Source organism: Ktedonobacter sp. SOSP1-52 (assembly GCF_016587395.1).
In genome coordinates, this window is record NZ_BNJH01000001.1 from 460,405 (window position 1) to 916,832 (window position 456,428).

General features: G+C 53.0%; 424 protein-coding genes, 1 tRNA gene and 26 pseudogenes (1 of these 451 running past the window's edge). 250 read left to right on the top strand and 201 right to left on the bottom strand.

Annotated elements, in window-relative coordinates; all coding sequences use genetic code 11:
- The first annotated feature begins 50 nt into the window (after window positions 1-50).
- On the top strand, window positions 51-1,001 hold the full coding sequence (locus tag JMJ16_RS01990) for a zinc-binding dehydrogenase (RefSeq protein ID WP_201378004.1): 951 nt from the start codon (window positions 51-53) through the stop codon (window positions 999-1,001).
- Window positions 1,002-1,186: 185 nt separating this feature from the next.
- Here the strand turns inward: JMJ16_RS01990 and JMJ16_RS01995 are convergent.
- From JMJ16_RS01995 to JMJ16_RS56650, 3 genes and pseudogenes are all read right to left on the bottom strand, one after another.
- Window positions 1,187-1,699 (bottom strand): annotated as a pseudogene (locus tag JMJ16_RS01995) (transposase); the annotation flags it as partial.
- A gap of 21 nt (window positions 1,700-1,720) precedes the next feature.
- Complete coding sequence (locus JMJ16_RS02000) at window positions 1,721-2,107, bottom strand: hypothetical protein (RefSeq protein WP_201378006.1); 387 nt, start codon at window positions 2,105-2,107, stop codon at window positions 1,721-1,723.
- The gene (locus JMJ16_RS56650) at window positions 2,046-2,324 is read right to left on the bottom strand and encodes a helix-turn-helix domain-containing protein (protein ID WP_201378007.1); all 279 of its coding nucleotides are present in this window, start codon (window positions 2,322-2,324) and stop codon (window positions 2,046-2,048) included. Before JMJ16_RS56650 ends, JMJ16_RS02000 begins: the two co-directional genes overlap by 62 nt.
- Window positions 2,325-2,499: 175 nt before the next feature.
- Between JMJ16_RS56650 and JMJ16_RS02010 the strand changes: the two genes are divergently transcribed.
- Together JMJ16_RS02010 and JMJ16_RS02015 are read left to right on the top strand one after the other, a co-directional pair.
- Window positions 2,500-2,826, top strand: a complete 327-nt coding sequence (locus JMJ16_RS02010; RefSeq protein ID WP_201378009.1) for a hypothetical protein — start codon at window positions 2,500-2,502, stop codon at window positions 2,824-2,826.
- Window positions 2,827-2,862: 36 nt separating this feature from the next.
- A complete protein-coding gene (locus tag JMJ16_RS02015; protein ID WP_201377895.1) occupies window positions 2,863-3,363 on the top strand; it encodes a protein-tyrosine phosphatase family protein in 501 nt (166 codons plus the stop codon).
- 500 nt (window positions 3,364-3,863) lie between these two features.
- Here the strand turns inward: JMJ16_RS02015 and JMJ16_RS02020 are convergent, their stop codons facing one another.
- Window positions 3,864-4,721 carry an NAD(P)H-binding protein gene (locus JMJ16_RS02020; RefSeq protein WP_201378011.1) on the bottom strand — a complete coding sequence of 286 codons (858 nt, stop codon included), beginning with the start codon at window positions 4,719-4,721 and terminating at the stop codon, window positions 3,864-3,866.
- Between the two features lie 254 nt (window positions 4,722-4,975).
- On the opposite strand from JMJ16_RS02020, the gene JMJ16_RS02025 reads away from it, so the two are divergent.
- Window positions 4,976-5,353: a helix-turn-helix domain-containing protein gene (locus JMJ16_RS02025; protein ID WP_236601529.1), complete on the top strand. Its 378-nt coding sequence runs from the start codon at window positions 4,976-4,978 to the stop codon at window positions 5,351-5,353.
- A gap of 226 nt (window positions 5,354-5,579) precedes the next feature.
- Here the strand turns inward: JMJ16_RS02025 and JMJ16_RS02030 are convergent, their stop codons facing one another.
- The 5 genes and pseudogenes from JMJ16_RS02030 to JMJ16_RS02045 form a co-directional block, all read right to left on the bottom strand.
- Entirely contained in the window at window positions 5,580-5,750 is a 171-nt protein-coding gene (locus JMJ16_RS02030) for an IS1 family transposase (protein ID WP_201378015.1), read from the bottom strand.
- A gap of 283 nt (window positions 5,751-6,033) precedes the next feature.
- A complete protein-coding gene (locus tag JMJ16_RS53530; protein ID WP_236601127.1) occupies window positions 6,034-6,609 on the bottom strand; it encodes an IS630 family transposase in 576 nt (191 codons plus the stop codon).
- Window positions 6,610-6,656: 47 nt separating this feature from the next.
- Window positions 6,657-6,746 (bottom strand): annotated as a pseudogene (locus JMJ16_RS53535) (winged helix-turn-helix domain-containing protein); the annotation flags it as partial.
- 61 nt (window positions 6,747-6,807) lie between these two features.
- Window positions 6,808-7,047 (bottom strand): helix-turn-helix domain-containing protein, encoded by a 240-nt coding sequence (locus JMJ16_RS53540; RefSeq protein ID WP_236601128.1) that lies wholly within the window; start codon window positions 7,045-7,047, stop codon window positions 6,808-6,810.
- 79 nt (window positions 7,048-7,126) lie between these two features.
- Window positions 7,127-7,363, bottom strand: a complete 237-nt coding sequence (locus JMJ16_RS02045) for a hypothetical protein (RefSeq protein ID WP_236601129.1) — start codon at window positions 7,361-7,363, stop codon at window positions 7,127-7,129.
- Window positions 7,364-8,328: 965 nt separating this feature from the next.
- Between JMJ16_RS02045 and JMJ16_RS02050 the strand changes: the two genes are divergently transcribed.
- From JMJ16_RS02050 to JMJ16_RS02075, 6 genes are all read left to right on the top strand, one after another.
- On the top strand, window positions 8,329-8,874 hold the full coding sequence (locus tag JMJ16_RS02050; RefSeq protein ID WP_236601130.1) for a hypothetical protein: 546 nt from the start codon (window positions 8,329-8,331) through the stop codon (window positions 8,872-8,874).
- A 73-nt stretch (window positions 8,875-8,947) separates the two neighbouring features.
- Entirely contained in the window at window positions 8,948-9,883 is a 936-nt protein-coding gene (locus JMJ16_RS02055; protein WP_201378017.1) for a class I SAM-dependent methyltransferase, read from the top strand.
- On the top strand, window positions 9,880-11,037 hold the full coding sequence (locus JMJ16_RS02060; protein WP_201378019.1) for a class I SAM-dependent methyltransferase: 1,158 nt from the start codon (window positions 9,880-9,882) through the stop codon (window positions 11,035-11,037). The genes JMJ16_RS02055 and JMJ16_RS02060 overlap by 4 nt, the downstream gene beginning before the upstream one ends.
- Before the next feature lie 98 nt (window positions 11,038-11,135).
- Entirely contained in the window at window positions 11,136-11,717 is a 582-nt protein-coding gene (locus JMJ16_RS02065; RefSeq protein WP_201378021.1) for a hypothetical protein, read from the top strand.
- 99 nt (window positions 11,718-11,816) lie between these two features.
- Window positions 11,817-12,581, top strand: a complete 765-nt coding sequence (locus JMJ16_RS02070) for a winged helix-turn-helix domain-containing protein (RefSeq protein WP_201378023.1) — start codon at window positions 11,817-11,819, stop codon at window positions 12,579-12,581.
- 211 nt (window positions 12,582-12,792) lie between these two features.
- A complete protein-coding gene (locus JMJ16_RS02075) occupies window positions 12,793-13,827 on the top strand; it encodes a phosphotransferase enzyme family protein (RefSeq protein ID WP_201378024.1) in 1,035 nt (344 codons plus the stop codon).
- Between the two features lie 192 nt (window positions 13,828-14,019).
- On the opposite strand, the gene JMJ16_RS02080 is transcribed toward JMJ16_RS02075, so the two are convergent.
- A complete protein-coding gene (locus JMJ16_RS02080) occupies window positions 14,020-14,535 on the bottom strand; it encodes an SMI1/KNR4 family protein (protein WP_201378025.1) in 516 nt (171 codons plus the stop codon).
- A 332-nt stretch (window positions 14,536-14,867) separates the two neighbouring features.
- Between JMJ16_RS02080 and JMJ16_RS02085 the strand changes: the two genes are divergently transcribed.
- Window positions 14,868-15,356, top strand: coding sequence for a PD40 domain-containing protein (locus JMJ16_RS02085; RefSeq protein WP_201378027.1), 489 nt, complete (start codon window positions 14,868-14,870; stop codon window positions 15,354-15,356).
- Here JMJ16_RS02085 and JMJ16_RS02090 read toward each other — a convergent pair.
- A complete protein-coding gene (locus JMJ16_RS02090; RefSeq protein WP_201378028.1) occupies window positions 15,259-16,608 on the bottom strand; it encodes an erythromycin esterase family protein in 1,350 nt (449 codons plus the stop codon). The genes JMJ16_RS02085 and JMJ16_RS02090 overlap by 98 nt on opposite strands.
- 523 nt (window positions 16,609-17,131) lie before the next feature.
- Here JMJ16_RS02090 and JMJ16_RS02100 point away from each other — a divergent pair.
- Together JMJ16_RS02100 and JMJ16_RS02105 are read left to right on the top strand one after the other, a co-directional pair.
- Window positions 17,132-18,235: a type IV secretion system protein gene (locus JMJ16_RS02100; protein ID WP_236601131.1), complete on the top strand. Its 1,104-nt coding sequence runs from the start codon at window positions 17,132-17,134 to the stop codon at window positions 18,233-18,235.
- Between the two features lie 26 nt (window positions 18,236-18,261).
- Window positions 18,262-18,993, top strand: a complete 732-nt coding sequence (locus JMJ16_RS02105) for a CHAP domain-containing protein (RefSeq protein WP_201378029.1) — start codon at window positions 18,262-18,264, stop codon at window positions 18,991-18,993.
- Here the strand turns inward: JMJ16_RS02105 and JMJ16_RS02110 are convergent.
- The gene (locus JMJ16_RS02110; RefSeq protein ID WP_201377462.1) at window positions 18,979-19,170 is read right to left on the bottom strand and encodes a CopG family transcriptional regulator; all 192 of its coding nucleotides are present in this window, start codon (window positions 19,168-19,170) and stop codon (window positions 18,979-18,981) included. The two genes, JMJ16_RS02105 and JMJ16_RS02110, sit on opposite strands and share 15 nt — an antisense overlap.
- Window positions 19,171-19,247: 77 nt before the next feature.
- On the opposite strand from JMJ16_RS02110, the pseudogene JMJ16_RS02115 reads away from it, so the two are divergent.
- A pseudogene (locus JMJ16_RS02115) lies at window positions 19,248-20,375 on the top strand (RNA-guided endonuclease InsQ/TnpB family protein).
- Between the two features lie 482 nt (window positions 20,376-20,857).
- Window positions 20,858-21,331: an HNH endonuclease gene (locus JMJ16_RS02120; RefSeq protein ID WP_201378032.1), complete on the top strand. Its 474-nt coding sequence runs from the start codon at window positions 20,858-20,860 to the stop codon at window positions 21,329-21,331.
- 42 nt (window positions 21,332-21,373) lie between these two features.
- On the opposite strand, the gene JMJ16_RS02125 is transcribed toward JMJ16_RS02120, so the two are convergent.
- Window positions 21,374-21,595, bottom strand: coding sequence for a hypothetical protein (locus JMJ16_RS02125; protein WP_201378033.1), 222 nt, complete (start codon window positions 21,593-21,595; stop codon window positions 21,374-21,376).
- Between the two features lie 406 nt (window positions 21,596-22,001).
- On the bottom strand, window positions 22,002-22,271 hold the full coding sequence (locus tag JMJ16_RS02130) for a hypothetical protein (RefSeq protein WP_201378034.1): 270 nt from the start codon (window positions 22,269-22,271) through the stop codon (window positions 22,002-22,004).
- Between the two features lie 271 nt (window positions 22,272-22,542).
- Here JMJ16_RS02130 and JMJ16_RS02135 point away from each other — a divergent pair, with 271 nt between their 5' ends.
- The 11 genes from JMJ16_RS02135 to JMJ16_RS02180 all read left to right on the top strand — a co-directional run bounded on the left by JMJ16_RS02135 (window position 22,543) and on the right by JMJ16_RS02180 (window position 36,645).
- Window positions 22,543-23,277 carry a winged helix-turn-helix domain-containing protein gene (locus JMJ16_RS02135; protein WP_201378035.1) on the top strand — a complete coding sequence of 245 codons (735 nt, stop codon included), beginning with the start codon at window positions 22,543-22,545 and terminating at the stop codon, window positions 23,275-23,277.
- Window positions 23,274-24,263, top strand: a complete 990-nt coding sequence (locus JMJ16_RS53545; RefSeq protein WP_236601132.1) for a serine/threonine-protein kinase — start codon at window positions 23,274-23,276, stop codon at window positions 24,261-24,263. The genes JMJ16_RS02135 and JMJ16_RS53545 overlap by 4 nt, the downstream gene beginning before the upstream one ends.
- Window positions 24,158-27,781, top strand: coding sequence for an ATP-dependent Clp protease proteolytic subunit (locus tag JMJ16_RS02140; RefSeq protein WP_236601133.1), 3,624 nt, complete (start codon window positions 24,158-24,160; stop codon window positions 27,779-27,781). The genes JMJ16_RS53545 and JMJ16_RS02140 overlap by 106 nt, the downstream gene beginning before the upstream one ends.
- Before the next feature lie 84 nt (window positions 27,782-27,865).
- Window positions 27,866-29,233, top strand: coding sequence for a protein kinase (locus JMJ16_RS02145; protein WP_201378039.1), 1,368 nt, complete (start codon window positions 27,866-27,868; stop codon window positions 29,231-29,233).
- Between the two features lie 66 nt (window positions 29,234-29,299).
- The gene (locus JMJ16_RS02150; RefSeq protein WP_201378041.1) at window positions 29,300-30,109 is read left to right on the top strand and encodes a PP2C family serine/threonine-protein phosphatase; all 810 of its coding nucleotides are present in this window, start codon (window positions 29,300-29,302) and stop codon (window positions 30,107-30,109) included.
- Window positions 30,109-30,243, top strand: coding sequence for a transposase (locus tag JMJ16_RS55810; protein WP_201378044.1), 135 nt, complete (start codon window positions 30,109-30,111; stop codon window positions 30,241-30,243). The genes JMJ16_RS02150 and JMJ16_RS55810 overlap by 1 nt, the downstream gene beginning before the upstream one ends.
- Before the next feature lie 192 nt (window positions 30,244-30,435).
- Window positions 30,436-32,082, top strand: a complete 1,647-nt coding sequence (locus JMJ16_RS02160; RefSeq protein WP_201378046.1) for a tetratricopeptide repeat protein — start codon at window positions 30,436-30,438, stop codon at window positions 32,080-32,082.
- 370 nt (window positions 32,083-32,452) lie between these two features.
- Window positions 32,453-33,394, top strand: coding sequence for an ADP-ribosylglycohydrolase family protein (locus JMJ16_RS02165; RefSeq protein ID WP_201378048.1), 942 nt, complete (start codon window positions 32,453-32,455; stop codon window positions 33,392-33,394).
- A 329-nt stretch (window positions 33,395-33,723) separates the two neighbouring features.
- Window positions 33,724-35,043, top strand: a complete 1,320-nt coding sequence (locus tag JMJ16_RS02170; RefSeq protein ID WP_201378050.1) for an RNA-guided endonuclease TnpB family protein — start codon at window positions 33,724-33,726, stop codon at window positions 35,041-35,043.
- 160 nt (window positions 35,044-35,203) lie between these two features.
- Entirely contained in the window at window positions 35,204-36,013 is an 810-nt protein-coding gene (locus JMJ16_RS02175) for a WD40 repeat domain-containing protein (protein ID WP_236601134.1), read from the top strand.
- A 155-nt stretch (window positions 36,014-36,168) separates the two neighbouring features.
- Window positions 36,169-36,645: an FHA domain-containing protein gene (locus JMJ16_RS02180; RefSeq protein ID WP_236601135.1), complete on the top strand. Its 477-nt coding sequence runs from the start codon at window positions 36,169-36,171 to the stop codon at window positions 36,643-36,645.
- A 51-nt stretch (window positions 36,646-36,696) separates the two neighbouring features.
- Here JMJ16_RS02180 and JMJ16_RS02185 read toward each other — a convergent pair whose 3' ends face one another.
- The gene (locus JMJ16_RS02185; RefSeq protein ID WP_236601136.1) at window positions 36,697-39,279 is read right to left on the bottom strand and encodes an AAA family ATPase; all 2,583 of its coding nucleotides are present in this window, start codon (window positions 39,277-39,279) and stop codon (window positions 36,697-36,699) included.
- A gap of 349 nt (window positions 39,280-39,628) precedes the next feature.
- Between JMJ16_RS02185 and JMJ16_RS56655 the strand changes: the two genes are divergently transcribed.
- Window positions 39,629-39,841: an RNA-directed DNA polymerase gene (locus JMJ16_RS56655; RefSeq protein WP_374228909.1), complete on the top strand. Its 213-nt coding sequence runs from the start codon at window positions 39,629-39,631 to the stop codon at window positions 39,839-39,841.
- 525 nt (window positions 39,842-40,366) lie between these two features.
- Here JMJ16_RS56655 and JMJ16_RS02190 read toward each other — a convergent pair.
- Entirely contained in the window at window positions 40,367-40,759 is a 393-nt protein-coding gene (locus JMJ16_RS02190) for a MerR family transcriptional regulator (protein ID WP_201378053.1), read from the bottom strand.
- Between the two features lie 167 nt (window positions 40,760-40,926).
- Here JMJ16_RS02190 and JMJ16_RS02195 point away from each other — a divergent pair, with 167 nt between their 5' ends.
- From JMJ16_RS02195 to JMJ16_RS02245, 11 genes are all read left to right on the top strand, one after another.
- Window positions 40,927-41,340 (top strand): PPOX class F420-dependent oxidoreductase, encoded by a 414-nt coding sequence (locus JMJ16_RS02195; RefSeq protein WP_201373396.1) that lies wholly within the window; start codon window positions 40,927-40,929, stop codon window positions 41,338-41,340.
- A 418-nt stretch (window positions 41,341-41,758) separates the two neighbouring features.
- Window positions 41,759-42,538 (top strand): ISL3 family transposase, encoded by a 780-nt coding sequence (locus JMJ16_RS02200; RefSeq protein WP_201378054.1) that lies wholly within the window; start codon window positions 41,759-41,761, stop codon window positions 42,536-42,538.
- 106 nt (window positions 42,539-42,644) lie between these two features.
- Window positions 42,645-42,866, top strand: a complete 222-nt coding sequence (locus JMJ16_RS02205; protein ID WP_201378055.1) for a hypothetical protein — start codon at window positions 42,645-42,647, stop codon at window positions 42,864-42,866.
- A gap of 493 nt (window positions 42,867-43,359) precedes the next feature.
- Window positions 43,360-43,803: a transposase gene (locus JMJ16_RS56660; RefSeq protein ID WP_374228980.1), complete on the top strand. Its 444-nt coding sequence runs from the start codon at window positions 43,360-43,362 to the stop codon at window positions 43,801-43,803.
- 503 nt (window positions 43,804-44,306) lie between these two features.
- The gene (locus tag JMJ16_RS02215) at window positions 44,307-44,834 is read left to right on the top strand and encodes a hypothetical protein (RefSeq protein ID WP_201378057.1); all 528 of its coding nucleotides are present in this window, start codon (window positions 44,307-44,309) and stop codon (window positions 44,832-44,834) included.
- A gap of 165 nt (window positions 44,835-44,999) precedes the next feature.
- Window positions 45,000-45,896, top strand: coding sequence for a DUF4386 domain-containing protein (locus JMJ16_RS02220; RefSeq protein ID WP_236601137.1), 897 nt, complete (start codon window positions 45,000-45,002; stop codon window positions 45,894-45,896).
- Window positions 45,897-46,319: 423 nt separating this feature from the next.
- Window positions 46,320-47,042 (top strand): DUF4386 domain-containing protein, encoded by a 723-nt coding sequence (locus JMJ16_RS02225; protein WP_201378060.1) that lies wholly within the window; start codon window positions 46,320-46,322, stop codon window positions 47,040-47,042.
- Between the two features lie 203 nt (window positions 47,043-47,245).
- Window positions 47,246-48,223, top strand: a complete 978-nt coding sequence (locus JMJ16_RS02230) for an NAD(P)-dependent alcohol dehydrogenase (RefSeq protein ID WP_201382699.1) — start codon at window positions 47,246-47,248, stop codon at window positions 48,221-48,223.
- A gap of 18 nt (window positions 48,224-48,241) precedes the next feature.
- Window positions 48,242-49,060 carry a DUF4386 domain-containing protein gene (locus JMJ16_RS02235; RefSeq protein WP_201378062.1) on the top strand — a complete coding sequence of 273 codons (819 nt, stop codon included), beginning with the start codon at window positions 48,242-48,244 and terminating at the stop codon, window positions 49,058-49,060.
- Between the two features lie 70 nt (window positions 49,061-49,130).
- Entirely contained in the window at window positions 49,131-49,991 is an 861-nt protein-coding gene (locus tag JMJ16_RS02240) for an SDR family oxidoreductase (protein WP_201378064.1), read from the top strand.
- 621 nt (window positions 49,992-50,612) lie between these two features.
- Window positions 50,613-52,460 (top strand): group II intron reverse transcriptase/maturase, encoded by a 1,848-nt coding sequence (locus tag JMJ16_RS02245; RefSeq protein ID WP_201378066.1) that lies wholly within the window; start codon window positions 50,613-50,615, stop codon window positions 52,458-52,460.
- Between the two features lie 416 nt (window positions 52,461-52,876).
- Here JMJ16_RS02245 and JMJ16_RS02250 read toward each other — a convergent pair whose 3' ends face one another.
- On the bottom strand, window positions 52,877-55,411 hold the full coding sequence (locus JMJ16_RS02250; RefSeq protein ID WP_201378068.1) for a Tn3 family transposase: 2,535 nt from the start codon (window positions 55,409-55,411) through the stop codon (window positions 52,877-52,879).
- 196 nt (window positions 55,412-55,607) lie between these two features.
- Here JMJ16_RS02250 and JMJ16_RS02255 point away from each other — a divergent pair, with 196 nt between their 5' ends.
- Both JMJ16_RS02255 and JMJ16_RS56665 read left to right on the top strand, forming a co-directional pair.
- Window positions 55,608-56,540 carry a helix-turn-helix domain-containing protein gene (locus JMJ16_RS02255; protein ID WP_201378070.1) on the top strand — a complete coding sequence of 311 codons (933 nt, stop codon included), beginning with the start codon at window positions 55,608-55,610 and terminating at the stop codon, window positions 56,538-56,540.
- A complete protein-coding gene (locus tag JMJ16_RS56665) occupies window positions 56,438-56,758 on the top strand; it encodes a DDE-type integrase/transposase/recombinase (RefSeq protein WP_201378071.1) in 321 nt (106 codons plus the stop codon). The genes JMJ16_RS02255 and JMJ16_RS56665 overlap by 103 nt, the downstream gene beginning before the upstream one ends.
- 22 nt (window positions 56,759-56,780) lie before the next feature.
- Here JMJ16_RS56665 and JMJ16_RS02265 read toward each other — a convergent pair whose 3' ends face one another.
- A complete protein-coding gene (locus tag JMJ16_RS02265; protein WP_201378072.1) occupies window positions 56,781-57,137 on the bottom strand; it encodes a helix-turn-helix domain-containing protein in 357 nt (118 codons plus the stop codon).
- Window positions 57,138-57,528: 391 nt separating this feature from the next.
- Between JMJ16_RS02265 and JMJ16_RS02270 the strand changes: the two genes are divergently transcribed.
- The 5 genes from JMJ16_RS02270 (at window position 57,529) to JMJ16_RS02290 (ending at window position 64,557) form a co-directional block, all read left to right on the top strand.
- On the top strand, window positions 57,529-58,122 hold the full coding sequence (locus JMJ16_RS02270) for an NADPH-dependent F420 reductase (protein ID WP_201378073.1): 594 nt from the start codon (window positions 57,529-57,531) through the stop codon (window positions 58,120-58,122).
- A gap of 72 nt (window positions 58,123-58,194) precedes the next feature.
- Entirely contained in the window at window positions 58,195-58,932 is a 738-nt protein-coding gene (locus JMJ16_RS02275) for an SDR family NAD(P)-dependent oxidoreductase (protein ID WP_201378075.1), read from the top strand.
- A 168-nt stretch (window positions 58,933-59,100) separates the two neighbouring features.
- Window positions 59,101-59,697, top strand: a complete 597-nt coding sequence (locus tag JMJ16_RS02280; protein ID WP_201378078.1) for an NADPH-dependent F420 reductase — start codon at window positions 59,101-59,103, stop codon at window positions 59,695-59,697.
- Between the two features lie 423 nt (window positions 59,698-60,120).
- A complete protein-coding gene (locus JMJ16_RS02285; protein WP_201378079.1) occupies window positions 60,121-61,026 on the top strand; it encodes an LLM class F420-dependent oxidoreductase in 906 nt (301 codons plus the stop codon).
- A 234-nt stretch (window positions 61,027-61,260) separates the two neighbouring features.
- Window positions 61,261-64,557 carry a serine/threonine-protein kinase gene (locus JMJ16_RS02290; RefSeq protein ID WP_236601139.1) on the top strand — a complete coding sequence of 1,099 codons (3,297 nt, stop codon included), beginning with the start codon at window positions 61,261-61,263 and terminating at the stop codon, window positions 64,555-64,557.
- A 430-nt stretch (window positions 64,558-64,987) separates the two neighbouring features.
- Here JMJ16_RS02290 and JMJ16_RS02295 read toward each other — a convergent pair whose 3' ends face one another.
- Window positions 64,988-65,779: an alpha/beta fold hydrolase gene (locus JMJ16_RS02295; protein ID WP_201378080.1), complete on the bottom strand. Its 792-nt coding sequence runs from the start codon at window positions 65,777-65,779 to the stop codon at window positions 64,988-64,990.
- Between the two features lie 432 nt (window positions 65,780-66,211).
- On the bottom strand, window positions 66,212-66,430 hold the full coding sequence (locus JMJ16_RS02300) for a hypothetical protein (RefSeq protein ID WP_236601140.1): 219 nt from the start codon (window positions 66,428-66,430) through the stop codon (window positions 66,212-66,214).
- A 262-nt stretch (window positions 66,431-66,692) separates the two neighbouring features.
- Between JMJ16_RS02300 and JMJ16_RS56670 the strand changes: the two genes are divergently transcribed.
- The 3 genes and pseudogenes from JMJ16_RS56670 (at window position 66,693) to JMJ16_RS02315 (ending at window position 69,132) form a co-directional block, all read left to right on the top strand.
- Window positions 66,693-66,899 (top strand): WD40 repeat domain-containing protein, encoded by a 207-nt coding sequence (locus tag JMJ16_RS56670; protein WP_374228981.1) that lies wholly within the window; start codon window positions 66,693-66,695, stop codon window positions 66,897-66,899.
- A 69-nt stretch (window positions 66,900-66,968) separates the two neighbouring features.
- The gene (locus JMJ16_RS02310) at window positions 66,969-67,334 is read left to right on the top strand and encodes a hypothetical protein (RefSeq protein WP_201378082.1); all 366 of its coding nucleotides are present in this window, start codon (window positions 66,969-66,971) and stop codon (window positions 67,332-67,334) included.
- A gap of 144 nt (window positions 67,335-67,478) precedes the next feature.
- A pseudogene (locus tag JMJ16_RS02315) lies at window positions 67,479-69,132 on the top strand (IS1182 family transposase).
- A gap of 270 nt (window positions 69,133-69,402) precedes the next feature.
- On the opposite strand, the gene JMJ16_RS53550 reads toward JMJ16_RS02315, so the two are convergent.
- From JMJ16_RS53550 to JMJ16_RS02325, 3 genes are read right to left on the bottom strand one after another with little or no spacing between them, the layout of a single operon-like run.
- Window positions 69,403-69,687, bottom strand: coding sequence for a hypothetical protein (locus JMJ16_RS53550; protein ID WP_236601141.1), 285 nt, complete (start codon window positions 69,685-69,687; stop codon window positions 69,403-69,405).
- On the bottom strand, window positions 69,678-70,529 hold the full coding sequence (locus JMJ16_RS53555) for a hypothetical protein (RefSeq protein ID WP_236601142.1): 852 nt from the start codon (window positions 70,527-70,529) through the stop codon (window positions 69,678-69,680). The genes JMJ16_RS53550 and JMJ16_RS53555 overlap by 10 nt, the downstream gene beginning before the upstream one ends.
- Before the next feature lie 53 nt (window positions 70,530-70,582).
- Complete coding sequence (locus JMJ16_RS02325; RefSeq protein WP_201378083.1) at window positions 70,583-70,783, bottom strand: hypothetical protein; 201 nt, start codon at window positions 70,781-70,783, stop codon at window positions 70,583-70,585.
- A gap of 496 nt (window positions 70,784-71,279) precedes the next feature.
- On the opposite strand from JMJ16_RS02325, the pseudogene JMJ16_RS02330 reads away from it, so the two are divergent.
- From JMJ16_RS02330 to JMJ16_RS02340, 3 genes and pseudogenes are all read left to right on the top strand, one after another.
- Window positions 71,280-71,723 (top strand): annotated as a pseudogene (locus JMJ16_RS02330) (IS5 family transposase); the annotation flags it as partial.
- Window positions 71,724-72,000: 277 nt separating this feature from the next.
- Window positions 72,001-73,173 (top strand): RNA-guided endonuclease TnpB family protein, encoded by a 1,173-nt coding sequence (locus tag JMJ16_RS02335; protein WP_201378084.1) that lies wholly within the window; start codon window positions 72,001-72,003, stop codon window positions 73,171-73,173.
- Between the two features lie 25 nt (window positions 73,174-73,198).
- Window positions 73,199-73,561, top strand: a pseudogene (locus tag JMJ16_RS02340) (transposase); the annotation flags it as partial.
- Between the two features lie 85 nt (window positions 73,562-73,646).
- Here the strand turns inward: JMJ16_RS02340 and JMJ16_RS02345 are convergent.
- The 3 genes from JMJ16_RS02345 to JMJ16_RS02355 all read right to left on the bottom strand — a co-directional run bounded on the left by JMJ16_RS02345 (window position 73,647) and on the right by JMJ16_RS02355 (window position 76,720).
- Complete coding sequence (locus JMJ16_RS02345; RefSeq protein WP_201378085.1) at window positions 73,647-74,669, bottom strand: serine hydrolase; 1,023 nt, start codon at window positions 74,667-74,669, stop codon at window positions 73,647-73,649.
- A 620-nt stretch (window positions 74,670-75,289) separates the two neighbouring features.
- On the bottom strand, window positions 75,290-75,958 hold the full coding sequence (locus JMJ16_RS02350; protein ID WP_201378086.1) for a Type 1 glutamine amidotransferase-like domain-containing protein: 669 nt from the start codon (window positions 75,956-75,958) through the stop codon (window positions 75,290-75,292).
- Window positions 75,959-76,306: 348 nt separating this feature from the next.
- Entirely contained in the window at window positions 76,307-76,720 is a 414-nt protein-coding gene (locus JMJ16_RS02355; RefSeq protein WP_201378088.1) for an NUDIX hydrolase, read from the bottom strand.
- A 102-nt stretch (window positions 76,721-76,822) separates the two neighbouring features.
- Here JMJ16_RS02355 and JMJ16_RS55815 point away from each other — a divergent pair, with 102 nt between their 5' ends.
- Window positions 76,823-76,951, top strand: coding sequence for a hypothetical protein (locus tag JMJ16_RS55815; protein WP_255553152.1), 129 nt, complete (start codon window positions 76,823-76,825; stop codon window positions 76,949-76,951).
- A gap of 816 nt (window positions 76,952-77,767) precedes the next feature.
- A complete protein-coding gene (locus tag JMJ16_RS02360) occupies window positions 77,768-78,502 on the top strand; it encodes a bifunctional 2-polyprenyl-6-hydroxyphenol methylase/3-demethylubiquinol 3-O-methyltransferase UbiG (protein WP_201378090.1) in 735 nt (244 codons plus the stop codon).
- A 55-nt stretch (window positions 78,503-78,557) separates the two neighbouring features.
- Here the strand turns inward: JMJ16_RS02360 and JMJ16_RS02365 are convergent, their stop codons facing one another.
- Both JMJ16_RS02365 and JMJ16_RS02370 read right to left on the bottom strand, forming a co-directional pair.
- A complete protein-coding gene (locus JMJ16_RS02365; protein WP_201378092.1) occupies window positions 78,558-79,004 on the bottom strand; it encodes a nuclear transport factor 2 family protein in 447 nt (148 codons plus the stop codon).
- 9 nt (window positions 79,005-79,013) lie between these two features.
- The gene (locus JMJ16_RS02370) at window positions 79,014-79,952 is read right to left on the bottom strand and encodes an NAD(P)-dependent oxidoreductase (protein WP_236601143.1); all 939 of its coding nucleotides are present in this window, start codon (window positions 79,950-79,952) and stop codon (window positions 79,014-79,016) included.
- 204 nt (window positions 79,953-80,156) lie between these two features.
- Between JMJ16_RS02370 and JMJ16_RS02375 the strand changes: the two genes are divergently transcribed.
- On the top strand, window positions 80,157-81,068 hold the full coding sequence (locus tag JMJ16_RS02375; RefSeq protein ID WP_201378094.1) for an RNA polymerase sigma-70 factor: 912 nt from the start codon (window positions 80,157-80,159) through the stop codon (window positions 81,066-81,068).
- 649 nt (window positions 81,069-81,717) lie between these two features.
- Here the strand turns inward: JMJ16_RS02375 and JMJ16_RS02380 are convergent.
- The 3 genes and pseudogenes from JMJ16_RS02380 to JMJ16_RS02390 all read right to left on the bottom strand — a co-directional run.
- Window positions 81,718-82,293, bottom strand: a complete 576-nt coding sequence (locus tag JMJ16_RS02380; RefSeq protein ID WP_201378096.1) for a hypothetical protein — start codon at window positions 82,291-82,293, stop codon at window positions 81,718-81,720.
- A gap of 273 nt (window positions 82,294-82,566) precedes the next feature.
- Window positions 82,567-83,325, bottom strand: coding sequence for a site-specific integrase (locus tag JMJ16_RS02385; RefSeq protein ID WP_236601144.1), 759 nt, complete (start codon window positions 83,323-83,325; stop codon window positions 82,567-82,569).
- A 450-nt stretch (window positions 83,326-83,775) separates the two neighbouring features.
- Window positions 83,776-83,949 (bottom strand): annotated as a pseudogene (locus JMJ16_RS02390) (carbon storage regulator); the annotation flags it as partial.
- A gap of 1,178 nt (window positions 83,950-85,127) precedes the next feature.
- On the opposite strand from JMJ16_RS02390, the gene JMJ16_RS02395 reads away from it, so the two are divergent.
- Entirely contained in the window at window positions 85,128-85,523 is a 396-nt protein-coding gene (locus tag JMJ16_RS02395; RefSeq protein ID WP_201378097.1) for a DUF1801 domain-containing protein, read from the top strand.
- A 25-nt stretch (window positions 85,524-85,548) separates the two neighbouring features.
- Here JMJ16_RS02395 and JMJ16_RS56675 read toward each other — a convergent pair whose 3' ends face one another.
- Window positions 85,549-85,869, bottom strand: coding sequence for a YdeI/OmpD-associated family protein (locus tag JMJ16_RS56675; protein WP_374228911.1), 321 nt, complete (start codon window positions 85,867-85,869; stop codon window positions 85,549-85,551).
- 390 nt (window positions 85,870-86,259) lie between these two features.
- Complete coding sequence (locus JMJ16_RS02405) at window positions 86,260-86,760, bottom strand: GNAT family N-acetyltransferase (RefSeq protein ID WP_201378099.1); 501 nt, start codon at window positions 86,758-86,760, stop codon at window positions 86,260-86,262.
- Between the two features lie 797 nt (window positions 86,761-87,557).
- On the opposite strand from JMJ16_RS02405, the gene JMJ16_RS02410 reads away from it, so the two are divergent.
- The 3 genes from JMJ16_RS02410 to JMJ16_RS02420 all read left to right on the top strand — a co-directional run bounded on the left by JMJ16_RS02410 (window position 87,558) and on the right by JMJ16_RS02420 (window position 91,110).
- Complete coding sequence (locus JMJ16_RS02410) at window positions 87,558-88,763, top strand: IS110 family transposase (RefSeq protein ID WP_201378100.1); 1,206 nt, start codon at window positions 87,558-87,560, stop codon at window positions 88,761-88,763.
- A 550-nt stretch (window positions 88,764-89,313) separates the two neighbouring features.
- Window positions 89,314-89,760, top strand: coding sequence for a hypothetical protein (locus JMJ16_RS02415; protein WP_201378101.1), 447 nt, complete (start codon window positions 89,314-89,316; stop codon window positions 89,758-89,760).
- A 48-nt stretch (window positions 89,761-89,808) separates the two neighbouring features.
- Window positions 89,809-91,110, top strand: coding sequence for a WD40 repeat domain-containing protein (locus tag JMJ16_RS02420; RefSeq protein WP_201378102.1), 1,302 nt, complete (start codon window positions 89,809-89,811; stop codon window positions 91,108-91,110).
- A gap of 135 nt (window positions 91,111-91,245) precedes the next feature.
- Here JMJ16_RS02420 and JMJ16_RS02425 read toward each other — a convergent pair whose 3' ends face one another.
- Window positions 91,246-92,373 carry an RNA-guided endonuclease TnpB family protein gene (locus tag JMJ16_RS02425; RefSeq protein ID WP_201378103.1) on the bottom strand — a complete coding sequence of 376 codons (1,128 nt, stop codon included), beginning with the start codon at window positions 92,371-92,373 and terminating at the stop codon, window positions 91,246-91,248.
- A gap of 74 nt (window positions 92,374-92,447) precedes the next feature.
- On the opposite strand from JMJ16_RS02425, the gene JMJ16_RS02430 reads away from it, so the two are divergent.
- The 3 genes from JMJ16_RS02430 to JMJ16_RS02440 all read left to right on the top strand — a co-directional run bounded on the left by JMJ16_RS02430 (window position 92,448) and on the right by JMJ16_RS02440 (window position 96,479).
- A complete protein-coding gene (locus tag JMJ16_RS02430) occupies window positions 92,448-92,693 on the top strand; it encodes a ribbon-helix-helix domain-containing protein (protein ID WP_201378104.1) in 246 nt (81 codons plus the stop codon).
- Window positions 92,694-92,829: 136 nt separating this feature from the next.
- Window positions 92,830-95,349, top strand: a complete 2,520-nt coding sequence (locus tag JMJ16_RS02435; protein ID WP_201378105.1) for a carbohydrate-binding protein — start codon at window positions 92,830-92,832, stop codon at window positions 95,347-95,349.
- 188 nt (window positions 95,350-95,537) lie between these two features.
- A complete protein-coding gene (locus JMJ16_RS02440; RefSeq protein ID WP_201378107.1) occupies window positions 95,538-96,479 on the top strand; it encodes a metallophosphoesterase in 942 nt (313 codons plus the stop codon).
- Window positions 96,480-96,584: 105 nt separating this feature from the next.
- Here JMJ16_RS02440 and JMJ16_RS02445 read toward each other — a convergent pair whose 3' ends face one another.
- Window positions 96,585-97,064: a DinB family protein gene (locus JMJ16_RS02445; RefSeq protein ID WP_201378109.1), complete on the bottom strand. Its 480-nt coding sequence runs from the start codon at window positions 97,062-97,064 to the stop codon at window positions 96,585-96,587.
- A gap of 418 nt (window positions 97,065-97,482) precedes the next feature.
- Here JMJ16_RS02445 and tnpA point away from each other — a divergent pair, with 418 nt between their 5' ends.
- On the top strand, window positions 97,483-97,881 hold the full coding sequence (gene tnpA, locus JMJ16_RS02450; protein ID WP_201378114.1) for an IS200/IS605 family transposase: 399 nt from the start codon (window positions 97,483-97,485) through the stop codon (window positions 97,879-97,881).
- Window positions 97,878-98,720 (top strand): transposase, encoded by an 843-nt coding sequence (locus JMJ16_RS02455; RefSeq protein ID WP_201378116.1) that lies wholly within the window; start codon window positions 97,878-97,880, stop codon window positions 98,718-98,720. The genes tnpA and JMJ16_RS02455 overlap by 4 nt, the downstream gene beginning before the upstream one ends.
- A 151-nt stretch (window positions 98,721-98,871) precedes the next feature.
- Here JMJ16_RS02455 and JMJ16_RS02460 read toward each other — a convergent pair whose 3' ends face one another.
- Window positions 98,872-99,810, bottom strand: a complete 939-nt coding sequence (locus tag JMJ16_RS02460; RefSeq protein WP_201378118.1) for an LLM class F420-dependent oxidoreductase — start codon at window positions 99,808-99,810, stop codon at window positions 98,872-98,874.
- Between the two features lie 635 nt (window positions 99,811-100,445).
- Here JMJ16_RS02460 and JMJ16_RS02465 point away from each other — a divergent pair.
- From JMJ16_RS02465 to JMJ16_RS02485, 6 genes are all read left to right on the top strand, one after another.
- A complete protein-coding gene (locus tag JMJ16_RS02465; RefSeq protein ID WP_236601146.1) occupies window positions 100,446-101,345 on the top strand; it encodes a transposase DNA-binding-containing protein in 900 nt (299 codons plus the stop codon).
- Window positions 101,311-101,826, top strand: a complete 516-nt coding sequence (locus JMJ16_RS53560; RefSeq protein WP_236601530.1) for an IS4 family transposase — start codon at window positions 101,311-101,313, stop codon at window positions 101,824-101,826. The genes JMJ16_RS02465 and JMJ16_RS53560 overlap by 35 nt, the downstream gene beginning before the upstream one ends.
- A gap of 249 nt (window positions 101,827-102,075) precedes the next feature.
- Window positions 102,076-102,396, top strand: coding sequence for a GNAT family N-acetyltransferase (locus JMJ16_RS02470; protein WP_201378120.1), 321 nt, complete (start codon window positions 102,076-102,078; stop codon window positions 102,394-102,396).
- Window positions 102,397-102,543: 147 nt separating this feature from the next.
- Entirely contained in the window at window positions 102,544-102,810 is a 267-nt protein-coding gene (locus JMJ16_RS02475; RefSeq protein WP_201378122.1) for a UBP-type zinc finger domain-containing protein, read from the top strand.
- A gap of 25 nt (window positions 102,811-102,835) precedes the next feature.
- Window positions 102,836-103,756, top strand: coding sequence for a DUF5996 family protein (locus JMJ16_RS02480; protein WP_236601147.1), 921 nt, complete (start codon window positions 102,836-102,838; stop codon window positions 103,754-103,756).
- Between the two features lie 58 nt (window positions 103,757-103,814).
- Window positions 103,815-104,087: a hypothetical protein gene (locus JMJ16_RS02485; protein WP_201378124.1), complete on the top strand. Its 273-nt coding sequence runs from the start codon at window positions 103,815-103,817 to the stop codon at window positions 104,085-104,087.
- A 364-nt stretch (window positions 104,088-104,451) separates the two neighbouring features.
- Here the strand turns inward: JMJ16_RS02485 and JMJ16_RS55820 are convergent, their stop codons facing one another.
- Both JMJ16_RS55820 and JMJ16_RS02490 read right to left on the bottom strand, forming a co-directional pair.
- Complete coding sequence (locus JMJ16_RS55820; protein ID WP_255553153.1) at window positions 104,452-104,574, bottom strand: hypothetical protein; 123 nt, start codon at window positions 104,572-104,574, stop codon at window positions 104,452-104,454.
- A gap of 261 nt (window positions 104,575-104,835) precedes the next feature.
- Window positions 104,836-105,153 carry a hypothetical protein gene (locus tag JMJ16_RS02490; protein WP_201378126.1) on the bottom strand — a complete coding sequence of 106 codons (318 nt, stop codon included), beginning with the start codon at window positions 105,151-105,153 and terminating at the stop codon, window positions 104,836-104,838.
- 332 nt (window positions 105,154-105,485) lie between these two features.
- On the opposite strand from JMJ16_RS02490, the gene JMJ16_RS02495 reads away from it, so the two are divergent.
- The 7 genes from JMJ16_RS02495 to JMJ16_RS53565 all read left to right on the top strand — a co-directional run bounded on the left by JMJ16_RS02495 (window position 105,486) and on the right by JMJ16_RS53565 (window position 113,579).
- Complete coding sequence (locus JMJ16_RS02495) at window positions 105,486-106,748, top strand: ROK family transcriptional regulator (protein ID WP_201378128.1); 1,263 nt, start codon at window positions 105,486-105,488, stop codon at window positions 106,746-106,748.
- A gap of 168 nt (window positions 106,749-106,916) precedes the next feature.
- The gene (locus JMJ16_RS02500) at window positions 106,917-108,197 is read left to right on the top strand and encodes an extracellular solute-binding protein (RefSeq protein ID WP_201378135.1); all 1,281 of its coding nucleotides are present in this window, start codon (window positions 106,917-106,919) and stop codon (window positions 108,195-108,197) included.
- A gap of 81 nt (window positions 108,198-108,278) precedes the next feature.
- Window positions 108,279-109,229, top strand: a complete 951-nt coding sequence (locus JMJ16_RS02505; protein WP_201378137.1) for a carbohydrate ABC transporter permease — start codon at window positions 108,279-108,281, stop codon at window positions 109,227-109,229.
- A 31-nt stretch (window positions 109,230-109,260) separates the two neighbouring features.
- The gene (locus JMJ16_RS02510) at window positions 109,261-110,136 is read left to right on the top strand and encodes a carbohydrate ABC transporter permease (protein WP_201378139.1); all 876 of its coding nucleotides are present in this window, start codon (window positions 109,261-109,263) and stop codon (window positions 110,134-110,136) included.
- Window positions 110,137-110,139: 3 nt separating this feature from the next.
- Window positions 110,140-111,876: a glycoside hydrolase family 66 protein gene (locus JMJ16_RS02515; RefSeq protein ID WP_201378141.1), complete on the top strand. Its 1,737-nt coding sequence runs from the start codon at window positions 110,140-110,142 to the stop codon at window positions 111,874-111,876.
- 18 nt (window positions 111,877-111,894) lie between these two features.
- The gene (locus JMJ16_RS02520) at window positions 111,895-112,998 is read left to right on the top strand and encodes a glycoside hydrolase family 15 protein (protein ID WP_201378143.1); all 1,104 of its coding nucleotides are present in this window, start codon (window positions 111,895-111,897) and stop codon (window positions 112,996-112,998) included.
- A 407-nt stretch (window positions 112,999-113,405) separates the two neighbouring features.
- The gene (locus JMJ16_RS53565; protein WP_236601148.1) at window positions 113,406-113,579 is read left to right on the top strand and encodes a hypothetical protein; all 174 of its coding nucleotides are present in this window, start codon (window positions 113,406-113,408) and stop codon (window positions 113,577-113,579) included.
- A 157-nt stretch (window positions 113,580-113,736) separates the two neighbouring features.
- Here the strand turns inward: JMJ16_RS53565 and JMJ16_RS56680 are convergent.
- Window positions 113,737-114,132, bottom strand: a pseudogene (locus tag JMJ16_RS56680) (transposase); the annotation flags it as partial.
- Here JMJ16_RS56680 and JMJ16_RS02530 point away from each other — a divergent pair.
- On the top strand, window positions 114,065-114,343 hold the full coding sequence (locus JMJ16_RS02530; protein ID WP_201382899.1) for a hypothetical protein: 279 nt from the start codon (window positions 114,065-114,067) through the stop codon (window positions 114,341-114,343). The pseudogene JMJ16_RS56680 and the gene JMJ16_RS02530 sit on opposite strands and share 68 nt — an antisense overlap.
- A 466-nt stretch (window positions 114,344-114,809) precedes the next feature.
- On the opposite strand, the gene JMJ16_RS02535 is transcribed toward JMJ16_RS02530, so the two are convergent.
- Entirely contained in the window at window positions 114,810-115,754 is a 945-nt protein-coding gene (locus JMJ16_RS02535) for a Na/Pi symporter (protein WP_201378147.1), read from the bottom strand.
- Between the two features lie 202 nt (window positions 115,755-115,956).
- Between JMJ16_RS02535 and JMJ16_RS02540 the strand changes: the two genes are divergently transcribed.
- The gene (locus tag JMJ16_RS02540) at window positions 115,957-117,018 is read left to right on the top strand and encodes a LacI family DNA-binding transcriptional regulator (RefSeq protein WP_201378148.1); all 1,062 of its coding nucleotides are present in this window, start codon (window positions 115,957-115,959) and stop codon (window positions 117,016-117,018) included.
- A 600-nt stretch (window positions 117,019-117,618) separates the two neighbouring features.
- Window positions 117,619-118,896, top strand: a complete 1,278-nt coding sequence (locus JMJ16_RS02545; protein WP_201378149.1) for a sugar ABC transporter substrate-binding protein — start codon at window positions 117,619-117,621, stop codon at window positions 118,894-118,896.
- A gap of 162 nt (window positions 118,897-119,058) precedes the next feature.
- On the opposite strand, the gene JMJ16_RS53570 is transcribed toward JMJ16_RS02545, so the two are convergent.
- From JMJ16_RS53570 to JMJ16_RS55825, 3 genes and pseudogenes are all read right to left on the bottom strand, one after another.
- Window positions 119,059-119,259 carry a transposase gene (locus JMJ16_RS53570; protein WP_236601149.1) on the bottom strand — a complete coding sequence of 67 codons (201 nt, stop codon included), beginning with the start codon at window positions 119,257-119,259 and terminating at the stop codon, window positions 119,059-119,061.
- 61 nt (window positions 119,260-119,320) lie between these two features.
- Entirely contained in the window at window positions 119,321-120,013 is a 693-nt protein-coding gene (locus tag JMJ16_RS53575) for a transposase (protein ID WP_236601150.1), read from the bottom strand.
- Between the two features lie 62 nt (window positions 120,014-120,075).
- A pseudogene (locus JMJ16_RS55825) lies at window positions 120,076-120,189 on the bottom strand (helix-turn-helix domain-containing protein); the annotation flags it as partial.
- Between the two features lie 133 nt (window positions 120,190-120,322).
- Between JMJ16_RS55825 and JMJ16_RS02555 the strand changes: the two are divergent.
- The 3 genes from JMJ16_RS02555 to JMJ16_RS02565 are packed head-to-tail and all read left to right on the top strand — an operon-like array spanning window position 120,323 to window position 124,138.
- Complete coding sequence (locus JMJ16_RS02555; RefSeq protein ID WP_201378150.1) at window positions 120,323-121,258, top strand: carbohydrate ABC transporter permease; 936 nt, start codon at window positions 120,323-120,325, stop codon at window positions 121,256-121,258.
- A 39-nt stretch (window positions 121,259-121,297) separates the two neighbouring features.
- Window positions 121,298-122,170, top strand: coding sequence for a carbohydrate ABC transporter permease (locus JMJ16_RS02560; RefSeq protein ID WP_201372814.1), 873 nt, complete (start codon window positions 121,298-121,300; stop codon window positions 122,168-122,170).
- A gap of 51 nt (window positions 122,171-122,221) precedes the next feature.
- The gene (locus JMJ16_RS02565) at window positions 122,222-124,138 is read left to right on the top strand and encodes a glycoside hydrolase family 127 protein (RefSeq protein ID WP_201378151.1); all 1,917 of its coding nucleotides are present in this window, start codon (window positions 122,222-122,224) and stop codon (window positions 124,136-124,138) included.
- 98 nt (window positions 124,139-124,236) lie between these two features.
- Here the strand turns inward: JMJ16_RS02565 and JMJ16_RS02570 are convergent, their stop codons facing one another.
- Window positions 124,237-125,364 carry an RNA-guided endonuclease TnpB family protein gene (locus JMJ16_RS02570; RefSeq protein ID WP_201378152.1) on the bottom strand — a complete coding sequence of 376 codons (1,128 nt, stop codon included), beginning with the start codon at window positions 125,362-125,364 and terminating at the stop codon, window positions 124,237-124,239.
- 73 nt (window positions 125,365-125,437) lie between these two features.
- On the opposite strand from JMJ16_RS02570, the gene JMJ16_RS02575 reads away from it, so the two are divergent.
- The 4 genes and pseudogenes from JMJ16_RS02575 to JMJ16_RS02590 all read left to right on the top strand — a co-directional run bounded on the left by JMJ16_RS02575 (window position 125,438) and on the right by JMJ16_RS02590 (window position 129,702).
- Window positions 125,438-125,629: a CopG family transcriptional regulator gene (locus JMJ16_RS02575; RefSeq protein ID WP_201378153.1), complete on the top strand. Its 192-nt coding sequence runs from the start codon at window positions 125,438-125,440 to the stop codon at window positions 125,627-125,629.
- A gap of 312 nt (window positions 125,630-125,941) precedes the next feature.
- Complete coding sequence (locus JMJ16_RS02580; RefSeq protein WP_201378154.1) at window positions 125,942-126,556, top strand: IS607 family transposase; 615 nt, start codon at window positions 125,942-125,944, stop codon at window positions 126,554-126,556.
- Window positions 126,528-127,788 (top strand): annotated as a pseudogene (locus JMJ16_RS02585) (RNA-guided endonuclease InsQ/TnpB family protein). Before JMJ16_RS02580 ends, JMJ16_RS02585 begins: the two are co-directional and overlap by 29 nt.
- A 36-nt stretch (window positions 127,789-127,824) precedes the next feature.
- A complete protein-coding gene (locus JMJ16_RS02590; RefSeq protein WP_201378155.1) occupies window positions 127,825-129,702 on the top strand; it encodes a beta-L-arabinofuranosidase domain-containing protein in 1,878 nt (625 codons plus the stop codon).
- A gap of 15 nt (window positions 129,703-129,717) precedes the next feature.
- Here the strand turns inward: JMJ16_RS02590 and JMJ16_RS02595 are convergent.
- Window positions 129,718-130,437: pseudogene (locus tag JMJ16_RS02595) on the bottom strand (RNA-guided endonuclease InsQ/TnpB family protein); the annotation flags it as partial.
- Between the two features lie 470 nt (window positions 130,438-130,907).
- On the opposite strand from JMJ16_RS02595, the pseudogene JMJ16_RS02600 reads away from it, so the two are divergent.
- A pseudogene (locus JMJ16_RS02600) lies at window positions 130,908-132,289 on the top strand (MDR family MFS transporter).
- Between the two features lie 165 nt (window positions 132,290-132,454).
- Here JMJ16_RS02600 and JMJ16_RS02605 read toward each other — a convergent pair.
- The 5 genes and pseudogenes from JMJ16_RS02605 to JMJ16_RS02630 form a co-directional block, all read right to left on the bottom strand.
- Window positions 132,455-134,941: an ABC transporter substrate-binding protein gene (locus JMJ16_RS02605; RefSeq protein WP_201378157.1), complete on the bottom strand. Its 2,487-nt coding sequence runs from the start codon at window positions 134,939-134,941 to the stop codon at window positions 132,455-132,457.
- A 520-nt stretch (window positions 134,942-135,461) separates the two neighbouring features.
- A pseudogene (locus tag JMJ16_RS02610) lies at window positions 135,462-136,307 on the bottom strand (IS66 family transposase).
- Window positions 136,304-136,870, bottom strand: a complete 567-nt coding sequence (locus tag JMJ16_RS02620; RefSeq protein WP_201378161.1) for a DUF6444 domain-containing protein — start codon at window positions 136,868-136,870, stop codon at window positions 136,304-136,306. The pseudogene JMJ16_RS02610 and the gene JMJ16_RS02620 overlap by 4 nt, the downstream one beginning before the upstream one ends.
- Window positions 136,860-137,060 (bottom strand): hypothetical protein, encoded by a 201-nt coding sequence (locus JMJ16_RS02625; protein ID WP_201378163.1) that lies wholly within the window; start codon window positions 137,058-137,060, stop codon window positions 136,860-136,862. The genes JMJ16_RS02620 and JMJ16_RS02625 overlap by 11 nt, the downstream gene beginning before the upstream one ends.
- A 381-nt stretch (window positions 137,061-137,441) precedes the next feature.
- The gene (locus JMJ16_RS02630) at window positions 137,442-140,792 is read right to left on the bottom strand and encodes a lectin (protein ID WP_201378165.1); all 3,351 of its coding nucleotides are present in this window, start codon (window positions 140,790-140,792) and stop codon (window positions 137,442-137,444) included.
- 751 nt (window positions 140,793-141,543) lie between these two features.
- Here JMJ16_RS02630 and JMJ16_RS02635 point away from each other — a divergent pair.
- Window positions 141,544-142,773, top strand: coding sequence for an ISAs1 family transposase (locus tag JMJ16_RS02635; protein WP_201377602.1), 1,230 nt, complete (start codon window positions 141,544-141,546; stop codon window positions 142,771-142,773).
- A gap of 82 nt (window positions 142,774-142,855) precedes the next feature.
- Here the strand turns inward: JMJ16_RS02635 and tnpB (JMJ16_RS02640) are convergent, their stop codons facing one another.
- Window positions 142,856-144,034 (bottom strand): IS200/IS605 family element RNA-guided endonuclease TnpB, encoded by a 1,179-nt coding sequence (gene tnpB, locus JMJ16_RS02640; protein WP_201378173.1) that lies wholly within the window; start codon window positions 144,032-144,034, stop codon window positions 142,856-142,858.
- Window positions 144,035-144,390: 356 nt separating this feature from the next.
- The gene (locus JMJ16_RS02645) at window positions 144,391-144,729 is read right to left on the bottom strand and encodes a hypothetical protein (protein WP_201378175.1); all 339 of its coding nucleotides are present in this window, start codon (window positions 144,727-144,729) and stop codon (window positions 144,391-144,393) included.
- Here JMJ16_RS02645 and JMJ16_RS02650 point away from each other — a divergent pair.
- The 9 genes and pseudogenes from JMJ16_RS02650 to JMJ16_RS02690 all read left to right on the top strand — a co-directional run bounded on the left by JMJ16_RS02650 (window position 144,709) and on the right by JMJ16_RS02690 (window position 152,133).
- Window positions 144,709-145,008 carry a hypothetical protein gene (locus JMJ16_RS02650; protein ID WP_236601531.1) on the top strand — a complete coding sequence of 100 codons (300 nt, stop codon included), beginning with the start codon at window positions 144,709-144,711 and terminating at the stop codon, window positions 145,006-145,008. The two genes, JMJ16_RS02645 and JMJ16_RS02650, sit on opposite strands and share 21 nt — an antisense overlap.
- 224 nt (window positions 145,009-145,232) lie before the next feature.
- Window positions 145,233-145,472 (top strand): DUF2892 domain-containing protein, encoded by a 240-nt coding sequence (locus JMJ16_RS02655; protein ID WP_201378178.1) that lies wholly within the window; start codon window positions 145,233-145,235, stop codon window positions 145,470-145,472.
- The gene (locus JMJ16_RS02660; protein ID WP_201378180.1) at window positions 145,469-146,011 is read left to right on the top strand and encodes an RNA polymerase sigma factor; all 543 of its coding nucleotides are present in this window, start codon (window positions 145,469-145,471) and stop codon (window positions 146,009-146,011) included. The genes JMJ16_RS02655 and JMJ16_RS02660 overlap by 4 nt, the downstream gene beginning before the upstream one ends.
- Window positions 146,012-146,894: 883 nt before the next feature.
- A pseudogene (locus JMJ16_RS02665) lies at window positions 146,895-147,405 on the top strand (IS6 family transposase); the annotation flags it as partial.
- A 172-nt stretch (window positions 147,406-147,577) separates the two neighbouring features.
- Entirely contained in the window at window positions 147,578-148,900 is a 1,323-nt protein-coding gene (locus JMJ16_RS02670; RefSeq protein ID WP_201378182.1) for an IS701 family transposase, read from the top strand.
- Window positions 148,901-149,778: 878 nt separating this feature from the next.
- Window positions 149,779-149,982 (top strand): NUDIX domain-containing protein, encoded by a 204-nt coding sequence (locus JMJ16_RS02675; protein ID WP_201378184.1) that lies wholly within the window; start codon window positions 149,779-149,781, stop codon window positions 149,980-149,982.
- 31 nt (window positions 149,983-150,013) lie between these two features.
- Window positions 150,014-150,628, top strand: a complete 615-nt coding sequence (locus JMJ16_RS02680) for an IS607 family transposase (protein ID WP_201378186.1) — start codon at window positions 150,014-150,016, stop codon at window positions 150,626-150,628.
- Window positions 150,600-151,859, top strand: a complete 1,260-nt coding sequence (locus tag JMJ16_RS02685) for an RNA-guided endonuclease TnpB family protein (protein ID WP_201378188.1) — start codon at window positions 150,600-150,602, stop codon at window positions 151,857-151,859. Before JMJ16_RS02680 ends, JMJ16_RS02685 begins: the two co-directional genes overlap by 29 nt.
- Before the next feature lie 40 nt (window positions 151,860-151,899).
- Window positions 151,900-152,133, top strand: a complete 234-nt coding sequence (locus JMJ16_RS02690; protein ID WP_201378190.1) for a hypothetical protein — start codon at window positions 151,900-151,902, stop codon at window positions 152,131-152,133.
- Between the two features lie 644 nt (window positions 152,134-152,777).
- On the opposite strand, the gene JMJ16_RS02695 is transcribed toward JMJ16_RS02690, so the two are convergent.
- Window positions 152,778-153,800: a DUF4331 family protein gene (locus tag JMJ16_RS02695; RefSeq protein WP_201378192.1), complete on the bottom strand. Its 1,023-nt coding sequence runs from the start codon at window positions 153,798-153,800 to the stop codon at window positions 152,778-152,780.
- 460 nt (window positions 153,801-154,260) lie between these two features.
- Here JMJ16_RS02695 and JMJ16_RS02700 point away from each other — a divergent pair, with 460 nt between their 5' ends.
- Together JMJ16_RS02700 and purD are read left to right on the top strand one after the other, a co-directional pair.
- On the top strand, window positions 154,261-154,518 hold the full coding sequence (locus JMJ16_RS02700; protein WP_255553154.1) for a transposase: 258 nt from the start codon (window positions 154,261-154,263) through the stop codon (window positions 154,516-154,518).
- 434 nt (window positions 154,519-154,952) lie between these two features.
- On the top strand, window positions 154,953-156,224 hold the full coding sequence (purD, locus tag JMJ16_RS02705; protein WP_201378201.1) for a phosphoribosylamine--glycine ligase: 1,272 nt from the start codon (window positions 154,953-154,955) through the stop codon (window positions 156,222-156,224).
- A gap of 847 nt (window positions 156,225-157,071) precedes the next feature.
- Here purD and JMJ16_RS02710 read toward each other — a convergent pair.
- The 5 genes from JMJ16_RS02710 to JMJ16_RS55835 all read right to left on the bottom strand — a co-directional run bounded on the left by JMJ16_RS02710 (window position 157,072) and on the right by JMJ16_RS55835 (window position 161,939).
- Entirely contained in the window at window positions 157,072-157,239 is a 168-nt protein-coding gene (locus tag JMJ16_RS02710) for a hypothetical protein (RefSeq protein WP_201378203.1), read from the bottom strand.
- A gap of 72 nt (window positions 157,240-157,311) precedes the next feature.
- Window positions 157,312-158,415 (bottom strand): RNA-guided endonuclease TnpB family protein, encoded by a 1,104-nt coding sequence (locus tag JMJ16_RS02715; protein ID WP_201378205.1) that lies wholly within the window; start codon window positions 158,413-158,415, stop codon window positions 157,312-157,314.
- A 409-nt stretch (window positions 158,416-158,824) separates the two neighbouring features.
- Window positions 158,825-159,757 (bottom strand): hypothetical protein, encoded by a 933-nt coding sequence (locus tag JMJ16_RS02720; RefSeq protein WP_201378207.1) that lies wholly within the window; start codon window positions 159,755-159,757, stop codon window positions 158,825-158,827.
- Between the two features lie 725 nt (window positions 159,758-160,482).
- The gene (locus tag JMJ16_RS55830) at window positions 160,483-161,373 is read right to left on the bottom strand and encodes a transposase (protein ID WP_201378209.1); all 891 of its coding nucleotides are present in this window, start codon (window positions 161,371-161,373) and stop codon (window positions 160,483-160,485) included.
- The gene (locus tag JMJ16_RS55835) at window positions 161,295-161,939 is read right to left on the bottom strand and encodes a transposase (RefSeq protein WP_201378211.1); all 645 of its coding nucleotides are present in this window, start codon (window positions 161,937-161,939) and stop codon (window positions 161,295-161,297) included. The genes JMJ16_RS55830 and JMJ16_RS55835 overlap by 79 nt, the downstream gene beginning before the upstream one ends.
- Window positions 161,940-162,203: 264 nt before the next feature.
- Here JMJ16_RS55835 and JMJ16_RS02735 point away from each other — a divergent pair, with 264 nt between their 5' ends.
- Window positions 162,204-164,096, top strand: a complete 1,893-nt coding sequence (locus JMJ16_RS02735; RefSeq protein WP_201378213.1) for an ATP-binding protein — start codon at window positions 162,204-162,206, stop codon at window positions 164,094-164,096.
- A 191-nt stretch (window positions 164,097-164,287) separates the two neighbouring features.
- Complete coding sequence (locus JMJ16_RS02740; protein ID WP_201378215.1) at window positions 164,288-165,145, top strand: tyrosine-type recombinase/integrase; 858 nt, start codon at window positions 164,288-164,290, stop codon at window positions 165,143-165,145.
- 67 nt (window positions 165,146-165,212) lie between these two features.
- Here the strand turns inward: JMJ16_RS02740 and JMJ16_RS55840 are convergent.
- Window positions 165,213-165,784 (bottom strand): annotated as a pseudogene (locus tag JMJ16_RS55840) (recombinase family protein).
- A 335-nt stretch (window positions 165,785-166,119) separates the two neighbouring features.
- On the opposite strand from JMJ16_RS55840, the pseudogene JMJ16_RS02750 reads away from it, so the two are divergent.
- The 5 genes and pseudogenes from JMJ16_RS02750 to JMJ16_RS02770 all read left to right on the top strand — a co-directional run.
- Window positions 166,120-166,317: pseudogene (locus JMJ16_RS02750) on the top strand (recombinase family protein); the annotation flags it as partial.
- A 989-nt stretch (window positions 166,318-167,306) separates the two neighbouring features.
- On the top strand, window positions 167,307-167,744 hold the full coding sequence (locus JMJ16_RS02755; RefSeq protein WP_201378219.1) for a MarR family winged helix-turn-helix transcriptional regulator: 438 nt from the start codon (window positions 167,307-167,309) through the stop codon (window positions 167,742-167,744).
- Between the two features lie 138 nt (window positions 167,745-167,882).
- Window positions 167,883-168,764 carry a TIGR03560 family F420-dependent LLM class oxidoreductase gene (locus JMJ16_RS02760; RefSeq protein WP_201378221.1) on the top strand — a complete coding sequence of 294 codons (882 nt, stop codon included), beginning with the start codon at window positions 167,883-167,885 and terminating at the stop codon, window positions 168,762-168,764.
- Between the two features lie 202 nt (window positions 168,765-168,966).
- Complete coding sequence (locus JMJ16_RS02765; protein WP_201378223.1) at window positions 168,967-169,425, top strand: helix-turn-helix domain-containing protein; 459 nt, start codon at window positions 168,967-168,969, stop codon at window positions 169,423-169,425.
- Window positions 169,426-169,480: 55 nt separating this feature from the next.
- The gene (locus JMJ16_RS02770) at window positions 169,481-170,140 is read left to right on the top strand and encodes an IS630 family transposase (protein ID WP_255553157.1); all 660 of its coding nucleotides are present in this window, start codon (window positions 169,481-169,483) and stop codon (window positions 170,138-170,140) included.
- Window positions 170,141-170,195: 55 nt separating this feature from the next.
- On the opposite strand, the gene JMJ16_RS02775 is transcribed toward JMJ16_RS02770, so the two are convergent.
- The 5 genes from JMJ16_RS02775 to JMJ16_RS02795 form a co-directional block, all read right to left on the bottom strand.
- Window positions 170,196-170,435: a hypothetical protein gene (locus JMJ16_RS02775; RefSeq protein WP_201378226.1), complete on the bottom strand. Its 240-nt coding sequence runs from the start codon at window positions 170,433-170,435 to the stop codon at window positions 170,196-170,198.
- Between the two features lie 325 nt (window positions 170,436-170,760).
- Window positions 170,761-171,108 carry a hypothetical protein gene (locus JMJ16_RS02780; RefSeq protein ID WP_201378228.1) on the bottom strand — a complete coding sequence of 116 codons (348 nt, stop codon included), beginning with the start codon at window positions 171,106-171,108 and terminating at the stop codon, window positions 170,761-170,763.
- Window positions 171,109-171,133: 25 nt separating this feature from the next.
- Window positions 171,134-171,574, bottom strand: coding sequence for a response regulator transcription factor (locus JMJ16_RS02785; protein WP_201378230.1), 441 nt, complete (start codon window positions 171,572-171,574; stop codon window positions 171,134-171,136).
- A gap of 123 nt (window positions 171,575-171,697) precedes the next feature.
- Window positions 171,698-172,879: an IS200/IS605 family element RNA-guided endonuclease TnpB gene (gene tnpB, locus JMJ16_RS02790; protein ID WP_201382714.1), complete on the bottom strand. Its 1,182-nt coding sequence runs from the start codon at window positions 172,877-172,879 to the stop codon at window positions 171,698-171,700.
- Window positions 172,880-172,947: 68 nt separating this feature from the next.
- Window positions 172,948-174,177: an ISAs1 family transposase gene (locus tag JMJ16_RS02795; RefSeq protein ID WP_201377602.1), complete on the bottom strand. Its 1,230-nt coding sequence runs from the start codon at window positions 174,175-174,177 to the stop codon at window positions 172,948-172,950.
- A gap of 349 nt (window positions 174,178-174,526) precedes the next feature.
- Between JMJ16_RS02795 and JMJ16_RS02800 the strand changes: the two genes are divergently transcribed.
- On the top strand, window positions 174,527-176,002 hold the full coding sequence (locus JMJ16_RS02800; protein WP_201378232.1) for an SWIM zinc finger domain-containing protein: 1,476 nt from the start codon (window positions 174,527-174,529) through the stop codon (window positions 176,000-176,002).
- A 481-nt stretch (window positions 176,003-176,483) separates the two neighbouring features.
- On the opposite strand, the gene JMJ16_RS02805 is transcribed toward JMJ16_RS02800, so the two are convergent.
- From JMJ16_RS02805 to JMJ16_RS02815, 4 genes and pseudogenes are all read right to left on the bottom strand, one after another.
- Complete coding sequence (locus tag JMJ16_RS02805) at window positions 176,484-176,651, bottom strand: hypothetical protein (RefSeq protein WP_201378234.1); 168 nt, start codon at window positions 176,649-176,651, stop codon at window positions 176,484-176,486.
- Between the two features lie 271 nt (window positions 176,652-176,922).
- Complete coding sequence (locus JMJ16_RS55850; protein WP_255553158.1) at window positions 176,923-177,402, bottom strand: SDR family oxidoreductase; 480 nt, start codon at window positions 177,400-177,402, stop codon at window positions 176,923-176,925.
- An 80-nt stretch (window positions 177,403-177,482) separates the two neighbouring features.
- Window positions 177,483-177,776: pseudogene (locus tag JMJ16_RS55855) on the bottom strand (SDR family NAD(P)-dependent oxidoreductase); the annotation flags it as partial.
- Window positions 177,777-178,541: 765 nt separating this feature from the next.
- Window positions 178,542-178,784 (bottom strand): transcriptional regulator, encoded by a 243-nt coding sequence (locus JMJ16_RS02815; protein WP_201378236.1) that lies wholly within the window; start codon window positions 178,782-178,784, stop codon window positions 178,542-178,544.
- 313 nt (window positions 178,785-179,097) lie between these two features.
- On the opposite strand from JMJ16_RS02815, the pseudogene JMJ16_RS02820 reads away from it, so the two are divergent.
- Window positions 179,098-179,920, top strand: a pseudogene (locus JMJ16_RS02820) (IS6 family transposase).
- A 149-nt stretch (window positions 179,921-180,069) separates the two neighbouring features.
- Here the strand turns inward: JMJ16_RS02820 and JMJ16_RS02825 are convergent.
- Entirely contained in the window at window positions 180,070-180,576 is a 507-nt protein-coding gene (locus tag JMJ16_RS02825; protein WP_201378238.1) for a hypothetical protein, read from the bottom strand.
- A 1,413-nt stretch (window positions 180,577-181,989) separates the two neighbouring features.
- Here JMJ16_RS02825 and JMJ16_RS02830 point away from each other — a divergent pair.
- Entirely contained in the window at window positions 181,990-182,724 is a 735-nt protein-coding gene (locus JMJ16_RS02830; RefSeq protein WP_201378240.1) for an N-acyl homoserine lactonase family protein, read from the top strand.
- A gap of 62 nt (window positions 182,725-182,786) precedes the next feature.
- Here the strand turns inward: JMJ16_RS02830 and JMJ16_RS53600 are convergent, their stop codons facing one another.
- Both JMJ16_RS53600 and JMJ16_RS53605 read right to left on the bottom strand, forming a co-directional pair.
- Window positions 182,787-183,254 (bottom strand): transposase, encoded by a 468-nt coding sequence (locus tag JMJ16_RS53600; protein ID WP_236601153.1) that lies wholly within the window; start codon window positions 183,252-183,254, stop codon window positions 182,787-182,789.
- Window positions 183,181-183,756, bottom strand: coding sequence for an IS630 family transposase (locus tag JMJ16_RS53605; RefSeq protein ID WP_236601154.1), 576 nt, complete (start codon window positions 183,754-183,756; stop codon window positions 183,181-183,183). Before JMJ16_RS53605 ends, JMJ16_RS53600 begins: the two co-directional genes overlap by 74 nt.
- A gap of 197 nt (window positions 183,757-183,953) precedes the next feature.
- Here JMJ16_RS53605 and JMJ16_RS02840 point away from each other — a divergent pair, with 197 nt between their 5' ends.
- The 4 genes from JMJ16_RS02840 to JMJ16_RS02855 all read left to right on the top strand — a co-directional run bounded on the left by JMJ16_RS02840 (window position 183,954) and on the right by JMJ16_RS02855 (window position 186,312).
- Window positions 183,954-184,145 carry a hypothetical protein gene (locus JMJ16_RS02840; protein WP_201378242.1) on the top strand — a complete coding sequence of 64 codons (192 nt, stop codon included), beginning with the start codon at window positions 183,954-183,956 and terminating at the stop codon, window positions 184,143-184,145.
- A 119-nt stretch (window positions 184,146-184,264) separates the two neighbouring features.
- Window positions 184,265-185,119, top strand: a complete 855-nt coding sequence (locus tag JMJ16_RS02845; RefSeq protein ID WP_201378244.1) for an alpha/beta fold hydrolase — start codon at window positions 184,265-184,267, stop codon at window positions 185,117-185,119.
- A 211-nt stretch (window positions 185,120-185,330) separates the two neighbouring features.
- Window positions 185,331-186,014: a hydrolase gene (locus JMJ16_RS02850; RefSeq protein WP_201378245.1), complete on the top strand. Its 684-nt coding sequence runs from the start codon at window positions 185,331-185,333 to the stop codon at window positions 186,012-186,014.
- Window positions 186,015-186,147: 133 nt separating this feature from the next.
- Entirely contained in the window at window positions 186,148-186,312 is a 165-nt protein-coding gene (locus JMJ16_RS02855) for a hypothetical protein (protein WP_201378246.1), read from the top strand.
- A gap of 73 nt (window positions 186,313-186,385) precedes the next feature.
- Here the strand turns inward: JMJ16_RS02855 and tnpB (JMJ16_RS02860) are convergent, their stop codons facing one another.
- The 4 genes and pseudogenes from tnpB (JMJ16_RS02860) to JMJ16_RS02875 form a co-directional block, all read right to left on the bottom strand.
- Window positions 186,386-187,528 (bottom strand): IS200/IS605 family element RNA-guided endonuclease TnpB, encoded by a 1,143-nt coding sequence (tnpB, locus tag JMJ16_RS02860; protein WP_201378247.1) that lies wholly within the window; start codon window positions 187,526-187,528, stop codon window positions 186,386-186,388.
- Window position 187,529: 1 nt separating this feature from the next.
- Window positions 187,530-187,688, bottom strand: coding sequence for an Arc family DNA-binding protein (locus JMJ16_RS56685; protein WP_201378248.1), 159 nt, complete (start codon window positions 187,686-187,688; stop codon window positions 187,530-187,532).
- A 471-nt stretch (window positions 187,689-188,159) separates the two neighbouring features.
- Window positions 188,160-189,144: pseudogene (locus JMJ16_RS02870) on the bottom strand (zinc ribbon domain-containing protein); the annotation flags it as partial.
- Between the two features lie 213 nt (window positions 189,145-189,357).
- On the bottom strand, window positions 189,358-190,509 hold the full coding sequence (locus tag JMJ16_RS02875) for an ATP-binding protein (protein ID WP_201378253.1): 1,152 nt from the start codon (window positions 190,507-190,509) through the stop codon (window positions 189,358-189,360).
- Window positions 190,510-191,697: 1,188 nt separating this feature from the next.
- On the opposite strand from JMJ16_RS02875, the gene JMJ16_RS02880 reads away from it, so the two are divergent.
- From JMJ16_RS02880 to JMJ16_RS02915, 8 genes and pseudogenes are all read left to right on the top strand, one after another.
- A complete protein-coding gene (locus tag JMJ16_RS02880; protein ID WP_201378255.1) occupies window positions 191,698-192,486 on the top strand; it encodes an SDR family NAD(P)-dependent oxidoreductase in 789 nt (262 codons plus the stop codon).
- 41 nt (window positions 192,487-192,527) lie between these two features.
- Window positions 192,528-193,346, top strand: a complete 819-nt coding sequence (locus JMJ16_RS02885; RefSeq protein WP_201378256.1) for a MerR family transcriptional regulator — start codon at window positions 192,528-192,530, stop codon at window positions 193,344-193,346.
- 594 nt (window positions 193,347-193,940) lie between these two features.
- On the top strand, window positions 193,941-194,384 hold the full coding sequence (locus JMJ16_RS02890; RefSeq protein ID WP_201378258.1) for a MarR family winged helix-turn-helix transcriptional regulator: 444 nt from the start codon (window positions 193,941-193,943) through the stop codon (window positions 194,382-194,384).
- Window positions 194,385-194,442: 58 nt separating this feature from the next.
- A complete protein-coding gene (locus JMJ16_RS02895; protein WP_201378260.1) occupies window positions 194,443-194,796 on the top strand; it encodes an ester cyclase in 354 nt (117 codons plus the stop codon).
- Between the two features lie 140 nt (window positions 194,797-194,936).
- Window positions 194,937-195,347: pseudogene (locus JMJ16_RS02900) on the top strand (transposase); the annotation flags it as partial.
- 336 nt (window positions 195,348-195,683) lie between these two features.
- Window positions 195,684-196,046, top strand: a complete 363-nt coding sequence (locus JMJ16_RS02905) for an Mth938-like domain-containing protein (RefSeq protein WP_201378262.1) — start codon at window positions 195,684-195,686, stop codon at window positions 196,044-196,046.
- 118 nt (window positions 196,047-196,164) lie between these two features.
- Window positions 196,165-196,332: a transposase gene (locus JMJ16_RS02910; protein ID WP_201378263.1), complete on the top strand. Its 168-nt coding sequence runs from the start codon at window positions 196,165-196,167 to the stop codon at window positions 196,330-196,332.
- A 184-nt stretch (window positions 196,333-196,516) separates the two neighbouring features.
- Window positions 196,517-197,275: an IS3 family transposase gene (locus tag JMJ16_RS02915; RefSeq protein WP_201378265.1), complete on the top strand. Its 759-nt coding sequence runs from the start codon at window positions 196,517-196,519 to the stop codon at window positions 197,273-197,275.
- A gap of 1,001 nt (window positions 197,276-198,276) precedes the next feature.
- Here the strand turns inward: JMJ16_RS02915 and JMJ16_RS02920 are convergent.
- From JMJ16_RS02920 to JMJ16_RS02930, 3 genes are all read right to left on the bottom strand, one after another.
- Entirely contained in the window at window positions 198,277-199,206 is a 930-nt protein-coding gene (locus tag JMJ16_RS02920; protein WP_236601155.1) for an RNA-guided endonuclease TnpB family protein, read from the bottom strand.
- 179 nt (window positions 199,207-199,385) lie between these two features.
- The gene (locus JMJ16_RS02925; RefSeq protein ID WP_201378267.1) at window positions 199,386-199,769 is read right to left on the bottom strand and encodes a transposase family protein; all 384 of its coding nucleotides are present in this window, start codon (window positions 199,767-199,769) and stop codon (window positions 199,386-199,388) included.
- Window positions 199,770-199,922: 153 nt separating this feature from the next.
- Complete coding sequence (locus JMJ16_RS02930) at window positions 199,923-201,086, bottom strand: RNA-guided endonuclease TnpB family protein (protein ID WP_201378269.1); 1,164 nt, start codon at window positions 201,084-201,086, stop codon at window positions 199,923-199,925.
- Between the two features lie 444 nt (window positions 201,087-201,530).
- Between JMJ16_RS02930 and JMJ16_RS02935 the strand changes: the two genes are divergently transcribed.
- Window positions 201,531-201,833 carry a hypothetical protein gene (locus tag JMJ16_RS02935; protein ID WP_201378271.1) on the top strand — a complete coding sequence of 101 codons (303 nt, stop codon included), beginning with the start codon at window positions 201,531-201,533 and terminating at the stop codon, window positions 201,831-201,833.
- 389 nt (window positions 201,834-202,222) lie between these two features.
- On the opposite strand, the gene JMJ16_RS55860 is transcribed toward JMJ16_RS02935, so the two are convergent.
- From JMJ16_RS55860 to JMJ16_RS02965, 7 genes are all read right to left on the bottom strand, one after another.
- On the bottom strand, window positions 202,223-202,357 hold the full coding sequence (locus JMJ16_RS55860) for a hypothetical protein (protein WP_255553159.1): 135 nt from the start codon (window positions 202,355-202,357) through the stop codon (window positions 202,223-202,225).
- A 166-nt stretch (window positions 202,358-202,523) separates the two neighbouring features.
- On the bottom strand, window positions 202,524-203,003 hold the full coding sequence (locus JMJ16_RS02940; RefSeq protein WP_201378273.1) for a hypothetical protein: 480 nt from the start codon (window positions 203,001-203,003) through the stop codon (window positions 202,524-202,526).
- 245 nt (window positions 203,004-203,248) lie between these two features.
- Complete coding sequence (locus JMJ16_RS02945) at window positions 203,249-203,797, bottom strand: SMI1/KNR4 family protein (protein ID WP_201378275.1); 549 nt, start codon at window positions 203,795-203,797, stop codon at window positions 203,249-203,251.
- Window positions 203,798-204,209: 412 nt separating this feature from the next.
- On the bottom strand, window positions 204,210-205,394 hold the full coding sequence (locus JMJ16_RS02950) for an IS256 family transposase (protein ID WP_201377957.1): 1,185 nt from the start codon (window positions 205,392-205,394) through the stop codon (window positions 204,210-204,212).
- Between the two features lie 107 nt (window positions 205,395-205,501).
- Complete coding sequence (locus JMJ16_RS02955; protein WP_201378277.1) at window positions 205,502-206,059, bottom strand: hypothetical protein; 558 nt, start codon at window positions 206,057-206,059, stop codon at window positions 205,502-205,504.
- 542 nt (window positions 206,060-206,601) lie between these two features.
- Window positions 206,602-207,060 (bottom strand): DUF488 family protein, encoded by a 459-nt coding sequence (locus tag JMJ16_RS02960; protein ID WP_201378279.1) that lies wholly within the window; start codon window positions 207,058-207,060, stop codon window positions 206,602-206,604.
- Window positions 207,061-207,834: 774 nt separating this feature from the next.
- The gene (locus JMJ16_RS02965) at window positions 207,835-211,038 is read right to left on the bottom strand and encodes a BTAD domain-containing putative transcriptional regulator (protein WP_201378281.1); all 3,204 of its coding nucleotides are present in this window, start codon (window positions 211,036-211,038) and stop codon (window positions 207,835-207,837) included.
- Window positions 211,039-211,516: 478 nt separating this feature from the next.
- Between JMJ16_RS02965 and JMJ16_RS02970 the strand changes: the two genes are divergently transcribed.
- From JMJ16_RS02970 to JMJ16_RS56690, 7 genes are all read left to right on the top strand, one after another.
- Window positions 211,517-214,066, top strand: coding sequence for an NB-ARC domain-containing protein (locus tag JMJ16_RS02970; protein WP_201378283.1), 2,550 nt, complete (start codon window positions 211,517-211,519; stop codon window positions 214,064-214,066).
- Between the two features lie 432 nt (window positions 214,067-214,498).
- A complete protein-coding gene (locus JMJ16_RS02975) occupies window positions 214,499-214,741 on the top strand; it encodes a hypothetical protein (protein WP_201378286.1) in 243 nt (80 codons plus the stop codon).
- Between the two features lie 88 nt (window positions 214,742-214,829).
- Window positions 214,830-215,045, top strand: coding sequence for an Os1348 family NHLP clan protein (locus JMJ16_RS02980; protein WP_201378287.1), 216 nt, complete (start codon window positions 214,830-214,832; stop codon window positions 215,043-215,045).
- Window positions 215,046-215,105: 60 nt separating this feature from the next.
- A tRNA-His gene (locus tag JMJ16_RS02985) sits at window positions 215,106-215,176 on the top strand.
- A 256-nt stretch (window positions 215,177-215,432) separates the two neighbouring features.
- Window positions 215,433-216,431 carry a hypothetical protein gene (locus tag JMJ16_RS02990; protein WP_201378289.1) on the top strand — a complete coding sequence of 333 codons (999 nt, stop codon included), beginning with the start codon at window positions 215,433-215,435 and terminating at the stop codon, window positions 216,429-216,431.
- A gap of 487 nt (window positions 216,432-216,918) precedes the next feature.
- Window positions 216,919-217,197 carry a hypothetical protein gene (locus JMJ16_RS02995; protein WP_201378291.1) on the top strand — a complete coding sequence of 93 codons (279 nt, stop codon included), beginning with the start codon at window positions 216,919-216,921 and terminating at the stop codon, window positions 217,195-217,197.
- A 365-nt stretch (window positions 217,198-217,562) separates the two neighbouring features.
- Window positions 217,563-218,129, top strand: coding sequence for a GNAT family N-acetyltransferase (locus JMJ16_RS56690; RefSeq protein WP_201378293.1), 567 nt, complete (start codon window positions 217,563-217,565; stop codon window positions 218,127-218,129).
- Window positions 218,130-218,483: 354 nt separating this feature from the next.
- Here JMJ16_RS56690 and JMJ16_RS03005 read toward each other — a convergent pair whose 3' ends face one another.
- The 8 genes from JMJ16_RS03005 to JMJ16_RS03040 all read right to left on the bottom strand — a co-directional run bounded on the left by JMJ16_RS03005 (window position 218,484) and on the right by JMJ16_RS03040 (window position 224,741).
- A complete protein-coding gene (locus tag JMJ16_RS03005) occupies window positions 218,484-219,224 on the bottom strand; it encodes a hypothetical protein (RefSeq protein WP_201378295.1) in 741 nt (246 codons plus the stop codon).
- Window positions 219,225-219,483: 259 nt separating this feature from the next.
- Window positions 219,484-220,230: an alpha/beta fold hydrolase gene (locus JMJ16_RS03010; RefSeq protein WP_201378297.1), complete on the bottom strand. Its 747-nt coding sequence runs from the start codon at window positions 220,228-220,230 to the stop codon at window positions 219,484-219,486.
- A gap of 171 nt (window positions 220,231-220,401) precedes the next feature.
- The gene (locus JMJ16_RS03015; RefSeq protein WP_201378299.1) at window positions 220,402-220,563 is read right to left on the bottom strand and encodes a hypothetical protein; all 162 of its coding nucleotides are present in this window, start codon (window positions 220,561-220,563) and stop codon (window positions 220,402-220,404) included.
- 36 nt (window positions 220,564-220,599) lie between these two features.
- Window positions 220,600-220,917, bottom strand: a complete 318-nt coding sequence (locus tag JMJ16_RS03020) for a hypothetical protein (protein WP_201378301.1) — start codon at window positions 220,915-220,917, stop codon at window positions 220,600-220,602.
- A gap of 240 nt (window positions 220,918-221,157) precedes the next feature.
- Complete coding sequence (locus tag JMJ16_RS03025; RefSeq protein WP_236601157.1) at window positions 221,158-222,039, bottom strand: serine hydrolase; 882 nt, start codon at window positions 222,037-222,039, stop codon at window positions 221,158-221,160.
- Window positions 222,040-222,075: 36 nt separating this feature from the next.
- Complete coding sequence (locus tag JMJ16_RS03030; RefSeq protein ID WP_201378303.1) at window positions 222,076-222,579, bottom strand: pyridoxamine 5'-phosphate oxidase family protein; 504 nt, start codon at window positions 222,577-222,579, stop codon at window positions 222,076-222,078.
- 905 nt (window positions 222,580-223,484) lie between these two features.
- Entirely contained in the window at window positions 223,485-223,970 is a 486-nt protein-coding gene (locus JMJ16_RS03035; protein WP_236601158.1) for a hypothetical protein, read from the bottom strand.
- A gap of 246 nt (window positions 223,971-224,216) precedes the next feature.
- Window positions 224,217-224,741, bottom strand: a complete 525-nt coding sequence (locus JMJ16_RS03040) for a GNAT family N-acetyltransferase (RefSeq protein ID WP_201378305.1) — start codon at window positions 224,739-224,741, stop codon at window positions 224,217-224,219.
- A 433-nt stretch (window positions 224,742-225,174) separates the two neighbouring features.
- Here JMJ16_RS03040 and JMJ16_RS03045 point away from each other — a divergent pair, with 433 nt between their 5' ends.
- On the top strand, window positions 225,175-226,407 hold the full coding sequence (locus JMJ16_RS03045; RefSeq protein WP_201378307.1) for a leucine-rich repeat domain-containing protein: 1,233 nt from the start codon (window positions 225,175-225,177) through the stop codon (window positions 226,405-226,407).
- 71 nt (window positions 226,408-226,478) lie between these two features.
- Here the strand turns inward: JMJ16_RS03045 and JMJ16_RS03050 are convergent, their stop codons facing one another.
- Complete coding sequence (locus tag JMJ16_RS03050) at window positions 226,479-226,676, bottom strand: ribbon-helix-helix domain-containing protein (protein WP_201378309.1); 198 nt, start codon at window positions 226,674-226,676, stop codon at window positions 226,479-226,481.
- 80 nt (window positions 226,677-226,756) lie between these two features.
- Between JMJ16_RS03050 and JMJ16_RS03055 the strand changes: the two genes are divergently transcribed.
- On the top strand, window positions 226,757-227,884 hold the full coding sequence (locus JMJ16_RS03055) for an RNA-guided endonuclease TnpB family protein (RefSeq protein WP_201378311.1): 1,128 nt from the start codon (window positions 226,757-226,759) through the stop codon (window positions 227,882-227,884).
- Window positions 227,885-228,387: 503 nt separating this feature from the next.
- On the opposite strand, the gene JMJ16_RS56695 is transcribed toward JMJ16_RS03055, so the two are convergent.
- Both JMJ16_RS56695 and JMJ16_RS03060 read right to left on the bottom strand, forming a co-directional pair.
- Window positions 228,388-228,693 carry a WD40 repeat domain-containing protein gene (locus JMJ16_RS56695; protein ID WP_374228912.1) on the bottom strand — a complete coding sequence of 102 codons (306 nt, stop codon included), beginning with the start codon at window positions 228,691-228,693 and terminating at the stop codon, window positions 228,388-228,390.
- 746 nt (window positions 228,694-229,439) lie between these two features.
- Window positions 229,440-230,072: a TetR/AcrR family transcriptional regulator gene (locus tag JMJ16_RS03060; protein ID WP_201378312.1), complete on the bottom strand. Its 633-nt coding sequence runs from the start codon at window positions 230,070-230,072 to the stop codon at window positions 229,440-229,442.
- Window positions 230,073-230,213: 141 nt separating this feature from the next.
- Here JMJ16_RS03060 and JMJ16_RS03065 point away from each other — a divergent pair, with 141 nt between their 5' ends.
- The 10 genes from JMJ16_RS03065 (at window position 230,214) to JMJ16_RS03110 (ending at window position 237,414) form a co-directional block, all read left to right on the top strand.
- Window positions 230,214-230,741, top strand: a complete 528-nt coding sequence (locus tag JMJ16_RS03065; protein WP_201378313.1) for a pyridoxamine 5'-phosphate oxidase family protein — start codon at window positions 230,214-230,216, stop codon at window positions 230,739-230,741.
- Between the two features lie 135 nt (window positions 230,742-230,876).
- On the top strand, window positions 230,877-231,596 hold the full coding sequence (locus tag JMJ16_RS03070; protein WP_201378314.1) for a helix-turn-helix domain-containing protein: 720 nt from the start codon (window positions 230,877-230,879) through the stop codon (window positions 231,594-231,596).
- On the top strand, window positions 231,569-231,784 hold the full coding sequence (locus JMJ16_RS03075; protein WP_201378315.1) for a hypothetical protein: 216 nt from the start codon (window positions 231,569-231,571) through the stop codon (window positions 231,782-231,784). Before JMJ16_RS03070 ends, JMJ16_RS03075 begins: the two co-directional genes overlap by 28 nt.
- Window positions 231,785-231,881: 97 nt before the next feature.
- Window positions 231,882-232,169 carry a hypothetical protein gene (locus JMJ16_RS03080; protein ID WP_236601160.1) on the top strand — a complete coding sequence of 96 codons (288 nt, stop codon included), beginning with the start codon at window positions 231,882-231,884 and terminating at the stop codon, window positions 232,167-232,169.
- A gap of 312 nt (window positions 232,170-232,481) precedes the next feature.
- Complete coding sequence (locus JMJ16_RS03085) at window positions 232,482-233,270, top strand: ArsR family transcriptional regulator (protein ID WP_236601162.1); 789 nt, start codon at window positions 232,482-232,484, stop codon at window positions 233,268-233,270.
- A gap of 119 nt (window positions 233,271-233,389) precedes the next feature.
- Window positions 233,390-233,650: a VOC family protein gene (locus tag JMJ16_RS03090; protein WP_201378318.1), complete on the top strand. Its 261-nt coding sequence runs from the start codon at window positions 233,390-233,392 to the stop codon at window positions 233,648-233,650.
- 6 nt (window positions 233,651-233,656) lie between these two features.
- On the top strand, window positions 233,657-233,776 hold the full coding sequence (locus JMJ16_RS03095) for a VOC family protein (RefSeq protein WP_201378319.1): 120 nt from the start codon (window positions 233,657-233,659) through the stop codon (window positions 233,774-233,776).
- A gap of 445 nt (window positions 233,777-234,221) precedes the next feature.
- On the top strand, window positions 234,222-234,668 hold the full coding sequence (locus JMJ16_RS03100) for a DUF6223 family protein (protein ID WP_201378320.1): 447 nt from the start codon (window positions 234,222-234,224) through the stop codon (window positions 234,666-234,668).
- An 889-nt stretch (window positions 234,669-235,557) separates the two neighbouring features.
- Complete coding sequence (locus tag JMJ16_RS03105) at window positions 235,558-236,265, top strand: hypothetical protein (RefSeq protein ID WP_201378322.1); 708 nt, start codon at window positions 235,558-235,560, stop codon at window positions 236,263-236,265.
- Window positions 236,266-236,667: 402 nt separating this feature from the next.
- Window positions 236,668-237,414 (top strand): metallophosphoesterase, encoded by a 747-nt coding sequence (locus JMJ16_RS03110; RefSeq protein ID WP_201378324.1) that lies wholly within the window; start codon window positions 236,668-236,670, stop codon window positions 237,412-237,414.
- Between the two features lie 100 nt (window positions 237,415-237,514).
- On the opposite strand, the gene JMJ16_RS03115 is transcribed toward JMJ16_RS03110, so the two are convergent.
- Window positions 237,515-238,615, bottom strand: coding sequence for an RNA-guided endonuclease TnpB family protein (locus JMJ16_RS03115; protein WP_201378326.1), 1,101 nt, complete (start codon window positions 238,613-238,615; stop codon window positions 237,515-237,517).
- 173 nt (window positions 238,616-238,788) lie between these two features.
- On the opposite strand from JMJ16_RS03115, the gene JMJ16_RS56700 reads away from it, so the two are divergent.
- From JMJ16_RS56700 to JMJ16_RS03130, 4 genes are all read left to right on the top strand, one after another.
- On the top strand, window positions 238,789-238,932 hold the full coding sequence (locus JMJ16_RS56700) for a transposase (protein ID WP_374228914.1): 144 nt from the start codon (window positions 238,789-238,791) through the stop codon (window positions 238,930-238,932).
- Window positions 238,933-239,856: 924 nt separating this feature from the next.
- Entirely contained in the window at window positions 239,857-240,399 is a 543-nt protein-coding gene (locus tag JMJ16_RS03120) for a dihydrofolate reductase family protein (RefSeq protein ID WP_201378328.1), read from the top strand.
- A 97-nt stretch (window positions 240,400-240,496) separates the two neighbouring features.
- Window positions 240,497-241,933, top strand: a complete 1,437-nt coding sequence (locus JMJ16_RS03125) for a DHA2 family efflux MFS transporter permease subunit (protein ID WP_201378329.1) — start codon at window positions 240,497-240,499, stop codon at window positions 241,931-241,933.
- 30 nt (window positions 241,934-241,963) lie between these two features.
- Complete coding sequence (locus JMJ16_RS03130) at window positions 241,964-242,347, top strand: hypothetical protein (RefSeq protein WP_201378330.1); 384 nt, start codon at window positions 241,964-241,966, stop codon at window positions 242,345-242,347.
- Window positions 242,348-242,398: 51 nt separating this feature from the next.
- On the opposite strand, the pseudogene JMJ16_RS56705 reads toward JMJ16_RS03130, so the two are convergent.
- A pseudogene (locus JMJ16_RS56705) lies at window positions 242,399-242,518 on the bottom strand (sigma factor-like helix-turn-helix DNA-binding protein); the annotation flags it as partial.
- A gap of 146 nt (window positions 242,519-242,664) precedes the next feature.
- Between JMJ16_RS56705 and JMJ16_RS03140 the strand changes: the two are divergent.
- From JMJ16_RS03140 to JMJ16_RS03155, 4 genes are all read left to right on the top strand, one after another.
- A complete protein-coding gene (locus JMJ16_RS03140) occupies window positions 242,665-242,820 on the top strand; it encodes a hypothetical protein (RefSeq protein ID WP_201378334.1) in 156 nt (51 codons plus the stop codon).
- 1,028 nt (window positions 242,821-243,848) lie between these two features.
- Window positions 243,849-245,597: an ABC transporter ATP-binding protein gene (locus JMJ16_RS03145; RefSeq protein WP_236601163.1), complete on the top strand. Its 1,749-nt coding sequence runs from the start codon at window positions 243,849-243,851 to the stop codon at window positions 245,595-245,597.
- Window positions 245,594-247,363 carry an ABC transporter ATP-binding protein gene (locus JMJ16_RS03150; protein ID WP_201378335.1) on the top strand — a complete coding sequence of 590 codons (1,770 nt, stop codon included), beginning with the start codon at window positions 245,594-245,596 and terminating at the stop codon, window positions 247,361-247,363. The genes JMJ16_RS03145 and JMJ16_RS03150 overlap by 4 nt, the downstream gene beginning before the upstream one ends.
- 334 nt (window positions 247,364-247,697) lie before the next feature.
- Entirely contained in the window at window positions 247,698-247,850 is a 153-nt protein-coding gene (locus JMJ16_RS03155) for a hypothetical protein (protein WP_201378336.1), read from the top strand.
- Between the two features lie 199 nt (window positions 247,851-248,049).
- On the opposite strand, the gene JMJ16_RS03160 is transcribed toward JMJ16_RS03155, so the two are convergent.
- A complete protein-coding gene (locus JMJ16_RS03160; RefSeq protein ID WP_201378337.1) occupies window positions 248,050-248,439 on the bottom strand; it encodes a hypothetical protein in 390 nt (129 codons plus the stop codon).
- Between the two features lie 236 nt (window positions 248,440-248,675).
- Here JMJ16_RS03160 and JMJ16_RS03165 point away from each other — a divergent pair, with 236 nt between their 5' ends.
- Both JMJ16_RS03165 and JMJ16_RS03170 read left to right on the top strand, forming a co-directional pair.
- Window positions 248,676-249,296 (top strand): dihydrofolate reductase family protein, encoded by a 621-nt coding sequence (locus JMJ16_RS03165; protein ID WP_201378338.1) that lies wholly within the window; start codon window positions 248,676-248,678, stop codon window positions 249,294-249,296.
- 125 nt (window positions 249,297-249,421) lie between these two features.
- Window positions 249,422-250,048, top strand: coding sequence for a hypothetical protein (locus JMJ16_RS03170; protein WP_236601165.1), 627 nt, complete (start codon window positions 249,422-249,424; stop codon window positions 250,046-250,048).
- Here JMJ16_RS03170 and JMJ16_RS03175 read toward each other — a convergent pair.
- The 3 genes from JMJ16_RS03175 to JMJ16_RS03185 are packed head-to-tail and all read right to left on the bottom strand — an operon-like array spanning window position 250,045 to window position 251,349.
- Window positions 250,045-250,662 (bottom strand): IS630 family transposase, encoded by a 618-nt coding sequence (locus JMJ16_RS03175; protein WP_201378339.1) that lies wholly within the window; start codon window positions 250,660-250,662, stop codon window positions 250,045-250,047. The genes JMJ16_RS03170 and JMJ16_RS03175 overlap by 4 nt on opposite strands.
- Window positions 250,604-251,107, bottom strand: coding sequence for a winged helix-turn-helix domain-containing protein (locus tag JMJ16_RS03180; protein ID WP_201378340.1), 504 nt, complete (start codon window positions 251,105-251,107; stop codon window positions 250,604-250,606). The genes JMJ16_RS03175 and JMJ16_RS03180 overlap by 59 nt, the downstream gene beginning before the upstream one ends.
- 2 nt (window positions 251,108-251,109) lie before the next feature.
- Window positions 251,110-251,349, bottom strand: a complete 240-nt coding sequence (locus tag JMJ16_RS03185) for a hypothetical protein (protein ID WP_201378342.1) — start codon at window positions 251,347-251,349, stop codon at window positions 251,110-251,112.
- A 78-nt stretch (window positions 251,350-251,427) separates the two neighbouring features.
- On the opposite strand from JMJ16_RS03185, the gene JMJ16_RS03190 reads away from it, so the two are divergent.
- From JMJ16_RS03190 to JMJ16_RS03200, 3 genes and pseudogenes are all read left to right on the top strand, one after another.
- Window positions 251,428-252,159, top strand: a complete 732-nt coding sequence (locus JMJ16_RS03190; protein ID WP_236601166.1) for a hypothetical protein — start codon at window positions 251,428-251,430, stop codon at window positions 252,157-252,159.
- Between the two features lie 991 nt (window positions 252,160-253,150).
- On the top strand, window positions 253,151-253,840 hold the full coding sequence (locus JMJ16_RS03195; protein WP_201378349.1) for a Type 1 glutamine amidotransferase-like domain-containing protein: 690 nt from the start codon (window positions 253,151-253,153) through the stop codon (window positions 253,838-253,840).
- Window positions 253,841-254,117: 277 nt separating this feature from the next.
- A pseudogene (locus tag JMJ16_RS03200) lies at window positions 254,118-254,579 on the top strand (tyrosine-type recombinase/integrase); the annotation flags it as partial.
- A gap of 568 nt (window positions 254,580-255,147) precedes the next feature.
- On the opposite strand, the gene JMJ16_RS03210 reads toward JMJ16_RS03200, so the two are convergent.
- The gene (locus JMJ16_RS03210; RefSeq protein WP_374228915.1) at window positions 255,148-255,621 is read right to left on the bottom strand and encodes a MarR family winged helix-turn-helix transcriptional regulator; all 474 of its coding nucleotides are present in this window, start codon (window positions 255,619-255,621) and stop codon (window positions 255,148-255,150) included.
- A 317-nt stretch (window positions 255,622-255,938) separates the two neighbouring features.
- Between JMJ16_RS03210 and JMJ16_RS03215 the strand changes: the two genes are divergently transcribed.
- The 3 genes from JMJ16_RS03215 to JMJ16_RS03225 all read left to right on the top strand — a co-directional run bounded on the left by JMJ16_RS03215 (window position 255,939) and on the right by JMJ16_RS03225 (window position 258,260).
- Window positions 255,939-256,829: an alpha/beta fold hydrolase gene (locus tag JMJ16_RS03215; RefSeq protein ID WP_201378354.1), complete on the top strand. Its 891-nt coding sequence runs from the start codon at window positions 255,939-255,941 to the stop codon at window positions 256,827-256,829.
- Window positions 256,830-257,059: 230 nt separating this feature from the next.
- Complete coding sequence (locus tag JMJ16_RS03220) at window positions 257,060-257,743, top strand: hypothetical protein (protein ID WP_236601168.1); 684 nt, start codon at window positions 257,060-257,062, stop codon at window positions 257,741-257,743.
- Window positions 257,744-258,086: 343 nt separating this feature from the next.
- Window positions 258,087-258,260 carry a hypothetical protein gene (locus tag JMJ16_RS03225; protein WP_201378356.1) on the top strand — a complete coding sequence of 58 codons (174 nt, stop codon included), beginning with the start codon at window positions 258,087-258,089 and terminating at the stop codon, window positions 258,258-258,260.
- 348 nt (window positions 258,261-258,608) lie between these two features.
- On the opposite strand, the gene JMJ16_RS03230 is transcribed toward JMJ16_RS03225, so the two are convergent.
- From JMJ16_RS03230 to JMJ16_RS03285, 11 genes and pseudogenes are all read right to left on the bottom strand, one after another.
- The gene (locus JMJ16_RS03230; RefSeq protein WP_201378358.1) at window positions 258,609-258,884 is read right to left on the bottom strand and encodes a hypothetical protein; all 276 of its coding nucleotides are present in this window, start codon (window positions 258,882-258,884) and stop codon (window positions 258,609-258,611) included.
- A 130-nt stretch (window positions 258,885-259,014) separates the two neighbouring features.
- On the bottom strand, window positions 259,015-260,250 hold the full coding sequence (locus JMJ16_RS03235) for an RNA-guided endonuclease TnpB family protein (RefSeq protein WP_201378360.1): 1,236 nt from the start codon (window positions 260,248-260,250) through the stop codon (window positions 259,015-259,017).
- 262 nt (window positions 260,251-260,512) lie between these two features.
- Window positions 260,513-261,421, bottom strand: a complete 909-nt coding sequence (locus JMJ16_RS03240; RefSeq protein WP_201378362.1) for a cation diffusion facilitator family transporter — start codon at window positions 261,419-261,421, stop codon at window positions 260,513-260,515.
- 352 nt (window positions 261,422-261,773) lie between these two features.
- Window positions 261,774-262,199, bottom strand: a complete 426-nt coding sequence (locus tag JMJ16_RS03245; protein WP_201378364.1) for a MerR family DNA-binding transcriptional regulator — start codon at window positions 262,197-262,199, stop codon at window positions 261,774-261,776.
- Between the two features lie 417 nt (window positions 262,200-262,616).
- Window positions 262,617-263,588: a ring-cleaving dioxygenase gene (locus tag JMJ16_RS03250; protein ID WP_201378366.1), complete on the bottom strand. Its 972-nt coding sequence runs from the start codon at window positions 263,586-263,588 to the stop codon at window positions 262,617-262,619.
- An 81-nt stretch (window positions 263,589-263,669) separates the two neighbouring features.
- Window positions 263,670-264,083 carry a MarR family winged helix-turn-helix transcriptional regulator gene (locus JMJ16_RS03255; protein ID WP_201378368.1) on the bottom strand — a complete coding sequence of 138 codons (414 nt, stop codon included), beginning with the start codon at window positions 264,081-264,083 and terminating at the stop codon, window positions 263,670-263,672.
- A gap of 188 nt (window positions 264,084-264,271) precedes the next feature.
- On the bottom strand, window positions 264,272-265,297 hold the full coding sequence (locus JMJ16_RS03260; protein ID WP_236601169.1) for a tagatose 1,6-diphosphate aldolase: 1,026 nt from the start codon (window positions 265,295-265,297) through the stop codon (window positions 264,272-264,274).
- Between the two features lie 37 nt (window positions 265,298-265,334).
- Window positions 265,335-266,275: pseudogene (locus JMJ16_RS03265) on the bottom strand (1-phosphofructokinase family hexose kinase).
- 3 nt (window positions 266,276-266,278) lie between these two features.
- Window positions 266,279-267,361 (bottom strand): SIS domain-containing protein, encoded by a 1,083-nt coding sequence (locus JMJ16_RS03275; protein WP_201378374.1) that lies wholly within the window; start codon window positions 267,359-267,361, stop codon window positions 266,279-266,281.
- Entirely contained in the window at window positions 267,358-268,365 is a 1,008-nt protein-coding gene (locus JMJ16_RS03280) for an ROK family protein (protein WP_201378376.1), read from the bottom strand. The genes JMJ16_RS03275 and JMJ16_RS03280 overlap by 4 nt, the downstream gene beginning before the upstream one ends.
- 24 nt (window positions 268,366-268,389) lie before the next feature.
- Entirely contained in the window at window positions 268,390-269,640 is a 1,251-nt protein-coding gene (locus JMJ16_RS03285) for a Gfo/Idh/MocA family protein (protein WP_201378378.1), read from the bottom strand.
- Between the two features lie 280 nt (window positions 269,641-269,920).
- Here JMJ16_RS03285 and JMJ16_RS03290 point away from each other — a divergent pair, with 280 nt between their 5' ends.
- Window positions 269,921-270,685, top strand: a complete 765-nt coding sequence (locus JMJ16_RS03290; RefSeq protein WP_201378380.1) for a DeoR/GlpR family DNA-binding transcription regulator — start codon at window positions 269,921-269,923, stop codon at window positions 270,683-270,685.
- Between the two features lie 130 nt (window positions 270,686-270,815).
- Here JMJ16_RS03290 and JMJ16_RS03295 read toward each other — a convergent pair whose 3' ends face one another.
- The 4 genes from JMJ16_RS03295 to JMJ16_RS03310 form a co-directional block, all read right to left on the bottom strand.
- Window positions 270,816-271,655, bottom strand: a complete 840-nt coding sequence (locus JMJ16_RS03295) for a phytanoyl-CoA dioxygenase family protein (protein WP_201378382.1) — start codon at window positions 271,653-271,655, stop codon at window positions 270,816-270,818.
- A 157-nt stretch (window positions 271,656-271,812) separates the two neighbouring features.
- On the bottom strand, window positions 271,813-272,229 hold the full coding sequence (tsaA, locus tag JMJ16_RS03300; RefSeq protein WP_201378384.1) for a tRNA (N6-threonylcarbamoyladenosine(37)-N6)-methyltransferase TrmO: 417 nt from the start codon (window positions 272,227-272,229) through the stop codon (window positions 271,813-271,815).
- 34 nt (window positions 272,230-272,263) lie between these two features.
- A complete protein-coding gene (locus JMJ16_RS03305) occupies window positions 272,264-273,508 on the bottom strand; it encodes an RNA-guided endonuclease TnpB family protein (protein ID WP_201378385.1) in 1,245 nt (414 codons plus the stop codon).
- Window positions 273,480-274,094: an IS607 family transposase gene (locus JMJ16_RS03310; protein ID WP_201378386.1), complete on the bottom strand. Its 615-nt coding sequence runs from the start codon at window positions 274,092-274,094 to the stop codon at window positions 273,480-273,482. The genes JMJ16_RS03305 and JMJ16_RS03310 overlap by 29 nt, the downstream gene beginning before the upstream one ends.
- Window positions 274,095-274,369: 275 nt before the next feature.
- Here JMJ16_RS03310 and JMJ16_RS03315 point away from each other — a divergent pair, with 275 nt between their 5' ends.
- Complete coding sequence (locus tag JMJ16_RS03315; protein WP_201382720.1) at window positions 274,370-275,248, top strand: sigma-70 family RNA polymerase sigma factor; 879 nt, start codon at window positions 274,370-274,372, stop codon at window positions 275,246-275,248.
- Between the two features lie 169 nt (window positions 275,249-275,417).
- Here the strand turns inward: JMJ16_RS03315 and JMJ16_RS03320 are convergent, their stop codons facing one another.
- Window positions 275,418-275,624 carry a Clp protease N-terminal domain-containing protein gene (locus JMJ16_RS03320; protein WP_201378387.1) on the bottom strand — a complete coding sequence of 69 codons (207 nt, stop codon included), beginning with the start codon at window positions 275,622-275,624 and terminating at the stop codon, window positions 275,418-275,420.
- Window positions 275,625-275,645: 21 nt separating this feature from the next.
- On the opposite strand from JMJ16_RS03320, the pseudogene JMJ16_RS53615 reads away from it, so the two are divergent.
- Window positions 275,646-275,846 (top strand): annotated as a pseudogene (locus JMJ16_RS53615) (glycoside hydrolase family 15 protein); the annotation flags it as partial.
- Here JMJ16_RS53615 and JMJ16_RS03330 read toward each other — a convergent pair.
- A complete protein-coding gene (locus tag JMJ16_RS03330) occupies window positions 275,843-276,055 on the bottom strand; it encodes a hypothetical protein (RefSeq protein ID WP_201378388.1) in 213 nt (70 codons plus the stop codon). The pseudogene JMJ16_RS53615 and the gene JMJ16_RS03330 overlap by 4 nt on opposite strands.
- Between JMJ16_RS03330 and JMJ16_RS03335 the strand changes: the two genes are divergently transcribed.
- Window positions 276,047-276,394, top strand: a complete 348-nt coding sequence (locus JMJ16_RS03335; RefSeq protein ID WP_201378389.1) for a hypothetical protein — start codon at window positions 276,047-276,049, stop codon at window positions 276,392-276,394. The genes JMJ16_RS03330 and JMJ16_RS03335 overlap by 9 nt on opposite strands.
- A gap of 158 nt (window positions 276,395-276,552) precedes the next feature.
- Here the strand turns inward: JMJ16_RS03335 and JMJ16_RS03340 are convergent, their stop codons facing one another.
- The 3 genes from JMJ16_RS03340 to JMJ16_RS03350 form a co-directional block, all read right to left on the bottom strand.
- On the bottom strand, window positions 276,553-277,788 hold the full coding sequence (locus JMJ16_RS03340) for a hypothetical protein (protein ID WP_201378391.1): 1,236 nt from the start codon (window positions 277,786-277,788) through the stop codon (window positions 276,553-276,555).
- A gap of 574 nt (window positions 277,789-278,362) precedes the next feature.
- Window positions 278,363-279,493 carry a peptidase S8 gene (locus JMJ16_RS03345; protein WP_374228982.1) on the bottom strand — a complete coding sequence of 377 codons (1,131 nt, stop codon included), beginning with the start codon at window positions 279,491-279,493 and terminating at the stop codon, window positions 278,363-278,365.
- Between the two features lie 686 nt (window positions 279,494-280,179).
- On the bottom strand, window positions 280,180-280,917 hold the full coding sequence (locus JMJ16_RS03350; protein WP_201378395.1) for a GNAT family N-acetyltransferase: 738 nt from the start codon (window positions 280,915-280,917) through the stop codon (window positions 280,180-280,182).
- A gap of 87 nt (window positions 280,918-281,004) precedes the next feature.
- Between JMJ16_RS03350 and JMJ16_RS03355 the strand changes: the two genes are divergently transcribed.
- Both JMJ16_RS03355 and JMJ16_RS03360 read left to right on the top strand, forming a co-directional pair.
- Window positions 281,005-281,157: a GNAT family N-acetyltransferase gene (locus tag JMJ16_RS03355; RefSeq protein WP_201378397.1), complete on the top strand. Its 153-nt coding sequence runs from the start codon at window positions 281,005-281,007 to the stop codon at window positions 281,155-281,157.
- A 157-nt stretch (window positions 281,158-281,314) separates the two neighbouring features.
- On the top strand, window positions 281,315-282,520 hold the full coding sequence (locus tag JMJ16_RS03360) for an aromatic acid exporter family protein (RefSeq protein ID WP_201378400.1): 1,206 nt from the start codon (window positions 281,315-281,317) through the stop codon (window positions 282,518-282,520).
- Window positions 282,521-282,875: 355 nt separating this feature from the next.
- Here the strand turns inward: JMJ16_RS03360 and JMJ16_RS56710 are convergent, their stop codons facing one another.
- Window positions 282,876-283,262, bottom strand: a complete 387-nt coding sequence (locus JMJ16_RS56710; protein ID WP_201378402.1) for a cation:proton antiporter — start codon at window positions 283,260-283,262, stop codon at window positions 282,876-282,878.
- Window positions 283,263-283,734: 472 nt separating this feature from the next.
- Window positions 283,735-284,706: a GNAT family N-acetyltransferase gene (locus JMJ16_RS03370; protein ID WP_201378403.1), complete on the bottom strand. Its 972-nt coding sequence runs from the start codon at window positions 284,704-284,706 to the stop codon at window positions 283,735-283,737.
- Between the two features lie 570 nt (window positions 284,707-285,276).
- Here JMJ16_RS03370 and JMJ16_RS03375 point away from each other — a divergent pair.
- Window positions 285,277-286,209: a transposase gene (locus JMJ16_RS03375; protein WP_201378404.1), complete on the top strand. Its 933-nt coding sequence runs from the start codon at window positions 285,277-285,279 to the stop codon at window positions 286,207-286,209.
- A 271-nt stretch (window positions 286,210-286,480) separates the two neighbouring features.
- On the opposite strand, the gene ppsA is transcribed toward JMJ16_RS03375, so the two are convergent.
- Window positions 286,481-289,096: a phosphoenolpyruvate synthase gene (gene ppsA / locus JMJ16_RS03380; protein ID WP_201378405.1), complete on the bottom strand. Its 2,616-nt coding sequence runs from the start codon at window positions 289,094-289,096 to the stop codon at window positions 286,481-286,483.
- A gap of 1,555 nt (window positions 289,097-290,651) precedes the next feature.
- On the opposite strand from ppsA, the gene JMJ16_RS03385 reads away from it, so the two are divergent.
- On the top strand, window positions 290,652-291,206 hold the full coding sequence (locus JMJ16_RS03385) for a GNAT family N-acetyltransferase (protein WP_201378406.1): 555 nt from the start codon (window positions 290,652-290,654) through the stop codon (window positions 291,204-291,206).
- Between the two features lie 140 nt (window positions 291,207-291,346).
- Here the strand turns inward: JMJ16_RS03385 and JMJ16_RS03390 are convergent, their stop codons facing one another.
- Complete coding sequence (locus tag JMJ16_RS03390) at window positions 291,347-291,583, bottom strand: hypothetical protein (RefSeq protein WP_201378407.1); 237 nt, start codon at window positions 291,581-291,583, stop codon at window positions 291,347-291,349.
- 44 nt (window positions 291,584-291,627) lie between these two features.
- Between JMJ16_RS03390 and JMJ16_RS53625 the strand changes: the two genes are divergently transcribed.
- The gene (locus JMJ16_RS53625) at window positions 291,628-291,948 is read left to right on the top strand and encodes a transposase (protein ID WP_255553195.1); all 321 of its coding nucleotides are present in this window, start codon (window positions 291,628-291,630) and stop codon (window positions 291,946-291,948) included.
- Window positions 291,949-292,159: 211 nt separating this feature from the next.
- Here the strand turns inward: JMJ16_RS53625 and JMJ16_RS03400 are convergent, their stop codons facing one another.
- Complete coding sequence (locus tag JMJ16_RS03400; protein ID WP_201378408.1) at window positions 292,160-292,951, bottom strand: phytanoyl-CoA dioxygenase family protein; 792 nt, start codon at window positions 292,949-292,951, stop codon at window positions 292,160-292,162.
- Between the two features lie 110 nt (window positions 292,952-293,061).
- Here JMJ16_RS03400 and JMJ16_RS03405 point away from each other — a divergent pair, with 110 nt between their 5' ends.
- Window positions 293,062-293,868 (top strand): AraC family transcriptional regulator, encoded by an 807-nt coding sequence (locus JMJ16_RS03405; RefSeq protein ID WP_201378410.1) that lies wholly within the window; start codon window positions 293,062-293,064, stop codon window positions 293,866-293,868.
- A 63-nt stretch (window positions 293,869-293,931) separates the two neighbouring features.
- Here the strand turns inward: JMJ16_RS03405 and JMJ16_RS03410 are convergent, their stop codons facing one another.
- The 5 genes from JMJ16_RS03410 to JMJ16_RS03430 form a co-directional block, all read right to left on the bottom strand.
- The gene (locus tag JMJ16_RS03410) at window positions 293,932-294,735 is read right to left on the bottom strand and encodes a class I SAM-dependent methyltransferase (protein WP_201378412.1); all 804 of its coding nucleotides are present in this window, start codon (window positions 294,733-294,735) and stop codon (window positions 293,932-293,934) included.
- Window positions 294,736-294,754: 19 nt separating this feature from the next.
- Window positions 294,755-295,180 carry a DUF4260 domain-containing protein gene (locus tag JMJ16_RS03415; RefSeq protein WP_201378414.1) on the bottom strand — a complete coding sequence of 142 codons (426 nt, stop codon included), beginning with the start codon at window positions 295,178-295,180 and terminating at the stop codon, window positions 294,755-294,757.
- Window positions 295,181-295,199: 19 nt separating this feature from the next.
- Window positions 295,200-295,541: a YrdB family protein gene (locus tag JMJ16_RS03420; protein WP_201378415.1), complete on the bottom strand. Its 342-nt coding sequence runs from the start codon at window positions 295,539-295,541 to the stop codon at window positions 295,200-295,202.
- A 42-nt stretch (window positions 295,542-295,583) separates the two neighbouring features.
- Complete coding sequence (locus tag JMJ16_RS03425; protein WP_201378416.1) at window positions 295,584-296,162, bottom strand: TetR/AcrR family transcriptional regulator; 579 nt, start codon at window positions 296,160-296,162, stop codon at window positions 295,584-295,586.
- Window positions 296,163-296,402: 240 nt separating this feature from the next.
- On the bottom strand, window positions 296,403-297,296 hold the full coding sequence (locus JMJ16_RS03430; protein ID WP_201378417.1) for a DMT family transporter: 894 nt from the start codon (window positions 297,294-297,296) through the stop codon (window positions 296,403-296,405).
- Window positions 297,297-297,381: 85 nt separating this feature from the next.
- Here JMJ16_RS03430 and JMJ16_RS03435 point away from each other — a divergent pair, with 85 nt between their 5' ends.
- The 3 genes and pseudogenes from JMJ16_RS03435 (at window position 297,382) to JMJ16_RS03445 (ending at window position 299,134) form a co-directional block, all read left to right on the top strand.
- Complete coding sequence (locus JMJ16_RS03435; RefSeq protein ID WP_201378418.1) at window positions 297,382-297,891, top strand: Lrp/AsnC family transcriptional regulator; 510 nt, start codon at window positions 297,382-297,384, stop codon at window positions 297,889-297,891.
- A pseudogene (locus JMJ16_RS03440) lies at window positions 297,869-298,006 on the top strand (DUF4158 domain-containing protein); the annotation flags it as partial. The gene JMJ16_RS03435 and the pseudogene JMJ16_RS03440, both read left to right, overlap by 23 nt.
- A 180-nt stretch (window positions 298,007-298,186) precedes the next feature.
- Window positions 298,187-299,134 carry an LLM class F420-dependent oxidoreductase gene (locus JMJ16_RS03445; protein WP_201378420.1) on the top strand — a complete coding sequence of 316 codons (948 nt, stop codon included), beginning with the start codon at window positions 298,187-298,189 and terminating at the stop codon, window positions 299,132-299,134.
- Window positions 299,135-299,453: 319 nt separating this feature from the next.
- Here JMJ16_RS03445 and JMJ16_RS03450 read toward each other — a convergent pair whose 3' ends face one another.
- Both JMJ16_RS03450 and hmpA read right to left on the bottom strand, forming a co-directional pair.
- The gene (locus tag JMJ16_RS03450; protein WP_201378421.1) at window positions 299,454-300,014 is read right to left on the bottom strand and encodes a GNAT family N-acetyltransferase; all 561 of its coding nucleotides are present in this window, start codon (window positions 300,012-300,014) and stop codon (window positions 299,454-299,456) included.
- Between the two features lie 163 nt (window positions 300,015-300,177).
- On the bottom strand, window positions 300,178-301,410 hold the full coding sequence (gene hmpA / locus JMJ16_RS03455) for an NO-inducible flavohemoprotein (RefSeq protein ID WP_201378423.1): 1,233 nt from the start codon (window positions 301,408-301,410) through the stop codon (window positions 300,178-300,180).
- 167 nt (window positions 301,411-301,577) lie between these two features.
- On the opposite strand from hmpA, the gene JMJ16_RS03460 reads away from it, so the two are divergent.
- The 3 genes from JMJ16_RS03460 (at window position 301,578) to JMJ16_RS03470 (ending at window position 303,589) form a co-directional block, all read left to right on the top strand.
- The gene (locus tag JMJ16_RS03460) at window positions 301,578-302,036 is read left to right on the top strand and encodes an Rrf2 family transcriptional regulator (RefSeq protein ID WP_201378425.1); all 459 of its coding nucleotides are present in this window, start codon (window positions 301,578-301,580) and stop codon (window positions 302,034-302,036) included.
- Between the two features lie 155 nt (window positions 302,037-302,191).
- Window positions 302,192-302,773 carry a TetR/AcrR family transcriptional regulator gene (locus tag JMJ16_RS03465; RefSeq protein ID WP_201378426.1) on the top strand — a complete coding sequence of 194 codons (582 nt, stop codon included), beginning with the start codon at window positions 302,192-302,194 and terminating at the stop codon, window positions 302,771-302,773.
- An 87-nt stretch (window positions 302,774-302,860) separates the two neighbouring features.
- Window positions 302,861-303,589, top strand: a complete 729-nt coding sequence (locus tag JMJ16_RS03470; RefSeq protein WP_201378427.1) for an SDR family oxidoreductase — start codon at window positions 302,861-302,863, stop codon at window positions 303,587-303,589.
- A gap of 95 nt (window positions 303,590-303,684) precedes the next feature.
- Here JMJ16_RS03470 and JMJ16_RS03475 read toward each other — a convergent pair whose 3' ends face one another.
- The 3 genes from JMJ16_RS03475 to JMJ16_RS03485 are packed head-to-tail and all read right to left on the bottom strand — an operon-like array spanning window position 303,685 to window position 305,103.
- The gene (locus JMJ16_RS03475; RefSeq protein WP_201378428.1) at window positions 303,685-304,023 is read right to left on the bottom strand and encodes a GIY-YIG nuclease family protein; all 339 of its coding nucleotides are present in this window, start codon (window positions 304,021-304,023) and stop codon (window positions 303,685-303,687) included.
- Window positions 304,016-304,507: a DUF3291 domain-containing protein gene (locus tag JMJ16_RS03480; protein WP_201378429.1), complete on the bottom strand. Its 492-nt coding sequence runs from the start codon at window positions 304,505-304,507 to the stop codon at window positions 304,016-304,018. The genes JMJ16_RS03475 and JMJ16_RS03480 overlap by 8 nt, the downstream gene beginning before the upstream one ends.
- 38 nt (window positions 304,508-304,545) lie before the next feature.
- Complete coding sequence (locus tag JMJ16_RS03485; protein WP_201378430.1) at window positions 304,546-305,103, bottom strand: hypothetical protein; 558 nt, start codon at window positions 305,101-305,103, stop codon at window positions 304,546-304,548.
- 589 nt (window positions 305,104-305,692) lie between these two features.
- On the opposite strand from JMJ16_RS03485, the gene JMJ16_RS03490 reads away from it, so the two are divergent.
- The 3 genes from JMJ16_RS03490 to JMJ16_RS03500 all read left to right on the top strand — a co-directional run bounded on the left by JMJ16_RS03490 (window position 305,693) and on the right by JMJ16_RS03500 (window position 308,418).
- Entirely contained in the window at window positions 305,693-306,616 is a 924-nt protein-coding gene (locus JMJ16_RS03490; RefSeq protein ID WP_201378431.1) for a GNAT family N-acetyltransferase, read from the top strand.
- 435 nt (window positions 306,617-307,051) lie between these two features.
- Complete coding sequence (locus JMJ16_RS03495; RefSeq protein ID WP_201378433.1) at window positions 307,052-307,447, top strand: hypothetical protein; 396 nt, start codon at window positions 307,052-307,054, stop codon at window positions 307,445-307,447.
- Window positions 307,441-308,418, top strand: a complete 978-nt coding sequence (locus JMJ16_RS03500) for a sodium:calcium antiporter (RefSeq protein ID WP_201378434.1) — start codon at window positions 307,441-307,443, stop codon at window positions 308,416-308,418. The genes JMJ16_RS03495 and JMJ16_RS03500 overlap by 7 nt, the downstream gene beginning before the upstream one ends.
- A gap of 57 nt (window positions 308,419-308,475) precedes the next feature.
- Here JMJ16_RS03500 and JMJ16_RS03505 read toward each other — a convergent pair whose 3' ends face one another.
- On the bottom strand, window positions 308,476-309,708 hold the full coding sequence (locus JMJ16_RS03505; RefSeq protein WP_201378435.1) for an MFS transporter: 1,233 nt from the start codon (window positions 309,706-309,708) through the stop codon (window positions 308,476-308,478).
- 204 nt (window positions 309,709-309,912) lie between these two features.
- Window positions 309,913-310,890, bottom strand: coding sequence for a UDP-glucose 4-epimerase GalE (gene galE, locus JMJ16_RS03510; RefSeq protein ID WP_201378436.1), 978 nt, complete (start codon window positions 310,888-310,890; stop codon window positions 309,913-309,915).
- A 245-nt stretch (window positions 310,891-311,135) separates the two neighbouring features.
- On the opposite strand from galE, the gene JMJ16_RS03515 reads away from it, so the two are divergent.
- On the top strand, window positions 311,136-311,711 hold the full coding sequence (locus tag JMJ16_RS03515; RefSeq protein ID WP_201378438.1) for a YbhB/YbcL family Raf kinase inhibitor-like protein: 576 nt from the start codon (window positions 311,136-311,138) through the stop codon (window positions 311,709-311,711).
- A gap of 37 nt (window positions 311,712-311,748) precedes the next feature.
- Here JMJ16_RS03515 and JMJ16_RS56470 read toward each other — a convergent pair.
- Window positions 311,749-312,153 (bottom strand): annotated as a pseudogene (locus JMJ16_RS56470) (beta-ketoacyl synthase N-terminal-like domain-containing protein); the annotation flags it as partial.
- A 375-nt stretch (window positions 312,154-312,528) separates the two neighbouring features.
- Between JMJ16_RS56470 and JMJ16_RS03525 the strand changes: the two are divergent.
- Entirely contained in the window at window positions 312,529-313,209 is a 681-nt protein-coding gene (locus tag JMJ16_RS03525; RefSeq protein WP_201378440.1) for a hypothetical protein, read from the top strand.
- Between the two features lie 181 nt (window positions 313,210-313,390).
- Here the strand turns inward: JMJ16_RS03525 and JMJ16_RS03530 are convergent, their stop codons facing one another.
- From JMJ16_RS03530 to JMJ16_RS03540, 3 genes are all read right to left on the bottom strand, one after another.
- Window positions 313,391-314,611 carry a sialate O-acetylesterase gene (locus JMJ16_RS03530; RefSeq protein ID WP_201378442.1) on the bottom strand — a complete coding sequence of 407 codons (1,221 nt, stop codon included), beginning with the start codon at window positions 314,609-314,611 and terminating at the stop codon, window positions 313,391-313,393.
- A gap of 151 nt (window positions 314,612-314,762) precedes the next feature.
- Window positions 314,763-316,322 (bottom strand): PQQ-binding-like beta-propeller repeat protein, encoded by a 1,560-nt coding sequence (locus JMJ16_RS03535; protein ID WP_201378444.1) that lies wholly within the window; start codon window positions 316,320-316,322, stop codon window positions 314,763-314,765.
- Window positions 316,315-316,929: an RNA polymerase sigma factor gene (locus JMJ16_RS03540; protein ID WP_201378446.1), complete on the bottom strand. Its 615-nt coding sequence runs from the start codon at window positions 316,927-316,929 to the stop codon at window positions 316,315-316,317. The genes JMJ16_RS03535 and JMJ16_RS03540 overlap by 8 nt, the downstream gene beginning before the upstream one ends.
- A 354-nt stretch (window positions 316,930-317,283) precedes the next feature.
- Here JMJ16_RS03540 and JMJ16_RS03545 point away from each other — a divergent pair, with 354 nt between their 5' ends.
- The 7 genes from JMJ16_RS03545 (at window position 317,284) to JMJ16_RS03575 (ending at window position 325,612) form a co-directional block, all read left to right on the top strand.
- A complete protein-coding gene (locus JMJ16_RS03545; protein WP_201378448.1) occupies window positions 317,284-318,018 on the top strand; it encodes a hypothetical protein in 735 nt (244 codons plus the stop codon).
- A gap of 137 nt (window positions 318,019-318,155) precedes the next feature.
- Window positions 318,156-319,655 (top strand): hypothetical protein, encoded by a 1,500-nt coding sequence (locus JMJ16_RS03550; protein ID WP_201378450.1) that lies wholly within the window; start codon window positions 318,156-318,158, stop codon window positions 319,653-319,655.
- Window positions 319,656-319,865: 210 nt separating this feature from the next.
- On the top strand, window positions 319,866-322,022 hold the full coding sequence (locus JMJ16_RS03555; RefSeq protein ID WP_201378452.1) for a HEAT repeat domain-containing protein: 2,157 nt from the start codon (window positions 319,866-319,868) through the stop codon (window positions 322,020-322,022).
- 149 nt (window positions 322,023-322,171) lie between these two features.
- Window positions 322,172-322,849 (top strand): hypothetical protein, encoded by a 678-nt coding sequence (locus tag JMJ16_RS03560; RefSeq protein ID WP_201378454.1) that lies wholly within the window; start codon window positions 322,172-322,174, stop codon window positions 322,847-322,849.
- Between the two features lie 391 nt (window positions 322,850-323,240).
- Window positions 323,241-324,563 (top strand): RNA-guided endonuclease IscB, encoded by a 1,323-nt coding sequence (gene iscB, locus JMJ16_RS03565; RefSeq protein WP_201378456.1) that lies wholly within the window; start codon window positions 323,241-323,243, stop codon window positions 324,561-324,563.
- Window positions 324,563-325,102, top strand: coding sequence for a DUF6036 family nucleotidyltransferase (locus JMJ16_RS03570; protein WP_201378457.1), 540 nt, complete (start codon window positions 324,563-324,565; stop codon window positions 325,100-325,102). The genes iscB and JMJ16_RS03570 overlap by 1 nt, the downstream gene beginning before the upstream one ends.
- A gap of 69 nt (window positions 325,103-325,171) precedes the next feature.
- Window positions 325,172-325,612: a hypothetical protein gene (locus tag JMJ16_RS03575; RefSeq protein ID WP_201378459.1), complete on the top strand. Its 441-nt coding sequence runs from the start codon at window positions 325,172-325,174 to the stop codon at window positions 325,610-325,612.
- A 46-nt stretch (window positions 325,613-325,658) separates the two neighbouring features.
- Here JMJ16_RS03575 and JMJ16_RS03580 read toward each other — a convergent pair whose 3' ends face one another.
- A complete protein-coding gene (locus JMJ16_RS03580; protein WP_201378461.1) occupies window positions 325,659-326,348 on the bottom strand; it encodes a hypothetical protein in 690 nt (229 codons plus the stop codon).
- Between the two features lie 263 nt (window positions 326,349-326,611).
- On the opposite strand from JMJ16_RS03580, the gene selD reads away from it, so the two are divergent.
- Complete coding sequence (selD, locus tag JMJ16_RS03585) at window positions 326,612-327,667, top strand: selenide, water dikinase SelD (protein ID WP_201378463.1); 1,056 nt, start codon at window positions 326,612-326,614, stop codon at window positions 327,665-327,667.
- A 60-nt stretch (window positions 327,668-327,727) separates the two neighbouring features.
- On the opposite strand, the gene JMJ16_RS03590 is transcribed toward selD, so the two are convergent.
- Window positions 327,728-328,837, bottom strand: a complete 1,110-nt coding sequence (locus tag JMJ16_RS03590; protein ID WP_201378465.1) for a winged helix DNA-binding domain-containing protein — start codon at window positions 328,835-328,837, stop codon at window positions 327,728-327,730.
- A gap of 108 nt (window positions 328,838-328,945) precedes the next feature.
- Between JMJ16_RS03590 and JMJ16_RS03595 the strand changes: the two genes are divergently transcribed.
- Window positions 328,946-330,025 (top strand): YafY family protein, encoded by a 1,080-nt coding sequence (locus JMJ16_RS03595; protein ID WP_236601175.1) that lies wholly within the window; start codon window positions 328,946-328,948, stop codon window positions 330,023-330,025.
- A gap of 121 nt (window positions 330,026-330,146) precedes the next feature.
- Window positions 330,147-331,283 carry an AZOBR_p60025 family cell surface glycopolymer formation protein gene (locus JMJ16_RS03600; RefSeq protein ID WP_201378466.1) on the top strand — a complete coding sequence of 379 codons (1,137 nt, stop codon included), beginning with the start codon at window positions 330,147-330,149 and terminating at the stop codon, window positions 331,281-331,283.
- A 98-nt stretch (window positions 331,284-331,381) separates the two neighbouring features.
- On the opposite strand, the gene JMJ16_RS03605 is transcribed toward JMJ16_RS03600, so the two are convergent.
- Window positions 331,382-332,197, bottom strand: a complete 816-nt coding sequence (locus tag JMJ16_RS03605) for a hypothetical protein (protein WP_201378467.1) — start codon at window positions 332,195-332,197, stop codon at window positions 331,382-331,384.
- Window positions 332,198-332,594: 397 nt separating this feature from the next.
- Complete coding sequence (locus JMJ16_RS03610) at window positions 332,595-333,356, bottom strand: hypothetical protein (protein ID WP_201378468.1); 762 nt, start codon at window positions 333,354-333,356, stop codon at window positions 332,595-332,597.
- A gap of 623 nt (window positions 333,357-333,979) precedes the next feature.
- Here JMJ16_RS03610 and JMJ16_RS03615 point away from each other — a divergent pair.
- The 7 genes from JMJ16_RS03615 to JMJ16_RS03645 all read left to right on the top strand — a co-directional run bounded on the left by JMJ16_RS03615 (window position 333,980) and on the right by JMJ16_RS03645 (window position 345,836).
- A complete protein-coding gene (locus JMJ16_RS03615) occupies window positions 333,980-334,777 on the top strand; it encodes a hypothetical protein (protein WP_201378469.1) in 798 nt (265 codons plus the stop codon).
- Between the two features lie 207 nt (window positions 334,778-334,984).
- Window positions 334,985-335,443, top strand: coding sequence for a hypothetical protein (locus JMJ16_RS03620; protein WP_201378474.1), 459 nt, complete (start codon window positions 334,985-334,987; stop codon window positions 335,441-335,443).
- Window positions 335,444-335,581: 138 nt separating this feature from the next.
- On the top strand, window positions 335,582-337,513 hold the full coding sequence (locus JMJ16_RS03625; RefSeq protein WP_201378476.1) for a glycoside hydrolase family 127 protein: 1,932 nt from the start codon (window positions 335,582-335,584) through the stop codon (window positions 337,511-337,513).
- 696 nt (window positions 337,514-338,209) lie between these two features.
- Window positions 338,210-340,006, top strand: a complete 1,797-nt coding sequence (locus tag JMJ16_RS03630; protein ID WP_201378477.1) for an ABC transporter ATP-binding protein — start codon at window positions 338,210-338,212, stop codon at window positions 340,004-340,006.
- Window positions 340,003-341,769, top strand: coding sequence for an ABC transporter ATP-binding protein (locus JMJ16_RS03635; protein WP_201378478.1), 1,767 nt, complete (start codon window positions 340,003-340,005; stop codon window positions 341,767-341,769). Before JMJ16_RS03630 ends, JMJ16_RS03635 begins: the two co-directional genes overlap by 4 nt.
- Window positions 341,770-341,878: 109 nt before the next feature.
- The gene (locus tag JMJ16_RS03640; RefSeq protein WP_201378479.1) at window positions 341,879-345,004 is read left to right on the top strand and encodes a LuxR C-terminal-related transcriptional regulator; all 3,126 of its coding nucleotides are present in this window, start codon (window positions 341,879-341,881) and stop codon (window positions 345,002-345,004) included.
- Window positions 345,005-345,116: 112 nt separating this feature from the next.
- On the top strand, window positions 345,117-345,836 hold the full coding sequence (locus JMJ16_RS03645) for a TMEM175 family protein (RefSeq protein ID WP_201378480.1): 720 nt from the start codon (window positions 345,117-345,119) through the stop codon (window positions 345,834-345,836).
- 17 nt (window positions 345,837-345,853) lie between these two features.
- Here the strand turns inward: JMJ16_RS03645 and fxsT are convergent, their stop codons facing one another.
- Window positions 345,854-347,953: an FxSxx-COOH system tetratricopeptide repeat protein gene (gene fxsT / locus JMJ16_RS03650; protein WP_201378481.1), complete on the bottom strand. Its 2,100-nt coding sequence runs from the start codon at window positions 347,951-347,953 to the stop codon at window positions 345,854-345,856.
- A 113-nt stretch (window positions 347,954-348,066) separates the two neighbouring features.
- Here fxsT and JMJ16_RS03655 point away from each other — a divergent pair, with 113 nt between their 5' ends.
- Window positions 348,067-348,468: a hypothetical protein gene (locus tag JMJ16_RS03655; RefSeq protein ID WP_201378482.1), complete on the top strand. Its 402-nt coding sequence runs from the start codon at window positions 348,067-348,069 to the stop codon at window positions 348,466-348,468.
- Between the two features lie 273 nt (window positions 348,469-348,741).
- Window positions 348,742-349,998: an MFS transporter gene (locus tag JMJ16_RS03660; protein ID WP_201378484.1), complete on the top strand. Its 1,257-nt coding sequence runs from the start codon at window positions 348,742-348,744 to the stop codon at window positions 349,996-349,998.
- 65 nt (window positions 349,999-350,063) lie between these two features.
- Here the strand turns inward: JMJ16_RS03660 and JMJ16_RS03665 are convergent, their stop codons facing one another.
- The gene (locus JMJ16_RS03665; protein ID WP_201378486.1) at window positions 350,064-351,026 is read right to left on the bottom strand and encodes a YafY family protein; all 963 of its coding nucleotides are present in this window, start codon (window positions 351,024-351,026) and stop codon (window positions 350,064-350,066) included.
- Between the two features lie 296 nt (window positions 351,027-351,322).
- Here JMJ16_RS03665 and JMJ16_RS03670 point away from each other — a divergent pair, with 296 nt between their 5' ends.
- The 4 genes from JMJ16_RS03670 (at window position 351,323) to JMJ16_RS03685 (ending at window position 355,275) form a co-directional block, all read left to right on the top strand.
- Window positions 351,323-353,587, top strand: coding sequence for a PAS domain S-box protein (locus JMJ16_RS03670; RefSeq protein ID WP_201378487.1), 2,265 nt, complete (start codon window positions 351,323-351,325; stop codon window positions 353,585-353,587).
- Between the two features lie 120 nt (window positions 353,588-353,707).
- Entirely contained in the window at window positions 353,708-354,115 is a 408-nt protein-coding gene (locus JMJ16_RS03675; protein ID WP_201378488.1) for a VOC family protein, read from the top strand.
- A gap of 124 nt (window positions 354,116-354,239) precedes the next feature.
- Complete coding sequence (locus JMJ16_RS03680; RefSeq protein ID WP_201378489.1) at window positions 354,240-354,689, top strand: SRPBCC domain-containing protein; 450 nt, start codon at window positions 354,240-354,242, stop codon at window positions 354,687-354,689.
- Window positions 354,690-354,693: 4 nt separating this feature from the next.
- Window positions 354,694-355,275, top strand: a complete 582-nt coding sequence (locus JMJ16_RS03685; RefSeq protein ID WP_201378490.1) for a YdeI family protein — start codon at window positions 354,694-354,696, stop codon at window positions 355,273-355,275.
- Window positions 355,276-355,348: 73 nt separating this feature from the next.
- Here the strand turns inward: JMJ16_RS03685 and JMJ16_RS03690 are convergent, their stop codons facing one another.
- From JMJ16_RS03690 to JMJ16_RS03710, 5 genes are all read right to left on the bottom strand, one after another.
- A complete protein-coding gene (locus JMJ16_RS03690) occupies window positions 355,349-356,836 on the bottom strand; it encodes a carboxylesterase/lipase family protein (protein WP_201378491.1) in 1,488 nt (495 codons plus the stop codon).
- 206 nt (window positions 356,837-357,042) lie between these two features.
- Window positions 357,043-358,002 (bottom strand): acetamidase/formamidase family protein, encoded by a 960-nt coding sequence (locus JMJ16_RS03695; RefSeq protein ID WP_201378492.1) that lies wholly within the window; start codon window positions 358,000-358,002, stop codon window positions 357,043-357,045.
- A gap of 18 nt (window positions 358,003-358,020) precedes the next feature.
- Window positions 358,021-359,448 carry an APC family permease gene (locus JMJ16_RS03700; protein ID WP_201378494.1) on the bottom strand — a complete coding sequence of 476 codons (1,428 nt, stop codon included), beginning with the start codon at window positions 359,446-359,448 and terminating at the stop codon, window positions 358,021-358,023.
- A 790-nt stretch (window positions 359,449-360,238) separates the two neighbouring features.
- Window positions 360,239-360,715 (bottom strand): hypothetical protein, encoded by a 477-nt coding sequence (locus tag JMJ16_RS03705; protein WP_201378496.1) that lies wholly within the window; start codon window positions 360,713-360,715, stop codon window positions 360,239-360,241.
- A 240-nt stretch (window positions 360,716-360,955) separates the two neighbouring features.
- On the bottom strand, window positions 360,956-362,254 hold the full coding sequence (locus JMJ16_RS03710) for a dihydroorotase family protein (RefSeq protein WP_201378497.1): 1,299 nt from the start codon (window positions 362,252-362,254) through the stop codon (window positions 360,956-360,958).
- A 165-nt stretch (window positions 362,255-362,419) separates the two neighbouring features.
- On the opposite strand from JMJ16_RS03710, the gene JMJ16_RS03715 reads away from it, so the two are divergent.
- Window positions 362,420-363,466: a quinone-dependent dihydroorotate dehydrogenase gene (locus JMJ16_RS03715; protein ID WP_201378498.1), complete on the top strand. Its 1,047-nt coding sequence runs from the start codon at window positions 362,420-362,422 to the stop codon at window positions 363,464-363,466.
- Between the two features lie 22 nt (window positions 363,467-363,488).
- Here the strand turns inward: JMJ16_RS03715 and JMJ16_RS03720 are convergent, their stop codons facing one another.
- From JMJ16_RS03720 to JMJ16_RS03735, 4 genes are all read right to left on the bottom strand, one after another.
- The gene (locus tag JMJ16_RS03720; protein ID WP_201378499.1) at window positions 363,489-365,081 is read right to left on the bottom strand and encodes an ABC transporter permease; all 1,593 of its coding nucleotides are present in this window, start codon (window positions 365,079-365,081) and stop codon (window positions 363,489-363,491) included.
- Complete coding sequence (locus tag JMJ16_RS03725) at window positions 365,078-366,010, bottom strand: ABC transporter ATP-binding protein (RefSeq protein WP_201378500.1); 933 nt, start codon at window positions 366,008-366,010, stop codon at window positions 365,078-365,080. Before JMJ16_RS03725 ends, JMJ16_RS03720 begins: the two co-directional genes overlap by 4 nt.
- A 2-nt stretch (window positions 366,011-366,012) precedes the next feature.
- A complete protein-coding gene (locus JMJ16_RS03730; RefSeq protein WP_201378501.1) occupies window positions 366,013-366,747 on the bottom strand; it encodes a TetR/AcrR family transcriptional regulator in 735 nt (244 codons plus the stop codon).
- A gap of 177 nt (window positions 366,748-366,924) precedes the next feature.
- Window positions 366,925-367,464 carry a GNAT family N-acetyltransferase gene (locus JMJ16_RS03735; protein WP_201378502.1) on the bottom strand — a complete coding sequence of 180 codons (540 nt, stop codon included), beginning with the start codon at window positions 367,462-367,464 and terminating at the stop codon, window positions 366,925-366,927.
- Between the two features lie 194 nt (window positions 367,465-367,658).
- Between JMJ16_RS03735 and JMJ16_RS03740 the strand changes: the two genes are divergently transcribed.
- From JMJ16_RS03740 to JMJ16_RS03755, 4 genes are all read left to right on the top strand, one after another.
- Complete coding sequence (locus JMJ16_RS03740; protein WP_201378503.1) at window positions 367,659-368,312, top strand: TetR/AcrR family transcriptional regulator; 654 nt, start codon at window positions 367,659-367,661, stop codon at window positions 368,310-368,312.
- Window positions 368,313-368,420: 108 nt separating this feature from the next.
- Entirely contained in the window at window positions 368,421-368,621 is a 201-nt protein-coding gene (locus tag JMJ16_RS03745) for a hypothetical protein (RefSeq protein ID WP_201378504.1), read from the top strand.
- 26 nt (window positions 368,622-368,647) lie between these two features.
- Window positions 368,648-369,598, top strand: a complete 951-nt coding sequence (locus tag JMJ16_RS03750) for an ABC transporter ATP-binding protein (protein ID WP_201378505.1) — start codon at window positions 368,648-368,650, stop codon at window positions 369,596-369,598.
- A gap of 7 nt (window positions 369,599-369,605) precedes the next feature.
- On the top strand, window positions 369,606-370,406 hold the full coding sequence (locus tag JMJ16_RS03755) for an ABC transporter permease (RefSeq protein WP_201378507.1): 801 nt from the start codon (window positions 369,606-369,608) through the stop codon (window positions 370,404-370,406).
- Here JMJ16_RS03755 and JMJ16_RS53630 read toward each other — a convergent pair.
- Window positions 370,403-370,552 (bottom strand): AAA family ATPase, encoded by a 150-nt coding sequence (locus tag JMJ16_RS53630; protein WP_305068091.1) that lies wholly within the window; start codon window positions 370,550-370,552, stop codon window positions 370,403-370,405. The genes JMJ16_RS03755 and JMJ16_RS53630 overlap by 4 nt on opposite strands.
- Before the next feature lie 52 nt (window positions 370,553-370,604).
- A complete protein-coding gene (locus JMJ16_RS03765; RefSeq protein ID WP_201378508.1) occupies window positions 370,605-371,942 on the bottom strand; it encodes a glycosyltransferase 87 family protein in 1,338 nt (445 codons plus the stop codon).
- A 197-nt stretch (window positions 371,943-372,139) separates the two neighbouring features.
- Here JMJ16_RS03765 and JMJ16_RS03770 point away from each other — a divergent pair, with 197 nt between their 5' ends.
- Window positions 372,140-372,289, top strand: a complete 150-nt coding sequence (locus JMJ16_RS03770) for a hypothetical protein (RefSeq protein ID WP_201378509.1) — start codon at window positions 372,140-372,142, stop codon at window positions 372,287-372,289.
- A gap of 110 nt (window positions 372,290-372,399) precedes the next feature.
- Here the strand turns inward: JMJ16_RS03770 and JMJ16_RS03775 are convergent, their stop codons facing one another.
- The 3 genes from JMJ16_RS03775 to JMJ16_RS03785 all read right to left on the bottom strand — a co-directional run bounded on the left by JMJ16_RS03775 (window position 372,400) and on the right by JMJ16_RS03785 (window position 375,738).
- Window positions 372,400-373,785: a transglycosylase domain-containing protein gene (locus tag JMJ16_RS03775; RefSeq protein WP_201378510.1), complete on the bottom strand. Its 1,386-nt coding sequence runs from the start codon at window positions 373,783-373,785 to the stop codon at window positions 372,400-372,402.
- A gap of 226 nt (window positions 373,786-374,011) precedes the next feature.
- Window positions 374,012-375,178 (bottom strand): D-alanyl-D-alanine carboxypeptidase family protein, encoded by a 1,167-nt coding sequence (locus JMJ16_RS03780; RefSeq protein WP_201378511.1) that lies wholly within the window; start codon window positions 375,176-375,178, stop codon window positions 374,012-374,014.
- Between the two features lie 2 nt (window positions 375,179-375,180).
- Window positions 375,181-375,738 (bottom strand): RNA polymerase sigma factor, encoded by a 558-nt coding sequence (locus JMJ16_RS03785; protein ID WP_236601177.1) that lies wholly within the window; start codon window positions 375,736-375,738, stop codon window positions 375,181-375,183.
- Window positions 375,739-376,040: 302 nt separating this feature from the next.
- On the opposite strand from JMJ16_RS03785, the gene JMJ16_RS03790 reads away from it, so the two are divergent.
- The 3 genes from JMJ16_RS03790 (at window position 376,041) to JMJ16_RS03800 (ending at window position 378,030) form a co-directional block, all read left to right on the top strand.
- Window positions 376,041-376,562, top strand: coding sequence for a DinB family protein (locus JMJ16_RS03790; RefSeq protein WP_201378512.1), 522 nt, complete (start codon window positions 376,041-376,043; stop codon window positions 376,560-376,562).
- Window positions 376,563-376,746: 184 nt separating this feature from the next.
- A complete protein-coding gene (locus JMJ16_RS03795) occupies window positions 376,747-377,073 on the top strand; it encodes a PadR family transcriptional regulator (RefSeq protein WP_201378513.1) in 327 nt (108 codons plus the stop codon).
- A gap of 24 nt (window positions 377,074-377,097) precedes the next feature.
- Complete coding sequence (locus JMJ16_RS03800; RefSeq protein WP_201378514.1) at window positions 377,098-378,030, top strand: hypothetical protein; 933 nt, start codon at window positions 377,098-377,100, stop codon at window positions 378,028-378,030.
- A gap of 116 nt (window positions 378,031-378,146) precedes the next feature.
- Here JMJ16_RS03800 and JMJ16_RS03805 read toward each other — a convergent pair whose 3' ends face one another.
- A complete protein-coding gene (locus tag JMJ16_RS03805; protein WP_201378515.1) occupies window positions 378,147-378,986 on the bottom strand; it encodes an arsinothricin resistance N-acetyltransferase ArsN1 family A in 840 nt (279 codons plus the stop codon).
- 146 nt (window positions 378,987-379,132) lie between these two features.
- Here JMJ16_RS03805 and JMJ16_RS03810 point away from each other — a divergent pair, with 146 nt between their 5' ends.
- Entirely contained in the window at window positions 379,133-379,894 is a 762-nt protein-coding gene (locus JMJ16_RS03810) for an SDR family oxidoreductase (protein ID WP_201378517.1), read from the top strand.
- 66 nt (window positions 379,895-379,960) lie between these two features.
- Here the strand turns inward: JMJ16_RS03810 and JMJ16_RS03815 are convergent, their stop codons facing one another.
- Both JMJ16_RS03815 and JMJ16_RS03820 read right to left on the bottom strand, forming a co-directional pair.
- Complete coding sequence (locus tag JMJ16_RS03815) at window positions 379,961-380,323, bottom strand: VOC family protein (RefSeq protein WP_201378519.1); 363 nt, start codon at window positions 380,321-380,323, stop codon at window positions 379,961-379,963.
- 162 nt (window positions 380,324-380,485) lie between these two features.
- Window positions 380,486-381,418, bottom strand: coding sequence for a YafY family protein (locus JMJ16_RS03820; protein WP_201378520.1), 933 nt, complete (start codon window positions 381,416-381,418; stop codon window positions 380,486-380,488).
- 144 nt (window positions 381,419-381,562) lie between these two features.
- Between JMJ16_RS03820 and JMJ16_RS03825 the strand changes: the two genes are divergently transcribed.
- Complete coding sequence (locus JMJ16_RS03825; protein ID WP_201378521.1) at window positions 381,563-382,105, top strand: ATP-binding protein; 543 nt, start codon at window positions 381,563-381,565, stop codon at window positions 382,103-382,105.
- 5 nt (window positions 382,106-382,110) lie between these two features.
- Entirely contained in the window at window positions 382,111-383,100 is a 990-nt protein-coding gene (locus JMJ16_RS03830) for a phosphotransferase enzyme family protein (RefSeq protein WP_201378522.1), read from the top strand.
- 45 nt (window positions 383,101-383,145) lie between these two features.
- Here JMJ16_RS03830 and JMJ16_RS03835 read toward each other — a convergent pair whose 3' ends face one another.
- Window positions 383,146-383,979 carry an LLM class flavin-dependent oxidoreductase gene (locus JMJ16_RS03835; RefSeq protein WP_201378524.1) on the bottom strand — a complete coding sequence of 278 codons (834 nt, stop codon included), beginning with the start codon at window positions 383,977-383,979 and terminating at the stop codon, window positions 383,146-383,148.
- A gap of 601 nt (window positions 383,980-384,580) precedes the next feature.
- On the opposite strand from JMJ16_RS03835, the gene JMJ16_RS03840 reads away from it, so the two are divergent.
- From JMJ16_RS03840 to JMJ16_RS03850, 3 genes are all read left to right on the top strand, one after another.
- Window positions 384,581-385,750 (top strand): hypothetical protein, encoded by a 1,170-nt coding sequence (locus JMJ16_RS03840; protein ID WP_201378525.1) that lies wholly within the window; start codon window positions 384,581-384,583, stop codon window positions 385,748-385,750.
- Between the two features lie 29 nt (window positions 385,751-385,779).
- Window positions 385,780-387,516, top strand: a complete 1,737-nt coding sequence (locus tag JMJ16_RS03845; protein WP_201378527.1) for a thiamine pyrophosphate-binding protein — start codon at window positions 385,780-385,782, stop codon at window positions 387,514-387,516.
- 186 nt (window positions 387,517-387,702) lie between these two features.
- Window positions 387,703-388,758 carry a 3-oxoacyl-[acyl-carrier-protein] synthase III C-terminal domain-containing protein gene (locus JMJ16_RS03850; RefSeq protein WP_236601179.1) on the top strand — a complete coding sequence of 352 codons (1,056 nt, stop codon included), beginning with the start codon at window positions 387,703-387,705 and terminating at the stop codon, window positions 388,756-388,758.
- Window positions 388,759-388,824: 66 nt separating this feature from the next.
- Here the strand turns inward: JMJ16_RS03850 and JMJ16_RS03855 are convergent, their stop codons facing one another.
- The gene (locus JMJ16_RS03855) at window positions 388,825-390,573 is read right to left on the bottom strand and encodes an ABC transporter substrate-binding protein (RefSeq protein ID WP_201378531.1); all 1,749 of its coding nucleotides are present in this window, start codon (window positions 390,571-390,573) and stop codon (window positions 388,825-388,827) included.
- Between the two features lie 314 nt (window positions 390,574-390,887).
- Complete coding sequence (locus JMJ16_RS03860; protein WP_201378536.1) at window positions 390,888-391,730, bottom strand: SGNH/GDSL hydrolase family protein; 843 nt, start codon at window positions 391,728-391,730, stop codon at window positions 390,888-390,890.
- Window positions 391,731-391,988: 258 nt separating this feature from the next.
- Here JMJ16_RS03860 and JMJ16_RS03865 point away from each other — a divergent pair, with 258 nt between their 5' ends.
- Window positions 391,989-393,362: a glycosyltransferase 87 family protein gene (locus tag JMJ16_RS03865; RefSeq protein WP_201378537.1), complete on the top strand. Its 1,374-nt coding sequence runs from the start codon at window positions 391,989-391,991 to the stop codon at window positions 393,360-393,362.
- 201 nt (window positions 393,363-393,563) lie between these two features.
- Here JMJ16_RS03865 and JMJ16_RS03870 read toward each other — a convergent pair whose 3' ends face one another.
- A complete protein-coding gene (locus JMJ16_RS03870; RefSeq protein ID WP_201378538.1) occupies window positions 393,564-394,445 on the bottom strand; it encodes a R2-like ligand-binding oxidase in 882 nt (293 codons plus the stop codon).
- Between the two features lie 211 nt (window positions 394,446-394,656).
- Window positions 394,657-395,256 (bottom strand): DUF3592 domain-containing protein, encoded by a 600-nt coding sequence (locus JMJ16_RS03875; protein WP_201378539.1) that lies wholly within the window; start codon window positions 395,254-395,256, stop codon window positions 394,657-394,659.
- 177 nt (window positions 395,257-395,433) lie between these two features.
- Here JMJ16_RS03875 and JMJ16_RS03880 point away from each other — a divergent pair, with 177 nt between their 5' ends.
- Complete coding sequence (locus JMJ16_RS03880; RefSeq protein ID WP_201378540.1) at window positions 395,434-397,242, top strand: tol-pal system YbgF family protein; 1,809 nt, start codon at window positions 395,434-395,436, stop codon at window positions 397,240-397,242.
- A gap of 56 nt (window positions 397,243-397,298) precedes the next feature.
- Here JMJ16_RS03880 and JMJ16_RS03885 read toward each other — a convergent pair whose 3' ends face one another.
- Window positions 397,299-397,703, bottom strand: coding sequence for an ester cyclase (locus JMJ16_RS03885; RefSeq protein WP_201378542.1), 405 nt, complete (start codon window positions 397,701-397,703; stop codon window positions 397,299-397,301).
- A gap of 157 nt (window positions 397,704-397,860) precedes the next feature.
- Between JMJ16_RS03885 and JMJ16_RS03890 the strand changes: the two genes are divergently transcribed.
- The 3 genes from JMJ16_RS03890 (at window position 397,861) to JMJ16_RS03900 (ending at window position 400,309) form a co-directional block, all read left to right on the top strand.
- Window positions 397,861-398,328, top strand: coding sequence for a MarR family winged helix-turn-helix transcriptional regulator (locus JMJ16_RS03890; RefSeq protein ID WP_201378544.1), 468 nt, complete (start codon window positions 397,861-397,863; stop codon window positions 398,326-398,328).
- A gap of 122 nt (window positions 398,329-398,450) precedes the next feature.
- The gene (locus JMJ16_RS03895; RefSeq protein ID WP_201378545.1) at window positions 398,451-399,065 is read left to right on the top strand and encodes a TetR/AcrR family transcriptional regulator; all 615 of its coding nucleotides are present in this window, start codon (window positions 398,451-398,453) and stop codon (window positions 399,063-399,065) included.
- Entirely contained in the window at window positions 399,062-400,309 is a 1,248-nt protein-coding gene (locus JMJ16_RS03900; protein ID WP_201378547.1) for a cytochrome P450, read from the top strand. Before JMJ16_RS03895 ends, JMJ16_RS03900 begins: the two co-directional genes overlap by 4 nt.
- On the opposite strand, the gene JMJ16_RS03905 is transcribed toward JMJ16_RS03900, so the two are convergent.
- From JMJ16_RS03905 to JMJ16_RS03915, 3 genes are all read right to left on the bottom strand, one after another.
- The gene (locus JMJ16_RS03905) at window positions 400,283-401,257 is read right to left on the bottom strand and encodes a phosphotransferase enzyme family protein (RefSeq protein ID WP_201378548.1); all 975 of its coding nucleotides are present in this window, start codon (window positions 401,255-401,257) and stop codon (window positions 400,283-400,285) included. The two genes, JMJ16_RS03900 and JMJ16_RS03905, sit on opposite strands and share 27 nt — an antisense overlap.
- A gap of 28 nt (window positions 401,258-401,285) precedes the next feature.
- Window positions 401,286-401,897: a TetR/AcrR family transcriptional regulator gene (locus tag JMJ16_RS03910; protein ID WP_201378549.1), complete on the bottom strand. Its 612-nt coding sequence runs from the start codon at window positions 401,895-401,897 to the stop codon at window positions 401,286-401,288.
- Window positions 401,898-401,999: 102 nt separating this feature from the next.
- Window positions 402,000-402,608 carry a GrpB family protein gene (locus JMJ16_RS03915; protein WP_201378550.1) on the bottom strand — a complete coding sequence of 203 codons (609 nt, stop codon included), beginning with the start codon at window positions 402,606-402,608 and terminating at the stop codon, window positions 402,000-402,002.
- Between the two features lie 231 nt (window positions 402,609-402,839).
- Between JMJ16_RS03915 and JMJ16_RS03920 the strand changes: the two genes are divergently transcribed.
- Together JMJ16_RS03920 and JMJ16_RS03925 are read left to right on the top strand one after the other, a co-directional pair.
- Entirely contained in the window at window positions 402,840-403,739 is a 900-nt protein-coding gene (locus JMJ16_RS03920; protein WP_201378551.1) for a cyclase family protein, read from the top strand.
- 112 nt (window positions 403,740-403,851) lie between these two features.
- Window positions 403,852-404,655, top strand: a complete 804-nt coding sequence (locus tag JMJ16_RS03925; protein ID WP_201378552.1) for a hypothetical protein — start codon at window positions 403,852-403,854, stop codon at window positions 404,653-404,655.
- Window positions 404,656-404,723: 68 nt separating this feature from the next.
- Here JMJ16_RS03925 and JMJ16_RS03930 read toward each other — a convergent pair whose 3' ends face one another.
- From JMJ16_RS03930 to JMJ16_RS03955, 6 genes are all read right to left on the bottom strand, one after another.
- Window positions 404,724-405,530: a MerR family transcriptional regulator gene (locus JMJ16_RS03930; RefSeq protein ID WP_201378553.1), complete on the bottom strand. Its 807-nt coding sequence runs from the start codon at window positions 405,528-405,530 to the stop codon at window positions 404,724-404,726.
- Window positions 405,531-405,689: 159 nt separating this feature from the next.
- Window positions 405,690-406,184 carry a DinB family protein gene (locus JMJ16_RS03935; protein ID WP_201378555.1) on the bottom strand — a complete coding sequence of 165 codons (495 nt, stop codon included), beginning with the start codon at window positions 406,182-406,184 and terminating at the stop codon, window positions 405,690-405,692.
- A 359-nt stretch (window positions 406,185-406,543) separates the two neighbouring features.
- Window positions 406,544-408,112: an NAD(P)/FAD-dependent oxidoreductase gene (locus JMJ16_RS03940; protein WP_201378557.1), complete on the bottom strand. Its 1,569-nt coding sequence runs from the start codon at window positions 408,110-408,112 to the stop codon at window positions 406,544-406,546.
- 71 nt (window positions 408,113-408,183) lie between these two features.
- Entirely contained in the window at window positions 408,184-408,612 is a 429-nt protein-coding gene (locus JMJ16_RS03945) for a nitroreductase family deazaflavin-dependent oxidoreductase (protein WP_201378566.1), read from the bottom strand.
- 60 nt (window positions 408,613-408,672) lie between these two features.
- Window positions 408,673-409,299, bottom strand: a complete 627-nt coding sequence (locus JMJ16_RS03950) for a TetR/AcrR family transcriptional regulator (protein WP_201378568.1) — start codon at window positions 409,297-409,299, stop codon at window positions 408,673-408,675.
- 108 nt (window positions 409,300-409,407) lie between these two features.
- Window positions 409,408-410,034, bottom strand: a complete 627-nt coding sequence (locus JMJ16_RS03955) for a TetR family transcriptional regulator (RefSeq protein WP_201378570.1) — start codon at window positions 410,032-410,034, stop codon at window positions 409,408-409,410.
- A gap of 314 nt (window positions 410,035-410,348) precedes the next feature.
- On the opposite strand from JMJ16_RS03955, the gene JMJ16_RS03960 reads away from it, so the two are divergent.
- From JMJ16_RS03960 to JMJ16_RS03970, 3 genes are all read left to right on the top strand, one after another.
- Window positions 410,349-411,281 (top strand): aminoglycoside phosphotransferase family protein, encoded by a 933-nt coding sequence (locus JMJ16_RS03960; RefSeq protein WP_201378571.1) that lies wholly within the window; start codon window positions 410,349-410,351, stop codon window positions 411,279-411,281.
- A gap of 418 nt (window positions 411,282-411,699) precedes the next feature.
- Window positions 411,700-412,650 (top strand): GNAT family N-acetyltransferase, encoded by a 951-nt coding sequence (locus JMJ16_RS03965; protein ID WP_201378573.1) that lies wholly within the window; start codon window positions 411,700-411,702, stop codon window positions 412,648-412,650.
- A gap of 423 nt (window positions 412,651-413,073) precedes the next feature.
- Window positions 413,074-414,324, top strand: a complete 1,251-nt coding sequence (locus JMJ16_RS03970; protein ID WP_201378576.1) for a PQQ-binding-like beta-propeller repeat protein — start codon at window positions 413,074-413,076, stop codon at window positions 414,322-414,324.
- 87 nt (window positions 414,325-414,411) lie between these two features.
- Here JMJ16_RS03970 and JMJ16_RS03975 read toward each other — a convergent pair whose 3' ends face one another.
- Window positions 414,412-415,050, bottom strand: coding sequence for an NAD(P)-dependent oxidoreductase (locus tag JMJ16_RS03975; protein ID WP_201378578.1), 639 nt, complete (start codon window positions 415,048-415,050; stop codon window positions 414,412-414,414).
- A gap of 46 nt (window positions 415,051-415,096) precedes the next feature.
- On the opposite strand from JMJ16_RS03975, the gene JMJ16_RS03980 reads away from it, so the two are divergent.
- From JMJ16_RS03980 to JMJ16_RS03990, 3 genes are all read left to right on the top strand, one after another.
- Window positions 415,097-415,306, top strand: a complete 210-nt coding sequence (locus JMJ16_RS03980) for a response regulator transcription factor (protein ID WP_201378580.1) — start codon at window positions 415,097-415,099, stop codon at window positions 415,304-415,306.
- 305 nt (window positions 415,307-415,611) lie between these two features.
- A complete protein-coding gene (locus tag JMJ16_RS03985) occupies window positions 415,612-416,751 on the top strand; it encodes an epoxide hydrolase family protein (RefSeq protein WP_201378582.1) in 1,140 nt (379 codons plus the stop codon).
- 172 nt (window positions 416,752-416,923) lie between these two features.
- Window positions 416,924-418,501, top strand: coding sequence for an MDR family MFS transporter (locus JMJ16_RS03990; RefSeq protein WP_201378584.1), 1,578 nt, complete (start codon window positions 416,924-416,926; stop codon window positions 418,499-418,501).
- A 75-nt stretch (window positions 418,502-418,576) separates the two neighbouring features.
- Here the strand turns inward: JMJ16_RS03990 and JMJ16_RS03995 are convergent, their stop codons facing one another.
- Entirely contained in the window at window positions 418,577-418,984 is a 408-nt protein-coding gene (locus tag JMJ16_RS03995) for a hypothetical protein (RefSeq protein ID WP_201378586.1), read from the bottom strand.
- Window positions 418,985-419,120: 136 nt separating this feature from the next.
- Here JMJ16_RS03995 and JMJ16_RS04000 point away from each other — a divergent pair, with 136 nt between their 5' ends.
- Window positions 419,121-421,049, top strand: a complete 1,929-nt coding sequence (locus JMJ16_RS04000) for a serine/threonine-protein kinase (RefSeq protein WP_201378588.1) — start codon at window positions 419,121-419,123, stop codon at window positions 421,047-421,049.
- An 84-nt stretch (window positions 421,050-421,133) separates the two neighbouring features.
- Window positions 421,134-421,466, top strand: a complete 333-nt coding sequence (locus tag JMJ16_RS04005; RefSeq protein ID WP_201378590.1) for a hypothetical protein — start codon at window positions 421,134-421,136, stop codon at window positions 421,464-421,466.
- Window positions 421,467-421,521: 55 nt separating this feature from the next.
- Here JMJ16_RS04005 and JMJ16_RS04010 read toward each other — a convergent pair whose 3' ends face one another.
- The 5 genes from JMJ16_RS04010 to JMJ16_RS04030 form a co-directional block, all read right to left on the bottom strand.
- Entirely contained in the window at window positions 421,522-422,382 is an 861-nt protein-coding gene (locus JMJ16_RS04010; protein WP_201378592.1) for a hypothetical protein, read from the bottom strand.
- A 70-nt stretch (window positions 422,383-422,452) separates the two neighbouring features.
- Window positions 422,453-422,752, bottom strand: a complete 300-nt coding sequence (locus tag JMJ16_RS04015; protein ID WP_201378593.1) for a hypothetical protein — start codon at window positions 422,750-422,752, stop codon at window positions 422,453-422,455.
- Window positions 422,749-423,540 carry a serine hydrolase gene (locus JMJ16_RS04020; RefSeq protein WP_201378594.1) on the bottom strand — a complete coding sequence of 264 codons (792 nt, stop codon included), beginning with the start codon at window positions 423,538-423,540 and terminating at the stop codon, window positions 422,749-422,751. Before JMJ16_RS04020 ends, JMJ16_RS04015 begins: the two co-directional genes overlap by 4 nt.
- 338 nt (window positions 423,541-423,878) lie before the next feature.
- A complete protein-coding gene (locus tag JMJ16_RS04025) occupies window positions 423,879-424,826 on the bottom strand; it encodes a DUF6220 domain-containing protein (RefSeq protein ID WP_201378595.1) in 948 nt (315 codons plus the stop codon).
- A gap of 69 nt (window positions 424,827-424,895) precedes the next feature.
- Complete coding sequence (locus JMJ16_RS04030) at window positions 424,896-425,135, bottom strand: hypothetical protein (RefSeq protein WP_201378596.1); 240 nt, start codon at window positions 425,133-425,135, stop codon at window positions 424,896-424,898.
- A 446-nt stretch (window positions 425,136-425,581) separates the two neighbouring features.
- Between JMJ16_RS04030 and JMJ16_RS04035 the strand changes: the two genes are divergently transcribed.
- The 4 genes from JMJ16_RS04035 (at window position 425,582) to JMJ16_RS04050 (ending at window position 429,981) form a co-directional block, all read left to right on the top strand.
- Window positions 425,582-426,940, top strand: coding sequence for an FAD-binding oxidoreductase (locus JMJ16_RS04035; RefSeq protein ID WP_255553160.1), 1,359 nt, complete (start codon window positions 425,582-425,584; stop codon window positions 426,938-426,940).
- 66 nt (window positions 426,941-427,006) lie between these two features.
- Window positions 427,007-427,771 carry a PIG-L deacetylase family protein gene (locus JMJ16_RS04040; RefSeq protein WP_201378598.1) on the top strand — a complete coding sequence of 255 codons (765 nt, stop codon included), beginning with the start codon at window positions 427,007-427,009 and terminating at the stop codon, window positions 427,769-427,771.
- A 19-nt stretch (window positions 427,772-427,790) separates the two neighbouring features.
- Window positions 427,791-428,948, top strand: a complete 1,158-nt coding sequence (locus JMJ16_RS04045) for a beta-galactosidase (RefSeq protein WP_201378599.1) — start codon at window positions 427,791-427,793, stop codon at window positions 428,946-428,948.
- A 238-nt stretch (window positions 428,949-429,186) separates the two neighbouring features.
- Window positions 429,187-429,981 (top strand): PhzF family phenazine biosynthesis protein, encoded by a 795-nt coding sequence (locus tag JMJ16_RS04050; RefSeq protein ID WP_201378600.1) that lies wholly within the window; start codon window positions 429,187-429,189, stop codon window positions 429,979-429,981.
- Window positions 429,982-430,058: 77 nt separating this feature from the next.
- Here JMJ16_RS04050 and JMJ16_RS04055 read toward each other — a convergent pair whose 3' ends face one another.
- Window positions 430,059-430,676, bottom strand: coding sequence for a hypothetical protein (locus JMJ16_RS04055; RefSeq protein ID WP_201378602.1), 618 nt, complete (start codon window positions 430,674-430,676; stop codon window positions 430,059-430,061).
- A gap of 521 nt (window positions 430,677-431,197) precedes the next feature.
- Between JMJ16_RS04055 and JMJ16_RS04060 the strand changes: the two genes are divergently transcribed.
- Entirely contained in the window at window positions 431,198-431,701 is a 504-nt protein-coding gene (locus JMJ16_RS04060; RefSeq protein WP_201378604.1) for a shikimate kinase, read from the top strand.
- A 215-nt stretch (window positions 431,702-431,916) separates the two neighbouring features.
- On the opposite strand, the gene JMJ16_RS04065 is transcribed toward JMJ16_RS04060, so the two are convergent.
- The 5 genes from JMJ16_RS04065 to JMJ16_RS04085 form a co-directional block, all read right to left on the bottom strand.
- The gene (locus JMJ16_RS04065; protein WP_201378606.1) at window positions 431,917-432,114 is read right to left on the bottom strand and encodes a hypothetical protein; all 198 of its coding nucleotides are present in this window, start codon (window positions 432,112-432,114) and stop codon (window positions 431,917-431,919) included.
- Between the two features lie 39 nt (window positions 432,115-432,153).
- Window positions 432,154-432,762: a transglutaminase family protein gene (locus JMJ16_RS04070; protein ID WP_201378608.1), complete on the bottom strand. Its 609-nt coding sequence runs from the start codon at window positions 432,760-432,762 to the stop codon at window positions 432,154-432,156.
- Window positions 432,763-432,823: 61 nt separating this feature from the next.
- Window positions 432,824-433,345, bottom strand: a complete 522-nt coding sequence (locus JMJ16_RS04075) for an AAA family ATPase (RefSeq protein WP_201378610.1) — start codon at window positions 433,343-433,345, stop codon at window positions 432,824-432,826.
- Window positions 433,346-433,360: 15 nt separating this feature from the next.
- Complete coding sequence (locus tag JMJ16_RS04080) at window positions 433,361-433,867, bottom strand: hypothetical protein (protein WP_201378612.1); 507 nt, start codon at window positions 433,865-433,867, stop codon at window positions 433,361-433,363.
- A 102-nt stretch (window positions 433,868-433,969) separates the two neighbouring features.
- The gene (locus JMJ16_RS04085) at window positions 433,970-434,719 is read right to left on the bottom strand and encodes a DUF2182 domain-containing protein (RefSeq protein ID WP_201378615.1); all 750 of its coding nucleotides are present in this window, start codon (window positions 434,717-434,719) and stop codon (window positions 433,970-433,972) included.
- Window positions 434,720-434,943: 224 nt separating this feature from the next.
- Between JMJ16_RS04085 and JMJ16_RS04090 the strand changes: the two genes are divergently transcribed.
- The 4 genes from JMJ16_RS04090 (at window position 434,944) to JMJ16_RS04105 (ending at window position 440,430) form a co-directional block, all read left to right on the top strand.
- Window positions 434,944-438,096, top strand: coding sequence for a LuxR C-terminal-related transcriptional regulator (locus tag JMJ16_RS04090; protein WP_201378617.1), 3,153 nt, complete (start codon window positions 434,944-434,946; stop codon window positions 438,094-438,096).
- 192 nt (window positions 438,097-438,288) lie between these two features.
- Entirely contained in the window at window positions 438,289-438,804 is a 516-nt protein-coding gene (locus JMJ16_RS04095) for a DinB family protein (protein WP_201378619.1), read from the top strand.
- A 127-nt stretch (window positions 438,805-438,931) separates the two neighbouring features.
- Window positions 438,932-439,750: an alpha/beta fold hydrolase gene (locus JMJ16_RS04100; protein WP_201378621.1), complete on the top strand. Its 819-nt coding sequence runs from the start codon at window positions 438,932-438,934 to the stop codon at window positions 439,748-439,750.
- Between the two features lie 83 nt (window positions 439,751-439,833).
- Window positions 439,834-440,430 (top strand): non-canonical purine NTP pyrophosphatase, encoded by a 597-nt coding sequence (locus tag JMJ16_RS04105; protein ID WP_201378622.1) that lies wholly within the window; start codon window positions 439,834-439,836, stop codon window positions 440,428-440,430.
- Between the two features lie 43 nt (window positions 440,431-440,473).
- Here JMJ16_RS04105 and pabB read toward each other — a convergent pair whose 3' ends face one another.
- Both pabB and JMJ16_RS04115 read right to left on the bottom strand, forming a co-directional pair.
- Entirely contained in the window at window positions 440,474-442,342 is a 1,869-nt protein-coding gene (gene pabB, locus JMJ16_RS04110) for an aminodeoxychorismate synthase component I (protein ID WP_201378623.1), read from the bottom strand.
- 136 nt (window positions 442,343-442,478) lie between these two features.
- Entirely contained in the window at window positions 442,479-443,444 is a 966-nt protein-coding gene (locus tag JMJ16_RS04115; protein WP_201378624.1) for a CPBP family intramembrane glutamic endopeptidase, read from the bottom strand.
- Between the two features lie 441 nt (window positions 443,445-443,885).
- On the opposite strand from JMJ16_RS04115, the gene JMJ16_RS04120 reads away from it, so the two are divergent.
- From JMJ16_RS04120 to JMJ16_RS04140, 5 genes are all read left to right on the top strand, one after another.
- Entirely contained in the window at window positions 443,886-444,890 is a 1,005-nt protein-coding gene (locus tag JMJ16_RS04120; RefSeq protein ID WP_201378625.1) for a LacI family DNA-binding transcriptional regulator, read from the top strand.
- A gap of 104 nt (window positions 444,891-444,994) precedes the next feature.
- The gene (locus JMJ16_RS04125) at window positions 444,995-446,278 is read left to right on the top strand and encodes an ABC transporter substrate-binding protein (RefSeq protein WP_201378626.1); all 1,284 of its coding nucleotides are present in this window, start codon (window positions 444,995-444,997) and stop codon (window positions 446,276-446,278) included.
- Window positions 446,279-446,308: 30 nt separating this feature from the next.
- Window positions 446,309-447,241 (top strand): carbohydrate ABC transporter permease, encoded by a 933-nt coding sequence (locus JMJ16_RS04130; RefSeq protein WP_201378627.1) that lies wholly within the window; start codon window positions 446,309-446,311, stop codon window positions 447,239-447,241.
- Between the two features lie 26 nt (window positions 447,242-447,267).
- Window positions 447,268-448,101 carry a carbohydrate ABC transporter permease gene (locus JMJ16_RS04135; protein ID WP_201378628.1) on the top strand — a complete coding sequence of 278 codons (834 nt, stop codon included), beginning with the start codon at window positions 447,268-447,270 and terminating at the stop codon, window positions 448,099-448,101.
- A 307-nt stretch (window positions 448,102-448,408) separates the two neighbouring features.
- Complete coding sequence (locus JMJ16_RS04140; RefSeq protein WP_201378629.1) at window positions 448,409-449,752, top strand: Nramp family divalent metal transporter; 1,344 nt, start codon at window positions 448,409-448,411, stop codon at window positions 449,750-449,752.
- Between the two features lie 109 nt (window positions 449,753-449,861).
- Here the strand turns inward: JMJ16_RS04140 and JMJ16_RS04145 are convergent, their stop codons facing one another.
- Both JMJ16_RS04145 and JMJ16_RS04150 read right to left on the bottom strand, forming a co-directional pair.
- A complete protein-coding gene (locus JMJ16_RS04145) occupies window positions 449,862-450,503 on the bottom strand; it encodes a hypothetical protein (protein ID WP_201378630.1) in 642 nt (213 codons plus the stop codon).
- A gap of 19 nt (window positions 450,504-450,522) precedes the next feature.
- Entirely contained in the window at window positions 450,523-450,999 is a 477-nt protein-coding gene (locus tag JMJ16_RS04150) for a DinB family protein (protein WP_201378632.1), read from the bottom strand.
- Window positions 451,000-451,074: 75 nt separating this feature from the next.
- On the opposite strand from JMJ16_RS04150, the gene JMJ16_RS04155 reads away from it, so the two are divergent.
- The gene (locus JMJ16_RS04155; protein WP_201378634.1) at window positions 451,075-452,118 is read left to right on the top strand and encodes an ABC transporter permease; all 1,044 of its coding nucleotides are present in this window, start codon (window positions 451,075-451,077) and stop codon (window positions 452,116-452,118) included.
- 375 nt (window positions 452,119-452,493) lie between these two features.
- Here JMJ16_RS04155 and JMJ16_RS04160 read toward each other — a convergent pair whose 3' ends face one another.
- Window positions 452,494-453,336: a MerR family transcriptional regulator gene (locus JMJ16_RS04160; RefSeq protein ID WP_201378636.1), complete on the bottom strand. Its 843-nt coding sequence runs from the start codon at window positions 453,334-453,336 to the stop codon at window positions 452,494-452,496.
- A 155-nt stretch (window positions 453,337-453,491) separates the two neighbouring features.
- Window positions 453,492-454,385 (bottom strand): DUF2268 domain-containing protein, encoded by an 894-nt coding sequence (locus JMJ16_RS04165; RefSeq protein ID WP_201378638.1) that lies wholly within the window; start codon window positions 454,383-454,385, stop codon window positions 453,492-453,494.
- A gap of 233 nt (window positions 454,386-454,618) precedes the next feature.
- Between JMJ16_RS04165 and JMJ16_RS04170 the strand changes: the two genes are divergently transcribed.
- The 4 genes from JMJ16_RS04170 to JMJ16_RS04185 form a co-directional block, all read left to right on the top strand.
- Complete coding sequence (locus JMJ16_RS04170; RefSeq protein WP_201378640.1) at window positions 454,619-454,807, top strand: hypothetical protein; 189 nt, start codon at window positions 454,619-454,621, stop codon at window positions 454,805-454,807.
- Between the two features lie 55 nt (window positions 454,808-454,862).
- Entirely contained in the window at window positions 454,863-455,321 is a 459-nt protein-coding gene (locus tag JMJ16_RS04175) for a hypothetical protein (RefSeq protein WP_201378642.1), read from the top strand.
- Between the two features lie 265 nt (window positions 455,322-455,586).
- Window positions 455,587-456,132 (top strand): DUF402 domain-containing protein, encoded by a 546-nt coding sequence (locus JMJ16_RS04180; RefSeq protein WP_201378644.1) that lies wholly within the window; start codon window positions 455,587-455,589, stop codon window positions 456,130-456,132.
- 35 nt (window positions 456,133-456,167) lie between these two features.
- Window positions 456,168-456,428, top strand: partial view of an HAD-IA family hydrolase gene (locus tag JMJ16_RS04185; protein WP_201378646.1) — the 5' end (the start) only. The gene runs 345 nt beyond the window's last position; 261 of the gene's 606 nt are visible here — the first part of the coding sequence; it begins with the start codon at window positions 456,168-456,170; its stop codon lies beyond the right edge, outside the window.

Below are 456,428 nucleotides of genomic sequence, written 5' to 3' on the forward strand. Positions count from 1 at the left end.
CGCTGTCTGAAACCAGGCGGAATGGTCTGTAAACGAAAGGGAAGAGTTCCATGAGTTCTATACGTGCAATCGTTGTTGATCCTGATGTTGCGGGGCGGCTGGCCATCAGGGAGGTTGCAGCGCCCGAGCCGGATCCCGGGCAGGCGCTTATTCAGGTTGAGGCCGTTTCTTTGAATCGCGGTGAAGTGATGCGCGCTATGACGGCTGAAGCGGGCTGGCGGCCCGGTTGGGATCTGGCTGGAACGGTGATCCAGCAGGCGGATGATGGGACAGGACCACAGGTCGGCAGCCGGGTTGTGGGCATGCCTATGCCTGTTTCAGGCGCCTGGGCTGAGCAGGTCGCGGTTCCTACGCACGCGCTGGCTGTGCTTCCTGATGGCGTGACGTTTGCTCAGGCCGCGACCCTGCCTGTTGCAGGCCTCACGGCGCTGCGTGCCCTTGAGAAAGGTGGACTTTTACTGAACAAGTGCGTGCTGATTACCGGTTCCACCGGTGGTGTGGGGCTCTTCGCGCACCAGCTAGCCCGGCAAAGCGGTGCTTATGTTGTCGGTACTTCACGTCAGGCGCGCAACGCGGGGCTCGTTCGCGAGGCGGGAGCCGATGAGGTGGTCGTGGGGGACGATCTTGAGCCGGCGCGTGCTTATGGCCCGTACCACCTGGTTATCGAGTCGCTGGGTGGACAGGCTCTGGCGAGCGCACTCACATTGATAGCACCAGGGGGAACCTGTGTCTCGCTGGGCTGGTCGGTATCGCCAGAGGTGACCATTGATCTCAGCAAAGCCAACGCTACCGGGGGCGTGAACCTCTACGGGCTGAGAATGTATATAGAATTACGCCAGCGTGCAGCCGCTGAAGATCTGGCCTGGCTGGCGCAGCAGGTGGCAGCGCAAAAGCTGCGTACGCCCATTGAGGTTGAGGCTTCCTGGCACGATGTTGCTGATATCGCGCAACGCTTGCTGCAACGACAGTTCACCGGCAAGGCGGTTCTGCACCTGGGGTAGCGCGTGCCTGCTGTGCAGCGGGCACGCGCTACCCCAGGTGCAACAGCGGTCCGCACTGGCGCGCCTGACGCCGCGCATGGGTTTAAAGAGATGTGAAAAAGTCTGAGGCCGTACTGAAGGGCAAGAGTCATCCAGCTATCTCCCGAGGCTCTAAGGTGACCTGATGGCCTAAGTACAGATAATCGTTAGTTTACTCCGAGTTTTCGTTCAAGCTTTTCGACAGTGTAAGACCACTTGATCGGTTTGGCCGTCTGGTTGTAGTAGGCCATGAAATCCAAGATGGCCTGCTCCAAATGGTCAGTGCTGAGAAAATGGTTCGGTTGCAGGAGTTTGCGTTGCAGAAGACTAAACCAGATCTCAATTTGATCCAACCAGGAGGCGTTGGGAGGCAACCACGCCACCTGAATGCTCAATCGACCCGAAGAAGCTTCGGTCTGCTCCTCAAGCCAGCGTGTCAACTGTTTAGGCGCATGGGTGGTGCCATTGTCCAGGATCAAGATCAGCGTTTTCACCTCTCGGCGCAAGGCTTCTGGAACAATGACCTCCTGCAAGAACGAGCGGAAATCCAGAAAGCGTTTGCGGGTCGTACAGCGTCCGCAGACGTGCCCATCAGCAACAGAGAGTCTGGCCATCAAGTGTCGTGCTCCCCGTCGGATGTAGCGAGGCGACTGCAGCACGGGCGAGCCTGCACGTGCTGGTCGAGGGGCTTGTTGGGCCTCTCATGCCTGAAGAGATGTTTTCTCATCACTGCAAACCAGCCAGACGCCTTTCTTAAGCAAAGCTTTTGCCTGTGCGTAGAACTGCAGCACGGGACGCGCCCGCTGCAGAAACACCTCGGGGTTCTGGATATGTTGCCAACAGTGATAGCGCCATGGTCGAATGCGCTCCTCTCTGAGCCAGCGTCCAATCGTGCTTACCGAGACAGAGGGCAACTCAGGAGCACTGGCAACCAGACGCGCCAACTCGCTCCGACTCCAGCGCGCCAGCGGCACTCCCTGCGTTCGTGGCAAGCTACACGCCTGGGCTGTTACTTGCGCACGCGTTTCAGAGGGAAAAACGCCTCGGTGCTCCTGATCGGGGAGCGTCAGCGAGACTTCGACTCTCAACCCAGCGGACTCTCCATTTGCGCACTTGCCGATCGCTGGTTCCCACTTGATGGGCAATCTGTTGATTGCTCCACTCTGGGTAATCATGAGCCAGAAGCACAATGCGCACGCGCATTAGCAGAGCCTGCCCTGTCTTATGGGCTCGGGCCTGGTGACGAAGCTGCTCTTCCTCCTCCCGGCTCAATTCAATCCTATGGCTTGGCTTGGGACCTCTCATGCTTTCTTCATCCCAAGCCCAATCTACCTCACTTTCTGCTTTCCGTCAATCTCGGAGTGAATTTATGATTGTCTGTACTAAGGAAGAGCACTCCTCGCAGCAGAAAGAAGGCCCCTATAATTGCAAGTAGGCATCCTCCTTAGCACGAATGTTTCGTGCTAAGGAGGATGCCTACTTGCAATTTCCGTATCTTCCCTGTTACTTTCGCCGTATCCATAGCGTCGGCATGATTCGCGAATGGTATGGAGCCAAGGTCGATAGACGAACCTGGAATGACGCACAGTATTCTCCACATCCGCACATGAAGCGTCCCGACCAGACACTCTTTGCTGGTTCATGGGACGACAGAGACATCGCGTATCGCCGCTTTGATCGTCACGGACGGATTCGCAGAGAGGTGCTTGATAGCCGAAAAAAGCTGAAGCGCCTTCATCGACGGCGCGAGGCTCGTCAGCAGCGAGCACGCGAGAAACGGTGGGGGAATCCAAACAGTTCGTCATAAGCTTCTATCACGTCTCATCTGAGAGGGAGATCCAGCATGCGCGCACAATTGTCTTCTCTTCATGAACTGTCTGCCGGGTGCATCAGCACTATGGCCCGTCCACGCGGTGGCGACTGGCTGATGGATGAAATTACCGCCCTACGCGAGGCAGGCGTCCATGTCCTGGTCTCCCTGCTCACGCCCTTGGAGGTCGATGCGTTCGAGCTTGCGGAGGAAGCTGCATGCTGCCAGACCCAGGACATATCCTTCTTTTCCTTCCCCATCATCGATCGTAGCGTGCCACCTCTCAACGATCGCACCCTGGCACTCTTACAACAGCTTGATGAACAGCGCATGCAGGGCAAGCACATCGCTCTCCACTGTCGGCAAGGGCTTGGACGGGCCGCTTTGATGGCGGCAAGTCTGCTCGTGCTCGCTGACTGGTCTCCTGAGAAGGCATTCGAGCACTTGAGCAGGGTCAGAGGCTACCCAGTGCCGGAGACCGAGGAGCAACGAGCCTGGGTGATGGCTCTTGCGACCAGATACTTCGCTGAGTAGAGGTGGGACTCTATAATCACTAACTTCTATGATGCTTCTACGACAAAAAGGGTGAGCTATGTCTGAAACAGTTGCTTTTCTGCTGCCTGGTATGGAGCGAGTTCAAGTCCGCAGAGCCCTGGTCTCTAAGCCAGGTGAGGGTGCTCCCTGGTTGCTGGACCTCTATTTGCCAGCAGACTACAACAGGCACCCGTGCATGTAACAATCAAGGTTTTGTGCTGTTCGTAGTTCCTCTGCGAAAGAAGAGATACTCGTCCTTCTCCCTTTCACTTCAGGTCCACTTCCAAAGCGGGTCAATCCCAATTTCTTTTTCCTCTCCCTATTTCGTTGCCTAGCAGTTTGTCGGAGAGAAGCAGGTACTCCTCGTGTAAATCCCAATATTCTGCTGGCGAAAATTGTACCATTACCCTGTGGGTGAGTTATCTCAGAAGTCCGGGAAGAAGCCTTTGAGACCAGGATAATTCTACAGATTCCGCCAGCAGAATGTTGAGATTTACAATTCAGGCGGTGACCAGCGTGCGCAAGATCGTGTCGATCGAGGTGGGTTTGGTGCCACTTGCCCGTTCTACCGTATCTGTTGGAGTCTCTGTCGATTCATGGGCGACCCAGCTAATAAGTCTCATCGTGGATCTCGCTGCATCTGCTGGTACGCCTTTTGCAGTGACCTGGGCGATGATTTCTTGATCTGGTAATGGGTGTGCTGTTATCTGGTGATTGGAGAGGCTGGAGAGGCGTGATGCCAGATCCGCGAAGCTGAGAGCCTCTGGTCCGGTGACATCAACTGGTCCCGTGGTTGTCAGTTTGCCTATGAGTGCACCGGTGGCGGCACGTGCACAATCTTCGCGGGAGATCCAACTGTGTTTGGCCGAGCCTTCTGGAATGAGGAATTGCCTCTTGACCAGCAGGAGATCGATGAAATCTTTGAGTATTTCGGCGTAAAAGCTGTTGCGTAGCGCTGTCCATGGAACGCCAGATGCAGCGAGAGCAACCTCGGTTCGTCCATGATCAGCAAGGAGGGGATTCGCGCTGCTTGGGTCGGCGTGTGGGGTTGAGGTATAGACAATATGTTTGACTCCGGCCGCTACTGCGCCTGCTATTGCTGCTTTATGCAGTTCGACACTCTTGCCAACCACGTAGGTGCTGATAATGAGCAGTCTGGTTGCGCCTCGATACGCGGCTGCGAGCGTGGTCGGATCGGAGAAGTTTGCGCGGCGCACGATGACTCCAAGGGACGCGATATCTGCGAGCTTTTGTGGATCACGCGTGGTGGCGATGATCTGATTGGCGGGAACCTGGGTAAGCAGATGTTTGATCACAAGGCGACCAAGATGCCCATTTGCACCGGTGAGAGCATACATAAGAATGATCCTTTTTGTTTCTATCGAAATGTTCTTCAGGAAAAAAATGGTGTTGTTTCGTCTCAAGAGGCGCGTGAACGGTGCGACCTCTCTGTGTTACTATAAGGTGATTCCATTCTTCTCACAAGATGGCACTCAAAAGTGGCATACTTACTGGAAAGTAAGGAGTCTCCTTAACGGAACGCTGTCTGCTGTTTGCAATCAGGGACTGAAAGCGTAAGATGTATGAAAAGAGAGGTTGTTCTTTGGGAGAAATGCTTCCTTGTTCCGGAAATGTGTATGATACGAACTGTCCTACGCGGCATGTTCTCAATGTGCTTGTTGATAAGTGGGCCGCGCTCATTGTTGGACTCCTTGGAAGACAAACGATGCGTTTTACTGCGCTCCATCGACAGATCGGGGGGATTTCACAAAAAATGCTGACGCAGACCCTGCGTCGTCTGGAGCGCGATGGACTGGTGCAACGCACTGTGTATGCTGAAGTGCCTCCACGTGTCGAGTATGCCTTAACCCCTCTGGGGAGAAGTCTGCGTGAATTGATTGCGCCGATCAGAGAATGGTCCAACGTAAATGTCAAGGATATCATTGCTGCTCAGCAGCAGTATGATACACAGGCACTGAACGAAGAATAATGTACCGTTATGCGCTTGCCAGGTATATTTGTAAATCTCAACATTCTGCTGGCGGAATCTGTAGAATTATCCTGGTCTCAAAGGCTTCTTCCCGGACTTCTGAGATAACTCACCCACAGGGTAATGGTGCAATTTTCGCCAGCAGAATATTGGGATTTACACGAGGAGTACCTGCTTCTCTCCGACAAACTGCTAGGCCACGTAAGCTGCTGCGCTCTTCATAGGCTCATAGGATCTCTTCTCGGCGTTCATTTGGATAGGCATGTGGTGTTGGATTCTCCCGGCTCTGCCTCAGACACGTCCGACAGAGATATTTCTGCTTTCCATTGGGAGACCAGTCGTTACGCACAAGCGCGTCACTCCCACAATGGAGACAATGAACGACGATGGTTACCATGTGGCCTTTGATTCCTTGCATTCATGATGCTTTTACTCTACCGCATCATTCCCTTGCTAGCCACTACCTACGTTTCATACATGTCCTGCTGGGTCATGCCCTAAAGCTCATAGCAGTAGTATGGCTCGGCCTGGTAGGCTCGCATCTTTTGAAAGACCTCAATCCGCCGCCAGGAAAGCACGGGCCTCCATTCATACATCCATTCCTGCTTCAAGCCAGAACGTTCACGCCAGACAGATAACTTTGCACGTCCACGAGATTCTATTGATCTGAGCATAAAAAGCTAAAGAGAGTAGCCGGCATGAACAAAACAGTGACGCAGAGCCTGCTTGCGATGCCTGAGCCTTGCACGGGCGAGCAGCAGTTCGTGCTCAAGCTCAGACAGATCCTTGCAACAGCGATTCTTGAGCTCACGGCGTTTGAGCAGATTCCAGACCCCTTCCTGGGGATTGCACTCGGGTGCATAGGCAGGCAAACGTTCCAGATGAATGCGTGCAGCAGCGCCTTGCGCTAGGAAATCTTTGACGGCCTGGCAGCGATGGATGGTGGAACCGTCCCAGATGACAAGCAACTTGCCCGGGATCTCGCGCAACAGCAGTCGCAGAAACCCTACCACATCTGCTCCCTTGTAAGAGCGTTCTTGCGTCTGCATAAAGAGACGCCCCTCGGGAGTCAGCGCACCAAGAGCCGAGATGTGGTCATATGTCAGTGGCACGCGCAGAACCGGCGTTTGGCCCACAGGAGCAGACGTGCGTACCGCCATCGGCAAGAGAGAAAAGCCCGACTCGTCTCCAAAAACGATCTGTCGCTTTTCCTGCTCTGCTTTTTTTTGAGGGAGGGCCAGCGCTCTTCTTTCCATGCCTTGATGGCCTCTTCATTCCTTTGGGTGGCCAGTTCAACCGGTTTTTGCACGCTGTACGTGGCTGCACGAAGGAGGCGACTACAATGGGCTGGATGATACTTGACGCCAAATTGCTGCTTGATCAGCACTGCCACCCGAGCCGTGGTCCAGGCCTCACCGCGAAATCCATAGTGCTCCGATCCTTTGGCCAGCAAGTCAGGCAATTGGGCGCGTTGTTCCTGGCGTCAGTTTGGGTTGGGGACCTGGAGGCGGCTGGTGGCGCAGCCCATCAGGACCATCCTTTTTCGCTCGACGCATCCATTGACTCACCGCGCCTTCCGTGACTCCCAAGGCCTCGGCGATGTCTTTCTGTTTCCAGCCTTGCTGATACAGTTGCCAGGCGCGCAGTCGTCGGCCTTCGCGCCAATCTTTTGGAAGGACTTCTTTCTTACTCATACCTCCGTTCATCGGCTTGCATCATTCTTCACTTTAGATCCTTATGCTCAGGTCAATAAGGCCCGCTCACCCAGGCAAATCACAGGATGATCGCCAGCAGTTGCGCATTAGCCCTGGCCCACGAGTTGTAGTTGTCACGCTTAAAGTAGGATGTGCAGAACCGAACCGACAACGAGGGCCAGGCTTGCCGCCACTCGACCAGATTAAGCACGCTTTCTACCTGGCGCAAGCATGCCGCTTGGCGAGAACCACAGGCCCGACACCAGGGGATTGAAAGCGTGGCACACGAGACAAGGTAGCGATGGTGGCACTGCACACATTCATAGCCGCTGTAGAGGTAGGGCTAGGAGTGCGCCTGTTCGCTTATCGAGGAGTTGCTTAAAGAGCCGTACTTGAGTAGTGGTACGAGGGGTAAGCGGCCTGCGTCCAACAGCGGCACTGTTGGGGGTGGGAAGCCCGCTGACAATGTACCGGATGGGTCTAGCCAAAAGAGCCATCGGGCTACCCCTGCGACCTATGCTGACGAATGGGGAAAATGACCCCGCGAAGGAACCTGCGTAAATGTCGTTACGCGCCGTCGGGGGAAATGGCTGATACCCTCTAGCCAAAAGGCACGGCGGCTGACTCATTGGTTTCCTAGTCCAATGAGTGCTACTTCATTGCCCGCCCGGCGTAAAGCAGGCATGCTAAGGGTTGCTATCACTTCTCGATAGGCGCATCAGGGAACGTTCACACCGCCATTGCTCGTAAGAGTCGCGAGAATGCCAGCGGGCGGGAGAGCGGACGGAGGCGGCGTAGTAGCCTAACGCCATCCTGTAATGGGATGGACATGACGAAGGTCCGCCAGGGGAGATCCAAACGAACAGAGGATCAACAAGTGAACCAGAGAAAGCAGATGACGGAAGAAGTAATGGGGCCTTGTTCTCCGGCATAGCGGGGGACCCCACGTAACAGGTTGCGCTGTACTTCGACTGGTGCGCTCTGGAGTGGATGATTTCATCCATTAACTTGCAACTTCCCAGTAGCCGGGTCGAACTGGAAAGCGGTATGCGTTGAAAGGCGCACGTACCGTTTGGACGGGGGGAAAGGTCGTGAGGCCCTACCTATCCGTACTGACTGTAAAAATCGTAACTATTCAGATGGGGTGGCGTAAAAGTATTATTTCGTGCAAATGCTGTTATGTTCGCAGCCATATCAAGCTCAAAATCGAAAGCGCATGCACGTTTTGAGTCTTCTACATGGGCCATCTGAATAGTTACGATCGAAGCGCTGATCGCCTTCTTGCAGCAGGAACATGTAGAGGTCCGCCTTGCCGAGCACACGCACCTTCATACCCGCTGCTTTCTCTTCTACGCCGACCAGGATAGCGCGCGCATCGCACCTGAGACTGCGATCATTGGCTCATCCGATCTCACCCGTGCAGGACTCCTCACCAACGCCGAACTCAACGTTGTGCATCGCGCCCACCTCACCCACGAGGACATCGCACTCAAGCGTCTCCGAGGTCTCTTAGAGCGTGAGGAACGTACCCTCTTGCTCCAATGCTCTCAGGAGCAGCGTCTGCTCGCTGCCCGGCTCCCTACCCTCTTGCTCCTGGAGCATCTCACCACCTGGTTTGCCCACCACTGGGAGCACGCCACCGACGGCAAACATCGCCTCATCACCCGCCTACAAGCCCACAAAGTACAGTATTCTAGCGCTCCACTCAGGCAGCACGATCAGCCTGGTGAAGCACAACCACCACACGGAAAGAATGCCTCTGCTCCCCTCTCAGTTCCTCCTCATGAGGAAACGTGGGCAGAGGATGACTATACGCAGCACCAATGAGATTGATGTGGAAAGAGAGATACGCTTGTCGTTTTGTCAGGTTGAGAGTAGAAAGAAGAAGAGGAAGGGAAAGATGTTTCACGCCTCCCATCGTCTGTATGCAGAAACCAGCACGAATGGACCCCTGTTGCTTGATCCACTGGCCTCCGCCGAACAGGCTCGCGTGATCACGCAATATCATATGCTCGCCTCAGCCCTCAAGGAACCCTTACCCGAACTGGAAGAGCTAGGCATCACCACGTCCACCTCGCCTCACCTCATCCTGGATCTTGGGTGTGGGCCAGGAGGGACATGGGCCTGTGATGTGGCCTTTGACGATCCCTTCTGCCTGGTCTTTGGCATCTCAGCCCTTGCCCCTTACGTCCGGCAGGCCAACACCTTTCGCCAGATGCAGACCCAGACACGTGTCCAATTTCTCCAGATGGATTTTGCCAGGGAGTTGTGCTGCCCTGCCAACTTCTTCACCCTGGTCAACGGTCGCTTCTTACGCACCTTTCTCACACAGGCAGGCTGGCCCCGGCTGCTCCAGGAGTGTTGGCGTGTCCTACGCCCTGGCGGTCTCCTCCGCCTCACAGAATGCATCGCTGCCTTCTCAAATAGCCCCGCCTGCGAAACGCTGACCCATTACTATGAGCAGGCCCTTGCCGTGCGCACACAGACACTCCCCTCTCAGCACGAAGAAAGCCAGAAGTGCTCAGGCCTTGCCAGTTCACCTTTGCAACACACACGCCTCTTCCAACTCCTGCACGACGTTGGGTACTGTGGCATTGAAGAACAACGGAGTCTGCTCGACTTTTCGGCGGGGACCCTCTACCAAGCCAGTATGCGCACCAATGCCGAATCCTTCTTTTACCAGCTTGCCCCAGTGTTCTACCAGGCCACCGACCTGACCCCGGCGAGGTTTGAAGAGATCTTTGAACAGATGAGAGCAGAGATGAGCGCTCCCACCTTCAAGGGGCACTGGACCCTCTCTCGTGTCCATGCCTATAAACCAGGAGGAGCGCAATGAGCCTGCAGCAGAGCATTCACCTTCCATCACCACAAGCCCTGCTCTTCTTTGAAGAAAAGAACGAGCATCCGGCACATGACAAGCCGTCCCACATCCTCATGCCACAGGTGCGTGAAGATGCGGGATGCCAGGCTCCTCGTGCACATGAGGGAGCACTCTATCCCTTCTATACCCCCTCGGATCCTTTAGTCCTTGATGAGGAGGTGCTGGTGTCGCCAATGCATCCTCTGGAATGGCGGCGGCGCTGCCAGCAGGCTCGCATGCTTGTGCAGCATTTCCGTACGCCGCTTCCCGAGCAAGGCGAGGACTTCCAGATGAAGCGCGTGCTGGAACTGGAAACAGACCCCCATAGCGAGTGGCTGCGACAGTTGGCCTCAAGGAGGCCAACCACCCAGATCATCGGCGTCACCTCGCAGGCGATCTATGCCAGACAGGCTGCCTTCTTTGCCGCCGTCCAGGGGTGCCACAATGTCTATCTTCAGATGTGTCCACTCACCCGACCTCTTCCCTTCCCTGCCGAGAGTATGGACCTCATCAGCGGACGTTTCCTCCATGCGACGCTTCCTGAGTACGCGTGGCCGTTGTTGCTTGACGACTGTTTTCGGCTCCTTCGACCAGGTGGGGTATTGCGCCTGTTGGAATGTGTGCAAGGAGCGAGTACCAGCGCTGCTGCTGGCACCCTGTGTGCCTTCTACTGGCACCAGATGGACAGGCTGCGAGCTGTGGCTCGTCCATCGCTCCCAGGAACACGAACAATGCGTCTCTCTCGACCTGAACTCCTCCCTGCCCGGATAGAGAAGAGCGGCTTTGTCGCTCTTGAGCAACACGAGAGCCTGCTCGACTTCTCTGCCGGAACGCCCTTTCATAGCACGCTCCGTGAGCAGGCCGATGACTTCTATCAGCTCGTGGCGCCACTGTGTACCCGCCATGAGAGTCCTCTTGCTCGCGAGGTCTATCAACAGGTCTATCACGAGATGCAATTGGAGCTCCTCGAACCCACCTTTCGTGGGTCCTGGCACCTCTGCACCATCTGGGGCTACAAGCCCTCGGGACGCGTACCACGAACGATCCCCAGCATACAGGTGGAGCACCCAATCCCGCAGTCCCTCCGACCATGCTCCCAGCCCTGTTCCCTTCTCATCACGTCGGAGTGAACACAGCAACGCGAGAACGAGCAAAGCAACCAAACAAGAAGAAAAAAACAAGAGATCAGCCCAGAGAAACCATCACACCAAGAACAAGGAGAGACACCATGCAGCCCAGACACACGACACAGACCACACCGGTCTATCACCTGCCACTCGTCGCCTTACTTGAGCAGATGCGCACTGCGCAAGCAACCCTCTCTCTTTCGGCCATCCTTCCCCCATCTGCGCCTATTACCGAACGCTCGGAAGGGCAGGAGATAGTCGCCGAGATGGCCTTTGAGCGGGGAAGGATCACTCGCTGCCAGATGTGCCTGCGTACGAGCGGACGAGTGCTCATGCAACAGGGTGAAGCCTTGCAGGTTCTAAACGGAGTCAGCGCTCTTCCCTGGCAGGTTCACGCACACCAGCACGGTCATGAGGCAGAAACAGCGCCCATATCGGCGATCACAGCCACGAGCAGCACCACGGAAGCGCCTGTCCATGTTCCGCTCCAGGCCGTTCCTGTTGAGCAAGCGCCTCTGGCTATGCTGCCACTGCGCGTACGCCACGTCTTTTTGCTCAGTAATGGGCAGCGTACTCCCCAGGACATTGCGAACGTGTTGCGTTTGCCGCTCAACGAGGTCGAGCGCTTCATCCAGATCCTCCAGAAACGCAACCTGATGACCTGGCAGGTGAGAGCATTCTGAGCGTGTCGCCCATTGGTCTTCACATCCTGTACACAGGCGTTTTCTCATCTTAATCCCGACTAGACTGCCTCACTGAACAAAGGAGAGAAACAAGAAGCTATGAACGCAGCATACATCGGAGAGACCGTGCCGTTGCCCCCCCCTCACATCCTCCTCCTCGGTACGCGGGATGAAGCGCGCATGCTTCGACCACGACTGCGAGGTAGTCAGTTCAAGGTCACGCATCTGGCGCATCTGGGAAGTAGAGCCTCCGCCATGACGGTGCGACTGATGCAACACGATGTCTGGCTTGCCTGCTGTACATGCTCACGTGAGGTCCAACAGATTCGTCAGATGACGCCTCGCACGCCGTTGGTGATCTGTTCCGACCTGGAGGAGGAAACGCACATTGTCAGCATGCTCGATGCTGGCGCCGACGATTATGTCTTCTTTTCCTGTGGGAAACAGGAACTGCATGCCCGCTTACACGGGCATGCCAGGCGCTATCGAGCGTCTCTGGCGTCCTCATGTGATACCTCAAGGCAGGCTGGCCCTTACACGGTGCTTGAAAGCGAGGATCAGCAAATTCGCTTACTGTGCAAAGAGCGGTGTGTCGTCGTTCGTGAGCAGATGCTGCGTCTGACGCCCATAGAATGCACACTGCTGTTCACACTCATGCGCCAGGGAGGCAAAGTGCTCACCCATCAGTCGTTGCTCCACGCCGTATGGGGGCAAGGGTATCATGAGGAAGTAGATTACATTCGCGTCTACCTGCACACCCTACGCCTTAAACTGGAAGATGATCCCAGGTGCCCTACCTATCTTGAAACCATCACTGGTGTTGGGTATCGATTTCGTCAACTATGCACTTCAATGTCCCCTTAAGTGGGAGCCGCAATCGTCTCAGTTCTCACTTAAGGGGTGCGGCAAGTTTTTTTGCGCGAGGCTGAGTCCATATCGTTTCACGTGTTACATTGTGTCATTTTACCCAGCTTTTCGGCAATATCTCTGTAACATATCCTGTCCACGTGTGCTACACTGTGGCAAGACGGCAGAAACTTTCTATCACGTGCAATAGAGTTGTAAAAGGACTTAGATGAAACAGGATGGATATGCCCCTAGAGCGCAACTGTGTGATGTCTCCTTCCTCAGTGGACAGTATCGTCTCGGTTCGGTGAGCCTCGTCAGGGATCTAGGGGGAGCCTACAATCTCAATCTCTTGTTGCAAACGGAGAGGGGTAAGTATGTGCTTCGTGTCTATCGCCCTTGGGTCACGCAGTTGCGTCTTTCGCAACTGCATCAGGTGAAGCGCCTTCTAGCTCATGCAGGCTTTCCAGTGCCCTTGCCGTTGCCGGCCATCTCTGGCGAGACGATCCTGCGCTACCAGGATCATCTGCTAGAACTGGAGCCGTTCATTGCTCATGATGGAGCAGCTGATACCTGGGAACGCAATGCCATAGCTTTCTCCCTGCTAGGAAAATTGCACGCCTTTTTGGGAACAGAGGCAACCAACATCCATCTGATCGATCCTGTCGTGAGCAATTATGGCACGCCCGAGATGCTTCTCGCCTGGACACGTCAGGCAGCAGAAGAAAGCTCCCAATCACCCCAACAGGTCAAGACTCAACAAACGCGGCAAGCTCTTTCTCTGTATACAGAGGCGATGCAAATGCTCATCACTTTGCAAGAGCAGTGGGACAAGACACAAGAACATCTCCCGAGGCAGTTGACCCATGGCGATTATGGTGGAGGGAATCTGCTGTTTCTCCATGAGCAACCAGTAGCGATGCTGGACTTTGATTTCATGCGAATGAGAGAACGAGTGTTTGAACTTGCCTACACCTTGTATTGGTGGCTCAGCAAGCAGGGACAGGGGCACATCGCAGCCGTGAGTTGCTGGCACCGAGTCAAAGAGCTGCTTGCCTCCTACAATGAAGCAACCTTCATGCCACTAACGACACAGGAAATACGAGCACTCCCCCTGGAAATGGCACGTGTTCCCTTGTATTGGATTGCAGAAACGCATTTGTTCTCCAACCCTACGAATGAGGTCATCAAGCACGTCGAAAAAATGACAAATGCACACTGGATACTTGAACACGCTAGCCAATTGACTGATCTGTTTGTATAGGCAGTGTGACCAGAGGGGATACAAAAAGGAGTGTGAAATATGTTTTGTCTCTCTTTTGAAAGCAGTCTCACCGATGTCCGCGCAAAAAAACTTGCCGCACTCTCACTTAAGGGCATTTTCACAATGTGAAACGACCTTCTTGTGTTAAACCTTCCTAAATTGACACTTATCCTATATGTATGCAGATGAGTGTCAATTTTGAACGTTGTCATAAGCATCCCCCAACGACACAAAATCAGGCAATTCCCAATATGGATCATCCCCCTGGCCCTCATAAAGATAATTGAGTAACTCTGTGAATGACCGAGCGATAATAGGGCATGAGCCCGCTACTGCATGAACATCGAAGAAACTGTTATAGCAGCGGCCCAATCGTTGCTTACTAAAATCAATTGTTAAATACTCGTTGTTATCATCTTTAGCGATAGTATACCAACTCCATGATATATCTTTTAGTGCTTCCTCGGAATAATTTCTAGAGCCGACAATAACAGGATTAGCCAAAATCACTTCTGCTGGAGGCACAATAGACACACGATATACTTCTGCATTCATAAAGAGAGAGACGCCTCCACAAATTTCATAAAATTCACGTACATCATCGGGACGTTGATGCTCTTTGGAAATTTGTGGCAAGCCACATGGGGTAGCAACAAAGCAATCAGGGGTTATACGAATCTTCTCAACTAACTCTTGTATGGAGAGCATAATAGTCTCCCTTCCTTCGTCGTGTTTAATAAAAAAAGCAGTTAGAGCTGATATTTATGTCACTAAGTTTGCACTTTCCCAAAAGGGTAAAAAATTGAAAGCATGGAGGACTCATGATACAAAAGAAACAAGCAAAAAACGCCTTTTGTCAGGAGTCAGCCATGCCACACCCTATTGTATGTCTGGACATGCGTTTTCGCCAGTATCTAGAACACTGGCAGACCTTGTTTAGGAGGATCCAAAAACGGGCGAGCAATATGTGTGTATGCTGCCCTGGGACGGCTCTGTCCTGCATATCCTGAGCACAACCAGATTCTGGCCCCATCATCGCGTTGCCTGGCCACCCGGTTGGGCAGTATCTCGCCTTTGCTGGCTATCCAGAGGGGCAGCCCCGCGAGGATGGCCAATGCGTTCTCTGGATAGCCAGGACCACTGGGCAAGAGGCGCGTGCCATGAACGTGCCGCTGGAGCTGGACGAGGATGGGATGAGCGATCCTCCCAGGCCGATCTGGTCGCCCGATGGTACCCAGATTGCGTTTGTCGATGCCTGGTCTTTGCAGATCGTCGACCTACAAGGAACGCCTCATCCTTTTCCCAGCACAGAAGAGCACTTCATCATGGGGGGAGATAGCCTGGCAATCATGGCGATGTGTACCGGCCTCTCCATCGCCTGGATGCTCCCTTTGGCAAGCGAAGTAGGCACGTATGCCAGTAACTCGAACTCTACAGTCCCGAGGGAGCGGTCTCGGGCAGATCACCAGGTTCCCAGTGCTCCCCACGATCCAGGGGGTGGACGGCGCTGGTGTGGTCGAAGTGGATGATGGCATCAAACTGCTCCGGCAAGCGGGCATAGAAGTAGTGGCTTGTGCGCTCCGTCTCTGGCCTGTAGATGACGCCAATGGCGCGCTCAAGGTAGCGTGAGCATAGTGCGCGGGTCGCCTCGTTGTCTTTGTTTAGCGCCAGGAGCATATTCGGCAGGGTGGTTTCATGGAAGAGCGCCTCGTAGCTTTCTTCCAATGCGGGTCGTACTTTGAGACGCTTGTGTGGTCCACCCCAGTGCGAGGCGGCGGTCACGATTCCAGTATATGTGCTAAAACCGATGAGGATGGCTGTCTGACCATAGCGCTGGCGTACGAGTTGACCAATGTTGAGCTCACCTTCTTCGCCCAGAGAGGTCGCGCGGGCATCGCCCAGGTGAGAGTTGTGCGCCCATACCACGATCTTTGCCTGCCCTCCCTGTTTGTCCAGGTGCGCTATCAATGCATCGAGAGAGGTAGCCATGTGTTGATCGCGCAGGTTCCAGGAAATGTCGCGTTTACCAAACATACCTCGGTAGTATTCCTCGGCATCCTTTACCACGCGAGCGTTCTGTTCCGCGTAGAAAAACTCGTCTTCAGCTAAGCGCCCATCGCATTTGATATACTCCAGGGCATGCTGCTGTAGCTCTAGAAGTTGCTCGATGACACCTTGTTTGCAGGAGGGTGTGAGTTGGAAGTGTGCGGCGTGCCCATAGGCCTGGGCGTCCTCCCCGAAGTGTTCAAAGCAGCTATAGCGCTGGCGGGCGCGTTGAGCCGCCTCGGGATCGACGGCGTTCAGATAGCTGATCACCGCGTCAATTGAGCGGTACAGGCTGTAGAGATCAAGGCCGTAGAAGCCAACCTGTCGCTTTAATGCTCCATCCTTAATATTGTTGTAGTCGCGCAACCATTCAACAAAGTTCAAGACATCATAGTTGCGCCACATCCAGAGTGGGAAGCGCTCGAAGCCAGCTAAGGCCTCGCGCCCCGTCTGATCATCGTCCAGGCCGCGCACATAGCGATTCACGCGGTAGGCATCGGGCCAATCGGCCTCTACCGCGACGGCGCTGAATCCCTTTTCCTGAATCAGGCGCCTGGTGATGCTGGCCCGCGCCTCATAAAACTCGTGCGTCCCGTGGGATTCCTCGCCCAGTAGGACAAAACGAGCTTCGCCAACCTGCTCCATCAGAGGATCGTAGTCGGAGCGTCCCCCAATAAGGGGATGTGCCACCGCACGAATAGTATCTGTAAGCACCTGGTGCGTTATTCTGGCCATATGTCTATTCCTGTTCCACAAGGGGTGTCCCTGTGTGTATAGTAGCATGCAAAAATATCTATGAATTTACCTTACATACTTCATAAGAGACACGCAGGCGAGCAGGGGAAGGTGGCAGATAAGTTGCCAGCATCCATCACACACCCATAGAAGTGGTTACTCTAAGCGGAAAAATCACCTCCTCCGTTTAGAGTAACCACTTCTATGGGTTCGCTCTGACAAGCTCCTTTTTTGCGTTTTACCATGTAAATCGATAAGTGATTTACGCATTTACAGATTCCTCATTTTCCCCTTCGCCCGAAACTGGGAATGACTTCGCCCACTATTGGGTGGTTTTCCTCTTCCCATTTCATACCCTCGTTGAGTACACTTACCCCTGACACGTGAATAGATCAACAACGAAGAAGGAGCTACGCGATGTCTCGCCTGTTTACTCGTGCCTTACTCTCACTCATGACAAGAAGATCGTATGTCATACTTACAAGATGGGGAGGGATTGTTCTGCTTATGACAGCGGGGGGGGTTGCTCACTACTCATCCACCTGCTCCCTCTGGCGCATCTTCCGCCGTTCAGGGGACCTCACTTTCTGCTCCTCCTGTCACCCAGGCAGGTGGAAGCGAATACGCACGCATGCCTTTCACCCCTTCTTCTCAGCAGCAAGCCTTCGCCTGTGGCATTGGAGATGTCACGTGCTACAGCAATGAGTTTCTGGCCAACCTGACTGAGCAAATCTGGAACATCGTGCGCCCCATCATCGAGCTCTTTATGCAAAATCCCTTCAATTTTCTGTCCCAGACCCCGGCGCTGGCAACCTACAATAATACGCAGATTCAACAGATGGTGCAGTGGGAACTGGGCTTTTTGGATACCGCTGTGGTGGTCCTTCTCGGTTTTCTGGCCTACAATGTGCTCATTGGACGAAGCATTGGGGTCTCCATGCCCTCCTTGCATGAAGCGCTCCCGCGACTCTGCGTGGCCTTTCTTGCTGCCCATATCAGCCTGTATGTGTGTCGGCTCATCATTGATTTCAATAACGCCCTCTGCCTGGGTGTCGACGAATTATTTCTTCACTCCTTTCTCAAAGACACCCTCTCCCTGATGATCAATTTCGTGGGGCAAACACCCGACCAGGTCGCCATCGGATTCTTACTGCGCGTCTGGTTTGTGGTCTTTCTCTTCTGGCACATGCTCTGGCTCGCCTGGCAGATGCTGGTTCGCCTTGCTGTAGTCGCCCTGCTTACCGCCCTCTCGCCCCTGGGCCTGCTGTGTCTGGCTCTCCCACAAACGCAGCGCTGGGGCCAGATCTGGCTCTCTGCCTTTGTCTCCACCGTCATGATCCAGTTCATTCAGATCACCGCGCTCAGCCTGGGCGGGCTCCTGGTCAGCTATAGCACCAGTATTCAGGTCAGCACAAGCCCGATTGCAGGACTCGACACGATCATCCAGCAAATTGTGGCGCTCCTTCTGAGTGGAGCCGTGTTCTACCTGGTGCCACGTCTGCCAACCATGATCCAGAACTATGCCCTGCGCCCGATCTTGCAGGCGCAGCAGCAAGCCGACACCGCTCAATCGCAGGTCACGACCCAGGTCGAGTCGATGGCCATCCGAGCCATCGCGGCCCTCTAAGCGAAGGGAAAGGTAGGTGAGAAAGGATGCTCAAATTCCTCCTTCTTGGCGGTATGGTGCTTGTTGTGTTTGGGATGTTTGGCACAAGCATGACCGTGGCGATGGACGCCCAGGCTCAGGGAGCCCCTCAGACAACGAATCCAGGTCTCTCAACCATCGATACCTCGGGCTCGGGCAAACGTGGCGAAGTGGTGCAATGGGCGCTCAAGATGGCAGCCCACCTCCATTGCACGCCAGTTCGCCTTGCCACCGATTGTCAGGGCAGTGGCGCTGACCACTACTATGACGCGGGCTTCCCGCCTGAGATCATCGCCTGGGCGAACACTCACTGTCCAGGATGTACCTCCTGGAGTCCAGACACCTTCCAGTGCGTGGTGTTCGTCATCGCCGCCTATGCCTATGTCCAGCCACTCCCCGTCCAGGGCCAGAATGCCAATCAGTACTGGGAGCACTTTGCCAGTGAGCCGGGTTGGCAACGTCTCCCTGCGCGTGGGAACCTCCCACAACCTGGCGATATTATGGCCTGGAATGGAGGAGCCTACGGACACGTGAGTATTGTCCTTGGCGTTGACCCTCACCATACTGCCATTACCTTTGCCCAGGCCAATGGGGAATTTCCCATTCAGACCCTTCCTCTCAACCAGGATGGATCCGTCAATACTCAGAATGGGTACTGGAATGCCTTTGAAGTGGAGGGCTACCTCCACCCCCTTACAGAGACCGAGCCAGAAAGCCCCTGTGATTTATCCAGGGGATGAATGGCTCTTCCTTGTTTGGGGGTGGATAGGGTTGGGTTGATACGTTGGGTCATCCCATGCCAGAAAGCTATCTACAGCACGTCGTACTAATTCCGCTATCGCCACACCTTCCTGCTCAGATCGTTGATGAAGGCGCTCCATCTGTTTCTCTGTCAGATACAAATTCGTTCGTTTCATACCTTTTCTCCTGTTTGACATACAGCATATATTGCTGTATAATATAGCAGAGAAATGAAGAAAGGGCAAGGAACGCAATGCTGATCTACGAATACAAGCTGGATGGCACCCAACAGCAATATGCTGCCATTGATGAGGCGATTCGGGTTGTGCAATTTATTCGCAACAAGTGCCTACGCTTGTGGATGGATGAGCACGCTACCAAGAATGACTTGCAATGCAACTGTGCGGTCCTTGCCAAAGCATTCCCCTTTGCTTCTTCTCTCAATTCTCAGGCACGTCAAGCCAGTGCTGATCGGGCGTGGTCTGCCATTCAGCGTTTCTATGACAACTGCAAAGCCAAAAAACCAGGGAAGAAAGGATACCCGCGGTTTCAGAAAAACAACCGTTCCGTGGAGTATAAAACCACGGGGTGGAAATGAGAACCAGATGGGAAACATATCACCTTCACCGATGGATGTGGAATTGGCCGTCTTCGTTTGGTTGGCACACGTGATATTGCAACCTTCCCTGTGAAACACATCAAGCGTGTTCGTCTAGTAAGGCGTGCCGATGGGTACTATGTCCAGTTTGCAGTGCAAGCCGAACGAAACATTGAACATATCCCCACCGGAAAACAGGCTGGGATTGATGTTGGCTTAAAAGCATTCTCTACCGATTCTGAGGGCGTCACTGTTGAGAATCCCCGCCACTATCGCAAGGCCGAAAAACGTCTCAAACGCTTGCAGCGTCGTCTCTCCAAGAAGCAGAAAAAGAGTAAGAACCGCCGACGTGCTCGTCAAGCCGTCGCCAAAGCCCATTTAAAAGTTCAAAGGCAGCGTGAAGATTTTGCCAGAAAGCAGGCAAACGCGCTCGTCTCGTCTCACGACCTGATCGCCTTTGAAGACCTTCAGATCCGCAATATGGTCAGGAACCACCACCTTGCCAAGAGCATTCACGATGCTGGATGGGGACGTTTTCTCTTGTGGGTCAACTACTACGGCGCATTGCATAAGATCCCTGTCATTGCCGTATCCCCTCATTCTACCAGTCAGAACTGTTCCGCGTGTGGCACGCTTGTGAAGAAAAGTTTGAGCGTGCGTACACACATTTGTACTGATTGCGGAGTGGTGCTTGACAGGGACCATAATGCGGCTCTGAACATTTTGCAAAAGGCTCTCAGTACCATAGGGCATATGGAAACTGATGCACCTCTGAGTGCATAAAACGCTTCTGGACAGGAAGGCCGCTACTGGCTCTCAGTGGTGGGAGTCAGCACGTCGCCTGGGTGAAGGAAGAATCCCCCTGGATGTATCCGGGGGAGTGTCAAAAATGCTTTTCTGGCTACGTTGTGCATAGCACAACCACCTGCGCGAACCTTGTGCTCAGCACCTCAGCATCGCAGGTCCGCACGCACGAGGCCTGCAATTTTCCTCACCTTTTTCACTAGCAAACAGGGCCTCGCAAAAGCTATCCTTTGGCTCCTCTCGGCTCGAGAAGCAAAGGGCCATGGAAAAGCTGACTTTTGCGGGGGGCCTGGTAAGGATGTTCTTGAGGATTGTTTTTCCGTTTCCGATAGGATATGCTTCTAGAAAGCTCTTCATTGACCACTTTGTCAGAAGCAATAACCATGAAACCTGATTTCATGGTTATTGCTTCTGACAAAGTCATTATTTCTGACATACACAACATATATTAAGGAGGAAATATGAACATCTCTTTGCCGCTTCATCTCTCGTTACCTGTTCCACTCCTGGTGGTGATTGCAATACTCATCTTAGGTTTCGCTCTCTTACGACTCACAAGGCGAAAAAAACAGAACCACAGAATGCACGTAGCCAGACGGCATGGGCATGAACGAAGCCCCGAGTGGGCCAGAGTGGCAAAGGAGCACCGACTCCGCGAGCCTGCGTGTGTGGCCTGTGGCTATAGAGGCAAAGATCTGCAAGTCCATCATATCAAACCCTTCCACCTTCATCCTCATCTAGAGCTTGATCCACATAACCTGATTACGCTGTGTGAAGTCAGGGGCAGAGATCATCACCTGCTACTTGGTCACCTTGACGCGTGGAGCTCTTATAACGAACACATCCGGGACGATGTCAAGCGTTTTTACCGTAAGACCGCTGCACAGATTCGGGCTGACTTACACTGGCAGAAGAAGATGATGCAGAGGCCATGAGTATCACACCAGAGAGCGGGAGGCGGCTTCTGGTACCTGTCCCTACTCTTCACCGAGTCCTCCCCACGGGACATCCATCGTGACGACTCCCCCCGGCTTGATGTACGGAATCTTGATAGAGATGAAAAGCGTGTTGTAGGATACCAATGGAGAGGCAGCGAGGAGGAGCTCCCCTCGTTCCAGGGAACTGAAGACCCCTGCCCGGCTTTTGGGTAGACCCCTCACGGCTGATTGGGCGATGCGTGCAGGACCCCTCATACGCATCTGGGTTGATCCCTTGTACATGAATGGGTGCGCCGCATCGGCAGTTCCTTGCCTCTCCCACCAGAGCTTTGATCGCCGTTTTCCTCCTCCTGTTCGCGCCAACGTCATTACGCGCTGGTTTAAGGTTGAAATGACATCTTTTTTAAGAGAGAAAAGAGTGATCATTTTTTCGCTTCAATGGCACATCATTTCTCTGAGCATGCTTCTCACGCGCTGTCAAGGGAAAGCGGAGCGACCTTGATAGCGCGTGAGAAGCATGCTACACTCGCACAGCCATTGAGGCAAAACACCCTCAATCGACTCGGAATTTTACCGGCGCTGACACCTCCACATACTCTTCTTTTCCTGGCCAAGATCCCATACGCATCAGCCGTGAGGAGTCGTCACAAGAATGACGCTCTCAGGCCTATTCTAGACGCTCCTGAGGACGTTTCCATTTTTGGCGCAACGCATCGTTGACGGCAAAATTGACAGCAAAACGGTTGGACTGCTCCCACAAACCCAGACCAGAAAGATGGGGTATCGTGCGCCAGGGCAAAACCGGTAGGAAGGTGCTCTTCGCTCTCCCTGCCCGCCAGCGGCTGAGGCACAAATGGCGGATCATGAGCAGGTCTATGGGCCACAAGCCTTCGATTTGCTCGGGTTCGTTTTCAGCGTCAAAGGCCTGCCCAGGCATAGCCGCTTCGTTCATTGCAGAATGGTTCGGAGTGGCCACCTAAACACAGCAACATAACGGCGGAGCTCCGTTCTTTGTATTCCTCTCCGTGTTTTTTGCAACACAACCATCTAGCACATGCTTCGTTCCTCCAGAAAGTTCTGAAGCATGTTCATGGCATTTCCATCCCGTTTCCATCCTGTGACCATAGTCATAGACGTCTATGATAGACTACAGTAAAAAAGAGAAAGAAGCGAAAAGTCTTCTAAATCACAGATGAGGGAGAAGAGACGTGGACGTACTTTTGCCGTTTCTAGACATATCTGGACCCGATGGACAACAGTTTCAGATAGCATTGGAGAAAGACACGGTGACCATCGGGCGTTTCGAGCAATTCAATGATATCGCCCTCTCTCCCGATCCCCAGCAACTCATTACCCGCAAAGTGCATTGTACCCTTGAACATGATCTCTACGGTTGGTGGGTTATCGACAATGGCAGCGTCAACCGCACGTTTGTACGTCGTGGAAATGACGTGCAGGTGGTACAAGGCCGGGCCTTGCTCAGCGAAGGAGACAGCATTCGCATCCTGGGGACGTTAAGCGAGACGGGCGAGCCAGGCTACTGGGAACTGACCTTCAGCGATCCGCTGGGGACGCGTCCTTCGGGTCCACCACTGCAGGTCGCGTATCTGGAATACGATTGGATCCAGGCCCGACTCTATCGTATCGAGGGTTCCAGGCGACAGGAGATTCACGAGTTGCGGCCTCAGGAGCATAAATTGGTCCGCTATATGGCACAACGCAACCAGACCAATGGCCATGTCCCCGTGATGTGCTCGTATGAAGAACTGCTTGCCGCCGTGTGGGGAGAGGACGCGTACCACACCGAGGGGGACATCAATCACCTGATCTGGGAACTGCGCAAGAAGCTCGAACCCGATCCCAAAGCGCCGCGTTTTCTTGAGACGGTACGCGGGTTAGGCTATCGGCTGGTCACCTCACCCAGAGGGAGGGAGGAAGCATGAACAATCAGCGTTGGCTAGATCGCCTATGGCGTCGCAAACCTGATCAGCAGAGAACTACTCAGGCGCCCCAATCATCGCCATCCATGTCATTCCCTCAGTCTACGGACAAGGGCGACCAAACTTCCACTATGAGCGTCAGTGAACAGCGGGCTGCGCAAGCGTACCACGTGTCGCCACCAGGCGCTCCTGCTGTAGCAAAAGACGCCCAGGGAGCGGCCTGGCATGTCGGAGAGGAACTGCTCAATCAATACGAGGTGATGGGCCTCTTGGGTGAAGGTGGGATGGGTATGGTTTATAAGGTCCATCACCGGGGATGGAATATAGATTTGGCGGTTAAAAGTCCTCAGCCCGCTCTGTTTGCCCGAGCGGGCGGTAAAGAGAACTTCATCCGTGAAGCGGAGACCTGGGTCAATCTGCCCCTGCATCCTCACATCGTGAGTTGTTACTATGTGCGCACCGTAGATGAGATCCCACGCATCTTTGCCGAATATGTGGCAGGAGGGAACCTGGCAGACTGGATTCGCAGCCGTCGCCTTTATGAAGGGGGACATCTGCGAGCCATGGAGAGGATGCTTGACATCGCCATTCAGTTTGCCTGGGGACTGCATACCGCCCATGAACAGGGCCTGGTACACCAGGACATCAAACCTGCCAATGTGATGATGACGCCAGACGGAGTTGCCAAAGTCACCGATTTCGGTCTAGCGAAAGCACGTGCGCTAGCTGGTGAGCCAGAAGGAAGCAATGGAGGAAACGGTCAGCGTAGTATCCTGGTGAGTTCTCGCGGCATGACCCCAGCCTACTGCTCCCTTGAGCAGGCAGCAGGCAAAGCGCTGAGCTGCAGAACCGACATCTGGAGTTGGGGGTCTCACTACTCGAGATGTTTACAGGGGAAGTCACTTGGCGCAGCGGGGTACTGGCACGTGAGGTGCTCTCAAGCTATGAGCCCCAGGACACGGCCATTCCGCCACTCCCTGCTGAGCTAGTGACGTTGCTTGCCCGCTGCTTTGCGTCGCGGCCAGAGGACCGTCCAGCGACCATGCTGGAGGTAGCAACAACACTTCAGGAGATCTATGCCCACGAGATGGGGCGTGCCTATCCACGGGAAGCACCTCAAGCGGCCAAATTGCAAGCGGATAGCCTCAATAACCGTGCCCTCTCGCTCTACGATCTGGGGAAGATTGAGGAGGCAAAGCAAATCTGGGAGCAGGCATTGCAGATTGATCCACAGCATCTGGAGACAACGTATAATCGGGGGATCATACTCTGGCGGCAAGGAGAATTGACTGACGATAGATTGCTCCTTCAGCTTGAGACAGCACGCGCAAGCTGTCGCCATCGCTGGCAAGCAGATAGGATGCTTGCCCAGGTTCACCTGGAACAAGGAGCAGTCGATAAAGCGCTTCCATTGCTCAGAGAGGCCTCAAACCAAGCTCCTACAGAGAAAGAAGTCCAAAAGCTTTTTACATTGGCTCAGGCACAAATAAAAGACGCAATCAACTACCCCTATCCTCTTACTTTCCATGTTGATACTCATTTTGTAGCGATTTCATTGAGCCTGAGTGCCAATGGACACTGGCTGGCTGCTAGTAGCGGTAATGGCATCGTGCGCTTGTGGGAGGCAAGCAAAGGTCGCTGCATGCATACGTTGCAGAGCTATAGCGATAGAGTAGAGACCGCGTGTCTCAGCGCCGATGGACGCTGGCTCGCCTCTGGGAGTGAACATGGAACCGTGTGTCTATGGGAAGTGAACACGGGACGTCGCGTACATATCCTTCAAAGCCACACTGATAGAATAAACGCCATAAGTCTGAGTGCCGATGGGCACTGGCTCGTCTCGGGGAGCACTGATAAAACGATACGCTTGTGGGAAGTGAGTACCGGACGCTGTGTACACACAGTTGTGGGCCATACTGGCTCTGTGACTTCAGTGAGCCTGAGTGCCGATGGGCACTGGCTCGCCTCTGGCAGCGCTGATACAACGATACGCCTGTGGGAAGTGAGTACCGGACGCTGCCTGTATGTCTTTCAGGACCATACTACCGAGGTAACATCAGTAAGTTTGAGTGCCGATGGACGCTGGCTCGTCTCAGCAGATCGTCGTGCCGTACGTTTGTGGGAGGTGCACACTAGACGCTGTATACGCACATTCGAGGGCCATATAAGATCGGTAACGTCAGTAAGTTTGAGTGCCGATGGACGCTGGCTCGTCTCAACAGATCGTCGTGCCGTACGTTTGTGGGAGGTACACACTGGGCGTTGCCTGCGTACCTTGCAAGAGCATACCAGTAGAGCTGATTTGCTTCCCCCCTTGAGCCTGAGTGCCGATGGGAACTGGCTTGCCTCGGGTTCTCAGGAGGTTGTGTATCTGTGGAAGCTCAATGATTCTGATTTCAGTTGTACTTTCTATCCATCGCTCGCACGTTCTTATACAGATGTTGCACAGACTGAACACCATGCATCCCAACTGATAAAACAAGCTGAGCAAGCTTTGAGAGAGAAGCATTTTTCTGTAGCATTACATCTCTTGCGTCAATTGCGAGCATTACCTGGATGGGAACGCCATCCTGAAAGCAAGGAAGCATGGAATAAACTTTCAGATGTTTGCCTACGCAGCAGCCTCCATGCAAGTTGGTTAACCAGAACCTTCAATGAGAAAACAGACTCTGTACATCTAAGTGCGGATACCTGTCTGTTTGCCGCAGGCAACGCTGATAAAACGATACGCTTGTGGGAAGTGAGTACAGGGCGCTGTGTACGCACGTTTGTGAGCCACGATGATAGAGTAAAGACTGTGAGTCTGAGTGCCGATGGGCACTGGCTCGTCTCGGGGAGCGCTGATAAAACGATACGCTTGTGGGAAGTGAGTACCGGACGCTGTGTACGCATGTTTATGGGCCACGACGACGACGTCATTTTCGCAAGTCTCTATACTGATGGGCGCTGGCTCGTCTCGAGCAGCAGAGATAAGACCATGCGGCTGTGGGAGGTAAGCACAGGACGCTGTGTGCGTATCATTCAAGGACATTTTACTCAAGTGAGCATGAGTATTGATGGGTGCTGGCTCATCTCGAGTGGCAAGGGCGGGATTGTGTCCCTCTGGGAAATGAGCACGGGACGCTGTCTACGTACCTTTGAGGATCCAACAGGACTGGTAGATTCTGTGAGTCTGAGTACCGATGGTCGTTGGTTTGCCACTGCCAGTGGGGATCATGCTGTACACCTCTGGGAGGTAAGCACAGGGCGCTGTGTACGCACGTTTGTGGGCCATACCGGTCTCATTTATACCGTAAGGCTGAGTGCTGATGGGCGCTGGCTCGTCTCTGGCAGTATAGATAAGACCATGAGGCTCTGGGAGGTAAGCACAGGGCGCTGTGTACGCACCTTCGAGGGTCATGTGTTGTCAATGAGCATGAGTACCGATGGGCGCTGGCTCGTCTCTAGAAATGCAAAAAACATACAGTTGTGGGAACTCGACTGGGAACTCGAAGCCCATGCATCCGCCGATTGGGATGAAGGCGCTCGTCCCTATCTGGAGACCTTTCTTACTCAACATACGCCTTATGCAGCTGAACTTCCACAGGAACGCGAGCCGACGGAACAGGAGATCCAGCAAGCACTCACCCGCCAGGGCACACCCAGTTGGAACGAAGAAGATTTTCAAAGGTTGATCCAACAAATGCAATACGTCGGCTATGGCTGGCTGCGACCAGAAGGCGTGCTCAAGCAGCTTACCTCTATGGTACGTGAACGGCAAAGTCCATCACACCCTTTAAACGAAAAAGGAAAGAGAGATAACGATAAGCGTATGGTAGGGCAAGATCTTTTCTCGCAAAGTAACAAGACAAACGAACAAAGGCTACCTGATATGAAATGGACACCAACAGCGGATGAATTACAAAAGATCCTGAAACGTCAAAACCAGCAGATGCTAGAAGGTCCCTATAAGATCAACAATAATCATCTTCCCCCTCATTTAGCGCATAAGCGCATTATCTCTATTGACACTCCCATCGAGGAGACGACGGCACAGAGCGTGATAACTCAGTTATTCTACCTGCAAAATGTAGATGCGACCAGGGATATCCACCTGTACCTCAACTCACCCGGTGGCAATATCTATGCCGGACTGGCGATCTACGATGCCATACAATCGCTCCAGCCAGCGGTTGCCACCTATTGTCTCGGTCAGGCGCGTGGCTTCGCCGCACTCCTGCTCGCTGCAGGGAAAAAGGGTCAGCGATACGCACTGCCAACGAGCACAATTGGTCTGACCCAGGTCTCTATTGGAGACAATCCAGCTGATATCGAGATCACGGCTCGTGAGATATTACGCTTGCGCCGCCTCCTGATAGATCTCTTTGTCGAACATACCAGACAAAACGACGCGACGATTCGTGAGGATATGGATCGTGGAATCGCTCTATCGGCAAAAGATGCGATCACCTATGGCTTTGTTGATAGGGTTATTGACTCACTAGAAGAACCTGCAAAACCAGATTAAGAGCAGATTGTCATTTGAACAACTGATCCTGACCCTTCATAGAAGGATACACACGAGAGCACATGTAGAGAAGAGAGAGGATGTATGCCAGGGAAGCTTATCTTGACCATCACCTCCGGCCCGATGGAGGGCAAGACGTTTACCTTTGATGAACACGATACCTTGCTCTGCGGCCGCATGGGCGATTGCCACGTCTGCCTGCCAGATGACCGACAGATCTCGCGCCATCACTTTCTTCTGGAAGTCAACCCACCTGATGCTCGTATCCGCGACCTGGGTAGCCTGCATGGCACCTACATCAACGAGCAGAAATACGGGGGGCGCGAAAAGCACGAAACGCCCGAAGAAGGAGCGAGACGCGAGTACCCCCAGGTGGATCTGCACGATGGCGATGAAGTCAAAGTGGGAGCGACAGTGTTCCACGTCTATTTGGAAGCGGCGGCGGCAGGAGTAGAACCTGTGCGTTGCCAGCGCTGCGGCAACGAGGTCTCAGCCGAAGCCGGGGCCGCACAGCAGGGGGCATATGTCTGTGCGCGGTGCCGCCAGCAGGTCGAGCAGGACCCGCTCGCCTTGCTGATGGCCGTCCTTGATCGCGCATCACAGCGCGATCACAGGCAACAGGAGATTCAGATTGAAGATTACGAAATGGGCAAGCTGCTGGGCGCGGGCGGCATGGGTGCAGTCTATCTGGCCCAACACAAACACACGAGAGAACAGGCCGCCGTGAAAGTCATGCTCGCCAAGGTGCGCGTCTCGGATGATGCGCGCAGGCAGTTTCTGCGTGAAATCGAGACAACGCGCACCCTGCGCCACCCGCATATTGTCCGCTTTCTCGGCCATGGCGCGGAGGGGAGTCTCTTCTATTTCCTGCTGGAGTATTGTGCTGGGGGCAGCGTAGCCGATCTGATGAAACGGCGTGGCGGCCGGCTCACGCTGGAGGAAGCCAGGCCGATCATGCTCCAGGCCTTGCAAGGACTAGCCTATCTTCATGAGCAGGGCTTTGTGCATCGCGACCTCAAACCCCACAACTTGCTCCTCTCAGGCCAGGCAGGAGCGTGGGTGGCCAAGATTTCCGACCTGGGGCTGGCCAAGAACTTCGAGCAGGCGGGCCTGAGCGGCATGACGGCCACCGGCAGCTATGCTGGCTCCTTCCCCTTTATGCCTCGTGAGCAAGTGATCAATTTCAAGCGAGTGCAACCGGTCAGCGATGTGTGGGCAATGGGCGCGACCTGCTATACCATGCTCACGGGCACCTTTCCACGGACCCACCGGAGGGGGGAAGATCCGATGCTCGCCATCCTTCACGGGGAGATCGTACCCCTTCGCCAGCGTGATCCCCAGTTCCCCGTTCGTCTTGCCGAGGTGATTGACCGGGCGCTCGCCAGCAAAGAAGGGGAACGGTTCCGCCATGCGGGAGAGATGTACGAAGCCCTGGCGAAAGCGAGTGAGTAGCGCGAGAGGGACATACCACTTCCAGCAATGAGCGGCCCCGACCCGCGAGCGAAAGGAAGGTGAATCATGGGATCTCCTAAGCCCAAGCCAGTACCCTGGTCAGTCCAGGCGGCGTGTGTGAGCGATGTGGGTCGCCGCCGCAAGCAGCAGCAAGACCGATATTTGCTGGCCCCTGATCGCAAGCTCTTCATCGTCTCAGATGGAATGGGAGGACGCCAGGCCGGTGAAGTCGCCGCGCAAGCCGTGGTCACCGTCCTGCCTGCCCTGCTGGCGCGCGGTTTGGCACGAGTTCACGCCGCTGGAACCCAGGCACAGGAACGCGTCCTGCGTGAGAGCATCGTAGAACTGAGTCAGCACCTGCGGGCGGAGAGTACCGGACGTGTGGGGCTACACGGTCTGGGCGCGACCGTCATCGTGGCCTGGCTCTATGATGCGCAGGTGTCCCTGGCGCACCTGGGCGATAGCCGTCTCTATCTCTTCCGCGCTGATCGTCTCCTGCCGTTGACCGAGGATCACTCTGTGGTGACGCTCTTACGACAACGCGGAGAGATCACCCCGGAAGAGGAACGCACCCATCCAGCCAGTGGGCAACTCACCCGTTATGTGGGCATGGAAGGCGAGGTCACGCCTGTTGTCCAGACGCTACCGCTCCTCGCCGGAGATCGGCTCCTCCTATGTACTGATGGGCTCACCTCTCTGGTGCCCGACCAGCACATCGCTCAGATCTTGCGAACCTCCCCTCAAGCCGAGGCCGCTTGCCAGGCATTGGTGCATGCCGCAAATATGGCGGGGGGGAAGGACAACACTACCGCGCTTATCATCGATTGTATCGTGGACCACCATGGTTCACGACCCTCCCCAGGAGATGCAACGTAATGACAGGACTGACCCTCCCACCAAACAACGGATTCGTCGAGGGCCACATCAACAAGCTCAAGCCAGTAAAAAGGATGGGGAATGGACGAGCGGGCTTCCCTTTGCTCCGCAAGCGCGTTCTCCTCGCCTTGTAGAATGAGCGAACGTTTCATCATGAAAAGCTGTGCAATCCCTACGAGCAAGCGAGCTTCACGGAGGGTATGTAAGGGCCCAAATATGCATAGGTTTTGAGCTAAAACGTAGGAAATCGACGTCAATCCTAAGAATCGGCCATTGGTAATTGTGCCTACTGGTGACATCAGCAAAGGAAGGATCAGAACAGGATCATGGAGAAAAAATCGAATTGGATAGAGTCCCTTTTCGGTCACAAGCCCGCAAAGCAAGCCAATACCCCGCCACTTGCACCACCAGTGCTTGCCGAGGATGGCGTGCCTGCTGACTGGAAGGTTGGCGACTCTATCCTCAATGAGTTCGATGTGACAGGCATTATAGGTGAAGGCGGCATGGGTACCGTCTACAAAATCAACTATCACCCTTGGCTCTCCATCGATCTCATCGTCAAGAGCCCCAGGCCAGAGATTTTTGCCGGAGAAGGCGGCAAAGAGAACTTCATTCGTGAAGCAGAGACGTGGATGGGGCTGCGAGCACATCCTCACCTGGTCAGTTGCTATTTTGTACGCAGCCTGGGTGGCATTCCGCGTATTTTTGCCGCATATATCGATGGGGGAAGCCTTGCGGATTGGATTCGTCAGCGAAAATTGTACGAAGGTGGCCTGGAACAGATGCTGGACATCGCGATCCAATTTGCCTGGGGATTGCATGCGGCCCATGAACAGGGACTGGTCCATCAGGATGTCAAACCAGCCAATGTAATGCTCACTGCACAGGGGATTGCGAAAGTGACCGATTTTGGATTGGCGAGAGCGAGGGCAATGACTGGGAAGCAGGAGATAAAAGATAAACAAGCGCATCAAAGTATCCTCGTCAGTTCACGCGGGATGACTCCCGCCTACTGCTCACCAGAGCAGGTGGCGGGGCAGAAACTCAGCCGGAAGACGGATATCTGGAGCTGGGGGCTCTCCGTCCTCGAGATGTTCACGGGGGAGGTGACGTGGAGGATTGGTGCGGCAGCGCGAGAAGCACTAGCAGAGTATAAGGGACAAGATCCGGCTATTCCCATGATGCCCGCTGACCTCGTGGATTTGCTCACCAGGTGTTTCCAAATGCAACCAGAGAGACGCCCTGCTACGATGCTGGAAGTGGCAACGGAGTTGCAAGCGATCTATACGCGTGCGGTTGGACGCCCGTATTCCCGTGAAATGCCCGGAGCTGCTGAGCAAGATGTGGCCATCTTGGTGAACCGAGGGCTCTTCCTTGCCGAACTGGGGAGGCCAGAGGAGGCGCTGGCAGCCTATGAGCAGGCCATTTATCTGGATCCCAACCCCAACCATTCCAGTGCCTATTATTATCGAGGTCTTGCCCTCAGAAATCTAGGGCGACCAGAGGAGGCGCTGGTTTCCTTCGAGCAAGTCATTCGTCTGTATCCCAATTATGCTCTTGCCTATTACGGCCAGGGCCTTATACTTCAAGATCTAGGGCGGCTGGAGGAGGCACTGGCAGTCTATGAGCAGGCCATCCGTCTGGGCCCTAACAATGCCGATGTCTACCTTGATCAAGGTGTCGTACTCCAAGAGCTTGGACGGCTGGAGGAGGCACTGGCAGCCTATGAGCAGGCCATCCGTCTGGGCCCTAACAATGCCCGTGCCTATTATAACCATTATAATCAAGGCACCGTACTCCAAGCGCTTGGGCAGTTCAAGGAGGCGCTGGCAGCCTATGAGCGCGCTATCCGTTTGAATCCCAATGATGCCGATGCCTATTATAACCAGGGGAATGTACACCAAGAACTTGGACAGCTGGAGGAGGCGGAACAGGCTTTCCGAAAAGCACGAGCGCTTCGATCACAAAGCTGAAACGTTCCGGCGTTGCCCACAAGAACAAGAAGAGCATCGGGTAGCGGACCGTGCTGAGCAACGTAAACGGAACTGGAGGAGTGTAGATGGTATCCGGCAAGTTCATCATTGCAGTCGTGAGTGCTTTAGCTGCAATGGAAGAGACAAATCCTATCAGCAGGAGCCGACGGCGACTATAGGTTATGCCACGATCATCAAAAAAACACAAACCACTGTAAAATCTCTGCAATCCTTGCCATGAGGGTCTCAACCGACGGATGTGAGGGCACTGTCTGCAAGAAGACACGCGAACTGTTGCGCCGCGAATACCCTGCTGCTCCGGCGGATTGAGCGCAGATCACCTCTGAGTGAGAAGGAAAGGCAACCTCTTATGGAACTGATTGAACGCTATCGAGGCAGTCTTGTAGGGCTCGCAGTTGGCGATGCGCTCGGCACCTCCCTTGAATTCCTCCAACCAGGATCATTTACCCCAATTGATGACATGATCGGAGGGGGAGCCTTTCGCCTCAAGCCTGGTGAATGGACAGACGATACCTCCATGGCCCTTTGTCTGGCTGCCAGCCTGATCGAATCCAAAGGCTTCGATGCTAGCGACCAGATCGAGCGCTATCTCCGCTGGCGCGATCAGGGTTACATGGCGAGCAACGGGCAATGCTTTGACATTGGGGAAACGGTCGATGCGGCCCTACGAACGTTTCAAAAAACAGGTGATCCTCTTGCTGGGCCTTCGGGACAGTTCTCCGCAGGCAATGGGTCAATTATGCGACTGGCTCCGGTTTCTTTGTTCTATGCTTTCCATCCTCGTCTCGCTCTTGAAAAGTCAGAGGAGAGTTCTCGGACTACCCACCAGGCGAAGAGTGCTCTGGATGCCTGCCGCTATTTCGGCGGTCTTCTGGTGGGAGCCCTGCAAGGGGAGAGCAAAGAAACACTGCTCTCCCCTCTGTATAGTCCTCTTCCCACTTCCTGGAAGGATGCTCCACTGATCCCAGAAATAGCCGAAGTAGCCGCTGGCTCTTTCAAGTGGCGTAACCCGCCAGCGATCAAAGGTTCGGGTTATGTCAAAAAATCCCTGGAGGCTGCTTTGTGGGCTTTTTTTCACAGCGAGACCTTCCGCGAGGGGTGCTTGCTCGCGGTCAACCTGGGAGATGATGCTGACACCACGGGTGCGGTCTATGGACAGCTCGCAGGCGCCTTCTATGGGGAGAGAGGAATTCCGCAAGAGTGGCGGGCGCGCCTTGCGCAGCACCAACTGATGGAAGACCTGGCTGAACAGCTCTTCCATCTGGCGAGCAGCGGGCTGTTGGGGGAATAGAACAATTTGAGGGAACTCGCGCATTCCTAAATACAATCAACGAACTTTAACGAGCGAAACGCTTAAGCTCAAGAGTGGGTATTGCCAGGGAAATAGACCCATCCTTCACTAAATTGGCGACAGACCCACGCTTTCCGCTGCGCATAGCATTCTGAGGCTTTTCCATAGCGTTTTCGGTGAAAACGCCGCAGGATGCCCCTGCCCTTTCAGGCATGAGGAGGAATGCGGCGTTCCTTTGGAGGTGGCTTGGGCGGAATACGCCGTAGACATGCTTTCATCTGCTCATGTAGTATTGACAGGCAGATGAAAACTATGATATAATTCAGACTATGAAAACGGTACTAACAGCGAAACTCAAATTGAATACAACGCCCGAGCAATTCAAGGCTTTACGCTCTACACAACTGGCATATCGTGATGCTCTCAACTATGTGAGCCAGTACGCCTTTGCGAATGGCAAATTGAGTAATGCTATTCGTTTGCAAGATGCCACCTACGAAGAGATCCGCCTCCGTTTTCATCTCCCTTCGCAAATGGCCTGTTCTGTTCCTCGCCAAGTTGGAGCCTCGTATAAAGCCCTCTGGACAAAGGTGAAGAACAATGCTGCTCATCGTAAGGCAGGTAGCACTAAGAAACGGTATAAAGGGCTTGATCAGGCTCCTACGTTTCTCTCTCCCACGTTGACCTACCAGTATAAGAAAGACTACACGTTCAAGAAAGAGCAGCACGTGAGTCTTCTCACGCTCGATGGACGTATCGTTGTGCCCTATACTGGCTACAATAAGCATGTGGCATTGATCCAGCGTGGGACGGAGATTGGTGCATCGAAACTCTGGTATGACAAAGCCAAGAAGCAATTTTACCTCCTTGTCTCCCTGGAAGTGGAGACGGCTGATCCTACCCCAGAAACACACAAGCAGGTCGTTGGCGTGGATGTGGGGATGCGATACCTTGCCGTCACGGCGACAATGCAAGGCGATTGCACCTTCCATGCTGACATCTCTACGGTTGCCAAATCACACTACTCTGCACGACTGAGAAAGCGTCTGCAAAAGAAAGGCACTCGTTCTGCAACGAGAAGGCTCGTTGCCATCAGTGGACGAGAGAGACGGTTGAAAGCCAACGCCAATCATGTCGTGAGTAAACGGATTGTTACCCAATATTCTCAAAGCTTGATTGGACTGGAGCATCTGACAGATATTCGCGAGCAGACCAAACGACGGAAAGGCAAGCGAGCCAGTGCCAAACAGCGCAAAGCCAATCGTGCCTTTTCCAAATGGTCCTTTGCAGAGTTGCACAGTATGATCGCTTATAAAGCGCTCTTGCATCGAAGTATGGCGATCAAGGTGGATGCCAACTACACCTCGCAGGCCTGCCCCAAATGTGGGCATACCTGCAAAGAGAATCGTCCTCACAAGGGCTTGCTCTTTGTCTGTCAGAATTGTCAGTACACGCTCCATGCCGATCTGGTTGGTGCAAGAAACATTGCGATGCGAACGCTTCTTATCCGGCAAGACTGGATAGGAACGGGCCTCTTGTCAGTACGCCCTGATGTGTCGGACGATGAAGCCAAAGCAGCACGCCTGAAAAGGTATGCTGAATTGCGGTGGAGTTCAGACACAACTCCAAGCCCTCGGCTTTCGCCGTAGGGTACTGACAAAAGTACAAGACACGTTGAATCTTTGGGAGACGGCAACAGGGCGTTGCGTGCGCACGTTCTCAAAATGCAGTCAATGCGAATCTGTGGAGGCTGCAAGCCTCAGTGCCGATGGGCGCTTGCTCGCTTATGCAAGTTGCAAACCAGGGGGTATGATCTACCTTTCCGAGACGACAACTGGTCGTAGCCGTACGATACAGGGAACCGGGGTGATTCAACAGGTGAGCTTGAGTGCTGATGGTAGCAAGCTCCTCTTTGCGGGCAACCGTCGAAAATATAGAGATAAGCGCAAAGACTATACGGTATGGCTCATGGAAACAGCAACAGGTCTACGCCTCCGTCAATTCCAGGGACACACGGATTACGTGCAGTCGGTACATCTCAGCGCCGATGGATGCTGGGCACTTTCGGGAAGTTATGACAAAACGGTACGACTCTGGGAGGTAACGACTGGTCGCTGTCTGCATACATTGCAGATACCTGAAAGCGCTGAAGTACCTTCAGTATCTCTGAGTCTTGATAAACACTGGGTGGTTGCTTACAGTGTGAATACGAGTGAAGAGAATGCACTGAGCATCGGCCACAGTCACCTTTGGGAGTTGGACTGGGATCTGGAAGCCCATGATGCAATGGACTGGGATGAGGGCGCAACAAGCCACCTGGAGACATTTCTCTCTCTACGAGCCCTCTCTACAGAGACATCTGCTCAGGAGCACACGCTTTCTAAACCAGATCACCGCAGAATCCCGATCTGGAGTGATGAGGATTTCCAGGAACTTCTTCTCCAGTTACAATATGCCGACTACGGCTGGCTCCGGCCAGAAGGCGTACGACGCAAGCTGGTTGAGTTGGCGCAGGCAAGGGCACACTCACCAGAAGTCACGGAGAAGACAACGAATCTCCCTGGAAGCAAGCCAGAGATGAAAGGCGATGGGTCGCTGGATGCAAAGACGTGTGAGTAGCATTGTCCAGGGGATCAATGCTTGCATCTGGTTCTCTGTTGAATTTCCATCCCGTTTCCATCCTGTGACCATAGTCATAGACGTCTATGATAGACTACAGTAAAAAAGAGAAAGAAGCGAAAAGCCTTCTAAATCACAGATGAGGGAGAAGAGACGTGGACGTACTTTTGCCGTTTCTAGACATATCTGGACCCGATGGACAGCAGTTTCAGATAGCATTGGAGAAAGACACGGTGACCATTGGGCGTTTCGAGCAATTCAATGATATCGCCCTCTCTCCCGATCCCCAGCAACTCATTACCCGCAAAGTGCATTGTACCCTTGAACATGATCTCTACGGTTGGTGGGTTGTCGACAATGGCAGCGTCAACCGCACATTTGTACGTCGTGGAAATGACGTGCAGGTGGTACAAGGCCGGGCCTTGCTCAGCGAAGGAGACAGCATTCGCATCCTGGGAAGACTCACCGAGACGGAAGAGCCGCTCTACTGGGAACTGGCCTTCAGTGATCCGCTAGGGACGCGTCCTTCGGGTCCACCACGGCAGGTGGCCTATCTGGAATATGATTGGATTGAGGCCAGACTCTATCGCGTCGAGGGTCCCAGGAGGCAGGAGATCGGGGTCTGTGAATAGTAGGAACCAAAAGTTGGAATAGGAACGGAGCCCTTTCTGGGCTCCGTTCACTCAAGTGTGAGCTTTTGTATGTTTCCCTGGGGATTCGATCAGCAACTGCTGAAGTGCCGTCTGCCTAACAATGGTCTGGTTGTTCCTGACAGCTAGTGCCAACGCTTTTCTGCTCCCCACAAATACCACTAACTGTTTGCCTCTGGTGAGTCCTGTGTAGATGAGGTTGCGAAAGAGCATGCTAAAGTGCTGGGTCGTGATAGGGAGAATCACTGCGGGAAATTCACTGCCCTGACTTTTATGGATCGTGATTGCATACGCCAACTCGATTTCTGAGAGGGCTTCTTTGGCAAAGGTGACGGATTTGGTCTCACCGCCGAGGGGAAAGGCCACCGTCATCTGTATGTCTTCATTGTCAATAGCTGTGATCATACCGATATCGCCATTAAACACTTGCAAGTCATAATTATTGCGCTTCTGGATAATTCTATCTCCCACCCGAAAGATCCGCTCGCCCAAGCGCAGCTGCGCAATCCCAGGGCGAGGAGGATTGACAGCCTCCTGCATGCGTTTGTTGAGGGCAATGGTTCCCAGGCTGCCCTTTGTCATGGGAGAAAGAATTTGGATTTCCGCGCCTTTGCCAAGATATTGGGGAATGGTGTGGCTATACAACCTGGTAATGGTCTCTGAGGCATTCATCCCATAGTGCAAGGTGGAGTGATGGGGGATCTTTTTGAGCACTGCCTCTAGCTCCTCGATGTGGGTAGTGGTAGCCGCTAAGGTTGCAATATCAACATGCCGGAATTTGTCAGGAATGACAAACAGGTATTCCTCGTCAGAGACGTGTTCGTCCTGGTTGTCTGCCTTGAGGGTAGGAATGCTATTGGGACCATTCGCATCCTTGTCAGCGTTGTTGGCAATACCAGGAGCACCTGATGCCCCATTCCCTCTGGTTATCAGCGTTTTGACACGCTTAATAAAATGCAGTTGTTCCTGGGTGGCTTCTTCTGAATCAAGGAAGAGGCAATCAATCTGCTTCCAGGCATCGCGCTTCTCAAGAGGTGAGACAATCCGGGGCATCACCCCTTTGTTGATCTCATGGGCAGAGCGGATAATAGAGGACTGCTCTGCCTGCCGGAAGATTTTGGTCAATCTGAAACAGACCACGGTCTGTGACTGGATCAGATCGTGAAATACATTGCCTGCGCCAACAGCGGGCAACTGGTCAGGGTCGCCAATAAGGAGCACCTGTGTGAGAGGGGAGACAGCCCGCAGCAAGGCCGCTGCCAGGTGGACATCCAGCATCGAGGACTCATCAATAATGAGCACATCGGTAGCCAGCGGGTCTTGCTCATTTTTCTTAAAGCCGCCGATTGCAGGTTGCCACTCCAACAAGCGGTGAATAGTTTTGGCCTCTTGCCCAATGACTTCTGTCATGCGCTGGGCAGCTCGTCCGGTCGGTGCTGCCAGAAGCACCTGCTTTTTCATTGCGAGCAGCAGCCTGACCAGCACTCGTGTGGTGGTGGTTTTTCCTACTCCGGGACCACCAGTGAGCAGCGAGAAGCCCTGCTGGACCATGCCTGTGATGGACCGTTGCTGTTCCTCACTGAGGGCAATGGCTTGGTGTTCGCAGAACCGCGTGATCCACCTGCTCACCCGATCCTCCTCCACAAGGATGGTCTTTTTTGCCAGGTCTTTCACTTTTTTGGCAATGTATGTTTCATCAAAATAAATGGAGGGGGCGTAGTAGCAGGTGATTGGTGATGCCTCCTGCGCTGGTGCGCCAGGTGTCTGCGACAGGACCCGCATCTTGACTTTGTTTTCAGCGGCCAAGGTGGCAAGCAGTGCTTCTGTTCGGCTGTCAAGTGAGAGCGACAACAGATCATTGACCGCTTTGACAATCTGCTCGCGGGTTAAATAGCAATGACCTTCTTCCCGGCTATTATCCAGCACATGGTCAATGGCCGCCTGAATGCGCTGGTCTGACTCTTCACCCAAGCCCATGTTCCGGGCAATAGTGTCCGCCGAGAAAAAACCAATGCCATAAATATCTTCTGCCAGTTTATAGGGGTTTTCTGAGACAATGGCAATCGCCTCTTTGCCATAGGTTTTATAAATCTTGGTCGCGAACAGCGTGCTGATATCGTACTGTTGTAGAAAGAGCATCACGTCTTTAATATCTTTGTGCTCTTCCCAAGCGCGCGCAATCATCTCCAGCTTTTTGGTGCCAATGTTGGGCACCTCATCTAAGCGTTCTATCTGGGTATCAAAGACCTCCAGGGTCTCTTTGCCAAAATACGTGACAATGGCTTTTGCCGTAGCAGGGCCTACCCCTTTAATGAGTCCAGAGCCCAAGTATTTTTGCAAGGCATTGGCTGTGGCCGGTTTTTTCTCCACCGCTCTTACCGCTTTGAATTGGTCACCAAACTTTGGGTGGTGGGTCCAGTTGCCGTAAAAGTCCATTGTCGCGCCAGCGAACACTTTGGACTGATGCAGCGTGACCGCCACTTCCTCCTGCGGTCTGTCAAACGGGCTGATTTTCAGGACGGTCCAGCCGGTCTCCACACTATGAAAGGTGATCCGTTTGACAATGCCGGAAATTTTTTCAAGCGTATTCTGTTGGGTAAAGACAGATGATGCCATACACGCTGTTTCATCCTCCTGCTCATGTAGAAGCATTGTAGCACAGGCTAGAACGACTCTGAGCAGCAAACTTGGTACCATTAGGACTTCCATTTTGGTTGGACCAAGCACAGCAAAAAGCGGCGTTTATTGATGCTCTATGGCGTCTGTCTCTGTACTCTGCCTGGAAAGGAGCGCGGATGCGCCATGCGAAGCTATTAGAGTGCACCGTTTCGGGGGGTTATGCAAAAATCCCCTATTACGTCGCGCCCTCCGTTCCCTTCCTCTGAAGATCGGTTCTAAAGTTTCTTCAGCTTTCAGCAGATGGCCTTTTTGGGCTAGATCCCTCTTCCAACTTCCTGTTCCTACTATGCCCAAACCCCAATATTGTGGGTCCACCGATCATATCCAGGTGCATCATATTCGGGCCTTAAAAAACCTTCAGAAATATGAAGGGCGAGAAAAACCGGCATGGGTGAAAATCATGGCGGCTCGTCAGCGAAAGACGCTGGTTCTCTGCCGAATGTGCCATCACGACGTTCACGCAGGACGTCCGATGACACGGTCTCCGTCACGTTCATGAACAAAATGACGATGCTAGAGAGCTTGGTGCGCGGAAACGTGCATGCCAAGTTCGGGGAGGGGCGGTTGGAAACGTGCCAGTGATGGCAACGCGCTAGCCGCCTACTCTACGAAATGTGAATCGGCTTAAGCTCATCAAAAGAAGTATGTATGGTCGCGCCGAAGTCGATTTGCTCAAGCTTCGTGTGCTCTATCAGAGCAAAACGAGTCGAGACAGAAAGGACAAGAAGAAAAAGATGCAAGGGCAGCAGGTGGTTCATCTGAAGAAACCACAGAGCATGAAAAACGATGCAAACTCTCAGCATATCACAACTGCGATCAGCAAGGTTGCGTAAGATTCCATTTATAGTATTCCCGACAAATCATCCCTCACTTCCATAGGCACCCGATTTATCGCGTGCAAGGCGATTTATCGCAGTAATACTGAATATCGGGCTTCTTCCCATCATATGCAATAGAAGCATCAGGAGGAAGCCCGTCTTGCATAGACGCCACGCCGCCCATGCAGGTGGGGACTGCGTTTTCCTCAACTCTCGACAATAGTGGCTATTTCACCCTGAATCAGGTTCACCCTCTCCATCAAGCGGGACTTCATGTTAGCGAGAGCCTGCATCTCAGCATCAATTGCCTGGATTTTCTTTGTGTAGAGATTCAGCACATTTTTTCCACATTCTCCCGGCTTTACGTCTACATCTCTCCGCTTGCCCAAACTCTCGCAGGTAAAAAGCCTCCCAATTTCATCGGTGTTGAGACCCAGTCCCAGATATAATTGAATGGCCCGAATCTGTTCAATTACACTCTCGTCGTAATCGCGATACCCATTTTCCATGCGAGCCGCCTTAATCAGTCCACGCGACTCATAATGGCGTAGAGAACGCATGCTCGCGCCTGTTAAACGCGATAGTTCACCAATGCGCATATAGCAAATTTCTTCCCCTTGAAAAGAACTCTTTATTCCCCCCTTGACTATAACACTAATGGCATAGTTTATATTCTTCTACATAAAGGATTGGCGTTGCTGTTACTGGCTCAATCGGAACTAGTACAGATCTCATGTTTCACGTTCTCGATAAAGAAAGGACATTTATGATGGCAACCAGGCTATCTGATAGAGCACGGGCGTTTCTCAACGAAAAGCATTTCGCGGTACTCAGCACCCTTAACAAAGATGGTAGCCCGCAACTGACAACAATGTGGTACATCCTTGATGAGGACGACAACATCATCATGAATACCCAGATCCATCTTCAGAAAGCGAGGAATATTCGCCGAGATCCCCGCATCGCTGTCTGCGTTGAGGACGGACCTCGCTATGTAACCATTCAAGGCACCATTCAGGTCCTCGAGGATCAGGCACTTATTCAGCGCGATTTAAAGCGTCTAGTGAACCGTTATGTCGAAGGCGAAGAGAACAGACAGCAATACATCGACACATTCTCCCAACAGCAACGCATCTCACTCCGCCTCCCATGCGACAAAACGACCGAGTACTTCGCGTAGGGAACCTTGAAAGCTCGGTACTAACAACTATACTGCAAGAGCGGTAGAACCACATTATCCGATGAAGAGCCCAAAGAACCCAAGAGAAATGAGCTCAAACAATGAAGTCTTCATCACTTAATGTGGCTCTACCAGGAAACGTGAGGGCTTGTAGGAAAAGGGAGATGCATCATAGCATCTCCCTTTTTGGTTTATTGCCCAGGAAAGTGGGCGCGTTTGAGGTTGCATCTCGCCCCTGAGGATAAATCGGCGCGCCGTAAACGTGGCGTCTATATGGCCCGTGAGTATTAATGGAACGAAAAACGGTTCTGACGCAAAGTTAGTGGTAACATCTTCAGCACTCATGCGTAAATAGAGTAGCCTTCTATGATGATGAGGAAGTGAGGAGGATTTTGTTATTCAAATCGAGCTAGATTTTTTGTTACCATCCTGCCCCGGCCTGAAATTGACTCAGCTTCATGTTCATGATCAACAACTCATGCTCATGGTGAGGAGCACAAGCCCAGTTGTTTGTTGCCCTGTCTGTCAGACTGCCTCGCGGCAGGTCCATTGCTATTACACACGTACTGTCACCGATCTCTGTTGGGCTGACTTCCAGGTCCAACTGAAATTACACGTGCGCCGCTTCGTTTGCTCCAATACGATGTGTGCCCGACGTACGTTTGCGGAACGGCTTGGAGATCCGATCAAAGCGTATGCTCGTAAGACCAACCGCTACGCTTCTCGTTTGCAAACCATTGGTCTCCTGCTCGGAGGAAATGCCGGTGCACTCTTGGCAAAACGTATGGGATTGCCTGTGAGTTCTGATACGCTCCTGCGGCTTGTTCGAGCACTTGAGGTTCCCGAACGGGCAACGCCTCAGGTGCTTGGAATCGACGATTTTGCTCTGCGTAAAGGCCAAATCTACGGCACGATTCTCGTCGACCTTGAACAACGGCAGGTGGTTGATCTGTTACCGGATAGGGAAAAGGCGACCGTTACAGCCTGGCTCAAGGCCCATCCGGGAGTCGATGTCATTAGTCGTGACCGTGGAGGAACCTATGCCGAGGCAGCCCGAGAAGCGGCACCTCTTGCTACCCAGATTGCTGATCGATTTCACCTTTCTCAGAACTTGGGAGAGACGCTCGAACGTATCCTGCGTCGAGAGTATTCGACCATCGAGCAGATCTTCGGTGGGACAGCTCAACGTGTCATTTGACTTAATTATTGGCGGCTTTGCCAGATAATATGCCGATGGTTTTAGCGGCTGGAAGCAGACAGCCAGTGCCCCATAATTTGGCGAAACATCATGGGAGAATGTAATCATGCTTCAGGTGTGCTCACTACTAGCTGTATTTCGTCATCACGCCAAATTAACTGGCGATCTGGCATTTTACCTGACAAAGAATCAGGCCAGTTTAGAAGCGGCTTTGCCGGAACAATGTGCCATTTTATGTGACAATTTTGCCTCATTTTCCGTCGCTGTCTTTCCTGAAATGTTTCACATCAAGGATCAGAAAAAGCTGAGCAGAAGCACCGCCATTTAATGTGGCAGGGGCGATTTTGATGTCTCTGGCTTCTCAAGCGTTCTCAGGTTGCTTTGATGCCAGGATATCTGGCGCTGGAGCGCCAAGAATTCAGTCAAATCACACAACGCCTGCAGCAACCTGATCGCTCACTTCCGCTGCAACGACACGAAGCAGACAAACACATGAGCCAGCAACGCAGAATGACGTGTACGAGCGAGTCATCTCGCTTTCCCAGCAAGGGTACAACCAGGGTGATATTGCCACAGAACTTTGCATGAGCCGCAAGAAGGTGAGACAACTCCTGCAAGGACCGCCTCATCCACCTGTGTATAAATCTCGTCCCACGAAGCTTCTGCCATATATCCCTTACCTCACCCATCGTTTTACGGAAGAGGGATGTGATAATTCCTCACAGCTGTATCGAGAAATTCGGACACGTGGCTATGATGGCTGTTGTTCAGTGGTCACGAACTACGTCACGCAATTGCGTCAGCAGGCAGGCATGAAAGCGATGACAGGAAGGAAGCAAAGCAGACAACCCAAGCCACTGAAAGCCACGCTTCCAGCCCCAGACCCATTGCGGTGGTGCTTCCTTCTTCCTGTCGAGCGCCTCAAGAAGAAGCAGCTGACACAACTCGAGAAGCTCTGTCAGGGTGCAACAAGATTTGCCGTCCTCTATCGCCTCGCGCAGGCGTTCGTTCATTTGCTTCATGAGCAGACTGATCGAGGACTGACGCCGTGGTTCAAGGAGGTTCAAAACAGTGGGATTGAAGAATTAATCAGCTTTGCGAAAGGGTTACAGCGCGATGAAGCGGCAGTGAGAGCAGGGTTGAGCTTGAAGTGGAGCCAGGGTTCTGTGGAGGGGAACGTCAATCGGCTCAAATTCATCAAACGAAGCATGTATGGAAGTGCGAATTTTGATCTGCTTCGCACACGTGTCCTTTGTGCTGCTTGACCATCATGAAGAGACAGGTGTGTTGGATGGGTACCACTCGGCTGAAAGTGATTGTTATTGACGGGCTTACCACTAACTTTGCGTCAGAACCGTTTTTCGTTCCATTAATACTCAAGGGCCCCATTGAGTAACAGAGAGAGAAACATCAGCCAGAGAAGCCGATTGGGAGTCAATCGGCTTCTCTGATTTTCAGTGATGCTACCATATAATACGAGTTATATGGTACATCGTCCGTTCAAAGGGCAGAGCACACGTAAGCTGACATGAGCTACAAAGGAACCTATTTCGCCTTTCTCCTCAATGGCCTTGACTTCATTATAACAGAAATTTGTAATTTTTTATGTACTTGATAAATACTAGAGAATTATGTTATACTCTAAAGGAGAAGAAAGAGTAAGTGCAATGCTCTCCCTTCCAACAGAAGCAGCTTCGTATTTCCCTTCTTCTGCATTCCCCAGTCATGCCACTCACATCCCCTCAGTCGATTTGACGAGGAGCAAGAGATGCGACAACGATGGCCTGATCTGTCAGTCACCACACGCACCCCTTACTTACCCTTCCCTCCAACAGAAAGAAGGACGACCATGGAAACCCGTTTCTATCAAACCCAGGAGATTACTCTTCCAGTGCTTGCTGAAGGGCTGGTGCTTGAATACCAGGCACAGGGTTACGAGGCCCAACACTTTGGTGATGTCAACCAGACCACCGTTCAACTGAAGAAGGAAAGCACCTTGAGAGCCATTACCGGCTTTGATAAGGTCCTCGCGATTTTCTTCCAGCGTGTCAACGGTGGGACGCTCGTGAAAGTAGGAGCGCAGGACTGGGTCGATCAGATTGCTGTAGGAGCGGTTGGGCTGTTCATCCATCCTCTGCTGATTACCGCAGCAATAGGTGCCATGCAGCAACGCAATGCCTTACATGATGTGCTCACTTCGATTGACCAGCACATCCGGTACCAACAGCCGCAAGCCCAGGTTGGAGAACTTCCTACACCCCTGGTGCACAGAGAGATGACAGGGAGCTCCGCCTAAAACGGGAAACCGACATGCACACACGCGTGGGAAGTCGATGACGGTCCGACGCTTGCTCATGGCAGAACACTTCGTAGCGAACTGCCGGGAACAGGAGCGAACCGTGAGTCCTACAAGAGACCCTGGAGCGAGTGCGTTGTTCCTCGATATCCTCCCCTCTCATGTATGAGGAAGACACCGCATGGGGCGCGCCTTCTCGCCGAAGATGCACGTATTATTGGAAATAGTGCTGGACAGGAAACGTGTCCTGTAAGCGTAAGAAAAAGGAGCATTATGATGACAATGGCCACTGGAAAGACCACACGAGCAGGCCCGCTTCAAGCGGACCGTGAAGCGGTTCAGATGAGTCCACGGAGAAAGACCGCGCTTGTCGCGGGCGTGCTCTACCTGCTCACCTTTGTCTCGATCCCGACCCTCTTTATCTACGGTTCGGTCAAGAGTGCAAACTACATCATCGGCGCGGGCCCGGACACTGCCGCCATCATCGGCGGTATCCTGGAGATCATCGTGGCCCTCGCTGGCATCGGCACCGCCGTCGTGCTGTTCCCGGTGCTCAAGAAGCAGAACGAAGCAGCCGCGCTGGGCCTGGTTGCCTCCCGAATTCTGGAATCCGGCACCATCTTCGTCGGCGTGGCGTTCCTTATGTCGATCGTGACCTTGCGGCAGGCCGGAGCTGGAGCAGGGGCATTGGTCACCAGCCATGCGCTTGCCACCCTGTATGACCGCATCTTCCTCCAAGGGCAAAGCTTCATGCCGGCCATATGCGACCTGTTGCTGGGCTTCCTGCTATACCAGTCGCGCCTGGTGCCTCGAGGTCTTGCCCTGATCGGAATCGTTGGAGGTCCCATCCTCCTCGCAGGCTACCTCGCTGTGATGTTCGGTCTTCTCGGGCTACATGCCCCCTTGGCAGGGTTGTCCGCAGTTCCGGTCGCGCTCTTTGAGTTTTCGCTAGGTGTCTGGCTGGTCGTCAAAGGCTTTCAGCCCTCACCGATCCTCTCCAGCGAGACGCAAGATGCCAGCGCGGCTGTCGCCACCAATCCTTCCGCTGCTCGTCGGTCATAGCTCGCCTTCGCCGTCGGTGTTGCCAGCTTGACCAGCTGGCAAGCCGGGGCGAGTCAGTGGGTCCTCATGGCGACTGAGGACCCGCCGAACCGGGGCGACGTACCACGCAGAGCCGCCGGGTTGACAACCCGGCCTCATGTGTTCCCAGTTCTCGTTCTGCGATCATGGGTAGCAAGGACCTGAAGGAAGAAAATCGGTCAGATGGACACGGCGAAACCAAACCAGAAAGATTTGGTTTTAATGAAGGACACTGAAAAGGATCGGGACCAGAATTAACTTATGAGTCAAACGACAAGAGCGTTCAAAAAAGGAGCAGAAAAGATGGATGCAACTAGAATTACCCCCGGAATGGATACGAACGTACAACTTTCAGGATCGGACCGCGGCTCGCTGGTGGCCGACCCCACCAAAGGCGAGAGCACGGTGAACTCACCCAGGCGCCTCGCGCGAATCGCCGGCGTCCTCTACCTGCTCGTCGGCATCTTCGGCGGCTTTGCCGAAGGCTTTGTGTACCCCAAAGTGTACGCCGTCGGCGACGCGGCGACTACGGCTGGAAACGTCATCGGGAACTCTGGACTTGTGCGTCTCGGCATCGTCGCCGACCTGTTCAATGCGGTAGTCTGGATCTTCCTCGCAATGACTCTCTACCTGCTGCTCAAGCATGTGAACAAGAGCGTGGCGAGGGCAATGGTCGTCCTTGTCGCAATCGGGGCCAGCATCGTCTGCCTCAACACGGTCTTCGAGTTTGAGGGCTTGCGGGCTGCAACCGGTGCAATCAACCTGGCCGCCTTGGGCACCGCAGGGTCGAATGCCCTGGTGCTGCTCTTGCTCGACACCCAGCACTATGGGATCTCCATCGCGCAGATCTTCTTTGGCCTGTGGCTGGTGCCGCTGGGGTATCTCGCCTACAAATCAGCAGGGTGGTTTCCCAGGTGGTTGGGCGTCCTGCTCATCGTGGGGGGTGCCTGCTACCTCGTGGACTTGCTCGCGGCGTTCCTGGTCCCAGACTTTGGCAAAGAGATTCATGCCTTTATCTGGATCCCGTCAGCAATCGCGGAAATCTCGATGGTCCTCTACCTGCTCGTGATCGGCGTGAAGACCGTCAAGCCAGCCGCCAGACGGGCTGCCCTGGTGGCAATCGATTGAGACTCTGAGTTGCACTGGGTTTGATGGAGGGAACACTTCATGTGGTGAGCATTCTCACAGAATACTCACATCGTATTAGAAATGGTGCTGCACAGGAAACGTGACCTGGCAGCGGGAGAAAAAGGAGCATTGTTATGACACAGACCACTGGAAAGACCACACGAGCAGACCGTGAAGCGTTCCCGGTCGCGAGTGCAGACACCATGAAAGCCATGGTCTACACACACTATGGATCACCTGATGTTCTTCAGCTCAAAGAGGTTGCAAAACCGACTCCCCAGGACAATGAAGTCCTGGTAAAAGTTCATGCGGCATCCGTCAATGCCGCTGAGTGGCACCTCCTGAGAGGGAAACCGTTCTTGATGCGCCTCATGGGCTTTGGGCTTCTCAAACCAAAACACCAGATACTTGGAGCTGCCCTAGCAGGGTGGGTGGAAGCGGTTGGCAAGAATGTCACGCTACTTCAGCCAGGTGATGAGATATTCGGGGACTTGACCAAATGTGGTGGGGGCGCTTTTGCCGAGTACGTCTGTGCTCGTGAAGATGCATTCGCGTTGAAACCAGCCAATGTGACCTTCGAGCAAGCAGCCGCCGTCCCTCTCGCGGCCGTCACCGCCCTACAGGGTCTGCGCGCGAAAGGACAGATACAGCCAGGACAACAGGTGTTGATTTATGGTGCGTCTGGTGGTGTGGGGACGTTTGCGGTGCAGCTTGCCAAAGCGTTCGGGACTCGCGTCACGGCCGTGTGCAGCACGCGGAATGTAGACATGGTGCGCTCACTTGGTGCAGACCAGGTCATTGATTACACCCAGGAAGATTTCACCAAAAATGGGCAGCGCTATGACTTCATTTTCGCGGTGAACGGCTATCATTCGATTTTCGATTACAAGCGCGCATTAAATCCCAAAGGCGTGTATGTCATGATCGGAGGTTCCATGGCAGCCATGGTCCAAGCCATGCTCCTGGGGCCAGTGATTTCCATGACTGGGAGCCAGAAAATGGGTTCCATGGGGGTGGCGAAACCAAGCCAGAAGGATTTGGCGTTCATGAAAGAGCTGCTTGAAGCCGGCAAAGTTGTCCCTGTTATAGATAGACGTTACCCGTTAGGTGAGACTGCCGAGGCTATCCGCTATCTGGAAGAAGGACACGCCAAAGGAAAAGTCGTCATCACGGTGGCATAAAATTGAAGGAGAATACTCATGACACAAACGAACACACCTACCACCTCACCCAAACGCATGAATGAGGAAAAGACACACATGAAAGCGATGATATATCACACAGATGGTTCACCTGCTGCCCTTGAACTCAAAGAGGAAGACCTGAACCCGAACAGAAGAACCGCCGTGCTCGTGGGAGCGCTGTTTCTCATTTCGACCGCGACCTTCATCATCAGCAATGTGCTGATGACACCGATCCTGGGCTCCCACAACCTCTTGGCCGCAGTCGCCGACCACGCGCAGCTCATGATCGCAGCGACGCTGATTGCGCTCATCGAAGGGACCGCCACCGCCGGACTCGCGGTGCTGCTGTATCCGATCTTGAAACAGCAGCATCCAGCACTCGCCCTTGGCTACGCGGGTATGAGGATTGCGGAGCTTGCCATCGCTGCCGTCGGTTTTGGTCTGGGTGGGCTCTTACTGGTGACCTTGAGTACCACGGCGACACAGGGGGCGAGTAGTGAAACGCTCGGCACCCTGCTCATCGCGCTGCGTCACTGGACCCTGATGCTCGTCTACGTCTACACCGCCCTCGGCGGCTTGATGCTGAGCTACATGCTGCTCAGGAATAGGCTCGTTCCCCGATGGCTGGCGGTGCTCGGTCTCATCGGTTACCCAGCGTTACTGGGGGTCTCGGTGCTGGACATGCTCGGCATCGTGGACACGGTGGCTGGCCTGGGACTGGTCGGGCTCGTTCCCGGAGGCCTGTTCGAATTGCTCCTGCCGATCTGGCTTTTCGCGAAGGGATTCAATGTGACCGCCCTCGCCAGAATGCGCGTCGCGCGCGTGAGCGGCTAGGCCCGCCATGCTAGGTCTGCGTCAAGGACCTTCTTGGCGCGGGTCGTCTAGGTTATGAAAGGATCGTATCATGCCAACAGTGAAGAGCAATATGCACGGGAAGATCTGCATGGTGACCGGTGCCAATTCAGGGATCGGGAAGGCCACCGCGCTGGCACTGGCACAGATGGGTGCCACCGTCGTGATGGTCTGCCGGGACCGTGCCAGAGGTGAGCAAGCCAGGAGCGAGATCTCCACGAAAAGCAAGAATACCGCGGTTGATCTCCTGCTGGCAGACCTGTCCTCGCAAGAGTCCATCCGACACCTCGTCGAGGACTTTCAGCACCACTACACGCACCTGCATGTGCTGATCAATAATGCAGGAGTGGCCTTCCCTGGGCGGCGAGAAACCGTGGATGGAGTGGAGATGACGTTGGCCGTGAACTATCTGGCGCCGTTCCTGCTGACACATTTGCTGCTTGATGTGCTCACAGCGAGCGCACCAGCACGGATTGTCAATGTCAGCTCGAATTCGCATGAAGCAGGCTACATCAAGCTGGAGAACCTGCAATCAAAAAATCCCTATGGCTCCATGAAAGTCTACGGGCAAGCGAAGCTGGCCGTGGTGCTGTTCACCTACGAACTGGCGCGCCGCTTGGAAGGAACGGGAGTCACCGTCAACTGCCTGCATCCTGGCTTCGTGGCAACGCATTTCGGGCAGAAGGATGTCGGACCCGCTTTTCGCCTGCTCGTGAAAGTGCTCGGGAGCTTTGGCACTAGCCCCGACAAGGGGGCGAAAACATCGATCTACCTGGCCTCCTCACCCAAGGTGGAGGGCGTCACCGGCCAATACTTTGTGAAGAGCATTCCTAAGCGGTCAGCCGCAATCTCCTATGATGAGTCGCTCCAGCGACACTTGTGGGAGCAGAGCGCACAGCTGGTGAACGTGTAGGTTGCCCTGCTCATCGCAGAGAACTGCAGTGGCTCAGTTTGCGTGGCTCAGCTATGATGTGGCGCGGGCCGACCGGTGCTGAGCTGAGCGCCGATTTTTCAGTTATATGGTACGTCGTAGTGCGCCCAAAGAGGCCCATGAAGGTCTGCTGCAAACCCAATGCAGCCTCACTCAGGCGAGGTGAGTAAAGCAGCTTCTTACCTCTAACCGAAAGGCTCAGGGGAACAAGAGCATGAAGTCAAAAGCCCGCTGAAGTCCTAGCGCCAGGGACCAGAGGGCGGGCAGCCAGGCCGTCTATGGTGAAAGCGAAACTGCTTGAAGCTCAGTCACGGCGGACAATGCGTGTCCTGTGGGAGGGCGTTACTGCCCACATCTGATGGGATGAACGAAAGGTACGATGCGCTCATCCAGCCTGCATCAGAGCCAGCCCATAGGGAATGGGAAATGACGAACGAGACACCTACGGACGGAGCGACCCACATGGGTAACTTGGGGATCGCCTAAACGCTGCAAAGCGCACGGCGACGGAGGAGTCATAGTACTCAAACGCCCTTCGTAATGGAAGGGACACGGGGAAGGACTCTACAGAGAGTCAGTTTCAATCAAAGGAGGTTGGCCCGGATGAGCCAGAAGACCAACACGCGATTGGAGCGCCTACAACAGTTAAACAGCAAGAAAGAGTGGATCAACCACAATCTGTATCGAATGATGTATCGAGAAGATCTCTACATCATTGCCTACGAGCGGATCAAATCCAAACCTGGCAATATGACCCCCGGAACAGACGCCGAGACGCTCGATGGCTTCTCTCTTGCCACAATCCAAGAGATCATACAAGAAATGAGAACCGAACAATTTCACTTCCGACCGGTACGGCAACAATTTATCCCAAAGCCCAACGGCAAGATGCGCAAACTCGGCATTCCTTGTGTGAGAGACAAGATCGTCCAGGAAGTCATGCAGACGATCCTGGAAGCCATCTACGATAGCCCCTCCGCTCCCTACTTTCAGGGAACGAGTCATGGGTTCCGACCAGCCCATAGTTGCCATACAGCTCTGCGAGAAATCCGCACCCATTGGACAGCCGTGAACTGGTACATCGAGGGAGACATTCGAGCCTACTTCGATGAAATCGACCATCATGTCTTAGTCCAACTCCTGCGCAAGAAAATCCAGGATGAACGCTTTCTCAACCTCATCTGGAAACTACTGAAAGCAGGATACCTGGACCTGCACGGGACCAAGAAGGAAGGCCTCGTGGGCTCCCCCCAGGGCAGCATTCTCAGCCCGATCCTCGCGAATGTGTACTTGCACGAACTCGATGTCTTCATCGAACATCTGCAAGAACAACAAGAAAAAGGAGCCATTAAGCGAGACAATCCTGAATGGAGCAAGCTCATCTATCAAAAGAACCGGATGGTAGCACGCCAGGAAACCAAAACCAAAGCGTTCAAAAGCCTGATGAAACAGATCAGGAAAACCCCCTCGAAAGTCGTCAACGATCCAGACTATCTCAGGTTGAGATATCTGAGATACGCCGACGACTGGCTGATCGGTCTGTGTGGGAGTCACGCGCAAGCCGAGGAAATCAAGGAAGCTGTGAAATGCTTCCTCAGAGATCACCTCAAGCTGACACTCAACGAAGAGAAAACGCACATTACCCATGCTCGGACCGAAGAAGCCTTCTTCCTGGGGACACGTCTTTCCATCGGCAACGGAGGCGAGGCGAAAGTTGTTCAGCAAAAGACCAGCAAAGGGAAAACGATCAAGCGTCGTAGTACGGGATGGGCAACCATCATGAAAGCTCCCATCGACAAGCTGATCGGGCGGCTGAACAGCCGAGGCTTTTGCACGGCAACAGGAGAACCTACACCCAAGCGACTGTGGACTCAACTGGACGCGGACCAGATCATCCAGTTATACAGCGGAGTCAATCGCGGACTCCAAAACTATTACCGCTTTACGGACAACTGGAAACACCTGTCCCGCATTCAGTACATTCTCAAATTCTCGCTCGCAAAAACGCTGGCGCAGAAATACCGGATTTCCGTGCCCGGGGTCTTTCAACGCTTTGGAAAAGAACTATCCTACTCTCTTAAAGACGAGAGAGGAAAAGCAGATCGGAAGGTGAGTTTCTACCTCAATCGCGATTGGACGAAGAATAAGCTCGCCTTTCAGGGCGGAACACAACGCGACGTTGATGTCATCCGAACGGTGATCCACCTGAGAACCCGCTCGAAGCTGGGAAAGCCCTGCTGCATCTGTGGAGAAGCAAAAGGGCAGATCGAGATGCACCACGTTCGACACATTCGCAAACTCTCGAACAAACGGATAGCCACCGGTTTCAACAGTCTCTTGCGAGCGATGAACCGAAAGCAAGTTCCCGTTTGCTCAGATTGCCACCGAAAGATCCATCGTGGAGAATATGACGGACTGAGACTCTCTCAGTTGGCCTACCTTCCACGCTGAACACTGATCGTAGCGGCTCTTGGAGAGCAGTGTGCGCGGAAACGTGCAAGCACTGTTCGGAGGGGAGGGGTTGGTGTTCCTGGGCAACCAGGACCCGGCCTCTTACCCTACTCTCCTGGACTTTGCACATTTTTGGAAAATCCTGCCGACAGCCCCTCTGTCTCTTATCGATCTGGGACTCGTCAAAAAGGGCCCGAGAAGGCTGTCTCTCGGTTCTCTGACACACTGAGCACTCATGGAAGGAAGTTTTCTCGATTCTGGCGGAAATGGTGATGTTAAAAAACGTCTTTGTAGAGCCCAGCCCATGCGCAAGATATTGGACTCAAAGCTCTCCGCAAGCTATGTGAGTATACCTTCAATCTCGAAGAGCTGAGGCTTCGCCTCTAAAAAATGTGCAAAGTCCAGGTATCTTTCCGTCAAAAAAACACTGACAGGCCAGCAGCGCGCAAAATATCGTCCCAATTGGTCGTAATCAGATTGGTGTTGATCCGGTGCCGCGCTAGGCCATTCAATGGCCCATAATCGGCAGTTTGGTCCATGCGCCAGAAGCGAGCTTCTCTCAACTCCGCAAGCCGGGGGCTGAACTGGTACCCCAGACACCAGAAGAGTCCGAACATGAGATCGCTGTAGGAGCCGGAGTCACTCATGATTTCGAGAGGAACCAGTCCACTTTCTTGCTCAAGGAGTGCCTCAAGGACGTAGACAGAATCACGGATCGTCCCTGGAATGACCAACCCTCCCAGGCCCGTAAACTGATCAGAGGTATAGTTGAGATAGGTGACGCCTCGGCCCTGACCGAAATACCGCGGATTGGGTCCCGTATTGACAGACCGCACGGGGACGACAAAGCGGAGACCATCAACGGAGGCGACATATCCACCTCCCCAGATCTGCGCCAGTGGGATATCGCGTTGCGCCTGGACCAGGCAGGCATTAGCACGGGTAATGGTCTCGGCGCGCAGGAAATGGTGGCGCACCCAGGACAAGCGGTCGCGCATGAGGGCGGGAATTTCTGGATGAATGACCGGCGTCAGACCAATATTGCACGCCTCGGCCAGTAACACTGCGCACAGCGAGAGCGGCAAATCATCCACATACGCATGGCTATCGCTGATATGCGTGAACTGGGAGAGAAACCCCGTGTGATGAGCCACTTCTAGGATGACCTCTGGCAGATCAACCAGGGGAAGCCGTCTCCCGACCGACTCACGAAGGATGCGCAGGCTCTCGGGCTCCTCCAATCGTTCGAGACGCTCCAGGCCCAGAACGTCTTCTCCGTTCTGTTGCTCAATGTGCAAGGCGGTGTTGGTTGGCAGGCGCGTCGCCACTCGCTGGTAGGCTTCTTCCAGTTGTTCTCCAAGCTGGGTGAGTGCTTGCGGAGCAGCCATCTCTCGCCCCAGGGTATGGCAGATCTGCGCACGAATCCCTTCCCATTGCTCTGATTGCAAAAGCTTGGCGCGGGCATCGCCCCAGTGTTCACTGGGATCAACAAAGACATCGTGACGCCGCAATGCCTCATGGAGGCGTTCAACGACACAGACCGTGTAGGCCGGGCGGTCCACGTGTGTCTCTCGCCGTCCCTGCCCCTCCGAACTGCTGCGTGGGAGTACATAGCGCTGCCACGCTCGCGGAATCACGTCGCGCGGAGCCGCTTGCATGGATGCGCGTGGCCGCCCTTCAATCCGTTGCAAGAAGTGGATGGCGGACAGGGTGGGTACTCCGCTGGGCGTGGCATCAAAGTCGAGGGTTCGTAACAACGACGGCAGAAAACGGCGCATCATCACATACCGGCCCAGCAGTTCTTGCGCATAGGTATCCTCAGCGGGACGCGTTAACGCGCCGACGGTTCCCACGGCGGCTTGCAACTGCTCGGCGGAGATCTGGGCATAGATCTGCTCTCGGAGCGTCATCGTGTCATGTGCCTCATCCAGGATGATTTGGCAGGCCGAGGCAAGCACCTGAGCAGCGGTATCCAGGTCGCGTAGGGTGCGCAGCCGTTCTTGTTGCCCTTCCCGCGTCGCTTGAGAAAATGCCGTTCGCATCAGGGCATCAAAGAGATCTAAGGCATCATCATGGACGGTTGCCAGAAAAGTGTGTGCAAAGGCAAGCAGCGCGGCGATCCGATGCTCCTGTGCGAGCTGCCGTAGGGTATGAACTTGAGCGGTGGTTGCATAGCGCGCCAGCGCTTTGACTCGTCCCTTGGGAACAAAGGAGAGATCGAGATGCTCCGCTTCAAAGAGTCGAATGGCATCCACTCGCCGTAATGCCACAACGAGTGCGAGACTGCTGACCCGTGTTGGCCCACGGCGCAACCGATCTAAGGGCGTCTGTCGTTCTCCGTCAGGAACCACCAGCAAGGTTTCCAACAGGGCCGCCTGGCGCGGTGTTGGAATCTGGAAGAGTCGCTGCCATAGACGCCTGGAAGCATGCTCACGGACACTGGAGACGAAGCGTTCCAGGACGCTGACGCTAGGGAGTAGCACTCTCCGTTCGACGAGCTGAGCCATCGCGAGATCAAAGAGGACGGTCAGACGCTCTTCGCTCCACCAGGCTCGTGTATAGAGCCAGCGCACAAAGTGGAAGTGATGCGGCTGCGAGGAAAAATCGTGATAGCCATACTCCCGCATAATCTCGTGAACATGATCGTGTCGCATCTGCCCCTCACGGTATCGGGCCAGGACTGCAACATCAGCAATATTGAGTTGAGCGGCCAGCGTCAAAAGCACGCTTTGTGGGACATCGGTGGGATCAGCGAGGAACGTTCCCAGGAACCGAACGGTGCAAAGCTGGAGGGCAAAGCCCAGACGGGTATGGGCATGACGCCGCAGTTCCAGAAGGGTGCGGTCACGGTCATCAAGATGAAAATAGAGGGCCAGTTGTTCTGGAGATGGCTCTCCGATATAGCAGCCGTAGCGGCTTCGTTGTTCGGCAGTTAAAAACGCAACGGGCATCGGGCAAGCTCCTCTTTCGCCTTTCGTGCCGTGCCTCCTAGCATCAAGGAACACGGATGGAGCTACCATAGCAGGAGAAGTCACCTCACGACAAGCTGTCGCCACACACATAGGACCAATGTCAGATCCTGCTTTCGTTGTTCAACAAACGTACGATTGATGCATCAGCCTATCTCATCGTGTTGGAGGGAGCACGGTGCCAAAACGCAAGCACGTTCAGCGAGAGCATACCGAGGACTGGCAAACTATTCAACAATATACGCTCTGGCCGGAGCAAACGGCTTATGAACTCTTGCGCCCTGTCGTACTTTTCGGTGATCCGGCGTTTCAACGGGCACAAGAGACAGGCGAGCCACGCACCAGCCTGGAGCGCAAAGCCGACGCTTTTGATGAGCAAGGCATGGTCAGCTTCTTCGCTTTTAGGCCACGAAAACAGCCACCGGAAACGGCACGAAGTCTGCCACCGGATATGCGTCAGTTAATTGTTGATCTGCGTGTGGAAATGCCGAACATGTCCATCCGTGAGATTGCAGAAATCTGCGATACTCGTTTTCAGCGGCGGCCCTCTCATCATTCGATCAAAACCGTGTTGGCTTCTGGCCCGCCTCCATCCATCCAGATGCGTCGCTTTCTTCTCTGGAACGATACCCCTGATCCGGCACAGCGTCGCCACAACGTTGTGCAGCTCCATGCGGAAGGATGGTCCGTTGCTTCCATCGCCGAGTATTTGGCGTTGAGCAAACAGACGGTGTACACGACACTGAAACGCTGGGTGCAGGAAGGGGTCAAGAGCCTGGATGACAAGTCGCACGCTCGGCATCCGCGCCCAAGAAAGGTCACGCTTGAAGTCGCCAATGGGATTCGCAAAAAGCAAGAGAACCCGCTGATTGGGGAATGGCGCATGCATGCCGCGTTACTCCAGGAGGGAATAAAGGTATCTCCGCGCACCTGTGGACGCATCATGGCAAAAATCGCGCTCTTTATGGATAGGACAAGCCCAAAGGACCAGCGAAACCCAAGAAGGAGATGCCCTTCAAAGCCGCTCGGAGACATGAGTATTGGAGTATCGATATACGGTATATCGAGCATCACCAACTTCCTAATATCAAAGGACCAGTATATGTCATGAGTATCCTAGAGAATTTTTCGAGAATGCTGCTCGCTTCTGCTATCTCGGAAAGGCAGGATACTGCCGCATACCTTCGAGTGCTTGCCAAAGCATTGTGCAATTACGGCGCTCCAGAAGCCATTGTAACGGATAGTGGCGGGGTCTTCTATGCAAAACGCGCAATGGCTATATATGCATTTTTCCACTGCCATGCGTTTTTTCATCCTACGGTCCCTTAAGTATTTTTTAGAACCCCCTCTTCTATCGCTCCAGACTTAACTCAAATGACCCGATAGCCAATCCCTCTCGGTTCGCGATCTCTGTTCCCAACATACATAGTGGCTTGCAAGCCTCGGCGAGGGCCATTCCACTTTCGGTGAGCGAGTAGACCACCTTCGGAGGGACTTCTTGGAAGTCCTGCCGAATCGTGAGGTTGTCGGCCACCATCTCTTTGAGCTCCTGGATGAGCATCTTCTCGCTGACTCCCCCAACGAGCCTTCGCAACTCGCCGAACCGCTTGGGTCCGCTGGCGAGGTTCCACAGGACGAGAAACTTCCATTTGCCCTCGATCAGTTCGAGAACGACATCCAGACCACAGGTATAGTGCGTCTTCTTCATACTAGGTAACTCCTTCTCAAATGGTGAGGACCTCCACAGAGAACAGCACAGGGCACCATTCTCCCTTCCTCGGAAGCAACGGCAAAGAGCGGTCCTCACGTCCACCTCTATTTGCCCTTTTTCGAGCAACTCAAGCCTAAATGATACTTACCAAAAAGTCAGTACTTGTCATAAGGTAATCTCTCTTCTATACTCTATCACAGTGGTTGAGGAAACACAAAACACATCCCTCTCCACCAAGAAAACGATGAACGACGGTGGCATCGGCCAGGTCTGAGGCCCGAAGGTTACTATCAACTACTCGTCGGGACAAGTACTTGTTGGGACAGGAGGGAGCTGGCATTCGCCCAAGCGATATCCCTGTTTCCGACGACTATCAAAGGAGCATTCAATGAGTTATGCAATCATCGGGCTTGGCAAGATTGGAACGGCCATCGCCCAGGCGTTCGCCCACCAGGGGATCGAAGTCGCCGTTGCAGGCAGGCGGCCCGTGGACGCGCTGGCAGCGCAGATTGGCCCGTCACTCATCCCCCTGCGGATAGAGGAGGCCATCAAGGCCGACGTCGTCATCCTGGCCATGCCCTTCGCCGCCCACCGGGAGATCGCGCGGGCTGCCGAAAGCTGGCAAGGAAAGATCGTCATCGACGCCACCAATGCGTTTGGCGTCCCATCCGAGGAGCTAGGCGGACTGCCCTCAACCGCTGCCATCGCCAAGGTGCTGCCCAGCGCAAAGGTGGTGAAGGCCTTCAACCATCTGCTTGCAGACGTCCTGGCTCAAGGACCGACAACACCCCAGGGGGGCCGGCGGGTCGTGTTTCTCTCCAGCGACGACGAGGCGGCGAGCGCCTCGGTGGCAGTCCTCGTCAACAGGCTCGGCTTCGCACCGATCGAGTTGGGAAAGCTCGGCGAGGGCGGGCTGCTCGTCCAGGCACGGGGTAACACGTGGGGCCAACTCATTTTCCAAGACGTGGCCAAGTTCGACTAATCGAAGTGTAAATTCAATCGTTCTGTCGTAATTTTGTGATAATTAGCTGTCGTAATGTAAAAAGGAGAAGTCATGGGAAAACTTGAAGGTAAGGTTGCAGTCATCACGGGTGGATCGAGCGGTATGGCGCTGGCGAGTGCCAAGCGGTTCGTTGAAGAAGGCGCCTATGTTTTCATCACGGGCCGGAGGCAGGAGGCGCTCAACGAGGCCGTCAAGCTGATTGGCCGGAACGTAACCGGCGTGCGCGCCGACTCCGCCAGCCTGGCGGACCTGGACCGGCTCTACGAGAAGGTGAGATCCGAAAAGGGCCACATCGATATCGTCTTCGCCAGTGCCGGCGGCGGAGAAGTCGACAAGCCGATCGGGTTGATCTCGGAGCAGTTGGTTGACGATACGCTCAATCTCAACGTCCGAGGTACGTTGTTCACCGTCCAAAAAGCGCTGCCCCTCATGCGCGACGGCGGCTCGATCATCCTCAACGCCTCGAATGCGCACCTCAAGGGATATGTTGGAGCAAGCGTGTACGCGGCTGCCAAGGCGGCGGTCAGGTCGTTCGCGCGAAGCTGGGCGAACGACTTGAAGGACCGCAAAATCCGGGTGAACAGCATTAGTCCGGGAGCGATCGGCGACACGGCTGCCTACGCCGGAATTTCTAAAGAGTTGACGGATTTTTACGTCTCGGTGGTTCCGTTGGGACGCTTCGGGCATTCTGAGGAGATTGCGGCTGCGGCACTCTATCTTGCCTCGGACGACAGTCGTTTCACGACGGCCATCGATCTCGTTGTCGACGGGGGCATGTCTCAGGTCTGACTCGGCGCGGTCCCGCGGCTGGCGCTGGTGAAGCAAGCTCCCGATGTGTTCTGGTGCACTCATCAGAAGCTTCTGGAAGATCTCGCGAAGGTCGCCATGCAGCGAAGCGGATAACCCAGCGCCGTTGAAGGCCGGGGAATCAATATCAACATGGATTGGAGAAGCATTATGAGTTATGCAGTTGTAGGATTCGGCTCGGTAGGCCAGGCCATCGCCCAGGCGTTCGCCCGTAAAAGCATCGACGTGACCGTCGCGAGCCGCCGGCCGCCCGAGGCGTTGGCGCCGCAGGCTCGGGCGATTGGACCCACGGTCGTCGCCAAGTCGCTGCGGGATGCACTCGAGGCCGACACAATCATCTTAGCGGTCCCGTTCTGGGAGCACCGCGAGGTTGCGAAGGCTCTGCCGAGCTGGGAAGGGAAGACGATCATCGACGCGACAAATACAAATGCTCCCGTTGAAGACCTGGATGGTCAGCCGTCGTCCGCAGTTGTCGCCAAAGCGTTTCCCGGCGCCAGGTTCGTAAAAGGATTTAACCATCTGCCCGCTGCCGTTCTGGCCGCTGATCCGAGCGTGAATGGCGGCAGCCGCGTCGTGTTTTTGTCAAGCGACGACGAAAATGCGGTGGCGCCGGTCGCGGTTCTGGCCGAACAACTCGGTTTCGCGCCGATTGCGCTAGGACCGCTCAAGGATGGCGGTTCGCTCGTCCAGGCCAGAGGGAATACCTGGGCTGAACTGATCTTCCAGGATCTCGTCAAGTTCAAATAGCGGCGCGTCACGACAAAGTCACGGCGGCCACGCGCATCGCTAAAGGCTCTGAGTTAAGATAGCGGCGACGTCTCCGCAAAGTGGATAAGTGCGGCGCAGTTTTGCAAATGAGCCTGAAAAGTGGCTCCTTTATCGGTCCAGTCGGATTATCGGCACAATTTTTGACGCGATAACAGTGCTCACTCTGCCGATAATTCGACACTGAAATGGAAAACTGCGCCGATAACCCAGTGAAATTTGCAGACTATTGTGGCAAAATCCGGCGCATTATGCTTCACAAACCGGAAATTGCAGGCCAGCCCGCCTGTTTTGCACGAGCAACCTGTGATGCAATTTCGACAAAAGCGATTGATCCAGGTGCTAGGGCTAGTCATTCAGATTTTTTGAGCAATCGCTTCTAAGCTCATAACAAAGGAGATTTTTATGCGTGTAGGATTGCAGGTGCCTAACTTCACCTGGTCAGATGATCAGGGGCAACTCGGCGATACGTTCGCAACTATCGCGCGGCGTGCTGAGCGGGCTGGTTTCTATAGTCTCTGGGTGATGGATCACTTCTTCCAGATCTCACTCAACGGTCCCGCAGAGCATGAGATGCTGGAAGGTTGGAGCGCACTGGCTTTTGTAGCAGGGGTTACCAATCACATGAAGCTGGGTACGATGGTTACCGGCGTGACCTATCGTCAACCAGCTCTGCTTGTTAAGACGGCGACCACGCTCGATGTGCTCTCGCATGGGCGGGCTTACTTTGGCATCGGTGTAGGCTGGACTGAGGAGGAGCATCGCGGCCTGGGCCTTCCACTCCCACCCACGGCTGAACGTTTCGAGCGTCTGGAAGAAACGCTGCAAATTGCGCACCAGATGTGGGCAGGTGACGAGAAACCCTATCTGGGGAAATATTATCAACTTGAGCGACCGCTGAACTCGCCACAGTCCGTGCAAAAGCCACATCCACCTATCGTGATCGGTGGTACAGGTGAGCGCAAGACGCTGCGTTTGGTGGCCCAGTACGGCGATGCCTGCAATTTCGTTCGCCTGGGCAAAGACGAATTGCAGCGCAAGCTCAATGTGCTGCGCGACCATTGCCAGTCAATCGGTCGCCCTTACACAGAGATTGAGAAAACCACGATGGATCCTCTCTATGTCACCAGAGACGGTCGCAACAACAGCTATACACCGGAGGCTGCCATCGAGTATTTCAGAGGGCAGGCCGTGCTGGGCATTGACCAGGCTATCGTTTATATGCCTAATGTTGCCGATCTGGAGCCACTGGATCTCCTGGCAACCAGGATCATTCCAGAGGTGGAAAAGATGGAGGTTGCTGGCCGCTGATGCCCTGTTTACCATCGCAGGGACCGATTTATTTTTTGCCCAATTTGAGTGCGCACCCCTTTCAAGCATCATACGGCGAGGTGTCGGGTCGCTCATAAGCTTGAGCGCGTTGGGGATCATAGCACTACCATCTGTGAACGCATCCTCTTTCTTGTTGAGGGTGATTCCTTCAAGAAAAGTCGTGCTCAGGAGGATAGAGGGAGAACGTGAGAGTCGGGAAACAATGAACGCTCTTTGGAAGCGCTCTCTTACGCTACTCAGCGTATAAGGCGCTCCCTTTCTTCTCCTCATTGCCTTATGATGCTTCAGCAGGGGATCTTAGCCTATTCAGACTATGTTGCTATTCCGACTTTCTGTTCCTACCATAGGCAAACCCCGATCCCACGCATTTTTGCCGAATACGTGGCAGGAGGGAGCCTGGCGGACTGGATTGGCAGCCGTCGCCTCTATGAGGAAGGGCAGAGGCAGGCCCTGGAGCGCATGCTCGATATCGCCATTCAGTTTGCCTGGGGATTGCACACTGCCCATGAGCAGGGACTGGTACACCAGGACATCAAACCTGCCAATGTGCTGCTGACCTCGCAGGGGATCGCCAAAGTGACTGATTTCGGTCTCGCAAAGGCACGCGTAATGGCTGGCGAGCAAGCAGAGAGATCTGGAGGAAACGGTCAGCGCAGTATTCTGGTGAGTTCTCGTGGTATGACCCCCGCTTACTGCTCCCCTGAACAGGCAGCAGGCAAAGCTCTGAGCCGCAAGACGGATATCTGGAGTTGGGGTGTCTCACTGCTGGAGATATGGGTAGGAGAAGTCACCTGGCACAGCGGCATGCTGGCGCGTGAGGTGCTCTCGAGCTATGAACCCCAGGACGCAGCTATTCCCCCACCACCTGCCAAACTGGTGCAATTGCTCGCTCGCTGCTTTGAGCCACGGCCAGAGGATCGGCCAGCAACCATGTTGGAGGTAGCAACCATCCTCCAAGAGATCTATGCCCTCGAGATGGGGCAGGCCTATCCACGGGAAGCACCTCAACCTACTGAAACTCTGGCGGCTACGCTCAACAACCGAGCGCTTTCGCTGTTTGACCTGGGCAAAGTCGAGCCAGCAATGCTTGTCTGGGAGCAAGCGCTGCAAGCCGACCCTCAGCATCTGGAGGCGAACTACAATCGAGGAGTAGTGCTCTGGCGACAAGGGAAATTCTCTGATGAAACGCTCATCGATCGGTTGGAAATGGTTCGATCAGCACAAATCCAGTCCGGGTGGGGGGCCTATCTGCTCGCCCAGATTTACCTGGAACAAGGTGATATCATTACTGGGCTTCAATTGCTTGAAGAAGCTTCACAACTAGTACCTCATAATGAGGAGATCGAGAAATTGCTCGAACAAGCAAAAACGCTCCCTTCCTCTTATGAAGAGTTCCACCTGGACGACATGTATGGGTGGATTTTGACGGAGAGCTTGAGTGCCAATGGACGCTGGCTTGTTTGTGGCTATGACGATAGTGTGATAAAACTGGGAGACATCATGGCAGAGTGCTGTCTGCAGACGTTTGAGGGCCATACTGGTAGGATCACTTCCGTCAGTATCAGCGGAGATGGACACTGGATCGTCTCCAGTAGTGAGGACCGCACCGTGAGAATCTGGGAGGCTGCTACGGGGCATTGCATGCACATCGTTGAGGATAAGGAATATGATTGGGTGACTACGGTGAAACTGAGTAGGGATGGACGCTGGATTGTCTCTGGAAGTCATGGAGGCGACATAGCACTCCGGGAAACCGCTACAGGGAGGTGTATCTGCCACTTTGGCGGGGACTCGCATGTCCGGGATGCAGATCTCGATTTTGGTATTGTTGGTAAATACACGGGGCACGCCTACGAGGTCACCTCTATTGATATCAGCGAGGACGGGCATTGGATTATCTCTGGCAGCCAGGACTGTACAGTCAAGCTCTGGGATATGCTCGGCGAGCGCTATCAACGAACATTTGAGGGTCATACTAATGAGGTTACTTCCGTCAGCATCAGCGGGGATGGGCACTGGATTGTCTCTGGCAGCCAGGACCATACCGTGAGAATCTGGGAAGCTATGACTGGACACTGCATGCATATTTTGCGAGGGCATACTGCTGAGATTACTTCCGTCAGCATCAGTGAGGATGGACGCTGGATCGTTGCTTCCTTTGGGGAGGGTACAACACAACGTTGGGAGAGAAGACCATTTCAATATCTACCTTGTTCTTTGACTCCTTCACGTTTTCTTTCTTTCACGGATGTGATGCAAACGGATGCCTTTGCAAGAACACTCCTCCAGCAAGCTTCTCATGTGCTCAAAACCCAACAATTTGCGCAGGCACTGGACATCTTGACCCAGGTGCGTTCACAGCCCGGTTGGGAACGCCATCCTCAATGTATGGACACATGGGCAAGACTTTCGCGTCATTGTTCTCGCTCCCATCTGCGTGCTGGTTGGCATGTCAAAACGGTGGCGATTGTTCCCCAAGAGAGAGTGGGTAGTTGTCCAGTCAGTATCGATGTGCATGGAAACTGGGCTGCCTCCAGCGATCCAGACAGCATTATATGGCTGTGGGACATGAACACTGGACGTTACCTCCAGCGTTTTCAGGGCCATCGTGGGGGAGTGACCGCAATCTGTATAAGCGACGATGGGAGTTTACTCGTTTCCGGAAGCTTTGATGCAACCATATGTCTGTGGGAGACGGCCACCGGGCGCTGTTTACGGATCTTCGAAGGCCATAGAAAAGGGCACGCAGTGACTTCAGTACGTATAAGTAGAGATGGATGTTGGATTGCCTCGTGTGGTGGCGAGGACCGGGTCGTGCGAGTATGGGAGGCGGCCACTGGGCACTGTGTGCATCGATTGATCGACCACAGCCACGGGACTGTGAGGGCCATTGATCTCAATGCGAATGGCAGCCTGCTGGTGTGTGGGTGCAGCAATGGTACGATCCAGCTTTGGGAGGTGGCCGACGAGCGCTGTGTACATGTCCTCACAGGCCATATGAACGGGATAAATGGACTCCGTCTGAGTTCAGATGAACGTTGGATTGTCTCTGGTGGTGAGGACGGCACAGTGCGGTTATGGGAGGCAACAACTGGACGCTGTGTCTATACCCTGGAAAGACAGGGCAATGAGGTAATCTCCGTGAGCTTGAGTTCAGATGGCCGTTGGATCGTTTCCAGCACCTGGGCAACTGCCCGGCTCTGGGAACTCGACTGGGTCATGGAAACGCGCGATCCAGTCGAGTGGGATGAGGGTGCCCGTTCCTGCCTGGAGATCTTGCTCACCCTGCACACGCCCTACGTGGCAAACCTCCCGCAGGATCGTGAGCCCACGGAGCAGGAAATTCAGCAAGCTCTCACGCGAGAGGGGACACCCATATGGAACGAAGAAGATTTCCAGGGATTGATCCATCAGTTGCAAGATGCTGGCTATGGTTGGCTACGACCAGAAGGCGTACGTGGACAACTTGAGCAAATGGTGAAAGAATGGCAAGGGCCACCATCACTTTGATTCGGGCGATGAAAGAAAACGATCGGCAGAAGAAAGCACTCTGAGTCAACAGCTTTTGGTCATCTAAGCAAACCGCAAGTCAGAGGTCAGGTTCTCCGGAGTGTGGGAATCGTGCTCGCAGGACCAGCAGGGATTACGCAGATCAGTGCTCTGCTTGCTTTGGTACTGGAGTAGGAGGAACACGCCGTGTTTCAGCCTCCAAGTTGAAAGCCTTTTTACGCCGTGTGGGAGCGCGAACACCCGAGGCATTACAGGAGGCGATTGGGCAAGCCCTCCTCACGATCACGAAGCGAGATGCTCTTGGCTGGTTTACGCATTGCGGTTACCGCTCAAGACAAGCCGACAGCACGCTTGGGAAAGAGTGGGCACATTCCTAAAGCACGTATGTGAGCAGAAACGCCCCGACACCGTGCGAGAGGTAGGCGCGGCCTCAGCCAAGGAAGAACTCTTTCAAAGCGGGCGCGAGCACGTCATTAGCCGGGGCATGACCTTGCCCTTCCAGTGTAGAGAGCTGCGCATAAGGCATCGCTTTGCTGAGCGTTCGTGCCGTCTCATACATAAAAGGAAAGCTTGCGCCACCGTTCATGATCAGTGTTGGCACACGCACCCGCGCTGCTCGTTCGATGGGCACCGACCAGTCTTTGCCCAGGATGGCAGTGTGATCATAGGCAAGCGTCGGGGCTATCGCCTCAAGCAGTGGCCAGGTCGGGGCCTGACGCATAGCTTCAATCTGCTCGGCTGGCATCCCAACATACTGCATAAACAGCGCGACCGCATCGCCTCGGTGATCGGCTGCTAAAGCTTCTGTCAGGTGATGGATGTATGCTCTCCATGCGAGCTTTGCCTCACGCTCATCATTGTATGGGACCTCATACAGAGCAAGTTTCTTGACTTTCTCGCCGAGCGAGGCAGTCGCTTCAAGAGCAAGAGCTGCCCCAGAGGAATGGCCATACAGGTAGGCAGACCCGCCAGCCTCATCGATCAAAGCTTCAATGTCCTCAACTTCACGCACGACGACATACGGCTTGGTATCCCCACTGTCACCTCGTCCTCGACGGTCGTAGTTATACACCGTAAAGTGTGGCGCAAGAAGTTGGGCGAGTTCCGGCCCAGACCAAGATAATCGGGCACAAAGTGCGCCAGCCACCAGGATGAGCGCGGGCCCTTGACCCGACTGATCGAACGCGATGGGCGTGCCGTCTTGAGAAATGACTGTTCTCATGGTGTTTCCTCTCTTGTAGACCAACTTCTGTTTTCCTCTTGTAAGTAGACACAGTGTAGCACCCTGACCTGAAAAAACTTCTCGCATCTTGCTCTTCATCTCCCTGCGGGACCAGGCTGAGGGCCACAGTGGTCAAAACAGCCGGGAGTATCCTGTGGAGCTGAGGGTAAGGAGCGTTGGAATGAGAGATTTTCCCATCATGTCATGTGGCTCAATTTTTCCGAAGAGCTGAAGCATCTGATGGCGCCACCGCCCCCTTACACCAGAAGGTGCCACACTCCCAGCCGAGGTGGAGCAGGTAATCCTGACAGCCCTGGAGAAAGACCCGAAACAGCGTTTTCATCGCGTGCAAGCCTTTGCGAAGGCGCTAGAAGAAGCCAGTCGGACGGCACAAGGCCCAATATGCACCCCTGTTGCAGAGACGATCTCCCCTCACTCCTCATCGCCTTTGCCAGCAGGAGGTCTGACAGTTCCTGCTGGCAAAACATTGATAGACACAAATTCAATGTTAGAGCCCTCCTTGCCGCCAACGGTTGCCATGCCTGTCTCCCCAACTCCCCAGTCCCAGGCTGTTCCCGCATCTCCACTCGTAGACACTCCAACGTAGACCTCGACGCCTGCGCATTCACTTTCGCGGCGAGCAGTAATCATCGGGTTAACCACGACAGGAGTTGCAACTGTGGGGAGAGGCATCTGGTGGCTAAGTGCCGCTACCTGTAAATCGCGGTTTTGGTTTCAGCATAATTGCGGTTTATCGGGCTGCATGGATTTGGCACAACGACGCCATTGTCCGGTTCTGGCTAGGCGTGCTCAATGAGCCAGCAGAGCGCGCCTAGCCAGAACCGGAATTCGTGCTGAATCGGCGACCGCAATTTACACTACCCACCCTAACCTTCCTCGCAATCTCCTTTTTATATATAGTGGGCATACTGACAATGTCAGGGCAGTGGTATGGTCTCTAGATGGCAAACACATCGCTTCTGGTAGTGCTGATTGGACAGTGCAGGTGTGGGATGCTGCGAATGGGAGCCATGGTTTGATCTATAATGAACACGACGAGGTCAGCGCAGTGGCGTGGTCACCAGATGGCAAACACATCGCTTCGAGTGGTGGGGTGTAAGAAGAGATGTATGAGCGTGGCGTCGTCATCATTTTATCTTCATAAGAGGTCAGAAGAGCAATGACAAAAATGGCAGAACTAGCAGGGGTTGCTCATAATATCGCACATCATTCCGCAAGTGGTCTGAGCTTTCTCTCTCCACATTTGACTCAAGCTCTTCGAGCAGCTGGAGAAGTAACAACAGCCATTGAATTGCTTGTCCAGAATCCCTATCCCCCCAAGGTTGCGGAGTTGCAACCGCTCCGATTGTCTCTGGTTTCGCTCAAAGGAACAGTTCAAGGGATGCTTCAAAAACACGGTTTCAACCAAAATGACATTCTCTCGATTGTCTTGCATGCTACTCCGGCACCTTGGGATAGAGATGGCTATGTCATACAGACGAGGGCCGTTATCACTGCCAAAAATGGTCGTGTGTATGACTCTGGCTGGTTGTGACCAGAACGCATGGCGAAGGATGTGCCATAGTTACCCTCCGTTCTGAAATGATCTCCTCAATTGCCATAGGGGCAAATCGAGCGGGGATTTACTACGATAGAGATCAGAAGAGCGTACGTTTCGTCGAGAGAAAGGAGATCTCCCATGTCGATGCCTCCTCGCGCAATAGCCTCCATCCCTGAAGAAACCGTTCGAGTAGCCCGCGCAGCCTTTCCCCATGGGAACATCTATCTGACCATGCGGGATCAGCTAGGCACGCTGTATCAAGACGAGAAGTTTGCTGCTCTCTTCCCTAAACGAGGTCGGCCTGCTCAGGCACCCTGGCAACTCGTGCTGGTCTGTGTCTTCCAATTTGTGGAAGGACTCTCAGATCGACAAGCAGCAGAGGCGGTGCGCAGTAGAATTGATTGGAAATACTCTCTTTCGCTGGATTTAGCAGACCCAGGCTTTGATTTCTCCGCCCTCTCGCGCATTTCGTGCGCGGTTGCTGTCTGGATCGGCTGAGATAATCCTGCTGGAAACCATGTTAGAGCGATTCAGAGCACAGGGGCTACTCAAAGCACGAGGCCAACAACGAACCGACTCCACCCATGTGCTCGCGGCCATCCGTGTTCCCAATCGGCTCGAATGCGTTGGGGAAACACTCCGGGCAGCGCTTAACGAGCTTGCCACCCTTGCCCCAGAGTGGTTGCGTGAGCACCTGGCGCCTGAGTGGTTTGATCGCTACAGCACCCGTATTGAGGATTCTCGCCTCCCCAAAGGGAAAGAGGCTCGAAAGGACTATGCCGAAGTGATCGGGGCAGATGGCTCGCGGCTGCTCACATCTCTCTATGACCCATTGGCCCCACCTCACTTGCGAGAGCTTCCTGCCATCCAAAACCTTCGGCGCATCTGGACCTTCCACTACTATGCAGAAGAGGGTCAGTTACGCTGGCGCAAAGCCGAAGATCTCCCGCCTGCCGGGATGCGCTTTGATTCACCGTACGATCCAGACGCCCGTTTCGGCAATAAACGCTCGATTACCTGGACCGGCTTTAAGGTTCACCTCACGGAAACCTGTGAGGATGAGAAAATTCACCTCATTACCCATGTCGAGACGACCGCCGCCGGGATCACTGATAGCGAGCTTTCTGCTCCTATCCATGACGCGCTCGCGAAGAAAGACCTTCTGCCAAGCGAACACTTCCTGGATGCGGGTTATGTCGATGCCGATTTGGTCGTGAAGAGTCAGCGTGATCTGGGCATTGAGGTCATCGGGCCTATGAGGCCTGGCTCCAGTTGGCAGGCGAAAGCTGACCAGGGCTACGATCTCACTCATTTTACGATTGATTGGGAAACACACCAAGTACTCTGTCCTCAAGGGAAACGGAATACCTGCTGGACACCACACCTAGATGCGTGGGGGACACCGGTCATCAGCGTGAAGTTTTCCCGAACCGATTGTCGCCTGTGCTCAGCTCGCTCATTGTGTACGAAGGCCGCAGAATCTCCCAGGCACATAACCTTGCGCATCCAGACCAACCATCAAATATTGCAGCGGGTTCGCCGCTTGCAAACAACCCCGGAATGGAAGAAGCGCTATGAACGCAGGGCTGGTATCGAGGGAACCATTTCACAGGGAACGCGCAGCTTCGGATTGCGCCGCTCTCGCTACATCGGCGAAGCAAAAACACATCTCCAACACATTTTGACGGCGTGCGCTATTAACCTGGTCCGCTTTGACGCTTGGCAAGCTGGCATTCCACAGGCGAAGACCCGACTCTCGCGCTTTGCTGAGCTCCAGACGTCCCCAGCGTGATGCGTAATTAAGCAACAGTATCCATTAATACTCAGGGGCCTAGCTCATGCAGAAAGCAGCATTGCTCCTCACCCTTAACATGTCTTTTCTTTGAATTCTCCTGTCCAACACTCAGCAGTTTCTTTCTCTCAAGAAACTGCTGAGCGTCAAAACCGTTTGTTTGATGAGATGTAGTAATGAGTTTAGAATTCGGTGGAGAAATAGCCAGGCGCTGGGGCTATTTCTCGCGCCTGGATGTCTATCTGCTGCTCCTACGCGAGCCTTCTTTTGTTATCCAATCTCAAACACCCGAAGAAACTTGTGAAAACTGAAGCCATGGCATCCCATGGCGCAAAAATGGAGTGGCGTTGGCTGTGAGGTGAACGTTGCGAGAGAATGGCTATCTGGCGACCAGAGTAATTGATGGGGAAACCCTGGCGCCTGATACGAGAAGCGTGCTTTGCCGTGTTGCGTCTCCCAGAATTGGAGGGTCGTGGTAGCCTCTGCTGCCTGCTCAGTGGTATAGCCTGCAGCAAGAACGGTTCCATCTGGCGACCAGGAGATGTTCAACGGCATCCCCAGAACACGCTGGCAGGTAAAGAGATGTTGACCGCTATGGGCGTTCCAGACCTGAACCACTGATTGTCCCTTTTCCAGTGCGAGAAAAGCGAGGCGGGAGCCATCAGGGGACCAGGCAAAGGCCTCCCCGTCAATGCTGGAGGGACCCGTTGGTCGAATGATGCCATATCTGTTTGAAAACGCGTGGCGCCGGTTTTCACGTCCACAACGGTGAGTGTAGTTCTATAGGTGGTGAGGCTGGTGGTATAGGTACATGCAATCGTCGCGTTGTCAGGAGACCATTTGATGTGTCCAGAACGATTCCCATCATTGTCTCCAGGATTGGCAATCGTAGACCTCCAAAGGAGATGTCCATCTGAAATACGGTAGACCTGAAGCGTAGGAAGAGAAGAGAAACGGGTCTCACTGGTCGAGCCGATATAGACAGCCAGAGACGTTCCGTCAGGAGCCCAGGCCATTTCCAACTGGTCATAACTGGTATAACTTTGAGAGGTCCCACACGCCGCTATGAATCGATTTTCATGAATATCGAAGATACCGACAGAAGTACTGGCTGTCGGATAGGCTATCGCCTGCAGTGACCTATCAGGAGAGAACGCTACCTTCACTCCCCTTGTATCACCCTGCGAAGGAGGGGGAAGGGATTGAAACTGGGTGGGGCTAGGCCAGATGATCTGCTTTCCTCCTGGGATCAACTCCTGAACATACCGCTGTTTTTCTCCTGTGACAAGAATGCGCTGGTTATCTGCGGACCATTGCAGGACAAGCGTATTTTTGGAAAAAGAGGAGAAAGCCTGTTCCCAGATCTTTTGCCTTTGCTGGACATCGATCAGAAACAACTCCTGTTGCGTTGCTCCTGCCAGGTGGGTACTATCAGGCAGCCAACTATACTCTAAATATGGTCGATCATCATCCGGTCCAAGTTCTTGCTCAAACGGAAGGCTAAAAATTTGATGCGTATCGATGGGATCTGCTCGTGGCTGGAGCAGCCACCACCCCCACCAGCGAGAGCTGCAACTGCACCTATCCCACCAATCAAAACGGAGCGCCTGCGGTATCCCCTCTTGGGAGAGTGTTGTGGTTCCGGTAGCATGGACCCATGCGAATTCCTTTGCATCTTCAGAGACGCTTTTGTGCTTTCCTTGTTTTGGGATTCTGTCATTTTCCCTCTCGTCGTTTCAGTGGACTGCTTTATCACTCGTATAGCATGCTGGAAGCTTTCCTCATAAGATGGTAGAAGAGATATGTTTCTCTCTCATTTTGACTACGTTTTTTCTTTTCTATTCTTCTCAAAAATGGCTGTTTCATGCATCTCGAAACCGACCGTTTTTTGACACTCCATCTCAACTGTTCACACTTAGTACTACAGCACCACTTAAAACATGAGGCGGTTCCACAGGCTCACTGCCACATTACAAGTTTCCTACAAAGAAGGAGCCTAAGAAGCCACTTCGTAACATATATACCTCGTTAAGTGGTGCTGTAGTACTTAGAGCATGTTTTGCAATTGGATAAAAACCACTTCCTAAGCTGCTTCTGTCTGTTCCCTGGAGAGAGCAGAAGAACCCGTGTGTGATAAACTGGCGGAAATGAGTATCAGCTATCCAAGCAATCTTTCCGATGCAGAGTGGGAGATCCTGCAACAACATCTGCCTCCACTGTCCAAACGAGGCAGGCCGTCCACTCACTCCCTGCGCGCCATCTTCGACGCAATCTTCTATGTCCTGCGTACCGGTTGCCCGTGGCGCTACTTGCCATGCAACTTTCCGCCCTGGCAGACAGTCTTTTACCATTTTCGGCGCTTGCGCCTCAAAGGCACCTGGTTTCGCTTGCTCACTGCCCTACGAGGAGCCGAACGTGGGCGAGTAGGCAGGAATGCGCAGCCGAGCGCAGCGATCATGGATGCGCAAAGTGTCAAGACTGTCGAGGAATCTGCCGGGATCTGTGGCTTTGATGCCCATAAGTGCGTGAAAGGACGTAAGCGCCATATCCTTGTTGATACCCTGGGCTTGCTGCTCTCGGTTTATCGAACCGCGCCGTAAAACCCTGGGCTTGAGCCCTAGGGATATGAGGCGTGTTCCTTTTGTGGGTGGATTGGGTGGTAGGGGAAACATCCTACCTTGTTTTTGTGCTCATACTGTTGTATAATTACAACTATGAAGAGACACAGAGAAGAGCAAACCACCATCAAAATCTGGGTCAAAACGCATGATAATTTGAGGCTTCTTGCTGCTCTGCAAAAGAAAAGCATGGTCGAAGTCCTTGAGCGGTTAGTGCGTGAAGCCCTCAAGAAAGAGGAGGCGAAACAACATGGCACTCAAGACGTATAAGTTTCGCCTTTACCCCACAAGAAAGCAAGCCGAGAAGCTGCAATGGACGCTTGCCAGATGTTGCGAGTTGTACAATGCAGCGCTGCAAGAGCGTCGAGAGATGTACACATACACTGGCAAAGGAACCACCTACAATCAGCAAGCCATGCAACTCCCCGAAATCAAAGGGATTCGGGAGGAGTACAAGGATATCCACTCTCAGGTCTTACAAGATGTGCTCAGGAAGGTGGAGAACGCCTTCAAAGGCTTCTTCAAGCGGGTAAAAGCAGGGAAAAAGCCAGGATATCCCCGATTTCAGGGGTGCAACCGATATGATAGCTTTTGTTACCCACAAGCTGGTTTCTCTCTTGAAAATGGGCTTCTTGTGCTCTCCAAGGTTGGGCATGTGAAGATCAAGCAGCATCGCAAGGTGCTTGGGAACATGAAGACGTGTACGCTCAAGCGAGAGGGCAATTGCTGGTATGTGTGCTTGGTGTGTGAAGTGCAGAGCGTTCCACGCACTCCCTACACCGATGAATGTGTGGGGATTGACCTGGGAGTGTCCAAGCTCGCAACGCTTTCTACTGGCGATGTCATTGAGAATCCTCAGCACTACCGACGTGCTGAGAAGCAGTTAGCAAAGGCCGGGCAAGCCTTGTCGAGAAAGAAGCGAGGTTCCAAGAGGTGCAAAAAAGCCGTAGAGCGTATGGCTCGTCTGCATCGCAAGGTACGCAATCAGCGCAATGACTACTTGCACCAGTGGTCGCGTCGTCTCGTCAACACCTATGAAACCATTGTCTTTGAAGAGATCGCGCCTGCCAACCTCTCGAAACGAGCAAAGCCCAAGCAAGATGAGGAGACAGGACACTATCTTCCTAACGGAGCCAGCGCGAAATCTGGCTTGAACAAATCCATACTTGATACTGGTTGGTCAACCTTCATTGCCAGGTGTGAGTACAAAGCTGAGAACGCTGGTACCGTCCAGGTGGTGAAGGTGGACCCACGTATGACCAGCCAGGTGTGCAGTGGGTGCGGCACAGTGGTCAAGAAAGACCTCTCAGAACGCTGGCACTCGTGCGCGTGTGGCTACGAACTGGACAGAGACCACAATGCCGCCATCAACATCAGAAATCGTTGGCTCGGACGGAGCCATCAGGAAGCGCAAGCCTCCTGAGAAGCCCCCGGCTTGAGCCGTGGGGAGTCGTCACGTCACCCCAGCCGATCTCCATGACAGTAAAGGTGCCCGATGCCTGCTTGTCGGTCTTACCCCGCTCCTTCCACTCCTTAAAAAGCTCTGGGCAGATGCGGCTTACCGTGGGCAAGAGTTGGCTGCCTGGTGCAAAGCAGAAGGCGATTGGGATCTCGAAGTGGTTGAGCACACTCCAGGCATGAGGGGCTTCAGCGTCTTGCCTCGGAGATGGGTTGTGGAAAGAACGTTCGGGTGGATCTCTCGTAATAGGAGATTGAGCAAAGACTACGAACGAAAAGTGCAAACGAGCGAAACGCTCATCCAGGTGGCGATGATCCGGCTCCTGGTCGCTCGTTTGGGGCGAAGCCACTGATCTGTCCCAAACCTTCTCAGAGAACAAAATCCGAGCAGTCTGGAAGCTCGTTTTTCCAGACTGCTCTGTTTGCACTTCTCTATGGTTATGGGCAAGCCTCTAGAAGCAGAGCAAGCAACGTTCCGAATTGTGCTGAAGTGACATAGCCCACATCACCTGGATCGATGATCGTGCCATCGGGACGCTCTGTCTCAGCGCGATGCACGACGAGGAGATCTCGCGCGGGAAAGATCGCCAGATAGTGTCCTCCATAGCCTTTGGCGGCATAGGCCACCTCCTCAAGGGAGAGATTGGGAAACAAGATGCCAGAGCTGGCAACCCACCACAGGTACCCGAACCCATCGCCCCATTCGTTGTGGGAGTAGGCCGTCGTGCATGCCTGGACCCATTCCGCCGGAAGCAGAGGCTTCCCCTGCCAGGTTCCTTGGCGTAAGAAGAGCAGACCAAAGCGCGCCAGGTCACGCGCAGAGAGGCGAAACACATACGCCGGATGCTGCGAGACGGGTTCATATTCATAACTCTGTTTTTGCCGCGCATAGTCTTGCATCTGCAAGGGGAGCGCAATCCGTTGCTCAAACGCTTCAAAGAGGCTGTGCCCAACGCTCTGTTCGAGGATAGTGCCCAGAACGTTGAAGTCCCAGTTGTTGTAGTACCAAAACGCCCCGGCAGAATGACTCCCTCTCACCGGGCGAGTCGCTTTCGCCCATTCGGTTTCATAACTCGCCTCGTGATAGACGCCCGAACGAGATTGCAAGAGATCCTGCAGCGTCGCCTGTTTCTCCTTCATCGAGAGGGCAGGGGCGCTATCGTCGATACCCAGCATCTCAAGGGTACTCTCCAGATGCAGATGCCCCTCCTCAAGGGAGAGCCCATAGAGAGCAGAGAGGAGGCTTTTGCGGATCGAATGACAATTGTAACAGTGGGCAATATCTCCCCAGGCAGCCAGCAGGCGCCCTTGATGGACGATCATGACTGCCGCTGAGCCAATGGCTTGCACATAGGCTCGTGCGACGGCGAGCAAGTTGGGAGACCAGCCCATCTCTTTAGGATCCGTGAGAAGATCATCCCAGGTCTGTTGAGGGAAAGGAAATGGATGCGATACGTTCATTGCATTCTCCATAGTGCTCATTTTTCCAAATGCACGGTACAAGGAAACAGATGAACTCCTAAGATGGGGAAGAATTCGCATGAGCTTGAACAAATCCTGGGAAGGAGTCGAGGAGGAGAAGACAAAATCACCCATGAGTTGCCCTCTACCATGCGAGCAACTCCCCTTTACAGAAGAAGTATGATGCGCCACCGCTAAAGAATTGTTCCAGCGACGCTTTGTGGGTGAAAATGTTTGTTATTCGTATAGGTACTATACGCGACAAGAAGAGTGGTTGTCAAGCAAAGGTGGCGCTTCGTTTTCCAAAACACGCTCTCAAGACAAAGGGAGTACGGAGAACTGTCCTTTTTCTGGGACAGTCGTGGAGCTTCAGTCAGCACAAATCCGAGCGACAGGAGTGGAGAAACTCCAGTGTCCGGCGTGCGGAGCAGCCAGAAAGGCGACGATTCGGGGAGAACTCGTCATCTATTCCCCTCACACACCGCTGCGCATTACACGTGCGAACAAAGACCCTCTGTGGATCAGGCAAGGGACAACCTGGACCAAGAGGTAGCGAGGAGCGCAGCGTACGCTCCTCGCTCGTTTGGGATGCAAGAACGAACCAGTTCTCAACCACCCCATTAGGGTGTAAACCGTTTCCAATGCCCCTCGGAGACGACTTCAACCGCACTATCGGTCACTTTGATGGCGGTCTGATCGTCAATCGCATACGCTGGCACATCCAACCCAGCGGCCCATCTTTCTGCGTCGGCCATGGTATTTTCCGGCAGAGAGGGGTGATCCAGGTGCGGAAATATGGCAAAATCAACCAGTCCCAGTGTTCTATCGGAACCTTCGGGCGGCTTCCACCCGACGAAGTCCTCCCCGATCTTGGGGGTCATCACCATACTCCCGGCGCTCAGTCCCACCCAGACCGTCTCGGGAAGCTCCGGCAAGAGGGCCGCCAGCCCGGACTGCCGCATCCAGTGGCACAGATACAACGCATCGCCGCCGTTCACCAGCAGGACATCTGCCTCTCGGACCCAGGGGACCCAGCGCTCTTCACCGATGCTGGGCAGCGCGGTGAGCTCCAGCACTCCCAAGGACTTCCAACCCAGCTCGCACATGGGTGTGGAGGACTGACCGGTGATGAAACGCCATGCCCCACCAGGACTGCCCATGGGGTGCCCGTACCCCGCAGTGGGGATGCAGAGGGCGCTGGACTCGGCAATGGGTTTGCCCAGCAGATCAACCAGAGCGTGACGAATGCTGTCGTTTTTGATGCCAGCAGAGGTGAGAAGCAATTTCATAATGGTTTCCTTTCCAATCCATGAAGAGCGCGACGCGTCTTTTCCGCTCATGCTCTTTGAGACTGAAGCAGAACGACCCCAGAACGTCACGACTCCGTTTCTCCTAGGTTGAGTCGTCTGCTCGCGCGCTCGCAGTCTTGCGCGACATCCGGTCTTCCGCTCCCCAATTGCATGCAAGACATTCTCCCATCAAACCTGCGCAAAAACTTCTCCGATCTTGCTCTTTTGGTCATGCAGCATGACCGCCGCGCATTCCAAAACACGGTCTTAAAAGCTACCACCGGTTACGTTATCGGTATGAGCGGAAGAAATGTATGTTCCAGGCCATGGTGGATTTCGCCTGTCTGCTTATTTGCCCGCGACGGACGGAAGAGAGATGAGCAGTTCTTGAGCGTGCTCCAGCAAGATTGGCAGCCGGAGTCTCTCCCGCATTATTTGAAGCGATTCGAGGCTGAACCAACCATAGGCCATGAGTTCGTGGTCCTCTAGGACTACGGGGCCACGTAATACACCGGTGAATGTGTGGAGTTCAAGCGTTCCACTTGGCCGCTCAATACGGGTTACCTTGAACGGTTTGACTTGCATGAGCACTGTACCAAGCTCTTCGTGAATCTCCCGCGCGACTGCCTCCTGAGCGGTCTCACCCGGCTCAAGATGACCACCAGGAAAACCCCACAAGCCGTAGGAACTCTGTTGTTTCTGCTGTACTAATAGTACTTTGTTGTTTTCTATAACTAACACATCCGCAACTGACTCTATCATGTTATTCCTCACTTGGTTTTATGAGAGTGTGTCGTAACGAAGAAAAGTGCCGAGAGAAAAAAGCAAAGGAGTCAGTTAAGCAAAGAGAAAGGATCAACTTCGATGACGAATCAGCGTGCTCGAAAGCCCTATCCCTCAGATGTGACCGACACCCAATGGGAGATCCTGGCCCCATTGATCCCAGAGCTAGGAGCCTGCTTTGTGATAGGATTTTACAGGCAGTACGGATAGGTAGGGCCTCACGACCTTTCCCCCCGTCCAAACGGTACGTGCGCCTTTCAACGCATACCGCTTTCCAGTTCGACCCGGCTACTGGGAAGTTGCAAGTTAATGGATGAAATCATCCACTCCAGAGCGCACCAGTCGAAGTACAGCGCAACCTGTTACGTGGGGTCCCCCGCTATGCCGGAGAACAAGGCCCCATTACTTCTTCCGTCATCTGCTTTCTCTGGTTCACTTGTTGATCCTCTGTTCGTTTGGATCTCCCCTGGCGGACCTTCGTCATGTCCATCCCATTACAGGATGGCGTTAGGCTACTACGCCGCCTCCGTCCGCTCTCCCGCCCGCTGGCATTCTCGCGACTCTTACGAGCAATGGCGGTGTGAACGTTCCCTGATGCGCCTATCGAGAAGTGATAGCAACCCTTAGCATGCCTGCTTTACGCCGGGCGGGCAATGAAGTAGCACTCGTTGGACTAGGAAACCAATGAGTCAGCCGCCGTGCCTTTTGGCTAGAGGGTATCAGCCATTTCCCCCGACGGCGCGTAACGACATTTACGCAGGTTCCTTCGCGGGGTCATTTTCCCCATTCGTCAGCATAGGTCGCAGGGGTAGCCCGATGGCTCTTTTGGCTAGACCCATCCGGTACATTGTCAGCGGGCTTCCCACCCCCAACAGTGCCGCTGTTGGACGCAGGCCGCTTACCCCTCGTACCACTACTCAAGTACGGCTCTTTAAGCAACTCCTCGATAAGCGAACAGGCGCACTCCTAGCCCTACCTCAAAAGGCAAACGGGTCAAAAAAACTGAGGAGAAGGAGAGACACTGTGATGCCTGATGCCATATTTGCCGAGCCCAAACTTGCCGAAATCTATGACCTCCTCGATCATCCAGACAGACCGGATCTCGCCCCATATCTAGCCATAGCAGACGAGTTTCATGCCCACTCTGTCATTGACCTAGGGTGCGGAACCGGCATGCTTGCCTGTCGCTTAGCAGCGCTCGGGAAAGAGGTCGTTGGCATTGATCCTGCCGTAGCCTCACTGAAGGTTGCCAAACGGAAAGCGTATGCCGACCGTGTTCGCTGGATTACCGGCACTGCGGCGCAGCTCAAAGAATTGCATGCCGATCTCATCACCATGACTGGCAATGTGGCACAAGTCTTCGTTACGGACGAGGCGTGGATGGCAACACTTCGGGCGTGCCATGAGGCGCTTCGCCCGAAAGGGCGTCTTGTCTTTGAAGTGCGTGATCCAACCAGGGAAGCATGGAAAGGCTGGAACCGAGAACAGTCTTTCCAGGTGATTGAGGCGCCCGGAATCGGCACGGTCGAGTCCTGGGTAGAGCTGATGAATGTTCAGTTACCACTGGTCTCCTTTCGCCATACGTTCGTGTTCCGAAAGGATGGGAGTGTGATGACGTCCGCTTCAACCTTACGGTTCCGCACCCAATCGGAGATTGCCGAGACGCTCTCACGTGCTCAGTTAACGGTAGAAGCAGTTCGCGATGCCCCCGACCGTCCTGGCTTAGAGTTCGTCTTTATTACTCATACGAAGGTAAATTGACCGATGAAGCCTGCTGATTGTCAGCAGGCTTTACTCATTACCGCCCAGGAAATGGCTATGGCTTGAGGTTAAGGACTGCCTGGCCAGTCGCCATATCGACAGGCACCGAAGCCTGCATATGCGCGATCAGCCACTTGCCGTCGATCTTCCGAAAGCAAGCAGTCCAACGCAGCCAGTTACCGACTTTCTGCCCATTGTCCATAGTTGCGCTCAGCCGGTTAAAGCTGTGGGCGAATGCAACGTCGTCACCTACTGTGATGGATAGGTTCACAATTTCATAGTTGATCGGACCTGGGAACGAGGAGAACACCTCTCTCCACTGTTTCCTGTATGCATCTGTTCCCACGTATTGTAGCGGGGGCACGATGTCGAACGAGACGAGCTCGGGCGCGTACATGGACATCACTCCATCAAGATCCTTCGCGCGAATTGCCTCGACCCCCCTCTCTATGACCCTCTTGATTTCGGCTTCGTCTTTTTGCTTGTGTTCTTCGAATATCATAACTTCCTCCTACTTGTTCTGCATCTGTGCCATCAGATCCCAACCTATGCGTGCATTGGGGACCGTGGGTTGCCAGCTACTGACGGCTTTGAATAAGCGATTGGAGATGCGCAGACTGCGGCTGGTATCGGCATACTTGGCCCCCGTTAGCAGGCGCATTAGCAGATCTGGCAGGGCCATCAGACGTTTGCGACCGACAGCGTGAGCAAGGATGGTGTACATCTGTGCGCGCGTCACAGGCTCATCATCGACAATGTCATAGACGCCGGAAGGTACCGGTTCCGTCAACGCAAGCAGCAGAGCACTGATGGCATCCTGCAACCAGACTTGGGGGAGATAGCCAGTACCTGCACCGGGAAACGCACCAATTCCTTTGCGCGCGACGTCCAACATCTGCCAGCTTGAAGGCGCCTCCGGCCCGTAAAATGAGCCCAGACGCAGTGAGATCCCACGGTGCCTAGTTGGATCGCTTGCCGCGAAGCGCGCCACGGCCTCCTCCGCCTCGACAGTTGAGGCAAGGGTCGCCGTTTTGATGGGCGTCGTCTGGGCATCCAACCAAGTATCACCACTGCTTGGATAGAGAAAATTGAAGCTGGGATAAATGATGGTCTGGACCGTGCCCACGGCTAGCGCGGCCTCGACTAGGTTGCGAGCACCATCACGGCGCAGGCGATCATTCTCCAGCCAAGCCGAACTCCGTCCCATCTGCGTTGCGGAGGGGATTTTTGTCGCGAGATGGTAGATGGCCTCGTGACCAACGAGCGCCTGTTTGAGCTCCTCAACATCAAAGAGGCCCACCCGTACCGGATGCGCCCCTGCACGTCGCAATCGCTCATCGTTCTCATCAGTGCGGCTCATTGCCGAAACAGTGTATCCTGCCTCAACTAATTTAGGCACAAGAGATTTTCCGAGGACACCGGTTGCACCTGTTACAAAAATGTTCATCATATTGCTCCTTATATATTTCGCTTCTCTTTTGCGAGAGATCTCTTTATAAGCGCTTCTAGAAAGGAGACAAGTGAGCCCACGAAAACGTGACAACAGCGCGGCGTCTTTTTTCGTCACGGCAAAAATTGCGGAAAACGCTTGCGCTGATGTATGATAAACAGAGAAAATCGACTATCTTAAGGAGCGCTTGCAGAAAAAAACTCTATGGATCAAATCCAAACCTATCAACCCCTCCTCTTCTCCATTGCCTACCGCATGACTGGCTATGCTAGCCAGGCCGAAGATATTGTTCAGGATGCCTACCTGCGTTATCAACAGGCAGATCGAGCCACGATTCAATCGCCAAAGTCCTATCTCACTAAGATTGTTACCAATCTCAGCCTGAATTATTTGAAATCCGCCCACGCACAGCGTGAAGAATATATCGGGGTCTGGCTCCCTGAGCCTATCCTCACTGCTCTGCCTGAGGGTGAGCCGTTAGAAGAAACCTATGAGCAGCAAGAGACCATTTCACTGGCCTTTCTCATGCTCCTGGAGGCGTTGACGCCCCCGGAACGCGCCGTCTTCCTCCTGCACGAGGTGTTTGACTATTCCTTCACGGAAATCGCAGAGATCATCGAGAAAACCCCGGAAAATTGTCGTCAGCTCTTTCATCGTGCCAAAAGCCACGTTGCGGAGAAACGTCACCGTGTCTCTGTTGAGTCCGTCAATCAGCGCCAGTTGACCGCATCCTTTATCGCGGCCTGCAAATCTGGCGACCTTGCGACCCTGACCAAAATGCTCGCCAGCGATGTCACGGCCTGGGCTGATGGCGGAGGCAAAGTTCGCGCTAGCCTGTACCCCATTTCCGGCCAGGTACTTGTTGCCAGGCGCTTCATCTCTCTGATACACCGCGTACCTGCGGATAACGTGCTTTTCATAGAAGAGATTAATGGCGCGCCCGCGGTTGTATCCAGGAGCGACGGACACCTTAACTGGGTACAGGCGTTCGATATTCGCGACAATGTCATCGTTGGGCTGCATACCCTGGTGAATCCCGGCAAGCTGGCTTTCCTCCAACGCCAGTTGGAGAACCGCCCGGAACCGTTCCTTTCAGCTTTACAGGTCCTTCCATAGGTGGGAATGGAAGGCGATATTGGCAAAAAGGATGAATCCCGAAGCCGCGATCAATTGCCCCATGAAACGTATGGACCAGATTCTTGACAATAAGCTAGACCTTCTCTAGAATCATTGGCTCATCCTCTGCGCGATGATGAGCCCCAGGAAATCAATCAGGCGTACTCGATCAGCGTTGTTTCGCACAACGATGAGTTTCTGCTTGTATTTTTCAAGATACTGACGCCTAAACGCTGCTGTAGGTGAACCAATAATCTCTATCCCATACGAGGTAGGGCTAGGAGTGCGCCTGTTCGCTTATCGAGGAGTTGCTTAAAGAGCCGTACTTGAGTAGTGGTACGAGGGGTAAGCGGCCTGTGTCCAGCAGTGGCACTGTTGGGGGTGGGAAGCCCGCTGACAATGTACCGGATGGGTCTAGCCAAAAGAGCCATCGGGCTACCCCTGCGATCTATGCTGACGAATGGGGCATCGCCCCGCGAAGGAACCTGCGTAAGTGTCGTTACGCGCCGTCGGGGGAAATGGCTGATACCCCCTAGCCAAAATGGCATGGCGGCTGGCCCATCGGATTCCTAGCCCGATGAGTGCTACTTCATAGTCCGCCCGGCGTAAAGCAGGCAGCTACGGATTGCTATCACTTCTCGATGGGAAATCAGGGAACGCTCACACCGCCAGTGCTCGTAAGAGCCGCGAGAATGCCAGCGGGCGGGAGCGGAAGGCTCCAGATAACGTAGCCTGTGCTACAGGTGCTCACCTGACATCGGCGTGTTCTCACCCCACCTTCTATCTTGACCAGGAATTGATCGGTATAGCGCCAGGTGCGAAAGTCACAGGGGATGAGTGCCCTGGCGCGTGTCGGTGGCGCCGGCGGAATATGGGCAAAATCGAGATGCTGGCGTCGCCACTCCTGCTGCCACCACGTGGCGAGGCGCTGTTCTATCTTATCATTGAACGGAGTTAAGACCTTGTCACGGTAGGGTAGAAAGAAGCGCGTGGGTTGTGGGAGTGGACCAAAGGGTTTGAAGAGCTGTTTGGGAGTGTCAAAGCCCTCAATACGGGCGAGGACGTGTTCGAGAAAGACGTGTCGGTAGCCATGTTCCTGGTCGGTCACGTTGGATGGGTCACTGGTAAAGTCAGCAAGCCAACTCTCGACAGTATGCCTGTAGACGCCGGTGAAGGCCTCCAGTTCTTTGAGTAGAAAGCGATAGCGTGCATGTTCTCGACGCATTAGTATTCTATCCTTCTGTTGTATGGAAACAAGACATGAAAAAACTGGCTCACCCAGCTGCCAATGCAGGCGGGTGAGCCAGTGAATACGAAGAAAACGCCGGGGAATGTATATGAACAGGGACATCATTGTTCCTGGGGATGGTAATTAGCGCAGGTAGTAGGTCAGGACCACATCTCGTCGGTTATGCCCAAGCGCTCGTGAGACGGCCAGGATGGCCTGCTCGTCGAGAATGCCGCGTGGAAGCCGACCAGCGGCAGGTGGAAGGGGCAGTCAGGAGAGTTCTCGATAGAGTGTCTGCGCATACTGCCGACGGTAGGCATGGATATCGAGGTGACTGGGAATATGGGGAAAGACCTTTTCTTCCTCGTTCCTGCCTTGCACCAGGCTGAGCACGGTTGCTTCTTGCCCTGATATGACCGGGACCTGGCGCACTTTTCCGCCCTTCCCCTGCACATGAATTACGACATGTCCATCTGGCTGCTCCTGAATGTGTGCAACGTGCAGCATTCTCACTTCGCGCCGCCGTAATCCGGTGACGCGAAGGAAGGCCAGCAGGGGCTGCCAGTGCTCGGGTTGAAAATGGGGTGAGGGTTGTTCCTCAGACTCGGGAGACTGACGGGAACGGTGAATTTCTTCCCGGTGACGCGGCGGAAGTGGAACGGCTTCTGCCAGGAGTGGAGACCCGAAGAAGAGCCGTAACGCGCTGCGTTCGGTGGCCAGGGTCCAGGGGCTATAGCCTTCCTGTACGCGCAAGAGCACATAGGCTGAGGCTAGCTCGTCTGCACGCTGGTCGACGTCGACCAGGCGTTTCGTCCCGTGGGTTACTCGGCACCAGCGCAAAAAGCGCATCACCATGTCCTGGTAGGTGGCCCGCGTCTGATAGGAGTGCATCTTCCCATCAGAAAATGACCAGAAATGTTCACCCTGCGCGCGGGCCTGCGCTTTGGCATCAGCACGGCTTTGTCCAAGGGCCATCAAGCCATCAAGGCGTTGAAGGGCTTCATAGAGCAGTCCGGGTCGTTTTCCCATAGTGCACACATCCTGCTTCGGTCAAAAGGGCAGAGCTTCCCCCTGGAGAGGGAGGCAAACGTTCAGTACTTCCGAAGCGGTTGCAGGTGTCCTGAGCCACCATGCCAGGCGGGATGAAGACAGGGAGATGCTCCGTTCTCTCGTAAACATCTGTTTATCTGTTTATTCCTCTAATGGAAGAATAAACAGATAAACAGCATGCTTCTGTCTTCAAGTTGAAGGTGACGCCAGGGAGCAGAGCTACCACCTGGCGCACGTGTAGCGCCAGAAAACCCTTGAGCGAATGGAGTGACTCAACATCCACCCAAAGATCTCCCTTCTTGTGCGCTACGGCTCTCACACATGAGAACACTTGTTCCCATGTAATACGTGTGGGACGCTGCTGTGGTTACATGTTTTTCCTGCCTTTCTGAGAAAAGACTGCGTTCTCTTGAAAAGAACGCACATGCTTTATTCTGGTTGTGTGGCAGGAGGCTTGGGTGGGGGTGGTGATTGCCTCTGTAGCAATTCTTCGCGCGCAATATCGATCTCGGGAGGAGCGGTGATCCCAAGTTTGACCTTTCCCTCTCCAACTTCAAGTACTTCGAGCACGATATTCCCGGAGAGGATGATGCGCTCCCTTTCCTTGCGTCGTAACTAGCTCCATGAAACACTGTTGGTTTGCTTTCTTGTCTCTTCAGAAGCTCTAGCGCAAGCATAGCATGCAAAGAGCCCCAGAGATTCGTCTGGAGACGCGATTTCCCTGCGCCTTCAGACCTGTTTTCTGGTGTCGACCTTTGGGATCTGCGCACATGGTAAGAGTCATGCATCCAAGATGCACCACCCCGAATGAAAGTCATCTATTCGGGACTTTCAGAAGAAGCGTCATGCACCGTAGGTGCACCATTCAGCATGAAAAAGAACTCGATGGACTGAGCTGGTACACTATGGAGGAAAGATCCCAATACTGAAAACGATGGAAATAGTAAGGCTACCAAGCTTGAAGAAGAAGCTGTCTTCGGGCGTCTGGAAGAACCACTCATTGTCGCTCCCATCTGGGAAGCACGTAGAGGAAACTCTCATGTGGAAAGACGCCCTGTTGGTGATCTTTCACGAGCAAGCGTCGGATCAGTTTTCAGGAGGAACATCTCTGGAAGTTGTGTCCCTACGATGGAGGTGAGCTGTAAGAGAGGAGCTGACTCCTTTCCCATCGCAAATAAGCAGAAGATTCAACAATGGCTCGTTCGCCCATTGGAACGCCTAGGTAATACGGTCATCTTGCAGCCTCAAGCCAAGACAACCCTGCCTAAGCGCCCTTACATCATCTGAACAATTGATACGGAAGGTTCGGATCTGGGGGAGAGATTTTTTGCCTCTCGTGCCAGGTTTTCAGAGGAATGCCCTGAAACCTGGTTCTGCCCACGGGATACGCAACGAGATGTGTTTTTGATTGAGGTGTCTTCACAGGTCGTTTCACGCTCCGGCTTTTTGCTGGTAAAGGATCAGAAAACCTCTGCTTTATGAAAACGAGAGGGCAGCGAAGAACACTCCCAAGCCAAATTAATGCTGAGCTACATCTCGTTGCGCATCCGTGGGCAGACCCCAATCTTGAGCATAGGAACTCATGTTTCTTGGAAAGCCGCTTCTCATCTAGCTTCTTTCACTGAGATTTTGTAAATTGGAAGGAGGAAAGGAAGGTACCGATCCCGCATCCCGGATCGGGTTCGCCAGTTCGCCAACCCCATGAGCCCGGTCTCTTTCAAACCACAAAGAAAGATGGTAATGATAGAATGCTGTAGCAACCATAAGAGAAAGAGGTGCATATGGAAGACACGTCTGCTGCTCAGCAGATAAACATCATAGTCAAAAAGTATGACGATTGGCGGGGTGAGATGTTGCCACGGCTGCGCGCTTTAATCAAGCAAGCTGATCCTGCCTTAGTTGAAGAAGTGAAGTGGAAAAAGCCTTCAAGACCCGAGGGAGTCCCCGTGTGGTCTCATGATGGAATACTCTGCTTTTGCGATACTCTCAAGAACGCCGTAAGGTTAACATTCCCCAAGGGTGCTCAGATGAAAGATCCGCAAAAGCTCTTTAACACGCGCCTAGATAGCAAAACAGTTCGTGCAATCGACTTTCACGAAGGTGACACCATCAATGAAGCCGCGTTAAAAGCACTCATTCTGGAAGCTGTGGTGCTGAACAAGTCAAAAGCAAAATGAGCCCTTATTCTAAAAAAGTCATCATTTATGATGACTTTTTAGATTGTTTATTGAGCACCCACTGCACCGACGGGCTTATTGACTTGTCCGTGCGGTGAATACAGCCCATCCAACAACAAGGTCGGCGCATGCCCTCTTTGAGTTGCGTGCGCACCCTTTCAACGTGCTGCCTTCTGGTTTCTGGTTTTTTCACGGAGATCGTCCAGCATATCCATTCATTGCGCGCAAGAGGCGTAAGATCCTCCCATGAGGCTCTCGCCTCCGCGTCAGAAGCGAGGATTTCTCGTAAGTCCTCTGGCAATTCGTGGACAATACCACCGGAGATTTCATTGTTAGTCATAGTCATACGTCTATACTACAACAAAATAGCCTTCTCTCGCAAAGATTGCTGGCGCTAACAGTATCTTCAATTTGCCTGTCTTCTCCTGTGCCAAATTGACAAAATGGTGTGCATATGTTCGCTTGTGGAGCGGCTTGATATGCCGCTAATGGCTGTGCTGCTCAAGATTGAGGGCAAACTGACCGCTCAGAGGGCAAAGATGAAAACCCATGCTTCTGTCGCAAATAGCAAGCAACCTAAATCACCAAGAGTGAGCCAGATCCCAAATGTGAGCATTTGCCCCCAAGCTTGAGCACTGGTAGGAATATGCCTGGGCAAGCCGCTTCACATCTAGCTTCTCCCATTGATACGTTGTAAATTCGTACCGTTGTCATTGGCGTTGAAATACGTCCACTTCTACAAGGCTTGATAATACCGAACTATTGGTAAAGCAGTATATCCGGCTTTTTCATAGGTTCTTCTGGCGGGTGCATGGCCTGGATCTCCACCAGTCCCCACAATAGCAAGCTTTATGCCGCTTTCTTTCATCTTTTCGAGCGCAAAATGGTTCAATGCCGTCCCTATTCCCTGGTTTTGATACTCAGGGTGCACAGCAAGCAAATCTACTTCCCCTGTATCATCCTGACCATTTTCCTGACTATTTAAGGTGCAGGCGATAAATCCGGTAATCATTCCATGTGTTTCTGCAACCCAAACAAGCGTCTTCTCGTGCTCTTGACAAATCTTTTCAACGACGGTCCTCTGGGTTTCTTTCCAATCGGGCCACACGAGGGAATAGGTTTTGCTCCCCAGCACTTGCTCGAATGAGTGAAAAACGGGAGCCCACGCTAACAGTGATAATTGAACCACGTCTTCCAGATCATCAGGAGAGAAAGGTCGAATAAACAAATTCATCATATTCCTCTTTTACATGTAAATAATCTCTCGAAACCATTATCAAGTCGAAATTTGAGCCACGAAAGAAGTCGGCGAACTGAAGAACAAGCCCTATGAGTTGGTGACCAAAAAGGATTTCTGATACTTACAAGCAAGGCCCATTCAGAGCAGACTTTCACTCACTCTTCAATGAGATTGCGGAGATTTTTCTCAAAACACAAACCTAGCAGTTTTCAGGTCATCAAGCCTGTTGCAGAGAATCTTAGTTTACCATTCTCAATGCAAGTATGCCAGATTGGGAGCCGTTTTCCCAGGGCTTTCCTATTCTAATTTTCTCCTCCTCTTTTAGGCCTGGAAATCCTTGATTGTTTGATCTCAACACTGGAATATTTGCTCCTTTTATAATACACTTTATATGCATCCAGTCTAATAAACAGCAGATATCCTTTAAGGCTGTTTTCCTTTTACTCATAGCCAAACATCAGCACTTCATCAAATCGAGGCAGGAGACCCCCGCATTCATGCGCGGGGAGGAATGCCGAGTCCTTTTCAGGCGCATGGGTGGCGGGGCCTGCCCTCTCCTTATACGGTAATATGAAAGCTAGGCCCCTTTGTGAAGGGCTTCAGCAGGATAACAACTTGCTGTGTGGACCCGCCGGGGAAAGCCTTCCCTCTCCACGAGGCTCGACCAATTCGGAAAGAACGAGCTTCCCTGGCGTCCTCCTGGACCAGACCGATCATTAGAAGTTCGCGCTTCGAGCGCCAGGTATAAGGACACGTGTCTTCCAGGAGCTGCTTGCCAAGAAAGGACCTAGCTCATGTGGTTTGCAGGCATTGATTGGGCAGATCAGCATCATGATGTCGTGGTCATCGATGAAGCTGGCCGCAAAGTGGCCCAACTGCGGGTCGAACACACGCCGGAGGGACTCAACAGACTGATTACCTTCCTGCGAGAACTTGCTCCCCTCGAGCAAATCGCGTGCATTCTGGAGACCAATCGCGGGCTCCTCATCACCGCCTTGCTGGAAGCCGGATGCATACTGTATCCCGTCAACCCAAAAACCGTTGATCGCAAGCGCTCGGCCAGTGGAGCCAAAACTGACCTGATTGATGCGTACCTGTTGGCAAAACATGGGCGCTCGGAACTGGCGGATTTGCGACGATTGGAGCCGGATAGCCCCACGATTGCGGAACTGAAAGCGTTGACACGCGACCAGGACAGCTTGATCCAGAGTCAGACGCGCTTGGTGAACCGGCTCTCCGCTTGTCTCAAGGCCTACTACCCAGTGGCTTTGCAGTTGTTCACCAAGTTGCACCAACGCTCGGCGCTGGTCTTTCTGCAAACCTACCCAACTCCACAAGCAGCCATGAGCGCATCGCTTGTAGAGATTGAAGCAACCCTGAAAAAAGGCGGACATACCACCCCTACCCAGGTTGCCTCCAAGATCTTCGCCACCCTGCATCAACCCCACTTGCAAGCTGATAGCATCACCACTCGCACCAAAGCGCGGCTCACCTTGGCGTTGATCGAACAACTCCTGCCCCTGGTCAAACAACTTGCTGAGTACGATAAGGCGATCACTGACCTTTTTTTGACGCACGCTGACCATTCCACCTTTGCGAGTCTGCCCGGTGCTGGCAAGCGCCTGGCTCCCCGACTGTTGGCGGAATGGGGAGATGATCGCCAGCGGTACGACGAGGCGGCCAGTATTGCCGCGCTGGCAGGAACCTCGCCGGTGCCGTATGAGAGTGGCAATTACGCCCGCGTCCATCAGCGTTTTGCCTGTATCAAGCCGCTTCGCAACGCCTTTTACCAGTTTGCGTGGCAGAGTACTCAACAGGAAGCTTGGGCCAGGGAGTACTACGACCGCAAACGCAAGGAGGGGAAAAGTCACAGCATGGCCATTCGTGCCCTGGCAAACGTCTGGGTGCGCATTGTTTTTGCCATGTGGCGCCAACGACAGAGCTACCAGCGGAACACTTTTGAAGCCGCTCGCCACCTGCATGCTCGGCGCGCGGCCTAACCAGGGGCTCTGGCTCTGCAAATGAGAAGCCTGTTTCAACCCGCTCGTCGCTATGCGGGTCGGTTCCTCGTGCCTGCTTCGCTCATGCCGGTGCCTCATGACTCTCCTCTCTTTTTCCGATTCCCCCTGGGGCTTGACATAGAAGTTCTTTCCGGTTTTCCTGTGTTGCCTAAGAAGAGATGTGTATATGTTAAGAACAGGCTAGAGCAAAGGCACTCCTCTGACTCAAGAGAAACGGTTTGTGATGCATGGATACCTGCATCAGCCAGACTGTTCAGCATGCACGGATCGGCATGAGGGCCAACGCCCTGTACGCTAGCTCAACCTGTGTACCCTTTTCCGTGTGGGGCGACTTCCTCTGGGAAGTGGCGGCTGGTTGAACCGCTTGTCACCCGTCCTAGTGGTGTTCAGGCTTGTCCTGAAGGCTAACGTATCCTTCCCTGATCCACGGGTAAGCGTGAGGAGAGATACAAGCCCCCGGCTTTCGCCGTGGGGTCTGGTGACTTCAAACGAGTACCTACCAATTTGGGGGAGCTCAGGAGCGTTTAGTGTGCATATTAACTCCGTCTATACATCTTCTTTTGTGCTGCCCGATTTTCCACTGGTTGAAAACCTTCTCTTCACTTCACTCTGTCCAGGGTCAGATGGTCGTTTCGGCTTTGTCGTTTGTCTGATGCCGCACAATTATGGAACTTTTGCGGGCCAGATTATGGATTTTCCCCTTGCTATGCTCATCATCGATGTAGAAAATGCTCAAGTCGAAGAACATCGTGTTTCATTCGCATATAAAGCTTTCTACAATATCAATCTGAACTATTATGCAGAACAATCAGCCTGGTTACTGGCTGTCGATGCCACACGCGATGGCGGCCCCATCGTTCAAAAGCTGCTCGATTTTTACGTTGTCGATTCATCCACTTCCCCACCGGGGCTTTCTCCCCACGTTCTCTGTAGCCCGCCACATCGAGGTATAGAAAATGCTATGATGTACCTGTGAATACGCAAGGTCATGAAGCGCTTCCGCTTCCTTCGAGGAGGAGATTGTGTGACGTCAAAAGCTACTTGCTTGTCCTGCCGACATTGCCAGTTAGAAATACTGCCCGAATCCGACGCAAAGATCACTTTCTACCGCTGTCCTACATGCCATCGCCACTTTGCCCAACTCCCAGGTCGATCGCTCACCGAAAGATGGGGAGGATCTCTCAGCCTGGTCTTATACGGCACGATCTTCTCTCAAAAGCCCCAGGTAGATGCCAGGCGTATTGCCAGCATGTTCCGCAACCGAGAGAGCCGGGAGCAATTGACTCACATCGTTGCCGACATTCGACAAGAACTCGCATATCCGAGCCAGCCCGTTCGTGACATCCATGGTCAATCCGCTTCCGAAGAGGATCTGAGAGCATTTTTAACCCTGGTTGCGGATCTCTTGACGGAGGAAGTGAAAGAAGATGCGGTCGTGCAGGCGCTCAAGGGGCATGCGAGTTGGGTGCGTTGCCTTGCCTTCCGTCCCGATGGGCAGATTCTTGCCAGTGGCAGTATCGATGGCTCCATCAAGCTTTGGGATCCTTCGCGCGGCCACTTGCTGCACACCCTCACGGGTCATGTCGGCGGCGTGTTCGCTCTCGCCTGGAGTCCGAGCGGAGGGCTTCTGGTCAGTGGTGGACAGGACAGCGCGATCAAACTTTGGGATCCTCAGAGCGGGAAACTCTTGCGCCCTCTTGAAGGCCATGGCAATGCAGTGCGCTCTCTTGCGCTCAGCACTGACGGACAAACCCTTGTCAGCGCGAGCACCGACCAGACTGTCAGACTCTGGGACCTGCAGACTGGACGGCTTCTGCTGCCCTTCATCGACCATCCAAGCCCTCTTTACAGCGTTGCTATGAGTCCCAATCACCAGATCATTGCGAGTGGAGACGAGGTCGGCGTGATCCGCTTATGGCACGCTCGCACTCGAAAACTCCTTCGTACTCTCAGAGGCCATAGTGGGAAAGTGTTGTCTTTGACCATGGTGGAGGACGGGCAATTTCCCATCAGCTCAACAATGCTGCTGAGTGGGAGTGCAGATAGGACCATGAAATGGTGGGGGGCCGACGAGGGGAGGCTCATTTCCACTTTCACGGGTCACGCCGGGCCTGTCCGTTCAGTCGCGTTTCATCCTGCATGGCAAACGGTCATCAGTAGTAGCGAAGACAAAACCATCAAGGAATGGAATCTTTACGGCTCTCAAGAAACTATTCGTACCTTGCCGGGCCATGCAGGTCCTGTCTACAGCCTTGCCATCAGTCCCGATAGTCGGTTCATTGCCAGCGGCAGTCTGTCAATTAAGATTTGGGGGAAAAAACGTTGATCCTTGATCATTCAGGCTGCTCTCGAATTCCTTGACACTCCCCCGGATAAATCACGGGGGATTCTTCTCTCATCCAGGTTGCTTGCAGCGTCCCATTGCTGAGACGTTGTAGAGGCCATCCTGTCCAGAAGCGTTTCATGCACTCACAGGTGCATCAGTTCCCGTATGCCCTACGGTACTGAGCGCTTTTTGCAAAATGTTCAACGCCGCATTCTGATCCCTGTCTAAGACCACGCCACAGTCAGTACAGATATGGGTACGCACGCTCAAGCTCTTTTTGACCAGCGTGCCACAGGCTGAACAGTTCTGACTGGTGAACTGTGGCGAGACGGCGATGACAGGGACGTGATGTAAGGCAGCATAGTAGTTGACCCAAGCCAGAAACCGACCCCATCCAGCATCACTGATGCTCTTGGAGAGATGCCGGTTCCTCACCATATTGCGGATCTGCAGGTCTTCAAAGGCAATCAGGTCGTGAGACGAGACGAGCGCATTCGCCTGCTTTCTGGCGAAATCTTCACGCTGCCTTTGGACTTTTAAATGGGCTTTGGCGACGGCTTGACGAGCTTTCTTCCGGTTGGCTGATTGCTTCTGTTTCTTGGAGAGGCGATGTTGCAACCGCTTGAGGCGCTTTTCCGCCTTTCGGTAGTGGCGTGGATTCTCGACGGCTTGCCCTTCAGAGTCAGTGTAGAAGGCTTTCAAACCAACATCGATGCCAATCTGTTTGTCCGTGGGAAGATGATCAATCTGCCTCTCTGCCTGCACACAAAATTGCGCATAGTAGCCATCTGCACGTCTGACAAGACGCACACGCTTGATGTGCTTCACAGGAAAGGTTTCAATATCTCGCGTGCCAACCAAGCGAAGACGACCGATGCTACAGCCATCAGTGAAGGTGATATGCCTCCCGTCAGGCTCAAGCTTCCATCCTGTTGCTTTATACTCCACAGAACGGTTATGTTTCTGAAAACGGGGATAACCCTTCTTCCCTGGCTTTTTTTGTTTGCAGTTGTCATAAAAGCGAGCAATAGCAGACCATGCTCGGTCAGCACTGGCTTGACGCGCCTGGGAATTGAGAGAGGAAGCAAAGGGGAAGGCTTTGGCAAGAACGGCGCAATAGCATTGCAAGTCATTTTTGTTGGCATGGTCATCCATCCACAAACGCACACACTTGTTACGAATGAACTGGACAATGCGAATGGCTTCATCAATCGCCGCGTATTGTGCTTTCGTGCCATCCAGCTTATATTCATACATCAGCATTGCGCCCTTGCTCCTTTTCTCTTTCTATGCTAGAGTATACAGTACATATTGCTGTATGTCAAATGAGGGAGAACATGAAACGAACAAATTTGTATTTAACAGAGAAGCAAATGGAACGCCTTCGTCAGCGTTCCGAACAAGAAGGGGTGGCTATAGCGGAATTAGTACGACGTGCGGTGGATAGTTTTTTAGCATGGGATGACCCAACCTATCGACCCATGCCTCCTACACCCCAAACAGGGAAGAGTCATTCATCCCCGGATAAATCACGGGGGCTTTCTGGCTCGCTCTCTGTAAACAGCATCTCGTTTGGGCAATGATGCGGTCAAGATGCGTTGGAAAGGAGGAAAACACCCTGATTCTCGTCTGACACCATATGGTACCTGCAACGAAGCACATACTGTCTACAGGTGCATAGGATGTATTCCTGTAGAGGAACCAAAGGAGGGATTCTTTATGCTACGGCACATTGCTGTCATTCGTCGCGTGATTCCCGTACTGGCTATACTCATCTGTTGTGCTCTCTTCTTACCGCTCCCCTTCTTTTCCCATCTGGATGTAGCGCATGCTTCCTCCAATGGATTGGGTCAGAAGCCATATATGGGTTGGAGTAGCTGGAGCCTGGAGTCAACGAATTATAGCGGCTACAATACCCCCTGGCTCACTGCCGATCACGTCAAATCCCAGGCCGATGTGTTGCATCAGCAACTCCAACCACATGGCTACCAGTACATAAACATCGACGCGGGTTGGTGGATGGATTCGAACTGGAAGGCTACGTTTGATGGCTATGGGCGGCCTTCCCCTTATCCTGGCCGGTTCCCTGCCGGCATCAGCGACGTAGCGAACTATGTCCACAATTATGGGTTAAAGTTGGGAATCTACTACGTTGCCGGCCTCGACCAGACCGTCTACAACCAGAATTATCCTATCTACGGCACCAGTTGCCACGCCCAGGATATCGCGATCAAGCCGTTACAGATGACGAACGGTTGGCGAGGAAACTATGCCATTGACTATAGCAATAGCTGCGCGCAGGCCTATATCAACTCCATCGCGAATCAGTTCGCCTCCTGGGGGGTGGATTTCCTCAAACTCGATGGGGTAACCCCTGGTTCTGGCATCTATGATCTGAGCACCGATAACCGGCCCGATGTGCAGGCGTGGTCACAGGCTCTGGCGCAGAGTGGACGTTCGATCTGGTTTGAGCTCTCCTGGGCCCTGGATCATCGCTATATCAGTTTCTGGCAGCAGCAGGCCAATGGTTGGCGCATTGACACTGATGTCGAATGCTATTGTGGGACATTGGTGACGTGGGATAACTCGGTCAAAGCACGCTTCAATGATGTCGTTCCCTGGACGCAGAACGCTGGTCCGGGTGGGTGGAATGACCTTGACTCCCTTGATGTTGGCAGCGCAACACTGGATGGGATTTCCCAGGACGAGCGTCAAAGTTATATGACGCTGTGGGCAATCGAGGCGGCCCCGCTTTTCTCCGGCGATGATCTCACCAATCTGGACAGCTATGGACTCTCGTTATTGACGAATGATGAAGTCATTGCAGTTGATCAATCCGGTCATCCTGCCCGCCCGCTCTCACAGCTCAACAACCAGCAAGTATGGTACGCAGACAATGGCGATGGCACCTATACAGTGGCACTCTTCAATCTGGATAGTGGGAACGCCACCGTCACGGTGAACTGGAGTGATCTCGGGATAAGTGGCGCCCCTATGGTGCGTGACCTCTGGAGCCATACAAACCTGGGCGCGATAGCCGATCATTTTAGTGCTTCCTTAAACGGCCATGCTTCACGCCTGTTGAAGGTGACACCAGCAGGCGGAAACGCGGGCAAGATCTACGAAGCCGAAGCGCTTGCAAATACGCTCACTGGCAGCGCCTCTGTCGTCTCCTGCACGGCCTGTTCTGGCGGTCAAAAGATCGGCAACATTGGTAATGGCGCCTCCCTTACCTTCAACAGCATTTCCGTTAGTGCCAGTGGGACCTACCCCGTGACCATTTCGTATGTAGACGGAGATGCCGGGCGTTCAATGCAGCTCAGTGTCAATGGCGGCTCCGCAACCACGCAGAACTTCCATGGGACCAACGATAATAACTGGAATGCCGTACAGACTACCACAATTTTGGTGAACCTGAATGCGGGGAACAACACGATCCAGTTCTCCTCGCCATCCTCAGGCTGGAGTCCTGATCTCGATCGACTCATTGTCGGCAGCCTGATACCCGCTTCATATGAAGCCGAAGCCGCGGGTAATACACTGACCGGAAGCGCCTCCATCGTCTCTTGCTCGGCGTGCTCTGGTGGCCAGAAGGTTGGCAACATTGGCAACGGCGCATCTCTCACCTTTAACAATGTCCAGGCCAGCACAACCGGCAGGACCACGTTGACCATCGTTTACATCGATGGCGATAGCGGACGTTCGGCGCAAATGAGCATTAATGGAGGTTCCGCCCTCACCATCAATTTCCACGGCACTAACAACAACAACTGGAACACAGTTCAGACACTGACGATGACCATAAGTTTGAATGCGGGAAGCAACACCATCAAACTCTTCTCGGGTTCCAACTGGGCTCCCGACATCGACCGTGTCACGTTGGGCGGCAACACCATCACCGAGGCCGAGGCAGCGGGCAATACGCTGACTGGGAGCGCCTCCATTGTCTCCTGCACGGCCTGCTCTGGCAGTCAGAAGGTCGGCAACATTGGTAACGGAGCCTCTCTCACGTTCAATCAAGTGCTGGTCAGCAATACAGGGAATTACATTTTAACAATCCAGTATATCGATGGTGATAACGGGCGTTCAGCCCAATTAAGTGTCAACGGCGGAGCGGCAAGTACGCTCACCTTCCATGGCACCAATGATAATAACTGGAACGTGGTGCAAACAACCAGTGTTGTAGTGAATCTCAATGCAGGCTACAATAGCATTCAATTCTCTAGCGGCTCTGGCTAGGCACCGGATATCGATTGTATCAGCATCAGCTAGCTCTTTGTATCCCGGCTCGTGAGAGCCGGGATTTCTTTGAAACAATCCCACGAAGAACAGGCATATAAGCGTATATCAAAAGCGTGTATCTTTTTATTATTAGTAACGATAGAAAACATGTTCTGTGAATGTTAACGAGAGGAAAGAAACGTTTGATGGAGAATATATCGCAAGCAAGGTCTGCTACGCCACTGCTTTCGTTTTGGGTGATTGGCGACATGCACTATTACGAAAACGAACCATGGAAGAAGCTGCATCTCCCGCGTATGGAGCAAATGTTTCATGACCTTCAGAGCATCTGGCGTGAAGAGGGCTATCCAGCCTTTTGCGTCTCGCCCGGGGATTTGATTGAGAATGGCGCCCTTGCTAACTACGCGCTGGCAAAGCGGGAAATCCTTTCCAGCCTGGACCCGGTGCCGTTTTATCCAGGCATAGGTAATCATGAGTATTTTCCGACGGAACAAGGCGGGGCGTGGCATACGGCAGAGGAGTATAGCGCAGCCTGGGGGAGGCCGCTCTGCTATGCCTGGACGGTCGGTGACGTAGTCTGTATTATGCTTGAGCAGCCACAGGAGCAGTGGACAGTGGATGGAATGCCGCTGATACTGCTTTCACCGGAGGCATTGGCATTCCTAGATACGACGTTGATCGAGTATGCCAATCACACAGCTATCATTTTTGCCCACTGCCCGCTGTACAATACCGTCCTGGATCGTGATCCAGAACGGAATCTCGATGATGATTCGCTGGCTCCCTATTTCTTCGTGAGCAATTCAGAGGAGGTGCGTACAATTCTGGCCCGTCATCACAAGGCGGCCCTCTATATCACTGGTCACACCCATTCGGGCTGGGGTTCGCCACGGCTTGTCTTTACAGAGAGCCTGGGCACTCATGCAATCACGCATTTAAACGTCATGTCGCCCTGGTATACGGGCTTTACAGGACCGAAGTACAACCAGGAACACCAGGAATTGGAGTTCCTTAGAGATACCCCCGATGTGCAGGCAACCTTCTCCATCCAGATCTATTCTCACAAGGTCCGCATCCGCGCACGCGACCATCAGGCGCAAAGCTGGCTGGCGGAGTGGGAGGTATAAGCCGTGTGCTACTGGCGTACGCGGCTACTGGCGGGATTTACTATCCATTTTCCGTGTTGAACACATTCGGCAGTTCGTTTGAGTTGAGATGAGCTCTCCCTTCTGTCAAGGCAGGGTCACACTCTTCAGTTGTCTTGCAATCTGCGCGGCATGAAGAGTGTCATGAGAAACCATATGCAGGGTATGGCTGCTGATGGTAATGGTGCCCTGTTCTTCGTGCTGCCCAGTGCGTTCCCACTCCTGTGGTGAGAGCTGCGCCAGTTCAGTCACATGTTGTGCGCGGAAGCGATTGAAGGCAGCCAGGACCTCACGCAAGGAAGCCTCAGAGTAGTTGCGTTCTCTCGCCCAGAGGTCCTGGTCGTAGGCAACGATCACCGGGTGAGCGTTGTCCCGCATGAGGCGCATACGGGAGAGCGCTTGCTCTTCAGCGTCTCGCAGGTGACAGACGACCTCAACGATCGACCATCCCTCGTCACCACCTCGTGCCGCAGTAGCTTGCTCTTGCGTGCAGTCATCCAGCAGTGCCTCCACTATCTCAGGTGTTGCTTGCAGAGCATCCAACAAATCTTGTGCAATGTTGTGCATGTTATTACTCCTTATAGAGAGTGTTTCGTGCTACTTGAGTAGATTCACCAATCAGTCTGAGCTGAGATGAAAGCATCTGCTGATCTACATGATCAGTTTGGAGGCAATAAGGTGGATACCTCTCAAGAGGGAACAGCATGATCTCGTCAAATCTCAACAAGTGCTGAGTATAGCAGAACGAGAGCGCAAGCGTACCGTCCTTCCGAACGATGTGCTTGCGCTCTCGTTCTGCTATACTAGAAGACCCACCAGTACCCGGAATGTGTAGGCGTTATTTGTGTAGGACATCAACTACTGTGGGCGAGCCAGAAAGCCCCGCTCTTTTAAGGCGGGGATGAATGGCTGTTCCTTATTTCTGGGGTGGATAGGGCAGGGATACATGTAGACAGTATATGTTGCTGTATCCTATACTATCTACATGAGCAAAGAGAAGTATATTCATGAACAACATAGCGTTCACCATATTCTGTACCACATCATTTTTTGCCCCAAGCGACGGCGCAAGGTGCTTATTGGTCCTGTGCACGATCGCCTTCAGCAGATTATTGAGCAGGTTGCGGCTGAGCGCCATTGGGCCATAGTGGAGTTGGCAATTCAGCCTAACCATGTGCATCTGTTCATTCAGGCCAATCCCTACACAATGCCTACGGACATCGCTCGCCTCATCAAGGGGCGAAGTTCGCACATGTTGCGTGAAGAGTTTTCCCACCTGATGCGCATGCCCTCGCTCTGGACGCGTTCGACGTTCTACAGTACGGCGGGGCATGTTAACGCTGATACCATTCAAAAATACATTGAAAGGCAGAGTACCATATGAGCCGATCAGCCAAGGGATTGCAGACGACCCTTCAAGTCCGTTTGTATCCCACATCGGCACAATCACGCTTGCTCATGGCGCACTACCTTGAGTACATCAGTACCGTCAATGTGTTGGTGGCTGCGCTCGATGCTGGGATTTTGCCTGAAAAAACGAGTACGAAAGACTTTGTTTCCAACCTGCCCAGCGCTGTTAAGAATCAAGCCTTGCGTGATGCTCATTCTGTCTTCAAGCGTTCGTTTGAGCTTGGGCGTATTCCGGTGCTCAAAAAGCCTATTGCCCAGTGGAATAACCAGAACTGGCGACTCTTTGGAAACATGCTCACCCTTCCCATGTGTGTTGACGGCAAAACACAACAGGTACATATTCCTTGCGAGGGCAGAGTCTATGCTGGTGTTCCTGGCATCTTGCGCATCAAGAAGAAGCGTGGGAAGTGGGTCGCTGATCTGACACTCACCATTGAGAGGTCTCTGCCCTCAGAACAAGATGGGGTAATGGGTGTTGACCTTGGCATCAAAGTTCCTGCTGTGGTCTATGTGGTGGGCAAAGGGACGCGCTTCTTTGGCAATGGTCGCTATCAACGCTCCATGCGCCGTCGCTTCTACGCTCGACGCAAGAAGCTGCAAAAAGCCAAGAAAACCAGAGCAGTCAAGAAAAGCCAGGGCAAAGAAGCCCGTTGGATGAAAAACATCAACCATCAGCTTTCTCGGCAGGTCGTCAATCACGCCAAAGAGCAAGGGGTTGGTACCATCCGTGTGGAGGCCCTTGCTGGTATCCGACACAACGAGGAAGCATTGTTTTACAGAAAAACTTCACGTGAAGGAGAAATGGTTGCCTGACGAGTTTGGCCTCCTCTGCCTGGTTCTGTCGTTTTCGTTTCGACTGTCTCGCAAAGGAGGCCTTTTTTGCCTCACCCTCGCTTGCCCAGCATTCCCATCCTGTTCCTGCCTGATCGGTTCCTGGGCAATTCGGGATGAGCCCTCCCTCGCCTTACCGAGCGACAAATTCCCGGGCAAAGCGATGGATGGGGATCAGATCTGTTGCGCTCATGGGGAAATCGAGGATTAGTTCGTGGATGCCGGCATCCTCCAGTGCCGCGATACGCCGACGGATTGTCTGCGGACTGCCCACAAGCGAGGTATCTCTGAGCTGGTTTCTCACCGAGGGGGGAAGCAAAGCAAGCGCCGTTTCATCATCCTCAGCAATGGAGCAGACAGCACCGGTGGTGCAGTGGATCGTCGCGAAGTCGCGTCCCAGCATCTCACAATGCGCTTTGAGCACCGCGAGCTTATGCCGGATTGTCTCCAGGTCGCCAAGCACATTGCAGGCATCGCCATACCGCGCGACCAGCTTCAGTGTGACCTTCTCTCCGCCGCCGCCAATCAGGATCGGGATATGCGGCTTCTGCACCCCCTTGGGCTGATTGATGGCGCCACGTACCTGGTAATACCTGCCCTCGAAGGTGGCCTCTTCCTGCGTCCACATCGCGAGAATGACCTGGAGTGCTTCTCGCAGCATGCGTAGGCGCTCCGGAGCATCGGGATAGGGATAGCCATATGCTCGATACTCGTGCTCGTACCACCCCGCCCCAATGCCGAAATTCAAGCGGCCATGGGAGAGGACATCGAAGGTACTGGCCATTTTCGCGAGCAAGGCGGGATTGCGATAGCTATTGCAGGTCACAATCTGACCAATACGGACGCGTCGCGTGTCACGTGCCATGGCCGCCAGCGACATCCAGGTCTCAAAGGTGACCTCCTGCGATGGCCTGGGAACGGTATGAAAGTGATCAACCATCCAGATGGACTCATACCCATCCTCATCGGCTGCCTTGGCCACATTCGTCATCGCTTCGTATGCTGCAACCGGATCCTTGATCATCGCCAAATTCATTTTCCAGCCGTTGGGAATTTCGACACTATACTTCATGCGTTCCTTCCTTCCTTGAAAAGAGGATCCACAGCGCACACAGAGCATTCTGACGGAAAGAGTGGAGCGGAGTCAGAAACCCTTATATGCAGCGAGTGGAACCAGCACCTGTTCTCAGGTCATCTGTCGTCGGAGGTTCGAGGAGTGGACCCACACTCACCACGCGGGACCCCCGCACGGGCGAAGATAGAGCACCACTTCGAGAGATACGAACGATTGCACCAGGCAGATGGAGGTTCGGACGAACGTACGGGCCCCCGTTCACGTCCGAATTGTCCAGAAATTCGCGCTGCCATAGGAGGTCCACAGTTGAGAAAGGCTTCCTTCCCATTGCTCGGTATGGAGAAAGCAGATTCTTCTCACCTTCCCAATTGTACCATTTCTTTTGAGCCACTTCGCGTACGCCACGTCTTTTTGCTCAGTAATGGGCAGCGTACTCCTCAGGATATTGCACATGTCTCCGTTTGCCGCTGGATGAGGTAGAGCGTGTCATCCAGATCCTCCACAAGCGCCACCTGAGGAATTGGCAGCTAAGAGCGCCTTGGGTTTGCCTCCCTGGATTTCTCCTCATTTGACACTCCCCTGGATAAATCGCTGTCTCTTTTACGGATTTAACAAACTGCTAGAATAGGAAGATGAACACGCAAGACCTCCTGGACCCAGAACGCTGGGCCCAAAAGACGTTCGGGCCGGCCAGGCTCAAGGATATTCGGCGAACGGGACGAGCCGTCAAGGCGGCTCGTCGCATGGCTGAGAATGCCTCGGCCTCCTTGCCGGCCCAAATGCAGACGTGGAAGGATGTGATGGCCTTGTATCGCTTGCTTGATGAAGACGATGTCACCTTTGAGGCCCTCATGCAGCCTCACTGGCAACAGACCCGCCAACACATTGAGATGCAATCCGTTGTCCTGCTCGTGCAGGACACCACACAGGTCGACTTGAGCCATCATCCCAAAACCACAGGCCTGGGCCAGGTTGGCAACGAGCGGGGACGAGGATTGTACCTGCAAACGGTGCTCGCAGTCCAAGCTGAGCGTGGCCAGGTGATGGGCTGTGCCATGCAGGAGCCCTTTGTACGTACTCCTGCCCCCCAAGGCGAGACACGAGGCCAGCGACGGCAACGTAGCCAACGGGAAACGGATGTCTGGGCGCGTTTGGTGAGGCGGTTGGGCCGTTTTCGGCCAGAGCCTCTCGTGATTCATGTTGGAGATCGCACCGCCGACCTGTTCGCGTTTTTTGAGGCATGCCAAGCCACACAGACCCACTTTTTGGTACGAGGCATGCAAAACCGGCGCGCCTACGAGGAACACGGAGAAGCCACCCATGTGCTTGATGCGATCCGCGCCTGGCCCTCTCAAGAGACGCATCCCTTGAAGGTATCTGCCACTCATGGCAGAAGCGCTCGTTGCACCCAGGTCCATCTCGCGTTTGGACCCTTGAGCGTGTTGCCTCCTCGCAACGAGCCCGCGTGCAAGCACCACCCCATTGCCTCTTTGGGCGGTGCGCGTCTGGGAAGAGTCGACTCCAACTGGTGAAGAACCCTTGGAGTGGATCCTGCTGACATCGGTACCGACAACCACCCTTGTTCAGGCCTGGGAACGGGTCGAGTGGTACAAGCATCGTTGGGTGGTCGAGGAATATCATCAGTGCCTCAAAACAGGATGTCGCTTGGAGGAACGCCAATTGCAACGTGCAGAACGCATCATGCGGTTGTTGGGATTGTTGTCTCCAGTGGCTGTGCGATTGCTGCAACTGCGAGATCTTTCCCGCCAGGAACCCCAGGCGCCTGCCTCTGAGGGCTTCGAAGCCGATGTGCTCGCCGTGGTCGCGGCGCAAACGGGTCAGTCTCCCACACAGATGACCATGGAAGCCGCTTGGAAAGCCGTTGCTCAAATGGGAGGCTATTTGGCCCGCCGAAGCGATGGTCCTCCCGGCTGGAAAACCCTTTGGAGGGGTTGGCTTCGTGTTCAAACCCTTCTTGAAGGGATTAGACTCGCTTCTCATCTTCGTTTGTAATTTGTGTAAAAGAGACAGGGCTTGAGCCGTGGGGAGTCGTCACTGGTGGAGGAAGATTCTATGTCCACAATGTCCCTATTGCACCTTCCCGAGGTGGAGGGTTGTGCCTCGAAGACATGGTGACAGAGAGAGGCACAACAGATCAGTGTCACGGTCGCCACCACCCTTGCGCACGCTTCTGTCGAGCATTTTGTGATAGACTGAGTTATCGCTCGCAGACATACGATGAGACGCTTCTGAGGAGGAAAAATGAGCACAACTGATCCAACTCCTATCGTTACACATAACAGAGATGAGCATCGTTATGAAGTGAGGGTTGACGAACAGCTTGCGGTCCTTACCTATAAGCAGCAAGCGGGGCATATCATTTTTCTTCATACAGGCGTGCCGCCAGCCTTGGAGGGGCGTGGTATCGCGAGCCAGCTGGCGTTTTTTGCGCTTGAAGAGGCGCGTTCGCAGCATCTCACGGTTGTTCCTTTGTGTCCCTTTGTTGCCTCTTACATTCGATGCCATCAACAATATCTGCCATTGCTCACAGAGTCTGAACAGGCCCGTCTCCTGCAAAACTGAGAAAACATGAGAGGCGAAGGGTATCTGGCACGCTGGGGTCATGAAAGGTTGGTAATCAGAAGTGACCTGACCCCAGTTCGAGCTCAGCCAGGAGAAGAATTCTTAAGAGCAGAACCAGTCCATTTTTGGAGAGAAAGGATAAGATTGATGACCAAGATTTGTACACACCTGAACCAGATGCAGGAGGTCACTCCATCTGCCAATGGCTGCGAAGACTGTCTAAAAACTGGTGATACCTGGGTTCACCTGCGCCTCTGCCTTATTTGTGGTCATGTTGGTTGCTGTGATGACTCAAAAAATAAGCATGCAACTCAGCATTTTCACGCGACGAACCATCCGCTGATCCAATCCTACGAGCCAGGTGAAGACTGGGTATGGTGTTATATTGACCAGGTAGCAATGGAATTGAGTTAAGCAGGAGTGCGAGGAGAAGCAAGACGTGGGAAACACCAACAAGGAAGAACTGATTGAACGATGGCCAGCGTTGCCTTTGGAGTCCTGGAAGGAGACACGTGAGACACTCCATATGTGGACCCAGATCGTGGGGAAAGTGCGCCTGGAACTCAGCCCACATCTTAACCACTGGTGGCAGGTGCCTTTCTATGTGACGGCACGTGGTTTGACCACGTCTCCCATACCTGTTCCTGGAGAGCTGGGTCAGATCTTTGAGGTTCAATTTGACTTTATCGACCATCAACTCCTGATCCTCACCAGTTCCGGGACGGCTAAGATGATACCGCTCATTCCCCGTTCTGTCTCGGCTTTTTATCAGGAATTCATGGCTTCGCTGCAGGCACTGGGGATCGAGGTCACGATCAACACGCTCCCCAGCGAAATCAAATACCCCATCCCCTGCGATCAAGATGAGGTCCATGCCTCCTATGATCCCGGCACGGTTCAGCGCTTCTGGCGTATTCTGGTGCAGGTTGACAGGGTGTTGACGGAATTTCGCTCGCATTTTCTCGGGAAAAGCAGCCCAGTCCATTTCTTCTGGGGTAGTTTTGACATGGCGGAGACGCGCTTTTCGGGCCGGCGCGCTCCCCAGCGTGGAGGGGTTGATCGCATCACGCGCGAGGCATACTCCCACGAAGTCATCAGTTGTGGTTTCTGGCCAGGTGATGATACCTTCCCGGAGCCAGCTTTCTACTCCTATACGTTCCCTAAACCGCCAGGGCTGAAAGAAGCTGCTGTGCGCCCCGCTTCGGCCTTCTACCATTCCACGATGGGCGAATTTCTCTTGCGCTATGAGGATGTGCGAAGCGCCGATGCGCCTGAACAAGTTCTCATGGAGTTCCTCCAGAGCACCTATGAAGCTGGCGCAACATTAGGGCAATGGGATCGTGAAGCCCTGGAAAGGTAAAGAAGATATTCAACCACTCCCTGTATGAGATCTTCTTTACGCGCGAAGTAATAATGCAGTGCTGCTCAAAGCCCCTTTCTGCGATGAGATGGTAGGCGACTTCGATCAGCGACTGCCGCCGCTGCTCGCCTGGCGTTTTGGGTGTGGTGCTTTCGTCGAGAATCCGCTTGGCAACGGTCTCAATGTCTTGCAAAGGCCCTTGCGTCTGATCCATCTGACCCTCCTAATCAATCACTTGATTAAGTACAATACAAAGAAACATCTCGCTCAATCAGTTGATGGACACTTCAAGAATGGAAAGTCCACATTCGAAAGCAGCACAACGGTGTAGAGAGAACGCAAACTGCTGAGAAATTTTGATTTCGCCAACACTATCTATCCTGGACCTCCCTATTCAGACGCCAGCGGCCAGAAGCCGCTCGATTTTCTCGGCGGTCCCAGAGTTGCTTCGCGGCGTGTTCATCATCAGTCGCAGAACGCATTGTACAAAATTTTTGTATTTTTGGGCACCAGCTTCTTTTCCAGCGAGAACCATTCGTATTTTTCGCGTTTCCCCATAGGAACAATTGCCAGCCAAACGTATACAAAAATACAGAAAGGGAGCCACGCATCAAGACATGGCCCCCTTCCCGTCTCCTGGCAGATACGGTCATGGGTGTCTCATTCCAGGCTATGCCCAAAATGAGACCTATCCATCACTTCTCCTTCTTCTTCCTCTGCTGCTGCTTTTCCTGCTCTCGCCTCCTTCGCTCCTTCTCGGCAGCCAACTTAGCAGCGGCAGTAGCGGCAGCGATAGCGGCATGAAGAACAGCACTCATCCCTTTCACCTCCCCTCATCTTCCACTTCACTGAGAGAGTTCCGAGAAACTGCGCGTTGCGTTTCTCGAAGATGGTCCATACCCCATTTTTGAGCCATAGAGACAAACTGTCCCTCTTCATTGGTTCAGCGAGCTTCTTCAAGAAGAAGCGCGATCCAAGTGAGAGAGAACCTCCTCTCTTCATCACACAACTGATTCAGTCAGATGCTGAAAAAGGGAGTAAAAAAACGATACATTCAATATAACTGATATCATATTGCTTCAGCAAGGGGTAAATAGGGAAAAAACTGTGCCATCCAATTCTCTTCTCTCATCGATCTCGGCACGCATAGCGAGTGTTCGAGAGAAGGCGTTTGGGCTGCAAACGGCTTGCTCATAACAAGAGGCAAGTGGAGGTTGTACTCGTTCACACTGGCAATGGTCCTGGAGTACCTGAGCAATAGACAAAGCATTTTTCTCGGCTGCTTGTAGTGGAGGAAGCACAGAAAGCACCTCTGCTGATTGGTTCACTCCAACAACGAGAGCGAAACGTGCTTCTTTGGGAAGATGCTCTTCAGCATCCTGATGTGTCGTGCTCATCCAACGAAATCGCCTCCAACCTTATTCTGTCAAATTCTCTTCTCCTTGAGATAGAGCAAAATCATATTTCAACATAAAAAGCACAAACCTCTTTTTAGGGGCAATTAATTGCAAGAAGGTTTGGATACGCTGACTTCATCTTTACACTATGATTTATTTCAGTGTGCGTAATATCTGGTGAAATCACCGTGTTTCAGAGAGTGATTAGAGAAATTGCCAAAATGAAGCTGTCATTAGCCATTGACAACAAGTTCATCCACATGTTACCATCCGTATATAGTTAATTATTTCAATGAAATAACTAACTAGGTGAAGCGTTTGTGAGGAAACATATGGCAGGCACTCGTACAGGTCATAAGCGACTCTTGCGTGACCTCAATCAGAGCATTATTTTCAACCTAATTGTGGAGCACGGTGCTATTTCGCGCACCGATTTGGCCAGGCGCAGTCAGCTCCCGGCAGCCACAATTACCCGGATTGTGGGGGAATTTCTCGCGGCTGGCTTAATTTCGGAGAAGCTGGCTGAGGAGTCGAGCGGCGGACGTCCGCCCGTCTTTTTGAGCATCAATCCGAATGCGGGCTATGTCGTGGGCATCAAACTGCGTGAAGATGGCATGACCATCGCGATCTGTGATCTGAACTGCACGATTATTTTTAGCGCGGACGAGCAGATTACTGGCGAAGCCATGCCCCATCGTGTGGTGGAGGCTATGACGGGGGCGGTAAAACGCTGTGTCAGTGCGGCCAGTGTGCCCATGAACAAGGTACTGGGCATCGGTGTTGGGCTGTCGGGCCTGATCGATTCGGCGCGTGGCATCTGCCGTTACTCGGCCATTCTTGGCTGGCGTGATGTCGAACTGGCCGCAGCGCTGGAGTTTAAGCTGCATTTGCCGGTGAGGATTGATAATGATGTGAATACGCTGGCGGTGGCCGAGCGCTATTTTGGCGCCGGACGCGACGCGGCGAATTTTCTGATGTTGACGCTGGGACGCGGGATTGGGCTAGGGATTGTGATTGGCGGGGAGATCTATCGTGGTTCCAGCGGGGGCGCGGGCGAGTTTGGTCATATGACCATTGATACCTCGGCGGATGCGCCTGTGTGTAACTGCGGCAAACGTGGCTGCCTGGAGGCCATCGCCTCCGATTATGGCATTCTAAAAGCCGCTACCGGGGCCGATCCAGGCCATCACGTTGAGGATGCGATTGGCACTTTGATTGAACGCGCGCAACAGGGCGACGAAGAGGTTCGGACGATCTTTACGCGCGCGGGTGATGCTCTCGGTATCGCTCTGGCCAATCTGACCAATCTTTTTGATCCGGCGCGCGTTCTCATCGGCGGGAAGGGTCTGCGAGCGGGAGAACTGCTCCTGGAGCCGATGCGCGCGACTCTGCCGCTCCATCGCTTTGGCGCGGCGTACGAAAGCATCGAACTGGTGCCCCAGACCACGGACGACGCGAGTTGGGCACGTGGTGCGGCCAGTTTGCTCTTGCGCGAGGTTTTCAGATCGCCGATCTACGAGGGAGATGAAGCGTTGGTTATTGATGATCTGTTGTCGCAAGCGAACGCGGGCAGCCAGCGCCGCAGAAAGGGGTGACCTATCCAGCATTTTATGCCTCTCCTATGACTGTCCTGACTTGGCCAACGTGTCACCAGGCCGGCAGTGCGTGTCGGTCCTATTTCGCATCAGGTGGAGTCGTTCTTTTTCTCGAAGCAGATGCTTTTTAACGACCCGATTTACGAAGAATCAGACAGGAGTCCAACCATGCAGAGCCCCATTTCACGCCGACGTTTTTTGGAGCGGAGTGCCCAGGTTGCCATGACGGCAGGTGCGGCTGGAAGTCTGCTCGTCGCTTGTGGTGGTAGCACGACGGCTACGGCCGGGTCGGCCAACACAACCATTACCTTCTGGAATGCCTATAATGTCACCGACCCTGAGAACCAGACCTTGCTGAATAAGGTCATCCCGGCCTTCCATAAGAAGTACCCGAATATCACTGTGAAGAGCCAGAACATTCCCTACAATTCGCTTTTGCAGAAGTTGATCGCCACGGTCGCGGGAGGCACCGGACCGGATGTGGTACGTACGGATATTATCTGGATGCCCCAGTTGGCAAAAATTGGCGCCCTGGTTCCCACGGATGATATCGTTGCTCAACGCAAAAACGACTTCTATCCTGGCCCGCTGGCCACCTGCGCGTACAAGGGCAAGTATTATGGCCTGCCGCTGGATACCAATACCAGGGTTATTTTCTATAATAAAACCCTCTTGTCCCAGGCCGGTTTCAGCCAGCCTCCGACCACAACCGATGAATTTCAAACGATGGCAACGAAAGTGACCGCGCTGAACAAATCGTTCTACGGCTATGCCGAGAGCGGGCTGGACCCCTGGAATATCCTGCCCTGGATCTGGAGCTTTGGCGGCTCAGTGACGAGCGACGATTATACGAAAGCCAGCGGATACATTAACGGCTCACAAAGTGTCTCCGCCCTGGAATATCTCGTCGGCCTCTACAAGAATCACTCGCTCGCGCCCAATTTGCTGGGTGGCAGCAGCTATAGCCCGGATGACGAGTTTGGCAAAGGGCACGTCGGGTTTATCCTGGAAGGGCCGTGGGTTCCTCCCACGATGAAGCAGACCTATACCAGTTTGCACTATGACATGGCACTGATGCCCGCCGGACCAAGCGGGAGTACCTCTTCGGTCGTTGGTGGCGAGGATATCGCGGTGCTGAGTTCGAGCAAAAACATCGACGCGGCCAAAACGTTTATGCAGTTCATGACATCGGAAGATGCACAGGTACTGATGGGTGAAGTCGGGCAGATGCCGGTACTTTCAAGCCTGGCAACTGATTCGCGCATGCCGTCGTATTTTTCGATGTTCGCGAAGCAACTGCAAACCGCGAAGCCACGTCCGGTGACGCCTAACTATACCAAGATCGAAAGCATCCTCACTGATGCGTTCAATCGCGCATTCCGCGGGCAGACATCGGCCCAGGCCGCCCTGGACGGCGCCGCGCAACAGATCGACCCTCTGCTCTCCTAGGCAGCGCGGAAAACCTGAAGAACGCCAGGCCTTTTGCCGGGGTTTGGCATTCTTCCCTGAGATGAGAAAGGAACGCTGAAGATGGAGATATCTTCTCTGGATCGCTCGCCCGGCGCGGCACGAGTTGAACGGCAACGTGGGCAAAAAAGGCGCGCATTTCGTCGTCTCTTGCCTATCTACCTCTTTATTCTGCCGGGTATGGCCTTGTTCGTGCTCTGGACGCTCTATCCCTTGCTCGATGCGTTTGTGATGAGCTTCTTTAATTGGATTCCCAATCCCAATATGCCGAGCACTTTTCTGGGCTTGCAGAACTACGCGCAGGTGCTCACCGACCCGATTTTCTGGCAGGCCTTTCGCAATGTGCTTTCCTATACTGTGGTGACAGTGGCTGGCCAGATTGTGTTTGGACTGGCTGTGGCTTTGCTGCTCAATCGCAAACTTTTCGCGCGCGGCATCTTTCGCGTTCTCTACTACCTGCCCGTCGTGACTTCCTGGGTGGTGGTTTCGCTGATTTTCGCGTATCTCTTTAGTAGCGACCATGGGCCGGTGGACTGGTTCCTGGGCGATGTGCTGCACCTGATTCCGGATAACCAATCCTGGCTGGGCAGTACCACCCTTGCGCTGCCGACCTTAATGATCCTGGGCATCTGGAAGGGTGTCGGCTGGAATATGGTAATGTTCTTGGCCGGTCTCCAAAGTATTCCGACAGAACTCTATGAAGCGGCGCGCGTGGATGGGGCTGATAGCTGGACGCTGTTTCGCGTGATTACGCTGCCACTTTTGCGCCCGACGATTACGTTCGCGGTGGTCATCCTCACCATGGGCGGCTTCGGGTCTTTTATCCCCATGTATGTGCTGACCGGAGGCGGCCCGTTGCATTCAACCGAGACGCTGCTGACCTATGCCTTTACCAATGCCTTCAGCTCCTTTGATTTTGGGTATGCCGCGGCCATTACGTATATCTTCGCGGCGGTGGTCTTTCTGCTGGCCTTAATCCAGATCCGTTTAATGCAGAAAAAAATCGAATATTAGCTGACATGGCTGGAAAAGGAGGAGAAGATTTATGCTGACCACGATGGAGGCGCCTCGCGCGCCAAAGAGACGCGAACTCGATCTCTGGAAAGTGGGCGGGCGCGTGTTGATCTATCTGCTGCTGGTGGGCGGAGCACTGCTGATGCTCTCGCCTTTCGCGTATATGCTGGGGATTTCCTTCAGCCCGAATGCGTATACGCTCCCCTCGCCCGCCGACGTTATTCCGGCTCACCCGACGTTGAGCAACTATCTCAGCGCGTGGACCGATGATAACTTTGGCCTGGCTTTTTTCAATAGCGCGATTGTGGCGTGCTGCGCGACGCTTCTCACGGTGCTGCTTTCCTCCACGCTGGCCTTCGCCTTTGCGCGTTACCAGTTTCCAGGCCGCAATGTCTTATTTTATGGCATGCTGGCGACTATGACTGTACCGGGTATTGTGCTGATTATTCCTCAGTTTGTGCTGGCGAGCCGGCTGGGTCTGACCAACAATCGCCTGGGCCTGATCCTGGTCTATGGCGCGGGTATGGCGTTCGGCGTCTATATGTTGAAGGGCTTCTTCGAGGAGATGCCCCAGGAGCTCTTTGACGCGGCGGCTATCGATGGCAGCGGTATTTTTCGCACGTTCTGGTCCATCGCGCTTCCCCTGGCTCGCCCGGCGCTGGCCGCGGTAATTATTTTCTCTTTCGCGGCCAACTGGGAAGAGTTTACCTGGGCGATTACCTCGACAAATGATGCTTCGCTCTATACGCTCCCCGTGGCCATCCAGCAGTATTACAGCGCTCATGGCACAAACTGGGGCATCATTTTTGCCGCCTCGGTCATGGCAATTGTGCCAGAGGTGCTGGTGTTTTTAATCTTCCAGCGTCAATTTGTCAGTGGCATCCGCTCAGGAGGTATGAAAGGATAAGTGATGAGCAAGCAACGATCCGAGCAGGCCATCTCGCTCACAGATCTATGGGTAGATCGGGCTGTCTATCGGCCTGGTGAAGCAGCCACGCTCCTGCTCCTAGTGCATAATCGGGAGGAGCATCCCGTCACGGCTCTGCTGCACGTCGCGCTCTCCTGGCTCGATCAGGAGGTATCCGGATATGACCAGTGGCTAGAGATCCAACCAGGCCAGCAGCAGGTAAGCCTGCCACTTGCACTGCCGGTTGAGAGCTTTCGTGGCTATGGCGTTGATGTCACGCTGGGTGATGAGGGCGCTTCTCCCTGGGCGCGGAGGAGCACAGCCCTGGATGTGCTGGAAAATTGGACCCAGGCTCCGCGCTACGGCTTTCTGTCTGATTTCGCGCCGGGAGATCACGGCGCGGAGGCCGCCTGTGCCAGCCTGGCCCGCTATCATGTGAATCTGGCACAATTTTACGATTGGATGTGGCGGCACTATATCTTGATGCCACCGGAGGAGGAATTTAGCGATGCTCTTGGGCGGCGCGTTTCTCTGCGGGTTGTGCGCGAAAAAGTAGCTGCCTGCCGGGCGCAAGGCATCGCTGCCATGGGCTACGCAGCTGTCTATGGCGCGGAACCGGAGTACGCGTTGGAGCATCCCGCTGAGATGCTTTACGATGAGGAAGGCAAGCCGTATAGCCTGGCAGAGCTGTTCTATATCATGAACATTCACGCGGATAATCCCTGGCGGGCCCTGATTCTGGCGGAGATGGCGCGGGCGGTACGCGAAGTGCCGTTTGATGGGCTGCACCTCGACCAGTATGGCTTTCCCAAAGGGCAGGTTTTTGGGCCAGCACCCCAGCGTGTTCCCTATGATCTGGCGGAAGACTTTCCAGTCTTTATTGATGCCGCGCGCGCAGCCATCAGAGAGGCGCGACCCGACGCCAGAGTTATTTTTAACGCTGTCGAAAACTGGCCAATTGAGACGGTTGCCCCGACCGGCCAGGATGCCACCTATATCGAGGTCTGGCCGCCCTATACAAACTATGCTGATTTACAAAAACTTATTCTGGAGGCGCGGCGCTTGGCGCCGGAGAAGCAGGTCATCCTCGCGGCTTATCTCACACCCTTGAAGGGCGCGCGGGAGGCAGATGTGCTCCAGGCCGAGTCGGCCACACGGCTAGCCAGCGCGGCAATCTGGGCTAACGGAGGCTTCCATCTGCTCATGGGCGAACGAGATGGGGCTCTCTGCGATCCCTACTACCCTCTCTATGCCTCGCTCCGGCCTGAGTTTGCCGACATTATGCGCGGCCTGTATGACTTTGTGGTGCGTTATGAAAACACGCTGAGCGATCCGCGTCTGGTGACAGCCCCGGTTGATGAGGTGCTCCAGCGGATTCAGATCCAGGGCAGTGCTGTTTCTGCGACGGGAGAAGCTGGCACCGTCTGGGCCATTCTGCGCCAGATGCCCCAGTTCCTGACGGTCAGCCTGATTAATCTCTCCACTGCTCCGGACGCGGCCTGGAACGCGCCGAAGCCGCTCGCGGAAACGCTACGTGATGTGTCGATCGAACTGCGTGTGAGCGGAGAGATTACCGGCGTCTACGTAGCCAGTCCCGAACGCGACGAAGGCAGACCCTGCTCCCTGGTCTATCGCCTGGCCCAGCGTGATGGCGCGACCTGGCTCCAGACCACGCTGCCCGCCCTGGAATATTGGAGCGTGCTCACGATCAAAACCACTGGAACTACTGATCCTGCTTAAAAAGGAAATCGCATGTCTATGATACTCGTTACCCAAAGTATTGCCGTGATCGAAGCCGGTCAAGGAACGAACGGCGCTTATGTCGCGTGCCCTTCTTACTCGTCATACAACTATTGTTGGTTTCGTGATGGGACCTTTATTGCTGTTGCGATGGATCGCTGGCAGAAACACGAGAGCGCACGGCGTTTCTATGACTGGGCCACAGCTCTGGTGGTTGCCCGCGCCGATGGCATCGAACGCTGCTTGGAAAACGTGGCTCAGGGGCGTCCACTGAACCCCGCTGATCTTCTGCACACGCGCTATACGCTCGATGGCCGACAGGGAGACGAAGATTGGCCCAACTTCCAGCTTGACGGCTTTGGGACATTACTCTGGGGACTCCAGCATCATATGCAGTTGACGGATCCGCCAACTATGCCGTCGGTCTGGGCTAGGGCCGCAAATTTGCTGGTGCGCTACCTTGCCGCACTGTGGCAGCGACCGAATTCTGATTGCTGGGAAGAGTTTTCTGATCAAATTGCTGTCTCTACGCTGGCCGCGCTCTATGCCGGCCTGCACGCGATCTCAGCAGCCTTTGAGGCGAATGGGCAAGATGCCACGCTCGCGCTGGATACGGCCAGGCAGATCAAGGCGTTTTTACTCGGCTCGGGAGTGCGGGATGGGCATCTCATCAAACAGATCGAGGGCGAGGATGTAGTAGACGCCAGTCTGCTCTGGGCCAGTGTGCCATTTCAGGAGCATAGCTTCCTCCAACCCTCCGACCCGGTGATGCAGGCGACGGTCGCGCGGATTGAGCAGGATCTGGTTGGCAAAACAGGGGGTGTGCATCGCTATGCCAAAGACACCTTTTATGGTGGCGGCGAATGGGTCCTGCTAACGGCTCTACTCGGTGAGTATTATACCGCCACTGGCAATCTCACGGGGGGGCAACGCTGTCTGGCCTTTGTCGAAGCGTCAGCCAACGAACAGGGGCATCTGCCGGAACAGGTGAGCCGCGCGCCCTTGCATCCTGAATATGTCGAGCACTGGCTCGGCTGCTGGGGACCCGTCGCGTGCCCGCTGCTCTGGTCGCACGCTGCCTATCTCAGCCTGAGCGCGCAGGTGCGTGAGTCGGGGTTATAGCATTTTTCCCTCCTATTTTCCCCGTTAAGCAGAAAGAAAGAGGGGAGAAGAGAGGTAGGTGTAAATCTTTTTATTCCATGCTCGCCTAAGCGACGGGATCACCCCCGTTACTTAGGCGACTATTCGGTGGCTCTTGACCACTTCGGAGGCTTAGGGCTCGCTTCCATTCAGGAGGATGGTAAGATAGAAGAAAAACGCTGAGAGAGGGAGCAGAAGCTTGTAAGAGATAGATCTTTTGCCACAGGCTCTCCGAGAGCAATCCCTTTCTGATCGAGAGATTGTTTTTGCCTTACCAAGCGGCATTAGAAGCTCTCGAAAGGCTTGGGAGAGCCAATTGGGCTTTGCTGGGGTGGGAAGGATGGGTGAAATATCCCGATGGGAGCCATGGTCATGCCCCAGGAGGGGTAATGGGAGCAGACGCTGAGCGAAAAGAGAGAGCATCATGGATTGACTATGTTCACGACTCGGTTCAGTTATGTCGTGAATCCATCGATCAAGAACACCATGCCTGGGATGCTGACCCGCATTACGCCCATCTGGTGCTCTATTTTTGTCTGACAGCCATCCCTCCAGAGCAGTAAGCTCTCCTACACCGCATGAAGCACCCTCTTGCGAAGCAAGGGGAAACCTACTCTCCCATAGCCTTGTCTTTTGATGAGCTTGAGCTTGGTCACATGCCCTTCGATCATACAGTTCACGGTACATCGTCACTCGCTCGCTTGGCACATAGCCAGCCCGTGCCTCCCCGCTCAAGAGCATTCTCGCAATAGTCATTGCTTCGAGCCGATCTGTCTTGGCGCGTAATCGCTGTTGCTGATGAAACTGATGGGTTTGTCTAGAGTGCAACAGATGCAGCACATAGCCCCGTTGTTCCAACTCCTGATACAAATTCTCTCGCGTCTCGAGACGTGGCTTCCATTCCGATAAGGATCTGGCTCGGCTTCGCATCCAACTAGCCCAGTTTCCCCTCCCAGAGCTGCCATCCCTGGCATTGGCAAAAGAGATCGATTTGAGCACGATGCTTTTGTCAAGCCGGAGAATGCAACTCGCGCAGGATTGACTTCCAATGTCAATCCCACAGACAGACTTGATCGATATTTCCTCAGGAGAGAATGTCGCTGCCGCCGCTTTCATCACCCACCTGCTTTCTGGTGTTCTCTCTATCTCTCGTCATCTTCTTCGATGCAACCTGCGCGAGTGTTGGCAGCAAGAAACCCAACCAATTGGGGCGAGCGTCAGCGCGTGTCCGGATCGGCAATCTCGCCAGGCACAAGAAACAGCCCGGCTGTTGCAACAAGCCTCATTGACCCTTGAAGCCCTGATAGATGGGGAGCCGTCTACGTAAGGAGGTCACCGCTTTGCACAGGCCTCAAGCGCTAACCCTGGCTCTCCCGCTACCTCCATCATTCAACTCCTTGAAAGTGCTGTCATCTTGAATCCTTCTGCCAATTATTATATGAGCGCTATCCCTACTTGCTCAGCAAAACTGAGCAAGTTTTTTGCAATGGATGCTGCATATATGCGTAAAGGATCAAGAGGCTAGGTCTGTGCTCTCAAACATGCCTTCCTTCCTGATGCTCGACACCTTTGAGGCAGAAGATTGGGCCCAGCTGGAACAGGTCGAACAGCTCCTGTCTCAATTGAGGCAAGCCATTGACTAACTCCATCATGTCTCGTCTCACACAGTTGAAGCTGGATGACAACAGTCCTCTTCACGCGATACCCTATCGAGCTTCATCTGCTCAATAAGAGGGGATGAATTGCCTTCTCTCTGTGGAAAACCGTTGTCAGGAGAGCCAACCAGGGGCTTCTCATCCCCGTCTCTCCGAGACTGGTGATGGCAATGGATAGGACACCGGTTCCTTGGCCTGGCGTACAGATATCTCTTTCTCTGACGGCACCAGGATTGCAAGAAGCCGGGTCAGTGGATCGGCCAGAGGAAGACAGAGACAGGTCAAAAGCACATTAAATCCCAGATGAGCCAGGGCAACCTGCATGCTCGGGTTGGGACAATAGAGCAGAAGAACGGCTGCCAGTGGGTGCAGAAGAAGGAAAAGGAGGCAGACGCCAAGGCACTTCGTCCCCGTATGAACAAGGGCCAAACGTTGCCCGATATATGCGTTCCCAGAAACAGAAGCCAGCAATGCGGGAAGCGTCGTCCCAATATTGGCTCCGAGCATGAGTGCCAGCGCTGGCACGAGAGAAAGGGTATGCTGTGCGCTCAGAGCCAGCACCAGCCCGATGGTCGCGGTGCTGGAATTGAGCACTATGGCCAGGGCTGTTCCCAGAAGCAGAAGAACAAACGGTACCGTGGCGCAGATCTGGAGGAGTGCTCCAGCCCAGGCGCTCCTCGCGAGAAGTTGGCTTGCCTGCGAAAGCATGAAGAGTCCCAGGAGCATGAGACCACACTGAAACACCAGTTGTCCAAGACGCCGCCAGCGTGTGCGCGCGGTCACCAGGGCCAGCAATGCAAAGAGACCAACAATAGTGAGCGCATAATCAGTCACATGAAAGGAAGTCAGCTGCACCGCAAGCGCCGAGCCAACATTCGCCCCCAGTAACATGACAATAGCCGTTGAAAAGGGCAAAAGGTCCGTACTCACCAGGTCAATCAATAACGAAGACATGGCACTCGAACTTTGCATGCATGCTGTCATGACAAGGCTGATGAGATAGGCTATGGCTGGAAAACGCGCTACGTGCAAGAAGCGTTGACGCAGATAGCGATTGTCAGATTGACCAATGGTCTCTGTCATCGAGGGGAGGGACTTCCCGCACCGGTTGTTAAAAATCAGGAAACCCTTTTCTTTACTAGCTCTTTGAGCCTAGCCATCATCTATTTTATCGACAAAAAGGCGCGATATTCGCCGTTTATCCCTTGACAGAGCCATAAATCGGGGGTAATCTATATTTGTAGCTAGGAAAAGCTTTTCCTTACCAGATCGTTCGGAGATATACGTGAGTAGCGAAGTAAGTAATGAATCCGTTAGTCGACAGATGCAGAGCGTGACTATCCACGATGTAGCGCGCGAAGCCGGTGTGAGCATTGGCACGGTATCGAAGGCCCTCAATGGACAGGGAAAACTGAAGTCCGAGACACGCGAGCGCATTCAAGAAGTGGCGGCACGCCTGGGATTTCGCCCAAACATGATGGCACAAAATCTGTTACGAGGTCGCAGCTATACCGTCGGTCTGCTCACCACTGATAGCTACGGGCGCTTTAGCATCCCCTTGATGAAGGGTATTGAGGACGCGCTTGGTACAGCGCAGATTCTGGTCTTTCTCTGTGACGCGCGCGACGATGCCCAACGTGAGCGTCAGTACATTGAGACACTACTCAGCAAGCGTGTTGACGGTATCATTGTTACCTCGCGCCGGACCGATCCGCGTCCCGCTATCGACGTTGGGCAAACGGGTATACCAGTGCTCTATGCCTATACACAGGTAAAAGAAGGAAATGCACTCTGCATCTTACCTGATGACGAACAGGGTGCGCGTCTTGCTATTGAGCATCTCGTCGAGCATGGACGACGCCATATCGGCCATATCATGGGACCAAGCCACTTTGAGTCGACGCAATTGCGACAGAAAGCAGTGCGCCAGGTACTTAAGGAGGCCGGGCTGGCTACCCACGAGCAACGCTTTCTCTCCGGGCCTTGGCAAGAAAGCTGGGGATACAACGCCACTCAATTTCTCATAACCTCTGACCCACAAGTAGATGCGATATTTTGTGGCAACGATCAAATAGCTCGTGGCACTATTGACATGCTACGAGAACTGGGGAGGAAGGTTCCTGATGACATCGCCGTCATCGGCTTCGACAACTGGGAGATCATCGCGGCGTCCAGCCGCCCACCACTGACGACTGTTGACCTGGACATCTATCACCTGGGACAACTGGCAGGTAGTCGCCTGCTAACGATGATCGATGGCTCAAGAGAGACGGGTGTCATCCGACATCCTTGTCACCTAGTCATACGCGCTTCCTGTGGAAGCCACGATTTGGTACCCATCCAGTGACGACTCCCCACGCATAAATGCGGGGGCTTCTCAGGAGGCTTGCGCTTCCTGAAGGCTCCGTCCGAGCCTATAAGTGTATTACTCTCTTGTGTGAAAGGCGGCTTGTGGGCTCTTAAAGACCTTTCGAGAGGTACAGGGACACTTGTACGCAAGCATTTTTACGCAAGGACGCGAATTTACCTTGCAACCCAGGAAACACTTTTTTGTTGTGTATGTACAAAAAACACTTGTTCTAGTATAGGAGGAAAGGTGGAAAGTGTCAAGAGGGAAATATCCCCCTCCACCCTATCCACCACAAAAGGACTCGCTTCTATCCCCATGCCTGAAGGCAGGGGTCTTACGCTCGGTTTGATAAAACAACTTCCACGTATCAAGAAGGTATTTTCACATCTGTCTGTAGACATATCACAGGGATCATCATTCTCTAATGTAATGGTCAGGATATATTTTGTCGTCATGCGAACATAATTGTAACATGTCTACATGTTGAATGCTTCTAGAAAGTGGGAACCCAAACAAGATAGAGCCTCCATAGTTTTCCCAGGAACGGGTATTTAGTGCATTGCAGCACATGAAACGAAGAGGAAAGGATATTTAGCAATGAAGATGCGAAACTTATGGCGGGCTGTAAGCCTGTTGTTCGCTTGTGTAGCCGTCTCAGCAAGCCTGCTCGGCTGTTCGGCACTAGGGTCAAACGGGTCCGACGCCAATACTATCTCCTTCTGGGTTCGCGCGGCTGATGAGAATTTTGTACGCCCACTGGTCACCACCTATAACGCCAGCCACAAAACGCAGGTCAAACTGACAACCATTCCAGACGCGCAGTTTGTGACCAAGTTTGGTACCGCTGTCGCGGGCGGAGACGCGCCTGATGTCGTGGCTATCGATCTCGTATATATGCCTTCTTTCGCGGCCGCTAACGAGATGACTGATATTACCGATATGGCGCATTCACTCTCCTTCTATGATAAGCTCAGCCCTTCCCACATGCGCCTCTCTACTTACAATGACAAACTCTATGCCCTACCCTTTAGTGCCGAGGGTTCGGTGCTCCTCTATAACAAGAAACTCTTCCAGCAGGCAGGACTGGACGCAAACAAGCCTCCGACCAACTGGAGCGAGCTAGAGACAGATTCCAAGAAGATTACCGCGCTTGGCAACGGCGTGAAGGGATACTACTTCTCCGGTCGCTGCGCGGGCTGCAATGCTTTCACCTATCTTCCCTACATCTGGGCCAGCGGCGGCGATGTGCTGAGTGATGATGGCAAGACGGCGACCATCACTTCATCCCCCGCAGTCAAGGACGCGCTGAACTTCTATAAACGCTTGTGGGACGAGGGACAGATTCCCGCAGGTGCCAAGGTCGATGATGGCTCAAACGGGCTGAATGCCTTCTCCACAGGTAAAGTCGGCATGGTGGGTAGTGGAGCATTCTCAATCGGCACGCTCAAGAAGCAGCATCCAGATATCGATTTCGGCATTACCTATCTGCCTGGCGAAAACGGCAGTTTCTCATCCTTCGCGGGTGGAGATACCATTGGCATTCCTCGTGGCTCCAAGCACGTCAATGAAGCCTCCGACTTTATCAAGTGGGCGCTCTCTGAGGATGTCCAGATCAACCAGTTCGCCAAAAACGGTAGTATTCCAGTCCGTACCGACCTTGCTGAGAACAAATATAGCAAGCTCGATCCGCGCTATGTTACCACATCGCAGGCCATGGCAAAGGGTCGTACACCCTATTCAGTCCACTACAATCAACTCTTTAATGACGCAAATGGCCCCTGGCTGGCTATGCTGCAAAAGGCCATCTTCGATGGACAGGTCGATAACGCCATGAAGACAGCTCAAGACCAGTTCACCAAGATACTCAATAGCTAAGCTATCCAATCGGCGTCAGAGGTTCTAGGCGATGTCGCATCATATACGACGAGGCATCGCCTGAGATACCTCTTAGTCACTTCTCGACTAAATACTCCGGCACAGCGATTCTCCTGGTTTATGCCACTTCTCGCCGTGCTATTTAGTGACGACTCCCCACGCCTACAAGGCGGGGGCTTGCGGAATGACGCAGCCGTGTCGTCCCACGGCTTGTTCTAAGATATTCAAGCTGGCATTGTGATCTCGCTCGATCACCAGGCCGCAGGCGGAGCACTCATAGAGGCGAACCGAGAGGGGCATGGGCTGGCGATGACCACAGGCCGAGCAGGTCTGTGAGGTGTATGCAGGGGGCACTTTCACCACGCGTCGCCCAGCGTCCTCCGCTTTGGCGACCAGGGCGGCGAAAAAGGCCGACCAGGCTGCATCACTGATCGATTTTGGACAAGGAGGGGTTCTTGACCATGCTGCGGACCACCAGGGCCTCAACCGCAATCAGCCCATAGCGGTTGATCAGGCGCCGCGACTCTTGCTGGACGAAGTTCTCCCGCCGGTTGGCGATGCGTTCATGCACCCGGGCGACCACTTGACGGCGTTTGGCCCGCTCTTTGCTTCCTTTCGCCGTTTTGGCGAGGAGGCGTTGGGCCTTGGCGAGAGCCTGCTCTTCCGCGCGAAAGAACCTGGGGTTGGCAATGGCGGTGCCATCGGAGAGGGTGGCGAAGGTGGTGAGCCCGACGTCCACGCCCACGCAGGCATCTGACGGGGGCAGGACCTCGGGTCCGACCTGGGCGCAGCAGATCGAGACGAACCACTTGCCCGTGGGGGAGCACTTGACGATGGCGGTCTTGGGGGTGCCCTGCATGCGCCGGTGCTGGACCATCTTGACATGGCCGAGTTTGGAGAGGACCAGCTTGCCGTCGCCCGAGAGGGAGAAACAGCCCTTCTCGCCGTACTGAGGAAAGGTGAGGCTATGATAGCGAAACCTGGATTTGTAGCGTGGGAAGCCAATCTTCTCGCCCTTCTTGCGCCCGCGAAAGAAGGCCTGGAAGGCCAGGTCGACGCGCTTGAGCACGTTCTTTGGGCGGTGACCTGTGCAAGTTCCGGGCGCACCGCTTTGCACGCGGGGAGTTCCGCGCACTGGTGGGCGAAGCCAAGAGAGACCCCAGCCATGCGGTAGGCATCGCGCCGCTCTTGCAGGGCAGCATTATAGGTCTCGCAGCAGAGGGCGAGCCACTCGTTGAGCAGACGTTGCTGTTTCTTGGTCGGATACAGCCGGAATCGATAGGTCTTGTTCATACCTATGGATTCTCATGGAGGGGTGCGAATACGGAAATGACCACCCTTCCCCGAACAAGGAACGCCTCTGCGCACCTCCATGGCTCAAGCCAGGGGCCCTCAAAGGCGCTTTTCTGGTAGAAAGGACATGTTTATGTACGCCCAAAGCAGTCAAAGTGTGCTTGTAGGGAAAAAGCAGACGCGTGCATCCGGCAGATTCGAGCGGAAACAGCGTTGGGCCGGGATCTTATTCGTTCTCCCCAGCGTGCTCTTCGTGGCGGTCTTCTTCCTGGTTCCGCTCATCATGACGGCTGTTATGTCTCTTTATGACTGGCCCCTGCTTGGTGACCATCACTTCATCGGACTGCAAAACTATATCCAGATGGCCTCGGATAGCACATTCTGGCAGAGCCTGTGGTTCACAACCAGATACACGATCATTGTGACGCCTGCGATCTTTATTATTGCCTTTATCCTGGCTCTACTCATTCGTCAGCAGGTACCGGGGGTAGGAGTCTTTCGCACGGCATACTTTATCCCCGTTGTGATTGGTCTTAGCACGGCGAGCCTGCTCTGGACATGGATGTTTAACGATCAGTTTGGCATCTTTGACAGCGTTTTGCTGCGCCTACATCTCATCAAAGAACCCATCGTCTGGCTTGCGGATTCGACAACATCGCTCATTGCTATCGGCATCATGGTCGTCTGGAAAACTGTAGGTTCAACTATGATCTTCCTGGTCGTGGGCATGAATGCCATTCCCGATGAGTTGCTGGCGGCGGCCAACGTGGATGGCGCTGGACGCTGGGCGCGCATCCGTTATATCATGCTGCCGCTCTTGAAACGTACCTTAGCGCTGGCGCTTGTGCTCTCAGTGATTGGCTCATATCTGGCGTTCGACCAGTTCTATGTTATGACGCACGGTGGTCCACAAAACTCCACGATTACGGTTGTGTACTGGATCTACAATAATTCGTTTACGTACTACAAGCTTGGCTACGGCTCGGCGCTTTCTATCATCCTGCTCATCATTCTGATTATCCTGAGCGTCATTCAGTTATATCTCTTACGCGATGACACTCAATACTAGAGATGCTGTCCTTTTTCGAGAAAGGAAGGCTTAAGTAGCATGGCTATCCCAATGAAAGTTCAATCAAAGCACCGCCTTCAGGCCAAAGCGCCTGTAACCCGTGCGCTTTACTATATCGTTTGCACTGTACTCGCCCTGATCTTTCTCTTTCCCATAGGATGGTCTATCCTTGCCAGCCTGAAGCCAGCCAGCGAGTCCATGCAATCGCCAGCGACATTTCTGCCGTCACACATCTCTTTCGAGAACTATACCAGCATCTTGAACACTGGTATCGTCAACTATCTGCTCAATAGCGGCTTTGTCGTTATTGTCACAGTTGTCTTGACGCTCGTGCTCAGCATTCTAGGAGGCTACGGCTTCTCACGCTTCAAGTTTCCGGGGAAAGACATCATCTTTATGGTCATTCTTGCCACAATGATGATTCCCTTCCAATCCATCCTGACGCCCCTATTCCTGCTCTTACACTCCTTAGGGCTCCAGAACACACTTCTGGGACTGGCTCTGGTCTACACGACCTTCCAACTCCCTTTCGCCATCTTTATGATGCGCAACTCATTCGATAGCGTGCCTAAAGAGTTAGAGGAGGCGGGCTATATTGATGGTTGCACCTCAGTAAGTGTACTCTACCGCGTGCTCATCCATGTCATCTTTCCCGGCGTGGTCACTGTGGCACTGTTCGCGATATTCGCCGCTTGGAACGAGTTTCTGGCCGCTCTCATCTTTATGACGGATAGCGACCAGTACACTATGCCCGTCTATCTCATCAGCGCACAAAGCGGGCAATATGGAACGGTAGACTGGGGAGCTATCCAGGCCGGAATGACTATTACGATACTCCCTTGTATTATCGTTTTCCTGCTGCTTCAGCGCTATTACATCAATGGCCTGATCGCCGGTGCCATAAAATCGTAGCAAGGTGACTTTTCCGCGCCCACTTTTGACAATGAAAGGATCTACAAAACCATGACTCTGCGACAAACGGAATCACATACTCACCTTCTCGAGCCATTCGTAGTAGATACCACTTACAGCGCACAGGCACGCCTGCATCCATTACACCTGCGCCAGGTGCGCCTGCAAGATCGTTTCTGGGAACCACGGCGCCAGATCAACCGTACCATCACACTTCCTTCGCAGTACCAGCAATGCGTGCAGACGGGGCGTCTCGACAACTTCCGGCGCGCGGCGGGTCAGATCGAGGGTCCCTTCCAGGGTCGTTTCTTCAACGACTCCGACGTGTACAAATGGGCCGAAGCCGTAGCCTGGACGCTTGCAGCCGAGAAGGATGAGAAACTGGAAGCGCTAGTTGATGAGGTCATTGGACTGATCGCCGCCGCCCAGGGTGAAGACGGCTACCTGAACACGTATTTTACCTTCGAGAACGCCGATAAGCGCTGGACAGACTTACAGGTCATGCACGAACTCTACTGCGCGGGACACCTGATCCAGGCTGCCGTAGCTCACCACCGCGCCACAGGCAAGACAACCCTGCTGGATGTCGCCACCCGCTTCGCTGACTCTATCGATAGCGTCTTTGGCCCCGGCAAGCGTCCTGGCACCTGTGGACACTCTGAGATAGAGATGGCCCTGGTCGAACTGGCCCGCGATACGGGCGAGGAGCGCTATCTTAAACTGGCACAATTCTTCATTGACAATCGTGGTCAACAGCCTCCCATTATCAGCGGCAAGACCTATTACCAGGATCACGCGCCCTTCCGCCAGCAAGACGAGGTAGTGGGACACGCTGTCCGTGCTCTCTATCTCTATGCCGGGGCCACTGATGTCTACACAGAAACCGGTGAACAAGCTCTCTTGCATGCGATCAATGTCCTCTGGGCGGACCTACAGCAGCATAAAGTCTATGTCACGGGAGGCGTCGGATCACGCTACGATGGTGAGGCCGTTGGTGAGAGCTATGAGCTACCAAACGATCAGGCGTACACCGAGACCTGCGCCGCCATCGCGCATATCATGTGGGCCTGGCGTCTCCTCCTCCTCACCGGCAATGCCCTTTATGCCGACGCTATGGAACTCACCCTCTACAATGGCATGCTCGCTGGTATCTCGCTGGATGGTGAGAGCTACTTTTATCAGAATCCCCTGGCGGACCGTGGCAGGCATCGCCGTCAGCCCTGGTTCGGGACTGCCTGCTGCCCACCCAATGTAGCGCGCTTGCTGGCCTCGCTTCCGGGTTACATCTACACAACCTCGGACGCTGACCTCTGGGTTCACCTCTACACGAGTAGTGAAGCCAATGTGCGTTTGCCACAAGGTAGCGTGCTCAAATGTAAGCAGACCAGCAACTATCCCTGGGATGGTAAGATCAAGCTCAGCATCGAACCCGAACAGGCAAACACTACCTTTGGTCTCAATCTGCGCATCCCTGCCTGGGCGCATGGCGCGACGGTCAGCATCAATGGTGAAACACTCGCTCCTCCCATCCAGCCTGGCAGCTATTGTCGCATCGAACGCACCTGGCAACCAGGCGATCAGGTAGAGCTTGTGTTACCACTGGTCATGCGCGCCGTGACCAGCCATCCATACATCTCAAACAACAATGGGCGTGTTGCTCTACTGCGCGGTCCGCTGGTCTACTGTGTCGAGCAGGCCGACCACGAGGCCGATGTCTGGGATTTGTACCTACCCAAAGACTTTCAGTGGAGCGAGCACTACGCTGAAAACCTTCTGGGTGGCGTCGTCACTGCTCAAACATCAGCCTTCGCCCGTACAGACACAGGCTGGCAACAACAACTCTACCGCGCCTATGGCGAGGAACAACCGACCTACGCCCCGGCGACGCTGACCGCCATCCCTTACTACGCCTGGGCCAATCGTGAGGCTGGACCCATGCAGGTCTGGCTCCCCATTAAGCCAGATTGACACTCCCCCGGATACATCCAGGGGATTCTTCCTTCATCCAGGTGACTTGCTGATCCCATTGCTGAGAGGCAGTAGCGGCCTTCCTGTCCAGAAGCGTTTCATGCACTCACAGGTGCATCAGTTCCCGTATGCCCTACGGTACTGAGCGCTTTTTGCAAAATGTTTATTGCGGCGTTGTGGTCTCGATCCAGCACGACGCCGCACCCTGTGCATATGTGAGTTCGGACGCTCAAGCTCTTCTTGACCAGCGTGCTACAGGCTGAACAGTTCTGACTGGTGTAGTGTGGCGGAACAGCCACAACAGGGATACTATGCATTGCCGCATAGTATTTGACCCAGGCCAGAAATTGCCCCCATCCCGCATCGTGGATGCTCTTGGCCAGGTGTCTATTTCTGACCATATTGCGAATCTGCAAGTCTTCAAAGGCTATCAAATCGCTAGATGAGACCAACGCGTTTGCCTGCTTTCTGGCAAAATCTTCGCGCTGCCTTTGGACTTTCAAATGGCTTTTTGCAACGGCTTGACGGGCTTTCTTGCGATTCTTACCCTTCTTTTGTTTGCGAGAGAGACGACGTTGTAACCGCTTCAGGCGTTTTTCAGCCTTGCGGTAGTGACGTGGATTTTCGACAGTTACGCCCTCAGAATCGGTAGAGAATGCCTTTAACCCAACGTCAATTCCTACCTGATTGCCAGTAGGGACATGCTCAATATGTCGTTCTGCCTGTATGGCAATTTGACAATAGTAGCCATCGGCACGCCGGATAAGACGAACACGCTTGATAGCAGGGATGGGGCGGGTCGCAAGATCACGGCTGCCGATCAATCGCAATCGACCAATCCCACAGCCATCAGTGAACGTGATGTGCTTGCCATCAGGCTCAAGCTTCCAGCCCGTTTGTTTGTACTCCACGCTTCGATTATCATGTTGAAAACGAGGATAGCCCTTCTTGCCGGGCTTATGGCTCTTACAGTTGTCATAGAAGCGAGCAATGGCAGACCATGCACGATCAGCAGCTACTTGTCGCGCCTGAGAATTAAGAGAAAAAGCAAAGGGGGACTCTTTGGCAAGAATGGCACAATAACATTGCAAATCATTCTTGTTTGCATGGTCATCCATCCAAAGACGCAAGCATTTATTCCGAATAAATTGCACAATACGAATAGCTTCATCAATAGCTGCGTATTGTGCTTTGGTGCCATCGCACTTGTATTCATAAATGAGCATTACGCCCTTGCTCCTTTCCTCTTGCTGCGCTATAGTATACATCAAAATTTTGGTGTATGCAAGAGATGAAAGAATGAAACGTACAAACATTTATCTGAATGAAAAACAACACAAAAAATTACATGAGCAAGCTGAGAAAGAGGGTGTTCCAGTTGCGGAATTAGTACGACGTGCGGTCGATGTTTTTCTTATGTGGTATGATCCAACCTATCAACCCACACCACCCACACCCCAAACAAGGAAGAGCCATTCATCCCCGCCTTAAAAGAGCGGGGCTTTCTGGCTCGTTTACTGTAAGAAGTGTCTCTCGTGCCTATCGCGCTCATAGAGAAGAGGAGACATCGTACCTTTTCAACATACGATGTCTCTTCTTTCAACTCGTTCTACACAGCTCGATTTCCAGGCCCTTTCCAGGCGCACTGATAAGAGAAGGGCGAAAAGGGGTGAACAATGGCCGAGAAGACACTTGAGCCTGGACAGCCTGAGATTAATCCTATAGATCCTTGTCGTTGTTTTTAGAGAGAGGAGGTTATGAAACAGTTTTGATATAAGCACTAAATTGTGTTAAAATGTGTTTATGAAGAACACATACAATATCCAGGCATTCGGAAAACTTATTGGCAAGTCCACCAAAACGCTCCAAAAATGGGACCGTGAAGGCAAATTAGTTGCTCACCGTTCTCCACAATCAAACAGGCGTTACTATACGCACGATCAATACCTTGAGTATCGCGGGTTGAAAGCGCCAGAACAGGGTCTCACCATCGCTTACTCACGTGTCTCTGGGATTGCTCACAAGCCTGATTTGCTTCATCAAACACAAGCGTTAGAAGCCTATTGTCACCAGCATTCGCTCAAGGTCGATGAATGGATGTCAGATATTGGTAGTGGACTCAACTATAAACGCAAACAATTCAATCGTCTCATGGAGATGGTGGAGCTTGGTCAGGTACGGCGCATTGTTCTTGCCCATCGGGATCGGCTAGTTCGCTTTGGTTATGAATACTTTGAAGTGTTTTGCGAGCGACACCATACCGAACTCGTGGTCATCAATGGCGAAAACCTTTCTCCTGAACAAGAGCTTGTGCGAGATTTGATTGCTATCGTGACCGTCTTTTCGGCCCGGCTTCACGGATTGCGCTCCTACAAGAAAGCAATACAAGATGCTGCTTTGCAAAAAGATCAAGATTGACGTGAGCGAGCAGGATGCCGCTACGCTTGAGTTCATGCAAAGCAAGTGTAGAGGGCTGTACAACTGGTGGGTGATGCGGCTCAGAGAGGGCGAGAAGTGGGATCTCTACGAAGCTAAACGAAGCTTGCAAGAGAGCAAACAGCATGATCCTGAGCTCGTTCAGGTCTATGGGAAACTGCTGCAAGAGGTCTACTACCGCCTTCATGGTGCGATGAAAGCCTTCTATCGCAGAGTCAAAGCAGGAGAGACGCCAGGATTCCCGCGAGTACGCCCACGTCACTGCTTTTTCACGCTCTGCTATCCTGCAATGTATCTCAAGATTGAAGGCGATACGCTCATTCTGCCTACTGGTGGTGGAGGCAAACATGGTGCAAAGGTGTATCCCAACATTGTTGCACGCCTCACAGAAGCGCCCCCAGAGGGCTTTCGAGAAGTGGCGATCAGTCGCGATGGCAGAGGCAACTACTCTGCCTCATTTGTCAGAGAGCGCAACGAGAAACGACACGAAACAGAAGGAACGGTTGCTTTTGATCTCGGCATCAAGACCCTGGCAACAGGCGTCAATGAGCAAGGCAGAGTCTATACCATTGGCGGCTTCAAGGGGGCACGTTGGCACAACAAACAACTGGATAAGATTCGTTCCAAGCGTGACAAGTGCAAAAAGAAATCACGTCGATATCTTCACTTAAGCAAGATCTACAAGCGCGTTTCCCAGAAAAAACGCAATAAACAACAGGATAGTCTTCATAAAGCGTCACACTTGATAGCCCACAAACTGGTTGAGAGAACCGTTGTGGTTGGGGACCTTTCCCAAAGACAAATGGTCACGAAAGAGCATCGAGAGCGCAACAAACACCTCAATCGTGCAGTATTCAATGAGTGGGGCTTGTACACTTTCATTCAAATGCTCACCTACAAAAGCCAATTGTACGGGAAGGACCTTCACTTTTTAGATGAGCGCAATACCTCCAAGCAGTGTAGTGGCTGTGGGAATCTGCAAGCCATGCCACTGTGGAAGAGAACGTATTGTTGCGTCGAATGTGGACTCGTTATGGATCGCGATGAGAATAGTGCGCACAATATCCTGACGAGGTTTTTTTGCTCGGCAAGAGCCACACACTCAGGCTCGTCCTGAGTGCGGTGTGCTGCATGCGACCCAAAGCGGCGTAGAAGTCAAAGTGGCTTCCTGTAAGGGGCAAGTGCAGCAATTGAATCTATTTGAGGGTGTGTAAGCACTTTTGAGTAGATTTAGAAAGGCAGCAAGAACCATGCAGCAAAACAGGAAGAAGCTGGTCAGAGCCACCTTCGATCCTCTTCCACCAGGCCATATTCGTCCAGCTGGGTGGCTGTTACGTCAGTTGCAGATCCAGGCCGAAGGGTTGACCGGGCACCTCGACGAATTCTGGCCTGATATTGCAAACAGTGGCTGGATTGGTGGAACAGCAGATGCATGGGAGAGAGGTCCCTATTGGCTTGATGGTCTGGTTCCTTTAGCCTTTCTTCTCGACAATCAACATCTGAAGGCCAAGGCTCACTATTGGATAACGTATATTCTAGATCACCAACATGAAGATGGATGGATCGGTCCTCTGCAAGAGAACAAGGATGGATATGAACATGATCCATGGCCCGTATCGGTAGTACTCAAAGCCATGACCCAGTATCAGGAGGCCACAGGAGATTCGCGAATCATCCCAGCTCTGGTACGCTTCTTTCAGAGGTTGCAAGAACTGCTTGCGCTGCAATCACTGAAGGCATGGGCTCGGATGCGGAGTGCCGATCTTGTTTTATCTCTGTACTGGCTGTATGAGCGAAGAGAAGAGGATTGGCTTCTTGCGTTAATACAGACTGTTCAACAACAAAGCTATGATTGGATAGAGCATTTTGAGCATTTTCTCTATACAGAGAGGCAGGATACCTGGGAACATGAAAATCATGGGGTCAACACAAGTATGGCCTTGAAGCAACCGGCTGTGTGGTATCGCCTCTCGCAACAGCAACAGCACCGCCAAGCCATACAAACAATCATTGAGACGCTCGATACCTATCATGGACAAGTCACTGGAGTATTCTCGGCAGATGAAAACCTTGCTGGAAAGAATCCCTCACAGGGGACAGAATTATGTGTTGTCGTCGAATACTTGTTTTCGTTAGAAGTGCTTCTGGCTATTCTGGGGGAGATCTCTCTGGCTGATCGTTGGGAAAGAATCGCTTTCAATGCTCTTCCTGCGACGTTCAAACCAGATATGTGGGCACATCAATATGATCAACAAGTAAACCAGGTAATTTGTGCAATTGACGAGGATAAGATCTATACAACGAATGGGGCGGATGCAAACATTTTTGGCCTGGAACCACACTTTGGGTGCTGTACGGCCAATATGCATCAGGGCTGGCCGAAGTTTGCGACGCATTTATGGATGAGAACCCAGGACGAAGGACTGGCAGCACTGACCTATGCTCCCTGTACCATTGCCACTCAGGTGTTAGGAATACCAATGCAGATTCAAGTGGATTCGAACTATCCTTTTAGTGAAACAGTACACATTGTCGTCTCTACTGAATGTCCGATACGTTTCCCCCTTCTTTTACGTGTTCCAACCTGGGCTGAAGGTGCTCATATTATTCTGGAGGATGGTAGGCAAGAGCCAATGCAACCTGGCACCTATTATCGCGTTGAACAAGAATGGCATCGGCCCGCTCTCATTTGTCTGCACCTTCCTATGCAGATACACGCACAAACGCGCTATCATGCCAGTGTCTCGGTTGAGCGAGGCCCTCTCGTCTATGCTCTGAAAATAGAAGAAGAATGGAAGCAGATTCGAGGCGAGCCTCCACATGCTGATTGGGAGGTCCATCCAAAAGGACCTTGGAACTATGCACTCAAGATGGATAGGGCACATCCAGAGCATTCCTGCCACGCAGTCTTTCATTCACCAGGCGCAGTCCCTTTCTCTCCAGAAGGAGCCTCTGTGCATCTGAGGGTAAAGGGGAGGCGAATCCCTTCTTGGACGCTTGAACACAATGCCGCCGGTCCGCTCCCTGTTTCTCCAGTCTCATCAGCGCAGCCCGTTGAGGATCTCACACTGATCCCCTATGGTTGTACGAACTTGCGTGTGACGGAATTTCCAATACTTGATGAATAGTCCATATAGAAGATAATAATGCAGTCGTGCCACCTGTCGGCGAGCTTTCTCTCGATTTTTTGAGCCGCGCGTGCGACGATGGAGCCGCTTGTTCGCCTGACGAAGTTTCTTGAGTGCCGTTTTGAGGAAGGCTTGGTTCTCGTATCCCTCGCCGGTACTCAAGGTCGCCAGTCGGTTCAGTCCCACATCGATGCCACAGGCAGCTGGTTTCTTTGCCGGGATCGTATCCGGGAGTTCGATCTGAATCGAGACAAACCACCAGTCTGCCGTTTTGGTAATGCGCGCGCCTGTTACTTTGCCCACAAAGCGCAACGTCTCTGCCATATTCACCCAGCCGAGTTTGGGTACCCAGATCCGATGGTCCCCAAGCTCGAATTGATCATTGGCCAGATAAAAGCTCAGTTTGCTTTTCTTCTTGCTCTTGAATGTGGGCCGACCGGTCTTTTTTCCCTGTTTCAAGCCGTCAAAATACGCGGCCCAAGCTTTTGCCAGATCGAGGAACGGCTGATCGGAGGCATTCTTGGTGACCTCCCAGGTCCAGGGGTACTCTTGCCGTCGGATCTGGTTGAATTGCTTCTTTAATTTCAAGGCCGTTGGGTTCTCGCCCGCTTGATACTGCCGGTTCCACTCCGCCAGTGCCCAGTTCCATGTAAAACGAGCAACACCTACAGCTCTGACAAAATAGCCTTTCTGCTCTTCTGTGGGATGCAGGCGTATCTTATGCGCGCGAATCATTGCCCACCGCTCCTGATAGATGTCAAAACCTCGTATTGCTTCTAGCATAGAACGTTTTTTCGCATCTGTCTAGGAGAAGGTACTTTATGAGCATCTTGCCACGCTTTGCCTACATTCTCCTCTCTTTTTGAGAACTGTTGAAAACTCTTTTCTTGAATGTAGCAGATCAGCTTATTTCTTGCAACACAACTGGAATAAGTTCATCAGCAGGACTGTTAGCAGTTATAGCAGGATAGAGTAAATTCAACAGTATTCCTCTCTATCTAAACGAGGTGCGTCTGCATGCAACCATTGTTCTTTGCTCAAACTGGCGACACTTTTAAGCTGACATCATTCTAGCATGCATTGTATTGTATAAAAAATCATATGGATGTCTATTTCCCTGGAGGATTCCTTTCATGCACCGGTTTCGTCTCAATCCGAAGGTAAGTGTAAGCATTGTTTTCGTCGCGGCATTATTTATGAGCATTATGGACGGAACAATCGTTACGGTGGCCTTACCTTCACTGAGTAAACAGTTTCATATGGCAGGCACATCTATTAATATTGTAATGGTAGTGTATATCGTAAGTTTATCAGTTATTATTCCTGTATCAGGGTGGATGGGGGATCGCTGGGGAACAAAACAGATTTTTTTGTCGGCCCTGGCGCTTTTCAGCCTGGCCTCCGCGCTCTGTGGCCTGGCTTGGAATATTGAGACACTGGTGACCTTTCGGGCTTTACAGGGACTGGCAGGGGAGCACTCCTACCAGTCGGCACAGCCATTCTCTATCGCACATTTCCACCATCGGAACGGATTCGTCTGTCAAGCATCCTGATGATTCCAACGGTTCTTGCACCAGCCACCGGTCCAGTGATCGGCGGCTTCTTTGTAGATCAATTATCATGGCGCTGGATCTTCTATGTGAATATTCCCTTTGGGATCGCGGCAACGATCTTTGGCCTGCTCTACCTGCAAGAGCATCGACAGGCTGCCGATGAACGCTTCGATCTGCCCGGCTTTGTGCTGGCTGGCGTCGGTCTGGCTCTGACGATGTATGCATTAAGTGAAGGGGCATCCTTTGGCTGGACCTCTCCGAGCATTCTGAGTAGCGCCATCATCGGCCTGCTCTTACTGGCCGCCTTCGTGATCGTTGAACTATGCACGCCAACGCCAATGATTGACCTGCGACTGTTCGGCAATCATATCTTTCGCACCTGTACGCTGGTCGGCTTATTCGGTAGCGCGGGCTTTCTGGGCGTTCTTTTTGTGGCCCCGCTCTATTTACAGGAGGGACGCGGCATATCGGCGCTCCTTTCTGGTCTGACAACTTTCCCTGAATCGATAGGTGTAGTTGCGTCAATGCAGATTGTTTCGCGCCTCTACGGACGTATCGGTCCGCGCCGCCTGACGATCGGGGGGTTGCTCTGGGCTACCGGGATGATGGTGTTTATGTGTTTCGTGGATGGCAACACGAGTCTTTGGCTGATCCGCATCCTGCTGTTTTTAATGGGTGGAGGCATGGCCTATATGTTTCTCTCCATGCAAACGGCGGCCTTCGCCACGATCACGCCCGCACAGATGGGCAGAGCAACAGCCGTCTACAATGTGCTCTGGCAACTGGGGTCGGCCCTTGGGATTGCGGTAATGAGTACAGTGCTCAGCATCGTCGGACTCTCACGCCCCGGAACGCAGGGCATCCCGGTCCCCAATCTGTCCGCCTATCAGATTGCCTTTGCCATCGCCGCTGTGCTTGTCCTCATCGGCGTGGGCATTACCCTCCAGGTACGCGATAAAGATGCAGAGGCGACGATGAGACGTGAAATCTCTGGCCAGGAGGAACTCTCAGAAGTACCAATGCCGGTGCTGTAATGCGTGCGTTTCTCTGCCTCGGTTCTCTATACGCAATCGTTCGACACGAACTGTGAGGCTCTGATAAAGGTAAAATTTATCAGGGTCTCTTCTATGCCAGGAACGTAGGCTATACTGTTACATTGACACTCCCCTGGATTTATTCAGGGGAGTGTCAAGTTATTATTAGCGGAATGTACCGATGACATGCTGCAATTGGATGATATTGCGATTGTTGCTTGACGCGACTTGTAAGACAACCATTGCTTTATCAATCGGGTTCCCTCGATTATCGAACAGAATGCGTCCACTTACGCCCTGAAATGCCGGAGTTGTACCCTTTCCCAGGGAGGCTAGGGCATCACGGGTGGCCTGGCCTGTTACCTCTCCATGGATTAGCGAGACGGCTCTGGCAATAACCTGAATAGCATCAGTTGCGAGCATCGAATCATTTCCGGGTGGGGGAGCGTTATTGTTTGCCACTCCCGAACTGCTATAGAAATTGTTCCAATCGCTGAAGAAGGCTGGTTGCTCTTTCTTGGGGATACCTTGAAGATCCCATTCGTCTGGAGCGCAATAAGCCGTAAAGATCAGGTGCCGCATATCTTGTGGAAACTCTGTAGCGATCTGGGCATCCGGCCCATTTCCCTGCCCTATAACGAGGTTTGTATCTACGCCATCACCACCTAAAATATTGAGATTGGCAAGGACTGTATTGTTTGGGGCTATTCTTATCTCATTACCGAGGGCATGTGCCAGGCGTATCCCATCAATGCTGTATCCCGCAATGAAAATAAGATTGGCTTCATGAGTCTGAGCATCGGTGATTATCTTCTGAAAATCAGTGACAGTTGATGTCGATTCCTTGAAATAGTCGCCTGGACTGTTAATTACCTGTATACCAAGTTTTGTCGCGCTGGCACTAAATGCATCGGCTAATGACACACTATAAGGGTCGGTGGAGTCGCGTGAAACGAGGATTGTTTTGGCATGCAATTGTTGTGCTGCCGTTTTAGCCAGCAGGTTCCCTTCTATGTCATCAGGAGGATCTATGCGGAAGAAATAGGGACTGCTACCACTCAGTTTTACACTGGAGGCAGGTGATACTATCGGTAATTGTGTGGAAGTAATAATGTCAAGCGCGTTGATGGTCTGGGAGCTAAAGGGCCAGCCTTCTACGCTAACGATGTGGTCTGGATTTCCAGCCTTACTAACGCGGTTCGCAACAAATTGTGCCACCGTCGCTACATCCGCCCGGTGTGCTCCACAACTATCAAGCAGAATGCGCAATTTCAGCCCATGGCCAAGCAATCCGTATTTGTTGATCTCGTACTGGGCAATAAAGGCACCTTGCGTGTCGGGCCTGGCCCGTAGTAAGTCGTCAGCGCTCTCATCAAACGCGATGCCGAGCACAATTGTGACATAGGGCGAATTACTCTGGAGCACGTGCAGATTTTCGTTATAGATCTGGACCTCTCCATCCGTTGGATCTGCTGAAACTGCCTGAGAGAAGAAGTTAACTGCGTTCGCCAGATCATTGTGCTGTAGTGCCTGGGCTGCTTGCTGTTTTAACGCAACATCATTGCGACCTGGATAGGTGTCAAAGACGAAGCGACCATCACTGATGCCGATTCCTTGCTTTGTGAACGTTTGCTGCTCTAATGCCATCTCATCGCGCCAGGCTGCCTGCTGGGCACTTTTCATTTGTGCTGTTTGGTTGGCGCTATTAAGAATGGGTAGCAGGAGTGTAAGGAGAAGGGCAAGAACAGCGCCTACCCCTAATAAGGCGAACACGATATTGCGTCGACTTATTCGTGGCGAAGGTTTGCCCTCAAGTGGAAAAGGCCTGTTAAGCTGAGGAAGCTCTGAAACGGGAGGGTAGGATGCAATCAGGTTTCTAAGATCCTGTAACATATCGGAGGGGGTTGCGTAACGTTGAGGGACTGAGAGGCGCAATCCTTTGGAAAGTGTAGCTTCCATACCCAAGGTGACTACAGGGTTCAGGCGGCGGGCGGGAGGATAAAAATGGATCAAGCGTTCCCTGGGATCAAAACCTGTAACCGCATGGTGTAATGTCGCGGCAAGTGAGTAAAGGTCTGATGATGGCTTGATATCGCCTCGTACCTGCTCTGGAGCCGTGTAACCTGATGAGATACTGTCCTTAGTAAGCGGTTTTAGTGGAAACAAGGGGATATAAATAAGGGATACCTGATGTGTCGATGGGTTGACAATAACCGTCTCTGGGCTGATGGCACCATGTATTACTGGCGGCCGCTGGCTGGCGAAAACCTCTAACATTTGGCACACTTGTCGTCCATATTCCGCAATATCGCGTTCCGGTATTGCTCCACCCTGCCGTTGCATCAGAGACGCAAGGCTTTCTCCTGTGGGATAGGGTAGAACGATATAATAGGATTTGTATTCATTAAATACCTCAACAACAGTTGGGAAACCTGGATATTGAGATAACTGTGTCAAACGGAGCACAATGGCCTTGATAGCTTGCCACGCCTCTGCCTCTGTTTTATCGGGGAATGCCATTCGATAGAGGAGGACACGGTTTCGTGCGGAACGCGTATCAGTTGCAGACCACGCGACCCCTTGTTGATTCTTGGGGAGGGCAACCTCTTCTATCAGACGATAACGTCCTTTGTGCAGTACATCACCACGCATCAAAGTAAATTCACCTGATTCTATCGGGGGCACCGGTTTCATATGGATAGATCGAAGTTGCCTATTACCTGAAGAGGTTGATTCCTGATGATATCCACAACGTGGACAGGTGCCATTCTGGTCATTTCCAGTAAAGGCGCAGCGTGGACAACGCATAACTTCCTCCCAATTCCGCTCTCTTATGAAGAAAGCGTGTAGGCCAATCATATAAATAAAGCCGAAAGATCTCATAGGAAAAGGAGGAGCATAGAGTTGCAGGTACCAGCACACAGAAGGCCCCTGGCTTTTCCTTTTGTTACCCTCCCTATAAGCCTGCGCATAAAATAGGTGGTGGCTATGGCTTGTTAGCGAAAACTTCGTTTAATTGATAAAAGTATGCATAAAAGATACAGAAATGTCTATCTAATAGAAAAAATACCTATGTAAAAATATGTATTTTTTATATATCTTAGGGTTATTTGTATCTTGAGTATGCACCAAGCGGCTTAAACCGGTTCTTCATTTTTGTAACCATTCAGGTTCATGAGAAGGAAGGAAAGACGGGGTGACCAGCACAGGCCATTTCCAGAGCCGTGAGAGCATGCATCCCTTGTTTGCGCAGCGTTGAAATGTAGCCACGAATGCGACAAAAGGCCTGGACGCCAACGAGGCTACGGAAACAGCCCGAGACTTTTTGTTGCACCTTGAGCATACGGATATCACGTTCCGCCTGTGAGTTGTCAAAAGGGACGCGAAAGTCTGACAAGAAGCGTAAGACGGCATCTTGTTGCGTGCTGAGGCGCTCGAGCAGATTGCGAGCCGCAGACTGCTTGGTCTTGCCTCGTTTTTTCTCTTGAGAGGGTGGCGCTTTGGGGTTGGCCTCCTTGCCTTGGCGCACGATCTCCTGGTAGTGCTTGAGCAACTGCTCAAAGAGAGGAGGGTCAAGACAGGCATGACCAGTGGCTTTGGCTTGCTGCACATGCGCATTCATACTCACGAGCACGTCAATGCGCCCTTTGGCCCAGGTTTGCTGGTGGTGCCCGGCCAGGAAGGTGAGTTCTCGCAGGTGATGCACGTTGCAGAGGGCATGCCAGCAGAGATAGCCCTGGTCGCTTTTCAAGCCATCATGCACGCTCACCCCTTTGAAGGCTGGCAGGATGCCGATGTCGTCCATGGCTTCTCTGCCTCGTTTGGGATGAGAAGCCTAGTGGGTGAGGGTTGAGGTGCAACTCACGTGGACCTAGTGGCGTTTTCCCATGACCTAGCTGCCGCTCTCATCAGAATGAAGCACCTCTGCCTTTTGCAGAGCGGTTTTGATCGCTTCTTCCACGGGCAGCAGATGGCGTGCACAGCGTTGGATGAGGTCTTGTAAGGTTCCTGGACTCATACTGTGTCCAAAGAGATCGTGGAGCAGTTCACACGTGCGTTCATGGGGAAGCAGATGCTGCTACACCAGATACACTGCGCTGGCGGCAAAGGTCGAGCCATATTGCACTGAGGCCTTGACGTCTTGAGGAAAGAAAGCGCTACTGAGCTGATGACAGGCCGGACAGCGTTTGCTTTCACACTGATGCTCAATGATATGCACACGCTTAGGAGGCAGATCGATGACCTGGCGCGGACCAGACTCAGAGGGGCAGAGGCACGCAAATCGGCATGACAATGTTCACAGGTGAGCACCGGGTGAACCATGATCTCATCGGGATCGGCAGACTGAAAGAGTGTGTTGCCTTCATGACCTGCTTGCCCTCCAGGTTTCTTCCCACTGCTCTTGCGTAAGCTCTTGGGCTGGCGCACAAAGCGGTCGGAAGACGGTGGCAAGTGGCTATTACGGCTCGTTTTGGCAACTTGGCCTTGCAAGTGTTGAACCTGCTCTTGTAAGAGCACAACCATCTCGCGTAGAGCTTGATTCTCTTGTTCGATGCGTTGCCAATCTTCTTCAGTTCTCATACCGTTCCTCTACCTGATTCTTGCCTTTTTGGCAAGCTTCTCGCTGACCTGAATGGTTACGCATTGTAAATTCCGTCAGCGGGCCTTTATAGAGTAGAGGAAGCTGATAATTGCGCACACGCGAGACGGGCAAGCGACTAAGCCAGGCCACATGGAATGCGTTGTTGGACTCGTCAAAAATCAGTTGCATATTCAGCGCGCCTGCTAATTCCTCGGCATTGCTTCGGTCATTGGCTTCTTGAAGGGCTCCATATCAGGATTCTGGTCACGCAGGATCTGCGCAATCAAAGGAATCCTTTCCTCTCCTCCATAAAAGATGTTATAGGTGATAATTCTCATTCTATCCCCACTGCCATTCTAAACCTACTCAAATGTGTTTATACACACTCAAACAGGTTCAATTGCTGTACTTGGCCCTCACAGGAAGTCCCCATGACTTCTACGCTCCTTTGGGTCCAGGCATTTCCTTTTGCCTTCCGAGGTAACGTTGTTTGCCTCAATCGTACCTAACCTGTGGGAGATTGCGGGAAATATCGAAGCGTATTTCCCACAATCTCTACACTACAAAGGATCAGGAGATGGCCAGAGCAAAGACATGCAGAGCTCCCTGATTGTTCGGGCCAGTCAGCGTGACACTAGCCACGGTCTTGCTCGTGTCGAGCGAGATCGGCGCGCTCCCGAAGAGGTACGTCGTTGTCTGGTCAGGCGAGCCACCAGAGTCGCGATATGACATCTTGGCGGCAATCACGTTATTAAATGCGATCGGCTCAGACCCGGCGCCAAGCGTCCAATCGGAGAAGCCTAATTGGGCAGTCTGTGTGCTCCCATCGGTATAGGTGATGGTCACAATCCCCTGAGTATCACCATTCGTCGCGCTCCCCAGGAAGGCGAGTTGAGAAGCACCTGCTTTGGTACCGGGCAATTGAAGAGTCTGACCATGCACCTCGATGTTATCATAGCTTCCCGCTGAAACGTTAGGCCAGGTATAGCTCGTGCCGTTCACGCTCACCGTTGCGCCCGGGTTAAAGCCAGCCTGGGCTAACTGTTGAGCAGAGTAGCTATAGCCAACCCCATCGTAGTCGGCGGAGCCCGGATTACTGTCGTCACCAATACCGATATTGTTGAAGTACGGAAGCAGGCTACCTGGCTTCGCTACGACTACCGGCAGGCTGATCGACGGCAATTTCTGGCCATTGCCAGTTTGCGTCGAGAAGGTGATGCTGTAATAGCCCTCCGCCAGGCTAGAGGAAGCCGCAACCGTGAAGGACTGGCTACCGGACCCTCTGCCCGGGACAGCAAAACTGTCAGAGGCGGGTAGTACGCTCAGCCCTGAGGGAGCCGCAGCGCTCCAACTGATGGTCGTCCCATTTCCATCAACATTCTGCCCCAGGATGCTGATCTGCGTATTACCACCAGGAGTTACGACAGCGCGGCCAGGTTTGAAGGAGACGAAGGTTCCCACTTCTCCATACTGGTACGATGGCGGTGCATCATTGGCGTTGGAGCCCCAGGATGGGTTCGGCATGCTGGACATGGTATAGTCGAGCGTGCCGCTCTTCGTAATGAAATCGGGCGCTAGCCAGGGCTTTGTACTCACCTGGCCATTCACTTTTAAACTCTGCACATAGTATGTGTCCGCCGAGGCACCCTGCGCGGTAATCTGGATGGTCTGGCCACTCTCCCGAGACACAGTCATGCTCGGGAAGAGCGGGCTTGCCAGTACCAGGTTCGCCGTTCCAGGGGTCTCAGGAAACATGCCCAGAGCAGCCCAGACGTACCAGGCCGACATCGTCCCCAGGTCATCGTTCCCTGCTATCCCCTGAGGACCTGGATACCAGAGTGTATTTTCGATGTCACGCACGACCTTCTGAGTCTTATATGGGGCGCCCGCGTAATCATACTCCCAGGGCGTCTCGATTGTTGGTTCATTTCCCAGGAAAGAGTATGGAGAATTCGGGCCGCCATTGAGCTGGGTAAAGAATGTGTCGAGCCGCTGCTGGACAGTGGCATTGCCACCCAGCGCGTCGAAAAGACCGCGCAGGTTGAACGGCACCATCCAGTTGTACTGCGCGCCATCACCCTCAACCCAACCAGTTCCGCTGGTTGGGTCATACGAACCGGGGAAGGAGCCATCAAGCAGGCGAGGCTCCAGGTAACCATCCGCGGGATTATACAGGTTCGTCCACCCCTGCGCACGCGAGACAAATTTCTGGTAATTGGCATTGTCACCCAATGCCTGGGCGAACGCGCCGATAGAGAAGTCCGCCGTGTTATACTCCAACGTAGTTGACGCCGGGCCATAGAAGTTACAACAACTATTGTTCCCGTTGAGAGGCACATAGCCCAGGCTCTGCAAGTAATTCAGGTCTGGGCGCACATTATTGGTTTGTGTGGCCTCTTTGATCATTGCGGATAAAGCGGTCTTGGTATCGAAGTTCTTCCCGCCAAACGCATAGATATCCGCGATGATAGCATCGGCGGGATCGCCAACCATCACATATGTCTCGCCGTTCGCCGCCGTCCACTTCGGCAGCTGACCGCTCTGCGTATACTCGTTGACCATCGACTGAGCGATATCGCTGGCCTCCTTAGGTGCCAGGAAGGCAAGAAGCTGGGCCTCGGAACGATAAATATCCCAACCCGAATAGTTCGCGTACTGCGCATGACCTTTCGCAACGCTATGGATACGTCCATCAAAGCCAATGTATTGACCATTCACGTCAGAAAAGACGTTTGGCTGCAAGTACACATGGTACAGCGCCGAGTAAAAGGTTGTCAGTTGGGTCGACGTGCCGCCACCAGCCTTGAGTCTACCCAGCCAGCTGTTCCAGGTTTGATCACTCTGTTGTGAGATAGTAGTGAAGTTGCCCGTCTTATTTTCCTGGTTGACGTTCGCCTGGGCATTGCTCACACTCACGAAGGAGAGGCCAACCTTGACGCTGATAGCATTGTTTGCACTCGTGTTGAACGTGACAAAAGCGCCGGAACCGGGGCCTGAGACCGTCGTATCAGGATGCGCCTGAGCGCTCTTCATCACTGATGGTGGCACCTTCTGCCCATTCTTCACCTGTGCCTGCGCATCATGGACCTTACGCACGGCTGGGGCAACCGGTGTACGCCCACCCGTCGATGTGGAAGCGCCAGGGGTCACGATAGCATCATGCCAGGTACCAATTGAGGCAAAGGACTGGCTAAACTTCGCCCAGAAGTAGACGCGATAGACATCATTGGCACCGCAGAAGTAGCCACTGGTTGCCCATCCGGAGATGGTGTCTTTCCCAATATCTACTTGAGCGTCATTAACGCCATTGATCGAACCCGAGACGTTAACCAGCATGGTCGCGGGCTGGCCCTGTGGGTAGGTGAAGCGCCCCGCACCACTGCGCTGCGTCGCCGTCAATTCAGTAGTCACTCCATTGTCAAGTTTGACTCGATAGTAGCCAGCATAGGCCGTCTCATTCGCATGTGAGAAGGTTGAATAATACTGGGAGGGATTGCTGGCTGGCGAGGTCGTGACCGTGCCGACATAGGGCATGAACGGGATATCGCTATAGGTGCTACAACCTGCACCATTCAAATGTGTGAGGCTAAAACCCTTGATCCGATTGTCGGGATACCAGTAACCACCAGAATTGTAGATCGCGGTGTCAGGACTCCACTGGACCATACCAAAGGGGACGTCCGCGCCAGGAAAGGTATCACCACCACCGTACGGTGCCCCTGGTTGCACGCCCGTCCCCGTGAACGGGTTGACATATTTAGCAAGATCTGTCGTCGACGAGGATGAATAATAGGAGCGCTCCACATTCGTACTGGCAGCCTTAGCACTCACGGCTGGTAAGAAGAGGGCCTCCGCGAGGAGTATGACTATCACTACCATACTGATAGTCAGAGGGAACCTGTTGCTTCGGACACGCATCATGCTGATCCTCCTTGTTTCAGCAACTACACACTTGCGAGCCGTGGGGAAGAATGGACTGGAATGGCTTTTATAGAGGCGTGGCGAGAAAACCACGAGGTCTTCAGCCTCGTGGATGAATCGCCGGACCGCCCCTTGTTCTTGTGAGCAAGAGACGATCCATTGACTCAAAAAACGCTGCCCGAAGGCAGGTGATGCGTATCCCTTCGCTGTGACCACCAAGGGAATCCGGCTTCATCTCGACAAGGTTCAAAAGGCTTTTTGCACCTGGATCACCGGACCTTTCCTCAGTCCTCCTTAAACCCAGGCGACAGAGCAGCGGTCTGATGCGTCAACCGCAGGTGTCCTGACCTCTTCGAACGTAGCGCCCATTTCTGGGGCTGAGTCTGGTGAACTCAGGCTTCTTGCGAAGCTACTGAACTGGGTCTTCAGTGATTCCCGAAGAAGCCACTGCGTCTTCAGCTCAGTGGTAGTTCACTCAGGTTACACTGCTAGCCACAGTGATCGTCTATTGTCATAAGAGAAGAATTAAAGCACATCCCGATATCCTCTCTTCCTTCAGGGCACGTCATCCTTTACGTGCAATAGCTTTTTCCACCATCAATAGACTTAGAAGTAACGGTACCATAAATGTGCAAAATAATCAAGAGTGGCTAAGCATGCACAGGGCTTTCCAATTCTCACAAAGGAGGTGAAAAAGAAGAGTTTTCCTTGTAGAATACAAAACCAAATCACATCTCAAGGAAAACTCTGCATGGACTATACCACATTCATGCTCGCAAAACGAGCCGAACACGACCCAGAAACGCTTCCCGTCAATTCGTTGTACCAGAGCTTGCGAGCCCTCTCAGATACGAGACGAAAACAAGGAAAACGATACGAATTGGCCTTGGTTCTTTCTCTGCTTGTGCTTGCCAAACTAGCAGGGCAAAAGACCCTGAGTGCAGCAACCGAGTGGGTTCGTCATCATCGAGTGCCTTTAGCACAGCGCTTTGGGCTCTCCCGCCAGCAGATGCCATGCCAGATGACCTATTGCAATGTCCTTGCCAGAGTAGACAGCAAGCATCTCGATGAGCTTCTTTCTGCCTTTTTCACCCGTTGGGAAGCCCAGGCCCGGTGTGGAGAGGAACCCAGTCGCCTGCTGACGCCAGGCATCCAAGCCAAACATGCTCAGGTCGCTGTTGATGGCAAAGCCCTGCGGGCCACAAGCAAAGAGGCTCACCCGGTTCATCAACTCAGTTGCTATGAGGTGCAGACTGGCACCGTGCTTTGGCATTGCAATGTGCAAGACAAGGAAAATGAGATCAGTGCCCTCAAGCCCTTATTTGCACCTTCATGGGTGCGTGGGCGCATTCTCACCCTTGATGCTATGCATACTCAACGGCAACTGTGCGCGCAGGTCCTTCGTTTGAGTGGAGACTACATCTTGATTGCCAAGGACAATCAGCCAACGCTGCGAGAGGATATTGTTGCCTTCTTTGAGGATCCTTCTCCTGATCGACGGCGCTGGAAGCAGGCAGAAACCTGGAACAAAGGGCATGGGCGCTTGGAACATCGCCAAATTCTTTGTAGCCCTGATCTTAACGACTGGTTTAGCAAAGATTGGGAGGGCATCGAGCAAGTCTTTCGGCTGGAAAGAACCACGCGCATTCTCAAGTCGGGAAAGATCCGTCACGAGGTGGTCTATGGGTTGAGCAGTCTCTCGATATACCAAGCGCCTCCCACATGCATGCTTGAACTTATCAGAGCCCATTGGGCCGTTGAAAATTGCCTCCATCATCGACGTGATGTGACCTTAGGCGAAGATGGTTGTCAAACGCGTACAGGAGTGGTTCCCAGTCTGCTGGCCCAGCTCAATAGCACCGTCTTGAGTCTCATGGATCGCGTGGGGGTCCGCAATGTCGCTCGCCAGATGCGCTACTTTGATGCCCATATTGATCAAGCTCTTGATCTCGTTCTTACTGGACAATGTGTGGTTTATTAGAATTGGAAAGCCCTGTAAGCATGCAAAGCTACTTTCTTAGGTTGACATCCTCCCCACGGCTCAAGCCGGGGGATTCCTCGAGTCACCTCGAGGGCTTCCTGCTTCGCGGAGTCTTGCCCGAACGAGACAACACCCGTCCAGGTCTTACGGACTCTCCACAGGCAAGGACGGCTAGCCCAGCCGCCACAATATTCTTGGCTGCGTTGATATCACGGTCATGGTGGACGCCACACGCTGGGCAGGTCCACTGACGAACATCAAGCGGTAAGGAGTCGAGCACATGACCACACTCGAAACAGCGCTTACTGGAGGGATACCATTTGTCAATCTTGACAATATCTCGACCATACCAGTCGGCCTTGTATTCGAGTTGGGACACGAACTCGGACCAGCCCACATCACTGATCGCTTTGCTGAGCTTCCCATTCTTGACCATGTTCTTGACAGCCAACGACTCGACACACACCACTTGGTTCTCGCGTATGAGTCGGGTCGAGAGTTTGTGTAGAAAGTCACGGCGGCGATCAGCGATACGGGCATGAAAACGAGCCACTTTGAGACGTGCCTTGTCTCGATTCTTCGAGCCTTTTTTCTTTTTGGCGTGGCGGCGTTGGGCTTTGGCCAGTTTCTTTTCATCCTTGTGAAAGAATTTGGGATTGCCCACGACTTCGCCAGTCGAGAGGCCCACAAAGGACTTCAAGCCAAGATCAGCACCAAGGGCATTCTCATTGGAAGGCAAATGTGCAATCTCGTCTTCCACCAGAATGCTGATGAAGTATCGTCCAGCGCCGTCTTTGGAGATGGTCACACTCGAAGGGGCTGCGCCATCGGGCAGGGGACGCGACCAAACGATCTCGAGGGGTTCACTCATCTTGGCGAGGGTGAGACGTCCATCACGCCAGGTAAAGGCATTGGCTGCGTAGGTAGCAGATTGCTTGTGTCGCTTTTTGTGGAAGGTGGGGTACTTGGCACGGCCTTCAAAGAAGTTGAGAAACGCTTTGTCCAGGTGGCGAAGAGCTTGCTGCAATGGTACGCTCGAAACGTCATTGAGCCACGTTGTGTCCTCTTGCTTTTTCAGCTCGGTCAGCATTGTGCTCAATTCTTTGTAGTAGAGGCGTTGCTGCTCGTTATAATAGGCATCCGACTTCTTGCGCAGTGCCCAGTTGTAGACGAAACGACAACACCCAAAGGTGTGAGCAAGCATCTGCTGTTGTTCTGGTGTGGGGTACACCCGATACCGAAAAGCGCGTTTCTGTCTCATATCTTATATTATAGAAGAAAAGGTGTAAAAAATCAACCATTCCCAACCCACCCCAAACAAGGAACGCGCCATTCATCCCCATGTCTAAAGAACAGGGGTCTTCTGGCGCGCTTTTGATAACGTTTTATCCTCGTTTGTGCTGGTATCTTTTGCAGCACCCTGTTGTCCGCCTTCAGGAAGCGATGTCCCTTGGTACAATTTAAAGCTCCTCCTTTCTCAGACAGAGTAAAGTCATAGGTATTGTCAACTTAAAAATTATCTTGATGAGTTTTCCCCACCAAACCTTCGATTAGGGTCTTTCAGAGGGCATCCCTTTGAACAATGTTTGAGTTGGCTCCCCACTTTCATACTGAATCTCATGCAATTAACGCTGGCTTAAACGCATTTTTGGTGATGAGGGGAGGAATATCTGAACAGCAAAGCGTGTTAAAAGGGGCAAAAAGAGAAAATTGCTGGTGGAGGAAGCTTTGACAGAGAACCACACACCTCTTTGGGCGCACAATGACACCGCCGTGTCGTCCCACGGCTTGAGCTTCAATATTGAAGCTAGCATTGTGATCTCGCGCGATGACCAAGCCGCGAACCTCACACATTAATCTCCACGCAATCCCGAGCCGCCCTTGCGCATCGTGCTCGTGCTGGATAATCTGGCGGGACATCTCTCTTATGACTTGGTGAGGTGGTTCTTCGATCATGGAGTGATGCCACTTTACACGCCGATCGGCGGTTCTTGGCTGAATATGGCCGAGTCGGTGCAACGCATCATCGTGCGTCGGGCGCTCTCCGGACAGCACCCCAAAGATGCTCAACAGGTTATCGACTGGTTGGAGCAAACGGTAGCAGGTTGGAATGCCGATCCCACGCCCTTTGTGTGGAACGGCAAGCGACGTCGGCGTCGGGAACGGGCGCGCTTGCGCCGACTGGGGGGATCGGCGGCAGCAGTGGTCAAAGGCTACTCAATTGCGAGTTGCTAGCTGAGGCGATCTAGCAGAAGATCTTCAGAAGGCCACGAGGAGCCTGCTGAGCCCAGGGCTCAGCAGGCTCCTCGTGGCCTTCTCTTACGGCTGAAGCTTTACTTGTCAGAGAGATTTTCCGAGGAATCTCCAGGAGACGAATCCTTTCATCCTTTTTCGGTCTCTTACTAGAAAGAGAACGATCTGAAGCAAGGAAACGTTCAGAGTTACAAAGGAGAATCAACATGGTCTATGTGAAAAATGTCCCCACGTTCGAGCGGATAGTGCGTGTCCTGCTAGGTATTGGCCTAGCGGTGTGTGCTGGGTGGGTATACCTTCAACTCAAGCATGATGCATTGGCTGTACTACTCGCCCTGGTGTTGCTTGTCTCAGCCCTCTTTGTGGTTGCGACTGGCTTCTTCGGATGGTGCCCAGCCTGTGCCCTGGTTGGACGCAAGCTCAAGTCAAGTCAGCGCCCATCATGAATTCATCACCTGACGCCCAACTGATAACAGATGCAATAGGCGGTGATCCCGTAGCGATAGAACAACTGCTGGACAGGTATCATCCGTCTGTGACTCGTTTTGCGCGCAAGTTCTGCGCCACTCCTGAGGATGTCGAAGATGCCGTGCAAGAAACCCTCTGGATTGCGGCTCAACGAATCGGCACCTTGCGCGTCGCATCGGCGTTTACCTCCTGGCTGTTCGAGGTGGTACGCCATCAATGTTTGAGATTACTCAGACTGACGCAGCCAACAAACTCCATGGATGCAAGACTGGAGATTCTGCCATCTGTGGAGAACCCTGAACGCCAGATCATGTTGCGCCATGATCTAGCCAGAGCAATCGCCGTTCTGCCCCCATCACAGATGCATGTCTTTCTTTTGCGCGATCTTGAAGGGAGATCAGCGGGAGAGGTTGCCGCCACGCTCGGTTTGACCGTTATGAGCGTCAAGAGCCGCCTGCATCGTGCCCGTGTCACCTTGCGCCAGACTCTCCAGCAGTGGCATGAAGAGGGATGCTGACGCCTACAGCTTATCTGGAATGGCAAGCGCCGCAGATGACGGGAACGTGTTCGTCTGCGGCAGCCAGGAGGATCTTGAGCGGCTTTACTAAACGCAGGTTAATTGTCAGTTGACCCACTAGCTGCGTCCCGCTCCGATTTTTGCTAGACGAAGGACGAACCACATGTGGCGACATGACCAGCGTGTGATGTGAGCGAATACAACCGATGGCATGTTCTTCCGGCCCTTTGAGATGGGAAAATACCAAATTTTGGTAATTCTATAAATAATAGAATTCATTGTTCAAACAGATGACGTTCTCTTGAAGAGGGCTTTGGCTTGCTCGTAGATCCATGATGTTCCCAGGAGGCAGGAGGACACTCTCGCACCATGTCATGCGTTTTCCCAGCACACACATCCCTCTTCCGTCGAAAGGCGCAGTTTCCCCCAGAAAAGCAAGGGTCAGTTCAGTACTTCCGAAGCCACTTGCAGGTGCCCTGAGGCTCCATGCAGAGCGAGATGAAGGCAATGAGATGCTCCGTTCTCTCGAACAACTCCCTATTTGTCTGTTTATTCTTCCATCGGAAGAGACCTGCGTCACACAGGCCCAGAACACAGGGTACTTCTGCCTTCACATCGTGTGCAGCCAGGGAGCAACGCTACCACCTGGCGCATGGGCAGTGCCAGAATACCAGAGTGAATGGAGAGGCTCAACATCCACTCGGGTACTCCTTCTTCTGCACTGCGGTTCTCACGCAAGAGAACAATACGTCCAATGGTAGTACGAGTGAGAGAGGTGTATAGTTACATAACGTGCTTCTTGCCTGTCGTCTTGCAAGGATAACATAGAATACTCCTGAGTTCGTCGCGTCATGCTTTTGCGGTGCTTTTCAAGCCAACAAACGTCTGTCAGTGGTGCTACAAATTTGGGCAAATGTACGCCATTGAGCTGAAAGCATCTCCTCGTCAGGCCGGGAGATACGTGGCATCTGGATGAGGTGTTTCTCACCATCAATGAGAAGCGAAACTATTTGTGGCGGGCCGTCGATCAACATGGTAACGTTCTTGATATTCTTGTCCAGAGCCGACGAAACAAACAAGCAGCCAAGAAATTCTTTCGCAAACTGCTCAAAGGACTGGAATATGTGCCGAGAGTTATCATCACCGATAAGTTGGCAAGCTATGCCGCCGCCAGGAACGAAATCATGCCTTATGTCGAGCATCGCCAACACAAAGGCCTCAACAATCGAGCGGAGAACTCCCATCAATCAACGCGACAACGAGAGCGGGCAATGCGGCGTTTCACATCACCGTGCCATGCCTAACGGTTCCTCTCGGCCTTGGGCCCCATCTCTGACCATTTCCGACCGAGAAAACATCGTCTTAGCGCTTCAAACTATTGTGCCCTTCTGTAGGAGCGCTTTGAGATCTGGAACGATATTACCACTGGAAACAAGGAGGCATGACACGTTCACTTTCTCCAGCTCTTGCTTGTCTTGTTTTTCCTTCATATCCCTCTTTTGTCAGGGAGGGATAGATTGAAAGGAGAAGGAGAAAAGGTATCGGAGCAGAAAGAGGAGATGGGAGATGACGTTAGCAAGACAAGCAGCCCCCACAGTAGCCTTTGTCGACGAGTATTGCACATGCTATGAGGATGTCTTTCCCGATGTGCGCAGTTTTGAGCACTTCAAATATATCCATCTGGGACTCTTGTCGGAGATCAAGCGCAAGACATTGCCAGCCATCGCCAGAGTCTGTGGAGAGGTTGATGCTCAGGCGCTCCATCATTTTGTCGCCAATGGTCTCTGGGATGTGCAAGAGGTGCGAAGCAGACGACTCCAGTTGTTACGGCAGGCTCTTGCTGGCCGATCCTTCGTGCTCTGTATTGATGAGACAGGCGACAAGAAAAAAGGGAAGACAACCGATTATGTGGCCTCGCAATACATCCGCAACCTGGGCAAAATCGAGAATGGCATCGTCTCGGTCAATGCCTATGGCGTTCTCGATCAGATGACCTTTCCGTTGCTCTTTCGCGTGTTCAAGCCTGATAAGCGCCTCAAGGGAGAGGAGCAGTACAAGACCAAACCCGAGTTGGCGGTCGAGATCATCGAGGAACTGCAAGCCTGGGGCTTTCAGTTTGATGTCGTGTTGGCAGACAGCTTGTATGGCGAGAGTACCCAGTTTGTGCGGGAACTGGAAAAGCGACACCTCACCTACGTCCTGGCCATTCGTGATGATCATGGCATGTGGCTCCCACCTGGTCAGCGCATCCGTTATAGTACCTGGCGTACCTTCGAGCGGACCTTTTCCAACGGGAAGTCGCAAACCCGCTTCATCCGTGAGGTGATCTATGGCCAACGCTTGAGCGTCCGTTTCTATTTGCTCACGACCGATCCCAAGACGATGCCGGCTCAAAGCACGTCGTATGTGATGACCAATTTGCAAGGGAACCTGCGAAAAACGCTTGGCGACACCTATGGGTTGCGGACCTGGATCGAGTATAGCTTCAAGCAGACGAAGAATGAACTGGGCTGGGCGGATTACCGGGTAACCGATTACGCCTCGATCGAGCGCTGGTGGGAGCTGGTGTGCTGCGCCTACCTGGGCGTTCGCCTGTACAGTCCTGTCTTCCACCCCCAAACGGGTGAATGGCTTGAGCCGCTTCCTCAAGCAAGTTCCCAAGCGCCTGCTCCAGAGGCTGCATCTGACCGCTTCTCCGAGCATGTCTGGTGGGATAAGAAGCAGGGATGGAAGAACCTGCTGAACAACCTGAGGCTCATTCTCCAACCCTACGTCTTCTCCTCCCTCATTTTGCCCTGGCTGATGGTCTTCGATATCCCTGATCTCCACTCCGGCTTTGCCGCACTTGTTTCCATCACGAACGATTTTCACGCCTCCCTCCCCTTCTGACAGAAGAAAATGCCCTGAAACCTCAATGATGTTTGCCCTGAAATACGCATACTTGCCTCGAATCGTGCATACTGGGACAAAGTTTCCTGGGAAAGCCGCTCCCCCTTTGAGGCATCAGCGTGGAATGGTGGAAATATATTGCTCGCAATGGTTGAAGTGTGGGTCATAGATCTGTTTGACCGGACGAGGGACACCGACCGATATGATGGGTTACACAGAGTGAAAGTATCCCTTGCGAGAAAACGGTCGATTGTGAGAATCTTCTTCGCCACTGCTGTCCACAGAGCATGTCGCACCAGAGGGCCACGCGGATCGCGCAGCTGACGCCCGGATGTGAGCAAGATCGAAGAAGTTTTTTCACGACGAAGCTGGTAGAATAGGTGTATACGTGCAAATGGGAGTTGCATCTCGCCGTCTTTGCCTGCCGGAGTCGTCTGGACACGCCTGGTGCGCGCCCATTGGTTTCTAGGAGGATCATCATGCCAACTCGTGTATCTTGGTAGGAGAATCGCCACAGCGTCCGCAGGAGCGCAATGAGCAGCAAGGATGCTTCGCTGTACGTTCGAGGTGCCCCTCCTGGACCTGCAGGCAACAGAGGAGGGCACCGACGATACGCCAGATGCACAGCCAAGCGGCACAAAGCCAGCAGATGCAATGTGTTGACGAGGGTGAGGGCATCAATATGCAAGGCTGGACCCAACCGAGCTTGCGCTCTATGATATGCTGGCGGGGCCACGGGTGCCGCTTGGTTGATGATCGTAGGTATCATAAGCTGATCTCCTGGAGGCAGGAGCAAGCCTCGTTTCGGATTAGCTTATCCTACTCGGTCAAGTTAGGAAGCACCCTCATCTAAAATATAGACAGAAAGAGCATACAAAATGGAGCAAAAGATTCGGGATCACCATATTGCCGTGGTGCTTGTAATAGATCAGCAGGACCAGCTGTTGATGCAGCACCGCGATGGCGCTGCATATGCGTGGCCGCACAAATGGGGCCTGCCGGGAGGCGGGATTGAGCCGGGCGAAACCCCGGAAGAAACGGCCCGCAGGGAGCTGGAAGAGGAGGTTATGAAACAGTTCTGATATAAGCACTAAATTGTGTTAAAATGTGTTTATGAAGAACACATACGATATCCAGGCATTCGGAAAACTTATTGGCAAGTCCACCAAAACGCTCCAAAAATGGGACCGTGAAGGCAAATTAGTTGCTCACCGTTCTCCACAATCAAACAGGCGTTACTATACGCACGATCAATACCTTGAGTATCGCGGGTTGAAAGCGCCAGAACAGGGCCTCACCATCGCTTACTCACGTGTCTCTGGGATTGCTCACAAGCCTGATTTGCTTCATCAAACACAAGCGTTAGAAGCCTATTGTCACCAGCATTCGCTCAAGGTCGATGAATGGATGTCAGATATTGGTAGTGGACTCAACTATAAACGCAAACAATTCAATCGTCTCATGGAGATGGTGGAGCTTGGTCAGGTACGGCGCATTGTTCTTGCCCATCGGGATCGGCTAGTTCGCTTTGGTTATGAATACTTTGAAGTGTTTTGCGAGCGACACCATACCGAACTCGTGGTCATCAATGGCGAAAACCTTTCTCCTGAACAAGAGCTTGTGCGAGATTTGATTGCTATCGTGACCGTCTTTTCGGCCCGGCTTCACGGATTGCGCTCCTACAAGAAAGCAATACAAGATGCTGCTTTGCAAAAAGATCAAGATTGACGTGAGCGAGCAGGATGCCGCTACGCTTGAGTTCATGCAAAGCAAGTGTAGAGGGCTGTACAACTGGTGGGTGATGCGGCTCAGAGAGGGCGAGAAGTGGGATCTCTACGAAGCTAAACGAAGCTTGCAAGAGAGCAAACAGCATGATCCTGAGCTCGTTCAGGTCTATGGGAAACTGCTGCAAGAGGTCTACTACCGCCTTCATGGTGCGATGAAAGCCTTCTATCGCAGAGTCAAAGCAGGAGAGACGCCAGGATTCCCGCGAGTACGCCCACGTCACTGCTTTTTCACGCTCTGCTATCCTGCAATGTATCTCAAGATTGAAGGCGATACGCTCATTCTGCCTACTGGTGGTGGAGGCAAACATGGTGCAAAGGTGTATCCCAACATTGTTGCACGCCTCACAGAAGCGCCCCCAGAGGGCTTTCGAGAAGTGGCGATCAGTCGCGATGGCAGAGGCAACTACTCTGCCTCATTTGTCAGAGAGCGCAACGAGAAACGACACGAAACAGAAGGAACGGTTGCTTTTGATCTCGGCATCAAGACCCTGGCAACAGGCGTCAATGAGCAAGGCAGAGTCTATACCATTGGCGGCTTCAAGGGGGCACGTTGGCACAACAAACAACTGGATAAGATTCGTTCCAAGCGTGACAAGTGCAAAAAGAAATCACGTCGATATCTTCACTTAAGCAAGATCTACAAGCGCGTTTCCCAGAAAAAACGCAATAAACAACAGGATAGTCTTCATAAAGCGTCACACTTGATAGCCCACAAACTGGTTGAGAGAACCGTTGTGGTTGGGGACCTTTCCCAAAGACAAATGGTCACGAAAGAGCATCGAGAGCGCAACAAACACCTCAATCGTGCAGTATTCAATGAGTGGGGCTTGTACACTTTCATTCAAATGCTCACCTACAAAAGCCAATTGTACGGGAAGGACCTTCACTTTTTAGATGAGCGCAATACCTCCAAGCAGTGTAGTGGCTGTGGGAATCTGCAAGCCATGCCACTGTGGAAGAGAACGTATTGTTGCGTCGAATGTGGACTCGTTATGGATCGCGATGAGAATAGTGCGCACAATATCCTGACGAGGTTTTTTGCTCGGCAAGAGCCACACACTCAGGCTCGTCCTGAGTGCGGTGTGCTGCATGCGACCCAAAGCGGCGTAGAAGTCAAAGTGGCTTCCTGTAAGGGGCAAGTGCAGCAATTGAATCTATTTGAGGGTGTGTAAGCACTTTTGAGTAGATTTAGAAAGGCAGACAGGCCTCAAGGTGAATGGCAACCTCAAGCTGTTCTGGGAGAGCATCCTTCCTGCTAGCCCACTGCCAGGAGTTTATCGTCAATGGCATGTCTACTCTGCCCAGACCCAGGCCCGCCAGGAAGATATTGTCCTGGGTGAAGGGCAGGCTATGGTTTTTACACCGCTCGAAAGAGTGCTTGACCTGGATTTGATTCCCACTATAAGGCTGATTGTAGAGCGCTTTCTGGAGCAAGCAAACCAGTAGGTAGCCAGGAAATCTATTCTTAACCTATGGCCAGCAGGATAATTCCCGCCAGAATCACGCACGCGCTCCCCAACCTGCGCCAGCTATGTTTCTCCGCCAGGAAATGCGCGCCCATGAAGGTGCTAGTAAATCCCCTACCAAGTGAGCAAGTTTGGCCCTCAAACATGAGAAATTGCCCTCAATCTTGAGCATCAGTACACACGTTTCCTGAAAAACTGCTCCAGAAGCGGCTTGTTGCGCTCGGTCGTTGTAAATTCGGGTGGTCAGCACACGCTTTTTGCACCTGACTTGTACTAGCCCGCGAGGAAAAACGGGCGTGATCAGTTCAAGAGCTCTCGATCCTCTCATGTTCGTTCGATCCTTCGGTCTCTTTTCAGCCGTGCCGTGGCGGAACATTCCCGTCTCTTCCCCGTAAATTGACACCTGTTGTGTGTGAGAAACGGCTTCCGGGGGTATGCGCGTCATCCGATGGTTGTTTTCCTTTTTCTGTGCATAAGGATCTTCACTTTGGAAGACCCCGGCGCTCTACCTCGGCCGAGTGTGAGCATATCCTGCGGGAGTGATCTGTGCTCTCCTGATCGCAAGCTCGTTGTGGACGAACCCAGTATGCTCGATGGCATGATGAGCTCGAGATTTGCGGCGGGTCACGCTGGCACGACGTACGGGAAGGCCTTGTCACGGAACTGCTTCGAGACGGATGGCTTGAGCCCCGAGGGCACCGCTGTGTTCACCACGAGGGACAGCATCGCTTCGGGTGCGTTGTCGGCCCGCATGCGGCCGTTGCGGGCGGCGAAGCTGTAGGTCGCAGGCGTTCCGACCACGTAGGACAGAACATCGGGGAACAGTTCCCGAGCCACGGTCTGGCCGTAGCCCTCCGGGTCGTCGGAGGTACCACTGGCCGCCACGGCGGCGGCGATGAGGTCTGCGATGTACTTGCCGTCGGCATCGAAGTCCTGGGATGGGTGCCGGGTGTTGGCGGGATTGGTGAAGTGGGTGTCGTCCGGCCAGAAGATTGGCCACATCATGGGGTGCCCAGCGCGGTTGACCTGTCGCCAGCCACCAGCGTCCGTGGCGAGCTTGGTGGCGCACCAGACGCCGATGTGGGCACCGGGCCGCAATTGCGGATGCTGGTGGGAGACCTCCAGCACGATGGATTCGACGGTGGTGCCAGCGAAGCTGTTCTGCGCCTTCTCCTGGTGCCATCCCGACAGGTCAAGTGCGGTCCCGTTTCTCACGGCCGAGTTGACCATGCCGAGCAGCGACAGATCGATGTAGAACGAGTCGGCGATGTGCCCAGCCCACAGCCGAGTGTCGGGCCCGGTGGCCGTCTCGCCAGTCCGGCCCTTGAGCAGAAGTTCGCCGGCTACCGAGTCCTCGCGCGCGTCGCCGCCAGTGAGAGCGTGCAACTGCAGAGCCTGTCGTCCGTCTGAGCCCACTTCGCCGAAGGACACGCGATAGGTCAGGTCTTCGAAATCGGCTCCGTCGAAGTGTATCTTGAACTCGTAGCGGCCCTTCGGATGGAAAGCCGGTTCAGCATGGGCTCCGGTGATGGTGGAGTTGACGTCCATGACGAACACGGTGCTACGATTGCTGGCAAAGACGTACAGATCGTCGATAAAGAGTTGGCCGCTCTGGCCTGCCAGAGGCGTATCAAGGTGATGGGACATGTCAAGTTCCTCCTAAAAAAGGATTGGGTCGAATGAAACCAACAGGGACAACTAACTACAGCAACGAAGAGAAAAGGGTTGCTCACAAAGCTCGACCGCAATATTGACCATGGACCTCTCCTATTCTATGGTTGCGTGTCAATCTGAGCATTGTCTGTTTTGTCTTCCAGTGCTTTCTCGTCTCGATGGGTCCCGACATTTTTCCCCTGCGTTTTTCCCGCTAAGCAAGAGGGGAAATAGACAACATCAAAAGCATTTTGGAAGAGAATGAGATCCTTGAAAACCTCTTTGGGCTCCAGAGAAAGAGGGGAAAGAGGTTTGCCATGCAAAATTGAGGGTCCACGTCTGCTCCTTGGTCTTTCTCGATTCAGCACCCACCTTGAAATGCTTCTTTATCGTCTTATATAGGTATTGCTGCCTGCTTAGCGGGAAAAACGCAGGGGAAAAATGTCGGGACCTCATGAACGCAATTGTTCTTTGGAACACGTTATATATGCATCGAGCATTGGAGGAGTTGCGGACGCGAGGCATGAAGCTAGCAGCAGAAGATATTGAGCGCCTCTCTCCACTAGGACACGATCATATCAATTTCTTAGGACGGTACTCATTTTCACTCTCTGATGAGATTCGCCAGGGCGCATTCCACCCCCTCCGAGAGGTGGATGAGACAGAGCAGGAACCTGGTGCTAAAACCGATGTGAGTGAAACCAGCGCCTAAAGCATTGCCATTTTTGGATGGCAGGATACATAGACATGTGCAATTTGACCTCAATTTCGACCAGTCCCTTGAAGGATATGTTGACCACCACTTAGCTTCTATCCTCGCTTTATCGCTCTGCGAATTGCTTTGTTGTTCAGCTTTTGAAGCATATCATATCCAGTAGTCCAAAAAGAGAAGTATAATTTGTCCAACAGTCCCTACAAGCTGTGTCGGATTTTTCTGTTCGCCGCACGATGGACTCGCTGACCGAGATATGGTTCAAAGCAGACACCATATGGGTCAAAACCTGTATTTGTTCGTGTGAGTATGGTTAACTAGAGGCTGAGGAAGATCTCCATGATCACTTCCGCACTATTGCCTAAAAACCGGCAGCGTCATGTCAAAGTTTACACGTAAAATACAATTTTGGAAAGGCAGTTTTTCTTCACTTTATGCGAGTAATGGTTATTGGTTCGGGGGCACGCGAACACGCGCTGGTCTGGAAACTGGCCCAGAGTCCCCAGGTCACGAAGCTCTACGCGGCTCCCGGCAATCCGGGCATGGCCGAGTGCGCCGAGTGTGTGCCTCTGGCGATGTCTCAGTTTAACGATCTAGCTACGTTCGCTGAAAAAAACGGCATCCATCTAACGGTGGTTGGACCGGAAATTCCCTTGATCGAAGGGATTGTCGATATTTTTCGCCAGCGCGGCCTGAAGGTCTTCGGTCCCGATTCAGCCGGGGCCGCGCTCGAAGGCAGCAAGGCGTTTGCCAAAGAACTCATGGCTTCGGCTGGTATTCCCAGCGCGCAGCATCGCACATTTCTGGAGGTCGGACCTGCTCTGGCTTACCTGGAGGAGCATGGCGCGCCGGTCGTGGTCAAGGCCAGCGCCTGGGCGGCTGGCAAGGGCGCGATCGTAGCGATGGATCTGGAGACCGCGCGCGATGCTGTGGAACAGATGCTGGTCCGACATACCTTCGGCGCGGCTGGCCGCATCGTGGTGATCGAGGACTATTTGCAAGGCGACGAGGTGAGCGTCATTGCCGCGTGCAATGGGACACACTATTTGCCCCTAGCCGTGACCCAGGATCACAAACGCGCGCTTGATAATGACCAGGGCCTGAACACTGGTGGCATGGGCGCGTACACGCCGGTGCCGTTTGTGGACGCAGAGACGGAGAAGCGCATGTATCGCGAGATTACTGCCACGACGCTCCAGGCCATGCAGGCGAAGGGTATTACCTTCACTGGTATTCTGTATACAAACATCATGCTGACCGCGCAAGGCCCGATGGTGGTCGAGCATAACACGCGCTTTGGCGATCCCGAAACGCAGGCCATGATGATGTTGCTGCGCGAGGATCTATTGAATATCGTGCAATTTGCTGAAACGCTGCCGGTAAAGCGCGAGACGCTCTGGCATCCCGGTTACGGCGTGAGTCTGGGGCTGGCTTCTGCTGGCTATCCAGGCAACTACCCGAAAGGCCTGCCTATTCACGGCATCGAGGAAGCCAATCGCCTGCCTGGTGTTCACGTGTTCCACGCCGGGACGGCCATGCAGGACGGTCAGCTCGTCACTGCTGGAGGGCGCGTTCTCAGCGTAGCTGCGCGCGGCGCAACCCTCCGCGAGGCTACCAGCCTTGCCTACGAGGCCGCGAAACTGATCTCGTTCGAAGGCATGTTCTATCGTCACGATATCGCACATCGCGGCCTGGAAGTGGAGTAGAGGCAAACGCATGTCGTCTGGGCGGCTAGTGGCAGTTTTTCCCATCCATCACTTGAGCACTGGGATGGCACCAGTTGGGGACCTTTTCCCGTCCCTAATCCCTACTCTTATGTAGCGAGAATAGAATACTGGAATGGCAAAGGCTGGCATGCTGTCTCGCAACAACATGCAGACGATGGAGAATTGGTACAAATGGCCGCTGCAGGCAGCAAGCTGTGGGCGATTGGCAGTATTTCCACGGGTAGTCCATTGATCGAGACAATGTGTTAGGCCTGTCAGTGTTTTTTTGACGAAAAGAGTCGGGTAAGAGGCCGAGTCCTGATTGCTCAGGCACACCAACCCCTCCCCGCCGAACAGGGCTTGCACGTTTCCGCGCACCCTGCTCTCCAAGAGCCGCTACCGATTCATTTTAGGCGATCCCCAAGTTACCCCTGATCGTCGGTCTATCCGTAGGTGCCCCGTTCATCATTCCCTTCTCCTTGAAGGTTGGCTCTGATGCAGGCTGCCTGAATGCATCGCATCTTTCATTCAGACCATCAGATATGGGCAATGACACCATCCCACAGAACAGGTATTGTCCGCCGTGACTGGGGTTCAAGTAATTCAGCTTTCACCATAGACAGCCTTGCTGCTTGTCCTCTGGCCCTCGGTGTTCGGGCTTCAACAGGCTTTTTCACTTCATGCTACTGTCCCCCTGAGCCTTTCTTCAGTCAGAGGTAAGAAGCTGCTTTACTCATGTTGCCTGAGTGAGGCGGCGGTCCTTGCCGCAGACGATCCTGGGCCTCTTTGGGCGCACTACGACGTACCATATAACTAGCGATACTTGCGGCCTTTTTTGAGAATCATCTCAAGCCAGCAGTAGGGTTTCGCAAAAGTTGCCCTCCATCCCATTGCGGCCTGCAAACAGGCCGCCTGAGTTGTTGACCAGTTGTGTTTTGACGGGCTGGCGGCCCGTCAAAACACAACTGGTCAACAACTCGTAAGCGCGGAGGCGCGAACAATGCGTGAGGAGCATGACCTTTGCAAAACCCTGTTATCTAAAACATATCTATTGTGACACTCCACGTCCCGTAAACGGGACGGGCTTCTAAGCCACGTCACCGGTTTGGCCTGTCTCCGAGGAGACCGTATCCGCGATACGTGGTTGGGCCGGTTCCTTGCTTAGACAACGTTGGGGCGTGTCTGCCCGACTACTCCTTGGCCTGGACAAGCCAGGTGGACGGAGATACGTGAAGGATTGAGGAAACTTCACCTGACAACCAAAGCTGAGTTGATGCATGTTGACCGAACCCACCAGATCACGGTGCCCCGTGAACCCACAGGCACGGCATGCCCACTGTCTTCCCTTGGGCTTGTGTCTATGCCCACATGCAGGACACTGGCTCGAGGTTCCTCGTTCCGAGCCGGTGAAGCTCATGATGTGAGCAGCCTGGCTTTTGTGCGTGAGATAGTCAATGTCCTTGCCATACTCCCACAAAGTCAGACGCTGATTGTGGTGTCTGCCACTCTTCTTGTCACGAACCCCATGAGGATTGCCGATGAAGAGGGTCCCAACCTGCTGCTCAACACAGAAGTCGATGACGTTGCGAGTCGCTTTGTGCCGCAGGTCGCGAATGCGTCGCTCGGCTCGTCGGCATTGTTTGTTCTTGGCGCGTTGCAATTTTTTCCAGCGACGCGAATACTTTTTACAGCAGGATTGCTTCCTGGCAAACTGGCCCAATTGCTTCGTCCGCTGGCGTTTGAGCGAGCGAATACCACGTCCGGTGACGATCATGGCTTTGCCTGTGTTCGTCGTAACGGCTGCCAGGTGGATCTCGCCTAAATCAACGGTGGCCTGGACGGTGCCTGCAGCCTCCTCGGCCTGTGGGACCTGCACACAGACATGCAGTTCAAACCCAGCGTTCCAGACCAGGGTACACGCCCCGCTGTTTTCTGGAAGCTCGATGGGCAGGACGAGGGATGGGCGCCCTCTGCCCATGGGCAGGACCACCCGCCCATGTTCTTTGCTCACTGCTTGTGCAGGCCACTTGACCGGGTAAAAACGTTTGGTGCGCCAGGGATACTTCATCTGCATCTGGGGATGGGTGTGACGGAGCTGGCGGGTGGTCTGGATGGTGGCGAGGAAGACGGCAACGATCATTTGTACTGATTGACTCTGCAGGGCAAAACGGCCCTTGGTGGCTTTCTGCAACGCGTCTCGTCCTGGTCAGGGCAGATGGGCGAGACGTGCGGCTTTATGCATTTCCATGCAACAATTCCACGCTTGTGCGGCTTCCACCTGAGCAGCTTTGAGGCGTTGGAAGAGTGCAGGCGACAGATAATTCAGTTGATAGATTTTTACCGTTTGCATGCAGAGCATGATAGCAGAAAAGAGCAGATGGGACAAGTGGGAAAAACCGGATATACTCACTCTTGAGTTGCCTCTCAGAACGATCCCGTACTTCAGAGAAGCGTGTCAGGGAAAGCGAGAGCAAGTTGGTTGGAGGCGGCCCCACCCACCCAGCCCGAAAGGAACGGCGCTTTCATCCCGTCCCATGAATGGAGACGGGACTTCCCGCGCCGGATGTCACTTTAGTAATGTGTGAATGAAGCGCGGAGCTCTACCAGGAGGCGCAGTGGTCGATCAAGCACTCTTCTAAAGTGGTGACTTGCTCGATCAGCATGGCAACAGACGGCCAGGCCCCCTGAGTAGCAGAATATTGTGCCTGACCAAGGAGGCGTGCCTGCTGGTCGAGCAGACGCGCAGCCTCTGGTTTCTGTCCTTCTGCCAGAAATGCCTGAGAGTCGAGTTTGCGCCGGACCGCCAGTGGCAACGCCCAATAGCGCAGATGCTCGGCTAGGCGCTCCGGTACCTCGGCATGCAGAGTCTGCGCCAGCATGCGCAAGGCGCGCACGCCTCCGTAGACTGCTGGCCCTCCAGGATCTCGTTGCAGGCTGGCGGGAACCAATGACAGTGTGCGTGCAATCATTTCCTGGCGGCTGACTGTCTCGACCTGCCGAAAGACTGAACGGAGTGTATAGGCGGCATTATCAATATGTTCGAGTCTCTCAGCGCGCCAGGCTTGAAGCAGTTCAGAGAGAGGCAGCGTCGCGTAAGGGAAGCCTTTTGGGTCGTGAACTCGGACATGCTCGTGTTCTATTGCCAGAACCACCAGGAAATGATCGCTTCCGCCAGCAAAGCGGTAATTGGGATTATAGGTTAGATAGCCCATGTCTAGTGGACCGAGTAGTACCGGACCCTGTTGGATGGCAGTATGCAGGCGCTGGAGGGCTAGCTGTTCATCTCCTCCACGCTCTAACTGGCATGTCCAACCCAGCGTCTCTAGCGCGCGAGTTAAGCCCTGGTCAACTGGATCTCCGTCGAAGAAAAAGACTTGAGCCTCGCGTAGATAGGTATTACCAAAGGGCATGGTGGTAAGACACTCCAGAAAACCAGGTGCGGGCAGGGTAGCGGGATTCGCTCCGCCTCCAAGCAGGCTCATATGCAGACTATAAGCATAGCAATAGTCGCTGTTTCCAACGTATGGGAGCATATATTTTCTCCTTTCAGTATCTGCCTCGACTTTCTGAGGCTACTATTTCCCTGTCGTCCTGATTCCTCGTATTCAGGACGACAGGACTATTTCCTGCTGTCGAAGCAGTGATGGTTCCTCTAAGAACAAGGATATATCGAATTTTATGAGTATGTCAAGCTTATAATATATTTTTGAATTTCAAATTGAATATTCGAAATATTCAATTTGAAATGAAAATTTAGTGTGAGATGTTTGAAAAGTATATAGTGCATTAATTGGAAAAGCGGAAGACATTGGGATAATCAGAGGAACTATTTTCCTGGGACAGGCTGTTCTTCTCCTGGAAGCATTCTCACCAGAACTGGCAAGCCCTTAAAAACCCCAGGGTTTCTCAAAAGTCCAAGACCCAAGCCAGAGCCTCGTCAGGATGGGAAGCAAAACGCCGAAGCTGACGAGAGACACAAGAGATCTGATGCAAATCCATCAAGGAAAGCACCACGGAGTTGAGCACAGCAAGCATAGAGACCACTGAGGAAAGCGAACCCGGCAACGATCCTCACCTAACACATACCTGGTGCCATATAGCTCTTATTATATGGTATGAGCACGAAAAATGAGTGGAGCCTATTGACGATCAACAGGCTCCACTGGCCGATTTTTCTTTTTCTGTTACTCGACGAATATATGAGCAGTTTTCCTAGTTATATAGTACACGAGTACTACCGATACTTTGTTGGCGAGGGTCAAGCGGAGCTGTAGAGAGCGAGGCCCTGTCCCCGCTCAAGCCCTTGAAAGAGTCGTTGCACGGCAGGAGGTGGGGGCAGTGACGACCAACCGCTCCAATAGCGCCTGAGCATGATCCAAGGCTCGAGCCATCCCCGCACGACTCGAAGGGCTGCTGGCCACGACACCTGCGGCCGTCTCTCGTGGGCCGTGGTGATTTTTTTCCCCGCGTCGGCTGGCGCGGCCGAGGTACTGGTGGTGGGAGCGGTTGCTGGTTCAGGCGGCTGGCTGAACGCTTGGGCCGTGCACACGGCCGGGTGACTGAGATGGTACCAGCAAAAGGAGAACGCGCAACAGACCAATTGCCAATGCCGGCGGATCGCGGTGTCGCTTCGCACCTGATACTGGGACCAGCCCAAGGCGTGTTTGACGTGTTTGTAGCTCTGTTCAATCCACATGCGCAACCCATAGAGCCTCATCACTTCTTCCAGCGTGGCTGCAGGCCATGAGGCTTCCGTTTCAGAGGAGGCCGGCAGGTTCGTGACCAGGTACGAGGTCGTGGTGTCAGGCAGCTGCTGGGGGTCGGTTGCCACCACCATGGCCCGTTCCTTCTGATCTGGGCCAAATGGCCCCGCCACGATCTCCAGCGCCCACCAGTCCTCTTGACGCCCATCGCGAAAGGTCCTGCAGACGCACACCCACTTGCCTGGATGCTTACTCCCCTTCCATCCAGCCTCATGGGCGACATCTTGCAAGGTTCCGGCTTCTTCTTCTGGATGCCACCAGGCGTGGGAAGGCTTGAGAGCCAGCACATACGGGACCTGTAGATCGGCTAAACCGCTGCGAAAGCCGCGATCCTCGCCATAAAAGGAATCAGCCACCACCGCTCGAAAAGGGAGGGCCTGCTGCATGGCTCGTTGCACCAGTTGCAAGGCAATCTTGAGTTTCGTACGAAGGCTGGGTCGTGTTCCCCCTTGGCAAAATAGAGCGCCGGGGTGTAGGGTTCGACATCCAGCGGGTAGTAGACGCGCTCGTCGGCCCACAGACTGCTGACGGAGACCACGCCATTGTCAATCTTACCCACATTGGCCAGGTACTGGCGGCTCACATGCGCCGTTTTGTGGCCATCCTTGCGATCCCCTGTCTCATCGATGACCAGGACCCCGTCCTTGGTCGGCATTGTGCTGGGGTCCTCGCGCAAGATGGTGAGCCGCTCAGCTTGCACCTTGCGCTCATCGCAGTCCGACTCGGAGAGAAACCATTGTAAGGCCTGCGCTCGTGGCTGGTGCGCTCCCACCAGTGGCTCGGTGTTGACCAGCCCGGTGAGGGTCTTGTTCCGCTCGCTTGGCAGCAAGAGCCCCTCGAGATAGCGGCGGAACCCTTCGCGCTGATTGCTCTTGCCAAAGATGGGATCAAAGCACCTCGCATAGTCCTCCAGTGGCCCTGGAGCTGCGGCGACCTCGATGCGTTTTGTCATCTTCTTCTCTCCTCCTTCTCTCTTCTTCTCCTTTCATTCTCCTCTCCCTTCCATCCTCGCCAACAAAGTACCGCTACAGCGGTGTTCACAAAGATTGAGCTATCCCAATAATTGGCCTCTCTTTCAAGAGAAAGAGTGCTCGCTCTGGCAATCTTAGTGTGATGAGATTACAGTCTCTTTTCTACGACGCATACAATAACCTTAGAATCAGGTTCTTTTTCTCAGCTTGCAACACGATTGAGCCTTTCTGAAAGGAGCTCTCAGGTGAGGGAACGCTTGCAACATGTCACACAGCGCAAACAGAAACAGGGTGGAACGCCTGGAGAGAAGCCGGTTCCTCACGCCCGCCCTTTGAGGGGAACACACAAGCGACTCAACCAGGTGGAAGCCATCTGGGAGTCTTTCCCGGAGGGTCTCATTACGTGTGATCGCAACCAGAAGATTGTACGGATCAATGCCGCTGCTCGCAAGCTCTTTGAAGTGGGTTCCGAAGCCCAATGTCAAGGAAGAGGCTACCAGCAATTTCTCACATCTTACATCCGCTCTGATGAGCAGCCACCATGCGCTCCCTCAGAGCAATGGCTGGTGAACTTCGCTCTTGCCGGGATAACAGGAGCCTGTTCGCCAGCACAGGCGCTGCTGCTGCATCTCCCTTCCGGGCGCACGATCTCCGTTACGGTTCGTTCCTTTTCCGCGAGTGATCAAGAGCGCGACGTGGAAGAAACTGTCTCTATCATCCAGGAGTTCACACATTGCTGTCAGGAAGTCTCCCACCTCCAACGTGCCCACGAGGCGATGTTGAAGTTGATTGCCGCGATCGAGCAGATTCCTGAACAGATGAATCACCTCTTGCCAGAAGAAACCTTCCTTCTCTCGCCTCAGGTGCTCTTCGTAGCCCAGCAGGTGGTGGATGTCATCCGGTCTGTCCTGGATGGTCGCCGGGTGAACATGCTCGCGTTCGGCCATCGAACAGGTCATCTGTATTTTGTCGCAGGAAGTGGCTATACCGCTGAACGAGAACAGTACTGGCGAGACATTGGGGGACGCTTCGATCCCTCAGAATGGATTGGCGACGCGGCCTTCGCCCGCCTGGGCGCCAACCAGGAGGTCGTGCTTGCGAGGGATCAGTTGCACACCATTGAACGTCTCGGGAAACAACTGCCTTTTCCGGCGCCTCTTCACCCCGCGTCTTCTGGCTCCGAGACCCTCCTGTTCGTTCCTCTGTTTCTGGAGCAGCAGTGGGTTGGAATATTGACCATCATCACAGCGACTTCTAAGGGGGAGTACATGCCAGAGGAGATTGCGCTTGTGAAAGCCGTCACCGCGCAGACCATGCTGCTCCTTGAGGGCATCCACGGTCTCTCCGCCCAGGGAGAGCAACAGAAGAGAGCACTCGTCCAGCGCGAGGTGCATCGCCTGGCTGGCGACTTTCTGACCCTGGCCACGCATGAATTGCGCACCCCACTGACGGGGATCATGGGCAATCTGCAATTGGCACAGCGCCGCTTGAAAGCCTTAAAGGATCAGTTCACGCCTCTGTCAGCCCAGATCCGCGACTCACTGGTCTCTGTTCAGCAACCCTTAGTCTCAGCTTCGCAGAGCGCCCGGCTTCAGCAACGGATGATCAATGACTTGATCGATGATGCGCGTATCCAGACCCATACGCTCACGTTGTCCTTGACCCCTGAGGATCTGGGCACCCTGCTCAGAGAGGTGGTGGCCAGGCAGCAACAATCTGCGCCAGAGCACCCCATCGTGCTGGATGTTCCGCCTTTGGAACAAGGCGTGCCCATCCTCGCTGACGCCGAGCGGATCACGTACGTGCTCACCACCTACTTGACGAATGCACTCACCTTTTCTTCCCCAGGACGGCCTGTCGAGGTGCACGTACGGGTGGAGGGAGCGCTCGCCCGTGTCTCCGTCCACAACGAGGGAACAGGCATTGCCAGAGAGGATCTTGATCATATCTGGGAACGCTTCTATCGCGCCAAAGGCAGCGCCGTCCAGCATGAACTGGATCTGAGTTTCGGATTGGTCCTCTATTTGTGCCGGGAGTTCATTGAACGACATCAGGGGAGCGTTGGGGTGCAGAGTGCTCCTGGTCAGGGAGCCACGTTCTGGTTTACTTTACCCATCACCACATTTCCAGGAGAGTGACACAAGCTTGCCTGCCATGTAGCTCAATTTTTATGAACCCCGCTGTAGCAGTACTTTGTTGACATGGGATTTCGTCTCACTTTAAACTCATCAGAGACGGATGATCCGACCTCAAATTGCTCAGGACAGAGACTCGAAATTAGGAGTGGTTTCCCAAATCCACAAACTACCGGTAGGAGAAGGAGAACGCCATGTCTGAGCAGCCACCACAAACGTCTGATGCTGTCGAGGTCTTTGTTGCCAGCCTCCGTCAACGTTCTGTTCCGGTCAACACGATCAAGTCGTATGCCCATGATTTGCGCTTGTTTGTGCGATTTGCGCCTGCTGATCTGCCAGCGGTGACTGGAGAAACGGTTCAGGCTTTTCTCGCCAGCTTCTATCATTTGAGTGCCGCGACACGAAGACGGCGCTACAGCACCCTCTGTGCCTTTTACCATTGGCTCATTCGTCATGGGGTGGTCGAGACGAATCCGATGGAACGGCTCGATTCTATTGAGCAAGTCGAGCGTGAACCTCGTCCACTTTCGCCTGAAACGGTGACAAAGCTTCTTGGGGCTATTCCTGTCTCCAACCTACGTGATCGGACCCTTTTTACCCTCTTGTATGAAATGGGAATTCGCGTCGGGGAAGCACTTGGCCTCCTGGCGACAGAAGTGGACCTGACGCAAGATGATGAGAAGATCCGCGTCTTTGGGAAGGGCCAGCGGGAGCGAACGGTGATGCTGACCGCCGCGCCTGAAAGTGTGCGCTTGCTTCGGCGTCACCTCAAGCAGAGTCACATCACCTCTGGTTCGGTCTTCCGTGATGATCCGCGCTATGGAGGCAGTCCCCTGCTCCTGGAGTATAGCGTCGCCCATTACGCCTGGCAGAAGTACTGTAGACTCGCAGGCGTCCAGGCCACGATTCACCAACTACGCCATAGCCGAGCTAGCCAGCTCCTGCAAGCGGAAGTACCGGTGACGACCGTCCGCAAACAACTGGGTCATCGCAATATTGGGGTCATAACATTTTTTCGTACACTTTTCCCCGCTAAGGGGTTGCAAGCCTGATAGGAGCCTTCAATCTCCCCGCTAACGCAGGCGCAAGCAGGAAAGGCTATCGGCCATCTACTCGCTTTCATTCTGGTGTTTGTGCCTTCTGCTCTCTGACGTATCGATATAAGGTCGAACGGGAGATCTCAAGCGTCGAACAAATATCATCAATGGAATGGTTTGGATCTGCAAACAGACGCAAGGCCAGGGCAACTTTCCCATTGGAGGTCAGTTTTCTGGGTCTCCCTCCTACGCGCCCCCTCGCACGGGCTGCGGCTAATCCTGCATTCGTTCGCTCTCGAATCAGATCGCGCTCAAACTCAGCCAGCGCTCCCATCAGGTGAAAAATCAGCTTTCCTCCTGGGGTTGTCGTATCAATATTCTCGGTGAGGCTGATAAAGTCTACCCCATGTCCCTGAAGGCCGTTGAGGGTTGCGATGAGGTCTTGGAGGAAGCGGCCTAAACGGTCAAGTTTCCAGACCACCAGGGTGTCTCCTGGCCTGATAAACGCCAGGGTATCCTCCAAGCTTTTGCGTTCAAAGGTTGATCCGTCATCTTATCGCTGAAATACTTCTCACATCCCGCTTCTTTCAACGCATCCCTTTGTAATGCCTCGTTTTGTTCTTGCTTGGAAACCCGGATATAGCCAATCTTCATAGAACCTCTGCTGTAAATGTCACTTACTCATCTAAGATCGATAGTTTTGACATTTTGATTTTGACATGAGTTTTGAGATTCGTCAAGCGTCCATTTCACGCTTGCGGAGGTGATGCACAGCTCCCCCGAAAAGACTGAACAGTTTGTGCCGAAAAACGGCCGTTATCTAAAGGTAATAAGAGAAGCATCTTCATAGTCTTTAATGAGAGGAAATACGCTCTGTTTCACTGACCCGCGTGATGTACAAAGCGGTACTCGGCTTGCATTTCCAGCAGCGTAAAGCCCAGAAGAAAGCAGGCCAGCTAGCATTGTTCTAGCTAACATAAGGAGCAGATATGTTAATCGGCTACGCCCGTGTTTCGACGCATGACCAGAACCTTGATTTCCAGCTGGATGCCCTTTTAAAAGCGGGCTGCGACGCCAAGCATATCTACACAAACAAACTCAGTGGCACCAAAACCGAGCGTAAAGGCTTAGACGAAGCCCTCAGTCATCTCCGAGCAGGGGATACGTTAGTGGTATGGCGCTTGGATCCTAAAGAAAGTTGCAAAGACTATGCACGTCAGTAAGACGACGCTTTATCGGTAGCTAGCTACAGACGAGACGGGAGGGACATGTACCTATGAATGAAGATGACTCGAATAATGATATTCGCTACGGGTATTTTCATGCAGATGAAAATGGGGAGCCAGGCCGCCCGATGACTAGACAGGAATGCATCGAGCACTATTGGCTGACCGCTGATAGAGATCCCTCTTCACTCGCAGATCTTTATTTAGATTTCGATATCTTCAGTAGAATCGAATTTATTATTTTTAAGAATCGCCTCAGCTCAGCAATACTTGTCTCGAACGCGGCAAAAAAGACACTTGATGATCAGACGAATTGCAGATCGTTTTCCGCAATGTTGACCCAAGTACACAAAGCTCTTTACAGATCCCATGAAGGAGGCTCATGTTCTCTCAGCCTCCTCCTGTTCTCTTTGTTAGATACGCATGACAATCCCTCTTTTGGCAAAGAGGGCAAAGATATTCTCCATCATCTGTTCTACGTCCTAAGGTTGCCAGTGTTCACTCTCATCAATAGAGTGTTATGGGCATCTCTGCTTTGCTCCACATTCAGTTTCAGTCCCAGACAACCGAGCTATTCCTTTCCATCAAACTACGATAATTCGCCACATTCTGTGAATATATTGTTTCACTCTCAGATGAGTTTCTATTCATCACCCCCACATACGTCGTAGAAGATACTCAGGTGTCAAGAAGAGGTAGGTACTGCTTCAACTACCTCAGATTGTCACAGAGAATTCTTTGGCAAGGAAGTGAGCTTCTCGTTGTAGCATATGGAACCCCAGCATCGGGCCATCGCACCTTCGTTCCGGGAAGATTGACCCTCAGAATCTGTTGTGCTTGTTCTAGTCCGCCGAAACTGAGCTCCTGCCTCTTGAAGCAGAGTTGACAACACCAGGAAAATATGGCTTAATCTCTTTAACTGGTTAATGAAAAATACTGGAGAACGAAGGATGAAGACGGAATCGTTTCTACAGGTGTTTGCGTATCTTTCCAGGAGAGCCAAGGAGGCTGGTAGGCAACAGCTTCAACGCTATGGCGTTCACGCTGGTCAGCATTACCTCCTCGAATTGCTCTGGGAGACACCCGAGGGCCTTACGGTGGGAGAAATAGCCCAACGGCTTGCTGTTGAAGCCCCTTCGATCACCCGAACCGTTCAACGGATGGCCCGCCAGGGATTGGTGGAGAAACATCCCCATCCCACTGACGCTCGATTGGTCATTGTGAAACTGACGACGAAAGGAAAGGCGCTTCAGGCGGTCATCCCGCAGGTCATAACCTACGTTGAGGAGCAGATGCTCGCAGGTCTCTCTGAGGTCGAACGGGCCTTTTTGATGCGCCTGGTCAAACAGATGCTTCAGAATCTTGAGGATATCCCTTCGGCACCTTGACGCGCGAAAGCAAAGAACCTTGGAGTCGATCTGTTTTTGCCTATTTTATTTTTCATTAATCGGTTAATGTTTTGTGCAATGCTTGACCGCTTCCCCCAGAAACGGTTAGGCACTTGGAAGAAGAGAAAGAGAGCACTGATGAGCACCCAAGTACACTTTGGCATTCATACTCCCCAACAGCATATCAGCTACCAACGACTCCTTGAGATCTGGTTAGAGGCAGACCGCGAACCCTTGATTGACCATATGTGGCTCTTCGACCACTTTATGCCTTTACGCGAGCCTACAGATGGTCCCTGTTTTGAAAGCTGGACCTTGCTCGCAGCACTTGCCGCACGGACAGAGCGCGTGCGTCTGGGACATCTAGTGACAGGCGTTACGTATCGTCATCCCGCCATTCTGGCCAGACAAGCCGTCACGGTGGACCATATCTCAGGAGGGCGGCTCAATTTTGGCATTGGAGCCGCGTCGCATGAACAAGAACATCAGGGCTATGGCCTGACTTTTCCTGGCGCAGCCGAACGGGTGAAACGGCTCGATGAAGCCTGCCAGGTCATCCGGCAGCTTTGGACGGAGTCAACACCAAGCTTTGATGGTCACTATTATCAATTACACCAGGCCCATAGCGAACCGAAGCCCCTGCAAAAGCCATATCCCCCGATCATTATCGCCGCAGCAGGCGACCAGATGCTTCGGGTCGTTGCCAAACATGCGAATGTGTGGAGCGCCATGTCTCCAACCCTCGAGGATTTTCGCGAGAAAAACGCTCGTCTGACGCAGCACTGTGAAGCCATCGGGCGTGACCCCAGCACGCTTGAACGCTTAGCCGCCTTTCGGCTCAATCCGGCTGATGCGGATTTTCGTCAAGCACGTGAGACGGCACAGATCTGGATCGAGGCCGGGGCAACCCATCTTGTCTTGAGTATCGTTGAACTTTACCAGCAGGAAGAGGTCATCCCACGCCTGGTTGATAAAATCATCAAACCGCTCACGCAGAGCGATGAACAGAAATCAGCTTGAAACGGTTTTGATCTCCTCACTCTCCTCTGGATCAACTTCATTTTGCTTCTCCTGAAAGGCCGAGGAATGCTTCCGGGCGGCTTTTGCGCAAGATCGTCGCCCGGAAGCGAGTTTGTCAAAGACGAGCCGCCGTGGCCCAGATGACATGTCACAGAAGTCGAGGAAAGAGCAAATCAAGAAGAGCGAAAGAAGGAATGCAAGCATGAGCACGTATCATTACACGTATTCGGTGAGATTGAACCAGGAGCAACGCCGATGGCTGGAGGCAATGACGCAGATGAGCGGCACTCCAGCCAAACACTACGTAGTGGCGCGGGTGCTCCTGATGAGCGATCAGAGTCAAAGCGAACCCAGCCACACCGATGGACAGATTGCCGAGGCGCTCTCCATCAGTCGCCGCACGGTGATTCGCATCAAACAACGGTTTGTCCAGGAGAATCTGGGGGTGGCCCTTACGGGAAGCTTTCCACGAGAACGTCCCGAACGGCGCTGCCTAGATGGCAAAGGAGAAGCCCAACTGATTCATCTCGCGTGTAGCAAGGCTCCCGATGGGCGACAACGCTGGACGCTCGAACTGCTCGCCAACCAGATGGTGAAATTGGAGTACGTCGAGCATATCAGTCCTGAGACTGTCAGGCAGGCGTTAAAAAAAACGAGTTAAAGCCGTGGCTCAAAAAATCGTGGTGCTTTCCCAAAGAAGCCGATGGGAACTTTGTGTGGCGCATGGAAGATGTGCTGGATGTGTATTGCAGCCGTATGATCCGTTGGTGCCCAGACTTTGCATGGATGAGATGGGCAAGAATCTTGTCAAGGATAAATATTCCCCTGAACCCGCCAAGCCAGGGCAGGTAGCGCGCGAAGACTACACGTATGAGAAAAAAGGCAGTGAGAACCTGTTCATTGCGTATGAACCACTCGCGGGCAAACGTTATCTGAAGGTCACAGAACACCGCACCAAGAAGGACTGGGCGCTCTTTATGCAGGAGATGCTCGAAGAGCACTATTCTGATGCCCCCAAAGTTGTCCTAGTGATGGACAATCTCAATACGCATACGCCCGCTTCTTTCTATGAAATCCTTCCGCCGGAACAGGCCAAAGCGCTGATCGACCGCCTGGAAATCCACTACACGCCGAAGCATGCGAGTTGGCTGAATATTGCTGAGATCGAACTCAGCGTGCTGGCGCGGCAGGGCCTGGCCCACAACATTGCGACTGTTGAGCAACTCTGTCAACAAGCGCAACAGTGGCAAGATCAACGGAACCGGCAGATCGGCACGGTCAACTGGCAATTTCGGACGGCTGATGCGCGCATCAAACTCAAGCGCCTCTATCCGGTGCAGCAACCTGACGCTCAACCTCCTGGACATGTCGTGTGACAAGCTGACCTAGTTGAAGCAGTACCTTCTGCCTCTGTCACACAATCTGTCGCGATTACACCCCACCTGCGATGCCATCTGCTGTGATCCCAATCAGAACATCGTTCCCATCCTCCAAGACGTACATCACGTCTTTTCCATGACTGCGATACGTCCAGATCACTTTCCCCTGTATCCCATTGACAAGCGTAATCGTATCGCCCACCATGTACGTGCCATCGCTCACCAAATCACCAAATAGCGCTCTATATTGGCGAAAAAGCTCCATTCTCCGCTTCTGTTCATCACTCTTCATGGTTCCCTCCATTTTCTTTGGCATGGTGTGGACACTCTACCAAGCAATGTGAAATAGAATACCACAAATAGCTCATTCTCCATTCTGCTCCGTTCTTTGAGCGAAAAACCTCTGCTTTCTGTCCGTGAAAGGCAGATGCTTTGACCTTCGGCGGTAGGCTTCGAGCAACATGAGCTATCCTTCTGTTCCTGGCAGGGTACAGCATGATGAAGGCTACAAACTGGTGAATGTGGCCCAATCACGCTCTTGTGGGTTGTCCTGGAAGCTGTAAAGCAGGAGGATATGCACCAGTGCTGTCAGGGAGGACGGCATGGAGCATCTCTCATTATCCCATGCCTTCCTTGTTTTGTCGTATCCACTGCGGCATCACTGCTACTTGCCTGAGTAAGGCAACCAAGGTAGATCCATCTATCTCCTGACAGATACCATAGATCTGGTGCGTCTGGTGATCCACCCGTCCGTCTACCACTTGATAGGATCTCCTACCTTGAGCGAGCAGCATACCAACCAGAGAGGTTGCGATACTCTCCATCGCGAGCGTATCAAGGAGTGGAGAGCAGGTAAGCAGGAGATGTTCTTCAGGGAGGTGGCGCTCCTGTAGGATGCTAGAGGGTCCAGGGGGGCTTCCTATTGTCAGGGCTTGTTGGTCACGTGGTCGCGGCTCTGGGTTCATGATGTTCTCCTCTTCTTTTCTTCGTTCACATCGCCTGTTTGCTGCGAGCAGGAACAGCTTGAAGAAGGGGCTGGGGCTCTTTTCGGAACGACTCCATCTGGCGTGGGAAGCAGACGTCGTGCTTCTGGTGCTGCCTGCCTTGCGAGCCAAACTGCTCAATCGTTGCGAGCAGCGATGAGAGCCGGAAAGGCATTTTCCACAGAGCAGGGAGCAGATGGAGGCGTGCCAGGGTAAGATTTTCTTCGTGGAACGTCAGAATCAGGATAGGGAGCGCGTGGGAGCGGAGCAGTGGAAGAAGGCGCATGAACTCTTGACCATCTTCCCCCGGTTCCACAATGACCAGGTCATACTGGGCGATTTGATCAGGCATCGTGTGGTATATTTCGACCTGATGTCCACTGAGTTCCAATACCGAGCGGAGCATGTCTTGTATGAGGTCTGCTTCATCTATGACGGCTATGTGCATAGAAGGAATCCTTGCGTGTAGGCAGCAAACATGTGAGAGCGCCCCAAGATTTTGAGGCGAGGAATCATGTCGCTCTGTTAGATTGACATCCTCCCCACGGCTCAAGCCAGGGGATTCCTCGAGTCACCTCGAGGGTTTCCTGCTTCGCTGAGTCTTGCCAGAACGAGACAAAACCCGTCCAGGTCTTACAGCCTCTCCACAGGCGTTGAGGACCGTGAGCCCCACGGACCTAATATTCTTGGCAGCGTTGATATCGCGGTCGTGGTGGACAGCACACGCTGGACACGTCCACTGACGGACATCAAGCGCTAAGGAGTCGAGGAGGTGACCACACTCGAAACAGCGCTTACTGGAGGGATACCACTTGTCAATTTTGACAAGATCTCGACCGTACCAGTCGGCTTTGTATTCCAGTTGGGCCACAAACTCACTCCATCCCACATCGCTGATGGCTTTGCTGAGGGTTGGATGCTTGACCATGTTCTTGACCTGCAAACTCTCCACGCAGATCGTTTGGTTCTCACGGATCAAGCGTGTAGAAAGTTTGTGCAGAAAATCACGGCGGCGGTCAGCGATGCGGGCATGAATGCGAGCCACCTTGAGACGCGCTTTGTCTCGGTTTTTCGAGCCTTTTTTCTTCCTGGCATGACGGCGTTGGGCTTTGGCCAGGTTCTTTTCATCCTTGTGAAAGAATTTGGGGTTGCCTACCACTTCACCGGTCGAGAGCACCACAAAGGACTTCAAGCCAAGATCAGCACCTATCGAGGTCTCGATGGAGGGCACGTGCTCAATCTCATCCTCAACCAGGATGCTGATGAAGTAGCGATTGGCACAGTCTTTGGTGATGGTCACACTCGAAGGGGTCGCCCCATCTGGCAGGGGACGCGACCATCTGATCTCGAGGGGGTCACTCATCTTGGCGAGGGTCAGGTGCCCATCCTTCCACGTGAAGGCACTGCAGGTGTACGTGGCAGATTGCTTGTTCCGCTTTTTATGGGACGTCGGATACTTTGCACGTCCCTCAAAGAAATTCAGAAACGCTTTATCGAGATGACGAAGAGCTTGTTGCAGAGGCACGCTCGAAACGTCATTGAGCCATGTCGTTCCCTCTTGCTTTTTCAGTTCGGTCAGCATCGTGCTCAGGTCTTTATAGTAGAGGCGTTGCTGTTTGTTGTAGTAGGCATCAGTCTTTTGACGCAGTGCCCAATTGTAGACGAAACGGCAACACCCAAAGGTACGAGCAAGCATATGCTGTTGCTCTGGTGTCGGGTATATTCGATACTTGAAAGCGCGTTTCTGTTTCATACTTACATGATAGCAGAAAAGATGTAAAAAATCAAGCATTCCCCATCCACTCCCAGGGCTTTCCAATTCTAATAAACCACACATTGTCCAGTAAGAACGAGATCAAGAGCTTGATCAATATGGGCATCAAAGTAGCGCATCTGGCGAGCGACATTGCGGACCCCCACGCGATCCATGAGACTCAAGACGGTGCTATTGAGCTGGGCCAGCAGACTGGGAACCACTCCTGTACGCGTTTGACAACCATCTTCGCCTAAGGTCACATCACGTCGATGATGGAGGCAATTTTCAACGGCCCAATGGGCTCTGATAAGTTCAAGCATGCATGTGGGAGGCGCTTGGTATATCGAGAGACTGCTCAACCCATAGACCACCTCGTGACGGATCTTTCCCGACTTGAGAATGCGCGTGGTTCTTTCCAGCCGAAAGACTTGCTCGATGCCCTCCCAATCTTTGCTAAACCAGTCGTTAAGATCAGGGCTACAAAGAATTTGGCGATGTTCCAAGCGCCCATGCCCTTTGTTCCAGGTTTCTGCCTGCTTCCAGCGCCGTCGATCAGGAGAAGGATCCTCAAAGAAGGCAACAATATCCTCTCGCAGCGTTGGCTGATTGTCCTTGGCAATCAAGATGTAGTCTCCACTCAAACGAAGGACCTGCGCGCACAGTTGCCGTTGAGTATGCATAGCATCAAGGGTGAGAATGCGCCCACGCACCCATGAAGGTGCAAATAAGGGCTTGAGGGCACTGATCTCATTTTCCTTGTCTTGCACATTGCAATGCCAAAGCACGGTGCCAGTCTGCACCTCATAGCAACTGAGTTGATGAACCGGGTGAGCCTCTTTGCTTGTGGCCCGCAGGGCTTTGCCATCAACAGCGACCTGAGCATGTTTGGCTTGGATGCCTGGCGTCAGCAGGCGACTGGGTTCCTCTCCACACCGGGCCTGGGCTTCCCAACGGGTGAAAAAGGCAGAAAGAAGCTCATCGAGATGCTTGCTGTCTACTCTGGCAAGGACATTGCAATAGGTCATCTGGCATGGCATCTGCTGGCGGGAGAGCCCAAAGCGCTGTGCTAAAGGCACTCGATGATGACGAACCCACTCGGTTGCTGCACTCAGGGTCTTTTGCCCTGCTAGTTTGGCAAGCACAAGCAGAGAAAGAACCAAGGCCAATTCGTATCGTTTTCCTTGTTTTCGTCTCGTATCTGAGAGGGCTCGCAAGCTCTGGTACAACGAATTGACGGGAAGCGTTTCTGGGTCGTGTTCGGCTCGTTTTGCGAGCATGAATGTGGTATAGTCCATGCAGAGTTTTCCTTGAGATGTGATTTGGTTTTGTATTCTACAAGGAAAACTCTTCTTTTTCACCTCCTTTGTGAGAATTGGAAAGCCCTGCATCCACTCCAAACAAGGAACGCGCCATTCATCCCCATGTCTCAAGAACAGGGGTCTTCTGGCGCGCATATGATAAGCACTCGGAGGAAACGCAGGTACACGCGATTATGCCCTGACCTTTATTACACTGTTTTGATCCGCATATAGCACACTGCATTCTCGAGGAGTGTGTAGAAGTCAAGGGGCTATTGTCTGGTTCAAGTGTAATAATTAAAATTGTGTTGAATACGTTTGTCCACATTTTGAAAGGCAGTGTCCTATGCTGGAAGATCTACTCTCGGGTCTAGATCGTGAGCAATTGCAATCGCTTGTGCTGAAACTGGCTGAGCGAGAGCCTACCCTCATGAACGTGATTGAAGAATTGGTTGGATCACCCAAGTCTATTTCATCTGAGGCGATGGTGTCTCCAACGGCCGCTTCACCCCGACGCGCCCAGGTGGATGCCAGAGCTGTACGTCGCCAAGTACGCTCTATTTTACACAGTTTGGATCGGATGCGTTCCTCTGATGCCTACTGGCATGTGGGTGCGGTCGTCAATGAGGTACGTCAGTTACTCGACCAGGGCTGGACATTAATCCAGGCAGATGATGGTCGCAGTGCGCTCTCCCTGCTTGAAGCCATTACTGAAGCCTATATATCTGATTGGACCAATCTGGATGACTCGGATGGTGAGGCCAGTGGGTTCTTTCATGATCTCGGCCCTGTCTGGACAGAAGCCGTGCTCAGCGCGGACCTTTCGTCAGGGGAGCGTAAGACCCAGGCAAAGAAGTTGGAGGCCTGGCAACAGGAAATTGATGATTACGGCGTTGAGGACGTCTTTGCGGCTTCCCTGGAAGCGGTAATCCGAGGTTGGGATGATCCCCACCTCCAACGCATTTTACAGGGCATCTTTAGCGAAAACGACTCCTGGGAGGGAGAAGAACCTGAAGTAATAGTTGCCCGACTCCATATATTGGAGCGACGGGGTCGCTTGCAAGAGTATCTTCATCTTGCGAGAGTGGAAGGGCAGAACGAAGCTTATGTCAGCATGTTGGTGCGCCTGGGTCGCACGCAAGAAGCCGTCGCCTATGGACAAGCACATCTGGAAACTGCGCAGGAGGCTCTTACTCTTGCCACAGCGTTGTATGATCGGAGTGAGCGCGAGCAAGGTTTGCACATTGCTGAGAGAGGCCTTCTTCTCCAGGGGCCAAAGGCATCTCTCGCAAAGTGGTTGAGGGATGAAGCGGTGAAGGTGGGCGATCAGGTGCGTGCTCTATCGGCCGCTGAGGTGGCCTTTCGCGAGGAACTGAGCTTAGCGAATTATCTTCGCGTGGCAGAGATAGCAGGTCCGCAATGGCCGGAGCGGCGTGAGAACCTGTTGGAATACGCACGCCGCACGAAGTCATACACGCCGCAAGGGCAAGTCGATGTATTCCTGCACGAGGGACTCATTGATGATGCCATCGCGACGGTAGAACCCAATGCAACCCACACTCTGATAGAGCGGGTCGCGGATGCGGCTCTACAGTCGCACCCCGATTGGGTGATCAAGGTCTGCCGCCAGCAGGCGGAGCCGTTCATGGATGAAGGCAAAGCACAATACTACCATGCGGCAGCGAACTGGCTTGCGAAGGCGCACACGGCCTATCGAAACATGGACCGAGAAGAGGAATGGCAGATATACCTGTCTGAATTGCTGGATCGCCATCGGCGCAAGTACAAATTAGTGCCGATGCTAGAGGCACTGCGTCGGTGAAGCAGATTGATGCGCATTTGAGTTTCCCACGGGATACGCAACGAGATGACAACAAGCTAGCAGCGTGAAGAAAAAAGCGACCTCTAATGAGAGAGCAACAAAAACCACTCTCAAGAGGAGGTCGTTTTAGGTATGATACCGAACCCAAGCATAGAGATTCAAACCTCTCCAGTAAGTCGGCCCTCTGTTCCTGCATGGTTTGCCGAAGTGGTCATCTTGTCCCAGCACCTTACCACCAAGGGACTTCTGGAAACCTTCTCGCATCAAGTCCAGTTGGTGCGCGGACGTTTCGGCAGCTATGAATCGATTGATTTTCTTGCGCTCCTGTTAGGGTATGCAATGAGTGGGGAGCGAACATTGTCGGCTTTCTTTGAACGTGTCGCTCCATTTGGAGCGGCCTTCATGGCCCTTGTTTGGGCGTACGGAACTTCCCCATCGTGCCACACTCAGCCGTTTCCTGGCAAGCGTAGATCGTCCTTGCTTAGAAGCGTTTCGCAAGCTCTTCGAGCAAAACAGTTTCGCTGAAGGGTGGACCCCGGACCGGAGACGATCGGTGGTATTTGGGATCAGCAAGGTCGTCGCTACATCGTCTTTGACGTGGATGCCACACGCCAGGCGGCACGGCAGCGAGCCTTACCCTGTGATCCATGTTACCTTCTCCTCGACGCCGACTTGATGCGGTCTGTGCATCAGGCTACACCGGGAGAAAACGAGGGGAGGTGGTCCGCACACGCACGGTCGCTCTACCCACGGGATGCTCAACGAGTTTTATCTCATCAGTGAACTGATCTGAGAACGTCCTTCATTGCTCTCATGTTTCCATGCATGAGGCACTTTAACCGAAGATACATCTCGCTGCTGGTCCCGTAGGCTGTTCAATTCCAGTCATCCAAAAACGATACCAGCCGCGAGATGTTCGGCTAGTCCACGATTTCGCCGCAGGTCACGTTAGCAATCGCGCCGGTGACCGCGCTGGCGTAATCCGACACCATCAGGGCCGCCACGTTCGCCACTTCGGCAAGCTTCGGCAGCCGTTTGAGCAGCGTTTTCTCCGCAATACTAGCCTCGAACGCCTCCCGGGAAATACCAGCATTCTCAGCATGACGGTGGAAGACCTCGTCCACTCCGGGTGTGTCCGGGGAACCGGCCGATCGCAGACAGATGACGCGAATCCCCTGTGATCCTACTTCAGCCGCTAGCTGTCGGCAAAAGCCCTCGATCGCGGCACCGGCAACCCCGAAGCCGCCGACATTGGGGTACGGTGACCGCGCGGCCTGAGCGGTGAGAGCCAGGATAACGCCCGATCCGTTCTTGCGCATATGGCGTGCCGCTGCAGTCGCGGCGAGAAAATGAGTCGCCATTGCGTTGACGATCGGCAACGCGAAACGCTCATGCTCCATCTCGACGAGGGGAGCCCCTGGGTGTCGCCGAGTCCGATGACGTTGAAGGAGATGTCGATGCTCCCAGCTTTTCTTGCCACTTCATTCAGATAGTTCTCTACTTCCCGCTCGTCGAGCGCATCGACCTGAGCGACCTCAGCCACTCCTCCCGCGTGGGAGACGTCCTTCGCCACGGCCTCAAGCGAAGAAAGGGTGCGACCGGCAAGGAAGACGTTGGCTCCCTCGTGGGCGAAGGCGCGGGCCACCGCACCGCCGACAGCTCCTCCTGCTCCGTAGATCACGGCGTTTTTGTTCTTCAGTAACATTTCCGTCCTCCTGTTTGTCAAGTTGTCTCCTCTGGGTTGTCGGGTGAACGTCATCATCGAAGGTTCCATGTTCGATCCTGTGCCAATTTACCCATCGACAAGCTGCGCGAGGAATGATGGTCCCCCTTGCTCATGCCCATCCCTCGATTGCCTTAGGAAATTCGCCCACGTGGGTGAGTCATAGCAGTATTCCGGTCCTCTCTGGCTCTGGCAGCACCTCTGGCTTACTCGCGCACCCCGAAAAAAACTTCTCCTATCTTGCTGAAAGATCTCACAAGCATGAGAAAACGTACCATCCCTGCCTCACGCTTCCTCGTCACAAGGGTGCTGTTCTTTTCATTCTGCCTGGTGGCACCTGTTTCTGTGCTCTCTCTATCTCGTTGCGCATCCCGTGGGCTCTTCCACAATTTTGGGACAGGATCAGCGACAGCTATTCCCTTTCCCTCCAACGACTCATGGGTGTCGCTCAGTACGTTTTCTCACTCGCGAGGTTCTACAAGCTCAACTTCATCAAGACGAACTTTCTCTCGTCATTGTTCAGATGTGACCACTTCCCACTATCACATCATTTGCAACGTTCGCGATAGTACCAAGGAGCAGCGGGAGGGAGCCGATTGCCTCCCTCCCGCTTTGGTTTACACGGCAATGCCGAGCAGTTCGGCCAGTTCGACCGTCGCTCGAAGAACTGTCCACCTGGTGAGGTGAGCTCTTGCTCTCTCGCTCCCACAAGAGAGACAGAAAAAATCCATCATGGCTCTCATCCTCCTCCACATCTGCAATCCATCGCCCCAGACCATCCACGGCCCAGGCATCCTCGCCTCGCGCCTCCTTCGCTTACTGTGTGCTCCGCTCCACGGGACCCAACACCACCACTTGCCGATCGTAAATCTCCACGCCCTTCTCCAACGCAATCTCGCGCGACTGGCTGTGAATCTGGCCCAGCACCCGCTGCTGCTTGCCTGTACTCGAAAAGGGCACCCACTCCCTCCCTTGCACAGCCAGCGCCGCCAACTCCTCCCTCTCCCACGGCAACATCGAAAATACCTTCACCCCCGCTGCCATCTTCGTCAACCGCATGATGCTCGCATACCTTCCTTCTCTCGCTACCAAAATTACGCCTCTATTGTATCTCATCTCGTCCCTCTCCTCATTCCCTCCTCCCTCCCACACCTGCACACCCACTCACGCAACTCCTTCCCCCTGCTGCCACCTGACGCACAGCACTCACCTGCCCTCATACCCAGACACACCACACTGCCACAACCACTCTCTCCCCTGACTGCTTCGATTCCACAATTGGTTCTGTCAGAATTCGGAAGAAGGCTTGTCGTGGTGATTGTTTGCGAGGTATGCTAAAAAGAACAACGACTCATCTGAGAGGGAGTGCTTCATGAACTGCCCACATTGCGCCTCAGCCACCACCAAAGAACAATCCCAGAAGACCACGCTCGGCTATCGCATGTTCCATTGCTCAGCTTGTAAGCACCTCTTCAATGAGCGCACAGGAACGCAATTCAACTTTCTGGAATATCCCACCGACGTTGTCTTCCTGGTTGTTCAGTGGCAGCTCCGCTACAAATTGGGCCTACGAGATCTCGCCGAAATGTTCCTTGAGCGAGGGGTCACATTCACCTATGAGGCGGTTCGGGAGTGGGAACGGCGGTTTGCTCCACTTCTTACAGAGCAATTGCAGATCAAACAGCGCGGGCAAGCAGAGCAATCTTGGTACGTTGATGCGCACCTACATAAGGGTCAAGGGAAAGTGGTGTTACCTCTATCGTGCTATTGATGCAGATGGCAATCTGGTTGATTCACGCCTGAGCGAGAAGCGCGATATGGAGGCAGCCCAAGAGTTTTTCAAGCAAGCTCTCGCCGTTGTCGGCCATGCTCCGGAACGGGTGACGACGGACGGCCATACATCCTACCCACGGGCAATACATGAGACGATAGGCAGCAATGTACAGCACCGAACAAACAAGTACCTGAATAATCGGTTGGAGCAAAGCCATCGAGGAATCAAGCGGCGGTATTATCCCATGCATGGCTTTGGGAGCTTCGGCTCTGCCGCTCGTTTTTGTTCTGCCTTTGACGAATTACGCAATTATCTTCGTCCTCGCTCTGCCATGAGAGAACCACTCACCTATCAAGAGCAGCGCCAAGTTGTCCTTGATCGACTTACAGCTTTGAAGGAAGCGATACAGGCAGTCTTCTAGCACGAGACTACAGTACCTCAGCTTTTGCCGTTTCCTGATGAGCTTCTACGCTCTCAGTTCTGACAGAACCACATTGAACAAGCAAGCCCCCAAAAACACCGGTGCCCTCCCCTTGTGAGGGAGAGCACCAGCGCTGTGACAGAGACGTGTCAGGCCTTGACCGCGATGAGGGCGCAGACCGACATCGCCACGAGGCTACCGAGACCGAAAAATGCCGCGAGCGGGCCGTGCTCCATCCAGGAGGCCATGGCTGGGCCGGCCAGCCAGGCGAGCCCGGCGATCTCCCAGGTCAGGTTCTTCTGGAGGAACGGCTCCCCCGTCTTGTGGTTCTTCTTCTTCTGCAGTATCCTGATGAAGATGATGTGGAACACCAGCGGCGTCAGCGCCAGAACGCTCGCCGACACGTACGAGTTCGCCCACTGGTAGTGAATCCAGTGGTCCTGCGAGACCAGGGTCAGCAGGTACTTCACCAGGCTCAAGGGGAAGGTGGTGAGTGTGTTGAGCGCCTTGGCGAGACCCGCCGTCAGCATCGACCCGGACAGGAACAGTCCGGCGAGGCCGAAGACGGTGCCGATCAGAGCCCTCAACGAGATTTTCCCCATGGACATCCCTTCTCTCGTCCCGGTGTAGGACACCGGAAACAGCGTGTAGAACATCGCCCCTGCGATCCAACTCGAAGAGTCAATGTGCGACTCGGAGAATTGTTTCGCAGAAACGACTATCCACACCCTATTTACTAGAGTTGAGAAGGCGAATATCTCTGCCACTATTCAATTGTGGATGTGCACAGTACGGTGTTGCTGTTCTCTCTGTGAGCAGACCGCACTGCATTACCAGTCGCGAGCCGCGTAGTGCGCTCCTAGCATTACTGGAGCAACAGCGCGAGAGACAAAGTCGTCAGAGAACCTTTCTCAGGACCACATCATCCTTCGAGAAGCTTGTCAGAAGACAAGGGCAACGAGATTGATGAATATAAGTATAATATGAGGCTCCTATTTGTACAAGGGGTAAATAGGGAAAATTCGTTTGCCCACAGGATGCAAATGCTCTATTTTCCCCGCTATCATTTTGAGAGCGAAGTCGAGTGCCAGGATTTGCAAGATCATGCCAGTCTTGCTTACATATGGGCTGGACAAACTTTTGGAGTTGCCCCGATTCAGGAGAAGATTTCCTTCACCTAGAAATTGAAGCGTTCATCATGAAAAAACCCAAAAGAGGCTGAAGTGAAACGATATCACTTCAGCCTCTTCCCTCTTGACCACCAAACGCCGGTTACATGATGACCGCTATTCCCTTTTTCTCCAACAACTCATGGATGTCACTTAGCAGTTCATCTAAGTCGTGAGGTTCTCTACACTCAAGGTCATCAAGACTAACTTTCTCTGGTTATTTGTTCAGATTTGACAGCTTTCCACTCCCACATCATTTGCAAAGTTCGCGATAGTACCAAGGAGCAGCGGGAGGGAGGTAATCGGCTCCCTCCCGCTTTGGTTTACACGGCAATCCCGAGCAGTTCGGCCGCGGCTCGCATTAGGTATTGAGTAACTTCGGGCTGCATCAGACGATAGCTAGTCCAGTGATCTGTTCGGTCTACAATAAACTAGACAAAGGAAGATGAGACCCTGAAAGAACTGGACGAAATGGAGAAGAAAACCTATATTGCCGATTTCAAGGTGAAGGTCGTACTGGAAAGCATGCAAAGAGATACGACCCTACAGCGGTGCACAGAAATCTTGAGCCGTCTTCAAGGAGCGTTCCTGGTGGTCAAAGAAGTAGGTTGTCATCACCTCAAACACTCGACGAGCTACCACACATAGCAGCAGAGGCGATCTTGGAGAGGTCCTCGCCTCTTGAACCTATGCTGAGAGCATAGTGATGCTTGCGCACATGCTGAGAGCATAGATTTGCTCTTTCTCTGGCTGCGATGAGCATGCTACGCTTCTTGCAGGTCATTTTGTCTGATTATCATGTCTGTATCGGCGATAATCCTATAAACGTGACCATTCGATCTGGTGCGAATGCCGCGCCTAATTTGGAACTCGTCTTTTTTCAAATGCAAGGACAATTGTATGATAACCAGCGCATCTGGCCCGCAGCGACTCTACCTCATGCAGGTAGCAACCATGATTGTGGGTCCACTTACACTACCAGTTCCCTGCTATCTCATTCAGACCAGAGATGGCAAAAACATTCTGATTGATAGCGGCTTTCCCCTGAACTTCCAGCCACTGCCAAACACACCTGGGCTGCAGAGAATAGAACACGAGAAGGGCGTCATTGAACAACTGGCAACGATAGACGTGCGATCTTCTGACATTGATCTCCTGATCTGTACCCACTACGATGATGATCACGCAGGCAATCATGGAGCCTTCCCCAATGCCCGGCTCATTGCACAACGCCTGCAACATGAAGTAGCGAGTGCCGGTCACCCCCGTTTTGCGCTCACCCGTTCCCAGTGGGATCAGCCTGCCTCGCGATACCAGTTGGTTGATGGCGACACACAACTGCTTCCTGGACTTGAACTCATCGAGACCAGTGGACATGTCCCTGGACACCAGGCGGTGCTTGTCCATCTGCCTCAGACCGGTTCGGTGCTTCTTGCCATTGATGCCGTCGCCATCCAGGCTCATTTCACTGCTGATCGGCCAGTTGGTCCAACGGACGCCGACGGAGCGGGTGCCATTGCCAGCACACGCAAGTTGCTCAATCTGGCCGAGAGGAAACACCTCTCCTTGGTCATTTTCGGACATGACGGCTCTCAATGGTCAACACTCAAACAACTCCCCGACTTTTTCGACTAACTGCAGTTGCCCAGCCCGAGCGGCATGATGGCGTTCTCCGGTAACGGATCAAAAGGATGCGCTTACGCAACAGTGCATCTTTTTTCGAGCGATCCTCGTGCCAATGAACGATAGCCACAGTGATGGAACCAACCGATGGCATCCTGTGTGGTAATAGTGAGGAGCGCTTGCCCAATCGCTTCTTGCAATGCCTCTGGTGTGCGCGCTCCCACCCGGCGTAAGAAAGCTTTCAACTTGGAGAATGCCTCTTCAATCGGCGAAAAGTCGGAGGAGTAGGATGGCAGAAACAGAAGCTGACATCCTCGCGCTTCGATAGCTCGCCGAACGTTTTCTCCAGTATGCGTACTCAAATTGTCCAGAATCACGATTTGCCCCACTTGCAGGCTCGGAGCCAGAACCTGTTCGATGTAGATCTCAAAGGCAATGCTATCTACCGAGCCCTCAAGGATGAATGCCTCAACCCATCCCCTGGAGCGAGAGCGAAGCCAGGAGTGTGATATTGGCTCGCCGGTTGCGTGGAACAGAACCATATACTCGTTTCCCTTTGGGCGATCGACCATACACGCGGGTTAAGGCGATATTGGAACCACATTCATCGAGAAAAACGAGTTTGCCTGCATCTAACGTTTGGGCCTGTTCTCGCCAGGCTGCGCGATCAGCTTCATTCTGCTCACTTGCCCGTAATGTTTTTTTCTTCCGGGTCCAGTTCAGATGGTGGATTGCACGACTCATTGTCGCAGAGCTGATCTGGATGCCATGAGTAGCTTCCCAGAGCCGACAATGCTCTACAAGCGTCGCATCGGGACGCGCTTCGAGTTGAGAGAGCAGTCCAGCTTGCAAAGCGGCTCCTTTCTTTGAGGGGCGCCCTGGAATGGACTTGGGCTTCACATCGCCGGTCTCGCGTCTCAACTTGAGATAGCGTTTGACCGTAGATCGGGAAACACCAAATGTTTTGATAATCTCTGCGCGCGGTCTTCCTTGGTCAACCGCGTGCAGGATACGCTGTCGTAAATCTTGAGAATATGCTCGCATGGGGTTATTTTGCCACGAGGTTCAATTTTTGTGAAGACCGCTGTAGGTAGGGGTTGCGTGAAGGTTCCTGTCATCAGGGGCAAAGTAACGGCTGTGCTTGTGGGCGTGGGCATGATAATGATGATAGGAGGTGCGATAGGGAACGGCCCAGCGCACACGATAAACTCTTTGAGCAGATAGTGAAAGCAATCAGGGAGATGGAGCGGCTACCGCATCAACCGCTCTTGCATGCTGAGCATCATTTGCTTATCACAAGCAATGAGATGGTTCAGGTGCTCAGATGTGCCTTCCCATTCCTCTCAGACGACATATGCCCATACATTGAACTGGCGCTTGAGAATCATAAGCAGGAGTTCGAGCAGACCGTTAGCTGGTGGTGGAACGAGTAAGCAAAAATACATGTGATGCTCGATGGACTGCCCCTGGTGACAGCAACCTTCACTCCACCCCTACGAAGCCGGAGCGTGTAGGACGAATATGAATGGTTTGCGTAGCCTAAGGATAAGCAATGACTGACTACATCAACAAACGCGCAGTCGTAAACAGAGTGAACCTGCACTACATCGTGGCTGGTGAAGGACCTGTGGTGCTCGGCATGCACGGTTGGCCTCAGAACCACCGTGAATACTTGCCACTGATCGAGAAACTCGCAGGTCAATACCGCTTCATCGTCCCCGATCTCAGGGGTTTCGCTGACAGCGACAAGCCCTTCTCGGGTTACGAGCCGAAGACGATCGCTCAGGATATGCTAGAGCTTCTCGCGGTCGAAGGCATCGATAAGTTTCATATCGTAAGTCATGATCTCGGTGGCCCGCCGTCAGTCGCGCTGGCCTACATGGCAGGCGATTGGGCTCTGTCGCTGTCGACGATCGAGACGCCCTTCTTTGGGCTCAATTACCCCGGCTATGTCGACCCGCGCGTGCCGTACTGGCATCTGAGCATGCATATGAACATGGACATCACGACCTTCCTCATTGAGGGGCGTGAGGATAGGTATCTACGTCACTTCTTCCGCGATTTTGCTTACAATCCCAACGCGATTCCGGAGGAAGAGGTTGAACGCTACGTCGTTCAGATGCGCCAGCCGGGCAATCTGCGCGCTAGCCTCAACCATTATGGCTACATCCCGCAGATGGCGGAGCAGACGGCCGAGCTGACGCGGGAGAAGCTGAAGGTCCCGATGCTTGCCTGGGCTGGCGTGCGCTCTTTCGGGTCGCACTGCATCGACAGTGCCAAGGCGATCTCCGTCAGCGCTCAAGGCGGCATGATCGAAGAATGCGGCCACTGGGTCTTCGAGGAAAAGACCGATTTCATTTGCCAGCAGCTCCAGGCCTTCTGGCAGCGCAATAGGGGCGCGAAATGACCACGCCCAACCCGATTGGAATGACGTCGAGATTGCCTGTCGCGATCTCTAGTATCGATCATACTACATAACCGTTTCCTCGCTGGAGGAGGCTCCCGATTTCTGGGTGAAGTGGATCGGGGTGTCCTCTTGCATGTTCAGAGAGGCAAAGGTGGCTCTGGGCGAGAGAGGAGTGCGTGCCAATCTCTTACAATCCACAAAGGAGAAAATAATGACCAGTTTACCAATGCGCGACCCCATGAAAGATCACCTGCTGACTCCGAAGAACGCAGCGCTGGTGCTTATCGACTATCAGCCGTTGCAAATCTACACCGTCAAATCGATGGATTCAGGTGACCTTATCAACAACGTCGTCACGCTTGCCAAGCTCGCGAAGGCGTTTGAACTTCCTATCATACTCACAACGGTCAATGTGAGTAATGGTGTCAATCCAGATACCATTCCGCAATTAAAGGAAGTTCTCTCGGATGTGAAATCCTATGATCGTACATCCATTAACACCTGGGAAGACAAAGAGACAGTTGCGGCTATTAAAGCCACCGGACGACGAAAACTGATCATGGGTGCATTATGGACTGAGGCTTGCCTGCTGTTCCCGACCCTTGATGCGCTCAAGGAAGGCTACGAAGTCTATCCAGTGGTGGATGCGCTTGGTGGGACGACTCCCCTGGCGCATGAGACCGCGTTACAGAGAGTATCTCAGGCGGGTGCACAACTGGTAACGTGGAACGCGGTGGCATGTGAACTTCAGCGCGATTGGGCGCGGAAAGAAACGGTCAATGGGTTCTTGCAGACGGTCGTTGATCAGAATACGGACTGGGGTTGGTTCGAGGAACTGCGAGGAGCAGGCAAGAGAAGTGCCGTCCCTGTGGCTGCTGGTGCCAGGACCAGGTAGGACAAAAACTGATCATAATTTAGGTATCCGATGCAATGAAGCGGTCCTCACTATGTGGTGAGGACCGCTTCATTGCATCATTTGCGCCAGTCCCCAGTTCAGTACTTCTGCACATCGCTGTAACACAACAGGTTTGCGTCAAAATGCTCTTGGCCTATGGGGTATCGCCTTTCTCTGCATCGCGGCCATCGCGCCCGCTGCATCGATGCTCTTTAATGTTCCGCTGATTGCTTCGCAAGCAGGGGCAGCAGCCCCCCTGGTCTTTGTGCTCTCAGCGATTGGCGTTCTGCTCCGTTGACCTACTCCCCACGCCTGAAGGGCGGGGGATTCTCTCCCTCACGAGAGAGCCTTCCTGTTTCACCGAGGACTGCCTACGCCCCTTTCGAGGTCACAGGTCTTACGTTCTCTCCGCAGGCTGATACGACTGCGAGTCCCGCAGCCAAGATGTTGTATGCAGCGTTGATGTCTCGGTCATGGCAGACACCACAACCTGGACAGACCCACTCCCGTACATCCAGGGTGAGGATGTCCAGGTTGTACCCACAGGCGCTACACGTCTTGCTGGTCGCTTCCCACCGATCAATGATGACGACCGTGCGCCCGTACCATGCCGCTTTGTATTCCAGTTGCCGCCGAATCTCACCCCATCCTACATCGCTAATGGCTTTGGCAAGACAGTGGTTTTTGAGCATGCCAGCCACATGTAAGTCTTCCAGGCAGATCACTTGGTTTTCGCGTATCAGTCTGGTGGTCACTTTGTGCTGGTAGTCTCGACGGGTATTGACAATCTTGGCATGCAGACGAGCCACTTTTTTGCGGGCCTTGTCGCGGTTCTTGCTGCCCTTTTTCTTTTTCGCGTGTCGTCTCTGAGCCTTGGCAAGCTTCTTTTCGTAGCTGTGGAGGTGCTTTGGGTTAGCGATGGTTTTCCCATCGGAGGGAATGAGCAGGGATTTGAGGCCCAGGTCCACCCCGACGACCTTCTCCGTCAGGGGAAGAGGTTCGATCCACTCTTCAACCAGCAAAGAAATGAAGTAGCGCCCTGATGGGTCTTTGGAGATGGTCACACTGGAAATACGTGTATCCTTTGGCAGTGGGCGCGACCACACAATATTGAGGGGGTCTTTCTGTTTGGCAAGAGTGAGCTTTCCCCCACGCCATGTAAAGGCGTTGTCGGTATAGGTCGCGCTCTGTCCTTTGTGCTTCTTTTTGAAGGTGGGATACTTGGCTCGCCCCTCAAAAAAGTTTTTGTAGGCGGCGTCAAGATGACGAAGGGACTGTTGCAAGGGGACGCTGCTCACATCTTTGAGCCATGCCGTCCCCTCTTCTTTTTTGAGGGCGGTGATGGCGACACTGAGTTCGGAGGTTTTGATCTTGCGTTTGTGATCAAAGTAGGCATGTTTCTTGGTCGAGAGGGCATAGTTGTACACGAAGCGACAACAGCCGAACGTTTGCGCCAGATGACGCGCCTGTTCGTCCGTTGGGTAAAAGCGGTACTTATACGCCTTCTTGACCACGTTACTGACCTTTCTTCTTTGCCTCTCGCTTCACATGCTCCTCGATTGCCGTAAGAATCTCTCCGTTGAGGGAACGGTTGTTGATGATTGCGCATATCCTGAGTTGCTTCAAAAGAGCAGGAGGAAAACGCACTGTAAGCGGTTGTGTTTCTTGTTTCATGCAACCATTTTAACACTGTAATGGTTGTATGTCAAGCGTTTTTACCCCGCCCTATCCGCCTCAAAAGGACTCGCTTGTATCCCCGTGGCTAAAGCCTGTCACTTATACACAAATATGAAAGTTTGCAGAAGATCCTCAGCATGATGCGAGGGAAAGGTGTTGAAAAAAACGCCCCTTGATGCACAATGATGTGCTTTCAGCTTGGCGAGACACGCGACTTTTTCACCGAATGTGTGTCACCTCTCGTGTGGGGAAAAACGAGGCACCTGCAGCGCATCGCTTCCGTGTTCTTTTTCAAGATCGCATATTTGTGTATAAGTGTCAGGGCTAAAGCCAGGGGCCTTACGCTCGGTTATGATAAATGCTGGACAACTCTCAAAATGCTTATGATGTTCCAGCAACGTTTTTGAGACAAAGCCAGCGACATGCTTAAATTTTCCGATATCTACCCCAATCTGAGAGCTCCCCGCGCTAAAGCAGCGGGGGTTCCAGGGGTTCGGCCCACGCTTCCAGCTCTTCATCCCGAAGGAGAAGCGCTGGCTCTTGTGGTGGTTCCCCTGAACTTTTGGGCAGACGCGCTCCGGCTCTGGTCAGACCAAAGCTTCGGGGCATGCTCTGCCCCTCTCTCGCACGTTGGATGAGACGCTCGTGTGCTGCCCGCAGGCGCGCTTCCGCACCTTCCCAATACCCCTGACACGAGGGAATGGGGTCTGCTGGATCAAGAAAGGCCGAGTAGAGATCGCGTTGCACGGGACCCACCCCACAGGAGCACTGATGCCACCGCTCTGAGAGTTGCTTCTTTACCCGCTTGCCACAGCCATGGCACCATTGGCTCAATGCAGTGGTGCGTGTTGGGACTTCTACCAGGGTGCCGCCCGTGCTTGCAACGGTGCGCTTCAGGAGTTCCACAAACATCCCTGGGGCTCGCAGTCCCACACTCTTACCAAATTGCTTCTGCCATGCTTTGTAGGAAATCTTCTCAATGATGATGGTGTTGCCCAGCGCGCACACCTCATGCACCTTACAACCGTGCAGGCTCTTGCGGTGAGCGGCCAGCTTGCGCTCTTTGCTCGCTTTGCGCCGTCGCGTGGCCTGATAGCGCTTACTCTGTTTCCACCGCAGCTTCTTTCGGCCCTGTTTCTTGATGCGCCCCTTCTCATCGTAGCGCTCTGGATTGGCGGCTCGCCACTGCCGCTCCATCTGCCGTTGCAAACGGCGAATGGCACGGCCTCAGGAGCCAATTCCGCGCAGAACACCTGCAGGATCGCCTCCCCTTCCTGGGGAACCAGGGCCAGGGTCGCGGGTCCTAGATCACCTCAACGGTGCCCTTGCCAACCTGGTGCTTGGGTTTGCGGTGGGGCTTGCCCTCCAGAGCCAATTGCACGAAGTAGCGAGAGCCCTGGGCATCAGCTCCGGCCGCTCTGGGACTGCTGGCGGGACGCTGGATGAGGCGAGCGAGTAGAGGTTAGACGCCTATTCGTGCATGCTCCTCCTACTGTGCACCAACAATAATGTCTGCTACTGAGAAGAATGTTCGCTACTCACGAATAAGAAACCCATTTAATCTGGGTGCTCATAAGGCCGCCAATCTCTGTGTAGGAGTTCTCTACCGATAGAAAGTAGAGCGCATCTGGCTCGTTGAAGTAGGCACCCATGCTGGAATGGTCTCCTACGTGGCGGATACGTGCAAAGGAAGCGAAACTGAGAAGATTGATCCTTTCCCCTCCTCACTGCTCACAGTGATTTCTCCTCCATGATGCTTGATGATCTCATGTGCAATGTATAAGCCCAGACCGAGTCCGGGAACATAGTTCTGCTTGGACGTATCAACACGATAGAAACGCTCAAAGAGTCGGTCCTGGCGCTCCTTGGGAATACCAATCCCAGCATCTTGGATGCGCACAAAAGCTCCATCTTGCACGGTCTCCAGGGAGATATCCACATAGTCTGCCTGAGGAGAATATTTGATGGCGTTGCTCAACAGGTTGGTAAAGGCTTGTCCAAGTTTGTCCCGGTCCCCACTAATTGTCGCATGCGAGGCTCCATGAATCGTTAACCTATGACCTGGGCTCGTCAGTTGTGCCGTTTCAACAATCTCGTTGATCAACGCATCCAGATCAAGAGGTTCTTTGACATAGTCCAATCTCCCTGCCTGCATTTTTGCCGCATCGAATAACTCAGTGACAAGCTTTGTCAATTGATCAATATGTTTCTCCATCTTTGTCAGAAAACGGAGAGACTCGCTTAAACCGCGCTTTTCACTTTTCTTTTTCTCAAGTTGCGTTAAACCTTTCAAGGCAGTCAATGGCGCTCGCAACTCATGACTTGCCATACTGATGAAGATATCTTTTTGCTGCTCGAGCTGTTTGCGCTCGGTAATATCGATATGGGCAACCACCGCCCCTGCATTTCCTGGAAGAGGGGTGACGCTCATCAGGTACCAACTCTGCCGCGCTGGCGAAAAACAGGGGTATTCTAAAGTAAATGAGGATTGTCTTCCTCCCAGGACCGCCTCAATACCTGCGAAAGCTTCTGGAGCCTCTTCAGCAGATGCTCCCTGTGCGTGTTTACACACGTCCAGGTAATTCATCCCTATCCCGGCACGTGTCAATTGGTCAGGTGAACAGGATTCTCGCGCCTGGCGTCTCCATGCTTCATTGACAATGTGCACTCTTCCGTTGGTATCCAGAACTGCCATCATGACCGTCACTGAGTCTAAAATAGCCTGGGCAAGAAAGTCACGAGCTTCCGGGTTCTTGGCAAAAAGACCATCAAGATGTCCGAAAGCTTGCTGGCTTTCCCCATATGGTTCATGCAGCATGCAACTACCTTCCTGGATAAAAAGGGAAGCGCTTCTGTCTCCATCAAGCTCTTCCCATTGTAATATGCATCTCTTTCCTTAGTACTATAGGAGTTCCATCCAAGCTGAACAGACGCTTCAAAAAGGAAGCCATTCCAGCATGGGTGCCTGGCTTCAACGAGAGCGAACATTATGGTTGGTGCACACCTACTGATGCGTTGGGTTTCGCTTTTGCCTCTTACATACTTTTTTTATCACAAAGTCGTCTTATGCCCGGCTCAAAAGAAACTCTCTGGCATTAGTATTCGATGGTTCGTGCAACATATATTGTATGAACTGTCGAACATTTCCTCTCCTCACGCTCGTTTGCGTTCGAGAGGTGGTACAAAATACCAGACAGCATCTTTTCGATCTGCCTTTGTTTCCACAATCAACGTATGAGGGAAAGAGAATGACCATGTTGCTGAAAGACTCACCTCTCTGGCAGCAGACGGAGAGGAACAACATACACCAGGATCCATCCTCTCGACTCCTCCTTAATGACAACAACACACACCATGGACCTTCCCACGCGCGTTCTGGCGAGTGGTCTCTCTACTCATATTTTCTTTCCTGTCCCAGCCTTCTACATTTATCTTTTCCAATAACGAGTAGTAGTACCTGAGGCCCACAACATTCTCTGAACGACTGAAATACTTTCAAAGTGCGTATACTCTTGATTATTTTCTTCTTTTGCATTATCCATTCTAATTGAATGTAATACGTTTAAACGTAAAAAACTACGTCGGCAAACCTGATCTGAACCGGCTTATCTTTCTCACAAAATGCCCATCGTCATGTCCATTGCGTTTTTAGCCCCGCGTATCAATTGGATCGCTCTGTGTCACATCTTTGCGATAACTACAGACGCCTCGCCGTAACATGCTGGACGTCTGTGGGAAGTCGCAACGTGAGCAAAAAAGTGGTGTACCCTAAAAAAGTCAGAAGAAAGCCTCTTGACTTTCACCCTACCTGAACGTTGTATGCTGGTGACAAGAGTTGTTCACCTCTCTGCAAATGAGCAGGATGGAAACGTTGGCTTTCTCTGACGCAAAAATGGCACTACGATCTGGCAGAAGAAGATGTCCTTGCGTCGGTCATTTTTTTGCTGGCTTGTAGCTGAAATGTGCTGATCGTTTGTGTTGGAGAGGCAAAAAAGGAGAAACCGAAATGGGAAAACTTGATGGAAAGGTCGCGATCGTGACCGGAGCGGGACGAGGGATAGGGCGCGCGATTGCGGAGGCATACATACAAGAAGGGGCATCGGTGACCGTAACGGCTGCGCGTGAACAGGCCGAGCTCGATCAACTCGCGAAGCAGGATGGGTCTGAGCGGGTGGTAGCACTGCTCGCCGATGTGACGAATCCAGAAGCATGTGAGCATATCGTGGACCAGACCATGAAGCAGTTTGGGCACGTCGATATTCTGGTCAATAACGCCGGTCGAGGTATGAAGTATGTCAGTACTTCTTTTCTGACGGAGCCCACTCGCTTTTGGGAGGTTGAGCCTTCGGTTTGGCGTATGATTGTAGAAACAAATGTCGATGGGCCATTCTATATGGCTCGTGCAGTGGTGACACGTTGGCTTCAGCAGCAGCGCGAGGGGAGCATCATTAACATCGGGGTGAGCTATGAAACGATGAAGCGGCGCGGTTTTTCTCCCTATGGGCCGTCGAAGGCTGCGCTCGAGGCTGCCTCGGCCATCTGGGCACAGGAGCTGAGCGAGGCGCGTATTCGTGTCAATATTCTGCTGCCGGGTAGCGCAACCAATACTGGGATGGTCCCCGCCCAGACGCCAGCGGATCTCCAGGCACGTTTGCTCCAGCCGGAGATTATACAGGCTCCGGCGGTGTTTCTCGCCTCCGACGCTTCGCGAGATCTGACCGGTCGTCGCTTGATTGCGACGGAATGGAGTGCGGAGCGTCAAGAGGGCAGGGCTATTGTGGAGGGAATTGGCTAGCTCTTCAGAGAAAATGAGCAGGTACAGCAGGAAGAGATGAGATGTTAAAAATTCGCGATTTTGCCAGGCTCGCCGGGGTATCGATGACCACCCTGCGCTACTACGACGAGATCGGGCTCCTCAAGCCGATCTCTGTTGATCCTGAGACCGGCTATCGGTTCTATATGATGGATCAGTTACCGCACCTGCATCGTATTCTGGCGTTCAAAGAGCTCGGACTGGGACTCACACAGATCGCCGAGATTCTGGACGAAAGCGTTTCTCCTCTCGCATTGCAAGGGATGCTGCGGCTCAGACAGGCACAACTCCAGCAGCAGATCCAGGCGGAACAGGAGCAACTCGTGCGCGTCGAAGCGCGCCTGCGTGCCCTTGAGCAAGGCAGTTCTCTGCCGGTCTATGACGTCGTGCTCAAAGCGGTCAGGCCAATCACAGGAGTCTCACTGCACCCGACGACGGGTGATCTGGCGGATCAAACGTGCTGGATCGACAGCATGCTGAAGCGCCATGGAGTCAAACCCATCGATCATCTGCTCGTCGTTCATACGGAGCGTGATGACGAATGCACTCCAGGTTCCGTGGAGATTGTCGCACCTGTTGATGGCAGAGACGCCGATCGGCTTTCCACACACAGTGAGGGACGGCTGACACGGTACGAGTTGCCAGCTTTTCCCCACATGGCCAGTACGCTCCATCATGGACATCCAGCGCTCGCGCTCCCGGCCTATCAAGCGCTGGGAACCTGGATGGAAAACAATGCCTACACCATCGTTGGACCACGCCGCAAGATTCGCCTGCGTCGGGAAGAGAATCTTGACGACGCGCTCACCGAGATCCAGTTTCCGGTCGAGAAAGTGCCATGAGCTGTCGTGCGGGATGGGACGTTCGAGCCACAGGAAGGAGAGAAGAGCCACTTTTTTTGCTCACGTTACGACTTCCCACAGACGTCCAGCATGTTACAGCGAGGCGTCTGTAGTTATCGCAAAGATGCGACACAGAACGATCCAATTGCCCCTTAGGCTCCCCTCTGTCTGTCAAAATCGGACCCCCAAAAATCTCCAGTCACAAGACCACCTCCGGAGGTTCGTCATGGCCAGAAAGCAAGCTCGCCCGAAAGCCGAGCTGCATGTTACCCTTTCTCCACTCCAGGTCATCTGCCAAGCATGTAGATGTCGGATGAGGATGGAGCACCATAGCCACCGAACTGTCACCACGTTACAAGGCGTGACGAGGTTAACCATCGTTTCTCCATAAATCCCCAGCATGCGGATCTGTCACCTTTTCCAGAACTCCTCTGTTCGTAGATATATGTCTTCCAAGAACCAGAAAGACCACGCAGTATGCCTTTGACATCGCCAACTATTGACAATATCAATAGTTGATGATATAGATGGAAATGCTCACCGCTTTCTCATGATGCGCGGAAATAGACAGAGCGCTCGGAGGTAAAGCAAAGAATGGATGCCCTTGAGGATACCCTCTTTCGGCAATTGGCGTCTGCCTGTTCTGAATCCAGGCAAGCCTTTGATCAACACATCGGCATGAGTCAGATACGACGGCAATTGCTGACACTGCTGTTCGAGATCGGCGAGATCAGCCATGCTGCTTTACAGCAGCAATTGGCTGTTGATGGAGCCACGATTACCCGCCTGGTCAAGCAGTTTGAGTCAGAAGGAGTGCTCAGCCGCCGCCTCGACCCTCAGGATAACCGCTACACGCTCGTCTCTTTGACGGCTTCCGGGCATGCGATCGCCGCAGAACTGCGTGCAGCGCATCGTGCTTTTCAGGCCCAGTTGCTTGATGGAATAAGCAAAGAGGAGCAGAAAATGATGATGCACTTCTTTGAACAGTTGCGTACCAATATACGTGCTATCCGGGAAATCAGCCCAGAGCAGACGTGAGCATCCTTGGCCCCTCTGGCAATTCATGCTTGAAAAAATCACTTGAAGGAGGTTTTGAATGACCGAAGCCGACATCAGGGCTTTAGCGTATCGTGCCTATGAAGCCATTAACACCAGAAACGTCGTGGCATTGGAGGAAGTCTTTGCTCCACACGTTATTCGACATGCAGCAGGAGAGACTGGCGTTGAGAGCGTCAAAAAGGCGGTGGCAAGCGCTTTTACGACCTTTCCTGAGAAGCGCTTCGTCGTCGAAGATGTGCTTGTTGAAGGCAATAAGGCCGCTCTTCGTGTCACTATTCAGGGTGTCCCAACGGTCCCCGGACAGCCCTTGCCAACCATTTTGGAGATCTTTCGCGTCGAAAACGGGCAAGTGGCGGAAGTATGGGGCGCTGGAACGCGGGCGTCGGCCTGATGCATAACGCAGAACACATTCGCGCCGTTGCCAAATGCAGGAACGCATGATAGCCGTTCCTCATGCCCCAGACGCAGATGAGCGATGGTTAGTCTGAAGAAAAAAGTGAGCCAACACAGAACATCCACCAAACTCCCTTGGGAGAAGCAACTCCGTATGCGATGCAACATCAATTAGACCGGGCCAAGTGGGATTGCGACGGGGTGCGAGGTGTGTTGCGCGCGTATGTTTGTGAAATGCTTGCGGCTCCCAATGCAGTGTTGGTGGTCGATGAGACTGGGTTTCTCAAAAAGGGGTACAAATCGGTGGGAGTTCAACGACAGGACAGTGGCACAGGTGGTCGCATCGAAAACTGCCAGGTGGGCGTGTTTCTTTCCTATGCAAGTTTGGATGGACACACATTGCTGGATCGCGAATTGTACCTGCCCAAGAGTTGGACTGACGACCAGGAGCGTTGCCGAGAAGCTCATGTACCTGCTTCAGTGACGTTCGCCACCAAACTAGAACTGGCCGCGCAAATGCTCTGGCGTAATTTAGACACTGGTCTCCCTGTCAGGACACCCTTGATTTCTCCTTGGTGACGACTGACCGCTTCCATATCTGCTTCGATTGTCACCCAGTATGTCCTCTACGTCGTGAGGTTCTAGAAGCATACCATCACCAATGAAAGAGGCTTGGCCTGACTCGATTTCTACATTCATTGCGAATCAGGCCCGCAGTCTATGGTATGGCTTCCCCCACTTTCAAGCCTCTCTCACAATGGGTCAATGCCACAGCCACGCCTTTGCTTAGTGATATATACTATGGCCAAAGCTTTTTGTCCACAGAGCACTTTTTCTTGAACGAGCCCACATTGGCATGCCACATAGATGTGGAGGAGCAACAAGATGAAACCCAGCATTGATCAGACTATCTTTGGCTCAATTACCATTGAAGGAACCGTCTTCGCGCACGATGTGATGATCAGGCAGAGTGGCCAGGTAAAAAAGCGGAAGAAAAAATTATCTAAGGCCCTCTATGGTACATCGCACATACTTTCTCAAGACGAGGCGAAATACATCTATGAAAAAGGGGCGAAACGGCTCATCATTGGCACGGGACAGTTTGGCAATGTCAGACTTTCTGATGAGGCAACTGAGTATTTCCAGCAAAAACAATGCCAGGTGGATTTGTTACCCACACCCCAGGCAATCCAAACCTGGAATGAGGCCACCGGCACAGTCATCGGTCTGTTCCATGTCACCTGTTAAGTACAAAGCGCTTTTTCAGTAATAGCTGTGTGTAAGGAAGCTCCCGTAGGCAACGTTCGATGTCCGGTATATGGTATTCTAGACAGTGAAAGATGACACCATGAAAGGAAAGGATGTCATGGAAAAGAAGACCTATACCGCCGATTTCAAAGTCAAGGCCGTGATGGAGAGTTTTCAGCGCGATACCACCCTGGAAGCCACCTGCCAGAAGTTTGGGGGTCTCTCGCTCACAGTTGATACGCTGGCGCCAAGAGTTCCAGGAGAAGGCTCCTGGCCTCTTTGCTGACAAACGCAATCCAGCGCAAAAAGCGATCAGCCAGGGCTACAAGCCAGGAGAATCGCCCGATGACCTGAAGAAGATCATCGGGGAACTCACAGTGCAAAACGAGATTTTAAAAAAAGTGCCGGGGTTATTGGGCAATGAAAACCGGCTCAGAAAGTGGAACTGGCCCATCAATTGAGTCGGCCCAATGGCCCCAAAAGCCGCGAGCCAGGTCGTTCGCGCGTTGGAGGTAGGCCGAGCCACACTCTATTGGTCCTCCAAACAAGCGGTCAAGGACAAACAGGTGGCAGTGGCGATTGAGCACTGGTACGAGGTCGATGATACCCTGGGCCATCGCAAGCTGGCCAGGCTGCTCCAGATGAGCCCCAACCGGGTGCGGCGCGTGATGCATACATACGGCATCACAGCTCGACGCAAGCGCAAAAAGTACGTCTATCCCGGCAAAGCAAGCCACATCGCGCCCAATCTGGTTCGTGAGTTGGATCCGGAGAGCATGACCGAAGTGGTGTTCTCGGACATTTTTGAGATCCAACTGGCCGATCGGACCAAAGTGCGAGGCTGCTTCACCCTCTGGAAACGAACCAGACATATTCTGGGTCTCGCCTTCGAGTATCACATGCGTACCGAGTTGGTGACAGCGGCGCTGCGAACCCTGTCTTTCGATGTGCCCGAGGCCATTTTTCACAGCGATCAAGGCAAGCAGTTTGGGGCTGAGGTCACCCGTCGGCTGCTGCTGGAGAAAGGCTTCCAACTCTCGATGAGCCGAGCTAGCACGCCAACCGACAACGGCTATGCGGAGCGGTTTGTCGGCATGTTCAAACTCGCGGTAGCCGAGCGCTGCCACTATGAGACGCTGGGAGCATTTCTGCGAACTGCCCAGGAGTGGGTGAACTTTTACAATACGCTTCGGCCTCATGAGAGTCTGGATTATCATTCACCGGATTAATATGCTCAGGACCACGGACTCCCCGATGTTCCATCAATTACCCTGTTGTGAGGTCTAGGATTTTCGGTACTGGACAGTTGGATAGTGGTGTAAATTCGTGATACACCATTACTTCCTGAACCAGCGTTTCAGCCACGTTCGCTGGCATCACCAGAAAAACCGCATGAACTAGGATTTAACCAGTTTAGGCTTAACCATACACGTCCTTGCACTGACAGATCAAGAAAGTGTGGCCTTTCCTTACGCTGCCTTGGTAGGATAGACGGCCAGCGCGTTACCTCTCGGCACGTTTCCAACCGTCCTCCCCCGAACCATGGCATGCACACTTTCTATGCACCAGGCTCTCCAGAGACCCGCATCTTTTCAATGCAACTCCCACGATGGTCTCATGACACATCCGTGTCAACCATCATTTCCTGAGTCTGGCCTCCTGTGGTACTTCGCTCAACGAATGGTTTCCCATTGGCGAACTACTATTACCACTCCGTCGCCCTGACCCTCTCGGATGGTAGGCGATCCCCAAGTTACACATCATCTTCGCTTCGTCCTTAGGCCCTCCGTACGTCGTTTCTCGTTCCCTACGAGCTGGCTCTGATGCAGGCTGTAACCACGCTGGAAACGTTCATGGTTACCATCAGACATGGGCGATGACACCGCTCCCACAGGACGCATGTATTCCGCCACGACTAGAGTTGAAGCAATCATGCCTTGACCATAGACGACCTCGCTGCCTATCTTCTGACCCTTGGTGTTAGGGTTTCAACAGACTTTTAACCCCATGCTACAGTCCCCCCCAAACCTTTCGGCGGGAAGTAAGGGGCTGCGTTACTCACTTCGCCTGAGTGAGGTCGCGCTCTCGCACGACAGAAGATCATGTGCCTCTTTGGGCGCACCTCCCAACATGCTACACTCCCCCCTCCCTTTCGAGATTCAAGCCATGTGGCAGGGATAAGTTGGGTGTGCAGTAGGTTTTCCAACAACCTACACAGCATATGCTGCACTCATTTTCGCCGTTGATGCGGCGCACCAAATTGCTGGTTGTTCCTGCACCCCATGCTCACCTCTTGTTTCCACAAGGGATTCTTGCCAATCACCAGCATTCCGATGCCTTCGCTCACCAACAGATCAATGATCCGACGGCTGGCCGTGTGCACATAGGCATCCACACGGCGATTGCGCTTCGTCGTTACACGATCGAGATGACGTGAGGTATATCGGTTCTCATGGGCGAGGCGTTGCTGCTGCTTGGCGCGCTCTTTGTTGTAGTACTGATTGAGGCTTTTGAGGGGTTTGCCACTCACCAGGCGAGGCACAAAGCCGGGCTTATCGCTGGTGATGGCTGCGAGCACATTGACGCCCACATCCACGGCTGCTCGAAGCTGCGGGTTGACCGCAGCCGGTTGGATCTCCTGCTTATAGACGACCTCCAGCATGTAGCCATCGGCGCGTGGAACGATGCGTACCTGCCTGATAGCTTCCCAGGTGATCTGGGTCGCGATCTCGATGGGCAATCCTGATGGGACCAGCTTGCCTGTACGCTTGAATGCCCTCTTGCCCAGGGCTTTTTTCTCGTAGATGAGCAGGAAGCGGCCTTTGGTCTTGTCTTGATAGCCAGGGATCTTGGGGCGTCCTGTAAAGGGAGAGGGGTCTTCGCGATAGGCCTCCATCCCTTCAAAAAAGCTGACCCAGTTGTGGTGGAGTTGGATCAGGATGGCATTACTGACTTTGCGAGGCAGGGCACAATAGGCCTCATGCTGTTTCAAGCGATGAAAGATGGCGGCGTAGGGCAGATAGGTTCCCTCGTGAATGAAGGCTTGCCGAACGTGGTAATTGGCCTGATTATAGAGGTTTTTGGAGGCAAAAGCTGCTCGATCAATGACCGCAAAGCGTGCATCCTGATGACGAATGAGATGTCGTTCGACTAACTGCACCTTGCGCCTTCTTCCTTTCCAACAACACATCCTTCGTGTCAGTGAATCTCTCTCTTGGTGCTTCACATAAGAACATTCTTTCTAACGAAACTCTACCAGAGATGTCTCCAATTGTCAATATCTGGCATGATTCCGTGGAAACGTTTATCACACCTGTTTGACTCAACAAGCGTGATGGCTCATTCCCACATCGACGCGCTCGCGGCTTTTTTCACACGGCGGGAAGCGAGCGCGTCACTGACCTCTTGGGCATCTAGTTGTCCTAACACACTCCGATAGGTGTTGTGGCAAGGCATCGCTTCGCGGTTGAGTCTCAGCTGCTGAGCCAGCCCTTTCTTACGTAAGCGGATCCAATGAGTGGCAGCACTCACGTTGGTTTCTCCGGCTAATTTCGCCAGCACAAGCAAGGTGAGCACGAGCACTAAGGAATACCGTTTCCCTTTCCTTTTGCGTGGATCAGGAAGTCCCTGGAAAACGCGGTAGAGCGAGTGAATTCCTCCCTCTTCCAACTCAAGCGGTTGAGCCGCAAGTTCGACTCCTTGAAGCAGTGTGGTATATTCCATCTGGGTCCATCCTTGTGGTCGTGTTGGTTTTCCTATTCTACAAGGATGACTGCTCCGATAAATGTAGTAAAACGTATGCAAGCACAGCCTTACTGCATCGTTCGTTGTTGTTACTTCATCCGTAGGTGCCTCAATGCCTGGGCATTTTTGGTCTTACCCCGCGTCCATAACCAAGTTAACGTCCGCGTCCGAGCCAGTACCGCTGACGACTTGATCAACCAACCCGATCAAGTGAAGGGCTTCGCGCAGAATGTTCAGAGATGCGTTATAATCTCTATCCTGCTCGAATTGGTAATAGGCGCATTTCTGGTTTTGGCAGAGAAAAACGCGGTCAGACACTGCCATGTCTTCCCACTTCCAACGGCAACAATGGCAGGTCTTACTGGAGGGAAAGAAGCGCCCCACCTTCATGACCTGTCCCCCGCGCTGCTCAACTTTGCTGGTGAGCAGGTTCAAGAGCTTGCCGAGCGAGGCATCAGAGAACGAGCGAGCGAGCTTGCGATTTTTGAGCAATCCCTTGAGATTGAGGTCTTCAATCCCAATGATCCCATAACAGTTAGCGAGCCTGGTGGTCAGCTTATGGAGCACATCCTCTCGCATGCAAGTGATACGGTAGTGCAAGCGTGCGACCTGCCGACGGGCTTTCTCCCGATTCTTTGATCCCTGTTTCCTGCGATGCAGTCGCTTATTCGCTTGACGGAGCTTCCCCAGTGCCGTTTTGAGAAATGCTTGGTTTTCGTATTCCTCTCCGGTGCTCAAGGTGACCAATCGGTTCAAGCCCACATCGATGCCAATGGCTGCAGGTCGCTTTGTTGATTGCATATCTGGAACTTCTACGGTGATCGCGATGAACCACCAATCCGCGGTGCGCGTCACCCGTGCCCCGGTGATTTTTCCCTGGAATCTCAGATTCTCCGCCATATTCACCCATCCGAGTTTGGGGATCCACACTCGGTGGTCCCCTCGTTCCATCTGATCGTTCGCGAGATAAAAGCTCGGTTTACTGCGCTTTTTGCTCTTGAATTTGGGACGGCGAGCCTTGCCCTCGAAGAACGCCGTAAAGGCTTTGCCCAGGTCCAGAATAGGCTGATCCGAAGCATTCTTCGTGACTTCCCACGTCCAGGGGAATTGCTCCCGCCTGATCTCGTTGAATTGCTTCTTGAGCTTCAAAGCGGTCGGTTTCTCTCCGGCTGCATATTGCCGATTCCATTCAGCCAATGCCCAGTTCCAGACGAACCGGCTGGTTCCCGCTGCCTTCGCGAAGTAATTGGCTTGCTCAGGTGTAGGATGCAGCCGGATCTTGTGCGCACGAATCATCGACAGTTTCCCTTACAATAGATCAAAGCGCATGATGCATGTCTATATTAGAACATTCCTTCTCCAGTGTCAAGGGAAGAGAAATGTATGTCTTTTGCCGCCATTTGATGGCGTTCTCCTATCTTCTTGAAAACTATCGCATTCTCTTTTTTTGCACTCCTTTTGGGAAAACTGAAAAGCCCTGATCTCTCCTCTGTTCTGCTTGCTTGTTCCTTACCAAGGTCTTAGAATGGAGATGGATTGTTGACAGTTAGATGGCTCGTTTGGCAATGGCCCTTGCTTTTAGCTTGGCTTTTGGAGGGCTTTCTGTAGGAGTTTTGGCCTCGTGGTATCCCAGATGAGGACGAGTGAACTCGTGAGGAATTGCAGGCGGAAAAAGAATCGGGTACGTGGCAAGTTGAAACGAAAATCGTACACATTATTACAAAGTAAAGAGGTGATCAGATGCAGCTAGCATCATCTTCTCACACCTTCAACTCCACCTCTGGCAGCGGACCACAACAGGATAGGGAAATCTTGTCATTCAGCAACCCCGTTTCACATGCAATGGCGGTTCTCAATGGCTTCGAGGTGCAGTTTTCGAACCACAAAGACCACCATTTAGGACGGCTCCAAGTCGATGTCGAAATCGACTCGATCAAAGAGGCCTTTGTGACGGTGAAAATCACCTACGGTCTGTGTGACTGGTCAGGAAGTTGGGACGATGGATATGATGGAACTGTACGCTTTTCCGTTATAGCTGATTAGACTTCTTCAGCCTCTGAAGAACAACAGATACTCTACCAGCGTTTTCTGCAGACGAGCGATGGTACGCGAGCGGGCAAGCTTACTGACCTTGACCCGTTTTCGGAGAGAGTTCTAAGTAAGGCACAATATCATTTCTTCCTACACTCTCAACGAGAAGGAGCCAATCTTCATTCCCTCGAAGGTGCTGGACAGGAAACTGAGGGAATGTTTCCTGTCCAGCACCTTCAAAACCCTCTATACTATTCCCAACAAAATATGCTCTTGTCCCTCCTGATGCCCTTGCAGCGACTTCGGCGATGGATAGGTCTTCCAGAGTGCCATGGCATCGCAAAAACGATAGGTCACCCAGACCCGTTCCCATCCGCTCCATCCAACGTCTCCAGATGAATCTACTTGACCAGGGCCTCGATCTCCTGGCGCTTGTTGTCCCAGGACAAGGGCTGCTCAAGCCATTTTTGCAGCCGACGCTGAAGCGCGTGGAGCACCTTTTCCGCAGCCTGGAGAGAAATAGTCTGTGTCTGCATCAACAAGAGCTACTCCTGCAATTACGTAAGATATTCGTGCGTATATAGTATTTCAAACTGACGAAGGAACTCTCACCCGTGCAGATAACAATCAAGGTTTTTTAGTTCTGTTCGTGCTTCCTCTGCTAAAGATGAATAAGCTTCATTCTTCTCTTCGGGTACTCTTCTAAAGCGGGTTAACATCAAGGACGAGAATGCGATCATCTTGGACGGAAGAGATACTCACCCCATCCATGCTTACCTCTTCTGAACACCAGAGAAGCTGAGTATCGCGATCAAAACACAAAACCTTGCCTATGGAAGTGGCAAGCAAGTACTCACCGGCTGGATAGAGGGTACAAAAATAGACGATGTTCCAGAAAATCTGCTGAGAAGGCTTCTCCAGTGAGAGAAAATAGATGTAGCTTCCGAAGCCAGCGACGAGCCATTGGTGCCAGATTCGAGCATCAGCAAAATACGATTGACTTCCATACAAACAGAGGAGCAGGTATGGCTCTTCTTCAAGATACGGTTCTTCCTTATAGGAAACGGTACAGTAGAAAGTCGGCGTCCCAAGGCCCTTTGGGACATTTCCCAGACGCAATGGTTCCATAGTGGTCCACGGTCTCTCTATCGTGCGCTTAATCGCTACCTGATACTCTCTCATGAAGATCCTCCCCTTGAAGAAATGTCTGGCATGATAGCAACATTCTTGGCATTTGACAATCTTTTGTTTGCGTTATATCCAGCCCTTACAGCAGGTGCTATAAAGGCTTTTCCTTTGAGGTGCAATGTAGTCGGAGTATGTAGAACCACGCTATTGGCTTGCTATAGGTCGTTTTTGCAAGTCAACGATTGTCTATTGCTAGTGCAAGCTCAAGAGTACAATTGTTACAAACAAGCCACTGCTGATCATTGTGAAATCCAGTGCCAATATTTAGAGCCTTGTGCGACGATTAGGCGATCTAGCCATTGTACAAAACTCTTTGCAATAATATTCTTTTGCCATGTCTTAACAGGGTAGCCAGTGTCTCCATCAAGGACATAACATTCATGAGGAAGTGACAAAGAATGCCTGTTAGTATCTAATATAAGTAAATCAGCATCTCCCAGGCATTCTGCGAAAACAAGAAAAGAACTTGACCAATCGTCATATAAACTTTGCCAGTGTGTATTCTTGATAAGAATGTCATTCACTGCATAAAGGGAAAAGCCCCATTGCCCATACCTGTCATCTATAAATAATTCTGCCCCGTTCGAGTAGAGCAAGAATTGCTCATAAGATGATGGTAGCTTCCAATAGCTTTTTAAGCGCTCAAGATCCTCCACAGTTGCAGGTGGAAAAAATGAAAAAGAAGCCCTCCAAACATATGCACCTTCGCCAGTAACCTCTAAATATGAATCATTGCTTAGCTTAGATCTAAGCAGCCCTAATACTTTGATAGGATCAAGCTCATCCATATTGTGCTTTTCCTTCCTTATGGCACCTGCTGTAAAGGCTGGTTCTATCGGGCAATATGGTAAGTTTGCTGTCTCACTCTGATTTTTTTATGAGGGCGATTTGTTCTAGTACATCGGTGTCAAGCAACGGTCGTGGCGCTTGCTGAACATGTTTCTCCCAGAGAGGCTGGGTTACGAACATATCCGCACCTATCTTGCCGATGCCATAACGAATGTTGTGTACTGATGAAAGGCCAGTAACCCTCACGGCGCAAGAGCCTCAGAGCTAGCGAGCACAATGGCTTCACATCCCATCATTCATTGAGAAGCATGCGAGAAAACGCTCCTGGCTGTCCTCAAGAGACAAAAAAGGCCACCTTCTCCCTCCTCGGCCACAGCAGCCGAGCGTTGATCTGCTCAATGCTCTTACGGCTTAGCTCACCGTGACCTTGTGAAAACGAATGTCCTGCATCACAGCCCACACCAGACGCACACAACTGGTTTCGCTCGTAAAGGCGTCAATCTGATCGGTTCTCTGCCGCACATTGCTAAAGAAGCCTTCAATCGCGTTGGTGCTCTGGATATGCCGATGCATCCCGACTGGAAAGTCATAAAAGGTGAGTAAGTGCTCCTCATCCTCACACAAACTGCGCACCGCTTGGGGATAGCGCTCGGCATATTTGGCTTTGAAGGCGACAAGATTGGCCAGAGCATCCTCCTTCTTCTCTGGCTTCCAGATCCCCACCAGATCGGCTTGCACCAGCTCGCGCTCTCGACGAGGAATGGCACTGAGCACATTGCGCTGCTTGTGAACCAGGCAGCGTTGGCGTGCAGTCGCTGTAAAGAGCTGGTCAAGCGCTCCCAGGAGTCCTTCATGCCCATCCGTGACAAAGAGGTCCACCTCAGTGGCTCCACGACTGCGCATGTCCTGTAAGATGCCCAGCCACCCCTCACGGCTTTCTTCGGCGCAGGCTTGCAGCGCTAAGACCTCCTTGTTTCCCTCCCCATCGACGCCCAAAATCGTCAAAATGATGCTCGCATCGCACTTGGAGCCATGACGAATGCTGAAATGAATCCCATCGAGGTACACAATGCGATAGTGCGTTTGTAACGGACGGGTGCGCCACGCCTCAAATTGTTCACTCAGGCTTTCATTCAAGCGACTCACGCTACTGGCGCTGGGAGCGACCCCCAGCAACGTGTTGGCGACCTTGCCAATTTTGTGGGTGCTGCTTCCGCTGACAAACATCTCGGTTAAGGCCTCTGCTACCTCAGGCTCATAGCGGCTGTAGCGCTCAAACGCCTGCGTATGAAACTGGCCCTCTCGATCTCGTGGAACGCTCAGATCTTCAATACGGCCACTTGTGGGCACCAGGTCGCGGGTGTAGGAGCCATTGCGATAGCCTCGACGCTGGCTGGTGCTTTCTCCCCATTCTGCGCCCAAGAACAGACGGAGTTCTTCTTGCATGATTTCTTCCATCACCACGCGGGTTGCTCCACGAATCAACTCACGCAGATGCTGATGAAAGCTCTCTTGGCTGGGAACATCCGATGGGGAGATACGTACGCTTGTCGTTGGTGACTCTGGTGTGTTATGGTGTTTTTTGTGCACAGGCATAGTCTTCCTCCTTGTCCTTTGTGCAGGACTGAGTAAAAACATTCTATGCCTGTAGTATCACCTTTTCTTTCCTCCTTGGGAAGCCTTCCCCCTTTACACAACATTCGTTATGGCATCGTGCCATAGCGAAAAAAGCCCTTTTGAGGATGCAGGAGAGGAAGAACCGTTTTGTCATCAAAAGATACTCCCCACGCTTTCTCTCCATTGCGGTCAGTCTTTGGCTGAGTAGCGAAGAAAAACACCCGGATTGGTTCGTCGTTTCCTGCCGATCCCAATTGCCACTTCAGCCGAACTTGATCCCAAATCTCGTCTTCCCAAATCTCTCTTAAATATTGAGCGATGATGCTTAGCGCACGGATGTATTCAACCTCTTCGTCTGACCAGTGGGTAGCAGGAAATATAGTGTCTGTTTTCGCCTCCACATCAATGTCCTCGAACTGAAAAGCCCAATAGCTTGTATGGGCACACCAGAGAAGCTGTTGGGTTCTATTGACGATGAGAAGGAAGGCTTTATTAGGATCGGTTTCAGGCTCCTCCTGTAAGCCAGTCCAATGGGTAAGAGCTAACTCACGTTTTACAAACACATCAATATCATCGTAAGGATGGAGGGCACGGTACCAAGAGATGACATAGCTAGCAGCAAGTTCTGGTTCCTTCTGTTCCAAGTTCTTCTCCTTCCCAATAAGGAAGCATTCCTTTTGTTGATAGAAAAAATACTACATAGGCCCTTATAGCACCAGCTGTAAGGGCTTTCCTTAATGGATGGGGAACAGTCCTGGTCAGCACGAAGGAGCCTTTGTAGTAACTGTTCAACACAGCTATCAGGGGCATCTTGGAGAAGATAGAGCCAGGTTGAAAACGAAAAGCGGAAAAAGGTGAGTTGCTCGCCAGGAAGGTTGGCTACTTCCTGTTGTAGTGGACGAAAATGTTGTGGGCAAATGGCTCCAATGTAATAGAAATGATCCTCAATATCAGCGCGATAGCGATCCCTTGTGAGAAAACCAGACGTCTGAGAGAGCGAGAGCTTTTTCAAATAATGCGTGAACATCAGCCTCGGTTTCGACGGGCATAAGGAGTTTCCCGCCATTGGGCTGTAGGGGCATACCTCACCTCGTTCCATCTTTTGGAGCATCAAAGCTGGACCATTTCATCGTGATGTGTAGTATTCTACTCGGTTTATCTTGTCATTGGCAAGGAATTTCACCGGTCAAAGAGTGGCGGGATAGAGCAACAGCCCATCGTGCACACGAAGAAACGGTGTCAATCTGTGCAGTTTCGCTGTTTTCTGGCTCTGAATCTCATAAACCTGCCAGCCCTGGACGGTCAATGCATCCGCGATCAGCGAGCGATGGCAGCGCCAGGGCACGGCCTCAGCGCACATAATGGCTGCTGTGCATTTCGTCGCACATGCTTGCAGTTTTTGCAGGCCCTCTCGAAATGCATCTGTCGCCATGTAGTCGGCGTAGCCCCGAAAGGATGTATTGTGCCAGCCTTGATTGGGTGAATCTTTCGTGGGACGTCGATGGCCTCCTAATACGCCCAGGTGGACGTAACTAATATGAGCCACCTTTAATGCCTTGGCAAGCGTCTCGCCATTAAACTGAGGAGAGCGAGCGGAAGTAGGAGCGACCCGTACATCCACGACGAGGTTGATCGCATAGGCCACTCAGCAAGGCTAAAAACTGCTCGAATGTTCTTGTTGAATGACCAATGGTATACAGTGTTTGCATAGTATATCTAGTATATCTCCACTATCAGTCCATCCACCAGATATCTGGGAAATGGTCGGGACGTGTGGTGGAGGGTCCAGGCTGGCATCACCTAAGCTCCTAATCGCGAGGAAAATATGTCAAAACCCCTCATAGAATAAACCTTCTTGGAGAGTGAATGATGCAATACCCCCCACAACCACCAACCAATCCACCATCGGAAGTCTACATACACGAAGACCCGCAGGCATACCCAAGTTTCGTTTTCTTTGCTCGCTCCTTGGTGCTCGTGGCAGTACAATGAGGACAGTTCATGAGTTATGTTCTTCGTTCCATCAGAGCGCTGAGATCAGCATACCAGAAAGATAACCCCTGTGCCAAGATTGTGTTTGAGGTCTGACAGAACCAGGTAACGAAGCATATCACTGCATAAGATGGAGCTCTGCCAAAACCTGTTTCAGGAGATCATCAGAGATAGGCGGATCAAGCAGTGAAAAGCAGCTAAGAGAGCTTTAGGGAGGGTAGCAGCAAACTTGATAAGCATCTAAGAGTCCACAATCTTATAAGAGTAGTAAGTGGATATGGCAGGATTATATTCTCTAGCCACAAACACTGTCAAGGAAGAGCATGGGAGAAACAGGGCTTTCAGTTACGAAAATCAATGGTAATTTCTGAAGGGATCGCATCCGAGCGAGGAAGCTGGGGATGCGATCCGAGGAAAGCGTATATATCTATCCTTGAGGGCTGACCAGACGTTGGTACAACTTTTGGATCGGGGGGCCAGGCTCCACGCCTAATTGTTCATAGAGTATTCGGCAACTGCGTTGGTATTGCCGCAGCGCCAGATCGCGCTTGCCCTGACGCGCGTAGCAACGCATGATGCCATAATGAGCTGTTTCCAAGCAAGGATCAAGTGTCACGAGATGCTGCCAGTGCTGGAGGCTTTCCTCCCAAGACTCTCGACGCCAGGTGATAAGCGCAAGCTGTCGGCGCGCCTCCATCAGTGATTGATGCAACTCGTCACGCCGGACGTTGCACCAATCGCTATACATTGCTTCTGCGTACTTTCCACGATACAACTCTATCATGTTTTGATACGCTTGCTCTGCTTTCTGGTCATCATCTTCTTCAAGGGCTGCTTGGGCAGTCAGCCTCTGTTCCTCAAAGAGAGCAACATCATACCAAACCTGGCCATACACAGCCTGGATTTGTAATTTATAAAGGTTTGCTTGATAGGTCAAAGACGACTCACCAAGTGCTTGACGTATGCAGTACACCGTCGAGCGAAATGCCTGATTCAGGATTTTCCCTTCTTCAGCTTCTGGCCAGAGTGCTGCAATAATCCGGTTTTTGTGGAGAGGCTCTTTGCTCTCTAAGAGAAAGAAAAAGAGCTCAAGTGCTCTGGCTCTGCCCCAGCTCGTCACTGGGCGCCCATCAAGCACAACTGCTGGCTCCCCAAGCGCGTAGATACGCAATCGCTCGGCTGGCAAAACACTCAGTTCAGTATGTTCTTTCGACCTCTGCTCTTCTTGCATGAGCGGCAGCAGATAGGGATAGGTCTGAAGCTCCTCCTGGATACAGAAAGCGTGGGTATCACCTGCATTGAACAGGTTGACTTTCTGTACAACAGCTTGAGCAAACCCAGGTTGCCTCTGCATAACTCTGCATGCAGCAAGCCGGAGAAGGGCCTGCATATGCAGCCATTGTATGCCACTTTCACCAGTGAAGCCTACCACTTGTTCAAGGATGGCTGAGGCTTCTTCATATCGTTCTTCAGCCAGAAGAAGAGTTCCCTGCACAAGTTGGCGGGAAACGCTCTCGTAACTATGAGTCTCCTGTTCCTGTACAACCATCTGGTCAAGCAGAGATTGAGCTGTATACCTCTCGTTCAGTCGAAGATAGGTCAGGGCGAGCATGCCTAAGGTATCATTAAGCAGGTATCGGTCTCCTAATCGACGCGCTATATCAAGCGCTTCTTGCAAGTAACCCAATGCCTGTGGAATGCCTGAGCGTAGCAAGGCTAATTCACCACTTCCCACCAATGCATAAGCGTAACTGCTCAGAAAACGAGGCGTGTGTTGGGTAAGGTTCAAAATACTCTGGAAAGCCGTTTCCGCCTCCTCTAGAAGACCCTGGCGTAGTTTGAGCAAGCCAAGGCCAATAAGATTATTGATGATCTTTTGTGGCTGACCATATTGATCCTGAAGGACACGTAGATATTGACGGTGGTGCTCGGCGAGAATATAGTTTCCTGCCCACATATAGGCGGTGGCCAACTGGTGATGCAGTTCTCCAGCAAGCTCGACATCATGTTGAACATGGTAAAGTTGGAGCGCTTGCTGGAAGTGAGCGATTCCTTCATGCACAGGCTGACCACTTACCATACTACAAATGCCACATTGCTGATGGGCCAAGAGACGCAATTCTCTCTCATCAATAGGCAACCATACTAACGCCTCCTGAAAATTCTTTTGGGCCAGAAGGTGAGCTCCTTGCTGGAGAAAGAGCTTCCCTTGGGCGAGAGCAAGTTCAGCACGTATCAATGGCTGTTCCGATTGTGCGAGGAGAGCAACCAGTCGCGAGCTTTGATCAAAGCAGGAGCGAGCACGTGCCGCATCTCCTCGTCGTAAATACGTGTTTATCTGGATGAGGAGGAGGCGTGGAGCATTCTCCAGGGTCTGTGGAGAGAGACTATCTACTCCGCGCAAAACAAGTTCACTTTGCCCTTGCTTCAGCAGTGACGTACTCCCTTCCAAAAGAATCTCCATTATTAGATCATCTGCCTGAGCAGCTAAGGCATGGGTGAGAGCAGACTGATAGTCATAGGTCTGAGAGTAAAGGCAGGCGATACGGCGATGTAAAGCGCGGGCAGTTTCAGGTTCATGCTGGCAAAGCTCTTCTTGAAAGAGCTGGCGCAAACTAGGTTGGTAATGATAGAGACGTTTCCCAGCTTCAAGCGTACAGGTAACAAATAATCCCTGACGCTCAGCCTGCTCAAGCAACTCTGCTGCATTGGATGTGTTCAAGAGTGCATCACAAAATACTGGTACGAGAGGGTCCAGAAAAGATGTCTCTTTGAGAAATGTGTAAATGGGGGCTTCATCACCAAACACCTCGCTGACAACAAAGGCGAGAAGGTGTTTGCGGTCGATAAACGGGGTGATGTGGGTACCCTCGGGTACGAAAGGGAAGGCTTCAAAGGAAGTGGCACCAAACCGCGATGCCAGTAGCATCCCAGCGATCCACCCATCAAAGGTCGTCGCGATCTGGATAGCCTCTTCTTCTGAGAAGTTGGGGACGTTTTGTATCTGGGCGAGTGCACAGACCTCTTGAGGAGAGAAACGCAGGCTTTCCTTTCCCAAGCCACATACCTGTCTACGTGCAATAAATGATGCTAATTCCAGATCTGGTACAGCACGACTCTCGATGATAAGCATACACTGGGGGGGAAGATGCTTCAACAAATGATTCACAAGGTCCTTGATAAACGGGTGGTCATTGACTTCTTGATAATTACACAAACTCAGTATCCAGCGCTTCGAACGGATGGCACGCATTTCATCAAGCAACGCATCCATAATCCTCATAAAGAAGGCTTCATCCTCTACCTCACGCTCTTTTAGCAACGTGTCCAGCTGAGAGGCAGTAGCTGGGAAGTATTGGTGGAGCGAAGATACAAGGAGTGTGAGAAAGGTTAAAGGATGTTGGTCAGCACGCTCAAGCGTTAACCAGCAACAAGGCAATGCCAGGTGCCTGATGGTATCAGCCAGGAGCGTTGTTTTGCCGTACCCTGCTGGTGCACAAAGCAGTATCAGACGATATGAAGATAGTGCGTCATTTGGGCTCAGGGCTTCGTCAAGCACCCGTGTAAGCTGCTCACGATGCAAAAGCCCTGATGGCAACGGTGGGGGAAGTATCTTCTGTAAAATATTCATCTACATCTTGACCTCTAATTGTTGCTGGTTTCAGCTTATGTACCAGGAAAATATCTGTATATACTTATAATGAGTAAGGTTCACAAAGATTGCTTTTGTTTTTGCTAATGTAACGGACTGCCAGAGGGCAAAAAAAGTTAACATAAGAACCTTGCCACTCCGATACTGGCCTACATATCCATGACCATGCTTGTGAGGCGGTGTCATGGATACGTAGGCCAGTTGTCGGTCAAAAAACAGCCAGTTTTTCGGCTCGTGTGTGGCAACATTTGTTACTAACAAATCAGGCACCAAATGAGCAGTAATGTCCTGATTTTATCGTAACAGTTAGCTACTTATTACGTTAACAAAAACACGCTTTTCTATGTTTCAATTTTAGCTTATATATAACTCAAAAACTAATAACACTGGTAACAAATGGTGTATCATATGTATCATATGAAATGAATGTAGCGACTGACAGAGAAGGGACTCTCTTGTGAGGAAAGAAGGAACCCATTCATCTCTCCGCCTGAATCTCGTTGAGGTTCGCCGTCGACACGGATTATCGCAAGCCCAACTGGCAGAATTAGTGGAGACCACACGCGTCAATGTGAGTCGCTGGGAACGGGGGGTAAGTACACCTAGACCCTATTACCTCGCAAAGCTCATCAAGATCTTCGGTGCAAATGAGTGTACTTCGGCATTTGCTTCGAAACCACAAGAACAACAGGAACAGGATGTTCAGCCAATCTTTGATGCTTCAATTCCTATCACCGCAACGGATCTCTACTACGCGACAGGTAGGGAGGAAATTCTCAGCTGTGTTCTCTCACAGATCACTCAAGACGAAAAAGTATGTACGTTAGTGGGTTTGCCGGGAATTGGCAAATCGACGCTCGCCGGTTTAATCGCGGTACATGTTCAGCAAACGAATCTCTTCCCTGACGGTATCCTTTGGGCCGGTCTGGGCAGAGAACCACAGATTCAGGCAACGTTGCAGCGATGGGCTGGCCTCCTTAGAGTATCTCAAGAAGAGATAAGCACCCTCCACACAATTGAAGCATGGACCACCTGCTTACGTCAGCATCTCTACCATCGTCGTATTCTTTGCATTATCGATGATGTGTGGAACCTGAGTGATGCTCATGCCTTTCTTTTTGGTGTTCCCCAGTGTGCCTTTCTCATTACGACCCGTTTCCCAGCCATTGCACGCGCTTTGACGGTGAAACAGACGCTCGCTCTGCATGAGCTCTCAGAAACGCAAAGTCTGGACTTTCTTCGAAAGCTTATTCCCGACCTCATTGATTCCTCCCCTGACCTCATTACTCAACTTATCAGAGATGTAGGTGGGCTTCCGCTTGCGCTCCATGTGTTTGGGCACCACCTCTCTACCCTGACACATGGGGGATCTCAACGCCGTCTTCATACTGCCCTCCAGCAAATCAGCCAGGATGTCACTTACCGTCTCTCCCTCACCTATCAGGCACCCTCATGGAAAACCACGTGGCCTGAGCAAGAGAACGCCATGATTTCTCTGCAAGCAACCATCGCCATGAGTGAACAACATTTGCCTGACAAAGCCAGAAAAGCATTGCAGGCTCTTGCCGTTTTTCCTGAAAAGCCTCAGACGTTTTCGGAGGATGCCGCCCTCTTTGCCTGTGAAGGGACTCCTGAAGAGACTCTAGATGTCCTCGTCGATAGTGGGCTCCTCGAAGAGGTCGCTCCCGATCGCTATCGCATCCATCAAGTTATCGCCGATTATGCTCAACTTCAAGGCCATAGTTTCGCTGCCTCCATGCGCTTGCTCCAATGGGTTGAGCGCTTTGTCGTGTCCCATGTGACCCACGATCAGCGCTTAGAGCAAGAATTTCCTATCATTACGCAGGCTCTGGAACAGGGATTGCGCGACCAGAGGTATCAACAGGTCTTTTCTGTGTTTATGCTCATCCACCCCTTTCTTATGCGCCAGCGTTTCTTTCTCATTGCAGAACAGTGGCTGCATCAACTTCAACAAGCACCATTCGCCATCGAGAACACAGAAGTTATGGCACGGATTTGCTTCTATCAAGGAGTGATTGCAGACAAACAAGCTCAGTTCCAACAAGCAGAACACTTGTATACGCAGGGCATTGATCTTGCACGCACCCTCCACAACGATGAACTTCTGAGTGTGCTCCTCATCCACCGAGGCAGTATCATTATTAATAAACACAGTTTAGAGGCAGAGTGTTTCCTGGTAGAAGGATACAAGCTCATCGAGCACACTCCTGCTCACATGTATCAGAGTATCGCGCTCCGTTGCCTGGGGGAGATCGAAGACTGGAAGGGAAATGCGCAACGTGCGAACGAGTACTATGAAAAGGGTTTAGCGATTGCACGTGCTGTCCACAGTGACGACAATCAGAGCGCTCTTCTCCAAAATCTGGGTGTAAAAGCAGCGCGCCGTGGTGACTATGAACGAGCAGACAGCTTGTACCAGGAGGCACTCCACATTGCCAGGAAACAACATGATGTGGTGAGGCAGTGCGCGCTCCAGATGAATCTTGGGATGCTTGCCTTTCATCGCAACCAAATCACCCAGGCCATAGACATCTCTCTCGAAGCTCTCCGTCTTGCACAAATGAGCAAAAACAAGAATCGCATAGGTTTGGTACTGCAAAACCTGGGGATTTTTGAATGTGCGCGAGATCAGTATTCACAATCTCATGCCTATTTCCAGGAGAGTGCTGATCTTGCTCAAGCCATCGGCCATGAGTGGTTGCTCTGCGAAACACATATCGAATGGAGCTTTCTTTTGCTGCGTCAACGTCTATGGTCCCAAGCCTATGAAAGGCTCACGCAGGCCCTGCAAGCGGCTCGCGACTTACAAGCGCCTCTTTTGATCGCACGTGCCTCCTTTGGCATGGCTCAAGCAGAAGCCCAGCGAGGCAACAGAGACAGTGCGTGTCAGTATGCACGGGAAAGTATCCAACTTTTTTTGCAGACAGAATATAGCGACGTACAAGTTGTTGCTCGATGGCTTGAGACAATAGAAGACAGCTATTGATTCACAGGAGGCTTGCCTCCCCTGAAGGCTCCATCCAAGCCAACGCTGTTTGATGTTCAGAGTGGCGTTGTGGTCTTGATGCAACTGAGTGCCGCATTCACTAGAATGTCAGCGCTCTGAAAGTTTCTTCTTGATCACAGTGCCGCAACCACTGCCTATCTGACTGATCATACGAGAGCCAACCTTTATCCCCTGAATAGTAGCCTTGTACTCGTACATGGCGATGAAGCGACTCCACCCAACATCCCCTATCCTCTTGTTCAAACCCGATTTCGCGATGGCTTCATGCAGCCAGTATGAAAAGATGGTGAACACCCCTGCGCATGCATACCGCACACCTTTCGCACACCCTCCCTGCTATGCTTTCTTCAGACACAACGATCACAAACGATCACGTAGTTCATAGCAGTGAAAAAAAAGAAGGTCAACAAGATGGATCACATTCAGAAAGCATCAACGCTCTTTCTGCAACCAACCAGCAATGCAAAACACTCTTTGCTTCTCCTTGAACTGTGTTGCATCCTGCTCTTGGCGCTGCTTCTGCTGGTTTGGCAAAGCCACGTATTTCACCCATTGACCCAGTGGCACACCATCCTCTTCTCGCTCCAGCATGGGTCGTTGGCGACGACAGGTGGCCCCTGGGGTGGAGGAGATAGCGTCACTCCTTATGTGTGAGTGAGGAAGCACTCTTAGAGGGCATACAGGACATCTGTACGAATAGTCTATCGCATGTATGTATACAAACTCCCAAAAGGTAAACAATATGTCGTGGACAATGATCAACAAAATCTTAGGCTTAGCGATGATGGACCAGGTCTTTGCAGACCACTTGCTCAAGGAGCCACAGAAAGCTCTGGAAGCCTATGGCATTCAACTGCCGCCAGAGGAAGTAGCGATTCTTTGCGCATGCCAGGCTCAAACCATCCCAGAGTTAAGTCGGCAATTGATGGAGAAACTCGGCCCAAAAGCCCTTCAATAAATGCAGCGGGGTCAATGTCAGTTGGTCTGGATGACCTTGTGGTGCAAGACCATACACGCAGGCACCTTCCTCTCGTGGTTCAGGACCCTCTTGGTGAAGAGAGCGGACAGGTTCGATTCCTGTATGTGCCTATTCGCAATTGCCATGTTGCGGAAGCTGTTTCTGTTTGGACAGAGTTGCAGACCACTCTTGGTGGAGAAAGGAGAAGAAGAACCCGCCGACGCTCTCAGGATGAGGCATCATCCGTGAGCACATCCCTTGAAGAGTTACGACTTCGACAGTTCTCTACCACGTAGGGAGCACTACCTATGCGATTTGTGTTCAGTTGCATATCTGGCAGGATGCCGAAAACGGCTGCCAAGTACAAGAAAGAAGGATCTCACGTTTATGAAACGTTCTCGCTTCAGCCTAAAAGTCCTCTTCCTGGCCCTGATGCTGGCCATCTATAGCCTTTCTCTGGGAGCAGCACCCACCCTGGCTCACACCAGCAAAGAGGCCAGTGGCACCGGTCGCGGCCCTGGAGGGGCACTCACAGCCATTGGCAAGGCGCGCCCCTTTCCCATCGATGTGGCCGCCATCACCGCAGCCAAGCTTTCTGGCAAAATACACGCCAATGCTCGCCAGAGCAAGCTGACTTCCATGGCCAGTTACGCGGGCTCGCCTCCCTCGTACGACTACCTCAATACCTCGTACGCCGACTGGATCCTTGAGCCACCTTCCAGTGGAAAAGACGCGAAGGGATATAGCTATGTAGATGGTCTCTTCGGGCTGTTCTGTGGACCCGGTGCGGCAACCGTCTCGCTTGACTACTGGAATAATGTCAATACTCGTGCGATTGGCCTTCATGCCTATAGCACTCCCAATACCACCACCTGGTGGGGCGACTCCAATCCCGGTGGATTAAAAGATACGGCCTACATGATGTATCTCGCGACCCAGGTTAACCCACCATCTTATGTCTCACCAGGAATGATGACCTGGGCGGGAAATAACACCACCACCTACCTGCAGGATCTTGTCGATGCCATGAACTGGGAGAGCTCCAACCACAGCAGTACCTGGCAAAGCAATCCTTTCTATCTCATCGTCTCGAATCCAACCTTGTCTCAGCTACAGGCAGATGTAACAACAGACATCTACAACAATGGCATTCCTCCCGTGGTTCTCGTCAACGACGCCTATCTCCCCGACTGGGCCAATAGCCCCTACAAGGGCCGGGGCCACTATGTCTCAATCATTGGCTACAATAACGCGGCTGGTACCTTCACCTACGAGGAAACCTGTGGCCCTGCCACCTGTGGCACCTCTTCGTATGGACAGCACACCATCTCGCAGCAACAGTTGCTCAATGGCATTCTCAGCTATGGTGGTGCCCTGGTCTGGTAATTCCCACTCATAGACAGCGAGCGAGGTGAAGCATCACAAGTATGCTTCACCTCGCTCACGTTTGGTATCAGAAGGGCTTAGTTGGCTGGAGATGCGTCTTCCTCTCGCTCGTACTCACCTCTCCCTGAGCTTGCCTCACTTTTGTAGAATAGTGAAATCTTCGGATATACTCTTCTCGAAGGAGGAAAGAGATCATGCAGAAAAAGCAGAAGACCTATCCGCCCGAATTGAAGCGGGAAGCCGTGAGACTGGCACTGGGATTGACCCGCTTTAGAAGAGTACCTGAAGAGAAGAAGGAAGAATATCTCTTCTTTTGCCGAGGAAACACGAACCGAACAAAAACCTTGAGTGTTATCTGCACAGGTGAGGGTTGCTCTCTCAGTTTGAAATGCAGATGCGTACCCTGGCGGCCGATTATGGTCAGCTCCTGCAAGATAATGCCTCCTCTGAGTCTATAGTATAGGAGAAGAACCAGGAAAAACAACGTGTGATTGGTTTATTTTGTCGAGGGCGTATCAGTGAGGAAGATATTGATCAGCAGCTGGATGAGATTGAGGTGGAAACACAGAAGATCCGCGAACACCTGGCCCAGTTGCAGGAGCAGTGCTCATTGATGCAATCACATTCGACTTCTCTTCAGACAGCTGAGGAGGTATTGCACACACTCCAATGTCGGCTGCATGAGCGGCTTGAGCAGCCCTTATCCTGGAAGATAAAGCGCCGGCTTCGTGATATTGAGAGGACTTGGTGGCTCTACAGAGAGTAGAGCGCACAAGGCGTGTTTTTTGTCACCTACCTCTTCCCTAAAGGGAAAAGGCTTGCCCTCAACTCAGTGGGAAGCCAGGGCTTCGGGGGTGGATGACCTGATGACCTTGTTCAGCAGCGTACTGCTTTCGGGTCCATCCCACTGGCAGTGCCGCCAGTATAGCACTTTGCGGGTACGATCATCGCACAAGCCGTTTCTCTCTCAAGGGTGCTTTTCGGTGCTCCCGCCCGCATGGCGTAAGGAGGGTTCTACTGGACTCTTCTCATTGGGGATCAGAAAATCGGAACCCCTGGTGCCCAAGCCCTAGAAAAGGACCCGCATTCTCCATCGTCCCCTCAAAGGGGACAAGCATCCTGGCTCGGGTCTTGTGGGGCCAGGGCCTCGCAACGGAAGCAGCACTTGCCTGTCGTAACTACGGATTCGACCACCTGAGCCTGCCGCGACTCAGTGCGCTCATTCATCCTGAGAATCTCGCCTCGCGCCGCGTGGCCGAGAAGATTGGCATAACTCTGCTCAGGCCGATCCCGCATCGCGGCAGAATCAGATGCCTCTATAGTATGGAGCACCCGCAGGCTAAGTGGTCAGACATCACGTCTTGCCGCTCGCTTAATCACGCGCATCTGAGGGTCAAAGAGTGCCTGTTTGTTGCTTTTATGCATTTCAATATAATGAGTCCCTCGGTGAATGTAGCAAGGGTAGGGGCATTCAATGAAGCGACATCTCGCAATCTTTCTTCTCGCTTTTCTTCTTGGCCTGGTGATCTTCTTCCAGATGAGCCAACCATCGCAACAAATCCTCATCTCCTGGCAAATTCTGTACTCGATGCAGAGCCATGGTACCCGCCTTCTCGGCAGCTTTACTATGTCTCAATCATGGAGTGTGACCTGGAGATGCACATCATCCTTCACGTCTACATTGACCCTTCAGATTGATGCTCGGCAAGGGAATTCGCTGCAGGAAACCGAGCCTTGTGATGGAAATGCAAGTAATGAGCCTATCCAGGAACCAGGGGCCTTCTATCTTGCAGTGACGACTGAGGGAGCGTGGATACTTCAGATTCAAGAAAGCCCTGTAGAATATGAGACCATAACAAACTGGGGTTATCACACAGGTCTCTGTGCCTGTATGGCTGGGAGAGGCCAGATGACAGAGAGGGGCTTGAGCCCGTCGCAAGCCACGTCGTTTTAATGGCAGTGGTGGGGTGATTATAGCTAAGCCCTTGCTCTCCTTCCGTTAGGTTGTGTCACTATCAGACTAGAAGAACTCAGATGAACGAGAACAGTTTTTTACCACAAATGAGCCAAGTCCGAGTACTGATGGATAGGAGGGCGTTCGCAGAAAATCCCAGTGGTGAATGCATCAGCATATCCAATATTGAAAACGCTTTTAAGATAGGCCCATCTGTCTGTTGACTTTCCATGAAAGCGTATCTGCATCCATTGTCCAGGTAAAAGTGGAAACTTTTTTGGTTGAAGACGACCTGAAGGCTGCGCTGGCCTTTCTAGCCAATGGGGAGGAGAGAATGGAGCCTTGCCTGAATAGAATTCTATCTGTAACAGCTCGCCTTCGACTCTCAAACTCAGGGGAGTCCGCGCGACAACGATGCGAGGATTGCCGTATTCAAAGTGCCGAGTATGATCTGGCAGGTGCGATTGTTGCGTAAACCAGTGCTCGTAGTCTGCCCCTTCGTAGTCTTTTCTTTCATGGTAACGACGTACAAAGGCTCTGCGGGGATCGACATATGGAGAGAACAGCGTACGATCTGGCAGGCGCGATTGCAGTGGAATCCAGAACTGATCATATGGTTTTTGGTAGTTGTTCCATTCATCGTAATGTGTATGGTGGTAATAGATATCAGCAGCTTGATGTTCGACATTTCCTGGCACACCAGGACGCTTCCCTGGCAAAGGAAGCGTTTCTGGCAAACAGTTGCGCGTGCCGGCACTTACAGCTTCGCGAGTGCGTTTGGTCCATTCCGTTGTAATACATTGAATGAGTATCAGCCGTGAAGGAGCTTGATAGCGCATAGACGCTTCCTTTTCAAGGGTCGTAAGGGGCTTTGGTTCTCTATCATCTTCTGTGCAAGGAGACACAATTCTTGAGGGGCCGCTTTTGAGAATTCACTGTTGGAGTCAATTAGGGTAAACCACTTTTTCTATGCACAGGTCTAGCACGGAAGATGACGAGAACCATTTCATGTTGTATTTTATACACAAATCGAGCATTAAACTATAAAAAGGGTCAAAGATATGATATTTGTGATCCTTTACCTGACTGCCACTTGATTTACTCGCGCGTCAAGATAAGGAGGCGCTGCACGGCCTGCTCATATGCGGCTGGCACCTCCACCATCGGCGTGTGGCCTGAGTCCAGCAGACGTAATTCAGCGTGTGGCAGGTGTTCTACCAGGAACTCGGCGTGAGCAATCGTTCGCGCCTGATCATGTGTCCCATGCACGACTACGGTGGGCATCGTAAGCTTTGGCAGGTTACCCGCCAGGTCGACCACAGACTGGCTGGTGAGCACTTGCAGGGCCGCTTCACGCGATACACGACCAGCATAGGCGAGGAGACGTTGCATCAATGCCTGCTCCGGCTGGTAATAGAAGCTACGGCGCAAGAGACGCTCGTGAAACTCCGTCCCTCCGCCCGCCTCTATGGCCTTGATGATGCTCGTTATATCCCCATGCCCATGGGTATTGGCTCCGGTATCGATCAGTAGCAGACCGCTCACGAGCGAAGGTTCGGTGAGCGCGGCGACCAGCGCGATAGGGCCTCCGGTTGAATGTCCCGCGATCAGAGCCGGGCCAAGGTCCAGTTCACGAAGGAGCGCGGCGACCCGCCTTCCAAGTGTTGGAATGTCCCACGGGCCGGGAGAGGTCATCCAGGATATAGGCAGGAGTTGCAGGCCTGGAAAGAGTGTTTCATCCAACAGGTCAAAGACTTCGGGCGAACAATAGGTCCCCGGTACGCAAAGCAGGACCTGGCATCCCGTGACGGGCTTACGGGTTAATTCAAGATGAGACGAGAACATAAAAGAATCTCCTTCTCGCTTAAAGCTGTAAATCCCAACATGAAACGGCTCTCCCGCCATTTCTGTGAGGGAAGAGCTTATCATTGAGGGGCGGTACACTGCGGTCGATGATGGGAAAGGTATAGAAGGGTATGGGCCTGGCAGATTGCAGAGAAAGCTGCATTCTCGAACTCATCGACCTCCAGAGGTGTGAGCAGGGAGACCAGTACATGAACGCCTGCCACGCGCATGGCAGTAACGCGCATCAATCAGCCAGTCGCCACTGCGTGGGCGGGCCATCATGCTGATGCGCCCGGCAGACAGTTCACAAAGAGAAGACAATTGTGTACCCATGCTGGATCTCCCTCTTATATGAGATGTGATTGAAGCCTATTTTAGGCTACCCCAACGCTTCTCGCGTGCTCGCTGCTGATGAGCCTCGCGCCGCCGATGAAGGCGCCTCAGCTTTTTTCGGCTATCGAGCACCTCTCTGCGAATCCACGTATGACGATCAAAGCGGCGATACGCGATCTCGATGTCGTCCCATGAACCAGCAAAGAGCGTCTGGTCGGGACGCTTCATGTGCGGGGGTGGAGAATACTGTGGAGTATCCCAAGCTCGCCTATCGGCCTTGGCTCCATACCATTGGCGAATCATGCCGACGCTACGGATACGGCGAAAGTAACGGGGAAGATAAGGAAATTTCAAGTGACTCCTCCATTCTGCACGAAACATTCGTGCTAAGGAGGATGCCTACGTTCAATCATGGAGGCCTTCTTTCTGGTGCTAGAAGTGCTCTTCCTTAGTATCGCATATTTGCGGGCAACAATCTAGATGGCGTGAGCAGCTAGATGAGAAAAGCGATGAGCAAGTACGAAGGCAATTAGGACACAATATTTTCGTGCGAGTAGAAGGGAAGAAATGATGAGGTGCTTCATGTCGAACACTCTACAAAAACGGGGTAAGCTCAATCTGACCAAAGGCCAGATAGTCATCAATGGTCGAAACCAGTCCTCCCGCTCCAGACGGAAAGGCTGGCGGACGGCTCCATTGACCGCCCACAGCCTTATCATACACGGTCAGCTTCCCACTGACAGGATCACGCCAGTAACTGGTGGTGAGCCGATCGAGCGATGCCTCCGGCACGCGGAAACTGGTATCCCGCATGTCGAGTGGCTCGAAGATTCGCTCGCGCAAGAACGTCTCAAGCGGCTGGCCTGAGGCGCGCGCAATGAGAACGCCGAGCACGTCGGACCCCGTGTTGTACATCCACTGCTCACCCGGTTGGTGCATGAGTGGAAGCCGCCCCAGGCGACGTATCCATTCATCAGGTGGAGGCATCTGCGATGGGCTCGGCGGCCCCATGCCAATCTGCTGGTCATTCGAGGCATTCAGGATTGGGTAGGCATCCGGCGGCGCCATCAGCTGCCCGAAGCCCATGCGGAACGTGAGCAGGTCACGCACGGTGATGGGTCGCTTCGCGGGGATAGTCTCGTCAAGCGGCCCATCGAGACGCTTCAACACCTGTCGCTCGGCCAGTTCGGGAAGCAGAACGTCCACCTGCTCGTCCAGCCGTATTTTACATTCCTCCACCAGGATCATGGTCGCCACGGCGATGATGGGCTTGGTCATGGAGGAGATGCGAAAGATGGTATCGCGTTGTATTGGGGAGCTCTGATCGAAGGTCTGCGTCCCAATGAGGTCCACGTGAACCTCGCCCCGCCTGCTGATCAGTGTGACGAGACCGGGCACTTCTCCGCGCTCAACATATCCAGCCATAACATCATGCATACGCAAGAGCCGTGCCTTGGACAATCCTGAGATGCTCATTGCCTATTCCCTCCATTCTGCTTCATTTATCCGGAGTCAGAACTGATGACGTGTGTGGCTGAAGGTGCCCTTAGCGAACGCAAGAATCTTGCTGGGCTTGACCTCGAACACGAAGGCCATTCCACCATGTTTGTGGTGAAGGCCGCCGCCTCTCCCCTCGTATTGCCATCGCCCGTCCCATTTCGTGGCCCATGCTGAGGCAAGGCGTTCGAGCAGGTCATCGTCGGTGATCCGGATAGCGTCGCCCTCAACCACAACATCGAGCCCTGCGTCCCAGTGATTGCAACCAGTCATCAGGATCACACGCGGGTTCCTACGTAGATTCAGGGCCTTCTGTTCGGTAGCACCGGTGGTGAAATAGAGAGTCCCATTGAGCCACACGGCAACCAGAGGAGTCATGTGGGGGCGACCGTCAGCCCGGACGGTCGAGATCCAAAACAATTCGGCGGTTTCGAGCACACGACGTGTCTCATCCCATGGCGTGGCAACCGCGTCCGGATCGCTGAAGCGCGGGTCGATGTTCGTCACGGGTTCGTTCATGAAAAGCACTCCTTTCAATTGTTGGGTGATGGGAAAAGGTAGGTCGCTTTTCCTGTTTCATCTCACTGCTATACTACTCTCAGCATTAGGGATGTAGCTTTGCTCATCGAGTCACAAAGCGCGTCGAGCAGGGTCTCTTGAGAGAGCATACCATATGGACCCGAAAAAACTTCTTCTCGCTTGCTCATTTTGCCACACAAGGCACTCCCCTCGTATTGCCAAACAAGCTCTCAGTACTACAGCCCCACTTAGCGAGGTATGTATGTTACGAAGTGGCTTCGTAGGCTTCTTCTTTGTAGAAGACTTGTAACGCGGCAGTGAGCTTGTGGAGCCACTCCACGTTTTAAGTGGGGCTGTAGTACTCAGACCTTGGGGATTTTGGATATCTGCTCCCCCAGAAGTATCTGCATCTAACTGAAAAACAGGGTTCTCTCATAAATATCCAGTCTTCAAAATTCTGTGTTTCAAAAAGAAAGCAGCTTTACTACAGTCGAGAGAAAGAGCAAAACTGAGCTTCCCCCCGTTTTTGTGGCTCATCCTCATGTTCATGCCCCCTCGGTAACATCAGACACATTTCTTGATAGATTTGCTTCTCATGCTGGGCGGGAAAGGTTTTGGTTAGTATATGCTACAGTTGAGAACGCAAGTTGTGGATGAGCCACAAAAACGGGGGGAGGCTCAGAGTTATCATGCTTACTCTCCAATAGCGCTGCCCTCTACCTCGGTTGTATCGATGCTTCTGTTTGATCCCCTTTTATGGGAGACGTATGGACGATCTTTGTTCCTGCTCGCATCCGAACGTAGACTATGCCTACATACACCACATCATAGATGAACGTGGCGACATAGAGGAACGGCAAGAGCACAGAATGGTGCCAGGGTGCGGAACACAAATAGAAGGCCAGCTACGCACAGGCAGTGCCAAGGAATTTGCACAAAGCGATACTCATCGATTGGCCACGTAAGGAGCGGCGACGAAACAGCATAGTAATGAAGAGTATCGACATCATCAGATTTTGCCCAAACGCAGCATACACTCCTGAATCATGGAACTCAAGTGTGACCAGGAGCACTGCGAAGAAACTGGTGACGAGTGCCAGGCCCAACAGAGTATAAAAAGTCCTCTTCAACAGATTGAGAAATTCCCTGGGGCCATAATGGATCGTCAAGGCAAAAATGACGGCGTCCAGGACGAACCAGATGAGATTGACAATGTGTTGGATGAGTTGAGGCGGAAGAAGAAACGAGAAGATACATTCCCAGGATATATTGGCGCAGAGTGCAATCAGGGGCATCCCATAGGAGCGGTCGCGCCTGCTACGTAGGATGATCAAAAGGTAGGTAATAGTCCAGAAGAGGCCCGAACCGAGCATGAGGAGGGTAAAGTACATTTTGATATCCCTTTCGTGGGCAAACTTCGTGCATTAAGAACTGTCTTTTACCCACATTTTACAATTGATAGCATGTGCGAGCTTGGAAACGCTGCTGATAGGCGTTCATTTTCAATGGAAACGGTCTGTGCTCAAGCTTGCTTTGTAAAATGTGGGTAAAAGACAGGGCTTTAGCCATGGGGAGGATGTCAATAAAGTCCTACTCTAGAGCTTTCTAGGGCATACCCCTGGCGTGTCGCGCGAAGCTTACTCGCCGCGCAACTTGCTATACAACACCTGGTCGTGCCAGTCCCCATTACGCCACTGGGCTTTACGCAGAACGGCTTCGCGCGTGAAGCCCGCCTTTTCCAATGCGCGTTGCTCCGGTCTATTCGTAATGTCCGTTATCGTTTCCACGCGGATGATGGGAAAGGTCGCGAACAGGTAGTCCGTCAGGAGGCGTTGCGCCTCGACGCCGTAACCCTTCCCCTGGTGATCGGGGTGCAGGCCAATGCCAATCATGTAGACTCTATTTCCCTCGCCAGGGCCATGGCTCGTCGTATGATAGCTGAGGCGACCAATAAGTGTGCCATCCCATGTGGTCGCAGCCAAACGTCCGAAGCGATTGCTCATCATCCCATCCTCGTCGAAGTCGCGCTCCATATTACCATATCCATGCATGCCGAAGTTGTTGAATTCACCCACGAAGTGGGGATCATGGCTCCAGGCTTCCAGTGTGTCCAGGTCTTCCCGCTTGAAGGGGCGCAAGATAACCTTTTCTCCTCGTAACATATCGTACTTTCCTTCCCTGGCTGTACTAGGCCATCGAGTACTAATGGACCGGATTACAACGCTAGCGTTTCCCAACGGAATCTAATGCCCTTTTCCTGGGAAAGCATCATTGCCGTGTTTCAAGAACACTGCCGCCCCACATTCTACCACTCCACTAAACTGGGGAACGATCACTGATTCACGCCAGGCGAGATAATAATAGTCACTTTGAAACTCAGCATAATCTGAACAATATACCCCTACTTCTGCCCAAATCTCACAGGGGAACCGCAGGCTGTTCCGCTTAGCTGAACAATTGAACGCCTCACGCTTGCTGAGATATAATTTTGCATGATAGCGTAACACTGCGATGAGCGTCAGAAGGTGCCGGAGAGATGGAAAAACCAGCCTTTCTCATTTGTACGGATAGCAATCACAACGAGAAGAGAGAATAATGACGTATAAACGTGTTGAGCCCTATACCAAAGAAGAGGCAGAAGCCGCCTTTGCCCAGGGAGACAGTCAGCAGATCACCGACGCTCTGTTGGGCGTGACCTACTACGAGGAAGATTGGCACTGGGTACAAAACGCCTGCCTGAACTTGTTGAAGCGTTCTGAAACCCAGCCTAGATGGATTGCTATTCAATGTCTGGGACATCTGGCGACATTTCATCACGTGCTTGACCTGGACTTGGTGCTCCCAGCACTCCAGGCTCAGCTCTCTGACCCGAAGGTGTTTTCTCCGTTGTCGAACGCATTTGATGATATCGCAATGGGCATAGAAGACAAACCCTATTTTGAGGCCCATTGGGGTAAGCTTCCAGATAAGCTCAAAGATACGTTGATAGAAAATGGCTTTTTTAATATGCATGGAAAGCATGTGAGAAAGAGAAGTTTCGGTGCCAACTGGGAAGAGACACGACCAGAGCATGGGTCTCATGGTCAAGAGATTGTTGAACGGCTGAAGCAGCGCTATGCTGCTTTTCCCTTGCATGACTGGCAAGAGTACTACGATGAGCAAGGGAATCTGCTGCGGCTAAGTCTTGCGGAGCTGGAACTTGTGCAACTACCCATGGAACTCTGGCAGTTAACGTCCCTGCTCGAACTTGATCTTAGCGAGAACCAACTGAGCAGCTTGCCCGCCGAACTAGGTCAACTTGTGAATCTGGAACGCTTTAATATAGGCCAGAACAAGTTTTGTAATCTGCCCGCCGAACTAGGACAGTTGACCAATCTCCAAGAGCTGTATCTGGACGAGAACCAGCTACGTAGCTTTCCTGCCATGCTGGTGGAGCTTGTCAGTTTGCAAACGCTTAGCCTGAGCGAGAATCAACTGAGTGAGGTTCCTGCTGAACTGGGACTGCTTATCAATCTGCTTACGCTTTATCTCGATAAGAATCAGTTGAGGAGCCTCCCTGCCGAATTGGGCCAGCTTATTAACTTGCAAACGCTTATCCTGAGCCAGAATCAGCTCAGCAGCCTACCCGCTGAGCTGGGTCAGCTTATTAACCTGCACTGGCTTGATTTGGATCAGAACCACCTGATCAACCTCCCAACTGAGTTGGGCCAGCTTACCAAGCTATACACACTTGATCTGAGACAAAATCCTCAACTCCAGATCCCGCCTCCTGAGGTTGTTCAACAGGGAGAGAAAGCGGTCCTGTCGTATTCGCGAGCCTTACTGTAGTTGATATTTTATAGGGGAGAGGATATATGTCACTGCAAATTACAGAAAGCGAGCGAGAAAGCCCCGGTCATTCATGCCGGGGATGAATCGCTCTTCCTTGTTTTGGGGTGGATTGGGTCGGGCCGGTACGTTGGGTCATCCCATGCCAGATAGGCATCTAAGGCTCGGCGTATGATCTCTGCCATTGGCAAATCTTCCTCCTGGCTTCTCTTTTCAAGTTGTCGTTTTTGTCGTTCTGTGATGTAGATATTCGTTCGTTCTTTTGGCATACACTTCTCTCTTTTGTTGACATACAACGTTATTAAGGTGTATAATATCAGAAAGAACAAAGAAAGGCAAGGGTGCAAGGATGCTCATCTACGAGTACAACCTTGATGGAAACAAAGCACAATATGTCGCCATTGACGAAGCGATTCGTCTTGTGCAGTTCATTCGCAATACGTGTTTGCGCTTGTGGATGGATGAGCACGCCACCAAGAATGACTTGCAGTGCTATTGTGCCGTCCTTGCCAAAGCATTCCCCTTTGCCTCTCACCTTAACTCTCAGGCACGTCAAGCCAGTGCCGACCGAGCGTGGTTTGCCATTCAGCGCTTTTATGACAACTGCAAAGCGAAAAAGCCAGGGAAGAAAGGCTCTCCCAAGTTCCAGAAAGACAACCGCTCGGTAGAGTACAAAACAACCGGATGGAAGCTAGACCCTGATGGTCGGCATATCACCTTCACCGATGGGTGCGGCATCGGTCGTCTTCGCCTGATTGGCACACGCGACATTGAAACCTTCCCTGTCAAGCAGATCAAACGAGTACGCATCATTCGTCGTGCCGATGGCTACTATATCCAATTTGCAGTACAGACAGAGCGGCAGATTGAGCATGTTTCTACAGGCAAACTGATTGGCATCGACGTTGGGTTGAAAGCGTTCTCTACCGACTCTGAGGGACAGGCCATTGAAAACCCGCGTCATTATCGCAAGACTGAAAAGCGGCTCAAGCGGCTGCAACGCCGTCTCTCTAAGAAACAGAAGAAGTCAGCCAATCGTAAGAAAGCTCGTCAAGCGGTTGCCAAAGCGCATTTGAAAGTTCAAAGGCAGCGTGAAGATTTCGCTCGCAAAGCAGCGAACACGCTCGTCTCGTCTCACGACCTGATTGCCTTTGAAGACGTGCAGATTCGCAATATGGTCAAAAACCGCTACCTCTCCAAGAGTATTCACGATGCTGGCTGGGGACGATTTCTCTTGTGGGTAAACTACTACGCCGCATTGCATCACATCCCTGTGGTTGCCGTCTCGCCACAGTTCACGAGTCAGAACTGTTCAGCCTGTGGCGCGCTTGTCAAGAAAAGCCTGAGTGTGCGCACACATATCTGTACGAGTTGTGGCGTGGTGTTAGACAGGGATCACAATGCGGCGTTGAACATTTTGCAAAAAGCTCTCAGTACCATAGGGCATATGGGAACTGATGCATCTCTGAGTGCATGAAACGCTTCTGGACAGGAGGACCACTACTGTCTCTCAGCAATGGAAGACAGCAAGCCGCCTGGATGAAGGAAGAATCCCCGCGATTTATCCGGGGAGTGTCAAATCATTCCATGAAGTACATGGGGAATAACCACCTTCTGTTTCTATATAAATTTCTCCCCAGGTAGGAAATACATCGTTAGCCTTCTCGTCTATAGGGATGTTGGAGTGAAATGAGAGCATGGGATACATTCTCCCTTTTACATGTATATTTGTGATCTACAGGTCAGGATGCTCACCTTCCAAGACAAAGTCCACTGCGAACTCAGCTCTACTCCTTGGAAGAGGTCTTTTCCACCCGTTAGACCAATAGCAGAGCAATGCCAGGTCTCTGAGCATAGGCTTCACCTCATGATATACATGAGATGATCTAGCCTACGTTTGGTCGTTTCACGAACGAGGATGTCATCGAGATCAGCACATTCAAGCGCATTCTCTCCCAGTGGCTCCTGATGTCCGGTTTACTATCCGCAAAGCGAACTTAAGCGATAGATTTCTTGACCCTTCTCTACATTCCACCAACGAACCGTTCGTTTCCGATCACCCATAGAGATAAGCATCCGACCACTTGGGCTAAACGTAAGACGAGCGAAACGGCCCGTGTGTACTGGAAATTGCCGTATCTTCGTCCTTGTTGCAATATCCCAGATGGTAATACCGTGGAGGTCTCCTGATGCAAGCAGCTTTCCGTCTGGGCGAAACGTGGATAACCGATCCTTCTTCAAAAAGCTCTGTGTCGCTTCTCGGGTATGCATATTCCATACACGCATCTCTGTTCCATCTCCAGGGCCACCGGCTTCGCCACTAGTAGTAAGTGCGACGAGTTGACAGATTTTCGGGTGAAGAGTGATCAAGCGGCACGAAGAGTGATCAGCTCAACTATTGATGACGAGGAAAACTGCTTGAGATGTGGATCGTTCTCAATCGTTTCTGTAAATTCACGTGCGAATTTTACTGTTTTGCCTGTTATATATTGGCTATAGTAGCAGGAAACCCAACTGGTAAATTGGGTCAATATTCGAACAAAAATGAGCGTGGATTGCCTCTGTGTTCGAACATTCACCCAAAATTTTTGTGGATGAAGGTTCGAACAGATTTCCATGGTCTCACGTTTTGCAGGATGGCAGATCATTTTTCAAGAGAAAGCGGCAATACGAATTTCCATTTGCTGTTTAGCTCAGTTCGCTTCGGGAGCGGATCGTTGCTCGTCTGTCCGAACATTGAGCTAAAAATCCGATGATTGGGCTTAATTTGTCCGAATATTGACCCAATTTACCACCAACGAAACACGCCTCTTTCAGCCCAAAACAAGACTGGAACAGGGCAGCAGAAGCTCACAATTCAAGCAAGTTTGCTCGTGAATTTACACTATTGGAAGTTGCAAATCTGCTTATTGAGCTATGTTGCTTATCAGCAATAGATGAGCTGCTCACTCTTTGCCCAAAACTGTCCGGACACACCCCAAAAAACGGCTCAATTTTTATGTCCATTACCAACCTAGTGGGTCAGCTAGCAATTAGCCTGGTTTTGCCCCTGAAAGGATGAGATCAACGACCCGTTCGGGTAGCATCTCGTCAACCGGCTCATTGACCACAAAGAAGCGCATGTACATGATGCCACTGAGCATTTCTAAGAGGAATTGGCAATCTACCTGTGGCGATAATTCCCCACGTGCGATAGCACGATCAAAGAGGATCTGCAGGTGAGCACATCGCTGACGCCAGTGCTCCTGCCGGAGAGCACAGAGTTCAGGTAAGTGGAGCGTCGCAACTGCCGTTTGGAAAAGGGCCTGTCCTTCCCTCGATTGCAGAAAAAGCCTGAGAGACTGCAACACTGCGACGAGATCAGAGCGCAGGGTCCCGGTGTCAGGAACTGGAATCTCTTGTGCCACCCGACGATCGATTGCCTCAAGGATCAACAGCTCTTTCGTTTTCCAGCGACGGTACAGGGAGGTTTCGTGGACACCAGCACGCTCAGCAATAGAAGCGATGCTGAGCCCTTCATATCCCCTTTCCGCCAAAAGCTGAATGGTTGCTTCAAACACAGCAACTTGCACGCGAGCACTCCGACCACCTGGTCGGCGGCGCACCGCATCTCTCCCATCGCCTGTCGGGATGGCGAGTGGCGCATTCGGGCGAGGTGTATTCATGCCACCAGTATATCTTGTGTCGCCTGATAACGCAAGAAGACTTGCATTACGAAAGGGTTCTAGCTATACTTAATGCAGTCTTTCCTGCGTTTAGGAAAGAGCATCTGTTGACTGCAGTGACACAAACGAAAGGAACAATCGATGTCTTCTCATTCTTCTGATCCCTCCACACCCGACCGCGGACGCCTCCCTCATCATCGCGAGGTCCCTTTTCAGTCTCCCGATCCCTCGACTCCTCCTGGGGAGAAGATCCTTCGCCGCCTGCGCGAGGAACTGTTTCTCTGGCTCATCACCGTTGATGCGACCGGGATGCCGCACACCCTCCCGGTCGGGTTTCTGTGGGATGAGGCGCAATCCACCTTTCTCATCTACAGCGCATCAGAGGAGGATCGCGACCAACGGTGGCAATACCTTCGGCAGAATCCAAAAGTGGGCCTGCATTTTAACCTCGACCCAAGTGGTGCCGACTCCTTTATCCTGACCGGTGAGGCGAAGGTGAGCCTGGACGATCCTTCGTCTGATCAAGTTCCCGCCTGGGTGGCAAAATACCAGGCGTTTTTCTCACAGATGGGATTAACCATCCAGCAAGCGGCAGTCGTTCTCCCGGTTGCTTTTCGCGTCCGTCCTCTGACCATGATGGCCTCCTCCTGGTCCACGGAGGAACAATGATCCTTGCGTTCCCTGCCTCATGCAAGGCCGCGAGGGATTGGTGCTTACGGAAGACGCGTGATGCTTGAAAGATGAGGAAGACAACATGGCCGTTTTGTCTCCTCAATCTCCATTATCCGGAGAAAGGAGACAAGCGTGGGGAAAACACAAAACCATCCACTGCGAGCTTTCACGCCTTCCGAAGAGCAGGAATTGCATCGCATAGCAAAAGCGACGAGTGAGTGGCTGGATGTCGTGAAACGAGCGCGAGCGATCCTCTCCGTCCAGGCAGGACAACCTTTTACTGAAGTGGCACACGAGGCGGGGTACAAAAGCGGAGATAGTATCAGTCAGTTGGTAAGACGGTTTAATGAACGAGGGCTGGCAGCATTGCTCATTGCGCCAGGACGAGGACGGAAACCGATTTACACCGATGACCAACGCGCGCGCATTATCGCCGAAGTACAGCGCCAGCCAAACCCCAAAGATGATCAAACCGCGACCTGGTCCTTGATGCTTCTGCGGCAAGCTCTACGTAAGAAGGGGCTGCTGCACATTGCCAAAGAAACTATTCGTCTGGTGCTTCAAGCAGCGGGCTATCAGTTCGGCAAAATACGGACCTGGTGTCTGACAGGAATAGCAGTTCGCAAACGCAAGGCGGGCCAGATACGCGTGGAAGATCCTAAAGCTCAGGAAAAAAAACGCTCATTGAACAGGCCTATGAGCACGCAGAAGCCGCTGGCTTGCCCTTATGGTGCCAGGACGAGGCTGGACCCTATCAAGCTATTCCGCAGTCAGGGGAACACTGGCATCCCGCAGGCAAGCCAACGTTACACCCTCACGAGTATGTGCGCGGAGGTACGGCCAAGCTCTTAACGCTCTTTTGTCCGGTCACTGGTCTAGTGCGGGCCAAAGGGGTGCTCTCGGCACCGAATGCCGTCTTGCATCCCTGGGTGCAGGGAGAATTGCAAAGTATCCTCGACCAATTAGACAAGCAGCCTTCCACCGTACGTGTTCCACTGCCAGACGATCACCCACTGCTCCTCACCTGGCGACAGTGGTAGGTGGTCCTACGAATGTTCTGAACCCCTTCCTGCTCTCCGTCTCATCTTGATCTGGGACAATTTGGCCGGACACCTGTCGTGCAACATGGTTCGTTGGTTGCTTCAACACGGCATCCTGCCGCTCTATACGCCACTTTCTGGTTCCTGGCTCAACATGGCCGAGTCCTTGCAACGGATCATTGTACGCCGCGCGCTCTCTGGGCAGCATTTCCAGACCGCCCAGCAAGTGATCGGCTCCTTAGAGGGGACGGTAGATGGATGGAACCAGAACCCAACGCCTTTTGTCTGGAATGGCAAGCGGCGGCGGCGGCGTGAACGAGCTCGTCTTCGCCGACTTGGCGGTTCAGGTGCTGCCATCTCCTATGGCTACTCAATTACTAGCTGACCCACTAGTACAATGCATATATGAATACTTTACGGCATTTTCCAGATATGTATAGTTCTGTCGTCGGAGCCAGAGGCAAGTGCTCTCCACTTGAGACGTGCCAGAGCCTGACCTCTCCACTTTCCCACGAGTTGCGCAACGAGGTTGTAGCAGGTAGCCAACCAGTTTAAAAATATGTCTTCCTCCCCCACCATGAGGCCGTCTTCTCCAGAGCCACAGACCTTCTCTCTTGACTTTTCACCCCCACTTAGGTAGAATACTATTAAATTGGATTGCTTCAAATAAGATTGGATAAAAATGAGGATGCAGACAATGGAACAGCCAGCGCCATCGGTGCTCAAACTGTTGGCGCATGATCTGCGGTGGACGTTACTCCAACAGCTCACACAGAGTGATTACCGTGTGGCCGAACTCGTTGCGCAGGTGAAGCAGCCACTCAATCTGGTGTCCTACCACTTACGCCAGCTTCGCCAGGCGGGTCTCGTGCATGAGCGGCGCAGCGCCGCTGATGAGCGCTCGTTTTACTACAGCCTGGATCTGCAACGCCTACACACGCTCTACCTGGAAGCGTCGTCATGCCTCCATCCGAGCCTTGGGGAAGCGATCCCCCCGGGGAGCCGCACCGACTTCCACTTTGACGGTCCCCCACCGCGTCTCCTGTTTCTCTGTACGAGCAACAGCGCCCGCTCTCAGATGGCCGAGGCGCTGGTGGATCACCTGAGCCAGGGACAGGTCCAGGCGTACAGTGCCGGGAGTCATCCTGCTCCAGCGGTCCATCCGTTGGCCATCCGCACGCTTGTCCGACGGGACATTCAGATGAGTCAGTCCAAGCCCAAATCCCTGGAGGGGTTTGTGGGTCAGTCGTTTGATCGCGTGATCACGCTCTGTGATCGGGTTCGCGAGCGGTGTCCCACCTGGGGAGACTCGTCGCCGATTCATTGGAGTTTGCCCGACCCCACGGCGGCAGAAGGATCGGAAGCGGAGCGACAACAGGTCTTCGATCAACTGGCTCTCCAATTGGACGTGCGCATTCGGCTGCTGCTCACCTTGCTGGAACAAGAGCGCCAGGAGACGGTTCCGGGACAGAAGACCGCAAGCTGAGCGTCTCAACCCGGCTCCGGGCTGGAAACGAGAAGGACCGATGCTCCACCAAGTCGAGGAAAGGGTCACGGTATCGGACTCATCGAAGGAACATGGTTCTTGAAGAAAAGGAGAAAGATATGGCACGCATTCGCTACATGATTGAGGATGTTGATCAAGCAATCACCTTCTACACGCGCCATTTGGGATTTACACTGGAATTCAATGCGAGTCCGGCGGTTGCCCAAGTAACACGAGGAGATCTCCATCTCCTGCTCAGCGGCCCACAAAGCTCAGGGGCGCGCCCTCTGCCTGACGGGCAGCGCCCCTCCCCTGGCGGCTGGAATCGCCTGATCATCGAGGTGGAGCATCTGCCCGCCGTGATGGAGACGCTCAAATAGGCAGGTGTGCCCTTCCGTCGAGATGGCATCGTCAAAGGGCCGGGAGGCCAGCAAATCTGGATTGAAGATCCCTCAGGCAATCTCATTGAACTGTTTGAGCCAGCGGGACCCCCACCTCGCCCCTAACGATCTGCTGATCCTGAAAGATCCGGGAGCCTTGCTCGCCCACAGGGCGCGTCATGATATTCATGGCGCACCCGAAAAGGGCCTTGTTGGGATATCACTCTGGAAGCTGGAACCTTCCGCTCCGCCTCACGGGAGATACGTGTACATCCCACAATGAAACTGGTGGGAGCAGGATAATTCTCCTGGTCGATAGAGAGAAGCCGCTTGAGGGAGGAGTGCGCGCCTCGACAGCAGCGAAGAGGAGAAAACAAAGCAAGCTCGCAAGCTACCAGGAGAATTGTACTCCTTCACCAGTTTCATTATGGGATGTACACCCGAGGCAATCATGGAAGTTGAACAATGGGCAAAGAGCATGATGTAGCTTTGGGAACAGCACCTTGATGCTTTATCCAAAGCATTGAAAGTCGAAAAGCGCTAGAATAATAATTAAGAGGTAATCAATCATATGCAAATCACTAAGCCTGTGAAACAAATCTTCACTTTTATTCTCGCCCTCCTGGCTGCAGCCGCCCTGTTCGGGGGGCTTGTGTACGCCGTACTGGTGGCCGTGCACCTTTCCGGGCCGGCTACCGAAACGGTTTACGGCCCGACCACCCAGCGACTCTGGGCCGGCACGGCCGGTGTGCTGGGGCTGGCCAGCGTGGTCATCGGTTGGCTGGCCCTGGGTCGTCCCGCCAGTCGTTTCGGCCCCGCCTTCGGGCGACGCGGAGCCATCGTGACCCTGGTGGTGGGGCTAATCGCCGCAGTCAATGGCGGGCTGGTTTTGGCCATCGCCAACGGTGGTCCCGGCACTGGCAACGGAGTAGTCGGTGGTGCCGCAGCGTTGGTGCTGGGACTGATCGCCCTGGTCATCGGTGGGCTGGCTGTGGGCCGATCCCGCCGCGCCGGCTAGAGGACGAATAGTTTATGGCCAAGACCATGCTGGCAGTTGGACTAGCTTTCGCAACGCTTCTCGTGTTCGTTGTCGTCATGGCCTATTAGGCTCGCCGGAGAAATTTACAAGTGCTCGTGGGAAGTCGCATCTTATCAGCAGCGATTGTGTGCCAGAAAAGACCAGAAAATGAGCACCAGATTGGCCGCTACAGTACCAATCTGGTGGTTCACGCTGCCGATAACGAAAGTCTATCGGCGCTGTTCGATCATCTTAGCCCTGCGTTGTGCTATTAGATCTCAAGCGCTCTGACACGTTAGCGTTGTTAATCTCTCGCTAGGGCCTAATAGGCCATAACGCATGCAAAGTAGGCCAGATCTGGTTCTCCTCTCTCGTGGTCAAAGCGCTCACTATCTGCAATCTCTCCTCTTTCCTTTATCTCTGCTTCTGCCCGCTACTCTGTCGCTGGTGACAGCTTACAAGGAGATCTCCATGAATAGTATCGCTGATGGATCGGTGATGATCCAAGCTTTTCAGGCGAACTTCTTCTCGTGAGGGCAAGCAGCCCATCTGCCACTGATTCATGTTAGGCGAGATAATAATAGTCACTTTGAAGCTCAGCATAATCTGAACAATATACCAGCTGGTTCTGCCAGGCTTCACAGCTATAAGCCCGTCGCTTCAGGTTCAGGGAAGGCGACGGACCAGTAGACCGCGCCACTGTGTGTATCAAGTTCGCCTTTAATCAGGTGCAGACCACTTTCATCAAATCGGTACGTGAGTTTTGCGCCATAAGAATCTTGTTGAGATGAAATTAGCCAAAAAACATATCACAGCTGTTTTGTGCGATACTAAGACCAGGACGAGGTCAGATGAGAACCATTTGTTTCGCGAGCGAAGGAGAAACCTCATGTCAACCATTCTCAACGATTCTACGCCATTGGAGCGCTACGGACACAACCTGACTGAGCTTGCGAAACTCGGCGCTTTCTCACCTCTCAGTGGTCAAGATGCAGTGGTACATAGACTGTTTCAGGTTCTTCTGCGAGAGAACAAGTGCAATCCGGTGCTCTTAGGTTCTCATGAGGCCGGACGGTGGGCAGCCCTGATAGAAGTAACTCGTTGGATGGCCATAGGCGATGCACCTGATCCTTTACCCGACAAGCAGGTGATTGTGCTAGATTACGAAGCGTTGCTCGCTGGCCTCCCTGAGCATATTTTCCGTCCCAGAGTGGTGAAATCATACTCTTTCGATGCGTTGATCCATGCAAAGCCGGGGTCGGAAGAAAGAGTGTTCCTGGAACGGCTACGCGGTCAGCCCTCTCTGGAGGAAAAAGATACCCCCACGAAACGACTCCAGTTGCTCTTCACTGCAATGCATCAAGCTGCTGGTTCTTTCCTGTTGTTGATCGATCATTTTCATCGCATCGTTGGAGGCGAATGGGATCGCTACCCGATTGATGCGGCTCCATTGTTGAAGCCGATGTTAGCACGCCGCCAGATCCAATTGATAGGTGCTTGCACGCTGGAACACTATCGCCAACATATTGAGCGGGATGCCGCCATCCAACGCCGCTGCCAGGAAATTTGCATGCCAGAAGTCGAAGACAATCCTTGACGAAGCGATTGCGCAAAACTCCTGTACCGAAAGCGCAAAATTTAGGCTTCTCTCCCGCGCAAATGGTGCTGCTCGCTTGCTTATCTGCAACCCCTTTTTCTCTCTTTGTGAAGAATAGCATGGATGAAGGTGTATGAGTGAGGTAGACACTGCTCTCGATGTTAAGTTAGCTCCTACAAGGCATGAAGGACACACTGGCGTAACAATGCAAATTCCGCTCGGCCAAACATCATACGCTTGATGCGCTTGATCCTTGTCACTCCCACGGATTGCGCAACGAGGTAGTAGCAAGAGCGTGACAGCTTGCTGACCGACCGTCCCTCAACGTCGAGCATATTTGCAGAGAAGCAGCGATATGGTAGACTTTTCTGAAAACCCCTTGCTTTGAGAAAAGAGAAAACCATGAGCGAAACGAAGACCTTTCACACTTCTCTGGCGGTCATTGCCGATATCCATGGGAATCGTTGGGCCCTGGAAGCGGTCTTGCAGGATATCGACCGCCGAGGCATCCAACAGATCGTGAATCTGGGAGATCACCTGACAGGCCCGCTCGATCCCGCAGGCACTGCCGACCTGCTCATCGCCCGCAAGATGGTGAATGTTTGCGGCAACGACGACCGCGAGCTGTTTCTGCCGCAGGAACAACGCTCGCTCTCCCAAAACTACACCTGCACCCAGCTCGCCCCGGCTCATGTTGCCTGGCTGCGCTCCTTGCCGGACACCACCATTGTCGCCGATGAGCTCTTTGTCTGCCACGGCGACCTCTTCGATGCGCCGTATCTCCTTGAAGAGGTCACTCCTTCTGGTGTCTTCTTGAGAAGCACTTCAGCCATCGCGAAAAGCTGTGCTGAGATTGCCCAACCCGTTATTCTCAGTGGACATAGCCACATCCCGCGCACGGTTTCCCTCGCGCAAGGAAAGCTCCTCATTAACCCTGGGAGCGTTGGGATGCCGGCCTACTCGATGGAGACCTATGGGATGGAATCCGGCAGCCCTCACGCTCGTTATGCACTTTTGTATCAGAACCAGCACGGGTGGCAGGTGGAGCATATCCAGGTGCCGTACGCATGGGAGCAGGCAGTGCAGGTCGCACGTGGCAATCAGCGCGCTGATTGGGCACAGTGGCTGACCACAGGCCGAGCGCAGTAATCCGCAGCGACCCTCCTGCGCCCGCTTCACACACCCATGCCTTCCAGTCCGAGGGCATTTCTGTTGGTGACACTCCACGTCCCGTAAACGGGACGGGCTTCTAAGCCACGTCACCAGTTTGGCCTGTCTCCCAGGAGACCGTATCCGCGATACGTGGTTGGGCCAGTTCCTTGCTCAGACAACGTTGGGGCGTGTCTGCCCTCCTACTCCTTGACCTGGACAAGCCAGGACGGAGATACGTAAACGAACGAGGAAAGTTTACTTGCTCGCCAAAGGCAAGCCGATGCATATTGATCGAACCAACCAGATCCCGATGCCCGGAGAACTGGCAAGCGCGACACGCCCACTGTCTGCCTTTGGGCTTGTGTGTATGCCCACATCTAGGACACTGGCTGCTTGTTCCTCGTTCCGAGCCAGTGAAGCTCATGATGTGGGCCGCTTTGGCCTTGTGCGTGAGATACGCTCTGTCTTTGCCGTATTCCCACAAGGCCAGACGCTGATTGTGGTGTCTCCCACTGTTCTTGTTGCGGACACCATGAGGATTGCCAAGAAAGAGCGTGCCGACCTGATGGTGCACACAAAAGTCTATCACCTTGCGGGTGGCTTTGTGTCGCAGGTCACGTATGCGACGTTCTGCACGACGACATTGCTTGTGTTTGGCTCGCTGCACCTTTTTCCAACGACGAGAAGACTTTTGGCACCTCGATTGCTTTTTCGCCATCTTGCCGAGCTGTTTGCTTCTCAGGTGTTTGAGCGAACGGATACCGCGTCCGGTGACGATCAGAGCCTGACCTGTGTTCGTGGTCACGGCAGCCAGGTGGATCTCGCCCAAATCGATGGTTGCCTCAACGGTGCCAGGAGCCTGCTCTGCCTGTGGAATTTCCACGCAGACATGCAGCTCAAAGCCATGGTTCCAAACCAGGCTGCACGCCCCACTGTGTTCGGGCAGTTCAAGGGGCAAGACCAGGGATGGGCGTCCTCTGCCCATAGGCAAAACAACACGCCCGTGTTCTTTGCTCACTGCCTGAGCAGGCCACTTGACCGGAGAAAAGCGTTTGGTTCGCCAGGGGTACTTCATCTGCATCTGGGGATGCGTTTGACGGAGCTGGCGGGTGGTATCAATGGTGGCAAGGAAGGCGGCAACGATCATCTGCACCGATTGGCTCTGCAGCGCAAAACGCCCTTTGGTGGCTTTCTGCAACGCGTCTCGTCCCGGTCAGGGCAGATGGGCGAGACGTACAGCTTTATGTATTTCCATACAGCAATTCTATACCTGTGCGGCTTCCATCTGAGAAGCTTTGAGGCGTTGGAAGAGGGCAGGCGATAAATGATTCAATTGGTAGATTGTCACCGTTTTCATGCTACAATTGTAGCATGACTGAAAGTGGTTTACAAGTTGGTAAAACCAGATATACCCACTCCTCGATTGCTTCTCATCTGGTATGGACTCCCAAGTACCGCCGCCGTATTTTGACAGGGGAGATCCAAAAAGAGACGAAACGGTTGAGAGAGGAATGAGGTCCTCGGCAAGGTCTCACGCTGTTAGCGCTCTCGACGGACGAAGACCACATTAAATCCCAAATGCGCCATGGCTACTTGCATTCCAGGGTTGGAGCAGTAATACGTGAGGAAGGCTGCAAAGGGATGCAAAAAAAAGAAGAGAAGACACGCGCCCAGACACTTCGTTCCTGTATGGACGAGCGCTACCGGTACTTTGTTGCTTCGGGATTTTGTCCCGTTTTAAGCCCATCAAAGAGTGACAATCAAGCTCAAATTGCTTAGGATAGATGATCAAAATCAGACGCGGCTCCCTTTGTCAACGAAGTATGGCTACAGCGGCTAGCGAAAGCATTGAGCCATGAGATGGTCAATGTTGAGATAAAGTAAGGAAGATACGCCCTTTCTTCCCGTGACCAAGCAATCTCTGTTTTCTGTCTCCCGTTTTCCGTCGAGAAAGGCATGTTTTGAGACGCTGTTTTTGAGATGGGTTTTGACCCAATACAACAGGTTATGAGACACATGAAGCCGAGGGCAAGAACCCGAGGCTTTTGGGCGTTTGGCTATCTCATGAAACGACCCAGCCTGTTGAAAAAGTCATTGATGGATGAGTATATCAGGCCATCATACTTCTATTTACGCTCAAATTTCGCGGCCCCGGAATAAAATGATGAGATTTTTGGGATTTTTTCAACAGACTAGTTGGTTTTGAGATAACGAGAACATGGGATAACAGACGAGTCCTGGTTCATTTCCGACACTGGACTCGCCTCTCAGGCGACTCCTTCTCCCTGTTTGCCTGTTTGAGAGGTCGATCTCAGAGCGCTCTTGTTCCGATATTTTCCCTTGATTTGCGATGAGTTTTGGGTCAACCCGGTGTCCTATAAGTGAAAGGTGATTGACACCTCTCGCACATCTCGTTTGAAGAGGAAAGGACACCATCTTATGCGTAATATTATCGAATATACTCTCGTCTCGGTAGACGGCGTCTACGCCGGAGCAGCCATCTCAAGATTTTCTGAATACCGCGACGACGAGGTGTATATGCGGGACGGATTAGACCAGGCACTGGCGTGCGGCGCGCTGTTGATGGGCCGCACGACGTACGAGGGCTTTGCTAAGATTTGGCCCAGACGCACCGACCCGTGGGCTGACAGGATCAATGCCATGCCAAAGTATGTCTTCTCATCGACGTTGGAAAAAGCCGACTGGAATAACTCAACCATCGTTCGAGGCGATGTGGTTGCTGAAGTGACCAAACTCAAGCAGCAAGAAGGAGGCGATCTTCTCATCTATGGGCATGGCCTTCTCGCTGAGACATTGTTCAAGCACCACTTGCTCGACGCCCTCGGTCTCTCGATCTTTCCGTTTGTTCTCGGGCAAGGAAAGCAGCTCTTCCGACAGGGCGAAACCGCCACGTTGAGGCTTGTTGCGACAAAGAGCTTTTCGAAAGGCATTATCAAGCTCACCTATGAACCACAGTCCTGATGGGTATTCGGCTCTGCAGTTGGTCCCATTTTTGACAACCTGTGGAGCTTTATCTCTGGATAAAAAGACTCTTCTCTCTTAAGAAAAGGAAAACATCATGCAAAACGCCCACGAAAAAGCCAGGCAAATCTGGGTGCTGATACTCGCCTCGCTGGCATCATTTATGGTCTCGCTCGATGCCACGGTCGTCGCGACCGCATTGACCACGATTCACCGGGACCTGGGCGTCTCGATCGCGAATCTGGAGTGGACCGTGAACGCCTACACCTTAAGCTTCGCGGTGCTGCTCATTCTGGCGGCTGCCCTGGGCGACCGCTTCGGGCGGCGGCGCATGTTCGTTGCTGGCCTCCTGCTGTTTGTCGGAGCGTCGGCGGCCTGCGCGCTCGCTCATGACATCGGCTGGCTGATTGCCGCGCGCACCATCCAGGGATGCGGAGCCGCGCTTGTGGCACCGCTGGCGCTGACACTGCTGAGCGCGGCCTTCCCGCTGCAGCAGCGAGCACAAGCGATGGGAATCTTTGGCAGCATCAGCGGGCTGGCCCTCATCGCCGGTCCGGTTGTGGGAGGAATCATCGCCCAGGGCCTGGCCTGGCAGTGGATCTTCTGGCTCAACGTGCCCATCGGCCTACTGGTTGTCACGCTCGTGCTCAGTCGCGTCCAGGAAAGTTTCGGGCCACGCACTTCGCTCGATCTCGGCGGCCTGCTGAGCATTTCGGGCGCCTCCCTCGGGCTGGTGTGGGGGCTGGTGCGCGGGAACAGCGCCGGCTGGGGCAGCGTTGAGGTCAAAGCCTCGCTTGTGGCCGGTGGGCTGCTCGCCATTGTCTTCGTTGCCTGGGAACTGCGTGCTCACGCGCCAATGGTGCCGATGCCCTTCTTTCGCTCTCGCGCCTTCTCTGCGGGCAACGCGGCGACCTTCTTGCAGGCTACGTCGTTGATCGGTGTCGTCTTCTTTCTGTCCCAATTTTTTCAAGTCGCGCAGGGCAATGGACCGCTGGGCGCCGGGCTGCGCCTACTGCCCTTGACCGCGACCCTGTTCGTGGTTGCCCCGCTGGCCGGTGCGCTCGTCAACCAGATTGGCGAGCAGGTTCTGGTAGCCACCGGGTTGCTCCTGCAAGCGATCGGGATCGCCTGGATCGGGCTGGTCGCCGCTCCCGGCCTGCCCTATGTGGAGCTCATTGCGCCGCTGATTATTGCCGGCTGCGGCGCCTCGTTGTCCCTTCCCGCCACGCAGAATGCCGTCATCAACGCGGTGAGAGCAGTCGACATCGGCAAGGCTTCCGGCGCTTTCAGCATGTTCCGTCAGCTTGGCGGTGCGTTCGGCGTGGCGATCCTGGCGGCGGTATTTGCCGCGACCGGCAGCCTCGGCACAGCAGGGGCTTTCAGCAGCGGCTTCGCGAGCGCGCTCTTCGTCGCCGCTGTCCTCTCGCTGCTGGGAGCGATCGCTGGCCTGGTGCTGCCCGGCAAGCAGGTCAAAGAAAGTGAGCCAGCGGAGAGGAACACAGCCGCTCTGCACGAAGAAGCGCTGAGCCGGTAACATCCTCTAAAAAACCGATCTTCATGCTCCTTGGTCTCTCGTTTCCCCTTCCATGGTGGACGGGAGGCCAAAAGCTGTGAAACTGGCCACATCCAGGAACACAACGATGCTGCCAATCTGTTCGCCTTCCATCCCCAGGACCCACAGGGAAGACAGCTGATAACCATCTTCCCCAATTTCCCGCCGATAGAGCCCGGAAGCCGGGCAGCCATTGGCGCGCGAGGGCTTCAGCCGCCATTGTTTGTCGGGAGTGAAGATTCGAAGCCGGAGCAGAGTCGCAATATCCGTTCGTCCCTGAACTCAGGTGGGAAGCGGCGGCATGGTCAACCACGCATCCTCTCGCAGCAGCGCCACCAGGCCAGGAACATCCGCCTGCTGCCACAGGGTCATGTAGCGATCAAGCAGGTTTTGTAATTGGGGGCGAGGCTGCGCAATCGGAGTCTCGCTTCCGTTTTCTTTCGAGCGCTAATGCACCGTTTGTCGGGCTCGCTGCAAAGCGGAGTTCACGGCGGGAACGGAGAGGTCAAGCCACTCGGCCACTTCAGAGGCCGGCCACTCCAGCACCTCGCGCAAGAGCAGAACGGCCCGCTGGGCAGGGGTTCATCGACTACCGCCGGGCCGATGCCGTCCCCATCCTGGATTTTGCCCATGCCGCTTCGTATATTAGTGCGATTGGAGACTCGGTACGAGCCGCCGGCCACTGGTTACCCACCCACTGGCTGGAGGGAGTCTTGCATCGACTCAAACACGAAGGACCAGAGCGCGTTCTTGTCCATCTCTGCCGCCTGTGCCTGCACTGTTCTGATCCAGAGGTACGCAAAAAGCTCCAATACCTTTCCCTCCGTCGCTCTCAGATGCTCTATCCCAGCTATCAGGCGGCAGGCTGACCTATCGGGTCCGGCATGGTGGAAAGCGCCAATAAGTTGGTCGTGGAGGCCCGGCTCAAAGGCGCGGGGATGCATTGGGAGCGTAAGAATGCCAACCCCATGTTGCTGCTACGCAATGCGGTATGCAATGATGGTTGGGAGGAAACCTGGCAGGGGAGAATGAGACAGGAGCAGCAGCGCTGCAAGCGAAAACGAGAGGACCAACGCGACAGACGCAGGAAGCAGATGGCTGCCCGACTCCTCTCGCTCTTGCTCCCGATCTTCCTAGCGACACCCTCTCCACATGACGTACCGCTTCCATCTAACAGCCACGCTTCATCCACTCCCACGAGCCCCATGGGGCGCACAGAGGCGCAGAAGCGCTGGGGACGGCGACCGATTTCTCTGCGGGGGATGCATCTTCAGGCGAAGTTTGCAAAACAAGAACCATGCCCTAGATACCACTTATCTCCTCTTTCACTTATTGTACATGTAGCGTCAAGCTGAGCGCATCGTTCCTTTGGACGGTGTTTTTTGGGGAGAGATACGCTAGGATTCCTCCAGCGACCTGCGTCTGTTTCCCTTATCTTCAGGGGCTTACTTCTCCCCTGTCCACAAAACTTTGAATCGCACCCAACAAGCGCTAAAAGCTTGACAAAACATCAAACATGTTCTATGTTTAATATACATTAATTTCCTCATGGAGGCCAATGCACGTATGCCCACGCACTACTAATGCACGCTCAACCACGCTGCTGGTGAAAAAACAGGTAACATCTCTCTTCGTCAAATAACGCTATCTTTCCATGTAATGAAAGAAGGATTGGCGGGTATCGTTTGGCAGGCTGTTTTAGTTACTTGTCTGTGTGCATGTGTAGTTCTGGTGAGACAACGGTGCGAGGCTCATCCTCCTTCCAACCCTTTGCTCTCCATGCTTCCTACCAACACCATAAAGAGGCTTCTCTGCGCGCTTTTTTCGCGCCTGCGCTTGCCCACCAGTATGCAATTGATTATTCTCTGTTTAACTTTGAACTGGAAAGGACGCAGGGGTGAGCTTACGACCGTTTAAACGTTACTTTGGCCTGCTCGCACGCTATCTTAAGCCCCAGTGGGGGAAAGTTTTGCTCATGTCAGTACTACTGCTCATCAGCATTGGTTTACAGCTTTATAATCCAAAGGTGCTGGGCGACTTTATCAATGCGACGTTACAGCAGGGATTTGCGCAGTCGCTTGCCTGGCTGGCGTTGCTGTATCTGCTGGTCTCGTTCCTCAATCAGGGGGCCACAGTTGTCTCGGAGTATCTGTGCGAGAAGGTAGCCTGGACGGCGATCAATGAGTTGCGTGCCGATCTGCTGGCTCATGTCTTAACCCTGGACCAGGCTTTTCATAAACAGCATACCCAGGGGGAACTGCTTGAGCGTATAGATGGAGATGTCAACGATCTCTCGAACTTCTTCTCGAAGTTTATAGTGCATATGCTTTTTCACCTGCTGCTTATGTTGGGGCTGCTGGTTGTGCTGACCTCGATTGATTGGCGGCTGGGTCTTAGCATGGGCGGATACTGTCTGCTGGTGATTGTGGCGCTGACCTGGATGCGCCGCCCCTCGGTTGCGCGCTGGGTGGTTGCCCGGCAGGCCAGCGCGGACTTCTTTGGCTTCCTGGGCGAGTCCCTGGCGGCGACGGAGGATATTCGCGCCAATGGCGGCATGAACTATGTCTGGCGGCACTTTTATGATCGCTTCTACCGCTGGTATGCCACCACCTGCCATGCTGGCTGGTCAGGGGCCTCCCCCTGGATCATCTCGCAGGCACTCTTCGCCCTGGGGCGAGTTCTAGGACTGGTTCTGGGCGCCTATCTCTGGAGTATTGGGCTGGCCTCGGCTGGCACGGTCTACCTGATTTTTGTCTATAGCTCTCTGCTGATGCAGCCCCTGGACCAGGTGCAATGGCAGCTTCAGGATCTCAATAAATCCGAATCTTGCATTCGGCGCATTGGAGAGCTCTTCGCGACGCGCCCGGCTATTCAGGATGGGTCTGGCGCAAAGCCCGCCGCCGGGGCACTCTCGGTAACGTTCGAGCATGTCGCCTTTGGCTATAGCGCGGATGAGTCTGTGCTCAAGGACATGACCTTCCACCTGCCAGCCGGGCGTGTCATGGGCATCGTGGGGCGTACTGGTGGTGGCAAGACGACGGTTACGCGCCTGCTCTTTCGTATGTACGATCCACAATCCGGCACAATTCTCCTGAACGAGGTTCCGCTCACGGAGATGCGCCTGGGCGAACTGCGCCAGCGGATCAGTCTGATCACGCAGGATGTACAGCTCTTCGATGCCACAGTTCGCGATAACCTGGCCTTCTTCAGGCGTGATATCACGGATGAGCAGATTCTCTCGGTCCTGGAGGAGATTGGTCTCCTGCCCTGGTATACCTCGCTCTCCCAGGGCCTGGAAACTATGCTGGGCGCAGGCGGCGCAGGCCTCTCGGCTGGTGAGGCGCAATTGCTGGCCTGCGCGCGGGTCTTCCTGACCAACCCGGACCTTGTGGTGCTCGACGAGGCTTCTTCGCGCCTGGACCCCCTGACACAGAGGCTAATGGAGCAGGGAATGGCGAAGCTCTTTGCCAACCGCACGGGTATCGTGATCGCGCACCGCCTGGAGACGCTTCAGCGCGTTGACGATATCCTTGTGATCGAGAATGGTGAGATTCTGGAAATAGGTCCACGAATGGATCTGGCGAATGATCCCACTTCACACTTTGCACGCTTGCTACAACATGTTGATGGAGCGATATACGCATGAAGACATATCAACTGCTTGGGGCTTTGAATCATTATCGTATCTTTTATCAGGTCAGGGCGGTGATCGGCTCTTTTATCAGCAATGGCGCAACGGTGGTCTTTGGCCTGCTACTCCAGCGGCTCTTTGACACGCTTTATCAGAGGCCACACTTTGACGAGGTCCTGGGGCTGCTCCTGGTGACTCTCTTTGGGCTTATCCTGGCACAGATGGGGATTCAATTCATTGGTTTCGATAACACCCTGAAGGTACATTACCCCGTGCGTGGCCTGCTATGCCGCAATGTCCTCGCGCAGATTTTTCAGTTACCGGGAGCGCGAGCCGTCAATGCTTCACTGGGGGAGACGCTCAATATCCTGCGTGACGACACGGAGACCGTCGCCTATGCTCCTGGTGTGGGCTTGCTTGGGGCCTGGCTCTTCGCCATCGTGGCTATCATTATTCTCCTGCGTATCGACGCGCTGATCACTCTGCTGGTCCTTATACCGCTCACGCTCGTCATCGTTATCGCCCAGGCTTTGATGAAGAGCGTGGAGAAGTATCGCGAGGCCAGCCGTAGCGCCACCGGCAAGGTTACGGGCCTGATTGGCGAGATTCTGGGGGCGACGCAGGCTATCCAGATCGCGGGCGCCGAGGAGCCCATCATTGCGCACTTTCGCCAACTGAGTGATCAACGCCTAGTGAAGATGTTGCGTGAGCGCCTGCAAAACGACAGTATTAATGCCATGCTTGGCAACGCGGTCGGCCTGAGAACGGGCCTGATTCTCTTTCTCTTCGCTCTCAACGCCCATGCCGCCCACCTGACCATCGGCGATATCGCCCTCTTCATCTTCTATATCGACTATATCGCGGGCGCCATCTCCGGCATTGGGGCGGACCTGGGTAACTACGCGCAGGTCAGGGTCTCCCTGGGACGCCTGCTGTCTTTGATGCAGGGCCAGGGGCAGGAGCGCAAGCTGGTCGAGCCGCATCCCGTTTCACTAAAGAAAGGGCCGCTGACGATAACTGAAACGGCTGTTAGCCCTCTTTGGGAGCGGTTGGAGTATATCACAACCACCGATCTGGCCTATCACTATCCTGGAGGTGTGGGAATCGAGGGTATCAATCTGAGCCTCCAGCGTGGGGCGCTCACCGCGATTGTTGGTCGTGTTGGCTCGGGCAAGACGACCCTGGTGCGCACGCTGTTGGGCCAGTTGCCCAGAGAGCGGGGCGAGATCCAGTGGAATGGGAAGCCGGTAACGGACGCGGCAACCTTCTTTGTTCCGCCACACTCAGCCTATACGCCGCAGATCCCTCACCTCTTTAGTGACAGCTTGCAGGCCAATATCCTGCTTGGACAGGCCGAGGGGCAGGCGGACATCCAGGGGGCACTCTATCAAGCCGTGCTGGACAGCGATGTCGCGGACTTTCCCCAGGGCGTGCAGACGGAGATCGGCACGCGTGGTATGAAGCTCTCAGGGGGGCAGGCCCAGCGCACCGCTGCCGCGCGCATGCTGGCAGGCCCAGCGGAACTGCTCGTCCTGGATGATCTCTCCAGCGCCCTGGACGTGGAGACCGAGAGCCTGCTCTGGCAGAGGCTCTTCGCCCGGCGCGAGCAGACTTACCTCGTCGTCACCCATCGCCGGGCGGTCCTGCGTCGCGCTGACCACATTCTCGTGCTCAAAGACGGCCAGCTTGAAGCCCAGGGAACTCTGGCCCACCTGCTAGAGCACTCCGACGAGATGCGCGCCCTCTGGCACGATGAACAAGATAGGCACGATGGGGAGTGACTAGAATATCTGTTACAGGAGGAAGGGAATTATCTATGCATGACAGAAAAAAGAGTAATCCTTTGCTGCGAGAAGATATTGAGCGTTTGTGCCGTGAGGTAGGAGGGGCACATCTCCTCGATCTGGAACGCCAGAATCTGTTGAGTATTGATCTGACCAATGCCGTTTTAGCTAATATTCATCGATATTCTACCTGGCATCGTCTGTGGAGGCCCACTCGCCCAAAGGCAGTACCTTTACTCGGTCACCATCGCTGGTATTATTCCCGCGCTGCGCGCTATTCATCTCATCCATACCATGCGTATATTACGCATAATATAACGAGGAACAAGGGATGGCAACACAGCCACCGCAGACGCTTATACAGGTGAAAGAGGTCGAGAAGGGTGCAGGCTCTGCAAGCTCTGGGACCAGAGAAGAGGTTCAGTACTGGTATGCACAGGCTGGGCGTCTTGGCCTCCCCTCTTCGGATCGTCCTGATGCATAAAGTGTGAAGCCTCTACCTTGCCCCGCGACCTCTCCGTAAGAGGTCGCGGGGCAAGGTAGAGGCTTCACACTTTATGCATTTAGGGGGTGGAATTCATTTTTTTGCAAAGAGACCTTTAACCCTATAGGCGCCCGATTTATCGCGCGCAAGGCGATTTATCGCCTGAGCACAGGGAAGCAATCAGCCATTTGCTATCGTGTTATTTGCTCTGGAGCAATACCGCATTCTGACAAATCGCCTGATATGTCGTATCACTACGATAAATCGCCTTGCGCGCGATAAATCGGGCGCCTATGTCTGGGGGACCATTGCAAAATTTTGAATCGCACTCTCCAAGATCTACCAGCAGTTGTTCAACTCTTCTGATGGGACAGTGATGTCGCCCCACCTCATGTTGCCATGCACGAGCAAGGGCATCCTCAACACGTTCTTGCTCAATTCTCCGGCGACGAAGTCGTGGAGCATATTTAGGAGTAGTCACGAACCTGGCACAGGTGACATACAAGTTACACTCGCAAGGTCCCTCTTGTGGCAGGCGCAGATAACGCTCCAGTTCTCGCTCCGATTTGATGAGTTGGTTTTGAGCCAATTCACTGCCTCATCAGAACGTGTCCCTGTTCGCAACGTTTCCGCATATGAACCGGCAATCATGGATCCTGGCTCCAAAACTGTTTGATCGTCCTTCCCACGGATTGCGCAACGAGATGTCACTCTCTTATGGAAAACCTGTGGGGGCGACCGCATCGAAAGAGATGAAGAAGAATGAATATCTAGCCCCCTGATTGAGAGGGCTTGGAACCCCAGGAACAGTGAAAGAAGGATATCATGCGGAAACTCATTGTCAGCAACTTGGTGTCATTGGATGGCTATTACGAAGGGAAAGATCGAAATCTCGATGCGCTCTTCGACTATTTCCACGAAGACTACTCAGGGGATGAGCACTTCGATTACTATAATACTGAACGGCTGCGTGCCGCCGATACCCTGCTCCTGAGTGGCCGCACGTCCTTTTTAGGCAACAAGGCGTATTGGACGGGGGTACCACACGACCCGAATGCCACCGCAATCAGACGTGAGTTTGCAGGGCTGATGCAGTCTGTCGAGAAAATCGTGGTTTCGGATACCATTACCCGCGAGGATTTAGCGCCCTGGGAGGATACGACGCGCATCGTCAGAGGGGCGGATGTGTACCAGGAGGTTGCCGCGCTCAAGCAGCAACCAGGCAGAGACATCTTCACGTTTGTGAGCCGTATGCTCTGGAACGACCTGCTCCTGCATGATCTGGTTGATGAACTGCACCTCACGATTTTTCCGGTGATCGTAGGTGAGGGGACCCCGCTGTTCACGGGCCGCCCGCCAGTGTCGCTCAAACTCCTTGCCACACGCACCTGGCAAGGCTCTGGCAACATCCTCGCTTGTTATCAAGTGGGTCGGATGAAGTCATAAATCCCACGCGACGTGCAGAGAGCCAGCTCACCTGTAGCGAGCCAGGGAGCGATGTGCTTCTTTGAGAGGAAAAAGACCCTCATTCTCTCAAGGAGGCACCTATAACCAGTATCGCCGATAGATCAGTGCGTATCCAGACCTCTTCCGAGCCCGTTCCCTCAACACCTTCCTGGCTCGGAGAAGTCGTGTTGATCAGTAGTTATCTTCGCAAGCATGAGGTCCTGAGCAAGATCACAGAGCACATGCGCTTTGCCCGACGGCGCTTTGGACGCTATGACGTGGTCGACTTTCTGGCCATCCTCTTCGGCTATCCTATCAGCGGAGAACGCACCTTGGAGGAATTCTACGAGAGCCTCCAGCCCTTTGCTATTCCGTTCATGGCTCTGTTTGAGCGGGATCAGTTGCCCTCTCGTTCGGCGCTGTCCCGTTTTTTAGCGGCAGTGACAGAGGCTCCTATCGAAGCGCTACGCACGCTCTTTCTCGATGATCTGTTGAGTCGCCCACTCACCCCTGACAAGCAAACTGGGGATCTGATGGATCGAACAGGTCGTGGCTGGATGGTGTTTGACATCGACGGCACGCGGGAAGCGGCCCGGCAACGTGCGCTTCCTCTGACTGATGACCTTCCCACACCCTGTCGCTGGTTGGATGACGTGTGTGCTCCTGGCTACCGAGGCCGCAAGCGCGGGGAAGTGGTCAGGACGCGGACAACCGTGTCGCAGGCGCACAGTTATCATATCAAATCCGTTTAAGTAGTGCATAAAGAAGGCCACCAGTGAAAGGAGGTACGCCCACGGATCATTTCAGGATGAGCTTGGAGCCAGCGGCAACGGGCAACTTGAACGTCTTCCAGTTCGTCAAGCGAGCTGAAGACCCGGTTGGCCAGCGGCTCATTGGAGAGAGGCCACAAGCGTTCAGCGGGCTGCAACTCGGGCGAATGGGAGGGCAAAAAGAGCAGATGAAGCCCCTCGGGGATCACGAGATCGCCACTCTTGTGCCAGCCCGCTTGATCGAGAACCAGGAGAATCCGCTTGTCTGGCCCGGCACCTTGTTCCTGAGCGAAGGCTGCCAGAGCGAGAGAAAAGGCCGCCGTATTAACCGTCGGCATGAGTAACCAGCTCGTCTTGCCGCTCTGTGGCTCAACAAAGCCGTACAGGTGCATCCATTGATAGCGATGGCGGACCACCGCCCGAACACGACTCCCTTTGCGCGCCCAAACCCGACGCAGAACGGGTTTGAGACCGATGCGATGCTCGTCCTGGCTCCAGAGTTCCACTTTGGCTTCGGGATACGCCTGTTGCAGCTTTTCAACCTCCTCCGGGAGTTTTTTTAAAAGCCTGTTGCGTGGCTTCGTCGCTCTGCTCATGCTGCGGGCGAGGCACGCGCGTGCTCCTGCCAAGCCGCCGCAAGTAATCCCAGCCACGACGCGGATCCACATCGCGCCCCAGGCATTGCGCCATCCAGGCCGCGACTTTGGGACCGTTCCACAGCCCTCCGTCAGCAGGAGGCTGATCGAGAGCCTGGTCGAGTTCCTTCTGCTGCTCCAGGCTGAGCAGCGTGGGCGCTCCTTTCAAGCTTTGACGCTGGTCACGGATCGCTTGCTCGCCAGCTTGATTCCAACGGTGGACAATGGTCCGAATCCATCTGGCGGTATAGCCAAGCATGAGCGCCACCTGATCTGGCGTGTGGCCCTCCTTCATCAGCCACAGGATGTGCCAATGCGTTCGCTCAGTTGGGTTGGTTGCGCTTCGGTATCGCTCATGAAGCTCTTCGGTTGTCAATTCGGTGGTCACGGTGACTCTTTTTGCCATGCTCACATTCTACACTCTTTAAACGGTTTTGATATCAGTGGCTCGGCAGTTTCGGGAACCGAGGCAGTGGGCTGTATCGAACGGAACTGTGCCAGAGCCTCGCCGCCATCCGCCGGTATCTCACGACGTATCAGCTCCCGCAAGAACAAACGCTGCTCCGCCTCGACGGCCAATATGGGAACGGAGCCGTACTGACTGACCTGGCTGGCTTCGCGTTTGTCACCCGTGGCAAAGACTACCACCTACTTGATCATCCGCAGATTGCGGCACGGCTGCACCTGCCACCTGATCAGGTGCAACAGCGCCCCGAAAGCCACCTGATGCGCAGTTTGTACGATTGCCCCCACCAGATCCCGGTGGGACCCGAGGGGGCGCCCTGCCGCGTGGTCGTGGCGACGCATCCCGCCACGAAGAAGAAGAGTCCCATTGGGGTCACACGCGCAGGAGTGGTCTACAAACTCTTCTTCACGAACCTGCCCCAACAGGCATTTACCGCTTGCGATGTTGTTGAGTTGTACCTGCATCGCGGTGCCTTTGAGCCGGTCATCTCAGATGAAGACCAAGAGCAGGATCCGGACCGCTGGTGCAGCCACTCGGCCTGGGGACAGGAGTGCTGGCAACTGATCACCCAATGGGTCTGGAACCTGAGACTCGAATTGGGGCATCACCTCCATCCTGACTCAGTCCGCACGACCGAGTTTGCACCTGCTCTCCCACCCTCTCCACCACATACCGCTCCTGCCTCTGGCTATGCCCCTCCAGAAGTTGGTTCAGCATGGAAGGCCGGTCGCTTCGCAGGCCATGACTTTTCTCTCCAGCCCGATGGAATGCTTCAGTGCCCTGCTGGCCAGAAGCTGACCCCACATGAGCAACGCAGAGAAGCTGACGGGAGCCTGCGCATCGTGTATGGAGCAAGCATCCGCAGTTGTCGTCCTTGTCCGCTGCGCGAGCAATGTCAATGGCAGGGCAGCAAAACCTCGAAGCCGCGCCAGGTCAGCGTGCTGCTGCATCCGCTCTCCATTGGTCCCGCCCCACTGCTCTGGCGAGATTAGAGTCGCAGAGCACATCGACGTGCCTGTATTCGGCTCGTGCGGCACCAACGCCTCGAAGTGAGCCTGTCGTCTCCCGCCGCTTTGCCACCCACCGCGAACGCGATCCTCTCCCGGGCGTAGCGTGCGCGCTCGCGCCTCTCGTGGGCCGAGCGGCTCGCTCGCAATGCGCGCCCGGAAACTTCTGGACAAGTCGCGATCAAGTTGTTCGGCATTCCAGCAGACTTTGCCACCTCACTTGGTTTCGCGATAGCTTAACTTCGCGCTTCTCCGCCGATAGGCTCCCTCTTCTCGGACAAGCTGGCTTCTCCGAGTGAAGGCATCTCGGCCTCTTTTCCTGGCTGGGTCTCACTTCTTCCTCTCTTCTGCCTTTTTTTGCCCTCCATCCCACCGGTTTGGCTGGCTCTAATGGATTCCCTGTCCGGTTCTGCATGCCTTTCGCTTACGGATCAATGATTAGCTCTTCAACAAGCTCGTTGCGCATCGCGTGGGCTCTTCCACAATCAAATGGTTCCTTCACAAGGGGCATTGGCACTTCGCCTCTGCTCCTTCTGAATCCTTGTGCGTTTCTGGACCTCCAAGGGGGAGAATTTTCGGAGGAACTGCTGCGAAAATTTGGGTGAAACGCAGGAAATCAGCGTGAAACCCAGGAATGGATCGGCTCTCGCCCTGGAGAAACCGCTCTCCATCGAGAGAAACGATATGGAATACTGGAAATACGCTGCCTCTGAGACCGTGTTTTGGAATGCGCGGCGACAGCCCTGCATGGCAAGCAGAGCAAGATAGGAGAAGTTTTTGCGCATGTTTGACGGTAGAATGTCTTGCATGCAATGAGGGAGCGGAAGACCTTTGTGCGCAAGACTGACAGCGAGAGCAGACGACTCAGCGCTATGAGAAACGCAGTCGTTGCGTTCTAGGAGAGGTCGGCCTCAGTCTCAACGAGTGGGACTGGAGGAGCCTTTCTGCTCCCATGAAATCGTCAAGGAGAGGCATCATGAAATTTCTGCTCACCTCTGGTGGCATCAGCAACGACAGCATTCGTCACGCCCTGGTTGATCTGCTGGGCAAACCGATCGCCGAGTCCAGCGCCCTCTACATTCCCACCGCGTTGTACGCCAACCCCAATGGTCCGTCCATGGCCGCCCGGCTGATCCGCGGAGAGACCAACACTGCTCCATTCCCTGATGGATTCACCTCCCTGTGCGAGATGGGGTGGAAGTCGTTAGGCGTGCTGGAGCTCACCGCGCTATCCAGTATCGATGAAGAGCGTTGGCTCCCGCTCGTCCAGGAAACGGACACCCTGCTGGTGGAAGGCGGCGATCCTCTGTATCTGTGCTACTGGATGCGGCAATCCGGACTGGCCAATCTCTTGCCGAAGCTTCCCGAGGCGGTCTACGTGGGGGTGAGCGCCGGGAGCATGGTGATGGCCCCCTGCATCGGGGAGTACTTCGTCGGCTGGAAGCCGCCCACCGGCGGCGATAGAACGCTGAGACTGGTTGATTTTGCGATGTTTCCGCACCTGGATAACCCCTCTCTGCCGGGCAATTCCCTGGCCAACGCTGAAAAATGGGCCGCCGGCATGCCGGTTCCGTCGTACTTGATGGACGATCAGACCGCCATCAAAGTGATTGATGGCGTTGTCGAAGTGGTCTCCGAAGGCCATTGGAAACGGTTTACGCCCTAATGGGGGTCATAACATTTTTACCCAGCAAAATTCCCGCTAAGCAGATGACATTTGGTACAGTAGGGGTAAAATACGCATCATGACCTCTCGATCAGCCGTGAAGGTTGGCTCTCATCTCAGATGGTAGGATGAAGAGTCGTCTTTCTGCTTCGCTGGCTGCTCACGGGCCCCGATCGAATGCAGCTTCTCCATAAAAATAGTGCTATTGTCTGCTATTTCTCTCTATGCTTAGCGGGAATTTTGCTGGGTAAAAATGTTATGACCCCGTGTTGTTGACCTTACCCACCTTCTCATGGAGCATATCCATGTTGGGGGAAGGACTGGATGGCTCCATTTGGGAGAACCTGCCGAGAAGGTTCGAGATATTGATCTGGTGAATGAAGCACGAGGTCCACTGCATGCTTACCTCCAGAAACGAGGACGTGATGAGTCCAGCCCATATGTCTTCACTTCACAACGAGGTTCACGACTCTCCGAAGCTGGCCTACATCACTGGTTTCGTTCGCTCAAACAGCAAGCACCTCCAGACGAGCAAGCAGTAATTGCAACGATCAGCTTTCATGACTTGCGCGATGACTTTGCTCATCGCGCACTCTCGGCTGGATGGACGCTGGAAGAGATCGCTTACTACTTGGGACATCTGACGCTGAAGGGGGCCTCTGAGCTCCAGACGACGCTGCGCTATACGCAAACGGCATGGTCACAGGTGAAGGAGAAGTTGCACCTGCTCAGAGGCTAGATGGCTTGCCTTCTGCTGGCATCTTTGTATTGACCACATACTTGTAGAAGGTGGCCCAGCTCTTGAAGCCGGTGAGCGCCATCGTTTTCTGGACTCTTCCACCTCTTTTGAAGAATCACTACAGGACGAACAAAGCTAGAACATCGGCTCATATTTTTTAAGGACGAAAGATTAATAATAGGGGTATATTGGGCTCCCAACATTTTTACCCTCCGTTTTCGGCTCTCCCTCACTTTGCGTGAATCGAAAAGGTCCCAAAAGAGAGTCCTGAAAATGGCTCCCTCCTCAAGCCTGTTGAAACGAATGGGGAAGGTGTAGAAGCCAGGGCTTTCACGCAAAGTGAGGGAGAGCCCCGTTTTCCCGCTAAGAATAAGGCGTTACACCAGAATCGTCGGCAGGCCTGGCGAATTGCGAGATCGGGCTTTTGAGGGTTAGATGCGTCGGGCGAGTTGTCTGCATCTGCTCATGGCTGCTATCGCCGCATGGAACACCGTCTATCTGGCCAAAGCTATCGAGGCGAGCGAGGTACAGGAAGTGCGTGATATTCAGAAAGTTTTACATGCTAGATCTACTCGCTGAGGTCTTGTGCAAGCCACCCTGAGGTATCGAGGCGAAGGGGATCAGTGCCAACCAGCTCTGCCAGATGTTTCTCTATTTCCTCGATCTGGATGGTACCGATCTGCCGAGCCCATGTATTGCGTAACTCATCAAAGATCTCTTCAGCTTCTCGCAGCATGTCGAATCCGCGTGCGGTGACACAAAGGCGTTTGCGGCGAGCGTCTACTGGATCTACTTCACGCACAACGTATCCGCGCTTTTCAAGTACCCCAATAGTTTTCGCCGCCGCTTGTTTTGAGACCGCTAGACGCCGACTTAGCTCTGAAGCGTTGTCAGCACCCGAGGCAATGGCCCGAATTGCGAAGTCGTGAACGGGACGAACATCCTCGTAGCCGCGGGCGGCAAGCTCAACGTGCGCGGCGTCCACCAGTGAACGATAACCGCCAATTAAAAGCATAGTGAGAGTAGCACCTGAACGAGACATAGTCTACCGATAGTAACATAGCTAACGGAGATCGTCAAGGCTACCATATTCCAAATCGCCCCTCTCAAATCCTTTCGCTATTTGTTGCAACGAGGCTTGTTGCTTCATGGACTCGCCTTCCATATCGTTTCAGCATAGTGTCGTCTATCAGATCTCTCATCACGTGAGCATGTATCGTTGAAGCTCTATTCCTTCACCAGAAGTTTTGAAGCTGAGTGTTCAGTATCTCGTGGCAATGCTGCTTGACAAAGACAACCTGGTTGTCTATTATAGACAATAGACAACCAGGTTGTCGAATTAACCTATAGGGGAGATTTATGAGTGACAATAAAATAGGTGCTGCGCTGACTGGTATCTCGCATCATCACGCAAAAGTGAACGGAACACAGCTTCACTACGTATCAGCAGGGACTACTGGCTCTCCAGTCTTACTCGTGCATGGCTTTCCTGAAACGTGGTGGACTTTTCGCAAACTTCTTCCACTGCTAGCCGACAATCACCGTGTCTTCGCTGTCGACCTGCGTGGTTTCGGTGACTCTGATAACGGGCCTGGTACGTACGACAGCAAGACCTCTGCCGAAGACCTGCACCTTCTCATCGAAGAGCTCAGCGTTGGTCCAGTACATCTCACAGGCCAGGACATCAGTGGGACGACCGTCTTCCGCCTCGCGGCCACCCACCCGGAAGATGTGCTCAGCTTTACCGCGATCGAGACGGGCCTGCCCGGGTTCGGCGTGGAGAGGCTGGCCGACGTCACACATGGGGGCACCTGGTACATCGGCGTTCTTGTCGCTCCGCATATTCCCGAGATGCTGCTCACTGGCCGCGAGCGCGAGTTCTTTGGACAATTCGTATTCCCAGCCATGAGCGTGACACCAGGAGCGATCACCGAAGCTGACATCGACGAGTTCGTACGCACCTACTCCCGCCCCGCAGGCTGGCGCGGAGCGATTGGCCTCTACCAGTCGATGCTCCAGGAGGGCGCAGACATTGCAGCTCTCGTCGCCACTCACAAACTGAGCATGCCTGTGCTGGCAATTGGAGCCAGAGGCGGTGAGTTCACCTTCGCAACGATGAGCCAGGTAGCATCGGGCCAAGTCCGGTCGGTCTCCCTCGATGGCGTTGGCCACTATGCAGCTCTGGAGGCACCCGAGAAGGTGGCAGATGCTCTTCTCGAATTCTTCAACAGCATCGATGCGGATCGATAAATCGAATGGTAGTTGGCCCTTGAGAATGAACGAACCGGGCTGCAACACGAAGCGTTTCGCATTGTCATCTGGTCCGTTCATTCTCAAGTGTATGACTTTGCGTCATCGTCTCCCCAACCAAGTAGCTACTTCGGGTCCATCTCAGCAGTAAGAGACTCCCGGAAGGGGGAAACATGGGATAGAATCGGGGCTGAAAGTGGTTTCGACACGCTTCATGTTGGAGGAGAAGGATGGAAGAAGAATGGATGCGCGATCGCGCTCGCCTGCGCGATTTGCTGATGCGCTATCCCCATTGGAGGGTGCAGGACTACGCCCAGGCTGTTGGGCGGTCTCGCAGTTGGGTGAAGAAATGGCGCAGACGCTTGCGAGAGGCCGAGGCGGATGATGTGCAGGTGCTCATGTCTCGCTCACGCGCTCATCATGCCTCGTACCCCTCATGGGACCCACGCGTGGAGGAGCGCATCGTAGAGATGCGCCTCTCGCCACCCGAGAACCTCAAGCGGGTTCCGGGACCTCGCGCCTTGCTGTACTACTTAGCGCGTGATACCGAACTGCAAGCCTTGCAATTGCTGTTGCCACGCTCGACCCGCACGGTGTGGAAGATTTTGCACAAACATGGCTGTATCCTGGAGCATCCCAGGCCCAAGAAACAGCCCCTGGAGCCGAGAGCACCTCTCGAAGAGATCCAGATAGACTTTAAAGATGTGAGTACCGTGGCGAGGAGTGAAAGCCAGGGAGGCAAGCAGCAACATGTGGTCGAGGTGTGCAACTTTGTGGATGCTGGCACCTCGGTGCTGCTTTCGGCTCAGGTGCGGGAAGATTTCCATGCGCAAACGGCGATGCAGACCGTCATCGACTTCTTGCGCCAGCATGGCCGACCGCCAACGATAACCTTTGACCGCGATCCCAGGTAGGTTGGCAGTTCCAGTGGTCGCGATTTTCCTTCCGCCCTGCGTCGTCTGTTACTCTGTTTGGACATCCAGCCGATGGTGACACGAGCGAGAGGGTATCGCGTCCTGGAGCACCGATCCGTTCCGACATGTGCTGGCTCACCCACCAACCGCGAGGGTGAGCAGAGTGAACAGTGACGAGGAGGTTGAGTTATTTGACGGAGGCTGGCTGCAATTGGATGGAGAAGTGCCTCAAACTCGCGTCATTGTGACTCGACACCGTGCCCCGAACCGGGCAAGAGGGTTTCAGTGGGCAAGTGCATCGGTGAGTGGGTGTATGAAGTTTTCATCACGATCCTGCCCATAGATGGATACCTCGTCGAACCCGAAGAGGGTTTCCCCTCCACCACATCCCCCTCGCGCGGTGCGTTCGCATTATCGCTGGAGTTGGCCTGATCGGCTCGCATGTAATGCCTGGTGGGGACCACCGCAACTGCGTGTGACCGTCGCAGGCGTCCCTGCCTCTCTCACCATCAAGTAATACATGAGGAATTGACTTCCAAACAGGGAATTTGAGCGAGGTGTCATTTCCCCTCTGAGCTGATCATGAGGGGCAAGAGTCCCTGTCTGCTTCTAACAACCTCTTCCATTATTTCATTGTGAGCTTGCTACAAGCTCGTTGCGCATCCCGTGGGATATGCAGCAGAAACTACTTGCGTTGTGGAAGCAGTGCTAAATGTTTCGGAAGGAGCAAGTTGAGCCTGATCAATTGGAGAAGGGTCATACGAATGCGACGATACATGAGAAGCTGCTCATCTTGTGAGAGATCTTGTCCTGGAACGTCTTCAACAGACCACAATTGACGCCGACCGGCGTTCGGGATGAAGGGTCATTGATTCGTTGCACCACTACAGAGCACAATTCCCTCATCCCAAGAGTGATCCAAGGATGGCTCTGCTGTTTGAGGAGAGGCCAGCAATGGAACATGAACTTCGTCGAGCACCTGGCGGACGAAAGCGACCTCGTTAGAAGGAACAAAGGCAGGAGCGATCCAAATATCCCATTCATTCTGTTTCTGAGCGGCCAGCAGACTGGCAGCCATGAGTTCACGAACGGAACGATGGGCACAGAGAAAAAGGATGCGTTTCTGTTTCTTGCTTCTCATCGAAACTCCTGTTTTACCAGAAAGCTGTAAGGGTCATATTGATTGTCAAATAACGAAAAAACGAAATTTTATTCTACGAGCAATATACAGTATCTTAAAATGATGACACATATGCCTATAAGTCATCCGTTTAGACGGCCAGCCGTCTCGGGAGAACTGCCACTCCCGCTACTCCTCGCCCCACTTGCAAAGGGTCGGAGCTACTTTTGCGTAAGATGTTGTACGATCCGTTGATATCGGCATGAATGAGGCGTCCATCCCTGGCACGATACCAACTGCGAGCCACACGCTTGCCTGAAAACACCGGCTTCTCCGCAGCATTGGCCTCATAGGTTGGAATGAGATCGTTGTCTAGAAAACTGGCCTTGCTGGTATAACTTTCTTCCTGAAGGATGACTCTGATCCCCACCAGGTGCGCTTTGTAGGTCAACTGCTCAATGAAACGGGCATGGGGAAGCTGCACAAATTGCTGGTTGTTCCTGCACCCCATGCTCACCTCTTGTTTCCACAAGGGATTCTTGCCAATCACCAGCATTCCGATGCCTTCGCTCACCAACAGATCAATGATCCGACGGCTGGCCGTGTGCACATAGGCATCCACACGGCGATTGCGCTTCGTCGTTACACGATCGAGATGACGTGAGGTATATCGGTTCTCATGGGCGAGGCGTTGCTGCTGCTTGGCGCGCTCTTTGTTGTAGTACTGATTGAGGCTTTTGAGGGGTTTGCCACTCACCAGGCGAGGCACAAAGCCGGGCTTATCGCTGGTGATGGCTGCGAGCACATTGACACCCACATCCACGGCTGCTCGAAGCTGCGGGTTGACCGCAGCCGGTTGGATCTCCTGCTTATAGACGACCTCCAGCATGTAGCCATCGGCGCGTGGAACGATGCGTACCTGCCTGATAGCTTCCCAGGTGATCTGGGTCGCGATCTCGATGGGCAATCCTGATGGGACCAGCTTGCCTGTACGCTTGAATGCCCTCTTGCCCAGGGCTTTTTTCTCGTAGATGAGCAGGAAGCGGCCCTTGGTCTTGTCTTGATAGCCAGGGATCTTGGGGCGTCCTGTAAAGGGAGAGGGGTCTTCGCGATAGGCCTCCATGCCTTCAAAAAAGCTGACCCAGTTGTGGTGGAGTTGGATCAGGATGGCATTACTGACTTTGCGAGGCAGGGCACAATAGGCCTCATGCTGTTTCAAGCGATGAAAGATGGCTGCGTAGGGCAGATAGGTTCCCTCGTGAATGAAGGCTTGCCGAACGTGGTAATTGGCCTGATTATAGAGGTTTTTGGAGGCAAAAGCTGCTCGATCAATGACCGCAAAGCGTGCATCCTGATGACGAATGAGATGTCGTTCGACTAACTGCACCTTGCGCCTTCTTCCTTTCCAACAACACATCCTTCGTGTCAGTGAATCTCTCTCTTGGCGTTTCACATAAGAACATTCTTTCTAACGAAACTCTACCAGAGATGTCTCCAATTGTCAATATCTGGCATGATTCCGTGGAAACGTTTATCACACCTCTAATGTAGCATACCACAGTGGAAGCCTCTTTCTGGTCAAAAAGGCTTCCGCTGTATAGCCCTTCAGGTAGGCTCACACTCACCCTTCCCGCTACAAAGGGCGTCGTTTAGACCAATGTTCGATCGAGTTCGATATCTTCAAACGACACGGGGTCTTCTTTGGGTTCTAAATGAGTAAACACTGTACTCTCGGGTAAGGCTTCGCGTATGGCCAGTTCAATCTCTTCACACATCGTATGCCCTTTAAGCACCGTCCATTGTCCTGGTACGATCACATGGAAGGAGACAAAACGACGCCTACCAGCCATGCGGCTGCGTATGGCATGAAACGCAAGACCTTGTTGTTGATACGCTGCTAAAATCGCTTTGACCTGTTCCTGGTCTTCTTGGGGAAGTGCGGTATCCAGTAACCCTAATCCGGTTTGTCGGAGGAGCTTGAGACCTGTCCAGATGATGTTGGCAGCGACCAGAAGCGCCACGATAGGGTCGAGAATGTACCACTGTGTTAGCGCAACCAGCAGCACACCCACAAGGACACCCACTGTTGTAAAGACATCGGCGAACAAGTGATGCGCGTCGGCTTGAAGGGTGACTGAGCGTTGCTTTTTGCCTTCTCGCAACATAAACCAGCCTAAGATGCCATTGATAGCTGCTCCCAGAACGGAAAAACTTAAACCCAGGTACGCCTGATCAATGGGTTCGGGATGCAGCAGACGCGGAATGGCTTCATAGGCAATCACCAGAGCCGCCACCAGAATAAGCGCGCCCTCCACACCACTAGAGAAGTATTCCGACTTACTATGCCCATAGGCATGCTCTTCATCGGCAGGGCGCGCTGCCAGCGTGACAGCCCAGAGTCCAACCAGGGCTGCGACCAAGTTGACCACCGACTCGGCAGCGTCAGAGAACAATCCCACCGAGCCAGTGAGCTGATACCCAACAAATTTGACGGCCATCGTCACCAGTGCGGCGGCAATCGATAAAAACATATACAGGCGCAATGAGTGCTGTTTCATATCATCCTTTCGTCATGGAGGCCTGAATCAAGCCTCCATTTCCATCCCTGAAAGACGAAGCATCGTCAGGTGAGTAGCAAGGCAAAAAGACGTAGAGCTCAGAGCACAGCTCCCGTTGAAACAACCCAAATGTGATGTATCATGAGAGGGTCATTGTTTTGCCATTGCTCATTGCATAAATAATACAACCTTTATTTTCGGTTTGGCGAGGGTAAAAGGCGCATAAAAGCTCATTTTCCATCTTATTATCAATTTCCAAGGACAACAAAAAACTTTATCGATCATAAATATAATTTTTCTCGAATTCTCTAATAGTAAATGTCCCAAAAGTGGGCAACAACTAATAATTCGGTCAAATGACATCATCCATGGGTGTGTTGTGGGAATGGCTCTCTCCCTCGTCTGTCTCCAGACACTCTTCTAATCGGAGACATCCGCATTGCAGCAGCCGCTCCAGTAACCGTTTGGTCTGTTGAGCGTGAGCGATTACTTCCTCGACTTCCAGAAGCTTCTTTTGAGCTAGCAGTTTCCAACGTTCGCTTGCCGGGGTTTCTGAAGAGAAGCCTGCCACCAGTAGGCGCATTTCTGCAATGGTACATCCTGCCCGCTGTGCCATCTGTAAGATCTTGAGCAGGTTCAACACGCTGAGATCATACCGGCGATGCCCTCCTGAGACTCGGCGAGGAGCGGGAAGCAATCCCATACTTTCGTAGTAGCGCAGAGCAGAGGTTCGTACCCCTGCCCGGCGCGCCACCTCCCCTATGGAAAGCTCTTCCATGTATTTGCCCTTTCTTTCCCTCTTGACTTCAAGTTCACTTGAAATTGTATGCTGAGGACAACAATGTCTGCAAGAGAATTGGAGGATTTCTCAATGTCATCTCAACCAACCGACCCAGTCCTGGCTTGCAATGTCCCACGGGATACGCAACGAGATGCACAGCTCAGATAAATTAGCTCCAGACTATCTTTCGTTGGATGTGCGCTTTCTGCGATGAGGCGGAATTTTCCTAAAACCCCAAACAAGCAAGAGGTAGTGTTGCAAAAAAATTTTGAGCGGAGAAAATGGAGCCAGTAATTACAGCACAAGAATCATTATTCTAGAGAAAGGGCGCACGTTTTGCATCTTTTACTAGTAAGGTATGTTTGTGTGTACTTCAATTTGCAGAGCTTTAATTTTTTTGCAACACTACCCTATTTAGCGAACGGAGGCGAGCTTAAAGGGGACGATGGGGCGAAGGTTCTCCTCGATCTCCTGACGGTGTGGCTCCAGGAAGGGAGGAAGCGCGAGCTGCTCACCCAAGTGCTCCAGGTCTTCATCGGTCGCAAAGCCTGGGCCATCAGTCGCGATCTCAAAGAGCACGCCGCCTGGCTCGCGGAAGTAGATCGAGTGGAAGTAGAAACGGTCAATAATCGATGAGATGTTACGGGTGTGCTTGCTAATGGTTTGAAACCACTGCTCTTGTTCCTCGTCGTCTGGCGTGCGGAATGCTACATGATGCACACCGCCGATACCGGGTCGTCCGCCACGAGTATCTTGACGCACGTCAAGGTGTACTTCAGCACCGGCGCCACCGGGTCCCATCTCAAAGACATAGACCGTGTTGCCCTCCTCGGACTGGTAGTTCTCGCCCTGGCGGAAGCCCAGCGTCTCGGTGAGAAAGGAAGCCGTTGGCTCCAGGTCACGCTCGATCAGGGTCACAGCGTAAAAGCCCTGAATGGCCATCTCAGCAGGGATGGGACTCTGCTTCCAGTAGGTGCTCTGGAGTTGTCCCTGGGCATCCACCAGCTCTAAACGTTGCCCCTCGGGATCCTGGAAAGGCAATACCGTGCGTTCATTGCGAACCTGGATGCCCTCATGAGAAATCTTAAAGCTGTCAAAGCGCTGTACCCACCAGTCAAGTGCCTCGCGACTATTGACGCCGAGTGCGATGGTGGCAACCGTGCCCGCACCCTCACGATTGGGGCCAGCCGAGGGCCAGTCAAAGAATGTCAGATCGAAGCCAGGTTTGCCAGTTTCATCTCCGTAGAAAAGGTGATAGGCGCTAACATCATCCTGATTGACGGTCTTTTTGACGAGACGCATGCCTAAAATGTCCGTATAAAAGGCGACATTGAGCGAGGCATTGCCAGTAATGGCCGTGATATGATGCAAACCACCAAGTTGCATAACGTATTTCCCTTCTTGCTTTGGTGAACTTCTCTATCTCTATCTAAAAGGTTTAGTACTAAACCCTCGACATAAAAATTTTTAACGGAGCGTATACTCCAGTTTACGCAGGAGGTGCTGAAGCTGTCTCAGTTCAGATGGACTCACACCACTCATCAAGCGCGCAATCAACTCCTCGTGTGCGGGGACCACGCGATCATAGAGCTCCTGGCCCTTATTGGTGAGGAATAGCGTGTTGCTGCGTCGTTCCTGATAACGCTTAAGCAAGCCCATTTCTTCCATGCGATTGAGCAGGAGGGAGATATTGCCCTTGGTTACGAGCAGGCTATCGGCCAGCTCCTGTTGCGTTATTCCTTTACGTGCACCCACACGTGCCAGAACATCGAATTGGGCAACGTTCAAATTCCAGGAGCGTAGATGCACCGTCTGTGCACGATCTATCCGCTGAAAAACGCGGAACAGGCGCAACCAGGCGAGCACCGCTGAACCAGGCATCTCGTTACCTCCTCTCTTTTGCTTATGGATAGTTTAGTACTAAACTCCAAAGATGTCAAGCGCAAGAGAGGTGTAGATTTTGTGTTTGCATAAGAACAAGAACTATCGAGGGATCAGTATGGATTTTGCTCCTCTTCACCAAAAGCTGGGATGAGTCCCCATGCTTCTCGGACGGCGGTATCTGACCCTTAATCGGTGACTTGGATAGCTTCCAGGCCGCCGTAAATGGTATGCCAGGGCCTGGCACACTGGCTCAGCACTGCGTTGAGGGTCTGCACATTCTGTACGCCTTGTTCCTGCAACCACTCTTCCAGCGCTGCTTCACCGTCGTTGACGAAGACTGGGATGCCGCCTTTCCAGGTTGCACGACCGCAAAGGACACCGCTGAAAGGAATACTAGCCTCGGCTGCCAGTTCTAGCTGCTCGCGAAAAATGGCATCATCCACACCTCCACTCAAGAAGATAAATGGGAGGCTGCTGATTGCTGCGAGAGCCTGGAAATGCTCTCTGGCCTCCTGCCAATCATAGGCGACTTGATTGCCTTTGAAGCCGTGGGTGCCAGCTAAATAGGCGCTGTTGATCGGGATCTCGACCTTCAACATATCAACACCGTAACGTGGCTGTGAAAACTCTTCAATGATCGAGCGGACATAGCCGGGCTTTAAACAAGCAAACTCAAAACTTTGCTCAGGATGCATATTATCATAGGCCAGTGGCTCAAGGAAGAAGGGGATATCAAGCGCCCTGCATTCATCGCCTACGCGTTCGACAAAAGCCTGTTTGATCTCGTTTATCCATCCCGCGTCGGCAGGGTTATAGTAGAGGAGAATTTTGACCGCGTCGGTCCCCACTTCAACGAGCCGACGCGCGCTCCAGTTCGGAAGGAGACGCGGCAAACGCCCTACTACCAGGGGATCATAGCCAGTGACTTCATAGGAGAGGAGCGCTCCCCGGCCCTGGACACGCTCTTGCAAGGCAGGTAGGCCATATTCAGGGTCAAGCAGGATGGCGCTTGCATAGCGCGTCAAAATCTGCGAGACCTTGCGCTTAAAGGTCGTAATCGCCTCTGGTGTGCCACTTCCCTCAACCAGTTTCTCCATACTCTTCTTGAGTGAGTTACGCTGATCCATGGCGACGGCGGCTATGATGCCATCCGCATTGGTACAGGCTTGTAGATGCTCAAATTTTCCGCGACTCATCTGTATCTTTCCCACTGCATATCTTCTTTCTATACATGAGCGGAGATGTTTGCTAGCTGGTCAGTGATAGGACCTGGATACCTGGTAACAGCGTCTCGATATCATCAAGATTCAGGAGACCAGCCCCTATTTGCAGGGTATTTGCGGCTCCTGCTGCGACCCCCAGGCGGGCTGATTGGATTAATCCCTGGCCACGGATGAGCCCGGCAGCGATACCCGCCAGGAGACAATCGCCGCTTCCTGTTGAGGAGAGGGCAGATACAGTAGGAGCTATCCAACCAAAGCGCTGACCCTCGGCTGTACAGCCCACAACGCCAGTTTTCCCGAGTGAGATAATGACCTCCTGCGCGCCTCGTCGCTGTAGTTCGGCGGTCCCTACCATCGCCTGGAAGGGATCAGTAAGCGGATAACCAAGCAGTTCCCCGGCTTCGAACTGGTTCAGCTTAAGCAGAGCGGGGCGATATGCCAGGGCAGCGGGAAGCTGTGCGCCATGCGTATCTAGCAGGACAGGCACTGAAGCGGTCCTGGCCTGTTGGAGAAGCATGAGGAGGGCATCCTCCGGCACGCCTGGCGGGAAACTGCCACTTATTACCAGGGAGGTCGCTCGCGGGAGCGCGCTCGCGACCCTGTGTACCACGGCCTCCCATTCAGCCCTGCTCAGTGACGCCCCCTGCTCATAGATCTCGGTCAGTTGGTAGTCTGCCGCGGGATCAACAATAGTCAGGCACGTACGCAACTCGGCGTTCACCTCCTGCATATCAATCTCAAGCCCTCCTGGCGAGCCAGGGCCAACAAGTGTTTCCCGGCATAGCCCCCCGCTGGACCTATGACCAGCCCCTGAACTCCTAAGGTGCGTAGTGCCCTGGCAACATTAAAGCCTTTTCCCCCTGCCTGGATGATGACTTCTCCGGCACGGTGAATGTTACCCAACTTGAAATCGGGTAAGACAACCGTCTTATCAAGCGCAGGATTAGGCACGACGGTCACAATCATCTCTTACTTCTCCGCGTCAAGCACAATGACCGCCGTCAGGTTATGGGGATGATCAGGATGTTGACCATTGATCCTGGCCCGGTAGTAGCCGAGAAGCTGTAACAGTGGCAGATACAGGACCGCGCGGTTGTTCTCCGCCAAGCCCGAGCGGAAGTTGATCTGAAAGTCAGCGGCTGCTATAGGAACGAGGTCTTCAGAGAGCACCAGTGTTGTACCACCCAGGGCGCGCATCTCACGTAGGACTGCTAGTTCATGGGCGTTGGCTGTATCCGAGAGCAGGCCCACCACTAGTGTATGCTCGTTGACCATCGACATGGGACCATGACGGAACTCCATGAAGTGAAATGCCTCAGAGACAGAGAGCGACATCTCCTTCATCTTGAGATTGAGCTCAGAGGACAGGCCATACTGTAGGCCCGAACCCAGGAAGTAAAAACGCTCAAAGCGTGCATCGCTCCCAAGCTGTTTGGCCAGATCGTGATAAGCATCAATCAAGCGTTTCCCCAGTTCTGGCAAGCTGCGCATCGCCTGAAAGTGAGCGTTATGAGCCAGGGCAATCGCGGCCTGGGCGGCTAGCAGCATGGCGCTAAAGGAACGCGTTTGTACAACACTTTGCTCTTGCCCTTCTGGAATCACCAGCGCCAGGTCGCTCAGGGCCACCAGCTCTGCTTCAGGATAACAGCCAATGGTGATGACTGGTCCACCATAGCGCTGCTTAAACATCCTGGTCGCGCGAATGGTCTCTGTGGTCTGACCAGAGCGTGAGATGGTAAATAGAAGTGGACGGCTATCGGGTGCGATGACGGTTTCGGGAAAGAGCAATAGCTCTGAAGCAGGTACAGGACGTGCTCGTATGCCTAACTGGCGCTGAAGCAGAGGCGCGACAGCCTGTGAGAGATAGTGCGTTGAGCCGCATCCTGTGACGACTATGTCAGTATAATCCTTCGATTTCCAGAGGACCTGAATGGCCTCCTGGTTCGCTGCGACCACATCCAGGGCCGCCTGCCAGGCAAGTGACTGGGTCAAAATTTCACGCAGTGTGTGCGTCTCGTAGTGATCTGGAACCAACTGTTCTGTATTGTTCACGATAGAAGACTCCTTGTTTTTGATTCAGCTATAGCCAGGGCGGCCGCGCCAGCGATACCGGCGTCACCCTGTAAGCTGGCCAGGCAAACCGCCTCCTGACTGAGCATTTCACGGAAAACAGGGGCCTGTTGCAGCCAATGGGTGAGTCCCACACGCATAGCCTCGATCAGTGGGCTTCCCTCCACAGCTAGTCCTCCACCGAGAATAACTCTCTGCGGATCAAAGTTCATTGTCAGCAGGTAGATACTATATGCCAGGTGTTGCCCGGCCTCATGTAAGATCTGTTCCGAGAGCGCATCACCCCTGGTTGCCGCCGCGAAGACATGTTCAGCCCGCAGTCCTGTCCCCGCTGATGCTTGCAAAAATCCGGCTAAAAGAGACACCTTCCCTTGTTGAAGCTCGTCCTCGGCCCTGCGAGCCAGGGCTGGACCCGCCGCCAATGCCTCCAGGCATCCCCTGGCTCCACAGCGACAAAGGGGGCCAGCAGGGTCAAAAACCACGTGACCTATCTCTCCCGCCATGCCATGGGTACCGCGAAAGAGCTGTCCATGAATGATCGTGCGGGCGGCAATTCCAGTCCCCAGGCTAAGATAGACAACAGTCTCCAGCCCCTTGCCAACACCGTAAAAGCTCTCTCCCAGGGCCGCGACACTCACATCATTCTCGATGAAGCAAGGAAGCTGCAATTCCTGTTCGAGCCAGGTCTTCACCGCCACATCCCGCCAGCCAAGATTGACTGAAAGCTGACAGACGCCCTGCAGCGGATCAACCATACCCGGAATACCCAGGCCAATGGCCTTGATGCGTTGCGAAGATCCCTGCGTAGCCTGGATGGTACTTCTAATACCAGAAGCAATGCTCTGGAGCGTATGCTCCACGCTCCTGGTATCAGTCGGAAGCTTGACGCGGCCAGAAACTTGCCCCTGTGCATTCACTATCCCGGCGGCAATCTTCGTACCACCGACATCGACGCCGACGACAAGCGCGGCCTCTTCATGTTGCATATACATCTCTCTTTCTCGCCAGAGCTAGTATGTTAGCTGGATACTGCGCTTCTCGCGCCGTGCCTGCTCGGCGGCAAAAACGGTGAGATGGGTCTCCAGTGACTCTTCGGGGCCAGAGAGAATGAGGCTGGGGTCACGCCGGGCAACGGCCTCCACAAAGCTCTTTATCGCTCCATAATCACCACCGCCATGTCCATTATCACCCGCCAGGTGCTCGCCCTCATATGTGGTCGTCTGCTCGGTCAAGAAATCATGGTAGACAATGTGCTTGCTATCGCCACGTAGCTCGCCACGCGTGCCAAAAATGGTAGTCTCACGCTCCCTAGACTCAGTGGTAGCGATCATGGTAAACGACGCGGTTGCACCATTCTCATATTCCAGATTCACAACCTGGTGATCAACGACATCGTTGTCGCATTCGTAAACACAACGACCATAGGGACCATTACGTAGAGCGGCCTCGACACCTGCTACGGAAATATCGGTTGTGATCACATCAAGTGGCCAGCCAGACTTCCCTTCGCGCAGCCGTCCGTTATAGAAACGCTTCGCGGAATAGGGACATCCGGGCTCATAGGCACAATCGAGACAGCGCATAGCATCCCCTGCTGCCGCGGGTTTATTCTCCTTGCGGAAGTGCAGCAGGGAACCATAGGAGGAGACCTGGACGCAGCGGCTCCCTACAATATAGCGCAGCCAATCGATATCATGGCAGGATTTAGCGAGCAGCATAAAAGACGACTCGGCTTCGTTACGCCAGTTACCACGCACAAATGAGTGAGCATAGTGCCAGTAACCCACCGGCTCCAGGTGCTGAACACTGACAATATCACCGATCAGGCCTGAAGTGACTAACTCCTTGAGACGCCGAGTATAGGTTGTGTAGCGCAGAACATGGCAAACCGCAAAGATACTCTTATTGGCTGAGATCGCATCTACAATCTGCTGGCAACTCTCTGGATCAGGAGCCATGGGCTTCTCCAGCAAAATATCATATCCCTGGTTCGCAAAGGCAACGGCCGGATCTCGGTGTTGAGCATCGGGAGTCGTGATTATCACCGCATCAGCGAATTTGGGCCGAGACGCCAATTCTTGCCAATCTGTAACACCGTTCTCTGGCGCGATATCATGCGCCTGCACCATGCGCCTGCGAAAAAACTCTCGTGGCTCAGCCACGCCGATAACTCGCACCTGATCGGGATGTGCCAGGGCATAGCGAGCATAGACCTTTCCTCGATTACCAGCACCAATAATCAGCAATGTAACAGGAGACATCTCATAAATCCTTTCCGGCACGATACGTTACAAATAAAATATGATTGAAAAATATGGGATATGATCAATATTTGATCGTTATTTTTCGAATATAGCATTGAGCCCATCCTTTGTCAAGGTGAAAAATGGGATAAAAAGCAGATTTCGTTTGTATTCTTGACAGGAGTAGGGGTGAATCTCTATACTTTCAATCAAAGATGATCATATCCGGTTATTTTCGCTATTCCTCGTTCCTCAAAACGCGTCAGGGTCAGGAAAGCGCCCTGTGGAGAAGAAAGACGTGCAACTAACTATAGAGAGGCTCGAGCAGATACTACACATTGTTCAAGAGCAACAACATGTGCGGGTAACCGAGTTAAGCGAGCGCCTGGGGGTGAGCGAGCCAACCATCCGACGAGATTTAAAAAAGTTGGAGTCGATGGGGCGTGTGCGACGTGAGCATGGTGGAGTCAGTATCGTGGAGGTGGCACTGGCCGAACCGCCAGTGGTACAGCGAAGTATTGAAAACCGAGAGGAGAAGCAGCGTATCGGACGCGCCGCTGCTTCCTTGATTAAGGATGGCGAGACCATCTTCCTGGGGTCAGGTACGACCACACTCGAGGTTGCACGTGCCCTGGAGGGCAAGAAGAACCTGACTGTAATCACCAACGCTCTCAACGTTGCCTATCAACTGGCGGGAAATGAAAATATTACGCTGATCGTTACGGGTGGTGTCGTACGCCATTCAGAGTTCTCGATGATTGGCCATATCGTTGAGCAAACGTTGAAGGATCTGCGAGCTGATAAAGCTATCATCTCCATGCGTGCCATTAGCCTGCATGATGGCCTGACCAACATGAATCCTCTAGAAACCATGACCGACCGCGTCATTGTGCAATGCGCACGTGAAGTGATCCTGGTAGCTGACCATACAAAGTTTGGGAAGGTCGCTACCAGCATTGTTGCGCCCTTGACCGCAGTGCAAAAGATTATCACCGATGAGCAAACGCCGTTAGATATGCTTGAGGAGCTACGTGTGTTAGGCATTCAAGTGATTCAGGCCTAAAATCAGATAATCGGTACATCCTGGGCCTTTGCCTCGAATTGCAACTATGCAGCTTAGTTGCAATTCGCAAATTGGGCCAAAAAAGCGAGGGGTCCGACCGGTGATATGTCCAGCTGGACCCCCCGCTGTGTTATTCGCTGCGGAAAACCGTGTTGATCTCCAGGCCGCTCAATTCGATGACGGGTTTGCCATCTTCCTCAACCCAGACACCACAGGGTCCACCTGGGAGACTCGCCTCCAGGTCGACCTCGCTGCCGTCCATACGCAGGATGGGTTTCATAAATTGCGAGGCCTGCTCCGCCTCGCCCGAGATATAGTGTCCGATTAACGAACGGCGGAAACGGTCGCTGCTCGTGTTGGGATAGCTGCCATGCACCAGAGTTCCATTAAAGAAAAGGACATCCCCCGCCTGCATGACGATGGGCTGAACTTCCTGGCCCTCCGGGAGCGGCACCGTGACATCGGTAAAGCTATTTTTGGTGTCCGCCTGCGTGGTACACAGCAAGGGCCAGGTATGGCTACCGGGAATGACCTGCATACAGCCATTGGCCTCGTCGCAGTCGTCCAGCGCCAACCAGGCCGCCATGCAGGTGCCGGGCCGGGCGCGCAGGAAGTATTGATCCTGGTGCAGCGCTTGCCCACGCGCTCCAGCGGGTTTAAAGTAGAGCATGGTCTGGACGGCATATGGCTCACGCTCCAGTAAACCCGTCAACACTTCGTTTAAACGCGGCTCCAGGAGCCAGCTCAGGCTGGTCTCATCCCAGTGGTGCATGTGAATCATGCGTGGGAAGCGCTTCAAAGGATCGCTGCTCGCCGTGTCGACGCCAACCATATCGCCGGGATGGGCTCCCTGTGCGCGCAGCTCCATATAGTGCTCGCGTAACCTATCCACCTCTTGTAGATCGAACAGTGCTCTCGCCACTACATAGCCATTTTCGTCGAAGAACGCGCGCATACTCTCGCTCAACATAGAGATAAGCTTCCTTTCATCTTCTTCATGCTCATTCCTTGTACATAAGCATACCCTGGAAGATGCGAAATGACTATATCTGAGAGTGACCAGAAGGTGTCTACAATTACCCAACCTGCATGCACTGGTATAAGTCCGTTCCTTCTATATAGGGGCTTTATGCGTCACTTGCTTGAGAGAGCACGGGCTTGATATCTACGACGGGGGTTCCATCAATCGCCTCTAGCGGCCCCACGTGTAATCTCCTGCCATCGATGGCCAGGACTCTCACCTGATGCAGGCCAAGCGGATTTGGTCTATCGGGTGAGCGCGTCGCAAAGACTCCGGTCAGGGGATTCTGCATATCCCCACGGGGATGAACCTGCAAGACATCGCGGTGTGACTGATGAAACCAGGTAATCAAGATAACGTTATCACCCACAACAAGTCCGTCAAGCCCCTCTGCAAACTTTTCGTTTATCTCAAGCCAGACGTTGGGCGCCCCCTCATAGCCCTGCTTCGGTGCCCCCTCACGATTCGTAAGTGGCGAATGAATAAAGCCAACCGGAGCAAGTGTATAATCAATATCTGACATATTATCCTGCCTTTCTAAATCTCCTCAAAAGTGCTTACGCACTCTCAAACAAATTCAATTGCTGCACTTGCCCCTCACAGGATGCCATCGTGACATCTACGCCGCTTTGGGGCGTATGCAGCACACCGCACCTTTCGGTGTGTGGCGCTCGCCGCGCAAAGAACCTCGTCAGGATATTGTGTGCACTGTTCTCATCTCGATCCATGACGAGTCCACATTCGACGCAACAATACGTTCTCTTCCACAATGGCATGGCTTGTAGATTGCCACAGCCACTACACTGCTTGGACGTGTTGCGCTCATCTAAGAAATGCAACTCTTTCCCATAGAGGACACATTTGTACTTCAGCATTTCGAGAAAGGCGTACAAGCCCCACTCGTTATAGACCGCTCGATTCAGATGTTTATTGCGCTCTACATGCTGTTTAGTAACCATTTGCCTCTGTGAAAGGTCACCAACCACAATAGTTCTTTCAACCAAATTGTGGCTGATAAGATGGGATGCTTTATGCAAGCTATCCTGTTGTTTGTTGCGTTTCTTCTGGGAAACGCGCTTGTAAACCTTACTGAGATGGATATACCGACGTGATTTTTTCTTACACTTATCACGCTTGGATCGAATCTTGTCGAGTTGTTTGTTGTACCAGCGTGATCCTTTAAAGCCGCCAACCGTGTAGACTCTGCCTTGCTCATTTACGCCAGTTGCCAGTGTTTTGATGCCAAGATCAAAGGCAACGATTCCATCTATCTCATACTGTTTCTCTTGGCGCTCTCTCACAAATGACGCGAAGTAGTTTCCCTTACCATCTCGACTGATCGCCACTTCTTTAAACTGTTCAGGCGGTATCTCAGTCAAGCGCGCAACGATGTTGGAGTATTGCTTGTTTTTGCCCTTGCCTCCGGTGGGCAAAATGAGCTTGTCGCCTTCAATTTTGAGGTACATAGCGGGATAGCAAAGCGTAAAAAAGTAATGCCGTGGGCGTACCCGTGGGAATCCCGGTGCTTCTCCGGCTTTGACTCTGCGAAAGAAAGCTTTCATGGCTCCATCGAGGCGATAGTAGACCTCTTGTAAAAGCTTTCCATACACCTGAACAAGCTCGGGATCATGTTGTTTGCTCTCTTGTAGGTTTTTCTTAGCATCGTAGAGATCCCATTTCTCACCATTCCTGAGCTTGAGCACCCACCAGTTGTATAGTCCCCTGCACTTGCCTTGCATAAATTCAAGGGTTGCCGCGTCTTGCTCAGAAACGTTAATTCTGATCTTTTTGCAAAGCAGCATCCTTAATCGCTTTCTTGTAGGAACGCAGTCCATATAATCTGGCAGAGAAGACTGTCACGATAGCAATGAGGTCACGTACCAATTCTTGTTCAGGAGAAAGATTTTCGCCATTGATGACGAGAAGTTGGGTATGATGTCGCTCACAAAAGGCTTCAAAGTATTCATATCCAAAACGAACCAACCGATCTCGATGAGCAAGAATGATACGCCGTACCTGACCAAGTTCAACCATCTCCATAAGCCGATTGAATTGTTTGCGTTTGTAGTTTAGCCCACTGCCAATATCCGACATCCATTCATCGACCTTGAGCGAATGCTGATGACAATAGGCTTCTAACGCTTTTGTTTGGTTGACTAAATCAGGCTTTTGAGCAATTCCAGAGACGCGTGAGTAGGCAATGGTAAGTCCCTGCTCCGGTGCTTTTAGCCCACGATACTCAAGATACTGGTCGTGAGTATAATAGCGCCTATTTGATTGTGGAGAACGATGGGCGACGAGCTTGCCTTCACGATCCCATTTTTGCAGCGTTTTGGTAGACTTCCCAATAAGTTTTCCAAACGCTTGAATATCATATGTGTTCTGCATAAACACATTTTAACACAATTGAGTGCTTATGTCAAAGCTGTTTCAGTATCTCCTTCGTTGCGCTGGTAGTAAAAACCAAATTCTGTCACAATCCTCTTGTGTGTTCCGTCAAAGTAATGACGGAACACACAAGAGGATTGTGACCAACACCACAAATATATTTCCGGGTTGGGTAGAGTGAGCACCGCAGGCGCGAGCAGTAACACATAGCATAGACATATGAAGTTAATTACATAAGATAATAAAGTGATAATAAAGCTAAGGAGTGTAACTTGATCCATAACGAAGACGAACACCAATGGCTGGCGGAACAGTTTGAAGCCTCTCGGAGCCACCTGCGAGCGGTGGCCTACCGGATGCTTGGGTCTTTGAGCGAGGCGGACGACGCTGTGCAGGAGTCCTGGCTCCGCCTCAGTCGTTCCGATACCAGCGAGGTCGAGAACCTGGGCGGCTGGCTGACAACAGTCGTGGCGCGGGTCTGCCTCGATATGCTGCGTTCGCGCAAATCGCGGCGCGAGGATCCCCTGGACGACTACACACCCGACATGAACCGCGAGGACGGCATCGATCCCGAGCAGGAGGTGCTCCTGGCTGACTCAGTTGGCCTCGCGCTGCTCGTGGTCCTCAATACCTTAAGTCCCGCCGAGCGCCTCGCGTTTGTGCTGCACGATCTATTTGCTGTGTCTTTCGACGAGATTGCGCCCATCGTGGGCCGCTCTCCTACTACAGCCAGGCAACTCGCAAGCCGCGCCCGCCGCCGGGTGCGTGGAGGCACTTCAACGCCAGATGCTAACCTCACGCACCAGCGAGAAGTTGTTAGCGCCTTCCTCGCAGCATCGCGCACTGGTAACTTCGACGCTCTTCTCACAACGCTTGATCCAGACGTTGTGTTCCGCCTCGAGCCAGCACAAGTGCCTCTGGGTACACCAAAGGAGATTCGTGGCGCAGCCGCCGTGGCCAAGCAGTTCTCTGGTCGGGCCAGAGAGGCGCAACCAGCACTCGTAAATGGAGCTGTGGGCGTCGTCGTAGCACCGCGTGGCCACCTGCAACTCGTGCTCGGCCTCAAACTTGCACACGGAAAGATCACCGAAATCGAGGTTATCTCCGACCCCGAACGCCTACGCCAACTCGACCTGGCGGCCCTGGACGACTAGCAAGCCATCGTTGGCTTGCAACTATGTATAAACCTGACGCTACTATAAAGTACGCGTCTACATATAATGCGCAGCCGACGATGGGTTGCAGCTATGTGATGTAGCATCGGGCTTGGTTCTGGCTACATCACGCTTTCTTCTCAGGGTCTATGGATGATGCTCTTGTTGGTTACTCGCTTGCAAGGAGTTGTTTCACCTGTTCGCGCGCCTTGTCAAGAGTGACGCCTGATGCAGTAAGCAAGACCTGGCTGGCGAGATCCTCTATCTCCTCGCGCAGTATACCCAGCAACAAGTGCTCGGTACCTAGATAGTGATGCCCAAGTGAACGCGCCTCCTGGACTGCCAGTTCGAGACTGGCTTTGCCTTGCTGTGTCATACCAAGCTGACCCTCAGCTACGGCTGCCCCAATGATATTGGCTTGCTCGCTGAAGAGGTAGACCCAAACAGCGGCGAACTGCTGGGTAATTTTCCCCAGGCCTTCAGCCACATTGGCCTGGTAAATGCCGCCTGGGCGATCGCCCAGGCGGCATCCATGCAGTGTGAACAGCATGCAATGCCAGGTTTAATTTCTCAGCATCGACTAGGTTTCATACGCTAAGCGCTAACATCTAGTAATAGGTGAATGTCCCAGTGGCTGCCTTCATCGGCGTAGCGATTGCCGGAGACATCATCATACATGGGTGCGCCATCGCCGCGCAGTCCTTTATAGGTGAAGTGATTGTGGATATAGTTTGTCACACAGGTCGTATGCGCAACGTCCACCTTATAGCCGTTCCAATGGGAGTAGGTGCCACTCGCATGCCCCATCTCGGTGCCACCAGTAATGGTGATCGCGCAACCGCTCTGATTCTTAAAGGCGATGACACCATCAATCGTTCCCCGGCGAATCTGGTCAAGCGAGGTGCAGCTTGCATTATTGCGATCTGTGCAGCCACCCGAGGATGTAACGCTAATGCCAGCGCTACTGAGCAGACTAGCGGCCTGACTCTGCGAGAGTTTATCGCCATTGCTACCGCCACTTCCACTGCCGCCAACCAGCTAGCTCCAGGTGTCAAGGCCCGCGATACCATCCGCGCTCAAACCCTTGCTGCTCTGAACCCAATTAAACGCAGGACACAAAAATGGAGCCGCGGTCCACAGGACTGATCTTATAACCTTTCTCGTTACATCCTTTATGACCGCTCCTAACAAGAATAACCAATTCCCTTGCTAAAAATTAAGGTTGCAACATATGCGAAGGAAGGCCAGGCTCTCTATCCAAGAGAGCCTGGCCTTCCTGTTAAGTCGCTTCAGATGCTCATCTGTTAGCAGCCGTGCGCGACATCAGAGTAGTTATTCAGGTAGGTGAAGTACCCTTGAGCGGCACGCGATGGCTTCTCGCGTGCGAACCAGGAATAATGTACCTCGTCCTCGGGATGATAATCTACGCCATTAGGCATATGTACGGTAAAGCCATAGCCGACTACCGGATCGCCTGTCTCCAGATCGCTGGTACAACCGTACTGAGGAGCGGTCGGCGTCACCCAGGGATTAATGCTGTTATTCACGAAGGGATCATCCATCCACTCCTGGACCTCGTGGCTCAGACCATGAATGTCCTGGATGTAGGAGAACGAATCGCCGGGGTTAGCGCCGAAGATGCCAGGGTCACTATAGGAAGCAAACATATAAGTGTTTACCTGCTGCTGACCATTGCCATTGGCCGAAGTGGTCGCCCCATGATAGCCAAGCACACAGCAGTTGCTGGGCGTGGTCTCATAGAGGAACGTATTGTAGACCAGGAAAATGGGCAGGACCTTGGGGCTGATCTGCAGGTTGCGCAGGGTCTCATTCAGGCGGTTGGAGAACCAGTGGTAATCCATCAAGCCGATGCGAGCATGCGAGCGGCTACCAATCTCAATAAAGCCCTGATTGCTAGGCACACTGTAAGAGACGGTTGGGAGAATGGTTGGCTGACCGAGAAGGACATGATAGTTAGAGCCTGATTTCCCCCACTGCGCGCGGTAGATCGCGTCGCTGGCCTCTGTCACATCGCTGGGCTCATTGACAGGGCGAGCGTTGGCTGGTGCGACACCAGGAAAGGTTGGAGGCGCACTTGCCGTGGCATTAGCGGCGGCACCGATATCAGCCTTCTGGAACATGGGAGACTGAGCAGTGAGTGTGGATTTTACCGAGCCATCAAGGACAGTGTTATTGGGATCGGCTGACTGCACAAAGGTAAAGCGGAAAGGAATAATCACCGTTGGAATCGTCGTAGTAACGTCGCCTTTCGTAGGATTCGTGCCTACCATGGTGAAAGGATAGGTAACCCCATTGGTCGGATCGGTGAAGGTGGAGCCCCAGTAAGGAATGGTATTGGCATTCGCTGAGAAATTAGACGCACTCTGATCGCTCTTAAACTGAGGCGTGCCAATGCCATCATCATCGGTCGTCGCGCGAGCGACATTCGTGCCTCCATGGAAATAGAACACAGCCAGGACGAGACTCAGTAAAACAAGAGCCGCTGCCACGGTCTTAAACAGACGTAATGTCCTTTTCATGAAGAGAATCCTTCCTAAATTTTGTGAACGCTGTATCCAACAATGTTCGGAGCCTACTTTGAAGTCTGGAGTATCCGATGCTTCAAAGCGAACTGATGTTTCTCTTTGGGCTGCTTTCCCCTCCTCTCTCTAGTTACTAGCGCGCTTTCTAGCTGCCACCTGTACTTCCCATTAAGTCTGATCAACCTCTGATCAAAACTATGCATGCGCATGCATTAATGATAAGCGTGTCATGGTTTAGCCCGGAACAAGCGCGTTACCCTAAAATAGGATCATACTATATAGTTGCTTTTTTTGCTAATTTGGTCATGGCTTTATGCAGATATTTTCTTCATCTGGTTTGGTACCTATCTATCCTCCTCGCTAAAAAGCATACGATCAAGTAGGAAGGCTAAGGTGGAGCTCCAACCATGCAGGGGCGGCACATCATCTTGCCTTGATAAGTGACGTGACAACACGCGAGGGGCGGGTCGCCCATGACCCGCTCCTCACATCTTATTATTTACTGATCCTCGGCTACCTCGCAACCAGAGCGGTAGGAGAGAGAATATAATTGTTTGGATCTATTGCAAAACTAGAAGGCTCCAGTGCCATTCGGTGTACCCAGGCCGGTGGGGCCATCATAGCCCGTACCAGCTGTACAGAGATACGTCCCGCCGCAGCTTCCGTTGCTGCCGCTGGTGACATCGTTCAGGTTGCCAGTGTGAGTGTAGAGCGAAGAGGCCGCGTTGATACTACTGCCATTGCCGGCCAGGGCATAAACGCTGGCGATAATAGGGGATGCAACGCTCGTGCCGCCGAAGACCATCCAGCCAGTACCCTGACCGTAGGTATCATAGACCGAGACGCCAGTGTTTGGATCGGCAACCGCCGATACATCGGCGACGCTGCGCTTGGAGCAGCCATTGTCCGCCTGCCAGCTTGGCTTGGCCTCGTAGGCACTGCATCCGCTGCCCGCGCCATTCCAGGCCGTCTCAGACCAGCCACGGCTGTTGCTGCTCTTGCTGAGCGAGGTGCCACCCACGGCAACGACGGTGTTGTAGGCCGCAGGTGATTGTACGCCATAGCCACTGTCGCCAGAGCTGGCAGTAATCACTACACCGGGATGATTGTAGTTCGAGGCATAGGTGGAATCGCTGCTGGATTCGCTGCCACCATAGCTGTTGCTGACGACTGTCGCACCTAACTTTACAGCCGTGTTAACGGCTGTGCTCAGGTTTGTGAAGGACGCAGTGCTGGCCTCAACCAACAAGATGTGACAGTTGGGGCAGATGGCGCTAACCATATCCAGGTCGAGGGCGATCTCCTCGGCCCAACCGCTATTGCCACGTGGATACTTTGTGCCGCCGTTCTGGTCAACTTTTTTGAAGCAGCCATTGGCGGTAGTGCAGGCAGGAAGGCCGAACTGGGCACGATAGGTACCCAGATTGGACTCGGCGTTGGGATCATCGTAGGCATCGACGATGGCGACGGTCTGCCCGTTACCCGCGCTCGCCGAAGGCAGGTTGTACGCGGATTGCAGGTCGGCCGGATTGTAGCCCGAAGGACTGCTAGCATTAGGCGTTACACCTTTGGCGTTGCGGTCGATCTGGATGGCGTTACAATGGACAAAGCCCACTGCACTCGCGCTACAAATATGATGGGCCTGAAGCCCATTTGTGTGCTGCTGGGCAAATACCGGCGTGTTCCCAAAGCCAAGCAGCATAAAGGAGAGAAGAGATGCGAGGCCGAAGAGGCTAATAAGCCTTTTCAAAAGGAGCCTTCCTTTCATTGATGCCCATCTATCTGCGTAGGTAAAAACGCCCATGTGGGGTGAGCAGTTTTCGCATAAAGAGTGGGCACTACCTCTCGAAAACCTGAGCGTTTATCCCCGGATGGGGGTTGGTTTTCGCATAAAGAGGCAGAGCAAAATTAATTAAGTGGGTGTAGAAGAAACGGGACATGGGGGTCGCGAGGTGACTTCCCTGTCTGACACCATTTATTCTCTCTCCTATAAAAGAACACAATGTTCCCAAGATCTATAGAGATGACTTTGGGATAATTTTATGTCTTTCCAAAAAGTATAATCACACATAAACAAAAGTCAATACTTCGTCAGTATATTTCTTGTACATTCTATTTATCATTTTTAACAAATGCAAAAAGATGTTATAAGCTTTCCGAACTTCAGGCACAGTAATACACATTGACACATTCCGATATGCAGCTTCTCTTCAAGGGTGTTCTTAGTATCTGTGAGACTTTATAACAATATGAAGAGTGGTGTGGAGATGACTGAGGCCATTTCCACACCACTCTCCATACCCCTGGAGTCAGAGCCAGGTGGGCATATGGGGTCCTTACTGGCATGGACTCTACCAGCGAAAATAGCTGGCGCATGCGGTCAGGCTCTCATCGCCCTTGTGCCCGGTACCAGTACTGATAGGCTTCCTGGAAACCTAGTTTGGCGTACATCCGCTGAGCCGCCAGATTGTCACCTACCACTTGCAGATAGGCATGGCTAGCCCCCTGTTCTCTGCCCCAGGTGAGCATCCCTTTGATGAGTTGTGTCCCATAGCCCTGCCTGCGCTGTCCTGGATCGGTCACAATATCAAAGAGTCCCAGGGCCTCATGCTCCAGCACGCCCAAGCCGCAGGCGACAGGGACGCCATGCTGGTAGAGTGCCGCGTAGATGAGCGGAGACGAGATACGCTCCAGCAATTCGCGGTGCAGATGATGTAACTCGACATAGCGCTCACTCCATTGAAGATAGATTGGTAGCCACGTTTCGAGAGAAAGCGCGTGTAGCGCCGGTTTATTGGCGTCTCCATCAGGAGACAACTGGGTAGACCAGACAAATGTGCGATCAAGATACTGGTATCCTCGCTCAGCTAACATTTGATCTAGTTGCTGACTTTCCGTTGAGAATGAGGGAAGGCGAAAAATAGTCGGAAGCTGTTGCTCCGTATACAGGCGCTCGCAATAAGCGATTTTTTCCTGAGCCGTGAGCAGCGAGGGATAGAGTGGAGTCACTGAATTTGCACGTTTGGTATATCCCTGGGCAAAGCGTACGATCCAGCCATCAAAAAATAGTTGCTGAAGGGCGGGCCAGCTATTGAGTCCAGCCTCTTCAATACGTCTTTCAAACATCTAGACATACTCCATATAGATAGTTTTTAATATAGTTGGAGTGTACGCTATTTTCTATGTTATTTCCATCCCAAGGAGAGAGAATACATGCCATTCACTGTGCTGGAGACAGAACGTTTGCTCCTACGACGTTTTACAGAGTCAGACCTGCCACTTTTCATGGCCTATCGCAATGATCCCGAGATCGCCAGATATCAGGGGTGGGAGGGAATAAGCGAGGCTGTAGAGGAGACTCAGTAAACTGAAGGTGTACATCCTTCCTGGCAACGATGCGTCTACATAGGTAGTTAAAGCGTCTTGATTGGCTTTATACGCGAGTTGAAGCGGTTTGGAGCGGTGGTACAATGAATGCTATAGATGCCAAGGCCTCTCTAGCGCATCCCTTAGAGAAGAAGATATGCGAACACTTGCCTGGACACTTCGCCACAATCTCAGGTGGCGTAAAGCCCTCGCTATAACCTTATTTGGTCTAAAATGTGCGCTCTCTGCGGCGCTTGCCTGGCAGGTTGCGTATCTGATTGCCGGAAAAGAGGCGGCAGCGCTGGCGGCGGTCTCTGCCGTCATTGTCTTGCAGGCGACAAGCTGGCAGACGATACGCAAGAGTATCGAGCGTGTCCTGGGTGTCTTTATTGGGATAGCTCTATCGGTGATCATTGTACATCTCCTGGGCCTCTCCGCCTTGACTATTCTCCTGACCGTCTTTGCTGCGGCCCTCTCTGGCCTCTTATTCAAGCAAAAAGGGGCCTACCTGGCGACACAAATTCCCATCAGCGCGCTCCTGGGCCTGGTGGTTGGCGTAGGCGAGGAGAGTTATCCGGCGCTACGCTTACTGGGAGCGCTGATCGGGGGCGTAATTGGAACCGTACTAAGCCTCTTCCTCTCTCCTCCCATCTATGCGCAAAAAGCACAGCGCACCCTGGTAAACTTGCTGGAGGAGGTTGCACAAACCTTGCCCACCCTGGCCGATACGGTCGGGGGCACCGTTGCATGCTCGCGCCAGGCTGCTATCTATGAGCATATGCATGCCGTTGAACGCAAGGTGCGCTGCTCCGAGCGCGAATTGGCTCTAGGCAAAGAGAATTTACGCTTGAATCCCTGGGGGCGAGCGCTTCAGGATGTGACAGAGAGTCAACCATATCTGCTGGAGGCGTTGGAGAAAGTGACGCGCCAGATGGAGCGTATCGCCTGGACGGTGCAGGAGACAGGCCAGGCATGGAATGAGCTGAGTAGCCTGCACTGCTGGGCCAGGCGCTATGCCGAAATACTACGGATCATGGGCGAGATGCTGGAGTTTGTGGCTGAACGTGTTTATGTAATAACGCAGCAGGCACAAAGCCAGAATGCTACCTGGGAGTATCCTCACCATAGCGAAGAGGAGGCATTTGCCCAACTGGCGCAGACCCAGGAGCGCCTCAAGGAAGAAGAAGACGCGCTCCTGGAGGAAAAGGAAGAACTGCTAATCCCGGCACGAAATATACCGCAGGCAACCACGCGGGCCTCTTACCGTGCGGTCGTGCGCAGCTCTCTGCTTATGGATCTGCGCCGTATGCTCGACGAACTGGAGGACATGCTGATAGCAGCCCGCCAACTCCAGGCAGGGTAATTGTAGAAGTTGAGAATGCATTATGCTCAAATAACCGTTCGCGGAACAACACCCCACATCGCCGTCGCTTCCCATATTTTTGAAAAAGCGGCCGCGATAACGCTGATTGCACACAGGCCCCGTTAAGATCCGAAGCCACAACACAGAACGCGACATCACGCTTGGGCAGCAAGAGAGACAGATTGTAGAGATGGAGCGGGGACAGCACCATTTCTTCTGGGGTCTGTGCTATGCGATATGCGGCTATCAATTCCGTTTTGTGCAACCACAACAGATCGACACCTACCAGTTCTTGCTGCCCCATCTGCAACGAGGGCAAGCACTCCAGGCTCAAATCCCCCAATCGCTCATTCTGCTACGTTTGTGCTCGATCCATTGGAGCCATCCAGACATCACAGCCCACTTTCTGCCCCAATTTGGCCAAGAGCCATTGCAGATGGATATGCGAGGCCTGCACGGTGGTCCCTTGAAGCAGAACAGAGGCCAGAACAACAAAGAAAACGAGATGGAAGAAATAGAGCGCTTTGGGCACACCTGCCAGCAATGGGAAGGTGGCTAACACAATAGGAGCAGCTCCCCGTAACCCGACCCATCCAATAAAGAGTTTTTCCTGAAGAGGCATCTTCACTGGGAATAAAGCAATCAAAATCTCCACTGGGCGAGCGAGAAAGACGGCAACCCCCGTCAAGAGTCCAAAATGAGGGGCATCCGGCGCATCGCTTTGGCTATCTTTTACCCACATCTTTTTGGAGGGGCTTCACAAGCCAATCGTTATACATGTGTTTGTGAAACACGCAACAGGGGGAGTTGGCCTCCTGTGCTGTTCCACAAAATCTGATTGTAAAATGTGGGTAAAAGCCCCAGGATTTACCAAGACATCCAGTTTCTTTCACGGCGAGCCTTGTAAAGACTCATCTCTGTGCCAGCGTTTTCGGGAGAGAGAGTTGGAATATTCTCTCCCGAAAACCTTAGAACGTACACGTTAACGCGGTTTGCTCTGAACCGGCAAACTAGCGTCTCTGCCTATTTCGCGTCGCTGGTTTGCGCAACAACCTGTTCGTCATTGTCCGCAGATAAGAGAACCGGTCGAGAAATAGAGCGGGCAATCTCCAGACAGAAAAGTATCTTCAGATCTGGTTGGGGTAGGGGAGATGGCGCGCGCCGTGGTCATCTCCCCTCCCTTTAGCCCCCCAGAAAAAGGGAAAGACAGGCATTTAGACAGCAGTTGCAAAAACCTTGTGATACAGGTATGTCCGACACAGCAATTGAAAGCCGACGGCTTCATAAACGAAACGCGAGGAAGTAAACGCCGTACTCTTCTCCTCCTTCCCGGGATGAGCGCCTGTCACCAATGCCGCCTGCATCCCCCGTTCGCGTAAGCGCTGTAACCCGCCAAGCATCAGCGCCGTTGCCAATCCTTGACGACGAAATTGCGGGCGCGTTCCTACTGGTTCAAACAGGCCCACGCGGTTCACCGGGTCCACCCAGCAGATGCAACCAGCTGCTGGCGTGCCATCAGGGGCCATAACCATCAGATCGAGTTGAGGATCGTATTGGGGCATCTTCATCACTGCCAGTTGTCGCAAGGTTCCTTCCTCGTAGGTCGTGCTCCCCTGTGGGGAAAAAGCATCACGTTGCAGCGCAGCTCGCATCTCTGCCTCAGCCTCTCCAGCAACCGGGCGAATCGTGAATCCTGGTGGCAAAATGGGTGCTGGCACAGGCTCGATCAGCGGTCGGCGGTAGCAATGATAGTACATTTCTTGGCGCTCATATCCTTCACGTTCAAGAAAACTCACCATCTCCAGATCGTCGCCGGAGGCTAAACCCCAGGTTTGTTCCCATATCTCATACTGGTTCTTGCTCTGCTGCCCAGCGCGCTCTTTTACCCGCTGCACTGCCCACTGGTGTACCATACGATAGCGCTCGTGCGTACGGAAGTCGGGATGAAGCAAGCAGACGATCTCATCCCCGGCAATGATCCCGAGAGCAAGCGCCTCACCATTTTCTTGATACCAAAAATGCCAGTTCTGCTGATCATCAAGCGAACCATCTCGGCACCACCATTGGAGGTCGCCAATGTGCGGATAATCGTTCTGTGGGTCCAGTGCTCGACAGATGGTGACAAATTTCATGGCTTCTACAAGAGCTGGTCCGCCAGGATGCGCAAGCTTCTGTGCTGTGTTCATGTGTCTGTCTCCTTATTTTTCTCATTGCTGTGTTATTGAATGCTTCCTGTGCCTGATCGGCGGGATTTCTCCCGGTCAGGGGTTGCCGTATTTGCCATCAATACATCGTTTCACCTGGAAAACAAGTGCGCAGATAGATACCACCTCATTGCGGTAACATCGGCAAAAGTAGGGAAGAAGCAAACTGCATCAAGCCAGGTGAGTGAGCAAAGAGATGGTATGCCACCCAGCGACAAGGAGAGAAAGAAACGAGAGGAAGAAAAGCGTGCCCAACAAACCATACCCAGTTGAGATCTCAACTGAGGTCATGAGGAAGCATGGCACCCTTTTCTGCCGCATAAGCCAATCTTGTGCTGGGACTTATGCGGCAGAGGTGCTTGTTTTGCGGTTACAGTTCCGATGGATCATCCATCCAGGGGGAGGCATCTCCCCCCTCAAGTAGACAGTGTTCATGGAAATACAGTACCATACGGTTGGGGTAAACGTCAAATAGGATACACACGCTTTCACCGACGCAACCATCCCACGCGCAAGATGGTTGGGACAAGAGAACGGATCTGGAGGAAATGGATGCAACCAGCTATGTGGAAGCCACCTGTGACGCTCACGCAACAAGAAGAACATATTGTTACTAAGATTCGCAAAGCCAAACTGTTTGTGTTTTTACGTCACCATCGTCATGAACTGTTTAAGGCAGCCCTTGACCGAGATTGGGACCAGCAGAGAGAACGCGAAGAGGCTCTGGACCTTGTGTTGCAAGTGCTACAAGTGGTAGAAACCTGGGCGCAAACACTGCCACAGGAGGAGAAAAACCTGGCAACACACTCTCTCAAGGTTGCCCAGCAGATCAAGACACAAGATGTGGAGGTGAACGAGGGCAGCAAAGCTCACCTCATCAAAGGGGTTGCCAAAGAGCGGCGGATCAGCGTGGAGGACGCCGAGATGCGGCACGGCCGCAAGAGCCGCAGTGTCCGTGCTGATGGATACAAGCGCCATGTGCTCCACGATTTAGATATGGATCTCATCCGTGCAGTAGGCATCACGCCTGCCAATGTCCCAGACGCGAGCGTGACCGAAGCCATCAGTGCGGATCTGGAGCAGCAACAGATGGTGTTGAAGGAACTACATATCGATCGCGCCTATTTGAGTAGCCATCTGGTGCGCGAGCGGAGTGAGGAACTGGAAATTTATTGCAAAGCCTGGCCTGTTCGCGCAGGAAAACGCTTTTCCAAGCAAGCGTTTTCCCTGAATTGGGAACGACAGGTGATTCGCTGTCCTGCTCACCAAGAAGTGCCCTTTGTGCCTGGTGGCGTTGTGCACTTTCCCAAAGACACCTGTGCCCAGTGCCCCCTCAAAACACAATGCACCACGAGCGCCAAAGGGCGCAGCATCAGCATTCATCCCGACGAAGCCTTGCTGATCGAGTTACGAGAGCGTCAGGTAATGGTAGAAGGACGAGCCAAACTGCGTGAATGGGTACCCGTGACACCAGGGGCAAAGTAACAGTAAAATATTGTCCAGTTTATGTGAACAATATAGGTTGGTTGGAAGCAGCCGTGTCATGTACCGATTGAACAAATCTCAACATATTGCTGCTTGAATTTTCCAAAAAGTGTTCTGCGAAATTCTGGAGGACTCATCTTTAGCTATTGAACATGATGAAATTGACTCATATAATTCCTTTTTCCGTCTGAGAAAGCGACCCTGATTGGGCCGCCTTCCTAGCTTTCATCTTTTATTTAGCTCCAAAGGCGGGAAAACAACATCTTCCCCATTATAAGATTTCTACATAGCCTTCTGTTCCATTCACGCGAATTCGTTCCCCATCTTTTATCAGTTTGGTAGCACTTTCCACTCCGATAACTGCTGGTAAGCCATATTCACGTGCGATAACTGCTCCATGGGTCATCAGTCCACCAACTTCGGTGACTAGGCCTTTTATGGATACAAACAATGGTGTCCAGCTCGGGTCAGTAAAGGAGGTGACTAATATATCTCCATCTTCTATAGCAGCATCTTCCATGTTTAAGATGACACGTGCTCGTCCCTCTATAACGCCGGAAGAAACAGCCAGACCTGCAAGAGCCTGGGCCGGGAGATTTTCCCGTTTGTACTCACCGGCAATGATTTCACCATCCGACGTGATAACACGTGGGGGAGTGAGTTTTTCATAGTATTTGTCCTCGTCTTTTCGTTTGCTGATGATCTGGTTATCCAGTTTCTTTGTGCGCATAACTTCGCGAAGTTCTTCAAAAGTGAGATAGTAGATATCTTCTTTTTCATGAAGAACATTGGCCTGTACGAGTTGTTCGGCCTCTTTCAGTAAAGCCTGCTTATACACGAAGTAGCGATTGACCATGCCGTATTTTGGATATTCCCGATATCCGATGAAATTTCGGATGAGGCTGATCATTCGTTTTGTTTCCCGGACTTTTTCTTCACCATCCGGTAATTGCTTCAATCGATCTAATAACTCTTGTTCTTTTTTCAATGCTTCCTGTTGCCCTTGCTCAAATCTCCGCTTGCTTTCACCTGGTTCAAAGTTTTTGATGTTACTGAGAATCATGGGGACAAGAATAGTTGGTTTTTCGCTCCAACGCGTTTTCGTAATATCGATTTCTCCGGCACATCGCATGCCGTATGCGTTGAGATAAGCAGAGATAGCGTCCCGGATTTTCTGTCCACCATCAAACTTAACCAGTTCATCCAAAAAGCTATCATCTTTTACCTGTTGTAAATACTCAATTACTTCTGGATAAGGACGAATTACATCTGCCACATCCAATAGCGCCAGGCCCATTTCCGAAGTGATGTTGTTTGGTACAGATTGAGAAAGCGTATCTGCTACGTTTTTTTCACCTAACCACTCCTTCATTTTTTCATTGATCCATGATGAAGCATTCATAGCAGTCATAATCACACCAAAACCTTGCGGGCCAGATAAACTCTTCTTTAATTGCTGGATATCTTCCAGGATAAAATCAATCAGATCCGATCCTGATTTCATTTGGATGTTTTGTTTTAGCTCTTCTATCGATGTTTCACTACGCTTGATCAAATCAGAAACGATTGCCGGATCGTATTCGTTTAGTGTTTTATAATCCGCAAGCGCCAGACCTTGATTGCTTTTACCGGGAGTCTTTTCTTGCTTATCATCTGGTAACGACTGTATAAAATCCCCCCGTTCTATGATGGTCATCAATGCATCTTTTATGAGCGGATCACCTTTTCCCATGACATCTAATATACTTTCTCTGCTAGCCGGTGAAGCCAGCAGAGGTGTAACGTCAACAAACAACCTTCCACCAGCTTTAAACATGGGTCTAGCGGCTGTTAACAGGAAAAAAGACAATCCCAATGGTTTCATGGGGTCGGTCATCATTTGTCCGTGACCAACGGATACATACACGTGATTTTCCTGATCATTTGCTTCAGGGATGGGGAACAAAGTAGTGATCGGCCGACTCTGGACAATGTAAAATGTATCATCAACCAAACACCATTCGATGTCCTGGGGGCAACCGAAATGTTCTTCGATCTTTCTACCTAAGCGCTCAAGCTGCAAAATCTGCTCATCCGTCAGCGCTTGCCTATTCTGCCTCTCAGGCTCAATCTCCTGTTCTTTCGTACCACCATCTTTTAAGGCATAAATAGCTAGCTTCTTGGTGGATATCTTCTTATTGATAACCTTGCCGTTACGCACTTTATAGCTATCAGCATTCACCAGGCCGGAGACCATGGCCTCACCAAGTCCGAAGCTGGCATCAATGGATAACACTTTCCTATTAGAAGTGACGGGATCGGCAGTAAACAAAATTCCTGCCGCCTGCGGGAAGACCATCTTCTGAACAACCACAGACAGGTGGACTTTACGGTGGTCGAAGCCGTTTTGAAGGCGGTAAATTACTGCCCTCTCGGTAAATAGCGATGCCCAGCACTTGCTGATATGCTTGAGGATTGCTTCCTTTCCGATAATGTTCAAATACGTATCCTGTTGGCCTGCAAAGGAAGCCCTCGGTAAATCCTCTGCAGTTGCGCTGGATCGTACTGCATAGGCATTTTTTTCATCAAGCCTGGAGAGGAGGCGGGCGATCTCTTCATGAATATCTTGAGGGATGGCTATCCCTTCGATGATCCTGCGAATCTCACCGCTAAGTTCACCGATTTTATCCCGGTCTTCCACCTTTAGAAGCGATAACTGATCAAGTAATTCGTTAATCGACGATGTTTCCCCAATGATTCTTTTAAAGGCTTCAGTAGAAATACAAAAGCCATCTGGTACGTGTATTCCTTCAATCTTGGAGAGTTCCCCCAGGTTCGCGCCTTTCCCTCCAACAACCATGAGTTTTGTTTTGTCAATGTCCTGAAAACCAAGCACATATGAACTCATATTTTTACCTCCTTTGGCAATTCCTTCTTTGAGAATGTTGATGACATCCTTCGGGCTAAAACGATTGACCGGAGTATTGTACTAGCCTGGTACAGCCCCATTAAGCGGTGACGGCACGTAAGACCCCCTTTCGCACACGGCGAGGGTCTGGCACACGCCTGATGAAGCAGGTGCTGATTTCAGCACACACACAAGAGGTATCTTTGCTCAAAGGAGAGCTTTCACTGCGAGTGTGCCAGAGGTGGCGTCGCTTCCGCCTGAGTATAGAGGAAGGAACGCAAAAAAAAAATCGTCCAAAAAGGCAGTGTGCGAGTAGACAGGAGGTGATACAATAAAAGTGGAAAAGAACGGGCTCATTTTTGAGCTTCGGAAACCATGCCGTTCCTTGCTCTCTCGGACGTGAGACAGACGACATATCACCCTCCTTCCCCTCCTCGCGCTTTGCAGTTCGGCATCATTCCAACTTGCCAGGTGCTTTTCTTTCCTACATTCTATTCCAGTATGCAAGGTGTGAAACGGCTTTCCCAAAAAACGCGTGTCCCACAGTGCAGGATTCGGGGCAACAACCGTCGAGATTTCAGGTCAATTACTACACACCTCGTGATTTGAGATGCTTTCTTACCCGCCGACAACATCCCAGTCTGTTTTTCCTGTGGCCGACCAACGTTTCTCTGTCAGAGGAGTCTGCTGCTTGCGTCGGGTGTGCGGTTTGAACCGGAGGACGCCCTTGCTTGGGGAGAGCGAACGCATTCTTCCACAGCCAGGACATTCCACCAGGCTGATGCCACTGTCGGTAAATCGTTTGAGATCGATGGGAACCAGCTCTCCAGAAAACGTGCAGTTGGGTGAGGCGCTCGTTTGTGCCAGGAATAACGGAGCATCGCTTGAAACCGCGTTTGCGAAACGGTTTCGACAAAAATTCCTTTCTGAAAAATGGATGCGTCATCATGAAAATTCCTCTCCTAACATGCGAACGGGTAACACACGTGATTTTCGATCCATATTCGAGCCATTTCTTTTAGTTGCGATCCGTTTTCCTTGTGTGAGCAGAATAGAAACTTGTGACGTGTCTGTTTTAAACATTCATCAATCAACAAAGTACATTGGTCAATGATACCGAGACCGCTCCGCGTCACATCATTCATAATTGACGGGTTTCTCTTTTTGGCGTAAGATAAGCACGCCCCTTTCAGAGGCACAACAGGTGTGCCTTTTCTCTGGAGACAAGAACATCATGCGTACGATCAAGTGTACTAACCGACTACACCGCATACTCTAGTGTGGTCATCGATTAGGAAAATTTGGGCCTGGAGCGTTGCCCGTCGCCCAAGGTCGAACTGTGCCCTTTTTTAGGGCAGCTTTGCATCACTAGCATCATTTGCTTGTATTGTTTGGCCGGGGGTGACGATGAATGGGATCACCCACGGCCTGTGTGTCTCTGCACCGTGTCTCCTTCCCCAAGTGGAATGCCTCCGTGCCCGATATCACAACCGTGCACTACTGTACCATTCTCGTTTTCCCTCTCATTTCTCTCAATATTGGAAGGAGAATACAGATGTTTACACTCAATAGCGTCACGCTTCGCCCTCTTGAAACGACCGATCTTGATACCTGGTATACATGGGAATACAACATGGAACTCGCTATGCTGGCTGGTTGGATACCCCTGCTCGCCCACACAGCCTTCAAGCAGAAGTTCGAGCAGCGCATCAACGAGCCCAAAGGAGAGATGAAGTACTTCGCCATTGACTACGAAAGTCAGTTCGTTGGTGTTCTCCAATTGGCTGAGATCGATCATTACGAGAAACGCGCAGCCATCAGTATCATCATCGGCCCGAAAGAACTCTGGGGCCGCGGCATCGGAAGTACCGCCTTGCGTCTTCTGCTCGACTATGCCTTTACGGTTCAGGGACTTGAGCGAGTCTACTCCGAAGTCTACGGCTTTAATACCCGCTCACAGCGCCTGATGGAACGTGCCGGTTTTCATAAAGAGGGGATCTTGCGCCAGCATACGCTGCAGAATGGCAAGCGTCAGGATTTGCATCTCTACGGTATCCTGAAATCCGAATTCTACGAGCGCTATCCAACCATCTTCACACTTCCCGAATGATGACTTTCGGCAGCGAGATGTGACGCATGTGAGAAGGACGCACTGCTTCAACGCACACGATCTTGTGGGTTTGGCTGGAGCAGTGCTCCTTTGTGTTTGACGGAAGCACCAGAGCCACATCGCGGATTGTCGAGATATTTTTAGCCGTGCTCTTCTCGTTGCAACGCAGATTGGAAGCGCTCCATAAACGCCAGATATTCAGCGACTTGCGCTTCGAGCTTTGCAATCGTGACGCCGCAGTGCATATGCTCTTGCAGCAATTTGTGATAGCGCTGTTCGAGTTCGGCTCGTTCTGCCTGCGCCCGCTGCTCAACCTCAACCCTCTCCGTTCGGAGTTGCCGTTTGGCTTCGTCACGCTCAGCGCGAGCCTCGTGCAAGAGCTCAACCAGGCGCGGGCGCTTGTAATCGTGGGAAGCAGGTCATCAAAATCAAATTTTCGATCAAGGATTGCAGGATTTGCCCCAGCCGTCAGCAATGTATTCATTCTGAGAAGCCATACCCACGGCGGACACTTACTGTACGCCCCCAAGAGCAACATGAGGCGTTGCAGACTGCGCGCAGTCGTCAACAGACCGCAGCATTTGCCCAAGAGTATACGCTCCAAGAAGGATTTGAACACACCATTTCACAGGGCGTTCGTGCTTTCGACCTGCGTCGTTCTCGCTACATTGGCCTCAGCAAAACTCATTTGCAGCATGTTGGTATTGCTGCCGCTATCAATCTGGTTCGTGCTGTCGCTTAGCTAGAGGGAGAGGTTCCTGTTTCCACGCGCTCTTCTGCCTTTCAACGGCTCTATTATGAAATGTAGCGGGGTTTCGTAGCAGTATATTCTGAAACTCCGCAAGAAAGCTCGTTAGTAATTTTCATGCGGAGTGGTGCGCTGCGCCAGCAGCGCACGACGTTTCAAAAGTGCTGATGAGCCGAATTTGGGGGGACTCATGTATAGCAGCTTACTATGCCCCTTGCAGGTCCTTCTTGCCTTCAAAAATCAATGTATAGCGTTCACCAGTGCTGGCCTGGGTACGCGCGTCCATATAGCAGACGCTAAATGCACGGCGCGCGATATCGGTCGCGTTGGTATCCGAGCGATGCAGCAGCCAGTTATGTAGCAGGACTGCTTCACCTGCTTTCAGCTCGAGATAGATTCCCTTGCCGGAAACGGTTGCCTCCTCGGCCTGCTCCTCAGTAAGATGGCCCGAGGTATTCTCTGGGTTGAGCAGGCCCCAGGTGTGGCTGCCGGGAATGATCTCAACACAGCCATTGGCGATAGTGGCAGGATCAAGCGCCGTCCAAATAGTGATCATAGGGTCTCGATCCAGGTAGGACCAGCGATCCTGGTGCCAGGGCAAGAGCGTTCCCTGGTGGGCAGGCTTATTCATAAACATGGCTCGAAAGGCTGACACCGGGACCTGATCCCCATACACCCTCTGGCAAATCTCCCGAAACAGCGGACGCTGCATGTACTCCATAAAGAGGGGGTCATGCTCCAGGTCCTGAATCTTACGATAGGCCAGCGTCGCGCCCTTAAAGCCCTTTGACTGTACGCCTGCATTTTTGTACTGCCCATCGGGGCTATCTAGCTGCATCATTAAATGCGCATAATCAATATCGGCTTTTCCCAACATAATGTCGTCAATACGTCGCTGTAAGGTCTCTAACTCGTCATCGCTCAGCACCTGCCCCAAAAATAGATAACCATCACGCTCATAGCGCTGCCATTGTTCGTGAGATAACATGGTTGACATGATGTTTTCTCTCCTCCAGACATTCAAATCATCGATCTTTTTTGAGTATACTAGAGGAGAAGAGGAGATTAAATGGAGTTTGTGGCAAAGTTTTGTAGGATCTGATCATCATGAAGGATGCGGAATTACAAATACTGACGGGCAGTATGGTATTACAAGCCACGCACAAAGTGGCTAAACACCTGGATGGCTACTACACAATCCAATTTATGGCGACGGGCGGAGTAGAACTGTTCTACGATGATCAACACTATAGCATAGAAGGGGCCTGGTTCTGGCCCGCCTATCCGGGGCCGTACATCCGCTTTCACCGTGCCCCAAACTATGCCAGCTGGGAACACCGCCACATCGCCTTTCGTGGTCCCCTGGTGCAGCAGTGGATGACCGAAGGACTCTTTCCCACCAGTCCACAACCAGCTGAGTCAGGCAAAGATTATCGTGCTATCTTTGATCGATTGCTGGCTGAGATCAAACGTACCGACCACTGGGGCATACGTCGAGCCATCCATTTACTAGAGGGATTACTGATTGACCTAGCGGAGGAGCGCGCGCAATGCATGGTACAACCTCCCTGGATACAGGAAATCCTCGATCTCTTCACGCATGGAGACCCAGACTTTGCACCTGACTATGAACACTTGGCACAAAGCTATAATATGAGCGTGAGCAGCCTCCGTCGTCGGTTCCGCCAGGCAACTGGTACCGCGATTCATGCGTATGTCCTCCAATGCCGAGTTGCCAGGGCCAAAACACTGCTGATAGAGACAAATCTGCCTATGAAGCGCATTGCTCAGCAATTGGGCTACAGCGATGTCTACTATTTCTCACGGCAGTTTCACGATCTGGTGGGCGTCACTCCAACTATCTATCGTGAGAGCCAACATCTTACAGGGAATCCTCGGTTCCCCTGTCCATAAGAAAAACTGAGCATCACCTCCGCCTCCTGCGCAAATGCGCACGCGTGGCAAGAAATAGAGCTTCTATTTAATCCCGAGTCTGACTTTGTAGCTGAAGTACCAGGGAAGGGTCTCGGAACCGATATAGCGTTGCGCGGCCTCCCTGAGTCGCGTCAGGCCGATCTCCTCTTCAGTGATTGTATTCAACTTGAACTCATGGCTGTACCTATTGGTCATGATCATGCCCATAAAGCGCTCGGCATTGCCATACTCGATGTGATGAAGCAGGAGCTCGCGTGTGAAGCGGAAGCGGCCGCTCTCGCGCATGCGCTCCAGATGCTTCTCCTTGGGCCAGCGCTGGAGATTCTGCTCCAGTTCGCGCTCACACAAGAGGGCATCGAAGCGCGCATCGACCTCTTGATACGTCTGCTCAACTTCCCAGCCAAGCGCGGGCGGCCAGGAGTAATCATAGGCGGCGAAGAGGCCACCGGGGCGCAGGATACGCGCAACCTCCGCCAGGGTCGAGGTTGGCTCCATCCAGTGAAAAGATTGAGAGCAGGTCACGATGTCGACGCTGCCGTCGGGTAGGCCAGTTTGCTGAGAGACTCCCTCCTGGAACGCAATGTGCTTAACATGAGGATGTTTCGCGGCATTGTGTATGGCCTGGTTCCGCATATCGGCGTTGGGTTCAATGCCAATCACACGCTGTGCGAGCTCACCCCACATCATAGTCGAGAGGCCGGTGCCGCTACCCAGGTCTACCACCAGGGCAGGCTGAGGAGTGTTGATTAACTGTGTAAGGATATCAACCAGCACTGGTGGCGGGCTGGGGCGCACCTGGTCATAGAGCGCGGCCTCCCCGGTCCAGATCTCACTCGTATCACTCATGCTCTTTCTCCCTTCATAGCTATACATGGGCGAGGTGCGTATCTTTAAATTCAGTCATGTACTTGAGGCCAAAGCCGAGGGCGCGGTCCAGGCCGATATGGGCGAACCAGATCAGCGCCAGCAGAAAGGCAAGTTCTTTGCCACCGAGCAGGCCATATGCGGCCAGCATTCCCGGTAACAGATAGGTATGCACAAGGTTATAGCAGCGCGCGCCCAGCCTGTTCCCCGCCAGGTAGCCCAGGGCCGAGAGATCAGGAGTGAGCAGCAGCAAGCCAAACAGCCACCAATTGCCTCCATGGAGCGTGTAGAACACAAGCGAAGCCAGCAGCACGATCGCGCCCTCAAGATGCAGGAGCACCCGCGGGCTCAAGAGATCCAGAGAGTTGGCTCTCGTTTTTCCCTGCCGACCATTTTCTTGCGTTTTTACATTTAGCGTCTCTTCCATGAGTGCCTCCCTTTCTTCATTACTGCGCCCAGACATAGGCCAGAATAGTATTGATGATAAAGATTACGGCGAAGGTAATGCTGAGTTCACGGCGCCCGGCGACGAAGAGCGCGGCAACTCCCAGGCCGAAGAGGGCCAGTTTGAGCAGCAGGTGCCAGGGTTCGGGCAGCGGCCAGTTTGCCCTTGGGGCCTCAAAACAGCCCCAGATGATGGCGACAAGCACAGGGATACCCAACCCAAGTCCAAACCTGGCGATCATTCCCCAGTTTGTCGTGAAACCCCAATAGCCAAATGAAGCCAGAAGAGCGAGTTCTAAGAAAAATGCAAGCCCAAGATTGATATTCTTTATAAGTACTAACATGTAGATGAGTCCTTTCACATTCTTTCGCCTGGTTTACAAGCTTTATTTTCCACTGCCCTGACGTGTATGCAGATCGTGTAAAAATAGATCAAGCAAACGTTTAAAGGTTTCGTTTACATCCAGAGGGAGACCAAAGCCTCCTGCGGTCTCCAAAGTAACGCAACCATGGACGAGGCTGCGCACCATACGGACCGCGTGCAGAGCGTCCTCCTGGCTCAGCATATAGGCTCCCAGCGCTCGCAAGGCGATCTCTACTACCTTGCGACCTGCTTCCTGCCACTCGGCATCGCCTGATTCTGGGGCACGAGTGGTCGCTTCATAGAGGCCAGGACGCGTCCTGCCAAAGTCACGCAGGGTGTGTGCGAGCGCGACCACTGCATCATCCCCCGCCTTCCCCATTACCGCCTGCCCCAGTTGCTCCGTCATTTCTTGTAAACCCAACAGTGCCAGGGCCCGCTGCAAGCCTGCGAGGCCAGAGAAATAGTGATAGAGCGTTGGTGTGCGCACACCCAGGTGTGCGGCCAGCATCGCCATTGTCACCATGTGTAGTCCATGCTCATCTGCCAGCTCTGCCGCGGCCTTCACAATCGCGTCATACTCTAGACCCGCTCTCGGTGCCATGGATATCACACTCTCTCTATCTTTCGTACGTAGGTATTTATTTAATACGTTTATATATTAGTCTAATATCATTAGATTGTCAAGAGGAAAGTTGGTATCTACTGGGTCTCCAATTCTCCTTTGGAGTCTGCCTCGGCTCGCAAGCTTACCTTTAAAGGGGGGTCTGGTTTCTAGTTCTTGAGATCCTGTTTATCCGTTGAGGCTCGTTAAGACCCCTCCACGCCTTCCCTCATTTCACACTTACACACTCTTCGCGTGCTTTTTCGGCTGTACATCTGCTTCCTTGTGGAGGATGACGGCAACCACAACGAAGAGGATTCCCACAATCTCTATTAGCTTTGGAAGTTGATGCAGGATAACAACACCAATAATGGTGGCAGAGGCTGGGAGTAGGGAGAGCAAGAGGGCATAGGTCGCTCTTGGTAATCGAGCCATTGCCAACTGATCGCAGACGTAGGGGATGACCGAAGAACAAACACCTACGCCAATACCGGCAAGAAGGAGCAGTGGCTGTGGAAACACTGGCAAGGCATCCATGAGTCCAAGTGGACTGACAGCCAGGAGTGCAATGAGCATTGCTGCTCCCAGTCGATCAATTCCAGCAGCACCGCCATCTTCGGCGATGCGGTGTCCGAGCACGATGTAAAGAATGAAAAGGAGACAATTGGCAAAGGCGAAGACGAATCCTAAAGGGGAACCGCTGAAGCGTGCATCGGTCAAAAGCCATCCTCCTGTAGCGGCTAAAAGCAATGCACTGATGTTACGTGGAGTTCGTGCGTCTAGTGCAGCCAGGGTAATGGGACCAAGAAACTCGATGGCTCCAACTGTGCTCAATGGAATACGGGCAATCGCTATATAGAAGCATGCATTCATCAGACCGAGCACAACTCCCAACGCAATCAAAATACGTCGTGTTGCCCATGATGTGCTCATAAACAGACGCCATGGGCGACGCCATGCAGCAAAAACAATGGCGGCACTCGCAATACGAAGCCATGCGACTCCAAGGACAGAAACATGAGCAAAAAGTAGGACTGCAAAGGCAGGTCCCAGGTAGTGGAAGAGGGCACTTACCAGAAAGAAAACATGTGGTGGAACTTTTTCCATCATCCCTATTTTTTTCGTAGAAATCATGGTGTTTCCTCTCATTGTTGTTTCTCGTAATGGTACAATGGAAAGAAGCAAAAACACATGGCATATTTGAGGAGATACGGAACATATGACTGAAGATTTAAAGAAAAAACGCCCTTTTACTTACATTGGGTTCCGTGAGGAGATTGACGCGGTCAATCTCCGTGTGTTGGAAGAACTCCAGCTCGATCCTCGGTTGACTATGTCCGAACTCGGTCGCCGAGTCGGTATGTCTTCTCCTGCCGTCACCGAGCGAGTCCGCCGGTTGGAAGAAACGGGAGTAATTCAAGGCTATCGCTTGGAACTGAATCCTGCGGCACTTGGGCTTCCAATTGCTGCGTATGTTCGTATCCGTCCGAATGCTGGGCAACTTCCCAAGATCGCGGAACTGGCGCAACAGACTCCTGAAGTCGTTGAGTGTCACCGCGTCACCGGTGAGGATTGCTTCATTCTCAAAGTTCACATACCTGCTATTGATCAGCTTGATCGTCTTCTCGATAGTTTCCTTTTCTATGGCTCAACAACGACGACCATTATCCAGTCTACTATTGTTCCTCTGCGTCCCCCACCACTTCCTGAAGATACATTGCTTGAGTAAAGTTGGGGAACCATCCCCCGAACAACTTGCCCGCTATTTTCACCTGGATGATGAGGATCGTGCCCTCATTGCCCAGCGTCGTGGAGATCATAACCGCTTAGGATTTGCCCTCAAGAACGGATATTGATTGCGTTAAACTTCTGATGCAACGCTAGAAAAGTACATCGCCACTTTTTCTTCAAATGTTAAGGCAGCATAGCTGTGCTGCCTTAACATTACTCTGTATTTTTGTCCCCTTCCCTGATACTATAACGCAGGGGAACTCTCTACATACAAAGGAAGGAACGGACACCGCATGGCACTGCAATTTGGTTTGCTTGTTCCTCAGGGTTGGAACATGGATCTGGCAGGGATCAAGGACCCTATAGAAGCCTACGAAACAACGACGTGTGTTGCTCAAACAGCTGAGGAGGTTGGCTTCGCTTCCGCCTGGCTTGTTGATCACTTTCATACCATCCCACGGCCATCACAAGAGTTCACGTTTGAATGCTGGACTACCACCGCAGCCCTTGCCCGCGACACGACGCGTATACGCATAGGCCAGTTGGTCACCTGCAATGGCTATCGTAACCCTGCATTGCTCGCGAAAATGGCCAGTACCGTTGATGTGCTCTCGCATGGGCGGCTCAACTTTGGTATCGGGGCAGGCTGGTTTGAGCATGAGTATCGCGCTTATGGATATGACTATCCCGAGGCCCCTGAGCGCCTGCGGCACTTGCGAGAGGCAGTACAGGTTATTCGAGCTATGTGGGCTCAGGAGGAAGCCGCTTTTGAAGGGAAATACTACCAGGTACGTGGAGCTATCAATCAGCCCAAAGGTGTGCAAAAGCCGCATATTCCCCTGCTGATTGGTGGTAGCGGCGAGAAAGTCACGCTCAAACTGGTGGCACAATATGGTGATGCCTGTAATGTGGGCGATGACCCTGCCACTATGAAACAGAAGCTTGCCGTACTCAAAGAGCATTGCGAGACGGTTGGACGTGATTACGAGAGCATTCATCGCACATCAACCACATTGTGCCTCATGGCTGACAGTGATGAGCAGGCGAGAGCTTTGCTTTCCCCTGAACGCAAAGCTAGACTTGGGGACAGAGTCAATACTGCTCTGATTGGCAGCCCTGAGACGATTCGCCAACGGCTGGCCGCCTATGAAGCAGCAGGTGTGCAGGAGCTGGTGCTGCGTTTTCTAGATGGAACCAATCTGGAGGCTCTTCGCCGCTTCGCCAGAGAGTTCTTCGCCTGAACAAGTGAAACGAACAGGCTTAGATTTCATTGCATACTCTGTGGGACAAAAGGGGGACCAATTTACTAGATATTGATGGAAGAGGCCCCATCAGGAGCGGCATCGCCTCTCTAAGGAGTGCTGATTTCCCAGTTGCGCTCAGGCAGTGTAAATTCGAATAGCCTGCATACCACTTTTTACTGACTCTGCATACAGATGTTTGTCGAAATACTTACTTGGCAATCAACATATTGGAAGAACTCCTGAAGCGTCCCGCCACACCCCTGGCCTAGCTTGTCGCCGATTATCGCCAGCGCTGGAGTGCCTGACAGGAGGAGCCTTATCGCTCCTTTACCCATTGTCCCATTTCGATAGTATCGATATAGGCACCAGGGGCCATCTTGATGCGGCCGCTCAAGCGTCCCTCTTCCTTGAAGCCAAGCGAGGTGTAGAGAGCAATGGCACGTGCGTTATTCGCAAAGACTTGCAACTCGACCTTCTCGATTGTGGGCTGTTCTTTGGCCCAGGTGAGCAGCGTCGAGAGCAGGGCGCGGCCGATCCCTTGATCGCGTACGGTTTTGGCCACGCTCATGCTGAATTCGCCCTGGTGCGCGATGCGCTTGCGTGCACCATTGGCGAAGTTAAGCATACCAAGTACTTCGCCCTCGTACTCGGCGATGATGACGAGTTTGCAGGGATCATCGAGATTGTTTTGAATCCAGGCCTCCTCCATCTCCTGCGTCATGCGGAAATCTTCCGGAGTGCTCAGCACGAACTCGCCCTCCTCAAGGTTGGCGTGAACCAGTGTTAAAATCTTTGCGGCATCTCTCGGGGTAGCCGAGCGAATAGTCGTCACCTGGCCATCCTTCAGGTGGATTGTCTTCTCGGTGATTGTGCTCATCTCTAATGTGTTCCTCTTTCTATTGCTGATGTGCTTTAGTATCGCACATTGGAGATGGGTGCTGCTCGCGCCTGCGGCGCTTGTCCTGGTTACTGTGGATATGGCTGCCAAGCCGTATCCACAGTAACCAGGAACCTAAAAAACAACATGTGTATAGCGTTAACTACTCCTGGGAGACGGCGAAGGCCAGGGCGGGACCAAAGATCTCGTAGTGGAGTTGCTCTGGCTTGAGTCCCTGTTTGAGTAGTGTGGTAAGGATGCCTTGCATAAAGCCACGGGGACCACAGAGGTAGACCTCGGCGTCCAGGGATACCTGATCCTGCAACCAGGCCGCGTCTATACGACCGGCGCGATCAAAACGCCCCGCCTGCTCATCCTCTACGGCTGGCTGTTCATAGAAGATGGTTGCGCTTACCTGTTCGTTGTCGCGCACCAGGTGGGCGATTTCATCAGCAAAGGCGTGGTATTCTCCATTGCGTACCGCGTAGCCAAGTACCACTGTGCGCTCAGGCTGTCGCTCGCGTAGTGTATAGAGCATAGAGAGGAGCGGCGTAATGCCAATGCCCGCGCCTAGCAAGACAACAGGTCGAGATGATGTATGGTCTAACGTAAAAACGCCGCCTGGACAGCTCAGTTCAAGCACATCGCCCTGGGAAGCCTGCTCATGCAGGTAGCTGGAGACCTTCCCCGCATGGCTTCCCTCCTGTCCCTCGCACTTGACACCGATGCGGAAGTGTTTTTTGCCGGGCGCCTCAGTCAAACTATACTGACGCAGGTGGTGGAATTTACCTATCTGTGCACGCACGCATACATATTGTCCAGGCTCATAGGCAGGCAAGGCCTCGCCATCCTCTGGCTCTAGATAGAGCGCGATCAGACCCTCGCCTTCCTGCTCTTTGCGCTTGACCACAAAGCGCTTGAAGCCGCTCCAGCCGCCTGACTGCTCCGCTCCCTGGCGATAGATCTCCTGCTCAAGCTGGATGAAGGCATCGGCAATGACGTTATAGGCCCGCTTCCAGATCGAGAGAATCTCGGGTGTGGCCTGCTCACCTAACACCTGCTGCACCGCCATAGTCAGGTACTCGCCAACAATGGGATAGTGTTCTGGCTGCACGCCCAGGCTACAGTGTTTATGCGCAATGTGCTTCACGACCGGCAAGATATTTTCCAGATGATCCAGGTTGGCAACAGCCTCATAGACCGCTGTCGCGAGCGCCTCCTGTTGCAGCCCTGCACGCTGATTATTATGATTGAATATATTTAGTAGCTCAGGATAATCTCGAAACAGGGTGGCATAAAAGATCGTGGTAATTTCCTTGCCATGCTCTTTCAGAGCCGGAACCAGCGATTTAGCGATAGCGATATCATTCCCACTCAAGGTGGCAGTTTGCGTCATAGGTTGCATACTTCCTTTGCTTGCTTACTTAAAGATATATGTAATATACATCTTTATATCGGCAATTGGCAAGGATAGTCAAAGGATAGTAATAAAAGGTGACGAAGAGTATAATACACTGACAATTACCCCATGATGGTCCTTATCTGGGTGGAAGGAGATGCTGCATGCGCCTGACCTATCACACTGATTACGCTCTCCGTGTCTTGCTCTACCTGGCGGCCTACCCTGATACCCAGCTAGCAAGCATTCAGGACATCGCCGATACCTACGCCATCTCTAGCAACCACCTGATGAAGATCGTGCATAAACTGGGCAAGCTCGGCTATATTGAAACAATCCGAGGACGTAACGGTGGCATGCGGCTGGCGCGCAAGCCTGCTGATATCTGCATCGGCGAGGTGGTACGCCAGACAGAGGAAGATTTTTTTCTGGTGGAATGCTTTGATAGCGAGCACAATTGCTGCGTCATCACGCCTGTCTGCAACCTCCGCACCGCCTTACAGGAGGCGCTCACCGCCTTTCTCAGCGTCCTCGACAAATACACCCTGGCCGACCTGACCAGTAATAAGGCCCTCTATCAGCAACTCATTACGATCACGCGGAAGGAACCCCAAAGCTTGTAGGGAAAGCCGAGGTGCGGATCGGGTTCGCCCAACCCACGCCTCGGCTTTCCCTGCCTGTGAGAGCTATAAGCGCGAAGATTCATCGTATCCTTGACTTTTCATTCCAACATGGTTTATACTTACCATTAGGAGAAGGAGGAAGCAGAGACAGAACTATGGCAGGCAAGAAAGCATTTCAACCGGAGCAGGCACTGCAACAGGCAATGGACCTGTTCTGGGAGCGGGGATATGAAGGCTCATCGGTCGAGGACCTGGTGGCACACACGGGTATCGGGCGTGGAAGCCTTTACGATACGTTTGGCGATAAACACTCATTATACCTGGCCGCACTGGATCGCTATTGCGCCCAAAACCAGGGACAAATAGAGGCCTTTCGTCAGCAATCTGGACCGTTGCGCGAGGTTCTGGCGAGCATTTTTCAAACATATATCGATATGTTGCTCAACGATCCCAAACATCGTGGCTGCTTCCTGGTCAACTCCAGTGTCGAATTGGCGCCTCATGATCCCGATGTACGCACGCGTGTGCAGGCCGCCTACAAAGTTATGGAAGAGGCCTTCTACCGCCTTCTCATTAAAGCACAGGCGGCAGGCGAACTTGCCTGGACATATGATCCACATCAATTCGCCCATTTTCTGCTCGGTGCTCTAATCAGCATTCGCGTGCTCGCACGCGCTAACGTTGAGCGTGAGGTGCTCCAGAATATCGCGCGCACAACGCTGTCTGTCTTTGACTAAATTTTTTTACCTTTATGTTGGAATAGTCATTCCAACATAAAGGCGAGTTAGATCGATAGTGTGATTAGTTACGAAAGGAAAACGGCTATGCAAATCGAAGGTTCAATCGCTCTGGTGACTGGTGGTAATCGAGGGTTGGGGAAAGCCTTTGTCCAGGCCTTACTCGACGCGGGAGCAAGCAAAGTGTACGTTGGCGCCAGGAAGCTCATAGAGGCAGATGATCCCCGTATCCAGCCAATCAAGCTCGACGTTACCAGCAAGGAGGATATCCAGGAAGCCGCGCAAGCCTACCAGGATGTCAACATCCTGATCAACAATGCTGGTGCTGCGTATGTAAACTCTCATGCTGCGCCTACGTCGATAGATGAAGCGCGCCAGGAGATAGAGACGAACTATCTGGGAACGTTGGCCATAAGTCGGGCGTTCGCCCCAATCCTTAAACAGAATGGAGGAGGAGCTCTCGTCAATATGCTTTCCGTTGTGAGCTGGTTCTCGAATCCCGTTCTTGGCTCCTACAGCGCATCCAAGGCGGCTGCCTGGTCTATCACTAATAGCATCCGTATCGAGTTGCGAGCGCAGGGAACGCTGGTCACTGGTATCCACGCTGGCTTTATCGATACCGAGATGGCCTCCTCCTTCCCAGGCCCCAAGTCTCGACCTCAAGACATCGCTCAGGCGACTATTGAGGGCATTCTCGCTGACCGTGAGGAAGTCCTTGCCGACAAGCCAAGCCATGAGATCAAGACCGCGCTGGCTGCTGATCCAGCTGCCTTCTATCATCAGATACAGCAGCAATGGGACAGCAGCACACGATAAGTAACCCTAGACGGGGTATCCTATGGTAGGAAGTAGTGGCGTGCATCACGGTAGTGACCGCGATGCACGCCACTACTTCCTATCCCGAGGTGAAGTCAATATTCCTGTGCAGGGTCAAGGGTAGCACGATAGAGCTGTTCAAGCGCTTGCAAATCGTCCATAAAGGCTTCATGGCTCTGGCCGGGCTTTTGTTCCAGCTCTTCCAATATCTTAAATGTAAAGGCGTGAGCGCGTAACTCCGCCCAGTTCTGGCGCAGCTTGGGATGGAAGGCGACGCCCGTGATCTGCCCAAATTGGAACTTGTTCTGCTCGCTCTCTATATTCGCGCTATAGCCTATGATATACTGCCCTGTGGTGGCATTCGTAATCAGATAGACACAGCCGCGGCGCTTGCGTTCTTTGTATTCATTGATAAGAGCTTTTCGTTTATTCATTGATGCTCGCCCTTCCAACGCTTTCAGCCTTGTCGCCTTCCGTGGCGGGAACTGGAAAGTTTTGGCTAAAGGAGAAGGCAAAGGGTGTTGGACCATGCAGGCGTAGATAATCCATACGCTCTTTTACCTCGGCCAGGTCAGGTGTATGTCCTGCAGGTACCCACCATAGGGCGATGTAGGCCCCCTTCAAGGGTACAAACCATTCTCGCCGGCGACGCATCACCTGCACGTGTTCCCCCTGATAGGTAAAGACCTTGAGTGCCTCGATGGAGGACCAGACCGATATAGTTGCAAAGAGCCGCTCATCTGTGGGCAGATCATGCGAAGATGAAGAAATGTCCTCGGCCTTTAAGCGCCAGATAAAGCCCGGACTGGCCTCGGCAAGCGCGTAGATTTGGTCTAGTTGAGCGGCAAAAGCGGCCAGACGTGGATCGCCCAACGGCGCGAGGGCGTAGGCCATATTGACCTGGGCAATATGATACATAAATTGTTTGGCTTTCCTTTCTGGAAGCAACGATCTGTTTATTCTTCTAAAAGTCGGCGTTGAGCACCCAGGCGCTCCACCTGGGAGCGAAGCACGCGCTTATTTTGCTGGGGATTAGCCACGGAGGGATCGGGAATCCACTCCAGCAAGCCACTCTCAATCGCCCGCCCAATACGCATCCGGTTCGCCTGAGTATTCTCGCCAAAGGCCAGTGCAGCCGCGTTACTGATCGTAATCAGGTCATCGACCGAGATCCACCAGCGCACACGCGAGACCAGGATACCTATATCTGTCTGCCAGAAGCCAGCAGGAAAGCTAGTTTTGGAGCGCAGTGCGTTTCCCAACAGGAGATCCAGGAGGTGCCTCAGAGCCATCTCGGCACGCTGGATATCATCATTGGTCGCGCGTATACGCGCATTCTCTCCATTAGCAATGCGTATCAACAGATCTAGCTCCTGCCACAGGGAACTTCCCTCATCCAGCCACCTCTGACCCACAGGCAACTCCGGCTCACCCAACGCCATCCCCAGTTCACGATAACGCTGGCGGACCAGGTCCGCGATCTCTTGCACAAGGGCATCAGTAAAAAGAGCCATAAACTTCCTCGATTCATTACATCATCTCCCCTGGATCATAACGTAACTAACGTTAGTTGTCAACGATTCGCCACTTCAGTTTCTCACGTGCCAATGATTTGGCTTTCTCCTTCTTCGTGTGATACAGTTTTCTCACATCTCATCAATAAACGAGAGTGAACTACCACTGAGCTGAAGACACAGCGGCTTCTTCGGAAGTTGTCGGGTCTGCGGTTTGGCAGCTTTTTCGGAAGCTTGAGTTCACCAGACTCAGCCCCAGAAATGGGAGCTACGTTCGGTAAGGTCATGACACCTGCGGTTGACGCATCAGACCGCTGCTCTGTCGCCTGGATTTAAGGAGGATTGAGGGAAGGTCCGGTGATCCAGGCCCAACAAGCCTTTTGAACCTTGTCGAGATGAAGCCGGATTCTCTTTGTGGTAAGAGCAAAGAGATACGCATCACCTGCCTCTGGGCAGAGTTTTTTGAGTCAATGGATCGTCTCTTGCTCACAAGAACAAGGGGCGGTCCGGCGATTCATCCACGAGGCTGAAGACCTCGCGGTTTTCTTGCCGCTCCATATAAATGTTGAAGATAAAGGAAGCATTGTAGATGATTTCTCGCTTGGTTACGTTGCCAGATGATTTTGTTCGTATTGATGAACTCCTCCGTATTTGTGAAACTGCAGATATGGTTGATCTCGATCTTCATCGCCACGCGCTCCAAAAAAACCAGGCTACCGAACGATTCCAGGTATGGCTTGATGACGCTGGCAACATGCAAGGGTTTGCGCGGCTCCACTTTAATGAGACAGAGAGCTTGACGGAAGGCCGTTACTGGTATTACCTTCGGCCAACAGCCCTGGGTCAGGGTATCGAGGCGAGTGCTTTACAGTGGGCTGAGCAGGAAACCTTGCAGCAGCGTGCGGATCGTGCATGTCGTCTCTTTACCGCGTCGCGTGCGGATCATACCGCTCGTTTTCAGTTTCTGGAAGCAAACAACTTTACTCGTGAACGCTATTTCTTCACCATGAAACGAGCGCTACATGAGATTCCACCAGATCCAGAAGTACCCAGTGGCTACACGATTCGCACCGCGACATTGGCAGATATCGAAGACTTTACTGATTTGCATAATGTGGCGTTTCGAGAACACTGGAACTCCCCCCCAATTACCAGTGAGGAATTGCATGCGGAGAAGCTTGACCCTAACTATCGGCCTGAGATCGATCTACTGGCGGTGGCCCCTGACGGCACCCTGGCCAGCTTTTGTACTGCCAGCATTGAGCCCATGAAACGCGAAGGAATTGATGAAGTTGTTGGCTTTATCGATGGCCTCGGAACCCATCCATTACATCGTGGCCTTGGACTTGGTCGTACACTCCTCCTCCAGAATTTGCGCACACTGCGTGCTCTTGGGATGATCAAGGCATACATTAGCGTCGATGCGGCTAATCCCACAGGTGCAGTGCGTTTGTATGAGTCGGTGGGATTTCAAACGTTTGAGACATGGCTCTCCTACTTCAAATCTTTGTAGCCAAGCGCGCACTGGTTTGAGCGCTGACTTGCATCTCACCTTTCCAGAGAAGATATAGATCAGCGCTTCCAGCTCAATCTGTTTAGACTGGCACCTGCTGATCTTTTCGCTCCCATACACCATACCCCTTCGTGCCTGCGGCACAAAGGGAAAGTAAGCAGGCACAGACATCAAAGAGAGAATATGTGATAGGATAAACAGAACAAAAATTGCTGTGCATTTGTAGAAGGAGAAACCTTTCGTGCAAGATCACTCTGGATCTACAGCGTGTACGGATTCCGCGAGGGAATGCGCATGCTGCGCTTCAATAAACAGCGTCGGGTCGATGTTACGCTTTCTTCATAGGCGTCACGCCCATAGCTCCAGGCTCCTACACACCGCTGCAGGCTATAATGTTCACAAAGCCCAGACCCTTACACGCTATAAGGAGAAGGTATGATGATGAGCAATGGAATGCTGGGGCAGCCAGCACGCCTCTACTTTCAAGGTCAATATGGCCAGGAGCAACAGGGACTGCGGTTGCTCGATGCCTACCTTTATATCCACAAAGAGAGCTATGAGGTGGCGCGGCGCTTGTTAGCATACCTGGAGTTGGGAAGATACCACGAGAACATAGACGCACACCTGATTTATGGAGAACTGGCTGGTGATTGGACTATTGATGCGACGGTCTATAGCCTGCAAGACTATTTCAATTATATGGTTGTACTCAGTACAGAATATATAGCGGGAACGCAAGACTTGAAACGCGTGCTAACGCTTCAGGCGCTCCATGACCTGCGCATGACTTTGCGCAAGCAGTTGATCGAAGAGGAGAACACGGCGTGTTGACTGGTGTATTGGCACTCCTGCTATTGGGGATAGGAACGCTTGCCCTTATGAAGGGCGCGGATTGGTTTATGGATGGTGTTGGCGATGTGGCGCGTCTGGCTGGCATCAGCCTCTTCGTCCTGGGTATTATTCTGGCAGGGCTGGAGCCGGAGGAGATGCTCACCGCGGCCATTGCCTCGGGTCAGGGGAATGCCCCACTCGCGCTGGGCAATATCCTCGGTAATAATTTCACGATGATTACTATCGCGCTTGGCCTCTCGGCAATCCTCTTTCCCATTGTTCTTGGGCGCGAACTGCGCCGCCAGGCCGTCATTGCCACCCTTATCTCGCTGCTACCAATCGGTCTGCTTTTTCTGGGAGATGTATCTCGCCTGGCTGGCTTGCTGCTCCTCGTCGTCTTTGTTGGCTACACATGGCTACTACTCCGGGTAGATCGCCAGGCCATCGAACGCTTTCAAAAACGTGATGATGACGACGATGATGACGACGACAATCAACAAACGCCCAGACAGAAGCTCTGGCGATCACTAGGACTCGTCGGTGGTGGCTTGCTGGGAATGGCTCTGGGAGGACCGGCCATCGTGTGGGGCGCGGAAGTCCTGACACAGGTTGTTGGCCTAAGCCAGCACGTTATTGGAGCCACGCTTGTCTCCCTGGCGACCGCGAGCGAGATGATCGCCCTGGGGATCGCAGCGGCACGTAAGAGGCAAGCGGAGGTCCTGGTGGGTGGTGTGCTAGGATCATTCGCCTATAACCTGCTAGTTACCCTTGGCCTGGCAGCCCTGGTGCGCCCACTCCCAGTAGATCTCCATCAATTGATGATCTCGCTGCCCGCTATGATCCTGGCTCATTTGCTACTGCTCGGCTTCATCTGGCGTGGGCGCCTGGGGCGCTTGACAGGAACCTTCCTGCTCGTACTCTATGCGGGCTTTATCCTGGCGATGGTGCTCACCGGCCACCAGGTAAGCTAATAGAAAAAAGTAATTGGGACATATAGCTAGACAGGCATCTCCTGGCTATTGTGACCCTTACTGTCCATGCTCTTGCCTCTGGGATCGAAGAGGAAGCAGCAGGGCGACAATACTCAAGAGAAGTAACGCCCCTCCCAGGCCAGTGCCTACCCACGCCAGCCCGCTATCTCCCAGGTGCCCTATAAGCGGGTCCAGGGTGCTTTTCCCCAGCGAGCCAACCAGGGAGAGCGCGGAGAGCGTGGTCGCCCTGGTAGTGTCTGCGATACGCCTATTCACCTCTTGGGCTATCACAGGTTCCTGCCAGGCGGAAATGACGATCACGCCCGCGATTAACAGGAGAGTAAATAACCAGCTATGAGTCGCCCATGGTAAGAGCAGGTAGCAGAGCCCAGGGAAGAAGCAGGAACAGGCCAGCAAGAGACGTGTGCCCAATAGCTTGTGTATAGCTGCCAGGCGTAGGAGAATGAGCAACTGCAAGCCGAGTGCGGCGGCTGTTAGCGGCCCAAATAGGGCAACTGGAATACCCGCTCGTTGAAAGTAGGGCTGATTATACCAGAAGACTGCATTTGTCAGCGCAAAATTCGCTGACCCCCACAGGCTCAAGAGCGTGAGGACAGGTTGAGAACGCACGGTCTTCCAGGCACGTTGTAACACTTGCCTGACTTGCACCTGCTCACTGCTCTCAGTAATTCTAGAGGCTGGGGCATAGTGCCATATACGAAATGCCGCAAGGAACGCGAACAGGGAGGGTACAACGCTCGCCATAACCGCAAGCAAGGAGCTGGCAGCACCCAGAAAGCTACCCGTCAGCAGGCCTAGAAAGAATCCCGCGCTCGACGCGCTGGCGAGCAGCGCGAAAGCCTCTCCGCCTTGCCTGCTTCTCTCATGAGCAGGTAAAGCAGCGTAAACCAGGGCACTTTCGCAACCGGAAACACAGGCAAAAGCCACACCACCCAGCACTTCAGCACAGGCAAAGAGCCAGAACCCATGTGCGAGCACGAAGACTAGCATCCCCAGCAGGCCAATAGCGCGCCCAAGCAGAATCATCCTGGCATAGCCAATGCGCTCCGACCAGATGCTAGTTGGAACGTCAGCTAGCCAGATGCTAGCCGAGAGAATCGCCTCCATCAGAAACATCTCGGTAAAATTAAGCCCTCGCTGCTGCTGAAAGAGGACCAGCGTGGTCGAGTAGAAGAATAAATTACTGAAGAAGCGCGAGATAACCAGCCAGCGAAGTGTTGGCATAGAGAGCAGTGAGCGCCCCGGCACGAAGCGCCTAAAAAAAGACATGTAAATATCCTCCTGTCTAAAAAACACCCATCATCAGAGAAGGTGGATACAGGAGGTGCACGCGCGGCCTGTCGAGCCAGCAGGATTTATATTGGATGTGGTTGTACGTGAATACGATCCATAATGAATTTGTTTCCCACTTGCGCATTATACGCCATTGATCTGGTTGCGAACGAATACCCGCAAGCAGACCAATGGCATATATTAATCGTGATAACCCTGGGGATGGGTCTGAAGCCAGTTCCAGGCATCGGCTATCATGCTCGCCAGTTCCGGCTTTTGTGGCTTCCAACCGAGATCGTGCTGGGCCTTCTCGCTGGAGGCAACCAATACAGGAGGATCGCCCGCGCGCCGATCAGTCTTGATAGCCTTGATGGGTTTGCCCGTCACCTGACGTGCGGTCTCGATGACCTCGCGGACCGAGAAGCCCTTGCCGTTGCCCAGGTTGTAGATTTCGTGTTTCCCTGGCTGGGCATGGGTAAGGGCCAGGATATGCGCTCGTGCCAGGTCCTCAACATGGATATAGTCGCGAATTGCCGTACCATCAGGGGTTGGATAGTCCGTGCCATAGATCTGGACTGCTTCGCGGGTCCCTGCCGCCGCCTGGAGCACAAGCGGGATCAGGTGCGTCTCAGGATTATGCACCTCGCCCAGCTCGCCACTGGCGCCAGCGACATTGAAATAACGCAGGCTGACGGCAGCCAGGCCATGTGCCGCGGCCTCAAAGCCAATCATCTGGTCCACAGCCAGCTTGGAGCCGCCATAGGGATTAGTTGGTCGGGGTTGCGCGGTCTCCAGGATAGGAGTCTCCTCCGGTGCGCCATAGACAGCCGCCGTTGATGAGAAGACCAGGCGCTTCACGCCCGCCTCGCGCATGGCGTCGAGCAGGTTGAGTGTACCCACGACGTTATTGCGATAATAGCGCTCTGGCTGCGTCACCGACTCGCCCACCAGCGAGAGGGCTGCGAAATGCAGCACGCCATCAAAGCCATCCTTGAAAGCCTCTTTAAGTCGCTGGGCATTGAGCAATTCGCCCTCCACCAGTTTGACCTGGGGCAACACTGCCTGGTGGTGACCCTTGGTGAAGTTATCCAGCACAGTGACCTCATGCCCAGCCTCCACCAGTTGCTTGGTCATGACACTACCAATATATCCGGCCCCGCCGGTAACAAGAAACTTCAAGCTAGAACCTCCATAATAGGTTGTATTTCCCTGTAATCATACAACAGATAGAAAGCATCTGTAGATTTTGTTCATGATTTCTTCGACATCACGGAAGCTGCATCTTTCTATTGGTCGAGAGCGTGTAGGCAGAATGGAAGTTGGTTCTACAGAGGAGTTCGTACGTTTCTGCACCCATGTCCAAATCAGCGAAAAGACGGATATCAGCATGGATGGAGGAGGACCGTCGGGAGGAAAAGATCGTCATGAACACTTCTGCCACCTGGAAACAAGTGTATATCCTATTCCTTAGTAGTATCCTGGGGGCGCTATTCATCGTGAGTACCTGCACGACGACGTTTGCCGCCCCAAGCTTGGCAACAGGAAAAAAGGAGGCTCCTATGAAGCTCACCAGTCCTGCCTTTGAACATGGTCAACCGATTCCATCTCAGTATACCTGTGATGGAGCCAATCACCATCCGCCCCTTACCATTTCCGATGTGCCAAGCGAAGCACAAAGTCTCGCCCTGGTGGTTGAAGACCCAGATGCACCGACGAAAGTGTTTACGCATTGGCTCATCTATGATCTTCCTCCCTCAACGCAGCACATCCTGGAACAGGAGGGTCCTCTCGGAGGTACTGAGGGCGTCAACGATTTTGGCACACGTGGCTATAAAGGGCCATGTCCACCTTCTGGCACACACCACTATGTCTTTCGGCTCTTTGCCCTCGATACACGGTTAGCGTTACCGGGAGGCATGAAAAAAGAGGACGTATTGGCGAAATTGAAAGGCCACGTGCTTGCAACAGCCGAATTAGTAGGAACGTATAAGAGAGGATAAGAAGTTCAGCGCCTCCCGCCAACATCACCTTGGCCATCCCATGGCGAATGGTCTCCCAGGCTTCGCCAAGTGCATTCCCACCGGTTGCGCAGGCGGAAACAGCAGCCCATGCTGGTCCCCGCGCACCGGTCAATAGCGAAACCATCCCTGGAGCCACGTTGATCATCATCATGGGCACCAGGAAAGGACTGACACGCGTTGGTCCTTTTTCATGCAGAACGGCGCACTGTTCGTGGAGGGTCATTAACCCACCAACGCCGCTACCGATACATACCCCGATTGGGGGGGCAAGCTGTTCTGTGATTGAGAGCCGCGTTTGCCAACTGCAAGGGACTAGATAGTAACAGACGCAGAATCTCCCTATCTTTTGTCTCCAACTTTGTTTGCGCAAGTGTCTGCATCGCTGGCACCAGCCTTTTAGTGGTGATTGAAGCCAGCTCATACATCCAGTGTACAAGCCAGCTTCTTACGCAACTTTAATTTTTGATATTCTTCTGACTAACCAGGGTGCCCAAGCTCTTTGATGAGGGATTTCCTTGTAGAAGATGAGCAGAAGCAATCGGAATGGTATGTTTGTAGTTACAGTTGAAGAAAGGTTTGAATATCGTATGGTTGATATACAAGAAATGACTCAAAAGCGTGTCGTCTATACGTTATCAGGTATAGAAGCAATATCGATACGCAAAGACCTCACCTACAAGACAGTTGGCGGGATGCACTTAAAGATGGACGTGTACTATCCATCCAATCTCCAGAGCATCACGGTATCCTGCCGTCATCCTGGTTGTGTTTCCTCTCGCAGAAGAATGAGACAAGCTTGAAAGAAAATAGATTGGAAGAAACAAATACTCTCTGGGAATATATATTGACCACATATGGCTATTGTCCAGCATCAGAGAACCTTCAGGAAGAACGGATCTATCATGCCATTTTTCAGCCTACTTTCCATCGACATTGCTTTCTCTCATTGCACATCACACCTGGTGATACCGATGCGCTCTTGACCTTCGGCAACCTCGCTCACATCTGGGATTTGAAAAGATACTTTGAAATTTTATCTGAGATCAGGGAAATGCAAGAATTTCCAATACTATCGGATGAAGCGACCATATATTTAAGTAGCATGCAAAGAGAAACTTTGGGAGGAAAAAGTGTATTTCCGTCATTTATCAATGAAGAGTCAGTATATTTAAGAAACGTTCAAATGGCACCAGTCCCAGTAGAAGCTCTTCGACACTTTGAGCAAAAAATGCAGGAAGTCCAGCCTTTTGAGCTAAATTCTTTAATGCTGAAGCCTCAGGAGGCCCGTGATGGCATAACAGCGCGTGGAATCATCACCGATAGGTATAGCAAGCATCATTTTGACATATGGCCTATACCCCTGACGAGCAGACATAAAGCCTTTTTTCTGGAATTCATCAGATTAGGCTGCACAAGCGTTGAGGGGACGGGACAGGAAAATTTGAAGGAAATCCAGCGCTACCTCTCTTTGGAATGACTCACCAAACACTTGAGGCCGACGACTTGCGCTGGCAATATGCGAGGCGCAGAAGAGGAGGCATATACAAAGAAGGCATTTCCTGGACATTGGAGCATAGAGGACGCAAGCGAACAGTGTCCCCTATGCTATCAAAAACGGAGTCGAAATATCACTCTATTCACAAAATATTCGCTTAAGCTCAAGCGAGTAGCCACGGGCCAAAGGCAGGAATAGCCATGTCCGCGCCATCGATAATATTGCAATAGGGATCGGCACCCCAGCCATACCAGAGGGCTGCGCCTTCAGGTAGAGGCTCCTCCGTGAGATGCAGGGTAACGACATTCCCCTCCAGGGTCGTTTTATAGATGGCTGGGATGGCAACTCCCTGTTGATCACGCAACGAAAAGCCTCCGGGCAGCCCATGTGCGTACAGGCCCCCACGCACATAACGGTACATGATGCGGATGCGCGCTTGCTCTCTTTCGAGGACGACAGAGGAGATATCAGGCGAACGTAAGCCATCCACACAATCAGCGAGGCGCCTACCAAGTCGTTTCAGGCCTTGCGTGCCGACATGAATCCAGTCGTTCAGTTCGAGGTCGATTGTCGCTACCATCGCGGTATGGGGAAGTATATCCTGCCATGTACGCTGCGCCTCGCGCATCCCACTCCAGCACACATCGGCGTCAGGGTCCGCAATCGAGCGAATAAATCGACCAATTTGCACATAATAAAAAGGAAGTTCCGGCGCCTGTAGGTCGTCGCGCAAAGCTGTCACAAGGGTATGCATGCGCTGATGATACCGTTCGGTCGCTTCGGGATAGGCATCACTCTCCCCCTGATACCAGAGCACGCCCGCGATCTTGCCACCCACCTTCTCCACACGTTTGAGCAAAGCACCATACAGAGAGGCATCGCCCTCATCACGTTTGGCCGGGTCCCACTGCTCCATGGAGGTTCCGCCGTGCGCGCTTGGAATCAGTCCGATGGGTACTCCGGTACGGATATAGCGCTCCTTGGCGAACGTCAGGCCCAGGCCCGCTCCCTTTGTTCGCTGGGAATCACGAGGTGGCATTTCCTCTGGTACCTTGTCGAACCCCCAGAGTTGATGATGCACAATACGTGGCGACTCACCAAGCCAGTGCAATGGCTCTTCCGCAATGGCCCACTCCTCGCGTGACTGAAAAGAATGCACAAATGGAGAAGGTGATTCGACATCTACCAGATCGCCAATACCCTCCATATTGCTCTGCCCGGCCAGGACCCAGATATCTCCCACCAAAATATCATGTGCGTCCCCCACCGTATATGGTCCCCCAACGGGCAACTCCACTATCTGTCCATCTGCCTGCTTTACGCGGGCCTGATTGTCAGAGTCTCGCTGCAATACCTGGTAGCTCTGCAAGGTTGTGTAGATCATCGGCGCTGCGTGCCCTTTCAACTAAAAAAATAGTAGTCAGCTTTACTATATCATTTTTCAGCCCGCATACAGCCAGAATTTCTCAAGGGCATATGATAACGGGCTGGCAGAGCCAGCCCGTTATCATATGCCCTTATGCCCTTTTTTTACTCTACATGCCTGCTCCACCCGCGATAACAAGGACATCTTTTACCGCGGCAAAGTGCCAGAGTTCCTTGCCAGTAGCCTGATCAAGCACAGCCCTGCTTAGCGGAAGTACCAGACTGTTGCCGAAAGGGAGAATCAATGGAGCATTTGACACAACACCATCGACGTCTTTGGACCAGTATATCTTACCATTCTGTGGATTAATGGCTTGTACTCTTTGCCTGCCTCCGTCAAGGTTGAAAATGCCATAGATGCTTCCATTGTTACTCGCGATGCCGACACCCGAGACTGTGTTTTGTGGCCCGGTCGTACACCAGGCATGTGTACCATCGCTGGTGTGATATCCACAGAAGTGGCTGCCATCGAAAAGCACCAGCATATTCTGTACAACAACAAGGTCTGTAGGATTGCTAGCTTGCGACATGACTGACCACGATTGTGTGCCAGTAGTAGCATTCAGGGCAATGAGTGGTCTCTGATCTTTGTGGGAACCCTTAGGATCGTCAACTAAAGAATGCATAACCTGGACATAGAAGACATTATTCGCTACCGTAGCGCTAATTGGCATAGTTTGAACATCTTTCGTCCAGAGTGTGTGCCCATCATTCCCGTCCAGGGCTTTAATATAATGCTCATTGGCAGTTACATAGGCAACCCCTTTGTTCACGCTAAGTAGCGCAGGTTGAGATGCGTCATAATGCCAGATGATCTTACCCGTTTTTGCGTCCAGCGTATAAAGGTTTCCTTGTGAGTACCCACTAGCATAGACGCGTCCCTGCTCTACTACAAGCGATGGCAAAAAGTACCCAATAACAACATGCTGGTCCATTGTCCCTAAATCTGTCTGCCAGATAAGAGTTCCATCCAACGCATGCAGTGCCAGGACTTGCTTATTACCGGCGAAGTAAACAACGTGATCCTGAACGACCAGGTTGGGGTTGGCACTATCCCTGTAGACTAACCCCTTCTTGCCCTTGATGTCAAAGACCTTACCATCTAATCCTTTTGGCACCGTATAGGACCAGAGTTTTACCCCTGTAGAGGCGTCCCTTGCTGTAAGAACTTCCCTTCCTGCGGTAGGACCAGCAAAGGTAAGTTCTGCGGCAACCACAATATTGTGTAGTGTTTTATTAGAAGATCCGGTGGATGTTTGTTGATTCTCGGCAAGGTTATGAGACACGTTTATCGCCGAGAAAATGAGGAGCGCGCTGCCGATTAAGATGGCAACAATGGCAACAGCAGCAATCCCCCGCAGAGTGGTTAGCCAGCGTTTACGGGTTCGCGGTGCCTGCTCTGGCTGAGAGCGCAAGCTACGGTTAAGTTCAAGGGGCGGTGTTTCTTCGGTTGCCGGTGGTTGCTTAGAAGATACGTGGCTCATTGTAGGTTCCTCCTTTTGATAGCCATCTTGATGCATCTCAAAAATTAAATGCTCAAGATAAGGATCGTCTTCTGCTTCTTGCAGAATCGTGATAATCGTATCCAAATCTCCACGCTCAAGCGCCGTACTATAGCGATAGAGCGTCTTTTCATATGCCAGGCGTTGCTGCCTATCGTGCTTAAGCATGGTGCCCTCTCTCCTTCCCTTGCTGATCTCGTGCACGCCAGGTCGACCGCAGACGATTCAGCGCTCGATGTAGGCGCACGCGCGCGGAACCTGGAGAAACATTAAGCGCCAGGGCCAAACTCGATGTGTCCAGGTCCTGTAAAAATGCCAGGCGTAGCACCCGTCGATCCTCAGGTAAAGCCAGCGCAAGTAGTTCAGCAACCTGTGTGCGCGTCTCTACCTCTTGTTCAGGACCTGGATGGGCCAGGCTGCTCAGTTGATCAAAAAAATCGCTCTCGCCGCCAGGTTCCTCAGCAAAAAGTGAGCTACTGAATGAGAGTTCACGCTGACTTTGCTTGAACAGAGAGGCGCGCCGTCGTTTAATAACGTTCGCGGCAATACCTAAAAACCAGGCCCGAGGTTGGCGCACAGTATGAAAGACATCAATGTGGGCCAGGGCCTCCAATGTGGCCTCGTTCAAGACCTCGGATGCGATGTTCTGTAGCGTCTCGCCCTTTGCCAGACCAGCGCGTGCGACATACGAGCGTATAATGCCCAGGAGTGGCTCCATATTCTCCTGCAAGAACGCGTGCAGGGCCAAGGCAGAATTATCCGCTGGTTGCTGCATAGCCTGTCTCTTCTCTCCACGAGATATCACAATATTTCACAATCCATTTCTCCAATACTGCTTCTCCAGGATTCTCAGATACATGAGATAGTCAATGTAGCAAGTCGTTTTGTTACAGCAAATTAAAATAGCTACCAATAGCGGTTTTAAAACAATCTGATACAGATATACACAGGATAATTCATGTATAAGTCAAATTACCAGAAAAGCATATGACAAAAAGAAGAATGCAATAGTGACTAAAAACAGGTAAATACGTTACTGTTATTGCGAAGCTTTTATTGTCGAACCCGCAAAATAGGCCCTTTAGTTCTTTATTGACAGAATACCTATATAATGCAGGGGGAATAAGCAATGTCTATGCGCAGGATGGCATTCGGCGCTCAGGGAGGGTACTCGCTGGCGCGTTTGCTTATGCTATTTATCAACACCTATTCGGGACGTATTATTGGTAGTTCGCTGGTATTGATCGCGGGCATTATTTATGGTCTACAATCGCATGCGGTCTCGTATGATCACGCCCCCGCTGGGACCTACCATATTGTACTTGACGCCGAGGAAGGCCGTTATTATTTGCACTGTGAAGATTGCCACAACACTATTTATTACATTGCTCAGACCGGCGACTTCAAGCAGTTTGTAGAGTTTGATAGTAGCGCTCGGCTTGAGGACATGATCTATCGTAGTGATGCACTGGAGAATGTCAATGTCGATGGACAGACAGGCAAAGGCTACAAACTTACCTACATCGCCCAGGTTAATGCCAGCGGTCAGAAAACCGTCTACGGGACGCAGGAGCACCAGGATCATCCAGATGATTACTTCGATAATCGTTGGACCCTTGGTCTCCCTATTATGGCGTTAGGTGGTGCGCTTCTCGTCTTCTCTGTCTGGATTCTGATCTCTGATAAGCGCAAGTTCACAGTGAAGCAAGCAGCCAGACCAGTGGAGCGCGTGCCAGATCTAACACCAACGCCCTTAGTTACCATGTCAAGCGCTCCACATGCTTATGGCAATAGCTATCAGGAGTTTAGCGCTTCCACCGATATGCACCCCTACCAGGGTCCACGGAACCTACCCGAACAATAAATAAGTAGTGCATCCAACACAATTCTATCAGGTATACTAGAAGTAGAATAGCAAAATCCTAGGCGTGATGATGTAGCTGGAAAACTGGCACAGGTACCATTGACCTGTGCGCTGTGATGGGGATGAAGAGGTGCTCTATGTCTAAACGCCAGCAGCAACATTTCATATTACCCTCCTGGCCTGAGCGGCCTGGACTGGGCTGGTTTGCCCGGGAGGTCCTGGGCAAACCACTCTACCCCTACCAGGAACTTGTAGGCGATGCCATCTTAGAGAGCGTACTCGAAGGGCGAGGCGATACCTTCACCGTCATGTTTGCCCGCCAGATGGGCAAGAATCAGCTCAGTGCCACCCTTGAGGCCTACCTGCTCTTCTGTATGCAAGAGGGCAGTATCGTCAAGGCTGCCCCCACTTATAAACCCCAGACTATCAATAGTCGCCAACGCCTGCTCTCCCTGCTCGATAACCCATTTATGCGTAATCGCGTATGGAAACACTTTGGCTATACAATAGGCATGGCTCCCAGGCGCGAACAGGTTCCCTATCAGACGGGGCCACGCGTGATGTTCTTCTCCGCCGGGCCAGGTGCCAGCATCGTTGGCGCGACCGCCTCCCTCCTGCTGGAGATCGATGAGGCGCAAAGCATTGATCCAAACAAGTATGATACTGATCTCAGACCTATGGCCAGCACGACTAATGCCACAACCGTTCTCTACGGAACCGCCTGGTCTGAAGAGACGCTCCTGGCACGCATGCGCGCCCATAACCTGGAGCTTGAGCGCCAGGATGGTCGCCAGCGCCATTTTGCCTATGATTGGCGCACACTCGCAGCCATCAATGACCACTACAAATGCTACGTCGAGAGCGAGATCAAGCGTCTTGGCGAGGACCATATCAGTATTCGTACCCAGTATCGCCTGCTGCCCATTCTCGGTTCAGGGTACCTGCTCAACGACCTGCAAGTTTCACTCTTGCGAGGCCAGCACACCTGGGAGGCTACTCCAGATCCAGCCGAGGGCTTTTACGTGGCCGGACTCGATATAGCTGGTGAGCAGCATGCGCGCCCTGGTCAGCCCGCTGGCAAGCACGATAGCACCATCCTGACGATTGGGCGCGTCACTATTAACGATCTCGGCCTACCCGAGCTACGCATTGTGCGACACTACGACTGGACCGGAATGAAATATACCGACCAGTATGCTGCGATTTCGCGCATCCTCCAGGAGTGGAATGTGCGGCGCACCGTTGTCGATAAAACAGGTCTGGGTGAAGGATTGGCCTCTCTGCTCAGCACACGCCTGGGCACTGAACGCATTCGCTCCTTCCATTTCACTCGTGCCAGCAAGTCCCAGCTCACCTACCATCTCCTTGGCCTTATAAACGCAGGCCGCGTCAGCATCTATCGCCAGGAGGGCGCTCCTAACGCCACCTACCAGCAGTGCTGGCATCAGTTACGCCACGCGCGTTACGAGGTACCCGCCGAGGGACTCATGAATATGTACGTGGACGAGTCTGATGGGCACGACGACTACCTGATGAGCCTGGCCCTTTGTTGCGAGGCTCTCCGCGATCACAATATGCCCTCCTCACCCAGTAGCATCATCCCTCCACCTCAGGGCTACGACGATGGAAGGTATTAAAGAGGTATAGAAGAAGTGGTAGGTGCATGCACCTACCACTTCTTCTATACCTCTTTACTTTAGCTATTTGTGCTCAGCTCATGCGGCATCCCGAGCTTGACAAGCAAGAGAAGCTCACGTTATACTCAGAAAAGCAATATCAAGGGGCGGTATGTCCCTTATTAATTCACAGCATGCGCAGCACATGCTTTACTTCCCGCTGCATCATACATGACAGATATCGACTCGCTCGATGACCCCAAGGCTCTTCAGCAGCTCTCGTCCCAGCTCTCCCACATTAATGCAGGCGTCAAAATTGCCGCCCTGCGTCGCTCCGTCGCTTTCCAGGAAAAGGCCCCGCGCAGATCCATCCTCGTAGCCCTTCTGGACCAACGCGAATATGTCCGCGCAGCTGCGGCAGAAACCGTCGAGGCCCTCAAGCCCTGGATCACAGACGAGCAATGGCTAGAGAGCCTTCAAGAGCCTCTTTTTATCGTCTATCAAGCCGCTCTTACCATTCTGGAAACGCAAGGGCCAGAGGCGCCATACAAACCCATCTTTCGTGCTTCTTTTGCGCTAAAGCGCTCTCTCCGTACCCAGGCTCAACACCTTCTAGCAATACAAGCCCAGCAATGGCAACCCCAAAAAGTAGCCCAGTTTGTTCAGAAACTTACAGAAATTCTGCAAAAGGGCGCTCCTACCAATCGCATGATTGCCCTCGAACTGCTTGAAGTTCTAGGAGATAGAGCGCCTGTAGAAGTGTTTCTGGCAGCCCTTCAAGATAGTGAAGCAGATGTTCGCTGGACAGCTCTTGTACAACTCGCTGCACATGGAGAACAAGGGCGAGAATTACCAGTTGAGCCAATCGCAGCCTTAATCAAGGATACAAATCCCCGTATACGCTATAGGGTACTTTACGCATTAAAGACACAAGAGAAAATGCCTGTTGACCTATTCATTACGGCCTTACAAGACCCTGATGAGAGAGTTAGGCAAACAGCAGCGTTTTACTTGGGCAAGCGCCGAGATATACAGGCAGTACCAGCCTTGCTCCAATTTCTCTTATACGATGCCGACGGGCTCTTTTGGGACTACTGCGACAGTGCGATAACAGCGTTAAGTGAGTTATATGAGCACATACCCTCTGAAACCTTAATCGATGCTCTCAACAGCAGTAAAGCATCAGTACATCTTCAAGCCATCAGCCTGTTACATATCTTGAAGGAAAGAACTCCAGTCAAGTTATTGCTAGAGCTTTTAGAACATAAAAGCACTGCGACACGCAAGCAAGCTCTGTATGCAGTAAGGCACCACTGGAACCATTTTCCAATAGAGATTATGCTCAATAAGCTCAAAGACAGGGATAAAAAAGTGCGTGAAACGGCCGCGCGCGTGCTAAGTTGGAGCAAGCTGGAGATTCCTGAAAACCTCCTCTTACCACTTCTGGATTGCCCGGAAAATATCGCGCGCACAGCCGCTGTCAGGCTGCTAGGCAAACGCATGCCCATGGAACGCCTGCTGGCAGCGCTGCATGATCACAAGTGGACAGTGCGAGTCGCGGCGATCGAGATACTGGGTACGTTGGGAGAGAAAATTCCGCTTGATGTGTTGCTAGAGGCGCTCTGCGACAAGAACCTGGAGGTATGCCGAGCAGCCTTACAGGCTCTAGGTGAACAGGGAGAACGCGCCCCGATCCCCATCATCACTGGTGCCTTGCTAGGGTCACGACGTATAAGCCGAACTGCGGTAGAGGTTTTAGCGAAACTTGGGAAGCAGCCTCCATATGAACTACTCATGCAAGCACTCCAGGACCCACGGGCACATATACGACGAATGGGCATCGAATACCTGCAGTCATTGCCACACGATAACCCACCTCCCGTTGATGCAATCATGCCACTGCTCCAGGATAGCAACATCTATGTACGCAGAGCAGCCCTACAGACATTGGCTCAGTGGGGGGTAGCTGAATCTGCCGAACTCTTTGTGCAAGCCCTGGCTGATAATGATTACTTTGTGCGCGAGACAGCGCTTGGCATCCTCGGCACATTGGGCGAACGCGTCCCACGAGAGCCGCTCAAGGCTCTGCTTGGAGATGCTAGAGGCTGTATGTATGCCATCAAATGCCTGCAACAGACCCATCCCGAAATGCTACGTGAAGTGGTGGAGGAGGCCAGCCGCATCCTGCTGGGACAAGGAACGGGTGAGCTACTTGGCTCAATTCAGCAGGCCCATATAGCCGAGATTATCGGCTATATGCCCGGACCTGGCCCACTACTGATCAATAAGCTCGTCGAGCTACTGGACTGGCCTCACCCCAGGGTACGCATGACCGCGGCCCAGGCCCTGGACAAGCATAACCCTCTACAACTGGAGATTCAGGCGTAATTTATTGACGCCCGACACGTTTACCTACTGGTGGTGTGCCCTGGCAGCCGCAGGCTGCCAGGGCACACCACCAGTAGGCGAGCGCCGCAGGCGCGAGGGGTCAAGCGCAAGATGTTAGTTATGGGACATTGCAGGGAAGGGGATTGGTTATGCCCGCAACACTCTCCATTCAATCCGCGATTCTAGCCGTTGTCATGGTCATCGCCTGCCTCACTTGTATCTGGATGGTTTTCTTCTTCGGTCGCCGCCTCCAGACCTCAGCTTATATGCGCACATTCCTTCTCGATAGCGTCAAGCGCCAGGAAATGCAGTCTCTGTTGCGACAGTTGCATGATCGGGCGGCTACGGGACCACTCGATCCCAATTTCCCCCCTCCCCCAAAATTTGGCAATATTGGGCAGTTATGGGAAGATGGAAAATGGGTATCCTATGAAGATAGATTCGGAGATCAACGCGCGTCTTTAACCAAAGAGGATGAGGATGAGGAGAAGAAACGACTTGATATTCTTGGGAGGTGCCGTACCTGGGAGCAAGAGGAGCGCAAGCGCTACGCGGATCTCTCCAAGCAGGCCGAAGCCGAAGCCCTCAAACGTGCCGAGCAGATAGTTCCCCAGGCAATGGATATTTCCTTGCTCGGAGGCGGCTGGACCTTCCTGCTGGAGTTTAGTACGGTCATCGTCATCATCTTCACCCTCCTGATACTTGGCGTTCTGGGCTCTCTGGAAGGGAAAGAGATTTCGACCATTCTCGCTGCCATTGCAGGTTATGTTCTCGGTAGAACAACTACCGCGACGACGCAAAACAAAAAAGAGGGACCAGAAGCATAATGCCCGGCTTTATTGAAAAATCTCGCTGCCGTATGCGATACTTGTTGCAACAAGAGACACGGGAATATGATCCATCCCCTGACATAGCCAGGCACGGCCCTGGCAGGACAGGCTAATGGAAAGGATGCGAGCGACGTCAGGTACCCCATGCCTAAAGGCAGGGGCTTGTGAAAGCAAGCCTGGACTTGTCCAGACTTAGCAAGGACTCTACGGAGTTATCAAGCTACGATAGAGGTGAAGTGTTGAAGTTCCTACCTACGGGTGCGTGCCAGCCTGTAGCCCTAGAATCTCTGGGTTAAACAGCAAAGCGGGGTCTATGCAGTGCTCGGAGAAAAGTACCGCCCTCTATCTTTGTCGAGGCAACCATTACCCTGGAAACAGGAGGCTCAATTTGAGCAATGTTTTTGTGATTGATAGCTATTACAAACCATTGAATCCCGTGCATCCAGCACGGGCGAGGCTCTTGCTCACACAGGGCCAAGCAGCCGTGTATAGACATTACCCGTTCACGATCATTCTCAAACGAGTAGTCGAGCAACCTGAAATACAGCCTTTGCGCCTCAAGCTTGATCCTGGCAGCAACACAACGGGCATTGCCCTGGTCAATGATGCCAACGGAAACGTTGTTTTTGCGGCTGAACTCTCGCATCGAGGACACGTGATTAAAGACAGCCTGGATAGCCGTCGTGCTGTTCGTCGCGGCCGCAGACAGCGCAAAACTCGCTATCGTAAACCAAGATTTCAGAATAGAAAAAGGAAGAAGGGATGGTTGCCGCCCTCACTAGAAAGTCGCCTTGACAATATTCTGACGTGGGTGGCTCGCCTCTGCCGCTACGCCCCCATAGCTGCTCTCAGCCAGGAGTTGGTCAAGTTTGATCTGCAACTGCTGGAGCATCCCGATATAACAGGCGTGGAATATCAACAAGGCACACTCCAAGGCTACGAAGTCAGGGAATACTTGCTCGACAAGTGGGAAAGGACCTGCGCCTATTGTGGCAAAAAGAATGTTCCCCTGCAAGTGGAGCACATCCACCCTCGCGCCAACGGTGGCACCAACAGGATAAGCAATCTGACGCTGGCCTGTGAGCCATGCAATATCACCAAAGGCACGCAGGAGATCGAAGCGTTCTTAAAAAAGAAGCCTGATGTTTTGAAACGTATTCTCGCTCAGGTAAAGAAGCCCCTCAAGGATGCCAGCGCTGTGAATAGCACGCGATGGGCATTACTTGAACGGCTGAAAACCTTCGGCTTGCCTATCGAGTGTGGCAGTGGCGGGTTAACCAAGTATAACCGTACCACAAGAGGCTTGCCAAAAACCCACTGGCTGGATGCTGCCTGTGTGGGTAAGAGTACGCCTGATGTTATTGTACATAAAGGGGTAGTCCCTTTGCTCATTGCAGCCGCAGGCCATGGGAACAGGCAAATGTGCTCCACAGATAAGTATGGGTTCCCCAAACAACATAAACAACGCAAAAAGACGTTTCTTGGATATCAAACGGGCGATATAGTCAAAGCCATGACGCCCAAGGAAACATTTGAAGGAAGGATAGCTATTCGCCATCGGCCTTCGTTTCGAATGGGAAAGGTCGATATTCACCCCAAATATATGCGTTGTGTACAACGATCCGATGGCTACGCGTACCAACAGAAAGGAGTGTGCCATGCTCCTCCCCTTGGATTTAGCCATGGGGAGGAGCATGGCACCATTTTATAGTGGAAGGCAGCGAGATTGAGCGTTATTTGCAGGCGCTGGACGAGGAGCTGGAGAAGCGCGCAAAGGTACGCAAGCCCGTCCGCCTGGCGGTGGTGGGGGGGGTCTATATGATGTTTTTTGTGCAAAATCGAGCCTCAACCAAGGATATCGACGTGGTTCCACTCGATTTTCCCGATACCATGAATCCCAATCAAGAAACCAAGGCGTTTCGCTCAGCTATCAATGCCGTAGCGAAACGCTACCAGCTGACGCGCGACTGGATGAATGATATCGTGGCCTCCTTCACACCTGAGATGGGGCCCATCACCCTCTGGCGTGCCTATACCAACTTGCAAATCTATGTGCCAAAAGCCGAGTATATTCTGGCCCTGAAACTGCTGGCAGGACGTGCACGCGACGAAGACGATATCGAAGCCCTCTGCGAGCAGCTTGGCGTCGAAACACGTGCGCAAGCACAAACGCTAGTGGATCGCTATGCAACACCCGAGTGGCAGAAGGAGTGTAATCTTCAAGCTACATTTGATGACTTATTTGCGTAATCTTCAAAATAGGCAAAAATTCCTTCGATCCATGTTATAATAGATACGAAGACAGGAGGAACTTCGACAATGTGGGCTGAAATACAAAGCATGCAGACAACCTACCGTCAGATCGTTCAAGGTGAGCGTCCATGGAATGCCCTGGGCGATTTCCTCAACTACTGGTATTGCTATGCCGTGGAGCATCGCTCAGAGCTGGTGCAGGAAGCTATAGAGCAGTCATCTGAGACCAACCCGGAGCATCACCAGTGGGCGGCTTTTTGTGCCGCCGCCGTCGAGTTCCTCTGCTTACAGGCCGACATCACTGTTCCCGGCTGGGTCCACGCTCCCGCATATACCCTGTCTGATCCCTGGTTTACTGGCCTGGGCGCGCGCAAACCACACGTGCAGGCACGCCTCAAACAAGAGGCACCCGAGCCCTTCGCCCGGCGCAATGTCTATTGCAGCCCCCGCGTCTTCGCCAACAAGTTTGAGGTCGCAGCCCAGGTAGCCTCGCGCCAAACCGCATAGCAGTTGGCTCTTATCCGTTTTCCCAAACACAGCGAATTACGCCTCTTTACGCTTCAGGGTATTGTGTGCTCACCTGGCTCTGGGTTGGGCCAGTTGGGTAGGTATATGTGCGCGATCCCTCCTGATAGTGATTGTACTCTTCTTTGGGCTGTGGCTGGGCAGGGCGATATCCCTCCTGATAATTATTCTGCGGTTGAGCCGGGATAGGAGGCATCTGTGGGATAGCAGGAATTTTTGGTGCGTCAGGCGAGTTGGGATCATAAGGCACATACACAATCTGTTGATAGACCACTTGCTGCCCCTGCTGCTGAGGAGCGGGCTGTGGCTGTTGAGGCTGCTGCGACACATGGAAGAACGCCACACGCTCACGCAATGAAAAAATGAACGGGGCGAGGATGGCTAATATGATATGGAAGAGAATCGCGATAATCAGAACGGTAATCGCTACGGATGGACCATTATAAGGCGACAACGCAGAAAGAGCTAGAGCAAGACCCAACCCCAGTATGCTAACAATTATATGCAACATAACATAAATTGCGCCTACACGCCTGGCGCTGATGCCAAGCCAGAGTACTACCCCGATAAGGTAAAACATTACAAGCAAAACAACTGCTGTAGGATTAAACGCGAAGAGTTCACCAACCAGGAAGGTATACAGTGGAGTTACAAGAAGCACGATGCCTAGCGTAATAAAGAAGCGTTTGAGTGAAGAAGGCCTACCAGGCGGATTCATAGATTCCTCCTACTTTTTTTTACATTCTCATTTCCAGATATATTCTATGCATGTACGTCTAAGCTCACTTTAAAGTTGTGATTATCATTTCAAATACATTTCCACATCACCTATTCTGCGGGAAGGGATAAAGACGAGAAGAAGGGGATTATCCGCTTTCTATTGAGGCTGCATCTCTCTTTGTGATTTACTAAGAGTATACTTTTGTTTCTCTATAGCTAACACCGTTTCATGCTATTTTCCTGGAGAGGAAAAATTTCTATATGAGCATACAACAGCCGGTCCGGCTTACAGAGCTTGCCAGTTGCGCGGGGTGCGCCGCCAAAATCGGCGCGGATATGCTGGCCCAGGTCGTGAAGCCGCTACGCCAGCGTGTCGTGCCAGAACAGCTGCTCATCGGCCTTGGCGCGATTGACGATGCCGCCGTCTACCAGGTCAGCGAGCGGCAGGCCGTCATCAGCACCGCTGATTTCTTCCCGCCTGTGGTGGATGATCCCTATACCTTTGGCGCTATCGCGGCCACCAACGCTCTCAGCGACGTTTATGCCATGGGTGGACAGGTGCTTATGGCCATCAACCTGGTGGCCTGGCCCGAGTCTCTGGATACCAGCATTCTCAGTGAGGTGCTGCGTGGAGGAATGGAGGCGGTCGAGCAAGCAGGCGGAGCCATCGCGGGCGGACACTCAATCTCTGATGAAGAGCCGAAATATGGCCTCGCCGTCACGGGTATCGTTCATCCTAAACGTATCCTCACAAAAGGCGGCGCCAGACCCGGTGATATCCTGGTTCTCAGCAAGCCTCTAGGCACGGGCCTGATAACTACCGCTCAGAAACGCGGCCTGGTCCACGAGGGCGACATGGCCGCCGCGGTCACATCCATGACCACGCTCAATAAGCGGGCCAGCGAGCTACTGGTCGAGGCCGGTCCAGCCGTACACGCCACGACGGACATTACCGGCTTTAGCCTGTTGGGGCACGCCTGGGAGATGGCGACGCAGAGCAAGACCTGTATGCGCTTCGATTACGCCGCGCTCCCCCTGCTGCCCAATGTTCGCCACTATGCCGAAGCAGGCTGCACACCGGGTGGCACGGCCCGCAACATGCGCTCAGTCGGTTCTCATGTCCATATCGGTGAGCACGTCGATCAGTACGCCCAGGCCATTCTCTTCGATCCTCAGACCTCCGGTGGCCTCTTCGCCGCCATCGATCCCGCCCTGTGGGAAACGCTCTCACAGCAGAGCGAGGTCCCATTCCGCCGCATCGGCGAGGTAACCGATCTCGTCAGCGATCCCGAACAGGTCATACTCTCAGTCGAATAGCTAGAAGCCCGCTACTGGCGTACGCGGTACTTGTCCAGGCCCCAGCACACCAGTAGCAGGCTATCCCACAACAGAGCCAAATTGTATATCAAATGCCTCCGCACCATCCAAGATCCAGCGCATGAGGCTTGCTCCCTCACTATACAACGCCTCTTGCTCTGAGGGTAAAAGTGGTTCACGTACTGGTTCAATCACGAGCGCGGTGGATGCTGTCCGGCGCTCAAGCCGCCACCGTCCACGCACAAAGCCATCTATCAGGAACGCCGTGCATCGGCTATTGCCAATATAGATAGAAGAACGATGCTCGTCGGAGATGACCCGGCGACGGTCAGCGTGCGAGAACAGCAGGTTATCAAAGTCGGGGAGGAAGCGCGCAAGCGCAGGGGTATCCGCATGTGGTCGAGGCGCATCAGGCAGATCAAAGAGCTCCCGCCCTTGCTCATCCCTGAAGGTGAGCAGTTCTGACCGCAAGCTGTCGAAAATGGGTTGGAGCCTGGTAAGTGCGGACCAGGTCTGCATATCCTGCACACTTGCCGGACCGAACGCTGCCAGGTACCTCAAGACAAGCCTCTGCATATCCCCTTCTGAGCCAACTATTGAGCGCCCAAGCCAGGAAGCCGCCTCGGTATGAGCAGGTCTGCCAGTAAAACCCCAGGTCCCCGCGGGAATGGGCTGGATGAGCGCCATATGTATTCTTATGGCATCAGCTAATTGCTGAGTCCCCATCCCAGGAGAAAACTCCTCCATCTTCATACGCAACTCAAGCCCCGTCCGTGGCTGCTCGCGCACATATGCTTGCATCATATCGGTAAATCTCTCCAGATCAAAGCCCTGCGCCCTCTTTATAAAGAGGCGAAGATTACGACTCAATGCGGGCTGGATGAGAGGATGGACCAGGATATAATCCTCCGCCGTCATGAGATGTAGAGTACCACGAAGTGATGATCCCCTTACGAGCTGCCTGTGTTCAAGGAGCTGGGTTAATGACTCACGTTGGAATGAATGCAAACGCGTCCAGAGACCAATATATGAAGCGTTGGCTACCTGGGCCTGCATAGCAATGAGGCTTGTAATGACGTCCAGGTGAGACTGCGTTGTCCGCTCCAACAAGAATTGGCGTGCCAGGGTGGCGCGATTCAACTCGCGCAGGGTCAAAATACGCTCAGACATCGTGTCTCCTTCTCTCTTTCCTTGACTTTTCTCTTATTCACATCTTACTATGGAAGAAGGACGGAACCAGCCCTCCTTTAAGAGTATTTTAGATTAGGATAGGAGGGTGTGGCGTGCCTGAGTAGCCCGCTACTGGCGTACGCGGCTACTGTAGAGCCTGGACAAGTAGCCGCGTACGCCAGTAGCGGAACCACGCGAGGAGTCACGCACAGCATGTATCATCCGACCAGCCGGGTTCTCACTGTTCTTGAATTACTTCAATCTAAGCCCTTTATTACTGGTCCCGAGCTTGCTACACGCCTGGAGGTGGATGTGCGCACGGTTAGGCGCTATATCACCACCCTCCAGGATGCTGGCATTCCCGTCGAGGCCAACATTGGACGCCATGGAGGCTACCGTCTCCGCCCCGGCTTCAAACTGCCGCCTTTAATCTTTACAGAGGAAGAAGCTACGGCCATCATGCTTGGCCTGCTGGGCACGTCATGGCTGGAGATTGGGCAATCATCGGCAGCCGTGGAGGGCGCGCTGGCGAAGGTCTCGCGCGTGCTCCCTTTCCGGGCGCGGGACCGCCTGAACGCCGTTGCCTCTCACCTCTTCTTCTTCTCACCCCAAAAGGATGCACAACCCGATGTCTCACTCTTAATCAATATAAGCGAGGCCATCGCCCAACAGCGGCGAATTACGCTGGATTATCGCTCTCATCGCGACCAAACAACGAACCGCAAGGTTGAGCCATACGGTATGATAGGCTGGGACGGACACTGGTACCTGATCGGCTACTGCTGCCTGCGGCAAGATATCCGCACGTTTCGCCTGGATCGTATTCAACAGGTAGTAGCCCTGGAAGAAATATTTGAGCGCGAGGGGAACTTTGATTGTCGCGCCTACATGGCGGAAAAGTATACCCAGGGATCGGCTCGCTGGCGCATTGAAGTCGAGTTTCAGGCAACGCTCTATGCCATGCAGCAGAAGATTCCAGCCTCTTATGGCACGCTCACGCCCACAGCCAATGGAGTCCTGTTCCAGGCCGAATACGACAACATTGATAGCCAGGCCCGTTACCTTATGTCTCTCAACATCCCCTTCGTCGTCCACCAGCCACCAGAACTCCGCGAGGCCCTGCGGAAACTGGGGGAGCAGATGCTTCAGATTGCAAGTGCCCCGCTTGTCACACAGGCCAATGGTTAGGGAAAGAGTAGAGCACTCTTTGTTTTCTCCATAGAAGGGGCTATGATTGGCGATTAGCGCATGCTTCCAATATACATGTGCCGATGCATGAATTTTACTTAGAGTAGTTTGGAGTCTTGTAATGCTAACATCACCGCTACATAGAGTAGCAAAGGTCTCGGGGCGCTCAGAAGTGCTGGCAGCCTGGTGGCCTGCGTTCATTGTCGCTGCCCTTTATATCTTATGGGTAGGCCTGCTGGTCGTTCTGCGCGGCTATACAGCTCTAGATTTTGTCCACCTGGGCACTGTCTGGAGTGAACATAAAGCCAGCGGCACCTGGGGCTACGATGGTCAATTTTACTACCAGCTCGCCCATGACCCCTGGCATGCCTACCAGTTCATGGATAATGCCCCCTATCGCTATCAACGCATCCTCTATCCCCTGTTCGTCTTCGCCTTCAGTCTGGGGAACGCAGCCCTGGTCCCCTATGTTATACTGCTTTCCAATGGGATAGCGATTGTCGCCAGTGTAGCGATTGTGGCTCATATCTTGCATAAACGCCAGGTCTCGCCCTGGTTCAGCCTGGCACTAGGTCTTTATTTCGGCCAGCTCGCGGCCTTCACGTTCGATACAGCAGAACCCTTCATGGTCTTTCTGCTCTGCCTGGGCATCTTCTTTACCCAGGAGAAACGTGTCTGGCTAGGAGCGCTCTGCATGGGATTGGCGGCCCTGACCCGCGAAACTGCGATACTCTTTCCGCTGGCCTATGGCGTGGCCTTTCTTCTCCAGCGCCGCTGGCGCGATCTTATCCCTATGACACTGCTGGGAGGCTTACCGCTTCTGCTCTGGCTTGCGGCCATTGTCCTGATTTTCGGCAAGAGTGGCCTGGGCTTTGCCCCCTCCTTTGAACGCCTTCCCTTCGCAGGAATTACTTATTTTGCCAATGCCCCACGTAAATTCTGGCTCCTGCTGCTACTGATGTTCCTTCCCACGCTAGCTAATTGCCTGCTGGCGGGCTGGGAGATCTGGAAGCGGCGCTGGTCCCCCCTATTGCTCGCCTGGGTCATCAATCTTCTATCCATTGTCTTCCTCTCGCATTATTCCTATATCGAGCTGATCTCCTGCAGTCGTATCAGTCTAGGCTTGATCCTGGCTGGCGTCATGTATGCCGCCTATAGTAAGAACAAGCTCCTTCTCTGGTCCACACATTTTTACACTCTCACCTGCCTGGTATATATAGCCGGCACGCTCCTGCGCTGGCCCGTCTTTATCGGGTAGAATATTTATCACATGATGTGTGGCAGTGCCACAAGCATTGCCGCACCATATATACATACTGGGACATACTATGGCGAGAAAAACCATTACTTCTTCTATCATTTTTTATTAAATCCCGTTGTGAGCCGAAACCGCCTGGTGAACATTCGCCAATTTTGTTTCAACAAGCCAGCTTGTACACCCGATTCGTGAGGAATTTCCGGACGAGACGTAATAAGGATGAATACAAAAAGGATCGCCGCAAGGATCAAAGATGAGCCAATAGTGCCAAATCCCAGGCCGCCTTGTACATGTGACTTTGTAAGAAGATCACCCATTGTCGCACCGAATGGACGCGTGAGAACAAATGCCATCCAGAACAAGAGCGTTTTGGAGATCCTGGTGAAAAAAGCTGCGCAAACTATCAGCGCTAGTAGACCTGTAATGAGCAGCACGCCTCCCCCAAATCCGAGATGGGAATCGTCTGCCAGGAAATCACCCAGCGCGGTCCCCAGGGTATTTGAAAAGAGGATTGCCGTCCAAAAAAGGATTTCAACCTTCACCGTGGTGATCTTGTTCACCGAGAAAGAAGCTTTACTGAAGCGCCAGATCACAAAGATAGCTAGCAAAAGAGTGCAGAGAAGGAGGGAGCCTTTCGCGTAGCCCAGCCCTAAAGTGCGGTCCATATAATCTGACATGGTAGTACCAGCGATACTGGTTGAAAGGATAACGCTCCAGTAAAGGAAAGGGTGATATTTCTTTGAGATAAGTTGCGTCGTCAGAGTAATAACAAACAGCCCAATGAAAAGCAAAGAACTAATGGCATAGCCAACATGCATGGTCATAGATAAAAGATCACCACCCGTTTCGCCAAGAGTGGTTGCACAAATCTTCATGATCCAGAACGCGATAGTAATTTGAGGGATTTTCTTCATCAGCATATCCTCCTACTACGTAGTCTACTGATGAAGAGAAGCGAAGCATAGAAGCGTATTGAAACCATCTCCCGACCGATGTTGCGCGGCACCGCGCTGCTCAAGCACGCGCCGAAGCTTCTATCTCCGCAAACATACGATAGGCATTATAAAAGAGAGGCAGGCACTAAAGCGTCCACTTCTCTTTTATAATGCCTACATTTAGATGCATATCTCCATAAATAGCTCTCCATGAGTATATCACTTTAAGTGCATAAATATATATGACCCGTGAGCGCCTGCGGCGCTCACGGGTAAGGGGGTGTTGGTGTGAGCAGCGGCAAGGCCGCTGCTCACACCAACACCCCCTTACCCGAGGCGAGCTTGCGAGCTGATGAGTCTAGCCTGGAAAAGAAGTCTATAAAGCGGTGATTGTCAGGCTGCTGACACGCAGGGTAATGCCATGCGACTTGATATGCAGTGGTCCTTGAGAGAGATTGGGCGAGGATGCGCTGCCCACAGTAAAGGCCTTTACGCCATCGGCGAAAAACTCTAAGATGTTATCTCGGATCTCCAAACGGTAGACATGTGGCTCCATGCGCGGATCGTAATCAAAGGGAGGCTGGCTCTGTATCACGTTGGCAGGCGGATCAATCATGGCTTGGAGTTGGGGATGAAGACCTCCAATAGTCGGCAACTTGGAGAGCAGATTACTCGCCCCGGCATTATAGCCATCAATTGCCCCATTATGCGGCGCAAAGAAACTGAAGCTACCGCCGTTGGGCGCGTTATAATGCATAACCTGAATGTGAACCTCTACAGCATACATAGTTGTAGGGGAAACAAAGGGCATGGTAAGTGCATCATCCTCATCACTTTTAGAATAAAGCTCTCCATGCTGGACCTGCCAACCCGTGGCCCCCTCCCAACCAGCAATACCACGCGCCCAATCAGCCTTGTAGAGTATCGTTCCGGCCGCTGGCCCTTTATGCGGCGATGGCGTAGGCGTGAGCGCCTGAGAAGTGGGCTGCGTTCCTGAATCCGAACTGGTTGTGGGACCGCCAGAGCAGGCAGCCAATATCACCATGAGGCAGACAAAGAAGAGGCTACATATAAAGCGCCGCCGATGCCAGGGAGTATAAGCGAAATACAGCTTTTGTCTATACATTGACGAAGGCATACGAACACTCCTTTATTCGCTACAAGCCAGCAATAATATTGTGCAAATTCCCCCTGCACACAAACATTCTAGCATCCCAGAAGATTAACAAGAAGAGAACCTGAATAGCAATCAAATCTCTAGGGGAAGAAAACAGTAATTACTAAAATACTTTTTAGATCATTACTTATAGATAGTATAGGGGCAGGGGTAAAAGAATGTCAAGAAATAGCCATGCTAGTGCTATCTTTTCGCGTTGACAGGAACATATTTAGCATGTTAAGCTCTATATGCTCTTCTCTCTATATATAGCAAAGAGAGGGGGTTGCTCTCAAGAAAGGTAGTTTTTACAGATGGCCTTCAGCGGCGGAATACCTGCGCAGACGCCAGGTATCAATGGCACAACCACACAGGGTAACCAGCTTCCCGCCCATGGCCGCACTCTGCCTTTTTTTAGCCATGCTTTGTTGTTGAGAAGCAAAAGCGCGTAGCAGTCAGGTAGACATAGGCCGTGGGCGAAAAAAGTTGCCCACGGCCTTCTGCGTTTTTGGGGCCGGCTTGTGTCTCCCAGCAAGACCGTGGGCAGGATGTTCACGGTCTTTTTTCGTCAACATTAACATTACAAATTGCAAGGAGAAACCAACATGCGAGACAGCGACACCCAGGCCCTTTATGATTACCTCGTCTCCGAATACAACCACCACTTCGACTACTGGGACTGGTCGTACCTGGACGGCAGAAGGGTAGATGTATCGACCCAACCTAAGGCGTGGGACTATATCAGGGCTGTACAAACCTCCATGCAGCAGACACAATCCATTCTCGACATGCGTACTGGTGGTGGCGAAAAATTCGCCGAGCTGCTCAAGCAATATCCTATACCATATGCCTATGCCACGGAGGGCTACGCACCAAATCTCGCCATGGCCCATCGGCTCCTTGATCCCCTGGGGGCCACCGTCTATGCCGTAGATGACGAAACACTGCCCTTCGCCGACAATATGCTGGAGCTTATTATCAATCGCCATGGGAGCTACGATCCACGCGAGGTGTTGCGCGTCTTAAAATCGGGTCAGCGCTTCATCACGCAGCAGGTTGGCGATCAGGCCAATGTGCGCATCCATGAGTTACTCGGACGCCAGAAGGAACTGCTCTCCTACGAGGGCGCACCCCACAAACCCGCCTGGAACCTGGAGTATGCTACCCATGAGTTGCGTGCACACGGCTGGCAGATTATAGAGCAGCATGAGCACTTTCATACCACGCGTTTTCTCGACCTGGGCGCCTTTGTCTACTATCTCAAGGCCATTCCCTGGGAGGTACCCGATTTCTCCATCGACGCCTACTTTGATAAGCTCGTTGAAATTCAGCCCATCTTTGAACGTGATGGTATGCTCGACATTCCCTTCCACACCTTCTTTATCGTCGCTCGCAAGGTATAGGAGGCTTGGTGTAGTGCGTAGTGGCAGTCGCAGGCTGCCACTACGCACTACACCAACAAAGCATGCGCCACAGGCGCGAAAGTGACGCCTCCATACACAACCAAAGCGCGAGACATTCGTATTCCTGGTAATAAAGGTATCGAAATCATAGAATTTTAGGGTCAAGCGTTGAAGCTCAACCCATCATAGAGGAAAGCAGGCACATTCATGCAATACGGAGATCCAAGAGACGCGCGGAGAGCGGCCAGGAACGCCAGGCGCGCCTACAGGCGAAGCTATAGACGGTCCAGAGGTGGCTGGCTCGGTATCGTCTTGATCATCATCGCCGTCGTCTACTTTACACACCACATCTCTACAATACTTTTCGGCCTGGGCGTGCTCGTCCTCCTGTTGATCGGGGCGGGCCTCTTCATGTCCAGTCGCAATAGAGGCATGAACTATCAACAGCCCTACATGCCTCCCCAGCAATTCAACCAGGCACCCGCCGAGTCAGAAGAGCAGCAACCCTACTATCAGCCATATGACCAGGGCTACCAGGCTCCACCAGCAAACTATCAGGAAGGCGGACAACAGTACTACTATCCTTCGCAGAATTCAGCTCAGCCTCAGCCACACGAAGCCCCCGAGGCTCAATATCCTGAGCAATTGCCACCCATGCAACAGTAAAGAGTAACACGACGCTGCTAGAGCACACGTCTATATATGATAGGGCGGAGAATGTCGTATCATGGTATGTAAACGCGTGCCCTAGCAGCGTCGGCACCTACTTGGTAGATCTCATAACCAGAAAGGCTCTTGCCCACAATGACTTTTAGCCGTCATTTCAACCCACAGCAACAGGATACCGCTTTTGTTGTCGATACTCGGCGCAGTCCACAGGCCAGATTACACCCGGTTAGCCTGAGCAACGTACAGCTTACGGATACGTTCTGGCAGCCACGCCGTGATATCAATCAGACCGTGACGCTTCCACAGCAATACGAACTATCCGCGCGTACCGGGCGACTCGATAATTTTCGCCGGGCGGCTGGAGATAACTCGATTCCATTCAGGGGCATATTTTACAACGACTCCGATGTCTACAAATGGGTGGAGGCGGCCTCCTGGACGCTCGCTCAGACTCCCGACGCACGCTTAGAGCAGCAGCTTGACGAGGTGACCGCGCTTATCGCCTCAGCTCAGGATGATGACGGCTATCTAAACACCTATTTTACCTTTGAGCGCCAGGCCGAGCGCTGGAGCAATCTCACGGATCTGCATGAACTCTACTGCGCGGGCCATCTTCTCCAGGCTGCGGTCGCGCACCACCGAGCAACTGGCAAGACCAGCCTGCTCGATGTGGCGACTCGCGTGGCCGATAATATCGCCTCAGTCTTTGGTCCCCAGGGACGCCCGGGAACCTGTGGGCATCCCGAAATTGAGCTGGCCCTGGTCGAGCTGGCCCGCGAGACTGGCGAACCACGCTACCTGCAACAGGCGCAGTTCTTCATCGACCAGCGTGGTCAGAAGCCGCCTGTCCTCAATGGCTCCCCCTATTGCCAGGATCATCTACCGGTACGCGAGCAGCAGGAAGTTGTGGGACACGCCGTCCGCGCGCTCTACCTCTACGCAGGAGTAACCGACGCCTACCTTGAGACAGGGGAAAAGGCCCTTGACCACGCGCAAGAGACCCTCTGGCAGAATCTCACCGAACGCAAGACGTATGTGACAGGCGGCGTGGGATCACGCTGGGAGGGTGAGGCATTCGGTGAGAACTATGAGCTCCCCAATGAACGGGCCTACACAGAGACCTGTGCCGCCATCGCCAGCGTCATGTGGAACTGGCGCCTCCTCCAGGCCAGGCCCGAGGCGCGCTTCACCGATGTGATCGAGCAAACGCTCTACAATGGCGTCATCGCGGGTAGCTCGCTCGATGGGAAACTCTACTTTTACCAGAATCCCCTCGCGGATCGTGGCAAACACCGCCGCCAGCCCTGGTTTGACACGGCCTGTTGCCCCCCCAATATCGCGCGCCTGCTCGCCTCGCTCCCTGGCTATTTCTACAGCACCTCGGAGGAGGGCATCTGGTTGCATCTCTACGCCAGCAACACCGCTCAGATTCCCTGGGCCAGTGGAGAGACCATTACCATCGAACAGCAAACGAACTATCCCTGGGATGAAGAGATTGGCGTCAAACTCCAGATGCAGGAGCCTCAGACCTTTGCCCTCTTCGTGCGCATACCCGCCTGGGCGACAGGCGCCCAGATCCAGGTCAACCAGCAGCCTGTCGAGGGGCTTGCCATCAAACCAGGAACTTATGTCCAGCTCAAACGTACCTGGCAGCCAGGCGATGAGGTTAAAATTGTCCTGCCCCTGGAGGTTCGCCTCCTGGAGAGCCATCCCCATGTTACCAGCAACCGTGGCCGCGTCGCCATCGTTCGCGGCCCCCTGGTCTACTGCCTTGAGCAGGCCGATCACGGCTCCGTCGATGTATGGGATATTGTCCTTTCAGGTCAAACCCACTGGGAAGCACAAGCACAGACGCAGCTCCTGGGCGGGATCGTTATCCTGCATACCCAGGCCTACGAACAGGTCCAGGAGGAATCGCAGGGACAACTCTATCGCCCCCATAACCAGGGCAACCAACAACGCTATCGCCCGGTCCAGCTCACCGCCATCCCCTACTACGCCTGGGGCAACCGCGAAGCTGGCCCCATGCAAGTCTGGCTCCCCCTGGATGAGCATATCAAGGCCTAAAACGGCGCACCGTAAACGAAAGCGCCTCTCTTTCATAGGTGCCCCGTTTACGGCGCGCAAGGCGATTTATCGCAGGAATACCGGGTTGCAACCAATTATATAATACAGTGTTAAATTGCATCTATCACCATATTGTTATGATTAGGCACCTATCACGCGATATTCCTGCGATAAATCGCTTTGTGCGCGATAAATCTGGCACCTATGTTGATTAAAGATGCCTCGCTCGCTCAGTGTTCTCCACTTGACAATATTATATTTTTGCATATACACTTGCTTTATACATCATGTATTAGTGTTTGGAGAAGTAAAAATGTTGAACAGTTGCATTAAGTTCTTACCACAAAATGGGGGACTTCATTGCGGCAATGGCATGCCACTGGCCCAGGGGATCAGTCTGCCCCTTTTGCCTGCATGCGCCTGTTCACATTCTTCGCGGTCAACCCCATCTCATTAGCGACTGATCGCGCTTCTCACCGGCGTACGCAGCGAGTACGACCGGTGATGATGAGTGGTTGCGCTTCTAACCCCCATTCGGCGGCAAGCGCACGTGCCTACATATTATGGTATGGGCCATGTCGGCCTCACCAATTCCACACCTTCATCTTCACTCCCTGAACCCAGAGCGCCTTGCGCGTTTTTGCCCTCAGCGGTTGTCCTTGTCTGCGTCTTGCATCCCTTTATGGAGGACAATCAATGAAACTCTGGCAGTTTTTACTGTCGCTCAAGGCACGCAACTCACCGCCACGCGTCACATCGCGCCAATACCTTACGCTCTTGCGGACGTATCTGGGGCTACAGCGTCTGAGGGTCGCCGTGATGGCGCTCCTGCTCTTCGCCAGTATCGCGCTGCAATTGCTGGGACCGCAGATCATCCGCGTCTTTATCGATGCCTTTCAGCATGGCGCCACGCAGCAGGTGCTCACGCTTACGGCCCTGCTCTACCTGGCAGTGGCGATAGGCGGTCGCCTCGTCTCCGCGCTCGCGGCCTACTTCTGCGAGGATGTCGGCTGGCGCGCCACCAACTGGCTGCGCGAGGATCTCACACGCCATTGCCTGAACCTGGATCGCGCCTTCCACAGCCGCTATACCCCGGGCGAGCTTATCGAGCGCGTCGATGGCAATGTCGACGCGCTGGCGAACTTCTTCTCGCGCTTTATGGTTCTTGTGCTGGGCAATGCCCTGCTCGTCCTGGGCATCCTGGTCCTTATGGCACGGGAGAACGCGTGGTTGGGCATCGTCATGGGCGCCTACCTTGTTATCAGTATCTTTGCCTATGTACGCGTCCAGAAATTTGCTATTCCATACTATAAGAAACACCAGCAGGCGGAGGCGGTCTTGAGTGGCTTCTGGGGCGAGCTGCTTGCTAGCCTGGAGGATATCGCCTCCAGCGGAGCAGCGCCCTATATTCTGCGGCGCTATGTACAATTGCAGCGTCAGGAGAACACCGCCGAACTCAAGCGCACCTTCTACTGGACCAGTTTTGAGATCTCGGGGCTGGCAATCGAGGTCGTGAGCATGATCGCTGTGCTCATCTTCAGTGTTTACCTCTTCACACATGGCTCGATCTCGCTTGGAACGCTCGTGCTGCTCCTGAGCTACAACTCGCTCATGCTCGACTATACCTTTGAATTAACAGAACAGTTTGGCGCCCTTCAGGAGGCCACGGCCAGCATTGAGCGCATCAACGAAATTTATCATACGGCCAGCCAGGTTCCAGATGGTCCCGGCGTCAGATTTCCCCCCGGCGCCCTGGACATCGCCTTTCAAGCGGTTAACTTCCACTATGAGCCGTCTCAGCTCGTGTTGCGCGATATATCGTTTGAGGTGCCAGCAGGGATGACGGTAGGGCTGATCGGGCGTAGTGGCAGCGGCAAGACCTCGCTCACGCGTCTACTGATGCGCTTCTATGATCCCGTGGTTGGCAGTGTTTGCCTGGGGGGACAAGATCTGCGCCAGGCAAGGCTAGAGGACCTACGCCAGCGTGTAGGACTCGTCACTCAGGAGGTGCAGCTCTTCCGCGCCACATTGCGCGAGAACCTGACCTTCTTCGATGAGCGGATCGACGACGAGCGTATCCTCGCAGCCATCACACGATTAGGTCTATACGATTGGTATACCCGCTTGCCAAATGGGCTTGATACACCACTTGCAAGCAACGGCGCGGGCCTCTCGGCTGGCGAAGCTCAGCTCCTGGCCTGTATCCGCGTCTTTCTCAAGGATCCCCAACTGATTATTCTGGACGAGGCCACATCGCGCCTGGATCCCGCGACCGAGCGGCTCATCACCCAGGCAACCGAGCGCTTACTGCGCGGACGCACAGCGCTTATTATCGCCCATCGCCTCTTAACAGTGGAGCGCGTTGAGCGCATCATGGTCCTGGAGGCTGGTCAAATAGTAGAGTATGGCGCACGCGCCGGCCTGGCGGGAGATCCCGCCTCGCGCTATGCCCAGCTACTACAGATGGCGCACCCGGAGGAACTACTGGCATGAAAACGAGACAATTTCTATGGCGCCTCATCAAATTCACACACTGGAGCTACCTGGGGGACATCCTGCTCCAGTTTCCGCGCCGCCTCCTGCCCCTGGCGCCAGCCCTCATCATCCAGCAAATCGTGGACGGCCTGACGCATGGAATGCGGCTCGATGCTGACTTCTGGGGCTTGCTCGCGCTCTTGCTGGGCCTGGTACTGGCACGCATGACCTGCCTTATCATAACGATGGTAAGCGAGCGTTTTCCCATCTTCAATGTCGAGGCCCTGCTGCGCAAGAACCTGCTGGAGCACCTGCTACGCCAGCCCGCGGCAGTCGGCCTCCCTTATCCCAACGGAGACATCATCAACCGCCTCCAGCGGGACCCGGGAGACCTGGGCCGCTTCCTGGTAATGTGCGCCTTTGTCTTTGGCATGGCTGTTGAAACCGTGACTGCGCTCATCATCATGGCCCATCTCAACCTCCAGTTAACGATTGTAGCCGTCATCCCCCTGCTCCTGGGCAATGTACTGGTCAATACCTTTGGCAGGCGCATCGAGCGTTATCGCACCGCTACCCGCGAGGCCGGGAGCGCGGTCAGTAGCCACCTGGTGGAGATGTTTGGCTCCGTCCAGGCCGTCCAGGTCGCGGGCGCGACTGAGAGCGTGATCGGACATTTCCAACGTCTCAACCAGCGCCGCAGGCGGGCCGCGCTTCAGGAGAATCTTTTTAGCAATGCCTTTCTGGGCCTCTTCGATACCGGCATTTCGAGTATTGGCATTGGCCTGGTACTCCTCCTGGCGGGCAGTGCGTTGCGCGCAGGCAACTTTACTATCGGTGACTTTACGCTCTTTGTCGCCTATATGGCCAATATCGCGCGCTTCAGCGGTGAGCTTATCGAGCGCATCGCGGCCTACAGGCAGGTGCGGGTCGCCCACAAACGCTTGAGCGGGCTTATGCTCGGAGCAGCCCCAGATACACTGGTAAAGCCAGGGCCAATCTATCGGCGTGGTCCCCTGCCAACTATCCCAGTTCTGCGCCTGGAAGCTGAGGAGCGCCTGGAGACGTTAGAAGTGAAAGATCTCACTTATCACTATCCTGGCTCCCGGCGTGGCATCAGTGAGATTAGTCTGCGCATTGAACGAGGGCAATTTGTCGTAATCACCGGGCGCGTCGGCTCTGGAAAGACGACGCTGCTACGGGCGCTACTTGGCTTACTGCCGAAGACGCAGGGAGCTATTCGCTGGAATGGGGATCTGGTGACCCATCCCACGAGTTTCTTTGTACCACCACGCAGCGCCTACACTCCCCAAACCCCCGCTCTGTTCAGCACAACCTTGCGCGAGAATATCACGCTTGGTCTGGCCCTGGACGAGGGCCAGGTGCAGCAGACCATCCACGCCGCAGTCATGGAGCGCGACGTAGAGACCCTGGTTTCCGGTCTGGAGACCGTCATTGGTCCCCGAGGCGTCAAGCTCTCAGGCGGCCAGGTACAGCGGAGCGCGGCGGCGCGCATGTTCGCGCGCGAACCCGAACTACTGGTCTTCGACGATCTCTCCAGTGCCCTGGACGTTGAGACTGAACGTCTGCTCTGGCAGCGCATCTTCGCCCAGGAGCAGCGTACCTGCCTCGTGGTCTCACACCGCGAGGCAGCGCTGAGGCGAGCCGACCATATCATCGTCCTCAAAGAGGGACGCATTGAAGCGCAGGGAAACCTGGAATATCTGCTTACCCATAGCGAAGAGATGCGCCAACTCTGGAAAGGAGAGATGCATAGCGAGTAAGTCATCGCTTACAAGCCATAGATGGGGAGCACTTGTTTTTTGCTCCCCATCTATGTACAATCATCCATAGATATTGTTGGGGAGCACATAGAGGGAGCGATATACACCTATGCCCAGGCGCGCACAGTATACCATCAAATGGCTAGCTGAGCTGAATGCCTACTCTTTTACTGGACCAGCAGGTGAAACAGTTCCTTCCCTGCAAAGTGAGGAATGGCAACAATGGCTTGGGGAGCATACGGCCTTTGCCTTTCATGGGCGTAATGGTCAGCTTAACCTGCTCAAGGAGCGCCGCCGGTCAGGTGAAGGCTACTGGTATGCCTACCAGCGCCAGGAGACAGGCATGGTCAAGCGTTACATAGGGCGGAGCGAGCAGTTAAGCCTGGAGCGCCTGGAAGAGGTTGCGGCTCTATTAGGGCATGAGCGTAAGGGTGGCCCGCTACTTGCGTATGCGTCTACTGGGTTACCAGTAGACGCATACGCAAGTAGCGTCGTCCCACCCCCACAGTTTGAGCCACTCTTGATGCCCAAACTCCAGCTGCCCCGTCTTCAGAGCTCGCTTCTCCCTCGCGAACAACTCTGGAGCTTGCTAGACAAAGGCCTGGAGTATAAACTGACCATCGTCGCTGGACCAGCAGGCTACGGCAAGACGACAGCGGTCAGCCAGTGGGCCGCAGAGCGCGGCAAGCAGGAAAAATTTCCCCGCGTCGCCAGTCTCACCCTGGACGAGGGCGATAACGACGTGATCCGCTTCTGGCGCTATATCATCGCCGCCTGCCAGGCCGCATATCCAGGCTGTGGCAAGGAGGCACTGGAGATCCTGCGCGCCCATCGCCTGCCTCCCTTTAAACCACTGCGTATGATGCTCACGGCCCTGCTCAATGAGCTTAGCCAGTTTGAGCATCCCGCAGTGCTCATCCTGGATGATTGCCACGTGCTACACACACCCCAGGTAATCGAAACGCTGAGTTTCTTCCTGGATCACCTACCGACCTCGCTGCATCTCTATATGCTCATTCGTGGCAATCTTCCCTTCTCGATAACACGCCTGCGCGCACGCAACGAGCTATTTGATATCTACCCTCCTCACCTGGCCTTCTCTCTGGAAGAGACACACGTCTTCTTTGAGCGCGAACTCCTCTTCCCACTCACACCCAAAGAGGTACGCCAGATTCACGAGCATCTTGAGGGTTGGGGCACAGGATTGCGTCTGCTAGCTATGTCCATTACAGGAGCCAACAATAGGCGCGAAGTAGAACAGATCCTGCAAACCTTTACGCGTAGTCATTGGAGCGTACGTGCCTATCTCTTTGAAGAGGTGCTCCACACGCTCACGCTTGAACAGCAGGAGTTTCTCTTAGAATCATGCATACTCCCGCTCGTCAATGCCGAGCTGTGTGATGCCATCTATGAACGCAAGGATAGCGCAGCATTGCTTCAGGTCTTGCGCACAGGCGACCTCTTTTTGATTCCACTTGATACCTCTGCAACATGGGCACGCTATCACTCACTCTTCGCCGATACTATGCGCCAGGAGGCACATAAGCGCCTGGGCGAGCCGCATCTGCACAGGCTCTTAGCCCGCGCCAGTGCCTGGTATGAAGCACATAATCTCTATGCAGAGGCGATTGAGACGGCACTCGATGCCACCAATTTCATGCGCGCGCTCGACCTGCTTGAGCGCTTTCTCAAGGAGAAGCTTCCCCTGGCCACTCAGGAACTATACACACTGCATCGCTGGTTTAGACGCCTGCCTGAAAAAGACTTGGCACACCATCCCGACCTCTGTGTACACTATGCTATGACCCACCTATTCCTCTTGATGGAAGAGCCACAACTCCACCCCGGCAGAGAACGTATAGACCATTTATTGCGCCTGGCAGAACAGCGCTGGCGCGACGCCAATAACACAGAGAAGCTAGCCGAGATCTTTGCTTTCCGCGCGCTTCTGACACGCCAGGAGGGTAACATTCTCCAGGCGGTGACCTGGGCCAGGCAAGCCCTGGCCTGGCTTCCACAGCAGGATCGTACCTGGCGCAATCTCGCCCTGACAGTCGTAGGAACGGGAGAGATTCTGGCTGGCGACCTGCGAGAGGCGCGAAGAGTCCTCCTAGAAGCCCTGGCACTTAACGAACAGCAGGGCAATTTTCTCTACGCACGCGCCACACGCGGAATGCTGGCCTGGGTGGGCTGTGAACAGGGAGCACTGCATCACACCGCCGAACAGTTTCGCCAGATGCTTAGCGAATCCCGAGCACAAGAGGATCGCGACGATATTGCGCGCAGCCTGTATGGACTCGCCCAAATCTACTATCAGTGGAACGACCTGGAGCAAGCAGAAAAGATGACGCATGAAGCCCTGGAGAAGGCGGAACAAATTCAAACCGAAGAAGTACAGGCACAAGCCATCATCCTCCTGGCCTTGATTGAGCAAGCCCAGGGACAGGGCGAGCAAGCGCAACAGCGCCTGACTGCCTGGCTGGTACGCACATCCACGCCTCACACGCCTTTAAGCTATCAACTCTACCGCGAGGTGCAGGCCTGCCTGGCACGGCTTCAGCTTGCGCATGGCAATCTAGCTGCTGTAGAGCGCTGGTCTAGCAATGTAGAGCAGAGCGAGGAGGCCCTGCCACTCCTCAAGCGCCAGCGCGAACACATCCTCAAAATACGCTACCTGCTCACTCAGGGGAATACCCCTGTCGCCCTGGAGCGACTCAAACACATCTGTGCAGAAGCTCAACGAACTGATCACATCGCCCTTCTGCTCGAAGCCCAGGTCGTCATGGTCCTGGCCTACGCGCGGCAGGGAACACAGACACAAGCACGAGCACAACTTCAGGCTCTCCTGGAGGCCACGCACAGCGAGAAGCACACACGTCTCTTCCTCGACGAGGGCGAGGAGATGGCCCTGCTCCTGCGCAGCATCCTCCCTCAACTTACAGACAAAACCCTACGCAACTATACCCTACACCTGCTCAACGCCTTCGCCTCAGCCAGCCCAACGCCAGCACAGCCGAGCGCCCCCAATACCTCACTCTTGCTCGAACCCCTTAGCCCACAGGAAGAGCGCGTCCTGCGCCTGCTGGCCTCTGGCAACAGCAACGCCGATATCGCCCGCGAGCTTGTCGTCTCCGTCAACACCATCCGCACACAGCTTCAGAGCATCTATCGCAAGCTCAACGTCACCAACCGCGTCGAAGCCAGCAACATCGCCCGGCAACTTGGTCTCGTCTAAGTATCTAGCGGTTGATGCAATATTGACAATTATGATATTAAGCCTTACCATGAAATGCCTGAGGTAAATAACAAGCGGACAGTTATGTACACCCCACCTATGGAGTAGCTGCATGGAAACGAGACAACCTTCCCGCTCAAAAATTTTTTTTGAGGAAAAATCCCTCGGCTTTGACCGCCTGATCATGCTCTGCGACGGCATATTTGCCATTGCGATGACCTTGCTTGTACTTGATATTAAGCTGCCTGAAGGCGTACAGGCAGGAGCACTACATGAGGAACTGGGCAACCTCCTGAAGAAAAGCATCTTCTATCTGATCACCTTCATTACTGTGGCTGGTTATTGGGTGAGCCATCGCCAACTCATGACATATATCAAGCGCCAGGATGGACCCTTTACTACACTCACATTCTTATTTTTGGCCTTTGTCGTCTTTTTCCCCGCCTCCTTTAATGTCCTGGTAACCGCTGGGAACTCGGCTGAAGTTGTCATATTTTACACCCTCGTCCTGGTAGGCTGTGGCCTCTCGTCATTCTTGCTTTGGGCCTATGCCTCGTGGAAACACAGATTAATCGATGCAGCAATCAGCCAGCATGAAATTATTACACGCTGCATTCGTATTCTGATCATACCCATCTATTTCTGCCTCTCCCTCACCCTGCTAACCATCCCAAACATTGATGCAAACGCAGTGTTCTATAGCTGGTTCCTGCTCCCTATAGTCGCCAGAATCGCTCATGTCATCAGTGGCAGGATTGAGAAGCGCCTCACGCACCATCACACAATCGCATCAACGGAACCAGAGAGCAAAACACCGGTTTCCGGCGAATAATATGCCAACCTTTGAACTCAGTATAAATAGGGGTGCCTTACCTGTAATCCTTGCCGCTCCAGGCTAATAAAGCGCAGCGAAAGTGCCTGAGCCTCTTCGTAGCGCCCCTGCTTAAAATAGAGCGAGGCCAGGTTGGTAAGGCTGATGGCAAGGTAAGGAGATTGTGCACCAGTAAGTGACTGCTCGCAGAGCTGAATGGCCTGTTGGAAGAGTTCTTCCGCTTGCTGAAGTTGACCCCACTTTACGCAAAGTTGAGCCAGTTCGCTGAAAGAGGCGGCTAGCAAGGAATGCTCCGCCTCCTTTGCCAGCAGAAGCTGGCTACTATATAATGCCTGCTGGAAGAGTGTCTCCGCCTCTTCTTTGCGACTCTGCTCGGCATACAGAGCACTAAGCTTGCTGAGGCAATACGCCACATAGGATTGGTAGCGATGCTCCTGCTGGCGCTCGTTCACCTGGATGGCCTGTCGCAGGAGTTGTTGAGTCTGCCTATAGCGTCCCTGCGCGCTAGACAGCGTTGCCAGGATGCTCAAAACATAGATCATATCGGGATGGTCTGGCTCACCAAGTTCCTCTAACATATCTCGCGCCCGCACTCCAAAGGACTCCGCCTCCTCATAGTGTGTGTGCGCAAGGAGATACCCCGCGACTTTCGCGCTCAGGAGGGCGATGGGATGCGCTATCATATTCCAATGCTCAGCATGGGACAGAGCAGTATAAACGTGAGGTAGGAGCCACTCACACTGCTGCCAGTAATCCTCGTGCAACAGATCGAGTGGAAAGAGCGCTTCGAGCATACGTGCAACCATCAATATCCACCACTGTCGCTCCTCCTGAGGTAAGCTTTCTCGCACCACCATTTGCACCAGGCGATGCATGGTGAGCAATTTTTCGCGCGCACTACGACCAATCAAGGAATAGGCCAGCAGTTCCCTCAGAGCCATATTGCGTCGCAAAGGCTCTGAAAGCAGTGAACGCAAATCTGGATCAAGAAATGACGCACCCTGACTTATCATTTCCTCGGGAATACTCTCGCCTGCCAGAAACGCGCAGAGCGTGAGCAGTTCCACGGCACCTGTTTGCCTGCCTTGTATTCTCTCGATAGAGACCTGAAAGGTTTTGAACACAGAGAGGGAATATCCAGAAATGTCTGCTTGTTGTTGCAGCAAGTCGACTGGATGTGCCTTCAGCAGGCACAGAAACTCGCCAGGCCGACATTGCGTCTCTTCAATATATGTCGCAGCCTGGTCAAGAGCCAGAGGCAGACCACCCAACACCTCCACAAGCTCATCCGCCTCGAATGAGTGTATATCACGCTCTTGCTCCCCAGGAAAAACTGGAGGCAACTCATCCTGCCCCAGACGTCCAACTAGAAATGCACGCCCCTCCGCCACTGTAAATGGCTGTAATGGCACAATATGTCCCAACCCTTGAAGAGCTGTAAGGCGCGTGGTAAGGAGTATGGCACCCGAGCGTGCCGGAGGCAAAAACTCTTGAAGGAGGGCAAGCTCTTCTACATTATCAAAGATCAGCAGCCAACCTGAGTGATTGATGAGCCAGTGCAGAACTGAAGAAATAATTTCATCCTCCAGCCTCAGCCCTGGAGAGATTTGTAAAGCGCGTGTTATGGCCTGAAAACTAATAAGAAGCGTATCGCGAGTGCTCGCATTGCACCAGAAAACTGCGCTATATTCCTCTGCATGAAGGTAGGCATATTCAAGAGCTGTTTGTGTCTTGCCAACGCCTCCCAGACCGCTCAAGGCGTAGCAACTAGCACCGACTGTCTCTGTGAGCCGAGCATGCAGAGCTTGTAATAGTTCCTCGCGCCCGGTAAAGAAAGGGTTGCGCGGATAGGGTACATACCAGTAAGCGGAGAGGGCTGTCAAGCTGGCCTCCAGAAGTTGACGCGTCTCCTGAATATCAAGCTGAAGTTGGCGGGCCAGTTCCAGAACCATACCCTTGCTATCTGGCAGAAAGTCGCCACGTTCCCAGGTGCCAATGGTATTACGATGCACACCAAGGCGGGCCGCAAGACGCTGCTGGCTCAGCCCCTGCCGCTTACGAAGTAATTTTAGCAGTTCACCAAAGGTGGTCGCTTCAAGCGGTTCTCTCTTCTGCATATCTCCTCGCTCCACTCGCTTGCTCTCAATTGCACAATTGATTCGTGCATCGCCTGTCCTATTATATCCATAGAGCTTATTGGTCATTCAAACACAAAGGAACGAACAAACCAATGAAATTTGCAAAAACAGTATTCCTGGTCGCAGGAATTTACGGTATTGCGGTGATTGCACCCCTCTTTCTAACAGAAGGGGTTATTAATGCTACGCAGCCACCAGCCATCACCCACCCTGAGTATTACTATGGTTTTGTGTGTGTGGGGCTGGTGTGGCAGCTACTCTTCCTGGTGATAGCACGCGATCCAGCGCGCTATCGGCCAATCATGCTGCTGGCAGTCTTAGAGAAGGCCTCCGGGATAGTATTTCTCCTGCTCGTCTTTCTCCATCGATCCCCGCCAAATATGCTTATTGGAGGTGTGGACGTGCTTCTCGGTATCCTCTTTCTTGTTGCCTATGTCAGAACGGCGCCCGCCCGGGTTCAGCACGCAACAGTTGCACGCAGTTCCGGAGCATAACCATGCTCATCGACCATTACATACGGGAATGATTTGTCCCCACCTCGCTCCCCGCACTTACGGTGCCTAGCATAGTGTGTGATGCTGGCGTGACTCAGTCACGCCAGCATCACACACTATGCTAGGCGAAAATTGAGTATCATTTGAGCATGCTCCAACAGACTTCATCCCTTCAATCATCCATAGAATCATGCATATGTGCGATGCTGGCTCATCCATCTGAAGCTTATAGTAGGGGCAGTTATCAAAGCACTACTCGATTGGAGCACAGATATGAGCACATCAGAGATCTCTACTTTACCACCAGAGGGCACAAAGCGAACGTCTAAGCGGAAGATTATCTTCTTCCTCGCCGTGGTGGCTTTCCTGAATACCATGGGCTTCACGATTATTGGTCCTGTGGTCCCGTTTATGACCCGTCAGTACCTGGGCAACCCGAACGACCTGGCCGTCGTGGTGGGCTGGCTACTCTCCATCTATGGCATCTGCCAGATGCTCGCGGCCCCCGGCCTGGGTCTGTTAAGCGACTGCTATGGCAGGCGGCCAGTCATCTTCATCTGCCTGCTGGGTTCGGCCATCGGCTACCTGCTCTTTGGATTGGGGGGCGCGCTCTGGATGCTCTTCCTGGGCCGCATTATTGATGGTCTGACCGGAGGCAACTTTAGCGTCCTCTTCGCCTATGTCGCGGATATCACCGAGCCTGAAGAGCGTGGCAAATACTTCGGCATCTTCGGCGGGATCTCGGGCGTAGGCTTTATTGTGGGCCCAGCCATCGGCGGCCTGCTGGCAAATGTCAGCTATAGCATGCCCTTCCTCGTTGCGGCAGGAGTGACGCTGCTCAACCTGGCCTGGGGCTTCTTCTTCCTGCCTGAGAGCCTGGATAAAGAGCATCGCCTGACCACCATGCGCCTGCGCGACCTCAATCCTCTCGCCCAACTAGGCACTGTATTCAATATGGCAAATCTGCGCTGGCTGCTCCTGGCTGGCTTCTTCTACGCCTTTCCGTTCGCAATCTTGCAGGCCAACCTGACTATCCTGATGCGCGACAGCCTGGGCTGGAACGCGACGGACGCGGGCCTCGTCTCGACGCTCGTAGGAGTTGTGGATATCCTGGTACAGGGTGTGCTGGTAGGCAAGCTCATCGACATCTTTGGCGACATCAAAGTGGGCATCGGCGCGCTGGTACTGGTCGCGATCAGTTACCTCCTGCTTGGGTCAATTGCCCTGGTCGCCTCACCAATTCTATTGATCGCGGGCGTAATCCTCTTCTCAGGTTCGGGTGGGCTGGTCGAGAATGCGTTGCGTGGTCTAACCTCGCGTGCGGTGGGACCCAAACAGCAAGGCCTGGTGGGTGGCGCGAGCCAGTCGATGCAATCCCTGGCCTTGATCCTGGGTCCGATCCTTGGTGGTGTGCTCTACACCCAGTTCGGACACGCCGCGCCCTACTGGAGCGGCGCGTTGATCATTGGACTGGCTATCCTCTCCGTTGTTCTGGCACTTCCAGCTCTGCGCGCAGCACGACGCTACTAAAGTACGCGTCTACATATAATGGAGCGTGCCTATGTATAATGATACGATATATGTTGTGCCACCTCTTATACCGGATCGTCCACCTGGGCGATCCGCATTATTTCTTCGGCCAGTTCGCGTAGGGCCACACGTAACTCGGGCGGTTGACGGACCACAAAGGGGAGGTCCAGGTTGACGAGGTAGCGCGCGAAGGCAGGCAGATGCACATGATGCGTCTTGAGGAGCGTTCCAGTGGCAGTAGCGCTCAACTCGCCATGCGAAGAAGGAACCTTATGTCGTACCTCGTAGAGCGGCACCTGGAACTCGACTTCGATCTGCCACCTATTGGGGATGCTACCCAGGTGCTTCATCACATACGCCTGGCAATCGAAGTCCTCGTCACGTGTGAATGTCTCATCCAGAAAGCGCACACTATCGACGCGATCCAGGCGAAAAAGGCGCGGGGCCTGGCGCAGGCAACAATAGCCAACAACATACCAGTGGCCCTTCCAGCCCACTACGCCATAGGGTTCGATATCGCGCTGAGTCTCCACGTTATGGTGCGAGCGATATGCTATCGCGATCCGGCGCCGCGTCTGCACCGCCTCACTGACATTGACCAACAATTCGGCATCTGGGCGTTCATCCCGCTGCTGGGGCGAGAGGATCATATGCGAAGAAATCGCCTGTAAACGCTCGCGCCCACGCAGAGGCAGAACGCGATACACCTTGGCGAGTGCCCCCTCAAGGGCCACAGAAGGCAGGCTGACCTCCAGCCAGGGGGCTCCCAGCAGTGCCAGGACCAGTACCGTCGCCTCCTCTTCCGTGAAAAGCAACGGTGGTAACTTGAAGCCAGGACGCAAGCGGTAGCCTCCACCGGGACCACGCGCCCCCTCAACGGGCATACCCATCTCCTGAAGCATCTGGATATAGCGCCGCACGGTGCGCGGCTCTACCTCCAGGCGACGCGCCATCTCCTCTCCACTCATCTGCGAGTGCGTTTGCAGCAACTCCAGAATCGTCAGCAAGCGCGTCGTCGGATGATACATTACCTTCCCTCGCTTATGTATTCTTTGTATCTCTCATTAGAAATGTATTTTATCCTCTACCACTGATAAAGTACAATATTTTCCCTTGCCCTACATAAACTTCCAATTCTCCTCGGCTCGCTGCGCAAGCCGTTGGTATAAGGGGTGTGTGCATGGAAAACGGTCATAGCCGTTTTCCATGCACACACCCCTTACCCTTAAGCGACGCGGGCGCGAAAACTTACGCAAAGGCAGCCTTTACCGCTTGGAGGCTGGTACTATACCAGTAAGAGAGAGGCAAAAAAAGAAGGAAGCTCATGCATTCAGAACACCCTCTGTTTCAAGAAGATAGCAATACCTGGACTCCTGGCCTGACCGCATCGTCGCGACTTTCTGCACTTACGCAAGAGATGTTCGATGTCTTCTGGATTTTAACGCCAGCAGGAGAGATACAAGCCATTAGTTCTAGCTGGCAAACACTTCCTGACCAGCAGGATTTTGCAGATCCTGGTCGAGGGTGGCTTGATGCTGTTCATCCCATGGATCGGCAGCAAGGAGAAGAGGCGCTACACGAGGCTATCAACTCCGGCCTTACAAGCGAACTGGTATGCCATATCCGTGGCGATGATAACTCATATCACCTGGTACACCTGCGTTTTATCCCTGTACGTGAAGCTTCCGGCATGATCAACGAAGTTCTGGCCTGTGGCAATAACCTTACCAGGCAGATGCAAACGGAACAGATGAGCGAGGCACAGATACAGCTTGCCTTGAAGGCTTCTGGCGTAGGCATGTGGGATTGGAACCTTAAGACTGGTGAACTAGTATGGACAGATCAGAAACGAGCCCTCTTTGGTTTGTCACCAGAAATCCCCATCAGCGATGAACGTTTTTTGGAGGCGTTACACCCTGACGACCGTGAACGCGTTCACCAGAGCAACATGCAGGCCGTAATTGAGAAGCAGGAGTATAACAAGGATTATCGTACGATCTGGCCCGATGGGAGCGTGCACTGGCTTACCGACCGGGCGCAAGTCATCTGTGATGAAACTGGAAAACCGACACACATAGTTGGCGCCACGCTGGACATCACTGAGCTAAAACACACAGAAGAAGAACTCCAGGCAGCCAAAGACGAGGTAACCATCATTCTCGAAAGTATCACCGATGCCTTTCTCTGCCTCGATTCACAGTGGCGTTATTTCTATATAAACCAGCGCATGGAAACATATTTGGGCAAGAAACGCGAAGAGGTATTGGGCAAGGATATGTGGGAGGTTGTACCTATGCTCCTCGACACAATATTTGAGGATCGCTACCGCACAGCGATGGCAACACAGCAAGCAACACATTTTGAAGCATTCCATCCCGCCTTCCAGCGTTGGGTCGAGACACGTGTGTATCCTCAGCCCGATGGGCTATCAATATACTTTCACGATATCAGCGAACGGAAACAGATAGAAGAGGCCCTAAGAGAGAGCGAAGCCCGCTTTAACCGCCTTAGGGAATCCAATATCATTGGTATAATAACAACGGATAGGGAAGGCAACATTCTCGAAGCCAACGAGGCCTTCCTCTCGCTTCTTGGCTACACGCAAGAAGACCTGGCGGCAGGCAAGATAAAGTGGGCGATTATCACCACTCCCCAGGCGCAAGCAAGGGACGTTGAGGCCATAGAGGAGGCACTGAGAACGGGTGTTGCCCAACCATATGAAAAAGAATACATCACCAAAGGTGGTAAGCGCGTGCCTGTGCTCATTGGGCGCGCGCTCTTCCGTCGGGAAGGCTCACCCCCATTATTTCTGTGTTTCGTCCTGGATCAGACTTCGCGCAAGGAGGTGGAGAAACAAAAAGATCTCTTCCTGGGTATAACCGGTCACGAACTCAGAACCCCCCTGGCCGCTCTTCGAGGAACGCTCCAACTAATCGAACGACGCCTCAGGCGCTTTATCAACAAGACGGATAATCTCTCTCCAGAGATGGTCTCATTCTTTGAGGGTATGCAGAAAAACCTGGCGAATGGCGTCCGGCAAGTCGATGTCCAAACCCACTTAATTAACGACTTATTGGATGTCTCACGTATTACATCTGGCACCTTAAAGCTCTCATTACAGCGCTGCGACCTGATCCCCATCATACGCGAAACCGTCGAAGACCTCCGCTTAGTAGCCCCTGAGCGCCAACTTCTACTTGAATTGCCAGAAGACACGCCGGTCAACGTCCTGGTTGATCAGAACCGCATCGGCCAGGTGATAACGAACTATGTGACAAATGCCATCCGCTATTCGAGCCCAGATCAACCGGTACACATCGGGTTAGCCGTTCAGGAGAATATGGCCCGCGTCTGGGTGCGAGATCACGGGCCGGGCCTCTCAAAAGAAGCTCAGGAGAAGGTCTGGCGCTGCTTCCACCAGGTCAAGGAGGTGCCAGTGCAAAGCGGCTCAGGGAAAGGTCTGGGCCTGGGCCTATATATCTGTCAAACCCTCATAGAACAACACCATGGAGAGGTGGATATTGAAAGCACTCCTGGCAAAGGCTCAACCTTCTGGTTTAGCCTCCCTCTCGCTAATGAAAATAAATAAAAATTTGCTTGAATTTAGGACCAAATCTCTCCTCTACTCGTGATATGCTACCTATGCAGATCAAGAAACGTGAGAAACAAAGATTGTATCTTTGTTTAAAAGCAGGAAAAGGAGCCTCTGATGAAATTCGCCTCTATGCGTCTACTGGTTAATGATTTTGCGACCTCGGTTCGCTTCTGGCATGGCCTACTGGGATTAAACATGACCTATAGCGATGAATCAATGGGCTACGCCTATTTTGAGACTGGCAGCACCGGGATAGAACTCTACCAGCGTGATGGCTTCGCCTCAGCCCTGGGCGAAGTCACCCCTACTGCCGCTCCCACGGGTCGCCAAACGGTACTGACCTTTGGTGTGGACGATGTAGATACCACCTACGCCGACCTCATTAAACGCGGTGCCGTCGAAGTCTCTGGGCCACATGACCGCCCCGAATGGCGCGCCCGCACAGCCCACATCAGCGACCCCGATGGAAACCTCGTCGAGCTATACAGCCCTCTCCAGGCCTCTGAACTACCAACTGCATAACAGCCCCGCCTGGCGCTGCTCAAGCATGTTTTTACGTATTAACAGTCTATTATATGTAAACACATACTTGAGCAGCGTAGGTCAACCACAGTTCACTGCCACCATACACTATCAAGGGGAAAATATGAGCAATCGCACAACCATCTCAAAAATTACCATAAACGCATCAGCCGCCCGCATATGGGACGCAATCACGAAGCCAGAGTTGGTAAAGCAATGGCAGTACGGCTCCGACCTCATTACCAATTGGCAGGTAGGCAGCCCCATCGTCTTCCGCAATGAGTGGGAGGGCGCAGTCTTTGAGCAAAAAGGCACGATCCTGGAAGTTAAGCCACAAGAGCTGGTCAAGTACACCCTCTTCTTTCCTCACCCGGACCTGGAGGATAAGCCAGAGAACTACTTTACCATGACCTACCTGCTAGAAGACACCAGCGACCAGACAACGCTCACTATCATTCAGGATGATCCCAGAGAGATGCCGCCACAGGAATCGTCTGAAGAGGGTGAGAATGGAGTAGGTGAGGAGAGCGAGAACAACGTACTGACTACCCTGAAGCGGCTCATCGAGGGATAACCTTATGGCAAGTACTGAAAATTTGCCCACCATTGGGTTCACCACACAACAAGACTGGGAATCATGGCTACACGAAAAACATGACGAGGCAAAGGGCCTCTGGCTTAAGCTCGCAAAGAAGGAGAGCGGCATCCCATCTATTTCGTATGCAGAGGCTCTAGATGTAGCCCTCTGCTACGGTTGGATCGATGGGCAGAAGGCCTCATTAGATGAGCAATACTGGCTGCAAAAATTTACACCGCGAGGGGCCCGGAGCATGTGGTCGCAGGTCAATCGCGAGAAGGCAATGGTGCTTATCGCGGAGGGCAGAATGCAGCCAGCGGGACAGAAACAGATAGAGCGGGCGAAAGCTGATGGACGCTGGGAGCACGCCTACGAGTCACAGAGCAAAATAGGTATCCCTGACGACTTCCAAAGCGAGCTGGACCAGCACCCACTGGCAAAGGAGTTTTTTGCTACCCTAAATAGCAGGAACCGCTATGCCATCCTCTATAGTATTCAAACAGCGAAGAAGGCTGAGACCCGCTCAGCCCGCATCCAGAAGTTTATAGAAATGCTCTCTAGACAGGAAAAAATCTACTCATAGCACTTGAAACAAAACGAGGCAGCCACTCGCCTGGGAGGTCTGGGAGGCACCGCAGATTTAGCAAACAAGCCATTTAGCGCCTCCCTTCCCACAAAACGCGCTCGGCCTGGTGAGGATCGTCGATGACCTCTGAGAGTGTATTGAAGTTCATGGTGGCACGCCGCTTCAGGTCGTAGCGCGGCCAGCCCGGATCACCATATTTGGCGAAAGCCACCCAGGAGGCATGCATCTCGTCAGCTAACTCCTGCGGAGGATTGTCGCCCAGAAGGTTATAATATTCCGGCATATGCAGATTATCAAAGACAAAGGGAATTTCCAGGGTATGGGACGCACCCAGGCGATCATCAAACTGGCGTGAACGCCAGGTAAACTCATACATATAGGCCGTGTCTCCACGTTCCGCGACTGCTTCGGCCAGGCGTATAGCCGGAATACGGAAGACCTGATCCGTCATAATGGCTGTCAAGATATCACCACGGCTCCCCTCCGGCAGCAAGGCGCGATAGGTTGCCAGCGTCTCCTCTAAGGGAAGTCCATACGCCGTGATGATCGTGGATAGGTATTGATCGGTGACGGCGTCGACCAGGCCAGGAGGAACAGTGAAGAAGCGATACTCTTCGCTATTTGTCCCCACCAGCACCTCAGCACCCTTACCAGCCCCGGCAAAAATATGCTTGATCGGCAACTGGGGCAGGACATTACCATCAATGGTCGGCTCAAATGGCATCAGGTTGACAAGCACCTCGCCCCAGAGCTCAGGATCAGGGCGCTTAATAACATCATTCGCTAACTCTACCTGAGCCACGACCAGGCGCTCAAGCGGAATAGCCGCCAGGGCATCGGGAGTAGCTTCGACCTGGAGGAGTTCAGCGAGATACTGTGTCACCAGTCGCGCGGTCTCAGGTGTATGCGCATGGTGGCCTGCGCCACTCTGCGCGATAGCCCGGCGGAAAAGTCCCTCCGCGCGCGGCATGGAGAGCAGCGAAGTAACGCTCATACCACCAGCGGATTCACCAAAGATCGTTACATTGCTGGCATCACCGCCAAAGGCTGCGATATTCTCGCGCACCCATTCAAGCGCGGCGATCTGGTCAAGCAGGCCACGATTGGCGTTCCCATCGCCCAAATAGAGAAATCCATCGATTCCGAGGCGATAATTAATGGTTACGCACACCACACCATCGCGCGCGAAACGACTGCCATCGTAGGTTGGGATCGCGCCCGTTCCATTTCTAAAGGCTCCGCCGTGAATCCAGACCATAACTGGAAGACCTGCGTGTCCGGTATCAGGCGTCCAGACATTCAGATTCAGGCACTCTTCGCCAGCGATTACTGGCTCAGGAAGCAGGACATCGAAAGGGGGGAAATAAGGTGGCTTAGGTACGGTAGGGCCATAGGTAAGCGCATCGCGAACGCCATCCCAGGCCGGAGCTAGCTGAGGTGGCAAAAATCTACGCGAGCCAAAGGGTGCAGCCGCATAAGGAATTCCCTTGAAGGCGAACACGCCATCTACCAGGCTCCCACGCACCGCTCCCTGACGTGTCCTGACAACTGTGTTCATAGACACCTCCTGTGTATTGGCAGGTCTTCCTCGACCCGCCTGTTTATAAACCAGCAAGGGCATACACTTAAAAGCAGAAATGCATTGCTGCTTGTTTGTGCATCAAGTGTATCACATGCTTATTTCTCTTTTCAAGAAGCAAACAGGCAAAAAGAGAGCATCTTCAGCGCCTGACATGAAGATGCTTTCTTTTCCTAATTTAGTGCTTACTTGCTAAAAATGCTCATGGGAAGGAAGGCTCCCACGAGGAAGTTAGGCATATCGACTACTTCGCAGAGCTTGAGATCAACGGCTACGCTACAGAGCATATAGGCCTCCACCCGCGATAAGCCATAGGTGGTGTGCAAATGCTCAATCATATGGCGAACGGCGCTGCGTGTGGCCTCCAGTAGATCAGGAGCGATGCCATCAGTAGCATAATACCTATCGGTATTCGTGCGTGGAGTCAAGGGACCGGCAGTCAGAAAATGTGGCTGCCGGACCTTTTTGTCTTTATGCACCGTGAGGCGAACGGTTGCCCGCATAGGCGTTTCGATAGCGGTACCGCAGACCTCGCCATCGCCCTGGGCGGCATGACCATCCCCAATCGAGAAAAGCGCACCTGGAACTTGCACGGGCAGATAGAGATGCGCACCCTTCGTAAGATGCTTGGTATCCATATTACCACCATGATGATACGGTGGAATGGTCGAGAAGGCCCCAGGCTCAGCTGGAGCCAGGCCGATCTCACCACAGAAGGGGCTCAAGGGAATGCGAATACCAGGCGCGAATTCGCCCCAACCATCCGCTCCTGCACTCAAGTCCCAGATTTTGAGCACAGGCTCAGGAAACTCGTCGGCGAGCAGGCCAAAGCCAGGAATATTCGCGGTCCACCCCCAACTGGCTGGCTGCAAATCGAGCATCTCGACTTCGAGCGTATCGCCGGGCTCAGCCCCTTCAACATAGATGGGTCCATTGACCTGGTCCACTCGCGAGAAATCCAGCGTCTTCAGGGTCTCAACCGTGCTATCAGGCTTTATTTCGCCATTGGAAGCATCCAGCAGGTCGAAGAAGACCTCTTCGCCCGACTGGATAGTGGCCAGCGGAGGAATGCTGTTATCCCAGGCCTGGTGCCACTGGTGCTGGTGAATCGTACGCCTCGTCTTTTTTCCGGAATCCGTTGTCATAATGCGTAACCGTCCTTCCTATTCAACTTCGGCGGTAATGCTGTCACTCTCCTTCAACAGATGAGGAGCGCTCCTCGTCAGCACAGCCACGATGATGATTCCGACTACCAGCCATACCGCCACGATGGGGCCAGCCAGGTTCAGCGGCGCCGCTGGCAGGGGCACAAACTGGAAGTACAAGACAAACAAGAGGATGATAAAGGGAATAAGCGGCACAATCACGTGGCGCAGAATGTTGAACTCCTCTGGATGACGCCTGCGATAGAAGAAAGGCACCGAGACGCAGGTAGCCATATACACCAGAATGATAGGCAGGGTCAGGATGGTACCCAGCAGGGCGAACGCCGTAGTTGTACCATAAATGAAGCCCGGCAGTAGTGAGAAGACGAGGGCGATCACCATCGCGAAAATGATTGCTACATATGGAGTGCGCGTGTTGTTGAGGCGTGCCAGAACCTTTGGTAGCGCCCCGGTACGCCCCATGGCGTACAACATGCGAGATGATGCTGTCACGCCTGCATTCGCATTCGCCAATGCACTATTGAGAATAGCGAGAATAACAATAAAACTGAAGCCACCCCAGGCATTCTTAGCCATTGTGCCCCAGGGATCGGCGTCCGCCGAATACTTGGCAATCTGTGCCGGTCCCCAGCCAACCACACCTGCATAGGAGCAGAAGACATAGAAGATACCAATGCAGAGCGCCGACAAAAGGATGGCCCGTGGAACTGTACGGCGCGGATTCCGCGCCTCCTCCGCCAGTGGGGCCGAGGATTCAAAGCCCGCAAAGGCCAGGAGCACGAAGATCATCCCAAAGAACACCCCCTGCCAACCATTGAGACCAGGTAACAGACTGGAACCTGGATTGAAGACTGCCAATGTATTGTTTGGCGAAGTAGCAATTAACCAGATAGAGAGCGCGACAAAGACGACAATTTCAATGATGCCCAGCACGATACCAGTATCAGCAGAAATTTTGATACCAAATATCGTCAGTGCAAAAATGAGAAGCGCAAAGGCCACGGTCCAGAATGGCCAGCCCAACGAGACGTGAAAGAGACCACTCATAAAGGAGTCCGCGACCGGCCCCAGCACCAGGAGCTGAAAAGGCACAATCAAGAGATACGCCAGGTTAAACAGCCAGCCCGTCAGCCAGCCTGCCTGTAAACCAAGCGACTGCCCCACATAGGTGAAATAGCCGCCAGCCGAGGGCAAGTGTTTGGCCAGGGAACCAATGCTCAAGGCAATCAGACAGCAGACCACCAACGCAATAATGACCGCCAGGGGCAAGGCGCCTCCCGTAAAGGCGATAGCAGCTCCCAGGCTGAACGAAACAGCCGAGGCAGGCGCCATAGTGGTAATGGATTGAAATAACACACCTGGAAGTCCGATTGTGTTTGCCCGCAACTCTTGCGGTGCTGCGGGTTTGACAGAAGAAGTTTCCATAAATACTTAACGCTCCTTCTCATGAATAAATGCAAACTATGTACATAGGCGAGTTTGGGCGGTTTACACATTTGCATACGCTTGCCTCTAGGAGGCGACCAGGCTATAGGGATAATTATATCTTTTTGATTTGTACAGTTTCAACAAGAAGCGCTTTTAAAAGCAAAGTTGCGAGATTTGCTACCTGGCTCCTTATGACAAATGTCATAAGGAACTAATGACACCCTTCACTACTGGAAACAGCCTCCTCCAGCTACACTTAGAACTGTCGAGGATACCTGAAGCATAAAGCCTTCAGACCTCACACAACACTTTGGCAATCCAACATACTCATAACAAACATCTATATGCTTTATACAGCGACGACCTACTTTGCCGCCCCGTGGACCTTTATGCCACTGCCTGCCGCCACTGCCAGCCACCATTGAAGCCGTCCTAGGCTGGGTGATACGTGAGGGAGTCACCAACATTATCAAACATAGCCGGGCTCAGCACTGCACCCTAAGCATTTCCCAGCATCCTCACAAGCTCCACCTTGTACTTACTAACGACGGCCCTATGGCAAGTAGCACAACAAAGGGAAATGGGCTGCATGGCACGCACAATCCCGAGACTTTCGCCCTGCGTGAATGGGGTGATCCCTCGCCCAAACTACAAGCGCGCATGCGTGCCATGTTCCCGCCACAGCTCCCTTACTTGTATAGCAGATATAAAGCGTACTACTTGCGTACGCACCTACATTTTGCAGTAGGTGCGTACGCAAGTAGCACCCTACAGACAAATCCGATTTTTAAGCCTGGTCAGGCTCCAGCAAGCTCAAGCACATGTGCAACACGTCGCCCTCAAGCCAGGTGGTATAATCGATGCCCTTCACCACGCCTACAAGACGCGCCTGCTCACCTAGCCAGCGGGCAAAAAAGGCCAGTTCTACGTGCCAGGCTTTCAGGTGCTCGCGTAGCACACCCAAGGCGGCCTTTAACAGCCAGCTATCGCCTTCTCGTTCCAGAGAGACATTGCTGGCACCATGCATCAAGGCCATGACTGTGGCGCTCTGCCTCGCCTGGCGCTCAAGTAACTGCGCGTCTGCTCGCTCTCCAGCCGCAAGCGGCACTGGCTGCATAAAGAGGCGCGCCGCATCTTCCGGGCTAAGCGCTCCCTGTTGCGCCAGGGCGCAGGCATACGCCGTCCAGGTTGTGAGGTATGATTGTAGCCGGTTCGTGGCCTCTTCCGCTGGTAGGGTATCGATAGAAACGTGGTTAGAGATCATCAAAACGCTCCTTTGCTTTTTTTGTGACAGCAAGAAGGCACGCCTGTTTTGACAACAGGCGTGCCTTCTTTTCCGTCTTTTCCAAACAAAACAGGCCACCCCTTTTTGGGATGACCTTATTGCGAGATAAATATATACCATGAAATGATGTGTGTCAAGGAGCAAATCAGGAAGGTAAGATATGTGGGTGGAAAACGGCAAAGCCGTTTTCCACCCACATATCTTACCCCGCTCGCTCATCTATCCCTGGTAAGCAACTGGCTTGCCGCTGCCGGGCTGGGCAAGCACTCTCCCCTGGTCATAGGCCAGGTGGCCCCGCAGGAAGACACGCTGAACCTTGCCTTTGATGCGCGTTCCAGCAAAAGGAGTCCAGCCGCAGCGCGAGAGGATCTGCTCGTTGCTAATGACGTACTCTTCCTCGGGATTGATCAGGACGATATCGGCATCCTTCCCTACCTGTAACGCGCCCTTGGTCTTGAGACCAAAGATCTCCGCCGGGTTGACGACACAGCGCTCGATCACGGCCTCCAGGCTGACTTTGCCCTGGCTTACGGCATTGAGCAGCAGGGGGAGCATAGTCTGCACACCCGTCATACCCGATGGTGCCTTACTGTATGGCTGTTCCTTCTCTTCACGGGTATGGGGAGCATGATCTGTGCCGATGGTATCGATGATGTTGAAGTAGCGCCAGAGCGCCGCCTGATCGCTTTTGCTTCTCAAGGGCGGGTTGACCTTGCCGAAGTTGCCCAGGCGATGCTGGTCCTCCTCGTTCAAGAAGAGGTGCAGGGGCGTGACCTCGCAGGTGACACGTACCCCCTTCTGCTTAGCCTCGTGAATCAGTTCCATCTCGCGCTGAGTGGTGGTGTGCGCAACATGGAGACGCCGCCCGGTCTTCTCAGCGATGGCGATGGCCCGCCCCAGTGCGATCTGTGCGCTGACAGGGGGGCGCGCCTGGTTGTGGTCTTGCAAACCTAGCGCGCCAAAATACTTGAGCGATTGCTCATCCTCTGCATGGACGACAATGGGTTTCTCCAGGGGAAAAGTCGAGAAATGGCGGTAGATGGGAGAAAACTCGGTCACCAGCAGCGAGCCAGTGGAGGAACCCATATAAAGCTTCATGGCCGCGACCTCGCGCGCGATGGTGGCGGCCTCTTCAATATTGGTATCAGTCGCGCCCAGGTAGAAACCATAATCGACCACGGCCTTGGTGCCGGCAATAGCTGCCTTCGCGGTCAGATGCGGCAGACTATCGGTTGGCGGTTGCGTATTGGGCATATCCAAAATAGTCGTCACGCCACCCGCCAGCGCGGCCAGTGTACCCGTATAAAAGTCTTCCTTGTGGGTCGCGCCGGGATCGCGAAAGTGCACATGCGTATCAATAAAACCAGGCAGAACAAGCAGGCCTTCGGCGTCAATCACGTCCTCGCCCGGCTCAGGCGTAAGTTCGGGCGCAATCTGGACGATACTTTCATTCTGCACACGAATATCGAGCCGCGTTGGCGCATATGTCGAGGCCACAAGCCCATGACGAATCAACATATCCATCTCTCCTTCTATACCTGAGGTGAGTGTATGGGTTCTGTTTGCTGGCCTCCGTCCAGCAAACAGAACCTATACACTCACCTCCTATTGCCCATTTCTTGAATTACCATTATACTTGAAACGCTGTTCTATTGCTTGATGAGTTTGGAGAGATAGGAGCCCATGCTATATAAAGCCCTTATTCGCCCTGTTATGTATCGTTTATCCGCTGGTGACCCGGAGGACGCGCACCACTGGTTGATGAATCGCCTGGCCTGGATCTCTCACTATCCGGCCCTGCTCAAGACTATCGAGGTAGCCAACGCGTACAACTCACCCGGCCTGGCACGCGATGTCTTTGGCGTACACTTTCCCAACCCGATTGGCCTGGCGGGCGGCTTTGACAAGAATGGGATTGCGCTTCCGGGGCTGGCTGCAATGGGCTTTGGCTTTATCGAGGCCGGCACTGTGACGCGTTATGCCCAGCCCGGCAATGAGCGGCCACGCATCTTCCGCTTCTCAGAGAACGACGCACTCATCAACCGTATGGGTTTTCCCAATGATGGCGCCGACGCCGTTGCGCAACGCCTCTCCCGACTTCCTCGCCCCTCGATTCCCATTGGCTGGAGCATCGGCAAATCTAAGGTTACGCCTCAAGAAGAGGCTATCGAAGACTATCTCTACTCCCTGCACAAGCTGCATGACTTCTCCAACTTCTTCACCGTCAACGTCAGTTCACCCAACACACCCGGCCTGCGCAAGCTCCAGGATAAAGAGCCACTGGATCGCTTGCTCCACGCCGTCGTCCAGGAAACACAGAGCATCGCCTCAGAGAAGGGCACAACGCCGAAGCCAGTTCTGGTCAAGATCGCGCCCGACCTCACCCAGGAACAGATCGACGACGTCATTGAGGTCTGCCTGGCACGTGGCATTCGGGGCATCATCGCCACCAACACCACGCTCTCACGCGAGGGCCTGACCCGCAGCACCAGCGAGGCTGGCGGACTCAGTGGGCGCCTACTGCACACACGCTCCCTGGAGATCGTGCGCTACCTCTGCAAAAAGCTAGACGGTAAGACCCCTGTCATCGGCGTCGGCGGCATCTTCGGTCCAGACGACGCCAGGCGCATGTTTGACGCAGGCGCCAGCTTGATCCAGATCTATACCAGCTTCATCTACGAAGGTCCCGGCATCGTCAAACAGATCAATAAAGTCCTAGACAGAAAATAGGCTGCCCGACGCACAGGGCCGTTTAGCCAACATCCCGGCGCTGGAAGCCGAGCAACCCGGTGAGGGTGAGTATCGCGGCTACACAGACCAGACCACCGAGGGGCGCGATGCTCAATTGCGCTGCTGGCAGACGGGAGGCGTAGACAAACGGTGAGATGATCAATATGGATGAGTTTGCTAGATGCAGCTCAACAAGTAGTTCCAGGACCAGGAAACCCGCCAGTACAATCCAGCTTAAGTATCCGGCCACGCGAGGCCAGAAGCCGTATAACGCCATCGTAATCCCGACTAGCACCCAGATTGAGGGCAGCCGTACAAGCGTAGCAAGCAGGAGGCGCGGGAGCTCATAAGCTACGTCGCCCGTGCTCAATCCATATACAAGGCCCATCGCCAGGCCAAGAGCGCCCAATACAACCGCTGGACCAGCAAACGCCAGAAGCAGATGACTGGTTACCCACTGTACACGACTAACTGGGGTCGCCAGGACAAGATCAGCATGCGTTGCCGTCTCCTCAGAGCGCAGCCGGAGCGTGGTCTGGATCGCGTACACTGAGAGAGCCTGGGTCAGGAGATAGATGATCAAGGCGAAGAAGCCATCGACCGGGCGCGCGTTAGTGCCTACATTGGCAATCAGGGCATTGAGCTGGCTACTGGCGTTCAACTGCTCTGTCGCGCTCTGAGCGACACCACCTAGAGCCGCACCAAACCCGGCAAAGGCGATAACCCAGATAAGCAGCGTCCCCCAGTGTAGTCGCCAGGCTAAAGTAGGTGCGTTACGCAAGCCTGGTGAGGCCGTAGCAGAGGCGAGCCGTGATGGCAGCAAGCCAGCGCCAAGGTCGCGTCGTGAGGCAAGTGTATAGGCCACAGCAATAAGTATGATGACAAGGCCAAGCATAGGTACGAAGAAACCCCAGGATTCGTGAGCGAAGGGATGAACATTTTCAGCCCAACTGAACGGCGACACCCATACCAACCAGGAGGCTCCGCGCACATCACCCAAGGCGCGCAATACATAGAGCAGAGCCAGAAAGGCGCCCATGATGCCCCTGGCGCTTCCAGCGCTTGTCGTCAACTGAGCGGCTACGCCTCCAAGTGCGGCGAAAATCCACCCGGCGGCGGCAAACGATAGGCCGAGCGCAATAGATCCTGAGGCTGGGAGACCCAGGCCAATCAATCCGCCAGCGATAAGAGCGGACACTACCAGGTTAGCAGCAAACGTCGCGATCAGGCTGGCCGATAACGCTGCATGCCGACCTACCACAGTCGAACCCAACAATTCACTTCTGCCTGATTCCTCTTCTGTGCGGGTATGGCGAATGACTGTGAGCAGGCTTGCCAGGCCTAATCCGAGTAAGCCCCACCCTCGTGTTCGCCACGCTGTAAGGCCACCAATGGATGGGTCGAACACGGGTCCGATCATCATGATCTCCGTTGGATTGTTTGTCGTCTCATTGGCAAATGCCTGGCGTGCCTCAACGGTGGGATACGTTTTGGGTAAGGCTGCCGCGACGCCGACCGTAAGAGCAGCCAATGCCACGATCCAGATAAGGAGTATGAGCCGGTCCCGCCGCAAGATCAAGCGGATCAGCGAGCCGGTGCCAACAAGGGTATTCATTTGGATATCTCCACGGACCTGCTACGCGAACCATTGTCCGCCGATTCCTGCGTCTGGTAATGCCTCAAGAACAATTCCTCCAAAGTCGGTGGCTGGCTTACCAGGCTTCGCAGACCAAGCGACGTAAGGTAGTGCAGCACACTGTTCAGCTCAGCAGTATCTACCTCGCAGCGCACCTGGCTCCCCTCGACCCGCAAGCCATGCACGCCGGGCAACTCGGCCAGCCCGGATGGCACCTTTGCCAGCTCAGCCCTGAGCGAGGTTCGTGTGAGGTGGCGTAGTTCGGCCAGCGTCCCACTCTCCACCGTTCGACCATTGCGAATGATGCTAACCCGGTCGCAGAGGGCTTCCACCTCGTCGAGAATGTGACTGGAGAGCAAGACGGTACGCCCTTTCCGGCGCTCCTCCGCGATGCAATCACGGAACACAGCTTCCATGAGTGGGTCGAGACCGGAGGTTGGCTCATCCAAAATGAGAAGCTCCACATCGGAAGCCAGCGCCGCGACCAGGGCAACCTTCTGCCGATTCCCTTTCGAGTAGGTACGAGCCTTTTTCCTTGGATCAAGCTCAAATCGCTCCAATAGTTCCGCACGACGTTGCGGGTTAAGGCCGCCTCGCAAACGACCAAGCAAGTCAATCACCTCGCCACCAGAGAAGTTGGGCCACAGAGTGACATCGCCGGGCACATAGGCAAGGCGGCGGTGCAGCTTGATAGCATCCTCCCACGGGTCTCCATCGAGCAGCCGAACTGAGCCAGCATTAGCACGCAGCAGACCGAGCAGTATACGCAAGGTCGTGGTTTTTCCGGCTCCGTTGGGACCCAGGAAGCCATGCACATCACCGGCACGCACGGACAAATTAAGTCCATTCAGCGCGCGCGTCTGGCCAAACGCTTTGACTAGACCAGCGACTTCAATCGCTATTGTCATGACTATTCTATCTCCTTATATTGGCGTGCGATGGCGTTGGCAAATTGGTCCAGTAATTGATTAAAGATGTGCATTGCCTTATCAAGGGCCTCGGGAGCGGGCGGCTCTTCGGGCTCAAAGGTGCGATGCAGAGTTAGCGCGAGCGCCTCCGCTAGCTCTTCAGGCGCCAGGCGAGAACCTGGTGGCAAGAACCTGTCTGCGACAAAGAAACCAATATTGATAGCCGAGATCATCTTAATCTGCGTCTCCATATCGATGTCGCTGCGCAACAGGCCATTATCGTGTAACAGTTCCAGGTATGGCATAGATGTTCCCAGGCGGATCTGTACGAGATTTTGTCCCGCGCTGGAGTGGATCAAGTCGCCCAGCGTCTCAGTATCACGTAGCAGCACGGCCCGAAACAATGAATTGTCGACGGCAATCAAAACCAGGTGCCTGGTCAGTGAGCTGAGCATCACCCCAGTAGGATCGCTCGCAAGCCGCTTCCGGAGATCCGCGAGGACAGATAGCCACTCACGTACCAGCAGCGCCTCAAAGAGTACCTCACGTGTCTTCCAGTGCAGATAGATTGTTCCCTTCGCCACATTGGCCTGTTTCGCGATATCGTCAATTGTCGTCTTTTTGTATCCCCAGCGTTGTAACAGTTCCTTCGCGGCATCCAGAATACGATCCGCACGCGCCTGGCGTCGTGAGCGTTCCTCGCCTCTCTCCTGCTCCCTCTCATCTAAGCTCGGCAATCTCTATCTCCTCTTTTATTCCATGACCAAATCATCAAAGTTAGTCATCGTGCTTATCTGGTCATAGCGTATATCTTTGGAAGCTAAAAGTCAAGGGCAGAATAAAGGGTCAGGTTATCTGGAAGCGCTGCTTCCAGATAACCTGACCCTTTATTCTGCCCTTAAAAATTTCAAGCTTTATGCGAGCGGGAGTGCTTTATAGAAGATGATGGTTCCGTCCAGTTCGCCGTTCGCGTTCAGGGCATAGGCGGGAATAACGCCGACCTCTTGATAGCCAATTTTGCGGTAGAGCTTCTCGGCGACATCGCCCTCACGGGTATCCAGCACGAGCAGGGTACGCTTATGCTCGCGTGCCACCTGCTCGATTGCCTGCATAAGAGCGCGCCCCGTGCCGCGACGGCGCTGGCTCTGCAAAACGAAGAGCTTCTGCACCTCGGCTCGATGTAGAGCGTTGGCTTTTGTTGCCAGTTCCAACTGCACACTGCCAACGACACGTCCATCCTCACGCGCCACGAGCAGAATATGCGTACTCTGCTCTACATTGCTGAAGACCCCCTGCCAGTACTGGTGCGCCTCGTCCTCGCCCAAGGGTGGGATAAAGCCTACAGAGGCACCGGAATCCACAGTATCTCGCAAAAGCGCTATCAAATCGGGTAGGATGCGCTCTGCCTCCTCTGGACGAACCACAGCGATTGATGAATCAGTAAACGAAGTCATGCTAAAATACCACCTTCTTTTGTATGTTAGGAAAGCTTCTCATACCCGCTTACGGCCTGATGCCAGTAATATGCTGTACAAGCATCCTGAAGACCTCAAAGTTTGGCACTTCTTCGTCTTGTCCTTGACAAAATGGGCTCCTGCATTTATTATTTATTCAGCTAGCTAATAAATTGTAGACGGAGAAGCAAGCGATGCCACGCAAACCAGTCGTTCCAGGCGTTGATCGACGCCAGCAAATCCTGGATGCTGCCCTGGAGATCTTTGCTGAGCAGGGATTTGGGACAGCGACCAATAAAGCCATTGCCGAGCGCGCAGAAGTGAATCAAGGTCTGATCTACTTCTACTTTGCAAGTAAGGCAGATGTCTACTTTGCCACCTCTGCCTATTATACTGCGCAGGTGATTGAGCAGCTTGACACTGTTTTTGCACAAGTAGATGAGGCCAGCCCGGCGGATGGCCTGGCGCAGCTACTGAGTGGAATCGTGCTGATTTTATCTACTCCTCCTGCCAGCCATTTACTTCGCATTATGTATCAGGTCGCTGGAAGCCGCATACCTGTTGGAGAGTTGAGTAACACAGAGGAACGGCGAGCGATCACTGGCCTGGCTAGGCACCTGACACAGCGATTTCGTGAATACCTGGAAGCGCGAATAGCGCGGAAACAATTTAATGCCCTGAACCCAACACTCGTGTCGCATATGCTGACACGTACCTTGATTGCTACTGTTACCATGCGTGGACAGGGCGGCCCGTCACAACCCGATCTCGAGAGCTTAGCGGAAACGATGGCCGCGCTCTATACTTATGGCCTACTACCTCGCGCAGAACAAACCTATCCAGAGTAGCACCCGAAAGGCATCGACTTGCCCGTATGGTTGAGTGTTTTTTTGTCTCAATAATTAGTTAGCTGAGTAACGAATTAGGAATCCGTGCTTTGTTTGAAAGGAAAGAAAATGCTCGGCCTATTACGCTTGCCACCTCTTCCCACGCTTGGGATTATCCTTGCCCTTGCGGCTTATCTGGTATATCGCATGGTTGCTGCCGGGAAGGTGCAACCCCTGCCAATCATCCTTCTCGCCCTTCTTGCCTTCGTCTTCTTGCGGGTCCTGTTTAAAATGCGGCACAAAGTACAAGAGGACGAGAGCGATGAATAATTCTGAGATTACAGGAGGTACGCACAATGATCGCTTCGTCCAATGATACAGCGAAGGCAATGGAAGCGGTGTCCCAGATTCCGGCCATCGAACTACAAAACGCCTCAAAGTCCTTCGGGGGTGTACAGGCTCTGCAACAAGTGAGCTTTGCCATTCCCCAAGGCCAGGTAGTGGCGCTGCTTGGTCCAAACGGCGCGGGAAAGACCACCGCCATCAGCCTGATGCTGGGCCTGCGTCGTCCATCCCACGGCCAGGTTCGCTTGCTTGGCCATGATCCTCGTGATCGCCGAGTGCGGAGTCGTTGTGGCATCATGCTGCAAGAATCTGGTGTGCCGCTCAACCTCACGGTAAGCGAGACCATCACGCTCTTTCGCAGCTATTACCCACATTCCTTGCCCCTCACCCAGGTGCTTGAGATGGCAAGTCTGAAGAAGAAAGCGGCGGCTTCAGTCGGAACGTTGTCTGGTGGGCAGCGCCAGCGACTCTATTTCGCGCTGGCCATCTGTGGCGATCCCGATGTTCTTTTCCTGGATGAGCCCACCGCTGGACTCGATGTAGAGGCACGCCACCGTTTCTGGGAGCAGATTCGCGCTTTTGTGCAGCAGGGGAAGACCATCCTGCTGACCACACACTACCTGGAAGAAGCGGATGCCCTGGCCGAACGAATTATCCTCATCGATCATGGTCAGGTGCGTGCCGATGCTTCACCGGCAGCACTGAAAGCCCTGGTGACCAACAACCGCGTCACTTTCAATATGAGCGAGCCGCTTCAGCCTGAGTTCTTTGCCCAACTCCCGGTGCAACAACTTGAATTGGGAGAACATCATGTCAGCTTGCTAACACCGAAATTGGAAACCGTGCTGCGCGCTTTGTTCACCCAGCCGGTGGAGATTACGAATCTAACGATCACGGGGGCGAGCCTGGAAGAAGCCTTCTTCCATCTCACCAGGGACCAATCAGAGCAAGAAGGAGCCTGAATAACGCATGTCAATACATAAGTCATCATCTATTCGCACACGACTCGCGCCTTTGGGGGTAATGCTCTGGCGCCAGGTGCAGGCAGAAGTGTTGCGCCTGTGGCGCACCCCCAGTTTTCTTGTACCGGGCCTGGTGCTACCTCTCGTCCTCTACAGCCTTCTGGGAGGGTTGGGCAAAGCGAACAGTCTGGAGGGCGGCGTCAGCAGGCATGTCTATGCACTTGCCGCTGTTGGCACCTACTGTATCATCAGTGTCATGCTCTATTCCTTTGGTGTGAGCATTGCCAATGAGCGAGGGCAACGCGTAAATGTTCTGATGCGAGCCACACCCTTGCCTGCCTCAATCTACCTCCTGGCTAAAATGGTGACAGCACTGCTGTCTGCCCTGGTGATGCTGCTCGCCCTCAGCGGCTTTGCCTTTGTGGTCGGCGGCGTGCAACTCAGCGCCATCTCGTGGATCACCCTGATCGCCTCCCTGCTCCTGGGAGTGTTGCCTTTTATCGCACTCGGCTTTGCCATCGGCAATGTGGTCAATCCAACAGGAGCGACCCCCATCATTAACCTATCATTCTTCATCCTGGCATTTGCCTCGGGGGTTTTCGTCCCGCTCGCGCAACTTCCCGATATCTTGCAAAACATCGCCCCCTACTCGCCCTTCTATCGACTGGCCCAGCTTGCCTGGAATGCGGTTGGAGTGCAAACCGGGTCAATCGGCGACGCAGTGTGGCTGCTCGCCCTCTATGGAGTAATATTCTTCGGGCTGGCGATCCTGGCTTATCATACCGAGGAACGGCATTCTTTTGGCTAAACTCTCCTCAGAAAAAACCAGGTGGGAGTAGAGAGAAAATCTGAGGAGAACGAGGTCGAGAGATGAATGACGGGAAGTCTTAGATCGGTCGCCAGCCGCCGGGCCAGCGTGGTCTTACCCGCTCCCGGCGGGCCATTAACGATAATTAGCCAGGGTTTCTACATATTTAAGTTTACCTCCGCCTCAGTTTAACATAATCTATAACGCGAGGTGGATCGCCTTCGCCTCCTCTTCCTCTTCGTCCTCTGCGGCGCCGAAAACCTGGAGGTGCTCGTTGACGCGGCGCATGGCGGACCAGAAGGCACGCAACTGGCGGAAGATGGGCTTGATGTCGGGAATTAGCACACAGACGCAGAGCAGGAAGACCGGGATGAGCTTGCTGAGCACCATGAACTGCCAGGCCTGCTCGCCTGGGATAAGCCCCCAGTAGCCCTGGTTGGTAACATCGATGTGCAGGGCGTTGAGAAGCGCAAAGCAGCCTGGCAGGCAGACCAGGAGCATGCAGGCCTTCGCCCAACGCGTCTGGAACTCGGGGCAGCAGACGACACAGATGGGGAGCACGTAGGCCAACGTGCTCCAGTGGTATTCAAATGTCATCTCGTAGAAGAAGAGATAGTAGACTACCGCCAGGAAGATGGCCTTGCTCCTATGCACACGGCGAAACGCGGCCCAGAAAATAGTTAGAACCAGTACACTATATTGGATGATTTTATAGACAATGTCAGGCCAGTGCGTAAATGAAGTATGCCGTAGCAGGGCATTCAAGGTGATAATCTGATTAGGTCCTTCCCCCCCTGGGCTAAAGAGCGTTGCCTTGAGGTTATCGATATAATAACCTCCAATGTCAGATAACATCCAGGTTGTCAGGCCAAAGCAGAGAGCACCAGCAACGATAGTGCGCCATCTCCCCTTCGCAAACAAAAATGGAATAAAGAGCAGGCCAATTGGCTTCACAAGTAGACTCAGCCAGTACAAGATGCCACGCCAGACCACGTCCCTATTTTTTACCAGGTTGATCAGAAAGAGCAAGAGGAAGACATTGAGCACGAAATGAAACTGCCAGGCCGCCAGCTCCAGGTAGACGCTAAAGTTAGCGAGCAACATAAAGACGGCAAAGCCCAGGTGCTTACTCCCACGAAAACTCCAGATGAAATAGCTTGTGACCAGCACCGTAATGACCAGCTTACTCCAGAGCCAGATATAGGGAGCAGAGGCGGGATCAAACTGCATCAGAAAGGTACCAATAATAATGGTAAAGAAAGGATGGTAGACATTATTCTGCGAGACCTCCGCTTTGGCATACTGCGAGCCATTCCAGAGAGGCTCGCCCGTCAGCGAACCACCATGCCAGAAGGCCCAGGCCCCACGCGGTACCTGGTAGAAGTCAATGCCCTTGGCCCCCTCATGCAGCGCGGCCCCGCTGAAAAAGAGATTGAACCAGCCTGTCTTGCTCACAGAGATATAGAACAGTAGATGTATAATACAAGCGATATAGATCAAGTAATAGGTCGCGAGATGCCGCGCAATACGTTTCATCCGTTTCCCTTCATACATATACTTTTTTAGCGCCCGCGACGCTGTGTTTACTGGCTGGCACATAAAGCCTGCTTCTAGTGAACTACCTATCTCATATCAACCAGCCAGTATAAAATAGACCCATCTATATATATTAACGCTCGGGTCCCAAAAAAATTACTGCCTTGCCAAAAAAGCAAAAAATTAAGGGAAAAGCCATGACGCGTTTAGCTGGAAAAGTTGCCCTGATTACTGGCGGTACTACAGCGACATGCAGAAAGGTTGATCTCGTGCTCCGAACGACGCTGCTAAACGCATCTGCACACCGCTTTAGTGGCATTGGCCTGGCGACCGCGAAGGCCGAGTGAGTGCTGTAGCGAAAACTGTCTGCTGACGCCTATATAGCACCTCGTTGCGCAACCCGTGGGCCTGTAGGGTCCAAGCCAGCTTAGACCCTACAGTTTGGTGTTTTCGCCAGCTAGTGAGTCTGGTACCAATCGGTGGTTGTCAGCGCGGGATAGTTGACCGTCTTTTTCACGACATCGGCGGGTGGAGCAGGGAAAGCCTTCACAGGTGTATTGCCCTCCGCCAGGAGCATCGTATCATGCCAGATCTGCGCGGCCCCATCCATGTCATTAATATCGGGACCCATCAGTAAATGGTTGCTATTACCCGCCCAGGCACCCACGACCAGGTCAGGAGTAAAGCCAATAGCCGAGGTGTCCTGAAAGTTTACGGGCAGGCCAGCCATCACCGCAGCAGGTCGCACAGTGCCAGCAATACCAGCCTGGCATTGTGTGTGACTTGTAGAATACAGTTCAAGCGGATTACATATACCAAAATCCAAGGTTTGACTGGCTGTGCCGCTCAGGGCATCCGTGATCATAAAAGCGGCCTCAGGACTCAAAGCACGCGTTCCTTGCATAGAAGCTTGATAGAGCACGTAGCCGTCAGAGGAGGTAGCCTTTACAATAGCGTGTGGATCCATGTGTATACCGTTATTCGCCATTGTAGCGTAAGCTGATGTTTCATCCAGCAAGTTCAGCGATACGGCCCCCACAGCCCAGGAGTAATAAGGCTCTCCCACGTTTTTTATCCCTAATGCCTGCACTTTCTTTCTCACAGCCTGAAGGCCAAGCTTGACAGACAGTTTGAGCGTCGGAATGTTCAGTTCGGTCTGTAAGGCGGTTCGATAAGACATATACCCATGAAATTTTTGGTCGTAGTTAGAAGGTGAGTAGGCGCCGGCATTTGAGTTTCCTGTAGCTACAGAAAAGGGGCCATCATACACCACCTCGCCCGGGCTGATGCCCTGCTCGAAGGCCGTCGCGTAGATAAAAGGTTTGAAGGTTGAACTCACCATAAATGGCTGAGCTGTTAAATTAGCCTGATTTCCCCCATAGCTCGTATCCATGTTGCCAACCAGCGCGCGGATGCCGCCACTATGAGGATCAAGGACAACGACCGAGGCATTATGCATGTTGTGAGTAGCGGACATCGTCGCGATATACTGCCGCGCCTTCTGGTATGTCTGATGCTCCAGTGCGAGATCCAACGTGGTCGCGACATGCAGTGCAGTCGTGGGCAAATGGTCCACATCTACATGCAGATCGCTGGCCAACTCGCTGACCGCAGTATCAATAAAATACGCTGACGAGAGATCTTTATGTTGCAGGCAATCAAGCTGCGAATTCTGACTATGCAACTGGCAGATAAACTGGTTGTGAATGTCATAAAACTGAATCGGCCCATTTTGCGATGAAGTCTGACCGAGACTAACGTTGTTTGCACAAGCGCTCAAAAGGCTGAGTAGCATGCTTATCAATAACATATAAAATACATACGTTAATCGCTTCTTATACATAATATCTCCTTATAGATCGGTTAGTGCTTGTAAAACCCCCATTCGGGGGCACGGCGGCACACAACCTACCCTCACTTCCCAGGGAACGCCCCCGCTCCTGCAAGAGGGCCAGTATATTGTAGGGTCCATGCTGGCATGGACTGCGAGCGTAGCAATCTGCCCAACGCCAGGGTATAGGCGTTTAGTCCATGCCAGCATGGACCCTACAATATACTGGATACACCTGTCAGGGCTTAACGGAATGAAGTATCGTTGAGACATCCGCGTTCAGCGCCTCAGGCGATGGCGCGTTAAGCTCGACCCCAATGAGTAAATGTCCATTGCTTTGGGGCGTGAAAATGGCATGATAACCAATTTCTTTATCATGTCCAGACTCAACGCCTGGCTCGTTTACCTGTGGTAGATTGACGTTCTCCCAGACATAGCTATGGTTATTTGCTGACGCTTGCAGCGTATAAATTGTCCCAGTAATATCTTCACTAAAGTCGCCCAGTTGCAGACCATAACGCATCATGCTGGCGAGGTCAGCGGCACTGGTGTAGTTGTCCGCGCTACTGACAGCATAGGGGCTGCTAAAATGTGTGTCGTTGAGATGCAACTGGCGCGCCTCCTCGTTCATCATGGCGACAAAGTTTTGCGGATTGCCTCCGACTGCGTATGCAATCACGCTGGCGGCATCATTACCTGATGGAAGGAGTAGTCCATTTAACAGATCATGCAGTGGGAGCCGATCATCTACAACTAGCTGCGCCGTGGTCAATCCCTTTGGTACCGCGTCCAGGCTCGCCTGGTCTATGGTGATCATTTGATTGGGATCGGCATTCTCAAGCGCGGTTATGGCGACCATATATTTAGTGAAATGGGCCACTGACACACGCGCATGACCATTCACATCTACCAGAACTGTACCCTTATCTGCATCCAGGAGAAAGGCGCTACTCCCATGCAAAACAGGCTTCGCGATTACTGTGGCTGTTTGATGGATCTTCTGTTGAGTCTGCTCCTGCTGTAGTTTGATGCGCGCGAAAACCGTGAGCATGCTCGCGAGGAGCAGCACGGCTACCAGGCCAGTTAAAACTGTCACCAGGCGGCGCCTGGCACCCGGCGCTTTCCGTTTGCGAGGCTGAGAACCCGAATGAAGGAGGGGAGCCGTTTCCGCCTGATATTCTCTAAGGTCTATAGGCTTACGCTTCTCTCCATTCTCCACAGCATACCTGGCAAGACGCGCTCTCACCTGCGCGATCCGCTGGACATCCTGCGCAGCTATTTGCTGCAAATCCTTGAGCATTCGCGTATCTAGTGAGGTATGCGAGGCTATAGGTAGCTGTTGCAGGTGCAACTCAATCTGCTCATCGACGGTTTCAGGAGCAAACTTTTCATCGTGATGATCCATAACTATACTCCTTTCTGCCGGCGATAGAGCTTACGTAAGAGATTGAGGGCGCGTGAGAGCGTCACTCGGATAACCTCGTCGCTTTTATTCAGGCGCTGGGCGATCTCTTTTGTGCGCAGGCCATGCCCAAAGCGCAGACGCACGATCTCCTGTTGCAGGTCGGAGAGATTCAAGAGGTGTGCACGCAGCACCGCGTGCGCCTCATTACGTAGCGCGACCTGCTCTGGCGAGCGCTCATCATCGCTAAAGTGCGTCACGATTATCTGCTCCAGGGCCACGGACGGATGGCGGGCGTTACGTCGATAATAATCGATAGCTTTGTTGTAAGCGATGCGGCGAAGCCAGGCAAGCTGCTCCCCCTCGCTCCAGGTAAGCCAGACCTGGTTCTCCAGCGCCGCGACAAATACGTCCAGTAATAGGTCATCGGCGTCTTCCCTGGAAGAAATATAGCGCGCGATATACATCAAGATGATGGGCGCGTAACGATCATATAGGAGCGCAAGTGGTGAATCCTCAAAACCTACCTCCGCTTGAAACTGGCGCATGTGTTCCCTCAGCATTGCTTTTCTGCTTTATAAATCGCTCTGCTAGCAAAAATGTTAACACATCTCTGCTATTTGGCTTTCTCCTCAAAGAGGTTTCATCAGGGCTTTCCGCTTCTCGGTCGCATGAGTATGCACTTCTCCCCTGAGTGTCTTCGCGCCTGCACCCCTTACCCCAAGGCGAGCGTAACGAGCCTCCTAACGAGCCTCCTTCAGAAAAAAAAGAGCAAGATGGAAGAAGTTTTAGGCTCTCCTGCATGCTATGATTAGCAGGTCGCCGCCTATGGCAGCGCAACACTAGAAGCAAGGAGCACATCTATATGAAGGAACAAGCACTCCCACTTATTACGTTCTACAAGGGCTGGCAAATCTACCAGCGCAACCTCGTCGAAATCATCGCGCCGCTTTCATCCGAACAACTGGCATTACCCGCCCCGTCGCATCAATGGACGATTGGGATGCTGGCCCAACATATAGTAGCCAACCGGGTCTGGTGGTTCCAGGTCTGGATGGGCGAGGGAAGTCCCGATCTGGCCCCCATCGCTCACTGGGACCCCGCGGATAAAGTGGAGCAACCCCCGCTTACAGCCGCTGAACTGGTTGCCGGGCTTGAATCCACCTGGCATATGATTACCGATGCCCTGGCCCGCTGGACGCCCGCCGATATTGAGCATGTCTTCCAGCCTCCAGCAGCCTTGAGAGAAGAAGAGCGTGAAAACTTCCCTCCATTCTCACGGCAGTGGATTATCTGGCACGTTCTCGAACACGAGATCCACCACGGAGGCGAGCTTTCCCTCGCCCTTGGCAGTCATGGCCTGACGGGAATCTATGGCAATATGTAACTGACCCTTTCAAGAACTTAGAGAGTAATAGGAGAGATGCCGGTTGCTGGACAAATCCAGCAACCGGCATCTCTCCTATTTACGCGACAAAGGTATAGGCCACTCTTGACAAAATCGCTACTTCGCTTTACTATATATCTATACATAGTAAGTAATACGAAGTAATGGCAGGAGATAATCAAGTATGCGTATCACACGCAACTCTAAGTTGGATCTGGGGCGCTTCTCTGATCCTTCACTCCTCATCCTGTCCAGTCTGGCAAGCGGTCCCAAACATGGGTACGCCATGATACAGGATATTGAGCAATTCTGTGGCACACACCTGGAAGTGGGCACACTCTATGGCGCGCTTGCTCGCCTGGAGAAACAGGGCTGGATTGAAGCTCTGGAACTGGAGGAGCGACGACGCCCCTATCGTATAACACAGTTGGGCGCGACCGTGCTGCGCGAACAGCTCTCAACGATGAAACAGGTTGTCAGCACCGGCCTGCAAAGGCTTGCCACGTCCTAAATACAGAGAAGAGGATATTGTAGGATGCATGACACTTCTACCCCATCATTCTATCAACGCTGGGCCTGCAGATTGATCGGTTCCTATCCTGCTTCCTGGCGTGAGCGCTATGCCGACGAGATGCTACAAATTCTGGAGGACTCACCACCCTCGCTAAAAACCATCTTTGATCTCTCACTCAATCTCTTTGACGCCTATACTCACCAATCTCTTATACAAGGAAGGATACCTACAATGCTACAAAAATTGCGCACCAACGAACTTGCGCTCTATACCTCGGCCTTCTTCTTCTTTATAGCCTGGCTAGTAGAGCAGGCTCATGCGAACATGATTATGAATCACCGGGGGGTGCTTTTTCCTTACGATTTATCTACTATTTTAGACCCTACTTCGCCTATACTGTCGAGATTTATCGCGGCTAGCTTATACACGTTGCCCATACTTATCCTGCTCGGTGGCCTTCCTCTACTCCTTGCCGCTGGCTGGCAAGCCCTGAAAGGGAAAAATCCGCGCTCGCTGCTACGTTGCTTGCTGGCGCTCGTGAGTCCAATCCTTGCGGTGGTACTCACCGTTAGCTCTACATTTCTGCTTTCTAAAACTGGCAATCCAGCATTCATCTCTACCTGGGGAATATTGACCGTTTTCGCGATTTGCATGGGACTAAGCCTGACCTTCATGGTTTCTACCATTAAGCGCATGGAACCCAGCCGCCGAATTACACATTACGCGCTCTACGTTGCGCTAGGGCTTACCGTGGTAATGCTGAGCAGCTTTGTGACACTGCTAATTGCTGCCGTACCTACGCTCGTTGGTGTCTCTACGGCACCCGGTGATGAAATTGCATATACAGGACGCCATCTTCTCCTGTTACTAGTCATGGTAGTAACTATCGGAATAGCCATCAAATCACTCATTCATGCCTTCCAGACCAGGCAAAGCACACAAACCGCCGCCTGATATGAAAGTTATCTCTGGTTATAGGAATGATGTATGCTGGCAGCCTGCGGCTGCCAGCATACATCATTCCTATAACCAGAACGAGCGCCGCAGGCGCGAGGCACCACGCCAAGCGGTTACTTCAAGAGCTTCTCCATGAGGACGACATCGACCCATTGCCCATCGAGCAGCCCCTGCTCGTGATAGACGCCCACCTTACGAAATTCATGGCGCTCATATAAGCGCATCCCTGGCGCATTGCTTGGGAAGGCCGCCAGCACCATCTTATGATAGCCCAGCGAGCGCGCACGTACCTCCAGGGCGCTCAGCAGGGCATCGCCAATGCCGCGCCCCCGCTGCTCGCGCGCGATATAGACGGAGAAGTCTACCACATAATCGTAAGCTGGCCGCGGGTTAAAGGCATTCAGCGATCCCCAGCCCACCACTGCTCCCTCCGCATCCACCGCGACCAGCACAGGATGGCGATGCGTGCGCGAGTTCAACCATTCGGCCCGCTCCTCTGGCGTGCGCAATTGCGTCTCCAGCGTCGCCGAGCGATCCTCTATGCCCTGGTTATAAATACCTGCAATAGCCGCTGAGTCCTCGCGCGTGGCTTCACGAATCTCCATATACTGCTCCTCCTGAGTCTTCTTTACCAGTTCCGTCCATGAGCGCGACCTCTGGCCCAGGCCGCCAAGATAGGCCCCCAGAAAGTCGAGCGTTGCCGGGTCCAAACAGTAATAGCGGTTAGGCCCATCACTGCTGACCTGCACAATTTCGGCCTCGCGTAGAAGCGCGAGATGATCAAAGAGGCTGGACTGCGCGAGTGGCAGGATCTCGGCAAGCTGCGCCGAGGTACAATCTTTACGTTCAGCCAGCAGGGCGACAATCCGAAAACGCGCCGGGTTCGCCAGCACGCGCAACATACGCAACACCCGCGCCTCCAACGCCGTCGGAACCAGTTCCTCCGTTTTCATACGACCTCCGGTTCATACTATTCCGTATTTTTCCGATTATCCGGAGTATATCTTTTACGCAACAAGAATGTCAAGGCGCTCGAAGCGCCTTGACACGGAGAGTATGGTAAGGTAAAGAAAAAATACGTAGAAAGAGCGAAACAATTATGGTTTCAGAACAGAAGTTGGGGTCCATCATCGTGACGGGGGCGAGCCGTGGGATTGGAGCTGCCGTTGCCAGGCTCGTCGGAGCCCATGGGTATCCCGTTGCTGTGAACTTTACCAGCGATGAGGCCGCTGCCCAGAAGGTCGTTTCGCATATTGTTGCCGCTGGCGGTCGAGCTATTGCCGTTCAAGGGGATGTCGCTCGCGAAGAGGACGTCATGCACCTCTTTGAGAGAGCGGAGCGAGAGTTGGGGCCGCTTCAGGGTCTTGTAAACAACGCTGGGATCACAGGTGGCATTGCTCGCGTCGAAGAGGTGAATGCAGAGGTTCTCACTCGGGTACTCGCGGTCAACGTCGTCGGGACGATCCTGTGCGCGCGGGAGGCCGTGCGGAGGATGTCGCTGCACCATGGTGGCACAGGCGGAGCCATTGTTAATATTTCCTCTCTCGCCGCGCGCACGGGCGGCGCTGGCGAATGGGTCCATTACGCCGCATCCAAGGGAGCTATTGATAGCTTTACTATCGGCCTGGCACGCGAGGTTGCCAATGAAGGCATTCGTGTCAATGCCGTCGCTCCTGGATTGATTGAGACCGATATTCATGCAGCAAGTGGCACGCCTGATCGCCTGGAGCGATTGGCGCCATCCGTTCCTATGCAGCGGGCAGGCACAGCAAATGAAATAGCAGAGGGTGTTCTCTGGCTGCTTTCTTCGGCAGCTTCCTACACGACAGGAACCATCCTGGAGATCGGCGGCGGGCGCTAATAGGCGCAATGCTTGCGGCCCGGCTTCACATGAAGAAATTCGTGTGAAGCTGGACCACACTCTCAGCTAGCTATTGTAGCGGCGAGAGAGGCCGACTTGATTGCCGGCTGGATCGGCAAAAATGGCCCATTCAAGAATATTGGGAATCACTGTCTTGGAGACGATGGTTTTGCCTCCATGCGCCTCTATCTCGGCGAGAGCAGCATCGATATCATCGGTCGCGAGGTAGACCAGGAGTCTACCGGGTTGATATGCCTTCTCGTGGGGTCCTTGAAAACCTCCGCGCAAACCATCCTCTGCCTGGAACGTGACATAATTATGGGCTGTGTTCGTGACAATTTTCCAGCCAAAAACCTCGTTATAAAACGTGCTGGCCTCGCTAGCATCCACCGCGGGAATTTCAATATGTGCGATTGAATAATTGGCCATAACTTTTTCCTTTCCTGATCTCATCTATTCTTCATTGGTGACAAAATCATCAATACCAGACCCCTCTTAATAGAGAGGGCTAGAAGATATAGATGCCTTCTATCGCTCTCCCGAGGTCGTCTATACAGGGAAGTATACGCAATGAATGGTGACACCCTTATGTCACAATTCGGTATAATTATGGGCAATTTCGTGCGCTACTTGTTGCACATGTAGGCGCAGTTCCTCTGGCGCTAGCACCCTGGCATCTGTTCCCAGGCCCAGAACAATACTCACGAGCCAGTCATACTCCTCCGGGCGCAGTTGCAGGCTAAGCCATCCATCCCCTGCCTCAGTTCGCTGCAGACGCGGCCCCAGGTGTGGCTCATGCTCTAGCCGCAGCATACCACGGACCGTCAGGTAGATACGGACCTCTGGATAAGAAGCATCGACATGCAGAATAGGGGTGGCAGGGTGTTCCAACTCGGGGGATTCCATGGCTGCCTTCACCTCTAGAAAGCGGTCCACGCGGTACACACGCGTTCCTTGCCGCTCATAGGAATATGCCTCGCAGTACCAGAGTCCCGCCGTAGTGCGTAAGTGCAATGGCAGGAGCGTTTGTTGTGAGACACCCTTCTCAGAGCGATAGTTCACGGAGACCCAGTGCTCTTCCTGGGCGCTTTTCAGCAGCCGGTCGAGAAATGGCGTAGGATAGGAGCGTGAGGATGGCACATCAAGTGAAACTGCTTGCTGCAACTGCTCAAGGTTTACACGCTCATGCCGAGGAAGCAGAGTCTGGATCTTGAGCAGCAGCGACTCACGTTCTCCTTTAAAAGGCACATCACCCAACTGCGAGAGGCTGCTCAGGGCCAGGCGCAAGAGAAAAGCCTCGTGCAGGGTCAAGGCCAATGGGGGCAAAGAGTAATCAGGCGGTAGGGAGTAGCCACCAGTTGAGCCTACTTCAGCCACGATCGGGATGCCCATCTCGCCCAGGGCATCGATATAGCGTAAGATTGTACGCCTGGATACCTCAAAACGCCGAGCGATCTCCCCGGCCGTCCGTTTGCCTCCCTGCAAATACAAAAGCATAGCGGTTAATCGATCTACACGATTCATTTTCTGATGGCTCCCTTTTAGCACCGTGCCCAATAGTATACAAAAGGTGTCAAGCCAGGCGCATCGTTCAAATGGACGATGTATTATTACGCTCTTGCTGATAGAATCGCTTTGTGTTCTAATAAATCATAGAAAGAGCGAGATATGGCAAAATCTTATTCAAGTACTTTATATATCCTATGCGGCTTCCCCTTTACCGGAAAGAGCACGCTTGCCAGAGAACTTGAAAGTTGGTTAGGAATAAAACGCGTCTCAATCGATGAGATTAATGGCGAGCGAGGCAGCTGGAACGACGAGACCGGTATGTCAGCAGAAGAGTGGGAGCGAACCTACCAGGAAGCCTACCTGCGCATCGCCACGCATCTCAGCCAGAATGAGGACGTAATTGATGAATCGGCAAATTTCACCAGGGAGCAGCGTGACCGCCTGCGAGATATAGCCGAGCAGCACCACGCCCACGCCAGAGTTATCTTCATAGATATCCCGCTATCTGAGGCCCGCCGCAGATGGCAAGCCAATCGCCAGACCAGGATACGTGCGGATGTGCGGGATGAAGATTTCGCCCATGTCGTCGACAATTTCGCCCCACCAACCCAAGATGAACATGTACTCCGCTATGACGGCTCGCTTCCGCCTGGAGAGTGGGTTCAGCACGCATTTCCTAAAGAGAAAGGGCTAGAAAGTTAATTCACATGCTTGACAGACATAGCCAGCAAAACTTTGATCAGGCCATACTGCTTGAGCTTGTCAACCAGTATTACTGGGTTCAGGTCGACACACTCCAGCAACTACCAAGCGCCACTGGCAAATTGATCTACCAGGTAGGGCTAACAGACGGAACAAGCTGGATACTTCGCCTGGCGCCTGCACATGACCAGGCTATGCTTGGCGAACTGGGGCAGCTCCTGCGCTTCTTTGAAGAGGTCGACTATCCTGCGGAGCGCGTCATCCCAACTACTGAAGGGGCAATGTTAGTCACAGTAGGGGATCGCACGCTCTGTATGACAACGTATCTCACAGGCACGCCGCTGGACTATTCACCCACGTCCTTTAAGCTGCTAGGGACGGCCCTGGGATGGCTGCATGCCCTCAAGCCAGCACTTACCTATACCCCGCCCAAAGCAGGCATGCTTCCTGCGGGCGAACTGGCCTTCGCGCGCCAGCAATTGACCTCAATAGAGCATGCTGTGCCGCACGATGCCATTACACAATACCAATGGCTCGACACAGCCCTCGCATCCATCACCTACGGCAGCTATCTTCCCGTAACGCTGATTCACAACGATTGCCATCCCGCGAATGCTCTTTTAAGCTCGCCTGGGCAGGCAACGCTGCTAGATTGGGAGGGCGCCGGCATAGGCCCCGCCAGTATAGATGTAGGTTTCTTGCTGACAAACTGTGATGGGAAGGTCCCTTGGGACCCCATCACGAGCACATCTTCCCAGGCAGAAGATGCGCTTATTCGCGCCGCTATCGAAGGCTACTGCCTTCATCACTGCCTGACGCCAGCCGAACTCGACTATCTACCGAATGCGATCCGCTTCCGATCCCTGGTCTTTGGCACTGTCTCTTTCGTCCAGGCTATCAAGCAACATGAAAATACAGCATTTTCGCAGCAGTGGTGGAGACGCTATGCCTCAGCGAAAGAGATTGCAGAAAAAGCGAGAATGTATTTTTCATAGCACATTCCCCCAACATCGTTGTTGACGAGAACCCTGCGAAGATGCTCAAACAGTTGTAGGCGGTCCCAGGCGGATACGGGTGCGGACCTGCTCAAGTGAGTAGTTCCAATCAAAAGCCTCCTGCCACCAGGTCACACCAGCCTCGGCAAAGGGTTGTATGGTTGCTTGATCCTGCACTTTATCACTGCCTGTGGTGTGGCCAGCGGCGATCACGTCGAAGGGTTCATTACTCTGACGCTGTGTTTTGAGATAAGCCGTTAGCTCCTGGTAATCCTCGGGTGCCAATTCTCGTCCCTCAGCAATGGGGCTGACACCATCCCAGCGCGCGGCGCGGCGGAAGGGTTTCTTGTTGGGCCAGACGCCTGCTACCCAGATGGGGATGCGGGGCTGCTGCACAGGCAAGGGCAGGAAACGTGCCTCTGTAAGCTGGTAATGCTTCCCCACGTAACTAAAGGTCTCGCCGCTCCACAGCTTTGTAAGCACCTCCAGGCTCTCATCCAGCATCTCTCCATGCAGGTGGTCTTCACTCGACTCGCCAAAGCAGCTAAACTCCCGGCCAAAATCGCTGCCAATGCCCACACCCAGGATCAAGCGCCCGCCTGAGAGTTGGTCGAGCGTTACCGCCTCCCGCGCCACCTTCCACGGCCTGCGACGCGGCAAGGGAGTCACGATGGGCCCCAACTTGATGCGCTGGGTGCGCATAGCCATCGCCGTCAAAGCGATCCAGGGATCGGCCATCGGCACCTCCCAGCTTGCCCCTATATGGTCCCAGATAAAGAAGGCATCCCAGCCAGCCTCCTCGGCCTCATAGGTCAGTTCGGCCAGCAGCCTGGCATCGCCATACAGACCAAAATTAGGTGTATTGATAGCAAAATGCATTTCTGCTTCTCCTCTCACTTTTGCATATACCGAGAGAAGTATACTCTGTATTCCTGACATCCCCTGTCTATATTTCCGCTTTTTTAGCCTCTCTTTAGCCTATCTAAAGATCATATTCGCCTGGATAGGCTTTTCTGTCAAAACACCGCAGCCAGTTCTGCAGTTTATCAATTGAAAACACCATCTAATCGACGCCATATCAATAATACCCAAATAGGCTATAAATAAAACCGAGATATCCATTACAAAAAGGTAATATTTGTGCATGAAACTCAACCATAAAGCATAAACAAAGTACGATTAAGCATTGTTTATCAAGTTAAAACTATTTCATTTATCCTCTTCCCCTATTTACTCTTTTAATAAATCATTCACATTAAAAATAGACTAATACATGTAAATATGATACATTTATTTCTACTGAGTAGGTAGAGCAAAAAAGCTCTACTCTATCCTTATCTATTACCTTCTTACGCAAAAGTTTTAACTAGAGCCTGCCGTAACAGGCGGTAAGCAATCCAAGGGACAAAGCGTTAAACACGAGACAGGGAAAGCCAACGAGTAAATACCGTCACCATCGCATCAAGACAAGGAGGAGCATATGAATACTATATCGAATCACCCATGGTCTCCCGGCGAGCTTATAGAAACACAACAGGATGCGCCCTCAAAAGGCCTGTTTCAGTGGTGGTACAGCCTGACTGCGCTTCCTGATGCCTCTGTCACCGCAAGTGTCGTTCAGCGAGAGGCAATACGTAAATCGCGCCTGCTCAGTATCATCGTTGGTTGCCTCCTGATCAGTTTTGCCGCTTTTATCCCAGGTTGCTTGGCACTCCCAAATCACTATGTGATTGTTGCGGATCTGGGCATGATGCCTTTCTGCATTCTTGCTTTGATACTGAACAAAACCCAGAAGCCGACCCTGGCTGGCGTATTGCTGACCGTGGCATTTGAGCTTGCGCTTATACTCGTGGTATTAACATCGACACCGTTTGACGAGCCAAGCCTACAACAGTATGAGCTGTTTGTTTTTGGTGAGCTCCTGGCAGTCTCCTTAATCACACCTGCGAGTGTTTTTATAGTAGGCCTCTTTAACGTCGGCTTTATCTCATGGAGCTTAGTGTTTCAAGCCCCAAAGGACCCTCATCTCATAGCTGTTTTGCAGACACAGTTTGCGCCTATCTGGATAAGGCCTGTTGCCGTTCAGTTCCTTGTGGCAGGCGTGACCTATCTGTGGGTGATAAGTGCGACGAAAGCCATCGCACGTGCCAATCAGGCAGAGATGATCGCCAAACTTGAACACGAAATGGCCGACCAGAAGCGCAGCCTCGAAGCTGGTATCCAACAAATCTTGCAAACGCATGTCTATGTAGCCAATGGGAATTTCAATGCGCGTGCCCCCCTTACGCAGGATAATGTGCTCTGGCAGATTGCGCAGGCCTTGAATAACTTGCTCATCCGTTTTCAGAGGGCAGTACAAGCAGAGAGAGAGTTAAAACGGTTGGAAGAAGCAATAAGTTTTTCCGTAAATAATATCCAACAAGCCGACGTTGATAAACAAATGCCCATACTCCAGCCTACACGAACATCACTCGATCGTATGATCGCGGTTCTTCAGGGGCGCACACTCGGTAAGGCTTCGGCTTATCCCAGCCAGCCAGGGAGCCGGGTTCCGCCACCTCAAAGTAATCATGGCGACTGGCCGCAACTCAGGCCCTGGAGGAATAGCATAATGAGCCAGACCAGCAATACACCTGATATGGACTCATAGTTTATTGTAGGTGAAAGGAGATCTCTTCGATGCCGTCTGCCATCCACGTCTTGCTACAGGCGTTAGAAGAAATCGGAGTAAAGCATATTTTCGGTGTTCCAGGGGGACCACTCGTCCCCCTGTTTGAAGCTCTCGCCGAACGACAACATATCCAACCTGTTTTGGCCAAACATGAGGAGGGCGCAGCCTTTATGGCCGAGGGCTATGCGCGCGTGCGGGGCGGACTAGGTGTCTGTTGCGGCACAAGTGGACCAGGGGCAACAAACGCCCTCACTGGTATTGCCAGCGCCAATAGCGATTCCATCCCGGTGTTAGCACTTACCGCACAGGTAGCCACCAGTGTCTTTGGCAAAGGAGGCTTGCAAGACAGTAGTAGTGGCAATCGGACTGCGGATGTTGTCGATATATACCGTTCGGCCACAAAATTATCGCTCATGCTCCAGAACAGCCAACAAATGCAACATATGGCCCGCCGCATGATACGAACGGCACTTACCGGGCGGCCAGGGGCGGTACATTTGAATCTTCCGGCTGATATCGTCAAACAGCCTGCACCCGATGATGGGCTGCCAACAACCCTTTTTTTTACACGCAGTACCTCTACCGGAGATCTCGCGGCTATTCAGAAGGTTGCTAGAATTTTAAGGGACGCGAAGAGACCAGCCATATTTGCCGGACATGGTATCAGCGTTTCGCGCGCGTGGTCTCAACTACAACGAGTCGCCGAAACCCTACAAATTCCCGTAGCGACGACGCTCAAAGGGAAGAGCGCCTTTCCAGAACGGCATCCACTTTCTTTAGGGGTATTTGGCTTTGGCGGGCATCCCCTGGCAGAGACCTACCTCTATGCGGAAGATGTTGATGTGCTGCTGATCATTGGCACCAGCCTGGGTGAGTTTCAAACCAATGGCTGGGACCCGCGCCTCGCCCCCTCCCATCGTACAATCATCCAAATCGACCTCGATCCACTGGCTATTGGCAATATCTATCCTGTTAACCACGGCATTGTCGGCGATGCCAAAGCCGTGCTCAAAGTACTTGCTGCGACGCTTACTGGACTCATTCCAGCTAGCCGAGACTCAGTGAGTGCTCTGGATCGGCTACGGAAGACGATCCCGCGCTACTATAATGCGAAGGCGCTTCAGGGTGATGCCTCCCTCCTCAAGCCCCAGGCCCTTGTGGCAAAAATGAACGAAGTACTGCCAGATAATACGCTGCTGTTCGTGGATAACGGGAACTGCCTGAGCTGGGCGGGACAGTTTTACGAAGCCAGACGACCTGGAACGGTGTTTTTTGCGACGAACACAGCTTCCATGGGATATGCTGTGGCTGCCTCCATCGGCGGCAAAATTGCCGCGCCCGATAAGCCTGTTGTGGCATTGCTTGGCGACGGGGCCTTCGGCATGCATGGGATAGAGGTACACACAGCAGCGGATTACAACATTCCGATAATCTGGGTGGTCCTCAATAACGGTGGGCACGGAATGGTGTATAATGGGGAGAAGTTGCTCAACGGCACATCCTACCTGACCATCTTCGACAAGCCACTAAATGTAAGTGGCATTGCAAATGCTGCCGGGGTCTCGGCGGTGAGAATCACCAGCCTTGACAAGTTCGAAGATAGCCTCCGCCAGGCGATTGACGCGAGAGTCCCCTGCGTTATTGAGGCAATGGTAGACCTTGAAGAGGTGCCGCGTTCCCTGCAACAACGCGCCGATACCTTAACAGCTTTCTTTGGAAAACAAAAAGAGCGCGCGCTCGTGTAATTAAAGGCCTCTCGTCTCAGGCCTTTGACAATGCTAGCCGCCAGTTTCATCAGGAATTTCCAGTTCTTGCCTCGGCTCGCAACGCGAGTCTCGGGGTAAGGGGTGTGGGTGGAAAATGGCAATGCAGTTTTCCGCCCACACCCCTTACCCCAGTGGGCCAATGCCATAAACCGGAATGAGTTGCAGATGAACATTATTGAGAATCTTAAAAGTACGCTCTCTATGGGAGGCGAATTTGGCGTAAAGGGAAAGCCACACTTTAGATCAAAAAAGCGCAAGAAACGAATAGGCATCAAAGGATGTGGCTACTGCGTCCCACCGCACATACACGGTAATGATGATCCCATTTTTCAACAGATCACTACCCAGGCCAATGCACAGGGAATTACCGAGAAGGACCTTTTCGTCGGCATGAAGGAAAGGCGGTACCTGGATAAAGATGAACGGATTGAGCCACTCATGATTGAAGCGTCTCGTCTGGCGCTTAAACAAGCCAATATCGCCCCAGAAGCGATTGACCGGCTCTATGGATACACCTCAGTCCCGGAATACTACACGCCAAATAGCCTCTATGTTGTGCACAACGGCCTACAACTTCCCGAGCAAACGTTAGTTGTGCCGCATAATACTGAATTTAGCACCTTCCTGCTGGGTGTGCTAGAAGCCTACAATGCGATTACAGCGGGTTGGAGCGATCATGCATTGGTCTGCTGCGGTTCAAATTGGACACAATATATGGATTACACGCAGGGACACTCACTTAGTATCGGCGATGGGGCAGGAGCCGCGGTTATTGGACCAGAGGCAGACTTTGAGATCATTGACTATGAGACGCAAACACTCAGTGACCAATATGGCGCGATGACAATGCAGGCTCGTGACTCACCCCGCGCGACATACAAAATAACCGAAGATGTTGGCATTTATTCCTTCCAGGTTTCGGCAATGGAAGGAATACCGAAGATGGTGCAACATCTACTATCCAGGAATAAGCTAACGGGCCGAGATATCGCGTTAATAACACATCAGGCCTCCCGTGTCCTTATGGATCACTGGCAAGAAAGCCTTCAACCACGAGAATACCCGGACACGCTAGAACTATTTGGCAATCTAACACTGGCATCCTATCCTGTTACCCTGGCCTATCATTATCTCACTATCTCTTCTAAGTATCTTGTGTTAGCCGCCTTAGGCGTCGGTTATCACCAAACAGCGCTGTTATTGAAAAGGACGGGCTCATGAACATGAATGGCTTTTGCGTCATCAATTGACCAATTGATGACGCAAAAGCCATTCGCTACTGGTTAATTACCCATTAGCCTTGGCGCAAAGTGGGTTCGTCGAGATATAGATATTGCCCCAGTCTTCGGGAGGTGTAATACCTTGAGCATTATCGACGATACCCATGACGCAAGGCTTACGCACAACTAGAGTATTGCTCTGGCTTATGGGCAGCCAGGCAACATCGTTGATTAGTTGTTGCTCTGCCTTATTGTACAACTGTACACGCTGCTGCTGGTCAAGCGTCGTATCTGCCTGCTTGATCAGTTCCTGTGTCTGTTGTTGCGATGACACGTTCACAGACTTGTTATGAGCATAGTTAAATTGATTGCCACCGTTCTGGTTATCCAGGAACAAATCAAGCCAGTCCTGGGGATCAGGATAGTCTGCCCCCCAACCACTCTGCCACATTATGGGGCTGTTGGGGTTATCCTGCGCTGCGCCGATAACCTGGTTGCGCTGGTTAAAGTCAAGATCATTAAGTGTCACATCAACACCTAGCACAGCTTTCCACATCTGCTGCACTGCCTGAAACTCATTCTTGGCATCGGGCGAACCATTGGTGGCGACGGTAAATGTAAGCTTTGGCAGAGATGAAGGCGACATGTTCTCTTCTTTAAGCCCTTCAGCAAAAAGCTGTTTGGCTTTTTGAGCATCGCCACGGGTGCTTGTGACACCACCTGGACCAAGCAACTGCGTATTATATCCAAGCTGTCCTTGCGGAATTATATGGTTGGTAGCAAAGACAGTATCTTTGCGAATATTATGCGCAATCTTCTCTTTATCGATGGACAAGGCAAAAGCCTGGCGAACCTTGATATTGTTGAAAGGCTTGATCAGATAGTTCATCGCATAGTAGGAAATGGTGAGCGCTGGCGTGATATGTAACTGCTTTTGCGGCAACGATTTGGCCGACTCGATATTAGCTGTCGGCACCGGTGCATCATCCGTCTGTCCTACCTGATAAGCTTTAAAAGTTGTAGGAGCATCCTTATAGAAATAGAAAACGACTTTACCAAGCTGTGGTTTCTTCCCAGCATAATGGGGATTTGGCACGAAGGTAATTTGCGTGCCATGAATATAACTGGCCACGATCCAGGGACCTGCTCCGCCTCCTTCATTCAGGTGATCCATGAATTTTTGATTACCATATTTCTCTATAAGTTTCTTCTCAACAACCCACGAGCTGGTGTAGGTTAAGGCCTGGAGAAAATATGGAGCCTTTTGCGTGATAACAATCTTCACCGTCGTCGGATCAGGAGCAAACAAGCTATCATTGATTAAGGTTGCGACCTTCCCATTGCTCCGTTTAATCCCATCCTTGATAAGCCCAAGATAAAAGGGAGCCGTCGTGGATTTAAGGGCGGGATCAAAGGCACGATCAATGCTCCAGACAATGTCCTCTGAGGTCAGTGGAGAACCATCACTAAAAGTCAGATTAGGCTTCAACTTAAATGTCCAGGTCAAACCATCAGGGGATTGTTCCCATGATTGGGCTAACTGACCATAGACCTGGAGCCGGTCGTCAAGCTGAACTAAACCGCTAAAGACCATATTAATAGCTGACGTAGAAGGTCCATCTCCAGCCAGCGCGGGATCAAAAGTCGCAATATCACTGATACCGCTGATGGCATGGTGAAATACTTGCTTGTCTGCATCCGCCTTCGTGGTAGTATTGGTAGCGCTCGAATCTCCACCACAGGCTGCCAGGCACAAAGCAAGCAAACAAAAAATAAGAGGGAGGAAACGACGCATGTTTGCTGTGTTCACGTGCATGTATCTCATCTCCTTCGAAGGTGATAGGTTCCTTTGTAGGGATCTTTACATGGGGTAATGTTTTTTATTGTAATCTGAAAGCCAGAAGACTCGCAATCCGTAGATACGACAAAAAATATAGAATATAACGACATTAGAAGTATATATCATGACATTTTCATAAGAGCGCGAGTTATATCTTATTTATAAGCACAACTATTTGTAATCATCCAGGGGCCTGACCTTGTAAAATCAGCCGAGTTCAGCATAGTTTTTTTCTCTAATAGAAGAGATTTCTTCCATGCCGAGCGACATGGAAGAAATCACCCTTATACTTACGCGAAGTGCTTGACCAGGTCAGTCACAAGAGCTCGAAGGATGCGCTTATTTCCCTTCAGACTCGGATGCAAGCCGTCCCAGGAGACCAGTTCAGCATCGGCGGGCTGGCCAAAAAGCTCCCAGAGATTGACGGCAGGGTCAGGCTGCTTGAGCACGGCTTCGGCTACACGCGCGGAATCTTCGTTGTAGAACATGATCTGCCCAAGCTGAAAGAAGGGGAAAGCGGCAATCTTCTCCTCGATCAGCGAGGTAGGCGTCATCCAGATCCACTTTGCGCTTGTCTGGCTGGCGGCGAAATGGCGCAGCATGATCAGGTTCTTCTCCGTCTCTTCAGGACTTACCAGGGGCTTAGTTGGAGAGACACCATGTCTGCGCCCATCATTAGAGCTGATGTGGCAGATAATCCAATCGGGCCGTTCATTCACCGCGGCGCTAAAACGGGCAATCTCATGCGTGCTTGTATCCCCGCTGACGCCCGCGTTGACAAAGCGAACACCATCCTGGGAGCGTCGTAGGGCGAAGACGGCACGCAGGATTTCGAGCCAGGATTGCAGGTCATCGGTTGTACTGGAGCCAAAGCCAACCACCTTAGCACCGGGAGCAAAGGGAAGTTGGTCCACAAGCGCGGCAAAGTCCGCGTCAGCCAATAACTCCTCGGCCGCCTGGCGTACACGAGCCTGGAAGCCCTGGCGGATCTCGTTATATATCGCGACATCGATCCCAAACATGCTGGCAACTATGCTATCATTTATGCCAGGGAATTGAGCTAGAACCTTCTCTGGATGAGTCAGTTGAATCCAATATTCAAGCATCTGGCGCTGAGAAATAGAATCGGTCATACGAAATTGCTCCTTTTATTTACTTCAATCCATTGTGTCATATTTTTTTGCATCCTAAACGGGCCTCAGGCATTCACAAACTACCGCTTCAGTATAAAAGAGATATAGCCCACTGTCTCTGTTCAAAAGGTGAGGCGCTCCCTGGACAAAATGCCAGGAAAGAGTATGGTCCTGTTTGCATATACCCACATACCATATTGACGGTATGATATACATCACTTCTTCACCATAGAAACTTATGAGGAGAGTTTCACCAATATGAATACGAAGACACTAAGTTCACGTACAGGCTTCCTGACTGATATACTTTTGCTACTACTGGCAGGTATGCTACTTTACTATGGCTCTTCATGGCAGTTCTCAAGCAAGTATGTAGATGCCGCTATTTATCAATGTTATGCAGTAGCTTTCTGGCATGGGCAAGATGGTCTAAATCAATTACCTAGCGAGCAATGTGCATTTCTGAATGACAAAGGCATGCTTCAATCTGAGATACAGAGACTGCACAAATATCATGCTCCTGCCCCAATAATTTCCCTGGCTGAGCGCCAGTTAAGTGGTGTACGTTCACACACTACCCCGCGCGAATACCCAATTCTAACCCTGCTACCTTTTTCACTGCCCTTGATAGTTCCCTTCCAATTTTATCAACAAGCTTTCGCCTGCCTAGTGCTCCTGATTGTAGTACTGCTCTATTTCCTGGTTAAACACTTCATCTCGACTCGAAGTGCAATTCTCTTCCTGATCTATGCTGTTATAGCAGGCTGGTCAACGCTAACAAGCCGCTTCGATATCTTTCCTGCTGCTTGCACTATGTTTGCATTGCTCCTGGCTGAACGCAAACGCTGGACCTGGGCATATGTCTGCATTGCTCTTGGAACGTTCCTCAAGTTCTATCCAGTACTGCTGCTATTGCCACTACTGCTGGCACAACAACAAGCTTCTCAAGGGCTATGGTATGCACGCCAACGCTGGTTACCCATCCTGGTCGGCTTTGTTGGATGTACCATACTTATCACACTGGCATCACTTCTGATTAGCATTCCCGGCACGATGGGAGCATTATCCTATTTCCAGGCTCGTCCTCTTGAAATAGAGACACTTAGTGGAGCCTTCATCTGGCTAGGAAGTTTTGTAGGGTTTCCTTATCATTACCGCTATGCCTTCGTCTCAATGAACGTCACAAGCGCATTAGATAGCATTGTCTCTCTAGCAGGAACTTTGCTATTAGTAGCTGGGATTCTTACTCTCTGCTGGCTACAATGGCGCAAGAAAATCGCTTTATCCATGGCGTTCCTGGTCATGATAGCACTCGTACTAGTAACAGGAAAAATTTTTAGCCCTCAATATATCATCTGGCTTCTGCCATTACTTGCCACAGCCAGGCAAGAAACACGGCCTGCAATTGTATTGTGGACCTCGGTAATGCTTCTAACCTATTTCATCTATCCTGTTGTATATAATGCAGGCTCTCCTCCACCTGAAACTATCTTTCTGCTCTCCCTGGTAAGAGGCCTGCTGTTACTCGGCTTTGTCATAGGAACACTTATTCGAAGCTCGCTAGCGCAACCCCCTGAACAACAAACATTTATTCCAAATACATTGCCAACCTCAATAGCAATCGAGCCATAGCTATCCAACTTTTATTGTCTTGACAAAAAGCAAATTATCAAGAAATGCCTTCATTATGAAGGTGCATTTGTTCAGTTACTGGCAATTGCTCGTCGAGTGAAAAGAAGTGATGACACATTGTCTATTAGCAATGTGTCATCACTTCTTTTTAAGCCCTACCAAGCTTGCAAATAGGCGTACATGTAATTAGAAAAATCTCTATTAGGAAACCTGCGTCTCCTCAATATCAGAGGACTGATAGACCTGCTCAAGGGTCTGGTTGCGGGCGCGAGCGATGCGAGCCAGGCGCTTCTCAAACTGCTGACGCGCGTAGTCACGCACAGCTTCAGGGGTGCCATTCTGCTGCTGATCGCTCTGGATGGCGCCAAAGAGTTCGTTCATACGATCCTCGACGACGGGCCAGAGGGACTTGTCCTGGGCCACCAGGCGCGAGATCAGAAAGACCCCGTAGGCGATGTGCCGCGACTCATCGCGCTTGATATACTGGATGCCCTGTTGCAAGCCAGGCATGATATTGTTCTGAGTAAGCAGGCGGAAGAAGCTGAAATAACCTGTCTCGGCAAGCACACCCTCAACAATCATGTTGTAGAGCACCGAGGCCCGAGCCTGGTTCACTGGCGAGGGATCGGTGAGCAACAGGTTCATCTCGCGTGGCAGGTCGTCGGAGAAGAGGTCACGGGTATTGTTTGCAGTGCGCACACCATGCAGATCACCCTCGGCCTGCATGACCTCGTCGAGGATGCGGCGGAAGAATTCGGTATGCTTCCCCTCTTCCCAGAGGAAGGTCGTGAGAAAGAGCTCTTCTTCCAGGCGCCCCTCGCGCGCCACAGTCATGATCAGAGGCAGGAGATCCAGGGTTACAGCCTCCTCGCCTGCTTGAAAACTGAGAATAAGGTTGCGCAGCCGTGTCCTGGGATCCTCCGCCAACTGCTGCCAGTCCAGGTAGTCCTGGCTTAAATCAATATCACGAGGATCCCAGATTCCCAACTTCTTGGCCTTGTGGTAGAGCCGCATGGGAAGAATGTCATGCCGCAAACCACGGCTGCTTAGCGTAGTATAGGTTCGACGAGGCATCGTTGCCATAGGAGCCAACTCCTTCTCTTGCTTCATGCTAAAAACACATCGCTTCGCATATGGGTTCATCAATCACTATAGCAAGTGTAGTTTTCTGCTAAGCAAAAATCAAGTAGGCTCAAGTGCGCGCTATTTTAAAGTTGTCTGGACTGGATGCCTGAGAACCGTTCGCATCTTTCGGGCGCGGTTTTGCGTGGATCAGTCATGCCCGTAGGCTACGTTAGTAGCGTGCTTCGCCTCCTGAGTAAGGAGGATAAGGAGGAGTATAGGGCGAGTTATAGTACGCAACCTGCCGACGTCGACGTAGAGCAACAACGATGGCTATCACAAAAAGAATGATAGCCACCAGCACCATGACTCCACCGATGGCGCCAAAGATGAGCGGGAGAAGCCAGAGTGCAATGAAAGAACTGATGCGCGCATCATGTGGATGCGCGGGATGATAGCTGACAGGAATCTCGTCGCCTTCATTCATGGAACTACTTGAGAAATTAGAGGTAAACTGTATCACCTCTCCCTGCTGCGTACGAAAGCGCACGACTGGCTCACAGGTTGATGACATAAGCTGTGCATTTATCTGTGAGTCATATTGCATGTTACAGGCAATAATCGAGCCCTGTGTCGTCACAGCGCCTTGCATAAAATCCACTGACGATGTATAGAAGAAAAACGCGATTATCGCGAATGGTAAACCAATGAGCAGAAAGATACCTCCGATCAGGCCGAGGGCAAAAGTGGCAGCACGCCTCATATCCAGGTTCCCTCCAGGAACAATGCGAATATCTTCGACTAAAGGTAGTCCTATGAGATAAACGCGCACATGTATAACTGCTTGCGCATAAGCTAAATAAAAGGCACATCTATTATCATAACACAAAGCCTGTAAAAAAGATGTGCTTATATGTTATTCTTTTAGTAGATTCAAGCACCTGGCATTTCTAATGGTATTTCAATTGATGGCGCAAATAAAGCGCTATGCATGGAGGGCGAAATCCGCATGGATCCCATTCACAATGAGGAACAGCAACCGCAACATCAAGACGAGCAGAATCTGGCGGGCGACAAACAGGCCGATGCACCCGAGAAAGACGTTGTTCTCCCTGAACAGCAGGAAGCGTTATATCCAATCAGTCAAGACGAGGATACCGCTCCCAGGCCCAAGCACCCTATAGAAGACCATCCAACCTTTCAAGAATATGGATCATCAACGCCTGCTGCCGCGGCCGCAGAGTCCTATGGAGAAAGTACACAGGTCGCGTGGCAGGAGGCGCCCTACGGGCCAACACCCCAGCCAGCGCCACCGCCACAGACACCCCAGGTCCAGCCTGTACCAGGGCCGTATGATCCCTACAATAGCCAGCCTTCCTGGCCAAATTATCCTCCACAAGCAAACACGGTCCCAACAAATCCATACAACCCATATGCTAGCCAGTCAGGCGTTGGCTCAGGCATAAACTATGCGGCCCCATCTGGCATGAATTATCCTCCAGTCGCGCCTGTGCCAACCCCTAAGCCACCCAAACAGCCAGGAAAGCTGGCTCGCCCTCTACCGCTCTGGGGGGTTCTGGGAGGCCTGGGCCTGCTGATCGTCCTCTTCGTGGTTCTACATCTCACGGGAAGCGATTGGGCCGCGGGATCAGCCCATGCCAGTGGCGCGGCGCTTCTACTGGGCCTTCTACTGCTGATCGCGCTCGCCATCCGTATGGGGGATGGGATGGGTTCCATCCTCAACAAGACGCGTGTGCGCCAGGCCATAACTTCTGCCATTATCATCGTTGTACTCTTCATCTACTCGGGCGTGGCCTTCAGCATTCAGCCCTCTCTGCACATCGCGCAGGCCCATAGCCTGGAGAATCAGCAGCAGTGGCAGCCTGCTATCGATGAGTATACTCAGGGAGGCGAGCAGGCTCCCGATGGGGCTAACCTGGCCCGGACCTATACCTCCTGGGGCCTGGCGCTAAATAAATCACAGCATTATAACGAGGCCTTAACCAAATTTGATACGGTCATCCAGAAATTTACCGCTAGCTCGGCCCAGGGTGAAGTGCATCGCGCCCAGGTGGGAGATATTGCGGCGCGCCTCAGCCTGAGTCGCCAGAGCCTGGACGCCAAAGATTACGATGGAGCAACGAAGAGCCTCGATACAGTTCTAGGGATCCCTTACTGCGATAACACCTGCCAGACTCAGGCCAGTGCCCTCGATGCCACAGCCTACTACAATATTGGCGAAGGGAAGCTACAGACGCAAGATTATGAGTCAGCGGTCAACGCCTTCGATAAGGTTCTCACTAAATTCTCCAGTGCCCCTGAAGTTGGGCAGTTGCATAGCGACATGGCAAAGGCACTGTTGGGAATGGGAAAACAGGAACGCTCCTCATCCTGCTCCAGCGCCATCCCAACCTATCAACGCCTGGCCAAAGAGTATGGTGATACCAACGAGGGCAAGTCAGCGCAAAAGGATTTGAACGCGCCCCAGGACATCACGGGACACTTTACCAATATCGAAACCGACGTCCCCTTTAATCAGATCGGGCTAACGACCGGTCTGAAGGGTGGAATGGGAAAGGACGCACTCTTCGCCAAATGGGATGGCTCAAAGAAAACAAATATCCAGGACAATGGCAACTTTGCCTTTCATGGCATTTCCCAGGGTAGCTACGACCTGATATGGTACGCCAACAATGGCTCCTATGAGTATGTCGAATTCATCTATCACCAGGTATCACAGGAACCAACCTATGTGGCAGAGGTCGGTCCCCTCTGTCCCGTGAACATGGGGAATGTCACCAACGTTCATACAGCGTAGAACGATAAAACATGCATATTTCCTGGTGAAGCACATATGCTTCACCAGGAAATATATTATTTATCCGCACCGATCTGGCGGAGCAGGGCAGGTAGGTCTAGCAAGCCCCGGTGCGAAACGATCTTACCATTGACGATTTTGAAGAAGCGGTAACGGCCAACTTCAAACTTTTTGCCTGACGCTGGTATACCGCGAAATGGTCCAGAATGTGTTCCACAGAACGTCTCACAAACCGCGACAGTATCGCCTTTGTCAATAATTTCTTCAATAATAGTCTTATGATCAGGAAACGCCTCATTTACAATTGCCAATAAACGCTCAATTCCCTCACGGTTGCGTGGCTCAGATGAATAATCGTAATAGGCTGGATCAAGGATCTCATCGAGCACATCCGCCTTATTCTCGTTCCAGACTTCCGTGACGAAACGTTTAATGACATCCTTATTAGTGCTATTAGACATCTTACCCCCTGTGGTTATCAGTAAAAATGTTTTCAGAAAAGAGAAACTACGGTATAATAGTCAAGCAATTTGACTACATTGTACAGTATATAATACCAGCCAGATATAGTCAAGCAATTTGACTATATCTGGCTGGTAAAAAAGGGAATCGACGACGATGGAATTTGCACCCAATTACGAACTGACGCCTCTACTGATGCTTGGCTCTCGGGCGGTAATTGATGACTTACATAGACACATGGCCGTGCTTGGCTATGATGATGTGCGGCCCGCCCACGGCTTCGCTTTCCAACGGCTCGCACCATATGGCGCAACAGGTAACGAGTTGGCCGAGTTTCTAGATATCACCAAACAGGCTGCCAGCGAAATGATTGACTATCTGGAGAAGCGGGGCTACGTTACACGCCAGCCAAATCCAGCCGACAAACGTGGCAAGATCGTGACCCTCACAGAGCGAGGCTGGGGCTGCATCCGCGAGACAGAGGCCTTTCTCACACGCCTGGAGGCGCAGTGGGCAGAGATTATTGGCCCCAGGCGCATGGCAGAGCTACGTGCCGACCTGCGCCAACTTATCACGGCGGCCAATGGAGGAACGCTGCCGCATAAGTTTCGCCCGGTATGGTAAAGGAATAACTGTAATACGCAATATTGGCGGCTAAAAGCCTTGACAGGATGGTGAAATTTATGGCATACTCTGAATGAATGCTCATTCATTACTCTGAATATTCATTCATTGAAGGCAAATATATGAAGGACTCCATTCAAGAGCAGCTCATCGCCGCACGGCGCAACCAGATCCTTGACGCGGCCACAAAGGTGTTCGCCCAGAAGGGCTTTCACCCCACGACGATCCGGGATATCGCTCGCGAGGCTGGTATCGCGGACGGCACCATCTATAACTACTTTGAGAATAAAACCGCGCTGATGCTAGGCATCCTGGATCGGCTGAATGAATCTGACCGGAGGCATGAAGACTTCGCGAAATTTACTGAGGGCGACTTTCGCAGCTTCACGAAGGCCTACTTCCGCCACAGGCTCACAGCACTCAAAGCAGATAACTTCGAGATCTTCAGGGTCGTCATTTCGGAGATCCTGGTCAATCAGGAGTTGAGAGAGCTTTATTATCGGAAGATTATAGAACCGACATTTACTATGGCCGAAACGTACTTTCAGCAGTGGACGGAGCAACACATCGTCAAGTCAACCAATATGCGTCTCGCCATGCGCGCCATATCGGGCATGGTACTTGGCCTGATCATAGAATACCTTATGGGAGACACGACCCTGGAGACAGCCTGGGATGAGCTACCAGACGTACTTACCGATATGATCATGGATGGATTAAGGAGCGAGAAGCCATGACGAAGAAACAAACGCTACCAGCAACCGCGTCCACAACTTCTATCGCGCCCGTCGACATTACCAGCGCCAGGTTCAAGGCCAATCCCTTTCCCTTTTATGCCCAACTTCGCGCCGAGGCGCCGGTTTTTCCGGTAACCCTCCCTACGAAGCAGCGCGCCTGGCTTGTGACGCGCTATGACGATGTGCTCAGTGTCTTGAAGGATAAGCGCTTCGCCAAGGACCGCCGCAATGCGATGACGCCTGAGCAGCTAAAAAAGGCTCCCTGGGTACCGCCCATGTTCAAGCCACTTGAGCGCAACATGCTCGACCTGGACAGCCCGGACCATACCAGGCTGCGCGCCCTCGTACACAAAGCCTTTACACCACGCCTGATTGAACAAATGCGCGAGCAGGTACAGATCCTGGCCAATGAATTACTGGATAAAGTAGAGCCAAAGGGCAGTATGGACTTGATCGCCGATTTCGCGCTGCCATTGCCACTCACGGTCATCGGGCGTATCCTCGGAGTACCAGTTCAAGATAACCATAAGTTCCATCGCTGGACCAAAACCCTCATTTCAGGAGGCACCAACCGCAACCTTTTCGTGCTCATTCCTAGCATCATGGGCTTTATGGCGTACTTAAAGAAGCTCATCAAAGAGCGACGTACCCGTCCTCAAGATGATCTCATCACGGCGCTCGTACAGGCCAAGGAGGGCAGCGATCAACTCAGTGAAGATGAAATTCTAGCCATGGTCATACTCCTGCTCATCGCGGGCCATGAGACCACCGTCAACCTGATTGGCAGCGGAACACTCGCCTTGCTGGAGCATCCCGACCAGCTGGCGAAATTACAGAGCGAGCCAACACTCATCAAGCCTGCCATTGAGGAACTACTACGCTTTGTCTGCCCGGTTGAAACAGCTACCGAGCGCTATGCCAGCGAAGACATCACGATTGAGGGTGTCACCATTCCACGCGGGGAACTGGTCCTGGCAGCGATTGGCTCAGCCAACCGGGACGCAAACTACTTTGATGATCCCGACACGCTGGACATCACCCGCGAGAACAATAAGCACCTGGCCTTCGGCCAGGGTGTGCATTACTGCCTCGGTGCTCCCCTATCCCGGCTTGAAGGGCAGATCGCTATCAGTACCCTGATCCAGCGCATGCCTGATCTCCGGCTCAGCATCGCACCCGAGCAGGTCCGCTGGCGCGGCAGCTTTGTACTGCGCGGATTAGAGGCGCTCCCAGTCTCGTTCTAACAGGTTAGCCTCAAGCAACCGGGCGGCGCCGATCTTCGTCTCGTCGTCGAGGTCGGCTCTGAAAAGCACCTGCGACGCGTCCTCAATCAGATCCTGAATAACGCGCTCAAGGCGATAGTACTTGAGCGCGCGCCAATCAAACGCGACCTCGCCATAGCCCTGAAAAAAGGGTGCGGGCGGATCAGCTGCCTGGGCATCGCCCACAAAAATAAAATCGCGCTCTCTGGGAGCCAGCATAATATCATCCCAATCAATGATAAATACTTCTCCGTCTGAAGTGCGTATAATATTGGCGGTATGCAGGTCCGCGTGACAGATGACCAGTGGTCCGGCCTGTTGCCGCAGGTGGTCCGCCAGCTTTTCCATGGAGTCCATCACGGCATGAATCGTGGCTTGATACGCCATCCAGTTCCTATAAAGAGACTGCTCAGACGCGCTATCACCCACAAATTGTGCCAGCCTGGCCTCAATTGTCCGCACCCCACGACGGTACTCCGCCAACTCGAAGGCCTCTTTACGCACCCCCTGGAAAACTTCGGCTGGCTGATTGATCTGGTGAATTTGCTTAAATGCAGCTCCCAGGCTACGCCAATACGTATCATCCATACCAGGATTCCAGCTGCTATCACCATCGATAAAGGGATAGAGCACAAGCGTCCACCTGTCGACCGTGACCCACAAGGCCTGCTCCCTCGTAGGCAGGGGAGCAACCACCGATGTGATTCCCTGGTCCCTGAGATAACGCGGCACGCGATAGGCTGGCTCGTAGAATGGTCCCTGCTTAGCTTTCAGCAGATAGGCATCTCCCTGCTCACTCACCACGCGATATACCCTGGCATTCACATCGAGTCCCCCCGATAGCAGCTCAAATGTGGCGGCATTAAGAGCATACTGCTCCTCTAAACAGTGGCGTAGGCTCTCATCTGAAAGACCTGGCTCCTTACTCATATCTCGCATCCCTTCTATCTAGTGAGAGTCATTCTTTTACAGGGTTCTCGGGCTTGAGCATACGCCAGAAGATCTCCGCAGCGGGGAAGTGCTCGATGTATTCTTCTGGATAATACTCAGTCCAGTGGGTAAGGCCATCAAGACACGCGTAGATAGCTCTCAGCAATTGATCTGGATCGCCTGCCACGATCTCACCACTCGCCTGCCCCTCGACGATGCCCTGCCTGATCACGCTACGTAAGGCATGCGCGCGCTTATGCACGAGCTCTCGTAGCTCCTCCGGCGTGGCCTCAGAGTTGCGCATACGATCTAAGAGCTGGTGGTACTCGGGGTGACGCCTGCTTTCTATAAGCCCTGTCAACAACACCCTCAAACGCTCTCCTGGCGTCTTCGTCTTATCCAGCTCCTGCACTATCGTTAAGGGGTTGGCTTGAAAGGCTTGCTCAGCTATTGTGTGCAGGATTATATCCTTGCTCGTGAAGTAACGATAGGCCAGTCCATGGCTGACCGAGGCCTCTGTGGCAATATCATCCATAGTTGCAGCCGGCCCCTTGCGCGCAAAGACGCGCCTGGCAGCCTCTAGAATATGCGTTCGTTGCTCATCACGCAGACGTTGTTTAGCTTCCTCTGAACGAGGCATAAGAGTGCCTCCTCCCTCTTTCCAATAATGACTGACCAAGTCAGTCATTATTATATACAAAAGAGAGAAGGGAGTCAAGTCTTTAGTGTTAACTGCCAGATCCTATGCCTCTTTAACAGCGCGGGCGAGAATTTCCTCGACGACCAATGTTTTGGCGTCGGCGTAGTTCTGCGTATACTTCCAGGTCTTACGCGCAAGCTCGCGCTTGGTATGCTCATATAGCAGTCGGTCAGATTCATTGCGACGGATCCAATCACGGAAGAGGAGCATACGCTCAACCACTGGGCAGCCAGGTGAGAAGACATGGAGGTTAACAGCTGGATTGTCCCCTTTAAGCATACGATGCTCGTGCCATTCTGGCTCGCGAATCCGTAGCACATAGCCCGCGCCCTCCAGGGCCGAAACATAGGCGGCTTCATCCGCCGAGTTCGGCACTACCAGCAAGATATCTAAGATTGGCTTGGCGGCCAGTCCTGGCACCGAGGTCGAGCCAGCATGCTCCAGCAACACAATTCGCTCGCCAAGTGCAGCCCTGATCTTCTCAGCCTCGCGCTCAAAGAGTTCAGCCCAGGCTGGATCATACTCTGCAATTGTCACAGATCCATTCAGAGGCTTGCGTTCCCCCACAGTTACTGCTTGCAATTGTTCCTCAGTAGTTACTCTACCAACGGCCTCTGGTGCTTTATCATGCGTATCATCAATTTCAGGCATAGCATCCCCTTTCACTGCCAAATGTACCTTGCATCAGATCTTCTTCTTTTTCATGTTATCATCTTTTTCGATATTTTTCATCAATAACTTTTCATTGACAGGCTCACATACCTCTCTTAAACTATGGTTAGTATATTTCTCTTCAAAAAAGGACACAGGCTCTCTCATGGACGAAACTTCATAAGCGGTGAGTCGTCCTGAGTAGAAGATACCTGGCAAGGAAAGAGCTTTATGGATAAACGTGTTCAATTTGATTTCGAAATCGAGTTTACCAATGGCGGCGGCATCCAGGGACAGGACTTCCGCCTGGATATCGCGGGCGATGATATAAGCGACCAGGAACTCGCTGACTACCTTGTTAGCGATATGCGCCTACTTATGGTGGGAAGGGTCAAGATTCTTAATAAGGCCATTCTCGCAGAGCAGCACAAACGCACTCCCATCAATACTCAGGCTGGGACTGAGACACTGGTTGACTTGAGTCATACTATTGAACATGGCCTGGTCACCTATAAAGGTCTGCCTGCTCCCATTATCTGCGATTATTTGAGCCGCGAGGAATCCAAAAAGCAATATGCCAGCGGGACTCAGTTTCAGATCGGCAAGATCGAAATGGTGACCAACACCGGCACCTATCTAGACTGCCCTTTCCACCGCTATGAGCATGGGAAGGACCTCTCAGAAGTCGGTGTAGAGAGACTCGCGGACCTGGAAGGTATTGTCATTCGCGTTGATCATAAAGAGACATTTGCCATCAACGCCGACTTCTTTCGTGGCAAGGAACTCCGAGGGCGGGCGGTGCTGGTGCATACCGGCTGGGACAATTACTGGAACACAGAACAGTATTTTGAGCACCATCCCCACCTGACGGAGGATGCCGCGCTCTATCTCGTCGAGTGTGGGGTCAAGCTGGTTGGCATCGACTCCGTAAATATCGATGATACCAGGGGCGGAGAACGACCCGTGCATACCCAACTCCTGGGGGCCGAGGTCCTGATCGTTGAGCATCTGTGCAATCTTCAGCAGCTGCCGAATGAAGGCTTTACCTTTAGCGCCCTTCCGCCAAAATTCAAAGGCGCCGGAACCTTCCCAGTAAGAGCGCTAGCCAGGCTACACCAGGTCGCCAGGTAAGTGAGTGCGAGCCATGCAGCGGCGTGAAGTTGAATATTAAGTACACGAAGTTCTCGGCTCATCCGTGATTATATATGCAGCATAGTATATGTAATCACAGAAAGGGCCATATATGCAACAGACAAATGCTCCCTCATCGTTTCTGCCAGTGCGCAGGAAACGCGGCATCGCTCCCACAAGCGGCTTATCGTTAGCCATTCTTGGCGCCATCATTATCTTTGGCATCGGCATCGTCAGCGGGTTCCATAACATCTCTGGCACCAGCGAGTTTGGGCAGGTCGCGACCTGGTTGATCCTCTTCGCCTTGTTTGGCACGCCTCTGCTGGCGGGACTCGTGGGAACTCTGCGCTCAGGACATCTGGGTACAGGCACGCTCTCAGGCCTATGGAGTGGCTTTCTGGTTGGCCTCTGCCTGGCAATCTATATCATTATTCTCTACCTTACCAACGCGCCCACCCAGGTCTCACCAGAATCAGCCAGACAGGCACAGGACGCCCTGGCACAGCAGGGAGTCCAGGTCTCTATCCAGAGCATCCAGGCCAACGCGACGCGCCAGGTTGGTCTCACAGGCCTGGTCATCGCCGACGTGATTCTCGTCTTGCTCTGGCTGGGCATTGGTGCAGTGCTGGGAGTTATCGGAGGAGCCATTGGCAAGATCTTTGTGCGCCAGCCACGCGACTATGTCGTGCCTGCGGCAGCTGTGGCACCTCATTATGATGAGACTCCTCTCCAGGAACAGTATGTAGAGCCATCCCCCAACTATACCACGCCACCCGTTGAGGAACACCCTACCGAACCCGCTCCCCAGGAAGAGGCACGTACCACTGAAGATTTCGAAGATTTCCATAAAGGTTCCTATAATACCACCCCATCAGCCAGATCTTCACGCGATGAAGTGCCTCCCCAGGAGAGCTAGCCCGGCGCTATGTATGTACGTGCCTCCGTGTCAGTGGAGACACGTACATACATAGCACTCACCTCACCCTATCTCCCAACTGGAAATTGAACCTCGACGACAGATGCATCCTGGCGCAGGCCTTGCAGGTAGATTTGGCGCGGCGGTCCTACGAGCCGGTAGCTGTTATCATCCAGCCAGTGATGCAGGACGACAAAGGCCTGGCCACTGGCAAGAACATCACCGGTGAAAACGGTGCAGGCCATCAAATGCTCAGGCAGCGTATGGACGGTAATGTGCTCATTGCCGGGAAGGAGCCTGCGCAAAGGCGTGGCAAACTCTACATCCGCGTATAGCCCGTCCTCACGCGCTTCATGGCGCGAGTACCAGAGCAGCATATCTGGGCCAGAATATGCTATCTCTTGCTGCTCCAGGTAGGACTGAAGGCGCGTCCGTGGCTCCACAAAGTTACTTCCAAGAGCTACGAGGCCTCGGGTTGAGGCTACAAGTAGCGGATCGACCTGTTTTAAGCGTACTTCATAGTCTGGCATATTCTCCTCCTGTTCAATCTGGCGCAAGCGGGCGGCAATACGTGCCAGGCGGGCCTGCTCGGTATCAATAATCTGCTGTGTTTGGGCCTGCTTGAGTCTGAACATACCATGTAGCACCTCCAGGGGAAGCGACTCCTCTAACAGTTGCACGATCTGTTCCAGGGGAAAGCCCAGGTCTTTGAGTGCGAGGATACGGTTTAAGCGTGGAAGCTGGTCCAGTGAGTAGTAGCGATAGCTGGACTCGGGGTCCAGCGCCAAGGGCTTGAGCAGACCAAGCTGGTCATAGTGGCGCAGCGTCGCGATGGACACCTGGCCTACGCGAGCGAACTCGCCAATTTTGAGCATACTCCTTGCTATCATTCTTCTTAATTGAGAACCTCCAGCCAGAGCATACACTCTCAAGTAAGGTGAGAGTCAAGAGGAAATGGATACAAAGAAAGAGGGGTGTTCGAGCATTGCCCGAACACTCCCTCTTTCTTTGTTGGTTAGTCTCTTTCTTCGAGGCTAAAGATCTATCGCGGGGATCTGATGCACGCCTAGTGCGAAGGAGAGTTCACCGCCATGATGCATATCATGCTCGATCAGGTGCCAGATGACCCACTGTCGCGTAAAGGTTTCCTCATCTTGAGTGTCCTCGTCAACATCGCGCAAAATCTCTTGCAGGTCGGCGGGCGTCCAGCGTTCGAGTGCATTTTGAAGCGCCTGCCAGGTTATCTCCAGACCGCTCACCAGTTCGGCAGCAGACCTTACAGGCTGAGTGGGACGATCCCACTCTCCAATGGTGCGAAGCCGCTCATCACCTATTTGCAACACATAGTAGGACCAGCGGGCACGAGCGCCAATAATGTGGCGCACGAGCGTATCTATATCGCGCAGGTGAGGCGCGACACGCAAAGCAAGTTGCTCAGAGGTGAGTGGGGCAATGGCTTTGATAAGATGTTGCTGGTAGACATCCCAGCCTTGGTAGAAGGGTGCGAGTGTAGAAGGTTGCTCGGTCATCAATGATTTTCCTCACATTTTCATAACATAGTTTGTTACGCACAATTAGCATGTATGATTGTGAATTGCTTGTTCCGAAAATGGAGGATGGTACACCTTGGGGGCATTCAGACAATGGGTTTGATGACCAGAATGAAAGGCAAGGTGTACGACCTCCACGAGATGTGAATGGTGTTCATACAATTCCCCTCCTTTCCTGTTTGAAGAACGACGTTTCGTGCTAATAGGATAGCATAGTTTCCCTCTCTATTTCAAGCCGTGTGAGGGAGTCTTCGCGCCTGCGGCGCTCAGAGAATAAATGATATGCATGGGCAACGGGCCGCAGGCCTGTTGCCCATGCATATCATTTACCTAATCTTTCAAGTTGTGAGAGGAATATATTGTGGCAGCAGGTCGTAGTTTTGGCGGTCGAAGCGGCGTGTGCGGCGGCGGAACTCAAAAGTGAAGCCGGGCCAGAGCGTGGTATTGCGCCCCCTGGCGTCCAGGTACCAGCTTACACAGCCAGAGGCCCAGACCGTCTTCTGCATCCGCTGCTGCACCTCGTCGTTGTAAGCGGCCTCAACCTCGGATCGGATCTCAACGACCTGCGCCTGCTTGCGCTCCATCGTTCTGAAGCAGTCGAGCAAGTAGCTGAGCTGCGACTCAATCATGTAGACCATGGAGTTATGACCCAGGCCTGTGTTGGGGCCAATCAGCAAGAAAAGGTTGGGGAAACCAGGAACAGCCGTACCCATGTAGGCATGTATGCTCTCGCTCCAGGCGTCAGCCAGCGTCTGACCACCGCGCCCACGCACACATTGAGGCAGCCGTGCATCAGTGACATGGAAGCCGGTGCCGCAGATGATGACATCGACCTCGTGCTCCTGGCCGTCCTCAGTGACCACGCTTCGGGTTCGGACCTCGCTGATATGGTCGGTAATAACCTCAACATTGGGTTGAGCGACCGCTGGATAGAAGTCGTCTGAGACCAGGATACGCTTGCAACCCATGGCATAGTGAGGTGTGAGCTTCGCCCGCAGCTCTGGATCGGCTACCTGCCGCGTCAGGTGTTCGCGGGCAAACTGCATCCCCTTCTCCATCGCCTTCTGATTGTAGACCATGCCCAGGGCAGTCAATTCCTGGCGCAGATAGATGCGCGTGCGTACAAAGCGCTGCGTAAAGGGGAGAAGGCGATACAGACGCTTCTTCTCCTCTGAGATGGGATGATCCAGGCGCGGAACGATCCAGGGTGGTGTGCGCTGAAAGAGGGCCAGGTGCGCGACCTTCGGCTGAATCTGGGGTACAAACTGAATGGCCGAGGCCCCGGTACCAATTACAGCTACGCGCTTGCCCGTAAGGTCCAGGTCGTGGCGCCACTTCGCGGAGTGGAAGATCTCACCCTCAAAGTTCTCAATGCCAGAGATATGGGGGAGCGCAGGCTCGCTGAGTGGACCATTGCCGAGAATGAGGATATCGGTAGTAAACTCGCGCTGCGAGGTCGTGATATGCCAGCGCTGCTCATCATCGCTCCACGAAGCGTCGCGAAGCTCGTTGTTCCACCAGATATGGGGCAAAATGCCGAAGTGTTGCGCACAGTCGCACAAATACGCCTGAATCTCGCGCTGGGGCGAGTACATATGGCTCCAATTTGGGTTGAGGGCAAAGGAGAAGGAATACAGGTGCGAAGGGATATCGCAGGCACAGCCTGGATAGGTATTGTCGCGCCACGTGCCCCCAATATCCTCCGCCTTCTCCAGCACAACAAAATCTTTGTACCCGCGTTGCTTCAGCCGAATGGCCATGCCCAATCCAGAGAAGCCCGTGCCAAGAATACAGATGTGCACATGCTGGACCTCGCCGTCAGCCGACTGGTCCGGAGCATCTGTACGCTGCTGCTCATCGTCAGCATACTTCTTGCGAGCGCCACTGCCCGCGAAAACCTGGAACATACTCGCTGCCTCCAAGCATCAATTGACTGCTCGTCTGATACATCTTGAAGAAGAGTATACCATATCGCTTATTATGATTTTACAACAGGTGCAGGAGCATTTGAAGTACCAGGCATAGAGGCAACCGACTTCATGTAGATAAAATGGTGCAGGCCAGTCCGGCGTAAAACCATTTTGAAAAAACCAGGGAAGGCTGTCAAGGCGGTTTCGGTATCAAGCGTCTCCGGGTTCTCAAGCGTGTAGTGCTTTCTATGCCAGAACACAGTACAGCCTCCCGCAGCTTGCACATTGCGGTACCAATCTACCTTTGGACCATAGGTTAAGGCAATCACGAACCCCTCATTTAGCGGCCAGACCATAATCACTATCTCATAAGACTTTCCGCTTCGACGCCCAACATGCCTAAGAAGCGCGAAAGGGCCAAAGGGAAGGATCGCAAGCCCACGCAGGACGCGATTTGTGACATATTTGTTAAATACGCGTATCCGGTCAGGAAACATGATATCCTCCTTGAAAAAGTATCAGGGACTAACGACGCTGCTAAAGCACGCGTCTACATATTACGGCCTTAATGAACGCATGATAACCTCGATGACGGCGTTAGCATGGTCGGATGACGAGTCCTGCACCTCCTCACCCGCAAGCAAACGGTGCATTACGACATAAGTTAGCAGGCCACCAAGTAACGTGTATGCCACGGCATCTACATCGACATCCGCGATAATTTCTTGCACTTTGGCAGCTCGTAGCTGCGCGGTAATAATACTGATACCTCGTTGGGTAACAGTCGAGAAGAACAGCGTGCCAAGCTGGGGGAAACGCGGCATCTCCGTAATAATCATGCGTATCAGGGGGAGATAGCCGGGCTGGTTGATTGTAGCCAGTATCTCGTAAGCCAGCGTCGCCAGAACCTGGCGTAGTGATGCGAGATCATGAGCAGGTGAGAGAGTTTCAAGCTTCTCAGAGAAACGCGGCATCTCCATCGTCAGGTGACGCAGGACATCCACAAAAAGCGCCTCCTTGTTGGCATAGTGGCGATAGAAGGTCTCCTTTGAAGAGATTCCCGCCTCTGCCAGGATGCCTTCAATACTTGTTCCCTGGTAGCCTTGCTGAAGAAAGAGTTGGTGCGCGGCGGCGCGTAGCCGCTCCCGTGTCTTCTGAGTACGTGTGTTCTGTCTCTGCTCCATTATCGCTCCCCTGTAATCGTAACGTACTGTACGTTACGATTATGCCACAAAGAGCCGTGAAAGTCAAGGGCATATAAGGGCCTATACAGATACGAGTGATCTTTTCGTCTAGGTATGGTGGGAAAGCGACGAGAAGGCGTCCAGGTATCCATGAAGCAAGGAAACCAGATCTCCCCGCGCTTCTTGCTCCAGCCACTCCTCAAGAGCCACACGTAACGCTGTCATGTAGACGGCTACCAGGAAGCGAATCTCATTGCGGTTTGGGGCAGATTCCAGGCGGGAGCAAAGCGCATCACAGAGGGCTGGCTCTGTTTCCATCAGGGCATAGAGATAGACAGAAGCGATCGAGGGGGTCTGCACAGCCACCTGATAGCGGAGCAGAAAACTGGCCCGCTGCTGCTGATACTGGCTGGCCAGGTACTCAAAGGTCGCTCTGAGTGCTGCGTGCGGTGACTCCGTTGGCGCCGCGTGCTGCAGAAAGCGGAGACCATCACTCAGGGCCGCGTGCATTGGCCCAAAGAGCACTTCCTCTTTAGACGCAAAATAGCGAAAAAAGGTGCGCGGTGACATCATCACCGCCTCAGCAATGTCCTGGATGGAGGTGTGCTCGTACCCCTGTTGCTGGAAGAGTCGGAGCGCCGCCTCCTCAATGGTGGCCTGAGCCAGACGTTTCTTGCGTTCTCGCAAACTCATCTGCTGCGATTCGTCATGTAGTGAGGATGCCATGCCATTCATTTCTATTTTTCTCTTATTGACTTTTGCTGTTCAGTGACATTACAATTCAAAATAGACACATATGACAACTGGAGACAGTATACACGTTGTGTTGATTTCTTGAAATGACGATTTTTGAAGGATGGGGCTTCAGTTTTTTTTGAGAAGCTCAAAGCGAACCTCAGTATGTGTGGTTTGCCAGTGATTTTGTCCTCCAGGCATGCTTTATGGTTCATATGACGTAGGCACGCCTTGCTTCCACATAGTTCTCTCCGACAAAAAAGCTCCTGCTCAGCCGGATGCATGCGATGTACTAGATACAAGGAGTCCTTTTGATGTTTGCCCTGCCTGAAGATTTTCTCCAATTTATGCGCGATGTGTACGGCATAGAGGCGGCCAATGCCTGGTTTCAACGCCTCCCATCTTTTTTAGAGGAATGCGCGGAACGCTGGCAACTGAAGCTCTTGCCCCCGTTTGAGAATCTCTCTTTTCACTACGTGGCACCGGCTGTACGTGCGGATGGCACACCAGTTATCCTGAAGACGTGCGAGTTTTCCGATGAGTTTACACATGGGCTGGCCGCGTTGCGTCTCTTCAATGGCCGAGGCATCGCTCGTCTCCTGGAGTTTGATGAGGAACAAAAGGTGATGGTGCTGGAGCGTTTGCAACCGGGAACCATGCTTGCGTCACTGGTGCCGGAGCAGGATGAGCAAGCCACATCCATTCTGGCCGGGGTCATGCGTCAACTCTGGCGACCAGCACCCACAGAGCATACTTTTCCGACGGTTGAACAATTGGGGCAAGGATTGACGCAGCTCCGCGCACGCTATGCTGGTGGATATGGTCCGTTTCCGCCGCGCCTGGTTGATGAGGCGATGGATCTTTTCGTGACGTTAAGTGCTTCGGCTCCCCAGACCATGTTGCTACACGGCGATCTCCAGCACCACAATATCTTGCGTTCGGGTGATACATGGCTGGCTATCGATCCTAAAGGCGTGGTTGGTGATCCTGGGTATGAAGTGGGAGCCTCGTTCTATAACCCCATGCCTCGCATCCTTGAAGTGTCCAACCTGGAGCAGATGCTGGCCCGGCGCGTCGCTCAACTGAGCGAGGAATTGGGCATGGAACGGGCGCGCATACGTGGCTGGGGCCTGGCACAATGCGTGCTCAACGCGTGGTGGTGCGTAGTAGTGAATGATCGGTTGAGCATGAACCCGCCGCGCGGAATACTCAGATGCGCGGAAATCCTTTCTCGTCTCAACGTTTGATGCTCAGCGCCGTTGGACGGGATATGCATCACCAGCGAGGACAAATAGACTTTCAAATCATAGTATGATATTATCCATCTATGTGCTTCGATTTCTCAGAGCACATAGAGGCCTGAAAACTTTTTGATAGCAAAGGGCATTGATAGACATGGCTAAGGCGAAAGATCACCACCACTATGCACCCAACGCTTGCATAGTCGCCCAGGGCCTCACTATGTCCTTTTTCAGGTTGATCATCTCCTGACTTACATAGTTGACTAATTTTGTCCGTGGGCGTCCCTCTCCACTACACGCTCGCGGCTTTTTTGTTATCCGCCAGATCGACTCTTACCTCTCACGGCAAAGCCTGCTCGCGCCGGGTGAAGACACGCCCTCAAAGCTACTCTAGAGTAGCAAACCTATAGAATGGAGTTTCTTTATGTCCAGTATCCTCCTTCCCCCAGGCTTTGTGACACGCCCGGCAACACTTCAGGATGCCGAGGCTATCGCGGCCATGAACGTTGAAGTCGAACTCGCCCTGCTGGGCGTAAGCGAGAGCGCAGCCGTTGATGTGCTGGAGTTCTGGCAGGACCGTGATGTCAACTTAGAGAGCGACACGCTGGCAGTGACGGCACCCACAGGCGAATTCGTTGGTTATACCAGTGTGGCCCAAACGAGACGCGGTATGATGCTCGACGCCAATACAGCCATACGCCTCTCCTATCAGCAGCAGCCTATCGGTGCCTATCTAATGCAATTCGCTGAGGAGCGCGCACGTACCCTGCTCGACGCTTACCCGGAGACGCCTCGCACCTTCTACACGTGGAGCTTTACCCGCGATATGTCTCACCTACTCACGCAAGCGGGCTTCAAGGTCGCGTCCAGCGATTACCGTATGCGTATTCTCTTTGAAGAGCCGCCTATGGCCCCCCGTCCTATCGAAGGCGTTATCATTCGCCCTTTCATTCCAGGTCAGGAGGAGCGAGCCATTTATAATGTCGTTGCTGAGACCTTTCCCGATATCGATGGCGAGCCATATCGCCCCTATGCAGACTGGTACGAGGGTATGTTTGAGAAGAACTCCAGTGCCGACCCATCTATGTTCTATGTAGCTATCGCCGATGGAGAAATGGTTGGCGTCACGCTCTGCCGCATCTATCCCCAGGAACATAGTGGACATGTCTCGCAGGTTGGAGTACGCCGCCCCTGGCGCAAACGCGGCATCGCCCTCGCCCTGCTCTCTACAGCCTTTAATGAGTACTACCGTCGCGGCGTCCGCGAGGTCCTGCTCGACATGGACTCCACCAACCAGACGGGAGCCTGGAACCTCTACCATCGCGCCGGTATGCACGTTCGCTCCCAGGTCGACTTCATGACAAAGAGCATATAGAACCAGATTGCATTGTAGGGTCTCCTACATTTTCTCAGGGGGAAGAGTGTGGTGCTCATTGGCAGCCACCGGCTACCAATGAGCACCACACCTCCTACCCAGGCGAGCACCACAGGTCCGAGGAATCAAGCCAACAATCTACTTATTAAGAACAAATAGGTCATATGCCCCATCTATCTTTATCGCTTTTCTCCTACACTAAGGACAGACAACTTGTATAAAACTTTTCTTACTTACAGGGGTGACATCATTATGTCCTATCATACGTTCATACCTTCGAAAACAAATAGGCATCCAATTGTTCTCAGCAGCTTGTTGTTACTGGTTCTTTGTTTCTTCTTCGCAGGCTGTGGCTCGAAACCAACATTACAGGAGCAAACTTCCAATCAGAAGATACCAGACAAAACATCAGGAGATTGTATCATGGCACCTCCGCCTTCTTCCCAACCGGGGACTATTCAGTATGCTGTGAGCTGGGATGCGAATCCACAAGAGGCGGATAACAACCAGGGCATATCCAGGCTCCATGTCACCGCCTTTGACACCAGCACCGGGCATATACGCTGGCAACGCGAACCACTCAAAGTGAAAGATATGTATCAATCGAGCGAGCAAAGAATTGTGGATGGAGTACTCTACATCGCTAGCAGCAGCCAGCACAGTGCCCTCCTCCTGGCGCTCGATATCCGGGACGGCCATTTGCTCTGGCAGCGCGAAACCGAGGAAACAGGCTTCAATACTATGCAGTTCTGCAAGGGAACGATCTATCAGAGTACAGAAACGACCGTTCAGGCCCTGCAAATAAGCAATGGGCAGGTACGCTGGAGCTATAAGAGTCCTGCTCTTCTCTCCGGGCTTGTCACGACGAGCACGGCGGTATACATTGTCGAAACAGAAATAAATGCGCAGAGCCAGAATGGCCAACGCAGGTTCGCCACGGCGCTTGATGCCGCTCACGGCAAGGTCATCTGGCGAAAAGCCTACACGACCGCGAACGATAGCAATACCTTCAAGCTCATAGCCACCAGAGAGGCCGTTCTAGCTATCAATCAGGTTGCTTCCAACCCCTCCACAAGCAGCCCTATCACCAGCGTGCAGGCCTTGCAGCCCGAGACCGGGAAAAGCATTTGGACGCTTCCCATATCAATGTTCAACCAACCGTCATCCGTCACGGCGCTTGGTGATACGCTGTATCTCAATGGGCAGAATCAACTTTACAATCCCAAAGCCCACCCCGCCTCAGAGCCAAACCAGGACATGCTCTTGATGGCACTCGATGCCCACACGGGTAAGCTACGCTGGCAACGCGAACACAACTATGAGCAATTTACCTTTCTCTCAGAGCAAGAGTTATATGCCTACAAAGGCTATCGAGGGGATGGCAGCACGACAAAAAAGACTCTCTGCGCCCTTGACATCACCACAGGCAAGGATCGCTGGTGCATTGACAACTTACAGCCCAGCCTGTTTAGCCTGAGTGCCAATAAAGACACGCTTATCGTCGTAGAGACGCTGCAGCCCTCGCCCCTCTCCCTTCAACAGAACCTCTACGCCATAAACAAGCGTGATGGAAAGATTCTCTGGCATCAACCCTGGCAGAGCAGCGCCCCATCGCTGGTCACCCTGACCCTTTGCACCATTGGTTCCGACCAGAACACAAATCGTTTAGTCTAAGCCTCCTGAAATAGCCGCGTACGCCAGTAGTGGGCTCGCTACTGGCGTACGCGGCTATTTCAATCCTTGCAAGCATAGACCCTGCGTTTAATACGCAACGGTAAAGCGTTGGCGGCTGAAACGCGGCTTCTCGACTTCGTCGATGACGGCAATGGCGAAGTCCTCGGCAGAGATACGACTCTCGCCTTTGTCATTGGTCACAAGCTGATCTTTGCCAGTGCGGTACTTCCCGGTGCGCTGTCCAGGCTCGATGAGGGCTGCCGGGCTGATGTTCGTCCAGTTCAGGTCTTTCTCGCCAAGGTAGATATCGAGCGCATCGCGATGCGCACGCGCAATCCCTTGCAAGGCGGAGGGAAACTCGGGCGTATCCATCAATTGCACGCCAGGGCCGACCTCCAGGCTGCCCGCGCCACCTACAGCGATCAGGCGATGCACGCCCGCACGCTTGACGCCATCGATCAATGTCCGCGTCATCTCGACAAAGGACTCGGGCGGCACGCCATGCGCGGGACCAAGCGCGCTAACTACGACATCATGACCCACCGCCACCTTCGCGACACTATCAGGATCGCTGGCGTCCCCCTGAGCAACCGATAAATTTTGTAGACACTCAGTGAAGCTTGATGGATTGCGCACGATAGCTGTAACCTGGTGCCCGCGCTCCGTCGCCTCACGGGCGATACGCTGGCCAATCATACCATTGGCCCCAAATAGAGCAATTTTCATTGCATACTACCTTTCTAAAATTGCAAAAAGCTTACAATTTCATTGTATGGGTAGCCAAATCAACATAAGAGTACAGGGACAGGAGCAACACGTACTACGCCTGCTAGTTGCTGGACAGAAGTATAACGAAATAGCGCAGGCATTGATTGTCTCCCACAACACGATCAAAACTCAGGTCAGTAACATTTATCGCAAGCTTGGCGTGAACCGCCGCGCCGGGGCCATCGCGTTGGCCCGGTGGCTACTCTTGCTTTAAAGCTCTCCCCATCTGGCCGGCGTCGTTGGGGAGATCTAGCATCTCCCCATCTGCCAGCGCCAATCACCCTACGCAATCATACATCTGGGTGATGCTCCCCCACTTGCAAACCTCTATAATTTGTTTTAAGCAACGCACCATACTCCCAGCAAAGGAGAAACGCGTATGCACGTACAGATCTGTGTACAAACCAATCGTAGGACAAAAACACCAGGAACGAGGGTCGATTGTGTCCTCCTTCGAGGTTATACTCTCTTTGTAAGCAGAGATGAAGCAAGAGGCATTCAAAAAGGAGCGAAGAACGCATGAGCATGCAACCATTCAAAATCGCCATTCCCCAGGCTACTCTTGATGACCTACGCGAGCGCTTAGCCCGCACACGCTGGCTCAGTACTGCCACAGAAGCCGACTGGGCCTATGGCATCAGCCTTGAATATATGAAAGAACTCGCCGACCACTGGCTGCATGAATACGATTGGCGCAAGCACGAGACGGCCCTGAATAGCTTTGCGCAATTTAAAACCGATGTTGATGGCGTGGGCATCCACTTCATCCACGAGCGCGGCAAGGGACCAAACCCGACGCCGCTCCTACTGCTCCATGGCTTTCCCGACTCATTCTATCGCTATCACAAGGTCATTGAGCGGCTAACCGATCCCGCAAAGTTCGGCTGCGATCCCAACGCCTCCTTTGATGTGATCGTGCCATCTATCCCAGGCACAGGCTTTTCGGATCGCGTTACGGTGGACGACGATACCAATGCCGATCTCTTCGCGAAGCTGATGACCCAGGTGCTCGGCTATGAAAAATTTTTCTCGGCAGGTGGCGATCACGGAGCCATCATCACCCAGACCCTGGCGCGCAAGTATCCTGAGCTGCTCATCGGTATTCACCTGACCGATGTGGGCTACCCTGATCAGAATACCGATTTCTCAACGCTTACGCCCGCCGAAATGGAGATGGCTCAATGGGTCCAGAAGTGGTTTATGGAAGAGGGTATCGGCGTAAACATGATCATGGCCACCAAGCCGCAAACCCTGGCTTATGGCCTCAACGATTCACCTCTCGGCCTGGCCGCCTGGCTGATCGGCTATGGCAGTAGTGGCGAGAAAGGCAAGGAGGAGTTCAAAACACGCTTTAGCGCCGATGAACTGCTAACCAATGTCACAATCTACTGGGTCACCGAGACCATCAACACGGCGGCAGGAGCCTATTATGCCAATGCACACGTTGCCAGTGGAGGCAATCTCGGTAAGAGTACAGTAGTTCCAGCCGCAGTGGCTCATTGCCCCTATGATCCGCCACTGCCTCGCGAGTGGGCGGCGCGCCAGGTCAACCTGATCCACTTTACCGATTTTCCTCGCGGCGGTCACTTCATGGCCTGGGAAGAGCCTGAACTCTACGTCGCAGACCTTCAGAGTTTTGTGCGCCAGATCTTGAAATAGTCCAGGCTAGCCTGGACCCTACAATTACAATTTGTTGGATTGCGTTCAGAGAAATCTTCAAAACGCTGACCCCTCAACCTGACAAATCACGTGATTAGGGCTTCTTTTTAGAATATACTTTAGGTAATAGATAAACAATAACATTGACATAGTATGAAAGAGAAAATATTCGATGAGTACTGCATCCATGACTGACACGACATCCAGCCAGGTCCGCCTGCGAGGTTTCGCGCTGGCTAGCGTGCTGATCGCGCTGATGCTCTCTCTCTTCCTGGAGGCTCTGGACCAGACAGTGGTGGGGACCGCCATGCCGCGCATCATCGCCGAGCTGCATGGGTTAGATCGCTACACCTGGGTTGTGACCGCCTATGTGCTGACCACGATGAGCATGGTGCCAATTGTAGGCAAGCTCTCCGACCAGTTTGGCCGCAAGTGGTTTCTGCTTGGTGGGACCGTCCTCTTTCTCATAGGCTCACTCCTGGCTGGGGCCTCACAGACGATGAATCAATTGATCTTCTTCCGCGCGCTCCAAGGACTGGGCGCGGGCATTGGCATGGCCCTGGTCGCGACCGTGGTTGGCGATCTCTTTCCACCAGCCGAGCGGGCTAAATGGTCAAGCCTCTTTGGCATCGTGTATGGTGTCTCCAATCTCTTTGGTCCAACGCTTGGCGGCTGGCTTACTGAGCATGGGCCACTCATGGGAAACTTTGTGACGACAAGCAGCCGCTGGCGCTGGGTTTTCTATATCAACCTGCCTGTAGGCTTAATCGCAGTCATAGCGCTACTCTTCTTCTTGCCAGCCCATCTCTCGGTCCGCACCAGTGATAAAACGGGCCTGGCTGCGATACGGCATATCGATTTCCTGGGCGCGGTTCTCTCTACAGTCGCGACCATCTGCCTGATGCTGGGACTGACCTGGGGCAGTTCACAAATGTATGCCTGGAACTCACCTCAGGTCCTTGGCTTGATGGGGATTGGCGTAGTCCTCTTTCTCCTGTTTGCCCTGGTTGAACGCAGAGCCGCCGAACCCATCCTGCCCCTGGACCTGTTCCGCAATCAGGTCTGGAGCTGCGCCGCGCTTCTGACCATGCTCCAGATGATGGTGCTGATGGGTCTCTCACTCTACCTACCTCTCTACTTGCAGGGCGTGCTCTCCGTCTCGCCCACCATCAGTGGGCTGGTGATGACGCCCCTCTCTATAAGCATGGTGGTTGGCGCGATGCTGGCAGGTCCCATCATCGGAGCGCTCAAGCGTTACCAGCTTGTTACCATCATCGGAGCGCTGCTGATGGGAATTGGTACCTTCTTCTTCACGCTGATGACGCCCTCAACCAGCCTGTGGCAGGCCATCGGATTCATGATCCTGGCAGGCATCGGCACGGGAACGTTCTTCTCCCTCACAGCGGTCGCGCAGAACGTTCTGCCAGCCAGTAGCCTGGGCGTTGGCACGGCGGCAAACAGATACCTGGGACAGCTGGGCGCGACACTGGGCATCGCCATTGTGGGAACCGTGGTCAATAGCTCCGCCTCCAGCGATGTGATGCGCAGCCTGCCGAGTACCGAGGCCGGTAAGCTCTCCCTCGCCACCGCCCTCCAACACGGCTTCGTAGCAGTGCTAACCTTCACGATCATCGCGCTGCTCGTGACCTTCTTCCTCAAAGATGTGCCCTTCGTCACCGCCTCGCCAGATCAGGCAACAGAGCAGACTGATGCAACGGCTGAAAAACAATCTGCTCCAGCGCCTAAATAGCATCTTGGTGCAATTGTAGGGTCCATCCTGGCATGGACCCTACGGTCTTTCTGGCTCCATATGCTATGCTCCGCTCTACTCAGTAGCTTGCAACACTCGTTCAATCAGCGAAACTATCATGCGTCCATATCCATCATCCTGTAAGAGGTGCGCGACTTCCTGTGCCCTGGTTGCGTACACGCGCGCTTGTTCGCGATCACCGAGACGCAGGCAAACCTCTCCCAGGTTCGCGTAAAGCGAGGGGAAAAATCCCTGCACGCTTTCGTCTCCTACGGCCTCGGCAGCCTTCAGGGCGCGCTGGTGCCATAGCAACTGCTCTCCTGGTTCAGTGCAGGCATGGGCCATAAAGTGAGCAACAACGCATGCCTGGTACTGATCCTCAGTACGCAACGCCTCATCCCACATCTCAAGATAAAGTCTCTGCGCACCTTCTCGGTCCCCATTCAATACCTGACCCTGGGCATGATTAATTTTTTCGAGCACTATGTCCTCCTTCTTTTTTACTACCTATTTTAATCCTTTTACTTTTTAACTGTTGCGTAAATACCTGTTATTTGGTAAAGTAAAAAGAGGGTATTTGGATAGTTATATTTATTTTAAGGGCCGCCAGGGATAAGAGATGCCACTCGACGGATTACAGATACATAATTACCGTTTGCTTCGACTAGTGGGAAGTGGGGGCATGGGAGAGATCTATCTCGCGGACGACATACGCCTCGCACGCCAGGTCGCGGTTAAGGTCGTTCATACAGAAGAAGATGAGGATGAGGGCAGCGAGACAAGCAGCAAGGCGTTGCGCCTCTTTCAGCGTGAGGCGCAAACTATTTCGATGCTTGATCATCCTCATATTTTACCCCTCTTTGATTATGGAGAGACCACGCTGAACACCGCCCAGCTAACCTATCTCGTGATGCCCTATCATGCCGAAGGCTCACTCGATATCTGGCTGCGCAAGCGCCGCCGCGCGATGCTGCTGCCCCCTCAGATGGTTGCACAGATCGTGCGCCAGGCCGCGGACGCCCTTCAGTATGCCCATGACCATCATGTCATCCATCAGGACGTGAAGTCATCGAATTTCCTGGTAAGTAATAGTCATGCGCAACCTGACGTCCCCCACCTCCTGCTCTCAGACTTTGGCCTGGCTCGCCTGCGCCTGGGCAACTCCAATTCAAGTAAGCATGCACGTGGCACACCAAATTACATGGCCCCCGAACAGTGGCGAGGGGAGGCCGTCCCCGCCAGCGATCAATATTCCCTAGCAATTATGACCTATAAGCTGCTCACTGGACAGTATCCCTTTCAAGGTGATGCCGTTAGCATTCTTTACCAGCATATCCAGGCCGCACCGCCCGATGCCAGCCAGCTTAATTCACAAGTCTCTCCCGGGGCAAGCGCTGTTATTCAGCGCGGCCTGGCGAAGAAGCCCGAGGAGCGTTATCCAAACATTGCCGCCTTCGCTCAAGCCTTTCACCAGGCTATCTATGGTCCAACAGAGTCAGCCGAACTGGTGCTTGAACACTCTACCTCAGAATTTAGTGTTGAATTACCCAGCCAGCTTTTCCGCACCCAGTTTCACTCCGCTTCACAGAACGCCTCATTCCAAATCGCAAGCAGTCCCCAGACTCCCTCAAGCGCATATGGTACACCGTCATCACCCATGACAGGGGTAGATTGGCCAGGCCCCTCGCTCCATACAAGCGAGCCTACTGGCCCCGGCGACGCTCCGATTGCTCCCTTACCCCTACCAGGCGAGATTCAACTGAAGCAGATATCTAGCAAACTCGAACAATCCGGGTCAGCTCCTATATTCAAACCAGCCAATATAGATGATGGTGGGCAAGACCCCCCTCTCCCCACCTGGAACACAGGCGATGATAAGAATAAAGGGCGGAAAGGGAGACGCAGGCGGTTTCTCCTGGCTATAATCATTCTTCTGATCCTGCTTGCCCTTCTGGGTACCTTCGTGCTAAACACAGGCCTCAATGACCATACCTCGACACTTGTGCCTGGTGGTTATCCAGGTACTCAGACACCAATCGCGACAGCTAGCCCGGCTACTGGCAATACGCCTGGAGGCGTTCGACCAAGTCCAACACACTCTGGGGTTACAGGAGCGACCACTCCTGTCTCAAAAACTGGGGCAACCAGTACAGCCACATCGCTCACACCCACCCCAACCGGGACGGCTACAACCAATCCCTTCCAGGTGCAGGGAATCGATATCGCATTCGATCCCCCTACCATCGCGACCTCCTGTGGCGGCATCGCCACCGTCACCTATATCGCAACGGTTACTGTCAGCGACAACAGCCCTGGCGGCGAGGTCGACGTCAAATACTCATCCGATAACGGAGCAAGCTATAATACAACCACGCTCACCTTCGCCATGGGTGAAATCAGCCAGAGCTTTAGCTTTAGTCGCCAGCTAACCATCTCGCTCAACCTGCTCAATCTCATAAAGCTCGACGTTGAGCACACCGGCATCGTCACCACGACCAGCCCAAATGTCGTGACAAAGAGCGCCGCCCCCTCAGAGGGCTGCCATTAAATTCTTTTATATCTATGCAAAAGGTGGTATACTTCTTTTTAAGAAAAACGTGGACAAAATAGAGCATAAAAAACGGTTACATCTATGATGAGGGATTTTCATCAATTTGTGGCTTTTCTGCTGGGCCTGAGTGTTGGAGCGCTCCCCCTGGTGGACTTCCTCCTGCTCATGGGCTTTATTCGCTTTGTCTTTCCCCGCCGCCTACACGACCTCTCAAGGCTCCTCTACGACTGGATTCTCCCCCTGATTACCTGCATTCTTGCCGCGGGCATCTTGCTCTGGGGCATGCTCTATGCCTACTCTGGCTCGCTGGGACGCATTACCTTTAGCTTTGGCATCTTCCTGGCGCTACTCCTCTCAACCCTACCGGCCCCCCTGCTCTTCATCTACTGGAGCCAGCACCGCTACCAGGAATAATTAATGTGATGTATGTTGTATTGCGAGCTAAGCTCGCAATACAACATACATCACATTAATTATTCTTGACATCCTTGCGCGTGATTGTCACATAAGCGACAAAGGCAATAATCAAGATTGTCAGAGCAAGGCTGACCCAGCCCGTACCCAGGCCCGCTCCACCAGCGCTTGGCTCCTTTCCTGCCCAGTCCGCAAATGAGGCACCAAGCGGCCTGGTCAGGATATAGGCGAGCCAGAAAGCGATGATCTCATTCAGGCCAAGCAGCCAATAAGCCAGGGCTGGCAGAGCAATCAGTACGACGAACAGCACGCCTGAGGCAAAATAACCCAAATGGGCGGTCATGGCGGTCAGATCACCTACGGCGGTGCCAAGCGCAAACGTCGCCATGACCGCGGCCCAGTAGAATAGCTCGCGACGGCGCGTGTAGATGCTATGGATGGAGAGCGTCTTCTCGCTTAGATACCAAACGGCAAAAATGACTACCAGTGCGACCAGAAATAGGACGCTTGATACGATATATGGAACACCAAGCCCAACGTGTAGTACATCGGCGGCCATCGTGCCAAATACGGCGACCATGGCAGCGGCCAGCCAGTAGATCCAGGGTACATAGCAGCGCACTACAAACTGCAATACCAACGCCACTACAAATCCAATGAACCCGAGGCCAACTGCGATTTCCGGAGCCAGGTGGTTCACAAGAAAGTCTGAGGTCACCTCGCCCATGGCAGTGGTCAACAATTTAATGATCCAGAAATAAACCGTTATTTCAGGAACCTTTTTCAGGGCTTGTAAAGCAAGCTGCCCAGGCTGGACAGCATTGCTCTGCGTGGACTGATAACTGGTGGGCGAAAGGGAAGGGTTGGGGAATGCGGAATCTGTATCTGGCTGCTGTGGTGGTATGGTTTTACTCAATGCTCATTCTCCTACAAACGACAATACATGCAATATTTATTCATTGGCATTATTAGTAATTATTATATAATTACCCTACGCGTTCAAAGCGCAGGCGCTCACAGGCATCCCCCCTATGGCTGCGAAAGACGAAGGCGCGAATAGCACCTTCGGGATCTCGCTGGAACTCGATCACGACACCGTCAACCCAGGGATCATATTTGTAGCAGAGATCACCTACGGTAGGCTCGAAAGCGAGGTCCAGGCCGCAACGGTGGCGATTGCGATTGCGCAGGCAGACGCGTCCAACCTCAATGCGCACATCATAGGTGGTGGCAAGTTCCTTACAATGATAGATTCCCGCGTAGGCCTGCGCCTCAGGCTCACTCAAGGGTGAAGAAAGGTGTGCTTCTCACGCGGCAACAGCTCGACCTCATCGAGGCCATTGACGGTAACACGCAGGCGACCTTCTACATCCGCTATTTGCCAGACATAGGCATTCTCGGGACATTGATAGGAACCTGTCACACACGCACGCTCCATCTTGCTCAGTATATATGACGATACGCTTGCGACAGGTGTGGATGGTTGCTTGGACTCATCGCGCAGGATAGCCCGCAGGCGCCCAGTATACTCCCAGGGAAGCAGGCGCGAGGTGTTGGAGAGGATAAAGAGGGAGAGGCGCTCTTCGATATAGTGCTCACAAACCGCGACATAGCCACAGGTCCACCCTCGGTGATCAATGAAAGGCGCGCCATTCCTGGTTCCCACACACAACCCATAAGCATAGCCCGTGCTTGCCCCATCAAGCAAACGGCCAGGAATCAGATAGCGTTCTATAAGCTCTGGTCTGCCCTGTCCCAGGCGGTTAGCTGAGAGGTTCTGGTACCAGAGTGCCAGGTCCTCGATGCAACTCCACACACCATCATCACCAGTCAGCTCTAACTCGTTGGTACAGGTAAAATGGGTTGCTTCACCCATATCAAACTGGTCGCTTCCTGGCCCTTCATTGCGCAGGGGAAAGTGACCATAACCAGTCGCGCGATGCTTGATAGGTAGAGAGTGATTCTCGCGGAAACAGGTACTCTGCATGCCCAGCGGCGCAAAAATATGCTTCTGGCTAAACTGGCCCAGGGCCTGACCCGTAATGCGCTCAATCAACCAATTCGTTTTAAACAAACCTCTCCTACGCCTGCTTGCCAGTGTACACGAACATATCCCGCTTAACAAGAGAGTAGCCGCGTACGCCAGTAGCAGGCCTCTATTTGATGCTATTATAGACCGTCACCCAGTCATGAGAGATTTTATACTGGGCATGTCTCTGGCTGCTTTCGCTCAGAAGAGGGGATCGCCATGTTCTGTTGCATTCGTAGTTACCTCTCCACTCTAAGAAAACAGGAGATTGAGCTATTATCCGCCCTCAACCATACAGTTAGGCCTATTAGGCTGGTATGGGCAACGGGCAGGCATAAAGCACAGCCCATACCGGCCTTTTCGCTTTGGCGAATTACGGCAGATCAGGAAACCTGTCGTTTCTCCGCTGAGAAGAAGTCGCGTGACGCCTGAGGGACCCATTGCAACGTGACGCAGGACAGAATCATCAGGATCATGAGAATCTGGACAAAAACAGCGTAGATCCGTTGATTGGGAGCCAGGACTGCCGGGACATCCGTCGGCGAGAGCCATTCGTAGCATATTTCCAGAACCACAAGGCCAGCTACAACGCTGCTTGCTATGCGTACCCAGTTCTTTCCTGTGCGAATCAGGAAGGCAAGGCAGGCAGTGCAGGTGCCAAAGAAGAGGTGTGCTCCTACGACGATCACCTGGATCGAGAACACTGACCCGTCGATCTCACTCTGCGAAAAATCAGGGTTCAGCGCTTTGACAGCATTGACGACATCATTGCGATTGAGGAGAAAGAGTGTGAGGACACCCACGCTGATAAGCGTGTACAGGAGGTAGCCTCCGGTCGCCAGTTTGATCTCCAGCGGCACCTGATGACGTGCTCCCCCGTCATCAGGAAGCGCTTTTGCTGTCTGTGCTTGTTCCATTTCAGGACTCTTCTTCCCTCTCATTTGCCATCCTTGAACGATCAGGATCACGTTCAGACCAAACAGCAGCATGGCGTTAGACGGATGCAGTGCGGCTAAAAACGGAACGCTTCTGGCGAAACCTGCCAGCGTCACCTGGAGCAGCGTCAGCACGAAAAGCACCGCACTCCAGATGGTCATTGTGCCAGGCAATCGCGCCAGCAATGCTGCTAGTGGTAACAGCAGCGTTAGCAGCAACAGCAGCAGTCCCAGTGCACCGTGTGTTGCTCGTCCCCAGGCCGTGCCCGCAAATATCGAAGTTCCAATGAGAAAGCCTTCTATCAAGATACCCAGTAAGATCAGTCCAGCCAGTGTCAGATAGAAAAGTAACATTCGGGAGTGTGCCATAGGCATTTTTTTGCGCGATACTTGCATAATAATCTCCTTTACCTGAAAAGGCGAAAATATCCCAAATTTTATGCATTGTCGTATTTCATAATCTCTTCATGGAAGTGAAGAGTTAGGTGGCAAATACACTACAAGTTTCACTTCGAGCTGCCCTGTTTCGAGCTTCGTCAGGACCTGCTCCAATATCTGTGGTAGCGCGAGTAGCGCTCTGCTGGCGCTCAGTAGTTGGCCAAGGAGCTGTTGAACGTTCTGTTCTATGTTGCTTTCTCCATGACCAACCGTAGTATAGTGCCTGGAAGTGACGGGAAGATGAACATGCTCTCCTTTTTTTGTCATCGTTCTGTCATCTTGCTTGCTTCTGGGAGTCTACAGTAGCGCAAACGAAAACTCTTATGGTCTCTAAAGCGGAAGATAAGATGAGGCATTTATGACAAATCTATGACAAAACAGGGTGGCAAAATTCATGGGCTGGTCATCTTTTGTCTCTATACTGTGTTTGTTCCCGCAGATTACAAGTGAGTGAATAGAGAAAAAGGTATCAGAAGAGTGAGCTTCTGGAGTTCAGCCCAACCTCGCTATTAGGTTCAGAGGGCCTTTCTATCCCATTCCCTGTTGTTCTGATCCAACTCGTCGATCTCTGATGGGGTCGGCCTGCCCTTTATAATGTTGAATGCCAGATAACAGACATTTTCGGAAAAACGCAAATGAATAGAATAGATGCAAAAAATGAAGCTAATGATACGGCTCTGGTGTGGAAGCAGGCTTCCTTCGTGAGCTGGAGTATGACGAAACGGTCCCCTTGTTATGTCTGCAAGGTGAGGGATGTCGCTGAAATCATGCAAGCCCTCACTATTGCACGCATGTATGGCCTCTCAGTAATTACACATGGCGCAGGACATAGCTATACAGATGCGGCTCTGAATACAGATGGGGTGATCATCGATGTAACAGATATGCGGCACATCCTTTCCTGGGACCCTGAGCAAGGGATCATGCAGGTTGAGCCAGGGGCGACCTTGCGCGACATCGTTCGTGTTGCCATGCCAGATTGCTGGTGGCCGCCTGTTACTCCATCTACGGCCGATGCTACTATTGGTGGCTGTGTTGCTATGAATGTACATGGAAAAAATGCCTGGAAATATGGTTCTTTCGGGGAGCATTTGCTATCTCTTACGGTATTGCTGGCGAGCGGACAGACGCTCACGCTTTCGCCCATAAGCCATCCTGAACTTTTCCGCGCTTTTGTAGGGAGCGCCGGTTTATTAGGTATCATTACCAGTGTTACGCTACAATTGCAACGTATTCCTTCTAGATATGTCGATATATGTGTACAACCAGCTGTCTCCTTAGGCGAGATCTTGAGGATACTCCAGGAAGAGCAGGCGGCGGATTACCTGGAAGCCTGGGTGAATGGCTTTGCCAGTGGGCGCTGTCTGGGCCAGGGAATCGTCACTTCTGCCACATATAGTGCTGTGTATGATGACGCCAGTTTGCAGATTCCAGGGCCTCATCTACCAGAGCAATTCAAGGGGAGATTGGCCCGCTGGATCAGTACAATATATAGGCCAGCTGTGAAGGGCAGTGTGCGCACTGCGAACGGCGTGATGTATAAATGGAGTGCATGCTGGGGAAGAAAAGTGATTCGACAAAGATCGCTGTTTCGCTCTACTTATTATCCACCTGCTGTGTTTACAACCTATCGGGCTCTTCTTCCTCGAGGTACGGAGACATTTCAGGCATTTGTCCCGTCTGCTCTGGCAGAGCGTCTTTTTAATGAAATTATACGACGTTCGCAGGAGAACAACTTTATCCCACTCTGGTGCATCATAAAGCGACATCGCCAGGACCCCTTCCTCCTGAGCTATCAGGTTGATGGCTTCTCTCTGGAGGTCAATTATCAGGTTGATCCTCGGACAGCGCAAAAGTTACGTAAGATGTTGCTGGAATTGATGGATCTCGTGATCGCAGCTGGAGGAAGATTCTATCTTGCAAAAGATTCTCTGCTCACCGATATTCCCTATCGGAGGAGTGTTGGAGATACTGCCGTTGAAACATTTCTCCATCTCAAACAGATGTATGATCCTGAAATGCTGTTCCAATCGGATCTGTTTCATCGCGTGTTCCAGACATCTCTCCGGTGAATAAGGAGAGGTATATCGTCCGTTTAGAGAAGAGAGAGCAGGAAGAGAATGATATGGACCCTCTTGATGATTTTCCTGATCATCCCCATTCTCTGGATTGCAGGATTTCTTATTGTTACGGATTTTTCGGTTCCTTTAAGAGATGCGCGGCCATTTCACCATATACTCGTGATTTTTCCTCATGCGGATGATGAGGCTGTCAGTTGCGCAGGTTTTCTCCACCAGATAGCGAGAAGCGGATGTGCAGTAACGCTGGTGCTTTTGACCGGGGGAGAAAGAGGAACATCGAATGCGACTTTGAGTCCGGGGCTCAAAGACATTCGCGTACGAGAAGCGCGGGCAGCAGCAACGATCCTGGGGATCTCCAGGCTTATCCAGGAGGACTTTGGAGATGGAACATTGCACACGAAAAGGCCGGAACTGACAATGTTCCTTGATACGCTTATCCAGCAGGAGCAACCTGACCTTCTTATTACTTATGATCTCGCTGGCTTCTATGGCCATCCGGATCATATTGCATGCGCAGAGATTATCACCGCGTTGAAAAAAAGCAGATTTCGAGAGATTCCTTTATGGTATGTAACATTTCCTGAGGTTGTGCTGGCAAGAGTCCGTCTACCGGACCATATCGGCACAAATTCCCAGGCGCGAGAAAAACAGGCCTTGCCCACGCATAAAATATTCATCGGGAGCAGTGTGTTGCCAAAGATCAAATCGTGGTATACGTATAAGAGCCAGCGAGCCTCTTTGACAAAGGGCATCGGGAAGCTTCTCCCTATCTGGTTTTTCCTTGCCATGATGCTTTTTGAGTACTTTGCCGAAGCGAATTAGTGCAAAGGGAAGGACCCATATGGAGAGAACAGAACAAACCTCACGAACTGGCGGTACTGCCAGCAAGCTTGCGCTACCACTCGTATCAGAGTTTCGCTTGAAGCAAGCAACGCATCCCCTGACAGATGCATGGCAACGCATCCCCATCGAACCTCGTCATTCCACGTTGCTTGGCATAAGCTTTCGCTTGCCACAAATTGCTGCGTTCGGCTTAGATGCGCGCTCCACTCTGCAAACATTGCTTGGCTACCCGTTTCAACTCATTCGCCTGGGAGCCTATTGGAATCGCATCGAGCCCGAACCAGGAGTATTCTCTCCTGATGAGCTCGATTGGCAGATCGATGCTGCCGAACGGGCGGGAAAGCAGATCATTTTATGCGTTGGCCCGTTAAAAACCTTTGGCTATCCCGAGTTCTTTGTGCCTGCGCATCATTTGAGCTCCCCTTTCCCTGAGCATACTCTCATCAAACCATCCGCTTATCCCTCACTTCTAGAAGCTGCAACTACATTCATCACCCATCTCGTAGAGCGATATAAGCAGCGGAAAAGCATTGTCGCGTGGCAACTTGAGCACGAAGCCGTTGATCCTCTTGGCATAGAACATAGCTGGCGTCTGGATGCCGCCTTTGTCGCAAAAGAAGTTGAAGCACTCAGAAAAGCTGATCCCGACAGACCAGTTATGATGAACGGCTTTTTGCCGACCTCTTTGCTGGTGTATCTCTCTCAATGGTGGCAAACACGTGATCAGGGTGACTCACTTGCGATGGCGCAGCACCTAGCGGATATTGTTGGGATTGACTACTATCCGCGTCATGCTCTGTTGGCACTTGGCACCAGAACTCTGTATCTGGATGGAAGCCGGAATCCCTGGCAGCACCGCAGATGGAAGCAATTGTTCACAACTGCCCACGCTCATGGACAAAAGCTGATGATTGCTGAGGGGCAGGCGGAGCCGTGGGAGACGGTGACGACACCGCCCAGCCCATCCGGGCAAGGCATGTATAGTTGTTTGCCAGAGCAGGTCATCGCCAACTACAACACCTGCATACTCAGGTCCCAGCAAGAAACTCCCCTGTATGCGTATCTCTTCTGGGGAGCAGAGTATTGGCTGCTCCGCGAACAATGCGCTGACTCAAGCTATCTCCAGGCATTTGCGCGTATTCTCGAACAGGCCTGACGCGTTCCGGCCCACGTACCCCCCCTCAATCTCTCGAATACCTCAACCTTTCTTCGAGAGATTGAGGGAGCGTCTTCGGTCTCGCCCTGTTTTGCTACCGTCTCGCTTAAGAAAAGTAACAGACTTAAACATACTTTGGCTCTCTAAGCAGGTCCATTTGGCTGTAGACGAGAAGGCTGCTTCCTACTACAATGGCGGATAATCTGGCAATAAAAGAAGAGATGAAGGAGAGAGACAAATGAGCCTTCCCGTATTTTTTGTGGATGCCTTTACAAATACGCCCTTCGCGGGCAACGCGGCGGCAGTCGTAGTACTGGATGGACCTCGTGAGGATGCCTGGTTGCTACGCGTCGCCAGCGAGATGAACCAGGCCGCGACCGCCTTTATCTATCCCCAGGACGATGGTTACAACCTGCGCTGGTTCTCGGCAAAAGTCGAGCTGGAGCTGTGCGGGCATGGCACCCTGGCTAGCGCACACACCCTCTGGGACCAGGGCTACCTGGCAAGCGATGCTCAGGCCCGCTTCCACACCAGGGCTGGCCTCCTGACAGCTAATAAGGTTGGCGAGTGGATCGAGCTTAACTTTCCTGCCAAGCCCGAGGAGCCAGCGGAAATCCTACCCATCTTCGCCGAGAGCCTCGGTGCGACACCACTCTATGTCGGCAAGAGCCAGCTCGACTATGTTATCAGGCTCGAATCTGAAGCAATCGTGCGCGACCTCCAGCCAGATTTTGCGCGCCTGGTGACTATCCCGGCTCGCGGCATCATAGTCACCGCGCAAGCCGATGCTGGCCATGAGTATGACTTTGTCTCGCGCTTCTTCTGCCCCAGCGTAGGCATCAACGAAGATCCCGTGACGGGCTCGGCCCACTGCGCACTTAGCCCCTTCTGGAGCAAGCAACTAGGCAGAGAGCAGCTTACCGGCTTCCAGGCCTCAACACGTGGAGGCGTTGTCCGCGTTCACCTGGATGGCGAGCGCGTGCGCCTGGGCGGTCAGGCCCTAACCACCCTGCGCGGCGAATTATACTCTTAAAACCCTCTATCAAAGAGTATGACAGCAGACAGGCCGTTGCGAATGCGACGGCCTGTCTGCTGTCATACAAATACCTTTTATGCACTGGTAAGAAGCGCGATTAGACGCTCTCGATCAGCATTGTTCCGGACGACAAAGACGCGCTCCCAATGCTTCTCAAGATAGACACGCATAAAGGCCGCTGATAGCGGTATCGTCTTTTGACACCGCTCCAGACGCTTGATCAAGACCTCTGCGCTAGCAGGTCCAGCGCTCGTTTTAACCTCTTCTCGATACATTTGCACAGCCTCGAACACGATTGGATCAGCGTCAACCGTGTCGACGCAATAACGATACGTATTTTTCATAAAGTTGAAAAGCAGCTTTGTGGGATAGGGATTGGTGCCGCGCAGAGTTTTGGAGACATGACGACGCAGAACGCGCCAGGCCGCGGTATGCCAGGGGACCTCAAGCAACACAATATAGTCAGCCTGGTAGGCAAAGTGATCGGTCGAGATAATATAAATCCCCTCAGCGATCCATGCAGACTGATCCGCAATAATGGCAGTATCCTCTATCCAGGCCTTCATATCCGTGCCATGTTTCCAGCCCAATTTATCCAAGTCGTGGTGTGGTATAGCAAGCCTGCGCGATAAATCCTGCGCCAGGGTCGTCTTGCCACTGCCAGGACCTCCAAGGATAAAAATTTTTGCCATACGTCTCCCTTTCAGTGCATATCAATTCGCAGAAATACAGATTTTACGAACCATTCAATCTAGTGGAAAGATGCCAGAAATACACACGAAAGGCGGCCACAACCGTGTATTGCGATCAGTAGGGAGGCAACTTCGCATGAGGGTCGGATTGGAGAATTAAAAAGCTTGTGGGAGCCGCCGAGCCCTGGGAGAAATTGCTAACGCCCTGCCTTACTCTTTATACTAGACAAAACAAACCCTTGCCGCATTAGGCGACAGTGGCGTTCCTTCGTCATACATTCCAGGCATACGTTAGCAATGAGCGGGCATAGTAGCTCCTTCATGAAGAAAATATATTTACCCGGCCAGTATATACAAGGCAGCAGAAAAAGTAAATGCCAGCGTAAACATGCTATTCTTTGCCAGCTTGTTTTTATCCTCAATGTACATTATGCTCTTCTGAGGACCCATCGTAATCACAATATGATTCCTAGTATTTTGCGGAGGCTACACATTCTGTTCTCAGAAGAGAGGATATCATCATGAAGAGAATTCTTCTGACGGGGATGTCTGGAACCGGTAAGTCCACGGTAATCGGCGAGCTTGCCGCACGTGGGTATAAGGCCGTGGATGCGGACTGCGATGAATTCTCAGAGTGGGTGGAGGTCACCGGCAACGCTGGCACCTTAGATTCACCGGTGGAAGTGGATAGAGACTGGGTGTGGCGAGAGGACCGCATTCAAGACCTCTTGTCCACTGAAGACACCAATGTGTTGTTCCTGAGCGGATGCGCGGAGAATATGCAGAAGTTCCTTTCCCAGTTCGACCACGTCGTACTGCTGAGCGCGCCCGCTGATGTCATCGTTGAACGCTTGCGCACAAGGACAAACAATCAATATGGGAAACATCCCGACGAAATCGCTCGTGTGCTTGGCCTGGTAGAAACGGTCGAGCCATTGCTACGACGTGCTGCGGGACACGAGATCGATACCAGTGCTTGTCTCGAGGATGTTATAGCGATCCTGCTCCGACTGATACAGCCATAGAAATGATGCTCACTAAAGGAGTTTTCAAATGAATTGGGCGACATTTGCCATAGAAAACTACGGGAAGGAAAACAAGCACAGATCAAGCCACGGGGTCATTCGATGACGGGGAAAGTCAACGATGGAGATCGCGTTACCCTCCAGCCGTGTTCTCCAGAGCATTACAGATAGGCGATATTGTTCTGGTGCAGATCAAAGGGAACGTCTATCTGCACTTAATTAAGGCCATTGACCAAAAACGATTTCTGATTGGAAATAATCGCGGAGGCATTAATGGTTGGGTTGGTCCCCATGCCATCTATGGGCGGGCAGTTCAGATCGAGAGACGTTAGAGGAATCTCGCTAACCCGATGGGTCAACGGCCTACCGCTGGTAGGCCGCTTTTCGTACCCAAGAGAGGTAATGTGAGGCATGGTCACCTGCCAAACTCTGCGAGCAGGGGGTCTGGCTGCTCACAACCTCTCAGGCAAACAATGCTGGTACATGTACAGGCTATCGCTGTGCTGTTGCAAGGGCGCGACAACTCTAGGATGCGGATGACTGTAAATAGTAGGATAGTCTATTTCGTCTAGCTCTGGGCGCACAGGAAAGGCTAGTTTCTCCTGCTCCAGTGAGAATTCCGCCTGTACTCCTGGCTTATTGCCGCGTGCATCGAGGCGTATCCAGCGTTGAAGCGATGAGAGATAGGCAGCGTTTAGCGCATGGACCGCGTAGCCCGTCTCGGGCGTGTCCCCCAGCGTCAAGCGTTGGTAGCAAAAGCCTGTAGGGATACCCTGTCCCCGCAGAAGAGCAGCCAGTAGATGGGATTTAGCATAACAGATGCCTGTCTGATGCTGTAAAACCTCGGAAGCGATGCAGGTTACCTGAGGATTTTGTGCATCCCATGAGTGAGGAATGGTATCGCGCACAAACTCAAATGTGCGCTGAACGTGCTCTACTTCCGACTCGGAAGCTAGCTGTAACTGCTGGATTGCCTGGCGCACCAGGGGATGGGAGTAGTTTACAATTTCGTCTTCACGAAGATACACATCTATCTGGGAAATCTCACACTCAAGTTGCATGTTATTTACCTTCCAATAGTATTACCTGGCTTCTCTGCCTGCTTGCGACAGCTCTTGACTGCTAGCGTATCTGGCCCAGGATTTCCTCAACAATCTCAGCAGGACGCTTCTCGTCGGTCGGGATATGCGTGGCGAAGGCAGGCGACTCAAAGGCGGTGAGACAGCGTTGGAAACGCTCACGAATCCAGGCCAGGGATTCCGCCGTATGCTCATGTTGCCGCTGCTCTAAGCGAGCATACAGTGTCTCCTCGCGGGCCGTGAGGCAGAAGTGATAGAGCTGTGGATCAACCTGGCGCAGGCCAGCGGTAATCTCCTCAAAATAGGGCCGGTGCCAGATGGTCATAGGCATGACCAGTGTGCGCCCATAGACCTGCTTGAGCACACGCGCCGTCTCGACCACCAGGGGGCGCCACGCCGTCAAATCCTGAAAATCTTCAAACCTTTCGATAGGCCTCGCGATATGCGCGAGGCCAGCCCCCACAATCTCTGGATCATAGAGCATACTATGATAGAGACGCGGCACCAGCAACTCAGCAGTCGTCGTCTTCCCCACCGCGAACGAACCATTAATGAGAATGATCATATATCGACACACCTCTCAACAAAAATCAAAGACCAGCCGAACATCACTTGTGGGACCATACGCCTCCCAGAGACCTTGCAAGATTTCTGTGAAGAATGTATCGGCAACTTCAGTATAGGTTAAGGATTGCAAGGAATTAATCTTTTTGCGCTTACCATACCAGTCAAAGCGCGCCAGCTCTTCCAGTGTCAACCAGCTTGTCTGAAACCATTTTTCTGGATTTGGTGAGCCTGCAATTTCATCATAGAGCGCATAGTTATACCACACCTGCAACTCGGCCGAGAGGTCATCTGGCAGGCCTCTAAGGGGCGCAATAGGCTCAAATGGCTCTTCTTGATCATTTCTCACGCCAGCAAGTATCGCAAAGAGAGAATAGTGCCGCCTATCATAAATCGATTCAGGGCGATACTCTAGCGCATCGTCTGGGTCGTACTGATGTAGTTCATCCTCGACCATCTGCCCAACAAAATACCACTCGTCGCCGATGCGCTGCTCCACATACATTGAGATATCAGTCCCCATGCGCTCTCCCCTAACACAAGCCATTCACAGGCTCAGCTTAAACAATCATTTTCGCCTAGTGTAGCACATACTAACAAGTAGCCGCGTACGCCAGTAGCGGGCTCACAGCACAGGGTAGAAGAGGGCCAAGATACCCATGAGCACCAGGCAAATACCAACTATTGAGCTGAAGCGTCCACTCTGCCCCCATGTCTTCAGACAGAATATCAGCGCGGTCAGGCCTAGCATCCAGGGAATATTCATCAGGCCGACGACAAGCATGATTAGCATCAGCCCTCCACAAGCCCCCAGACAGTAGAGACCATTTCTAAGCCCTAAACTGACGTCAGCCAATCCGACTGACGTTACAGGCATAGCACAACCAGCATCCATACCAGGCTTACAGTGACTGAGGGAGTTTCTCGCCAGGGGTGTCTGTTGGTAAGCCCCAACGGCTATAAGCAAAATTGGGCCTAAGATAGTTAGTGATGGCGAGCGTGTTGCAAGATATTCACTGGCAAGCGAGAGTCCGTAGATGGGGATGCCGGTGAGGAACCAGGCAAATATGTACCCCAACAGAAAACTAGAGGCACGTATAACTGGGCGAAACGTCACCTCGCGCTCCATATGCAGCGACTCAAGATACCAGGAAAATGCAGGCGAGAAGGAGGGCAACATCATCGCGATCATCATGATGATCCAGTACAGCAGGAAGGCAGGGAGGCTTAAACCCATCGGACCATATTGATGGCCTGGAGGCATACTCCAGGCATGTATCAATGTGGGTATCCAGGCCAGAAGAGCCAGGAAATGCGTCATCATCCAGGCATGGGCATGCTTCGACGCTTTTGGTAACGTCATCACCTCAGCCATTACTTGCTCCTCTTCTTTTGCTGGCCACAGCATCCTTTACTTCAATTATAAAATGACATGCTCCTAAATACTATTCTTATTTTTATTGACATTCCGGTCACTCTACTGTTTGCATACTCATCCTGGCTTATGTTACACTTTTCAAGATTGAGTAATTGAGAATTAATAATGGATGTTATCGTCCTCTGAGGCGCTCCACGTGGAGCTAAAACAGTTAGGGATTTATGCCGAAGTCATCTCTCCATGCAATTACCTGGTCAGAAGAGCAGAAGCGCTATGAACTTCGCACGCAAGGCGAACTACAGCAATATTTTGGTTCTGAAAACAACCAGCCATGGCAAGACTGGCTAGTTGACCAGACCTCCTTCGCCTTTCAGGGACGGCTTGGGCATATGAGCGTGGTGAAAGAGGCACGAGCTCGGGGAAATGGCTACTGGTATGCCTATAGCACACTTCAAGGACAGACACGCAAGCGCTATCTTGGACAAACAAGCGGCGTCACGCTAGAACGTTTAGAGCAAGTAGCGCAAGTCTTCGCGAACGAGCACCGTTCCGTGCTCCAAACGGGTCAACAGATTACACAGGCGAGTTCTGACTCGCTAAACCTTGTGCATCAGAGCCACATACCACTCATCGCAACCAAGCATACTCATCCTCAACTTCCCTCTATGTTAGTGAGGCGCGAGCGCTTGCTGCAAGAGATGGATGAAGTGCTTACTCATCGCTTGCTTTTGCTCTCCTCCTCGGCTGGAAGCGGGAAAACGACGCTGCTGAGCACGTGGGCATCACGCTCGCCGCATATCGTAGGATGGCTCTCGCTGGATGAGTCCGATAATGATCCAACACGCTTCTGGGCCTCGGTCATTACTACCCTGCGCATCTGCCTGCCAGAGATAAGTGATATCGCCCTGGCTATGCTCTATACGCCTCAGCCACCCCCGCTTTCAACTATACTCATCACCTTTATCAATGAAATTCTCAAGTCCTCCAGCGAGATTATCCTTATTCTGGATGACTATCATGTAATTGAAGACCAGGCCATTCATGAGGCCATGCTCTTCTTGCTCGATCACCTCCCCGCGAATATGCACCTGGTTATCGCCAGTCGCGTTGATCCGCCATTCCCTCTGGCACGCTGGCGCATGCGAGGCCAGATGAGCGAGATTCGCGAGCCAGAGGTACGCTTTACGCCAGTAGAGGCCCAGGCCTTTCTCAATGAGGGTATGACGCTCTCGCTTTCTGAGACAGAAGTACAAGTGTTGGAGAAGCGCACAGAAGGCTGGATCGCGGGCCTACAACTGGCAGCGCTCTCACTGCGCTCACACAAAATGCCTTCTACCTTTATCGAGCACTTTACGGGCGAACATCGCTTCATCTTCGACTATGTACAGGAGGAGATTCTTCAACATCAAGCGCCATCTGTACAGCAGTTTCTGCTCCAGGTCGCGGTACTCTCGCGCATGAATGCCGCCCTCTGCCAGGAACTGACGGGAGAGCCTGCCAGTCAGGAACTATTGGAGATGCTGGAACACCACAACCTCTTTATCGTTCCGCTGGACGAGCAACGGCAGTGGTATCGCTTGCATACTCTCTTTCGTGAAGTGCTCCTAGCACGCCTGCAAGCCACCCAACCAGAACAGGTAAACACGCTACACCAGCGCGCCGCCCGCTGGCACGCGGCCCAGGGTTCTATCCATGAGGCGATGTCCCATGCACTGGCTGCTCAAGACTATCCATTCGCGGCCGCAACGTTGGAGCAAGGCGCAAGACAGCTATGGACGCAAGGCGAAGCCAGAATGATCGCGACCTGGCTACTGCAACTGCCTGAGAATATCCTGCTCGGACACCTGGAATTTGCCCTCACCTCGGCCCTGAACTTGCTTTCCAGTACGCAATATATGCCGGAGCAGCAGCGTGTGCAGGCTCTGAGCCAGAGTGAACAGATTATCGCGCGTGTAGAGCAGATATTGTCCAGCGAAAGAACCACCTCCCTCGCCTCAACAGAGGTGGAAAAAATTGAGAACCGCATCTGTCTCTTGCGTGAATTTATCCTGATGAGCGAGGCTTTCCGCAAGGGCAATATGCAACAGCTTCGCCTGATCGCCCAACGCATACAACCTCTCACCGTAAGCGAATCCGTTGCCTGGAAATGGCTCGCGCTCCACGGACTCTTTGTTAGCTCTCAAGTCGTAGGTGACTCAGTCCTCTTGCTGCCAGAACTGCTCGCTTTGAAGCAGCAGGCTCTTCAGGAACAGGACCACGCCATAGCGATCGTTGTCACATGCTGGATCGCGGCCGCCTTTCTCTATGCAGGTCAGCTTCACTCACTCCACCAGGAATGCCTACAGGCTCAGGATCTCCTCGCTCAGCTAGGACAGAATGTCTCGGTCACGGCCTATCCCGCTTTTGATCTCTCCTTCCTCTACTATGCCAGGAATAAGTTGGAGCAGGCAGAGGCTAGCTTACAGGTAGCCTTGCAACATGCCGCGCGCTGGCAAGATGTAAACCTGCTCATCTGGGGCCATGCGACTTATGTAAAAATCGCCCTGGCTCTCGGGAAGATTGCGGATGCGGAAGAAGCGCTGGAACAGGCCCAAAACCTGATCCAAAGCACTGGCTTTACAATCTATGCACATGATGTCTCAGCCGCGCAGGTAGCACTCTGGCTCGCACAGGGCAACTTCACAGCGGCAGAGGATTGGGTAGCTCGCTATGATTTCAATCCCCAGACTCTGAGCTTCCTTTATGTTGAGGAATATATAGCGCTGATCAATGTACACCTCGCGCAACAAGGATATGTACAAGCATTGCACATCCTGATTCCACTGCTCAGCAGAATGGAGCAATGTAAGCGCACCTGGGATATCATTCACCTGCTGGCACTACAAGCCAACGCACTCTACGGACTAAGAGAAATGGAACAGGCCCAACAGATTGTCGTACGCCTCCTGAACTTGACGGAGCCTGAGGGCTATATTCGTGTGTACCTGGACGCAGGTAAACCTATGCGCCAGCTACTCCAGAATCTGCTCAAAAACCCACCCAGGCAAGAGTTATCCCCTGCCTGCGTCTCCTACATCTCCACCCTGTTGACAGCTTTTGTCCAGGAGGAACAGAAACACACACAGCAAGCAGCCAGACTGCAAATCGAGGGACACACGCCACAGGCTCCAGAAGGACTCTATGAACCCCTGAGCCCTCAGGAGCAACGCGTCCTAAGCCTGCTGGTCGCCGGGCAAACCTACGCCGAGATCGCACAAAAGCTGATCGTCTCTCCCAATACCATCAAGACTCAGGTTAGCAGCATCTATCGCAAACTGGATGTCAGTCGGCGCGCCGAGGCCATCGCCGCCGCCACGCGTCTCCATCTCCTCTAACTGAAAGCCTCTCATTGAAGCGTTGTGTGCCAACCCACAACTACCTATCTCACCCAACGCTAGATACTAATCACCCACTCAATCACCATGACAGGTGAAGTCACACCCCATGCTTTCCAGCTATACTTTGCACATCAAGAGATGAACATACACCTACCTCAAACAGGTGAGAAAAAGAAAGGTAACTACATTATGAACGCAACGACACTTCTACGCGAGCAGATTCAACAGGCGCATGGCTTCCTGAATGCCACCCTGGAGGGCATCACGACCGAGCAGGCTCACTGGGCGCCTCCCGGAACCGCCAACCCCATCGCTGCCACCTATGTACACGCTATCGCGAGCGAAGACCTGGCCATCAACATGGTGCTCAAAGGTGGCGCGCCCCTCTATGCAAGCGAGTGGGCGGAGAAGACTGGCATCAGCGAGGTACAGCCTCTAAGCACTGCGGAATGGGCGCGCCGTGTCCACGTCGATCTACCCGCTATGAGCATTTACGCCCAGGCTGTCCACGCAGCCACAGATGCCTACCTCGCGACCCTGACAGATGAGGACCTGGCCCGCGACCTCGACCTGACAGCCTTCGGCCTGGGACACATGACGGTTGGCACAATCCTGGATCGTATGGTCTTGGGACATATCGACAACATGACAGGTGAGATCTCGGTCCTTAAAGGACTCCAGGGTGCAAAAGGCTACCCTATCTAACCTGAACTACTTACGACACCATGAACCAGCCAGCTATCAACAAACCAGTGCAAATCTGGCTGGTTCTCCTATCACACAAAAGCACTCTGCAAACATTTGGCACACTTTTTTTAGGGAGGTTATAGCCATGTCATTCTTTACAACTAACGACGGTGCGCATCTCTTCTATGAGGATTGGGGCCAGGGAGCACCCGTGGTCTTTGTCTCCAGCTGGGCCTTGAATGCCGATATGTGGGAGTACCAGGTCCCTACCCTGGTTGAGCAGGGACTCCGCTGCATCGTTTATGATCGTCGTGGGCATGGACGCTCCGACCGAACCGGGCATGGCTACGACATAGATACCCTCGCCGATGACCTGGCCGCGTTGATCACGCACCTCGACCTGAGCAACGTCACGCTGATAGCACACTCGATGGGAGGTGGCGAGGTCGTGCATTACCTGGCTCGCCACGGGTCCGACCGCATTGCCAGAGTCGCGCTTATCTCAGCGATTCTCCCCTTCCTATGCAAAACAGACGATAATCCCGAAGGTGTACCTGAGGCCGTATTTAAGTCCATCTCCGGACAATTTCGCGAAGATAGAGTGCAGTATTTTACCCAAAGAGCACAGGCCTTCTTCGCCACGCACCTGGGCAACAAGGTCTCACCAGAGCTTGTCCAGTGGACAACCGAACAATGTCTCTATAACTCTCCCATGGCCCTGCTCCAATGCTGGCGCACCAACTTTTACACAGATTTTCGCGCTGAAATGCAAGAAATTACGCTGCCAACACTGATCATCCATGGAACGGCGGATGCCTCCGCCCTTATCGACGTGACCGGACGACGCTCCGCCAAATTGGTGCCAGGCAATATCTACAAGGAGTACCTGAATGCAGGGCATGGCCTCTTCATCACCCACAAACACCAGCTCAACAACGACCTGCTGGCTTTTATCCAGGGTTAAAGCGCTACTGGCATATGCGGCTACTGAAGTCTCATGTATGCCAGTAGCAGGCCAATAACTTGAAAAAGGTGAGAAGTGGCTGTATGATGACAACGCGAGCAGAGAACGGCAATACAGCGAGGACACCCATGTTTGACACCTTAACATACGTCACAGGCAACCCTGGCAAGGTGAAACGCTTCAGTCACTATATTGACTATCCACTACTGCACAAAGACTTGGATCTACTTGAAATTCAATCACTTGAGTCAGCAGAAATCATCGAGCATAAAGCCAGGGAGGCATATAGACATATTCAAGCGCCTATACTGGTGGAGGATACCTCGTTGCAATTCCTGGCCCTGGGGAAACTACCAGGGCCATTCATCAAATGGTTCTACGCAGAGCTAGGCACAGAAGGGCTATGCAAACTACTCGCCGATTCGCAGGACAGGTCGGCTCTGGCCTCAGTACACATTGGCTTATATGATGGCCATGCCCTGCGCATCTTCACCAGCGCCTGTGAAGGCACCATCGCGCCCACGCCTCGTGGCAATGGCGGCTTTGGCTGGGACCCCATCTTCATCCCTAGCGGCTACCACCAGACCTGGGCCGAGATGCCAGAGTCCCAGTATCTAGCAACCTCTATGAGCACTCAAGCGCTCCAAGATCTCGCAACCTATCTAAAAACGCCGCGCTAACAAGTAGCCGCGTACGTCAGTAGCGGGCTACTGACGTACGCGGCTACTGATCATGGGCTAGGGGTGTAATGACCTGGACCTGGCGCAGGCCACGGATGGCGTTGCAGATATAGACTTTTTCTGCTGTCATGAGGTCATCCAGGGTGAGAAGGGCCTCCTGCGCGTTGGGATGCTCCTCCAGGATGCACTGGCGCGCGATTCCTGGCAGCAAGCCACAAGCTACCGGCGGGGTAAGCAAGCGGCCATCACGCTCAATGAAGATGTTGCTTATCGCGCCCTCGGTCACTTCACCATGCTCGTTGAGGAAGAGTACATCGGCATAGCCATGTCGATGGGCTGACTGAAAGGTCCGCTCATAGAGGGGGCGCTGAGTGGTTTTATGGAAATACATGCGGTCCTGCGAGTTGGTCCTTTCGGTGCTGATGATCACTCGCACTAGCTCCTCTCGCGGCTTCTGAACCTGTACGCTCTCGCAAGTGAAGGTGCCGCTACGCTCTAGCAGCACGCGCACTTTATAGGTACAATCCGGCAGCATCTCATGCTCCTGCCGACGTAAAAGCGCCTGGAGACGTTCCTCATCCCAGGGATAACCAAAATAGAGGGCTGAGTCCTGCATCCGCTTGAGATGCTTCTCCAGGCATTGATAGCCAGCGTCCCAGAGAATGGATTCCAGAAGAGCAAACTCTGGCGCTTGTGTGGTCAGGAAGCGAGCCTTGATCGCGCATTCGGCGGCCTCTTCAGCGGCACGCGAGTCATAGACAATGCCACTACCAATGCCCATCATCCCCTGTCCATGCTCAAACTCAATGGTGCGAATAGCCACGTTGAACATAGCCTGGACTGGACCTTGTCTCGATGGAGGCGCGATATAGCCAATAGACCCGGTGTAGACTCCCCTGGGCGTCTGCTCCAACTGGCCAATAATCTCCATGGCCTTGAGCTTGGGTGCGCCCGTCACCGAGCCACAGGGGAAAAGGCTGGAGAAGATCTGCTCAAGGCTGGCATCACGTCGAAGCTCGCCCGTGACGGTCGAGGTCATTTGCAGTACGGTCTCATAGCTTTCAACCTCTAGCAGGCGTGGAACCGTCACCGAGCCAATCTCGCAGACGCGCCCCAGGTCGTTACGTAAGAGGTCAGTAATCATGATATTCTCCGCCCGGTTCTTGGCATCGCCGCGCAGCCACGAGACCTGCTGCTCATCCTCTAACAGCGTGCGGCCTCGTGGGGCCGTCCCCTTCATAGGGCGAGTCGTTATACGCTGTCCATCCATCTGGAAAAACAACTCCGGCGAGAAGCTCAATACAGCTCGCTCACCTATACGCATATAGGCGCTATAGAGCGTACGTTGAACCCGGCGGAGGCGCGTATACAGGGCCAGGGGCGAACCCGCAAAGCGAAAATGTGTGCGCCCCGTCAGGTTAATCTGATAGACATCTCCGGCGCGAATATGCTTCCGTACTCGCTCGACCTTCTGGCAATACATCTCCTCGTCGAGATCAAAACGCACATCCTGGACTTCACAATCTATCTCGTCCTGGTGATCTAAGGCATAGGCTTGCCAGGCAGCCTCTCTGAGAGCGGCATCAATTCGATATGGCTGACGGTAGACCCCAAACCACGCCAGGGGCGAGTGTTCATCCCTATAAGCGACCTTGCCCAGTTTCTCCAGAAAGTAGCCACATTCATAGGCAAAGTAACCGGCGAGGTAGTAGCCCTCCTGGACGTATTTCTGCATCGTCGCAAGCAACGGCAGAAAGTCACTTACCTGGTGGATCTGTAGCGTATGCACCGGGTCGACAAAGAGGTAGTCCCACCCATCACCCTGCCCTCCCAAAGTATTCTCAAGCAGCACTACATCACTGCCTGCCTGTAACAAATACACAAAGTCTGATGCTGAATCGAGGGAAACCATAAAAACCGCCTGACGCTTGCCTCGCTCCACAGAACTGGAGCGAGAACTCCGGATATGCGTAAGGCATGGTATAGCAAATGGCTAGCAGCCGTCAAGACCGCTACTGGCGTATGCCTCTACTGTAGAGACAATTCTCTTAGAGAGGTTGAGTGGCGCGCCTGGCGAGAAATTCTGGGGTGGCAAGCGTTTGCTGTCTGAGGCAGATCAGGGAAATACCCAGTACAAGGACGAGCGTGACAACTAAGCCGCCTTCAGGTCCAAAGTCGCCGCCATTGAGCAAGGTCGCGTAAGTGTTCTGGAAGAGGAACAAATTTCCACCGTGATACTGCACGCCGCTTACGGGCAGGGCAAAGATATGACCCTGCATCCAATTCCACGCGGTATGTAGACCAGCCACGCGCCAGATAGTGCCATCGGCAAGGACACAGAGAGCACAGAGCACGCCGAATAATGTGAGATTGAACAGGGCCAATAGATTAACGTGAGGATTAAGGATGTGCGCAAGCGCAAATACCAGAGAGGATATCATAATACTGAACCAGTGACCATAACGCCTGGTCAATCTGGAGAGCAGCCAGCCTCGGTAAACGATCTCCTCTTTTGGTCCTTGAACCATCCAGCCAAACAAGGTAAAGAGAAGGGCGACCACGCCACCTCCCTCTGCTGAACCCGCCAGTTGTAGTGTCGCGGTACCGGAAGAAAGCAAGATGCAGACAATCACACTCATCAATACGACACCAAGGAGCAGACCTTGTAAGTAAGTACGCAAGGCCTGCCATCTCGGCAATCTAAAAGGCCAGAGACCTCGCCGCTCAACAATACACATCCAGATCCAGAGCATGATGAAGGTTGAGCATGAAGCGATCAGCCAGTAGAGAGTAAAGCCCAGCGCAGCAGGAATAGTCTCCGGACAATGAGACAGATTAGCAATTGCGTCACCTGCTGGCAAATCTCTAAGTAACTTATAAAAGAGAGGAATACTACTATAGGCTGGCAGCAACGTAAAAAGCGTAGCGAAAAGAGAGGCCAGCAACCACCAGGTATAAAACGTTGCCTTCTTCTTTATTTTCATACTGTTATTATTGCCACATGATGTCTGCATTTTAGTACCTCACCCTTTTTATATGCCAGGTTCGCAGTCGCAGGAGTATAGCAGTAATCTCACTTTAGCTATCTAAATTCAAAACATGTCTTTATCATGTCCGTACGACAAGACAAAGACTTTTTGGGTTCAACCAGTTTTTAGAATGCATCAATTAGCATAGCTGCGCGTCAATATATCTCAAATCGCATCAATGTAAGAGAAAGCACTTCTATAATTACTATCGCAAAAAGCATGGTTTTGTCACGTGAAAAAGGGATGAGTTTATGATAGAGAATACAGGCAGATACGAAAGCCAGCTTTGCAAGCCCCCTTTCGATCAGTCTAATTTCATTATTAGCATGCGATTCCTTGACATTAACAGCAATATATGTTAATTAATTGTAATACAATCTAGTTTATCGATTAACTACAAGGCTTCTCCAAGGATGAAGGAGCGTTATGGCTACTATTTACGACATCGCCAGAGCCGCAGGAGTCACGGCGACAACGGTTTCAAATGTCCTCTCGGGCAAAGGCTCAGTAAGCGAGAAGACACGCGCACGAGTGCTTCAGTACGCTCAGGAATTGGGCTATAGCCCCAACCTGGTCGCGCGCAGCCTGATCAAGGGCCGCACCAGCATTATTGGCCTGGTCGTCTATCCCGTTGATAACCCCTTCTTCGCGGAAATTGTGTACACGGCGGAAACGCTGGCCTATGCCGCTGGTCTACGTATCTTTGTCACCACTCTGACCGACGATGACGAGATGACAAAGCTTACGCTGAAAGATCTGGTCGCCCGGAAAGTTGATGGCATTATTATCACCTGCACGCTCTCACCACAACTTGTGCAGGAGCTTATACCTCCCTCCCTCCCGGTAATTTACTGCCTCTGGGAAGGTGAGGATCTCCCCAACTATGCAACTTTCCTATTTGACTTCTTTGAAGCAGGCAGGCTCGCAGCGGAACATCTCTTTACGGCCGGACATAGGCAGGTTGGTATAGTTACACATTCAGACAATAATAATTACGACCCTCATGCCATACGTATCAACGGCTTTAAAAGTGTTTACATAGAACATGGCTACTCTATTGATCCAAAGCTCATAGCAGGGGGAGCATCTAGACTGGAGCAGGGAAAGGCTGCGGCCTATGAACTCCTTAAGCGCCCTGAGCGGCCTACTGCTATTTTCACAACCAATGATCTCATGGCCATTGGGGTCTTGTCGGCTGCCTGGGATTTAGGCATACGTGTTCCAGAAGAACTCTCAATTGTCGGCATCGACGACATCAATCTGGCCAGGTATACCAGTCCTCCATTGACCACCGTTAGAATCGATAAATATAAATTAATACACCATGCTCTGCACACTTTACAACAAGCAATTGAGCACCAACCCATAGTCTCAACACATGTCCTAAAACCAGAACTTATCATACGCCATTCTGTGGCACTACTTCCTTAGGCATTCCCTTCATAGGTTTTGTTACGCGAAACCATGATGTGAATAGATCGCAATGTCGCCTATCCCCTGACGTTGGGGACATTCTCAGGAAAGTGGGGTTCATTATGATCCATGCCTCTGGTCCAGCTTTGCGCCGGCGCAAAGTATGGCTCAACACGTTCTTTTGTCTCCTTGCCCTCCTTAGTACCGCTATGGGCCTGGCCGCCTGCGCGGGCAGTGATGACGGCAAGATTCACCTGACCCTCTGGTACTGGAACCGCTCTATTAGCGATAACCTGATTGCGCAGGTGAATAAACAATTCCCCAATATTGTCCTGGATGCACAGAAGATTACGGATTATGACAATAAGGTGCGTACCTCGATGGCGGCCCATAGTGGTGTGCCCGACATCATGGGTATCAACTCGAACATCTCTACCTATTTTCCCGACGAGGATCAGTTTTTTGATCTGAAGTCCCTGGGCGCCAACGATGTGCAATCACAGTACCTAGCCTGGAAGTGGAACCTGGGTATTGCCCCTGATGGCAAGATGATTGGCTTTCCTATGGACACTGGTCCCACCGCCCTCTTCTATCGCACAGATCTCTTTGAGAAAGCCGGGTTGCCAACCGATCCCGAGCAAGTCTCAGCACAGCTCAAGACCTGGGACGACTACATCAACGCTGGCGCCAAATTGAAGCAGGCAACCGACAACAAATCCTTTATGTTCGATAACATCGGCACCGTGTATGGCCAGATGCTTGGACAAAGCGCCAAACAATATTTTGATAAGAACGGCACCTATCTGGGCGACCAGTCTCACATCAAGGCCATGTGGGACGAGGCGATCAAGACCTACAAAGCGGGTGTGGATGGCAAAGTTCCCATGTGGGGGACCTCATGGAACCAGGGCGTCAGCAACGGCTACATTGCATCATTTGTAGGCGCGGTCTGGATGAAACAGGTCTTGCAGGACGCAGCTCCCGATACCAAGGGGAAATGGCGTATCGCTCGCGCTCCAGGCGGTGATGGCAACTCTGGCGGCTCCTTCCTGGCAATTACGAAATACTGCCAGCATCCTAAAGAGGCCTTCGAAGTCATCAAATGGCTCCAGTCGCCCACGAATCAGGTTGCTGGGTATAAAGATCTCCAGCTCTATCCCTCAGCGTTAGATTCCCTCAATGATCCCGCTCTGCACCAGAAAGAGGACTTCTACGGTGGCGAGGATACGCAAGATGTCTTTGGCGTCGCGGTAAAAAATGTTCCTTCATTCTACTCGGGGCCATATGACGGTATCGCCGGAACCGCCATTACCGACCAGCTCAGCCTGGTAGAGTACCAGGGAAAAAACCCTGACCAGGCCTGGAATGATGCACAGGCGGCAACACAACGTGGTCTCTTACGCTAGTGTTTCGATACTTCAAGGAGGAAATATTCGATGAGTGCAACACCTGTGAGTATTGCCGAGAAGGTTGAGAAGCAACAAACCGTCGCGCGGAAGAGCAATCTGCGCAAGTACCTGCCCATGTATCTCTCGATTGCACCCTTCTTTATTATCTATCTCTGCTTCGGCATAGCGCCAGTCATTTTCTCGCTCTACCTGGCCTTTCAGCGCTGGGATGGCATCGGGCAGATGAACTTCATTGGCTTGAACAATTTTGTGTTCGCCTTGACCGATCCTATCTTTGGCCAGGCTATTCTCAATACCTTTGAGATCTGGATCATCTCCACCATTCCTATGCTAGCGCTGGCGCTACTACTGGCCTTTCTCTTAAATATGCGCAAGCGCTCCAAATTTGCCTACCAGGTGGCCTACCTCCTGCCAAACATCACCTCGACTGTGGCTATTGCCTTGATCTTTGGCTCTTTCTTTGGCGATCAATATGGGCTTATCAATCAGATGCTCGGCTCCATGCACCTGAACACCATTGGCTGGCTTACCGATGCCTGGCCGATGCGTTGGGCTGTCGCTCTGATCACCATCTGGCGCTGGACCGGCTATAATGCCCTGATCTACATGGCTGGCTTACAGAGCATTCCCAGTGATTTCTACGAGGCGGCGCGTATCGATGGCGCCAATACCTGGAGAACGTTCTACCACATCACGCTCCCGCTGCTCAGGCCAGTGATTCTCTTCACCGTCATTTCCTCCACCCTCGGTGGTATGACGCTCTTCACCGAGCCTCAGATCCTCTTTGGCAATAATGGCGGCGTCGGCAATTCCGGCTTAACAATGTCACTCTACCAGTATTGGCAAGCCTTCGCCTCCTTCCACTATGGCTTCGGCGCGGCGGTCGGCTGGATCATGTTCTTCATCCTGGTCATCTTCACCGTCGTTAACTGGAAAATTGTACAGAGTACAGAGCGCTAAGGCTACGGCAAGAAGGAGAAAAAGCAATGATACAACATGAGTCACGCTGGTTGCGCGTTATTGTCGAGATCGCTCTGTTGCTGGGGCTGATTATTTCGATCTTCCCCTTCTATTGGATGATTGTCATGGCGACCAATACGACGAGCGATATCTACCGCGTTCCACCCAAGTTGATCTTTGGCAGTCAACTACTGACAAACATCGCTCACGTATTGCAGAGCATTGACTTCTATCGCAGTTTCCTCAACACCGTCCTGGTCGCGGGCAGCGTCACGCTGCTAGTGCTCTTCTTCTGCTCCCTGGCAGGCTTCACCTTCGCCAAGTTTGAGTTCCCAGGGAAAAATACGCTCTTCGTGATCCTGATCGGTACGATGATTCTGCCCTCCGCAGGTTCTCTGGTGGCCTCGTTCGTCATCATGTCGGATCTGCACTGGATTGGGACCTTCCTACCACTTATCGTTCCAACCATGGTGACGGCCTTCGGTATCTTCTGGTTGCGCCAGTATTCTATTGGCGCGATTCCAAACGAACTGATCGATGCCGCACGGATTGATGGAGCGGGACACTTCCGCATCTACTGGAATGTGGCCCTGCCTACCTTGCGTCCCGCTCTGGGTTTCCTGGGCATCTTTACCTTTATCGGCTCCTGGAATGACTACCTGTGGCCATTGATCGTACTCAATGACCCCAAGATGTTCACCCTACAGGTTGCAGTTGCCAATCTGAATGGTGTCTATAACACCGACTACAGCATGGTCATGACTGGCACCCTACTGGCGACTATCCCACTCATTATCATCTTCTTCCTAGGCACACGTCAGTTCATAGCCAACATCTCTGCGGGCGCGATTAAGTTCTAGCCTCGCTCCATCGTCACCTACCCAAGAGCTATGGTATCTTCCCGCTATGAGAAGGTACCATGGCTCTTTACTTTCTTGCGTCCCTCCTTTTATGTTTCATCTCCTTCCCCAATGGGCAACAACTGACCAGTGAATGGAGTGCTGCCGCTCTACATTTCCCCGTTTTTCGACGTGCTACAATCAAGCATCCCTTGACAAAACTTTTATCTCCAGGTATTCTATTTTTTAGAGTATTAAAAAATTTTTTTATTGTCTTAAAAACTGCGTCGTTCTGCTCTTCTTAAAAATCGGGAAATGGAGTTCGTAGATGTCTTCTAAGCCACTACATAAGTTGGGAGGGAACTTCTTCTCGCGCTGCCTCCCGCCACCATCCACGGCCTCAGATGATGCCACTGTAATAGCCGCGCAGAAGGTGCTCAAGGGTAAAGGAAAGCCCGCGTTAGGTGATCTCCTCCCTTTTCTTGGCCCCGCTTTTATCGCCAGCGTTGCCTATGTCGATCCTGGAAATTTCGCCACGAATATTCAGGGTGGAGCGGAATTTGGCTATTTGCTTGTGTGGGTCATCATCGCCAGTAACCTGATGGCGATGCTCATTCAGGCGCTCTCGGCAAAATTAGGGATCGCGACCGGGCATAACCTGGCCGAGATGTGCCGCGAACACTTTCCTCGTCCCGTGGTATGGGGCATGTGGGTTGTGAGCGAGGTTGTCGCCATTGCCACAGATATGGCAGAGTTTCTTGGCGCGGCCCTGGGCTTCACGCTGCTCTTTCATATTCCCTTGCTCATCTCAGGCCTGCTTACCGCCGTCTGTACCATTCTGCTACTCGGCTTGCAGAGGCGAGGCTTCCGCCCATTAGAGGCCGTGATTACTGTTCTCATCACTATTATCGCCCTTTGCTATCTGCTCGAAAGCATCATCAGTCGTCCCGATTGGGGCCAGATCGGCCTGAGCGTTGTAACTCCCCGCCTGGATGGTACAGAGAGCCTGCTGCTCGCAGTCGGCATTCTGGGTGCGACCGTGATGCCACATGTCATTTTCCTGCACTCATCTTTGACGCAGAAACGCATCATAGCCGACGATCCCGCGCACCAGAAGCGCATCTACCGCTTCGAGATCATCGACGTCATCATCGCCATGGGTATCGCTGGCCTGGTCAACATGGCGATGTTAATCATGGCAGCCTCGACCTTTCATACCAATGGCCTGACCAACGTTGCCTCCATCGAGGAGGCTTACCGCACGCTCAGACCGCTGCTGGGGAACGCCTCCAGCAAGATCTTTGGCATCTCGCTACTGGCCTCGGGCCTCTCCTCGTCGGTGGTGGGGACCATGGCGGGACAGGTCGTCATGCAGGGCTTCTTAAAACGCAGCATCCACATCTGGATTCGCCGCCTGGTTACGATGTTACCTGCGCTCATTGTGATCGCTATCGGCCTCAATCCCACGCGCACGCTGGTCATCAGCCAGGTGGTCCTGAGCTTCGGTATCCCCTTCGCCCTGGTGCCCCTGGTCATCTTCACCAGCCAGCGCAAGCTCATGAAAGACCTGGTCAACCATCACATTACGACCGCAGTCGCCTGCATAGTCGCTGGACTGATCATCGCCCTCAACCTCTACCTGCTCACCAGTGCCATCCAATCAATTTTCTAATGGGAGTGCAGGGAGCCTTTGCCCCCTGCCGGGGTGTGGGGTGTCCCCGCTTTTCTCCCTCAAATAAAACACAGGTACCGGGCAGCGCACGCTGCCCGGTACCTGTGTTTTATTTATACACTCCAAAGAGCCAGAAGATAATAAGGGCCACCGCCACGGCCAGGACCGTACCGGCGCAGGCCTGAGCGATAGTATGCGCATGGACCTTCCAGCGCGCCCAGGCCACAAGTACGACCAACGGAGCCAGGCAGAAATAGAGTGGTCCCAGCACCAGGCCAAAGGTCGTCACGGCGCCCGCCATCCCCACCAGGTGCAGACTGATCTTCCAGCGGCGCGTGATGATGGTCGCTATAGCTCCGGCAACGAGCCCCCCTGTCACAGTCGCCAACAGCGCACGCGAGGCCCCAAGCACAAGGAGCAACACAAAGACAGTTCCCATACAGAGAACGCCAAACAGGAGAGGCACAAAGCGCTGCTCGCGCACGCTCACATGGTGATCGCTGTAGTGTCCCAGTCGCACTCCACGCCAGATAAAGAGCAGCGGCGCCAGTGTAATCCCCAGCGAGGTCACAAGCCACCAGAGCAGAGCACGCTCTACACTGGGAGCGGTCGCCAACGCCACCAGCAGAAAGGTTGGCAAGGCGATATACAACGGGTTTGTCACAGAGGAGACAATCTGCGCCAGCCGCGTCCAGCGATCCCCTGCCAGGGCCATTTGCTCCGACGGCTGCTTCTCTCGTACGTTATGCATACTCACTTCTCTCCAGGCCCTATTTCCACCAGAGGTAGGCACGTAGCACCTCGTCGGTATGCTCAAGCGTATGCTGATAGGTCTTGGTCAATGCCCATTGTAGGGAGCGCTCGCCCCACAACACCGGCAAACGCTCCTGCAAGCGTTCATCTGTCAATTCAGCCAGTAGGGCAATCTGTTCGGCGCGCCCTGCCTGAAACTCCTCGCTTAAGGCGGCGATCTCGTGATCCTGGCCCTCGTTCCAGGCCTGATTCTCTCGCGCCTCGTCCTCCTCCTGCGTGCCTACAATTGGTTTTGCCCCGCCAGACCACTGGCGCATTGTCGGGAGAGCTATCGTCTTTTCATACAAGCCCAGGTGGAAGAGTAAACGCGCCACCGGCCATTTATTCTCACGCGGAGCCAGGAAGAGCCGCTCCTGCGGCACCAGGCTCACGGCCCAGAGGAACTCGTCCGCGCTCGCCCTCAAACGCTCTTGAAACTTCGTTACCAGCTGCATCACCGATCCTTCTACATTCTGAAGAGCTTAATCTCTGCTTGTATTATATGCTCTCTCAGGGAAGGCCCGCTACTGGTGTACGCGGCTACTGAGAGACATCTACAATCCAATTCGCAAGGGAACCGTGAGCTGAAAGTCCTTTCCGCACCGCGCGAACTCATGGACGCCTTCATCGTTGAACAGTTTGACCCGCCGCGCCACCCACCAGCCGCTTCCGTCTACCGTGCGTATGAGTTGGCACCTCTTAGCCAACTATGCTACACTTTGGCCATGCGGACAAAGGAAAAACCGAGCGGTCAGCACCGCCCTACATTCACCGAAACGGCTCGGCGGACGCAGATTATCAAGTGCGCCATCGAGGTCATCGCAGGATATGTCCTCGCCTTTGCCAGCGCGATCCTGATCGTTGTCTCTGTCTCGATCTATGCCAATATCGTGGCGGTGGGGGTCGCGGAAGAGAAAAGCAGCCGCATTATGGAAATTCTGGTGAATGCCGCGACCCCATTCCAGCTGCTGGCTGGCAAGATCGTGGGCATCGGGGCGGCGTGCTTGACGCAGATGAGTTGCCTGGTGATAGTCGGCATTGGTGCGCTCCTGCTGCAAAACCCTCTGCAAACCGCGCTATTTGGGACAAACGCAGGAGGCTTCATCCAGTACCTCACCAGCGTATCCATCCCATTCTACTTCCTGCTCCTGGTCTATATTCTCCTGGCGTTCTTCCTGTATGCCACCCTGTATGCTGGATTGGGCTCGCTGGTCACACGACAGGATGAGGTGCAAAACGCAACCATGCTTCCGAGTCTGCTAGTCATGAGTGGATGGTTTCTGGTCTATCTCGCGGTCTTTTCTCCCGACGCGGGCTGGACGAAGGTGCTGTCGTATATTCCTTTCTGGACGCCAATGTTGATGCTGGTACGCCTGGCTCGTGGCACAGTCGTCTGGTGGGAGATCGTCTTGACGATCGCGCTGATGCTAGTGGCTATTCTCGCCTGCACCTGGTTTGCCGCGCGCCTTTACCGCCTCGGGGTCTTGATGTACGGGCAGCGGCCAAGCTTAAGACAACTGGTGAAGCTAGTATGGATGGGGAAGAATGACCACCCAGACCTCGGCACTCTGTGAACGAGCGAGATTGGCTTTCTGAAGCATATGTTGGCAATTCGTTTCTTCATCAGAAGGATCGATGAGTGATGAGTGGATCTTTCCCAATACACCCTTTTTCAAGGGATGAGGAAAGAGCCCATTTAGTTGCCATCAGGCTTCCCAAGCCAGCTCAACTGATGAGAGATACCTTCTCTCGACTTGAATCCTCTTTGTGAAGTATATCGTGCCGCCGCCTCTCTGAAGCATATCGCGCGGAATTTTGCCACAATATGTGTAAATTACAAAATGAGGAGGGTTGAGGCAGCAGAGGGATACCTGTTGCAAAGTAGCAAGCCAGATAGTAGCGTGTACATGCTCCACTGGTTGGGTCTTTCCCCTCCGCAACCAGCCTCCTTAGCTCCGCGAACATTCCATCCCAGTGCTGAGCTTGTAGTGCGCCAGTGCTTTATACAGAAACGCTTTTTCCTCCTCACTGTAGTGATACATTGGTAACGGCTTCTCCTCCAGGGGAAGTTCCTCATAGTTCTTCCACCATTGTTTCACACCAGCCGCTACATCCGCATCGCCTCGGGTCAATTGCCTGATCAGCTCACTATGCTGCGTCGCCAGGGCCTGGCCTTCCACACCGGTTGGATCTTTCCCTTCCGCAACCAGCCTCCTCAGTTCCGCGACCACTGCCTCCCATTGCTGGCTTGCACGTTGCTGATCCGCCTCGGTCCAGTTCTCCTCCCATACCGCCAGCTTCTGTGCTGCTTCAGGACTGTACGATTTCTGAGAGATGTCAGCCAACTTCTGTTGTTGTTCCTCAGTGAGATACTTCTTCACCCACGCTTTATTCTGTTCCACATGCATCACCTGGATCACATTGATAATGATCGATTCCAAATCTCCCTGGTCACTTTTTAACAATACTTCAGCTTTCTCGATGGCCCGAAGGACCACATCCAGTTGGCTGCGCTTCTCCTGTATCATCGCCTTCTGCATCACAAGTGCCTCTTGCAAACGCTCCGGTTTCTTTTGCAGACACACTTTAATCTCTTCTAGAGAGAAACCCAGAAATTTCAATGCCAGGATCTGCTGCAAACTCCACAGATCCTTATCCGAGTACAGCCGGTGCCCTGCCTCGGTATACTCAGAGGGGGAGAGCAGGCCCACTTTGTCATAAAAACGTAAGGTCCGTGCTGTTACTGCGGCCTTCTGCGCAAATTGACTGGTCGTATAGTGTTTGCTATCCACACGTTTTCTCCATTCATTCGAAAATAGTAGGCATGACCTGACACTCCCCCAAGTTAAAACTCCTGTCTTTTCCACATTTTACAACAGCATTGCCATGTGTACGCCTGGCAATGCTGTTGATGAGCTTTCCTTTCCCTCTGTGTCCTTCCCACTTTCTACTCGAAAAAACCAGACTCCGCGATAATCTCCTGAGAGGAGAGGAAGGTGGCTTCGGCGACGGATCGACCTGTGCGCTGGAGATATTGCCGGACAACACGATAGCCGATGGCATATCCGGCAAAATCAGGAACGCCAGCTTTGGGCAGCCCCCGAGTCGCGGCAATAGTATCGCCAAAAATATAGCTTTGCACAGCATTAAAGCCGCTCACGTCAAGCGCACCGCCGATGACGCCCCGGGCCGTGGACAGCTCCTCCTCATTGAAATCTGTGACAAAGTAGCCAACCAGTTCCTCTCCAAAGAGCTCGGCCGCGAACGCTTCCGCCAACCCTTCAGCGATGATGTAATCGGCGACCGTGACGCTCATGGGCGAGAAGGGAACGATCTTGAAACGGACGTTGTGGTTGAGCTCATGAACAGATGCTGGCCCTACGCGGGGCAGCGTATAGTCGTTGATGAGGCTGAGCGAGACCATAAGATAGCCAGGGAGGCCACCAAATCCCGCATAGCCTCGACCGGGCATATTGCTATTGTGCCTGGTGAGAACCACAGCGCAGTTGATGGTGTCCAATCCAATGCGGTCAGCGTAGGGAGCGAATGCAGCCACCCCCCGTTCAAGTGCGGCCGTGTACCTCTGCCAGGCCCTATCATCGGTCATGCGACTGACCATTTCCTCAATGAGGGGACGCTGCTCGCCGTCGAAATCTTCTGGTGTATACAGAGTCCACATTTTCGCCCAGGCCAAAAGATCGTCACCTCCGCCATAAATACGCATCATGCCTTCAAAGGGAGCTAGCAGTTCCTGTCGATATAGGACCTCGCGTTCCTGCGCGCTGGCACTGTTGAGTAAACGCTGATAGATAGATTCGACATCTATGATATGCAATTTCATCTGGTATTCCTTTCCAGCTTTCGCGACATGAGAATGTTCTGGGAAGAGTCTAACCCATGACGTAACGTCATAGGCAAGCCTTTGTTTCTGCCAAGCAGGGAAACATGGTATAATCGAGGGAAACATTCTCTCCGCACATCTCCAGCTTTTCGAGGAGAAATATCTGGCAGGTAGCAAGTCACACTCGTCCCTCTGCATGAGAAACAAGAGCTAAAAACAACGAGAGGAACTTCATGTCCTATCTTTTTAAAGATACAGAGAGAGCGGCACACAGATTACACATCTTTGCCAACATGTTTGCCTCCTCAAGCCGTCCCTTCCTGCAAGCCGTTGTTGGCACAGCGCCAGAGGTCGCCATTGATTTGGGATGTGGGCCGGGATATACCACGCGCCTTCTGGCAGAGGTTACCCAGTGTAAATGAGGATCGGGCGTCACATTCGCGGGGTGATTTCCTTCTGGAGCTGCAAGTGTGACTGTTGGTCAGGGCCACATTGCACCAACCAACAGAAGAAACATTACTTGCTGATGTTACGAAACAACACTTTTGCCATCACGACAAAGTGTTCAGGGAAGCGTTTCAATCGCTCTTCCCGCCCGAGGGAGCTATACAGCAAGGCGGAGGCGGTGGTGGAAGCGATGATCATGTTCACACCAGTGCCACACTTGAGTTTCAAGAGGTTCGTCCTATTAACGAACTGGATACTCACTACACCGAGCAACTCAAAGATGCCGGTTGGACGCCTCTTGGGAGCGAAAATACAGAACACACAGCATGGAGCACATGGCAATTTCACGATAAAGACAACGAAGAATGGTATGGCGCGTTCTATCTCTTCCCACTCACTGGCGAACGCCCACGCTACCACATGAGCATCTACGCCAATCTCAAAGACGCGCAACAGCCCAACTGGTTTCTCCATGCACCTCTTGGTTGATTTCATTTCCAGCTAAAAATGTGCGCTCCAACCGCGCTGCTTTAGCAGCGCAGCCCGCAGACATTGTCAGGTTATTTTTAAAGAGCATCAATGTACTCATATATGCGATGTGGGGACACTGCACAGTTTCCATATATCGATGCGGCTCCTTCTCAACAAACTTTATCTTCTTCTTATTGTTGAGGACGCTGAATTCCTCCAATAGTAAAATATGCCCTCAAAATATGATATGCTGTGTTTAAAAAGATAGAGGCATGAAGATTTAATGAAGCAGAAGCGCGCGGATATGAGCGATTGGCACCATGTAATCAAGAGCAGGTTCTTGCAGCGAGAAATTAATGATGAGGTATTTCAAGGGTATGCAAGCCTATTCTATTTTGACGAGGTCGATGCTCCATTGTGGATGCCGATAGCAGGAGAGCGGGTCTGCGTGGTCAATAACGGCTACTCATCGCTACAACTCTTTCCCCAGGGATCAAACCATGTCGCCACAATCACATTCGATGAGCAAGACAGAGTTCATCATTGGTATATCGATATAAGCAAACGTACATATATAGACGAACAGGACATGTTGTGCTATGACGACCTGTACCTTGACCTGGTCTTTCTCCCCGGTGGAGAAGTTGAACTGCTCGATGAGGATGAATTGAATGAGGCCTATGCGCAAGGCATCATCTCACTTGACGAGTATAACCTGGCCTGGAACGAGACCAGAAAGCTCATGACGCAGCTCGAAGAACAAAGCTTTCCCTTACTCCCACTGGCTGCGCATTATAAAGCTCGCCTGGAAACACAAATCAGCGTATAGCATACACAAATTTTATGTGTAGAGAAGAGAAATATATGCGTAACAAACCAAAAATTCTACTTTTCGACGTTGATGGTGTGCTCGCCATTGGTGAGCACTGGGGCAAGCATCTGGAGCGAGATTATGGCATCACCAAAGCTATGACTCAGGAGTTCTTCACCAACAAATTTGGCGCATGCATTATTGGCAAGGCCGACCTGAAAGAAGAGCTTACGCCATACATACAACAATGGGGCTGGAGAGGGACAGTTGATGATCTCATAGCTTACTGGTTTCGCGCCGAGCATAACATCAAT

What these genes read in the sequence shown, in the direction of transcription:
- JMJ16_RS03580 (WP_201378461.1), bottom strand. Translation starts at nt 326,348, where the DNA reads ATGAATCCGCCTGGTAGGCCTTCTTCACTCAAACGCTTCTTTATTACG.
- JMJ16_RS03355 (WP_201378397.1), top strand. Translation starts at nt 281,005, where the DNA reads ATGCCATTCACTGTGCTGGAGACAGAACGTTTGCTCCTACGACGTTTT.
- JMJ16_RS02445 (WP_201378109.1), bottom strand. Translation starts at nt 97,064, where the DNA reads ATGCACAACATTGCACAAGATTTGTTGGATGCTCTGCAAGCAACACCT.
- JMJ16_RS03400 (WP_201378408.1), bottom strand. Translation starts at nt 292,951, where the DNA reads ATGTCAACCATGTTATCTCACGAACAATGGCAGCGCTATGAGCGTGAT.
- hmpA (WP_201378423.1), bottom strand. Translation starts at nt 301,410, where the DNA reads ATGACGCAAACTGCCACCTTGAGTGGGAATGATATCGCTATCGCTAAA.
- JMJ16_RS02890 (WP_201378258.1), top strand. Translation starts at nt 193,941, where the DNA reads ATGGATGCCCTTGAGGATACCCTCTTTCGGCAATTGGCGTCTGCCTGT.
- JMJ16_RS03310 (WP_201378386.1), bottom strand. Translation starts at nt 274,094, where the DNA reads ATGCAGAACACATATGATATTCAAGCGTTTGGAAAACTTATTGGGAAG.
- JMJ16_RS03870 (WP_201378538.1), bottom strand. Translation starts at nt 394,445, where the DNA reads ATGGCAACGATGCCTCGTCGAACCTATACTACGCTAAGCAGCCGTGGT.
- JMJ16_RS03810 (WP_201378517.1), top strand. Translation starts at nt 379,133, where the DNA reads ATGGTTTCAGAACAGAAGTTGGGGTCCATCATCGTGACGGGGGCGAGC.
- JMJ16_RS03775 (WP_201378510.1), bottom strand. Translation starts at nt 373,785, where the DNA reads ATGTATAAGAAGCGATTAACGTATGTATTTTATATGTTATTGATAAGC.
- JMJ16_RS02275 (WP_201378075.1), top strand. Translation starts at nt 58,195, where the DNA reads ATGGGAAAACTTGAAGGTAAGGTTGCAGTCATCACGGGTGGATCGAGC.
- JMJ16_RS02560 (WP_201372814.1), top strand. Translation starts at nt 121,298, where the DNA reads ATGGCTATCCCAATGAAAGTTCAATCAAAGCACCGCCTTCAGGCCAAA.
- JMJ16_RS02580 (WP_201378154.1), top strand. Translation starts at nt 125,942, where the DNA reads ATGAAGAACACATACAATATCCAGGCATTCGGAAAACTTATTGGCAAG.
- JMJ16_RS03815 (WP_201378519.1), bottom strand. Translation starts at nt 380,323, where the DNA reads ATGGCCAATTATTCAATCGCACATATTGAAATTCCCGCGGTGGATGCT.
- JMJ16_RS03980 (WP_201378580.1), top strand. Translation starts at nt 415,097, where the DNA reads ATGGGTAGCCAAATCAACATAAGAGTACAGGGACAGGAGCAACACGTA.
- JMJ16_RS03445 (WP_201378420.1), top strand. Translation starts at nt 298,187, where the DNA reads ATGGCACTGCAATTTGGTTTGCTTGTTCCTCAGGGTTGGAACATGGAT.
- JMJ16_RS03660 (WP_201378484.1), top strand. Translation starts at nt 348,742, where the DNA reads ATGAGCACATCAGAGATCTCTACTTTACCACCAGAGGGCACAAAGCGA.
- JMJ16_RS03505 (WP_201378435.1), bottom strand. Translation starts at nt 309,708, where the DNA reads ATGTCTTTTTTTAGGCGCTTCGTGCCGGGGCGCTCACTGCTCTCTATG.
- JMJ16_RS02230 (WP_201382699.1), top strand. Translation starts at nt 47,246, where the DNA reads ATGAAAGCCATGGTCTACACACACTATGGATCACCTGATGTTCTTCAG.
- JMJ16_RS03630 (WP_201378477.1), top strand. Translation starts at nt 338,210, where the DNA reads ATGAAACTCTGGCAGTTTTTACTGTCGCTCAAGGCACGCAACTCACCG.
- JMJ16_RS03530 (WP_201378442.1), bottom strand. Translation starts at nt 314,611, where the DNA reads ATGATCTACACAACCTTGCAGAGCTACCAGGTATTGCAGCGAGACTCT.
- tsaA (WP_201378384.1), bottom strand. Translation starts at nt 272,229, where the DNA reads ATGTCAGATATTGATTATACACTTGCTCCGGTTGGCTTTATTCATTCG.
- JMJ16_RS03360 (WP_201378400.1), top strand. Translation starts at nt 281,315, where the DNA reads ATGCGAACACTTGCCTGGACACTTCGCCACAATCTCAGGTGGCGTAAA.
- JMJ16_RS03230 (WP_201378358.1), bottom strand. Translation starts at nt 258,884, where the DNA reads ATGAGAAGCAAGAAACAGAAACGCATCCTTTTTCTCTGTGCCCATCGT.
- JMJ16_RS03225 (WP_201378356.1), top strand. Translation starts at nt 258,087, where the DNA reads ATGGATACCTCGTCGAACCCGAAGAGGGTTTCCCCTCCACCACATCCC.
- JMJ16_RS03705 (WP_201378496.1), bottom strand. Translation starts at nt 360,715, where the DNA reads ATGATCTCTAACCACGTTTCTATCGATACCCTACCAGCGGAAGAGGCC.
- JMJ16_RS02520 (WP_201378143.1), top strand. Translation starts at nt 111,895, where the DNA reads ATGATACTCGTTACCCAAAGTATTGCCGTGATCGAAGCCGGTCAAGGA.
- JMJ16_RS02015 (WP_201377895.1), top strand. Translation starts at nt 2,863, where the DNA reads ATGCGCGCACAATTGTCTTCTCTTCATGAACTGTCTGCCGGGTGCATC.
- JMJ16_RS03015 (WP_201378299.1), bottom strand. Translation starts at nt 220,563, where the DNA reads ATGGGTACACAATTGTCTTCTCTTTGTGAACTGTCTGCCGGGCGCATC.
- JMJ16_RS03425 (WP_201378416.1), bottom strand. Translation starts at nt 296,162, where the DNA reads ATGGCACCGAGAGCGGGTCTAGAGTATGACGCGATTGTGAAGGCCGCG.
- JMJ16_RS03745 (WP_201378504.1), top strand. Translation starts at nt 368,421, where the DNA reads ATGCTCGGCCTATTACGCTTGCCACCTCTTCCCACGCTTGGGATTATC.
- JMJ16_RS03220 (WP_236601168.1), top strand. Translation starts at nt 257,060, where the DNA reads ATGGAAGAAGAATGGATGCGCGATCGCGCTCGCCTGCGCGATTTGCTG.
- JMJ16_RS02410 (WP_201378100.1), top strand. Translation starts at nt 87,558, where the DNA reads ATGTGGTTTGCAGGCATTGATTGGGCAGATCAGCATCATGATGTCGTG.
- JMJ16_RS02950 (WP_201377957.1), bottom strand. Translation starts at nt 205,394, where the DNA reads ATGCCTGTGCACAAAAAACACCATAACACACCAGAGTCACCAACGACA.
- JMJ16_RS03335 (WP_201378389.1), top strand. Translation starts at nt 276,047, where the DNA reads ATGCCCCATCTCGGTGCCACCAGTAATGGTGATCGCGCAACCGCTCTG.
- JMJ16_RS03210 (WP_374228915.1), bottom strand. Translation starts at nt 255,621, where the DNA reads ATGTCTCGTTCAGGTGCTACTCTCACTATGCTTTTAATTGGCGGTTAT.
- JMJ16_RS03965 (WP_201378573.1), top strand. Translation starts at nt 411,700, where the DNA reads ATGTCCAGTATCCTCCTTCCCCCAGGCTTTGTGACACGCCCGGCAACA.
- JMJ16_RS03540 (WP_201378446.1), bottom strand. Translation starts at nt 316,929, where the DNA reads ATGCAGCAACCAGCGGATAATTCTGCCTTGGCCCTGCACGCGTTCTTG.
- JMJ16_RS02030 (WP_201378015.1), bottom strand. Translation starts at nt 5,750, where the DNA reads ATGGTAACCATCGTCGTTCATTGTCTCCATTGTGGGAGTGACGCGCTT.
- JMJ16_RS03720 (WP_201378499.1), bottom strand. Translation starts at nt 365,081, where the DNA reads ATGAATACCCTTGTTGGCACCGGCTCGCTGATCCGCTTGATCTTGCGG.
- JMJ16_RS02120 (WP_201378032.1), top strand. Translation starts at nt 20,858, where the DNA reads ATGAACATCTCTTTGCCGCTTCATCTCTCGTTACCTGTTCCACTCCTG.
- JMJ16_RS02570 (WP_201378152.1), bottom strand. Translation starts at nt 125,364, where the DNA reads ATGCTCATTTATGAATACAAGTGCGATGGCACCAAAGCACAATACGCA.
- JMJ16_RS03105 (WP_201378322.1), top strand. Translation starts at nt 235,558, where the DNA reads ATGTCAACCATTCTCAACGATTCTACGCCATTGGAGCGCTACGGACAC.
- JMJ16_RS04000 (WP_201378588.1), top strand. Translation starts at nt 419,121, where the DNA reads ATGCCACTCGACGGATTACAGATACATAATTACCGTTTGCTTCGACTA.
- JMJ16_RS04005 (WP_201378590.1), top strand. Translation starts at nt 421,134, where the DNA reads ATGATGAGGGATTTTCATCAATTTGTGGCTTTTCTGCTGGGCCTGAGT.
- JMJ16_RS53550 (WP_236601141.1), bottom strand. Translation starts at nt 69,687, where the DNA reads ATGCCGTTGAACATCTCCTGGTCGCCAGATGGAACCGTTCTTGCTGCA.
- JMJ16_RS02295 (WP_201378080.1), bottom strand. Translation starts at nt 65,779, where the DNA reads ATGAGAACAGTCATTTCTCAAGACGGCACGCCCATCGCGTTCGATCAG.
- JMJ16_RS02270 (WP_201378073.1), top strand. Translation starts at nt 57,529, where the DNA reads ATGAGTTATGCAATCATCGGGCTTGGCAAGATTGGAACGGCCATCGCC.
- JMJ16_RS02975 (WP_201378286.1), top strand. Translation starts at nt 214,499, where the DNA reads ATGGATCACATTCAGAAAGCATCAACGCTCTTTCTGCAACCAACCAGC.
- JMJ16_RS03535 (WP_201378444.1), bottom strand. Translation starts at nt 316,322, where the DNA reads ATGCTTAAGCACGATAGGCAGCAACGCCTGGCATATGAAAAGACGCTC.
- JMJ16_RS02805 (WP_201378234.1), bottom strand. Translation starts at nt 176,651, where the DNA reads ATGGATCACAGGGTAAGGCTCGCTGCCGTGCCGCCTGGCGTGTGGCAT.
- JMJ16_RS03925 (WP_201378552.1), top strand. Translation starts at nt 403,852, where the DNA reads ATGCAACAGACAAATGCTCCCTCATCGTTTCTGCCAGTGCGCAGGAAA.
- JMJ16_RS03175 (WP_201378339.1), bottom strand. Translation starts at nt 250,662, where the DNA reads ATGAGCAGAGCGACGAAGCCACGCAACAGGCTTTTAAAAAAACTCCCG.
- JMJ16_RS03045 (WP_201378307.1), top strand. Translation starts at nt 225,175, where the DNA reads ATGACGTATAAACGTGTTGAGCCCTATACCAAAGAAGAGGCAGAAGCC.
- JMJ16_RS03825 (WP_201378521.1), top strand. Translation starts at nt 381,563, where the DNA reads ATGGCAAAATCTTATTCAAGTACTTTATATATCCTATGCGGCTTCCCC.
- JMJ16_RS03120 (WP_201378328.1), top strand. Translation starts at nt 239,857, where the DNA reads ATGCGTAATATTATCGAATATACTCTCGTCTCGGTAGACGGCGTCTAC.
- JMJ16_RS03250 (WP_201378366.1), bottom strand. Translation starts at nt 263,588, where the DNA reads ATGCAACTTGGTGGTTTGCATCATATCACGGCCATTACTGGCAATGCC.
- JMJ16_RS04145 (WP_201378630.1), bottom strand. Translation starts at nt 450,503, where the DNA reads ATGCATAACGTACGAGAGAAGCAGCCGTCGGAGCAAATGGCCCTGGCA.
- JMJ16_RS02945 (WP_201378275.1), bottom strand. Translation starts at nt 203,797, where the DNA reads ATGGATGAGCTTGATCCTATCAAAGTATTAGGGCTGCTTAGATCTAAG.
- JMJ16_RS53540 (WP_236601128.1), bottom strand. Translation starts at nt 7,047, where the DNA reads ATGAGTAAGAAAGAAGTCCTTCCAAAAGATTGGCGCGAAGGCCGACGA.
- JMJ16_RS03695 (WP_201378492.1), bottom strand. Translation starts at nt 358,002, where the DNA reads ATGACAACGGATTCCGGAAAAAAGACGAGGCGTACGATTCACCAGCAC.
- JMJ16_RS04065 (WP_201378606.1), bottom strand. Translation starts at nt 432,114, where the DNA reads ATGCCTCACATTACCTCTCTTGGGTACGAAAAGCGGCCTACCAGCGGT.
- JMJ16_RS02345 (WP_201378085.1), bottom strand. Translation starts at nt 74,669, where the DNA reads ATGAACGTATCGCATCCATTTCCTTTCCCTCAACAGACCTGGGATGAT.
- JMJ16_RS02670 (WP_201378182.1), top strand. Translation starts at nt 147,578, where the DNA reads ATGACGTTAGCAAGACAAGCAGCCCCCACAGTAGCCTTTGTCGACGAG.
- JMJ16_RS02060 (WP_201378019.1), top strand. Translation starts at nt 9,880, where the DNA reads ATGAGCCTGCAGCAGAGCATTCACCTTCCATCACCACAAGCCCTGCTC.
- JMJ16_RS56700 (WP_374228914.1), top strand. Translation starts at nt 238,789, where the DNA reads ATGACTGAAAGTGGTTTACAAGTTGGTAAAACCAGATATACCCACTCC.
- JMJ16_RS55835 (WP_201378211.1), bottom strand. Translation starts at nt 161,939, where the DNA reads ATGACAAAACGCATCGAGGTCGCCGCAGCTCCAGGGCCACTGGAGGAC.
- JMJ16_RS02140 (WP_236601133.1), top strand. Translation starts at nt 24,158, where the DNA reads ATGTTTACAGGGGAAGTCACTTGGCGCAGCGGGGTACTGGCACGTGAG.
- JMJ16_RS03110 (WP_201378324.1), top strand. Translation starts at nt 236,668, where the DNA reads ATGAGCGAAACGAAGACCTTTCACACTTCTCTGGCGGTCATTGCCGAT.
- JMJ16_RS02300 (WP_236601140.1), bottom strand. Translation starts at nt 66,430, where the DNA reads ATGATTACTGCTCGCCGCGAAAGTGAATGCGCAGGCGTCGAGGTCTAC.
- JMJ16_RS03465 (WP_201378426.1), top strand. Translation starts at nt 302,192, where the DNA reads ATGGCAGGCAAGAAAGCATTTCAACCGGAGCAGGCACTGCAACAGGCA.
- JMJ16_RS04165 (WP_201378638.1), bottom strand. Translation starts at nt 454,385, where the DNA reads ATGAAATTGCATATCATAGATGTCGAATCTATCTATCAGCGTTTACTC.
- JMJ16_RS04180 (WP_201378644.1), top strand. Translation starts at nt 455,587, where the DNA reads ATGAAGCAGAAGCGCGCGGATATGAGCGATTGGCACCATGTAATCAAG.
- JMJ16_RS03685 (WP_201378490.1), top strand. Translation starts at nt 354,694, where the DNA reads ATGGCAAGTACTGAAAATTTGCCCACCATTGGGTTCACCACACAACAA.
- JMJ16_RS03655 (WP_201378482.1), top strand. Translation starts at nt 348,067, where the DNA reads ATGAAATTTGCAAAAACAGTATTCCTGGTCGCAGGAATTTACGGTATT.
- JMJ16_RS03030 (WP_201378303.1), bottom strand. Translation starts at nt 222,579, where the DNA reads ATGAACGAACCCGTGACGAACATCGACCCGCGCTTCAGCGATCCGGAC.
- JMJ16_RS03410 (WP_201378412.1), bottom strand. Translation starts at nt 294,735, where the DNA reads ATGAGTGATACGAGTGAGATCTGGACCGGGGAGGCCGCGCTCTATGAC.
- JMJ16_RS56710 (WP_201378402.1), bottom strand. Translation starts at nt 283,262, where the DNA reads ATGTGGGTAAAAGATAGCCAAAGCGATGCGCCGGATGCCCCTCATTTT.
- JMJ16_RS04150 (WP_201378632.1), bottom strand. Translation starts at nt 450,999, where the DNA reads ATGCAGCTGGTAACGAAGTTTCAAGAGCGTTTGAGGGCGAGCGCGGAC.
- JMJ16_RS02170 (WP_201378050.1), top strand. Translation starts at nt 33,724, where the DNA reads ATGAAAACGGTACTAACAGCGAAACTCAAATTGAATACAACGCCCGAG.
- JMJ16_RS02075 (WP_201378024.1), top strand. Translation starts at nt 12,793, where the DNA reads ATGAAACAGGATGGATATGCCCCTAGAGCGCAACTGTGTGATGTCTCC.
- JMJ16_RS02620 (WP_201378161.1), bottom strand. Translation starts at nt 136,870, where the DNA reads ATGAGAACTGAAGAAGATTGGCAACGCATCGAACAAGAGAATCAAGCT.
- JMJ16_RS03450 (WP_201378421.1), bottom strand. Translation starts at nt 300,014, where the DNA reads ATGAGCACAATCACCGAGAAGACAATCCACCTGAAGGATGGCCAGGTG.
- JMJ16_RS55820 (WP_255553153.1), bottom strand. Translation starts at nt 104,574, where the DNA reads ATGAGTGCTGTTCTTCATGCCGCTATCGCTGCCGCTACTGCCGCTGCT.
- JMJ16_RS02965 (WP_201378281.1), bottom strand. Translation starts at nt 211,038, where the DNA reads ATGAATATTTTACAGAAGATACTTCCCCCACCGTTGCCATCAGGGCTT.
- JMJ16_RS03420 (WP_201378415.1), bottom strand. Translation starts at nt 295,541, where the DNA reads ATGTTAGTACTTATAAAGAATATCAATCTTGGGCTTGCATTTTTCTTA.
- JMJ16_RS03670 (WP_201378487.1), top strand. Translation starts at nt 351,323, where the DNA reads ATGCATTCAGAACACCCTCTGTTTCAAGAAGATAGCAATACCTGGACT.
- JMJ16_RS03645 (WP_201378480.1), top strand. Translation starts at nt 345,117, where the DNA reads ATGGAAACGAGACAACCTTCCCGCTCAAAAATTTTTTTTGAGGAAAAA.
- JMJ16_RS02130 (WP_201378034.1), bottom strand. Translation starts at nt 22,271, where the DNA reads ATGCCTGGGCAGGCCTTTGACGCTGAAAACGAACCCGAGCAAATCGAA.
- pabB (WP_201378623.1), bottom strand. Translation starts at nt 442,342, where the DNA reads ATGGTTTCCCTCGATTCAGCATCAGACTTTGTGTATTTGTTACAGGCA.
- JMJ16_RS04095 (WP_201378619.1), top strand. Translation starts at nt 438,289, where the DNA reads ATGAACGCAACGACACTTCTACGCGAGCAGATTCAACAGGCGCATGGC.
- JMJ16_RS02370 (WP_236601143.1), bottom strand. Translation starts at nt 79,952, where the DNA reads ATGATGAACATTTTTGTAACAGGTGCAACCGGTGTCCTCGGAAAATCT.
- JMJ16_RS02925 (WP_201378267.1), bottom strand. Translation starts at nt 199,769, where the DNA reads ATGGAATATACCACACTGCTTCAAGGAGTCGAACTTGCGGCTCAACCG.
- JMJ16_RS03640 (WP_201378479.1), top strand. Translation starts at nt 341,879, where the DNA reads ATGCCCAGGCGCGCACAGTATACCATCAAATGGCTAGCTGAGCTGAAT.
- JMJ16_RS03100 (WP_201378320.1), top strand. Translation starts at nt 234,222, where the DNA reads ATGCAAATCACTAAGCCTGTGAAACAAATCTTCACTTTTATTCTCGCC.
- JMJ16_RS03785 (WP_236601177.1), bottom strand. Translation starts at nt 375,738, where the DNA reads ATGCTGAGGGAACACATGCGCCAGTTTCAAGCGGAGGTAGGTTTTGAG.
- JMJ16_RS53605 (WP_236601154.1), bottom strand. Translation starts at nt 183,756, where the DNA reads ATGCGAGCATATTCTCAAGATTTACGACAGCGTATCCTGCACGCGGTT.
- JMJ16_RS02740 (WP_201378215.1), top strand. Translation starts at nt 164,288, where the DNA reads ATGTCTGAGCAGCCACCACAAACGTCTGATGCTGTCGAGGTCTTTGTT.
- JMJ16_RS03800 (WP_201378514.1), top strand. Translation starts at nt 377,098, where the DNA reads ATGCATGACACTTCTACCCCATCATTCTATCAACGCTGGGCCTGCAGA.
- JMJ16_RS03790 (WP_201378512.1), top strand. Translation starts at nt 376,041, where the DNA reads ATGAAGGAACAAGCACTCCCACTTATTACGTTCTACAAGGGCTGGCAA.
- JMJ16_RS03850 (WP_236601179.1), top strand. Translation starts at nt 387,703, where the DNA reads ATGAACATTATTGAGAATCTTAAAAGTACGCTCTCTATGGGAGGCGAA.
- JMJ16_RS02710 (WP_201378203.1), bottom strand. Translation starts at nt 157,239, where the DNA reads ATGCTCCTCACGCATTGTTCGCGCCTCCGCGCTTACGAGTTGTTGACC.
- JMJ16_RS02565 (WP_201378151.1), top strand. Translation starts at nt 122,222, where the DNA reads ATGACTCTGCGACAAACGGAATCACATACTCACCTTCTCGAGCCATTC.
- JMJ16_RS03575 (WP_201378459.1), top strand. Translation starts at nt 325,172, where the DNA reads ATGTGGGCTGAAATACAAAGCATGCAGACAACCTACCGTCAGATCGTT.
- JMJ16_RS04135 (WP_201378628.1), top strand. Translation starts at nt 447,268, where the DNA reads ATGATACAACATGAGTCACGCTGGTTGCGCGTTATTGTCGAGATCGCT.
- JMJ16_RS03090 (WP_201378318.1), top strand. Translation starts at nt 233,390, where the DNA reads ATGGCACGCATTCGCTACATGATTGAGGATGTTGATCAAGCAATCACC.
- JMJ16_RS03150 (WP_201378335.1), top strand. Translation starts at nt 245,594, where the DNA reads ATGAAGACATATCAACTGCTTGGGGCTTTGAATCATTATCGTATCTTT.
- JMJ16_RS02285 (WP_201378079.1), top strand. Translation starts at nt 60,121, where the DNA reads ATGCGTGTAGGATTGCAGGTGCCTAACTTCACCTGGTCAGATGATCAG.
- ppsA (WP_201378405.1), bottom strand. Translation starts at nt 289,096, where the DNA reads ATGAGTTCATATGTGCTTGGTTTTCAGGACATTGACAAAACAAAACTC.
- JMJ16_RS03975 (WP_201378578.1), bottom strand. Translation starts at nt 415,050, where the DNA reads ATGAAAATTGCTCTATTTGGGGCCAATGGTATGATTGGCCAGCGTATC.
- JMJ16_RS04075 (WP_201378610.1), bottom strand. Translation starts at nt 433,345, where the DNA reads ATGATCATTCTCATTAATGGTTCGTTCGCGGTGGGGAAGACGACGACT.
- JMJ16_RS04080 (WP_201378612.1), bottom strand. Translation starts at nt 433,867, where the DNA reads ATGGGGACTGATATCTCAATGTATGTGGAGCAGCGCATCGGCGACGAG.
- JMJ16_RS03675 (WP_201378488.1), top strand. Translation starts at nt 353,708, where the DNA reads ATGAAATTCGCCTCTATGCGTCTACTGGTTAATGATTTTGCGACCTCG.
- JMJ16_RS02720 (WP_201378207.1), bottom strand. Translation starts at nt 159,757, where the DNA reads ATGCTCCCATACGTTGGAAACAGCGACTATTGCTATGCTTATAGTCTG.
- JMJ16_RS03345 (WP_374228982.1), bottom strand. Translation starts at nt 279,493, where the DNA reads ATGCTGCTTGGCTTTGGGAACACGCCGGTATTTGCCCAGCAGCACACA.
- JMJ16_RS03405 (WP_201378410.1), top strand. Translation starts at nt 293,062, where the DNA reads ATGAAGGATGCGGAATTACAAATACTGACGGGCAGTATGGTATTACAA.
- JMJ16_RS02280 (WP_201378078.1), top strand. Translation starts at nt 59,101, where the DNA reads ATGAGTTATGCAGTTGTAGGATTCGGCTCGGTAGGCCAGGCCATCGCC.
- JMJ16_RS02090 (WP_201378028.1), bottom strand. Translation starts at nt 16,608, where the DNA reads ATGGCCAGAATAACGCACCAGGTGCTTACAGATACTATTCGTGCGGTG.
- JMJ16_RS02385 (WP_236601144.1), bottom strand. Translation starts at nt 83,325, where the DNA reads ATGGGAAAACGACCCGGACTGCTCTATGAAGCCCTTCAACGCCTTGAT.
- JMJ16_RS03460 (WP_201378425.1), top strand. Translation starts at nt 301,578, where the DNA reads ATGCGCCTGACCTATCACACTGATTACGCTCTCCGTGTCTTGCTCTAC.
- JMJ16_RS03665 (WP_201378486.1), bottom strand. Translation starts at nt 351,026, where the DNA reads ATGTATCATCCGACGACGCGCTTGCTGACGATTCTGGAGTTGCTGCAA.
- JMJ16_RS02510 (WP_201378139.1), top strand. Translation starts at nt 109,261, where the DNA reads ATGCTGACCACGATGGAGGCGCCTCGCGCGCCAAAGAGACGCGAACTC.
- JMJ16_RS02020 (WP_201378011.1), bottom strand. Translation starts at nt 4,721, where the DNA reads ATGTATGCTCTCACCGGTGCAAATGGGCATCTTGGTCGCCTTGTGATC.
- JMJ16_RS56650 (WP_201378007.1), bottom strand. Translation starts at nt 2,324, where the DNA reads ATGAGAGGTCCCAAGCCAAGCCATAGGATTGAATTGAGCCGGGAGGAG.
- JMJ16_RS03240 (WP_201378362.1), bottom strand. Translation starts at nt 261,421, where the DNA reads ATGAAACAGCACTCATTGCGCCTGTATATGTTTTTATCGATTGCCGCC.
- JMJ16_RS03320 (WP_201378387.1), bottom strand. Translation starts at nt 275,624, where the DNA reads ATGACACAGCAAGGCAAAGCCAGTCTCGAACTGGCAGTCCAGGAGGCG.
- JMJ16_RS02205 (WP_201378055.1), top strand. Translation starts at nt 42,645, where the DNA reads ATGCTTCAGGTGTGCTCACTACTAGCTGTATTTCGTCATCACGCCAAA.
- JMJ16_RS02380 (WP_201378096.1), bottom strand. Translation starts at nt 82,293, where the DNA reads ATGCGTCGAGAACATGCACGCTATCGCTTTCTACTCAAAGAACTGGAG.
- JMJ16_RS03625 (WP_201378476.1), top strand. Translation starts at nt 335,582, where the DNA reads ATGACTTTTAGCCGTCATTTCAACCCACAGCAACAGGATACCGCTTTT.
- JMJ16_RS02185 (WP_236601136.1), bottom strand. Translation starts at nt 39,279, where the DNA reads ATGGCATCATCTGTCTTTACCCAACAGAATACGCTTGAAAAAATTTCC.
- JMJ16_RS02840 (WP_201378242.1), top strand. Translation starts at nt 183,954, where the DNA reads ATGGAGCGGCTACCGCATCAACCGCTCTTGCATGCTGAGCATCATTTG.
- JMJ16_RS02685 (WP_201378188.1), top strand. Translation starts at nt 150,600, where the DNA reads ATGCTGCTTTGCAAAAAGATCAAGATTGACGTGAGCGAGCAGGATGCC.
- purD (WP_201378201.1), top strand. Translation starts at nt 154,953, where the DNA reads ATGCGAGTAATGGTTATTGGTTCGGGGGCACGCGAACACGCGCTGGTC.
- JMJ16_RS02695 (WP_201378192.1), bottom strand. Translation starts at nt 153,800, where the DNA reads ATGTCCCATCACCTTGATACGCCTCTGGCAGGCCAGAGCGGCCAACTC.
- JMJ16_RS02165 (WP_201378048.1), top strand. Translation starts at nt 32,453, where the DNA reads ATGGAACTGATTGAACGCTATCGAGGCAGTCTTGTAGGGCTCGCAGTT.
- JMJ16_RS02105 (WP_201378029.1), top strand. Translation starts at nt 18,262, where the DNA reads ATGCTCAAATTCCTCCTTCTTGGCGGTATGGTGCTTGTTGTGTTTGGG.
- JMJ16_RS02065 (WP_201378021.1), top strand. Translation starts at nt 11,136, where the DNA reads ATGCAGCCCAGACACACGACACAGACCACACCGGTCTATCACCTGCCA.
- JMJ16_RS02885 (WP_201378256.1), top strand. Translation starts at nt 192,528, where the DNA reads ATGTTAAAAATTCGCGATTTTGCCAGGCTCGCCGGGGTATCGATGACC.
- JMJ16_RS04120 (WP_201378625.1), top strand. Translation starts at nt 443,886, where the DNA reads ATGGCTACTATTTACGACATCGCCAGAGCCGCAGGAGTCACGGCGACA.
- JMJ16_RS03620 (WP_201378474.1), top strand. Translation starts at nt 334,985, where the DNA reads ATGCAATACGGAGATCCAAGAGACGCGCGGAGAGCGGCCAGGAACGCC.
- JMJ16_RS03860 (WP_201378536.1), bottom strand. Translation starts at nt 391,730, where the DNA reads ATGACCGATTCTATTTCTCAGCGCCAGATGCTTGAATATTGGATTCAA.
- JMJ16_RS02845 (WP_201378244.1), top strand. Translation starts at nt 184,265, where the DNA reads ATGACTGACTACATCAACAAACGCGCAGTCGTAAACAGAGTGAACCTG.
- JMJ16_RS03805 (WP_201378515.1), bottom strand. Translation starts at nt 378,986, where the DNA reads ATGAAAACGGAGGAACTGGTTCCGACGGCGTTGGAGGCGCGGGTGTTG.
- JMJ16_RS03780 (WP_201378511.1), bottom strand. Translation starts at nt 375,178, where the DNA reads ATGGATCATCACGATGAAAAGTTTGCTCCTGAAACCGTCGATGAGCAG.
- JMJ16_RS03255 (WP_201378368.1), bottom strand. Translation starts at nt 264,083, where the DNA reads ATGCCTGGTTCAGCGGTGCTCGCCTGGTTGCGCCTGTTCCGCGTTTTT.
- JMJ16_RS03060 (WP_201378312.1), bottom strand. Translation starts at nt 230,072, where the DNA reads ATGAATACACCTCGCCCGAATGCGCCACTCGCCATCCCGACAGGCGAT.
- JMJ16_RS03435 (WP_201378418.1), top strand. Translation starts at nt 297,382, where the DNA reads ATGACTGAAGATTTAAAGAAAAAACGCCCTTTTACTTACATTGGGTTC.
- JMJ16_RS03560 (WP_201378454.1), top strand. Translation starts at nt 322,172, where the DNA reads ATGCCCGCAACACTCTCCATTCAATCCGCGATTCTAGCCGTTGTCATG.
- JMJ16_RS03680 (WP_201378489.1), top strand. Translation starts at nt 354,240, where the DNA reads ATGAGCAATCGCACAACCATCTCAAAAATTACCATAAACGCATCAGCC.
- JMJ16_RS03385 (WP_201378406.1), top strand. Translation starts at nt 290,652, where the DNA reads ATGTTTACACTCAATAGCGTCACGCTTCGCCCTCTTGAAACGACCGAT.
- JMJ16_RS03215 (WP_201378354.1), top strand. Translation starts at nt 255,939, where the DNA reads ATGAGTGACAATAAAATAGGTGCTGCGCTGACTGGTATCTCGCATCAT.
- JMJ16_RS02645 (WP_201378175.1), bottom strand. Translation starts at nt 144,729, where the DNA reads ATGATCGAAGAACCACCTCACCAAGTCATAAGAGAGATGTCCCGCCAG.
- JMJ16_RS02430 (WP_201378104.1), top strand. Translation starts at nt 92,448, where the DNA reads ATGAAACGAACAAATTTGTATTTAACAGAGAAGCAAATGGAACGCCTT.
- JMJ16_RS04125 (WP_201378626.1), top strand. Translation starts at nt 444,995, where the DNA reads ATGATCCATGCCTCTGGTCCAGCTTTGCGCCGGCGCAAAGTATGGCTC.
- JMJ16_RS04085 (WP_201378615.1), bottom strand. Translation starts at nt 434,719, where the DNA reads ATGGCTGAGGTGATGACGTTACCAAAAGCGTCGAAGCATGCCCATGCC.
- JMJ16_RS04105 (WP_201378622.1), top strand. Translation starts at nt 439,834, where the DNA reads ATGATGACAACGCGAGCAGAGAACGGCAATACAGCGAGGACACCCATG.
- JMJ16_RS03590 (WP_201378465.1), bottom strand. Translation starts at nt 328,837, where the DNA reads ATGTCTGAGCGTATTTTGACCCTGCGCGAGTTGAATCGCGCCACCCTG.
- JMJ16_RS02460 (WP_201378118.1), bottom strand. Translation starts at nt 99,810, where the DNA reads ATGAAGTATAGTGTCGAAATTCCCAACGGCTGGAAAATGAATTTGGCG.
- JMJ16_RS02775 (WP_201378226.1), bottom strand. Translation starts at nt 170,435, where the DNA reads ATGAAGAGTGATGAACAGAAGCGGAGAATGGAGCTTTTTCGCCAATAT.
- JMJ16_RS02850 (WP_201378245.1), top strand. Translation starts at nt 185,331, where the DNA reads ATGACCAGTTTACCAATGCGCGACCCCATGAAAGATCACCTGCTGACT.
- JMJ16_RS02110 (WP_201377462.1), bottom strand. Translation starts at nt 19,170, where the DNA reads ATGAAACGAACGAATTTGTATCTGACAGAGAAACAGATGGAGCGCCTT.
- JMJ16_RS03280 (WP_201378376.1), bottom strand. Translation starts at nt 268,365, where the DNA reads ATGCAACATGAAGAGGCCGCGCTTGTCGTCGGCGTCGATGTCGGTGGT.
- JMJ16_RS02350 (WP_201378086.1), bottom strand. Translation starts at nt 75,958, where the DNA reads ATGAAATTGCTTCTCACCTCTGCTGGCATCAAAAACGACAGCATTCGT.
- JMJ16_RS03885 (WP_201378542.1), bottom strand. Translation starts at nt 397,703, where the DNA reads ATGTCTAATAGCACTAATAAGGATGTCATTAAACGTTTCGTCACGGAA.
- JMJ16_RS03040 (WP_201378305.1), bottom strand. Translation starts at nt 224,741, where the DNA reads ATGTTACGAGGAGAAAAGGTTATCTTGCGCCCCTTCAAGCGGGAAGAC.
- JMJ16_RS03480 (WP_201378429.1), bottom strand. Translation starts at nt 304,507, where the DNA reads ATGTATCATATTGCCCAGGTCAATATGGCCTACGCCCTCGCGCCGTTG.
- JMJ16_RS02875 (WP_201378253.1), bottom strand. Translation starts at nt 190,509, where the DNA reads ATGCTGCATGAACCATATGGGGAAAGCCAGCAAGCTTTCGGACATCTT.
- JMJ16_RS02365 (WP_201378092.1), bottom strand. Translation starts at nt 79,004, where the DNA reads ATGATATTCGAAGAACACAAGCAAAAAGACGAAGCCGAAATCAAGAGG.
- JMJ16_RS02175 (WP_236601134.1), top strand. Translation starts at nt 35,204, where the DNA reads ATGATCTACCTTTCCGAGACGACAACTGGTCGTAGCCGTACGATACAG.
- JMJ16_RS02145 (WP_201378039.1), top strand. Translation starts at nt 27,866, where the DNA reads ATGCCAGGGAAGCTTATCTTGACCATCACCTCCGGCCCGATGGAGGGC.
- JMJ16_RS02495 (WP_201378128.1), top strand. Translation starts at nt 105,486, where the DNA reads ATGGCAGGCACTCGTACAGGTCATAAGCGACTCTTGCGTGACCTCAAT.
- fxsT (WP_201378481.1), bottom strand. Translation starts at nt 347,953, where the DNA reads ATGCAGAAGAGAGAACCGCTTGAAGCGACCACCTTTGGTGAACTGCTA.
- JMJ16_RS03085 (WP_236601162.1), top strand. Translation starts at nt 232,482, where the DNA reads ATGGAACAGCCAGCGCCATCGGTGCTCAAACTGTTGGCGCATGATCTG.
- JMJ16_RS03350 (WP_201378395.1), bottom strand. Translation starts at nt 280,917, where the DNA reads ATGTTTGAAAGACGTATTGAAGAGGCTGGACTCAATAGCTGGCCCGCC.
- JMJ16_RS03900 (WP_201378547.1), top strand. Translation starts at nt 399,062, where the DNA reads ATGACGAAGAAACAAACGCTACCAGCAACCGCGTCCACAACTTCTATC.
- JMJ16_RS02910 (WP_201378263.1), top strand. Translation starts at nt 196,165, where the DNA reads ATGGAAAAGAAGACCTATACCGCCGATTTCAAAGTCAAGGCCGTGATG.
- JMJ16_RS03945 (WP_201378566.1), bottom strand. Translation starts at nt 408,612, where the DNA reads ATGTTTCCTGACCGGATACGCGTATTTAACAAATATGTCACAAATCGC.
- JMJ16_RS03795 (WP_201378513.1), top strand. Translation starts at nt 376,747, where the DNA reads ATGCGTATCACACGCAACTCTAAGTTGGATCTGGGGCGCTTCTCTGAT.
- JMJ16_RS55860 (WP_255553159.1), bottom strand. Translation starts at nt 202,357, where the DNA reads ATGCAGACACAGACTATTTCTCTCCAGGCTGCGGAAAAGGTGCTCCAC.
- JMJ16_RS02470 (WP_201378120.1), top strand. Translation starts at nt 102,076, where the DNA reads ATGAGCACAACTGATCCAACTCCTATCGTTACACATAACAGAGATGAG.
- JMJ16_RS02880 (WP_201378255.1), top strand. Translation starts at nt 191,698, where the DNA reads ATGGGAAAACTTGATGGAAAGGTCGCGATCGTGACCGGAGCGGGACGA.
- JMJ16_RS02425 (WP_201378103.1), bottom strand. Translation starts at nt 92,373, where the DNA reads ATGCTGATGTATGAATATAAGCTGGATGGCACGAAAGCACAATACGCG.
- JMJ16_RS03940 (WP_201378557.1), bottom strand. Translation starts at nt 408,112, where the DNA reads ATGTTCCAGGTTTTCGCGGGCAGTGGCGCTCGCAAGAAGTATGCTGAC.
- JMJ16_RS02940 (WP_201378273.1), bottom strand. Translation starts at nt 203,003, where the DNA reads ATGAGAGAGTATCAGGTAGCGATTAAGCGCACGATAGAGAGACCGTGG.
- selD (WP_201378463.1), top strand. Translation starts at nt 326,612, where the DNA reads ATGAGCATACAACAGCCGGTCCGGCTTACAGAGCTTGCCAGTTGCGCG.
- JMJ16_RS02800 (WP_201378232.1), top strand. Translation starts at nt 174,527, where the DNA reads ATGCTGGAAGATCTACTCTCGGGTCTAGATCGTGAGCAATTGCAATCG.
- JMJ16_RS02025 (WP_236601529.1), top strand. Translation starts at nt 4,976, where the DNA reads ATGCTTCCTTGTTCCGGAAATGTGTATGATACGAACTGTCCTACGCGG.
- JMJ16_RS02780 (WP_201378228.1), bottom strand. Translation starts at nt 171,108, where the DNA reads ATGAACCCAGAGCCGCGACCACGTGACCAACAAGCCCTGACAATAGGA.
- JMJ16_RS04140 (WP_201378629.1), top strand. Translation starts at nt 448,409, where the DNA reads ATGTCTTCTAAGCCACTACATAAGTTGGGAGGGAACTTCTTCTCGCGC.
- JMJ16_RS02190 (WP_201378053.1), bottom strand. Translation starts at nt 40,759, where the DNA reads ATGCGCATTGGTGAACTATCGCGTTTAACAGGCGCGAGCATGCGTTCT.
- JMJ16_RS03370 (WP_201378403.1), bottom strand. Translation starts at nt 284,706, where the DNA reads ATGAACACAGCACAGAAGCTTGCGCATCCTGGCGGACCAGCTCTTGTA.
- JMJ16_RS03840 (WP_201378525.1), top strand. Translation starts at nt 384,581, where the DNA reads ATGAATACTATATCGAATCACCCATGGTCTCCCGGCGAGCTTATAGAA.
- JMJ16_RS02590 (WP_201378155.1), top strand. Translation starts at nt 127,825, where the DNA reads ATGCAGCAAAACAGGAAGAAGCTGGTCAGAGCCACCTTCGATCCTCTT.
- JMJ16_RS03190 (WP_236601166.1), top strand. Translation starts at nt 251,428, where the DNA reads ATGCGCAGTTTGTACGATTGCCCCCACCAGATCCCGGTGGGACCCGAG.
- JMJ16_RS04115 (WP_201378624.1), bottom strand. Translation starts at nt 443,444, where the DNA reads ATGCAGACATCATGTGGCAATAATAACAGTATGAAAATAAAGAAGAAG.
- JMJ16_RS03555 (WP_201378452.1), top strand. Translation starts at nt 319,866, where the DNA reads ATGACAGATATCGACTCGCTCGATGACCCCAAGGCTCTTCAGCAGCTC.
- JMJ16_RS03430 (WP_201378417.1), bottom strand. Translation starts at nt 297,296, where the DNA reads ATGATTTCTACGAAAAAAATAGGGATGATGGAAAAAGTTCCACCACAT.
- tnpA (WP_201378114.1), top strand. Translation starts at nt 97,483, where the DNA reads ATGAGCAAAGAGAAGTATATTCATGAACAACATAGCGTTCACCATATT.
- JMJ16_RS03515 (WP_201378438.1), top strand. Translation starts at nt 311,136, where the DNA reads ATGAACACTTCTGCCACCTGGAAACAAGTGTATATCCTATTCCTTAGT.
- JMJ16_RS03855 (WP_201378531.1), bottom strand. Translation starts at nt 390,573, where the DNA reads ATGCACGTGAACACAGCAAACATGCGTCGTTTCCTCCCTCTTATTTTT.
- JMJ16_RS55810 (WP_201378044.1), top strand. Translation starts at nt 30,109, where the DNA reads ATGACAGGACTGACCCTCCCACCAAACAACGGATTCGTCGAGGGCCAC.
- JMJ16_RS03635 (WP_201378478.1), top strand. Translation starts at nt 340,003, where the DNA reads ATGAAAACGAGACAATTTCTATGGCGCCTCATCAAATTCACACACTGG.
- JMJ16_RS03375 (WP_201378404.1), top strand. Translation starts at nt 285,277, where the DNA reads ATGCAACCAGCTATGTGGAAGCCACCTGTGACGCTCACGCAACAAGAA.
- JMJ16_RS02905 (WP_201378262.1), top strand. Translation starts at nt 195,684, where the DNA reads ATGAAACCCAGCATTGATCAGACTATCTTTGGCTCAATTACCATTGAA.
- JMJ16_RS02625 (WP_201378163.1), bottom strand. Translation starts at nt 137,060, where the DNA reads ATGCAACTGATTTTTGACGAGTCCAACAACGCATTCCATGTGGCCTGG.
- JMJ16_RS03955 (WP_201378570.1), bottom strand. Translation starts at nt 410,034, where the DNA reads ATGAATGGCATGGCATCCTCACTACATGACGAATCGCAGCAGATGAGT.
- JMJ16_RS02250 (WP_201378068.1), bottom strand. Translation starts at nt 55,411, where the DNA reads ATGCCCGTTGCGTTTTTAACTGCCGAACAACGAAGCCGCTACGGCTGC.
- JMJ16_RS03285 (WP_201378378.1), bottom strand. Translation starts at nt 269,640, where the DNA reads ATGTCTCCTGTTACATTGCTGATTATTGGTGCTGGTAATCGAGGAAAG.
- JMJ16_RS03035 (WP_236601158.1), bottom strand. Translation starts at nt 223,970, where the DNA reads ATGTACTTTACCCTCCTCATGCTCGGTTCGGGCCTCTTCTGGACTATT.
- JMJ16_RS03865 (WP_201378537.1), top strand. Translation starts at nt 391,989, where the DNA reads ATGAATACGAAGACACTAAGTTCACGTACAGGCTTCCTGACTGATATA.
- JMJ16_RS02325 (WP_201378083.1), bottom strand. Translation starts at nt 70,783, where the DNA reads ATGCTACCGGAACCACAACACTCTCCCAAGAGGGGATACCGCAGGCGC.
- JMJ16_RS03050 (WP_201378309.1), bottom strand. Translation starts at nt 226,676, where the DNA reads ATGCCAAAAGAACGAACGAATATCTACATCACAGAACGACAAAAACGA.
- JMJ16_RS03025 (WP_236601157.1), bottom strand. Translation starts at nt 222,039, where the DNA reads ATGAGCATCTCAGGATTGTCCAAGGCACGGCTCTTGCGTATGCATGAT.
- JMJ16_RS03055 (WP_201378311.1), top strand. Translation starts at nt 226,757, where the DNA reads ATGCTCATCTACGAGTACAACCTTGATGGAAACAAAGCACAATATGTC.
- tnpB (WP_201382714.1), bottom strand. Translation starts at nt 172,879, where the DNA reads ATGAAACAGAAACGCGCTTTCAAGTATCGAATATACCCGACACCAGAG.
- JMJ16_RS03820 (WP_201378520.1), bottom strand. Translation starts at nt 381,418, where the DNA reads ATGAATCGTGTAGATCGATTAACCGCTATGCTTTTGTATTTGCAGGGA.
- JMJ16_RS02055 (WP_201378017.1), top strand. Translation starts at nt 8,948, where the DNA reads ATGTTTCACGCCTCCCATCGTCTGTATGCAGAAACCAGCACGAATGGA.
- JMJ16_RS02215 (WP_201378057.1), top strand. Translation starts at nt 44,307, where the DNA reads ATGCGACAACGATGGCCTGATCTGTCAGTCACCACACGCACCCCTTAC.
- JMJ16_RS02335 (WP_201378084.1), top strand. Translation starts at nt 72,001, where the DNA reads ATGGCACTCAAGACGTATAAGTTTCGCCTTTACCCCACAAGAAAGCAA.
- JMJ16_RS03910 (WP_201378549.1), bottom strand. Translation starts at nt 401,897, where the DNA reads ATGCCTCGTTCAGAGGAAGCTAAACAACGTCTGCGTGATGAGCAACGA.
- JMJ16_RS03930 (WP_201378553.1), bottom strand. Translation starts at nt 405,530, where the DNA reads ATGCTCAAAATTGGCGAGTTCGCTCGCGTAGGCCAGGTGTCCATCGCG.
- JMJ16_RS02475 (WP_201378122.1), top strand. Translation starts at nt 102,544, where the DNA reads ATGACCAAGATTTGTACACACCTGAACCAGATGCAGGAGGTCACTCCA.
- JMJ16_RS02635 (WP_201377602.1), top strand. Translation starts at nt 141,544, where the DNA reads ATGGACTATACCACATTCATGCTCGCAAAACGAGCCGAACACGACCCA.
- JMJ16_RS02375 (WP_201378094.1), top strand. Translation starts at nt 80,157, where the DNA reads ATGGATCAAATCCAAACCTATCAACCCCTCCTCTTCTCCATTGCCTAC.
- JMJ16_RS03155 (WP_201378336.1), top strand. Translation starts at nt 247,698, where the DNA reads ATGGCAACACAGCCACCGCAGACGCTTATACAGGTGAAAGAGGTCGAG.
- JMJ16_RS03415 (WP_201378414.1), bottom strand. Translation starts at nt 295,180, where the DNA reads ATGGAAGAGACGCTAAATGTAAAAACGCAAGAAAATGGTCGGCAGGGA.
- JMJ16_RS01990 (WP_201378004.1), top strand. Translation starts at nt 51, where the DNA reads ATGAGTTCTATACGTGCAATCGTTGTTGATCCTGATGTTGCGGGGCGG.
- JMJ16_RS03305 (WP_201378385.1), bottom strand. Translation starts at nt 273,508, where the DNA reads ATGCTGCTTTGCAAAAAGATCAGAATTAACGTTTCTGAGCAAGACGCG.
- JMJ16_RS03970 (WP_201378576.1), top strand. Translation starts at nt 413,074, where the DNA reads ATGGCACCTCCGCCTTCTTCCCAACCGGGGACTATTCAGTATGCTGTG.
- JMJ16_RS02980 (WP_201378287.1), top strand. Translation starts at nt 214,830, where the DNA reads ATGTCGTGGACAATGATCAACAAAATCTTAGGCTTAGCGATGATGGAC.
- JMJ16_RS02605 (WP_201378157.1), bottom strand. Translation starts at nt 134,941, where the DNA reads ATGCGTGGTGATGTACTGCACAAAGGACGTTATCGTCTGATAGAAGAG.
- JMJ16_RS02395 (WP_201378097.1), top strand. Translation starts at nt 85,128, where the DNA reads ATGGAAGACACGTCTGCTGCTCAGCAGATAAACATCATAGTCAAAAAG.
- JMJ16_RS02700 (WP_255553154.1), top strand. Translation starts at nt 154,261, where the DNA reads ATGAACGCAATTGTTCTTTGGAACACGTTATATATGCATCGAGCATTG.
- JMJ16_RS04035 (WP_255553160.1), top strand. Translation starts at nt 425,582, where the DNA reads ATGACGAAACGGTCCCCTTGTTATGTCTGCAAGGTGAGGGATGTCGCT.
- JMJ16_RS02160 (WP_201378046.1), top strand. Translation starts at nt 30,436, where the DNA reads ATGGAGAAAAAATCGAATTGGATAGAGTCCCTTTTCGGTCACAAGCCC.
- JMJ16_RS03735 (WP_201378502.1), bottom strand. Translation starts at nt 367,464, where the DNA reads ATGACTTCGTTTACTGATTCATCAATCGCTGTGGTTCGTCCAGAGGAG.
- JMJ16_RS02785 (WP_201378230.1), bottom strand. Translation starts at nt 171,574, where the DNA reads ATGCACATAGCCGTCATAGATGAAGCAGACCTCATACAAGACATGCTC.
- JMJ16_RS02990 (WP_201378289.1), top strand. Translation starts at nt 215,433, where the DNA reads ATGAAACGTTCTCGCTTCAGCCTAAAAGTCCTCTTCCTGGCCCTGATG.
- JMJ16_RS03610 (WP_201378468.1), bottom strand. Translation starts at nt 333,356, where the DNA reads ATGCCTTCGTCAATGTATAGACAAAAGCTGTATTTCGCTTATACTCCC.
- JMJ16_RS03990 (WP_201378584.1), top strand. Translation starts at nt 416,924, where the DNA reads ATGAGTACTGCATCCATGACTGACACGACATCCAGCCAGGTCCGCCTG.
- JMJ16_RS03755 (WP_201378507.1), top strand. Translation starts at nt 369,606, where the DNA reads ATGTCAATACATAAGTCATCATCTATTCGCACACGACTCGCGCCTTTG.
- JMJ16_RS02545 (WP_201378149.1), top strand. Translation starts at nt 117,619, where the DNA reads ATGAAGATGCGAAACTTATGGCGGGCTGTAAGCCTGTTGTTCGCTTGT.
- JMJ16_RS03245 (WP_201378364.1), bottom strand. Translation starts at nt 262,199, where the DNA reads ATGGAAGAGCTTTCCATAGGGGAGGTGGCGCGCCGGGCAGGGGTACGA.
- JMJ16_RS03470 (WP_201378427.1), top strand. Translation starts at nt 302,861, where the DNA reads ATGCAAATCGAAGGTTCAATCGCTCTGGTGACTGGTGGTAATCGAGGG.
- JMJ16_RS02515 (WP_201378141.1), top strand. Translation starts at nt 110,140, where the DNA reads ATGAGCAAGCAACGATCCGAGCAGGCCATCTCGCTCACAGATCTATGG.
- JMJ16_RS55815 (WP_255553152.1), top strand. Translation starts at nt 76,823, where the DNA reads ATGACGAATCAGCGTGCTCGAAAGCCCTATCCCTCAGATGTGACCGAC.
- JMJ16_RS55850 (WP_255553158.1), bottom strand. Translation starts at nt 177,402, where the DNA reads ATGGAGCATGAGCGTTTCGCGTTGCCGATCGTCAACGCAATGGCGACT.
- JMJ16_RS02235 (WP_201378062.1), top strand. Translation starts at nt 48,242, where the DNA reads ATGACACAAACGAACACACCTACCACCTCACCCAAACGCATGAATGAG.
- JMJ16_RS02655 (WP_201378178.1), top strand. Translation starts at nt 145,233, where the DNA reads ATGGTCTATGTGAAAAATGTCCCCACGTTCGAGCGGATAGTGCGTGTC.
- JMJ16_RS02310 (WP_201378082.1), top strand. Translation starts at nt 66,969, where the DNA reads ATGGCAGAACTAGCAGGGGTTGCTCATAATATCGCACATCATTCCGCA.
- JMJ16_RS03770 (WP_201378509.1), top strand. Translation starts at nt 372,140, where the DNA reads ATGACGCGTTTAGCTGGAAAAGTTGCCCTGATTACTGGCGGTACTACA.
- JMJ16_RS02080 (WP_201378025.1), bottom strand. Translation starts at nt 14,535, where the DNA reads ATGCTCTCCATACAAGAGTTAGTTGAGAAGATTCGTATAACCCCTGAT.
- JMJ16_RS03195 (WP_201378349.1), top strand. Translation starts at nt 253,151, where the DNA reads ATGAAATTTCTGCTCACCTCTGGTGGCATCAGCAACGACAGCATTCGT.
- JMJ16_RS03835 (WP_201378524.1), bottom strand. Translation starts at nt 383,979, where the DNA reads ATGCATTTTGCTATCAATACACCTAATTTTGGTCTGTATGGCGATGCC.
- JMJ16_RS02440 (WP_201378107.1), top strand. Translation starts at nt 95,538, where the DNA reads ATGGAGAATATATCGCAAGCAAGGTCTGCTACGCCACTGCTTTCGTTT.
- JMJ16_RS03920 (WP_201378551.1), top strand. Translation starts at nt 402,840, where the DNA reads ATGGATAAACGTGTTCAATTTGATTTCGAAATCGAGTTTACCAATGGC.
- JMJ16_RS56685 (WP_201378248.1), bottom strand. Translation starts at nt 187,688, where the DNA reads ATGAAACAAGAAACACAACCGCTTACAGTGCGTTTTCCTCCTGCTCTT.
- JMJ16_RS56660 (WP_374228980.1), top strand. Translation starts at nt 43,360, where the DNA reads ATGACAGGAAGGAAGCAAAGCAGACAACCCAAGCCACTGAAAGCCACG.
- JMJ16_RS04100 (WP_201378621.1), top strand. Translation starts at nt 438,932, where the DNA reads ATGTCATTCTTTACAACTAACGACGGTGCGCATCTCTTCTATGAGGAT.
- JMJ16_RS56695 (WP_374228912.1), bottom strand. Translation starts at nt 228,693, where the DNA reads ATGCGTGTATGGAATATGCATACCCGAGAAGCGACACAGAGCTTTTTG.
- tnpB (WP_201378173.1), bottom strand. Translation starts at nt 144,034, where the DNA reads ATGAGACAGAAACGCGCTTTTCGGTATCGGGTGTACCCCACACCAGAA.
- JMJ16_RS04070 (WP_201378608.1), bottom strand. Translation starts at nt 432,762, where the DNA reads ATGCAACTTGAGTGTGAGATTTCCCAGATAGATGTGTATCTTCGTGAA.
- JMJ16_RS03845 (WP_201378527.1), top strand. Translation starts at nt 385,780, where the DNA reads ATGCCGTCTGCCATCCACGTCTTGCTACAGGCGTTAGAAGAAATCGGA.
- JMJ16_RS04170 (WP_201378640.1), top strand. Translation starts at nt 454,619, where the DNA reads ATGTCCTATCTTTTTAAAGATACAGAGAGAGCGGCACACAGATTACAC.
- JMJ16_RS02355 (WP_201378088.1), bottom strand. Translation starts at nt 76,720, where the DNA reads ATGATAGAGTCAGTTGCGGATGTGTTAGTTATAGAAAACAACAAAGTA.
- JMJ16_RS03960 (WP_201378571.1), top strand. Translation starts at nt 410,349, where the DNA reads ATGTTTGCCCTGCCTGAAGATTTTCTCCAATTTATGCGCGATGTGTAC.
- JMJ16_RS02530 (WP_201382899.1), top strand. Translation starts at nt 114,065, where the DNA reads ATGTCAATCCCACAGACAGACTTGATCGATATTTCCTCAGGAGAGAAT.
- JMJ16_RS53530 (WP_236601127.1), bottom strand. Translation starts at nt 6,609, where the DNA reads ATGGAAAGAAGAGCGCTGGCCCTCCCTCAAAAAAAAGCAGAGCAGGAA.
- JMJ16_RS04060 (WP_201378604.1), top strand. Translation starts at nt 431,198, where the DNA reads ATGAAGAGAATTCTTCTGACGGGGATGTCTGGAACCGGTAAGTCCACG.
- JMJ16_RS04130 (WP_201378627.1), top strand. Translation starts at nt 446,309, where the DNA reads ATGAGTGCAACACCTGTGAGTATTGCCGAGAAGGTTGAGAAGCAACAA.
- JMJ16_RS03915 (WP_201378550.1), bottom strand. Translation starts at nt 402,608, where the DNA reads ATGCCTGAAATTGATGATACGCATGATAAAGCACCAGAGGCCGTTGGT.
- JMJ16_RS55830 (WP_201378209.1), bottom strand. Translation starts at nt 161,373, where the DNA reads ATGCAGCAGGCCCTCCCTTTTCGAGCGGTGGTGGCTGATTCCTTTTAT.
- JMJ16_RS03550 (WP_201378450.1), top strand. Translation starts at nt 318,156, where the DNA reads ATGTCTAAACGCCAGCAGCAACATTTCATATTACCCTCCTGGCCTGAG.
- JMJ16_RS56655 (WP_374228909.1), top strand. Translation starts at nt 39,629, where the DNA reads ATGCCCAAACCCCAATATTGTGGGTCCACCGATCATATCCAGGTGCAT.
- JMJ16_RS03895 (WP_201378545.1), top strand. Translation starts at nt 398,451, where the DNA reads ATGAAGGACTCCATTCAAGAGCAGCTCATCGCCGCACGGCGCAACCAG.
- JMJ16_RS03295 (WP_201378382.1), bottom strand. Translation starts at nt 271,655, where the DNA reads ATGTTGAGCGAGAGTATGCGCGCGTTCTTCGACGAAAATGGCTATGTA.
- JMJ16_RS03005 (WP_201378295.1), bottom strand. Translation starts at nt 219,224, where the DNA reads ATGCGCTATCAAGCTCCTTCACGGCTGATACTCATTCAATGTATTACA.
- JMJ16_RS03890 (WP_201378544.1), top strand. Translation starts at nt 397,861, where the DNA reads ATGGAATTTGCACCCAATTACGAACTGACGCCTCTACTGATGCTTGGC.
- JMJ16_RS56675 (WP_374228911.1), bottom strand. Translation starts at nt 85,869, where the DNA reads ATGACTATGACTAACAATGAAATCTCCGGTGGTATTGTCCACGAATTG.
- JMJ16_RS03605 (WP_201378467.1), bottom strand. Translation starts at nt 332,197, where the DNA reads ATGAAGAAAATCCCTCAAATTACTATCGCGTTCTGGATCATGAAGATT.
- JMJ16_RS03180 (WP_201378340.1), bottom strand. Translation starts at nt 251,107, where the DNA reads ATGGCAAAAAGAGTCACCGTGACCACCGAATTGACAACCGAAGAGCTT.
- JMJ16_RS03065 (WP_201378313.1), top strand. Translation starts at nt 230,214, where the DNA reads ATGTCTTCTCATTCTTCTGATCCCTCCACACCCGACCGCGGACGCCTC.
- JMJ16_RS02195 (WP_201373396.1), top strand. Translation starts at nt 40,927, where the DNA reads ATGATGGCAACCAGGCTATCTGATAGAGCACGGGCGTTTCTCAACGAA.
- JMJ16_RS02490 (WP_201378126.1), bottom strand. Translation starts at nt 105,153, where the DNA reads ATGAGCACGACACATCAGGATGCTGAAGAGCATCTTCCCAAAGAAGCA.
- JMJ16_RS02465 (WP_236601146.1), top strand. Translation starts at nt 100,446, where the DNA reads ATGAACACGCAAGACCTCCTGGACCCAGAACGCTGGGCCCAAAAGACG.
- JMJ16_RS02895 (WP_201378260.1), top strand. Translation starts at nt 194,443, where the DNA reads ATGACCGAAGCCGACATCAGGGCTTTAGCGTATCGTGCCTATGAAGCC.
- JMJ16_RS53545 (WP_236601132.1), top strand. Translation starts at nt 23,274, where the DNA reads ATGAACAATCAGCGTTGGCTAGATCGCCTATGGCGTCGCAAACCTGAT.
- JMJ16_RS02825 (WP_201378238.1), bottom strand. Translation starts at nt 180,576, where the DNA reads ATGTTCTACACGCTGTTTCCGGTGTCCTACACCGGGACGAGAGAAGGG.
- JMJ16_RS03340 (WP_201378391.1), bottom strand. Translation starts at nt 277,788, where the DNA reads ATGAAAAGGACATTACGTCTGTTTAAGACCGTGGCAGCGGCTCTTGTT.
- JMJ16_RS02245 (WP_201378066.1), top strand. Translation starts at nt 50,613, where the DNA reads ATGAGCCAGAAGACCAACACGCGATTGGAGCGCCTACAACAGTTAAAC.
- JMJ16_RS02755 (WP_201378219.1), top strand. Translation starts at nt 167,307, where the DNA reads ATGAAGACGGAATCGTTTCTACAGGTGTTTGCGTATCTTTCCAGGAGA.
- JMJ16_RS03485 (WP_201378430.1), bottom strand. Translation starts at nt 305,103, where the DNA reads ATGGCTCTTTTTACTGATGCCCTTGTGCAAGAGATCGCGGACCTGGTC.
- JMJ16_RS02455 (WP_201378116.1), top strand. Translation starts at nt 97,878, where the DNA reads ATGAGCCGATCAGCCAAGGGATTGCAGACGACCCTTCAAGTCCGTTTG.
- JMJ16_RS03750 (WP_201378505.1), top strand. Translation starts at nt 368,648, where the DNA reads ATGATCGCTTCGTCCAATGATACAGCGAAGGCAATGGAAGCGGTGTCC.
- JMJ16_RS53600 (WP_236601153.1), bottom strand. Translation starts at nt 183,254, where the DNA reads ATGGTTCTGTTCCACGCAACCGGCGAGCCAATATCACACTCCTGGCTT.
- JMJ16_RS03545 (WP_201378448.1), top strand. Translation starts at nt 317,284, where the DNA reads ATGTCTATGCGCAGGATGGCATTCGGCGCTCAGGGAGGGTACTCGCTG.
- JMJ16_RS56665 (WP_201378071.1), top strand. Translation starts at nt 56,438, where the DNA reads ATGCCCTTCAAAGCCGCTCGGAGACATGAGTATTGGAGTATCGATATA.
- JMJ16_RS03700 (WP_201378494.1), bottom strand. Translation starts at nt 359,448, where the DNA reads ATGGAAACTTCTTCTGTCAAACCCGCAGCACCGCAAGAGTTGCGGGCA.
- JMJ16_RS02795 (WP_201377602.1), bottom strand. Translation starts at nt 174,177, where the DNA reads ATGGACTATACCACATTCATGCTCGCAAAACGAGCCGAACACGACCCA.
- JMJ16_RS03740 (WP_201378503.1), top strand. Translation starts at nt 367,659, where the DNA reads ATGCCACGCAAACCAGTCGTTCCAGGCGTTGATCGACGCCAGCAAATC.
- JMJ16_RS02630 (WP_201378165.1), bottom strand. Translation starts at nt 140,792, where the DNA reads ATGATGCGTGTCCGAAGCAACAGGTTCCCTCTGACTATCAGTATGGTA.
- JMJ16_RS03125 (WP_201378329.1), top strand. Translation starts at nt 240,497, where the DNA reads ATGCAAAACGCCCACGAAAAAGCCAGGCAAATCTGGGTGCTGATACTC.
- JMJ16_RS03905 (WP_201378548.1), bottom strand. Translation starts at nt 401,257, where the DNA reads ATGAGTAAGGAGCCAGGTCTTTCAGATGAGAGCCTACGCCACTGTTTA.
- JMJ16_RS02830 (WP_201378240.1), top strand. Translation starts at nt 181,990, where the DNA reads ATGATAACCAGCGCATCTGGCCCGCAGCGACTCTACCTCATGCAGGTA.
- JMJ16_RS03475 (WP_201378428.1), bottom strand. Translation starts at nt 304,023, where the DNA reads ATGAATAAACGAAAAGCTCTTATCAATGAATACAAAGAACGCAAGCGC.
- JMJ16_RS03490 (WP_201378431.1), top strand. Translation starts at nt 305,693, where the DNA reads ATGATTTCTCGCTTGGTTACGTTGCCAGATGATTTTGTTCGTATTGAT.
- JMJ16_RS03880 (WP_201378540.1), top strand. Translation starts at nt 395,434, where the DNA reads ATGGATCCCATTCACAATGAGGAACAGCAACCGCAACATCAAGACGAG.
- JMJ16_RS04030 (WP_201378596.1), bottom strand. Translation starts at nt 425,135, where the DNA reads ATGACAAAAAAAGGAGAGCATGTTCATCTTCCCGTCACTTCCAGGCAC.
- JMJ16_RS02435 (WP_201378105.1), top strand. Translation starts at nt 92,830, where the DNA reads ATGCTACGGCACATTGCTGTCATTCGTCGCGTGATTCCCGTACTGGCT.
- JMJ16_RS02915 (WP_201378265.1), top strand. Translation starts at nt 196,517, where the DNA reads ATGGCCCCAAAAGCCGCGAGCCAGGTCGTTCGCGCGTTGGAGGTAGGC.
- JMJ16_RS03615 (WP_201378469.1), top strand. Translation starts at nt 333,980, where the DNA reads ATGCGAGACAGCGACACCCAGGCCCTTTATGATTACCTCGTCTCCGAA.
- JMJ16_RS03950 (WP_201378568.1), bottom strand. Translation starts at nt 409,299, where the DNA reads ATGGAGCAGAGACAGAACACACGTACTCAGAAGACACGGGAGCGGCTA.
- JMJ16_RS02555 (WP_201378150.1), top strand. Translation starts at nt 120,323, where the DNA reads ATGTACGCCCAAAGCAGTCAAAGTGTGCTTGTAGGGAAAAAGCAGACG.
- JMJ16_RS03935 (WP_201378555.1), bottom strand. Translation starts at nt 406,184, where the DNA reads ATGACCGAGCAACCTTCTACACTCGCACCCTTCTACCAAGGCTGGGAT.
- JMJ16_RS02405 (WP_201378099.1), bottom strand. Translation starts at nt 86,760, where the DNA reads ATGATGAATTTGTTTATTCGACCTTTCTCTCCTGATGATCTGGAAGAC.
- JMJ16_RS53565 (WP_236601148.1), top strand. Translation starts at nt 113,406, where the DNA reads ATGGGAGCAGACGCTGAGCGAAAAGAGAGAGCATCATGGATTGACTAT.
- JMJ16_RS02680 (WP_201378186.1), top strand. Translation starts at nt 150,014, where the DNA reads ATGAAGAACACATACGATATCCAGGCATTCGGAAAACTTATTGGCAAG.
- JMJ16_RS04045 (WP_201378599.1), top strand. Translation starts at nt 427,791, where the DNA reads ATGGAGAGAACAGAACAAACCTCACGAACTGGCGGTACTGCCAGCAAG.
- JMJ16_RS04055 (WP_201378602.1), bottom strand. Translation starts at nt 430,676, where the DNA reads ATGGCAAAAATTTTTATCCTTGGAGGTCCTGGCAGTGGCAAGACGACC.
- JMJ16_RS03330 (WP_201378388.1), bottom strand. Translation starts at nt 276,055, where the DNA reads ATGGGGCATGCGAGTGGCACCTACTCCCATTGGAACGGCTATAAGGTG.
- JMJ16_RS04025 (WP_201378595.1), bottom strand. Translation starts at nt 424,826, where the DNA reads ATGCAAGTATCGCGCAAAAAAATGCCTATGGCACACTCCCGAATGTTA.
- JMJ16_RS04090 (WP_201378617.1), top strand. Translation starts at nt 434,944, where the DNA reads ATGCCGAAGTCATCTCTCCATGCAATTACCTGGTCAGAAGAGCAGAAG.
- JMJ16_RS03690 (WP_201378491.1), bottom strand. Translation starts at nt 356,836, where the DNA reads ATGAACACAGTTGTCAGGACACGTCAGGGAGCGGTGCGTGGGAGCCTG.
- JMJ16_RS02765 (WP_201378223.1), top strand. Translation starts at nt 168,967, where the DNA reads ATGAGCACGTATCATTACACGTATTCGGTGAGATTGAACCAGGAGCAA.
- JMJ16_RS03010 (WP_201378297.1), bottom strand. Translation starts at nt 220,230, where the DNA reads ATGTTCTCGTCTCATCTTGAATTAACCCGTAAGCCCGTCACGGGATGC.
- JMJ16_RS02930 (WP_201378269.1), bottom strand. Translation starts at nt 201,086, where the DNA reads ATGATTCGTGCGCACAAGATCCGGCTGCATCCTACACCTGAGCAAGCC.
- JMJ16_RS02240 (WP_201378064.1), top strand. Translation starts at nt 49,131, where the DNA reads ATGCCAACAGTGAAGAGCAATATGCACGGGAAGATCTGCATGGTGACC.
- JMJ16_RS03715 (WP_201378498.1), top strand. Translation starts at nt 362,420, where the DNA reads ATGCTATATAAAGCCCTTATTCGCCCTGTTATGTATCGTTTATCCGCT.
- JMJ16_RS03725 (WP_201378500.1), bottom strand. Translation starts at nt 366,010, where the DNA reads ATGACAATAGCGATTGAAGTCGCTGGTCTAGTCAAAGCGTTTGGCCAG.
- JMJ16_RS02265 (WP_201378072.1), bottom strand. Translation starts at nt 57,137, where the DNA reads ATGAAGAAGACGCACTATACCTGTGGTCTGGATGTCGTTCTCGAACTG.
- JMJ16_RS02935 (WP_201378271.1), top strand. Translation starts at nt 201,531, where the DNA reads ATGCAGCTAGCATCATCTTCTCACACCTTCAACTCCACCTCTGGCAGC.
- JMJ16_RS02070 (WP_201378023.1), top strand. Translation starts at nt 11,817, where the DNA reads ATGAACGCAGCATACATCGGAGAGACCGTGCCGTTGCCCCCCCCTCAC.
- JMJ16_RS02360 (WP_201378090.1), top strand. Translation starts at nt 77,768, where the DNA reads ATGCCTGATGCCATATTTGCCGAGCCCAAACTTGCCGAAATCTATGAC.
- JMJ16_RS03495 (WP_201378433.1), top strand. Translation starts at nt 307,052, where the DNA reads ATGATGATGAGCAATGGAATGCTGGGGCAGCCAGCACGCCTCTACTTT.
- JMJ16_RS03765 (WP_201378508.1), bottom strand. Translation starts at nt 371,942, where the DNA reads ATGAAACGTATTGCGCGGCATCTCGCGACCTATTACTTGATCTATATC.
- JMJ16_RS02500 (WP_201378135.1), top strand. Translation starts at nt 106,917, where the DNA reads ATGCAGAGCCCCATTTCACGCCGACGTTTTTTGGAGCGGAGTGCCCAG.
- JMJ16_RS02150 (WP_201378041.1), top strand. Translation starts at nt 29,300, where the DNA reads ATGGGATCTCCTAAGCCCAAGCCAGTACCCTGGTCAGTCCAGGCGGCG.
- JMJ16_RS02505 (WP_201378137.1), top strand. Translation starts at nt 108,279, where the DNA reads ATGGAGATATCTTCTCTGGATCGCTCGCCCGGCGCGGCACGAGTTGAA.
- JMJ16_RS02535 (WP_201378147.1), bottom strand. Translation starts at nt 115,754, where the DNA reads ATGACAGAGACCATTGGTCAATCTGACAATCGCTATCTGCGTCAACGC.
- JMJ16_RS02815 (WP_201378236.1), bottom strand. Translation starts at nt 178,784, where the DNA reads ATGCGGTTGACGAAGATGGCAGCGGGGGTGAAGGTATTTTCGATGTTG.
- JMJ16_RS04050 (WP_201378600.1), top strand. Translation starts at nt 429,187, where the DNA reads ATGAGCCTTCCCGTATTTTTTGTGGATGCCTTTACAAATACGCCCTTC.
- JMJ16_RS03165 (WP_201378338.1), top strand. Translation starts at nt 248,676, where the DNA reads ATGCGGAAACTCATTGTCAGCAACTTGGTGTCATTGGATGGCTATTAC.
- JMJ16_RS02660 (WP_201378180.1), top strand. Translation starts at nt 145,469, where the DNA reads ATGAATTCATCACCTGACGCCCAACTGATAACAGATGCAATAGGCGGT.
- JMJ16_RS02575 (WP_201378153.1), top strand. Translation starts at nt 125,438, where the DNA reads ATGAAACGTACAAACATTTATCTGAATGAAAAACAACACAAAAAATTA.
- JMJ16_RS02220 (WP_236601137.1), top strand. Translation starts at nt 45,000, where the DNA reads ATGAGGAAGACACCGCATGGGGCGCGCCTTCTCGCCGAAGATGCACGT.
- JMJ16_RS03830 (WP_201378522.1), top strand. Translation starts at nt 382,111, where the DNA reads ATGCTTGACAGACATAGCCAGCAAAACTTTGATCAGGCCATACTGCTT.
- JMJ16_RS03710 (WP_201378497.1), bottom strand. Translation starts at nt 362,254, where the DNA reads ATGTTGATTCGTCATGGGCTTGTGGCCTCGACATATGCGCCAACGCGG.
- JMJ16_RS03600 (WP_201378466.1), top strand. Translation starts at nt 330,147, where the DNA reads ATGCTAACATCACCGCTACATAGAGTAGCAAAGGTCTCGGGGCGCTCA.
- JMJ16_RS02125 (WP_201378033.1), bottom strand. Translation starts at nt 21,595, where the DNA reads ATGCGTATGAGGGGTCCTGCACGCATCGCCCAATCAGCCGTGAGGGGT.
- JMJ16_RS03985 (WP_201378582.1), top strand. Translation starts at nt 415,612, where the DNA reads ATGAGCATGCAACCATTCAAAATCGCCATTCCCCAGGCTACTCTTGAT.
- JMJ16_RS02760 (WP_201378221.1), top strand. Translation starts at nt 167,883, where the DNA reads ATGAGCACCCAAGTACACTTTGGCATTCATACTCCCCAACAGCATATC.
- JMJ16_RS04040 (WP_201378598.1), top strand. Translation starts at nt 427,007, where the DNA reads ATGATTTTCCTGATCATCCCCATTCTCTGGATTGCAGGATTTCTTATT.
- JMJ16_RS02675 (WP_201378184.1), top strand. Translation starts at nt 149,779, where the DNA reads ATGGAGCAAAAGATTCGGGATCACCATATTGCCGTGGTGCTTGTAATA.